We start from the raw sequence: 461,373 nt of genomic DNA on the forward strand, positions 1-461,373 counted from the left end.
AAGATTGAATGAAATAACCTGCTCTTAATCTTAATCCCAAATTAGGGATGGTGTACTCAATTCCAAGATTATAATTGATTACAGCTTCGAGTTTTTCTTTAATGCTTTTGTTTTGCTCGGAGATATATTGTTCCGTCAATCCGTTTGGATTATCAAATTTCATTTGTGTGTAGTCAATTAATGTTCCTTCGGCTGAAAAAATTATGCCCGCATATCCAGCCGAAAAACCTGCTGCAAATTCGAAAGGTGTAATGATGTCGTATTCAACCTTATCACTGTATTTTGTCGGGTCAAGTTCGATAATTTGTCCAGTTCCGAATTCGCTGCTTCCGTTTACAGTAAAATCTTCCTTTATAGAAAATGTTTTCGGAAATTGAATAGTTGCTCCAAACCGTGCAATATTATTTAGCTGATAAATTAATCCAAGCTTTGCATTCCAGCCAGCGAGCTCCCAGTTTAGCAATCTATTTAAATAAAAAGTTTTGAAATCAACCGTCTGAGCTTCGCCTGCGGCAGTAGTATCAAAATAGATATCTTTCGTATCATCTTCATAATAATCATTGTTTTGCTCGAATGCACCAGAAACAATATTTAGATTTAAACCAACATACAGATTTTGAACAAGCTCAACTGCGCCGGATAAAGTCCAGTAATCAACACTTCCGGAAGAAATAACAGTTCCGCTTTGATTCAAATCTCCGTGGATTGGAGAGACATTATTTTCATCCGTCAGATAAAGATCATAAGGGACATCTGTGCTTAATAAATTTGTTATCATTGAATTATCCGAACTATTGAATCCGTCAAATTGTAGAGCGCCGATTAACGAAGATGTAGTATGGTATGATAATCCGAAAACTAAACTGCCCCGCAAAGTTGGAAAGGGAAAAACGAAACTGAGTCTGTTGAGATTTGTTGAGCTGTTGGAGTATTCAGAATTGTTCCCGAAAAAAGTAGTATTGTTGTTAAAGTTTGAATAAGCTAATCCACCCGAAAACTCAAGTCGTTTTAGTAACCCAAACCCAGCCGGATTGAAAAATGAAGCTGAGCCATCGTCACTTAACCCAATGTAGCTATTGCCCATTCCTAAAGCACGCGCATTGGCGCCAAGTCCGGAGTAACCCAATCTTAGTGCATCATTAATATTTTGAGCAAATGATTGAATAGATGTTAAAAAAATAATAATAAGAATTAGAGTAAATAAATTGACAAATAATTTTTTCATCACTTTCGTTTTCCTTCAGAATTTCTGCTGCCGTTGTCATTCCGTATGCTGGTATCATTTCCGGAATTTTGTGATCTGTTGCTGGAATTTTCAGTTTGTGTGGTTGTTCCCGAATTTGTATTAGTATTGCTCCCAGAATTTGAATTTGATGGTTTTGAGGGTGGGGGAGTGTCAACAATTGGAGTTCTCCCGGTTTCTGTGTTTCTGCCGTTCCCTGAATTCCTTAATGATTCTATATCATCCGAATTATTTTGTATTTGTGTTGAATTATCCGGGGAATATCGGAGATCATACCACCATGGGTAGGAATAGTAATATCCATAGCCAAAAAGAAGTGGGTCGCCGTACCCGAATGAATTATTTAATTCTGTTACGTTTTCATAATCCGACTCAGACGGCATTTTGTCTTCTGGTGTCCAGAGCACAGTATAACAGCCTGAAATAGAAAGAGCGGTAAATAAAATTACTAATCTGTTAATAAAATGACGCGCATCCATTCAATCTACCTTGTATTCTTTCTTGTATTATTGCCGCTGCTGTTTCCCGATGTACGTGGAGGGGGTGAATACGTTCTTGTCGGGGGCGAATATGTTTTTGTTGGCGGCGAGTAATTTCTTGTCGGCGGATTATATGATTTAGTAGGAGGCGTATTATTCTTTGTTGGCGGTTTATAATTATTTTTTGGCGGATTATAATTTTTCGGAGATTGATAAGTCTTTTTTTCGGTGCCGTTTACTTTTGGAGGAATATTTCTGACATCATTTTTAATCTTAGGCGTTTGATTGCCCTTACTTCTATCAACTTCTTTTGTATCAGTATTGCCTTTTTTAATTAGCGGATCTCTATTGATAATATTTGGATTTTTTGAAATGGTTTTAGGTTCATTAGTTTTTACTTCATTAAAATCCTTTTTAATGGGGCTTTTAGTATTCGTTTGAGTTCTTATTGTTTTTTTAGTCTCATCAACACGTGCTGATTTTTTATTTGGAATAATATTACTTGTTCCCCTGCTGCTATTATTTGAACTGACGGTTAACACATCCCGATCTTTGTTATTATTTATCTTCGAGAAATCACCGTCTCTTGAAAGTGTATTTCGCGAGAGTGGATCGCGAGTGGTGTATGAGTTTCGGAGCCCGCTGGAGTTTCTAAGTGAAAATCTATTATTATCTCTGTATTTGTAATTTGAAGAATAATTCCCGTAATAGTGAGAATAGTTATTACCATAGGAATAATATGGATATCCATACCAATAATCATAATAATAATATGGATAAGGATAATAAACATATGGGGTGTAGCAGTACGGTGAGAAGAAAGGATCCCAACAATATGGATTGTAATAAGGGTAACCATAAGAAAATCCAATTGAAAATGATGGGTAATAATAACCATAGTATCTATGATAGGATGGATAATCTAAGTCGTAATCATTCTCAAAATATGATTCATCCTCGCCGGTATAATCACTAAGTGAATCTTCATTGGTGTAATAATCTTCAGAATAATTTGTGTCAGATTCTTCTGTATAGTAAATATCCTCATCAGTTGGCGGGCGAACCTGCTTCTGTGAGCCGTCATACATAGCAAACTGAGTATAGCATCCGCTAAAAATTGATCCGGCTGCCAGAAGAATTACTATCTTGTAAAAATTTAACTTAAACATCTCAAATCTCCTTTTAAATTCACTGTAACATCATCAAAATCCGAGCCTTATAAAAGTGAAAAATTTATTCCAATTATTTCTTAAATCATCAAATGTTAGTATGCTCTGTATATTTTTCTGAACCAATGCGTACACTATTTAATACAAGGATTAAAATATGCTTTTTATGTATTCAATTCTAAGAGAACGATCTGCAGTGCTCGGGCTCCATTTTTTATTATTTAAAAGATCCCGCAAATCCATACCTAAGGTAAAACCGTCGCCAACCGATAATCGAAATCCGACATTCAAATAACCGCTCCCATTGCCATATATTTGTGTAGTGTTATCATTGAATGCGAAATCATATTCTCCAATAACAGAAAACATAGAGCCAACGGTCTTTTCAAAACCTACTTGCAAGTTTGTGAAGTTATCGCCATCCAATGTTTCAAGAGAGTAATTGATTGTGCCATGTAAGCTGAGATATCCGAGGAAATCAAAATTTTTACTTGCTGCTCCAAAAAATCCAGGCGACTTAATTGCATATCGCTTGTCTTCATCGAAATAAATTCCCTTACCCTGCGAATCGAAACCCAAAGTTAAGGCTGGTAATGCAACCGATTCATCAATCAATCGTACTCTTAAATTTACAGATGGAATTTTGTACCAATCGGGGGAGCCAGCACCAATAATATTAGCCCCTCCATAGGAGATGCCAAAACTAACATTATCAAAAACTCCGACTTCGAGTATTCCGATGACAACTCCTGCAGGAAGAATATTTGTGGTAACTCCAACAAATCCTTTTTCCAAAATGCCTGCTGTCGGCATGTCAACCAAGTTTCTGTATTCGTATTTGGCTGTTTCGCCCGATGTGCCTTGCGCAATTAAACTGCTGCAAGCCACGCTAAGCAGTATCAAAGAAGTAATAATATTTTTCATAGTTCCTCGATGAAATCTTTTAATTTTTTCTGATTAAAAATAGTAATAAAAATTTACTTTGTTCGCTACTTAATTATTAAGCAAACGGAACTTGAATGGGAATTTCGATGATCGCAGGTAATAATGAATATTGACTTGTTGCACGAATTGTCACAATACCCGATTTGCTTAACGCTTTGATTTTGAGTTCACCTTTCGAAACATCTTTATAAATAATTTCTACCAAATCTTGTCCTTCTATTATTTCATACTCAGCTCTGATGGTTCTGAAGGTGATTTCATATCCCATGGCGTTTATCCCAACAGCTTTTATTTCTGCAGTTGAATTGCAAAATATTATCTGATTCGAAATTTGATATTTGATCTCATAAATAGAATAGACATAGTTGTAAAAGAACAAAGCACTTAGGATAATTAAAAATAAAACCAAATAATAAATGATACTTCTCCTATTCATTTTAAATTTTGAGAATGAAGAATAGTGTCTCTTAAACATTCAATAATTGCGGCAACTATTTCGTCGGGTACGCCGTCGAAATGTTTTGATTTAAGGCGCATGTCGCATTGGTCATTTACATAATCAATAACCACGTATCTGTCATTTTGTGTAAGAACAATTTCTGTAGAAAAGAAATCCAAACCGGTTAACACGGCAATTTTTTTTGTTATTTGTAAAAGTTTTTTATAAAGCTTCGTGTCAAAAAACTCGAATGGCAGATAGATGTGTGTTAAATCATCCCACCAGACAGGAATTGGTTTTCCAAAAGCAAAAAAGCAGCGAAACCATGCTCTCTTTTTATCAATTAATAACGGGTAAATTTTTTCTTGTAATAAATATTTATCGTTAGAATAAACTACTCGCTCTTCAAGAACTTCTTTTAAAGATTCAGCTCCGGTAACAACTCCGATACCACCGCCCGTGTTGTTGCATGGTTTGATTATAAATGGTCTTCCTAAAATTTTTAGTTCATCAACAGATAAATAAATATCTTCAATTTGACTATGGGGGGGAATTATAATTGAATGCGGGACGTGCAGCCCGGCGGTAATAAATTCAAGGTGCATGCTTGCCTTATCAATTGCATGTTGAACTTTTTTGTACGGATTGAATATCTTAATTTTTCTTCGCGTCAGGATTTTTGCAAGCTCCGAAAATCTTTCATCCACATCCGATGCACGATCGAGATAAAAATCAAAATTTATTTTTTTAGATTTTACATCGGCAGTTACATCTTTTATGTTGTAATCAGTCACTCTGTACGTTGTAATATTTGAAGCATGCAAAATCTCTTCAATAAGATTAACAAAGTCTTCGTCATATTCCCAAACGAATGCTATTCCAAGTATGTAATTAGACATTTCTTATTAAACTTTTTACAAAGATATTGTTTGCTATATTTGCAAACAAGGATTATAAAATCTGAACTATAAAAAATTTCTAATAAAATTCTTAATTGTAATATTGAAGCCTATTCTATTATCACAAAAAAATGTTTTAGCTGCTTTGGTTTTCATTTTAGCTTTGGTATTTGCTAATTGTTCAACCTCGCAAAAGTCAATAACTAAAAGTCACAGCACTGAGGCTGATTCGAATAATCACACAGATGAAAAGTTAAATTATCCCGATAAAAAACTTGCACTAAATTTATTCATCACCGGTGCAGCGGCTGAAGTGAAGGGGGATTATCCAACCGCAATTATAAATTATCAGCAGGCGTTAAACCGTGATTCGTCAGCAGGAATTTATTATGCACTTGGCAAAGCATATTATGTTACCCGAAAACTGGATCTTGCATTAATAAATTTATTAAACGCAATAAAAAAAGATCCCGAACAAAAGGATTTTAAAAATCTTTTAGTTGACGTTTATATCTCCGCAAATCAAAATGATTCTGCGGCAGCAATTTTAAATGAAATGATATTGAATGATTCAACAGACCCCGCCCCTTATTACAGACTTGCTGTGATTTATGAAGATTCCAAACCGCTTTCTGCAATTGAAATTTATAACAAGCTCACTGATTTGATCGGACCACAATGGAATGTGTTACTTCGGGTTTCAGAATTATATGTAAACCTTGAAAAATATGGTCTCGCTGCCGAATCAATCGAAAAGCTGCTCACAATTGATCCTTCAAATGTATCTATTCAAAAAATCCTTGCTGATTATTATCAACGCGATAAAAATTATCAGGCATCAGAAAGTATCCTTAATGATATTCTTGAATCCACCCCCAACGATCTTGAAGCAAGAGAGAAAAAAGCAATTTTATTAATTGAACAGAACAAATGGATCGAAGCAGGAGAACAATATCAATATATTTCGAACCAGCCCGATATTCCGCTTGATGCAAAGTTAAACATCGGAGCTAATTTTTTTGCTAAATCTCTCAAAGACACTTCATTAAATTCTTTTACCAAATCATTTTTTGAATCTATTGATAAAGATACATCTGACTGGCAGATAAAAATGTATCTCGGTGCAATCGCACTAAATGAAAAAAATGATTCTTCTGCAATTGATTATTTTAAGCAAACCACTGAACTGGCAAGCTGGAATTCGCAGGGATGGGTAAGACTCGGCGGGTTATATTATGACAATGCAAAATATTCAGAAGCTGAAAAAGTAATGAATGAAGCTATAGAAAATTTTCCACAGGATTATGCTGTGAATTTTATTCTTGGACTTTCACTTGCGCAAAACAATAAGCAGCAGGAAGCAAAAGTTTATCTCAAAAAATCTGTCGATCTAAATCCTCGCGATGTAAATACGCTCTCTGCATACGCATATACATTAAGTCAATTAAAAGAAAATGAAAGTGCAGTCGAATATCTTAATCGGGCAATAATTTTGGCTCCAACCGATGTTAATCTGCTTGGTACGCTTGGATTAATTTACAATTCGATGGGAAAGTTAACAGAGTCCGACAGCATTTACGAAAGGGCTTTGCAGATTGATTCCGCCAATGCTTTAGTCAATAATAATTATGCTTACTCACTTTCAGAACGAGATCTTCAGCTCGAGCGGGCATTGTCAATGGTGAAAATAGCAGTTGAAAAAGAACCGGAAAATTCATCTTATCTCGATACAATCGGGTGGGTGTATTTCAAACTTGGAAATTATGAAGAAGCAAAAAAATATCTCGAAAAAGGATTGACTGTCAGCGGCGACCGGGCAGTAATTCTTGATCATCTTGGCGATGTATTATTTAAATTAGGGCTAAAAGAGGAAGCTATCAGTAATTGGGAGAAGGCTCATTCTATTGATCCGAATAATGAAAATCTAAAAAAGAAAATTGAGAAAGGTGAACTTTGAGGTTAAGATTATTTTCACTTGTGGTTTTGTTTTTACTACCTTTAATAATAAATGGATGTGTGCCGTCCAAGCCCACCGAACAATTGGAAATCCTGCCTTCCGAAAGACTGATAAACAAACTTGAAGTAAACCGAAGAAGGATTAAAAATTTTGAAGGGTATGGCACGCTTTCAGTAAAGTCCCCTCAGTTTGATAACAGCGCTAATTTCAGGATCGTGATTGTTAAACCGGATTCTATTTATCTCACTATTTATGGACCATTTGGATTGGAGCTTGCTCAGTCAGTTGTTACGGGTGAGAATTTTATTTTTTACGATCAATTAAATAACTCGGCTTATAAAGGTAAGGTGGGTGATGATGTTCTAAAAGAGATTTTTAAAATCAATTTATCGTTCAGGCAATTGCTTGACGCTTTTGTTGGATCGGTTGATTTAACTCCAAAGCTTTACCGAAGTCCTGATAATTTTGAAGTAATTTATGACGAATACATGCTCACATATATTGATTCACTGACTAATAACAAAGACAAATACACGATTGATGTTCGAGAATTGGGTATCAAAAACTTTACGATCACTAATAAAGTAGATGAAGTATTACTCGATAGTAAGTATTCGAAATTTCAGATTGTTGAATCGGTAGCCGTTCCAAACCGGATCGAAATGATCAATTACAAAGATGATCAGTCAGTAACCATCGAGTACAAAACAATTTCAGTTAATAAGAAAAATTTATTTGTTGATTTTGTTCTGCCTTCAGACGCAAGTATAATTGAATGGTAAAATCTTTTTGTAAAATATTATTTATACTTCTAATTATTCCTTTCACCGAAATTCTTCTTCAGGAAGAACCTGAAATAAATATTAATCAAGCGAAATTAATAGAACTTCGTTCACAGATTCAATTACTCCAACAAGACCTCGAATCAAAATCCGCCAGCGAAAAGGAATCATATTCAACAATTGAAAATTTCAACAAGCAAAATTTAATTTTGAACAAACTTATCGGGGAATTGCGGTCGGAAGAAAAAAACAAGCAGCAGCAAATAGAAATGAGCCTTTCAAATATTGCTTCTGTCGAAAATGAAATAAAAAAAATTAAAGAAAATTATGCAGCATACATCGTTGCAACTTATAAACGTGGAAGTGTATCTGAATTAGAAAGTATTGTTGATGCATCATCTTTGCAGCAGTCCCTGCGTCGTTATGTGTATCTACAAAGATTTTCTGACAGCAGAAAAAATGATTTGAAAAAACTTGATGAGCACAAAACTGAATTAGTTAAGTTAAAATCCAATCTTGAAAATGAACAAAGAGAAAAGAATTTATTGGTGGAGCAAAAGTTGGGTGAGGAGCGTCAGCTTCTTTCAAAGCTAAACGATAAGAAAAAAGTTTTATCAAAGATAAAAAACAATAAAGTCTCGCTGCAAAAAGAAATTGAGGCGAAGAAGCAGGCAGAAATCCAGATTAAAAATATGATCGTGAGATTGATTGAAGAAAGTCAACGCAGAAAAAAGGAGGAGGATGAACGATTAGCCCGATTAAAACTCGAAAAAGAAAAATCAACCGTGGTCGAAAAGAAGGATGAGACTGTTATTGCCAATATTAAAAAAGAGAAAGGAAGCACAACAAAAACACTCCCCGAATTTGATATTGATTTAAACACGGAAAAATTTTCTTCCTTCGCTGCGATGAAAGGCAAACTAAGCTGGCCGATTTCAGGCGGAAAAATTTTTCGGAAGTTCGGTGAGAACAAAAATTCAAAACTGAATATTGTTACACTTAATTATGGAATAGATATTAAAGCATCGAAGGATCTAAACGTTAAAGCTGTTAGTGATGGAGTTGTTTCAATCATTGATTACATTCCCGGATTTGGCAGCGTATTAATTATCTCGCACAAAGATGAATACAGAACTGTTTACAGCCACTTGTCGCAAATATTTGTCAAGGAGGGTGACAAAATAAAAAGCGGACAATTAATTGCAACTGTCGGTGAAAGTTTAGATGGGACAATATTACATTTCGAAATCTGGAACGGCAGACAAAACATAAATCCTGAAGCCTGGCTTAAAAAATAAATTGCCTGAAAAATTTGAAACATATTTTTCAAATAAATGAACCCAACAAAGTTTTATTTAAAACTTTACTTCACTATCTCTTCTTCAAATTTCCAATTACATATTTCCATTAATCACGCTGCCTTATTTAGTTCGTGTGCTTGGGCCAGAAAAATACGGACTAATAAATTTTGCCGCAGCTTTCACCGGTTATTTTACGATCTTAACAGATTATGGATTTAACTTATCTGCTACACAGGAAATATCTATTAACAGAGATGACAAGCAAAAAGTATCGGAAATATTTTCGAGTGTGATAAGCATTAAAATATTGTTCTTTCTGCTTTCCTCATTAATATTTTTAATAGTTGTTTTTTTTATTCCACTCTTCAACGAAAATATGATTTTATTTTTTGTAACATTCCTTGGTGTTTTAGGAACGACAATGTTTCCATCCTGGCTTTATCAGGGGGTTGAAAGGATGAAGTATATTTTAACTATAAATTTATCTGTAAGAATTATAATAACCATTTTAATTTTTATTGTGATAAAATCTGAAAGCGATTATTTAAAATTGGCAGCGTTAAATACTATTGCTCAGTTTTCGATTGGTGTTGTTGGAATTCGATTAGCATTTAAAAAATTAAAGATTAAATATTTTTTCCCAATTCCCGAACTAATAAAAGCACAGCTAAAAAATGGATTGAGCCTATTCCTTTCTACAGTTTCGATAAATCTTTATACGACATCGAACATATTTATACTTGGTTTGTTCGCCCCGTTGAACGTGGTGGGTTATTTTTCTGCTGCAGATAAAATCAGAATGGCTTGTCAATCAATTCTTTCGCCGATGTCTCAAAGTGTTTTTCCATTTGTGAATAAATTGTTAAGTGAATCTTATGAACGGTTTATTAATTTTAATAAAAAATTGCTGAAAATTGCTTTCACAATAGGTGCATTTATTTCAATACTTTTATTTCATTTTGCCGAGCCGATTGTGAAAATTTTACTTGGACATGAATATCAATCTTCAATTTTAGTTTTAAAGATAATTGCATGGCTGCCATTGGTCATATTCTTAAGTAATGTCCTTGGTATACAAACAATGCTGCCTTTAAATAAGCAAAAAGCTTTGCGTTGATATTATTTTTTGCTGCAGTAATAAATCTAATTTTATCCTTTATTCTTGTCCCAAAATATTTTGAAATCGGGACTTCTATTTCTGTGCTATTTACAGAGATATTTGTTACTGTTCTATTTTTTGTTCTTATAAAGAAAAATAAAATTTTGGTTGTATGAAATACGATTACTTAATTGTTGGTGCCGGTTTTGCTGGTTCAGTTATGGCTGAGAGATTAGCCTCGCAGTTAAATAAAAAAGTCTTAGTTGTTGAAAAAAGAAATCATATTGCCGGTAATGCTTACGATGAATTTGATGAATACGGTATTTTAGTTCATCGTTATGGGCCACATATATTTCATACAAACAGCAAGGAAGTTTTTGATTATTTATCTCAATTCACCGAATGGATTCCATACGAGCATAAAGTATTAGCTAAGATTGGAAATGAACTTTATCCAATTCCAATTAACCGAATTACATTAAATAAACTTTACAATTTAAATCTTAAAACTGAAGAGGAAGTAAAAATCTATTTTGAAAGCGTAAGAGAAAAAAGATTTCCAATTCTAAACTCAGAGGATATAATTGTTAATCAAGTTGGAAAAGATTTATTCGAAAAGTTTTTTAAACATTACACAAAGAAACAATGGAATCTTGAACCTAAAGAACTTTCTCCTTCAGTGTGCGGCAGAATTCCGGTACGAACAAATGATGATTGCAGATACTTTACAGATAAGTACCAGTTTATGCCAAAAGACGGTTACACAAAAATGTTTGAAAAAATATTGAATCATAAAAACATAGAAGTAATTTTAAACACAGATTATAAAAGTATTTTAGAATCAGTCAAGTTTGATAAAATGATTTACACTGGACCAATTGATTATTTCTTTGATTATAAATTTGGAAAACTTCCTTACAGATCGATAAGATTTGAGTTTAGGAACTATGAAAGTGAGAAGTTACAAGAAGCTGCTGTTTATAATTATGTTGAACCGAATACTGATTACACAAGAGTAACAGAATACAAATATCTAACTGCTCAAAAATCTGAAAGTACAACAATCAGTTATGAATTTTCTGAAAAGGATGGAGAGCCATTTTATCCAGTTCCTACAGAAGAAAATAAGCGAAAGTATCATTTATATAAAGCCGAAACAGAAAAATTATCTAATGTGCATTTTTGTGGTCGGCTCGCAGAATACCAATATTATAATATGGATCAGGTGGTAGCACTATGTTCAAATTTAGAGAGCAAATTATAATGTGGCGGAGAAATAGGTTTTGAAGATAACAGCAGTAGTTGTTACATATAATCGGCTTGAGTTATTAAAACAGTGTATAGAATCAATTAGGAATCAAACACAAAAGCTTGATAAAATCATCGTTGTTAATAATGATAGTATTGATGGCACATTCGAGTGGCTAAATAGTCAGGAAGATATCACACATATTAATCAGAAAAATCTTGGAGGTGCGGGTGGATTTTATACAGGAATAAAAACTGCATATAATAATGGATTTGACTGGATATGGTGTATGGATGATGATGGTTTACCAGAAATCAACGCTTTAGAAAATCTTTTAGGTTCTCATCATATTGCACAAGTTAAAGGGACCAATTGTAGTCGATAAACTGAATCACCAAAGTTTGGCATTTCGAATCCCAATTGGAATTAATCCTAACACAAAAGAACAAATGTTTACTTGGTCACTTAAAGAAGTAGTAGAGAATTTTAAAGATGGTGTAATTTATAACTGGATTTCTATTTTCAATGGGGTTCTAATAAGTAAAAAAGTAATTGAAATGATAGGCTTTCCAAGGAAAGAGATGTGGATTTATGGAGATGAATTTGAGTATTTAAGAAGAATAAAAAATTGTAATCTGGAATACATCACAATTGTTGGTGCAATTCATTATCATCCGCGGTTTAAACTTGATACTAATATTGGATTTTTAATAAAGAAATAGTAACTAATTACATTCCAGATAAAAAGATATATTTTTTATTCAGGAATTTGGGTTATTTATCAATAGAGGATTATAGGTTTTTTAATATAAAATTTATAATAGCACAATTTTTCTCACAACTGACTTTACATAACTTTTCTCCGAAAAATGCTTTATTTTTCTTAAAAGCTTATATTGATGGTATATTTAATAGGGTATCAAAATCCTACACTAATTATTAACAAGCTATTTGAAATTTTATATTACCTCATCAAATAACGATAAATATTTCGCTATCCTCATGATTTTCTGATTAAATTAAAAGTTAATGATTTATGAAAATTTTATTTTTAGGAAGATATGAACAATCGGAAATCCTTAATGGACCAGAAAAAGTAGCAAAAAGAATTTTTACCGGACTTCAGGATAAAACTGAATCTGTATTTATTGAATATTTTTTTGATGGGTCGAAATATTCTATTTGGAAAAATTGTTCGGACTGGAAAACTTGGAATTCTCAGAGGGAAATAAAATTTTAAAAATGGGTTTGGTGAGAATTATATTATTCTTGGTAAAATTTAGACCTCAGTTGATTCATATTCTAACTTTTGAAAGATTTTCTATTGTTTGTTTTTTAGTGAACTGGATAATTAGAGCAAAAATTCTTTACACAGTTCATTCTGTGTTCTTATACGAAAATATAAGGTCACTTGTTAAAATTCATAAAGGATTAAAGTTAAAGAATCGCATCGCTGAATATATCCTATTCAAATTATCATATAAACTCATCTTTGTTTCCGAATATTGTTTTGAACTAGCAAAAGAATATTACAAAATTAATGAAAATAAGATAGAAATTATTAATAATGGTATTGACGAAGTTTTTTTTGACCCTGATCGAATTATGAATATTACCAAACCATTAAAAATAGTTTTTTTTAATGGAGTAAGATCAGGAATTGAAAGGAAAATAGACTTAATCATTGAAGTATTAAATAGATTTAAGAAATCTGAGATAGCATTATACATTATTGACGAAAATGACTTTTCTGTCGAATATGATACTAATTTTAGTATTAGTGTAATAAAACCAATGACAAATGTTGAGTTATCTGTTTTTTTTAAGGATAAGCACATATTACTAAAATCCCCAATTTATGATAGTTTTTCAATAATATGTCTTGAAGCTATGGCTTCAGGCCTAATTGTATTATTTCGAGTTGGTTGGTATGAAATTTTAATTAAGAATGAACAGAATGGAATTATTTACGATTATATAAATCCAAAAGCCTTAGAACAAAATTTTAAAAAAATTCTAAATAATGAACTCGATGTAGAAACAATTTCTAAAAATGCAAAGAAAATTTTTCTTAAATATTCATGGAAAGAAATAGCAAACAAATATTTTTTGTTGTATAGAGAAATTTTATTCGATAAAAATTAAGTTAAATTTTATCATGTCTAAAAATCCAGATGTATCTATAGTTATAATAAATTATAATTCTCAAGAATATTTAAAGAGATGTATTAACTCTATAAATATTCAGACAATAAACATCTTATTTGAAATTATAGTTTTAGATAATAATTCTTCTGATAATCTAGATTATTTAATTGAGGAAAATTTTCCCATAATTAAGTTAATTAAAAATCAATCAAATGTGGGTTTTGGAGCAGCAAATAATATTGGAATAAACTTAACCGATTCTAAATATATTTTTCTTCTTAACCCTGATACTGTTTTACTTAACGATGGGTTAAATACATTCTATAATTTTATGGAAAAGCAAGGAAATGAGTCTGTTTGGTGTGTTGGTGCACAGCTTTATGATGAATACAAACCCCATCAAAATCATATGGTCATTTCCCAAATCTATTTGATATCATTTCCGAACAATTTGGTATTAAAGGACTGTTGTTAAAAAATACCGAAACTGGGACAATCGATAAAACATAAGATTATAAATCAAAATAGAGAAGTTCCATATGTAATGGGTTGTAACATGTTCATTCGTAGAACCGTTTTGGAAGAGATTGGCTTGTTTGATGAAAGATTTTTTCTCAATTATGAAGAAACTGAATTAGCCTGGCGTGCATCAAAAGCTGACTATAAGTGCATGATTTTACCTGAAGCAAAAATTATTCATTACTCTGGAAAGTCATTTACTGATTTAAAGTTATTTAAGCCATTTATGGTATGGACAACTAATGTTTTCAAATTAACTCAAAGTAGAATAAAATTTTTCTGGTAAAACTATTTCACTTATTAGGAACATTTTTGAGGGTAGTCATCAAATTGGATAAATTTTATTGGTTTCACTTGAAAAAGATTTGGTCAATAAAATAATGATTTCAGTTATAACTACTAACTATAATTATTCAGAATATATTTCTGATGCTATTAACAGTATACTAAATCAGACCTTTAAGAATTTTGAGTACATAATTATAGACGACGGCTCAACAGATAACTCTGATTCTGTTATCCGAAAGTTTGATGATAGTCGAATAAGATTTTTTAAGATTAATCACGTTGGAAGATCTGCAGCTTTAAATTTTGCTATTAAGCAATCTAGTTACGAAATTATTGCTTTAATGGATGCTGATGATATATCGCATCCACAAAGAATTGAAAAAGAGATTGAAAAACTAAAGAACAAAAATCAAATAGTGTTTTGTGATGCTGCTTACTTTACAAACAATAAAATAGTTTATGTGAATACTAGTCCTAAAAACTTAACTGAACTTAAAGTCAAAATATTACTTCACGGTCATTTAAATAATTCTTCTGCTTTTTTTTACAAAAAATTTATTATAGAAAATTTAGGTTATAATGAAAAACTAGTTGCCTATGAAGATTACGATCTTTGGATGAGGCTTTTTTTAAAATGTGAGTTTATTGCTATAAATAGTCCTTTACATTTTGTAAGACTTCATAATCAATCTCTGACTACTTCAAATCAAAGCCAAAAAAAATTAGTTCTATATTCTATTCAAGAGAACTATTTTGATCAAATTAATTCTTTGTTAGAAATCAGTGAAAAAGATAAGATAAAATTAAAAGCGTGGCGTGAATTCTTTTATGGAGATAAAGATAAATCAAGGAAATACTGGAGATCACTAAATTTTCTAGATATTGACCATAAAATTGTCATTGCTTATATACTTAGTTATTTATCTGGAAATTTGATTTCAATTTTTAAAAATAACAGACTAAGATTAAAACTAGAATTTTTATTTAGGAAAAGATTCGATTTAAAAAATATACAGCATGAATTTGAGAGTGTTTATAAAAATCTTAATCATAATTGAAAACTAGTGAAAAACATAATAGAAAAATTAATCTCTTCCGACTATGAAGTAATTAAACTAGTCAAAATTCTATTAAAAATAGAGAAAAACTTTACTTACCTACCTAAATCAGCATTGTTTTAATGTCTATTTAAATGATAAACTTTATAAAAATCTATTGGATGAAAAATATATTGTTTATGCCGATGGTATCGGTATGAACTTGGTAAATAGATTTATATTTAATAAAAAGGCTAAACAATTTAATGCTTCTGATTTGAATGATGAATTAATATCCTTTTTTATAAAGAATGAAATACGATTTTATTTACTTGGGGGTAATTTTAATCAAAGGAATTGGTAACTAAGTTTAATTGTTCTGAAAGTTTTGTCGGTTATAATAACGGTTTTTCTTGATACTGAATTTGAAAATGTCATTGAAAAAATTAGAACAGCTAAACCCGATGTTATAATTATTGGTATGGGAGTTCCGAAACAAGAAATTGTTGCAGAGAAGTTGTCAAGATCAATTAACGCTTCGTTATTTCTATGTGTTGGTAATTTTTTTGAATTTTATTTCGGAACTGCTAAAAGAATTCCAGTTCGTTTTCGCAATAAAGGAATTGAGTGGATATACAGGCTTTTTCATGAACCCAAACGCCTTTGGAAAAGATACCTGATTGGAATTCCCCTATTTATTTTAAGAGTAATTAGATTTAAATTGACATTAAATAAATTCGGATAATTGTAATGAAAACCTTTTTATATTTTTATACAGCTTGTATTGTTTTTCTATCCTTTAATATCTTTGCTCAGAATAAGTTAAATGTTTTAGCGAACGGTTTTGAAATAAATTTGAACTTTGTTGAACCGGCTCATAAGGATAAACAATCAGGCTTCGTTGCTTTAAGATATTACTATGACTTTACAGACGCTTCTCAGACGAGAAAGTTTAAACTTCCTTCCCAAACATTTTAATTGTTATTCCACCTGACTCAAAACCGAAATAAAAATTACAGATCAGCAATATGAAATATTTAAATCAGTTATTCCTTCGCTTCAGCCAAAAGTAAAAATCACTAAATGATTCAACACTTGGTTATGAAGAGGTCAGCTTTTCAAATGCTGTCATCGAACCTCCGAAAATTTCTCAACTCGAAATTATCGGTTACGGCTGGTACCGTGATTATTACTGTGTGCAGATTAAAATTTATTCGCACTCATTCGATATTTCCTCTAATCAAATTAGTAGAATTAAAAGTCTGAGGTTGAGTGTTTTACTTGGAAGTGATTACCCGATTTCTTTAGATAAAAATATTAATTCTCCTCAGGATATAAACCGTGATATTTTTAAGAGAGCTTTTCTAAATTATGAAATCGCTGATAAATTTAAATCGGCTCATAAATTTTCACCAAATGATGCTACAGGTGATTGGATAAATTATTCGGCAGAATATCTAAAAATTGGAACTGCTTGATGGACTATTCAGAATTAGTAAATCAGATTTAAGAATCCAATGGTATTAGCACATCTTCTATAATCCAAAGTCTTTCAGATTAATTGAATCAGGTAACGAAATTCCTATTACCGTTTTTGGTGAAGACGATAATGTGTTTGATGATGAAGATTATATCCAATTTTATGGTACAATGAATTATTCAGATTCTTCTTATCGAATTATTAATTCGCCCGCTGCTGATTATCATGAATATCTGAATAGATATACAGACACTACATTTTACTTCTTGACATGGGGATTTGAAGATGGACTTAGAATACCAATTCAAAATTCCTTTACTGCCGGATTAACAGATACTCTTGATTACTACAATTATTTTGAACACACAGAAAGCAACAAAGTATTATTCTCTGCAGATGTGGATGAATTTAGAAACCAAACTCTGGCTGGCTGAAAAATAAAGCCTGGTATTATCATCAAACTGAATGGCTTTACAGCAATACTTCGAGTAATTATAATTTCGATGTAGTTGATGCCGTCCCAAATAAAAATGCTAAATTTTATTATAAAGCTGTTAGCGGCGGTTCTGAAATTGTGGAAGACGCTCAACAAGTAATATTGAAAGTAAATAGTGTACTTTTAGATTCGCAGTCGGTTGATAGAAATCAACAGGTTATTTTAAGCGGCTCATTAAACACAAACTCCTTTCAGACCAATCCCAATGTATTAAATGTAAAAAATTATTTGAATGGTACCACTGTAAATTTTCTCGCCGTTGATTGGTACGACGTTGAATACCCGCACTTTAAAACTAAATGATGATCAGTTATTATTTGCATTATCAGACGATGTAATTACAGGTTTAAAGTTGAAAATTCAGAATGCTTTGTCCAGTAATTTCGAGATTTATAAAGTAAAACCATTTCTTAAAAAGATGGAAAACTATCAGCTCATTTCTAATCAAATACTATTTACAGATACGGTTCACAGTGGCGATAAATACATTATTGTTTCAACATCTAAAACGAGCAAACCGGTTTTCTATTATAAAAAGCAATTTGTTAACTTAAGGTCTGTCAATACCCAAGCAGACTATATTGCCATTACCAATCAAAAGTTTCTGCAGAGCGCCCCAAATTATGTAAATGAAATTTCTGTTTTGTATGACCTTTCAACGAATTTATTTTTTGTTCTGGATATATTTGATGAGTTTGGATTCGGATACCCTACCCCTGAATCAATTAGATCATTTCTGATAGATACTTATGAAAGACGAATAGAACCTAAACCAGCCTATTTAACTTTAATCGGCGATGCTGACTATGATTATAAACTATATCGGTTTAAATCTGATGGAGTTGTTGGTGGGGGAAATTATGTCCCTTCATTTGGCAGCCCTGTAAGCGATAACTGGTTTGTAATTTGGGATGATCAAATTTTTCCTCTGCCGCAATTGAAAGTTGGCAGAATACCGGTTAACACCAATGAAGAACTTGATTACTATTTGACTAAAGTTCAAAATAATTTCAATTCAAAGTTTGACGAGTGGAACAAGCATTATTTATTCTTTTCCGGCGGAAGGTCCGATTTTCGGATGAGATTGCTCAACTAAAAATACGAATGATCAAGTCATTAATAATTATGTTCAACCGCCTCCGCTTTCCGGATCGTTCACTCATTTTTACAAAACAACAAATCCACAGAGTGATTTCGGACCATATACTCCTGAACAATTTGCAAATGCAATTGATCAGGGAGGTGTTTTTATTTCGTACTTAGGGCACAGCGGTACTGCAACATGGGATAACAGCATAAATGAAACAATTCAATTGAAAAATAATGTTGATAGAACTCCGCTGATCACAGATTTTGGATGCTCAACCAATAAGTTTGCCGAGCCGGATATTATAGCTTTTGGGGAAAGGTTTTGTCTTCTTACAAATGATGGACAGGCAATCGGTTATGTTGGGAATTCATCACTTGGTTTTACTTCTACTTCTTATCAGTTCCAATATTTTTTTATGAAAATATTTTGTCTTCGGTGAACAATGAGGTTGGAGATGCCCATCTGTCTTCCAAATTAAAAATGTTTGAGGAAATTGGAACTTCAACAGTTTATAAAATTTTTGCATCAACAAATTGTCTTATTGGTGATCCGACCATTAAAATAAAAATTCCGGCTCAGCCAAATTTAAAAATTTCCAATTCAGATGTGTTGTTGACAAACCAATTTGTTAATGACTATAGTGATTCCACATTAATCAATATTATCATGAATAATTTTGGAACTGAAGATACATTGGGTTTTAATTATTCGATTCAACATTTTGCATTAGGTAATTTAGTTGAGGAATTTAGCGGACAAAAAGTGCTGCCCCCCTTTCAAGACACTTTAAACATCTGGGTGAAAACAAAAAATTTAGCGGGTCAGCATTCCTTAATCATAAACCTGGATTCTTCAAATGAAATCGAAGAAATTTATGAAGATGATAATTCAGTAAGTTTTAATTTTTATATCTACTCCTCTGCTTTGAGGGATTTGCTCAAACATAGAATTGAAAACCCGGCTATCACCTCTTTGCAGATTCTGAATCCTTCAGCTTTTGAGGCTGCTAATTTTAATATTCAATACCAGATTTCTGAATTTGAGGATTTCCAGACCAATCAGGAATTTACTATCCCTGCAGATTCCTTTTTAACCAAAATAGATTTATCACAATTACTTCAGAATAAAAGATATTTTATCCGTTACAAATTAGATGATCCAAATTCTGTTTATTCGAATACGGTTTCTTTTTTCAATTCCGGCGATAACGATTTTTTATTGATAGACTCTGTTTCGTTTAATAATCAATCTTTGAATGATTTAACTTTTTCTAATTCAAAATTGAGCATCGCTCCAGGTCTGGATAATATATCAGTTACCTCAGCCGGGTTTGAAGCGGGTGCAACTTTTTTTCGCGGTTCCTGGGCGCTAATTGGGAAAAAAGGCGCCACCCCCGGGAATGTTTTGGAAGTTTTACGCGGCAGATACGATGGTTTGATTTTTATAGACTCTAATTTTGTCGTTCAGCGAACGAATGGAACATTTGAGACCGCAGAACTCGGTCCTTCAACCAGTTGGCAAAATGTTTTTGTTGATCAAAATATTCCAGGTGGAAATATAGTTTATTCTGTTTTTGGTATTGATAGTACAGGAACTTCGGATTCACTTGCGGTATTAAATCTAAGCAGCGGTTCAGCGGATTTAAGTTTTATTAATTCAAAAACTTATCCCAAAATAAAAATCAAATCAAGTTTACCGGCACAACCGAGGGCGTTTCACCAGAGATTAATTCACTCGGAATTAACTATTCAGGTTTGCCGGAATTGGGAACAAACTTTCAAGTTGTTTCCCTTGTCGAAGATAGTATTCTCGCAGGTGGTGCAGCAGAATTAAATTTTTGGATTTACAATCCGGCGATGCTGATGCGGAAAACTTTAATGTGAAAGTTGAATTAATAAATGAAGATAATTCCATTACAGTAATTCAAAACGAATTAATTAGCACTCTGCCTGCTAATAGCAGAAAGAAGTTTAATGTGATTTATCAAACAGCCGCAACCGACACACAAAAAAGTTTTGTAATTACTATTGATCCGGATAAGAAAGTTGAAGAATATTTTGAGGACAATAATTTCTTCGCTAAGACTCTTTATTTTAAAAATGATATTGTTCCTCCAGATATTTATATAACATTTGATGATACGGAAGTGATAAATGGCGACTTTGTTTCGAGTGAACCTAAAATTAAAATTGCTTTAAGCGACGATTCACCGCTGCCGATAACCGATACAACTTCTCCAAAAATTTATTTAAATAAATCCCTATTTATTATGGCGGCAATTCTTCAGTTCTTACTCACTACAAACTCCTCCAATCCAAAATTTGTAGCCGAATACAATCCAACATTAAGTGATGGTGAATATTTACTGCGCATAGCTGCAAAAGATTTAAATGGTAATTTTTCCGACTCAGCTTCAAGCGAAATTCGTTTCATCGTTTCTTCCGAAGCGAAACTTTTATACGTTTATAATTACCCTAACCCTTTTGCGGATGAAACTTTTTTTACTTTCAAGCTGACACAAATACCGGATGAGTTTAAAATTAAAATATTTACTGTTGCCGGCAGACTGGTTAAAGAATTTTCCAAAGCCCCTTCCGAGCTTAACTATGACTTTAATCGCATCTATTGGGATGGTCGTGATAAGGATGGTGATTTAATTGCCAATGGAGTTTATTTTTACAAAGTTATTATGAAAAAAGATCAAAAGATTGAAACAACTACACAAAAATTAGCTTTGGTTCGTTAATTAAACATTCAATAACAAATAGAAAAAAATAAAATGAAAAAATTTCTTCTATCGCTTTTATTATTATTGAGTATTTCAGTAAATGCTCAATTCAACCAATATCCTCAGCCTAATGAAGGAATGCTCACAGGTGGGCTTGGTTTAAATTATATAGATGGGATTTATATTACAGATTAAGCTTTCGTCGAAATATCCTTCATGAACTGGGGTGTTGGACTTGATCTCAATTTTGATATTGATCAGGAAGGAAACCTTAGAAAGGAAAATTATAATGAATTTTCCGATTATCTCATTTAATCAGATATGTCCGTTACGGCACCAAGCATGAACCACTATTTATTAAACTTGGAGCGCTTGATTACTATACACTTGGTCACGGAAGTATTATGATGCAGTACAACAACAGCCCCACCTTTGATGCAAGAAAAGTCGGACTTGTGCTTGACGCAGATCTCGGCAAGTTTGGCTTCGAATCTATTTACAGTAAATTTGGCGAAGCCGGAGTTGTTGGAATTAGAGGTTACGCTCGCCCCCTCCAATACACTTCGGTTGGCGATATACCAATTATCGGAGGACTTGAAACAGGCGTAACGTTTGCAGGTGATTTTCATGAACGGGCAGGGGTGACTTCAGGTTTGTACACCACCACCACCAACGAAGTTATTTCCCAAACCGATGAAGGAGCGGTAAGTATTATCGGTTTTGATTTAGGACTCCCGCTCATCAGAACACCACTGACTGATCTGACAATCTATTATGATTTTGCTAAGATCATTAATTTTGGAAGCGGATCAGCCGCCGGTGCAATTTTGGAACTTAATGGACTTGGATTGGTAAATCTTGTTTGCAAAATTAGAAAGAAGATTTAATGGAGATCATTATCTGCCCTCTTACTTTAATTCATTTTATGAGATTGAAAGATTTAATCTTGCAGACAACGGATCTGTTATCAGTAAAGCCGGGCAATTGCTTTCTGCAGGAAATCAAAGCAATGGTTTTTATGGTGAGCTTGGTGTTGATGTGATTGGAATGTTTAACATACTCGGAAGCTATCAGCGATTAGATGATTACCCGACAAGCGGCATTTTACATTTGTGGACCGAAGTGGCTCCCGAAGAAGCGCCGGTAGTTGCAAGGGCAGGGTATGACAAAATAAATATTATTGATGAAGCAGATCTTTTCAAACTCGATGACCGTTCCTATTTATTTTTTGAACTCGGCTATAAACCCATGCCTTATTTGATTGTATCAATGGTTTATAGCTGGACATTTGCTCCGATAAGAGATGCGGGCGACAACATCATTACCTATGAGCCGCAGAAGAGAATTGAACCGAGAGTTTCGTTTGTTTATCCATTCTCGTTCGGAGGAAATTAATTCTGATTAATAAAATATGACATCCTGTTAATCGGGATGTCATATTTTCTAGTATTATTAAAATTAAATCAGCGAAGCAAAATCATCTTCTTCGTTTCAACAAAACTAACAGCCCCGCTCACGGGGTAAACTCTTAATTGGTAGTAGTACACTCCGCTGGACAGGCTGATAGCATGTCCTACATTAAACTCAACTTCATAACTGCCGGGCTGCCGTGGTTCGTTTACAAGTGTTGCAACTTCATTTCCTAAAACATCAAATACTTTTAACGAAACCGGTATGTCACCCTTCGACAAGCTCAGGGTGACAGAAGGGATGGTGTATTTTATTTTTGTTGTTGGATTAAATGGATTCGGATAATTCTGCTCCAATGTAAATTCTGTAGGTGAATTTATTTCCACTTCAACTGTGTTTGAGTATTCAAAACTTCCATCAAAGTCTAATTGTTTTAACCTGTATTGATAAGTTCCTGCAGAAAGATTTTCATCAGTGAAAGAATAACTCTTTGGTTCAGCAGTAGTACCGAAGCCGGGAACGAAAGCAATTTGATTCCAGTCCTGATTGCCGACTGAAGACTGAGGACTGCCGACTTGTTTTCTTTCTATTTCAAACCCGCTGTTATTCGTCTCCGTTGCTGTTTGCCAGTTAAGCGAAACGGAGTTTAGCTCTGCTGTTGCTGTGAAGAATGTTAGTTCGACTGGGACTATATGTTCAACAATATGAATTGGAGTATTTTCACTAAAATTCCATTTGTCAAATGAATTAGGAATTCCATCATCATTCACACTGTTACCAACTGCATAAAGTGTATCGAATCCTAAAGTGATGGGGGCGGTATAGCTGAACCCAATAGACTGTATCGTTGCTAAAAGCTTTTGGCTGAGTATGAGTTAATTCATTATTCAAAATCCAGACTGAACCATCAACAGGTGCAAGGTATCCAAACATTGCGGCAACATCGAAGCCGCCTTCTACGGCAGCGCCGCCGGAAATATAAATTCTAAAAATTTCACTTTGCCCGGCTTCAATTGAATCGGGACCTTCAAACCAAACGCTAACAGTTGGTTCGGGAGAAAAATTATGGCAAGCACAACCTGCACCGCCGGTTAACTTTGTAACCCCGGTTATGCCCGTTGGATATGGAGCGCCTCCTATTATTAGAAGGGAAAAAAAGATAACGATCAGTAAAATATTTATTTTCATTTAACTCCTTTGAAAAAAAAAGAGGGAAGCAATGTGCATCCTCAATAATGAATTATTTTTTCAACTTAAAATTATTTTAGCAATGTCATTTTTCTTGAAGCAGAATAAACACTGCCGTTTATTCCAGTTGCTTCCAAAAGATAAACATAAATTCCGCTCGAAAGATTTTCGGTTTTAAAGTTTACTTCATTTATTCCAGCAGAAAATCTGCATTAGTAATTTCAGAAACAATTTGCCCCCAAAGATTATAGACAAGAAATTTTTTCTCTGCTTTTTTCGGGTAAAGTAAATTTAATTGAAGTGTTAGGATTAAACGGATTCGGGAAATTCTGTGCAAGCTCAAAGATACTTGGAACTCCAGCATCAACTTCAACTACATCAGAATACTCAAACTTGCCGTCAAAATCTATCTGACGAAGTCTAAAATATTGTTTACCTGTAAAGGATTTTTCAATCGAATATGAATACGAATGAACTTCGGTTGAAGTTCCAAATCCGGGCACATAACCGATCTTAGTGAACTCAACACCATCATTGCTTTGTTCAATTTCAAAACCTTGATTATTAACTTCTGTAGCAGTTGTCCAATTCAAATTAATATTATCATTAATTACAGAAGCCGAGAATGAACTTAGCTCAACCGGAATGAATGAAGGTGAAAATAATTTGTGTACAGTCCATCACCCTGAGCAGCGAAAACAGTAGAAGTATCCGCAATGTAAAATCTGGTAATTACCAAAACTAATGGAGGTGATGTCCAGCTCTGTCCAAAGTTAGTTGATTTCAAAAAGCCGCCGCCGCCGGACCATTTAGTAGCCCAGGCTATACCCGAACCACTTAAATCAACAGCGATTGTTGGAATTTCGCCGGAAGTATTAAAAACACTTGTCCACGTCAAACCGTAATCAGTGCTGCGAAAAATTCCCGTACCGTTGTCACCGAGTAGAATAATACTTGTGTCAGGAAACACTTCAATATCGCAGGGGGTGGAAGTTCCAACAGATGTTGAGATAGTTGTCCATGTTGTCCCAAAGTCAGTTGAGCGAATAAAATTGCTGTTGCTCATTGTGTAAATAGTGTCGGGATGTGTTGGATCCGGGTGTCATAGGAATACCAAAGAAGGAAAAACTTAAACCATCAAGAACGATATTCCAGCTTGCACCGTAATCAGTGGTTTTAAGAATTTTATCACTTGGAAGCCTCAATAGCGACAAGCATTGTCCCGGGAATTCGATCATTCAAAATAATGTTTTTAATTTCTGTTGCGCCAGAGACGTTTATTCCCATCTGAGTAAATGTTTCTCCGCGATCGGTACTTTGCTAAATTTTATTGTCAGATCCAAAATAGACGTTATTGAAATTAGCTGATTCAACATCAATTGGTCCGCCGAGGGCTAGTGCCTGATCGCTTAAGCTGCCAGGTGTAAGGCTGGGAAAAACTATTGCTGAGGTGAGCAATACAAACACACAAAGTAAAAAAGCTTTTCATTAAGACATTCCTTTTAAATTATGAGGATTTAATAAATGATGATTAGATATTGGGTTTAACATAATTATTTATTGGTTAAATGAAAAATAATATGAAGCGTTAAATAAATTTTATCTGTTTCAAATTTTAAAATATTGATAGACAAGAAAATTGCTTTAAATGAATTTGGTTTGATAAAAGAAAAATCTCTAAGTTTATTTCAAAAAAAAATATTATTTACTAATCTATCAGGCTATGAATCTTCACATACTCGTTTTTGCTGCGCATCCCGATGATGCTGAACTCTCAATGGGCGGAACCATCGCTAAACTAACTTCTTCGAATCTTAAAGTTGGAATAATTGATTTAACAAGGGGGGAGCTTGGTGCATGGGGACCGCCGAAACCCGCCAAAGAGAAGCTTTTCAGGCTGCCATCGTTCTTAAATCCGCCTTAAGAGAAAACCTTTTAATGCCCGATGGAAATATTCAGCGCAATAAAGAAAATTTAATGAAAGTAATAATGGCAATCAGAAAATTTAAACCAAAATTATTTTCGCTCCTTACTTCAACGACCGGCATCCTGATCATATTGATGCAAGTAAACTTATTAAAGGAAGCTATGTTTGCCTCCGGCTTAGCGAAGATTAAAACCTTTGATAGAGAAGTTCCGCAGAAGTCTTCAGACCTTCAAAATTATTTTATTATATGCAGACTTATACTTTCGACCCGAGTTTTATTGTTGATGTTAGTTCAACTTTTGAAACTAAGATGAAAGCCGTTAAATGCTATTCAACACAATTTCACGATGCGAAAAGTAAAGAGCCCGAAACATTTATTAGCAAACCTGAATTTTTAGATTATGTAGAAGCGAGGGAAAGTTTATGGATTTCAAATCGGCAAGCATTACGGCGAACCGTTCTTTTGTGAAGAAAAAATTGAATTGGACTTAATAAATTTATTGCGCTGACGGAAGTACAATAATTATTTCTGTTCTTTCTCCATAAATACTATTTATTAAAAATTGACCACCGTACATTTCGGTTAGCTTTTTCGAAATGATCAACCCCAACCCCGCCCCTTGCTGTTCATAGTTGTCTCTTTCAAATTGAATATATGCACCCATTTGCGAAATTTGCTCTGCGGTAAATCCTCTCCCTTTATCCGAAATTATAAGGTAATACTTATTGTTATCATTATAACCTTTCAAAACAACCGGACTGCCGGCTAATGAAAATTTAGAAGCATTATCAGCTATTTCTTCGATGATTAGCGAGAGATCATTCGGCGAAATAGCCACATTTGATTTTTCCAAGTTCATTGAAATATCTGATGCACGGTTATACTGTTCAGCAATTTTTTCAACAATGCTTTTGATTAAAGATATGCTAAGAGGAACGAAAGGAGAATTTAATTTGCCGGAATCTTTTGATAGTATTTCGAGTTTTGTGTAGGTGATAAAATTTCTTATCAAATGATTTAATCTTAAACCTGATTGATAAATAGATTTTGCAAATTCAAAATTTTCATATTTCATCATCACCGGCAAATCTATCCATCATTATTTGCGAGTAGCCAATGATAGAAACAAGTGGTGTGCGAAGTTCATGCGGAAGCTTTTGTAATACTGCTTCTTATCTGTTCATTTTTTGTTGACTGACTTCGTTTCTGTTTAACCTTGATTTTATAGAGGCTATCAGTTCGTCTGGTAAAAAAGGTTTTGCGATATAATCATCAGCGCCAAGATTCATTCCGGCTCGTACATCTTTGCTGTCGGCGAGCGCACTTAAAAATATCAGAGGAATAGAAGCGGTAATGTTATCCTTCCTTACTTCCTGCAATACATTATAACCATTCAATCCAGGCATTTTAATATCACAAAGAATTAAATCGGGCAGATATTTTTTGCTGCTGATATTCCTGTCCTTCCATTTTCAGCTTGATAGCATTCAAATCCTTCTTCAGTTAATAGTTCAACAATTGACTCCCGTATTAATTTTTCGTCTTCAACGATTAAAATTTTTGCATATAAACTTATTCTATATTTTGAAAGAGATGAATAAATTGAACAGATTTTCCAAAAGCAATTTATTTCTTGTATTGAATATAAAATATTTTTTGCTTCTATTTCAAAAGAGATTCTTTACTAAAAATGCTGTCAGGAAAAGCTAAATCAAACTCGATCTTCGAGAGTTTTAATTCTTCACTAAAGTTGCCCCACTCAGTTCTAATCTTGTTTGGAAAGGGAATGCCATTGTAAAGTTTGTAATCGGAGTATTGAGTTTTAGTTTCAATTATTAATTCTCCGTCCTGCTGGCTTTGAATTATTCTGTCAATCAGGTAAGTCTTCGCATCAAGATAAATATTTGATTCATCACCATTTGGTTTTGTGCATTTGATTCGATAAAAATCTTTTTTGTTTACTTTTTCTTTTCCGACTAATTCTAAGTTGTGCTGCTTTTCTTTATAACAGAAAAAATATCCATCAAGATCAGCTTTAAAAATCAGTTGATCTTTTTCATAAGGTTTTACTTCTATAATGCTTTTAGAATTCAAATCATATTGCAAAACATCTTTATCCTTAACTAATGTATTCAAATTTTGTTCAACAGTATGCTTTTCAATTCGCATCAGATTGTTTCTTCTGTGGAAGATGATCAAGCTTCCCTCATCCTTGCCGGATTTTATTTTATATTCCAACTGTAGAGTTTGGACTTTGTTAAATTTGTCCTGTTTTACAGCATCAAACTGAAGGTCTATTATTTCATCAAGCGTTTGTGGAATAATAAAAGATAAATTAAAAAGCAGAACGATGAGAAACAGAAATATTGTTTTCATTTTATGCTCCGAAAAGGAATAATTGATTGATGTCAAAACCAAATGTGAATATTTTTATCGGCAGAAAGGGGGAGACAAATAAATGCGCAGAATCAAGACAAACAAGAGCATATCGAGCACACATCGAACAAACTCCTTATTGTTGACCAAAACTTATAAAAATATTTTGAAGATAGCAATCAGTAACTTTATCCTTTGTGATAATTTAATTGTAACAAGAAGACATTTTCTCTAATTTTCACGTAGTTAAATCTATGCTTTTATCAAATCAAAAATATTTTAATTAACTATTTAATCGGGTGATTTATGCGATTCAAATTTTCCCTTATACTTGTTTTAGTAATATTCACAACGGTTTTACTTTTCCTCAAAATGGGGATACGACTGCTGCAAAGGATAAGTTTTCAACTTCCACGTTCAACGGCTTGAAATTTCGTTTGCTTGGTTCTGCCTCCACCTCGGGCAGAGTAACAGACTTTGCAGTTAATCCAAATAATTTCAATGAATTTTATGTCGGAGTAGCTTGCGGAAATGTTTGGAAAACAACCAACCTCGGAACAACGTGGGAACCGGTATTCGATAATTACGGTTCGTTCTCAATTGGCTGTATTACAATTGATCCGACAAATACAAATGTTGTTTATGTTGGAACCGGAGAAAATAATTCTCAGCGCAGCGTATCCTTGGGGGATGGAATATATCGCAGTGAAGACGGCGGGAAAAGTTTTAAAATATTGGATTGAAAAAATCCGAACACATTGCAAAAATATTAATTGACCCGAGAGATGCTAAAGTGATTTATGTTGCTGCTCAAGGTCCGCTATGGGGTCCGGGCGGTGATCGCGGTTTATTTAAATCAACCGATTATGGTATCACATGGGATTCTGTTTTATACATAAGCCCCAATACGGGAGTGACAGATGTCGTGATGGACCCTCGTAATCCTGATGTGCTTTACGCTGCATCTTATCAAAGAAGACGACACGTATGGACATTATTAAATGGCGGTCCCGAAAGCGCAGTTTACAAATCCACTGATGCAGGAAAAACATGGAACAAATTAACTAACGGTTTGCCTTCCGGTGAAGTTGGTAGAATTGGATTAGCAATCTCTCCAATTAATCCTGATTATGTTTATGCAATTATTGAAGCTGCAAATGATGGGGGAGGTTTCTTCCGCACTACTAACCGCGGAGCAACATGGGAAAAAATGGGTAGTTATGTGGTCTCAAGTGCTCAATATTATTCTGAAATATTTTGCGACCCTTTAGAGGCTGATAAGGTTTTTATACTTGATACATTTTCTTCATACACAACCGACGGCGGTAAAACTTATCAACCAATTGGAAACAATAAGCGGCACGTTGATGATCATGCTTTTTGGATAAATCCAAACAACACAAATAATTTTATGATTGGCTGCGACGGCGGCATTTACATCACTTATGATCATGCAAAAGAACTGGCGCTTCGTTGATAATCTCCCATTACACAATTTTATAGAGTTAGTGTTGATAACTACGAGCCATTTTACAGAGTGATGGGGGGAACACAAGATAATGCAAGTATGATTGTTCCTTCTCAAACTATTAACGAAGAAGGTATTGTGAACGCCGATTGGATACCTCTTGTTGGTGGTGACGGTTATGAATCTGTCGCAGATCCTTCTAACTCAAATATAATTTATTGTGAATGGCAGTACGGAGGATTGACTCGTTATGACATGCAAAGCGGGGAAATGCTGAGCATTAAACCGCAAGAAAAAAAAGATGATGCGCCTTACCGCTGGAACTGGGACACCCCCCTAATCGTTAGCCCTCACAGCAAAACAAGAATTTATACTGCAGCGAATAAAGTATTTAGAAGCGATGACCGCGGCGATACCTGGCAGGTTATAAGTGAAGATTTAACCGCTCAAATTGATAGAAATAAATTACCTATCATGGATAAAATCTGGAGCGTTGACGCAGTTGCAAAAAATGCCTCAACATCTTTCTACGGTAATATTGTCTCACTTACTGAATCACCCCTGGTTGAAGGATTAATATACGCCGGTACAGACGATGGACTAATTCAAGTAACTGAGGATGGGGAAAAAACTGGAGAAAAGATTGAAACATTCCCCGGCATTCCTAAAAACACTTACATAAGCTGTTTGTATGCCTCTCAGCATGATGCGAATACGGTTTATGCTTCTTTTGATAACCATAAATTAGCAGATTTCAAACCTTACATACTTATTAGTCGAGACCGCGGTAAAAGCTGGGAATCAATAACAGGTGATTTGAAAGAACCGCAAGTTATTTACGCAATTGTACAGGATCATATTAAACCGGAAATGCTTTTTATCGGAACAGAGTACGGAGTTTTCTTTACTAACGATGGCGGGAAAAAATGGATTCAGTTAAAAGGAAATTTACCAACAATAGCTGTACGTGATCTTGATATTCAAAAAGAGAAAATGATCTTGTGCTTGGAACTTTCGGAAGGGGTTTTTATGTGCTCGATAATTATTCCCCATTAAGAGATGTTTCTGAAAAGATTCTGAATGATGATGGCTACAAGCTTTTTCCTGTTAAAGATGCCTTGATGTTTGTAAAACGGAGTGCAACTTTTGGTTCTTACGGTTCCGGATTTTACAAGGCGGAGAACCCTCCCTTCGGTGCAGCTTTTACTTATTATATTAAAGATGTTCCCAAAACAAAAAGAGTTCAGCGGCAGGAAAAGGAAAAAGATATAATTAAAAAAAATGAGCCGGTTTATTATCCAACGTGGGAAGAACTTCGTGCCGAGGATAAGGAGGAAAAACCTTTTTTGTTATTCACCATTTATGATGATGCCGGAAATGTTATTCGAAAATTAAAGACTAGTGTTTCTGCCGGTATAAATCGCTTCACCTGGGACCTTCGTTACGCTTCAACAAGTCCTGTTAAAAAAACTACCGACGAAAATGCAAGCGGTTATCCTGTAATGCCCGGTAAATACAGAGTCGCAATGTCAATTAGTATTGATGGAGTCTTAACGCAGGTTGCTGGTCTTGTTGAGTTTGAAGCGAAAGTATTAAACAACGTTACGTTGCCTATCGCAGATAGAAACGAGCTTGTTGCATTCCAAAAAAGTTTCCGAACTCAATCGTGTTGTTGATGCTTCGATTGAAGTTGTAAATGATTTAAAATCAAAAATTGAAATTATTAAAACTGCATTGAAACAAACTCCAAAAGCACCGCAAAAGTTAGTTGACGATGCGAACCTAATTGCAGATAAAAGTCGTGATATTTTCAAACTATTAGTTGATGATGAAACCTTAAGCAAGCGTAACGAACCAACACCTCCAACAATTGCCGGAAGGCTGGGGGAAGTTACCTGGGGAATGTGGCAGACCACTTCTGCACCAACCAATACGTATAAAGAAAATTATAGAATTGCTTCTGAAGAATTCAAACCGTTATTAAACCAGCTGAAACAAATTTTAGAAATTGATTTAAAGAATCTTGAAAACGAAATGGATAACCTTAACGCTCCCTGGACCCCGGGAAGAGTTCCGGATTGGAAGGAATAAATCGGATTAACTTAGATATTGACTCCGATCGAAATCATATTTAATTTAAATAAGGAAGTTCAAATACAAATAAAATTCATTGAATAACTTTTAGTTAACAAGCTCGGATTGAATAATTAAAACATAACCATAAATATGAAAAATGAAATAATAATTAGTATGATACTCGCTAGCATATTTATCAGATGTGACCAGCGAGCTAATTTCATTCCGGTATTACCAGAAAAGAAATCAGATACAACTGTAGTATTCTTTCCGGATACAGTGTTGGTGGGCTCAACCCTCGGGATCAAATATACTATTCGCGACTCATTGGTTAGCGTATACTGGTTGCAACAAGCTGAGGATTTCCATGCTCGCAGTGATAGTTTCGATGATGGGCTTACTTATTTTACTGTTCCATTCGGGCCACGTTCCGGAGTATTCTTGATTAATTACGAAGTAATTACTCCAGTACTTACAATAAATGAAAGTTATAATCCTTGGGGCGCTAATGTTGTTTGGTATAACCTCGACCAACCGATTCAACCTCGAGACACAAGTATTTATGTATATGGATCAAACGAACCAATACCTTGGGAGAGTTATGTAAACGGTGATACAATCACTCTAAATCTATCATTTTTTTATTATCCAGTTTATTTTCGTACAATGGATATAAAATTTGTTAATCATGGCGCTAATAGTCTTCCCGAATTTATATATTACATCAGGAATGATTTGGATGATACTGGACAGCGTTATATTGATACACTTTACACTGGTATGATTAAAATTCAAAATTGGGACACTAGTGATTTTATATTCGGGAAAGCATTTTTTTCTGTCGGAAAATTATCTGACTACTTTACTTTTTATTACAACTTTAAAAAGTGAGCGGAATTATGAAAAACAAGAGATCCAACTTAATTGCATTGACCATTTTAATCTTCAACATTATAAATATTGGATGCAGTAACGAACAAGTATTATTAAATCAAACCTATTCAATAAAGGGAGTAGTAACCTCTGCTGAGGATGATTCAATTATTGATTCCGTGATCGTTGGGTTCAAAGATTCTGGAATCTCAGACAGTTTGATCTATATTAACGACTCATTAGTAATCGCTAATGACGATTGGATAGATTATCAGACACTCACCGAGAATGGGTTATTTAACTTTTCTTTCCCGTATGAAGAAGATTTCCCTGTTGTTATGATTGATATGTTTGCATATAAACCAGGGAAAAAATTGTGGGTTTATACTTCGTGGGTTGATACACTTCATCATACTATTGATAATACTGATTCGATAAAAATTAGATTGAAAGTCAATGACTGTTATAGAATGCCTGACTGGAATGAGATCACTTTGTATGATCATCTGTTTATATCTTTCCCTAAAAGCTACGGATGTTTGGAGGGCACCTGGCAGGGATTAGATACATGGGGCTTCAAAAAATAAGAGATGATGAACAAGTAATTTTTGATTATGAATTAGGAATGGTTCCTATCCAGCCGCAGGAATTTAACTTTCTGCCATTAACAGCACAATATGGATATACTGATAAGGTCGATTTTATTGTGGGTGGAGATAGTGCAGCTTTCTATTATAAAAATCAAGCTTATCCTCTTCTGGATAAGCAGGGAATAGTACTAATAAAAAATTCAGAGCGAACAAAATATAGGGAAACAGTAAATGTATTTTTTGAAGTTGAAGCTTTGGCTGAGGTAATTCAAATCTTAGACACTATAGGTATAAATAGAGTCAAACTTTCCTTGTTGGGTTTATGGGCAAAGTAAAAAATAATTTTGATTGCAATTGAGAATATTCTAGTTAGTGCCGTTCATCACTCCGATTTTGGTAGGTGAAGTTCTCTTTGATATTTTACCATCGCTTAAATCTTAAATTATTACTTAGACAAAAATGGAATCAAAAAACGTAGATCTTTCATCATTAAAAATTGATCGTTCGGATAATGGTGAGAATAACTCCGGCAGAAAAAAAATATTCGTCGCCGGCGGATTAGTTTTAGCATTAATAATCCTATACTTTTTATTTACTACTTTTTTTCATCCTTCGGTTGAAGTTAATTTAACAACTGCTTTTCTTCAAAAACCTGGACAAACTACTGCCTCTCTAAACGCAAGTGGTTACGTTGTAGCACAGCGTAAAGCAGCAATTGCTTCAAAGGGTACGGGAAGATTAATTTATCTTGGCGTTGTTGAAGGTGATCAGGTTAAGAAGGGGCAGATCATCGGCAAACTTGAGAACGATGATATACTTGCGCAGCTTGAAGAAGCTAAAGCAAATTTAAAATTGTACGAAGCTGATTTGCAAAATGCTAATAATTTATTGAACCGTGAGAAAGAATTATTTGCAAAGGGGTTAAGCACCCAGCAATCATTGGAGCAGACCGAGGCAAATTATAACCGTTTGCTTGCTTCAATCGAGGTTGCAAAAGCTCGTATAAAGCAATACGATGTTGCTCTTGAAAATACTTTGATACGGGCCCCATTCGATGGAACGGTATTAACTAAAAATGCAGAGGTGGGGGAAATAGTGGCTCCATTCGGCGGAAGTACAACTTCTAAAACAGCAGTAGTAACTATTGCCGATATGAATTCGCTGTTAGTTGAGACGGATGTTTCAGAATCTAATATCGAGAGAATTTTAATCAATCAGGATTGTGAAATTATACTTGATGCGTATCCTGAAAAAAGTTATCAAGGCTTTGTTTTCAAAATTGTTCCTACTGCTGATCGTTCCAAAGCCACTGTGTTAGTTAAAGTCGGATTTAAAAATTATGACAGCAGGGTTCTGCCTGAGATGAGTGCAAAAGTTTCATTTTACACGGAACCTTTGGATACTGCATTTATTAACCAAAAGCCATTACTGGTGATTCCTTCTTCTGCAGTTCTGGAAGAAGACACTAAGAAGTATATTTTTAGAATTGTCAATGATAAGGCAAAAAAGTTTGAAGTTAAGTTAGGCGAGACTCTTGGAAGTTACATGGAAGTGACTTCGGGCTTGCAAGCCGGCGATAAAATTATTAATGAATTAAATGACAAAATATTTGATGGCGTATCAGTGTCTACACCGGAATAATTTAATATCGAATGGTAATTGAAAATAAAAAAATAGTTGGAGAATGAATGTCAACATTAATTAATGTTCAGAATGTGTCTAAATCATATTGGCGTAACGGTCTTGAAATTCCTGTTCTGAATAATATTTCAATTGAAGTTTCTCAAAACGAATTTCTTGCCTTGATGGGTCCTTCCGGTTCGGGCAAAACAACTTTGCTCAATATGATTGGTGGAATTGATAAACCATCAAAGGGGAGTGTTTCGATAAACGGTACAGACATAACAAAGCTTAGTGAATCAGCGCTTGCAAAATGGAGAGCGAACAATGTCGGATTTATTTTTCAGTTTTATAACCTGATTCCCGTCCTCACTGCATTTGAAAATGTCGAGCTGCCTCTTCTGCTGACTAAGCTGAATAAAAACGAAAGAAAAAAACAAGCTGAAACTGCCCTAAAAATTGTAGGGCTGGGGGATAGAATGACCCATTATCCAAAGCAGCTTTCAGGCGGTCAAGAACAGCGTGTAGCAATTGCAAGAGCGATAGTAACCGATCCTTTGATTATTGTTGCTGATGAACCAACCGGCGATCTTGACAGGCATTCGGCAGAAGAAATTCTAACTATTATGGAACGATTGAATAACGAATTTAATAAGACAATTATAATGGTTACTCACGATCCACACGCTGCAGAACGTGCTAAATTAATCCGGCATCTCGAAAAAGGCGACTTAGTTTAGGAGTCAATCATGAAAGTATTAAAACTAATTTTCAAAAATGCACTTCGTCATAAATTACGAACCTCACTTACTATTGTTGGAATTATTATAGCTGTCATTGCATTCGGACTTTTAAGAACAGTTGTAACTGTTTGGAACTCCAGTGTTGATGCAGCTTCGGCAAATAGGCTGATAACACGCCAGGCTGTATCTTTTATTTTCCCTCTCCCCTATGCTTATAAAGAAAAAATAAAATCTATTGATGGAGTAAAAAATTTAAGCTTTGCTAATTGGTTCGGCGGAGTTTATAAAGATAAAAGTAATTTTTTACAAGGCTTGCTGTTGATGCCGAAACTATTTTCGATGTTATGCAGGAATTTGTAATCTCAGATAAAGAGCTCGCTGATTTTAAAAAAAAAAAACTCCTGTATCATTGGTGCCGATATTGCAAAACAGTATAACATTAAAATTGGTGACCAAATGGTTTTAGATGGTGATATTTTCCCGGGCAGGTGGGAATTTGTTGTTCGGGGAATTTACAAACCGAGAAATAAAAACACTGATGATACTCAAATGCTATTTCATTGGACTTATGTTGACGAAAGAATGAGAGTCGAATCATCAACTCGTGCCGGTAATGTTGGTTGGTATATTGTGCTGATAGACGATCCATCAAGATCAGCAGAAATTTCTGAAAAGATTGATGCATTATTTAGAAATTCATCTGCAGAAACTAAAACTGAAACCGAAAAAGCTTTTACTCAGGGATTTGTTTCTGCTTCCGGTGCAATTATATCTGCGATGAATTTTATGTCGTTCGTTATTATCGGAATTATCATGTCTTGTGCTTGCAAATACCATGATTATGTCTTCACGTGAAAGAACCCGTGAATATGCTGTTCTTAAAACACTTGGCTTTTCTGCATTTCATTTAGTCGGATTAATTTTTGGAGAATCATTTTTAATCTCGATTTTAGGCGGGGGCATTGGCATTGCTTTGACTTATCCGATAGTAGCAGGATTTGAGCAAGCCGTACCAAAAGGATTTTTCCCATTTTTTTATATTGAACCTATAACTACAATTCTTGCCTTAAGCGCTGCACTGCTTATCGGAGTGCTTGCATCCGTCTTCCCGATTCATAAAGCATTAAGAACAAGCATTGTTGAAGGATTCAGATTTGTCGGTTAAAAATATTTTGAGAGATTAAAATGAAAATTCCATTTAAATATACTTTTAGAAATTTTAAAGCTCGAAAACTTACAGCAGCAATTACTGTAACCGGTATTGCACTTGTAGTTTTCGTTTTTGCCGCAGCTTTGATGATGGCTTATGGTATTGAAAAAACACTTGTCTCTACCGGTTCTGCTGACAATATTAAAATACTTCGCAAATCTTCACAGGGAGAAATTAGCAGCATTATTGACGGCGACACACAGAATATTATTCGTGCTTTACCGCATATCGCAAAAGACAGCAAGGGGGAGTTAATGATTTCTAGCGAACCTGTTGTAATAATTAATCTGGCGATCAAAAGCGGGGGAATGAGTAATGTTACTGTTCGCGGTGTTTCCCAAAATGTTTATCAATTAAGGCAGCAAATAAAATTAAGCGAAGGAAGATTTTTCAATCCCTCTCTCCGTGAATTAATTGTCGGAAAGGCAATCAATAGTAAATTTGAAGGAGCACAGATCGGCAGTATTGTACGGTTTGCCGGTGATGACTGGACTATCGTTGGTTTATTTGATGCTGAAGGCAGTGGCTTTGAATCTGAAATGTGGGGAGATGCTCAGCAGTTATTGAGTGCATTTAATCGTGAGTCAAGTGTTTCGACTTTAACATTAAAACTTGATGACATTGCAAATTTTGAAGAATTTAAAAGATCATTTGAAACAGATAAAAGATTATTAGAATTTGAACCAAAGATTGAGCAAAAATATTTTGAAGAGCAATCCGGCATACTTGCTACTTTCATACGTGTGCTTGGAATTTTTATCACCGTAATTTTTAGTATCGGTGCCATCATTGGTGCGATGATCACTATGTATTCTTCAGTAGCAAATAGAACACGGGAAATTGGGACGCTGCGTTCTTTAGGATTTAAGAGAAGAAACATTCTATTAGCTTTTTTACTTGAGTCGGTAACAATATCAGTAACGGGGGGAGTAATCGGATTATTCTTAGCTTCATTTCTTCAATTCTTTACAATATCCACTCTCAACTGGAATTCATTTTCAGAGTTAGCTTTTTCATTTTCGCTTTCGCCTTCGATAGTAATCTCTTCATTGATTTTCACTCTTGTGATGGGTTTGCTAGGCGGATTTTTACCTTCGGTGAGAGCAGCAAGGTTAAATATCGTTAATGCGTTAAGAGCAGAATAAGCTTTTGTTACTATAATCTAAATTCGCTTGGGCTGAAGAAAATTACTTCTTAGATAAGAATTTTTCTAATTGGCGTTTCAATTCTTTTTTTGATTTTTTTGTCTGATCAAAAATTAAATCTGCTTTTAAAAAATCGAATACTCTAACATCATAAATTTCAGGTTTTATATAAATATCCGGTCGTACGTGTTTTAGTTTTTCCTGAATGATAGAGTTTTGCATAATCTGATAAGCCGTAAAAACCGAATCAACCGTTGCAGGGATCTCATTCCCATTCATCGAACGAAATGAAGTAATATCAATGGCGATAGTTATGTCACAATGTTTTTTAATAATATCATAAGGCAGGGGATTCACAGCGCCGCCGTCAATTAATATTTTATTTTTTATTTTCATCGGGGTAAAAAGTCCGGGCAATGAATAACTTGCCCTTATTGCAGGGAACAATTCTCCTTTATCAAAAACGACTTGTGCTTTATTCCAGTAATCTGTCGCTACAATTTTAAGTGGAATTTTCAGTTCATCAAATCTGGAAATTTTTAGATGCGATTCGAGATATTTTTGAAATTTATTGCCTTTGATAATTCCCGATTTTATAATCTGCGGATCGAACATTGTTAATAATTTTATGATATCCGATTTCATGAAAAAATCAACTATAGTACTGCTTTTGGGATTTATGAGTTGATCTAAAATTTTTTTCATCTCTTTAGCAGTAAATCCAGCAGCATAAAATGCCCCGATGATAGCGCCAATACTTGACCCGGATATTATTACCGGTTTGATACCAAGTTCATCAAGTGCCTCCACCATGAGTAAATGCGCAATCCCTCTTGCCCCTCCGCTGCCGAATGCTATACCAAATTTTTTCATAATATTTTTTTTGAGTGGTTTTAATATAACACATTGAAAGAAAGCGGCTGGAGAGATTTTAGAATTAAAGAATTTCGGGGAATAGAAAAAGAATAATTATTTTATTTTGAAATTAATCTCAAATCATTCCCTTCCGTGACAATCAGTGCACAACCAATCTTTCAAAGAACTGCCAAGATCAATTGGGTGGTTAAATTGCAAACCTGTAACGGAGGTCTGTACAAATCCATTTTCATCTTCGGAGGAGAGAATTGTATGGCAGGCGTTACAATCTTTAGAAATTATTTTCCCATCTTCACTTACATGTTTTCCATCATGGCAGCGGAAGCAGCCATTATCCCAAACATGACCGATATTATTTGCAAATTTTTTCCAATTTGTATTCATACTGGGGAAATAATTTCTAGAATAAATTTTTTGAATTTCTAAAATACTGCTTTTTATCGACGATGCTTTTGATTTATAGATTTCAGGATAATTATGGGAATAAAAATCGTTAATAAAAATTTTAATGCTGTCAAGTCCGACTTCCTTAGTTGAATATGGCTTTTCAAGAGCCTGAACTCCAACACTTTTTATGTAGGGGAGTGAGTCATCTATTCGTCCAAGCGACATAAATAAATTCATCATTTTATCCGGCTGATTATAAATATGTGAAGGGCGATTGTGGCAATCAATGCAGTCCATCACTCTGAAAGATTCCGGGCTTAGCCGCTTCTCATTAAGCTTTACTTCTGTACTTCTATAAATTATTTCCTTCCCGGTCTTTTTCGATTTCATTTTTACCCACGGAATGATCTGTCGTTCTCGGTCAACTGCATAATAAGTTACTTCGTTCTCAATATTCATGTGCCAATGAATTCCCCGGGCATTACCTAATTCAATATTGCCGCCGCCGATTTTTAAAAGCATCGTCAACTTGGACTTCGAGTTATCTTTATCGCTAAGGTAATATGAATAGTCAACTTTTTTTTCAGAAAAAAAATGTTTTGGTGAATGGCATTGCTCACAAGTTCCCTGTGCAGGTCGTAAACTTTCAACAGGGGTGGGAATAGGTTTCGAGTATTTATTAAATAAAACCGAGTACACCTGATAAGAACCTGTAATCTTCGATTTTACAAACCAATCTGCACCGGAGCCAATGTGGCACTGTACGCAGCCCACACGGTTATGCGGGGAATTAAGGTATGCCGTGTATTCAGGTTCCATTACTTTGTGACAAACGGTGCCGCAAAATTCATCTGTCTCAGCATACTCGTAGGCTTTAAAACTTCCGAAGGCAGAAAAAAACAAAAGCAAAATTGATCCAAAGGTGAAGATAAAAAATGTAAGTCTGTGTCTTGGATTGTTAAAATCAAGTATGGGAAGTTCTCTTTGCGGATTACCTTTCTTTATTCTTTTCTTTTCTTTTAATACTCCAAATGCTACCAGAAGCAAACCGAGTATGAGAAAGGAGGGGAGAATCATAAAAGTGATTATTACCAGATACGGATTCTCGGTAGTTCCGAATAATTCGAGGACTATCAAAAAAATTATTAATCCAAAACTTAGCAGTGATAGAACTGACCCGCCGATTGTAATTGGATTATAAAATGATGCTGGAAATTTATCTTTCAAAATTGATCTATGTTATAAATTTATTATCAAATGAGAGAATTTCATGTAATATTTTCTGAATCAGTTTTTTGATTCTCAATTAGTTTCTGTTTTTTTATCCGCTCAAGCTCCAATGCATGTTCTTCAGCCATTTCTTCTTCTGTTATTGTTCCTTTGAACCAAGCCAGGCTAATTGGGTAAACATCAGGATTAAAAATTACAAAATAAAAATGCCACACAACTATCGCTAAAAATGCCAGCCATGCTTCATAGTAATGAATAGTTCTTGCAACATCGTAACCAAGTTTTGTAAATATTCCGATGAATGTATTATCAAACCACATAATAAAACCGGTTGCTGACATAACAATTGTTCCCCAAATCAAAGCCCAGTATTCTGCTTTTTCAACATAACTGAATCTATCAAGTTTAGGTTTGGTATTCGAAAAGCCAAGATTGTATTTTGCAACAGCAAGTGCATCTTTAAAATCCTGATATTTAGGAAGCATATCTTTGAATAACTGTCTTCCTCTAATTGTGAAAGCTAGATATAAAATATGATAAATACTGATTGATGTCATAGCAACTGCGGCGATTCGATGAAAAATACTTCTGTAAATAAAAGCATCCTCGCTTAAGTCTCTGATATGCGAAACCCACCAGCTATCTGGAAATCTTAGCATGAATCCAGTAACAACAAGCATTATAAAACTGACTGCCATCGTAATGTGCTGAATTCTTTCATTAAGAGTCATACGCAGATATAGCGCATGACCATGATGTTCTTCCGCAATTTTTCCGCGCTGCTTCAATTTTTTAATTTTAGTTTTTTTGAACAGGTCAATAAGATTATGGAGAAACATTCCGCCAATCACAACAATTATCATTGTAATGTAGGCGGTGGCAATCCAGTAAAGAAGCGGTTCTTCCTTTTCTGCAATGCTCACATGAATTTTCCCTTCGGTGAAGTTTTTATTAGCCCCCGGATGACATTTGCCGCAGGTTTTTACAAGGTTTGCCTTATAGACTGTTGAAGCAGGATCATCGGCAGACTTTATGTTATGTGCACCGTGACAACTTCCGCAATTAGCTACCTGAACTGATCCCCCCTTTAATGCTAATCCATGATAACTATCTATAAAAGTTTGAAACTTATTACCCGATAGTTCGTACTTTTTAGAAAGCCTAACCGAGTTGTGACACGGTGAACAAACCTGAAGAGAAACATTTTTATAAGATACAGGAGAATTCGGGGAATCGGTTTGAAGAATGTTATGCTCACCATGACAATTGGTACAAACAGGCGCATCATTATTTCCTTTGGCTACTGAAATTCCATGTACACTTTCTTTATACTCATTAAAAATATCTTCATGACATTTCGAACAGGTCAGCGGTATATTCGACTTAAAAACACTTGAGTTGGAATTATTCCCGCGTAAAATTCCATGTGCAGTATGGCAGTCAACACAACCGGCAGCTTTTTCATTTCCATTTTGAATTGCCTTACCATGAACACTATGGTCATAAGCATTTAGAAATCCTGCTGACGGTGCCGTGCGGGCTAAAATTGCCGGGTCATTTAAATGACAGGATAAGCAAAGTTTTTCTTGTCTTAATTTTAATTCTGCTAAATTTTTTCCGGATGAGATTTTGCCTATATTGCTTTTATGACACGTCAAGCAATTGGGAGCACCTTTTATATTGTTGCTAAAAGCTAAACTATGCTGTGATGTTTGATAGATCTCTTTTACATCCTTGTGGCAGTTTCCACAAGATTGTGTTAGGTTTGAAGCACTCCATTTTGAGCCTTTGACTTTCGGCGAAACGACATTGTGTGTACCATGACAGTTTTTGCATGAGGTATCTCCTGAAAAATCAGTCCCCTTTGCCTTCAACATTTGTGGGTGGAATGAATGTTTTACAGGTGCATCTTTATGACAGAGTAAGCAATTTATCGGTGTAATATTTTCTTTGTGTGGGAGATCATCAGGATTAAATTCTAAATGACAGGATACGCAATTCAATTTGACGTGAGGAGATTTTGCCAGTATTGTTTCGTCAACAAAGAGTGAAACTTCTTTCCCGTTTCTCTCTGTTGTCATTTCCTGATCACTATGGCACATCAGGCAGTCGTCGTTTGATTGTGCAACAGTTAAAATTGGAATAAAGATCAGTAACGAAAAAGAAGAACTTGAATTTTACTCTTTATCAATTTCATCATTATTAACTCTTTTTCTTTGTGTTGAAGCTATTAAATTTTTTACGCACTGGCAAGGAAATTTTTAATTATTTCAAAAGCAAAATATTATTTAAATCCTTTTTCTTGTGGAGACATATTCGCTCGTTTGCTTTTCGGATCATAAGAATGCAAAACCGTAAAGAGCTACAATTGATAGAATAAATGCCAGATAGATCATTATATTTTTCATTTCTTCTTCTCGTTGATTCTTCAATTTAATATTATTTGCCGTTTGTAATTTCAAATGTAATACCAAACAAAATGATTAAAATGACCTCTAATCAACATTGTATATGATATCTTTCTCAATGCTAAGAAATTTGGTACAAAATTTTCTAAGGACTTAGAAAATAAACTATTTAACGATGATGGATAAAATTATTGTTCAGGAATAGATTCGACAATAGAATTCAACCTATTTGCGACCTCGTTCAAATCGTATGGTTTATAAAATACTGCGCTAATTATGTTTTTAAGATTACTCTCGGATTCTTTTAACCCGGGATTAAAAACATAGGTCATAATAATGGGTAAGGCAGGGTTATTTTTTTTAATGTGCTGAATGATGTTCTGAACTTTTTTATTTGGCTCAGCATCTATTATCAAGGCTTCAAATTTACATGAGTCAGCGATTTTGGAAATTTTGTCGAGGTTTGTGCTGGTGGTTACTCTAAATTTATCTTCTAAAAGCATTAGAAAGCTGTAGCAAAGTGAAAAATCAACGCTGTGAAATAATATGTTTTTCATCAATAAATAAATCGGTTAAAAGTTTAATTAACCAGTTTAACATATTATGTGCCAGCAGCAGAATAGATAGCAAAAATTGGTAAATGGCGATTTTATTTAGAAAAAAAGGGATCTGATCAGGGGCAGGCTGAACTTAAATTAAGCTTTTCTCTTTAATGAAAAAGAAATGACAAAAAATTATAACAAGTGAGAAAATTACTTCAGCGTCTCTTTAATATTTAACTCCTTCATTTTTCGGTAAAGTGTAGAAAGTCCAAGCTGAAGAAATTCTGCTGTTTTATCTTTATTGAAATTGAATTTTTGCAATGCATCTAGAATTATTCCTTTCTCGTAAATCTGGACAGATTCAACCAATGATTTTGAAGCTAAACCGTCATCCGTTGCCATATTTGATAAATATATTCCGGCGGGTAAATCTTTTTGAGTTATAAAATCTTCTTTGCAAAAATTACTGCTCGTTCAATTACATTTTCAAGTTCACGAACCTCACCCTTCCATTCATGCTCAACTAACGATTTCAAAGCTTCGGTATTTATTCCAATGATGCTTTTATTCATTTCCTTTCTATATTTATCAAGGAAGTGATTCGCAAGCAGGGGAATGTCTTCCTTCCGTTCTTTTAGTGAAGGCAGATGAATATCAATTACATTAAGTCTATAGAAAAGATCCTCCCTGAATTTTCCGGAAGTTACCTCATCCTTTAATTCTCTATTAGTCGAGGCAATGAACCGTACGTTTATGGAAATAGCTTGTGTTGTTCCAACAGGCATATATTCTTTTTCTTGAATAGTTCGCAGCAGTTTAACTTGCAATAAAAGAGGCATATCGCTTATCTCATCAAGAAAAAGAGTCCTACCATCAGTGGCTTTCACTAAGCCTTCCTTATCTGTAATTGCGCCGGTGAATGCGCCTTTTTTATGTCCGAATAATTCGCTCTCGATTAAGTTTTCGGAAATAGCACCACAATTGACAGCTATGAACGGTTTGGCTTTACGTCGGCTATTGAAATGTAAAGCTCGCGCAACCAGTTCTTTGCCGGTTCCGCTGTTGCCTGAAATTAGAACCGTGCTTTCTGAATCTGCAACCGTTTGAATTATGTTAAATATATTTTTCATTGCCTCACTTTTTCCAACAAAATTTTCATAATCATAATTGCGCTGAACTTCTTGCCGTAATATTCTATTCTCTACCAAAAGACTTTTTAATTCAAGCAGTTTGCGGACTTTAATTATCAACTCATCAAACTCAACGGGTTTCAGAATGTAGTCACTTGCACCATTACGCAGCGCAGAAATAGCTGTTTCAAGTGAGCCAAAAGCAGTGATGACCATGATCGCAGTCTGTACATTAAGTGTTTTCACCTGTTCCATTAATTCAACTCCTTTCATAACCGGCATTTCAAGGTCGGTTATTACGAGGTCGAAACTATTTTCGCGAAATTTATCTAGTGCGATTTTCCCATTTGCTGCTTCTTCGACATAAAAGCCTTCTTTTTTCAAGATGTATGAAAGAGATTCTCTAATTATCTCTTCATCATCAACAACTAAAATTCTATCTGCCATTTTTTATATTTCCTGTTAAACTTACAATCTTACTTTACTTACTTGCTGTTCTATGTATTAGCGAGGGGATCATTTTAGAAAACTTCTTTCATTGAATAAAATAATATTTTTATGGTTTGATAGGCAAGTTAATAATAAAAGAAGTGCTTGATCCGGGGACGCTCTTAATCTTAATGTCTCCCTGAAAACTTTTCACAATACCATAACTAACCCAAAGTCCAAGCCCTGTTCCTTTGCCTTGTTTTTTAGTAGTGAAGAATGGTTCAAAAACTTTTGTATAATTTGCTTCGGGAATTCCCGGACCTGTATCCGTAAAATTAATTATAACTGATTCATCCTCTATAAAAGATTTCACAACAATTTTGTTCCTTGAAGTATCATCTTTCTTTTCCTGTATTGCATCAACTGCATTGAGCAAAATATTTACGAATACTTGTTGTATCTGATCAGCAATTAATGGCAGAGATGGGATATTCTCGGTCAGCTCAATTACAAAGTCAATATTTTTTGCTTTGGTCCCCACCTTAGTAATTTCGACGGCTTCTTTGATGTTTTCATTTATATCGGTCATCAGTAATTCATAGTTTGATGGGCGGGAGAAGTCAACCAGGTCGCGAATAATTTTAGAAATTCTTGTAACTTGACTTTTCACCAATCCCAGCTTCTCTGAAATAAATGGATCGTTAGTAGAACGTTGTGCAACCTGGACCAGCGCAGAAATAGAAGCCAATGGGTTGCCTACTTCGTGAGCGATTCCGGCTGCGAGTGTGCCGATGCTCTCCATTTTCTGAGTATGGATTAATTGTTTCTCTAAAACTCTCTTATCACTTAAATCTCTGTGAACACCAAAATAACCTGTCACTTTTCCACCAGCATCAATGATAGGCGAAATCAAAACCTGCGAATGATAAGGTTCGCCGTTCTTTCTCTTGTTTTCAATCTCACCAACCCATACTTTACCGCTGCTGATAGTACTCCACATTTTCTCCCAAAACTTTTTAGAATTTTTACCCCCTCCAAATAGTTTTGGATTTTGACCAATTATTTCTTCCTTTGAGTAGCCGCTTGAATTTACAAAGGCTTTATTTACATAAATTATTCTTCCGTTCACATCTGTAATTTCAAGTGGATTAACAGTATTTTCAGCAATACTGAAGAAGCGGAGAAGTTCTAATTCTTTATGTTTCTGTTCGGTTAAATCGCGTGCAAGTATGAAAAATAATTTATTTGCCGTGTCGGAAGTATAGTTTGTAAACAGTGAGATAGAGAATTCCACATCTAAGGTTTCATTCAGGATTAATTGAGCAGCAAATGAATTGCAGCCACTTTTATCTGAACAATTTCTGAGCGTTAATCTCAATTCATTTTTGCCCGTCTCATCCAATAATGAGTAAAAATTTTGTGAATTTATTTTTGCTAAAAAGGGCTTCAGTTTATTTAAAGCAGAATTATTCATTTGAAGAATACTTCCTTCTTCAGTTAAAATTAAGAACATATCCTTGCAATTATTGAACAGATCAAATGTGAATGAATAATTCGACGTCATAAATTAAAATGCTGTTTTAAATTTCAATTGAATACAATAAAATTAATCAACGCTGTAAAGTCGGGCTGCTTTTTCTGCTGAAGTAACTATCCCGCGAATCATTGCAGAACTAAAACCGTAATGTTCCATTTGATTTAAGCCGGAAATAGTGATGCCTTGAGGAGTGGTAACTTTATCAACTTCGCTTTCCGGGTGATTTTTATTTTCCAAAAGCAGAGTTGCCGCACCCTTTGCAGTTTGTGCCGCCATTAGTATTGCTTCATCAGCGTGAAATCCAATTTCAATTCCACCTTGCGAAGCAGCACGAATAGCGCGCAGAAAAAATGCTGTCCCGCATGCACACAATGCAGTAGCAGGCACCATCAAATGTTCATCAATAATTAATGTTTTTCCCACTGAATCAAAAATATCTTTTGCAATTTTCAAATTGGGATCTGTTTTTGTTGAAGCGGAAAGACAGGTCATGGATTCACCTATCGCAATTGCAGTATTCGGCATTGCACGAATTACGGTCACATTTTTTCCTATCTGTTCTTTAATTGCTTTTATGCCTGCACCTGAAACCACCGATATTATAAGATGCTTTTTTTCATCCACCACATCCTTTATGTCATTCAGTAAATCACTCATTTGTTTCGGCTGAACTGCCAGAATTATTACCTCTGAATTTTTTACTGCATACTTATTATCAGAGCCAACATGAACGTCTTTTTCCTTAATGTCCGCCAATTGTTCAACTCTATTGCGGGTGATATAAATATGTTTTGCCGGAAATAGGTTTGAAGTAATCAATCCGTTTGCAATTGCTAAACCAATATTACCACCACCAAGAATTGCAGCACTTTTCTTTGAACTCATTTTTATCCTTTATCTTTTTATAAAAACTTTATTAAATAAATTTATAAACGCATGTCACTTACTCAGTTTTCTCTTTGTGCTTCGCAGCAATCACTAAATCATTTGATGATATTTTTTGCAAGCATCAGTTCCGCACATAAAATAGCACCGCCTGCAGCGCCTCTGATTGTGTTGTGAGAAAGCAAGACGAACTTATAGTCAAATATAGAATCTTCCCGCAGCCTCCCAATTGAAACAGCCATTCCTTTATCAATGCTCCGGTGAATTTTAGGCTGGGGGTATTTATCTTCGCTAAAATAGTGTATGGAATGTAAAGGTGCCGATGGAAGATTAAGTTTTTGTGGTTCGCCCGAAAATTTATCCCACGCTTGAATGATTTCATTTACATTAGTTTTTCTTTTCAGATTTACCTGAACACATTCGGTATGACCCTCGAGAACTGCAACGCGATTACATTGTGCGCTGATATTAATTTTCAAACCAATAATTCTATTGCTCTTTAACTTCCCAAGAATTTTTAACGGCTCGGTTTCCATTTTTTTTTCTTCACCGCCGATGAATGGAACAACATTATCAATTATATCGAGACTTGATACACCGGGATACCCCGCCCCCGACAGTGCCTGCATAGTTACAACATTGACGTCTTTAACACCGAATTTATCCATCAATGGTTTTAATGCAAGTGACAAACCGATAGTCGAGCAATTCGGATTAGTTACGATAAATCCTTTACCAAACTTTTGTGTTTTGATTAATGATAGATGTTCAGGATTAATTTCCGGCACAAGAAGTGGAACATCTTTATCCATTCGATGATTTTTTGAATTTGAAATTACGATGTAACCACTCTTCGCAAAGTCAGTTTCTATTTCGCCAGCAACACTTGCATCCAATCCCGAAAATATTATTTTTGATTTCAGGTTCGGATTACATTCTTTCACTTTAATATTGCCAATAGCAGATGGCAGCGATGCCGATGAAAACCAATTTACTGCATCTTTATAAAATTTATTAGCTGATTTATCTGAAGCCGCAAGTTCAGCTACTTCAAACCACGGGTGATTTATCAGCAGTTCAATAAATTTTTGACCTACGCTTCCGGTAGCTCCTAATATGGCAACAGGTATTTTATTTTTTAATTTCATTTTATGGATTTTACTTCGATGATATTTATCAAATAAAATTATTTCCAGTATTGCTTAACATAACAATGGGACATAAATTAACCAGGGGGGGTCTCTTAACGTCATTTTCTTATGATGTACTTCCTGGTTTTTAATGTAGTCACGCACTTTATCAATCATTGATTCAGAGACAGAAACCAATACTGTTGATCCTTCAAAATGCGACTTTTCACTGTGCGTGATTTTTTTCCCCACGCTAAAGCGTGGGGTTTATGAAAGAGTATTATTAATTTTCATTAAAATAGCATACAAGATTATTATGAAATTTGTTTCAATTATTATTTCGAGAAGACTCTTAGCAATATAAAGTATGATAGCCTGCTGAAATAAAATTCAACTCAATTATTTAATTGCAAATATAAGAAAAGAACATTCAACTACTTTTAGATTTTAACTTTACCTGTTGGGTAAATGTCTTGAGAAATCTAAATTTAAAGTAACAAATAAAATAAATGTGAAATGAAAATAGCCTTAGTACAATATGACCCTGTCTGGGAAGACAAAGAATCTAATAAATTGAAGTTGAAAACTATGCTTCAATCTCCTGAAAGTTATGATGCTCTGATTTTTCCTGAAATGACTCTAACCGGTTTTACTATGTCTGCTGAAAAATTTGCAGAAGGTACGGGCGGAGAAAGTTTTAGTTTTTTTTCTTCGATAGCTTTAGAAAAAAACTGTGATGTTTTAGCCGGTATTATCGAGCGTGGAATAAGGAGGAGTTACAACACGATGCTTCATATAACCGCAAAAGGCAAGTTGAATAAAATCTATCGCAAGATTCACCCATTTTCTTATTCAAACGAAAATAAATTTTATGAAGCGGGCAATAGACCTGCGATCACCAAAATTAAAAATCATCAAATCGGTTTATCAATCTGTTATGATTTGCGCTTCCCGGAATTGTACAGGGATTATGGAAAGAAACGTGTTCATCTCATTGTTGATATTGCTAATTGGCCTGATACAAGGATTGAACATTGGCGAACTTTGCTAAAAGCCCGCGCAATCGAAAATCAGTGCTACGTCGCAGGTGTTAACCGGGTGGGGGATGATCCAAAGCTTCACTATAACGGCTTCAGCAGTGTGTTTGACCCTATGGGTAAAGAAATCGCAGCAATTGAGAATGAAGAAAAAATAATTATTGCCGATGTTGATAAAAACTATCTCCGTGAAGTAAGAGAAAAATTTCCTTTCTTAAATGATATGAAAATGGTTTTAAATTTTATTTTGCCACCGATATTATTGCAAGAATAACTGCAAGAATATTTTTAGAAATGCCAAGATATTTACCCACCACCCCAAGGTCATACTTAAATAAATTTTTGTATTCGGATTTCATCAGGAATGAATACGAATCCTTAAAACCTTTTAACTGATCCTCGTTAAACATAGTGTCAAAGTCTGGCTGCATATAGTAAATAACTTCAGAGTCAAGCTGCGGAATATTGAGGTTTAATTCTAAATGACTTTGATGAAGATTTTTTCCTAAATCTTTTAACTTTAAACCTTCCTGTTGGAAAAAATTATTTCTCTTTTCATTTTGATTTACAGTTGTTGAATCAGGATTAGTTGATTGTGTTGTATCAATCTGCGGTATCACAATTTGTGAGCCTAAAAAAATAATCAAGATGATAAAAATTATTTTCACTGCATAAAAACTAACAATAATTATATTCTCCGGAAAGTTATATCAATATCAGCATTGCAGCAGTCTTGCCCCTCCCGCTTACCCTGCCATTCAGTTTCTTTCAGACAAATAATTAAGTATCAAAGTTTTTTCTTCATCATTTAATTTTGCTTTAACCGTCATTTCCTCAAGTGCAGTCTTCCATTTTTCCGCAGTAAACATTTCTCTTTCATAAGCTTTGTGGCAGCTTGTACATTTTGAAAGATACAAATCTCTTCCTTCAGGAAATTTTGTTAATTGGTTGTCTATCTCATTACTTGAACTTGAACCTGAACCTGAACTTGATCCTGAACCTGAACAATTAATAAATAGTAGAGCAAAGATAAATTGGAGAAAAACCATAAGTGACTTTACGGTCATAAAGTAATTCCAAGTATTGTTCGTATCTCGTAATCCTCATGTCCATTTAGATCTAGACTATTTTTTGTAGCAGGGCTTCCTCCAAATTGTTTTAAGAAATTTATTGTGAAGTAAAGTTCTTCAGTTTGAATATTTAGAGTTGGACCAATAAAAGAAGCCTGATTCTTTTCAACATCGTATATGTCTGAATAATTCCTGTGATTTCTGAACTCCAAACCGAGCGCAACATTATTTGAGACTTCGTAGGCAACACCGGCAGTTATTTCAAATTTAGACTCGTGTTCCGAATCAATTATCTTTCTTTCTATCTCAGCGATGATGTTTACCACCGAAACAAAATCACCCGTTCTTTTAGAAAGAAGAATCTTGGGTTCGTACTCTATCTCTGCCCCACCGTAAGAAAATTCAAAGTAAAGTGCAGGATCAACAAAATACTCATCGGGATTTGAAAGTCTGTACCGGAGTTCTATTGCAGAAGAAGAAAACTCCAATGAGTGTGAACTATACTGATTCTCTGCCGCAGTAACCTGGTTAAAATTAAAATAGAGAGATGTAGTCAGTCTGTCCGTTGCACCGTATTCGATTTCAAATCGCGGCTGCTGGCGATAGTAGAAGCCGTCCGTTTTGCCAAGTCTCATTGTATTCCATACTTCAATCTCGAGTGCCCGCTGGGGGAGTGTGTAAGCCATATAAGATCGTGCGAAATATTTTCTATCTGCAAAAACATTGACCGAAACTCCGAGAACTGTAACTAAGATTAATAAAAACTGTAATGATTTATGTTTGAACATTAGCACTCCATTTTCTATAAAAAATTGTGTTATTAAGATACAATCTAAATAAGAATAAGGAATATTGCAAATAATAAATTATTAATGCTGAGGTTTTGACTGAAGGACAGTTAAATGTTTTTATAAGACTGAATAATCATTAAAAGAAAAGCCCTGCTATTTACAGGGCTTTGTAGGGCGTGAAAATCTTTAAACTAAATCGAGCTTTATCTTATTAATATCATCTTATTAGTTTGAGTAAAATTACCTGTCGTGATACGGTAATAATAAACGCCGCTTGATAAATTATTAGCATCAAAATTTATTTCATACTTTCCGGCAGGTTTTTCTTCATTTACTAGAGTTGTGATCTCATTGCCGAGTACATCATAAACTTTTAACGTTATAAAACTGCGGACAGGCATTTCCCAGCTAATAACGGTAGCCGGATTAAATGGGTTGGGGTAATTCTGATTAAGTGTGAATGACACCGGCTCAATGTTTTTATCATCTACGCCGGTAACAGGAATGTACGTATAAACTATTTTAGCATAATTTTCGTATGCACCCCCAAGCCATTGCTGATAAAGTATTTCTGTCAAATTTCCATTTCCATCATAAGAATAAACATCATAGTTCGAGTTTTGCCACGCTCCTGCATCCCAGTATTGCTGCGTGGAAGTTGATAGTTGAAATCCATTGTAAGTGCTGATAGTCTGATTACTATTCATCCAACCTGAACCATCCCACGACTGAGATAAGTTAAGTGTTATATTATTATTCCCATCATACTCATAGCTATATCTAAGGAAGTTTTTCCATTGGCTGGAGATGAAATCCCAGCTTTGAACAATCACTTCAGATATGTAATCATTTGCATTATAAGAATAAATAGTTTGACTTGACGCCTGCCACATCACCCCCAGCCATATTGAAGTGACGGTATTTGTTAATTTACTTTCTCCATCATAAGTATAATCTGTTTTGTTGGAATTTTCCCACATAGACCCCATCCATAACTGGCTGAGATTTTGTGTAATTAAATGGTTCGCATTATAAGTATAGCTTGAAAGTAAGAAATTTTTCCACGCGCCAGCATCCCATTGCTGTTGTGTAGTTGATTCTATATCACCCCCCGCTGTATATGCGTACAGAATTCTGAATGAATTATCCCATTGACTGCCTCCCCACGTTTGCTGAGTATAGGTGCTAACTCTATTAGAGCCATCGTATTCATAAATCAACTGCGAAGCATTTTGCCAAGCTGAGCCGACCCATACTTCAGTCAATATATTTGTATTCAGATTATTTCCATTATATGTATATGTTGACCGTTGATTATTTACCCATGCAGAGCCGTTCCAGATTTCAAGAAGCAGCTCTCCCCATTTGGGATGTATTAACATAACTGTAAGTAGTTTTGGTTTGAGGAGTCCAATCACTGCCGCTCCATAAATAATATATCTCCGTTTCCTGAAGATAAAAATCAAGAACGTTGTACTCACGGGAGCGCTGTGTAAATTCAGACGCATTATTATCCCGGTTACTTAAGGGAACAGGATAGGGATTTAGAAGATCAAGTTTACTCTCAAATCCCGGTACATTAAAGGGGATGGTAAACTCTTGTGCTTGATGCGAAGGGGCAAATATTGCAGTGAATACAAAAACGAACAAGAAAAAATTTTTCATAGTTGTTCCTTGGTTTTATTGGTGGAAAATAGATTTTAGATTAAGCTTGGATGTGAATATAATTACTGAAAATTGTAAAACAAAATTATTTTTTAACCCATTACTACTTACTTCCCCGGCTAAATATCTGTACATATAAACAAGATAAATATCTGTCCGGGGAGAATACAATTTCTCCATAGTTAGCTAAGTGGTAAACGTACCATTGTCCTGCTGTGTTTTTCTCCCATTCTTAATTAATAATTTTTAATTGTTAATTAAAAAGGCGACCAGTTTTTTATAACTGACCGCCTTTATGGGGTAGGTTTATGAACCATTTTTTTAACTATAGTTTTTTGTTTTGGGAGGGGGTTAATTTACCCGACTATCACCACGGCGATATCGGATTGAGTTCCTACCTCTAAGTTGCCGATCACTAACCTGATTACGTATTCTCTTCGTTCCGGCGCTCCGTTTAGATTAGGACGTGAATCTATAAGGGTGCTGTTTACGGAAGTCCCGAGAAACGTAAGTTCTGTTTCTGTGCCGCGGCGGCTGTAACAATTAAATCCATTAGCACCGTTGAGTACAGTGCCGATCTTTACCTTGTTATCAATTGTCACTTTTGCTTTGATGCTTGCAACCAGCGCATCCGGGCTGGGGGGGATGTAGTTTGATTCTATGCCGAGATCTAACCCCGCCGTTTTGGTATAGGCTGAGTTGTTCTTCATCATGTTGGCAATGGCACGGATACCGTTTAGACCGCTGATTGCAGCCTTCCTTTTGGCTTTCGTATTCTCAACCAATGAACTTACATTAGCCTGCGCCGCAAGCTGTGTTGGGTATGCAGTTCGACGTGGAGTTATCGCGGGAGTTATAGCAGTTACCTCTGCCGGTGATAAGCCGAACGATGCGGCGTATGTCGGCAGCTTTGCTAAGAAGGTTTCTTCCCAGCTATCTAAATTGCCCATCGTAGTGGGCAGGTAATCATATTTTGACATATGAATACTCCATAATTAATGAATGAATGTTTATTTATTTTAGATGCTTACTCACGTTTCACATATAATAAGTATCTGATGTAGTATTATCAATTGCTGTGCCAGACTTAATTTTATTTTCTGTCCAATCTCTATTTTTATAAGAAATTTAGATTTTGGAATAAAAATAAAGATTATTTGTATGGATGGGGGGAAAAGTTGAAAATAAGCCTAGGAATATTCCCGACTCGCCTAGGCTAGTTCAAGAAAAACCTACTACAACTGACAAAAAGCCCAGGAAGTTTTAGCCCCCGCCTAGGCTTGATGAGAAATAACCTACGCATCTTTATAAATAGCCTAGGAGGATTTAAAAATAGCCTAGGAGACTTGATAAATAGCCTAGGAGACTTGATAAATAGCCTAGGAAGAATGTGAAATAGCCTAGGAGGAATGCAAAATAGCCTAGGAGGAATGCAAAATAGCCTAGGAAGAATACAATACAGCCTAGGCTATTTTATAAACGGAATAGGCGGGGAGAGGAAAATCTTACCTCTGCCGGGAAAAATTTACAGGTATTTTTTAACCAACCTGCAACACACGCCGGCAGGAACAGGGCAGAACAAATCCGGAAACAAAATAATTAAAAAATACTTAAGAATTTCTTGACATTGGCAAAAGCAGTTAATAAGTTTAACCAAACAAATGAGGATGTTTTTGTGGAATTGGAAAACAGGAAAGAAATTAAACAAATTAGTAAGAACTAAAATGAGAGTTTTTAATTACACTATTTTATCTGCAAAAGAGCAGATAGATTTTATGACGCTCATCGTTGTCTTTTTTTGCTCATTTACAGATAAAATACTTAATAGTTAGCTACTATTCGAAAATTGAATGAAGTAATTTGGTTTTATGATTAAAATGGAAAAAATAGTTAGTTTTAAATCTGAATAAATTGATAAACTAAAATATGCCAAACAAAAATCTTACAAATGCTAAGAAAGCAAAAAATGATGAGTTCTATACTCAGTATCATGATATTGAAAAAGAGATAGCCGCTTATCTTGAATTTGATCCCCAAGGTATTTAAAGGTAAAACGGTGCTTTTACCTTGCGATGATCCCGAGTGGAGTAATTTCACAAAGTTTTTTTGCTCAAAACTTTATGAGGTTTGGTCTAAAAAACTAATCAGTACAAGCTATGCTGTGGATAGCAAAATTTATAAAAGTGGTTATCAACCAACTTTATTTGAGAGACGAGTGATCCACAATTTGATAAAGACAAAACAAGGAAAAATGGGAAGATTTTTATCTTAGAACGGGATAAGACAGGTGATAATAAGATTGATGTTAATGACTTAGAATGGAAATACCTAGAAGGTGATGGTGTTTTTAGAAGCGATGAGATAAAACAATTAAGAAAAAAAGCAGACATCATTATTACTAATCCACCATTCTCATTATTCCGTGAATTCTTATCGTGGATTATGGAAGCTGACAAACAGTTTGTGATAATAGGTAGCTTAAGTGCCATTACCTACAAGGAAGTTTTTCCACTGATTAAGGCTGATAAGTTGTGGATGGGTAACGGTTTTCATGCAGGAAATGCTTTTTTTTCTACTCCTTTTGCAAAGGAATATGGTGAAGGTGTTTATTATCCTGAAACCGGTTTAGTGAAGTTTAGGAATGTTTGTTGGTTTACAAATCTTGATCATGGTAGGCGTCATGAACCATTAAAACTAATGTCAATGGCAGATAATTTAAGATTTAACAAGAAGCTAAAAGGAAAGAAATCATACGACCACTACGACAACTACAATGCTATTGAAGTGCCATTCACCGATGCAATTCAAAATGATTACGAAGGTGTAATGGGTGTTCCAGTAAGTTTTTTAGACAAGTATAATCCAGAGCAATTCGAAATAGTTGGAAGTGATTATAATATTAAGGAGGGTTTGCTGCCTGAACTCGTTAATACTAAATGGAAAGGTAAAATAGACAGGGGCTATACTAATAAAAAAAGACTTTATACACGTATACTTATTAAACATAAAACAGTAACAAAATGGAAACAACTCTAAAAACGGTAATTACAGTTAAAGATATTTGTGAAGGCTTTGTTTACAACGAATTAGAAGGCAAAGGATTGTTCGGTCTCTCAGGAAAATTAACAATTCAACCCGAATACCAGCGCAATTATATATATGCAGATGGCAAAAAAGATGTTGCAGTAATTGAATCAATTCTGAAAAGTTATCCATTGGGTTTAATATATTTCGTAAAAGTAAGTGATAATAAATTTGAAGTATTGGACGGGCAACAGCGAATAACAAGTTTCGGAAGGTTTGTAACAAATAAATTAGCTGTTAAAGTTGATAGAATGGAACAATATTTTGATAGTCTTGCACCTGAGTTGCAGGCAAAAATCTTAAATACAAAATTAACAATTTATGAATGTGTAGGAGACGAACCTGAAATTAAAGAATGGTTCAAAACAATCAATATTGCAGGTATTGAACTGAATGACCAAGAATTTAACAATGCAATTTATTCAGGCCCATTTGTAACACTTGCTAAAGAGGAATTTAGTAACAGTCAAAACTCAAATATTCAAAAATGGAGTGCTTACATAAAGGGTAGTGCAAACCGCCAGGACTTTTTAGAGCGAGCACTTGAGTGGGTAAGTAAAGGTAAGATAGAGGAGTATATGGCTCTTCATCGTAAGGATAATAATATTAAAGAATTAAAAACTTATTTTAATAGTGTTATAGATTGGGCTTCAACTGTATTTATAGACGTTGAGAGTGAAATATGCGGCCTTGAATGGGAAGACTATATGAAGAATATCATAAGAAGTCATATGATCCGAAGGCCGTTTCGAAAGAGGTACAAAAGCTATATGAAGATCCATACGTTAAAAATCGGAAAGGAATATTTGAATACTTACTTGGTGGTTCTGTTGATACAAAATTATTAGATGTTAGAGTATTTGATGAAGCAACAAAGAAAATAGTTTATACAAAACAGTCTGAAGCTGCAGAAAAAAAAGGTAAATCAAACTGTCCACATTGTGCAATTGGGCATGATGCTAACAAAAACAAGATATGGAAACTTAGCGAAATGGATGCTGACCACGTTGCAGCATGGAGTAAAGGTGGTGCAACAAATATTAAAAACTGTCAGATGTTGTGTAAGACTCATAATCGTTCAAAAGGAAATAGATAATATCGATAATTAATAAACATAGCTAACCAGTGCTATTGACGACCTATAGATTGTGATTTGCTAGTAGAAACAGATAGTGGAAGTATAGGAGTTTTGGGAAAGAGCATAAAAATCCACTGATCTAAAAGCGTAATCAATCTTTGGAGTTAAAGTTTTTAAAAATAAATAATTTATACGGTGGCATTGCCATTGTGTTTTAATAACTTGTCCCGCTTTGCGGGGTAACACGCCGTTAGGGCAAAAAAAATGGAGAATTTTATTGGCAATACCTGAATTAGAAGAAGATGGATTTCTACCAATAGGAATTCATATTTGTACAGCTGAAGAAATATCAGAACGCTTTGGTAGATTTCAGTCTTCTGATAGGCGCCCTTCATTGAATGAGGGATTAATTAGTTATATTAATGAATTAAAAGAAGCTGAAATAGGGAAATATTTAATTGTTAATGGGTCTTATGTAACTCAAAAGGATAAGCCCAGTGACATTGATGTACTTTTAGTCTTGAAAGATGATGTTGATCTAACTGGTGATATTCCACCCTTTCGTAAAAATGCAGCTTCTAAAAAATATATTAACAGATATCATAAGCTAGATTTTCACTTTGGTTATGAAGATGATGAAGCTTTTACTAATATTTTACTGAACTTTAAGGAAGTTAAATATCAGCCTGGAAAATATAAAGGAATTCTGAGAGTTGATTTATGATTGAGAACGAAAACCAATATCAGCAAGCATTAACTGTATTGCAAAGATTAGAGAGAGCGCTTGTAGCTCTACGTCGTCGCGTGGAACCAGTTAATCCTGAATTATTTCAAGCGATGGCTCAAACATATGTTGATGAAATAACTGAATTGAGAAATGAAATTGATGAATTTATTGGAGTAAACTCAGCATTTGAATCCCGAGTTCCTTTGTGGTTTTCGCTTGAAGGTGAAGGACTAAAATCTTCAGAGATATCTTCTCGTCTATTAGCCAGCTGGCTTTCAAAAATGCGACAAGCGTTTCAAAATGTAGCTCAATTTATTGAGACGAAGCGCACCATTTTAGGCAGACCCTCACCTGCAATTTTAGCAATTATGGATCCCAATTTAGTTACTATACGTAGTGGGAGTATTAAAATTGGTCTTAAATTTCCGCACTCTTATCTCCAAGAAGAATTATTCCCAGATGATAGTCATTCATTAGTCCCTTTACCTAATAGAGCAATAGATCGATTACTTCAATTGGTTGCCTGGGTTAATTCGACTCAGAATGATTTGCCAAGTGATCTTTTCCCTGATAATGACGAAACTACTATCCTAGCAAATCAAGCAATTTCTCTTGTGCCTTCTCGGCGTAGTAGTGTTAAAACATTACGATTTTCGGGTGCTTTAGTTCCTTCCGAAAAAGTGTTACAATTAAATTAGAATCCAGACCGAAACTCCAACAATTGATAGATAGTTTGACTATTATTAATGAAGATAGAGTGGAAGGTGTTATAAGAGAAATTGATTTGGATGCACAACGTATTATTTTGAGAGAGAGGTCCAGAAGCACCTGATCTTAAATGTTATTTACCTGATGATCTTGTTACTATAGCAGAAGGTTTATTGGATAAATTTGTCAGAATCCGTGGAAAAATTTCTTCATCAACGCCTGACGTAGTTGAAGTAATTTCAATTGAAGCTATTAACGTGCCCTAACCAGATGCTATTGACGACCTATAGATTACGATTTGCTAGTAGAAACAGATAGTGTAAGTTTAGAAGTTTTGGGAGATAAATGAATATTTTTACTAAAGTAAATATGAAATGGAAATCTAGCCCCGCTAAATGCGGGATTAAAAAAATAATTTATACGGTGGTGTTGCCATTGTGCTTTAATAACTTGTACTGTGCGTTAGCCAACGGACTATCGGGGTAACACGGCGTTAGGATACATTCTCTAAAATAAAAGAAAGAAAAAAATATGAAGGATATAAATAGTTTCTGGAAAAAGGGCCCGGGTAAACTCGGTGTTTCAAAACCATTAATTGGTTCCTGGCAAGCAAGTGCGGACACACCAATGGGTAAAGTTCGATGCACTCGATCTTTCACACCAATTCTAGGTAGTAAGTATATTCAACTTGTTGCAAGATGGGAGTTTGGTAAGAAAGTCTATGAGGAGTTTGCAATTTATGGAGTCAGCAAGGGCAGACTATCATTTTGGTCGTTTACATCAGATGGTAAGAAATCAGAAGGTGTAATTGCTGATGGAAAAGAAATAGATCCACAAGCAATTGTATTCGAAGCAGAAATGCCGGCTGGTCTTGCTCGAATGATATATTGGCCAAATACTGAGGAGGATTTAATTGGGCAGTGGAAGCTAAAAATAAAATGGCTGGAAGCGATTCACTCAACATAAATACGTTTCTTTATAGAATTGTTTATATGGGCAACCTAACCCACAACTGCTAATGAACCCGCCAGAGGAGGGGCGGGCTCACTCCTGTAGTTGAGGAGTAAGAGTAAGCCCCAAAACGATGTGCTTGCTTCAATCATATCGGACAGGTGCATAAATATTTTAATTGTTGTTCATTTCATACTGTGCTAAGTTTGGAAAACAAATGAAACAGATACCTTTCCCTGCTTAATAGGGGGAGGTAGATTAAATAATTTATTCGGTGGCATTGCCATTGTGCTTTAATAACTTGCACTGCTTTGCGGGATAACACGGCGTTAGGCAGTCTATAAAAATATTATGCAAATGAATCAAAAACTTAATATCCGTGAAGCGATGAAGTCCGATACTGCTGCGCTTGCTGCTCTCTCGGGCGAACTGGGCTATCCTGTGACTTTGTTACAGATGGAAGGTCGGTACGACAAGTTGTCAACAAAATCCGATAATTGTATTTATGTTGCTGAACTTGATTCTATTGTAGGTTGGATTCATATTGCTGTTATTCAATCATTAGAGAGCAATCCGTTTGTAGAAATTTGTGGTCTTGTTGTTGCTGAATCACATCGTGGAACGGGAATCGGAACACGACTCATTGCAATGGTTGAAAGTTGGGCGCGAGAAAATGGATATAACCATATTCGTGTTCGTACAAATGTTTTACGAGAGGAGACTAGAAGGTTTTACGGACAAGTTGGTTTTCAACCCAAAAAAACTCAAGAAGTATTTGATAAAATAATTAATGTCGGCGGCTTAATCAGCGGCTAATGACGATCGATAGATAACGAATATGCGAAAAACAAGATAATCACAGCCCGGGTATTTTAGGAAAGAGCATAAAAATCCACTGCTCAAAAGAGTTCTTAAAAAGTGTAACAAGCCCGGTGGTATAATTTCAGTTGAATAATACTCTATTTTAAGAGGATAGTAACTTCGCCATTTTGGGTGTAGAAGTTTTTGAAAACAAATGAATATTTTTACTTAAGTAAAAATGAAATGGAAATCAATAAATAATTTATACGACAGTGTTGCGTTTAAAATAACACGCCGTTAGGCCGCAACATAAATTATATCAGAATTTAATTATCTAAGTAGAGACATAAGAAGAATAATATGACAATTGCAAAAGCCAACGAAATATTTGAAGTATGGCAACAATGGTACTGGCCATTCCATTCTCTATTATTTTCTATGTTCCAGAGCAATATACCAGAATCATTTTTGCCTTATCCAAAGAATATTTTATATGAGGCTTTAGAAGAAATATTAAAATTGTATAATGAAAATTCAAAAGAGTTTGAAGCAATAAATTTTACCAAGTCATCCATTTTATGCTTTTATACAAACGATAAAGATGCTTTTGATATGTGTTTAAAGAAGTTGGCAATCCCAGGGATGGCTGATATTACTAGTAATAATATTAAAAAGTATACAAGCGATTGGATCAGTCGGTATAAAAAACATATTACGTAAAATAATTGCGGCCTAACCTCTTTAATAAGTACAAAGTCAATAGGATATAAAAATATTATTCAATCCGTTGTTACGGATTGCCAAAATAAGTTCTTTTCACGTAGTGATGGCTCTTCCATAAATAATTTATACGGTGGCATTGCCATTGTGTTTTAATAACTTGTCCCGACAAGTCGGGATAAGACGTCGTTAGGCTATGGCAAAAAATATAGGGTTAACAAAATGAAATTACTTCATCTGATATTAGCAACTATGTTAATTTTGTTTTTTTGTGGGTGTTCAACACTTGAATTCTATAATATATATAACCAATGCCAACCTCCTTGCGAAGAAGGTGTTTATGTTTTTCAATGTGATTCTGGTTCTTTTAAAATGTATTTGGGAGACCGAATTAGTTTAAGGTTGATTGGGCCACCTCTGGTTCCATTTTTCCCAACTCATCCTGGTAGTCCAAAACGTATATATATATCCGTCTATCCGGTATATGATAGCCTTTTAAATTTATCTGAATCACCAGATTTTGCTCTTAAACCCAGAAATAGTGATGATCTAATAATGCCTGAGTGGTCAGATGTTAATAGAAGTAAGCACAACTATTCTTATCTATTTTCGTTTTATATAGGACGATATTCACCGGATACACTTGAAGTAGTATTTTTAAAGGAATATTTAGGATGCAAATTACCACCAGTAACATTTATCGCTAATAAAAAAACGGAATATGTACCTATAATGTTTCCTAGCCATTAACTATTTATTTATAGGGTAGTAGCCTAACAAGTGACTGCTTATAAACCCTAACAGGGCAGACTCACTCTACTTGTTCGATTAGTGCAAACTCAATCCCGTTTTTACATTTGGACGCATTTGTAAATATTAATAGAATATTATACTTCTTCTTTACTTAATTTATGTAAGTAAAAATTAAGCAATACTAGAAAACTTAATTATGGCTGTTGTGTTTTTCACAAAGTGAGTACGATGTTAAACATAAGATGCAATTATATTGTTTTATAAAGTTGAAATAGGAGAGAATAATGATCAGAAGAATTTTTTATTTTTCTTGTTCTGAGCATCTTCATTTTAAATGCTTCAAATGCTTATTTGAAAGCACAAAAAATACTACAACCTATTAGCAGAATATTTTGGGGGAATTCACTTATAAACTACTCTACTCCGGATTTTTTATTCATTGGAGCCGGGGGGGCAATTTTAATTTCTGATGTGGTATCAAAAGATAGTTTGAAAGTTCTTAATAATATTTATTTGCCTTCTATAGTTCAGGATATCCATGTACGATCAAATATTCTATATGCATTAGATTTAGTCAGTGGTCTCTATATCTTCGACATAACTGATATTTTAAATCCAATTCAATTAGCTAAATTGAATTTCGGTAAACGCTGTTACGATTTCCTGGTGGACTCGAACTATATTTATATCGCACACGATATTAATGGAGTATCAAAAGTTAACATTACAGACCCGACCGATCCATTTCTCGAATACGAAACTACAACCCCATCCAAATCTATATCCAAATATGAAAATTTTCTTTATTGTCAGCCTAATAACTATAATTATCCAGATAGTATAAGGATCCTGAATTCTGAAACTTTGAGTGTCGTTGGGGGATTTCAAGTCGGATTGTCAGGTATTGATTTTGAAATTAAGAATTTAAAATTTCATTCAAATAAAGGCTTTTTATTTGAAATTTATTTTGGACCAATTGAATCAGCCGGTTCAATATCAGATTTGACAATTTTAGACATGACCGATCCAATAAACCCTGTTCGAAAAGGTCAGATTAGATTTTTTCAAGAAGTGTTGGCATTTACAAATTCTAACGATACCCTTTTTCTAGGAAATTTTAATGAACTTTTAGTAGTTGATGCCTCGGATATAAACAATCCTACATTAATATCATCAACTCCAAATATTTTCAGAGACAATTATTCTTTGGTTTATCTTTCATTTTCTGCGCCATATATGTTTGGAAGTTATGATTACCTTGGTGGATTGCAAATCATCAGTATGCAGGATATAATAAATCCGGAGGTTGGTTTGTTCTTTGATACTTCATCAAAAATAAGTTCAATAGGTGCGACCAATTCAGTATTAATCGCCGGCCGTGGAGAGGAGATGGTCTTTACTTTGTTGATATCTCAAATATTACTAATCCTATTGTCAAAAAAAGATACAATCAAGACATAGGTTCTGTTAGAGGATTAAAGATTAAAGGTGATAATGTTTTTGCTGCATCAGATAGCGGTTTGAAAATTTATCAAATTAATAATTTGGATAGTCTTCAGTTAATTGGTGAATTAAATTATGGAAGTTCGGCATGGCAGCTCGACTTAAATGATTCAATTGTTGCTGTCAGCAGTTTTTATAATGATGTTCACTTAATAAATATTTCTAATCCTACTTTACCTGAATATGTTATCGAAATTGATATGCTTACTGGAATGCATATAAACGATATTGCTCTAAAAGATAGTTTACTATTTATTAGCGGGCTTTACGGTTACACAACGATTTTTAATATTTCTGATCCATATAATCCTGAACAATTGTGGGAAGGTAGCCTAACAATGGGAAATGACAAAGCAATGTTTGTAATAGATACTCTATTATTTTTAGGCGAACCCTTTCAAATCCACGTTTTGAATATCGAAGATCCAGCTAATCCTGTTAATATAACTGATTTAGTAATTGCAAATCAGGTATCGGATATTTTTGTAAAGAATAACTTTTTATTTGTTTCTTGTTATGAAAGCATATCACCAGGCTATAATGGTTTTCTTTATGTTTTCGATATAGCTGATCCACATAATATAAATCAGATTGCTGCTGTATATACAGTGGGGTTGGCGAACAATATTTTGTAAATGAAGAATATATATTTCTCTCTGATTTCGGAGATGGAGTTTTTGTTTTAGAATTATAGATTTTACAACAAGCCTAACTTCTGGATTAGATAACCAATCCTTACAAAATTCCAGTTTATATCAAAATTACACAAATACGTTTAATCAAACGAAAAAAATAAAATATTCGATAATGAATTCAGGGATTACCCAAATAAAAATTTATGATATACTTGGAAATGAAATAAATACTTTATTGAATGAGTACATTCAAGATGGAACTTATGAAATAGAATTTAATGCGAGTGGATTACCAAGTGGAATTTATTTTTACGAAATTAAAAGCGGAAGTTATTTAGAAACAAAAAAGATGATTTTACTAAGATGACGAATACTATACAAGCAGCTAATGCAATTACCTCAATGGGTAGTTTCACATACTCAAGGGATTAGCGCCAAAACCGAACCCCGTTTTTATCGGGATGTTTATTTAAATATTTCATTTGTTGTTCTTTTTCCTTCATTCAGTTACATTCATTATTTTTAATCAATAAAAATGAAGGCACTTGAATGAAACTATCTTTTATCTTTATACTGCTTCTAACTTCTCAAATTATTCTTTCCCAAAGTATTAACTCCCCGATGGAAAATTAACTCTTGCTACCCGCCTTTCAGAAAGCGGCGTTTTATCGTATGCTTTATTAAGAGAGGGTAAAGCAGTAATTAAAGACAGCAAGCTCGGACTTGAGCTTGCGGAACAAACTGATCTGCTGGATGGATTTGTAATTGATAAGATTGATACTTCAACTTTTTATGAGCAGTGGAATCCTGTGTGGGGAGAGGTAAGTACAATTGTAAATAACTATAAGCAGCTTCAAGTGACTCTTACGCAGTCTGAAACTAAACGCAGTATGATAGTTACTTTCAGATTATTTAATGACGGTCTCGGATTTCGTTATGAGTTTCCTACACAGCAAAACTTAACTTACTTTACAGTGCAGGAGGAGCGAACTGAATTCGTACTAACAGGTAATCATAAAACTTTCTGGATTCCCGGCGATTATGATTCGCAGGAATATACTTATACCACCTCCTTGCTTTCAGAGATTGATGCACTTAAGGGAGAAACCTTTACAGAGATCGGCGTTAAAAGAATTCCCGGTGATGATTATGTGCAAACTCCTTTGATGTTGAAAACAAGTGACGGACTATATATAAATATTCACGAAGCAGCGCTGATTGATTATCCTGCAATGTATTTGAAAGTTGATAGAAATACTTTTGATTTGAGCACTCATCTTTGTCCTGATGCTTATGACAATAAAGCCTATTTGCAAACCCCTTGCAAATCTCCCTGGCGGACAATTATAGTCAGCGATAAAGCCGAAGAAATATTATCATCAAAAATAATTCTTAATCTTAACGAGCCTTGTGCTTATGAAGATGTAAGCTGGATCAAACCGCAAAAGTTTATCGGAATATGGTGGGGGATGCACGTTGGAAAGTATTCGTGGAATTATTCCGATGCAACCAATATCAAACTTGCCGATGTTGATTGGAATGCACTAACTCCAAACGGAAAGCACGGCGCCACAACTGAAAACACAAAACGATATATTGACTTTGCAGCAAAGCATGGAATTGACGCGGTACTCGTTGAAGGCTGGAATGTCGGCTGGGAAGATTGGTTCGGGCAGTGGAAGGAGGAGGTATTTGACTTTGTAACTCCTTATCCTGATTTCAATGTTGAAGAACTTCAAAAATATGCCGAAGCGAAAAATGTTAAGTTGATAATGCATCATGAAACCTCCGCATCAGTTACAAATTATGAAAGGCGAATGGATGAAGCATTTCGATTTATGAAAGAGTATGGTTATGACGCAGTAAAAACCGGTTACGTTGGAAGAATAATTCCGCGCGGCGAACATCACGATGGTCAATGGATGGTAAATCATTATCTTCGTGTTGTGCAAAAAGCTGCTGAATATAAAATCAGTATTGACTCACACGAATCTGTGCGTCCTACCGGCTTGCAGCGCACTTACCCCAACTGGCTTGCAAGTGAAGCTGCTCGCGGGAATGAATTTAATGCGTGGAGTGTCGGCAATCCCCCCGAGCACGAAACGATTTTACCTTTTACAAGATTTATCGGCGGACCGATGGATTACACTCCCGGAATATTTCAAATCAAAATGGACTATTATAACCCCGATACAAAAAATCAGGTTCACACCACCCTTGCAAAGCAGCTTGCACTTTATGTTGTAATGTACAGCCCGATTCAAATGGCGGCAGACCTGCCTGAAAATTATGAACGCTTTCCTGACGCATTCACTTTCATCGAGCAGGTGCCGGTTGATTGGAGCGATACAAAAATTCTTGATGCGGAGCCTGGTGATTATATTGTTACAGCACGGAAAGATAAAAATTCAGAGAGCTGGTTTATCGGAGCGATTACCGATGAGCAGGCGAGATCGTTTGAATTAAAATTAGATTTTCTTTCTGCGGATAAATACGAAGCAACAATTTATAAAGATGCAAAAGATTCTGATTGGGAAAAGAATCCAATGGCGTATGAAATTGAGAAGCAAACTCTTTCCCCAAAAGATTTGCTGACATTAAAATTAGCTCCCGGCGGAGGTGCGGCTGTAATTTTAAAGCCGGTTGAATAATTAATCTCCTTTTTGCTATTTCATACGAAAGAAACAGCTTGACTTAAGATTAATTCTTAGCTAATTTTTAAGCAAGTAATTGAGAGGTAATGCTATGGCTTACTTAAATACTTCTCTAAAAATATTCCTTCCGATAAGTGCACTAAAACATTGGTTTAAGAAATTGAGAGTGTTGCTAATTATGAGTTTTTCAAATTCGTTTAATATTCAGGATTGATAATGAATTTTTTTAATGATTTTTCCACCAAAGATATTTTTCATTACAATTATGATTTTTTTGTTAGTCGGAATTTTTACACTCATTCCATTCAATTGCTCATTCCTCGATCCTGTTGCAAAAGCTATTGGTGATTTTGATGTTTATGATATTGTTTACTCCAAATTGCGAGAAGAACAAAAAGCCGATACGAACATTGTGCTTGTAAATCTTGGTAGTTTATCTCGAAAAGAAATTGCGGAACAAATCAAGCTGATCAATGAGTATAAGCCGGGAGTAATCGGAATTGATGCAATATTTGAAGAAGCAAAAGATTCTGCTGGTGATTCTATGTTAGCAGATGTTTTTTCTTCAACTAAAAATTTGGTGCTCGTAAGTAAGGTGACCGGTTTTAATGATGACGAGGAGTTATTTGATTCAGTAAAATATTCTATTTCTAATTTCAACGATCACTCATCAAATGGTTTTGCAAATCTTCCAAATGATGATGGAGTGAATTTTAGAACAATTAGAGAATTTCGTCCCTATGCAAATGTTATGGATAAAAGAGTAGCAGCTTTCTCATCTAAAATTGTTCAACTGAGTGACAGTAGTGCTTATTCTAATTTGAGTGAACGAGAGAATGAAACTGAGCGAATAAATTTCGTCGGTAATTATGATAAGTTTTATTATCTGGATGCAGGGCAATTATTCGATGAAAAAAATAATCTGGGTTTTATGAAAGATAAAATCGTTTTGCTTGGATTTATGGGGTTAGATCTGAACACAAAAACTTTTGAAGACATTTATTTTACACCGTTGAATGAAAGATATGCAGGAAAATCTTTCCCGGATATGTACGGGGTGGTACTTCATGCAAATATAATTTCTATGATACTATCCGTAATTATATTTCTGAAATGCCGAAATGGTTAGGTATAGTAATCTCTTTTTGATTTGCTACTTCAATGTATATGTGATTTATAATATTCGAAAAAAATATAAGGATTGGTTTGGCACTTATACTAAGACATATATTCTCTTACAATCCCTGCTTCTATTACTCATTGGTTTGCTGATGCTGCATTATTTCAATTATCGTTTCAACATTACTTTAATACTTGCTGCACTTGTAATTGCTTCTACAATGAATGATATTTATCAACACTATATAATTAAACTATTACCTGTTTTAGAAAATCCGTTAAGGGTTAAAACTGAAATTGAAAATGAATTATAAAAAAATATTATCCGTTTTACTTTTTATTGTGCTTACAAATATGAATCTGTTTGCGCAGGATGATTCCTTTACCGTTTTATCATTTTCCGGCAAAGTTAGTTTTTTAAATTCCGGTAAAAAGTTTAGCGTAATTCAATCCGGCGACAAGATTGAAAAAAGCGGCAAAATTAAATTGGAGAAAAACAGTTACGCTGCTTTAATGTATAAGGATGGGAGAACACTCGAGATTAATACGGCAGGAACTTATAATCACAAAAACCTTATTGACCTTCTAATTAAGAATAACCAAACAATTTCACAAAAATTTTCACAGTTTGTGCTCGCTGAACTAACAAAAAGCAGCGGACAAAAAAAAGATATGAAAACATTTGCAGCAGTAGTGCGTGTCCGACCGGATTATATTGAGAATGCTGTTCCTTCATACACAAAAATATTTGAGAATGAGTTTAAGTTCAGTTGGTATAAATCTGCTAAGACAAAAAAATATATTTTTAATTTAATTAGCCCTTCTAATTCGATTATTTATATGAATGTAATTGCAGATACAAGTATTAATATTAATCTATCATCCATGGATATTGTTAAAGATGTTTGCTACCGCTGGTTTGTTTATGATGCCGATAATTATTCAGTTTCTTCTGATACTAATTGTGTAATTGTAATGCCATCTTATCAATGTAAATCAATTTCCGACAGTATAACACAACTTGAGAAATCGCTCGCACAAAATGATTCTCCGTTGAATGAATTATTTATTGCTTCTTATCTTGAATCAAACGATTTAAATTTTGCTGCCCTGGATCACTATAACAAAGTAAATATTCTTGCCCCTGATGTAGAAGAATACAAAGAAATTATTATTAACTTTCTATTAAAGAACAAATTATACAAACAGGCTTCTGATCTTTTAAAGGAATGAAGCTATAAAATTGGAGTGAAACCGGATGCTAAAAAAAATTATTTCGCTCTTGATTGTACTTAACTCTTACACTCTTTCGCAAGAGTTTGGAATGGGATTACTTCTTGATGATAGTTTATATGCGAACAGTCCCACAGCCGCACCACTTATGCGCGGCGATTATTCCGATTTACCAAAATCATCTTCATTAAAAGATAAATGCCCCACCCCGGCTACCAGGGACAATATGGAACTTGTGCAGGATGGTCAACCGCTTTTGCCGGTAGAACTATTCTCGAAGCATTAAAAAATAATTGGGATCAAGCCGCTATTGATGAAAATGCATTCTCTCCATCATTTGTTTACAATCAGATTAGACTGACATCAGGATGCTCCGGAGGTACTTCTCTTGTTGATGCTCTTGATGTTATCAAAGATCAAGGCGCACTGAAGCTTGATGATTTTGAATACGTCTGTGAGCGTGAAGTCACTCCCACCGATAAAAAAAATGCTGAAGAATATCGCATAATTGAATACAGAGAAATTATTGAAGATGATACTCCTGATAAAACTAAGTATGTTAAAAAAAGTATTGCTGAAGGCAGACCCGTTGTTATCGCATTTGATTGTCCCCCGACCTTTGGCTATGCCGGAGAAGTACTCGAAGTTGATCCTTCCGATTACAAAGATTGGGGACGCGGGCATGGTATAACAGTAATTGGTTATGATGATGATAAATTCGGCGGCGCATTTGAATTGATAAATAGCTGGGGCACAGGTTGGGGCAATGGCGGATTTACATGGATAAAGTACGCAGACTTTAATTATTTCTGTAAGTATGGATTTGAAATGATTGATAAGTCTGTCCCGCCCCCTCAGACTGATGATCTTTCAGGCTCACTTCAATTTATTGAAAGCAATGGGGATGTAATGAAGGCAAAATTTAATGGAAGTTATTTCAAAGTTGATAAGCCAATGCCTTCCGGTGCACTTTTCGAACTTCGCATTTCGAATAACGAGCCGGCTTATGTTTATGCATTCAGCAGTGATTTAACTTTTAAGACTTACAAAATATTCCCATTTGATGAACGAATGGTTGCTTATCTTCCTTACAGGCAAAACAACATTGCCATTCCCGATGAAGATAGTTTTATGATGCTTGATGAAACTCCGGGCAGATCGTATTTCTGTTTTTTATATTCAAAGGAAAGCCTGGAGATAAATAAAATTATGGCTGAAATAGAAATTTCTGATGGAAATATTTGGGAAAGAATTAACAAAGTACTCGGTGATAAAATAGTTCTAAAAGAAAATACTAAGTATGATTCCGGCGAAGAGATTTCTTTCAGAGCACGAAGCGATGGCAAAAGCATTATCCCTGTGTTGGTGGAAATTGATCATAGATAAATAGTAAAAAATATTAATAAAATGTTATAGCGAGTAATTATGAAAAAAAATCTATTGTATATTTTTAGCCTGCTAATCCTATTAGGGTTTAACAGCAGATTGATTTATTCTCAGGAAAAAATTGAAGCTACATTCGAAGCAGGGGAGGGTAAAATCTTAATTCACTATGAATTAAAAGGTGATTCACAAAAGGATTATGAAGTCAGCATCGTACTTAAACGAACGAGCGACCATTCTTTCGCAGTTATTCCTGACGAAACAACCGGCGATATTGGCGAAGGAAAATTTGCCGGTAAAAAAAGCACTATCACCTGGTTACTCAATTCAGATGAGGAAGAAATGCTTGATGGAGATGATTTTTATTTCGATGTGTTTGCTGAAGAAATAAAAACAGGCGGGGGCATTCCATGGTACGTTTATATTGGCGGCGCAGCTCTAGCAGGTGGAACCGCAGCAATCCTATTATTAAATAAAAGCAGTGATGAAGAAACAACGCCGACGAGTTTCCCAACTCCGCCGGCAAGACCATAAATCAGATTGGAGATCAAAATGAAAAGTTTGATATTATTTCTATGTATGATTTTTTCTGTTTCACTTTTTGCACAGATAACCGGTTCAACAAAACCCGGAAGATTAGTTTTCAAGAAAAATATTAAGCAGGAAGAATCAATTGATAAAACAATTCCGCAGATAGTTGTGCTTGATCCTAAAATTGATGAAGGCGGTGAGATAAATCAAAAGGAGGGTAGCATTACAGTTCGCGGAAAGATTATTGATGAGACTGCAATTAAATCGGTTGTAATAAATGGTGACACTGCAACTCTTCTGCCGGAAAATCTTTTCTTCACAAATGTGCAGCTTGAGCGGGGATTTAATTCGGTTGTTGTCAAAGCAGTAAATATTGCTGACGGAGAATCAGAATTTAATTTTTACGTTAACACAGATATGGATTCTGAAGGTCCTGTAATTTCAATTACTTCTCCCGTCGTGCAGCGGGGAATTAAAGTTGTTCGTAAGGCTGAGGTTGATACGATCAAAGGCTTAGCTATTGATGATAACGGAATTCTCGAAGTCACGGTGAATAGTCAAAAAGCTGTTCTAAATGATGACGGAGAATTTCATGCACGAATATATCTGCAGGTGGGGGATAACCCGATAGTTGTCAAGGCAGTTGACAATAAATTTAATACAACAGTTGATACATTCTTCATAACCCGAAAACTTGATCAACTCATTTCAGCGGGAAGATACATAGCTGTTGCAATTGGAATAAATGCTTACGAAGGTTATTGGCCTGAACTTTCCACTGCCCGAAATGATGCTGAAGAATTAGCTGAAATCCTGCGCGATCAATATCAGTTTGATGAAGTTTATACGTTGCTTGATGAAGAGGCCACCCGTAGAAATATAATTCAGAAACTTGAATGGTTAACAGAGAACACTACCAAAGATGATAATGTACTAATCTTTTATGCCGGGCATGGTCAATTCAATAAAGCGTTGAACAAAGGCTACTGGGTGCCTGCTGATGCCAATTCAAATTCCGTTGCCGATTACATATCTAATAGCGATGTAAAAACTTTTCTCGGCGGCATTCCATCCAAGCACACTTTGTTAATTACAGATGCTTGTTTTGCTGGAGATATTTTCGCGGGGGTAAAACTGAAAGCCTTCAGTTTGATCCGAATAATATGGAAAAATATTATAAAGAAGTTTATCGAAAACAATCGCGGCTTGCTTTGACTTCCGGCGGAATTGAGGAAGTAAGCGATGAGGGAAAAGAAGATCACTCTATTTTTACTTACTATCTGATCAAAGCGCTTAAAGAAAATGATAAAAAATATTTGGATGCAGGGCAGTTGTTTAATGAGTTTAGAATTTCCGTTGCAAATAATTCTGATCAGACTCCAATGCTTCAGGTTATCCGCGACACGAACGACGAGGGGGGACAGTTTATTTTTATCAGACGTGATCAGTAACGACAATCACTTAAAATATTATTTAAGGTATTAAGATGAAATTTTTATCCTTTTTTTTCAGTTTAGTTATTTGCCTTAATGCTCAAACAATAAAGTTTGAGGACAGAATGAACGGCGATAATTCAGTTGCTGGTTTGGAAGCACGTGGTTGGATTGTGCTTGATGAAGATGGTGGAGGTACTACCCCAGCCTGGTTTCAGGGCGACGATGGTATAATCGTTACGTTTGAGGGAACTGCTAATGGTTATGTCGCTTCAAATTTTGCGGGTGCAAATACGAATGGGGTAATCAATCACTGGCTTATATCACCTGCAATTTTAGTCAATCCCGGGGATTCGCTTTTCTTTTATGCTGCTTCGCCAACTCCCGGAACAACGGCATTCGATGATTCTATCAGTCTTTTAATTTCCCTTACTGCGGGAACAACACCGGGGGATTTTGCATCGCTGGGCAGGTTTCTTGTTCCGCAAGGAAACTGGGGAAAATATTTTGTTTCTTTTAATGCATCTGCCACCATCAGATTTGCAATTCAATACTATCTTTTTGATGGCGGTCCTACCGGCATGAGAAGTAATTTTATCGGGCTTGATCTATTTCAACTCTACAGTTATTCCACAACTTACCCTTCAACTATAGCAATAAATAAGTCTTTTACATTTTCGAATATTACCTCCTCCTCAAGCTACAGGATGATCGGGTTGCCCGGTAACATTAATTCTTTGGCTTCACAATTTATTACCGGAACAAGAGGAACAGACTGGAATGCTTTTTATGATAACGGCGCGGCTTCAAATTATCTGATTGAGTTTGATGGTTCTGCTACGTTTAATTTTAAACCGGGCAATGGTTTTTGGCTGCTGAGTAAGAATGCAATAAGCGTTTCGACTAATGTTAATACGGTTTCACTAGCAGGAGATAATACATATTCGATCGCATTACACACGGGTTGGAATATTATTTCAAATCCATTTGAGCGAAGTACAAACTGGGCTGCTGTTATTGCCGCTAATGGATTGGCTGCAAATGCTGTTATCAATTCCTGGAATGGGAGTTGGAGTCAGCCGGCAGTATTTACTCCTTACACAGCTTATTACTTTAACAACACAGGAAGTTTAACTTCATTAAAAATTCCTTATGATCCATCCGGTACTTTGGGAAAAACAATTGAAGAAAATCAAATTGTATTTTCTGAAGGCGATTTAAAAATCTCATTGAATTCCAACGGGGAAGAAAAATCTTCCCGGTGATTTTGAAGAATCAAGAATCATCCTCGTGAATGATAAGACTTCATCCAATTATAAATATTTTATGATCGAAACGCGTCCTGAAATTGGCGAAGGACAAATCTATGATCTGCAATTAAAAAATGTATCAAATGAAAATGTAACGCTTAAGATAGAAGGATTAAATAACTACCCCGGTTACGATTATTATTTAGTTGATAATTCTTTGAATAACATGATAAAACTTAATGAAGGATTTGAATTAAATATTGCATCGGGAATTAAAGAAAAAGATTACTCACTGATAATTGGAACTGAATCATTCATTGAAAAATTAAAAGATGATTTCACTCCAAAACAATTTGCTTTAATGCAGAACTATCCCAATCCTTTTAATCCGGGTACAGTTATTCGTTACTCGATTCCCACTATCACCCTGAACATGCCTGTGGCTTTGCCATCGAAGGGTGACCCATTTGTGCAGCTAAGAATTTACGACATCCTCGGTAATGAAGTTGCCACTCTTGTAAACGAACAACAATCGCCCGGCACTTATGAAGTTGAATTTGACGCACGAACAACGAACCACAAACAACTTACAAGTGGTGTTTATTTCTACACCCTCCGTGCAGGTAACTTTACAGAAACAAGAAAGATGATCCTACTAAGATGATTACACTCTATCGAAAAACAGACTGCGCACTTTGCGATGAAATTGCAGAAGCGTTAAAAGAAATTGTGATCGCTCATGTTGTCGTGGATGTAGAAAAACTAAACGACAGGACTAATAAAAATATTCCGAAGATAATTCCCTGCATTGAAGACGAAGGCAAAATTATCTCCGGTGGAGAAAATCTTTTTGCTTATGTTAAAGAGTTGACAAACCTAATGAAGGAGTGGGGAAAGTTTCAAAGCGATAGCTGCTACATTGATAGGGATGGGAGTACGTGCTGAATTATGATACCTACTTCAGGATTGAATTTATTTTAAATTTTCTAATTGATGGTTTGTTGGCAGTGGTGCAATCTAAATCTTTAAATCACTAATCAACTTTTGAATTTTATCTTTTAATTCTGGTAAATCCTTCCTGGCAGTTTCCCAAACCACTTTAGCATTTACTCCAAAGTAATCGTGAATAAGTAAATCTCTCATTCCACTAATTTCCCGCCACGGTATTTCCTCAGATTGGGTTTTAATCTCAATAGGTATTTTCTTGCTGGCTTCACCGATTATTTCAATAACTCTTATCAAGGCGTACTGCGTTTTCTCATCCCTTTCAAAATCTTCGTATGTCATATTGCTGATAAAGGCGATTCCTTTTTGTATAGAATCATAAATATCAGTCAGATAGTCTAAAGATTCTCTTCTCTTTTTCATAAAGAAATTGATTCGCTAATAATATGCTGGCTGATTCTCGGTTTTAATGAATCCTTCATTACTAAATCAACATTTATTTGTAATTGGTCGGAGAGATAATTTTTTAGCTCAAGGAATTTTATTAAGCCGGGGGTTTCTGAAAATGTTACAAGCACATCTAAATCACTCTGGCTGTTTTGTTGATTCTTAACATAAGAGCCAAATACTTCTATTGAGTTTATCTGATACTTTTGAGTTATCAAGGGAAGCAACTTCCGAAGCCTGGTTAATATTTCTTGTAAGTCTTTTTTCATAACCAAAAAATGCCATATTTTTTTTAATTATTCAACCTTAATATTTACAATACAAATTGTAAAGCAAAATTATCTCCGGTAAAGAAAATCTTTTCGCTTATGTTAAAGAGTTGACAAACTTAATGAAGGAGTGGGGAAAGTTTCAAAGCGATAGCTGCTGCATTGATAAGGATGGGAGTACGTGCTGAGTTCTCCAATTTTTATTCTATTTATCTTTTTTAGTGTTATCAATATGATTTAGGATTTTCATAATGAGTTCACTTTGATGCTCCAGATTCAAAAGAATGACCTCCACCTCTTTTTCTGCTCTAACATTCACTTCAAAATCTGATTCAGCTCTTATTTCAGAGTGACGGGCTTGCAGATTTTGACCAATCATTATCAATGGCATCAAAAATATTTGAATCATATTAGAAATAAACAGCCAAAAAACAAATGCCGGAAAAGGATCAAACCGGAATTCTTTTGGTGCAACGGTGTTCCAGCCAAGCCATAAGAAAGTCCAGCCAAATATTATTAAGAAAAATCCTACCGAACCTACACTTTTAGTAATCTTTATAGCAATTTTTTCTAATGCAGTTAAACTTTCCTTATGCTTAACATTTACATTCTTTATTTTCTTGCGAAGTTTTATAATTTCTTCGCGGGCGTTTTGAAGTTCTCTTTTGTCCAAGTCACATCCTTTTTTGAAGTAAAGCCTATTTTGTTTTCAAGTTTCTTGCAACTAATATATGCCTTATGGCGTGTTATCCCGCAAAGTGGGACAAGCTGTTAAAACACAACAGCTAAACCAATCCTTACATATCCTGTGTTAGTGTGGTCTTAATTATAATTTGCACAAACAAGAACAACGTTTTGGTCAAACACTATTCGTTCAAGTATAGCGAATTCATCAGTAGAACTTGTTACCTTCTATTATTCAATTTGGACAACAAATCCATATGTGAATTAACACATTGTTTAAAATCATCAAAGGTATCGGCTGGACTTTCAATATTTGCATTGTCAAGATGAAGCTTAATAACAGCAGATAAGAATGCCCAAATAATATGATCTGATTTTTTATATATCTATCTAAGTTGTTATAAAGTCTATCATAACTATAAGGATGTTTTTTTACCTCCATAATTACCCGTATAAATTCCACGAGCTGTTAAAACTTCAAATGCTAATGCAATTCCAAACGCTCTTTTAGTAAATCTCATATCATCTTCTGGAATATTATGATTTAACAACCATTCGGTAGCTTCATAGTCAGCTTCCTTTTCAGAATCAATTTCAGATTCCCCACTGTGCATTAGTCTAATGTGTGACAATTCGTGGTGAAGTACATAAGCAACAGCGCATAAGCATAATTCATCTGCCACTTTTTCCATTGAATCTATTGGAGGGTCTTTAATTGGTTTCGGCAACTGCTCCGCCCATTCTTCTGAATCATTATTTATCCAAGATTTGTAAACCCAATTTAACAATTGCATTGATTTCAGAACTTCCGGATCTTTGCTTAAATCAATGATCGTTGGTTCAGTAACAAGTTTTCCACTCATAACAAGCTTATAAAATGTAAAATAACCATAAGATACAGCCCAAAATACCTCTACAACTTTTCTACTGATATAAATTATTTTTGACTTTGTATCTACTTCAAGTTGCCAATCTTTAGTATCAACAAATTCTAAAATGAAATCAGGATATTCTTTTTCAAATCTAAATTTATTTTCGGGAGCTATATTTACTAATGCATCAGGGATAAAATTCATAACAAAACGGATAGGAGATTTCATATTTTCTAAATAGGAATTCATAATTATTTTCATATCAATTTCCTTAGTGTATAACGATATCGTATTTAAACTGCCCACCAAAACAGCAATTCATCGTTGAAAAAAATGACAATGATTTATAAATAACTTATTAGTACAACCTACTTTAAAACTTTTGACTTGAAGCACTAAATATTTCCAAGAATTAGAAAATGATTTATGCTACTCCAACTATTAATAAAAATATTTTTCACAATTTTTAATAAATAATTCAACTTGTTGTTGAATGAAATTAATCAATTCTTCTTGTTTTAAATCAGGTTCATACTTTGACACTAAATCAGCCGAACTTTTATAGACTTTATATAATCGTTCTTCGCCTTCTCCTTCAATTGATTGTAAACGATTGACTCCTTTTAAAATAACATAAGATAATTCCTTTTGATGATTGGAAGCAAGGATGCCTTTGGTTATGTTCCTTTCAAAAAAATCTATGTTAGCCCATTCGTAGTGTTGACCATACTCTGACCAAATAATAAATTCTAGTGCATTAACTTCTTGAATCATAATTTCTGTTGACAACCAAGAAGCCGAATTATCATTAGAACACAATACTCTACATTGCTTTGCAGTTTCTATATCACTTACAACTGCCAATGCTGCTTCCGATATTCCTTTTCCAACTTTATTCTTTTTAAAAAACATAAAATACCTATAATTATAAAACTACTTAACTTATACTTTCTGACAATAATAAGGATGACACTTCAGCGGTAAGAATATTATATTCCAATTAAATTTATTTTAACACTTAATTTGCAAAACCTTGTGTAGCATATTATTCCAAATATTGAAGTAAGTAGTTGAACGGGTCTTCAATGCAACTAAAGCTTCTCTAAAACTTTTTTCCGAATAGCCTCATCTTTTCTTTATTTAAACTTAGTGCTTTTATTAATCAATCTCAATTGCCCATCGGCAAAATTTACCACGCAGTTTAAGTCGAAGAATTAAGCGGGAATGAAGTCAGCTGCCCGCTGTAATTAAGTGAATTGCGGGCAGTTTTTATTTTAAAGGGGATGGGGTTACATTTCCTTTTCAGCAGTTAGTATTTTCCCTTTTACAAATTGTCCCTGCGCAATATGCTCTTTGGTGATGTAAACAATACCATCTTCGTTATGAGTGTCGCCATAAGTTGAGTGCGCTGATTTTAATCCTCCCAATATTTTTCTTGCGTCAGAGATATAAACTAAGTCGCCTGCTTCAGCAGACATTTTTGCCATATCATTTTTAGAGAAGTGCATCAGATCATCTTCTGAATCTTTTAGCTTCCAGTGAATTTTAATTACTTCGCCTTCGCGGTCATTTACTTTGCTGCCTTTGAACATTTCTTTTGCTCTTGCCAGTCCCCAAACAGTTAAGCCTTCTGTGTGTGTTGCTTCAGAATATTTGGAGTAATAATTAGACGAAATAACAACAAGCACAAGCATTAAAAATGAAAGTATCAGAAGGATGGGGAGGGAGGCTAAGTTAAATAATATAATTAAGAAAATAACAGCAGCCGCAAGAGTTATTAGTCTGATAATAGTTTTCTGATTGGGATTATTTTTTATCTTCTTAACAATATTGACTTGCTGTTTATTAGTTAGTGCAGTCATCACGCCGACAAGCGCACAAACAAATAGATTATACAAAGCACCGATGTAAGTATAAGGATGAGCAGGATCGTAATCTGTTCCGTGAGCAAATATTTGAATCAGAGGCTGGGGGTAATACATACCAAGCACCATCAACGCAACACCAACCACAAAGGTCGCAATCACAGCGGCGTTAGTAAATTTCTTCCAGAACACTCCGAGAAATATCGCAACAACAAGCGGGGAGTAAGAGTTGAGTGGAAATATCCGTGAGCTTCATAAACAGTAGGGAAATTACTAAACGGAATAACAGCAAGAACACCAAGCACAGTAAAAATAGCAGTGGAAATTCTTGCTGAGTTTAGTTCTTCTTTATCTGCTTGCTTCCATGTTTCAACTTTCTTGCTCAGCCATTTTTTTGCCGGGCGGTGAATATCATTTATATAAATTGCGGCAGTGGCGTTTAACAAAGTATCAACAGTGGACATAAGCGCCGCGGTAAGTGCAGCCATAATAAAACCAAAAACTCCCGGGTGTGAAATGATGTTAGCAACCACTACAAATATCTGATCGGGATTTGTATCGGCAGGAACTAAGGATGGGTTAACAACAGAAATAGCTTTTGCAATCCAGCCGGCATTGCCAACAACAATTGCAGAAATAGGAAGCATAATAAGAATATTAATTACAGCGGCTTTGCGTCCTTCATCAACACTTTTGCAGGACATAAAACGCATTACCAGACCCATATTCATAAATAAAAAACCAATAGAACCTGCTACTCCATCCTGCCAGAATATCCCCACAAAGTTAAAGCCGGGGGGATTATTAAAATGTGCAAGCGGGAGTTTCCACGAAACCGGAAGCAACTGCCAGAACAATCCAAATCCTCCTATGTAATCAACACCGAGGAAAAAGACGAGCAGTCCGGCAAATATTAAAATTAATCCTTGTGCAAGATCGGTGAAGATAACAGCAGTTTGCCCGCCATAAGTAATATACACGCCAACAATAAAGGCTATGACAATTATCAGTCCCATTAAAGTAACATCAAAATGAACGCCGACCAGAGTGAACTCAGGGGGGAGTAAAGGCAGTATCGCTTTGCCCATTGTTAAGAATCCGATACCTACATAGCCAACCATATAAAGCAAAAGTAAAATAGTGGCGAGGAATCTTGTTGTGGGTGAAAATCTCTTTTCAAAATATTCAGGGATTGATCTGATCTTTGTGTAAACAATGATCGGCAGCCAGCCGAAAAGAAAAAACGGAACAAAGAACCAATCATTCATATAAGTCATTGTTGAAGAGAAGCCGGCTTCAAAACCTTTTGCGGAATATTTGATGAAGCTGTGACTGCCCACCCCTGTGGCAACGATAGACATCGCAATAAGCCACCAGGCAAAACGTCTTCCGCCAAAAAAGAAATCAGTTGTTGTACGATTATATTTACTAAAGTAGGAACCGAAGAGCATAATGGCGAGGAAGTACACCACCATTACAATCCAATCGGTTGAAGTGCCCATGCTGTGAATGTTCATATTGATTTGATTTTTTTGTTAAAGATAAAGTGCCGCAAGTGTAAGCGCTGCGTGAATAAACATGAAATAGAAAAAACCGAAGTATAACATCTTCCACCAAAAGCGATGCCGCTTCAAATTTAAGTTGATTGCTCCTGATTTTTTAATAAGTATCATTCCACTAAAAAAGAACAAGCCGCCTACACCATAGAGATAAATAAAAGGCAGCCATGTTTGTTCGAATGAAGGCATAACAAAATCTCCGAATTGTTTGATTCAATATTAATTTGTGCTGGAATTATATCCTAATAATTTCAATTTAAAAATTAGTGAGGTGCTGTTTTGAAATTAAATAATGTTTAATTTGAATAATTGGAAACATTGTCAGGGAGATTTAACATTAATTTAACATTGAAACTCTTTTTAGAATTAATGGCTGCTATATCTTTGAACTACACTTAATAAATATTCTAAACAATAACGAAAGTCACTAATGAGAACAGTTAAATCACTAAGCGCATACTTACTAATATTAGCAGTAGTCAGCTTAATGTTTTCGGCTTGCAAGAAAAAAACAGATGATGTTGAGCAGACAGTATTAACAGTTAAAGGTTCTGATACGATGGTAAACCTTTCACAAAAATGGGCAGAAACATATATGAAGCTTCATCCCGAAGTTGCGATTCAAGTTACAGGTGGGGGATCAGGAACCGGTGTTGCTGCACTTTTAAATAAAACAACTGACCTTGCAAATTCATCCCGTGAATTAAAAGCTGTGGAACTAGAAGATGCTAAATCTAAAGGCGTAACTCCATTCGTTTATAAAGTAGCATTAGATGGAATTGCAGTAATAGTTCATCCTGAGAGTAAAGTTGATAGTTTAACAATTGAGCAAGTAAGAGATATTTTTTCCGGTAAAATTACAAACTGGAAAGATGTGGGGGGTGCTAATTTGCCGATCACTCTTTATGGAAGAGAAAACAGCAGCGGTACTTATGAATTTTTCAAAGAGCATGTGCTTGGGAAAGTAGATGGCAAACAAGTTGATTATTCACCATCAACACAAGTATTACAGGGAACAGCAGCACTTGGTGAAGCAGTTGCACGCGACAACAAAGGGATTGGTTACGGTGGTGTGGGATACTTTGCAGAAAGAACTGACGTGAAAATTCTATACATTAAAAAGGATAAAGATTCTCCCGGAATATTACCTTCCGAAAATAAGAAGGTAAACTATGAAGCGATCTGGAGCGGTGATTATTCTATATCACGTTATCTCTATTGCTTTACAAACGGCGAAGCAACCGGTAAAGTAAAAGACTTTATGGATTTTATAATTTCGCCTGAAGGTCAAAAAGTTGTTGAAACAATGGAATATATTCCATTACCTGCTAAAAAATAAGTTTTGTTTTTAGATGGGAAAGTTTCTTTAGAGAGAGGAAACTTTCCTTTTATTTTTAATAAATTGTCGAAGAGAGAAAATGAAAAAAATTATTTTAGGTTTATTATGCCTTTTGGGTTCTAACGTTTTACTTGCCCAGGAAAACCAGGGCGGGAAAATTTCAGGATACATGTTTGGAGATTATTTTTATAATGCTGTTAGAGACACAGGTTTATCATCATTAAGCAATGTTGCAAATGGCGGTAAGCAAGACTTAAATGGTTTTCAGTTGAGAAGAGTATATTTCACTTACGATAACGATATCTCAGAAAATTTCACATCGAGGTTTCGTTTGGAAGCTGATCAAACAGCTAATACAAGCGATGGAAAGGTAGGTGTATTCGTAAAAGATGCTTACTTAACCTGGAAAAATATTTTTAACGGCAGTGATTTGACTTTTGGTATTCAGCCAACTATGGTGATTGAAAATGCAGATGCTGACTGGGGACACAGATTTCTTGAAAAAACTATTTTGGATTTAAGAGGAATTGTATCTTCCCGCGATATTGCACTTTCATTAAAAGGTAAATTTGATTCGGATGGTGTTTTCAAATATTGGGTGATGATTGGCGACGGCTCCGGCAACAAACCCGAAACTGATAAATACAAAAGATTCTACGCTCACCTTCAATATAATCCAGTAAAAAATTTATCAGTGACTTTGTATGGTGATTTGAAATCCAAACCTGCCGTTACCGATCCACAAAGTAATTCGACTGCCAACTCAACCTTAAGTAACAACGATCTTACTTATGCTTTACTTTTAGGTTATAAAGAGAAAGATAATTTTTCAGTTGGTGCAGAAGTTTTTCTGAATACAACTCAAAATGGAATTCGGTCCTCTTCAATTGTTAAAGATAGAAACGGAATGGGTTTATCATTTTTTGGATCATATAATTTTTCTCAGCAGTTATCTGCTGTAGGCAGGTTCGATTACTTCGACCCAAATACCAATACCGATTTCAAAGGCGATTCTAGAAATTGGTTTATATTTAGTCTGAATTATAAACCAGTTGATAAAATTACAATCAGTCCAAACGTGATTGTGGAAACTTATGAAGCAATAAATGGAAGATCAATTGATGCTTCAGTTACACCAAGAATTACGTTTTATTATTCCTTTTTATAAGAGTTAAATAAAAATTCTTATTGTAAGTAAAGATGAAACTGATTGATAAAAATACAAGCGAGGAAGAAAAAGAATTTTATTCTAAATCTTCTGATTCGAAGTACGCGAAAAAAATTAAAAAATTTACCCGCACTAAAGAATCATTGATTAAATTTTTCTTTGCAGTAAACGGTGTGATGGCACTTGTTTTCATCATCTTAATTTTCATCTTTTTGTTTAAGGAAGGTTTTAAAGCTTTAGAGCATGTCGGACTTTTAGATTTTCTTTACACTACAAGATCCAATGCTAATGGCACGACGGAAACGGTATTCCAGTGGTATCCAACTTCAGATGAACCAAGATATTCTTTAATGCCTTTGATACTTGGAACATTGTTAACCGCAATTCCTGCAACAATTATTTCTACAATATTTGGAGTTGCGGCAGGTGTTTATCTATCTGAAGTTGCAAATCCAAAATGGAAAGAATTTTTAAAACCATTGATCGAATTGTTTGCGGGAATTCCAACTGTCGTAATTGGATTTATAATGTTAGTTATCGGCGCATCGTTTTTTAATGATCTTCTTCATCCCGATAATAGGTTAAATGCTTTTGTTGCATCGATAGGGTTATCGTTCGTAATAATACCTGTTATTGCATCATTAACTGAAGACGCACTTCATTCAATCCCGAATGAATTACGTATGGCTTCGTATGGATTGGGTGCAACCAAATGGCAAACTATAAGCAGAGTAATTTTACCTGCAGCATTTAGCGGAGTTAGTGCAAGTATAATTTTAGGATTTGGTCGTGCAATCGGTGAAACAATGATCGTACTTATGGCTGCCGGCAATGCTGCAAACATTACTTCAAATCTATTTCTTAGCGTTAGAACTATGACAGCTACAATTGCAGCGGAGATGGGGGAGGTATCACAAGGTTCGGATCACTATTACTCATTATTTTTTATTGGAATAGTTTTATTTACAATAACTTTTATTCTAAATCTTATTGCTGAAATTATAATCAGTAAGATGAGAAAGAAGAATACATTTTGATGGATAAAAAATGTTAGCACTTCATAAAAAGAAAAAAGATATTTTTGGCACAACAGCAATTTGGGTTGTTAGAATAATGTTCTTCTTCCTTGTAGCGGCTCTGTTACTTCTAATTGGAAAAATTGTAATGCAGGGAATTGGAAGTATATCGGTTGAATTTATTTTTGATGACCCTAAAAACAATATGACCGAAGGTGGAATATTCCCTGCGATATTCGGAACAATTGCCGTAACATTAATTATGATTTTGCTTGCCGTTCCGCTCGGTGTTTGCTCTGCGATTTATCTTAACGAGTATGCTAAAGATTCTATCCTAACAAGAATTATCCGAACATCAATAAATAATCTTGCCGGTGTTCCCTCAATTGTATTTGGTTTGTTTGGATTGGGATTTTTTATTTTGTTCATAGGAAGGGGAATGGACGATGTACTCGAAACAGGGTTACTGTTTGGACAGCCGGCATTGCTATGGGCTTCAGCGACGCTTGCAGTGCTTGTGCTGCCGATTGTAATTGTATCAACTCTCGAAGCCTTAAACTCAGTCCCAAAATCACATCGCGATGCCTCTTATGGTTTGGGCGCAACTAAATGGCAAACAATTAAAAATGTTGTTTTACCTCAAGCACGTCCCGGAATTTTGACAGGAACAATTTTAGCGATAAGCAGAGGGGCGGGGGAGACGGCACCAATTTTATTTTTGGGTGCGGCATTCTTTCTTCCTAATCTACCGGTCTCTGATTTGTGCATTGGTGATTATTGTATCCCGATGATAAACCCTGCAAAACAGTTTATGTATCTTGCTTATCATATTTTTATATTGGCAACTCAATCTTCAAATCCAACTAAATCGCTGCCTATTCAATATGGATCAACATTGGTTCTGATAGCTCTGACATTTTTATTAAATATTACTGCAATTATTTTTAGATATAGATTTAGAAAAAGTTTAGGAAGACTTTAAATCATTAATCGAAATAACAATGAAAGAAATTAAAATAATTACGAAGGGTCTTAACTTATTTTATGGCGAGAAACAGGCGCTGAAAAATATTACGCTAAATATTCCTGATAAAAAAGTTACTGCATTCATCGGACCTTCCGGCTGTGGTAAATCTACTTTCTTACGCGTGCTGAATAGAATGAACGACCTGATTGAGCATGTTAGAATTGAAGGTGAAGTCTCTGTTGACGGGGTAAATATTTACGATAAAAATATTGACGTTGTTAATCTCAGAAAAAATATCGGAATGGTTTTTCAGAAATCAAACTTATTCCCCAAAACTATTTATGAAAATATTGTTTATGGACCAAAGATTAATGGAATAAGTGATAAGAAAATACTAAACGAAATCGTTGAAAAAACTTGTGTTCAATCGGCAATTTGGGATGAAGTTAAAGATAGATTGAATGAGAATGCACTTAGCCTTTCTGGCGGGCAGCAGCAAAGGTTGTGTATTGCACGCGCCCTTGCAGTTGAACCGGAAATCATTTTGATGGATGAGCCGGCAAGCGCACTTGACCCTATTTCAACTGCAAAGATTGAAGAACTGATTCACGATTTAAAACAGAGATATACAATTGTGATCGTTACACACAACATGCAGCAAGCCGCTCGTGTCAGTGATATGACGGCATTCTTTTATCTCGGCGAATTAATTGAATTTGATCGAACAACAAAAATCTTTACTAATCCTTCTAAGAAACAAACTGAAGATTATATTTCAGGAAGATTTGGTTGATTGATTGATTTGCATCGTCATGGCGAGGAGTCCTCGACGAAGCAATCCAAATGTGATTTATTAGAAATGTCTTGTGTTACTTAGTGTCTTTGAGTCTTTGTGGCAAGAATAGATTTAGTTGAAAAAATATCTGCCACAAAAGAACTTCGTCTCAAAGATTAAATTATAACAATTAAAGGATGTAGATAACAAAGGAAATAAAATGGAACGCTTATTAGACGAACATCTTGAAAAATTAAAAACACGTGTTATTAAAATGTGCAGTCTTGTTGACGAACAAGTTCAGTTTGCAAGTAAAGCAGTTGAAGAAGGGAATCTTGAAATTGCCAAACTTATAATCGAACGCGACAATAAAGTTGATAAATATGATTTGAAGATTGATAAAATCTGCCAGAAAATATTTGCCGTTGCACAGCCAGTTGCAATGGATCTCCGCTACATAATGTCAGCGCTAACCATTAATAATAATCTTGAACGAATTGGTGATATTGCTGTGAATATTGCAGAGAGTATTTTGTTGATTCAGAAGAAACCGACTTTTTATAGCCAGACTAAACTTACAGAAATGTTTTTTCTAGCTCAGGAAATGTTGAAAGACTCAATAGACTCATTCATAAACTCTAATGCTGAACTTGCCAAAAAAGTAATTATCGCAGATGACAGATTAGATAAATTAAACGCAGAAAATGATAGCATATTAAAAGAAATAATGAAGCAAAGTGCGGACAACATCGAACCGGCAGTAGCCTTGCTTGTGATGTCGCGTGAACTTGAAAGGATAGGGGATCACTCAACAAATATTGCAGAAGATGTTTTCTTTATTGTTGAGGCGCAGCTTGTTAAACATAAGTATGAAAAATATTTTTTTGCAGATGAAAACGATGATGATATAGAAGCCTGATTAACTTAACTAAATAAAACCTGTAAAGTTTTTTGAATCATATCACTTGTGTGCGTGCTCTTTTCGCGAGGCTCAATGTTTCTCAACTTATTACCAAACATTAACCCCCAGCTTGTCATTACAACAAAGGAAGGTAATTCCGGATTCATTGTTTCAATTCTGCCAGCATAAACAGGGCTCAAAGCAAGCTTTATTATCTGCTCTTCTTTTTGTAAAAAATTTTTATACAACTCAATCTCTTTTTCGTTGATATTATCTCTGGCAGCTTTCAATATTAAATCAAACAATAATTTGTGATTGCTTTGAACATCATCTTTCAATGCGAAATAGCTTCCGAAGCGTTCAAATATTTGAAGTGACTCGTTATTAAAAATGGACTTTAATTCTTCTACAAATTGATCGCCATCCCAGCGAACTGTTTCATAAAATAGCCGATCCTTTGATTCAAAATAGTAATACAAACTTGCTTTACTGATTCTTAAATCACGGGCAATTTCATCTAAAGTTGTTTTAGATATGCTGTTTCTTGCAAACCTTTTTGCAGCAGCACGGATGATCTGAATTCTCTTTTCGTTTTCCATTTTAAATTCTAAATAATTTACTGCAATAAATTTAACGATTGTTACAGTAATAATTTGAACTCATATTCAAGTTTCTTAAACACGCTCTATTGAGGGATTCATTTTAATAATACTAAATAAGTTCGCCAGAATGATTATTAAAAAACAGCTTATAACATTGAACCATAAAAATGGAATCGAAGTGAATATAAAGCAGTAAAGCACAACTATCTCTGCAATTAATGCGGAGATAAAAGTCGGAGTTCCTTTTACCCGTTTAAAATAAAACGCCACTAAAAATATTCCGAGTATTGTTCCGTAAACAAGCGAGCCGAGAACATTTACCGCTTCGATTAAAGTTCCAAGTCTATTAGCGAATAAAGCAAATCCGATTGCGTAAACACCCCACAAAACTGTAGCAGCTTTTGAAACTTTTAAGTAATGCGTATCAGAAGCATCCTTTTTAATTAATCTTTTATAAATATCTATCACGGTAGTTGAAGCTAACGAATTTAGCTCTGCTGAAGTTGAAGACATCGAAGCAGAAAGAATAGCCGCAATGATTAGTCCAATCAACCCGGTCGGCAGAAAATTTATTACAAACGTTAAAAAAATATAATTAGTGTCGTTCGTATCGGAAGTTGGATTAGCTTTTTTTATCAACTTCTTTGCTTCGTCCCTTAAATTATTTTCCTCCTTCGAAATTAAATTAAGTTCTTCTTTAATTGAAATGGAAATATTTTTGTCGTTTCTCCCGGAAAGTAATTCTTTTGATGATTTAAGTTTTTTTTCAAACACTTCTTTGTATTTATTCTGAAGTAATGAATACTCTTGTGAATGTTCGCTTTCCAGGAGATTCTTTTCTTCGATAGGATTAAAATAAAGAGGGGGTTGGATGAACTGAAAGAAAACAAATACCATTACACCAATTAGTAAAATAAAAAACTGCATAGGAATTTTTAGAAACCCATTCATCAAAAGTCCAAGTCTGCTTTCAGTTACGGAGCTGCCGGCGAGGTAACGCTGCACCTGCGATTGATCGGTGCCGAAATAAGATAACATTAAAAATGTTCCGCCAATTACCCCGCTCCAGAAAGTGTATTTGTTATTCAGATCGAAACTGAAATCTAATGCATTCAGCTTATTCATTTTCCCGGCAAGTTTTAAAGCATCGTTAAAGCCAATGTTTTCAGGCAGTAAATTGATTATCATAAAAAATGCAGCAATCATTCCGATAAAAATTATTGCCATTTGTAAGATATGAGTTTTATTTACAGCATTAGTTCCACCAATTGTAGTGTAAATGATAACAAGAATTCCGGTGATAATTACTGTGAAGTTAATATTCCATCCAAGAATAACTGAGAGGACAAGGGCAGGGGCAAAAATTGTAAATCCGGCAGCAAGTCCGCGCTGCGTTAAAAATAAAATACTGCCGAGCAAACGATTTTTCAAATCGAATCTTGTTTCAAGATATTCGTAAGCGGTATAAACATTTAAACGATGAAAGATGGGAACCGCAGTAATAGATAAAATTATCATTGCGAGTGGAAGACCCAAATAAAATTGTACAAAACCCATTCCGTCTGTGTAAGCTTGACCGGGGGTGGAAATAAAAGTAATCGCACTTGCCTGCGTTGCCATTATTGACAAAGTTACAGTTTTCCATCGTGTTGACTTATTGGAAAGGATATAACTTCTGATTGAATTAGTTTTTCTCGTGCTTATGCTTCCATAGATGACAATGAATAAAGTAAATGCAGCGAGAACAACCCAATCAATTGTGCTCATTCAAAGGCTCGTGAAAAAAAATATAGCAGGAATGTCATTAATCCAAGATCTATCAGAATCAACAAATAAATATTTCGCCACTTCTTCAAGAAAGGTGGGTGGGTTTCGTCGAGTATTATTATTTTATCCGTTTCCATTTTTATATGAAATTAGATTTATAAAAAGTTTAATTGCCCCCGGAACTCCGGCAGGGATCTGTCTAAAAAAAGATAAGCCTGTATAGATAAAAGCACCTTTACCATATTTTGAAATAAGTATGCCGCCGGTTTGTTCCTTTTCACCGGGATCTTTGAGTCCAAGAATTGTTACATACTTCTCATCCCATTTATCAGCGAAATATAATCCACGTTCCTGAATCCAATTATCAAAATCATTTACCGTTATTTCATTTGGGGTGTTGAGTATTAAATGTTTGGGATTTAAAATATTTACTGGTGAATCTTCTACTGTTATTCTTTCTCGTGATATATTAAATGGGTAAGGTCCGGGATTAATTAGAATATCTCTGTTTGTATTGTATTGTGAAAGGAATGTCCCCCCGTTAAAAATATAATCTAAGATTTTTGGCTGAAGATTTATCAATTGATCTCTGGTGTTATATGCTCTTATGCCTGAAATAATAGCGTCGAACACGGATAAATCTTTTTGTTCAATGTCTGAGTCTGTTAAAAGCGAGCAGTTATATCCAAGCTGTCGCAGATAATTAGAAATATCATCACCCGAGCCCATAATGTAACCAATGTTTTGAATGCTTTTTCTTATGTGCAGCCGAACAAATTTTGATTTAGATTCGGAAATTAAAGTCTGGATGGGGATGTGAGAATAATTAATTCGAGTTAAACTTTTTGAATAAGCTTTTCCATCAATGTTTACTATTGCTGAAACATCGGCAGCCTCTTCATTTAGCGGAGGGTATATTTTAAATGAAAAATTTTTCTCTTCGTTTTTTTTAGTTAGAAAAAAAACATAATCAACTGGTTCAACTTTCCATCCAGCGGGAATATTTAATGATAATTTACCCGCCGTGCTATCTTTGTGATTTGTTATGCTGACTTCAATTAGTTTCGGATTATCATCAGCGAATAAATAAATTTTATCTTTAATATTAACAGTAACCGGCGGTGTAATTTCAATTGCTCTATATTTTTCACCTTCAACCTGATCTACCCACCTGAACAGCACCGGTGTTTTAAAGGTTATCTCGATGCCATTAAAATTTAGGACGAATGATGCAGTAAGTGATGAGGACTTCTCCGGCATACCAATTTCAAGTTGATTTTCAATATTGAAACTTCCTTTTGAAGGCTGTTGAATAAGCCAATATGGGTGCGAGTACTGCATTGCCCCTGGTATAAACATTTCAAAATTATTTTTTTGAAACTTTCCGTTTTGTAGATTTATGTTCAAATCACTTAATCCATTAAAATCGGCAAGAAAAATATTTTTTAAAGTGATCGGAAAACCTGAACGATTAACAATTCCTGTTGATAGATTAATTTTCCCATTAGGATAACTGCTGTAATCACCCGCTATTGCCTCCAACCAAATTCCGGAACAAGCTCTAATGACTTCACTCAACTCTTTTATTTTAATTTCGCGCCAATAAGAATCATCTAATTTTTGCAATTCTGAATAGGCTTGTAATAATATTTCTAAAATTGATGAAGGATCATCGGGATTAAATTTCTTTTCTGCTTCCATTAACAGTTGCGAAACTTTTTCACTTCCTGCAACTCTCGACCACGAAAGATCAATATCCTCCAGTAAATCATTTTGTGCTGGTTCGCCATCCATTAGTTTGAAATAATTAAAATATTCCCCCCGTTTTCCTTCCGCTCCAAATCCCTGACTTTTGTGCATCGTTCTGCTGAGTGCGGCTAATTCCACATAAGATTTCCCAAGCAGGGGGTTATATTGTCCAATGTCTAAAGCTATAATTCCAATTGAATCTTTATAACTTTCATTGTATTGCGGAAGCCACGCGTTCCAAAAAATTCTTTTTGTCTGCCAGGTGCTCACAAATTCTAATTGCTCGGGAAAAATATTTGGATCAGCCGCTAAATGGAACGCTTCGAGAGCAAGAATGGCGGAAGCAGTGTGATGTCCGTGTCCGCCTTCACCAGTTGTCGGAAAACGAGTAATGATAATATCCGGTTTAAATTTTCTAATGACCCAAACTACATCTGATAATATTTTTTGTTTGTCCCAAATTTCCAAAGTTTCATCTGCAGATTTAGAATAGCCAAAATCAATTGCCCGTGAAAAATACTGTTCTGCTCCGTCAATCCTTCGGGCGGCGAGCAATTCTTGCGTCCGGATAACTCCGAGTAATTCGGATTGCTCACTACCGATTAAGTTTTGTCCCCCATCCCCTCGTGTTAATGCAAGATAGCCGGTTCTTAATTTTTGACCGTAAGAAAAATAAGAAAGTACTGCTGTGTTCTCATCATCAGGATGCGCAGCGATATAAAGCACACTGCCGAGAGTGTTTAATTTTTGCAGCGCGATTTTTATTTCTAAAGATGATAGTTCCTTAATTGGCTGTGCAGTTAATTGATTGCTTATGAAAGCTATCCCGAGTAAGAGGAGATTAAAAAACTTCCTGATTTCAGTATTCAACATAATTATCCTGATTAAAATTTATAGAAATATATCGGGTACAATAAACAGTTGTTATATTACAACTTAGAAGAGAGAAAATCAAAAGATTTTTAATCATAATTTTCTCAGAAGGAATTAATCAATGATAGGAAAAATTTTAAAAACTTGTTTTGAAGTTTAAATAGACTGTCGTTGGTAAAGAAAGAGACTGCTTCAAATTTACAGAGAGATCCCAGCTAACCTCTTCTTCAAGCTTATTATTGTATGCTGAAACCATTCGGACAGCATTTATTGCACTGATCACTCTATTTAAAATCATTGCACCAACAACAAAGCGGAGATCATTGAAAGTTTGTTCGCTTGAAACCCACATGCTTCGATAAGTTTTTCTATCTTCGCTGTTTTGCCATTTCCAGAAATATTTACTCTCATCGTATAGCTGGTCAAAATTTCTTTCCAATAATTTTTCATTATTAAAATCTTCAATACTTAAATATTCACTTATTGTTGCGTAATAGTCTTCATCTTTATCGTTATTATTTATTTCAGCTTTGTCAACCGCAAAAGATTTGTATCTATCCTGCTGCCAATTTCCATAAGTGTTCATTCCAAAATAAATGCCCCACAAGGCTCCTTCTGCTATAGTGAAATATTTTCCGCTCGAATAATTCTCGGCGTAAAGTTCGCCCATTCCTGGAAGTAAAAGTGAATAGAGAATAGCAAGTCCAGTATTTTTCCTTTTTGATTCAGTAGGGTTTGAATTCGGGTTAGAAATTTTAAAATCAATATCAGTGGTTGTTTGCAGCGATTGTTCAAGCTGCAGTAAATTATTTTGTTGAAGATTTTGAGAAAAAGTAACGGAAGAAATGATAATAATTATGGCTAATAGTTTTTGCATATTTTTTAATTGTAATTTGTGCATTAAATATGAACTAAATCAACTGAAAATTTCTTCTCTAAAATTTGCCCTTCACAGAGTCCACTTTCAACCCCTGATATTAAAGTGTCGCTAAAAGTGTTTATTAAAGAATGATCATAGGGGTGTTTAACTCTTACATAATTTGAGGAGAAACCCATCATTTCACCGTTATGATTTTCTTCTTCGAATAGCACATGTAAGTTTTTGTTGATCATTTTTTGATAGAATTCATTTTTTTTCTTTTCACTAAGGCTGCGTAGAATATTGTTTCGCTTTTTTCGTTCAACAATTGGGACAACATTTTCAAAATTTATTGCTTTAGTGTTTGGGCGTTCGGAATAAGTGAAAACATGCAAATAAGATATCGGCAGATCATGTAAGAAATTATGTGTACTTAAAAAGTCATTATTATTTTCTTCGGGAAATCCAGTAATTACATCAACACCGATTCCCAAATCTTTTATTTTTTTAGCAGCATTGGTAATTACCTTTTCGTAATCAGAAATTGTATATCGCCTTTGCATCAGACGAAGTATTTTATCACTTCCACTCTGAAGAGGAATGTGAAAATGATTGCATAATTTTTCATTATCCGCAGTCAGAGAAATAATATCGTTAGTTAAAAGGTTAGGTTCGATGGAACTAATCCTGATTCTAAATTCGCCTTCAATTTTGATAAGAGAATTTAATAAAGTGAATAGGTTTGATTGATTCTTGGAGCCGTAATCACCGACATTTACACCGGTGAGAATAATTTCTTTATATCCTTCACTAAGAAGTTTTTTAAAATCATGTATTGCAGCCTCCATGTTCATACTTCTGCTTGATCCTCGGGCGAGGGGGATGGTGCAGAAAGAACATTTATAATCACACCCATCTTGAATTTTAAAGAATGCTCGTGTCCTTGTGTCGGCTTCAGAAGATGACGAACTTCCAAACTCATTTAATTGGTCAGTTGGAGAAACGTGGATACAAGCGAGAGTGTTCTTCTCGAAATTTTCAATGAGCGAAAATAATTTGAATTTTTCATTACTGCCCAAAACAACATCAACGCCCGATATTTTTGAAATTTCTTCAGGGCGGAGTTGAGCATAACATCCTGTTACAATTATGAATGCCCCGGGATTAATTCTTAATGCACGACGGACTAATTGCCTGCATTCTTTTTCAGCATTCTCAGTAACAGTGCAAGTGTTAAAAACAAAAATGTCAGGTCTCTCATCAAATTTTACGATTTCGAAATTATGCCCGAGAAATTGAGAACCAATGGAGGAGGTTTCAGCGTAATTTAATTTACAGCCTAAAGTATGTAATGCTACACGGTTTTTCATAAATGAAAGGAATAAAAAAGGAGCGGAAAATCCGCTCCTTAATTAAGAAATTAAATTATTCAGAGTCTGGTGTTTGTGCAGGCATTGATGGAACTTCCGGAGTTTCAAAAATAGGAAACTCAGAAGAATCAATCACACCCATTTCAGCTTCACGAATATCTTTTATAGATGTTTTTTCGAGCTTATGCGCATTTAGATAATTCTGAATTTCTTCTTCAGATTTTTCTTTTAGTGCGGCAATAGCACTTAAAACAATTTTTTTATTTTCTTTATCGAACTCGATTACCTTGAGAGGTAAGACCGCGTCAATTGGAAAATGATTAGCAAGGTTTTTTATTTTTATAGTTGCCAATTGTGTAGCAGGCACAAATCCATCAACCTTTTCGGGTAGTTCTGCAATTAAACCCTTTTCGATTATTCGGACAACTTTGCCGTTAGAAATTGAACCAACAGAATAAATTTGCTCGAACGAAGCCCAAGGGTTTTCATTTACTTGTTTATGACCCAAAGAAATTTTTCTCTGTTCAACATCAACCCCAAGAACGATTACTTCAAGTTTTTCACCTTTCTTAACTACTTCACCGGGATGACGGATTTTCTTAGTCCATGACAAATCTGAAATATGAACAAGACCATCAACTCCGGGTTCAAGTTCAACGAAGACTCCAAAGTTAGTCAGGTTGCGTGCAACACCGTTGTGTCTTGTTCCGACAGGATATTTATGCATTAGGCTTTCCCATGGGTCGGGTTCGAGTTGTTTGATTCCGAGGGAGATTTTCTTCTCTTCTTTATCAAGACTCAAAATGATTGCCTCGATCATTTGACCCATTGAAACAACTTGTGAGGGATGTTTGATATGCTGAGTCCAGCTCATTTCAGAATTATGAATAAGCCCTTCGATACCTTTTTCAATTTCAATAAATGCACCATAATCAGTAAGCGAAACAACTCTGCCGGTGACTTTTTTACCGAGCTGATATTTCTCTTCGATATTATCCCAAGGATGTGGTAACAGTTTTTTCAGACTAAGAGAAATTCTTCTCTTCTCCTCATCGAAATCAGTGACAACAACCTTAATTACTTCGTCAAGTTTAACTACTTCGTTTGGATGGTTGATTCTTCCCCAGCTTAAATCAGTAATGTGAACCAAACCATCAACACCGCCAAGATCAACAAATACTCCGAAGTCCGTAATAGCTTTTACAGTTCCTTCGAGTATCTGTCCTTTTTCGAGGCTGTTGATGATAGCCATCCTCTGATCAGAAATTTCTTCTTCAACAAGAACTTTATGAGATACCACAACGTTTTCTGTTGGGATGTTTACTTTTACAACTTTAAAATCCATAGTTTGACCCACGAATGCATCAAAGTCTCTTATTGGTCTAACATCAATTTGAGAACCGGGCAGGAATGCATCCATTCCGAGCAAGTCAACAACCATTCCGCCTTTAATTCTTTTAACAATTTTACCTTGAAGAATTTCACCTGTATCGTGTGCACGTAATACTTTTCCCCAGATTTTAAGAAAATCAGCACGCACTTTACTTAATACAAGATTCCCTTCCTGATCTTCAACGCTTTCGAGAACTACTTCAACCTCGCCGCCGATTGTTATTTCCTCATCCTCGCGGAATTCGTTCTTCGGGATAGAACCTTCGGATTTAAAGCCGACATCAAGAATCACCGCATCGCCTTGAAGACGTACGATTTTCCCTTTAACTAATTCACCCTCTTTAACATCTTTGAAGGAATCAGCGTAAAGGTTTGCCAGAGTTAAAAACTCTTCCTTAGAATATTGATCTGTATTGAATTTGTTTTTTGCTTTTTCAAAGTCATTGAGAGTAACTGCGACTTTTGCCGAGCCTGGTTTTGTTTCAGACATTTTGTCTCCTGAAATATTGTCCGCTTTTCTTATTCAAACCATCAGAAAATAAGCAAAGCGAAAAGTTTAGTTATACAAAGTTTGTTAAAGATGGTTTTATAAATTTTTTATTTCTATGTTTTTCTGTTTTGCAGTTTTTTTAATTTGATCAATAATAATATTGACCTGTTCGTCAATTGTAATATTAGAAGTATCAACTTCAATTGCCTCAGCGGCTTTTCTTAAAGGGCTAATCTTTCTTGTAGAATCAATTAAATCCCTCTGTGAAAGATTATTTTTTATTTCACTTATCAAGACTGACTTGCCTTCTTCAGAAAATTCTTTCGATCTTCTTGAAGCGCGCTCGTCAATGGAACAAGTTAGAAAAATTTTAACATCAGCTTCGGGGAATACAACGGTTCCGATATCTCTTCCCTCCATCACAACTCCGCTCCTAACTTTACCCATTTTTTGCTGCTTCTCAACGAGTGCTTTTCTAACACCTTCAATTTTACTAACGGGGCTGACATGGGAATTTACTTCCAAACTTCTAATTTCATCAGTTACATCAGTGCCGTTTATCGAGACAATCGTTTTTCCATTCTTAAAATCCAAAACAATTTCTGAATTTCTTGCGATTGAAATAATCGCCTCATCGTTATTAAGAACACCATTTTTAATTGCTAGTAAAGTTACGGCTCTGTACATTGCCCCGGTATCTATGTAAAGATAATTTAATCTTTCAGCAATTCTTTTTGCGGTTGTGCTTTTACCGGAACCAGCCGGACCATCAATAGCAATGATTAAACCTTTTGGCATAGGCTTCAAAAATAGGAATATTCAGGGATTTTATCAAAAAGCGAGATAATAAAAATTAGTAAGCTGCGGCACTTATTAATCATTCAATTTCCTGTCCATTCAGCTCATTCTTTATTAGATCAATGAATGGATCGCCAGAATTAGAAATGCTTGGATTTTGAACAGCGGTTTCTTTTTTAGGGAGTGGTTTTTCTTGTTTCTCCTCACCAATGCTGAATGAATATCTTTTCCCAAAAACTTCAAATGCTTTTTTGGTTAAATATTCCGAATGAAATCGAATAGCGTCCTTACCCTCTTCGCTGTCAATTTTAACTTCAAGCTTATTTCCATTTACGTTCAGAATTTTCAGTTGGTGCATAAAAGGTCCCAGCGATAAATATTTTTCATCCGCAACCGATGCAGTAAATCCCTGCCACTTATTAATTATACCGTCAATATCTGTCAAATTATTTGAAGATACATTTACGGAATTAGAAAATTCATTTATAGGTTTTACCAGAGCCTCTTTTTTAGTTATAATTTTTTGCGTGTTATAATAAGCTTTTTTTTCCTGATTGATTTCCTGTTTGGGAGAGGCGAAAAATTTTTCCGGGGGTTTTTCATTTACAATATTACCACTTCCAGAATCAGAACTTGAGTTTTGAATGTTATCAATTACATTGCTGATCAGCTCTGTCTTTTCAAATCCGACAAGATGACTTAATATTATTTCAATTTTTAATTTTTGGCTCGAAGAGAATTTTAAGTCATTCTGATTTTGATTTAGAAAATTTAATATTCTTAAAATATCAGCCTCAGAAAATTTATCCGAATATTCGAGGTATCTCTCTTTATAAATTTCAGCGCTTTCAATCAACTTTGATGAGTCAGTTACAATGACAGTCAAAACATTTCTGAAATGTTCGATTAGTCCGCCCATAAAATCAATAAAGTTCCAGCCGTTATCATATAATTTATCAGTGATATCAAAAACTGCTTTGAAATCTTTTTTAATTATTGCATTTGTAAGATCAAAATAAATTTCCTCATCAATGAGATTAAGCATTTGAATCACTGTTTCCGAATCAACATTATTGCCGCAAAAAGAAACGACTTGGTCGAAAAGACTTTCGGCATCTCGTAAAGCTCCATCAGCTTTTTTGGCTATGATAGTTAATGTTTTATCGTCAATAGATACTTTTTGGTCTATCGCAATTTTAATTAATAAATTTTTAATTGTATCTATTTGAATTCTTCTGAAATCAAAACGCTGGCAGCGGGAGATAATTGTCAGTGGAACTTTGTGAACGTCTGTTGTTGCAAAAATAAATATTGTATGTTCCGGAGGTTCTTCAAGTGTTTTTAAGAACGCGTTGAAAGATTCTTTCGTCAGCATGTGAACTTCGTCTATGATATAAACTTTGTACTTGCCGACGGTTGGGGCATATTTTACGGAATCGCGCAGTGTCCTGATCTCATCTATCCCTCTGTTTGAAGCACCGTCAATCTCTATAAAATCAAGCGATTGATTATCTCCGATTGATTTACACATTGCACATTCATTACAAGGTTCACCGTCAATTAAATTTTCACAGTTGATCGCTTTTGCAAAAATTCTTGCTGTTGTAGTTTTTCCCACTCCCCTCGGACCGGTAAACAAATAAGCATGAGCAATTCTTTTATTGGTGATGGCATTCTGTAAAGTTTTTGTAATGTGTTCCTGTCCGACAACGTCTGCAAATTTAAGCGGGCGGTATTTTCTTGCACTTACCAGGTAACCTTTTTTTTCTTCCATAATACTAAAATGAAATTGTTGTTTTATTAAAAATATTATTAGCTAAATAACTGCAAAGTCTCTGTAAATATAATTGGTCTGTCCTGCTGAATGCATCCAACTCAGTGCTATCAACATCCAGCACAGCCAGCAGCGCACCGTCTTTAACAATGGGAACGACAATTTCAGATTTTGATTCTGCATCGCAAATAATATGTCCTGGAAATTCGTTTACATTTGGTACAATAACTGTCCTTTTTTCTTTAGCAGCGGTTCCGCAGACACCTTTACCGATCAAAATATTTGTACAGGCAACTTTGCCCTGAAACGGACCAAGAAATAATTTTTCTCCGTCAAAAAAATAAAACCCTACCCAGCTAATTTTTTCAAACGACTGTTTTAAAGCTGCACAAAAATTAGCGAGTTTTGAAATTAATTTATCATTTGACTCCAGCAGCGAAAAAATTTGATTTTCTAAAAGAACATATTGTTCATCTAAAGTCAACGCTTTATTTGTAATCAATGATTCTTCCATTTACTTTTTACCATTTTTTTTATGAGCGATAGTCTTAGAAACATTTCTTCCCTTTTTCGCATCGTTAAAAATATATGGTATAGCATCCTCAATATTACCAATAGGAATGATTTTCATTCCTTCTTTTACCATTGGAGAAATTTCTTTTAGATCAATTTCATTGTCTTTTGGAATAAGCACTGTGGAAATTCCGGAACGTTTTGCAGCGAGTAATTTTTCGTTCAAACCACCAATTGGAAGAACAATTCCTTGTAAAGTAATTTCACCTGTCATTGCCACATCGTTTGAAGCAGCCCTGCCGCTGATAACGGAGTACATCGCCATTGTCATTGTAATTCCTGCTGAAGGTCCATCCTTTGGTATAGCCCCTTCGGGCAAGTGAATATGAATTTCTTTCCCCTTAAAAAAATCAGGGTTGATCTTTAATTTTTTCGCATTCGATCTTAGATAACTTAATCCAGCTTGAGCCGATTCTTTCATCACATCACCGAGCTGTCCGGTCAAATTTAATTTACCGGCACCGTTCATAATAGTTACATCAACTGTAAGCAATTCGCCGCCGACACTTGTCCATGCTAATCCGGTTACACTTCCAATCCTGTTTTCTTTATTATGGCGTTGATGTCTGAACCGGGGGGTTTTGAGATATTCCTCTACTTTGATCTCATCTATAATATGATCAACGATTGCCTTTTTCTTACCGTTCGATGATTCGTGAACTACGATATCCCGCGCTGTTTTACGACAGATTGAAGCAATTTCGCGCTCAAGATTTCGAACTCCTGCTTCACGAGTGTAATCGGAAATTATTTTTTTGATTGCGGATTCTTCAAATTTAATTTTTTTATCTTCAAGACCATGAGCCTTTAATTGCTTTGGGATAATATGTCTTTTTGCGATTTCATTTTTTTCAAAATCAAGGTAGCCGGGAAGTTCAATGATCTCCATTCTATCCTGCAGAGGAAGGGGTATATTATAACGGAGATTAGCTGTTGTAATAAACATTACCTGTGAAAGATCATAATCAACTTCAAGGTAATGGTCGTTAAATGAATGATTTTGTTCGGGGTCCAAAACTTCAAGCATCGCCGAAGAAGGATCACCGCGAAAATCCATACTCATTTTATCTATTTCATCTAATAACATAACAGGATTTATTGTGCCTGCTTTTTTCATGGACTGAACAATCTTTCCGGGCATTGAACCGATGTAGGTTCGGCGATGTCCTCTTATCTCGGCTTCATCACGAACACCGCCAAGACTTATGCGAACAAATTTTCTGCCTAATGCTCTTGCAATTGATTTACCAAGCGAAGTTTTTCCAACGCCGGGAGGTCCGACAAAACATAAAATTTGTCCTCGCATTTTTTTAACAAGATTTAAAACCGCTATGTGCTCAACAATTCTTTCTTTGGGTTTTTCCAAACCGAAATGATCCTCGTCAAGAATTTTCTGAACGTGATTAATATCAAGATTATCTTTTGTTCTTTCTGCACATGGAACCTCCGTCAGCCAGTCAAGATAATTTCGAATAACAGTTGATTCGGGCGACATGGGTGGTGTTTTTTTAAGCTTGTTAAATTCTTCAATTGCTTTTGCATGAGCTTCTTCAGGCATTTTTGCTTTTGTGATTTGCTCGCGGATTTTTATAAATTCCGGTGAAGTATCTTCATCTTCGCCAAGTTCATCCTGAAGGATTTTTATTTGTTCCTGAATAATAAACTTTCGCTGAGTTTTCGCAATGTTTTCCTGAACTTTGTTATCAATTTCTTTCTCTATCCTCAAAATATCAATTTCTGAATTAAGGATTTTAATTACTTCGAGGTATTGTTCTTTCAAATTAGCCTTTTCGAGGATAGCTTGTTTTACATCCACAAACTGATTTATGTTTGCTGCGACATAAAAAAGTTTTCTATCGGGTTCATGAATATTTTCGAAAGCAGTCAGCGTCTCATTCGGAATATTTCTACTGATCTTTACATAGTCTTTAAAAAGTTGATTCATCTGCCGGATCATCGCATCCATCTCGTGGTCATTTTCAGCTTCAGAAATGACTACCTCAATTTTAGCCTCAAAAAATTCAGTCTTATTCGTGAAAGAAATTATTCTTCCCTGGATCAATCCATCAACTAAAATTTTAATCAACCCGTTAGGGAGTTTTAGAATTTGCACAATCTTTGCGATAGTTCCATCAATATAAATATCCTCAGCGCGTGGATCTTCAACACTTGATTTTTTCTGCGTTGCAAGGAAAATATATTTAGATTCTTCGAGCGCAAAATTAGCTGCGCGTATTGATTGCTCTCTTCCAACAAGGACGGGGAAAATCATATACGGAAAAATTACAATATCTCGTAATGGCAAAACCGGAAGTATCTCCGGAATGCTATCAACAATAGATTCCTGATCTTTGTTAATTAGTAATTCTTTATCTTTTAATTTGTTCAAATCGTTCTCCTGAATTTTCTTTTCGTAAAAACACAATCAAAATATATCAAAATACTTACCTGCTTTCAAGGAAGATAAATTGGTGCAGATCACTAAATGGCTGTTAAACTTGTTCCTGCCTTGATATTGCAATATATCTTGAGGTTGCGTTTACGCCTGACCTTGACTATGATATTGAAGCCCGCATTCTACTTATATTAGAAGTAAAAAAATAATATGATTACTGACATAATAAATATTTCGCGCGAAGCAGGAAGTGTAATTCGTGAAGGATTTGGAAAACATCTTCAAATTGAATTCAAAACGAATGAATCAAATCTTGTTACACAGATAGATAAAGCAGCAGAAAAAATTATTGTTGATTTTATTAAGAAGAAATATCCCTCGCACGGAATAATTGCCGAAGAAAGTGGTGAAGTAAATTCTCGAAGCGAGTATGGTTGGGTGGTTGATCCACTTGATGGTACTACAAATTTTGCACACGGACTACCAATTTTTTCTGTATCTATCGGGCTGAGAAAAAATAATCAGACCATCGCAGGTGTTGTGTATGATGTTATACAAAATATAGTTTACTCTGCAGAACTCGGTGCAGGATCTTTTGCAGATTCAAAAACAATCCGGGTTAGTAAAACAGATAAACTTAAGCGGGCTTTGCTAGTAACAGGATTTCCATATAACATTTCCGAAAATCCTGAAAATGCATTTGAAAGATTTACGGCTTTAACTAAATCCTCGCGGGGGATGAGGCGGCTTGGTTCGGCAGCAATTGATTTTTGTTATGTTGCCAACGGTGTGTTTGACGGATTCTGGGAAGTGTTCCTGAATCCGTGGGATTTGTGCGCAGGCAAATTAATCCTTGAAGAGGCAGGGGGACTCGTTACAGATTTCGATGGAACTAAAATTGATATTTTCACTCCAAGAATTCTCGCAAGCAATTCAGTAATACATCAACAGATGATAGAAATATTAAAATTGTAGCGAACAGGATATATCTGTGCGGTCAATTTCTTTGAAGAAAAACTACGCAGTTGTGCGATCGCTCAGCATCGAAAATTTTATCTCTCCAAACTCTGGTACATTGTATCAATTATATTTTTGTACCGCTCTTCGACAAATTTCCTTTTCACACTAAGTTTGGGTGTTATCTCGCCTGATTCAATACTGAACGGTTGATCGAGTAGAGCGAACTTTCTAACACGTTCGTAGTTTGCCAGTTTTTTCTGGAAATGATCCATTTCATTGTCAAGGAGTTTGTAAATCTCTTCATCTTTGGTCAGGTCCTCAACCTTTTTGTAAGCAATGTTGTGTGAATCTGCATATTCTTTTAATGCCTCAAAATCAGGAACGATTAATGCAGTTAAAAACATTCTTCTATCGCCGATAAGAACAAACTGATCAATATATTTGCTTGCAAGGAACATACTTTCTATCGGGGTAGGGGCAATATATTTACCTGCTGAAGTTTTAAAGAGATGTTTCTTTCTATCGGTGATCACTAAAAATCCTTCTGCATCAAACACACCTATATCGCCAGTGTGCAGCCATCCATCTATTATAGTTTCGTCCGTTTCTTTTTTATTCTTGTAATAACCTTGCATAATATTTGGACCTCGTGCGAGAATTTCACCATCGGAGGCAATCTTCACCTCTACATTCGAAAACGGTTTTCCAACTGAACCAAATTTATAGTCATCAAGTTTGTTCGCAGAAATAACAGGTGAGGATTCAGTTAAGCCATATCCTTCAAGGATAATAATCCCTGCTGCCTCAAAGAATTCGCCAAGGTCCCGAGAAAGTGCAGCTCCGCCTGAAATAAAAAACTTCAATCTGCCGCCTGTTTTCTCTCTTATTTTTTGAAAGACTAATTTATCTGCAAGTGCATGCTTTAAATTGAGTGTGAGGGGAACATTTTTATTTCTTTTTGCTTTTGCATAGTCCCTGCCAATTTCCAACGCCCAGAAAAATATTTTTTGCTTCTTAGCAGGCTGGCTTTCAACGTTCTTAATAATTTTTGAATAGATCCTCTCAAAAAGTCTTGGCACGGTTGTCATCAAAGTCGGTTTTACTTCGATAAGGTTTTGTGCAACAGACTCAATACTTTCAGCATAATAGACTGTAGCACCGGCGGCAAAGGCAGTGTAGAATCCCCCCATCCTTTCGAAAATATGGCAGAGCGGCAGAAAGGATAAGAATATATCATCTTTTGCTATCGGGTATGTTGCGAGTGCGGAATTTACATTTGATAAAATATTTTTGTGTGAGAGCATCACGCCCTTTGGTTCTCCTGTTGTGCCCGAAGTATAAATTATGGTACAAAGATCATTTTCCTTTGCAAGCTTCAAGCTATCCTTAAAAAAATCAGGGTGGTTCGCTCTTAAATTATTACCAAGATTTTGAACTTCGGAAAATGTATGAAGATTTTTTGTTTCTGTTTTGTCTTTTTCATTAAGCAGGACAATAAAATTTAAGTAGCGGCACTTGTCTTTTATCTTTAATAGCTTTGTCAATTGAAGTTTAGTTGAAACGATTATTCCTTTTGCTTCGGAATTATTCAAAATAAATTCAACTGAATCAGAAGTAAGGGAAGGGTAGAGGGGAACATCAACCGCACCTAAGCCAAGAATCGCAAAGTCCGCATAAACCCATTCAGGTCTGTTTTCTGAAAGTATCGCTACTTTGTCGCCTTTACCAATTCCAAGTTCTGTTAAACCAAAGGCAAAACTTCTGGTCTGCTCTTTTAATTCAGCGTAGGTAATACCAGCATATTTACCATTCACTTTACGAGAGATGATAAATTTTTCAGGATTCTTAATACCGTAATCGTCGGTGAGAAATTCAAAAAGTTCAGGGATGGTTTTGCAGGCTTTTAGTATTGCCATATTTCTCTAGCTCCTTCTGTTCATTAATTAAATTGCTGAAATAGTTTCTTATTGAACTCGGATAAATTTTCTAATTATTTTCGACTAAGGTTTAAGTGCAGACATCTGCGCCGCAAAATAATATCAAATAAATTAATTCCAAATAAGATGAATCGAGATTTTCACCAAAGGCACGGCGACTCAAAGTTTAAATTTTAAGGCAAACCGAAAATTAAAGTCCCGCTTTTATAAGGCGTAACATTTTTTATGAAATGTTTTATTAACCGATCAACTGTAATTGATCCAACATCGAATTTGAGATCAAAAATAAAAAATCATGTAAAAATCATCTTGTCTTACTTACATAAGATTGTAAAAAATGTACGTAAGATTCTATCTTGGGTGTCCGAGATGTGACCTTGGGTGTCCAAGATGCGATCTTGGGTGTCCGAGATGTGATCTTGGGTGTCCAAGATGCGATCTTGGGTGTCCGAGATGTGATCTTGGGTGTCCGAGATGTGATCTTGGGTGTCCGAGATGTGATCTTGGGTGTCCGAGATGTGATCTTGGGTGTCCAAGATGCCATCTTGGGTACATAAGATGTCATCTTATGTGCGAAATTTAGCGATTTTCAAGGTTTGGGATGATTTTTAGATGAAATAGTTGCGGAGTGGGAAGGGACTGGAAAGCTTATAACTTAAAAGCAATTGGAAAGGCGGGCATTTTATTAATGATTGAAATTAATTGGGTTCATCTCTCACATCTTCAAACTGTTTTAATCGGAACCTGCCCTTCTCCTTTAAAGGAGAAGGGTTCTTTTTCTTCAAAGATAGGGATAAATCAAACGTTTTTGCTGAAGGTCCTTTGATTTGGAGAAACTTTCAGAGGTTCAACAAATTTGCATTTTTGTTTGAATCATTTTATTAGCAGCATCTGCCTGGATTCATTGAAAAGAATTTTTCCATCTTTCATTGCTGAGATTCTGTAAATGTAAACTCCGCTTGAAAGAGTGCTTGCTTCAAATGTTTTTTCGAAGTTTCCTGTTTCAAGTTCTTCATTTACAAGTTCTGCTACTTCTCTACCAAGAATATCATAAATTTTTAGTGTTACAAAACTCCTCTCTGGAATTGAGAAGCTGATTGCTGTGCTTGGATTAAAAGGGTTGGGGTAGTTTTGTTTTAATGAATATTCGATTATCGTATTAGCATTTGTTTCGGTTGAAACGGGATTAGGGTTGTAGGCAAGCTCATAATATCCTGTGTCTGGCTTCGTTGAATATTCCGGGACTATTCCTTCATCAACCGCATAAATTTTATAATAAAAGTTATATTCGTTTTTCATCAGGGTTGAATCTAATACATAAGAAATAGAGTAATTACTGGAATTTGGCAAATTCACAGCGAGAGTAGTTGGATTATTAAATGTGGAATCTCCATTTGAATAATGGCTAAACATCAGAACTGAGTCTATAAAATTTACATTTATATAGGTGCTAAAGGAACTGTAATCATGATCAACAGTAAAGTTCCACTCCAAGTTGAAATTATTGGTGGTCAGTACAGGTTGAAAATTTATTATCGGTTTGACATGATCAGAATAATAATTAACACCAGAAGAATCGAAGAGTATTGCACGAATCATTTTTCTTACACAGTATTCATAAGTCCAGCCTGGGGCTGAAGAAAAAGATTCTTCATTTGTTTCCCCGAGCTTTTCTGAATAGTATGTATGAGAGCCCCAAGAAGATCCGGGACCACCCTCCTCTGCCCAAAAATTTCCCTTTGAATAATAAACTGAATCAAAAATGCTTATAAAAATTGGTTCTACTATTGTTGCATTTTTTATTTCGTGGGTGTTAAATAAAATATGTTGAACAGTGGAGCCTTCATTAAGAGTATAATCCATTATAATATAATCCTGATCGTTCCAATTTAGTAAAAATTTATTATTTTCTTTGTCATAACGTACCCAATCGTTCACTTCACCTTGCAGCAGAAAATATCTTTCACTGGCTATTATAGTATCCCTATCAACATAATAAATAGCATTTCCTGCAAAATGGTTATTGCATCTTTTATTAAATTGCCATTTATTTCCCAATGCTAATGGAAAATAATTTTCCCCTATATACGGCTGGTAAGACGGATCATACAAAAACACACCACTATTTGTGGCAGCAAACACCAATGAATCGACAAAAGCAAATGCACTTGGGTAGTCGCTACCAGAGGGACCTATATATGACCAGCTTAAACAATTGTCCAATGATCTATAGCCCGGACCAGCATAAAAATTATGATATTTGTCCATGAATAAAAATTCCAGTTGAGTTCCTGAAATTTCGCTCCAACTTTCTCCATTATTGGTTGATATTAATCTTGTACTCCACTTGTTTGCATAAATATGATTTGAGTCATCTATTACAATTCCCCAAATTGATAATGGTAATGCTGCATCATAAACTAATTCCCAATCAGCGCCCAAATTAGTGGTTCTATAAATTTCACCATCCCCACTACCAGCGAAAACGTTATTTAAATTATTGGCTGCAATAGACCAGATGATATCATTTGCAAAACTGTTTTCTAACCATGAGTTTCCGCCATCTGAAGAATAGACAACTTTTCCATCATAAGTTCCTGCCCAAATCCAATTATTTGGACTTACTGTTATTGAAAATATTTTATCATTTGAAGCAAGGGAAAGTGTCCAATTATCTCCTTGATCTGTAGATTTATAAATTCCACCATCCACATCATTCCCGCCCCACAAAACACCTATACTGTCAATAGCGATACGATAAAGTCTAAGTGATCCGCTTCCAAGACGAGTCCAGGTTGCGCCTAAATCAGTAGAACGATAAAAATAGTTCCCGGCTGCATTTCCAGCAAAGTAAAGATTTTGCTCGCCATCATATAGAATATCATATACATAAATATCAGAAGTGATACTTTGCCAATATAGTGTTTGGGATTGTGTGGGTAAGGTAGTAGTAATAATTATTGAAAAGATCAAAAAGTAAAAAATGAATCTTATTATTTTCATATTAACAAATCCTATAAAATCTTGATAAAAATGTAAACAATTAAAACTCAATTAGCAATAGTACAGAATGTACGGATTAATTCTTAGTGACTACGAGAAATAAAAAGTCCCGCGTGAAAGCGGGACTTAAGTTAAATACTGAAACTATTAAATGAAAAATTATTTCACTAAAAGCATTTTCTTAGTTTCAATAAAATTGCCTGTGGCTAATCTGTAGATATAAACTCCGCCGGCAAGATCGGCAGCATCGAAAACTGCGTTGTACGATCCAACTGACATGGTTTCATCAACAAGATTTGCAACTTCATTTCCAAGTATGTCATATACTTTTAACGAAACGTGAGTTTCTGCAGGAATTTCATATCTAATCACCGTTGAAGGGTTAAACGGATTTGGATAATTTGAAAGTTTATATTCAGTGATTGACTCAACGGGTTTATTCAATGTAACTTCATCATCGTTTAATGAATAGAAGTCATTTACTAATTCTTCAGCCGGTTTCATTTCGCTTTTATTTAAAGAAGCTTGAATGAAATGTCTGCCGAATTGTTTTTCAATTACCTGTTGTTCCTGATCAGCTAAAACATTTTCGCCAAATCGTGCAGGTACACCGGAGAGTTCGATGTCATCAAAGTAAGCGCCTTCACTTAAACCGCTGCCGTTTGAGAAAAATCTAAATCTGAAACTAAATGTAGTGAAGCCTGTCAAGGTAAATACTTTTTGTGACCATGTTGTTCCACCTGTTCCAGACCATCTTTGTGCTTCCACCCACGTGCCTGAAGAATTCTGATATTCAAAAGCTACATAGTCAGCTGAGTTTTTCGTTTTGTAATATAACCAGAAACTGAACTCAACCCCTGTGTATCCGCTAACGCCAAGACCGGTTAGTTTGGTTGCGTAAGTGTTCATATTGTTATCATAAGACTGACCTGCTTTATTGCTAAAGTCAGCACAATAAACACTCCAGCTTCCGGAATGAATTTTAGCGCCGCTGCTTTGATCGCCCCAATAATCTAATCCGCTTGTTCCGTTTAAATCGGATGAACTCCAATTAGCTCCGGGAACTTCGCTGCCAGCTAATTCAAATCCTTCGCTGTAAATTACTACGGGATTTCCGCCTACTGTAGAGATAGTTGCCGTTGTATTCGCGGTACCGGTGAATCCATCGTTATCTGTAACGGTTAAACTTACATTATAAGTTCCCGCTGCAGCATAGGTATAGGAGGGGTTAGCTGATGTGCTGGTATTCCCATCTCCAAAATTCCATAAATAACCAACGATAGAACCATCAGGATCGTTGCTTCCGGTGCTGCTGAAATTTATTGCTGTTCCTTCGATTCCTGCGTACGGTCCATTAGCAACTGCAACGGGATTTGTTCCACCACCACCGCCTGTTGTCCATAATGTTGATCTTGTTCCATCAAGAGTAGCATTCTCTCTGCTTGATTGATTGATCGTAAAAATATTCATGCAAGCATCGTCTGTGTAATCCATATAGTTTTCAATCATATCAACTGAACTGCAGGAAACGTGACCGGTTGGACAGCCATAGTTTGGAGCACTTACGAATGGAGTATCATCGCAGTAATCACCGGGTGCTGAGCAGCCGCCTTGAAACGTGTGATATAAATTTAAATAATGTCCGATTTCATGAGTAGCTGTTCTTCCAAGATGAAAAGGAGGGTTAATTGTGCCGGTAGTACCGAACGCTGAGTAAAGACAAACAACACCATCTGTTGCTGAAGGTCCGCCGGGAAATTGAGCATATCCTAGTAAACCACTACCGAGATTACAAACCCAGAGATTTAGATAATGAGCAGGATCCCAAGGGTCAATTCCACCGTTTGCTGTTCTTTTAACATTGTCATTTGTGGAGAAAGAAGTAACTGTGGTTAAAGTTCTGGTAATTCCATTTGTTGGATTGCCGTTCGGATCAGTAGTTGCAAGATAAAATTCTATTTCGGTATCTGCACCAACCGGATTTGTGTTATAACCATTTGTGCCAAACATTTTTCTGTAGTCTTCGTTCAATACTGTAATTTGAGATTGAACTTGAGCATCAGAAATATTCTGTGCAGTAGTTTTATAAACGACATGCACGACAACCGGAATCTGGCGAATCACACCGCCGGTGAATTGCCCTTCCCCGGAAATAATTCGATTTTGCATGTCCATTTCAATTTGCTGCATCCGATCTTTAAGAGTCGGATCTTCTTTCATCAAACGATCAAGAACTTCCATGCTTCCGCATCGATCTTGAATTTGACCCCAGATTTTTGGCTGCATTCCTGCCAAGAGAACTACTAAAAGAACGAGTAGTTTACGTATCACAGTGTACTCCTTTTATTATGAGTTTTAATTGATTGTTGTTTATAAAATTTTGGAGCAGATAAAAAAATCCGCCGTTAAAAAATATTTATTTAGAAATTTGAAATAGATTAATCAGAACGTCACTCAACTTGGCAGTAAAAATATATTCAAGAAATATATGGAGCAAATAATTTTAGGATAAAAATCAAAAAATTTTTTAGCGGGTTTGTTTCATTTTAGTAACGATCAAGTTTGAATTTTTCACCGAGGTATAATTTTCTAACTTCCTCATCATTGGCAAGAGTCTCCGAATCACCCTGTTTGAAGATAATACCATTGATTAAAATATATCCGTTATCAACTATACTCAAAGTCTCGTGTACGTTGTGATCTGTGATCAATACGCCGATACCTCTGTTCTTCAGGTTCGCCACAATTACCATAATATCTTCGACCGCTATCGGATCAACACCGGCAAAGGGTTCGTCAAGTAAAATAAAACTTGGATCGGTGGCAAGTGCACGTGCAATTTCTGTGCGTCTTCTTTCGCCACCGCTAAGCTGGAAGCCCTTGCTTTTTCGTAATGATGAAATTGACAGCTCATCGAGAAGTTTATCACACTTGGTAAGTCGTTCTTTTTTAGTAAGCTTAGTCATCTCAAGTACGGCGAGCAGGTTATCTTCAACGCTTAATCTGCGGAAGATGGATGCCTCCTGAGGCAGATAACCAATACCCATTCGAGCACGTTTGTACATCGGTACTTTAGTTATTTCTTTATCATCGAGAAAAACTTTTCCTTTATCCGGTTTTATCATTCCCGTGATCATGTAAAAGGTAGTGGTTTTACCTGCACCGTTTGGTCCAAGCAAACCAACTATCTCCCCCTTGGAAACTTTAATGCTTGCTTTGTTTACTACAATACGCTTCTTGTAAATTTTAACAAGGTTATCACTTCTTAATGTTACGGAATTAGCAGTCATTCGTTATTCCAATCAAACTTTTTTCTATTGTGAAAGTATTTAAGTAAAGAATTTTTTGTCGGTCTGTCTTGAATAAACTTATAGCCGGGCAGAGTGAAAGTACGCTCATTATTTTCAACTTGGTTTTCAGGATAATATTCGCTTACAGGTGAACCATATAATCTAACTTCATCAACTTTACTGTTTAAAAATATAATTGCCGCCGATTCTGAAGATGACTTAGTAAGTCCATTCGGTTCATTTTCATCATAAAGGTAGTAAATGCTTTTTGAATCGCTGTAAAATTCAGAACGACTAATTTTATTTTCCTTAAAATAAATTTTAATTTTATCCGAAGCTTCCTGATCAAAACGAAGTGGAAAATTTTTGTTTTGCGAAAGTAAGAAAGAATTTTTATCAATGTCTAAATTCTTAATTCTGCTGCCGTCAAGATAAATAGTAATTGAATCACCTGTCAACTGAGAGTTATCGTACCACAAAACGGGCTGAATAGAATTGGTCATTTTTGTGATTATTTTATTTTCAGTGCGAAACAATATGGTCGAATTATTTTTTGAGGCAAAAGAACCTTTTAAAATTTCAACAGAATCAGTTGCGATAAAATAATTTAATGTATCTCTAAAAGATTCCATTACTCTACTTCGAATCAATAACGAGTCAAGTGTAAATATAGTTACAGTATCAATTTGTTCCGGAGCAAAAGTTGTATCAATTAAATTAATAAAAACAGTATCAACTTGAATAAGAAAAGGATTGACATCAATTTTTGTGTAATATTTTTGAGTATAATCTTCGAGGTGATCGCCAAAAATCATTGAGTTATTCTTTTTATTTTTGATTGCGACATTGTTAAATGCAAAAGTGATCTTTTGATTTCTATAGTGCTCAAGGCTGTCGGCAAAAATAATATTTTCATCATCTGTGATCTTCACGTCTTGTTCGGCAATTGCTTTTTCCTCCATCCTGAAATAAGTAAGCTTATTTGAAGTGAGCACTGAAACGCTGTCATAAAGTTTCACATTTTTTTCAAATACTGCTTTGTGCAGGTCAAAAAAATATTCACCGCTCACAGCAGTAAGTTCCACTTCTCTGTCATTTAATTTTAGTCCGACATGGCTTTCACATTTTCGGAGATTGCCGTAGTAAAATCCTTGTTGAGTATAAATTGTTAAATCTTCTTGCCGGGCAACCACATTCCCGATAAGTTCAGCGTCATTGCGCGCAAGATATTGAGTGGCTTTGTCGCAAGTGATTACAACATTGCCCTGTGTTAAAGTAACATTCCCGAATACTTCCCGAATACTTTCTCCATTTATATTTTTCCCGACAAGGCTGTCGCCGATAACCGTGATAGGTATATTCTGTTCTTGCGAAAAAATAATTCCTGAAAGAAAAACAAACAGAAATAAATTGAATACAAAAATAGTTTTCATTACAGCGAATCCCGGCGGGTGATATAAGTGACATTATAAATCACATAATTTTTCAACTGCTGATCAGATTCAAAACCATAACCTTCAATCACTTCAGCGGGGGAGGTGATGACCACATATTTATCAGAAACAATTTTTTTATCTTTATTTCGCCACATCATTTCCTGCGTTCTGATAACTACGCCGCTGTCATTTGCAGCAACTACACTATCAATTGCAAAAAGATTATTCGTGTTGTCGTCAACCCTGCCTTTTTTTGATGTTAGAGTTGTGGTTTGATTTTCAAACTTATCATAAAAATAAACTGTGACATTACTATCGAGCAAAGTTTCTTTTGATTGTTCAAAAACTCTGATCTGTCCGGCAATTAAAACAGCTTTAATTTTTCCTGAATCGCTGAAAGTTATTTTTGAGTTCCAACTTTCCTGCGAAGGCATTTCTTCGGTTTTAATTCCTGATATTATTTTGGGTTTCACCTGTTCTGAATTGCATGATGTGATTATCAAAACTATAATTAAAGTGAAAAAATATTTCATCGGGAACTTAGTCCGAGATTAATAAGATCGTGCAAATGAACAATACCAATCGGTTTGCGGCTGTCATCAACAATTATAAGTGTCGTGATTTTATAATTTTCCATTTGTTGAAGTGCAAACGAAGCAAGATACTCCTGCCTCATAACTTTTGGATTTTTGGTTAATATGTCGGAGGCTTTTAAATTTTTTATCTCCAGAGTTCGCTCGAGTAATCTTCGTAAATCGCCATCAGTGATTATTCCTTTTAATATTCCCAGCTCATCAATTACACAGGTCGTTCCGAGCCGTTTAGATGTAATTTCAAGTATCACATCTTTGATTGAGGCATCAACTGAAACGGCGGGGATTTTTTCTCCCGTAAACATTATCTCTTTTATCTGAAGTGATAATCTTTTGCCAAGACTTCCGCCGGGGTGAAGAAATGCAAAATCTTCGGGAGTAAAATTTCTTAACTGAAGAAGCACTACAGAAAGAGCATCACCCATTACAAGAGTCGCTGTTGTTGATGAAGTCGGTGCGAGGTGGTGGGGGCAAGCCTCCTCATTCACGCGGACATTCAGTACAACATCGCTTTCCTGCGCAAGCGGACTGTCCGGGTCACCTGTCATCGTGATAAGTTTTACTCCAATACGTTTTAACATCGGAAGTAATTTTGCTAATTCATCTGTCATTCCGCTTTTCGAAATGAGGATAACTACATCCTCCATTCGAACCATGCCTAAATCACCATGAAGCGCATCGGTTGGGTGAAGAAAAATAGAAGCAGTTCCGGTCGAGTTAAGTGTGGCAACAATTTTTCTGGCTATCAATCCTGATTTGCCCATACCTGTCAGCACCACCCGCCCTTTGCATTTTAAAATTACTTCGATTGCTTTTACAAAATCCCCGTTAATGCTGTTCGAAAGATTTGTTACGGCTTCAGACTCGATTCGAATTACTTTTTTGCCTTTTTCTATAATTTCTTCGCTGGTCAAATTATTTTCTCCTAAAGAAAAAATGTTTTTTATTTATTTGCTTTTCGGGAAGATAAAAATCTTCAATCTTCAAATTCAAATTTAATCTTTTCATATACTTATTATAAGAAATAAATGCCAAGCCGAGTTCTTCTTTTGAATATGAATTTAGCTCAGCGAAGAATCTTGCAGGCTTAAGAGCAATTCCCGGCTCGCGGATTTTTTTTATCGCCATCAGCTCATTATAAAAATTTGTAAGTGGAATCAAATGATTCACTCTGCTCGAAAAATCATGCAGCCAAATTTTTTTAGTTGAAGTTGATACTGCTAACAGATAACAATCTTGCTTCAAAATAAATTCATTTACTTCGGAATTATCTTCAGGATTTTTATCTCCCGGGTTCCAAACAGAATAACTCCATCGTTTTCTCTCGATCAATTTTTGAATTAAAGAGATTTCTGGTGTGAACGACAAATCAATTTCAATTTGATTATATGCTTCTTCGTGAATGGTTATATCTAATGAAGCTTCTTCAAATTCAATTCTACCAAAAGCAAAAACAGGGGAGGAGGGTGTTGATAAATCAGTTGTGTCCTGATTCGATCCGAGGACTAAATTTGATCCGCCGAATCTTCCTTCCCCAATTACAGAGTACGAGTTTATTTTTTCGCGGTATAATTTGTAACCGGGTTTTGTTTCCGGCAGTACGCTGAAAAGATAATCTATTTCTTTTACGGTAATCGGGCGTGGAAATTCAGTACAGTTTTTCACTTAAATAATAAATTGATGAATCAATATCGCTTGATGATTTTATCAATTGCCAGAACTTCAATTAAAAGATTTTTTAATTCATTTAAAGGAAGCTGACTTGCGGCATCACTCAATGCTTCTTTGGGGTTGGGGTGAACTTCAAGGAACAGTGCATCTATTCCAACAGCAGCGGCAGCGCGTGCTAACGGTTTGATAAATTTAGGCTGCCCCCCGCTTGTGTTTTCTTTGCTTGGAAGTTGAACCGAATGAGTAGCATCCATTACTACCGGATAGCCGAGTTCACGCATGATTACAAGTGAACGCATGTCCACAACAAGATTATGATAGCCGAATGTTGTTCCTCTTTCCGTAAGCATAATTTTATCATTACCGGTTGATGCCACTTTTTGAGCGGCGTGTTTCATATCCTCCGGTGCGAGGAACTGTCCTTTTTTTATATTGACTATTTTTCCCGACTCACCTGCCGCAATCAGCAAGTCAGTTTGACGGCAGAGGAAAGCAGGTATCTGTAATACATCAACTGACGAAGCAGCGAGTTTTATTTCTTCAACTGTGTGAACATCTGTTAGCACAGGAATCTTCAATTCACTTCGAACATCGCTTAAAATTTGCAGAGCTTCTTTGTCGCCAATCCCTGTAAACGAGCCGAGACTTGTGCGGTTAGCTTTTTTGTAACTCGATTTAAAGATGAAAGGAATATTTAATTCATTAGTAATTTTTTTTATTGCAAGTGCAGTTTCAAAAATAAGTTTACGGTTTTCGATAACGCATGGTCCGGCAATTAGTACTAAGGGAGCGCCGTCACCGATTGAAATATCATTTAATTTAATCATCTGTTAAAATTGATTTATGGTTTATTGATGTGCAAATATAAATAAATGATTCGTTTGTTTGAACCGGCTGGATGCTAATACAAAAAGAATGATTTCCCTTTTAATGTGAAAGTAAAACCCAACGTGAGTATGAAAAAGGATAGCACGGGCAAAACTTGATTCGATCAATCCTGAAGCCAGAAAATACCGCGCAATATTTTTTGATAATGAACCGGATAACCTGATCGGCTTATGGAGTGATGAGATCACTATAATCATTCCTTGATAATTAATTGATTGAATCATTAAAGAAAAGGCAGCCGGGTACGACTGCCTTTTCTCAATTGATCGTCTTTTAACATTCTCCCTCTCCGTTCCCTCAGAGGTAGGTTAGGACGATTTATTCCAAATTATCCAGCGCCTGTTTAATTCTTACGTGTTGATTTTCCGGAGACATTTCAAACGCTTTGTTGTAATATTTAACTGCATTTTCTTTGTCACCTTTCGTCGCATACCCTTCTGCAAGGCTATCCCAGGCATTCCACGAATCAGGAAATCTTTCGGCGTTTGTTTTGAATATCTTAATTGCCTCATCAACTTTTCCAGCCTGAAGAAACTGATAACCAACCGTGTTGATGTCTGCTTCAGTTCCACTGCCAAGTGCTTTTGATTTTAATCCTTCAGCTTCGGAATTTTTGCCGAGCGCTTCGAGCAGCAATGCTTTTGTAATTTGATTTTGTGTGTTCGGAACAATTGAAATTGATCGGTCTGCCCAGGTTAATCCCTCCTCCATGTTCACTTTATTTTGCAGACAGTAATTTGCTGCCTGATTCCACGGCTGCCAAAAAAATCCGGCAAGATTATCAAACTCTTTTCTGAAACTATCAAACACAACTTTGTGAACATCAACCGTAATATTAAAACTTGCTTTCATATCAGCCCATCGCAACGTGACTATGGTCGAATTAGCTTCAACATTATCAAAAGTGTATTGAAGCCATTCCTGCTGATCAGCTTTTTGAGGCGTGATCGTTATGCGCAGTGCATCTTCCTTCTGATCATAATTAAAACTCCCCATGACCAATAATTTTTTACTGAAGATGAGAGTCCAGTCTTTATCAGTAGGGATAATATGAAAACCATATTTGCCAGCCGGAAGATTCTTTCCATTTATTTGAACATCACTTGAAAATGAAATTACGGTATTTTCATTTGCACCGGCGCGCCAAACTTCGCCGTAGGGAACTAAACCACCAAAAACCATTCTACCTTTTACACCGGGGCGATTGTACGTAATTGAAATTTCACTTAACCCAATTTGCTGAGAAACAGTTGCACGCTGACTTGCATCAGGAATCTTTAGCTGCGGTTGAGCAAAAATAATTTCGCCCGAAGAAAAAACTAACAGTGCGAACAACAGCACAAAAGTTTTAGACAAGTTTTTCATAGCATTCCTCTTTTATATTGTTAAAAAATTTTTAAGAAAAGTATGAGATAATATATTCGAATTATTCCTGCTTTCTATAAGCGGAAAAATAAACTGATGAATGAAATTTGAGATACGGTGGATAAGTTGTATGCTAATTATTTATCAGACTCGGGAACTCATCCCCAACCCCTTCTCTTAACAAGAGAAGGGGCTTTACAATATGCTTTCCGGCTGAGCCATTCCTTTGGAAAAAGTCCCTCTCTTTTTTGGCTTAGTCATCACTCTAAATAGGCGACCTTCAAGGTATCTGATTTACTCAACTGTATTCAAAATCAATTTTAGTTCTTCATCAGTAACAAAAAGCAATCCTATCGGAACAAGTCTTGGCGTTAGTAAAAGATAATTTTTATTCATCCTGAAAACTTCTTTGAAAAGGGGGAGTGACTCATCAAGCCTTTTGTTGTTGACCAACGTAACAGCGTGCCAATATTTCATCTCTTCATTTTCAGGAAATATTTTTCGGCGGCAGAATATTCATCCATTGCTTTTATATATGTCACCTTTTCTACTGCAAGATCGCCATTGTTCATGTGTTCGTAAGCGCGGTGAACCATCAATAATCTGCGTAATTCTTTTAATCGGCTGATCACTATCATCAACGCGGAGATCAATAAGTTTATCTTCCCAAACTTTTCCTGTTGATTCACCTCTGAATACAAGCAGTGCGGCAGATTGCATCCTCGTATGTCACCCCCACAGATTGTGCTGCCTCCAAAGCGGCAAGCATTCTTTCTGCAAGCGGGCCGCTGCTGTTTTCAAATGCGTCTGACATCGCGCCCCAAACTTTATCATTCAACATCAGGTTTGCCTGAACAGAATAATTATTCCCCACAATGTGTCCTGCGGCAGGGATGCAGTTTTTTCCTGTGTAAGCGGCAACATTTCCCTTTGCTATCGAGAATAGCAAGTTGTCTAACGTCGCGTCCTTCGTCTGAAGTTATAAGTGCGTCCAAAACCTGTTGTGCTGTCACTCCTCTTTTCAACAATCCCAATCCGCGCGGACCGAAAGAAACATTTACAAATGATTGAGTTGCAAATCACTCCAACCCCGGCTTCACCCCAGCTTACAACAGTGCCAACGGAAAACCAATGCGACTGCACTGCCCCCATTTCTCCTGTTACCGTATCTTGTGCAACAATTGAAAATGTATGTGCAAGCGGGTCATCAGAGAAAAATAAATTCTGCTGACTAAATGTAGTGAATTGATAGAGAAGTATGAATAGTACAAAGAATAATAATTTTTTCATCGTGCTCCGGAACAATTAAAATTGAATATGTATATAAATTATGATCGTAAAATTATGATAAATAACAATCGGTTAGAGCTGCTTTTAACACTGCTGTTCAAAATAATTTTAATATCAGTAAAATAAATTAAAATTGAATTGTATTGAGAAGGATTTTTATATAACTAAAAACAATCCCTATTACCCTTAAGGCAAGTTGATTCAACAGAAGAGCAAACCGTTAAAACGGTTCGCAGTTAAGTCTATTTTAAGTTCTCAACGGGATTAATCCCGTTGAGAATGTAAATCAAATAATGATTAACCGTTTCAATGGTTTCATATTTCAATTAGTAAACCAGGGTATTCAGAATTAGGCAAAAACATTCAATATTTTTACAAAAAAAATATTTTGGACAGATGTGGCTTTTAATATTACAGGTTATCAATCCCCATCAAAATAAAGCTTATATTAGCATATTCAATAATTAAGGAAAATAATGATATCGTTCGAAGAGATCGGAATAGAAGAAAATATTCTGCGCGCAATAAAAGAGCTTGGATTCGAAGAACCAATGCCTATTCAGGAAAAAGTAATTCCACATTTAATGCAGGAAGATTGCAGCGATTTAATAGCACTTGCTCAAACAGGTACAGGTAAAACTGCTGCTTTTGGTTTGCCCCTAATTCAAAAAACAAAAACGCATTCAAAAAAAATTCAACATTTAATTTTATGCCCCACCCGTGAGCTTTGCCTGCAGATAGCCGATGACTTATCCAGCTTTGCTAAATATAAAAGTGATGTTAAAATCGTTCCGGTATTTGGCGGGGCAAGTATCGAAAGACAAATACAAAAAATCAGGAGCGGAGTTCATATTGTTTCGGCAACCCCGGGCAGATTGATTGATCTGATTGATAGAAATATTATTGATCTTTCTAAAATCAAAACAGTAGTTCTTGATGAAGCCGATGAAATGCTGAATATGGGCTTCCGTGACGACCTCGAAACTATTCTTGCTTCAACCCCAAAAGAAAAAAATACATTTCTCTTTTCTGCAACTATGCCGAATGAAATTAAAGCGATTGCTAATAAGTATATGAACGATCCTGTTGAAATTACGGTTGGTAAACGAAACGCGGGGGCAGAAAATATTGAACATGTTTGTTACGTCGTTCAATCAAAGGATAGATATCCAACATTAAAAAGAGTTGTTGACTTTCATCCGGATATTTATGGAATTGTTTTTTGCAGAACGAGACGCGAAACACAGGAGGTGGCAGATTCTTTATTAAAAGACGGCTATAACGCCGACGCACTTCACGGCGATCTTTCGCAGCAGCAGCGTGATTTCGTGATGAATAAATTCCGAATAAAAATTTACAGCTTCTCGTTGCAACTGATGTTGCGGCTCGCGGACTTGATGTTGATAACCTCACTCATATTATTAATTACAATATTCCCGAAGAGTTGGAACTTTACACCCATCGAAGCGGCAGAACAGGACGTGCCGGCAGAAAAGGAACTTCAGTAGCGATTATCACTCCGAGAGAGAAAGGCAAGATTCACCAAATTGAAAAGCAGCTCAATAAGAAATTTACATTTGCCTCCATCCCGAAAGGAAAAGTAATTTGCGAAAGGCAGTTACTCCATCTGATTGACAAAATGGAAAAAGTTGAAGTTGATTCATCGCAGATTGATCCTCTGCTGCCGGATATTTTGAGAAAACTTGAGTGGCTCGAAAAGGATGAACTGATAAAAAAATTCGTCTCTGTAGAATTCAACAGGTTTGTTGATTACTACAAAAATTTACCCGACATAAATTCCCCTGAAGAAGGAAGGGGAAGCAAGAGTTACGGCACTTCAAGTGGACTTTCGAGGTTCTTCATCAATCTTGGTAAGACTGATGAACTGGGACCGAAAACTTTGATGGATTTAATCTCGGACTTAACAGGTAAAAACAATATTGAAATCGGAGATATCGAAATACTTCGCAATTTTTCTTTCTTCGAAGCCGATAGTAATTATTCCGATCTGTTAGTTAATTCGATTAATGGTAAACTCTTTAAGAAACGTAAAATCAATATTGAAGTAGCTCAGCCAAAATCGAAAGAAAGACGGGAAAGAAGCCGTGACAACAGACCATTTCGCGATCGAAACAAGTTTAAAAGTGATTTTAAATCAAAAGATAAATTTTCCCGGTCAAGTTCTTTCCGCAAGAAAAGGTAGATCAATTTTTACATTATGAATTGTTAGAAACTAGTTTTATTTTTAAGTCAAGTATTCATTCGTTATGAATCTAACAATAGGTTTTGCCATTCTCATCTGTTCACTTATCGGGAACCGCACAGTCTATTCAAATTATTTGTAATTATCAGATCAGGAATTAGATGGAAATAATAATCCGTAATCAGGAAAATATTAATCATGAAACTTCAGCCAAATCTGAAGTTTTACTCTCCCTCGAAACAAAAGTAAAAGACTGGATTCAATCTCACCTTTCAAAGCGAAAGCTTTGGCTCTCCAGCGATTTTCTTCCCTCAGATGAAAAGATGAGCGATGATCAGCAAAAGAATCTCGACGCATTGCGGGATAGAGCAAGGGGGTTGATGATGCTGTGCGGTTGCACTTGCAGTAAATCTGTTAACCGAAGAAGGTTTGCCGCACTTTCATTCGTTGATAAATAAACATCTCGGCGATGATACTTTCTGGAACAAATGGACAAATATGTGGACTGCTGAAGAAGACCGCCACGGAAACGTCATACGGGATTATGTACGCGACAGCCGTGTTTTTAATTTCCGGAAGTTGAAATGATGCAGTATCATTACCAGGAATCAGGCTTTAATCCCGATTGGCAAAGATCCTTACAAAGTATTTGTTTACACCCTTCAGGAAAGAGCGACTCAAATTTCTCACAAAACACCGGAAAATTAGCAGGTGAAAATGAACCATTGTTAAATGGAATACTTAGCAGCATTGCCGCTGATGAAGCAAAACATTTGCATTTTATAGAAATGTATTTAAAGAAATATTAAGTATTGATCCAAACAGAGCATTGCAATCTGCAGTGGCGATTATGCCGGCGATAGATATGCCTGGAATAGCAATGCCCAATTTCCGCGATATGGCAGATGTTATTAGACGCGTTGGTATTTATGGTCCGTTGGATTATAAATCAATTGTTGAAGATGCAATTAAATTTTGGAATATTGAATTGATAACCGGGCTGAATGATTTGGCAGCCAAAGCACAGGAAAAAATATTAGCTATTCCCGAAAGGCTAAAAAAAATTGCCGAATACCTCGAACAAAAAACCACGAGCAAAACTTTTTCATTCGAATTTATATACAACAGGATTTTAACTTTTGAAGTTTGAATTAGTCGCAAAAGATTTTAATGAATTAGTCTAAAATTATGTGATAAAAAAAGAGGCTGCCTTGTGAAGACAGCCGTCTAATTTCTAAAAATATTCTCAGTAAGTTTTATTTTCTCAGTACAGCGGTTACTTTTTCTGCTGCATCTTTCAAACTGCCGGCAACTTTAAAATTTAGTCCTGACTCTTTCAGCAGTACACCGGCTTCTTTCGCATTTGTACCTTCAAGTCTCACAACTATCGGGACGTGGACATTCATCTGCTGAGCCGCATCAATTACGCCTTGTGCTACGCGGTCGCATCTTACAATTCCGCCGAAAATATTTATCAGTATTGCTTTTACGTTTGGATCGGAAAGAATTATCTTAAATCCGTTAGCCACTGTTTCTTTGTTTGCACCACCCCCGACATCAAGAAAGTTTGCCGGCTCGCCGCCCGCAAGTTTTATAATATCCATCGTCGCCATCGCAAGCCCTGCGCCGTTTACCATACAGCCGACATTGCCGTCAAGTTTAATGTAGTTTAGATTATATTTCGAAGCTTCAATTTCGAGCGGAGCTTCTTCATCAAGATCCCTGTAAGCAACAATCTCAGGGTGGCGGTAAAGTGCGTTATCGTCAAAATTCATTTTGGCATCGAGTGCAATAATGCGATCATCATTTGTGATGACAAGCGGGTTTATTTCGAGCATAGAAGCATCAGTTTGTTCGTAAGCGGTGTAAAGTTTTTTTATGAAAGGAATGAAATCCTTGAAAGCATTTCCTGAAAGTCCAAGAGCGAATGCGAGTTTTCTTGCCTGATAATTTTGAATACCAACAGCAGGATCAATCCACTCCTTAATAATTTTTTCGGGAGTTTCAGCAGCAACTTTTTCTATTTCAACACCACCCTCTGTGGAAACCATTATTACATTCATCGAAACAGCACGGTCAAGTAAAATTCCGAGATAAAGTTCTTTTTTATAATCGAGACCTTCCGCAAGAAAAATTGTTTTAACCTGCTTGCCTTCTTCTCCTGTTTGATGCGTTACAAGAATATTCCCGAGAATCTTTTCAACATAATCCTTTGCTTTCACTGCATCAGTGGTAAACTTCACCCCGCCTTCGAGCATGAGATTGCTGCGATTGTCTGCGGAATAGATTTTCCCTTTACCACGTCCGCCTGCATGTATTTGTGACTTAACTACATATTGATTTATACCTCTCGATTGAAGCTGATGAAGTGATTCATCAAACTCCGAAACACTTTTAATAGCAATACCATCCTGAACAGGAACACCAAATTTTTTCAGTACTTCTTTCGCCTGAAATTCATGTATTTTCATTTATTATCCTCAAATTATTTTATTAAACTTTTAATTATCAAACTGATCCGGTAACTAACGTTTCAGATGACAGATGATCTTTTTAATCACTAAACTTTTTCACTCATTAGTTTTGCCTGCAAAAACAATAGCAGGTAATCTCTTCCACCTGCCTTTGAGTCTGTGCCGGACATATTAAATCCGCCGAACGGATGTCCGCCGACAAATGCACCTGTACATTTTCTGTTAAAATAGAGATTACCAATTAGTAATTCTTTTTTTGCAAGCTCAAGTTTTTTTCTATTCTTTGAATACACTGCCCCCGTTAACCCATAAATAGTTCCGTTACCGATTTTCAAACTATCCTCAAAGTTTTTTGATTTAATAACTGTAAGAACAGGACCAAAAATTTCTTCCTGTGCAATTCTTGCAGTTGGTTTCACATCAATAAAGACAGTAGGTTTAATAAAGTAACCATTGCCCTCCGCTTTTTTACCTCCGGTTAAAAGTCTTCCTTCCTGCTTTCCGATCTCAATATATGATAGAATAGTTTTTTCTGCCGAAGCGCTGATTACCGGGGTTATTTTATGATTTTCTTCTGCAGCTCCTACTTCTAATTTATCTACCTCCTCCTTAAGCAGTTTGACAAATTTATTATAAATGGAATCGTCAACAATAGCACGTGAACACGCTGAACATTTTTGTCCCTGGAATCCAAATGCTGAGGCTGCCACACCCTTAGCCGCATCTTCCACATCAGCTTCGCTGTCAACAATAATACAATCTTTGCCGCCCATTTCTGCCACAACACGTTTCAACCAAATTTGTCCCGGCTGAACCTTTGAAGCAAGTTCGTAAATGTGAGTCCCGACTGCCATAGAACCTGTGAATGAAATGAATCTTGTTTTTGGATGTGCCACAAGAGTATCACCCACCTCTGCACCGGAGCCGGGCAGGAAGTTTAAAACTCCGGCAGGCAATCCTGCTTCTTCCATAATTTCAAAAATAATTTACCCATCATCGGAGTTTCGCTTGATGGTTTAAGCACCACCGTATTTCCTGTTACAATTGCTGCTGAAGTCATTCCAACAAGAATTGCAAAAGGAAAATTCCATGGCGGAACGGTTACACCAACACCAAGGGGGATGTAAACTAATTCATTCATTTCACCTTTTACAGGAGTGATAGGCTGCTTTGCCGCATATCGAATCATCTCTCTTCCATAAAACTCGAGGAAGTCAATAGCCTCGCAGGTATCGGCATCTGCCTCGGTAAAATTTTTACCTGCTTCAAGAATCATCCATGCATTTATTTCGAAACGTCTTTTGCGGGCAATCGCTGCCGCTTTAAATAAATACTGTGCACGTGTTTCAGGTGCGACGTATTTCCATTCATGAAATTTTTATATGCTGTTTCGATTGCAAGATTTGCTAATTCAATCGAGCCTTTATGAAAGTGCGCAAGTTTTTCATCTTTATTTGAAGGATTAAAAGAGGTAAAAACAATCTGGAATTTTAGCTATTTCCTAATTGATTAGCCCACCGTCCCCTGTCTTTTCTCTAATAACTTCCTTAAATTAAAAACAAAAATCCCGAGGTTTACTATGAAACCAAAAATATTCCTTCTTTCCTGTCTTTCATTTTTAATTTTTAATTCTTCATTGTTAATTAGTACCGTTAGGTACGTCAGTCCCACCGGCAGCAGCACCCCGCCCTACACAAGCTGGGAAACCGCCGCCGACAGCATAATGGAGTGCATTAACATCTCTGTTTTTGGCGATACCATTTACGTGGCAAACGGCACTTACAAAGAGCAAGTTGTTATGATTCCCGGCTTAAGCCTTATTGGTGCTGGTATGGATAGCTGTGTGATTGATGCTTCCAATTTTATTTTTGAGTGGAATGATATAGCTGTTTTTGTGAAAGATAGCTGCTTACTAAAAGGATTTACTGTGAAAGTTAAAATGAATCTTATTCCTGGTATTGGTATAGGTATAGCAGGAACTGGAGGCAGAAATTGCTTAGTTATGTGAATAAGGGATTAAGGATCTCCGGAATGCTTTAAGGCAAACTCTCACTATATACTGATTTAACGTAAGAATAATTTATGTGTAGATATTGGAATTGGGATTTACATTTTCAATTCAAATCCTATAGTGAGCAACAACTACATAAATGCGAGTCCTAGTGAGTATGATGGAACCGGTATTTATTCGGGAGGCTTTACCAGTGCATATTATCCAATCATTGACTCAAACTACATTATTACCAATGGTGATGGTATTCGAAAGTCATTTGGATCAAGTCCTACTATATCAAATAATGTTATAATTCTAAATGACGAAACAGACGATAATGGAATTTCGTTAAGTTATTCAGATTCAGCAAAGGTATTTAATAATTTTATTATATCTATTAGTGGCGTGGATAATGGAGGTATATCCAATCTGGAAGTACAAAACCTTCGGGCATATAATAACTATGTGATCGGGAACTACCGATATAACGCATTTCAGATAGGTTACCAAAATATTGCTAAGAACAACGTTATAACAAATTGTGAGTCAGAGTGGAATTTTCTGATGGGATAATGAAACTTTTCAATTCAACAATGCTTGGAATAACGTCGGTAATTATATTGGTTTCACACCAGATAGCACAAATCTTGAAGTTGATCCAATGTTAGTCAATAAGGATTCAACAAAGGTGTTCGATTTTCACTTACAAAAATTCTCCTACTGATTGATGCAGGCGATCCAAATATTCTTGATGATGATGGAACAAGAAGCGACATAGGACTTTATGGTGGACCTTATGGCGAACAATATCATTATGTTGATTTAGCTCCACGCACACCTGTAAACCTAAATGCAACACTTGACAGTTTAACCGTAGGAATAACGTGGAATAAAAACACAGAAGCTGACTTTAATCACTATAATGTTTACAGAGATACAACAAAGAACTTTGAAATTGATTCGATAAATCTTTTTCTTTCAACCCTGAACAAACTTGATTGATATACTTCCCGATTACTTGGAAAAGATATACTACAAACTAACCGCAGTAGATAATCAAGACAACGAATCAGAACCCAGCGAAGAGGTTGGATTTATCCTAACTTCCATTACCGACCACAAACAACTACAATCTCGACTACCGACTTTACCAGAACTACCCTAACCCATTCAATCCATCAACAACGATAAGTTATAGGTTAAAAGAAAGAGGTTATGTAAACTATATGTCTATGATATCAAAGGGGAACTTGTTTAAGTGTTAGTCAATCAAAAACAAGAAGCGGGCTTCTACGAAGTTGAGTTTACTACAAACAACCAACCACCAACTACCAACAACTTAGCAAGCGGAATTTATATTTATCAAATAATGGTAAAGAACGAAAACAAGATCCCGGTGTTTACGGATATGAAAAAGATGATCTTTTTAAAGTAATGAATAATTAAGAATTAAAAATTAACAATTGAATCACATAGTGACAGGCAATGAAGCAATTTGACAATTAAGCAATTCAATCACAAAGTGATAGGCAATGAAGCAATTGAACCCCCATCCCTCAAAATGGAATGGGAATAATCAATAATCAATAATAAATTAAAAATTACCGGAGGTATAAAATGAAACGAGTAATACAACTCTTGTTTCTCTTAGGTTTTGTCTCTTTTTCGTTAGACGTTTTTGCTCAGGAGCAACCGAGCGCAACAAAATTTCCGATTGGTTCGTTCATCGGTGCAGGTCACGATACTGACCAGGCGGTATACAGAACAAGATTTAATATGGCTTTGGATTACACACCGGAGACAGTTAATCCAAACGAAAATGTTTGTGTTATAAAAGTAAAATACAGATATGCAGAGGTACTAAAATTTTACAATCCACCAAAGGATACATTTATATTGCACGACACAGTGTTTGTTCAGGACACATTGAAAATCTCAGACTTTAACGAAGATGGTTTGTTTAAGTATTTTGAACTGCCCACATACGCCTATCCCTCAAAGTTTGGATATGGTCCTGTACCGGAGAAAGTACAAATATATAATGATGAGGTAGATACCTTCTACACGGACTCAAATGGTGATAATGGGATACAGTTTTGTGTTGATTGGCTTAGGGATAATAACCTTGGAAACTTTATAGATTGATAATATTGAGACCTATGATGCAAGAGTTGGGATGAGTATTTGGATTCACGGTCATCAGCATAACGAAATAATTTCTAAAATTAAAACAGCCGAATCAGATTCCGACTGGTCAAACCTCAAATATTGGTACGCAGCCACGATGAGCCATACACCGTTCAATGGATGCTTACACACCGATGCATATTGTTGACTCATTAGTGCAGCTTTCGAAGGCAGTCCGTTAATAACATACTTTTATCCATATGGTGGTTAACTGTAAATGGAGATTCTCAGCTTGTAAAGTTTTATAAGATGGCAAATCCTCAAAAACTTATGATAGATTTCTATCCAATCTCTGCCGATTATGATATTGTCCGCTGGGAAGATTTGGAATCCACACGTCAGCAATTTCAAATAGCACATTCATTACAGCCTGGATTCTGGTATGCGGCTCAATTAAAACGATTGATGGAGGGGAGATAATCTTTTCTTCCAGCAAAAGACAGATAATAGACGGGCTGGCTACCGTTAAAGGAACAGCCTCACAAAATCTTACTCTTGATTTTAATGATCCAAATGATAACACAGGAATTGAAGTACTAACTGATGGAGATTTTACATTATCGAAAAAATAATTGCTTACCCATATTCAATCTTTTTCCCTTTTATGCCAATCTTTAGGAAAATTCGTTTTTCGCTCATTTTAATACTTTCCTAACTCTACCAAAGCTTGGTTGGGCTGTACGCTACTTCTGTTGGACTCAACCACGTTGCGTCATGCTTGACCACACTTGCGTCAAGCTTCACCTGACTTGCGTCATGCTTGACCACACTTGCGTCAGTCTTCACCGCACTTGCGTTATACTTAACCGACATAACGTCAATGCTAACGCTCACTCCATCAGTTCTGACTACAACTAAGTCATGCTTTACTAAGCCGGCATTGGGTATAACAAAATAATCAAGGACATATAACGTGGGGTCAATGAAGTGATAAAAAATAAATGAAATTATTCTGAAGATAAACTTACTTTTGCTAACACTGAATGCCGAATAACCGGCGCCTTTTGTATTCTAAATAAAATTCAAACCAGCATGCATTCACGGTTTTGATATACTTCCAACTGATTAAATAGCAATTTAAACTCGCGAAGCAAAGTACAGACTAAATCAATAGTCCTCGTCAAGCAGCCAGCCTTCGGCAAGTTCTTTTTTCATTTCAGAAATGAAGCGGGATGGTTTTGATAATGTCATTCCGGCTTCGCGGTCATAAAGGTTCATCGGGTAGGTGACAAATAAATTTTGCTTTGCGCGGGTGGAGGCAACATACATCAGGCGTCTCTCCTCCTCAAGTGTTTCGATACTTTCGGCCGATCGGCTCGAGGGAAAATATCCTTCGACTGCATGAATAATAAAAACTGAATGCCACTCCAAACCTTTTGCAGAATGGATGGTGGAAAGTGTAAGGAACTCTTCATCTTTTTCGGGAGTGCCGACATCCACTACGCTTTCAATTATCGGTTCGATTGCCATATCCGCAAGCAAACTATCGAGCGAACGATAATTTTCCGTTATGTTCAAAAATATTTCGAGATCTTTTTTGCGCTTATTAAAATCATCATACTTATCTTTAAATAATGGGTAGTAGTAATCAACAACCATCTGCGCTTTTTCTGAGGGCAGGTTTTGTTTGGTGTGGAGATTGTAAAGCAATTCCAAAAGATGGCTGAGTTTTTCATTTTTTAAAATTGACGGCTGATGATCGGGGTGGGTTTTTATTGAAAGCCGTGCAGTAGAAATTTCATCAAGAATTTTTTGTGCGGTTTTTGGTCCCACTCCTTCGTGCAAAAGTAAAACTCTGAACCAGCTTACCGCATCTTTCGGGTTGGCAGCTATTCGAAGAAAAGCGAGCACATCTTTAACATGTGCAGTTTCAACAAACTTCATTCCGCCAACTTTAATAAACGGAATGTTCGCTTTGGATAATTCAATTTCCAGATCAAAAGAAAAAAAAGAAGATCGAAACAATACAGCAATATCATTTAACGCCACACCTTCTTCCCTAAGTTCGAGAACTTTCTCAATAATAAATTTCGATTGAAGATTCTCATTCGATGCTGCAACAATGTACGGAAGATTTCCCCCCGGCTTTCGCGTGTAAAGTACTTTGGTGTATTTCTCAACTGCCTGATCATTTATGTGATTTGCAAAATCAAGCACGGATTGAACACTGCGATAATTTTCTTCAAGCTTAATGATATTTACATCCTTAAATAGCTTTGGAAAATCAAGTATGTTTTTATAATTGGCTCCGCGAAAGGAATAAATCGCCTGTGAATCATCTCCCACTACCATAACATTGTTATTTCTCTGCGCAAGTCCTTGAACAATATCCGCTTGAAGTTTATTTGTATCCTGGTATTCGTCAACCATCACAAAATTTATTGATGAAAGAAGTGACTTCGCTGCGGGACCGTGTTCAAGTAAAAAATTTCTTAAATAAACTAAAAGGTCATCGTAATCAAGTAGATTATTTTTTCTTTTATAATCAGAATAAATTTTATTGATGTCCAAAATTCTATCAAGCTGATCTAAAAAGTGCGGGTAGTTTTGTTCAATTAAATCGGATATTGATTTGTCAGTATTCACATTCAGTGAAAAAACTTTTACAAGTGTCTGCTTGTTTGGAAATCTTTTTTCTTTGGTGATAAACCCTGCCTGGCTTCTGATGAGATTCACAACATCTTCGCTGTCTGATTGATCCATAATGGTAAATGAAGAATCGAGCCCGACTGCCTTAGCATATTTTCGTAAAGTCAGATTAGCGAATGAATGAAAAGTGCCGCCTCGTATTTTTCCGCAGCGATGATCGAGCAGAACGGAAGCGCGGTTCATCATTTCGTTTGCTGCTTTGCGCGTAAATGTGAGAAGTAAAATTGATTCGGGATCGTAACCCATTTCAACTAACCTTGCGACACGGTAAACAAGAGTTCGTGTTTTACCCGTCCCTGCACCGGCTATGATTAGGTATGCACCATCAACGGCAGAGGCAGCTTCATATTGTGCAGCGTTGAGTGATTCTTTATAGTTAATAACGAAACGGGCTTCGTCAAAAGATTTTTTTATGAAGCCCGCATCTTTAATTCTCTTAAGCTGATATTTTTTTTGCTCCATCAATCAAAAGCTTTGGGTTTGTTGATTATCTCACTGAAGATGTAATAATCTCTGAAAGTCTTTTGGTTTCGAAAGACTTCACGCATTCTTGTTTGCACCGGATTTCCCATATCCCGTTTAACTACTTCAGACTGAACGAATTTTTTCGACAACTCATCAATGCTTTTATCAAGAATAGGTTTTAACATTCTCGATTTGATTTGAGTATCGTTCCAATCTGGATTTTCTGTGTGCTCGGAAACAGTCGGAGTATGCCAGCTAGATTCATCGTAACCAGCAGGTTTATATTCAAGTGAAGTATTTTTATCGAGGTTCGGCTCAGATTTTTGTGTTTCGATACTGCCATTAATTTTTTGCGGAGTTTCTTTTTTAAAAAGATTTTCTAACTCTTTTAATATATCATAGTCTGCTGCCGGGGGTGTAGTCTTAATTTGTCTGTCAGGCGCCTTCAAATCGGGAACTTTATTTTCGGTCTGCTGTCCCTGTTTCTTCTTTTTGAATAATGGACTTAAGAAGCTAAAAATGATGAACAGATAAATCAGTATTTCAAAAAAATTATCCATGACTATTTATCTTTTTTCTGTTCAGGTTTTGCAATCGAATCTCTCATTTCAGTATCAGCCTGAATATTTTTCATTTTATAATAATCAAAGATTCCAAGATTGCCGCTCCTAAAAGCATCCGCCATTGCTTTTGGAATTTCTGCCTCCGCTTCTACTACGCGAGCGCGTTGTTTGGCAACGTCTGCAATGTTTTCCTGCTCACTTGCAACTGCGGCAGCTCTTCGCTCTTCGGCTTTTGCTCGCGCCACTTTCAAATCCGCTTCCGCTTGATCTGTCTGTAAAATAGCTCCGATGTTTTGACCGATATCAACGTCTGCAATATCAATAGATAGAATTTCGAATGCGGTCCCTGAATCCAATCCTTTGGCGAGTACGCTTTTAGAAATTCTGTCCGGATTTTCTAAAACTTCTTTATGAGTTGCGCTCGAGCCGATAGTCGAAACAATTCCTTCGCCAACACGGGCAAGAATTGTAGCTTCACCAGCACCACCAACAAGTCTTTCAATATTTGCACGAACAGTAATTCGCGCAATTGCTTTCAATTGAATACCGTCCTTTGCAACTGCAGCTACCATTGGTGTTTCAATTACTTTTGGGATAACGGACATTTTAACTGCTTCAAGAACATCTCTGCCAGCAAGATCAATTGCAGCAGCGCGCTCGAAAGTTAAACCAAGATTTGCTTTGTCTGCTGAGATAAGTGCATTAATCACTTTGACTACATTTCCACCGGCGAGAAAATGTGCTTCAAGTTTTGGAAGATCAACAGTTAACCCCGCCTTGGTTGCGGTGATTATGCTGCGTACTATTATTACAGGTGGAACTTTTCGCAATCGCATTCCAACGAGATCTTTAAATATTTTTAATTTTACTCCGGAGAAAAATGCGGTGATATAAAGACCGATAGGAATAAAATATAAAAAGATAAAAAGAATAAAATGATTGCAATAATTACTACAATTGATAAACCGAATACTGCTTCCATAACTTCTCCATAATTAAATAATCAAAAAAACTTAAATGAAAATAAAGAAATTTTTACTGATGTTCATCAGCAAAATATTGTTTGATTCAAAGACAGAATGGTCAATATTACAAAATGTCTGATTTCATTCAATAATTTCAGTCTAAATTTCTCTCTTTTAAGCTTATTAAATGGTATGTAAATTGCCATACAAAATTAATTAATTATTGTGCCTATTTTAATTGTGAGAAATATTACAAAATCTCTCACAGATCAAATATCAATGTTGATTGCTGAATTTTCAGGCTTTATATTAGTAAGAGCTTTTGCAGTTAAAGTTATTGATTAAAAATAAAGGAATAAAATGGACGGAAATTTTTCGGATAGATTACAGGACGTAATCAGGCTAAGCAGGGAAGAAGCACTTCGTCTTGGTCACGATTATATCGGCACCGAACATCTTCTTCTAGGAGTTATTAGAGAAGGACAGGGAGTTGCTGTTCGTTTGTTAAGAAACCTTGACTGTGATTTGTTAAAATTGAAAAAAGCTGTCGAAGATACGGTTAGAACTTCGGGCGGAACTATGACAATCGGCAATTTGCCATTGACAAAACAGGCTGAAAAAGTTTTAAAGATCACGCAGATTGAATCTAAAATTTATAAAGCAGACGTTATTGGCACAGAACATCTTCTGCTTTCTCTTTTAAGAGATGAGGACAATATTGCTACTCAAATCCTTCATCAATTTAATATTACTTATGATGCTACACGATCAGAATTAAATTCAATGCTTTCATCAAAAGGAACAAAAGACACATCGTCTCAGCAAATTCCCCCTGATAGAAAAATTGAACGTACAAAAACTCCGGTGCTAGATAATTTTGGCAGAGATTTAACTAAACTCGCTATCGAAGATAAACTTGATCCTGTTGTAGGCAGAGAGAAAGAAATTGAGCGAGTTGCACAAATACTTAGCCGTCGAAAGAAAAATAATCCGGTGCTGATTGGCGAACCCGGCGTTGGTAAAACTGCAATCGCTGAAGGACTTGCATTAAGAATAATTCAGAAAAAAGTTCCAAGATCTTTACAGGATAAACGAGTTGTGACTTTAGATCTTGCAGGATTGGTTGCAGGCACAAAATATCGCGGTCAGTTTGAAGAACGAATGAAAGCATTAATGAACGAACTTGAGAAAGCCAAAGATGTAATTCTGTTTATTGATGAACTTCACACTATTGTTGGTGCAGGGGGGGCATCCGGTTCGCTTGACGCTTCTAATATGTTTAAACCCGCACTTTCACGTGGAGATATTCAATGTATCGGTGCAACAACTCTTGATGAGTACAGAAAATTTATTGAAACAGACGGTGCGTTAGATAGAAGATTTCAAAAAGTGATGGTTGATCCTCCAAGCTATGATGAGACTCTAAAAATTCTTGAGAATATTAAATTCAAATATGAAGAACATCATCATGTGCGTTATTCTAAAGACGCAATTCAGTCAGCCGTAAAATTAAGCAACAGGTATATTACTGATAGGCATCTTCCCGATAAGGCAATTGATGTATTAGATGAAGCCGGGTCAAGAGTGCACATGGGAAATTTTGAAGTACCGAAAGTAGTGCTCGATCTTGAAGCAGATATTGAGCAAATCAGAAAAGAAAAAGCAGGCGTTGTTAAACGTCAGGATTATGAAGAAGCTGCAAGACTGCGCGATAAGGAAAGAAATTTACAGGCAGAACTTGAAATTGCCAAACGTGATTGGGATAATCAAACAAAAGATATTGTTTACGATGTTTCTGAGGATGATATTGCAACCGTTGTGGCAATGATGACAGGCATTCCTGTTAATCGTGTAGCTCAAACTGAATCGGAAAAATTATTACACATGGAAGATGCGCTTAAAGGGGTAATCGTTGGACAGGATGAGGCGGTTTCAACTTTAACCCGCGCTATCAGAAGAACCCGTGCCGGTTTGAAAAATCCGAACAGACCGATCGGGAGTTTTGTATTCCTCGGACCAACCGGGGTGGGTAAAACTGAACTCTGTAAAGCACTCGCCCGTTATCTTTTTGATTCAGAAAATTCTCTCATCAGAATTGATATGAGTGAATACATGGAAAAGTTTGCCGTTTCAAGGCTTGTCGGAGCACCTCCCGGATACGTCGGTTATGAGGAAGGGGGACAACTTACAGAAAAAGTCAGGCGTAAACCTTACTCGGTTGTATTGTTTGATGAAATTGAAAAAGCACATCCGGATATTTTTTCTCTGTTGCTGCAGGTGCTCGATGATGGAATACTTACAGACAGTCTTGGGAGAAGAGTTGATTTCAGAAATACCATACTGATTATGACTTCTAACATAGGCACTAAGGACATAAAAAATATTTCATCATTTGGTTTTGGCGGTGAGTCAGGCTCTGATAGATATTCAAGTTTGAAAAACACAGTTGAAGATGCAATGAAGAAATTATTCAACCCTGAATTTCTAAATAGGATTGATGAAACAATCGTTTTCAGAAATCTTGAAAAAGAAGATATAATGAAAATTATTGACATTCAGATTCAAGATCTATTCAAGAATATCCATGAAAATAAAATGGAACTTGTCATTGATCAATCGGCAAAAGATTTTATTGTTGATAAAGGATTCGATCCTAAATATGGTGCCCGCCCGCTTAGACGTGCAATTCAAAAATATATCGAAGACCCTCTTGCCGAAGAAATTCTCAAAGGATCATTTAAAGAAGGAACAAAAATTATTGCAAAGCATATTGCGAACACAGAGATATTAGTTTTCTTTGATGAATCATTAGATACGAATATTTCTGATGAAACTAAGGAAAAAACCGACTCTTCAAGTGTTTGAAATAGACAAATCTTTTTTATTCAAAAGCGTATTACTTTTAATACGCTTTTTTTATGCTTATTTTTGATAAACAATTTGAGGAACTTATGCGTTTATCTAACAAAGAAATAGAATCTAAAATACTTTCCTATGAAGGATGGTCTTACAAATCGGGGCAAATCTCTAAAGAATATTTGTTTAAGGATTTTCAGCAGGCGCTAAACTTCGTCAATAAAGTTGGCGAAGCCGCTGAAAAGGAAAACCATCATCCGGATATTTTTATTCATTCCTGGAATAAAGTAAGGGTAAGCCTGTCCACTCATGATGAAGGCGGGGTTACTCAAAAAGATATTCAACTCGCAAAAATATTTCAATCTATTCAAAAAAAATTTTTATGAAAAATTACAACGAGCAGGAAATAATCGAAATATTTAAATCAAGCCAGGCTCTTTTAAGCGGGCATTTTCTATTAACCTCGGGCAGGCACAGTAATATTTATTTTCAATGTGCTAAGGTTCTTCAATATCCTCAATACAACCAAATTGTGTGTACAGAGATTGCTGATCATTATAAAGATTATGATATCGCCACGGTCATTGCCCCTGCAATTGGGGGCTGTGTTGTAGGGCAGGAAGTCGCTCGTCAGTTAAATAAACGATTCATCTTTGCCGAGCGTGAAGATAAAAAACTTACTCTGCGAAGGGGTTTTTCGTTTGAAGCTGGTGAGAAAGTATTAATTTGTGAGGATGTTGTAACAACAGGTGGAAGTGTTTTTGAAGTCATTGACATAGTTAAGAATGCCGGTGCACAAATCGTCGGAGTTGGATTTATCGTTGACCGTAGTAACGGGGAGGTACAATTTGGCTATCCTCAATTCAGTACAGTGAAATTAAATGCAGTTTCTTACTCGGCGGATGAATGTCCGTTATGTAAAGAAAAACTTCCGCTTATTAAACCGGGCTCAAGAAAAATTTCAGTATGAATAAACTGCTCACGTATTTTTATGAATTGATTGGTAATGATTTACTATTTCAGTTGTGCATATCGGCTGCGGTAATTTTTCTCGGGATTATTGCAGCTAAGTTAAGCAGTTTCATTTCCAGAAAAATAGCACAGCCCTATGTAAAAAAAACAAAAACAAAACAAGATGATAAACTTGTTGAGATCATAGGATGGGGGGTTTTTCGCCTGGTGATAATCGCAGCGCTTTTTGCTTCACTTGGAATATTCGAGAACGATTGGCTATTCTTGATTGGAGTAAAATCAACAGTTATTAATGCTCATCCCTACTTAGCTATATTTACTAAAATACTTGATGTACTTCTATTTCTGTATTTTGTATTTACACTGGTTATTATATCCTTTAAGCTCACAGTGGTTTTACTCGACTGGTATTCCGAATCAATTGATGGGGGAGAGAACAGAAACCTGAGCGGCAGTCTTTTTCCACTAATAAAAAAACTTGCAAAGGTAATAATTTTTCTCATTGCTGTAGTCGCCGTTCTTTCAAAGTTTGATGTAAACATTAGCGGGCTTCTTGTGTCGCTTGGTGTTGGTTCTTTGGCAGTTGCTCTCGCAGCGCAGGAAACTTTATCGAATATGATTTCTGGTTTCGCAATAATGATTGATAGACCGTTTAGAATTGGAGACCGCATTCGCTTTGCTGAGAATAAAACCGGTGATGTGATGGAGATTGGAATACGCTCGACAAAAATTTTAGATTTTGATCACAACATTGTTGTAATTCCAAACAATGAAATTATAAAATCACATATAACAAATCTTTCCTATCCATCTTCTGAAACGCGTGTGGTTGTGGAAATTGGCGTTGCCTACGGCACAGATATTCAAAGAGCCAAAAACCTTCTTCTTGATATTGTTAAAAATGATGAAGACATAATTAAAGAAACCCCGCCGGAAGTTTATCTGATTAACTTTGCCGATTCTTCTCTTGTTTTACGCCTTACCTGTAGAACAAATAATTATAAAAATGTTTTTGAAATTCAATGCAGAACACGAGAGAAGATTTATGAAATTTTTAGACGGGAAAACATTGAAATACCATTCCCGCAGCGCATTATTACTATCAATAATCCATCACGACATTTTACAACTAAATAAAAGATATAATATTATGAAAACTATTTTCTTAATTCTTCTTTTTTCAACTGTAATTTTTTCTCAGATAAATTTTGAAAATTATTTCGAAAATAAAACCCTCCGGATTGATTACTATCATTCCGGAAATTCAGATCACGATTCTTACTCCTTCGACGAAATGAAAGAGGAACCTTTTTGGGGCGGGTCAAAAATTAATTTGATTGATAAGTTTAATTATGGAAAATATAAATTTGAAGTGATTGACGACAGTTCGCAGCAGACTATTTATTCGCGCACCTACTCAACATTATTTGGTGAATGGCAAACTACCGATGAAGCAAAGCAGACTGAAAAATCTTTTAGCGAAACGGTTGTCTTTCCCTATCCCAAGTCAAATGTTACGGTAATATTTTATGGACGCGATAAAAAGAATAACCTGATAAAAAAGTTTCAATACAAGATTGATCCTAAAAATTATTTCATCAAAACTGAAAGGGAAGCTGCTTACAACTCGTTCGAAATTATTCATTCCGGCAATCCATCAACTAATGTTGACATTGTAATTATTCCCGACGGTTATACTTCCGAGGAAATGGACCTTTTCAAAAAAGATTGTGAACGATTTGCAGATTATTTTTTTAATGCTTCACCCTTTAAGGAGAACAAAAATAAATTTAATATCTGGGGAATCGAAGCTCCCTCTGTTGAGTCTGGTACTGACATACCAGCAGAAGATATATGGAAAAAGACTTTAGTGAATACTTCCTTTTATACATTTGATCTTGAAAGATATCTAATGACTTCAGATAATAAGACACTACGAAATGTAGCGTCTAATGCTCCATACGATCAGATTTATATTTTAGTGAACAGTAGTAAATATGGTGGTGGTTCTATTTATAATCATTATTCTGTTTGTATGAATAATAACAGTTATGCCGAATATGTATTTGTTCATGAATTTGGACACGGTTTTGGTTCGCTGGCAGATGAATATTACACTTCTGATGTGGCATACAATGATTTTTACTCGCTCGATGTTGAGCCACTCGATCCAAATATAACCACGCTTGTTAATTTCGAATCCAAATGGAAAGACCTCGTTGATGATGAAACATTAATCCCTACTCCTGCAACGATAGAATTTAAAAACAAAGTTGGAGCATTCGAAGGTGGTGGTTACGTAGAAAAGGGGGTATATCGTCCGATGCAGGATTGTACGATGAAATCTATTTCAGTGGATAATTTTTGTCCGGTTTGTAAACGATCACTTCAGGCAATGATAGATTTTTATTCAAAATAATTTAAACACGATGGATCAAAAAAAATTACACAAAACAGTTGAAACCATTGCTTCAAAAAAATTTCTTAACGAAGATGAAATGCTCATCGAAGTTCTGAAACAACTCGTTGAACAACAAGACATAAACGTTATAGGCGGACGGGTTTGGAAATTAGAAGTTGAATCAAAAGCTTATCGGCTATTTTATCAAACAGGAAAACTTCAGAAAATCCGTCCGGACTTTCAGTTAAAGCTCACTGAATATCCAATCTTTGATCTTATCGCTAAAGAAAGGACAATCCTCGGAAATGAAACTAATTCGATACTTCGCAAGAAAGGAATTTTTAAATATTCAGCCTCTGGTGTGGGTGATAAAATAAAAATTAATGAAAAAATTTATTATGAATATATCCTCGCACTGAATAGTAATCACATAGATGAAGAGTTGAGATTGACACTAAACATCATTGCCACTGCTCTTACCTCACAAATTAAACAAAGGAGATATTCCAAGCGAGCTAAAATTCTTAAAGCCGATATTGATAAAGCCCGGGAACTTCAAAAATCTATTTTGCCGGAGCATCATTTCACTTTTTATAACTACGAGCTTTTTGGAGTGACAGACCCTGCTGAAATTGTCGGCGGAGATTTTTTTGACTACCTGCAGGTTGGTGATGATCTTGATAGGTTAGGAATTGCACTTGGTGATGCTGCCAGCAAAGGCTTAGCCGCTGCTGCTGAAGCGATGTACATTTCGGGTGCATTGCGTATGGCGTCGAATTTTCAAATTAAAATTGCCCCATTGATGAAACGAATGAATGAACTGGTAAACAAAATATTTGCCGATGATAAATTTACTTCGCTTTTTTATGGTGAACTTTCTACCGATAGAAGCGGCTTGTTTCTTTACGCAAATGCAGGTCATAACCCCCCTTTGTTTGTCAGAAAAAATTCCGATGAAATTATTTTACTTCAACCAACTGGTCCGGTTTTAGGGCCAACTCCCATGGCACGCTTTACCGTTGAGAATATTAACTTTGAAAAAGATGATGTATTATTAATTTATTCGGATGGAATCACGGACTCGGCAAATGCACAATTTGAAAATTATGGCGACGAGAGGCTAATAAATATTCTTAAAGCGAATTATCATCCATTGTTGATAAAGCACACGAACAATTTATTAAGTGGCGTAAAACTTCATTCGAATTTCGTGCTTCTAAAATCAGATCTGCAGCAGCGATTCTCCGAAAACGAAAAGAAGAATTCGCAAAACTAATGACCCTTGAAATGGGAAAGCCAATAGTACAAGCTCGGGCAGAAGTAGAAAAATGTGCATGGGTTTGTGATTATTACGCTGATAATGCAGAAAAGTTTTTAACTGATGAAATAGTTGAAACAGATGCACAAAAAAGTTTTATTAGTTTTCAACCAATTGGAATAGTACTTGCTGTGATGCCGTGGAATTTTCCTTTTTGGCAGGTCTTTCGTTTTGCTTCCCCAACTTTGATGGCTGGCAATGCTGCTATTTTAAAGCATTCTTCTAATGTTAGCGGATGTGCATTAGCCATCGAAAAAATATTTGAGGAAGCAGGTTTTCCTTCAGGACTTTTCCGAACAATTCTCGTATCTTCAAAAAATATTGAACCCATAATTAAACATCCGCTAATAAAAGCAGTTACATTAACTGGCAGCGTTACTGCCGGGAAATCCATCGCATCACTTGCTGGATCTTTAATAAAAAAAACTGTATTGGAATTGGGCGGAAGCGATCCTTATTTAATTCTCGAGGATGCTGATATTGAATCAGCAGCAGAATGTTGTGTAACGGCGAGATTATTAAATGGAGGACAAAGCTGCATCGCCGCTAAGCGATTTATCATTGTTGAATCAGTTTATGATGAATTTGAAAAAATATTTTTAGAAAAAATGAAATCCAAAAAAATGGGAGATCCTTTTGATGAATCCAATTCAATAGGTCCTCAGGCAAGTATTCAATTACGTGATGAGCTTCATCAACAAGTTTTAAAGAGTATTGAACTTGGTGCGAAATTATTACTTGGCGGAGAAATTCCCGAAATCAATGGGGCTTATTATCCACCGACTGTACTCGCTAATGTTAGAAAAGGAATGCCCGCTTTTGAAGAAGAATTATTTGGTCCGGTTGCAGCACTGATAAAAGTTGTAAATGAGGAAGAGGCAATTCGTAACGCAAACGAATCAAATTTTGGATTAGGAGCTGCAGTATTTACTTCTGATAAAACGCATGGAGAATTTATCGCGAAAGAAAAATTAAATACCGGCTGCTGTTTTGTTAATGAATTTGTCCGCTCGGATCCGCGCTTGCCATTTGGCGGAATCAATGAAAGTGGTTACGGCAGAGAATTATCAACTTTCGGAATCAGAGAATTTGTAAATATTAAAACAGTTTTTATAAAGTAACTTTTCCATTCATAAAAACTCCTTTTGCCTTCGTAATTGGACTTATAATTTCCTACTCCAAATTTCAAATCGCGTTTTTTCAACGTAATTATATTCATTTGAAACCCATTCAAAGCTATTCATTTGATTAATAGAAATGATATTGATTAGTCCCCACAATCTATTTCTAAATAACCAACTTACACAAAAAAGCTCAAATGTCATTCGGTCCCGATGAATAGGGATCAGAATCTCAATTTTTTACAAATTTAGATACTAAATGGCAATGCCAGCAGTATGACAACCGCGTAGAATGAGTAAATAAATAATGGTGGAGCTTAAAGCTGAGAAGAGTTAATTACGAACTGAGGTGTTATTTCCGAAAACAATCTTTTTACAAATATTCTATCATTAAACACCCTGAAGCCGGAAGCTGTGTGAGGGTAGGAGGGAGGGCTGGTTATTACTCCCGGCGTTCAGGGTTTAAAATTTTTTGTTGTAATCCTTTATCAATAACTTCTAAAAGATGATGTCTAAGATAAGGTTTTTCTAAATATAAGTCCATACCATTTGAAGAAAAAAAATCAACAATTTCAGATTTCTCAAAAGCAGTCATAGCAACAATCGGAATAGAAATATATTCTGATAATTTCCTGATTTCCATTGATGTCTGAATTCCATTTTTTCCTTGCCCTAAATTAATATCCATTAAGATTAAATCATAGAGATTTTTTTTTGCACTTTCAATAGCTTCTTCTCCAGAATTAACAATTTCAACAGCAAATTTTTGATCTAAATATATTTTTATTAACTGTTGACTTGTCCTATCATCTTCAACAACAAGTATTTTAATTCCCGATTGATTATGGTTTATTATTTCAAACAAACGTTTACCATTTTAATAAATAATGCAGTTAGTTACTTTCCTGAAAGATTTTAAGCTTTTTACGAACATCATCTAAAGCCTTATAAATAAGTTCAAACTCATTTGACTTGTCAAAAAAGTAATCTGCACCAAGTTTTTCACATTTTAATCTAAAATATTCAGTCGGATAATTAGTCATAACAATAACAATTATTGAGGGATAATTTTTTTTTACAAAACTTAGAACGTCAAGTCCATTTATTTTCGGCATATTTAAATCCAGAATAATCACATGCGGCTCGAGTTTTGCAACTAAATCAATTCCGAATTCGCCATCCATTGCTTCCCCAATTAGTTCAACGGTCGTTATTTCCGAAAGAATATCTTTCAAAGCTTCACGAACGGCTTCGGAGTCATCAATAATTAGTAACTTTAGTTTTTCTTGCATTGTTTATCTATATAACCGATGTAAAAATATCTTTTCCCTCATTCTGTTACTGTCAGCATATTGATGAAATAACTCTCATATTTTGGACTATAATTTCACTCAATACGTTTATGGTAGTTTCTTAAAAGAATAATATTAGATAAGTTTAAACGTTATTGAAAAAATATTTTATTCTAAACTTGCATTAAATCAGAGAGCACTGAAGTGAAATTTTTCCCTGAAAATTTTTTCATCACTGATCCATTCATTGAAAATGGCGAATTTATTTTCCTCTTGCAAAAAATCATTATTGTGCTTCTGATTGGCAGTTTGATTGGATTGGAGAGAGAGCATTCTCGGGCTGAGGGCTCAAAAATATTTGCTGGAATTCGTACATACACATTAATTGCACTTCTTGGGCTTATCTCCGCAATCATTTCTGAATTTTCAGTCATATGGATTTTGCCGGTTATCTTTATTGCCTTCTCCAGCCTTGTTATTGCTTCCTACATTACGTCTTCTAAAAATGGTAAGGTAGGTGGCACATCGGAAATTGCTGCACTACTTACATTTTTATTAGGGGCACTGGTTTATTGGAATCTGATTTTACTTGCCGCTGCAGCAGCAGTCATTGTTACTGTTTTTCTCTCATTAAAGATTCAGTTGCATAATATTGTCGGCAGTTTAGGTGAACAGGACATTTATGCAACCTTGAAAATGGCAATCATAACCATCATCATATTACCCTTGCTACCTGATAAAACGATTGATCCGCTAAAAGTACTCAATCCACGATTGATTTGGTTAATGGTTGTTCTGGTCAGTGGTATAAGTCTTTTGGGTTATCTTGTTATTAAATTCTATGGTAAAAATAAAGGTTTAGCTGTCACCGGATTGATTGGCGGGTTTATTTCAAGCACCGCTGTTGCATTTTCTTTTTCGAGAAAGAGTAAAATTCAACCAGACTATTCGACTACATTTGCGCTCGGGATTTTATTGGCTTCATCCATTATGTTTCTACGAATTGCAGTAATAATATTTTTATTGAATCTCTCATTAGCTTCATCACTTTGGATTTTGCTATCAATATTTTCCATTTCAGGTTTTATGATCAGCTATTATTATTCAAAAAGAATTATCAAAAATTCCATCCAGTTAGTCGAAGTGAAAAATCCTTTTGAGATAAAATCAGCTTTAGTATTCGGTTTAATTTTTGCAGGGATTCTTTTTCTTTCCAAAGCAGCACAGAATTATTTTGGCGATACTGGAATTTATGCTGCCAGTGTTCTTGGCGGTATTTCAAGTGTTGATGCTATTGTGCTGTCGGTTTCTAAAATTGTGAATGAACGAATATCATTTCGAATCGCTTCAGAAGCCATCATTATAGTCGCCGCCACAAATACGATTGTGAAACTGATAATTGCTTCAATCTGGGGAGATAAAAAATTAAAAGAAATTGTTGTCCGTGGATTAGGATTATTAGTTCTCATTCAGCTTCTTGTTCTATTTTTTCTGGTGATCAAACTTTGAATAATTACAAACTTGAAATTCAATACGACGGGACTAACTATGCAGGCTGGCAAATTCAAAAAAATGCTGCTACAATTCAACAAAAAATTACTGAGGCATTAAATTTAATTCTAAAAGAAAAAATAAACCTGATTGGTTCAGGAAGAACTGATGCCGGAGTTCATGCCGTCGGTCAGGTGGCTAACTTCCGAACGAAAAAAGTTATTGATATTTATTCCTTTAAACATTCATTAAATGGGATTTTACCAGTTGATATTTCAATTACTAAGATGGAGTCAGCAAATGAGAATTTTCATTCAAGATTCGATGCTAATCGAAGAATTTATTTCTATCTTATTTCTAAAATTAAATCGCCATTTCTGTTAAAGTATAGTTACCGCCTGCATCAACCGATTGATTTAAAGGGGCTGAATCTCCTTAGCAATGCGTTAATCGGTACGAATGATTTTACAGGGCTTAGTCGTAAAAATCCCTCCCTTGAAAATAAAGTCTGTACTATTTATTCAGCACATTGGAGAGAATTAAAAAATATTATCCTTTTCAGAATCGAAGCTGATAGATTTTTGCATGGAATGGTAAGGATTATAGTTGCAACTTTATTGAATGCGCAGAAACAAAACTTAGGAAGGGAATCTATAATAAAAATTTTAAGGGGAAAAGATACTTTGCTTGCAGCCGGTGCAGCTCCGGCTAAAGGATTATTTCTTTACAAAGTTCTTTATGATTGAGTTTGTATTGTTATTTTGCGCTTAAATAATATTTTGTCATATTTATTAGACTAATTCAACTAACTAATTAATTCACAATCATAGAGGTTAATATGGAATTTATTGGATATTTTCATCCAAAAATTATTCATTTCCCGATTGCTTTTTTATTGATCTATGCTCTGCTTGAGATTATTGGTGTATTATTTAAGAAGGATTTTTTTTCGAAAGCAGCACACCTATTTCTATTTCTTGGAGTTCTTGGTGCAGTTGCGGCAGTGCTTACCGGTAAACAAGCTTTTGAAAATTTTGAGTATTGGAACAAAAAAGCAAGCGATATATTAGAAGAACATGAACGATTTGCTAATATCACTCTTTGGTATTTTGCTGCTCTTCTTGTTCTTAGAACATTTTTAACTGTCAAGAAAAAATTTACAGGTGCAATTCAATATGTAATTGTTGTGCTTGCAATTGTTGGGACATATTTTGTATATGAGACAGGTGAACACGGTGGACAAATGGTTTTTCAACACGGCATAGGAACTGAATACAAAATAAAAATTATGGAAGAATGATTTCCTTCAATCCTCAAAAAAACCTGCCTGCATTTCTTATCCTTATCATTTTAATAAATGCAGCAGGTTATCTTTTAAGATTTTTTCATATGATACTTATTTTATCTTTTTAGGTTTCAGATTTCACATCTCTATTCTCATATTTATTTTCCTCTTAACTGACAAAGAATTTATCTCTTTTCTAAAAAATTATTAATAGAGCCCGGTTCGTTTAACCTGGTCAATATGCTTCTCTTAATATTGTTACCAGCGTTGATCATTGGTGGTGTTTTGCTGCTGATGAAAGAAATTAGGATTGCGAAACCGGATAATTTTTTATGAACTCGGAATTTCCTCATTAATAGATTATCCTATTTATCTGATTTGGAATTTTTCAAATATTGCTTCAGTTGTTGCGGTGATTTTATTTTCTGTTTCTATGAAGAAAAAAAAAATCATTTCGAGCGCATTCGTTTTTTTCCTGATTTATATTTCAGAAGTTATTCAAACGGAATTTGAAAAATTTGATTATTTCCCGTTGATCATTTTCGTATTGTTTTCGTTTTCGATAGGATTATTGATTAACCGAATTCAGAATTTTTATTTTCTATCCTCTCTAATTTTTACGACCATTTGGTTATGGATTTTAGGTTTTGGCTGTGATAACAAATTATTCGTTAATCTTTTTCTCGCTGCTCGATATGAAAGTTGGGAAGGTTTCTTTTTACCCGGTAAATCTGTATAAGAATTCCTAACAATTGGGGCTATTGTCATATTTTTATTTGCAGTGTTTTTTAACTATCTGTTTTCAAAAAAGGTAATTGAAAAAACAAACTAATTCAGTTAGATTTTTTTTGTATTTTCTACTGAAGAAAATAAAATTAAATGAAAAAGTACTTCACCATTCTATTAATAATTCTTTCATCACTAAACTTTGGAAAAGAGCTTCCATCGGATAAAGCTCGCGGGTTTTTCATCGCAATTGGAGTTGGACCGAGACTGCCGGTTTTTGATTTTGCCACCTCCTCTGAATTGGGATATGGATTTAATCTTGAATTGTCTTACACAGACAATGAATATTTACCGTTTTTTATATTTAGTAAAATAGGTTTTGAAACTTTCCCCGGTTCAAATGATTTCTACAAAACAACAGACTATTCAAACTTTTCAACTAACGTACTGCCAATAAATTTAGGAATCCGATATTTTTTTCCGCCGGTCTTGGAGCAAATCGTTTTAATTATTCCTTTCTCTGAATTTTCTTTTGCTTACAGCTATTATGAAAAACTTCATCAGTTCAAATCAGGAACAGGAAAGTCCAATTTTCTTGAAAGCAATTCCAAAATTGGATTTAGCGCCGGTGCCGGGATCTCAATGTTCTTAACGGAATTTTTAGTTACATATAATTATTATACCGACAATCAATTTGTCGGGTTCGATTTAAAAGTAAGATTACCATTATTCATTAGTTTTTAGGAGATATCATGAACTTCCAGACATTATTATTCGATGTAAAAAATCATATTGCTTTAGTGACTGTCAACCGACCAGAAAAACTTAATGCATTAAATCATACGGTCATAGAAGAATTAAAATCAGTTTTCAGTTTCATAAAAGAAAGTGACGACGTGTTTGTTGCAATCGTAACCGGAAGCGGCGAAAAAGCTTTTGTCGCCGGTGCAGACATTGCTGAGATAAATCAACTCGATGTCCTATCAGCTAAATCTTTTGCCGAGAACGGACAATCAGTTTTTAATTTGATTGAAAATTGCGGCAAACCGGTGATTGCAGCAGTGAACGGCTTTGCTCTTGGTGGTGGGTGTGAACTATCACTTGCATGCCATATTCGAATTGCTTCTGATAATGCAAAGTTCGGACAGCCCGAGGTTAATCTTGGTATTATTCCTGGTTACGGTGGAACGCAAAGGCTTGCACGATTAATTAATTCAGGACGGGCGATGGAATTAATATTAAGCGGAGATATGATTAATGCTGAAGAGGCATTACGGATTGGATTAGTTAATAAAGTTTATCCGAAAGAAGAGTTAAGTTCAAAAGTCTTTGAGTTTGCTGAGAAGATCGCATCTAAGGCTCAGCAGGCAGTGAGACTCGCTGTCGCTTCAATTAATGCTGTTGATGAAATGTCTTCAAAGGAGGGGCAAAATTATGAAGCTTCTCTTTTCTCTCTGTGCTGCGGTACATCGGATTTTAAAGAAGGCACTGCAGCTTTTCTCGAAAAACGTAAAGCAGAGTTCAAAAATAAATGATCCGATTTCTGACTAGTCTAATTAAAGATAAAAAGAAAATCTCCATCCTTTTATTTTCAATTGCTGTTTTATTGTTGTTGATCAATGTAGTCGTTGCTAAAATTTATCCGCTTAAAACTGATGTAAAAAAAAATGTCTCTGAAGCTGAAATCAACAAGATGTTTTATGATGCCATTAAAAAATTTGGATTTAATGATGAATGGATAAACAAAAAGTTAGTGAAGGATAAATTCTCCAGCATTTCTTTCACTAATTATATAATTCGTGTTCCTTCCGATCTTCCAATTCCTGTTTTATTGAATCAAGTGTTTGAAGATTTCTCTGCTACCGAAACAGCTATCCTATCGAATGAAATAAAAAACAGGCAGTCTTTCAACATTAGAAATATTCTCAAGCGAAAAAAAAATTCTGAAGGCTGATTTTGATTATGACAATTCAATTCACCGTAAGTCGGTTTCGATCGGGTTTATCATTTATGACGGGGATCATTTGGATGAAGATAACTTTAAAATACTCAACTCATCGGCTGAAAGATTTTCATTCTTATTTTACCCCGGTTACGAATTGAATAAAATTCTAGATAATTGCAATAAAGAATTTTCCTTAATATTAAATGATGATATAACCGAAGTAGATTATAAACTTGAAACGGGATATTCCGCTGATCGGCTGCAGCTTTCAGTAAAAGCAATTATAAACTCTTTTGGCAATGCAGCTTTTTTTATGATTGATGATGAATCATCCCTTTTCAATTCATCAAAAGGAGAAATGATTATTGATTGGTTGGAAAAAAGCAAACTAAGATTTTTGCATAAAGATAACATCTTTCATCTTTCGTCGGAATTTAATTTAGCCGGTGAATTTCATGACTTATTAAACTCGATGAGCGATGGAGAAGCAAAACTGGTCTTAATTAGTTCGGCTGATTATCTATCCATTGATGATGAGATTGCCGGTGTGAAAAAAATAGGTTATAAGTTCATTAATCCATCCGAAGTTATAAAGATGAATCAAGTGAGCGCTGCTCCGTTATAATTAAGTTCAATTAAATTTTTATCGGCAAATTGTTCCGTAATTATTTCCTTGCTGCCAACTAATACTGCAACACATTTAGTCTCATCAATAAATTGATCGGCGATCGAATTAACCTCGCCTAATGTTGTATCCTTTATTTTATTAATGTAACTGGCAAAATAATCATCGGGCAAATTCAACTGCAGTTTAAAGGAAATCCTATTTGCTAAACTACTGATTGTTTCGTAATCAAGAGGATATTTTTTAATATGATAAGACTTGACAGATTCAAATTCTTCAGCATTTAATCCATATTTAAGTTTATTAATTTCATAAAATATTTCATCAACCGCTTTGCGTGTTACTTCTGAGCTGACAGATGCAGCGATGGAAATTTTGCTTGAGTATTTTAAGTACAAGTTTGAAGAAGAAACTCCGTAAGTGTATCCATTCCTTTCTCTTAAATTTTTATTAAGTCTGCTTGCGAAGTATCCGCCAAAAGCAGTATTTAAAAATATTTTTTTGAAAAAATTATCATAGACAAGCTGCCTGGTAGAGTGTCCAATTCTAATCTCTGTTTGAACGGCGTCTTTTTTATTCACGAAATAATAGCTCTGCGAAGTAACTGCTTCGGAATAATTTTCTTGCTTAATGTGTGAAGTTGATTTCCAATTGACAAAATATTTTTCGAGATTATTTACCAATTGCTCTTTAGAAATATTCCCAACAATAATCATTGATAAATTGTTCGGTAAATAATATTGTTTATAAAAATGTAACAGATCATTATTTGAAATTTCTTTTACAGTGTAATCATAGCCTAAAGATGGATGAGCATAAAAACTTTGTTCTCCAAATATTTTCTGGTAAAAATTTCTATTCGCAATGTATTCTGCATTGTCTTTTACCTGGATTAGCCGCGTAAGGACCTTTCTTTTTTCTCTTTCAAAATTTTGCTCACTTAAGTGAGGTGATAAAAGAATTAAACTTAAGAGATAAATTGACCTGTCAATGTTTTCAGTAAGTGTTAAAATATTAAATGACGTAATGTCGTCACTGCAATCAATGTTAAATTGCGTGCCAAGCATATCAAACTCTTCTTCAAGTTGCAGGGCATCAAATTCTCCGGCACCTTCATCAATACAATTTGATAAGAGCCTCGCAAGTCCCTTTTTTTCTAAAGGATCGTGTGCACTTCCCGAATCAATCTGCGCGATAATCCGAACTATCGGCAATTCATTTCTTTGAAGTAGAAATACGTTTATTCCATTTGACAGAGTAAATTTTTGAAACGAAGGAAATTCGTAATCAAGTTCTGGAGTTGCTTCGGGTTTTAGATTTCGATTTATAAAAGTCATCTATCTTTTTCCGGAAGAATCCTTAATTCAAAATATGGGCTTGTTAGATATTTATTTGCAGCCCTTTCTATATCTTCAGTTTTCAAATTTGTAAACCTTTCGAGATCAAAAGACAAGCTGTTGGGTTCACCTAAATAATAGTCATAACTATTTATTATATCAGCAAGTGAATCCAGCCTTTGTAAAGAATAAATAAAAAGAGACTTTAAAATATTTTTGGTTTTTAGCAGCTCCGTTTCAGTAATTGAATTAACTGCAATCTTTTTTAATTCACCGAAGATTTCATCTTTAACTTGCTCAATACTTTTACCTGGTTTAACCGTAGCTGCAATCATAAAATGACCGCCGAACTTTCCTGAAAAATTATACGCTGAAACATCTTGAGCAATTTCTTTTTCATAAACAATAGAATTGTACAATCTTGATTTTTTCGAATCAGTAAGAATATTTGCCAGAATAATTAATGCGGACTCATCTTCATGAAAAAAATTGACCGATGACCAAACGAAGTAAATTCTTGAGAGCTGAACATTATCGTAATGAATAAAAATTTTGTTTTCAATCAAATGATTTTTCCGCGCCGCAGGTAATTTGGAATCGGAAAAATCAGGAATCTCGCCGAAATATTTTTCAACTAAATCTTTCGCCTGCTGGAATTCAAAATTGCCTGCAATAACAAGAGAAGCATTTGCCGGTGAATAATGCTTTTTAAAAAATGAAGTAACATCATCAATAGTAAAACTTGTAATATCGTTTATCGAGCCGATTGTAGATGAATTATATGGATGATCTTGCGGGTAAATATTGGCAAGAATTAATTCCCATGCTAAGCCATAAGGCTGATTATCATAACGTTCAAGTCTTTCATTTTTTACAACGTCCTTTTGATTATCAAGTTTTTCCTGTGTGAGTGCGGGGAGAAAAAATCCCATCCTGTCTGATTCAAGCCACAAAGCAAGTTCAAGATAATTTGATGGAAGCTTTTCATAATAGTTGGTTCTATCAAAAGCAGTAGAGGCGTTTAGTGATCCCCCTGCCTCTTGAATATATTTGAAGTGCATCTCTTTCGGTACATTTAGTGAGCCTTGAAACATCATGTGTTCGAAAAGATGCGCTAAACCGGTTTTGCCTTTAACTTCATAAGCGGAACCGACTTTGTACCATAGATTTACGGCAGCAAGGTGGGGTTTATCTGCCTTGTGTAAAATTATCTGAAGACCATTCTGAAGCTTGTATTTTTCATACTTTAGGTCAAGATGATTCATAAAAAATATTTACTCATCAATGTAATAATTTCAATACGCGATCAAGGCGAATCGAGCCGATGAGTTTCACAAACTCAGAAAAGGGAATGTCTCTATCCCACGAAAACAAGGTAATGAAAGCCTCACCCACCACCATGTCTCTTGGAACAAATCCCCAGAACCTGCTGTCAAGACTGTCATCACGGTTATCGCCCATCATAAAGTAATAATTCTTCTTGAATGTATAAGAGGTTACAACCTTGCCGTCAATTAAAATTTCATTTCCCCGAATATCAACAATGCGCTTTCCATTTTCTCGATCAATCGTCATTCTCCATTGTTCAATGTTATTTATATTTAATGGAACAGTGAAGCCTTCATAAGGAACGACAAGCGGACCATAATTATCTTCATTCCAGGGCATGCCTTTGGGGAAAATTCTCGGGTTTGCAATTCCTTTTGGAATTGATTGCATGTTCATAGAATATCTTCCGGCGTAATATTTAATATGAGGGGGGCGCCAAAATTCTTTTCCATTTACATAAACAACTTTATCAACAATAACAATTGTATCACCCGGTGTTCCGATGCATCTTTTAACATAGTTTACACCAAGCTCTTCCGGAACTAACTCATCTCTATTTCCTGGAAATTCAAACACAACGATATCTTTTGCCTGCGGATCTTTGAATGCCGGAAGTCTGAAATGAGGTATTTCCGTTTCTGTTAATGGTATATATTTAGGCGAGCTTGAACCGTAAACAAATTTATTTACAAGCACAAAATCACCAACCAGAATTGTATCTTCCATAGAGCCGGTTGGAATTCTTGTATTCTGAATTACAAATGTGATAATAACAAAAGCGGCGGCGGCGGCATATAATAACTGCTTTATAAACTCGATTACTTTTTCTTTTGGTGTTTTCGGTTTTACAGGTTCTTCTTTTTTGTGTTGAAATATCTTTTTTAAATTTTCTGTAAATGACAATTGACTGCTCCTATTTTGAAATTTTGGAATGCAAGTTAAGATTATTTTAGATTAAAAATTAAGTTCAAATATTTCTGATTTGAATATTCACTACTCAAATATAAATAGTTTGACTTCACTCAAAAAGGGAATTATAATTGAGCAGAATCATCATCAAAGACTTTTGAAAATTGAGAACTACTTTTCAATATCATTCTTGTGAAAGCGGGAATCTGATTTATAATCAACGGATTCCTGTTTACACAGGAATGACGAATTGTGGCAATGCCATCAGAAGTCTCATATATTCAATTGTTAAAAATAACAAGAATGATGCAAAAGGCAGACTTAATTTCGTTTGAGATATCTTTGCACGAGCCACTACAATACATATAATTAGCCTGTGTAAACCTTGTATATATGAGTGCAATCATATAATTAGCGAGCGCAACCCTTAGTAAATGTAAACCTTGCATTAACAAGTGTAAACCTTGTATCAGCGAGTGTAAACATTGCATTAACAAGTGCAAATCTTGTATTAGCGAGTGTGAATCTTCCACGAGTAAGTGTAAATATCGAAACTCATAAAAAAATCAATTCAATATCGCTTCACTTTTAGTTATTTTCGATAAAGAAAATTTAAACAGAAGATTTTATGAACAGAGCACAAAAAGCCGGTCTGATAATTGGTTTGATCGCTGCTGCAGCTATTTACTTTTTAGCGCAGATTTATCCCGGAAATTCAAACGCGTTTGTTATGGCTGCAATAGCTTCCTTGATGGCAATTTGGTGGATTACGGAAGCTGTCCCTTTGGCTGCGACATCTTTGCTTCCGTTAGTTTTGTTTCCGCTTTTAGGAATAAGTGATGGAGAAAAAGTCGCCTCATCATACATCAATTCTGTTATTTTTTTATTCCTCGGAGGATTTATTATTGCGCTCGCAATGGAACAGTGGAATCTTCATAAAAGAATATCATTAAAAATAATTTCGTGGTTTGGCGGAACTGCTTCAGCAATTGTCGTAGGGTTTATGTTCGCAACAGCTTTTATCTCAATGTGGATTTCGAACACTGCCGCAGCATTAATGATGCTTCCGATTGCCTTATCTGTAATTAGCAATTTAGAAAATACACTTGGAAAAGCGAAACTTGAAAATTTTTCCAAAGCCATGATGCTTGGAATAGCTTATGCGAGTTCTATTGGGGGGATGGCAACATTAGTTGGAACTCCTCCAAATCTTGCACTGATTAAAATACTTCAAATCACTTTTCCCGAATCACCTGCGATATCTTTCGGATCGTGGATGACATTGAGTTTACCAATCTCCGTCATAATGCTTATAGCTGCAATCATTCTGCTGACAAAAATAAAGTTCAAAGTATCAAGCGACTTAAAAGTTGAAAAGTCTTTTATCATTAATGAATATAAAAATCTTGGTAAAATAACTTTTGAAGAAAAGGCAGTGGGAATAATTTTTTGTTCAACAGCTTTACTATGGATTTTCCGAACCGATTTGAATTTTGGGTTTATCAAAATTCCCGGCTGGCAAAACCTGCTGCCATTTCCGGAGTTTATAAATGATGGAACCGTAGCAATCTTCATGTCACTGATAATGTTTTTTATTCCATCAAAAAGTAATTTGAACGGAAAAAAAACAATTATTGATGTAGAGGTATTTCAAAAAGTTCCTTGGTCTATCATCTTGCTGTTTGGAGGGGGATTTGCATTAGCGCAGGGTTTTTCGGTTTCAGGATTATCAGAATTAATTGGTCAAAGCATGTCCGGGTTTTCATTCTTATCGCCTCTGATATTAATTTTAATAGTATCATTGTCATTGAATTTTTTAACCGAGTTGACTTCGAACACTGCAACAGCAAATATGATTCTGCCTATTCTTGCGTCAATTTCCGTAGCGATGAAAATGAATCCGCTTTTGTTGATGATCGCAGCAACGCTTTCTGTTTCAATGGCATTCATGCTTCCGGTTGGAACACCGCCAAACACTATAGTATTTGCCAGCGGCAGATTAAAAATCAGCGATATGGCAAAAACAGGATTTGTATTAAATTTGGTGGGTGTTGTTATAGTTTCATTGCTGGTATATTTTTTAGGTACAGTTTTATTTGATCTTTCAACTTTCCCGGTTTGGGCAATAATTAAAAAGTAAGTGGAGTGAAATGTATATTTATCAAGTGACAATTGGAATTAAGAAGGAGGTGGCAGACGAATGGGTAAAATGGATGGAACAAACTCATTTGCAAGATGTCTTGAACACAGGGGCTTTTCTTTCGCATAAATTTTATAAAATAATAATTCCATCCGGTACATCAGATGAGGTGAATTATATAGTTCAATATAAATTTTCTGCGTTGAAAGAATATGAATTTTATCAACTGAATTACGCCGCCAAACTTCAAAAAGAACACTCCGATAAATTTAAAGGTAAATTCCATGCAGCAAGAGCAGTTTTCGAAGAGGTTAACGAACAGTACTGAATGAAATTATAGGGAAAGAATTTTACCTATCATTGAAAAATTATTTTAATTATCTATAAATCAAAAAGGAATTAATAATGTCGAAATACTTTTCTTATCAATTAATAATAGCTTTAATCGGCATTTCGCTTGTTAGTGCATCAGCGAAAACATTTGCAGATATTTCAGGAGGCGACCCCGAAAAAATTGAAAATTTTACTCTTAATAATTATGACGGTAATAAATATTCACTTTCCGATTTCAAAGATTCCAAAGCGATCGTACTGATTTTTATTTCAACTCAATGCCCGGTATCGAATGCGTATAATTCAAGGATGGTTGAACTGAATAAAAAATTCAAAGAAAAGGGAGTTACTTTTATAGGAATAAATTCTAATAAAGAAGAGACAAATATCAACATAAAAAAACACGCTAAAGAAAAAGGATTGGATTTTTTAATTCTTAAAGATGAAAAGAATATTATCGCAGATAAATTGAACGCAACTGTAACTCCTGAGGCATACGTATTAAATCCTAATTTTGAAATTTTATATCATGGCAGGATAGATGATTCTCAAAATGAAGTAAAGGTGGAGGTCAAAGATCTAGCGAACGCACTGACTCAAATATTGAACGGTGAAAAGGTTTCGAATCAAAGAACAAAAGCATTTGGCTGCTCAATCAAAAAGATTTAACTAATGATAAGATTACTTTTGATAGGTATTTGTTTTAGCTTTTTCTTAACGGGCTGCTTAAAAAAGAATGATGAGCCGGTTCAGAAAACTCAATCGGAGCTGAATAATAAACGAATAGCACCACATCCATACAACGTTCCCGAACTTGATTCGGCGAATCTTAGTCAGCTCATAAGTAATAGAAATGGACGAGCACTTTTTATAAATGTTTGGGCAACCTGGTGTGAACCCTGCATACAAGAATTTCCTGAACTTGTAAAAATTTTCAATGAGTATAAGACGAGAAATATTGATTTTGTGAGCCTCAGCGTTGATCAGCCCGAAGATGATTCAGTTGTAGTTGCAACTGTTAAAAAATTCAAAGCCGGGTTCAATGTTTTTATTGCAGCCGAAAAACAAAGTGAACAAATAATAAACATGCTAAACCGTAATTGGAGCGGCGAAGTACCGGCAACATTCATTTACAATGGGAGTGGGAAGCAGGAAAAAATAATTTTAGGCGGAAGAAATTTTGATTTCTTCAAAAGCTCAATTGACAGTGTTTTATTTCGATGAGTGAATCCTTTGAGAAGATTAATTTTAAATATTCTGCTCTTTTCTATAATGATGATTTTTATTTCTTGCAGAGAAGAAATCATTCAACCGGATAATATTAGCGGAAATATTAATCAGCCAACACAAATAAAAGAATTTAACTCTTACACCTTCATTATCAATGCAGATAACGCAAACTTCACACTTACTGAACCGACCAGTTTTACATTTGATATTGTTAATCTATTAATAACCAACTTAGATTATGATAAAGGTGTGGTTAAACTAAATATTTTAAATGATAATGGAGATTCATATTTCGAGTATTTTGTAGATGAAGAAATTGCTTCGCGCATAATTTCAGTGCAAGGATTTATTCCTTCGTCAATAGAAATTCAATTGATTGATTTTACAGGAAAATTAAAAGTCCAACTTTCGCCATATTAAACACTATTTTATATCAGAAATAAATTTATTAATACAAGGAATAAAAAATGAGAATTATTACTAAATCGTTATTAGCAGTTTTGTTTTTGGGAATTTCGCTATTAGCGCAGCAAGCTTCGGACTATTTCCCTTCAAGCACAGGATACACATGGAATTATAAATATACTCCACTTGATTCGGTGAATAATGAAATTGATTCGATAGTTTATTATGGAATTGATTCATTTGCAGTTGTGGAAAATTATAAAGGTAGATCAGCGAGCATTGTCCTTTCTAAAACAGGAACGCTCGAAACCCTTCCCTTCATACCTTATCTTGATACTTCTTTTTTAAGCTTCAGCGGAATGGATGCCTATGAATATTTCAGAGCGGCTAATCTTTCTGCGGTTCTTGCATATCTCGATTCGCTCGGAATAGACTCTTCATTTAGTTTCTTAGGATTATTTACTTCTCTCGAGGCATGGTATGATACTTATAGATTTGGTTCTTCGCTAAATACGGATTATTTAATTTATTCGAAAGACACATCGGTCACAATCAATACGCTTGATGTTCCACTAAGATTCAAAGCATCCGGCAAGCGATTGGAAGATGAAAACATTGATACACAAATCGGTTCGTTCCTTGCCAAGAAATTTTTGATTACACGCTCTATTAGTTACCTGTTGATTATCCCACCCCTGCCAGCGATTGAAATTCCAATTTTATCAAGCAAAGATTCGTTGTGGATTGCACCGCAAAATTGGGTGCTCAAAGAAATTATTCCTTCAACATTAGTGGATCTTTCAATATTGGGTTATGATACATTATACATTCCAGGATTATCAACGGAAATTATTCAACCAGTAACTGATGTGAGTGAAGAAAATTTTGCAGACCCAAATTTCACATTAAGTCAGAACTACCCGAATCCATTTAATCCTTCAACCACAATTTATTATAGCATTCCAAAAGCTTCACAGGTTAAACTGAGTGTTTATGATGTGCTCGGCAGAGAAGTTATTCAGCTTGTAAACGGTTTCCAATCTGCAGGAAGTTATAATATTGTTTTTGATTCAAATGCATTGCCGAAAAATTCTTTGACAAGCGGCGTTTATTTTTACACTATTCAGTTTGAAAATCTTTCTATTTCAAGAAAAATGATTCTGCTGAAATAAGTCAAGCGAGAAAAATTTACTAAGAAAATTCTTAGTTATTTAAACAGATTTTAATAAATTTGTCCGCTGGTTATTTCAATTATTTAAATATTCATTTTTCTAGGAATTGTTAAATGCGGTTAAAGCCAAATAAATTATTTTTTCATAAAGATGAGGTAATGTCCTTGCCGGTTCGTGAAGAAATCGAAGCCAAATATAAGTGGAATCTTCAGGATATTTATTTAACAGATGATGATTGGGAATCTGATTTTAAATGGGTGGAATCCCAAATTCCGAATTATAAAAAATTTGAAGGTCAATTATCAAGCAGCGTGCAAAACTTATTCGCATGTTTCAATTTTGATAATGAAATTGGAATAAAACTTGAGCGGCTGCATCTATATGCAATGCTTGCAAAAGATTCAGACATGAGGGTTACAAAATATCAGGCGGCAGATGACAGGATTCGTACTTTATATTCCAATGCAAACACGGCAAGTTCATTTATAAGACCCGAATTAATTTCCATCTGCGATAATCAATTGCTTGAGATGATAAATAATTTAAGTGAACTTAAAATTTATAACCATTATATTGAAGAACTTCTAAGAACTAAAAAGCATACGTTGGATAAACAACGCGAAGAAATTTTAGCACTTGCTTCGGATGCTCTTCAAACGCCTTACAATACTTACTCACTCTTTACAAATGCCGACATTGAATTCCCATCTGTGGAAGATGAGAACGGAAGTAAAGTTCAAATGACTCATGGCAGATTTTATTCTGCAATGTATTCTAAAGAGCAGGCTTATCGTGAACGAGCGTTTAAAGCTTACCTGAAACCCTACAAAGATTTTATGAACACGTTTACTTCGCTGTTTAATGGAAATTTAAAGACAAATATTTTTAATGCTAAAGTCAGAAATTATTCATCAGCAAAAGAAGCTTCGTTGGACAGGAATAATATTCCTGTTTTTGTTTATGATAATCTTATTAACGCTGTTGGAGAAAATTTAGAGCCTCTTCATCGCTGGGCAAACCTGAAAACGAAATTACTTGATGTAAAAAACCTCCACCCTTATGATGTTTATGTTACAATATTTCCGGAATCGTCAGAGAAAGAATATGACTTTGAGGAGGCAAAACAACTTGTTCTTGAAGCACTAAAACCAATGGGAGAAAATTATCTTTCTTCGTTGAAAATGGCTTTCGATAACAGATGGATTGACGTATACGAGACAAAAGGCAAACGAAGCGGGGGATATTCATCCGGAACTACTTTCGGTGTTCATCCTTATGTGTTGTTGAATTGGACAAACTTATTGAATGATGTATTTACACTTGCTCATGAAATGGGGCACAATATGCATTCATATTACACCGGTCTTAACCAACCTTTTATTTATTCTAATTACTCTATTTTTCTTGCAGAGGTTGCCTCTACCTTTAACGAATCACTCCTCCTTGATCATTTGATTGAGCGTGCACAGAACAAACAGGAAAAATTATTTTTACTTGAAAAATATTTGAATAATATTACGGCTACTTTTTACCGCCAAGTTATGTTTGCTGAGTTTGAATCTATTGTTTACGAACGAGTAGAAAAGGGAGAGGCGTTAACGGCTGATACTCTTTGCCAACTTTATAAAGATATTTACCAAAAGTATTGGGGACCGGCAATGATAGTTGATAAAGAGGAAGAATACACCTGGGCGCGCATTCCGCATTTCTTTTATAATTTTTATGTCTTTCAATATGCAACCGGTATGGCGGCATCGGAAGTATTGGCAGCAAAGGTGAAAAGAGAGGGTTCGCCTGCTGTTAAAAAATACCAGGAATTTCTAAAAGCCGGAAGTTCAGATTATTCTATTAATATTCTAAAGCGTGCCGGTGTTGATATGAATTCGAAAGACCCTGTTCTTGCCGTAACAAAAAAAATGACTCAACTACTGAATGAAATAGAAGATTTAATTTAATGACTTTTTAAATTCTAATAGTATGTTCGTACAAACCAAATCCGATCTAAATAAATATTTTCTTTCTCTTACTTACGATGATTTGAGTTTAATTCCCACGCAAGTTTCCGTATTGAAATCGCGAAACGAAGCAGTGACTAACTCACAATTTCTTGGTCTCAATTTATCAGTACCAGTATTATCCAGCCCGATGGATACTGTTACCGGAATTGAAATGGCAAAAGAATTATCAAGGCTTGGTTGTCTTGGAATTCTAAATAGATTTGACTCATCGCTGGATGAAATTTTATCTGAAGAGGTTGAGGGTGACGGCATTAAAGCCGTATCAATAGCTTTATCAACCGAGCTAAAGGTAATAGAGAAACTCGCTTCGAAGCGATATGTAATTTGTTTAGATACAGCTAATGCAAATAATAAGGAAGTGCTTCAGAAAACATACGAGATAAAAAAACATTTTGATTCAAAAATTATTATTGGAAATGTCGCACACGGCTCAACATTGGAACAACTTGATAGCAGCGGTGCTGATGCAGTTCGAGTTGGGATAGGTGGGGGGAGTGTTTGCACAACTTCGATTCAGACAGGAATAGGAATCGGTCAGGTTTCTTCTTTGCTGGATGTTTATTTTACACGCAAAGAAAAGAAATTAAAAATAAAAATAATCGCGGACGGCGGAATCAAAAGTTCGGGTGATGTTGCAAAAGCTATCGCACTTGGTGCAGATGTTGTGATGCTCGGAAGAATGCTTTCGGGTACTCGTGAAACGCCCGGCGAAGTAATAAAATATAATGGTCAATTGTGGAAAAAGTACAGAGGTTCAGCTTCATTTGGAGTGAAGATGCGGAATGAATTTATTGAGGGTGAAGAAACTATGGTCGCATACAAAGGGGCGGTTAAAAATGTAATTGATAGTATTTCAGATGGACTAAAGAGTTCGATGAGTTATATGAATTGTTTAACTATTGATGAACTTCGCAATACCGAGAGTTTCGCAGTTCTCAGTACAAGCAGTTACTTAGAAAGATTACCTAAAATTTAATTCAGATTGATCTAACGAATTCTATAACCGGAGATGATCCGGCTTTTTTATAGCTTCATTCGTTTTAATCTTAGAGAATTACTAACAACAGAAACAGAGCTGAAAGACATCGCTAATGCAGCAAACATCGGGTTAAGTAATCCCAACGCTGCAAGGGGAATCCCGATTACATTGTAAATAAATGCCCAGAAAAGATTTTGTTTTATAACTCTGATTGTCTGTTTGGAAAGTTTAAGTGATTTAATAATACCGTTAAGATCTCCATTCATTAATACTACTTTTGCACTTTCGATAGCCACAACCGTACCTGTTCCAATAGCAATGCCCAACATCACTTTGGACTAAGGCAGGTGCATCATTTATTCCATCACCCACCATAATAACTTTTTTATTTTCGCTTTGAAATTTTTTACAACACTTGATTTATTCTCCGGTAAAACCCCAGCTTCAAATTTAGAAATTCCAACTGTATCAGAAACTCGTTTAGCGACATTAAAATTATCGCCGGTCAGAAGAACAGATTCCAAATTATTTTGTTTTAACTCTTTAATTACTTCAGCAGCGTTACTCTTTATTGAATCATTAACTGTGACAAATCCTTTTGCTGCTCCATTTATTGCAAGAAAAATTATTGAAGAACTATCATTAGAATTAGTTCTCAATCTTTTAAGCATAATGCTTAAATCAACATTATTCTCTTTCATATATGATTCGTTGCCGGCTAAAATAAAATCATTATCAAATTTTCCCTTCAATCCTTTACCGGGTTTAGCTTCAAAATTATTTAACGATTTAAGATTTATATTTTTTGTTTTTGAAAAATTGATAATTGCTTTGGCAATCGGGTGTTCGGATTTACTTTCCAAAGAAGCAAGCAGTGATAGAAATTCTTCTTCAAAATAGTTATCAGTATAAATTCCATTAACAGATAAAATCCCATCTGTTATAGTTCCGGTCTTATCAAAGACTATTATATCCGCCTGATTCAAAGTTTCTAAACTTTCACCATCCTAAAAAGAATGCCGTTCTGAGCGCCTTTACCCATCCCGACAATTAGAGCTGTTGGTGTTGCCAATCCCAATGCACATGGACATGCGATTATCAGCACTGCAACAAAATTCATAAGTGCAAGGCTAAAATTATCAGGCGATAAAAATAACCAGATAAAAAAAGTAACTAATGCAATTGCAACAACAACCGGAACAAATACAGCTGCAACTTTATCAGCTAAGTTTTGTATTGGCGCTTTAGAACCTTGTGCTTCTTCAACTAATTTTATAATCTGTCCGAGTACAGAATTATTCCCAATCTCTGTAATTTTAAATTCAAATGATCCAGTCGAATTTATAGTTCCGCCAATCACTTTTGATCCTATAATTTTTTCAACCGGTAAGCTCTCGCCGGTTATCATTGCTTCATTAACAGTGGATGAACCCGAAATAATAACTCCATCAGCAGGAATCTTACCCCCGGGTTTGATTACAACTATATCATCAAACTTTAAATCTTCTATTTTCTTTTCAATCTCACGATTATTTTCTTTAACGATTGCAGTTTTTGGTTGTAATTCAATCAGCTTTTTTATTGCAGTTCCAGTTTTTGATTTTGCCCTGCTCTCAAGCCACCTGCCTAATAATATTAAAGTTATAATTACTGCAGTCGTATCGAAATAAACATGAAGTTGATTATTATGATGAGAAAACCATTCGGGGAATAGTGTGAGCAGTAAGCTAAAAATAAATGCGGCACCGGTGCCTATTGCAACCAGCGAATTCATATCAGCAGTAAAATGCTTTAAGTTATTCCAGAATATTTTATAAAATCTTTTACCTGATACAAACACCACCGGCGTTGTCAGAATTAATAATATTTTATTTATCTCTTCAATGCTCAGGAAATTCCTTAGAAAAAAATCTTCCCACATTATTCCCATATTTATTAGCAGTATTGGCACTGAAAGTACGGCTGCGAATATCAGATCATTCTTTAATTCTTTTAAGTGAGTGTCCGTTTTTATCTCAGCAGTATTATTTAAAGAAGTTTGTTTATCAAGTAAAGACAGATCAAGCTTGTAACCGGCATCTTCAATTGATTCGGCTAATTTTTTTAAATCAACCAGGTTTGGATCATATTCAAAAGAAGCTTTTTCGGTAGCAAGGTTTACATTAACATTCTTTACCCCGTCAAATTTAGAAATTGTTTTTTCAACACGTGCTACACAGCTTGCGCAAGTCATACCTTCGACAGGCAAAGATAATTTTTCGATCTTTACTTCTTTCACCATACTTCTTTTATTCTTTTACGATATATCCAGCAGAAACAATTGCTTCTTTGATTTCAGAAGTTTTAACTTTTGCTTCATCAAATTGGACTTTAGCTTCACCGATTTTTACATCTAAATCATCTATTGCCAATTTTGATATTTCTTTCTTAACTGCCATAACACAATGCTGGCAGGACATTCCTTCGATCTTTATCTCAAGCTGCATAAAAAATTCTTTCCTATAAAATTAAATTTAATTAACAGTAAGATAAAAAATATTAAACGGATAGTTTTGGTAAAAAAATAACTTATCACAAATAGGGAGGCGCGGGCACAATTATTTTAAGGTGAAAAGGAAAACCATTTGCTTAAAATGGGGATGAAGAAAAACGCGAAGTATTTTTTGGTGTTTACTTTAATTCTTCAAGCGAATAGAATTTTGCCGGTCTAAGTCGTTTGTATTCTTCAGATTGAATATCAATGTGTGAATAATTAATCAAGTAATTTTCTTTTCGCACATTGTTAGTTACGATAGGATTCTCGTTCAGAATGATAAATCTATTTGTTAGGAATGAATTACTTTCAACAAATCTTACATTTTCAACTGATGTAATACTTTTGAGAGCAGGTTGAGCTGCCGGCCGTGTACTTCGCGGGATTGTTTGAAGTATCAACTTATTATTAGTCTTTTTCATACGATAACTTGCAAAAGAAATTAAAAGCAGAAATATTCCGAATAATGAAAATAAAAAAACCGATGATTCAATAATTTGAAGTAATTCCATTTTGTGTTCCTTTGTTGTTAATTGCAACTAAGGTTTCAAATCGCATACCAGCAAAATTGGTCAGTTTTTAAGTCATTTTTCATCTATTACATTCCAAGTTGAGAAATCTTTTCAAATTGGGAACAATTACGCTGATTGTGTAAGAGTTCGACGGAATAAAATAAAATTGTTTTTGCAAAGGTTCTTTAATAACTTAACGCTCTAAATTAAAAGGATTTATGGAAAGGAATGCCAGATGACCAAAGCTGACATAGTAGATAAAGTCGCAAATGGTACAGGACTCACTAAATTAGAAACTGAAGCTATAATTGAAGGTTTTTTAACAACAGTTATCGAAGCACTGCGCGAAGGTAAAGGAATTGAAATACGCGGCTTCGGAAGTTATAAAGTTAAAAAGAAAAACGCCCGCAATGCAAGAAATCCAAAAAGCGGGCAGAAAGTATTTGTGCCTGAACATTTCGTTCCGACATTTAAATTCTCAAAAGATTTTAAAGAGATCGTTGATGCTGGAATGAAAGGAAATATTAAGGAGAATTCATAAGTGCCTCGCTTTTGCTCTTCGTGCGGATTTGAGATTTCGGGTGAGTTTAAATTTTGCCCTCAATGTGGTGTTGAATTAAATAATATAACAGAACCCATTGAGAACGGAATTGAAAATGTTGAAACAAGTGAAGAAGTTTTTATCTGTCAAAATTGTGGTGAAGAAAATCCGGTATCCGCTGAAGTATGTGCTGGCTGCGGTGCAAAGCTGTCTGGTGAGAATGTCAAAGTTCAAAAACGGACTGAAGCAAAACCGGAATTAAAAGTAAATAAAATAGTTGAAGAGCAAACCAGGAAAACTAATGTAAAGAATATTCATCATAAGCCGGTTACGAAAAAGCATACCAAGCACGATAGAAAAATTGCAGCACCAAATCAAAATAAAATGCTCGATTCAAAAAAAATAATTATTACTATAGCCGCAAGTGTTATAATTATTTTCATTTTATTAGTGCTTACCGGAAAAATAAATCTGTCGGGTTCAGAGGAAGTGGTACAGAATAATGTAGTTCAGGAAAGTTCATCCGGTGTAGATCTTAACAATGTACAAAAGATTAACGAGCTGGAAGCACAGGTAAAAGCGCGCCAAATAATACTCAACTATTGCTGCAGCTTGCACACTTAAAAAATGATTCCGGATTTTATGATAAAGCGATAATTGATTACACACATTATCTCGAAGTGAATCCTTCGGATGCCGATGCAAGAATTGATATGGGAGTGTGTTATTACAATTTGCAAAACTATCCTAAAGCAATTGAAGAAATGGAAAAAGCACTTACATATCAGCCAACACACCAAATAGCACATTTGAATTTAGGGGTAGTTACAATGGCTTCCGGAAATATAGAAGCAGCAAAGCAGTGGCTGGAGAAAGCAGTAAAATTAAATCCTAACACTGATGCAGGAAAAAGAGCACAGGAATTATTAAGTTCAAGATTAATTAAATAAACGGAGAAAAAATGCCTTGTGGTAAAGAGAAAACGACATAAAATGTCAACTCACAAAAGGAAAAAACGATTACGAAAGAATAGACATAAAAAGAAATTAAGATAGTCATTCAATCTCAATTCATTTTTTAATAAGGCGAAGGACATCACTTCGCCTCAATATTTTGTAATCCAAAATTAATAAGCCAACTTAGCTCAGCTGGTAGAGCAACTCATTCGTAATGAGTAGGTCGCCGGTTCGATTCCGGCAGTTGGCTCGAAAGGGAGAAAGAGGAAGAGGTAGAGCATCCCGATGCGATCGGGAAGGTCACTGATAGGATTCCGGCAGTTGGCTCGAATGTGAGAAAGGGGAAGAGGTAGAGCATCCCGATCCATCGGGAAGGTCGTCGGTTCGATTCCGGCAGTTGGCTCGGAAGGGAGAAAGAGGAAAGGGTAGAGCATCCCGATGCGATCGGGAAGGTCACTCATTGATTCCGGCAGTTGGCTCGGAAGAGAGAAAGGGGAAAGGGTAGAGCATCCCTATCCAATTGGGAAGGTCACTGATTGGATTCCGGCAGTTGATTTTAAAAACGCACTTTTTAATCCCCATATCCTCATAAATTTTCAATATCCAGTTAAACGTTTTACAAACCGTTTTTAGCATTACCTCAAGAACATTAAAGCGAAAAAGACCAACCAAGACTGAGCACATCTTTCTAAATAATCATAAGCAATGGGAGTATAATAGGTAAGCAATAGGTGTATAATAGGTATACAATAGGAGCGTATGTGGAAAGTTATAGCTAAGAAATATGAATGAAATACATTTATGATTACGCATTGCGAGTCATTTTATCAAGAGACGCACATTTTTATTAATATATACTCTTAAGAGGCACAATTTTGCCATTACTCTAAAAAAAAATTTCGGAATCATTTCTTTGAATCAAATTTAACTATCTTTATTTTTTCCGCAAAGGTTGGAAGTAAATCTTTAACCGGATATTATATTTATGTTTTGATAAACATTATTTGTGAAATGAACGGCCGAGTTGATGGAAAAGAATTAAACTTTAACAATTAAAATTAAAATGAAAAAACAAAAAAATATTCTCCTCTCCTTCGTAGGTACGAATGATGCCGGTAAATTAAAAGGCTTAAACGATGGTGCTATATTATCAGCTTTAGCTAATCAAAAGTTTGATGAAGTGATTTTATTATGGAATAAGTCCAGTGTTAAAGAATATAATTATCTGGCAATTTCCAACTACATAAAAGATGAAATCACAGAGAGGAAGCTCGCTAAACGAACTGATATATTTGAATTACCAATTAAAGATGTTACCGACCACAATCAAATCTATCTTACCTTAAAGGAATTCACAGACAAACTTGATAAGTCTGAAGATCTGCGCTACACTGCGGTTATCTCATCTGGAACACCTGCAATGCAAGTTTGCTGGATATTGTTGTCTGAGTCGGGAGATTTTTCATTATCAAGTAAGTTAAATCTCATTAAAGTAAAAGATCCCAAATTTGGTAAATCAGAAAATATTCCTGTTAAAATTGACACGGCACTTCCCAAAATTATTCGTTTGAAAGAAGAAGTCGAGAATCTTAAGAAAGATTTAATACCCGGCGCAGCTATTACAATAGCAAAGCCCGGACTAAAAATTGGAGAGATAGAAATTATACTCTCCCCAATGGAGTTGACCTACTACAAATATTTCGTTGAAAGAATAATTGCGGGAAAAGGCGATGAGAAGTTTTCTGGTTTTAATACTTCTAATTCTTTTCTTGAAAGAATAATAGAAATACACGAAGAATTATTTCCTGATCTTGATTCGAACAGAATTGAGTTAATAAGTATTCTTAAGAAAAATATTGGTTTGTCTATTTATACCTTCAGGGGAAATATTTCAAAGCTGAATAAAAAGATAAAAAACACTTTGCAGAATAATACGATAGCAAATACTTTTGAAATTTCTTCCGAAGGTGGAAGAGGTGCTAAGTTTTATGGAATTAAAGCACCAAAAGACAAATTGATAATTTTAAATTGAAAATTGCCGCAACATTGCCAAGATGAATGAGTATTGAATATTTCATAGTTTAGCGTTCAGAAAGATGAACAATAACTATGGAAACAAAAGAAGGTAAATATTTGACAAAAAGCCAACTGGGGAAGTAATTGATCATATACGATCAAATACAAATTGTAGTTATACGATTTCACCCAGAAGCCTTGAATTGGTTGCTGTTAATAATTTTTTGTTTCTCAGCTTGGAGTCGGAAGATAAACTAAGAGTGCCGGTTCGGACATCATTCTTAAGAAAATTACTTCGATGGCACAAAATGCCGGAGAATCTAAATAAAATTCTTGCTGATGATCTTTTTCTTAAGGTTGTTAATGAATTACTTCATAAAATTAAATCACGTGAGGTAAATGTTAAGACAGAAAACAATGAAGCTCTGACTATAACAAGCCAGTTGTTTACTGAGTTTAAGGACTTAGAAGTGTTTGGTCTTATAAAAAGTCTTAATATTAAATGTATATCAAGAAATGATTATATGACACGTTTCTATACAGATAAAAAAGAAGAAGCCGCACCCGCAGTGGGCGATTTCTGTGGATTTGGTTTTGATATTGTAAATTCTGAAACGGGTTTTTCTTCTTTGTCTTTCAATCATTTTATTCTAAGATATATTTGCAAAAATGGAGCAACAACTCCAATAAATATTTACGATGCAAAGAAATATCATTATTCTGAAACAAATAAGTCGCTCGGTAAATTTTTAAACACACAGCTAAATAATTCTGACCAAAGCAGGAAACAATTAATTCAATTTCTTAAAAAGAGTAATGATCTTGAAGCGATAATGTATAAAAGCAGCGCAATTTCGAAATTAAATTATACTTTAGGTGGTTGGCAGGGTAATGAGTTTATGAAAGACTTTGTTTGGCAAAAAAGCAAATATGATTTGTTTAACTTTATAACTCATAAAGCAAAAGTATTTGAGATTACTAAACGTTACCAGCTTGAAAGATTAGCTGGAGAAATAATACTAAATTGACAGCATAAGTTTTATGGACGCAAAAAAAATAAAATTTAGCCCAGGTGTCGGTGGCTGGAATAATCGGCGAAAAATCAGAATAAATAATTTCGGTCCATCAAAATGGATGACTTCATTGACATTAAGAGAATAACCCTACTCTTTTGGTAAAAACGGAACGGGGAAGAGTTCCTTCATCAAAGCAATAAAGTTTTTAGGACAAAATCTTTTTCCAGCTCAAAGTGGTCAGACGATATATAATTTAGATCATAACATAGATCTTGGTGATTTCAAACAGATCGTTTTCCAGAATAAAGTACAGGATAAAATCAATATAGATTTCGAGGAATATTGGGAGTCTTATACTGAATCTGATAGTGAAAGAAAATCAAACATAGTTAATTACAGATTAAATACTCTTATAGAGGATAATGAAGAGGGTAAAAACTTTCGTTCAATTAAAATCACCGATTTAAATAGTGGTTTGGAATTTGAAATTTTCCCTAGAGAAAAAAACGAATACGATGAAAGTTTTATAATTGATTTTGCAAATAGAGAAGTTTCAAAAGAAGAAAGTAAATTATCAATTGAAAGATTGTTCGACGGGGCACTCGTTGGGTACTCTGGTTATCCTGACAATAGTATTGAGATTAATCGAAATTTAAAAGTGATCAAATCAGAGCTTGAAAAGTTTATTAAATATTTAGATGTGCTTCCATTTTTTAACACAAAGGAAGATTTTCGTTTTTCATATTACAACCAGTTAACAGAATATTTAGGGTATGATGTTGAACAAAGAAAAGCTATTGAAGATTTTGTTAATCACTTCGTAAAAGATATACCAACGTTAGCAAAAAAATTCTTTAATCATTGGTATGTATCACCTGTTAGGAAGAAGCCAAAAAGTAAATCTGAATTGATCAGCAATAAATTTAATTTCAAAGAGTATTTTGGAATACCTAGCCAAGTTGATTTTAGAAATCAAAGATACAATAAGTATTATCCCGGAAATGGTATGAATGATATTCTACAATTTATCAATAAATCGCTATCGGATCTCGGACTAGGCAAAGAATTTATTCTTACGAAAAGTAATGGGTTTGGAAGTGTATTAATAAAAGATCTTCAGGGGGTTGACCACAATTTGGCTGAATCAAGCAGTGGGCTTATTCAAATCATTCCTATAATAGTCGCTTCCTACAATGCATTATACGAGTATAGTGATTTTGTTACTATGTTCGATAAAGATGATTCTACAGACGTAATTATCATTGAGCAACCAGAACTCATCTCCATCCTTCCTTACAAACTAAGCTAGTTGAATTTATAAAAGAGGGGATGGGAACTTACATTATAGAAACACATAGCGAACATATTATTCGTAAGATCCAAGTATTGATTGCACAAGGCAAATTAAGTAAAGAGAAAGTTGCAGTTTACTATTTTGATAAGGATGAAAAAACGGGAATTACATCGATTAAAGAAATGGAAATGGAAGACAACGGCTTCTTTAAAGAACCCTGGCCTGATGGTTTTTTTGATGATAGTTATAATCTTGCACGCGAACTAATTTATGCAAGGAAGAATTGATGTATCAAAATTTAGTTGTAAGTCCATTATTCTTGAAGTGTTTTACACCTCTTGAAAGTGATAAGGCATTTAATATTATGGCTAATCTAATAACTGAAATATTTCTATGTGACAGAGATAAAAAATTATTAGAGGAGTATGATAAGCTGAAAGAGAAACATAAACATACACCACAATCATTTCTATTCATTGAAAGTTTTATAAATAATGTGACACTAGGAAAAATAAAAATAGCAGAAAATATTACAGTTAAAAATCGTAAAGATGTGGATTGGAATTTATACGAATCTGAAAAATCAATTGTAGCATTCGATGAATGGAAAATCATTTTAACAAATGACTCAAATCCTGAAATGAAAATGAAGTTGGAAAGTGAAGTTAGTATTGAACTTTCTGATACGAACAATTATTTGATTCCTGCCGAAAAATCTAGAATAAGAACCATTCAGAGAATTAATAAACTACCAGATGATGAATTTGATTTTAAAAATTGGCTGCAAAAATTTCTTATTGACACTAGAAATTTAATAATACACGATGGTTATGCTTTTGCTAAGAGAGAGATTAGAGATGTCGAATTTATTATTGATACCCTCCCAAAAGGATCAACGGTTAGCATAATTACTCTCACAGACAAGGCGAGAAATGGCTCTAGATATAATGATCTTAATGATGGAATAGTTGCAGAAGAAGAACTCCAAAAATTAAAAAATAGATTTCCTCAAAAGATAATTAAAGCTGAATTCAGAGAAGAGAAGAAACTTATAGAAGACAGACACTTGCAAACAGATAAATTCATTATCGATACCGGGCACGCTCTTGGTTCGACGTACAAGGATATACCAACTGGTAAGATTCTGTGTAGGAAACAATTCACTATTACAGTATCAAGATTACCTATGTGAAATGTTAAATTCTGTTTACTACTCTGAAATAATTTCAACAATCCAAGATCAAATCCACAATCAAACAATTGAAAAATCAAACTTATTTGAATTCACGACTGATAATTATCAATTTGTTTTGGCGGGTTATCCGATTTGGAAAGCTTTCGTAGCATATCGGAATAGCAACATCCGGATTGAATCATATTTCAGAAGTGATGTTGGCAAAAGAATTTTTTATTCACAAAAGCTATAAAAAAAACACAAATAGTATTAAATAAAAATTCTCTTCCTGATCAATCAAAATTTACTTAAAATTACCCGCTTCTTTCTCTCTTAATGAATGTGATAAAAAATTTAATAAATCATTGGCAAAATTTTCAAGTTTATGAATCCTTTTGAAGTTTTTGATAAATCTAATTTATTTTTACTGAGAGAAGACGACTATAAATTAGCTTTAGCGGGATTTCCGGTTTGGCGTGCATTTATATCTGATGCAGAAGCTGATATCTGGATTGAAATCATTCCTGCAATTGATGTTGCAAAAAAAATAATAATCCTTCCTCAAAAAAAGAAAGTTCAGAAACAACTTCAAGGAAACTTACATAAAAATGAACCGGAACCTGACCTTAAACAAAAGAAGCCTGAAATTGATCCCGAGGTGGTTAAGAATTTTTTTGGATCAATTCCGTCCAACGTAATTGAATCTGTTTATCGTTTTCCAGATTCGCATTGGGAACTTATTAAGGCAGTTAAGTTTATTGGTGATGATTTCATCTCACTGTTAAAAACAAATCCAAGTCTTGCATATATAATTATAAACATGGATAAACTGAATCCGTCCTTTTTATATTATGCTAACGTAGAACTTTTTCAGAGAATGATTAAGACAAAACGAAAAGAAATACTGCGATTGAGCGGATTCCCGGACTCACCACAGATGGTTAAAATATTTTCAAAAATTGATCCTAATGATTTAGATTTTAAAATGCTAATAAAACTAAAAAAGTGTTTTAGCATCCGCACCCTTAATGTTAGAACGAGTCACTCACATACTTTCTTTTGCAAAAAAGATAAATAAAAATCTTCTTCATTTTGTGTCGTCCACTAATAATCTGCTCTCAAATGTATCGGACAATCTTGTATTTGAATTATCAAACTCAGAATCATATTTAGAAAAATATTCATTGCTTCAGCAGATGTACAAAAACTCAATTCAGTGGAAAGTCAGGTTACCCGAAATTGATTCTGTGGAAAATATTGATAAGCTTAAAAAGCGATTTGATGAACAGGTAAAAAAGAAAAAAGAGAAATTAGAAAATTTTCCCACCCCACCATTAGAAGACAGCGAATTTATTAAAGCAATAAGAACAGATCGTGAACTGTTCTCATGGTCGAAGCGGCAGCAAAATTGTGTACGAACTTGTTCCTACAAATTGTTGGATGGCAGAAATTATTATTATAGAGTTTTCTATAATGATGAGGAAGCTACATTAGAGATTAAAAAGTTTGGAGATAAATATCGGCGGGGTGATTTACTTGGATTAAGAAATTGCCCGGTTTCAAATGAACTCTCGGTAATTGTAAATGAATGGATAAAAAGAAAATAATAAAAAAATGAGCGAATGAATGTTTCAACTTCTTGTGGAGAATCGGATTATTAAATTTTCATTGATAGTAATAAGGCAATAACATAAATTTGCAGTGTAAATAAGAAAGGACAATGACCAAACCGTCATTAAATATTAAATCGTTTTTTCAGGATAAGCTGAGAATTATTCGGGAAGGTATTATTATATGTAACCACTGATCTTCTTTTTTATTCATAATAAACCCTCCTGCATCCCCAACTTAATTCTTTAAAAACTCTAAACTGAAAATTACATTGCTTCAATCATGCCAGCATTATTGAATGATTGAGTCATGTTATTTCTATTAATAAACTCATTCAATAACTAATTTGAAAGGAATGCCTATGCATTAACAGAATTGGATTCATTCGAACGAAATAATTATAAACTAAATGAAAGGAAAGTATTATGCAATAAAAGATCAGCATCCTTTGAGGTGTTGTTAATAAATTTTTTTACACATAAATAATAGAATGGATAAAAATATGTTATCAGAAATTATTTCTTTCCAGACCAATGGAATTGTTTCAGTAGTAGAGTTCAATACAAAAAAAGTTAACACGATAGATTATATTTCCGGCGCATCGGCAATGGCGAAAAATTATATCGAGGTAAAGGAAATCAGCCAATCAGGAAGCGTGAATAACTTAGTAGTAGAAAACAATTCAGATAAATTTGTTTTCTTATCCGACGGTGATATTCTCTCAGGGGCAAAACAGAATCGTGTGTTAAATACATCTGTATTTCTATCTCCAAACAGTAAAAAGCTAATTCCTGTCAGTTGTGTTGAATCCGGAAGATGGAGCAGTGTAACTTCAACATTTAAATCTACCGATTATACCTCACCGATAAATCTCAGGGCAAATAAAGCTAAACAGGTAAATAAAAATCTTGAAAATGAGCAAGGGTACTATTCCGATCAGAATGAGGTATGGAATATGGTGAAATCGTATTGTAAGGATTCGGCGGTTGACTCGGTTACTCAGAATTTGTCGGATGTCTTTGAAATAAAGAAAAGTAATATCGAGGCATTTAACAAACCTTTACAGGCATCAGAAAAGGCAAATGGTTTGAGCATATTCATTAAAAAAGAACTTATATCAATCGAAGTTTTTAACCGTACCGATATTTATAAAGAATATTTTAGCAAAATATTAAAAGGGGTCTCAGCAGAAGCATATTACTTGAAGGAAGAAGTTGAAAAACTCCAGGAAGCGGAAGCGAGATACAAGACTAATGTGTTTTTTGATGAGTTGGGAAATAGGATCTTCAAAGAATTTCCTGCTGCCGGGACCGGAACGGAGAAAAGATACTCATCGGATGATTTTTCTGGTTTCGCTTTGGAATATGAAGGTCATTTAATTCATCTGGCTATGCTGAGTCTGGCTAGAAAAAAATAAATAAAATTTGGCTATCTCGTAAGTCGTGTTTTGCTTGTCATTTCCGTGAAAGCGGGAATCCAAAACATCAAATATGAAATGGATAGGGCAGTTAATAGCTGCCCTTTTCATTAACAAAATTGTATTTACTTTTCTGATTTTCGCAGCCTGCCGGTTTTAGGCTGCTTTGATAGTCATAATTTTTAGTAACTCTATTTTTAACTTACCTTAAGCAAGAAAACCTCAAATGACATTCCGTGGCAATGCCATCCGAATCTCAAATTATTGAAATTTTAGATGCTGAATAGAAATGCGATCAGAAGATTGAGGCAGTCTGCACATTTAATTTTCAGTTCGATAGATCAAATATCTGTTTCCCTCCAAAAATATTTCTAAAAAATTATTTTCTTTTTTGAAGATTTTTCTTGACTTTGCTTAAAAAAATGCATTATTTTGGGGTGTAGTGGGGAAAAGTGGTGATAAAAACCAAAAGAAAGGCAAAATGTTCAGAGGTCAGCATCTTTATACAGTGGATTCAAAAGGTCGGGTAAGCATCCCGGCTAAGTTACGAAAGCAAATTTCTCCGGAAGCAAACGATTCATTCGTTATGACGAAGGGGGGAGCTGCGTGCATAGACGTTTATCCGATGGACCAATGGAATATACTTGAAGATAAGCTCAAATCGTTAAATCCCTATGATTCTACCCATGCTAAATTTATTAGAATGATTTTACAATTCGCTAATGAAGATTCACTCGATGCTCAATCAAGGATAATGATTCCACCCCTCCTTTTAGATTATGCCGGTATAAAAAAAGAAGTGCTTGTGCTTGGTGCATTAAAAAAGATTGAACTCTGGAATCCTGAAACTTATGAGAAGTATATTAATAATTCCGGCGAAACTTTCGAAGAGATTGCCCAAAAAGTAATGACAATGTAATGAATGAACATCATCATCCTGTAATGCTTAAAGAAACTATGGATTATTTAATCAATAATATTGACGGAACATATTTCGACGGAACTCTGGGATTTGGCGGACATACTAAAGAGATCCTTTCACGGCTCAATTCCAGGGGAAAGGTAGTAGCAACGGATGTCGATTCTGAGGCTTTGAATTTTTGCCAGGAGAAATTTTCCGGCGATGATAGAATTAAACTTTACAATTTCAATTTTTCCCAGATTGATGTAATCTCTAAGCTTGAATCAATTAAATCGTATGACGGTATAATGGCTGATCTGGGTGTATCCTCTTTTCAATTGGATAATGTTGATTCAGGGTTCACTTTCGTCAGGACGCATCACTTGATTTACGGATGGATAAAAATCTTTCGCTTACGGCTGCGGATATAATCAATTCTTATCCTGAAAGCGAACTGGCAAATATTTTTTATCAATTCGGTGAAGAAAAAAAATCACGTATCATTGCTTCTCGAATCAGTGAACAAAGAGATGCTAAAAAATTTGTCACAACTTTTGATCTGGTTAGAATAATTGAATCATTAGTACCTGAAAATTTTAGAGTAAAAACTTTATCACGAATATTTCAGGCACTAAGAATCTGTGTGAATAACGAGCTTGAAAACTTGAAATTATTTTTAGGTAACTCTATTAACCTGCTTAGAAGCGGAGCGAGAATAGTTATACTTTCCTATCACTCATTAGAAGATAGAATCGTTAAAGATATTTTCAGATATGAATCACTTGATTGCATTTGCCCGAAAGATTATCCTATTTGTAAATGTGATAAGGTGAAGAGACTGAAAATAATTACGAAGAAGCCATTGCTCCCTTCTAGTGAGGAAATCACTGCTAACAGACGATCAAGAAGTGCAAAACTAAGAGTTGCCGAGAGGATATGAAAAAAAGCGCCAAACCATTTCTGTTATTTGCAGTAACCTCCATCCTTTTGATAACGGCTATTTTTTTACTTGCTGTTGGATTAAAAATTAATTACGAAGAAATGACTAAAGAAAAAGATAAAATGGAGCAAACATTAAATGCAGCTAAGTTAAGAAAAATTGAGCTTACTGCTGAGTTCCAGTCAGTCACATCTCCGGAAAACATTATTCCCGCAGCATTGTCCTTAGGGCTTATTCAAAGGACTCAGCCTCAACAATTAGTTTATGCAGATTCTGAAAAAATTGAGAATATAAATTTGATTCTGAGAGAAAAATATGAATAACAAGCGTGCACTAATAATAGTGCTTTTAGTTTTTGCAGTTTTTATCAGTTTGATTTTTAAGCTTACTGACATTCAAATTATTAAGAGCGAAGAATTAGGTTATTATGCTGATAAGCAGCACGTTAAAATAGAAGTAGTTAAAGCCGACAGAGGGCTGATTTATGATAGGAACAATGTACTTCTTGTTTACAATCATAACGACATCTCGTTTTTTGTTGATCTTAGAATGACAAGCAAAAAAGAGAAAGAATTAATCGCAGATAAATTTTCAAAAGTGACGGGTAAGTCAAAATCACATTATCTATCACTGATGAATAAAACCGGTAAGAACATTTGTCTTGAGAAAAAAGTATCAGCTGAAAAATCTTTGTTACTAAAAGAACTTAATTACAGCGGACTATTCTGGAATGAAGACCCAACCAGGGTTTATCAATATTCAAATCTGGCTTCCCACATCCTTGGATATGTTAGCTCTGAGAACACAGGTGTCAGCGGAGTAGATAAATTTTTTAACGAATATTTATCAGGCGTTGATGGATCAAGAACGATAGAACGGGATGCAATTGGAAAAGTGATTTCTATTGATGAGGAAAATAATATCCCGCCCGCTTCCGGATACAATCTTGTGCTTACGATTGATAAAGCATATCAGACAATTCTTGAAGAAGAATTAAGCGATGGATTAAAAGAATTTGGTGGTACTTCAGCAATTGGAATTGTTATGGATCCAAACAATGGCGAAGTATTGGCACTGGCTAACATTAATGATTTTAACCCAAACGAATACTGGAAATATTCTGATGATGATAGACGTGACAAGGCGATAACCGATACTTACGAGCCGGGATCTACTTTTAAACCCATCACCCTTGCGGCTCTATTAGATCAAAATCTTATAACAGAAAACGAAAATATTTATTGTGAAAATGGTAAGTTTAAATTTAAGGGAGTGAATATTTCAGATACACATCCAAATGGATCTTTAAAAGTCAAAGAGGTAATTGAAAAATCAAGTAATATTGGAATGACAAAACTTAGTCAAAAGATTGACAGCGAAACACTTTATAAATATCTGCGAGGGTTCGGGTTTGGAAATGTTACTTCAGTACAACTGCCCGGAGAAGTCAGAGGTTCATTAAAAAAAGCAAACGACTGGTCGCCTATTACAAAAGCATTCATCTCGTTTGGTTATGAAATTTCAGTCACACCCATTCAAATGACCGCTGCATACTGCGCATTAATTAATGGCGGTATTTTATTTCAGCCTCAGATCGTTAAGAAAATTTATCAAAGCAAGACTGATTATTTAGTTGAAAATAAACCCGAGACAATTAGAAGAGTTATTAGTGAAAAAACATCTGATAAAATTAGATCAATCCTAAAGGGTGTAGTAGAAAAAGGTACCGGCAAAAATGCATCACTCAAGCAAGTAGAGGTTGGTGGAAAAACAGGAACCTCACAAAAACTAATTGACGGTAATTATTCTAAATCAGAATACAATGCTTCTTTCGTTGGTTTTTTCCCGGTTGATAATCCCCGGGTGGTTATTTATATCCTGGTAAACTCACCCGTTAAAGCAAAGTACGGCAGTGCAGTTGCAGCTCCAATATTTAAAAAAGTTGCTGAAAGAATTTATTCTTATGATCTAAAGCACTTTGAAAACCCCGCGAATAATACATTCCCTGAAGAAAACATTCGCAGTGTCAAGAATGATAATTCTAAAAAGAAAAATGAATTTATTTTTACTAATAAATCCGACAGAGAAGCGGCTATCATGCCGGATTTAAGAACTCTCAATATTAGAGATGCTTTAGTTGTGATTAGTAAAATTGGAATCAAAAGTATTGTAAATGGATCTGGAGTTGTCTTTAAGCAGAGTATAACTCCGGGCACAAAGATTAAACCGGGATCTGTTTGTACTATTGATTGCAGACAGACTGAAATTAAAGGGACAACGGTTTATTAAATGGAATTAACTCAGTTAATAAATAGCATAAAAGTTATTAAAATTGTTGGCGAGATTCAGCGCATTGATGTCTCTTCGATAACTTATGACTCACGGAAAGTGAAGAAAAATTCTGTCTTCGCAGCGATTAAAGGATACAAGTCAGACGGACATAAATTTATTCTAGAAGCTGTAAGCAAGGGGGCAGTAGCGGTGATACTCGAAGATGAGACTAACGCGCCCGATAATATTTTTATTCAAGAAAAAGTATTAAAAATATTAGTTAAAAATTCCCGGAAGGCTATGGCGGAAATATCGAACGTCTTCTTTAAAGAGCCGTCGAAAAAGTTAAAACTTTTTGGTATAACGGGAACCAATGGAAAAACCACCACGAGTTATATTATCAGAAATATTTTAGAAACAGCGGGTGAAAAAACCGGATTGCTCGGAACTATTTCCAACTTTATCGGCAATAAGGAAATTAGTTCTACATTAACAACACCCGAATCCAACGAATTAAACGAACTTCTTTTTGAAATGTACTCTGAGGGATGTTCAAGCGCAGTAATGGAAGTTTCCTCGCATTCGCTTGTATTGAATCGGGTTCACGATATTCATTTTGAATATGCTGTGTTCACAAATCTAACTACCGACCATTTAGATTTTCATCAGAACTCTCAAAATTATTTCCAAGCTAAAAAAATCCTTTTTGATAATCTAGGTGCCGGCTCCAAAAGCGTCTATAATTTTGATGATCAATTCGGAGAAAAAATTATTTCCGATAGCCGGGCTAAATGCTATTCTTATGGCGCCGCAACAAATTCTGATTTCCATATTATGGATATTAATTTTGATCTAAACGGAACAAGATTTACCATTGAACATAAAAATCATAGCTATTCAATTTCCACCAGCCTCATTGGTGAATTTAATGCTTACAATGTTTGTGCTGCTTTTGCAATTACTTTATTAGCCGGAATTGATACAGAAAAAATTCTTCTTGGAATTAAAACTACCCCCCAGGTGCCGGGCAGGTTTGAAGTGCTGTCTAATGCTGATAAAAAAGTAATTATAGATTACTCTCACACTCCTGATAGTTTATTAAAAGCGCTCCAAACAATTCGAAAACTCTCAAGCGGCTCACGACCTGTGTACACTGTGTTTGGCTGCGGAGGCGACCGCGATCAAACAAAGCGTGCTGAAATGGGTCGTATTGCTTCATCACTAAGTGATAAAGTTATCATCACGTCGGATAACCCCAGAAGTGAAGATCCTATCCAGATAATAGAAATGATACGATCAGGAATCACATCAGAAAACTTTAGCGTTATTGAGGATAGAGAAATGGCAATTAAAAGTGCAATTGAGAAAGCAGAAAAAAATGCCGTTATACTTATTGCAGGAAAAGGACACGAAGCCTACCAGGAAATAAAAGGCAAACGTATTTCGTTTAATGATAAACTTAAAGCGCAGCACTATTTATCAAGATGAAAAATATTTCTATTACACTACAGGATTTGTTTGATTTAAAAGGAGCAGAGATAATTAATCCTCAGTTGTATAAAAGTGCGAATAATGTTTCAACAGACTCACGTGCTTTGAAAAAAAATTCAATATTCATTGCCATTAAAGGAGAGAGATTTGATGGGCATAAATTTATTGAACAAGCTATTAAAAATGGTGCTTCAACCATCATTGTCGAGAAAAAGAAAATTCGTGAATTACCTGAATTGGATTGTACAATTGTTGTTGTTCCAAATACAATAAAGGCTCTTGGTGAATTAGCAAAGTCTTGGCGAAATAAATTAAATGCAAAGGTCATTGGGATAACAGGAAGCAGCGGGAAAACAACTCTTAAAGAAATGATTGCGTCTATTTTATCGGAAAAATTTAAAGTGAGCAAAACTTTTTTAAATGATAATAATCATATCGGCGTTCCACTTACCATCCTCAATACAAAGGGGAGTGATGAAATATTAGTCGCTGAATTAGGCAGTAATCATTTCGGTGAAATAGAATACACAGCAAGTATTCTACGACCGGATTTAGCTTTAGTTACCAATATTGGAAATTCTCATTTGGAATTCCTCCATTCAAAAAAAGAAGTTTTGAAAGAAAAATCCTCTCTACTTAAAATTACAGATATTAATGGTGGGTTATCCTTTATTAATAATGATGATAATTTGTTGAAAAATTATTCTCGTAAATTATCCAACACCATAAGTTACGGGTTTGATAATTATTCTGACATCAACGGAAAAATCTTAGAGTATGATCATGATGGTAAAGCAATACTCGTTATACAAGGGATGGGGAAGAAACTAAAAATAGTTTCGCCGCTGCCTGGTGAACACAATGCACATAATTTGCTTGCTGCATTGTCTGTTGCACTATCATTAAGAATGACTAAATCAGAGATATTAAACGGAATTAAAAAAATTACAGCCACACCCAAAAGATTTAACATCATCAAACTTCCTCACGTAGTTTTAATTGATGATACGTACAATGCGAATCCAGAATCAGTTGCCTTCGCGATAGACACAATAAATAAATTTAATTCCGGACTGAATAAAGTTTTGATACTTGGGGATATGCTTGAACTGGGTTCACGGACGGATGAACTACATGCATCACTTTCTGATCAGATAAAAAAAAATAAAGCCATGCGTGTTTTACTGATTGGAAAATTGATGAAACACCTTTATCTGAAATTAATTGAATTAAAAATAAAATCATTTTATTTCAACACAAGATCACAATTGAATAAATACCTTGCTGCGGAACAATTTCGTGATACAGTAATTCTTATAAAAGGATCTCGCGGAATGAAAATGGAGGAGTTTGTTGACGTAATCAAGAGGGGGGCAGCGAAATAATGCTCTACTATCTCTTTGACTACATAAATAAAAATTTTAACCCGCCGGGTTTTGATATTTTTCGATTTCTGACATTCCGTTCAGCACTTGCTGCAATTACAGCGCTCACATTAGCACTCATACTAAGCCCAAAGATTATTGCTATTCTTCAGAAGAATCAAATTGGTGAAGCAAAAAAAATAGACGGTCCAAAGTTTCACTGGTCAAAAGCAGGCACACCAACCATGGGGGGAATAATCGTAATTATTTCCGTAGTTGTTCCTGTAATTCTATGGGCAGATATCAAAAGCACCTACATTATTTTAATCTTAGCCGGCACACTTTGGTTAAGTGCTGTTGGGTTTCTTGATGACTACTTAAAAGTAATTAAAAAATTTCCAAACGGATTAATAGGGAGATATAAACTGTTAGGTCAAATATTAATTGGTTTGGTAGTTGGCAGTGCAATTTATTTTCTTCCTGAATTTAAAGATTACGCCACTTTAACTACAGTGCCGTTTTTAAAGAATGTAAATTTAGATTTTTCTGTTCTGTACATCCCGGTTGTTGTTTTTATAATTACTGCAACATCAAACGCAGTTAATCTAACCGATGGGCTTGATGGACTTGCAATCGGAATTATTGCAATTGTAATGATCGCATTAGCACTTCTTAGTTACTTCAGTGGGAATGCCATATTCTCAAATTATCTCAACATTATTTATTTACCGGGCAGCGGGGAGTTAACAGTGTATGTCTCAGCTTTAGTTGGAGCTTCACTTGGTTTTTTGTGGTACAATTCCTATCCTGCTCAGGTATTCATGGGCGATACAGGGTCACTTGCACTTGGAGGTGCATTCGGGATTTTAGCTGTGTTGATCAAAAAAGAATTATTCATCCCCATCCTTGGCGGTATATTTTTTATCGAAACCATATCTGTAATTATTCAACGTGTTTATTTCAAATACACCAAGAAAAAATATGGTGAAGGCAAAAGAGTTTTTAAAATGGCTCCAATACATCATCACTTCGAAATGAAAGGTTGGGCTGAACCCAAAATCGTAATGAGGTTTTATATCATCGCAATTGTTTTAGCAATTATAAGCCTCGTTTCATTTAAGATAAGATAATGGAAATAAAAGGTAAAAATATTTCAGTGATTGGTGCTGTAAGAAGCGGAATTGGCGCTGCTAAGTTGATAAAAAAACTTGGTGGAATTCCATTCGTAAGCGACAGTTCTGATACTGAAAAACTGCGTCAATCAGTGCAATCGCTCACTGATGAAAATATTGATTTTGAACTTGGAGTTCATACCGATAAAGTTTACAATTGCACATTGATGATTGTAAGCCCCGGGGTGCCTTCTGATTCTTTTGTTGTTAAAAAAGCACTATCAAAAAAAATAAAAGTGATTTCTGAAATAGAATTAGCGGCAGCATTTTGTAAAGGAAATATTATTGCAATCACCGGCACCAATGGTAAAACAACAACTACTACATTATGCGGCTACGTTTTTAATCATTGTGGAAAAAAAACTTATACAGCAGGTAACATTGGAATTGCATTTTCTGAAATAGCTTTGGATGTAAATAAAGATGAGTTTGTCGCTCTTGAAGTTTCAAGTTTCCAACTAGACTTTATTGAAAAATTTAAACCAAAAGTTGCAATCATTCTAAACATTACGCCTGACCACTTGAATAGATATGAAAATAAATATGAAAACTATGCTTTATCTAAATTAAAAATATTTGAGAATCAGGATCACTCAGATTTTTTAATCATGAATAGAGATTCAAAAGATTTAATGAACTTCTTCAAAAGTTCTGGAAGTGTAATTGTTAACTTTTCAACCTCAACTAAAATGTCTGACGGCTGCTGGTATGAAAATGAAACTGTCAGTTTTCAATTAAGCGGTTATGAGAAATTTAATTGCAGACGCGGTGATATTTCTCTGCCCGGTGAACATAATTTATCGAACGCCATGGCTGTAATTTGTGCTGCTAAAATATTTGGATTGAATTCTGCTAAAATTATTGAAGCATTAAAACTATTTAAAGGGGTGGAGCACAGACTTGAATTCGTACGTGAAATTGATGGTGTGGAATACATTAATGATTCAAAAGGAACCAACGTTGATTCTGTTTGGTTTGCTCTTAGGAGTTTTGATTCGCCTATCTTTTTAATTCTTGGCGGACAGGATAAGGGAAATGACTACAATCAAATAAAAGATTTAGTAATTGAAAACGTAAAAAAGATTTTTGCAATCGGTTCATCAGCAGAAAAGGTTTTTAATTTCTTTCACGCTTTTGTCAAAGTTGAAATAAAAGAATCTTTGCAATCAGCAGTCTTATCTGCAAATCAGGAAGCCAGAGAAGGGGAAATAGTTTTGCTCTCTCCAGCATGTGCAAGTTTTGATATGTTTGATAATTATGAGCACAGGGGAAAAGTCTTTAAGGAAGCAGTATTTAATTTATAATGAAAAAATTAGCAATAACCATATTTGTTTCTTCATTCGCATTAATGATGCTTGGACTTGTTATGGTAATGAGTGCAAGTTCGACTTACAGCGCACTAAAGTTTGATAATACGTTCTACCTTTTTGATGAACATATTAAAAAAGTAGCAATTGGGTTAGTCTTTTTATTTGCTGCTGCTATAGTACCTTATAATTACTATAAACGAATTGCTAAACCTGCAATATTCGTTACAACAGTTTTGCTCGTATTAACACTGATCCTATCCGTCAGTCTCAAAGGGGCAAGCAGGTGGTTGTCGGTCGGTGGTTTCACTTTCCAGCCTTCAGACCTGGCAAGATTGGTGCTGATAATATATCTCGCATATTTTATTGAGAAAAAGGAAGAGGTAATAAAAAGTTTTAAATATGGATACTCAATTGCTATTGCGTGGATAGCAGGTATTGCCTTGCTAATCTTAGCTCAACCAAATGTCAGCAGTGCCACTCTAATCAGTTTTATTGGAATTATGGTTTTATATGTGGGTGGGGCAAATGGAAAACATATAGCTGCAACTTTAGTCCCGGGAATTTTATTTGGCGGCGGTATGGCAATGGTGTTTTCTCATTCAAGGGAAAGAATTATGGATTATGTTAATTCAATGCTTAATGGTACGCCATTAAACGATCAGGTTAAGCAAGCATTAAGAGGATTTGGCAGCGGCGGTATTTTCGGAGTCGGAATCGGACACAGTCAGCAGAGCAACTTATTTTTACCCGAGGCTTATGGCGATTTTATTTTTGCAATTATTGGAGAAGAAGCCGGTTTTGTAGGAGCATTTCTAGTAATTGCTTGCTTCTTCACGATTTTCTTTTGTGGAATAATGATTGCAAAAAAAACTAAAGATAAATTTGGACAGTTGCTTGCATTTGGCATCACGCTAAACATTTCAATTTTTGCATTTGCAAATATGCTGGTAGCTACCGGAATGATTCCCACCACAGGATTACCACTCCCTTTCATAAGTTACGGCGGTACCTCATTGATTTTTATTTCTATTTCGACGGGCATTTTGATGAACATTGCATTTACAAATGCCTTAATAATTAATAAGGAACGAGTTGTAAATAATACATCACCAGTAAACGAAGAATTGGTTAATGAATTCTCAAAATAAAAAATATAAATTCTTATTTGCCGGGGGCGGCACAGGCGGTCATCTATTTCCTGCTATCGCTGTTGCTGATAAAATTAAATCCATTGCACCAGATTCGGAAGTATTATTTATCGGTACAAAATCAAAAATAGAAGGAAGGGTTGTTCCAAAACTTGGTTATAAGTTTAAATCAATTTGGATTAAAGGTTTTGCACGAAAATTATCACCTGAAAATATTTTATTTCCTTTGAGATTAATCATTTCCGTCATACAGTCGCTTGTGATTAATCTTAAATTCAAACCTGTTGTTGCTATTGGCACGGGGGGATATGTTTCCGGCCCTGCTATTTTTGCAGCTTATAAAACAGGCGCCAAAGTATTTTTACTTGAACAGAATAGCTTCCCGGGAATTACTACCCGCCTCCTTGAAAAATATGCTGATGAAATACATTTAAGTTTTGAAGATTCAAAAAAATATTTTAAGAATAAAAATAAACTTTTCATTACGGGCAATCCGATTCGCGAAACACTCGGTTCTATCACTAAAACTGAAGCATTGAGAAAGTTCAATCTTCAAACAAATCTTAAAACTCTTCTAATACTCGGCGGAAGCCTTGGCGCTGATTCAATCAATAAAACTTTAGCCGCAAATATTTTATTGCTGAAGGAAAAAAACTTGCAGGTTATTTGGCAAACTGGTAGTGAGTATTATGAAAGCTATAAAAAATTTTTTGATGATCAGATTAAAGTCCTTCCGTTTTTAGATGACATGAATGCAGCTTATGCTGCTTGTGATTTGTTATTAGCCAGGGCGGGGGCTACTACTATTGCAGAAATTCTTTTACTGGGCGTTCCCTCTATATTGGTTCCCTCACCCAATGTAGCAGGGAACCACCAGTACTTCAACGCCAAATCACTTTCTGATCACGAAGCAATTATTTTATTAGACGATAAAAATTTAAAGGAAAAATTTTTCAGCTCGATAATTTCAACTATTTTTGACAGCGAAAAACTATTTCACTTGAAGAATAAATCTCTTGAATTGGCAAAACCCAATGCAACTACCATTATTGCCGAACGCATTATTCAAAAGGCGGGGTGTGCATGACTAATTTAGAGAATCACAGCAGTAGAATATTTAAATACAAGATGTCATTTTATTATCAATCTACTATAATCTATTTCAGTGTGTTCTGTATTTATCTTTTAATACGCGAAGAATTTGTTGAGAACTCATTCACACTCATTATTAAAGATCCTATACTTTATGCATTGGCATTGATTGTTATCATTTCTATAGCATCATTGTTCTATAACCTGATATTAAACAGGCATCTTCAAGTATCTGAACAAGAAATATCTTTTATTAAAAGAAACAAAAAGAAGTCATTCAATTTTAAAGATATAAAAAATATAAAAATCATTCGATCTCAAAACATAAGTATAGGTAAGTCATCACAGTTAATCAAGATTGCCGTTTCGGGAAGAAGAAAACCTGTGACTATTCGACCCTCCTATTATGAAAACGAGAATCAACTAATTGAAATATTTCAATCACTTAAAAATGAGTTAGTCTCCGACAATGTTTAAAAATATTCGCAAAATACATTTCGTAGGAATTGGAGGAATCGGCATGAGCGGGATTGCCGAAATTCTGTGGAGTCAGGGATTCATCATCTCAGGTTCGGATAGAAGTTTGACCGGAGTTACAAAACGACTTAGCGATCTTGGAATTAAAATTTATGAAGGTCATTCACCGGAAAATATTCAGGATATAGATGTGCTGGTTTATTCTTCTGCAGTAAGTGTAGATAACCCGGAAGTAAAAGCGGCAATTGAAAAGAAAATTCCTATTATAAAACGCAGTGAAATGCTTGCTGAAACCATGAGGATGAAGTATGGAATTGGTATAGCCGGAACACACGGTAAAACTACAACTACTTCAATGGTTGGGTTAGTACTTACAGCAGGGGGGATAGATCCTACAATCATTGTTGGTGGAAAATTAAGCGGACTCGGCGGGACTAATGCAAGGCTTGGCAAAGGTGAATTTATCGTTGTTGAAGCAGATGAGTTTGATAGAACTTTCTTAAAGCTTACACCCACCATTGCTGCACTCACTACATTAGAAAGCGAGCACCTGGATACTTATAAGGATCTTAATGATATAAAGGGTGCGTTTATAGAATTTGCAAACAAAGTTCCATTCTATGGTTTTGTGGTTTTGTGCCTTGATGAACCGGCACTGCAGGACATAATCCCGCAAATAAACAAAAAGATTTTTACTTATGGCTTAACAACTCAAGCTGATATCCGTGCAGTTGATATCGAGCATTCAGAATTTAATTCTACGTTTAAAGTAAAATATTTCGGTGAAGATATCGGCAAAATTACTCTTCAAGTACCGGGAATACATAATGTAAAAAATTCTTTAGTTGCAGTGTGTGTAGCTAAAGAATTAGGTATTGATTTTCAAGTAATTAAAAAAGCACTTGAATCTTTTACAGGTGTTTACCGTCGTTTCGAAATAAAATACAATAAGGAAATTTTAGTAATAGATGATTATGCTCACCACCCAACTGAGACGAGTGCCACACTTGCCGCAATCCGTGCAGGATGGAGCAGAAGGTTAGTAGCTGTATTTCAGCCTCATTTATACAGCCGCACAAGAGATTTTTATCAGGAGTTTGGAAGATCATTTTTAAACTCGGATGTTTTCATCTGCACTGATGTTTATCCTGCACGCGAAGAAGCGATTGAAGGAATTTCCGGACAAATGATTGCGGATGTTGCAAAAAAAATTGGTCATAAAAATGTTATTTATGTTGAAGACAAGCATGATCTGCCAATAGTACTTGCACAGATTAAAAAGGAGGGTGATATTATTGTGACAATGGGTGCAGGTGATATTTGGAAATACGGCGAGAAATTTGTAGAAACTTTAACATCTTAAAAATGTCAGAAGCAAATAAAAATATATTACCAACAGCAATTCTGGGAACGATATTATTCGGAATAATCTATATAGTATTATTTACAAACGATGTTTATTCAGAAGGAATAATTAAAATGGTTGAAATAAAAAACAATCGTTTACTTTCGGCCGAAGATTATTTGGCTTTTACTAATATGAATAATTCAGTTTCGATTGAGGAAATTCCTCTGCCAATTATCAAAACAAGATTCGCGAAACACCCTTACATAAAAACAACTGACGTATTGCGCAGCGGATCAGAAAAAGTAGAAATAAATATTACCGAGAAAAATATTGTTGCAGTAATATTGAAAGATGGAAACTCTTTCTTCATCACTGATGAATTTCAAATATTGTCAGTTCTAACCAACACACAATTACTTGCGTTTCCATTACTCACAAACTTAAAGGATGAAAAAAGAATAATTCCTGGGATAGTTTACAGAACGGATGAGATTCTCGAAGCATTCAAAATTATTGAAGCTGCCAGGCTGACTAATGAAAATATCGCTTCAAAACTTTCAGAAATAAATTTTAGAAACGGTGGTGATATTATACTAAGATTTTCCGGTATAGATTGTCCTGTGATATTTGGTCGTAATGAAGAAGCAAAAAAAATGGTTTACCTCGACATTATGTGGAATGAAATGCTTGACTCGAAAAAAATATTCATTGAAAGTAATTACATTGACTTGCGGTTTTCTAAAGATATTTACGTTGCTAAAAGCAGTTGCCGGCGAACATATAACAAGTATGCGGCATAGGAATTATGTTACAATAAGTCGTGATGAAAAAGAAATAACAAAAGAAGATCTTGAGAGATTAGAAGCAGATGTCAGGACAATAAGAATTCCATCAGACAGGCAGATTCTGCATATAATTCCCGAAGAATTTTCAGTTGATCATCAAGGGGGGATAGATTCGCCGATTGGAATGTCAGGATCGCGCTTGGAAGCAACTAATCATATTGTACTTGCTTCTATACCTGCAATCCAAAATATAAAAAAATCTGTAGAACGCGCTGGTTATCAGGTTAAGGATTACATACTTCAGCCTATAGCCTCAAGCACTTCGGTGCTAGATGAAAACGAAAAAGATTTAGGAATAGTATTGATTGACATAGGCGGGGGTACTACGGATATTGCGATCTATCATAAAAAGACAATCAAACACACTAAAGTGATAGGCGTAGCCGGTAATCAGGTTACTAATGATATTCGAGAATCACTTGGTGTAATAACAGAAGAAGCTGAACGATTAAAAAAAGAATTTGGCTATGCAACTGAAAACGCAATTATTAAAGAAGAAGATATTTTTATTAAAGGTGTCGGCGCGCGTGGAAATGCAAAAATACCAATCAGTCTCTTAACACAAATAATTAGTTTGAGAATGAGAGAACTTTTCAGCCTTATTGATAATGAATTAAGAAGCACCGGCTATAAAAATAAAATCAAAGCCGGGATCGTTTTAACAGGAGGGGGTTCATTGTTGAAGGGCGCAACGGAATTAGCTGAAGAAGTATTTGGACTGCCTGCAAGAATAGGGGTACCACTTGAGCTTGGAAGCGGACTGTCTAACGAAATTGAAAGCCCTGAATTTGCCACCGTAGCCGGTCTTATTAAAGGAATTCCGGGAGGAAGGTCAAGCGAGTATCAGGAATTAATTAAAAAGCCCGTTGATTCAGAAAATAAAATAAAAAAATTCATTAAACGTGTAACAATATTTTTTGACGAATTATAAATCATTATTAAGGAGTAACTATGCCAAATTTCGCAACCTTGGATAAAGAAAGATCAATGTCAGCTGTACTAAAGGTAGTTGGTGTTGGTGGTGGTGGCTGTAATGCCATCGAAAGTATGATTGCCAGAGGATTAACCGGCGTTGAGTACATCGCAGTTAATACCGATGCTCAAGTACTTAATAGCAGTAATGCTACACATAAAATTCAAGTTGGAACTAATGTCACGCGCGGTTTGGGCGCAGGTTCTGACCCGAACATTGGCAGAAAAGCTACCGAGGAAGACCGCGAAAAACTTTCTGAAGTTCTTTCAGGTAGTGATATGGTTTTTGTGACTGGCGGTATGGGCGGGGGAACCGGTACAGGCGGTGCCCCGGTCGTTGCATCAATAGCAAAAAGTGTTGGCGCTCTTGTGGTTGGTATTGTTACCAAACCATTTAAGTGGGAAGGTAAAAAAAGAATGCTCAATGCAGAAACTGGCATTCAGGAATTAAAACAGCATGTTGACAGCTTAATTGTAATTCCAAATGAACGATTACTGTCCATCATTGATAAAAATATAAATGCGTTTACGGCTTTCGATAAGCCAAATGAAGTATTGTATGAAGCAACACGAGGCATAGCGGACATTATAAATGTTGAAGGATTAATTAATGTTGATTTTGCTGATGTAAGATCAGTTATGAATCAAAGCGGCGAAGCTCTGATGGGATGTGGCATTGCCAGTGGTGAGAACCGTGCAGTTGAAGCAGCACAAAAAGCAATTTCAAGTCCATTGCTCGAAGGCGTAAACATCAAAGGAGCAAAAAGTGTTTTATTAAATGTTACCGGGTCAAGCAACCTTTCTATGCAGGAAATTTACGCAGGCAATAATGTTATTTTTGAAGCTGCCGGTGAAGAAGCAAATGTAATTTTCGGCTGTGTTAAAAAAGATGAAATGAATGACTACGTTTCATATACTGTTATTGCAACCGGATTTCAAGGTTCAAATTCTTCAGGAAAAAGTAAAACTACAGCACTGCCCAAATCAACTTCTGCAACAAGTGTAGATTCGTTCCGTGGTGGATTTAACTTCAAAGATCCCGAAGAAATTAATCAAGACGATCTGGAAATACCCACCTTCTTCCGGCTTAACGGCGCAAAATCTAAAATGGAAGAAAAGCCAACCGATCCATTAGAGTCTGGCTTTAAACCGCAGGATTCCCGATATACCTGGGCGAAGGACAAAGCAGAAAAAAAGAAGTTTGAAGAAGAACCTGGCAGCGAAGAAAGTTCTTCCTTTTTAAGAATGATAATGGATTAATTTTAAATAACTTGATAGATTGAGATTATCTATTCTATTCATCGCTTGGTCGCGATTCGATAAGAATATTCTCTTCTTCGTCTTTTGATATTATTATTCTATTTGGGCGGCAGCAGATTCTGCAATCTTCTATGAAATCCTGCTTGCCTTCAATTGTGAGATCAACCCAAACTGTATTTTCAACGCCGCAGTATTGGCACGTCCAAACTAAATCTTCATCTGATTGCATTTTTTCCTCTTAAAAGTTAATTCTAATTCTTTCTCCATATTAAGCGAGAAAAAAAATAATAATCAACTATTCTATCCTCTGCTCTTGACTTTTTTTCATTAATGTCTTAAATATAGTGTGCAAATGCACACTATATTGTAATGAATAAAAATAATACAGAAATATTCCGCTATAGTTTGCCTCCGGAATGGAATCAAACAAAAATTCATACACTTTATCCGCCCATTCCGCGAAACAGCAGTAAAGTTAAATTTAATATATTTGATTACGAAATGCTTTTCGCTGATGAAGCGACAAAAGAATTGTTAAGGAGGGGGAAAACAATCGGCTGCTTCTACGTTGAATCACCAGGAATGCGGTCGCTTCTACGAAAGCTTGATGTAACAACATTTGAAATGCTCACAGCGGCAAGTTCAATTATACGCCCCGGCGTTGCAGAAAGCGGAATGATGCAGGAATTTATCACCCGGCACAAAGACCCTGCCCGAAGAAAGTATTTGATTCCTGAAATGGAATCTCTTCTTACAGAAACCTACGGTGTAATGATCTATCAGGAAGATGTTATAAAAGTAGCGCATCATATCGCTGGTTTAACACTTGAAGAAGCCGACTTGCTTCGCCGTGCGATGAGCGGAAAAATGCGCTCGCACAAAGCAATGGAACAAATAACAAATAAGTTTTTTTCTTCTTGTAAAGAAAGGGAACTAACTGATCATCAGGCAAACGAACTTTGGCGGCAAATCGAATCTTTTGCGGGATATTCTTTTTGCAAAGCTCACAGTGCTTCATTTGCACTTTTATCTTTTCAAGTGGCTTTTCTAAAAGCTCATTATCCTGCCGAGTTTATGGCAAGCGTGCTCAGCAATCAAGGGGGGGTTTACTCACCTGCTGTTTATATTCAGGAAAGCAAAAGACTTGGTTTAAAAATTGAGCTGCCCTGTATAAACAGCAGCTCTTATGAATATTATGGTGAAGCAAAAAAAATAAGGATCGGCTTGATGGCTATCAAAAATTTTTCTTTCAACTCGATTCAAAAAATAATTGAGGAAAGGAAAAACATGGCAGATTTATTTCGCTGGCAGATTTTATTGTGAGGACCAAAATCGGTTTTGAGGAAACATCTTTGCTTATCAATTGCGGGGCAATGGGCTGCTTCAAACAAAGCCGCCCGGAACTTATGCGACTACTTGATATTTACATAAAGAAAAGAAAAATTTTAGAAGAAAATTCTAATAACCTTTTTATGAATGAGAGTTTTCTACTTGAAAATTATGTGCGAACAAATCGGAATCATTCACTTGAGGAAATATGCCGTACCGAGTACAGTTCTTTTGATTATATGGTTACTCGTCATCCGCTTTTTTTCTTCAAAGAATGGCTGAGCCAACCTTCAATTGTGCAGGCAAAAAATATGTCTTTGTACAAAAACAAAAAAGTAAAAATGATCGGGTGGTATATGACTTCTAAAAGAATCAGAACAAGGAAGGGGGAGATAATGAAATTCCTATCGCTGGAAGACCTTACTGGAACTTTTGAAGTTGTTATCTTCCCAAAGGTATATAATATTTATGCAGGACTCACAGCATCGATGGGTCCCTATCTTGTAGATGGCAAAATTGATATGAATGATGAAAACAATCTTATTGCCGAAAAGATAGAAATACTTAACTCACTTGAAATAAAGCAGAGTTTTCAAAAAGACAGTGTTGATCACAACTATTATGGTGATAAGGAAAAAATAACTGAAGAAGAATTTTATATTGTCGAAAAACTTGGTGCCGAAAAATTACGCCGGGCTTATGCTGTCTGATTTATTTCATATTTACAAATTGCGTCGGAAAATTCAAATCAGCTTCGCGGACTAATTTTATAACATCCTGCAAATCATCAATTTTAGGAGCCTGAACACGAATCTGTTCGTCTTGAATTTGTGCAGTAACCTTTAGCTTCGAGTCTTTAATCATTTTTGTAATAATCTTGGCGTTATCCTTAGAAATGCCGCTCAGAAGATTAATCTTTTGCTTGATTGTACCGCCAGCAGCAGTTTGTGCTTCTTCGGGGCTTAAAGCTTTAATCGAAATACCCCGCTTAATAAATTTAGATTGAATTATATCATAAGAAGAGCGAAGAGAATAATCATCTTTTGTATGAATCAAAATAAATTTATCCTTTTTATTTAATTCAATTAAAGTGTTAGAGTCTTTTAGATCGTAACGCTGATGAATTTCTTTGGTTGCCTGATTGATAGCATTATCAGCTTCCTGAAAATCTATTTCGGAAACAATGTCAAATGAGTGATTTTGAGCCATAGAATTAATTGTTAAAAGTTGAAAAAATAGTCGGGGTGATAGGATTCGAACCTACGACCTCTTCGTCCCGAACGAAGCGCGCTAGCCGGGCTGCGCTACACCCCGAAAGCTAAGAAACTAAAAAGAAATCAGAATATTCTTTTCTTATAAAATCTTTGTTTCTAATTTTTTTTAATTTGATTTCAAATCTATTAGCTTCAACATTAGTATCAAAGTTCATTAAAAAAATCAACTCCCACGGACCTTTATTCACAGTTGATTTATTTTGACCGGAATTATGTTCGACTAATCTTCTGTTAATATTATTTGTGTGTCCGATATACCAATTATGATTTTTCAGAGATTCAATTATGTAAGTGTAAAAAATTTCCACGACCTTCCCGACCTGTCGGGACGCGCTAGCCGGGCTGCGCTACACCCCGAAAGCTAAGAAACTAAAAAGAAATCAGAATATTCTTTTCTTATAAAATCTTTGTTTCTAATTTTTTTTAATTTGATTTCAAATCTATTAGCTTCAACATTAGTATCAAAGTTCATTAAAAAAATCAACTCCCACGGACCTTTATTCACAGTTGATTTATTTTGACCGGAATTATGTTCGACTAATCTTCTGTTAATATTATTAGTGTGTCCGATATACCAATTATGATTTTTCAGAGATTCAATTATGTAAGTGTAAAAAATTTCCACGACCTTCCCGACCTGTCGGGACGCGCTAGCCGGGCTGCGCTACACCCCGAAAAAAATCAATAGCAATCTAACCTATTTGGATATTCAAAAAAAATATTGGTTTATTATTGAAATTATTTGATAAAATTTAAGACAAATTACTTGCTTTTGATCATTCTTTGTCCTATAATTCAAGTGAAAATTTTTAAAAAAATGACTAATAACAAACATAACCATACACTAATTTAGTGAGGAAAAAATGAAAAAAGTTGTTCTATTTGTGGCAATTTTAATGACCACAGGTCTATTTGCCCAATCGACCAATCAAATACTTACCAAGGATGCTTGGGTATTTGGTTTTGGTTTCACTTATCCAAGATTAATGAGCTCTCCACTTGAGGCGAGTGATGTTAATTATGGCGGATTCCTTTCCATTCAGAAAAATTTTTCTGAGCATACAGGTCTAAGACTATCTGGCAAATTAAATCATATCGAAGCCGAATATGAATTTAATAATGCTACTGAAACTCTTACAGATGATATAATAGCCGGTAATGTTGATATGCTTTACTATTTCGCCCCTTGTGAGCCAGTTTCTCCATACATTGTCGCTGGATTCGGTGCTATTTTTTACAAACCGGTAAACGCTCCTAACCCCTCCTTGGATGAGGAAAGTTTCACAGATTTCCAATTGAACCTCGGTTTTGGAAGTGAATGGAGAATTGGTGACAGCTGGAGAATTAAAACTGAATTGGGTTATCATACAGTTTCAAATAGTAAAATTGATGGTGTATATGATGGAGGTAATGGTTTACTTGGTGGAAACAATGATACATACATGAGTTTCGATTTAGGCTTCCTGTATTACTTTGGACAGGGTGAACGCAGTTTAATGTGTGACTTATATGATGGAATAAATGCAAAAGTAGATTACGATAAGATAGAAGACCTAATAAAGAAATATTCAACTGAACCAACAGAAGTTGACTACGGTAGAATTGAAGATATAGTAAAGAAACACAGTAAAACCACTGTAAGTGAAATGCCTGACAAATGGGTATTGGTAGGTGTAAACTTTGATTTCAATAAATCAACATTAAGACCCGAATCATATCCAATATTATATAACGCAGCAGAAGTATTGTTGAGTCATCCTGAATTAAAAGTAGAAATACAGGGACATACAGATCAAATCGGTTCGGATAGTTATAACAATAAGCTATCTTTAGAGAGAGCCGAAATGGTAAAGAAGTTCCTAGTAGCTAAAGGAGTTGATGCAAGCAGATTAACAACTTCGGGCAAAGGTAAAAGTCAGTTACTATTCAAAGACAACAGTGAATCAAGTAGATTCTTAAACAGAAGAATTGAATTTCACGTTATTAAATAAACAGAATAAATAATTTATTATGAAAGGGATCTTGTCTAAAGATCCCTTTTTTATTTTAAAAATTTGATTTGACCTCTCTCCTATTGTTTTGTGGACTAACATTTTACAAAATCATCACCTGAATTATAAAATCGCTTCTAAAATATTCTCAAAAATTATTAAAAAAAACTTGACAATTATTAAAACTTATAATAAGTTTAACTATATAAGGTTATAGAATTATTTTTATGTATGTTATGAGATCAAGTTTGTAAGTCTAATAAAATAATAAAAGGTCATAAAATGAAAAGAAGAGTAACATTTTTTCTATCAATTTTTATTATCAGTTTCACAACGGCTTTTGCTCAAACTGATGACGAATATTATCTTGCTAAAGATAGCTGGGGTTTCGGCTTTGGGTTTGTCTATCCAAGACTAATGAGTTCAATGCTGGAGGCTTCAAATAAAAATTATGGAGGGTTCCTTTCAATTCAGCGAAACTTGAGTGAGCATGCAGCATTAAGACTCAGGAGTGGATACAATCACTTCGAAGGTGAATTTATTGAACTTAACAAAACCGAAACTACTAAAACTGAATTTTTAGTAGGAAGCTTAGATTTACTCTATTATTTTGTACCTTGTGAAGCAGTCTCACCTTATGCTGTGGTTGGATTAGGTGGTGATTATTATTGGGCGACTAATACTGCAAATCCGACAGAGGAAGATGTTAAATATTCCGGCTATCAGTTTAATATTGGAATCGGCACAGAATGGAATATTGGAATAGACTGGAGAGTCATTACAGAATTAAATTATCATTCAATAAACGGCAGCAAATTGGATGGATTTCACAATACTTCAGTTGATCCTGGCAATTCTTTATTTGGTGGTTCAAATGATTCGTATATGAGTTTTGATTTAGGCTTTCTCTACTATTTTGGAAAAGGTGAACCCAGTTTAATGTGTGACTTGTATGACGGAATAAATGCAAAAGTAGATTACGATAAGATAGAAGACCTAGTAAGGAAATATTCAACCGAACCAACAGAAGTTGACTACGGAAGAATAGAAGACATTGTAAAGAAGCACAGCAAAACCACAGTAAGCGAAATGCCTGACAAATGGGTATTGGTTGGTGTAAACTTTGATTTCAGTAAATCAACATTAAGACCCGAATCATATCCAATATTGTATAACGCAGCAGAAGTTTTATTGAGTCATCGTGAATTAATAGTAGAAATACAGGGACATACAGACCAAATCGGTTCGGATAGTTATAACAACAAATTATCTTTAGAAAGAGCTGAGATGGTAAAGAAGTTCTTAATCGCTAAAGGTGTGGATGCAAGCAGGTTAACAACTTCGGGCAAAGGTAAAAGTCAGTTACTATTCAAAGACAATAGTGAATCAAGTAGATTCTTAAACAGAAGAATTGAATTTCATGTAATTAAATGATTGATTTTTTTTTATCATATTTCTTTACACATCTTTCTATTTGAGACTTTTTTTATGTCAAAATTTCGAAAATAATTTTTTATTATTCGAATATTAGCAATAAATAAGATATTTATATTGGCATTAAGATTGCTTAATAAAACAAAATTGTAATAGTTAACTTATACTGTAACTTACTTAGAGAGGTTCTTAATGAAAAGAATTTTTGTACTGCTTATGCTTGCGTTAGCCGTAATTGGAAATGTGACTGCACAAACAGGTGAGAATCAGGTACTGACAAAGGACGCGTGGGTATTTGGTTTTGGTTTTACTTATCCAAGGTTGATGAGTTCAGAACTGGAAGCTACTGATCTTAATTATGGTGGTTTTCTTTCAATTCAGAAAAACTTTTCCGAGCATGCAGGTTTGAGGTTATCAGGAAAGTATAACCATATCGAAGGTGAATTCGGTCCGAATAATAATAGAACAACCACCAAAGATAATATTATATCTGGAGATTTTGATTTGCTTTATTACTTTGCACCCTGCGAACCAGTTTCTCCATATCTTTCAGTTGGTTTTGGTGCAATTTTTTATAAACCAGATAGTACTATAAATGACAAATTGGAAGGAAAAAGTTTTACCGATTTCCAATTGAGTCTTGGTTTCGGAAGTGAATGGAGATTAAGTGAAGATTGGAGAATTAAAACTGAATTAGGCTACTATACAGTTTCAAATAGTAAAATTGATGGAACCTATGACAATGGTAACGGTTTACTCGGCGGAAACAATGATACATATATGAGTTTCGATTTTGGTTTTCTCTATTACTTTGGACAAGGCGAACGCAGTTTAATGTGTGACTTGTATGATGGAATAAATGCAAAAGTTGATTACGATAAAATAGAAGACTTAATAAAGAAATATTCAACTGAGCCAACAGAAGTTGACTACGGTAGAATAGAGGATATAGTAAAGAAACACAGTAAAACCTTTGTTGGAGAAATGCCTGACAAATGGGTTTTAGTAGGGATAAACTTTGATTTCAATAAATCAACATTGAGACCTGAATCATATCCGATTTTGTACAATGCAGCGGATGTTTTACTAAGTCATTCAGAACTGAATGTAGAAATACAGGGTCATACAGATCAGATCGGTTCCGATAGTTATAATAACAAATTATCTTTGGAGAGAGCTGAAATGGTAAAGAAGTTCTTAGTAGCAAAAGGAGTTGACGCAAGCAGGTTAACAACTTCGGGAAAAGGTAAAAGTCAGTTACTCTTTAAAGACAGCAGCGAATCGAGCAGATTCTTGAATAGAAGGATTGAATTCCACGTTATAAAATAAACAGAATAAATAATTTATTATGAAAGGGATCTTGTTTGAAGATCCCTTTTCTATTTTAAATAAGTTTCTCTTTGCTTTGAACAAGATTAAATTTATTTTTGAAATACAAATACCTTTAATTCTATCCAGAGAGGTTGAAAAGGAAATCTATTAAGAAAGCACAACCTCTGAGGATTTTTCCAAAGAGGATTTTTTTTATGAATATAAAATCGAAACCGGTTGATAGTGAAGGATTCGACAGATTGTTAACAAGAATTGCGCATGAAATTCTTGAAAAAAACAGGGGGTCCAAAAACCTCGTCTTAATCGGAATGAGAACCCGGGGTGAATTTCTTGCAAGGCGAATTCAGCAAAAGATTAAGCAGATTGAAAATATTGATCTACCTCTAGGTGTGCTTGATGTTACTTTATATAGAGATGATTTCAGAACAAGATTAAAACAACCAGAAGTATCCGTCTCTAACATTACTTTTGATATAAATGAAAGAGATATTATACTTGTTGATGATGTTCTTTATACAGGAAGAACTGTTCGAGCAGCCCTGAATGCCCTTATGGATTTTGGACGTCCTGCAACAATTCAACTCTTTATTCTTGTTGACAGAGGTCATAGAGCCTTACCGATCCGCGCCGATTATGTCGGGAAAAATATTCCCACGTCAATTGATGAAGAAATAAAAGTTAAAGTAAAAGAAATAGATGGCGAGGATGCCATCTATCTGCTCGAATCTGAAAATAATAATAATAATTAATTTATGCCACTTTCAAGTAAACATCTGCTTGGTCTTCAAGGTGTTCCCCGAGAAGACATTCAACTAATTCTTGATACTTCAATGACTTTTCGTGAAGTGCTCGAGCGACCGATCAAAAAGGTTCCAACTCTTCAGGGTAAAACAATTGTTAATCTATTTTATGAAAGCTCGACACGAACTCGAATATCGTTTGAACTTGCTGAAAAGAGGCTTTCTGCCGATACGATCAATTTTTCAGTTTCTGGAAGCAGCGTTAGCAAAGGTGAATCATTTAAAGATACAATAAAAAATATCGAAGCAATGAAAATAGATATGATTGTTGTCAGGCACGCTGCGGCAGGTACCCCCCTTTATTTAACAAAGATTAGCGATGCCAATGTGATTAACGCCGGAGACGGAACACATGAACATCCAACACAAGCACTTCTTGATATGTATTCAATTCGTGAAAAACTTGGTAAACTTGAAGGGCTAAAAGTGTGTATTGTTGGTGACATCGCTCATAGTCGCGTTGCTCTTTCTAATATTTATGGACTAAAGACTATGGGTGCTGATGTTTCAATTTGTGGACCGGCAACTATGATTCCAAGGAATATTGAAGAACTCGGTGTCAAAATTATTTATGACATTGATGAAGCAATTCAAGAAAATGACGTATTAAATATTTTGCGAATCCAACTAGAAAGAAAAGCGAGAGAATATTTCCCCTCCATTCGTGAATATTCAAAATACTTTGGTATAACCGAAGATCGTTTAGAAAAAAATGGTAAAGATATTTTAATCCTCCACCCCGGGCCAATAAACCGCGGAGTAGAAATTTCATCGCTTGTTGCCGACGGTAAAAACCAAATTATTCTCAATCAAGTTACTAATGGTGTAGCCGTAAGAATGGCAATTCTCTATTTACTCGGAACACTTAACTAAAGGCTTATATGAAAATCGTATTAAAAAATGCAAATGTTTTTAATCCTCATCAAAAACTTGATGAAAAGGGAGTTGATTTAATAATCATTGATGGCATTATTTCGGCGATGGGTAAAAATAAGGGCAATGCAATTTCAGATGCAAAAGTTTTTGATCTGCAAGGAAAATACATTGTGCCCGGGTTATTCGATATGCACGTTCATTTAAGAGAACCAGGGCGAGAAGATGAAGAGACTGTCATAACTGGTTGTAACAGTGCTGCAAGTGGCGGCTTCACTTCAATAGCATGTATGCCAAATACTGATCCTGCAATTGATTCTGCTGAAATTATAAATTTTATTTTAAGTCAGGCAAAATCTCATTTAGTAAAAGTTCACCCGGTTGCGGCTGCTTCTTTAGGACGAAATGGGGAGTATCTTTCACCTATGGCTGAACTTTATGAAGCAGGTGCAGTTGGCTTTTCAGACGACGGCGCTGCAATTAAAACTGCCTCTATCGCAAAGAGAGCTTTAGAATATTCTAAGATGTTCAACGTTCCTATTATTGAACATTGTGAAGACGAATCACTCGCCGGTGGAGCCATGAATGAAGGGTTAAACTCTACGATTTTAGGGCTGCCGCCAATACCTTCGGTCGCAGAAGATCTTATCGTTGCAAGAGATATTTTACTTGCAGAATATACTGGAGGAACTCTTCATATTGCTCACATCAGTTCGAAAAAGTCTATTGAATTAGTACGTGAAGCAAAGAAAAAGGGAATTAAGGTAACTGCAGAAGTTACCCCCCACCATTTTACTTTGACTGATAATGCCGTAAAAGGATATGACACAAATACTAAAATGAATCCTCCTCTTCGCTCGCAGGAAGATTTACAAGCAGTTATTGATGCCCTCGCTGACGGAACAATAGATTGTATTGCGTGTGATCATGCTCCACACTCACCTGAAGAAAAGGATGCAGAATTTGAATACGCACCAAATGGAATAGTCGGGCTTGAAACTTCACTATCACTTGCCTTAACTGAACTTTATCATAAAAAAATATTGTCCTTTGAACAATTGATTGAAAAGATGGCAATCAACCCCCGATTAATTCTTAATATTTCGATACCAAAAATTGTTGAGGGTGAACTAGCAGAAATCTCTATCATTGATCTAAATGAAGTTTGGACTGTTGAAAAAAATAAGTTTTTAAGTAAATCAAAAAATAGTCCATTCGACAAAAAACTATTAACTGGAAAATCAGTTGGAGTGATTAATAATCACAGAATGTTCTTTAACGGAGAATTTTTTAGTATCTAATTCCGCGAACTGAATATAAAAAAGTAAAATTACTTGTCCACTTCACTGTACAGGTTCATAACATTCAATCCTTTTTTAGAGAAATTTCAATAAAATTTTTCGGTACATCTTTTGGAATATTGCTTAAAAACTAAAAGGTGAAGAAATGAAAAACGCACTATTCTCTCTTGTAATTTTCACATTCACAATTTTCTTACAGTCTTGTGATGTCAACGATTACTATTACGACGTTGATTATACTGCTCCCGCCCCACCATCTGATATTACTGTTTATAATGGCGACAGCAGAGTAGATTTGACGTGGCAGCAGAATCTGGAATCAGACCTTGCAGGTTATAATATCTATTACAGCGATAGTTATGACGGGAGATATGAATTAATTGGAACTTCCTACGATAATTATTTTATTGATTATGATGCAGCTAACGGTAATAGATACTATTATGCAATCACAGCTTTTGATTATAACGGTAATGAAAGCGAACTGAGTTATGATGTTGCTTATGGAATCGCCCGTCCCGAAGGATTTAACCAATCAATTTTTGACTTCAGAAGATTTCCAAATAACTCGGGGTTTTCATTTACCGATTATAATGTGGTTGCATACAATAGCTCGTTATCAGATTTCTTTTATGAAAATTATGAGGGTGTTCTTTATTTAAATGTTTGGGATGATACTGATATTCAAGACATGGGCTTTACAAATGATATCTATGACATTCCTTTTGCACCAGTTTCCGGCTGGGCAACGGAAAAGTATGTAGAGGTTAAAACCGGTCACACGTATGTAATTTGGACATGGGATAATCACTTTGCAAAAGTTCGAGTTAGCTCATTCACAGGTGATCGTGTCGTTTTTGACTGGGCGTTCCAACTTATTGAAGGTGAAACCATGCTGAAACTTAAAAATAATTCTGAAGTTAGGAATGCATTAACCCTAACCAATTCAAGATTCAATTTAATAAACCAATAATATTGTTTATGAAATAGTGGCTTTAGTGAATTTAATTTTTTAATTTTTAGATAGTTAAATGAAACACTGTCTTAAAAATATAATTTTGATATTTTGCGGGCTGATTTTTCTGCCCGCAATTCTATTTCCTCAGGAAAAAAATTTTCTGAATAAATTGCATCATGAAAAAATTGTTACGCAAGAAAAGAGAGTTTTTTCTGAAATAGAAAATGACTTTGCTAAAGGAAGCGTTGGTAAAATCTCAAATCTTTTTAATGCTCAGACTTATTTTAGCTTATCGAATGGCGTTTCGGGGTATTACAGTTCCAATCAAGCGTTTTATATTCTTCAGGAATTTTTTAAAATTCATCAAGTCATTTCATTTCGATTTTCAAACATCTATTCCGACAAGAACTACCCGTATGCAACCGGTAACTATTTTTATGAGCATAAGGGAAAAAGGGAATCCGCTAAAGTATTTGTGGCATTAAAAAGGATCGGTGACCATTTGAAGATTACACAAATTACCATCAATTAATGAGTCCCAAGATTTTTAATAAGTTAAGAGGCGATAGAAAATTTTTTGCTATCGTCTTTTTTATTTTATTACTTATTTTTGTCTCAGGTGCGCTTACCCCCATTATCGTGGACTCCAAAAAAGTTAACTGGGACAAAATTGTTGTTGAAAAAATTGCGGATATAGAAATTTCTGCCAAAACAAAATTCTCCGATGAACAGGCAAAATTAAATTCCACTAACGCAAAGCTTAAAGAAAATCTTCGAAGTATTCTTCGCAATAATAAGACTTACCGCTCGATCGTTGAACTTGTAAATCAAAGTACATTCGATAATTTCTCAGTTGAAATTGTTGCGCCGAACGGAAAGATTATTGCCTGGAATGATCAACTTGCAGTGCCTCAAGAAGAAATCTTTCCTTTGAATTATCCAATTGGCGAAACTCATTTTGTGGATTCCGATCTTATCACTTACCTAAATCTTACCGATACGCTTTATTTTGAAACAGATCAATTTTATCTTATAGTCAGTCTCCCATTCGAGTATAAATATTCAATACAGAATGCATCTTTTGAACGAATCAGTTTCAGTAATCGCTTAGCCGGGGAATTCAATACATCATTCAAAATTGACTATGATCCTTTTCATCAAAAAACTAAGGATGGGAGAGAGTATTCGTTCGAGCTGTTGAATAATAGCAATAATAAAATAGGACTTGTAACATTTACTAAGCCATCACTTAATGGCGAGCTTTATAATTTTCAGGAAAAAATAAATATATTACAATCCGCTCTGATTTTTATTGGATTGATTTTTATAAGTTTTGGTTTTAGAAACGATTTTCTGAAAATTAAAAAGCGAACTTATAAATTTATTATCGTACTCTTATATTGTTCAACCTTCAGATTCCTGGTTTTTCAATTAGGATTTCCTTCAAATATTTTTTCCGGTTCAATTGTTGACCCTGCAAATTTTTCTTCGGTTTTTGGAGGGGGAGTGGTCAAATCACCGCTCGAGTTTCTCGTCACTAATATATTTCTTCTCATTATCTCAATTACTGCTTTTAAACTTATCCGTGATTATCTTGTTTCGATCAAAACTCATGCTCTTACTTTTAGGAGGTTGTTTCTTGTATTAGTTGCTTTTTCAGTTTACTTTTTGATAATAAGAGGAATGAGCGCTTCCATAAAAAGTGTTGTCTTCGATTCTTCACTTCGATATTTCAAAGAAGCATCAATTATCCCCGATTCAGTGGCTATAGTGATGAACCTAAATATTTTACTATTTGGTTTTGCTGTTATTTTGGTATTAGCCTCACTTATTCACTTCATTTCTAATTTCATTCAATTTGAAAAGCAAAAAATATATAAGAATTTATTTCTTTTGTTGATTATGCTGATTGTTCTTGGAATTGTATTTATTGAAATCCAGCACGAGCCATTGATTGATGAAATTCTAATATCGGTATTCACATTAATAATTATTACACTCGTTTATTTGCTGATTGGCTTAAAACAAAAATCCAGACTTGCTTATGTGTATTCATTGTTTGCCGCCTCCATTATTTCAGTAACGCTGCTAAATTATTTTAATCTTCAGTTAGAAAAAACATCATTAAGAACAACAGCTTATGAACTAAATCGAACCAATGATAATCTATTGAAATTTATTATTGAAGAAACTCTGCAGAATTCTTCAACTGATGAAAAACTTTTAGGCAGTTTTTCAAAGCGAAATACTAATTATAATTCAGAAGCGTTAATTCTGTGGAGCAATAGCTCACTTCAGCGGGAGTCAATAAATTCTTCATTAATAATTTATGACAGAAGTAAAAATCAGCTTGGTAAATTTTCCGTAGGGGTAAATGATTCATTTGATCCTCTAAAATCATTAAAAAAATTTAATAACGGCGAAATAAATTATTTCCAATATAGTGAGGATCACTTCCGAAAATTAATAAGCGGTATTATTCAAGTTGAAGCTAATGGAATTATGATGGGGTATGTGTCCTGTACATTAACAGTAGATGCAGGGAAATCGAATCTTACTGAAATACCGGAATTTCTCAGATCACAAAAAAATTTACTTAATTCTGTCATTGACATTAGTGATCTAAAAATATTTGTTTATAGTGATTCGAAGCTTGAAGATGTTGCGGGCGATGTTTATCCATCACGCGAGCAGTCTGATCCGATCTTAAGATCCGTAAATACAGAAGCAGGCGAGGCGTTTATTAATGTCGAATTAAACAAAGAACAATTTTTAGCGTTTGTATTAAAAACGGTAAAGGATGGCGAAGAGAAAGTAACTTCAGTTGCGGTTAAAACAAAACAGATATCGTGGAATCTTTTTAACTTCTTTAAAATATTTATTCTTCATAGCACTTTTATTTTTGTAATAGGAATTATTTTACTCATTCCGACATTGAAAAAGTTCCGACTCACTTTTAGGACTCAATTACAAGTTACTTTTTTAATTATCTCAATTCTGCCTGTTATAGTTCTTGCGATTTACAATAGACAAATTGTTGAAGATAGAACCGAATCAGAAATTTTCAATGAATTAAATCAACGCACAGGATTTGTGCAGAAGCATATCCAGACCCAATTAACTAAAAATAAAAAAAGAGGCCTGTCGGAAGTATTCAATAATGCAAGTGCGGAACTCGGAATACGGTTTAATGTTTATGACGGCACAGATATTATATTCAATGCTGGCAATGATTTTTATAACGCCGGTTTTTTTTCAACTAAGCTTAATTCCAAAACTCACTATAACATTAATTATCTTAATTATCGTGAATACCTCAATAAACAAAAGTTGAATGATTATCAATATCATTCACTCTATACGAGAACCATAATTGGTGACAAAGAGTTTATCATAGAATCTAATGATGCATTTGATAAAGTGAAACTTACATTTTCAACATTGGATATTGATATCTTTCTATTTGGAATTTATTCATTCGCAATTATTATAATTATTCTTGTCAGTACTTTTTTAGCAAATAAAATTTCATTACCAATCCGAAGATTAACAAAAGCCACTGAAGTTGTTGCCCAGGGCGATTTTGATTTAAATCTTGTTAATGACCAAAGAGGAGAGATAAAGGATCTGTTTAATGGCTTTAATTCAATGATGAATGAATTGAAAAAAAATCAACTTGAACTTGCAGCCATTGAGCGGGAAAATGCCTGGAAAGAAATGGCTAAACAAGTTGCTCATGAGATTAAAAACCCACTTACTCCAATGAAACTGGCTATGCAGCAGTTAATAATATCGTTTAAGGACAAAAACAAGAACTTCGAAACATTATTTGAAAAAGTTTCTTCCACCATCCTTGCGCAGATTGAAAATCTTAGTCTTATTGCCTCAGAATTTTCGCGATTCGCAAAGATGCCGAGTTTAAAACTCGAAGTGATTGATATATCAGAAACATTAAAAGAAAGTGTTAATCTTTTCTATGATGACAAAATCGAAATTATAATTGATACAAATCTTGAAACGGTTCTAATTGAAGGCGATAAAACTCAGTTCAGAAGGATGGTGCTTAATCTGATCCGAAATTCACTTCAAGCTAGTGCAACTAAAATAATTCTGAAATTGGACATAATTGAAAGTAAGATTCTTTTTTCAATCAGCGACAATGGCGGTGGAATCCCATTGGAAATTCAGAATAAAATTTTTGACCAAAACTTTACTACTAAGGAGAAAGGTATGGGCATAGGGTTGAAATTAGCAAAAAGATTTCTTGAAAACATCAATGGCAGCATATCTCTTCTTCAAAGTAACTCAGAAGGAACCACGTTTCTTATCACCATCCCGGCGTATAAGAAATAAAATTATTAAACAAAATGAAAGCACTTACAAGCGAACAATCGAAGGCGCTTAACCTTGACCGGCATATTTCCTTAACTGCTAATGCTGGTTCAGGAAAGACTTTTGTACTTTCAAAACGTTTTATTGAAATTGCTTTACTTCCGAATGTTTTTCTTCAAAATATTTGCGCAATCACTTTTACAGAAAAAGCAGCAAGTGAACTCTATAAAAAAATATCATTAGAAATTGATCAAAGAATTTCAGAAGAAACTGATCTGACTATTAAGAGAAAACTACAATTTCTCCGCAGGCAATTGGTTTCCGCAAACATATCCACTATTCATTCTTTTTGTATCGGCATTTTACGCGAACATCCGGTGGAATCTGGAATTGATGCAAATTTTACTGCAATTGATCAGAATGAATCGGCAGAATTAATTGAACTTTCTATTCAAGAAGCATTCAAACAGAGTAACAACCAAACGGAAGAAGAAAATCTCAAGTATCTTATCAGAACTTTTTCTTCAAAAGATATTTTACAAAGGGAATTGACTTCTCTTATCAACAACAGAAAAAATGTTTTATCTGTTAAAGAACACATTTATAAAAACGCTGAAGATAAAATAGCAGATTTTTTTTCGAATGTCTTTAATGAAAAAATAGATCAAATATTTTTGAACAATATTGATGCAATCATAAAAGCTGTTGAAAAAATTAATTCAAGTGTATTACTTGTCAAAATGGATAATGAAAAAGCTATCTTGGTTAATTCTATTCTACAAAAAATTAAAAAGCCAAAATCGAAAGCAAATCTTCAACTGCTACTGCAAGATCTATTAAACACAAACACAACAGCTAACGGAACACTTTGCAAGCGTGGTTATTTAGCTGACCATAGTGGACTGGAAAATGAAATCAAATACGTGGAAGCGATAGTTGAAGATTATCGCAAATTAAATTTTAATGAGAATGCTAAAATAAATTTCAATCTTGCAAGATTCGGAAAAATATTGCTCGATCTTTTCGATAAATGCCTTTCAATCTATTCGAGTAAAAAGAACGCACAGGGATTAATGGATTTTGAGGACATACTTTTATTTACCAAAACTATTTTAGAAAATGAATTTGTGCAAAATGACCTTGCTGAAAAGTATAAATTTATCATGGTAGATGAATTTCAGGACACGAATGAAATTCAGTATAATATTTTCCTTCCAATTGTTGATCATTTAAAGAAAAATAATCTCTTTGTGGTGGGTGATGAAAAACAAAGTATATATATGTTTAGAGATGCCGAACTCGAAGTCTTTAATAAAACTAAAAGCGATATAAAAAAACAAAGTGGAAGCGATTCAATTCTCGAGCTTCCGCATAGTTTTAGAATGGCTCCCGAAATAGCTGCTTTCACGAACGAATTGTTTTCGCGCTTATTCAGCGCTCCAGATATTAATTTTAATGAAGTATCGTACAGTGAAATTATTTGTGCCAGGGAGGGGGATGTTAAAGGCAAAATTGAAATTCTCTTTGCTAAAAAAACGGAGGATTATCTTCAGCCGGCTTCACAAGCGATGCTGTTGAGAGATAAATTAATCCAATTATCAAATCAAACCGATTTTAAGTGTGGAGATTGTGCAATACTTGTCCGTAAAAGAAAATCATTTTCAGATTTGGAGAATGTTTTACAGGAAGCCAATATTCCATTCACGATTCTTGGCGGCAAAGGATTTTATCAACAGCAAATCGTTTACGACATTTATAATTATTTCTCTTTCTTGCTAGATCAAAAAAATGATTCGGCACTGATCGGCTTGCTTCGATCGCCTTTCTTTCTATTGTCGGATTCGACTTTATTTGATATTAGCTGCTCTAATGGATATTACTATTTCGATAAGATAAAGTCCTACGCTGAAAAGAATACAGAATTACAAAACGTAGTCAATAAACTCAAATCAGTAATAAAGCTTGTTTACAATTTTAGCCCTCCGGAAATATTAGCCGAAATACTTTCAGACTCATATTTTCTTTCTGTTATTAACTCTAGAAAAAGTGGTGAGCAGGATATTGCCAATCTCAAAAAACTTATTAAGCTTAGTTTGGAGTTTCACTCAAAAGGATTCACTACAATTTATGATTACATAAATTATTTAAATAATAAGATTGAAACCGGCGCTGATGAATCGCAGGCAGCACTAAACGATGAATCAAATTCCGTAAAGATTTTAACGATACATCAAGCAAAGGGATTAGAATTTAGAAATGTTTTTCTTTACAAATGCGAGGAAACTACAAACATTGATGTCGTAAAAGCACGATCAATTACTTTCAGTAAAGAGTTTGGAATATTAACTAAACTTTTTCAGGACGAAAATTATTTCGCTGAAGCAGTCGCTCCGCCGATTGCAGAGTTAAATAACATAATTGTCAGGAAAAAAAACATCGCCGAACTAAAAAGATTATTTTATGTGGCTGTCACACGCGCGATGGATTCACTTTATATTTGTTGTGAGAAATGTCCTGAAAATAAAAATACTTTCATTGGATTAGTGCAAGATGCTTTCGGGGTGATTGAAGAAAAAGAAACCCTTGATATCGAATCAAATCTTAAACGATTTTCTTCAATAGGAAGTAAAATGAAAACTAAAACGATAGACATAAAACTTAATATTCCTATCCTTAGAAAAATTGAACTCGCTGAAATTAGCAATCATCTTAATGAGGATCTAAAAACTAATAATTTCAGCATAAACATTGACCGGGTTGATTCGGTGGTTAGTGGTGAAATGATTTCTGCCACTAAGCTTCTGGTTTTATGGATTGTCCATTTAAGTATTATCTAAAATATGAATTGGGCTATGATAATCTTGTTGATCTCCCGGTTGATAATGATGATCATTCTCAGGACTATTCACGGAATGGGGTAGAATCAAGTGAGAATATTATAGGCTTGTTTGACTCCGAAAAGAATATTGCACAGGCAAAAGGAAAAATTATTCACAAATTATTGCAACTGGAATTGACCCCCGAAGAAACTATTGCCGCTATTGACAGAGTAATTAATTCGGAATCCGGCAACGCCATTTTATTTGAATCTTTGAAAGAAGAAATTCAAACGAGTTTAGAATTATATTTCAAGTCGAGTTCATATAGTGAGATTAATACTTATCCAAATCAAAAAAATGAATTTGAAGTATTTTGTAAGGAGGAGATTATTATCTTAATGGCATTATTGATAAGATTATTTTTTTAGGTGAGAAAATAATTATCATTGATTACAAAACTGATAATGTGAATGAAGAAAATATCCCCGCCAAATCCGAACATTATTTAAATCAGTTGAAATTTTATTTTTATATTGTATCGGGATTATATAAAAACATTAATGACTTTGAACTAAGACTAATATTTTTAAAGCAGCCCGATAAAAAATTTCTTATTGAGTTAAAGCAAAAAGATAGATTAAAATTCGGAGTTGAACTAAAAAAAACATTAAGTGCAGTGCAGTTAAAATCATACTACAAAGAAAGAAATCATTGTCTTAATTGTAATTATTCCAACGGGCAACAACAATGTATTCACGATTAATTGGGAGAGTATTGTGCAAAGAAAATATTCACAAATTAGAGACATTAAAATTATTGAAGAAGGATTGACTTCTGCTATAGCGGGTGTTGCCGCATTTCATGCTGAAGACAAATTTATTCAATATCCAACAAGCTATGTTTACTTAGATAAAAACATTTACATAATGTTCAGGGAAGGTGAAGATTTTTATGATTTAATAAAATATGGATCACCTGCGAGTTTTAATGTTATGCGTCAAGAAAAACCTAAGAAAACTAAGACAACTACATTGAATGAAAACAGATACTTATCATTTTCAATAATGGGTTCAATTAAAAAGCTTGACGATCCGAAACAAATTGAAGAGTGCTTAACCTCATATTTTACAAAATATTCTTACGAAAAAATCTCAAAAAATCTAAAAAAAATTTCTGCTCTCAGTCAAATCATAATGATAGATTCTGAGGAGATTCAGGCATTTGAAGAAAACATTTTTTAAATATAAATTTTATTTAATATTATTTACATTGATTCAATTTTCTGCTTGCACAGAAATCAAAGTTATTTACCGCGATAAAGTTTATTACGAAATCCCTGCTGAACTAAAATACCCTGAACAAAAAACTAAATTTTTAGATGAATATTCTAAATATATTTCCGGGCGAAAAATATTTTTAGATGCGGGTCATGGGGGCAGTGATAGGAAGAATATTGGAATTAATAAATTAGTTGTTGAAGCGGATATTAATCTGAATGTTGTGTTATTCTTAAAAGAGTTTTTAACCGAGGCAGGGGCATCAGTTTATCTTTCGCGCGACTCCGATACAACAGTTGATCTAAAATTACGATCACAATTAGCTGACAACAGCAGTGCAGATATTTTTGTCAGCATTCATCATAATGCTCCTGCTGATTCGGATGATACCACAACTAATTACACTTCAACTTATTATCACGCAACTGAATTGGATTATGAATACAATCCATGCGAAAGAGAAATTGCAAGGTTTATTCAGCGTGATCTGTCCTATGCTATGAGAAACCCCGGCGGGTTAGGTTCTTTTGATGGAACTTATTCTGACTATTCTGTCTATCCTGGAAAAGGATTTTCTGTCCTAAGAGAAACAAACATTCCTTCCGTGCTTGTCGAATGCGGCTTTCACACAAATTATTATGAAGAAAAAAGATTATCAATCAAAGAATTTAATAGAATTGAAGCATGGGGGATATTCAGAGGATTATGTCGTTACTTTGCTAATTCTACCCCTGATATTATTTCTTCTGAAGAATTTAGTGATAAGAAGAATTTTCCATTTTTTCTAAAAGATGATATCGGTATTGAAACGGAGTCTATTATTGTTCTACTGGATAAAATTAAATACAACAATTTTTCTTATGATATTGAAACAGGTTTACTAACAATTATTGGGGACGCTTTAACAGTTGGAGAACATGAAATTAAAATTATTGTTGCTAACAAAAGAGGAAATCATTCCTTCCCATTCACTAAAAAGATCATCATCAATCCTTAGAAAGTATTTAATTGCTTAACTACGTTTGGACTTTTTTAATATTATTTGGAATTGGAACTGCTGTTTTCATTGATCTATATGAAAGTTCAGATAACAAATATGCAAATAAGTATTTGTTCTCATCGCAGGCATTCGTTGATTCAACTTCAATTGACGAGGGGGGAAAATATAGTTGCAAAATAATTATAGATAGAAAATCTTTTAATAATGGATTCCAACAATCACTTAATAATGATGTTATTCTGTTTGGGAAAATCAATAAACCTAAGAACAGTAAAAATTCCAAAATTGATATTCTGGTAAATCTATCTACTCCGGAAGTATTGATTGAGATGGCGAAAGCCAACGGGGGCGATAAAATATTAGTGTGTGAATTCAGCTCTAACACGGCTATGCCCAACAACTTGTTAACAGGAAAAATAAAGTTTGAAGAAGTTAGCTTTATCCAAATAAAATCCGTTACAAATTCAATAATCGAGTATGCAGGAATTGCTGTAGAAATTGCGCTCGGGCTTATCGGTATAATGGCAATGTGGCTTGGCATAATGAAGGTGGGTGAAACTGCGGGATTAATATCAGTTATTGCAAGGATGCTTCGTCCAGTAACTAAATTCCTATTTCCTGAAATTCCATCCGATCATCCTGCAGTGGGTTCAATGATTATGAATATCTCAGCAAACATGCTCGGCTTGGGTAATGCTGCTACTCCCTTTGGATTGAAAGCTATGCAAGAACTGAATGAATTGAATCCTAAAAAAGATACTGCTTCCGATTCTATGATAACATTCCTTGCTATTAATACTGCGGGCTTAACTTTAATACCAGCCTCAGCAATTGCAATCAGAGCCGCTGCTGGAAGTGCTAATCCAACTATAATAATTGGGACTTCAATTTTTGGAGCAATGTGTGCAACAATAGTCGGAGTTATTGCCGCAAAGACTTTTGCAAAGTTATCAGGTGGTAAAGAAATATTTCTCGGATGGCTAAGAGGAAAAGTATATCCACTAATGATAATCTTAATATTGTTTCTAGCTTTTTTTGTGAGCCTCTATTTAGGATGGGTTAAAATTATCACAAATAATATTAATTTTATTTCTTCTGAAAGTCTTATTAGTGCCTTATCCTTATTTTCTACTTTAGCAATTCCTTTCATAATAGTTAGTTTTTTAGTTTTTGGTTTATTCAAAAAAATAAATTTGTACGAAAATTTTATTGAGGGAGCAAAAGATGGTTTTAATATTGCTATAAAAATCATTCCCTTTCTGGTTGCGATGCTCATGGCAATTGGAATATTTAGAGCAAGCGGGGCTATGGACATATTAATGATAATATTAAGACCTGTTACAAATATAATTGGTTTCCCCACAGAGGCATTACCAATGGCATTAATGCGCCCCCTTTCCGGAAGCGGTTCGCTTGGAATCATGACAGAAAATTTATCAGTATTTGGACCTGATTCTTATCTTGGTGTACTTGTCTCTACTATTTATGGAAGCACCGAAACTACATTTTATGTGTTAGCTGTTTATTTCGGTTCGGTGAATATTAAAAATTCTCGATTTGCTTTAGCTGCCGGCTTGTTTGCAGATATTGCTGGAATATTGGCAGCTTTATTTATTGTTAAAATGTTATTCAGCATTTAAAAATTATTTCAATCGAAAATGAAAATATTTATAACAAAGGAAATTCCAGAGGCTGGTATAAACCACATTCGTAAATCAGGGATTAGCCTCGAAGTTTACAGTGGAAGTAAACCCATCACAAAAAAAACGTTGATTGAAAAAATCTCAGATGTTGATGGTATCATCACTTTACTTTCTGATAAAGTGGATAAAGATTTCATAGATAGCGCAAAGCATTGTAAAATAATTGCAAATTATGCTGTGGGGTTTAATAATATTGATGTTAATTATGCAAAGCAAAAAGGAATTATTGTTACTAACACTCCCGATGTTCTAACTGATTCGACCGCTGATTTAGCGATTTCACTTATGCTTTGTTGTGCAAGGAATATTGTCCCCGCTGAAAAATTTATGCGCACCGGAAAATTTACGGGCTGGCAGCCAAAATTATTTTTGGGAATGGAACTGAAAGGAAAAACTTTTGGCATACTTGGTGCAGGCAGAATCGGCACTGCAACTGCTGTTCGAGCACATAGCTTTGGCATGAAAATCGTCTATTATTCTAATCATCAAAATTTATATCTCGATACAAAACTTAATGGCGAAAAAGTCTCGCTTGATAAACTGCTTTCACATTCGAATGTTATTTCAATACACCTGCCTTTAAACAAAAAAACATTTAATCTATTAAGTGAAAAGAAACTAAAACTAATTCATAAAAACTCCATTCTGATTAATACAGCACGTGGAGAGATAGTTGACGAAGTCTTCCTGATTAAAATGTTGAATAAAAAATTAATTTATGCGGCTGGTTTTGATGTATATCAAAATGAACCGAGTGTAAATTCCGCATTGTTAAAATTGGAAAATGCAGTCTTACTCCCGCATCTTGGCAGTGCAACCATCGAAGCAAGAAATGCTATGTCAAAGCTTGCAGCCAGAAACGTTGTAAATGTATTAAAGGGGAAAAAACCACTCACTCCTATTCAGATGTAATCCTTCGTAGTAATTTTGTTTTTAACAAAAGTATATTTTTAAATCTAACCCGTGTGTGTATAGTCTTATTGTATGATTAAAAATTAAAGTTGAATATCAATTAGTCTTTAAGTAGTTTTAAAATAAAAAAAAGAGAAATTCCAATGAGAATAGGAGTACCAAAAGAAACTGAGAGAGAAGAAAGACGAATTGCATTGGCACCTGCCGGTGTTGATTCCTTAATAAGAGCAGGTCATACAGTTTATATCCAAAGTGGGGCAGGGGAAGGCAGTCATTTTCACGATGAAGATTATATAAAAACAGGCGCTTCAATAGTATATGATGGCGAGGAAGCATTCAGACGCGCTGAAATGATTGTAAAAGTAGCCCCCCTGTCAGAATCCGAAATTGATATACTTCAGGAAAATCAGATATTATTTTCGTCTCTTCACCTTGCTGTTGGTAAAAAAAACGTAGTTGAAAAACTTATCAAAAAAAATATAACTGCAATCGGATATGAATTGATCGAAGATGGGGATCGTCTTCCAGTTTTACATTCCATGAGTGAAATAGCCGGTCAGTTATCTATTCAAGTTGCTGAACGATATCTTGAAAGTTATACTAAGGGCGGCAGGGGTATCTTGATTGGCGGAATTACAGGGGTTGCACCTGCCGCCGTTGTAATTTTAGGTGCCGGTGTTGTCGGAACTACTGCTGCGCGAGCAGCGCTCGGGAGGGGTGCACAGGTTGTTGTTATTGATAAAGACTTGAACCGGTTAAGAAGAATAGATGCTTATTTTAAAAAAAGAGTCACAACTGTTATGGCAAACCCTTATACCATTACACGCGGTGTTCGTTTTGCTGATGTACTGATAGGTGCAGTTTTAATCAAAGGTGAAAAAACTCCTCATCTTGTTTCTGAAGACATGGTTAAAGATATGAAACGTGGTGCAGTCATAGTTGATGTTTCTATTGACCAGGGTGGGTGTATTGAGACCAGTCGTGTTACAACAATTTCGGATCCTGTCTATCTTACGCACGACGTAATCCACTACTGTGTTCCAAATATGCCGGCCCTTGTTTCCCGCACGGCGAGTTATGGGTTAAATAATGCCGCCATGCCTTACATTCAAAATATTGCCGACAATGGACTCGCAAATGCGCTGTTGGGTGATGAGGGGCTTGCAAATGGGGTCTGCACTTATGGGGGATACTGTGCAAATGAAGCCATTGCAAATATTTTTAATGTAGAATATCGAAAACTTAGAGTATTCTCTACAAATTAATTTAAAGGAAATTTTTGCCCATGCTTTCGACAATAGACCGTAAATATGTAATGCCTTCCAATATTCTTAATATTTATAATAGAAAAATAGTAAGTGCAGATGAGGCATTAAAAATTATTAAATCTGGTGATAATATTGTTGTACAACCGGGTTGTGCCGCTCCCCTTGAATTAATCAATGCAATGGTAAGACGGAAAGACGAATTATCAAATGTTACTATTTATCATATCCTCGTCGTTGGCTCACTCCCATATATTGAACCAGGTATGGAAAATCATTTCAAGCATAATGCTTTTTTTATCGGTGCCAATAGCAGAAAGGCAGTTAATGAGGGTAGATCCGAATTCACACCAATATTTTTATCCGAAATTACTTCTTTATTCAAGCGTGGTCTTATTAAAACTGATGTTGCATTAATACATGTTTCTCCTCCCGATGAACATGGTTATTGCAGTTATGGTGTAGATGTAGGTAATATCAAAACTCCCGCAGAAAAATCCAAAATAATAATTGCCCAAGTAAATAAAGAGATGCCAAGAAGCCTCGGCGACAGTTTTATCCATATAAATAAAATTCATTTTATTGTTGAACATAATGCCCCAATACAGGAGCTTCCGCAAGTGGATCCGAATAGCAGTCAAGAGCTTCTTAATATTTATGATAAAATTGGGATAAATATTTCTGAACTAATTGAGGATGGGGCAACACTTCAACTTGGCATTGGTGCAATTCCCGATTCGGTCATGAAATATCTTAAAGGGAAAAAAGATTTGGGAATACATACGGAAATGTTTTCTGACGGTGTTGTAGAGCTTGTAGAGGAAGGAATCATAAATGGTGAAAAGAAGACTCTTCATCAGGGAAAAATAATCGCCGGATTTGTCTTGGGTACCAAACGAACTTATGATTTCATAGACAATAATCCGATCATTGAATTTCATCCTCAAGAATATGTAAATGATCCTTTTATAATTGCAAAGAATAATAAAATGGTTGCGATCAACTCTGCTATTGAAATAGATTTAACAGGACAGGTTTGTTCCGATTCAATCGGGACAAAATTTTTTAGTGGTATCGGAGGTCAGGTTGATTTTATTCGGGGGGCTGCTCGTTCGGAAGGAGGGAAGCCGATTATTGCACTCCCTTCAGTTACGAAAGATGAAAAAATTTCCAGAATAGTTACCCAACTACAACCAGGTGCAGGGGTTGTAACCTCCCGCGGCGATGTTCATTTTGTTGTAACTGAATATGGCTCTGTTCAGCTTTGGGGTAAAAGTATTTCAGAAAGAGCTAAGGCGTTAATAAGTATTTCACACCCTGCTTTCAGGGATGAGCTTGCAAAATATGCTCAAGATGTTTTACACATTTAATTTATGTTAGCTGTTATCGGTGATATACATGGTTGTTTTTTTACTCTGAAAAAACTTTGTACAGAATTAAAAGATAAATATCCAGGTGTTACTGTTTATTCTGTTGGTGATCTTGTTGATAGAGGTAATTATAGTTTCGAAGTAATAGATTATATCTTATCCCAAAGTATCGCATTTACACCCGGGAATCATGAATACATGTTTTACTATTTTTTTCACCACCCGGAAAGCGCTTTAGCAAAAGCATGGATTTACAATGGCAGCGGGAAAACGCTTTCCTCGTATCAAGATAAAATGCACATTTTGCATGAACATCTGAAAGTAATTATTAACTCTCCACTTTATTATGACACGGAAGATTGTTTTATCTCGCATGCAGGGATTGCTGATATTTACAAAATTGAATTACCTGAGCCTCCACTAGAATTTCCATCATTATTTGATGAACTTGTGAAAAAGGAAGTTGAAAGTGAAAACGGAATATTGTGGAATAGAAAAAAACTTATGAATCTTGGGAAACTGCAAGTTGTCGGGCATACAAGGAAGGTGGAGATTGAAAGAATTGAAGAGAATAATTCTGTTTACATAGATACGGCGGCAATAACTAACAACAAATTAACAGCCGTGCTGATTAATAAAAATAAGATTGAGGATATTATTTCTATTAGCACTCTTGCTGAAGATACACTTTAGACTCCATAATGGATGGAATTTTATTAAGTCGTGTCGCAACTTGTTGACCTCGATTTTCCATAAAAAAAGGCGGAAGAAAATTCCGCCTTTTTAATATACATCTAATTGACGTATGGATTTTAATAATCCATTCCACCCATACCGCCCATACCTCCGGGAGGCATTCCGGGCATTTGTGGTTCTTTTTCTTTTTTCTCGTAAACCACAGCTTCAGTAGTAAGTAACAAAGCGGAAACAGAAGCAGCATTTTCGAGTGCGGTTCTTGTAACCTTTGTAGGATCAATTACACCAGCCTTAACTAAGTTTTCATAGACTTCAGTAGCTGCATTAAATCCGAAATCATCTTTGCCTTCCTTAACTTTTTGGAGAACTACTGATCCTTCAATACCAGCATTATTTACAATTTGTCTTAGAGGTTCTTCCAACGCTTTTTTAATGATCTTAATACCGATTGTTTGGTCGGCATTTGCACCGGTCAGTTTTTCTAAAACAGATGTTGCTCTAACGAACGCAACTCCACCACCCGGAACAATTCCTTCTTCAACAGCAGCACGGGTTGCGTGAAGTGCATCTTCAACTCTTGCTTTCTTTTCTTTCATTTCCACCTCAGTAGAGGCACCGATTTTTAATACTGCAACGCCACCTGAAAGTTTAGCTAATCTTTCCTGTAGTTTTTCTTTGTCATAATCAGAAGTGGTTTTTTCGATTTGTGCTTTTATCTCGTTTATTCTCTTCTTGCTTTCATCAGTTTTTCCAGCACCTTCAACGATAGTAGTATTATCTTTATCAATCACTATTTTCTTTGCCTGTCCGAGATATGCAACAGTAGCATTTTCTAATTTGAATCCACGTTCTTCAGAAATAACAGTACCGTTGGTGAGTACTGCAATATCTTCGAGCATTGCCTTTCTTCTATCGCCAAAGCCCGGGGCTTTGACAGCGGCAATTTTCAAAGTTCCGCGAATTTTATTTACTACCAATGTAGCAAGAGCTTCTCCTTCGAGGTCTTCCGCAATTATTAGCATTGACTTTCCCTGCTGTGCTACTTTTTCTAATACTGGAAGCAAATCTTTCATAGCAGAGATTTTTTTGTCGTGAATTAATATGAAGGCGTCTTCGAGAATAGCTTCCATATTTTCAGTGTCGGTTACAAAGTAAGGTGATAGATAACCGCGGTCGAATTGCATACCTTCAACAACATCGAGGGAAGTTTCCATTCCTTTTGCTTCTTCAACTGTGATAACACCATCCTTGCCGACTTTTTCCATTGCATCGGCAATCAAATTACCAATAGCAGGATCATTGTTAGCAGAAATTGAACCTACCTGTGCAATTTCGTTTCTTCCTTCAACCTCTTTGCTAATTGATTTTAGATACGCAATAACTTTAATAACCGCAAGGTCAATTCCTCTTTTTAAGTCCATTGGATTTGCACCTGCTGTGACGTTTTTCAAACCTTCTCTGTAAATTGCTTGTGCAAGAACGGTTGCAGTTGTTGTTCCATCGCCAGCAACATCACTTGTTTTAGAAGCAACTTCACGAACCATTTGCGCGCCCATGTTCTCAACTGCATCTTCAAGTTCAATTTCTTTTGCGACAGAAACACCATCTTTAGTAACAGTTGGTGCGCCAAATTTCTTTTCAAGGATTACATTTCTTCCTTTTGGTCCTAATGTAACTTTAACAGCATTAGCGAGCTTATCAACGCCAGCTTTAAGCTTCGTTCGTGCCTCGCTGTTGTACTCAATTAATTTTGATGACATATTTTTCTCCTATTTTAATTTTCGTTATTAATTTATCCGATGATTGCGAAAAGATCACTCTCTCGCATTATTAAATACTCTTCTCCATCCACAGTTACTTCAGTTCCACTGTATTTACCATATAGAACTTTATCCCCAACCTTGACTTCAATTTTGATACTCTTGCCGTCGTCAGTTGTTCTGCCCGGACCGGCAGCAACTATGGTTCCCTGCATTGGTTTTTCTTTAGCTGTATCCGGAAGGATGATGCCACCCTTAGTCATTTCTTCTGCCTCAGCCGGTTTAACGATAACTCTATCGGCTAATGGCTTAAGATTAATTTTGCTCATAATATTTCTCCTAAATTATTGATTTGAATTATTAGCACTCTTAAATTGTGAGTGCTAAAATAATGTTTAATTAAGATTTTGTCAAGGTATATATTCATTAACTGCATTTATAAAAGTTGAAAGTATTTTACCTCACACTTGAAGTAGTTTTCTGTCATTGTTTTCAGAAATGTGAATTATGGTTTGAAAATCAAAAGGTGTAATGGTAATTTTACAACAAAGACTTCAAATTATTTCATTAAATATTTGGTAATAAACTGTAAAATTGATTTACAGAAACTTCTGAAAATTAAAAATTACTGATCAAAGTCATTTTGTCCTGAAAGCTTTCGGGATCAAAATCCAATAAAGGATGCAGAATGCCAATGCCATCAGCTTGACAAATGCTTAAGGTTAGTTAATTAGTGAATTTTGTTAATTTGAAGCACTACTTTTTCATAAATCTTTAAAAAATTAATAAGAACAATTCATTCTCAATATTAATAAAGGAGTAATAAATGTCAGTAAAAATTGGAATAAACGGATTTGGAAGAATCGGTCGTCTTGTATTTAGAAGAGCTAAAGAACTTGGCGGTTTTGATTTTGTTGGAATCAATGATCTAACCGATGCAAAAACACTTGCACATCTTCTAAAATATGATTCGGTTCATGGAAGATTTAAAGGCGAAATTTCGGTTGATGGAAGTGATATAATTGTTAATGGTGATAGAATCAGAATTAGTGCCGAACGCGACCCTTCTAATTTGAAATGGGGTGAACTCGGTGCTGATGTAGTAATCGAATCAACCGGTGTCTTTCGTTCTCAGGAAGCCTGCATGAAACATATTAATGCAGGTGCTAAAAAAGTAATCTTAACTGTTCCCTCTAAGGGTGAGGTTGATGCTACAATAGTTCTTGGAGTAAATGAAAACTCTTTAACGGGTAATGAAAAAGTAATTTCAAATGCGTCCTGTACTACAAATTGTTTAGCCCCCATGGTTAAAGTGCTTAATGATAAATTTGGAATTGAAAAAGGTTTTATGACTACGGTTCACGCCTACACAAATGATCAGAATGTACTTGATCTTCCTCATGCTGATTTGAGACGAGCACGATCTGCCGCAGTATCAATTATTCCTACAACCACAGGCGCAGCGAAGGCAGTGGGAAAAGTTATTCCTGAACTTAAAGGTAAACTCGACGGCTTTTCGCTTCGCGTGCCAACTCCGGATGGTTCTATAACAGATTTAGTTGCAGTTTTGAAAAAAGAAACTTCTATTGAAGAAATAAATGCAACTATGAAAGCCGCCTCAGAAGGTTCGCTGAAAAACATTATGGAATACACCGAGGATGAGATCGTTTCCGCAGACATTATTGGAAACTCTCACTCTAATATTTTTGATGCGAAGTCAACAATGGTGAATGGCAATCTTGTTAAAGTTGTTGGTTGGTATGATAACGAATACGGTTATTCCTGCCGCGTTGTTGATCTTGTCAAATTATTAGTAAAATAATTTTACAGATTAAAATTGATAGGACTGGGTGTATTACTCAGTCCTTTTTTATAGAATATTTCCAAAATTACAGGTGGATGGATGAATAAACTTTCAATTGATAAAGTTGAATTAAATAATAAAAGAGTTTTAGTTCGTGTGGATTTCAATGTTCCGCAAGATGATAATCTAAATATTACTGATGATAATAGAATTGTTGCTTCATTGCCTACTATTAAAAAAATTATTTCGAGTAATGGTAAAGCGATTTTGATGAGTCATTTTGGACGACCAAAAGGGAAAGTGAACCCAAAATACAGTCTTAAGCCATGTGCTAAACGATTGGGTGAACTGCTTGATAAAGAAGTCAAGTTAGCACCGGACTGTATTGGTGAAGATGTGAAAGCAATGGTTGACGCAATGAAATCAGGCGATGTTTTACTTTTAGAAAATGTTCGCTTTCATGAAGAAGAAGAAAAAAACGATGCAAATTTTTCAAAACAACTTGCCTCTTTGGGTGATGTTTATATCAATGATGCATTCGGAAGCGCACACCGTGCTCATGCTTCGACAGAAGGAATTACAAAATTTATCCCGATTTGTGCTGCCGGATACTTAATGCAAAAGGAACTTGATTATCTCGGCAATGCGCTTTCTCAACCGAAGCGTCCTTACTGTGCGGTGCTTGGCGGCGCAAAAATTTCCGGAAAGATTGATGTAATTATGAATCTCTTCGACAAAGTTGATACACTGATTATAGGTGGTGGTATGGCATTCACTTTTTTCAAAGCACAGGGAAAAAAAATTGGTAAATCGCTGCTCGAAGAAGATAAAGTAGAACTTGCGAAAGAAGTACTGCAAAAAGCCTCAGCTTCAAAAGTTAAATTTTTGCTTCCGGTTGATGTAGTAGTTGCAAGTGAATTTAAAAATGAGTCGCCTGCATTTACCGTTAATGTTGATAATATTCCTTCCGATAAAATGGGATTGGATATTGGTGCGGCTTCAGCTAAATTATTTACCGAAGAATTACTAAAATCAAAAACGATTGTATGGAATGGTCCGATGGGAGTTTTTGAAATGGATAACTTTGCTTCGGGAACTTTTGCCATTGCTCGAACATTAGCGCAGGCAACAAAGAATGGTGCAATTACTGTTATAGGCGGAGGTGATTCAGCAGCAGCAATCAGTAAAGCCGGGTTGGAAGATGAAGTTTCTCATGTTTCAACAGGCGGGGGTGCTTCGCTTGAATTTCTTGAAGGAAAAGTTCTTCCCGGTGTTGCTGCTTTAAGTGACAATTAATTTTTTATAGAATAGGAAAAAATATTGAGTGACTATTATCGTTCCGGAAGGTTTGGCGGTTTCAGTGCCTTTCCTCCTGTGATTAAAAATCTTTTAATTATTAATGGAGTAGTGTTTTTTGTTCAGCTTTTGATGGATAACATTACTTTAAATGGTTTACCTGCATGGTATGTTCTTAATCGGTGGTTTGCTCTAAACCCAATCAGTGGTTTTGACGCTGCGGGGCATCCATACAATTTTCAAATCTGGCAGTTGATAACTTATCAATTTATGCATGGGGGATTTTCGCATATACTTTTTAATATGTTTGGTCTATGGATGTTCGGAATGCAAATAGAAAATATCTGGGGTTCTAAAAAATTTTTAATTTATTATTTAACCGCCGGTGTCGTTGCAGGTTTATTCCAGTTATTTATTACACCACTTCTGCAAGTAGGGGCTGCCCCTACCATTGGCGCTTCGGGAGCTATTTATGGAGTCTTGATAGCATTTGCAATGATGTTTCCCGATCAATTAATATTTTTATATTTTCTAATCCCTGTTAAGGCAAAATACCTTATCGGATTTTTAATAATTCTTGAGTTTATGCTCGTTGATAGTGCAAGCTCAGGGGTAGCACATCTTGCGCATCTTGGAGGTGCTGTCGCCGGGTTTATTTTTATAATGCTTGATAAAAGTATCCACGTTCCTTTAAAGGACATGCTGGGGATTTCTTCAAGAAGCTACAATAATAAAAATATTTTCAGTGGTCTTTCGGATAAATTTCGTAAAAGTAAGCGCAATGTAGAGGATGCAACTTTTTACGATATTCATTCAGATAAGAAATCAGAAGAAATTTCGCAAGCCGAAATTGATGCAATTCTTGATAAGATTAGTCAATCCGGTTATCAAAATTTAACCGAACGTGAAAAGAAAATACTTTTTGAGGCAAGTAAGAAGAATTTGTAATTGAAAAAAATAAATCCTACAAAAGTTATTTGCTTTTTCGTTGCTGCGGGTTTATCCCTAACAATACTTGGCTGTTTCGGATCAGATAAAATTCCTGAAGACGATTTTATAAAAATTTATACAGATATAATTATTGTGCAGGATACTTTGAAGTTGAGCGGTGAAGAATTACTACTGCATAAAAAAACTATTCTAAAAAAATATAATTACACAGAACAGGAATACGAAAACACTGTAAATTATTATAATAAGGATGTGGAACGCTGGGAAATTTTTTTTGAAAAAACTCTAAACTATTTAGAAGAACTCAAGAAGAAGGAAACTCCAAAGCCCTAGTCTTCGCTAAAACTATTCTAATCATCGGATAAGTAACTTCAGCCGGCAGTTTATTTTTCAATTCTTTCAAATCTATTATTCCCTCTTTTATTTTTTCATTTATCATTGTGTAAATCTCAGCAGGGATCAAATTTTTAATCTCAACTTCCGGTTCAAAGCCTAAGATTGTTTCTACCTGCATTGAAATTACTGCCTCAGTTAAGTTCTGCATCGAAGCAATATCTTTCAATGTGTACCCTCCTTTTATCAGATTGTAAGTTTCAGCGATGCTTGACGGAATTTTTTTTGTCGGAGTAATTTTCTGATTGTTGTTTTGAATTCTTTCATTAGCCAAAACAGCTTCGATAACTTCGCTGCCAATTTTTGTGAACATTCGCTCATTCGTACCTTTCAGCGCTAAAAATTGCTCTCTATTCTTAGGTTTATTCTTTACGATATTGCTTAATACTTCGTCAGGGCAAATTAAGTTTGAAGTCTGCATAAATTTTTTTGAAATATCCTGTCGTATTGTTCTTAGGATATTGAACAATTCAAGATTATCTTCATAGCCGGTTTTGGGTTTTACAACTTTATGAAGCCCCAGTTGTTTGATTTTTTCAAATCCATATTCTGTCAAATTTATTAAATCTCTTACTCCTTTGGTAATTACTTTTGATTCAATTAATTCAAAAAGAACAGATAGTATTTCATGCTTTTCGTAATTTCTGCAAACACCAAAAGTAGTTATCGAATTATACTTTTCTTTTTTAACTGATCCTCTTAAAATTGAAATAACATTTCGTTCGGCTAGTTCATCCTTCGATTCAAATAGTGTTCGTAAAATTAATTCAGAAATATATTGAATTGAATTTGACGGCAGCCGGGTTCTTGTCGTACAATTATCACATTGCCCGCAGTGATAATCTGAGTTAGTCTCCCCAAAATAATTCAAAATAAATTTGAATCGGCAGTCAGTAGTGTAAATTAACTGAGACATCTTTTCAACTTTAGTATGCTGATTCAGAAAACTCTCGTTGATCCTTTTAAAATTTAATTTTAAATCTTTGGAAGATATTCTTGGCGAAAGCATTCTCGCACTATCCTTAGAAAGACTTTGATAAAAACTGATAATGCCAAAATTGTCAAGAATGGTTAAGGATTCTGTTAGCTCATTGATGATGATGTTTGTCTCTTTACTAATTTCCGTAACACTTACCCGTACTTCTTTTAGAAATATCTCCTTGCTAAAATTTCTTAGTAGATATAATATTATTTCCTTAAAGAAAATATTCTCGGTCTGTTTTACAAAATTTCGAAGCCGGTTTTTATCCATCAAAAATTGGATCGAATCTTTTCGTTCAAGATCGGAAATTAATTTAAGATAACCCCCGCCTTCAAGTGAATTCAAGGCAGAGTAAACTATTCCTCTGCTGATTTGTTTTTGTGTAGTGATTTTTATAAAATCTAAATCAATTGGAATCTCTTTGGAAGTAATATTTCCAACTGCAACTTTACCAAAATCGCAGATTGAATCATAAATCCCCATTATGGTTTCTTTATCCGGATAGGAATTTCGGATAAAATATTTGTGAATATCCATGTCCGAGTCATCATACAGAAGATATGCATGCGAAGGTTTTCCATCTCTGCCTGCGCGACCAATTTCCTGATAATAATTTTCAATTGAACCCGGCGCATTGTAGTGCAGAACGAGTCTGATATCACCTTTATCTATGCCCATACCGAAAGCATTTGTAGCACAAATAACAGAAGTCTTATTGCTGATAAAATCCTCCTGAACTTTTTTTCTTACTTCAGGAAGCAAACCGGCATGGTAATAAGTGCTTTTAATTTTATTCATCAGCAAAAATTCGCTAATAGCTTCTGCACGTTTTCGCGAAGAAGTGTAAACAATAGCAGGAGTTCCATGTTCGGCGAGAATCTGTAAACAATTCTCTTTTTTCTTTTTTGTCTTAATAATATTGATCGAAATATTATCCCGCTCGAAACCGCAGACAAATATTTTTGGTTCAACTAATCCAAGTTGTTCGACAATATCTTTTGCAACTTCAGGAGTAGCAGTAGCAGTAAATGCCGAAATATTTTTCACACCGAGATAGTCCGTAAACTCCTTTATCTTTGTATAACCCAGTCTGAAGTTGTGCCCCCATTCGCTGATGCAGTGTGCTTCATCAATAAAAATAAAATTAGGATTGAGCGACTTTATTCTTTCTGCAAATTGCCGATTCTCTAATTTCTCCGGGGCGAGATATAATATTTTTATTTTGCCGAAAGAAATATTCCTCAGAGTTTCTTCAGACTCCTTAAACGACATTGCACTATTAATAAAGGCTGCAGGATTGGGATTAATCTTAATCGAATCAACCTGATCTTTCATCAATGCGATCAATGGTGAAACCACAATCGAAAATCGTTCACTGATCAAAGCGGGGAGCTGATAACAAATAGATTTGCCGGCACCTGTGGGAAGTATTGCGAGTACATTTTGTCTATTTAAAATCGTCTCAATAATTTCTTTTTGCCCCGGTCTGAATTTACTATAACCGAATAATTTTTCTAAGTTCTGTTCTAAATCCATTTGTTGAATTGAGATCAAGTTGTAATTCTCTTTTATAAAATTATGATTGAAACAATAAATATATTATCCTAATTTTCACTTGAGTTTAAAATAATAAATACTTCTTCAATCTACTTAAGTACAATTGAAGCTAAAATATTTGCCTGAAGATTAATTTAATAAAGGTTCAAAATGAAAAAATTACTTTTGTTATTTGCATGGCTGCTAATTTTTGTTTTCTCATCATTCTCTCAAGTTAGTATTCAAAACCAAACTCCGGGAAATACTGTTTATTCGCAGGCTCCGGATTATGTTAAGAACACAAAAGCATTTTCAAGAGAGTGGTGGTTTTATCAGCAGCGCGCATATCCATTCGATAAAATTCCCGACGATGCCTACAGCAATTCTCTGCTTCAGCGTGAAGAACTTCGTCAGCAAAATTTAATGGATGGGTTTGATTTTGCCTGGGTAAGTCTTGGACCAACGCCCGGCTACTATTTTAATTATGGAAATATTTCTTCCCGAATTGTTACCGGTGCATATCACCCAACCGATCCAAATATTATTTATGTCGGACCGGCTAACGGTGGTGTTTGGAAAACTACTGATGCAGGTTCAACATGGACTCCGCTGACAGATAAGGAAGCTTCACTTGCAATGGGAGCTATTGTTCTTAATCCGCAAAATCCAAATATAATTCTTGCCGGAACTGGTGAAGCTACATACAGCGGTGCATCTTATTATGGAAGGGGGTTGTTAAGATCAACAGACAGCGGTGCAAGCTGGACACAAATTACTGCCGGATTACCTTCAAGTTCTTATTTCTCAAGAATTGTTTATCGCCCGGGTAGATCAAACGAAATTTTAGCAGCTCTTGGCTACAATGGTCTATATCGAAGTTCAGACAGCGGACTTTCATGGAATTTACTTCTTGCCGGAAGAGTTGATGATGTTCTATTTTCACCTGCCGGTGATACTGCATTTGCGGTTGGCAGCGGAATAGGAATCAGAAGATCAATTGATGGAGGTGTAAGCTTTTCAACTTTCTCAACCGGTTTGGGAACAGGCGAAAGAACTCACTTTGATTTATGTAAATCCAATCCTGCTTTTATGTATACAGCAGTTTATGGCGGGGGTGTTGTCAATATCTATAAATCTTCAAACTTTGGTGTGAACTGGACACAAATCTTATCCAATCTTGACGGCGGCTCTCAAGCATGGTACGATTTGTACTTAAGAGTAAATCCAAAAAATCCTGACAAAGTATATTGCGGTGCTATTGATGTTTTTAGATCAACTAATGGCGGAACTACTTTTGAAAATATTACAAATGGATATGCCGGCGGCAGCGTTCATGTTGATCAGCATTTTCTTTTCTTCCATCCCGGTGATGAAAACACTTTTATTGTTACTAACGATGGCGGAATTTATAGAACCACAGATAATGGAAATACGTTTACAAATCTTAACGCTGGATTAACACTTACTCAATTCTACCGTATTACTGCCTCTCCCTTTGAGACTGGATGGATACTCGGCGGTACTCAGGATAATGGAACTCAGCAGACGCATTCAACAATAAACTGGGCAGCAGCTTTTGGCGGCGACGGCGGAGAAGTTTGTTTTAATCCTTTTAATGAGGACGTTGTTCTCGGCGAATCGCAGTTCAATGGACTTGTAAAAACTTTGAACGGCGGGACTTCGTGGAGCGGAGCTACTAACGGTATCAGTTCTTCTGAAAATGCAGCTTGGGTTGCCCCCATTATTTCTCACCCCACCATTGATGCGACTTTCTTTACAGCAAGACAAAAACTTTATAAAACGACAAACAATGCTTTGATGTGGACTGCCGTTTCGGATAATATCAACGGCACAAGTGCTGTTGAGCAGCTTGCAATCAGCAATACTGATCCTCAAATAATTTTTGCTTCAACATACAATCAATTATATAAATCAACTGACGGCGGGATCACTTTCACAAATAAAACGAATGGACTACCGAATAAGTATATCAGTTCAATTTATGTTCACCCTGATGATGCGCAAACTGTGTATGTAACTCTTTCCGGATTTGGCGGAAGCAAAGTTTATAAATCAACTGACGGCGCTGAACATTGGATAAGTATTTCAGGTAATCTCCCTGATACTCCCGTAAATGATATTTATGTTTATACAGAAGATGCATCCAATCCTAAAACTTATTTTGTTGCGACTGATATCGGTGTTTTTTATACACAAAATGATGGAACCGACTGGACTGAAATTACAAACGGTCTGCCTAATACAGTTATTCTTCATCTTGATTATGCTCCAACAACAAAAATGCTTCGTGCAGGTACGCATGGAAGGGGTGTGTTTGAAGCATTCATTGATTTCACTGTCCCGGTTGAGCTGGCTAATTTCTCAAGCCATATTATTGATAAGACAGTCATGTTAAATTGGCAGACAGCTACTGAAACCAACAACAGTGGATTTCAAATCGAACGAAAGTTAAAAAATGAAGAGTGGGAATCAATTGCTTTTATTGCCGGCAGCGGTACGACTACCGAAGTAAAAAGTTATACATTCACCGATGATCTTTCTAATTTTAATTATCAGGGAAGGATACTTTATCGCTTAAAGCAAATTGACTTCAGCGGAAGTTATGAATATTCTGATATAGTTTTTGCTGATGTTAATTTCTTCCCAACAGAAATTACTATTTCTCAGAATTATCCTAATCCATTCAATCCTTCTACAAAAATTAAATACACACTCAACGGTGATAGCAAAGTTAAATTGACTATCTATAATTCGGTTGGGCAGCAGATTGCAGCACTCGTGGATGAACAACTGAGTGTCGGTAATTACGAAATTGAATGGAATGCAGAAAACTTTGCCTCCGGGATTTATTTCTATTTCTTTGATGTTCGTGATGCCGATAACCAAAAATCAATTAGGGAAATAAAGAAAATAGTTTTAATGAAATAATTTCAGAAAGAAAAATATGCCGGTTATTATAAATTCTCCTTCGGTGATTGAAGCTGCTGGCAACAAGCCCAAAATCATTGAAGAATATTTTGGAAGAGTTAATTCATCTACTGATGAAGTCAGCATTGCAAAAATGAAAAGCCCTCAAGGGTGGGTTGAACCGGGACAGCGTCCGGCGTTTAATGAATATACTTTAGTCCTGAAAGGAACTTTGTGCGTTAAAACTGAAAATGAATTATTTGAAATAAAAGCCGGCAGTGCCATACTAACAAAGAAAGGGGAGTGGATTAAATATAGCACTCCCTATGAAGGCGGGGCAGAATATATCGCAGTGTGCCTTCCTGCTTTCTCTTTAGAAACAGTGAATAGAGACAACTCTGAATAATTTATTATTTCTATTGTGAAATTGTTTTATCACTAATTCTCTGTAATAAGAATTCTATTTTTGATTTCTCTCTAAGCTTAGAAAAATTCGTTTAGAATATTCAGAATTTTCACTTTTCACAATATTTCATTTGGCATATTAGTTGTTAATTTTTCGGCATCTAAATGAATTTGCTTTTAATAAATATTTGATGATAAATAATTAATTAACTAAATGGCAAACGCCATATTTACTTTCTAATAATATGAGGTCATATATGCAACTACGTTCTACTTTCCGCAGGTTCTTTTCTGCTCTCCTTCCTATCATAGTTATTATGATAGTCCTTTTTTCTAATGATACAAATGCAACAAGTCAATGGGCAAGAAAATTTGGTATGTCTTGCAGCAGTTGTCATACAGTTTTCCCAAGATTGAATGCCTTTGGTGAGCAATTCTTGAAAAACGGATACCAAATGATGAATACTTACAATACTAATTTTGAAGACGCTTACCCAATTAATTCAGGCGGTGTTCTTTTAGATGAGGTCTCTAACTTATTTGGTTTCAGATTAAATATGACTCCCTTTTTGCTTGAAACAAATACACTACAAAAAGATTCTGCTTCAGAAAAAACTACGAAGATTACATTAGCTAACCCAATTTGGGCTCAGATGTTTATTGCGGGATCTATCTACAAAGACATTTCATTCTTTTCAGAATTAGAATATTCAAAAAGCAGTTTCAAGTTTAACTGGTTCTACTTTAATTTAACAAATCTTTTTGGAACAAGAGCTGCTAACTTACAAATTGGTAATATTTCACCAATTGAATTTGCTTCTTACCCGAACAGACTTCCTCAATTGCCGGCATTAAAAGGTGAGGCAATGTTAATTAAATCTTCTAACGGAAAAGGTGAAACATCAGTTGATATGTCATCTGCAAGACCTGGCTTTCAATATTTTGGTTGGAATGAATGGGTTACTGTTTATGCAGGTATTTCTCCCGGAACCTCCGCTGGTCAGATAAATCAATTCTTTAACGTATGGGGAGGGTTAGTATTTAATCTTCCTGAAACTGTAAGCAGAGATTTGAGCGGTAGTACATTCACAATTCATTATTATTCAGGTACCGATACTAAAGGAACTGGAACAAGTACACAAATAGAAAATAGTTTTAACAGATTATCTCCACAACTTAATTTAAGATGGAAAGGTCTTGATCTTCAAGCCGCTTATGTTATAGCAAAAGACGATAACTGGTCATTAGTTGCCAACCCTACTGAAGATTTCAAATACAACGGTATCGCTTTAGATTGCGGTTATATGATTAACGAAAAGTGGAATGCTGCTGTTCATTTTGACAGCTATTCTTCTGATAATGAAGTAGCTGGTGTTAAAATTCTTGACTACAAAAGAATCGTTCCTGCTTTAACTTATATCATTAACGAAAATATCAGAACCACTGCTTATTACGAGGCTGATATAAGTGATAAGGATGCAGATCTTAAAGTTTCTAAATTCTATTTAAACATCAGGACAATGTTCTAAAACTGATTATTCAATTACTGCGGGAAGTGATGACAACTTCCCGTTTTAATCTTATAAGGAATACGATGAAAACAATAATAAATATTAGCCTAATTCTTTTTTCACTTTTAATTCTTGCAGGATTTACAAAGAATTCTCTTCAGGACGAACCTGCCGGTAAAAAACTCTTTATGGATGCAAAGTGCACAAGCTGCCACTCTATGGAAGCGTTTGGTTTAATTCCTAAAACTCCTAAAAAGAACATTCCCGATCTTTCGTTTGTAGGTGACAGACACAATGCTGATTTTATAAAACTCTTTATCACTAAGCAGGAAAAAATGCACGATGCAAACCATCCTATTGCTTACAAAGGCTCTGATGAAGAATTAGTCATTTTAGCAGATTGGTTAGCATCATTGAAAGCTGAGGTCAACACTCCTTTGCAAACTGACTCAACAAGTGGTCAATAGTTACTACTTTTTTTCAGCTTGATATGATAAAAGGGAATGGCAACTGTCATTCCCTTTTTTATAATTTTTAATAACTGAAAGTTCTTCCGCAAATTGATCCCGACACAGTAGGTATTGTTTCATTGATTGTGATCGGGCAGTTTCCATTAACCTCCTGATTTACATCTTTGCCAACAGTGCCGGCATAAGAGAGTTGAGCACAAGTATAGCTTCTTGCAATGTAGGTGGATGAAAAAGTTCCATCAATATTTATGGTGCCGTTGAATGTTAAATTGTACTGATCCTTAAATCCTTTGCAGTTCGTCATTTCAAAAACAAGGTGCAGTGTGTTGATACCATTATCTGCTGCTTCGGTTGTTCCTGTTATGTGAATACTCCCTCCCTGCGGACCTGCAACTGTCAAGTCTTTACCACCTGCGGGTTGTCCGGCAATATTCTGATTCCAGATGAAAACAAAAACATCAACAATTCCGTAAGCCAAATTTTCATCCTGGCAGCCTTGATCGCAAGCAGCCTGCGGTGGATTAGTTACATCGTTAGTTTCTGAGCAGCTATATAAAGAAAAACTAAGTATTGATGAAACAAGTAAGAGCGAAAAATATTTTTTCATTTTGAATCTCCCCGATTTTAATGAAGTGGTTTTTATCAAAAGGTGATCTTTTGAAATGATTTTTTATGAGAGGCATTTTTAGTAGTTCTAATTTTGTTCCGTTAATATTATCGTAACAAATTTATTAAAGTTTATAAACGTCTGTGCAAACTTACAGTTTTATCTTCACCGAATCAAAAATAAATTCTTTAGATGATGATTCTTCGGAAAAATATAATTCACTTTGCAGCAAATATTAAATAGTTGGATTAAATTGTAGAGGTGTTACTATTCACATAGTAATAGAATAATTTTGCTTCTTAAAAAGATGAAGGCAATTTTTTTGCTGTTGCCGGATTCATTTTAACCACAGCAGATGAATTAAACCCACATAACCATTTAATCGAAAGGATAATACTACATGAAAATACTTTTTTTAATAAACGATGCACCGTACGGAACAGAAAAATTTTATAACGCTTGCAGACTTGCAATGACAGTACAAAAAGAACATTCAGAAGTTGAAGTGAATGTTTTTTTAATGGCAGATTCTGTTACCGGTGCTCTTGTAAATCAAAACGCCCCGCAAGGTTATTACAACATTGAAAGAATGTTAAAAAGTATAATTAACAAAGGCGGCAAGGTTAAACTTTGCGGGGGGTGTATTGATGCTCGCGGTATCGCCTCACTGCAATTTATTGAAGGCTGCACAAGAAGCAATATGAGTGAGTTAGCTCAATGGTCTTTTGAAGCTGGTAAAGTATTTACATTTTAAAAATCTGATTCAATTTTGTTTCATAGCGTATCACTAGCGATAGCTTCTACACGGATAAATTAGAACACTTTTATCTAAAACAAAAAAGCCTTACTTTTTACACAGTTAAAATTTACTTTTGCCCGCTGAGTGAATTCGTAAAAAAAACAGAGAATAAGGTTTCATATCATTGAAGAGAAATCAGAAACTATTAAATGAATTTAATAATACGATAATGCTTCTTAAAAAAATATTAATAATTACAATTTTTGTTTTATCGAATCATTTTTGCATTGCCCAAACAACATGGCAAAAAATTTCCGACTCACTTACTACAGGATATATATATGATCTCCAGGTTGATTCTGAGGGCAACTTATTTGCTGCGATTGACCATCAACTTTTATTATATCCGGCTAATGGTGAACAACCAAAGCACTTATATGAAACTGATAAATTGTCGATTTATATCCTTCGTATACTTTTCATTACAGATAATGAAATATTAATTGGCACCGATTTTGGAATATTTAGCTCAACCGATAAAGGTTTAACATGGTCAGCTAATTCTTTAGATAGTGTCTGGATTGATTTTTTGTTTATGGATAAGAACGGTATTATTTATGCAGGTAATGATCCTATTTATAAATCCACTGATAAAGGTACAACCTGGACTGAATTAAATCCTTCTCGCCCTGTCTCAAGTTTTTATATTACTTCTTCTGGTAATTTCTTAGCTGGTACAGATTGTGGAATTTATTTATCAAGTGACTTTGGGCAAAATTGGATTTTAACAGGATTTTTTGATTGCGGAGATGTGCTTGCAATGAAGGGAATACAGGATGATGGTATCATTTTCATTGGAGGTGCCGATAGATTTCATGGAATATATTTCAGCACCGATGATGGTTATAAATGGGTTAAGGTGAATAATTCAGATACTCTGGATTGGGTGACTTCAATTATTCCAACAAGCTCAAATGAAATTTATTTTAACTCTAATTTTAATGGAGTATTTAAATATAATATCCAGGATTCATCTATTACAGCTTCGAATGATGGATTACAATATGGAGTGACCGCATTGGCGCTTGATAGTTTAGGTTACCTATACGCAGGCTCTAATGGTATTTTCAAAACTTTTTCTCCGGTTGATACAATTAAATTTCTGAACAATAATGTCTTTAATTTTTCGCTCGAGCAAAACTACCCTCACCCTTTTAACTCCACTACAACAATTGAATATAATCTACCCGCCTCGGGAATTGTTAAGATAGAAGTCTATGATATGCTCGGACAAAAGGTAATTGAATTAGAAAACAGATTTCAGCAGGAGGGAAAATATAAGGTAACATTTCAAGCAAATTCATTATCAAGCGGCGTTTATATTTATCATATGCAGATTGATGAAAAGACATTCTCAAAAAAAATGATGTACTTAAAATAAAATTTATTCACTCCATTAAAACATCAATCGGACAGCATCACCTGTTAAGTGATTCAATATCACCTCAAAATCTTCCAACCACCATTCCAGTAATTGCTTGCTCTTTGAAAAAGCTCTATTCGGTTATCTCTGCTTCAACTAATAGCTTTAGTAATGCGAGTGATTCCTGCCAGCCAAGGTAGCAGGATTCGGGGGGATAATATCAGAGACACCTTCCTGTACAATGCTCAGCTCAGTTCCGCAGGATACTTTTTTTAGCGATACAGTAACCTTCATAGCGCCGGGCATATTCGGATCGTCGAACTCATCTGTGTGGCAGATGCGCTCGTTGGGAATAAGTTCTAAGTATTTACCGCCAAATGAATGACTTTGATTTGTAGCGAAGTTTGTGAACGACATTTTATAGGTCCCCCCCACAACAGCTTCTGAATGATGGACTTTGCCGGTAAACCCATTTGGTGGAAGCCATTTGCACATTGCATCAGGATCGAGAAAAGCACAGTAAACCCGTTCGGGAGGGGCAAGAAGTACGCGATGGAGCTTGATTGTGTTTGTTGCCATGTTATCTTATTCCTTTTTTTATGATGTACTTAGATATTATCTGTGATTAGAAAATGATTTTCACTACACAAAGCAAAATATATCCGCACTAATTGTAACAGCTCGATAAGCCTTTTAAAGCTGCCGCTGTATTCTCTTCAATTAAATATAAACGATTATCTTCAACCCGGTAAAGAAGCGGAGCAACGAGAATCTTCGGATACCTGAGACGGAGTCGCTTGACTTCGCTAAGAACAAATTCTATTTCACTCCCAATTTCAAACATCGGTGCAAAACGATTAAAATGATCTTCCGCCGCTTCCAATTGCCATCCTGCGTTTTCCACAAGTCCTTTGATGAATTGTTTCTTGCGGTCTATAAGATTAACCATCCCGCATTGGTTATGTCCAATTAGTGCAATACTGCGAACCTCCCCCACCGCAACCGCATACGATACCTTGAACTCACTGTATCGAAGATTTGCACCGCCGGACCTGATGATGAAAGCGAAATTGTCCGGAATATGTAAATGTTTTCGATTATCCATACACATTCCAATAAGCAGCTGCGCATTCGAGTATGATTCATACGGGCGATCAAGGTTATGATACTCAAGCAAGAGACCGATAGGAGTTCCCCGATATTGCTCCGGGATATCAGATTCCAATAACACAGCTTGTAATTGATTCATTTTTATCAGAAAAATAAAACACTGATGTTAAATTATTTTTTTTAATTCTGCATTTAGCAGGGAAAGATTTTCATTTCATTTTTTTAAATCGTTACAAAGTTAAAAGAACGACAGTTAAAGTATTTACACAAACAAGCAAAGCGATTCGGATTAACGCTTACTCCTCAACTACAAGAGTGAGTTCATTAGCAGGCGCTGGTTAGGTTTAATGACTTAAAGCCCGCATAAAAATAGTTGGATCATAAATGTATTGAATTTCCTTTAGCAGTATTAAGCTATTGATCTTGTGATTTTCTATTTCACTAATAACTTGATCAAAACTAATATTGATTTTATCAACATCGATTTTTTTAATTGGGAGTTTAAAAATAATATACAGGGATTCATTGTTTAGCTTTATAAGTCCAGTAGTGTAATTATAAATATTCTGAATTTTCGATCCAAAATATTTTGGACTCCTTACATATTCTTTGTAGCATAGAGTATCTGCAGTTATTTTGCTACAATAGATTCTATCAGGAAATATATCTTCTTCATTAACTTTAAATAATACTTTTGATAAATCGATTTCAATTTCGGAATTTGATGAATTTATCAGTGCTTCAAAGGTCAGACTATCATTTTCGGGCGAAATTAAATTGTAAGTGATCGAAAAAATATTTGGGATCATAACAGGTACATATGAGAAACCTAAAGCCAAACTATGCCCCAAATATGGTCTTGGTGTCAAATAAATTGAAAATTCTTTTTCAATGTAGTTGTTCCAATATATAGTAAAAGGCATTGCTGAATAATTGTAATATTCAGGTCCTTCTTTCCAGCCGGATCTATCAGTATAAATATCGTTTTTAAAATAGGATACACTGTCTAATGAGGCGCATCCAAAAAAAGTATTAAATAATAAAAAGTTGATAGTGATTACTAGTTTATTTCTCATTATGGTACTAAACCTAACGACGTGTTATGTTAAAACGCAACACTGTCGTATAAATTATTTATAGATTTCAGTTTTTTTACTTTAGTAAAAATATTCATTTACTTCCTTTAACCACATTTTAATGCTGCATACAAAAAAGCATCCCCCAATTATTTGATCTAAGTTATTAACTGCTTTTGTTATTATCAACTATATTTTTAATTATTTTAGTTTTAGTTACTCCAACTTTATTACTCTCACTCTCCGAAAATTCACCAGCAAAAATTTTAGAACACCCCTTGAGTTTAAAACAAAAAAGACTTACTTTTTACACAGTTGTAATTTACTTTTACCTATTAAAAAGATATGAGAAACTTTCCCCGGGCTGTCACCAACCACTTGGTGACAGCGGGTAGATAGTATAAAGCTATGAATGATAAAAATCCATTTGTTGTTCTCTCGTCAGTCACAGCTTGTCCCGATCACGAGAAACCATTTTGCCTGGCAGTCACGAACCATTTCGTGACTGAATAGTATGGGAAGAAGAGGACGATTAAACTTAATTGATGAGCGATTTTTCTTTGTAACAACGACAATAGTTGGTTTTACAAAAGTCTTCACCGGGGATATTTACTGCGATATTTTAATAAGAAATATTTTGCATTACCAAAAGAAATATCAATTCACCGTAATTGCATACGTGATAATGCCCTCACATTTTCATTGGATACTTGAAGTAAATCCAAAACTCGGAACTATATCTGATATTATGAGAGATATAAAAAAATATTCTGCCTGGGATATTATGGAAGAAATCCAAAAGAAAGATAAAACTCTTGCTAATATTTTTTTCGAAGCAGGCAAAGGGATAAAAAATCACAAAAGAAAATTCTGGATGAAAAGATTTGACGATGAAGTAATTAGAAATGAGAAAATGTTCTGGACTAAACTGCATTACATTCATAATAATCCCCTTGAAGCCGGATTAGTCAATAGACCTGAACATTATAAATACTCAAGTGCAAAAGATTATATTTCCGGTGTTAATTCAGATTTACCTGTTGATACTTCTTTGGCGGGTATTGAAATTAAATAAAACCCTGTCACGAAGTGGTTCGTGACAGCCAAGGAAACATTAAATTATCTTTTTTCTTTTGTATTCACTATCTATTGGTCGTCAATAGCAGCTTGTTATAAGCGTTTTTAAATTTATTTTATTTTTACCATCTCCTAACGTTTTAGCTATGAGTAGTTCATTTATTCAACCCTATTGCCATTTTATAGGCCATTGCAGCATCGGGTAGCGGCGTTAACGCATCTAATAAAATATTGTAAGTCCCTTTTGCAGACAGTTCGTCAGCAACTTTTTTAATTAAAGCTAATGTAGCTTTCATCAAACTTGAACCAAGACTTAAACGAGCAACACCTAAATCCTGCAGTTCACTTACAGATGGTGGTAATCCTATCCCAACCTTAGGGTTTGCAAGAATATTAATTGGGGCATTAATTTCCTTAACCAATGTTGAAATCGTTTCTTTTTCCCATACAGGTTGTACAAATATGCAGTCGGCACCAGCTTCCCGGTATTTATTGCCACGCTTAATTGATTCAGATAATTTTTCTCGTGGCGAACCTGACGAAGTATAAAATGAATCCGTTCTTGCATTTATTACTAAATGAAAGCCCAGTGTATCTGATAATGCACGAATGGCTGATATTCTTTCACAAAATTCCATCTCGTCAATTAATATTGGATTTAAATCAATACTGTCTTCAATGTTTATTCCAACAATTCCTGTTGCAATTATCTTTTTAACAGAATGAATTATTTCATTTAAATTATTTCCATATCCTGCTTCTATATCAACAGTTACGGAACTTGTACTGCATTTACGATTCCCGTAATAGTTTCAATCATTTCTGACAATTGTATTACCTGGCAGTCAGGATACCCTAAAGAGGCAGCTATTCCCATACTTGTTGTTGCGATTGCTTTATAGCCACTTGCTTCTATTAATTTAGAACTTCCGATGTCCCACGAGTTTAACAGAACCAAAATTTCTTTGTCCTGATGAAATTTCAAGAACAGTTCGGCTTTTTCTTTTTGAATACTTGCAACCATAATATGGTCCTTTTTTAATTTAATTTTAATACATATGACTTCTCATTGAATAGCCATAAATAAATCTATTGTATTTTGATTATACTTAATATGATACGAAGCTTATAACGACGTTGCGCCTAACCCGCCGCCCATAACAGGGAAGCCAAGTAAAACACAACTGATAAATATTAAACAAACTGCACTTAACTTGCATCAGCAAGTGCAGTTTGTAAGTTAATTAATTATCCCGAAGGGATCCCTACGGGAGAACGAACACTTAGAACAAAATGCTTAACAAAAACCAAACGCCAAAAATTATAAAATCGCCGAACTAAAATGGCGGTCGGGTTGAGGCGCTGGTTAGCTACCTTTAATATTACTCTAATCTTCTTTCTTTAAAATAATATCTTATGCCTAAATTAAGATTTAAGCCTCCATAATTCTCAGTGTAATTTAAAACATCACTTCGCATAAAATTATATTGCGGTTCAAAAAATATTGAAATAGGACTTTGATCAAAATTCTTTTCAAGCACAGCACCAAAAAAGAATCCAAATACTCCAGAACCATCTACAGATAATCTAACTGAGCCGCTATTGTTTTTTTGTTCTTCAGAAACAATTGAATAAGTAATTCCCGCATTTACTCCTAAGGTTAAATCTTGACTTAAAAAGAAATTATATAAAAATCCACCGTTTACTAACCATTGTGTAAAACTCGCAGAACCTTCTCTTGATTCTGAAACTAAAACAGGTGTTCCATTGACAATACTATAAGTTTGAATTACAGGAGTTCCACTTTTAGAAAATAAAGTTGCTTTACCATAAATATATGATCTTGTAGATAATGGCAATCCAACTCCTAAGCCATATACAAATCCGAATTGTGAATCATAAGTTTTATCGAAATCTTCAATTGAAGTAAGAAATATTCCAGAATGAACAGATAAGTAAGCAGATTTTAAATTTTCACTTTGAGCATAAATTGAAAATGAACTTAAAAGTATAACAACTATTATGATTTTCTTTTGCATATTTTTTTCCATTAAATATTTTTGGTAGCTAACGACGTTGCGCCTAACCCGCCGCCCAGAACAAGTGCGACAAACTAAAACGCATTGCCAAATATTTAGCCGTAGGTGCTTATCTTGCGTCAGCAAAGCACCGAAGGCAAGTTAATTAATTATCCCGAAGGGATCCCTACGGGAGAACGAACACTTAGAACAAAATGCCGAACAAAATATAAACGCCAAAAATTATAAATCCGCCAAACTAAAATGGCGGTCGGCGTTGAGGCGCTTGTTATGTGTTGCTCTGCCACCGAGAACTTTTTGTTTTTCTACCAATATCATCTGTTATTTCTAATTTGGGTTTTATTTCAGTTATGTTAAGTACTTTTGCATTTCTTTTTAATAATTTCCCAAATTGTGCATTAAATGAGTAATATGCTGGTGTACCAACATTACTATAAAACCCTCCAGAATATACACGTAAAATTTCAGCTGTAGTAAATATTTCATTCTTAAAACCCGTAATAATAACTTTAATCCTATCAACACTTACTTCAATATTATCTTTCATTCTACTCCCTATATAATTATCATTAAATATTTATTAACTAGATATTAGATGTACGCTATTATTTATTTAATAATATTTTGAATTTTTGTTCAGCGAGTTTCATTGAATTTTCCAGAATTTCTAAGTTGCTTAAAAGTAGTATATTTTTCGAAGTGAATCTATTATCAACTAGATACCAAGTAAGTTTATCACTATCAATTGAATATCCTAATTCGAATCCATCTTCAGTAATAAATTTGTTTTCTAGATAATATAGATGTAGAGCTAAATCTTGAGCTGAATCTTTCTTTAATTTTTCCATAGCTTCTGATAATGCTAAAAAGTCATCATAAGTAAGTGCGACATCATTACCCCATCTACTATGAATGGAAATATAATAAAAATAATGTGGTTCATTGTTGATTATCAATTTTCGTACTGTAGAGTTAGCGCTACCACCTCCTATAAACTCAAGTCTTGAAAGTTTATAGTCAATAAATTTTATGATAGTACCTGTTTTTGAGGCCAATTGATTAAACTTCGATTCCTCTTTTGTGATTTCTTGGGCAAAAATTGATGTCCCCAAAATGAAAAGAATTGACAAAATCCAAAATTTATTCTTCATATTGATCACTTAGTTTTTTTGTTTTTTATAAATTTCATTTATAGAATTGAAAATAAAAATGAAAACACATAACTATTAATCATACTGCCAAAATTCCATATAACATTCCGGCAGCAAGAATGTTGTATTCCTATTGAAACTTGATTTAAATAATATTTTCAAAACTTTCCACCGCATATCATACCAATGGTTATAGGATGTGGCACAGCCATCACCTTGTGGTTATCCAACGGGCTTTTAATTTCTCCACTACTTCTTATAAAATTTATTTTCTGTTTTATTATCCTTATCCTGTCACATAGCATCGTATTCACAAAAACATCCTCAATTGTTTGATTAAACTTATTAACTGCTTTCGCCAATGTCAAATAATTCTTAAAACTTTTTTAATTATTTTTTTATGCAGCGCCTCATATTTCGTAAGTAACAAAATTTATTTAAATATTTAATTAACTGCATCAGTATCTCTAAGATAACTAAAACCGTTAAAACGGTCGACAGTTAAATTTTTTAAGTTCTCAACGGGATTTGGCTTGCCATCCCCTTGGGAAATCCCGTTGAGAATGTAAATCAAATAATGATTAACCGTTTCTCCATAGGAGTCCTTCGGACAACGGTTTATAATAATAAATCAGGCAGCTTAAATGTTTTTTAATTATTTTATTTACTCTGCATTTCACTTATTTCCTTTCCACCATTCCCCAAAAATTTCCCTCAAAAACTCAACTTCACCAAATTTTCTGTAATAAATTTTTACAAATAATACTTTTTACCGACAGGAGTAGGTAGTTAGTTGCTATAATGCTCGTATAATTTGTAAAATTCATCGCCATGGATTGCAAATTCACCTCCATGGATTGCAAAAACACCCTCAAAGATTGCAAATTCAGCGGGCTTTTTTTCAGGATCATCTATTAAGATGGCATAAAACGCAAGTAATTTGTAAAATTAATCGTCATGGATTGCAAATTAATCGTCATGGATTGCAAATTCACCTCCATGGATTACAAATTCATGTATAAATTTTGCAAATATATTTTGTCATTCTTTAAAAAGAATAAAATTTTGCACTTTTTACTATCATTTATTGAAATTTTGGCTTTGACTAAGAATTGGGTTCTACTAAAAATTGGTTTGGCACAGCTTTTGGTAGTTATATATTGAACGTCAAAACTTGATTCTTAAAAATAAAAACAGGATAAAGTTTTTGGTGTTCGAATAATTAACTCAATCATTAATAAATTCTTGGAGCCAAACATGGCTAAAAATAATTTCCTGCCGGACACATTAGCCGGCCTCGATAGCTGGGCAGAAAACTTCCTGGCAAAACTTCCTACATACGCAGCAGCGTTCGGGTTATCACCTGCACAGGTAACTGCGTTAACTAATTTAGTCACAGCTCAGCGCACGGCGTATATCGCATTGCTAACAGCCACAGCCAATTACCACGCAAAGGTAGATGAAGCCAAAGTGAAACGGGTTGATTCTATCAGTTCTTCCAATGGTATAAGGGCAATGGTTAAAATAATGAAAGCAAGCCCGGGCTACACAACATTCGGCGGCGAAGATCTCGGCATCGAGGCGGATACCCCACCCCCATTACCTGATAATCTTCAGGCGACCATAAAAGCGAAAGTCCTTCCGGATAATACTGTAAGGATCACCTGCGTAATGGATATCGCAGACACTTATAATGTTTACTGCAAGCGCGGCGCTGAAACTGAATTCACATTTATCGGGTACTCGACTGCCCCTAAATTCATAGACGCACGTCCTAAGCTTAACGGCGCCCCTGAAAAAAGGGAATATAAAACAGTCCTGGTAATAAAAAATACCGAAGTCGGCAATGCATCAGACCCCACTACCGTTATAATCGGTTAATGAATGCATTGAGAACAAATCACCCCACCCCCCAAAAAGGAAAAACTATAGTAACTTAAAATGATATGTATCGCAAAATAAAGGCGATCGGCAGAAAAGCTGATCGCCTTTTTTTATTAGTTCTCTTTGTGCTGCTTTGAGTCTTTGTGTCTTGGTGGCGGAAAAGTAAATTGCCACAAAGTCACCAAGACACGAAGATTCACGAAGAATTACTTCACAAAAAAAAGACCGCCACAAGGGACGGTCTTGTTATGATTATAAATTCTCTAAAAAATTATTTAATCAGCATTAGCTTCTTTGTTTGCTTGTAAGATTTATTGCCATCAATAGAAGATGCCTCAATGCGGTAGAAGTAAATTCCGCTTGATAAAACCTCTGCTGAAAATTCTATCTCATATTTACCAGCCTTTTGCACACCATTTGAAAGTGATGCAACTTCATTACCGATGATATCAAAAACGGTAAGCTGTACAAAACTTTCTGAAGGCAGATAATAACTGATAACTGTAGAAGGATTAAATGGATTAGGATATGCATTGAATAAAACATAGTCATCGGGAACGGGAAGTGTTTCATTAACATCTGTAAATGGGACGTAAGAATAAATCACTTTGAAGAAATTTAACCAATCAACACCTGTCCAAATTTGTGAAATAACTTCAGCCAGGAGATTGTTGATATCATAGGAATAGGTATCAAAACCATCATTTTCCCAACCGGTTCCTGCATCCCAACTTTCACTAAGTCCGGTCAATAACTGATTGTTTGAGTTGTAAGTAAAAGTGCCCCGGCTCAGGTTTACCCAGTCAGAACCAACCATATCCCAGTTCTGAGAAATTTCTTCAGTGTTATTATTATTTGAATCAAAAGTGGATACTGTGCGGTAAGAATTTTCCCACCCTGTAGCAGGTATCCAAATTTGATTTAAATATTCAGTCTGATTGCCATTAGAATCATAAGTATAAAGATTCTGGGAGGAATTGTCCCATACAGCGCCCGACCACAAATATGATACCTGAGAGATTATATCGTCATTGGAATTATACGCAGTATTAGTTTTCGATTGATTAACCCATGCGCCTCCGGACCAATTCTGGTATAGACTTTCGGTTACAAGATCGCTCGCATTGTATGTGTTTGTGGTTTGATAATTGTTTTCCCATGCACCACCCATCCAAAGTTGATATATATAAGTATGAACTAAATTATTCGAGATATAAGTGTACTGCTCTCTGCTCAGGTTTTCCCATGCACCGCCCACCCAATCCTGATTAATTGTCTCGGTATTTTGATCGGAGCCGTTATAAGAATAAAGTGATTGAGAATTATTCTCCCAGTCAGCGCCTGTCCAGGATTGACCAACGCTTAAAGTAAGCAACCCGCCCCCTGAGTATGAGAATACCGTTCTCGAATAATTTTCCCACGCTGTACCGGACCAGCTTTCTATAAGAAATTCAGAAAAATCAAATGAAGCAGTGTAAGTAAAAGTATATCTGAAATAATTTTCCCACGCACCGGTCCATAATTGATAAGTAAAACTGCTGAAGATGTAACCATCCAGAGTTTTACCAACAGTATGATTGGCTAAAACCCCTTGCTCATTTTTCTCCAATAAAATATCCATAAACTTTTCAGGAGTTAAGCCCTTGAGCTGATCAGGTGAGAGTGTTATTGGAGATTGTATATTATTTATTTGAGCGTTGACAGGTGGGAATAGAAAAGTAACCATTAGAAACAAGAACAAAACGTGTAATAAAGTTTTCATTTGGTGCTCCTTAAAATTGTTGTTGATTAAAGTTAACAATTCTACTAATAAAAGTCCAATTTTCAGAGGATATATTTTCCTTTGAGCGTTTTCAAAATGACACCAATTCTTATTTTGCGTAAGGTGAACTCAAAAAAAATCCCGCCGGAGCGGGATTAGAATTATTCAGTGCAAAAGGAAAAATAATATTTCTATTTAATCATCAACATTTTTTTAGTTTCAGTATAACTGCCAGCTGTAAGCGTATAGTAGTAAACACCGCTGTTCAAGGCTGTACCATCAAATTCAATTTGATGTGTGCCTGCACTTTTTCTTTCATTGATGATCTGCGCAACCTCTCGTCCAAGTACATCATAAATTTTCAAGCTGACAAATTCATCATTAGGAATAGAGAAACTTATTAATGTAGCAGGGTTAAAAGGGTTGGGGTAATTCTGAGAAAGAGAATAATCCTTTGTAACCATTACTTCAACTTCAACCGTGTTTGAATATTCAAAGCTTCCGTCAAAGTCAATTTGTTTTAGTCTGTATTGATATTTTCCAGAAGCGGTTGGCTCATCACTAAATGAATAATGATGCAGTTCTGTTGAAGTACCAAAGCCGGCAATGAATCCGACTTTCTCCCAATTTTCAGAAGTTGAAGAAGTCCGCTGGATTTCAAACCCCTGGTTATTTGTTTCGGTAGCTGTTACCCAACCAAGATTAATTGAATTCCCAATTACATCAGCATTAAATGATACAAGTTCTACAGGAATAACAGGGAAAGTATATTCATAGACGCCTGCTCCTGAACCGATTGGAGAGGAACATCCGGCAAACAATGTGTGGCTGCCGGTTGAATTAAATACAAGTGCTCTAATTGAATAAACATCAAGCATTGTTCCGCCATTGAAAGACGTCCAATTTGCTCCGCCATCGGTAGTCCCCCAAACGCCAATGTTTACAAAAGTACTTCTGTCTAATCCAACAAAATATTCTGTAGTTGAGCCCGGTCTGAAAGTGGCAGAACGAATAAGTGTACCTACATCTTGCGGTGCACCATTAAATTTACGAGTCCAGTTTGCGCCTGCATCAGTGCTGATGTAAACTCCGCCGTTTGCAGTATTCATAAATAATCCTGCAAGTAAATAATTGGAATTAGCATCGCTAACATTGATAACTCGTACAGGATTTCTATCTCCCGGGGTTTGGGGGATTCCATTGCTGGTATTAAACCAGTTACCGCCACCATTGGATGTTTTATATACTATTGAAGGTCCAATACCAGTGTCAGCAGTTACAACGAAGAAAGAGGTACCTGCGTACACAACGTTATTATCAACCGGATCAAATGCTAAAGATAAAAAATTTCTTTGAGCTGCCATACCATTTACTGAAGGGAACCAATTTGCCCCTCCGTCTGTGGTTTTAAAGAGTCCATTTATTGAATTTAATACCCCATCGAACACTGCTGCATAAACTGTATTTGGATTAGTCGGATCAATTGCAAGAGCTTGGATTGAAATATTGGATTCGTTTATTCCAGTATTCACCTTCGTCCAGTTTCCGCCGCCATCAGTAGTTTTATAAACACCGCTGTTTGCGTTGCCGCCGGCAGTACCGACATAAAGAACATTTGGATTGTTCTTTGAAATATCAATTGCCTGGACCTGTACAAAAGTCAAACCGGTGTTCGCAGTATTCCATGTAGTTCCGCCGTCTGTGGTTTTATAAACACCAAAATCAAGACCGACAGAATACATGATATCCTGGTTAGAAGGATCAATCACCATTCCATAAACACGCCCAATACTCGTTGTGGTTGTAGTCCAAATTTCCGGACCATTCTGAGCTATGATGGTTGTTGTAAAAAGAAAGGTGAGTGAAAGAAAGTAAAAAAGTTTTTTCATAGGACACTCTCCGAATAATGAAATGAATAATTAAATAATTAATTGAACAGTTCGATCTGAAATTAGAATTAAATTAAATCATAGTCAACATGTATTTTAAACAAATCTATTCGCACAATTGAGGAGAGATTTTAGTGTTGAAAAAAAGACCGCCACACGTGACGGTCTTAATTTTACGAATAACATTGCAGCAGAACTATTTCATCAGCATCATCTTCTTAGTTTCAACAAAACTACCCGCCCCGCTTACCGGGTAAACTCGTAGTTGATAGTAGTACACTCCGCTGGACAGGCTGATAGCCTGTCCTACATTAAACTCCACTTCGTAAGTGCCGGGCTGTTGTGTTTCGTTTACGAGTGTTGCAACTTCGTTGCCAAGTATGTCATACACAAGAAGCCTCACCCCCAACCCCTCTCCAAAGGAGAGGGGAGTTGAAGGAATTGTATATTTTATTTTTGTTGTGGGATTAAATGGATTAGGATAATTCTGCTCAAGTGAAAATTCTGTTGGTGAATTTATTTCAATTTCAACTGTGTTTGAATATTCAAAGCTTCCATCAAAATCTATTTGCTTTAATCTGTATTGATATTTACCACTTGAAAGATTTTCATCAGTGAAAGAATAACTCTTAGGTTCGGTAGTAGTCCCAAACCCTGGAACGAAACCTATTGCCTCAAAAGTCCCTTCTCCTTTGGAGAAGGGGTTGGGGATGAGGCTTCTTTCTAATTCAAATCCGCTGTTGTTCGTTTCAGTTGCTGTTTGCCAATTAAGTGAAACTGAATTTTGCGTTACTGTTGCAGTGAAACTTTGTAACTCAACTGGAACAATTGGATTTCCCAATTCACCAAATTTATTTATATCCTGTGCATAGATATCATGATTGGATGAGCGCATATCACCCCATGCAAGATTACAATTAAAATTGTTATCAATTGAAGAAGCTAACTGCAATTTGTCTTGTGTGGAATTTGAAAGTGTAACAAAATCACCGCTCCAGATAAAATCACCGTTTGCATCACACGCAAATCCTTCAACAGTTTGATTTAATCCGCTTCCGTTTCCAACTAAGTAAAAAAGATTTGCAGCACCATTTCCCATTAGTTCATTAAGATAGCTGATGGAAGCCGTGAATGGCGCACTTAAATCTTTAAATATTTTAGCATTGTCTCCCCACAATCTTTCGCCTGTTGGAGAAAGTAACTGTCCTGAAATTCCATTCTGATTTTGGTTTGCATCCGTTTCCATCCAGAAAGTAAAAGTTTGTTGAGTAACCGGATCGAAAGCCGCAACAGGATTGAATTTATGTCTATTAGCTTTTAAAGATAGCTCGGCTCCATTTTCAGGGAAGTAGATTGTTCCGTTGGATGAAATACGTTGAGCAAATCCGCTTTGAAGATTATTAAAGTCTCTATCATCATGCCAAGCCGCTATAGCGCCATTTAAATTATCAGAATAAACTTCCGGAACACTGAATGAAGAAATAGTTCCAAGATTTTGCAGCATTACCCCTCCCGTTCCCCATTCAAACAAACCGTCAGCATCAAGTTTGGTTGCCCGAAGTTTTACTGTCTGTGCAGGAAAAGTTCCTGTAACTGTGGTGTGAACCACAATCACTGCATCATTATCCGAAGCAACTACATCAGGATAGCTATAACCTTCACTCACCGATTGAATAAGGATGGGGTCGGTTCCCCAAAGTTTGGTTCCGTCCGGCGAGAGTTTTTGATTTGCTATTTGTGATTGATCTGCATCCACTACCCATGAAAAAACAAAATTACCATCTGTTGTTTCAGTAATCTTCGGCGCCGCTTGAAAATCAGTTGATGTTGATAAACTTATTCCATCACTACCCCATAGGAAATTGCCTTCGGGACTAATTAGGTAAGCAAACACGTTTAAGTTACCTGAATTTCTCGAATCACAAAAAGCGAGCACGGCATTGTCATTATGATCTACAATAAGATCGTAATCAACAATAAAAGTAAAATTAGGATTGTCGCTTATCAGCAAGCCATTGTCTGCCCATAACTCGAAACCGGCAGGATCAAGTCTTTGAAGATAAACATGATAATCGCCTGAGCGCGTATCAAACCACGAAATGTAACAGCCTCCATCGGATGTAGAAACTATTTTTGCCAAAGCCTGATCACCGGCTGCATCACAAACTGCAAGATTTACTGAAGGATCGCTTGACCATTGCGGAAAGATTGTACTTGAAGTGGAGAAAAAGAGGATAAATAAACAGATTATTGCTGAGTAAAGATTTTTCATACTGCGTCTCTTTAGTTATTGTGGAAATAATACTTGCACCTAATAAAAAATATTCATTTAATAGTTTAAATCAAATTCAATTATTTCATATAATTAAAATCGAAAATTGTAAATTAACAGACACAAATTTTAAATATTAGTATCTAAAATTGTTTAGAAAATAAAGGAGTAATTTATCCAATGAGTTCGTACTTAGAAACTGCAAAAAATGTTTACAAAGAAGCTGCTGAAAATCCGCAAAAAGGCTTATGCTGTACCACCACCCCAATTTGGCAATTTCCCGATCTGAATATTCCCAAAGAAATGCTTGAAATGAATTACGGCTGCGGCAGCACCGTAAACCCGCGTGATTTAGTCAATAACCCGAAAATACTTTATGTTGGAGTGGGCGGGGGAATGGAACTGCTTCAGTTTTCATACTTCAGTCGTGAAGAAAAAAATGTAATTGGAATTGATCCCGTCGAAGAAATGATTTCTAAATGCGATCAAAACCTTTACTTAGCCGAAGAACAAAACAGTTGGTTCAATAGAAATTTTGTTGATCTTCGGAATGGTGATGCTTTGGATCTCCCAATCGAAAATGAAACGATTGATATTGCTGCACAAAATTGTTTGTTCAATATTTTTCATAAAGAAGAATTAAAAACAGCTCTCGGGGAGATGTTCCGTGTGCTGAAACCAAATGGACGATTGGTTTTAAGTGATCCTGTATGTGAGGATTTTATTCCCGATGATTTGCGAAATGATGAAACACTTCGAGCATTGTGTTTGAGCGGTGCAATTCCTCTCAAAGATTATTTGAAAATGATTTCGGAAATTGGTTTTGGAACTATTGAAGTGCGGGCAAAACGAGCTTATCGCATGATTGATAAACTTCACTACAATACTGATCATAATATTTTTGTGGAGAGTGTAGAAATTTGTGCAATAAAAGATCCAATGCCGGAAGATGGCGCTTGTGTTTTTACCGGCAAGACTGCAATTTATTTTGGCGAAGATGAATTATACGATGATAATAAGGGGCACGTGCTTCTATATAACCAGCCTCTTGCTGTTTGTGATAAAACTGCTGCTGCATTAAAATCATTAAATCGGAAAGATATTTTCATTTCAGAATCAACTTACTTTTATGACGGAGGGGTTGCTGCTAACAGCCGTATCTTTTCTTCTTTTACATAAAATAATTGAATCATTCAAGTTCAATATGGTGTGAATCTATTTTATAAAAATTAAGTTAAAAAAATTGATTATAAACTCCTTCAGGTTTATTTTCCAAATCAAAATTATCTAATAATTTATTATTAAACTTTTTGGAGATTCTGCCATGTCCGATAAAAAACTTTCCGGTGATGTTTATTATCCAACTGATGAAATTGTAAAGTTCGCTCATGCTAAATGTGAAAAGCTTTATGAAAGTGCATCAAAAGATTTTGTAAGCTTTTGGGAAACCGAAGCTAAAAATCTTTACTGGCATAAGAAATGGAATAAAGTATTAGATGATTCGAATAAACCTTTCTTTAAATGGTTTACAGGCGCAAAGACGAATATTGCGTACAACTGCCTTGATGTTCATATTAAAACTCCACGAAGAAATAAACTTGCATTAATATGGGAGGGGGAGAATGGCGATGTAAAAACTTATTCCTACTTTGCTCTGCATCGTGAAACCTGCAAGTTTGCTAATGTATTGAAAAGTCTTGGCGTGCATAAAGGAGACCGTGTAACACTTTATATGGGAAGAATTCCTGAATTAATGATTGGAATGTTAGCCTGCGCAAGAATTGGAGCGATACACTCTGTTGTTTATGGCGGGTTTTCTGTTGAAGCATTACACGAGAGATTAGAGGATAGTCAGTCAAAAGTTTTAATTGTATCTGATGGAGCATTTCAACGCGGTAAAATTGTCGAGCTGAAAAAAATTGCCGACGAAGCTTTGCAGCGAGCCGCAACTGTTGAAAGCGTTTTGGTTGTTAAACGCACCGGTCATCAAATAAATATGGAAGCCGGCAGGGATATGTGGTATCACGAATTAATGAATTTACCTATCGCCAATAACTCCGAAAGCCTTGAAATTGTTGATGCTGAAGACCCATTATTTCTGCTTTATACTTCAGGAACAACCGGCAAGCCTAAAGCGATACTGCACACACATGGCGGTTATATGGTAGGTATTTATTCAACATTAAAATATGTTTTTGATATTCACGATGAAGATCGGTTTTGGTGTGCCGCTGATCCTGGTTGGATTACCGGGCACAGTTACATAGTTTATGGTCCGTTGTTAAATGGAGCTACATCCTTTATGTACGAGGGTGCCCCGACTTTTCCTTACCCCCACCGATGGTGGCAGATGATTGAAAAATATGGAATAAATATTCTTTATACAGCTCCGACTGCTATACGAGGACTTATGCGATTTGGAGATGCCTGGCCAAACCGTTACAATCTTTCTTCACTCCGATTGCTTGGAACTGTCGGCGAACCAATAAATCCTGAAGCCTGGAAATGGTACAACAGGGTGATCGGAAAAGAAAAATGCCCAATTATGGATACCTGGTGGCAAACTGAAACTGGTATGTTTATGATTACACCGATGCCTTGCACCCCCCTAAAACCCGGATCGGGGACAAAACCATTCCCCGGACTTGTTATGGACATCGTTGATGAAGGGGGTAAATCTGTAAAACCAAATGAGGAAGGTTATCTTGTTATTAAAACACCCTGGCCTGCAATGCTCAGAACAGTTTGGAATGATCCTGATAGATATGTTAATCAATACTGGTCACGTTTCCCGGGAATGTATATGACCGGTGATTCTGCAAGACGCGATGAAGACGGCTACTTCTGGATTATAGGAAGGGTGGATGATGTAATAAAAGTTTCCGGTTACCGATTGGGAACAGCAGAAATTGAAAGCGCTCTCGTTAGTCATCCTGCTGTGGCTGAAGCTGCTGCTATTGGCTTACCGCATGAAGTTAAAGGAAACGCAATTCATTGTTTTGTTATTCTTCGCAATGGTTTTGAAAAGTCGGATAAACTTTGTGAAGAATTAAGGCAGCATGTCGGTCACGAAGTTGGTCCGATTGCCAAACCCGAGTTGGTTGAAATAGTTGATTCATTACCAAAAACCCGAAGCGGTAAAATCATGCGAAGAGTTCTGAAAGCCAAAGCACTTGGATTAGACCCGGGAAATTTAAGCACGCTTGAGGATTGAGATATAACTTTGATTAATAAATTAGTGCAATTCGTGAAATTCGTGGCAGTGCCCTGAAACTTTTCGAGACTGCAAATGTATATGATTAAATTTAAAATGGAGTAACTCTTGAATTCTAAAAATATAAACCTCTTCCTTAGTATTTTATTCTTATTTACTTTGGGATTTTTTCAAAGCATTACCGCCCAGCAAAGTGAAACCGATCTTTACAAATGGCTAAAGACAATCCCGGAATTTGAAGTTAAGCAAATAACGGGCGATGATATGTTCAGCGAAGTCTATGAAATAATGGTAACAATGCCTGTTGATCATAATAATCCTGAAGGACAAAAATTCAAACAGCAAGTTTTCCTTTCTCACGTTGATGCTGAGAAACCAATGGTGATGTACCTTGAAGGTTACGCAACAGGAAATTGGACACAGGAATTAACAAAGATGCTTGATTGTAATCAGCTTGTTGTTGAACACCGCTACTTTGGCGAATCTGTTCCTGAACCATTCGATTGGAAATATTTGACTATCAAACAGGCTGCTGATGATCATCACCGTATTGTAGAATTATTCAAGAACTACTACAAAGAAAAATGGATAAGCACTGGAATTAGCAAGGGTGGGTCAACTGTTATTTTTCACGCAAGATTTTATCCCGATGATGTAGATGTTTGCGTTCCTTATGTTGGTCCAATTAATTTTTCAACCGAAGATCAGCGCGTGTATGAATGGATAAACTCAGTATCCACTCCTGAATGCAGAAAAAAAGTATTTGATTTTCAGAAAATTTGTCTTACAAAGCGAGACGAACTTTATCCCATTTTCCTGAAGAATGCTGAAGAAAAAAGATTGACCTATAACATCGTTGGGGGCGAGCGTGCTTACGAATATGCAGTACTCGAATATTCATTCGCTTACTGGCAGTGGAGTGATGGTGATTGCTCTAAAATCCCTGATGCCCATTCTTCGATTGAAGACATCTGGAAACACCTGCTTATAAATGGAGGGGTAACTTATTTTAGTGATCAGGATATTGAAGGAATCTATCCATTCTTTTACCAATGCTACACCGAGTATGGTTATTACGGCTATAATATTTCACCATTCGGAGACTTGATTGAATATGCGGACGGGCATACTCCCTTTTTCTTTCCATTAAATGTACTACCTGAGTTTGACCCCACCGTTACGCAGGATATTTCCAACTGGGTTCAAAACGAAGCAAAAAATTTTATTTTCATTTACGGCGGCAATGATCCATGGAGTTCGACAGGAGTTTGCTTGACAGGAAAAACTAACTCCGTAAAGATGGTACTGCCCGGCGGCTCACACAGAACAAGAATAAAAGATTTTTCCGATGATGACAAGGAAGTGATCTATTCTAAGTTGGAAGAGTGGCTTGGTGTAAAGTTGCTTAGCAGCGATTAACAATCATTCGCAGCGAGGCAGACCCTGCGATTATCTTTTTTATTAATATCTAAAAAAATGAATTCGTTTCATGTTATTGTACTCTTATTACTTTCATTGTTGATTTATTCACTCAACAGCTTTGCACAGACGATCAGACTATTTCCTGAAAATAAGATTTACGATAAATATTATGCTGATGCATTATCGCATCAGTTTTCTTTGTCCAAGCAATTTGAATCAAATGAATGGTTTGGCAATATTGGTATTGAAAAACCTCTAGTTAATTTCGAATTTGATGAAAACATTTATCAATTTACAGTAGCAGCCACAGTTTTTAACACATTAAAAATTACCCCGCCGCATATTCAGGTATTTACTGCAGACTATTTAGTAGATTTATTTATTGACAAAAAGTTTTATGATAATTTTATTCTAAGATTTAATTGGGGTCATTTAAGTGCCCATTTTCAGATGATGGAATTACACAGCTCAATAGAAAATCAATAAATTATGTAAGAGACTATATCGGAATAGCGTCTGAAAACCTGTTGAATATTATTAATGGCAAAATATATTATTCCGCTTCTTATAATTTTCATAATGAACCGAAAAAGATAAACACGTACATCTTCAATTAGGATTTGATGGGGGAAATATCTATCTAATGAATTATTGCTTTACTTTGCATTTGATTTTAAAATTAAAGAGGAGGTGAATTATGGTTCAACAAAATCTTTTCAGGTGGGGCTAAAATATGCGCAAGACAAATTGTCCAACATTAGATTAGCCTATACTTTCAGGGCAGGGTTTGAGGAAAGGGGACAGTTGTACAATGAATCGGATAATAAGCATCTGATCGGTCTTTTTTTTGATTTCTAACATTTAGTTTTGTGAAGCTATGCGAAAGTCATTACTAATACTTATGCTGTACATTCAAATTGTCTTTGCACAAGATTCCCTGCTATATAAAAACGATGAATCAAGCCCATTCTATTCAAGAAAAAATTTATCCATTGCATTTCTTTCTGGAGCTTATGCATCTACCTTAGTATCGGGATATTATATGTGGTGGAGGGATGGTCAAAGACGGTTCACTTTCTATTCGTCAGAGGAGGGTGAAGGATGGCTAAACGACCCGTACTCGAAAGGAATTGACAAAGTCGGACATTTTTATACTTCCTATTTTTTTTATAAGCTTTCTAAAAATCTGTTGATTTGGGGCGGTTATCCGGAAGATGATTCAAAACTTCATGCTGCCATTATGAGCCTCGGTATTGGTTTGGTAATTGAAGTTGGTGATGGGTTTTCCCGTTTTGGATTTGACTATCAGGATTTAGTTTTTAATACAATTGGCTTGGGGTATGGTTATCTCCAGGACGTTTTACCCGTTCTTCAAAATTTTAATTTTAAATGGAGTTACATCCCCACCCATGATTTTCATTTCCCCCCTAATTTAACATCCACTTACGAGGCTCATATTTATTGGTTAACAGTTGATGTCCATAATTTATTTCAAAACACATTTATGAATTTCTACCCGGAATATTTACAACTTGGAATTGGTTACAGTGTTTCAGATGATTATAAGAGAAGAGAATATTTGATAGGTCTGGATTTTAATTTGGATAAAATTTTTTCAACCAATAATCAGGATTGGAAGCTTATTATTGACACAGCCAATATGCTTCATTATCCTGCCCCTGGAGTTAAATTCCAAAGCGGGAGAAAACCAGATTATAGATTCTTCATTTTTAACTAATGATTTACCTCCCCATTAATTATGCTCTAATTCATTCAATTGATATTCGTTTGAGATTCCGCTATTTTTGACAACAATTTTTTAAATGCTATGCAAGTAACTCCTTTAATGAATCAATACCGGAAGATTAAAGAAGCCAATCCTGATACGATTCTGCTTTTTAGGGTTGGCGATTTTTTTGAAACTTTCGATGAGGATGCCAAAACCGCATCAAAAGTTTTGGGTATAACTTTAACTAAGCGCTCCAATGGTGCAGCGGGAGATGTACCGCTTGCTGGTTTTCCTCATCACGCCATAGACAGTTACTTACCAAAACTTGTACGCGCAGGTTATCGTGTTGCAGTTTGCGAGCAAATGGAAAATCCTAAATTTGCTAAAGGTATTGTCAAGCGTGAAGTTGTTGAAGTTGTAACTCCCGGCGTAACTCTTTCCGACAAACTGCTCGATCATAAAAAAAATAATTATTTGATGGCGATTTTTCTAACCGATGAAGTTGCAGGAATTTCATTTTGTGATATTTCCACAGCAGAGTTTTATTGTTACCAGGTTTCGCCGGCTAATGTTATACAACAGATTGAATCAATTAGTCCATCTGAAATTCTTGCTCAGAAAAAGGATAAAGATTTAATAACCAGTTATGTCAATAAAGTCAATTCATCAATTCGTATCTCAAAACTTGATGATTGGATTTTTAATTTAGATTATGCTAATGAGCTTTTAAGAATACAATTTAAAACTGCTACACTTAAAGGGTTTGGAATTGAAAATCTTCATGCAGGAATAATAGCAAGCGGTGCAATACTTAATTATCTGCAGGAAACTCAAAAGGCTAACCTCTCTCATCTGAGTAAAATTGCTTTGTACAATCCATCTGAATATATGACTCTGGATCATTCAACAAAGAGAAATCTTGAAATAACATATTCAATGCAGGATGGGGGAAGGGAGGGCTCGCTCATTTCAATTTTAGATAAAACCCAAACTGCAATGGGCGCACGCTTATTAAAGAAATGGATTTCGGCCCCTTTAAGAAAACTTGAACCGATACAAGCACGATTGGATAGCGTTGAAGAAATAGTTGAGAACAAATCCATTAGAAAAAATCTTATCACGCATCTTAAAGAAATTGGCGATCTCGAAAGACTTATATCAAGAATTTGCACAGCGCGAGCTAATCCCCGTGAAATAGTAGCACTTAAATCTTCGCTTAAAAAAATTCCTTTCTTGAAAGAAGAAATGAAGTCTTTGAGAGTAAAGACAATTAGACAAATTGCAGATACACTTTCCCCAATGGAAAAATCGGTTGAAGTGATTGAGAATGCGATCGTGGATTTTCCTCCGCTTAGCTTGATTGATGGAGGGGTGATAAAATACGGCTACAGCCCCGAGCTCGACGAGCTTAGAGATATTTCGATACATGGAAAAGACTGGATTGCGAATCTTCAAAAACAAGAAAGGGAGCGGACTGGAATTTCTTCGCTCAAAGTAAACTTCAATAAGGTTTTTGGGTACTACATTGAAATCAGTAATGCGAATAAAGATAAAATTCCTTCGGATTATATGCGCAAACAAACGCTCGTAAATTCGGAGCGGTACATCACTCCCGAGCTTAAAGAGTATGAAGATAAAATTCTGAATGCCGAAGAAAGAATTTATGAACTTGAATCACAGTTGTTTAATCATTTGAGAATATCAGTTGCAGAGCAAGCGGAGGTGATTCAACAAAATGCAAAGCTGATTGCTATGCTTGATTGTTTTATTTCTTTTGCCGAATGCGCTTCTGATTATAATTATATTAAACCTGAAGTGAATGAAAATGATTCGATAGAAATTATTGAAGGCAGGCATCCGGTAGTAGAAAGAATTTTGCAGCCGGGAGAAAAGTTTACTTCAAATAATTGTAAGATTGATAACGAAGAAAATCAAATTATACTTTTGACAGGACCGAATATGGCGGGTAAATCTGTTTATCTTCGACAGGCTGGATTAATTGTCTTGCTGGCGCAGATTGGCTGCTTTGTCCCCGCAAAAAGCGCAAAGATCGGGTTGGTTGATAGAATATTTACACGGGTGGGGGCAAGTGATAACATAACTGCCGGTGAAAGTACTTTCCTGGTTGAAATGCAGGAAGCAGCAAATATTTTAAATAATGCTACAAATAAAAGTTTGATCCTGCTTGATGAGATAGGAAGGGGGACAAGCACGTTCGACGGTATCTCTATTGCCTGGGCAATCACAGAGTATCTGCACGAAAATCCTGATATAAATGCAAAGACTTTATTTGCGACGCACTATCATGAATTAAATGAGATGGCTGAGATCTTTCCCAAAATAAAAAATTATAAAGTTGAAGTTCGCGAGTACGACGATAAAGTAATATTTTTGCATAAAGTTAATCCCGGAAGAGCCGATCACAGTTACGGAATCCAGGTTGCACAGATGGCAGGACTTCCATTGTTTGTGACTAATCGCGCAAAGGAGGTGCTCGAAAATCTTGAAAGCAAAGAATTAACTCCTTATGAGATAAAAAAAGAAAAGTTAAAAAAACTAAAGAGCGATGATAATCAAATCAGTCTTTTTGAATTTAAAGATGATGAACTTCGAGGAGAATTAAAAAATATGGAATTGGAAAGCCTGACTCCAATTGATGCGCTAAACAAACTGAATGAATTACAAAAGAAAGTTCGAAAAAATGATTAAGATATTCTTTCTTTTCTTTTTAATCCCGGCTTCAATGTTTTTACTAAACTCTTGCGGTAAAAATTATACTCCCGAAGAAGAAGCATATATTAATGAAATTAATCAATTGCGAAAATTGAAAGACGAAGATTTTAAATCTTCACTATACTCGCCATTCAATCAGGATGTAAAAGCTCATTATGCTCCATTAAAATATTTCGATGTTGATCCTGATCTTAAATTTACAAGCAAGCTTTTTGAATATGAATTGAAAGACACGATTCAAGTTCTCGGGACAAAGGGAGAGGCACGGAAGGCGGTTCGATACGGCTACTTAAAATTCATTTATCAAGAAAAAGAATTTAAAGTGAATGTTTATAAAGGATGGACTGAGAACGGGGAAGCGTATTTTTCTATCTGGTTTACCGATAACACAACCGGAGAAGAAACTTATGGCGTGGGTCGTTACCTTGATTTTGAATTATCACCATCAAAAGAATTTACTTATACAATAGATTTTAATCTTGCATATAATCCATATTGTGCATATAGTTCAACATACTCCTGCGCTGTCCCAACAAAGGAGGATTACCTCGATATTGAAATTAAGGCAGGCGAAAAAAATTTTCATTAAGAAAGAAATAAAATGATAGTAGTACTCGACAAAAAAATCACAGATCAGCAGTATGAAAATGTAGTTAAACATTTACAGGATTACGGATTTGCAGTTCACAAGGTGATGGGTGAAGAAAGAATTGTAATCGGGGCAATTGGTGTTCATCCGAATTTTGATACCCGGAAGATAAAAGTTTTAGATGGAGTTGAAGAAGTTTTTCGGGTAACCGACCCATTTAAATTAGCAAGCCGTAACTTCAAGCAGGATGCTACTCAAATAAAAATCAAAGATGTCCTTATCGGTGGAAATGAAATAATGGTAATTGCCGGTCCTTGTTCGGTTGAGAATGAAGAGCAAATTATGAAGATAGCCGGAATTGTTAAATCCTCGGGAGCAAAAATATTAAGGGGAGGTGCATTTAAACCACGGACTTCACCTTATTCATTCCAGGGTTTGGGAGAAGTCGGTTTAAAACTCCTTCGGAAGGCTGCGGATGAATTTGATTTGCTTGTAATTACGGAGGTTCTTGAGATTTCTCAGATAGATTTAGTTGGAAAGTACACTGATATTTTCCAGGTAGGTGCAAGAAATATGCAGAACTATCCTCTTTTGAGAGAACTTGGAAAAGCAAATAAACCTGTGATGCTCAAACGTGGACTTTCGGCTACAGTTGAAGATTTGCTGATGTCTGCTGAATATATTTTGTCTAATGAAAATCCCAATGTAATTCTTTGCGAACGCGGTATTCGTACATTTGAAAGATCCACCCGGAACACATTCGATCTATCTGCAATTCCTGTTGTTCATAAAAGAAGCCATCTCCCTATTTTTGCCGATCCTTCGCACGCAACCGGAATCAGAGATAAAGTTATACCGATGGCGCGAGCTGCTGTGGCTGCCGGCGCCGATGGTTTAATGGTTGAAGTTCATCATGATCCTGAAAAAGCTTTATCTGATGGACCGCAGGCGATTCTTCCGGAACAATTTCACGAAATGATGAGGCAGATAAAACTGATCGCTGAAGTAATTGGCAGGAAGATTTAATCCAATAATATTTCAGTTTATCCGTTCCAACAATGATTTTATGTTTATTGCAAAAATTGTAACAAGTATACTTATAACCTGAAAAAGATTTTTTAATGAAATTTATTCTAACTCTCATTTATTTCTTCTTCGTATTTATTTCTTTCTCGACTGCTCAAAAACTATCCGGGACAGAAGTAAAAAAAACCTACTACCCGAATGGAGTGTTAAAAACAGAGGGTGATTATTGGTATGGTCAGCTTAATGGAGAATATGTCGAGTATTATCCAAATGGAAAAGTATGGAAGCAATGGCATTTTGAAGATGGTTTAGAAGAAGGACTCTCAAATATGGTTTTTTGAAGATGGCAAAGTAAGTATCGAATGGACTTACAAACACGGGATTAAAGAAGGAACTTCTAAATGGTATTATGAATCCGGCGAACTATGGGCTGAACAAAATTACCGCGACGGCAAATTAGACGGAATAACTTACACTTATTATAAAACAGGCGAACTGCAAGGGGAGTGGAAATTTGTTGATGGAGAATTGCAGGGGATATCAAAAACCTATTACCAAAATGGAAGCATCGAAGTTGAAAGAAATTTTGTTAATGGTTTGTTAAACGGTAAAACTTTTATCTATTTTGAAAAGAGTAGCGGAGTTGCACTTGAAGCAAATTTTATTGACGATAAACTTGAAGGGGAAGTATTGATTTATGATACCGGGCATAGTGTTCGTGTAAAAGATGTTTACGAAAAAGATGAACTGATTTTGCGTACTCGTTATGACGTTCAGGGTAAATACGAATCTGAAGAAAGAACCGTTAAGGATTACTTTGAAACCGGAACAATAAAACAAGAGACTTTTTTGAAGCAAGGTAAGAAGCAAAACTCAACAAGAGTTTATTATGAATCAGGTTTTCTTAAAGAAGAATGGAATTTCAAGGATGATGTATTGCAAGGGAAGTCGTTTTTATTTTATGAAAATGGAATTTTAAAAACTGAAATAGATTATCTGAATGGAATACAAAAAGGAATCACAAAAAATTATTACCCTGATGGTGCACTTCAATCGGAAATAAATTATAATAATGATAAAAAAAATGGTATTGCAGTGAGCTACTTCCTCAACGGTGCCCTGGAATCAACTGCTAACTACAAAGATGATAAACTTGAAGGTGAAGTAAAACTTTACCACACAAACGGTATTTTAAAATCAAGCCAGTCTTTCGAAAATGATATACCGGTTAATAAAAAATTAATTTATTATGATAATGGATTTCTCGAAAGAGAGGAAAACTACTTCGATGGGAAAATTGATGGATGGGTTAAAGAATATTACAGAGACCGTGTGCTAAAAAAGGAAGAGTATTTTCAGTCTGGTAAACTAATTAAATGGAAAGAGTATAACTCTGAGGGTGATATGATTTCCGCTCATGGTTATTAATTATCATTCATAATTTGCTAACAAAAATATGGTGAAATAAATTGTAAAAAATTCCTTCAAAATTTGCAGTCGGGCTACTTCAACTATCATTCAGTAAAAACGCCGATGACAATCTATCTAAAGCAATTAATTGGATTGAGAAAGCTGCTAAAAAAGGTGCACAGGTAATTTGCCTGCCAGAACTTTTCCGTTCGCAATATTTCTGTCAATCTGAAAATATTGATAATTATAATTTAGCAGAGACTATTCCTGGACCCACTACTCAAGCAATTTCTAAAGTTGCAAAAAAGTATGAAGTGGTGATAATTGTTCCATTATTTGAAAAAAGAGCTGCCGGACTTTATCACAATTCAATCGCTGTCATTAATACAAAAGGTGAGATAGCAGGTATATATCGTAAGATGCACATTCCAGACGATCCGGCTTATTACGAAAAATATTATTTCACTCCCGGTGACTTAGGTTTCAAAAGTTTTCAAACTGAGTATGGAAACATCGGGACATTAATTTGCTGGGACCAATGGTTTCCGGAGGGGGCAAGATTGACAGCACTTCAGGGTGCAAGCATTTTATTTTATCCTACTGCAATCGGCTGGCATCCGGGCGAAAAAGTTGAACACGGCAAACCACAGTTTGAAAGCTGGCAGACAATTCAACGCTCTCACGCAATTGCAAATGGAGTTTATGTCGCATCTGTTAATAGGATAGGTTTGGAAAAGGAAACAAAAGATTCTGCCGGTATTGAATTCTGGGGGAAAAGTTTTATCTGCGATCCACAAGGAGTTATTTTAGCTGAAGCATCACACGATAATGAAGAAATTTTAATTGCAGAAATAGATTTAAACAGAATTGAATATATCCGCCGCAACTGGCCCTTCCTGCGAGATAGAAGGGTGGATGCTTACGGCGAAATTACGAAACGATTTTCAAAATGAAATCTGCAAATCAAAAATACCGACTGCCTGCCGAATGGGAACATCACGAAGCCACATGGATTGGCTGGCCTGCAAATAAAGAAGATTGGCCCGGGAAATTTTCCCCCATCCCCTGGGTTTACGCTGAAATTGTTCGTCATATCTCTCGTGCAGAAAAAGTCCGGATAATCGTCCAATCCCCGCAGCATCAAGCCAAAGCAGAATTTGTTTTAAAATCTGTCCGTACAAATTTATCCAACGTAGAATTTTATATTCTTAAAACAAATCGCAACTGGCTGCGCGATGCCGGTCCTCAATTTGTTAAAGATAATATTGGCAATACGATTCTCATTAATTTCGGTTTTAATGCATGGGCGAAATATGACAACTACAAACTTGATGCTAATATTCCTAAAATGATTTCCGAAAAATTCAATCTTTTGCGAATTGAAACTCTTCACAAAAACCGCCACGTTGTTCTTGAAGGAGGGAGTATAGATTACAACGGAAAAGGGACTATTATTACAACGGAAGAATGTTTACTCGATAGTGAAACTCAGGTTCGTAACACTGACTTTTCTAAAAGTGATTACGAGTATGTATTCAGAAAATATCTCGGCGCAAAAAACATTATCTGGCTGAATAGAGGAATTGTTGGAGATGATACTCACGGGCATGTTGATGATATTACGAGATTTGTAAATCATAATACAGTTGTTTCTGCTTTGGAAGCTCATCCGAATGATCCGAACTTTATTCCACTGATGGAGAATAGAGAAATATTAGAAGATGCAAAAGTAGAAGACGGATCAAGCGTGGATATTGTTGAATTACCAATGCCATCTCCTGTAATTTTCAAAGGGCAAAGGCTGCCGGCAAGTTATGCTAATTTTTGCATTTCAAATTATGCTGTACTTGTTCCAACGTTCAATGATCCAAACGATAGAACTGCGCTGGGAATATTGTCTGAGTTGTTTACTGATAGACCTGTTATCGGTATTCACGCTGTAGATTTAGTGTGGGGATTAGGAACGCTGCATTGCTTGACTCACGAACAAATGTAAGATCGTCAAGAATCCCTTCTGAACTAAAGTTATCTTTGTCGAATTTTTTTAGTTTATTTTTACACACTATCTGCAGGTGAATTCAAAGAAACACGCAAGATGCTTTTTATGAAATGACAGATCAAATACAATACATAATTTTTTGATATAAGATTTAAAGTTAAAGTTCAGGTTCAAGTTCAAGAGTAAGATAATACTTCGCATTTCCTTGATCTTGAACCTGATCTTGATCTTGATCTTGGTCCAGCCTTCGATCCAAGCCAACAAATAAAATAAACTCTTTTACATAAGCAATAATATTTCTATTAGTTTGTATTTATTCTCAATTCCTTTTAAGTTTTCACCCATAAATTAATTCTTTCTAATAAAAACGGAGGAAAATGTGATAATAGCTGTTCCCAAAGAAATTCTTCCCGGCGAAAACCGAGTAGCTACAGTTCCCGATGTCATTTCAAAATTAATCAAATCAGGCTTTGAAGTTTTAATCGAAAAAGACGCAGGACTTAATGCGGGCTTTACTGATGATAATTATATTAAGCACGGTGCAAAGATCATATCCAGTATTTTGGAATTATATTCTTCAGCAGATATAGTTTTGAAAGTTCAAAGACCAATTGATAATCCCTCTGCCGGTAAACACGAACTTGACTTGATGAAAACAGGAACTCTGCTGATAACATTTCTGTATCCCCTTTTTCATTTTGAACTAGCAAAAAAATGTGCTGAAAAAGGTATCAATGTTATTTCGATGGATATGATTCCCCGAACAACACTTGCACAGAAAATGGATGCACTAAGTTCGCAGGCAAACCTTGCAGGTTATAAAAGTGTTATAATGGCAGCGAACGAATTACGCAAAATATTTCCATTAATGATGACTGCAGCAGGAACAATCTCACCGGCTAAAGTAGTAATCATGGGGGCGGGAGTTGCGGGACTTCAGGCTCTTGGCACTGCAAAAAGACTCGGTGCTGTAGTAGAAGTTTCGGACATCCGGGCTGCAGTAAAAGAAGAAGTGCAAAGCCTTGGTGGAAAATTTATTGAAGTTGAGACTGATGAAAACATGCAGGATGCCGGCGGTTATGCTAAAGAGGCTTCACCGGAATTTTTAAAGAGGCAAAAAGAGGTAATATTCAAGCATGTTACCGAAGCGGATATTGTGATTACAACTGCTTTAATCCCAGGGAAAAAATCTCCTGTGCTTGTAACAGAAGAAATGGTGAAGAATATGCGCCCCGGCAGTGTTGTGCTTGACATGGCTACTGAATTTGGCGGCAACTGTGAGATAAGTGAAAAGGGAAAGACTGTGAAAAAATATGGGGTAACAGTTATCGGAGAGCCGAATATCCCCAGCCTTGTTGCAACTCACGCAAGCGAAATGTATTCAAAAAATATTTTGAGTTTACTCTTGCATATCAGTAAAGAAGGTATGGTTCAATTAAAACTTGATGATGAAATTGTGAAGGGATGCCTTATTACATACAATAAAGAAGTTTTTAATCAAAGAGTAAAAGATCTAATCAAATAATGAATAAAAAATTAATTATTAATTAAAGGAATTAATATGGTAGAATTTATTTCAACACATCTGAATGAATTTATTTTTCTGATGCATATTTATGTTTTTATGCTTGCAATTTTTGTCGGCTTTGAGTTGATCACAAAAGTTCCACCAACGCTGCATACACCTTTGATGTCCGGTTCAAATGCAATCTCCGGAATTACAATCGTTGGTGCATTGTTAAGTGCAGGCTTAAAAGAATTCACTATCAGCACAATACTTGGTCTTGTTGCTGTAATCTTTGCTATGATAAATGTTGTCGGGGGATTCTTAGTTACAGATCGAATGTTAAAAATGTTTAAAAAGCCGTCACGATCCGGCTCTGATGGAAAGTGAGATAAAAAATGTTTATAGCAATAGAAATAACTTATCTGATATCATCTATCCTGTTTATTTTTGGAATAAAATTTTTAGGTTCGCCAAAAACTGCGCGCAAAGGAAATCTTTATGCAGCAATTGGTATGCTGATGGCGATTGTGGCTACGCTGCTCGATCAAAATGTTTTGACTTATGAATGGATAATCATTGGCGTAATTATTGGCTCATTAGTTGGAACGATTTTGGCGATAAAGGTACCGATGACAGGTATGCCGCAAATGGTTGGAATGTTAAACGGATTCGGCGGCGGCGCTTCTACTTTGGTTGCACTTGCAGAATATTATAAAATAAATCCAAATTATCCGGTAGATAAAGGTTTGCCGTTCATTCTGCCGATTGATCAGGGGGTAGCAATTATACTTAGTTTATTAATTGGAGGCGTTACTTTCACCGGCTCTATGATTGCTTTCGGAAAACTTCAAGGTTTGGTTTCAGGCAAAGTAATTAAATATCCGATGCAGCATCCATTTAATCTTTTACTTCTGCTTGCGGTTATTGCCGGTGGTGTTTACGTAGTGGTAAATCCTTCAGCAATGGACATCGTTTTAATAATTACTTTTGCTTCACTGTTGCTCGGTGTGCTGTTGGTTCTTCCAATTGGCGGAGCTGATATGCCTGTGGCAATTTCGCTGTTAAACTCTTATTCAGGTCTTGCGGGCTCAACAACCGGCTTTGTTCTTGGTAATAATGAATTGATAATTGCCGGAGCTTTAGTTGGAGCATCAGGAATTATTTTGACTTTGATTATGTGCCGCGGTATGAATCGTTCGTTGATGAATGTCGTAATGGGTGGGTGGGCATCTGCAGGAACTGGAGGAACAGGAGCTTCGACAACATCAATTAAAGGCGATGTTAAATCTATCGATTCCGAAGAACTTGCAATGCTGCTTGATTCTGTTGGCAGTGTAATAATTGTTCCTGGTTATGGAATGGCTGTAGCACAAGCTCAGCACGCAGTTCGTGATTTAGTTAATGTTTTGGAAAAGAAGGGTATTAAAGTTCGTTTTGCAATTCATCCAGTTGCTGGAAGAATGCCCGGGCATATGAACGTTTTACTAGCAGAAGCTCAGGTTTCATACGATAAACTTTTCGCGATGGAAGATATCAACGATGATTTTCCAAACACGGATGTGGTAATTGTTATCGGTGCTAACGATGTTGTGAACCCAGCCGCACGCCATGATCAGAACAGCCCGATTTTTGGAATGCCAATCTTAAATGTTGATTATGCTAAAACTGTAATAATCAACAAACGCTCGCTTAATGTTGGTTATGCTGGAATTGAAAATGAATTGTTCTTCAATCCAAATTCACTGATGTATTTCGGCGATGCAAAAGATGCAATTACTAAACTTGTTAATGAGATTAAAAATCTTTAGCGTATAAATTATTATAAACAGGCTGTTCAGAAATAATTGATCGAGCAGCCTGATATTTAAATCTTTCATAAAATTGCAGCTAAAAAACCACTTCTCTAACCTCTGAAAAATTATTCCATATCATTTTCGTAATTTGTCTAATAAATTTTATTAAAAAGAAAAATGAATAAACTGCTTTTAACATTAACTGCTGTATTAAGTTTTAATAATTTTTCATTTGCACAGGAAGAGAATCTTGTCGAAGTTTTTTTAATTGATGCTTATGTAAAACTTGAGTTACCAGATAGATTTATCCTTTCATTCTTTACGAGCGAGGAGGTAAAATCAAAAGTTATAATTAATGAAGAATTTGAATTAGTTGTCTCTGATTTATATTCCGACAAAGTTACTGCCAGCATTGATATTTCAAATATGAAATTCAAAAATAAAAGTGTACCGTTTGTAATCGTCACTGAAGATCAGTCCGGGAAAATCGAACGAAGTGAAGTTTTCGATTTTGAACTACCTTTTGAACCGAAGATAGAAAACGAATCTAATTTTCTTTTGCTCTGCTTGTTTGGTGGAGTTGTATTCGCCGTTCCCAATCCTGTTTTTGTTATTGACGGCGATCAAAATTATTTTAGTTTAACAAAAGAAATTCCACTTATTACATTTCGTTCAAAAGGATTTAATTATCCTTCAGGATATTTAGGAATTGAATACTCTTATATTTTTAATGCAGAAAGTCGGAAATTTTTCCGATTCGGTTACAAACATTTTTTTGAACTTAAACCATTCGAATATATTTCTCCGGGAATAAATTACACGACAAATTTTAATGGGTTCAATGGTATAAGCCCGGAGTTTTCGATTGGATTATTTGAAATTGAAAATACCTTTACCATTTATACTCGATACCGTTACAATCTAAAACCCGGGACTTCTTCAAAAGCTTTTCATGAATTCTCCATTGGATTGTACTCAAGTTTCTTCTCGTTTTACTACTAAGGTGTGATTTCCATTCGAAGACATGATTTTAAGGATGATTTTTTCCTTTAAAATGTTTTAGGTTTGTTAAAAACTTTTTTCATATTATGTCTTCAACCAGAATATTATTCATACTTTTATTTTACACTACAAACATTTTTCCGCAAACAGGAAATTTAATTGGAAAAATAGAGGATGGTTCACAGCCAATTCCTTCGTCTAATGTCATATTAATAGAAACTCCAATCGGCACTGCTTGTAACGAGGGAGGTTATTATCAAATAAAAAATATTCCTGTCGGAAAATATCAGGTTAGATTCAGTGCGGTTGGATATTTAACCCAAACCATTCCCGTTGAAATATTCCCGAATAAAACAGTTGAACTAAATGTTAATTTGAGCGCAGTTGCGATTGAAGTACAAACTGTAGAAGTAACCGGGCAAAAGCAGCAGGAACAGCGCGATACACGGACAAGCTTTCTTGATTTGAATCCGCGTAACGCAAAAATTCTTCCCGGTGCCAGTGAAGATGTCTTTAGAACTTTGCAGTCATTACCGGGCATACTTGCACCAAATGATTTTTCATCTCAATTGATTGTAAGAGGAAGTGGTCCCGATCAAAATTTAATAATAATGGATGACATTGAAATTTTTAATCCGTACCGGTTGTATGGGGTTATTAGTATGTTTAACCCAGATGCTGTTTCGGATGTGAATCTTATTTCCGGAGGATTTCCGGCAAAGTATGGAGATAGGTTATCAGCAGTGCTTGATGTTACGAACAAGGAGGGTACAACAAAAAAATATTTAAACGGCAGCATCAATGCCTCAATTGTTGACGCAAATATTGTTCTCGAAGGGAAAAATCCTTTCGATCTAAAAGGAAGCTGGCTTATAAATTCCCGGAGAACTTATTACGATTTAATCATTGAGCCATTTGTTAAAAATACCGGACTTGTTGATGAAAATGTTTCCTTCCCAAATTTTTATGATTTTCAAGCGAAGATTGCTATTGGTCCATACAACGGGCATAAAATTTTATTCAACGGGATTTATTCCAGGGATGGGGTAAATGTTGTCAGCCCTGATAACCGAAAAACTGCAGACAGTATCGGAGTTTTTAATGTGACAAAGAATGATATACTTGGAGCAGCCTGGCATTACACTCCCAATAAATATTTTTTTAATAAACTGGTTTTTTCCTGGTATAATAATGGCGGCAATACCGATTTTGATTCTCAGGTGCTTGATCCTTCTTTAAATAGAAAAGAGTTTGAGAATACAATACCCGATACACTTTCACCCTATCTTCTGAATTTTGGATTCAAAGCTGATTTTGGATATAAGAAATATTCTCTTGATGATAAGTTCACTCTTCTGTGGGGTGATCATATTTTAGAAGCAGGGGCGGGTGCAGATTTTATGCAGACGCTGCTCACTTTTAAATTTATTATCGATCCGGAACTTGCTGCAATCTTTGCTGCAAATCCGCAATTCAGAGCAGTGCTCAGCGACCTGGTAGATGTAAAAAATTACAACCGTTACCGGACATACATCCAGAATAATTTTAAATTAACTGATAAATTTTTCTTTCAACCCGGTTTACGATTTGATTATTATGAAATATTGAACAAACCATATCTTGCCCCCCGCTTATCTTTTTCCTATGCATTAGATGAGATTACAACCCTGCGCGCTGTGTGGGGAGTTTATTATCAATCACCAGGTTATGAAAAATTAAGAGATCGAAATGTTCTTTTCGATTTAAATGATATTTATACAAATGCTCTTAATGCTGAACGTGCAATCCATTACGTCACTGGTATCGAAAAGTGGTTAACACCTGAATGGAGTTTGAAGCTGGAGGGCTACTACAAAGATTTTAATGATCTTTACATTCAAAAATTGGTTACAGGCAATTCTTTTTTACCGAAGAAATTCCAGGAAGAAATCAAAAAATTAAATCCGGCTGGACTCGTCCGGTTGTAACGAAAGGCGATTCATTAACTCAGATACCTATCAATGGTGCAGTTGGTGAATCTTATGGAATTGAATTACTGCTCTCCAAAAAAAATATCATGAATGAATCAAAACTCTCAGGATGGGTTTCATACTCACTTGCCTTTGCAAACACTTTTGAGTATGGAGAAAAATTACCATTCAGATTTGATCAAAGACATACAATAAATATTGTATTAAACTATTCCATCGCTTCATGGATGGACATTGGTTTGCGCTGGCAGTACGGAAGCGGATTTCCCTATTCTGAACCGATTGGAATAAAACCTCGCATTATATTAGTTGATGACAATCTCGATGGCGTTCCTGAAACTCCTGTTATTGCCACTAGATTTAATCCTGCTATTCCGGAAAATGAACAAGAAATTATTTATGATGTTGATTATGGCGACAACAAATTGAATGCTCGAAAACCTCCATATCATCGGCTTGATGTTCGTTTAAATTTTTTTGCAGATTATTGGGGACTTGACTGGACATTCTATCTCGATGTCATTAATGTTTATAATCGTTCCAATGTTTTGAATTATGATTATTTTATTACCGATGATTTAAAACTTGATCGCGAAGCAACAAATATGTTTCCGATTCTCCCAACCCTCGGTTTCAGTGTTAAGTTCTGATTATTTATTTTAAATTTTATTATTACAAGAAAAATTTAACACCAAGATTTTTATCAAACATTTTCAAAGAGAATATGAAAAAACAATCTTTACTTTGGATAATTTCATTTTTCCTCACATTATTTTTAGCATACTATCAAAAAGCTACCGGTCCTTCGTATCCTATCTCTGGATCAGTTCTAATTGACAATAGAGAAATAGATTATAGATTTGACCGCACACATGGTGGGGAGAGCGATCATATAGTCTCATTCGATATTGGGAGTCAGAATTTTGCCGGGACTTTATTGTGGAAACGTTACAAAGTAAATGAAAACTGGAACGAGATTCCAATGATAAATAATAATGGTGTCCTTACTGCTTCATTACCCCATCAGCCGCCTGCGGGTAAACTAATTTATAAGATTCTAATTGATGATTTTAAAAAGAAGTATCTGCTGCCTGAGGAAGAGCCAGTTATTATTAGATTCAAAGGGGAGGTGCCTGTATCAATATTAATTGTCCACATAGTTTTAATTTTTCTCTCAATGCTTCTATCTACACGGACCGGGCTGGAAATATTTAGTGAGAATCCTTCATATAAAAATCTGATTTGGCTGACATTAGTTCTTTTTATCCTCGGTGGATTTGTTCTCGGCCCGATAGTACAGAAGTATGCCTTTGGTGAATACTGGACCGGTTTTCCATTTGGAACGGACTTAACCGATAACAAAGTATTGCTTGCATTTTTGGCATGGCTGCCCGCACTATTTTTAATACTGAAAAATAAAAATCCCAAAAAATGGGTTATCTTTGCCGCAGTTTTTATGTTCATTGTGTTCCTTATTCCACATAGTTTGTTCGGCTCCGAATTAGATTACAATCAGAATAATAAAAAGAATATCGAGGAAGTAAACTCAATAGTAAAATAATGTTGCAGAGTGAAATTCTAACAGTTAGTCAGCTAACGCTGGAAATAAAATCAGCAATCGAAGAAAATTTTTCGCAAGTTGCTGTGGTGGGTGAACTCTCTAATTTCAAAGCGCACGTATCTGGTCACTGGTATTTCAATTTGAAGGATGCAAATGCAGTGATAAATTGTACGATGTGGAAAGGGATTAATAGTTTTGTTTATTTCACGCCGCAGGATGGTATGAAAGTGGTCGTAACAGGCAAAGTTACTGTCTATCCGCCTCGAGGTAATTATCAAATTGATGTGCGCTCCATGAAACCAGCCGGGGTGGGTGAACTTCAAATTGCTTTTGAACAATTAAAGCATAGACTATCGGAGGAAGGATTATTTAATGACGACCGAAAAAGAAATATCCCTCAATTCCCGCAAAGAATTGGAATTGTAACCGCAATTGACGGTGCTGCTTTAAAAGATATGATAAACATTGCCAGCAGAAGATATCCATTATTAGAATTGGTAATAGCTTCATCAAAAGTTCAAGGTGCCGGCGCTGCAGAATCAATTGCATCGGGAATAAAATTATTGAATTCTGAAAAGAACATAGATTTGATAATTGTTGCAAGGGGTGGTGGTTCTATTGAAGATTTGTGGGCATTTAACGAAGAGGCAGTAGCAAGAGCAATTTACAATTCGCGCAGACCCATCGTCACCGGGGTGGGGCACGAAATAGATTTTACAATTGCGGATTTTGTTGCCGATCTTCGTGCACCAACTCCCTCGGCTGCAATGGAATTGGTTACACCGGATGTTAAGGATATAGCTTTATTCTTGAATGAAACAGAAAAAAATTATTTTGAAATTATTGAAGATAAAATTTTAGTTCTGAAGGAAAATATTTATTCAAAAATAAATTCATATTCATTTCAGGTTCCAATGAATTTAGTTCGGCAAAAATATCAGGAGAGCGATCATCTTCTTTATAAATTATTTCAAGAGCTGGATAAAAAAATATTAGCGCAAAAGAATAAGTTAGCGTTGTTAAAAAATACTATTACGGCTTTTGATATTCAGAAAACTCTGAAAAAAGGTTTTGTTTTAGTAAGCCAGGATTCTAAATTTATAAAGCGATATGCAGAATTTAATAAAGACAAAAAATCAATTCTAAAATTTTTTGATGGTCAGGTTGAAATACAATAAAATTACTTCCGATTATCTTATTTTTAAGTATGAGTAAAAAATCAATTTATAATACTTTCGATGCAAAACTGAAACGTCTTGAAGAGATTACTGTTCGGCTCGAAAATGAAGAAACCACTTTGGAAGAATCTTTGCAATTATTTGAAGAAGGCGTTCTACTTTCTAAAGAATGCCAGGAAGCATTGAATCATGCAGAATTAAAAATAACCGAGTTGAAAAATAATCTCTCTGATAACCCGCATGAATAAGAACTTGAAAATTAGTCTGGAGCTTCAATTGAATGAGTGATCAAGATAAATACCCTATCCTTTCAAAAATTAATTTACCTTCCGACATAAGGCAACTTGATATTTCTGAGTTAAAAATTCTTTGCTCTGATATCAGAAATTATATGGTTGATACAATCTCAGAAATTGGCGGACACTTTGGTGGTGGCTTAGGAACGGTCGAATTAACTGTAGCAATACATAAAGTTTTTAACACCCCATACGATCAAGTCGTTTGGGATACCGGTCATCAGGCATATCCGCATAAAATTGTCACAGGCAGAAGAGAGCAGCTAAAAACAATCCGCCAGTTGAATGGCATTAGTGGATTTTTAAAAAGAAGCGAAAGTGAATACGATGCATTTGGAGCCGGACACGCTTCTACTTCTATTTCTGCTGCGTTGGGCATGGCATTAGCGCGGGATGTTAAAAAAGAAAAAAATAAAGTGGTTGCAATAATTGGGGATGGGGCAATGACCGGCGGTATGGCTTATGAAGCTATGAATAATTCCGGCGTATTAAAGTCCGATATAATCGTTGTACTTAACGATAACAATATGTCTATTGCCCCAAACGTTTGGCAAATCTCAAACTATTTTACTGAGATGATTGCTCATCCTGATTACAATAAATTTAAAGGTCAGGTTTGGGATTTAACCGGCAAGCTTGATACTTTTGGCGACCGGCTTAGAAAAATTGCTGCTCGTCTTGAAAACGGAATTAAAGCTGTTATAACACCCGGAATGCTTTTCGAAGCATTAGGCTTTCGATATTTTGGGCCAATCAACGGACACAACATCCACCACCTGATAAAAATATTTAATCAGGTTAAAAATCTTAAAGGACCAATACTCGTTCACGCAATTACTCAAAAAGGGAAGGGATACAAACCTGCTGAAAATCATGCACAACGATTACATGCTTCGACGCCGTTCGATAAACTTACTGGAAAAGCAATCAAAAAATCAGGCGGGCTTCCATCTTATACATCCGTCTTCGGAAATGCACTTGTTGAAATTATAAGAGAAAATAAAAATGTAGTTGGTATTACTGCCGCGATGCCTGATGGAACAGGATTAGATATTCTTCAAAAACAAATTCCGGAAAATTATTTTGATGTCGGAATTGCTGAAGAACATGCAGTTACTTTCTCTGCTGGTTTAGCTACACAAGGAGTTATTCCTGTGGTGGCAATTTATTCAACCTTCCTTCAGCGCGCATTCGATCAAATTATTCACGATGTTGCCTTGCAAAAACTTCATGTTGTTTTTGTCCTTGATCGAGCAGGCTTGGTGGGGGCAGATGGTCCAACGCATCATGGTAGTTTTGATTTAAGTTATTTGCGAATGATTCCCGGAATGGTAATTATGGCTCCGAAGGACGAGGCAGAATTAAGAAATATGCTTTACACTGCTGTTCACTATTCTGGAGGTCCAATTGCAATAAGATACCCAAGAGGTTCAGCACTCGGGGTCGAAGTTAAACCGGGCTTTGAAATAATTGAAATAGGTAAAGCTGAAAAAATAAATAGCGGTACCGAAGCAGCTATTCTTGCTGTGGGCTCAATGGTTGATTATGCGATGAAAGCATCCTATCAGTTAAACGCTGAAGGGTTATCTGTTGAAGTTATTAACATGAGATTTGTTAAACCACTCGATAAAATGATGCTCGACGAAGTTGCTAAATCATTTAATAAAATAATTACACTCGAGGAAAATTCCGTTGCGGGCGGTTTTGGAAGTGCAGTGCTCGAATATTTTTCTTCGAAGAATTATAAAAATGATTTCCTAAATCTTGGGCTTCCTGATAAGTTTGTTGATCATGGAACACAGCAGGAGCTTCATCATATTTTAAAAATTGATCCGCAGGGAATTAAAGAAAGAGTAAAAGATTTTTTAAAGCTAAAATCAATCCACGAAAACATAGTTGCATAATGGATAAAACAAAAATTGCAGTAATCGGTTTAGGAGGAATTGCACAGTTAGTTCATCTTCCCAATCTCAGCAAGCTGGAAAATGTAAGAATTTCTGCAGTCGCAGAATTAAATAAAAATAGATTGACTACGATAGCTGACAAATTCAATGTTACAGATCGTTTTACCGACTATAACGAAATGCTTGCTAAAGCCGAATGTGATGCTGTTATAGTTGCAACCCCTACCAGTTCGCACAAAGAAATTTCGATTGCGTGTCTTAATGCAAAAAAACATGTCCTTGTAGAAAAACCATTAGCGCGTTCTTATGATGAAGCGAAACAAATAGCAGCCGTAGCAAAAAAAAATAAAAAAAATCTGATGGTAGGAATGAATTTACGCTTCCGTCCTGATTCAATGATATTAAAAAGTTTGATAAATTCCGGTGAGATTGGCGAGCCTTTTTATATAAAATGCGGTTGGATACGAAGACAAAGCAGCGAAGGAAAATGGTTTACCAAAAAAGAAGAAGCAGGCGGGGGGGTTATAATTGATCTTGGTATTTTGTTGTTAGATCTTTCACTCTGGCTGATTGATTATCCGGAAATCGAAACAATTTCGGCTCAATGTTATTATCAGAATTCTAAACAAGTTGAAGATTCATCAATGAGTTTTATCAGATGCAAAAATTCTTCACTGATAGTGATGGAAACAAGCTGGTCTTTCGCTGTTGAAAAGGATTCATTTTATCTCTCAGTTATCGGCACAAAAGGTAATGCAAGTTTGAACCCGATAAGAATATTAAAAAAATTGGAAAACAATTTTATTGATTTATCACCTTCGCAAAATGAAAATTCATTAAATCTATTTAAGAAATCGTATATGAATGAATTGCGAGCATTCATTAGCTGCGTGCGCGGGGTCAGCCCATTAATATCTTCGGGTGTCGAAGCTGTATCAAGAATGAAATTAGTTGATGCGATGTACCGCTCAGCTCTCAAAAAAACGGAAGTTAAAGTATAGAAAATGGACACAAAAAAAATTTTATTAGTTGATGATGAAAAAGATATTGTTGAGTTTCTCAGTTATAGCCTCGAGCAGGAAGGGTTTGATGTAATTTGTGGTTTTAACGGGCTTGATGCACTAAAAAAATTAAGTGAAAAGCCGGATTTGATAGTTCTTGATATTATGATGCCAAAACTTGACGGATTTGAAGCTTGCAAAAAAATTAGGGGTACTAAAGGATTTGAAAATACTCCAATTATTTTTCTAACTGCCAAGGCTGGGGAAGCAAATGAAATTAAAGGACTAGAAATAGGAGCAAATGATTATATTCAAAAACCAATTTCACCTAAAAAACTGATTGCTCGTGTCAAATCCAACCTCAGAAATGTTGAGCAATTAACTGAAAAGAGGAAGCTCCCTTCTATCCTCAAAATTGGCCCGCTTATAATTGACAGGGATAAGTATATTATTTATGTGAACGGGGAGCTAAAGATTTTTCCAAGAAAGGAATTTGAACTTCTTTATTTTCTTGCGCAGAATCCTGGACGGGTTTTCGGAAGAGAAATTTTGCTTAAAGAAGTTTGGGGAAATGATGTTTTCGTGGTTGATAGAACGGTAGATGTGCACATCAGAAAAATTCGTGAAAAACTTGCTCATTTTGATTATCTAATTGAAACAATCAAGGGAGTGGGGTATCGTTTTAAAAGTGAAGAATAAACTTTCAGATATTTTTCATTTACTATTCTATAACAAGATAATCTTTATTAGCTTCATTGCTCTTGCTGTACTTGCTTATTTATTCTTTGGTAGTTCTGACTTAATTATTGTTTATGAAATTTTACTTTTCTGTCTAACTTTGTCTGCTATCTATTTCCTGGATAGGAACAGAAAATTTGAGATAGGGCAAATCAGAAGTTTAATCAATCAGATTACAAACAATTCACTATTAAATTCTCAAAGCCTTTCACTCGATAAGAATCTTTCCCACATTGAAAAAGACATCAGGTTGATGTTTGAAAAAATTCAGAATGATTTTGCGAGATTGGAAAAACTGCAAAGAGTTCGCTCTGAATTTTTAGGAAACGTCTCACATGAATTGAGAACGCCAATATTTACAATTCAAGGATTTCTTGAAACCTTACTTGATGGTGCAATTGACAATCCGAAAGTCAACCGTAATTTTCTTGAGAAAGCAAAAACTCACACTATAAGTCTTAGCAATCTTTTAAATGATCTGATTGATATATCAATGATCGAGTCTGGCGAGATGAGATTAAGTTTTAGGTATTTTTTCTTAAATGAATTCCTGCTCCAGATCGTTAACGAGTTAACCCCAATTGCTGAGGCAAAAAATCTAAGAATCAATTTTCAACCAGATGAAATAAACTTGCAAGTATTCGGCGACAAAAACAAATTAAGACAAGTTTTCATTAATTTAATTCAGAATGCAATTAAATATACCGATGAAGGCTCTATAGAAATTATTTTGACAGAAGAAGAAAAGAATGTAAAAATTGAAGTCCGTGATTCTGGCATAGGCATTCCCGAATATGATCTATCGAGAATATTTGAACGCTTCTATCGAGTTGATAAAGCCCGTTCAAGAGCCGAAGGAGGGACAGGACTTGGACTGGCGATTGTCAAACACATAGTCGAAGCACACGGATCAAAAGTTGAAGTTCAAAGTGAAGTTTCTAAAGGAAGCGTGTTTAGTTTTAGGTTAAAGAAAGGTTAAGGTTTTACTCTTTCTAATATTGTCCTATCATATTATGATGCTCTTATTTTGCTTTTCTATACACCCGTCTTTATATTTGGCTACAAAAATTTTGAAAAAAAATACTACTAATGCAAAAAATCTACATAAAGGACTTAGCAAATTTTGTTGATAAAGAAGTCACTCTATCTGGATGGGTTTACAATAAAAGGTCAAGCGGTAAAATAAAATTTCTTATACTTCGCGATGGCACAGGATACCTTCAATGCGTTTACTTCAAAGGAAATGTTACTGAAGAAGTTTTCAACCTTGCAGATAGACTCGGGCAGGAGTCTTCAATAACAGTTACCGGAAAAGTAAAAGCAGAACCAAGAGCAACTGGAGGGTTTGAGCTTGATTGCACAGGTCTTGTATCAATATCTGAAGCACATGACTATCCAATTACTCCAAAAGAACATGGTATAGAGTTTCTTTTAGATAACCGCCACCTTTGGCTGAGATCAAGCAAGCAGGTTGCTATATTAAAAATTAGACATCGAATCGTAAAAGCAATTCGAGATTTCTTCGATGATCGTGGTTTTGTTTTAATGGACCCGCCCATACTCACTCCCAGTGCTTGCGAAGGTACTTCTACTTTGTTCGAAACAGATTATTTTGATTTAGGTAAAGCTTATCTTACTCAATCCGGGCAACTTTATGCCGAGGCGGGGGCAATGGCGTTAGGAAAAGTTTATACTTTTGGTCCAACCTTCAGAGCGGAAAAATCTAAGACCAGAAGACATCTTACAGAATTTTGGATGATTGAACCTGAAGTCGCTTTTAATGATTTGAACGATGACATGGATCTTGCGGAAGAATTTCTGGAATATATTGTTCAAACCATTTTAAAAGAGCGCAGAGAAGAATTAAAAATTTTAGAAAGGGATACTTCAAAACTCGAATCAGTGAAACGACCCTTCCCTCGAATTTCTTATGACGAAGCAGTTGATATTCTTAAAAAAAATAATATCGAATTTGAATATGGGAATGATTTAGGTGCAGCAGATGAAACTGTAATTTCAAATCAGTTTGATAGGCCGGTAATGGTGCACAGGTATCCATCAGCAGTAAAAGCATTCTATATGAAACGCGACCCTGAAAATTCTAATCTTGCTCTTGCGGTAGATGTATTAGCCCCGGAAGGTTACGGTGAAATCATAGGCGGTTCTCAAAGAGAAGATGATCTCGACCTCCTCCTTGAAAGAATTCAAGAACATAAACTTCCGCAGGAGGCATTTGAATGGTATTTGGATTTGAGAAGGTTCGGTTCGGTTCCTCATGCCGGGTTTGGTTTGGGTCTGGAAAGAACTGTAAGCTGGATTTGCGGTCTTGAACATTTACGCGAAGCAATTCCCTTTCCGAGATTGATTTACAGGAATACTCCTTAAGCAATTAGAATAATTTTATAATGAATTTAGAAATAATACTTTTTATCATTTTTTCAATCATCGCCGCAGCCTCTTCAGTTTTAATGATTACAAGACGTGATGCAGTTATCTCCGCATTATTTCTTGTCCTGAATTTTGCAGCGCTTGCCGGAATTTACCTGGTTTTGAATGCTCAGTTTATTGCTGTTGTGCAGGTTATTGTTTATGCCGGGGCAATAATGGTTTTGTTCCTGTTTGTTGTGATGCTGCTTAGACCGGAGAATGAAAAAAAAATATTAGGAGGCAATCCCAAAGTAAAAATATTTGCTTTTATAATTGCGGGTATTGTTTTAATTCAATTAGCATATCTTATCTTGAAAAGTAATCCATCTTCTGAAGTTAGTCCGGATTTAGTGAAAAGTATAAATGCAGGGACCGTAGAATCGATAGGGAGGGAGCTTTATACAAATTATATTCTTCCGGTCGAGGCAGCGGGATTTCTTTTACTTGCAGCTACTATCGGCGCTTTGGTTTTGGCTAAGAAAAAATTCGAAGGAAAGGATTCCTCCAAAGGATAAATTTTATGTCAGTACCAATTGAGTTTTATTTAATCTTAAGTGCATTTATGTTTTTTACCGGGGTTGCCGGTGTTCTTACAAGACGCAATGCAATTGTTGTCTTTATGTCTATTGAATTGATGCTTAACTCAGCCAATTTAACTCTTGTTACTTTTTCATCTTTTCTTGGAAATTCAATCGGACAGGTTTTTGTTTTTTTTGTTATGACTGTTGCAGCAGCGGAAGCAGCAGTTGGCTTGGCGATTATCATTGCACTATTCCGTAATAAACAAACAGTTAACATTGACGAAATAAATATTTTGAAGTGGTAAATATTTTAATGAACTTACTGAAAACATGATACAACTAATTTACCTTTCTGTCATTCTGCCGCTTTTGGGTTTTCTAATCAACGGGATCTTTGGCAGCAAAATTAAAAATGAAAAATTAATTGGAATTTTAGGCAGTGGTGTTATTGGATTATCATTCCTGATTGTGCTCGGTGCATTTTTCGAAACGATTGGACTACCCGCTGATCAAAGAAAAACAATTGTGCCTTTATTAAACTGGATTGATGTCGGTTTAGTAAATGTTGGTTTTTCTTATCAAGTAGATCAACTCTCTCTGATTATGGGACTCATTGTCACCGGTGTTGGATTTATTATTCATGTTTATTCCATTGGCTACATGCACGGTGATAAGGGATTTTGGAGATTCTTTGCATATATGAATCTGTTCATCTTTGCAATGATGAATTTAATTCTTGCTGATAATTTCGTCTTATTATTTCTTGGATGGGAAGGCGTAGGGCTTTGTTCATATTTATTAATTGGATTTTGGTATGACAGGAAATTTGAAAAAAGCACAACGAGTGATGCTGCAAAAAAAGCTTTTGTTGTTAACAGGATCGGCGATTTCGGATTCCTGCTTGGAATGTTTTTAATCTACCTGACTTTTGGAAGTCTAAATTTTACTGAAGTATTTCAACGAGCATCTACTTTTGATATACCAACAGTTACATTCAGCTTCATTGCATTATTTCTTTTTATAGGTGCCACCGGCAAGTCAGCACAAATCCCATTATTTGTATGGCTGCCCGATGCGATGGCAGGTCCGACGCCTGTTTCAGCATTGATTCATGCAGCAACAATGGTTACAGCAGGTGTTTACATGGTTGCTCGCTGTTCGATATTTTATGCTTCTGCTCCGGCTATTATGAGCGTCGTTGCAGTCATTGGTTTGCTGACTGCTATCTTTGCTGCCACAATCGGTCTTGTTCAAAATGACATTAAAAAAGTTTTAGCTTATTCAACGGTAAGTCAGCTTGGTTATATGTTTCTCGCTATGGGGATGGGGGCATTTTCGGCCGGGATATTTCACGTAATGACTCACGCATTTTTTAAAGCTCTGTTATTTCTTGGCGCAGGGTCGGTGATCCATTCGATGCACGATGAACAAAACATTCAGCATTTCGGCGGATTAAAAAAATATATGCCAAGGACTTCGCTTACATTTTTGATTGCTGCTCTTGCAATATCTGGCATTCCCCCCCTGTCGGGATTTTTTAGCAAAGATGAAATTCTTTGGTTTTCTTTCTCAAATGGTGGATTCTTTTTCTGGTTCTTCGGTGCTGCTACAGCATTGATCACGGCTTTTTATATGTTCCGATTGTACATACTAACATTTGAAGGTAAAGAGCGATTCGGTCACGATAAACATCCGCATGAGTCACCTGCAGTGATGACAATTCCATTAATAACTTTAGCAATTCTATCTGCAATAGGCGGTTTTATAGGGATACCTGAAATCTTTTCTGGTGAACATGGAAATGTTTTTCATAATTGGTTGGCACCGGTTTTTAAAGATGCTGAAAGGAAATTAGCTTTTTACGGTTCACACACTCATTTCGAAGAAATTCTTTTAATGATTATTTCTGTGGCAGGTGCAGCGGCATCAATTTATTTAGCAAGATATATTTATTTGAAGAATCAAAAGATCGCATTGAGTACAGCAGCTAAATTTCGTTCTGTTTATAATTTATTGCTTAATAAATATTTTGTTGATGAGGTTTATGATTCCACTGTAATTCAGCCAATTTATAAAACTTCAGAATTATTTTTATGGAAGATTGCTGATAACAAAATCATTGATGGTTTAATCAACGGCACTGCATCATTGATTAATATTTTTTCAGGTTACTTTAGAAAAATCCAAACTGGTGTTTCGCAGTTTTATGCTTTAATTATGATGCTTGGAATTGCCGTAGCATTATTCTGGATAATTTTTAGATAATATTTTTATGGAAAATAGTTTTTTAGTTTCATATCTAATTTTGCTTCCGCTGCTTGGCAGCTTAGTTTTATTATTCATTAATAAGAGTAATGAAAAGCTGATCAAGTACTTTGGTTTATTCATCTCCACTCTGGTTTTTGTTATTTCATTAATTATCTATTTTAATTTCGATTCTGACAGCGGTGAGTTCCAATTCATTCATAAAATAAATTGGATAAAAAATATTAACGTCAGTTACTTTGTTGGAGTTGATGGGCTTTCACTTCTTCTTGTATTACTTACTACATTTTTAACGCCGTTAACATTGATCTCAAGTTGGTCTGCAATTACCAAACAAGTGAAAGAGTTCACATTTTTCATGTTAGTGCTTGAAGTTGGAATGATAGGGGTTTTTGTTTCACTTGATCTCTTTTTATTCTATGTTTTTTGGGAAGCTATGCTTATTCCCATGTATTTTATAATTGGAATCTGGGGCGGGGAACAAAGAATTTATGCATCTGTAAAATTTTTCCTTTATACCATGTTTGGTTCTTTGCTAATGCTCATTTCAATTATCTGGCTGGCTGTAAATTCGGTTTCAGTACTCGGACACTTTTCAACTGATTTGATAGAACTTTATTCTGTTGCACCATCCTTTGAACAAACATTGCAGATGTGGATGTTTTTCGCATTCGCTTTTAGTTTCGCAATCAAAGTACCGCTGTTTCCGCTTCACACCTGGCTTCCCGATGCTCACGTACAAGCTCCGACCGCGGGCAGTGTAATTCTTGCCGGTGTACTACTAAAAATGGGAACTTACGGTTTACTTCGATTTTGTTTACCATTATTTCCTGATGCAAGTGTGAAGTTTGCTCCATACATTGCTGTGCTAGCGGTTATCGGAATTATTTATGGTGCTCTGGTTGCGATGGTTCAGCGTGATATGAAAAAACTCGTTGCTTACTCTTCTGTTGCACACCTCGGTTTTGTTGTACTGGGTATTTTCGCCGTTACTCAGGAAGCAGTGCAAGGGGCAATTATTCAAATGATAAACCATGGTCTTTCTACAGGAGCTTTATTCCTTTTGGTAGGGGTTATTTATGAACGTACTCATACGAGAGAAATTTCTTATTATGGTGGAATTGCTAAGATAGTTCCTTTGTTCTCTTTCGCTTTAATGTTTGCTTCTTTGTCATCTGTCGGACTGCCGGGGCTAAATGGGTTTGTTGGTGAGTTTTTAATTTTATTAGGTTCATTCAAGTCGCCTGTTTTGAATAGTTGGTGGTTTACAGTGTTTGCTTCTTCGGGAGTAATTTTCGCCGCAATATATTTATTATGGATGTACCAGCGAATTGTTTTCGGGGAAGTCACAAACCCAAAATTGAATGATATATCCGATATGAATAAAAGAGAAATGCTGGTGCTTATTCCAATTTTTATTTTTATAATTTGGATAGGTATTCAACCAAATACATTTTTGAAAGTTTCTGACAAATCAACAAAAAAATTAATACATCAGGTTTATCATCCGATTAATAGTGAGAACAAGCCCGTAACAGATGTTAAATAACAATTTGATTTTTCTAAAAGATGTAAACAGATTATAATTTATTAAATATGATAAGCATTGAAAATTTAATTTATACTCTCCCATTGATAATAATATCATCTGGTATTTTATTGTCCGTGATCATAGAAATGTATTCTAATAAAAGTGAAAATATATTACCGTGGTTTTCCCTTTTTCTCTTTACACTTTCTGCGATCTACGCTCTGTACTCAATTAATTCTGTTTCTGTTGTTTTTCAAAATATGATTAATACCGGAGGCAATGTTAATCTATTTTATTTTATTTTTTGCTCAGGCTCGGCTATCGTTACTTTACTTTCAATTAGCTACCTAAAAAAGTACGGCGCATATTTTGGCGAGTATTTCATTCTCCTTCAAACTTCCGTCCTAGGAATGATGCTTATGGCAGCAGCCAGAGACCTTTTTGTGGTTTTCCTCGGACTTGAAATTATGTCTGTTTCATTTTATGTACTAGCGGGATTAAACAGAAAAAGATTATCAGCTAATGAAGCTTCACTTAAATATTTTTTACTGGGTGCTTTTGCTACAGGATTCCTCGTCTATGGTATTGCTTTAATCTACGGATCTGTACATACGACTTCAATTCAAATTATCTCATCTAAGTTTGCAGATTTGTCGGCCAACATTTTATTTATGGGAGGGATTTTATTATTCTTAATTGGATTTTCATTTAAAATCGCTGCGTTTCCATTTCACATGTGGGTACCTGATGTTTACCAAGGCGCTCCAACAACCGTTTCAGCATTATTTTCTACTGGAGGCAAAGCTGCGGCGTTCAGTGCAATCATGGTGGTGTTAGCAGTTATGTTTACCGGCAGCGGGCAAAATCAATTTACTCCCTACCTTGCAGTAATCTCAACACTTTCAATGCTTTATGGCAGCATAGTCGCTATTGCACAAACTGATATTAAAAGAATGCTTGCATATTCTTCAATCGCACATGCCGGTTATATGATCATCGGATTAAGCGCAGGCAATGCTTTAGGGGTGGCAGGGATAATTTTTTATTTGGCTGCTTATACTTTTATCAACCTTGGTGCATTCGGTGTCGTTTCAATTATTGAAGGTGAAGATGAAAGTAACCTTACAATTGATTCATACAGTGGATTGAATAAAAAAGTCCGATGCTTGCAGCATTACTTGCGATATTCATGTTTTCCCTGGCTGGCATCCCTCCCTTTGCAGGATTTTTTCGGTAAATATTATGTTTTTATTGCAGCTATAAAAGCAGACCTCACATGGCTTGCGATACTTGGAGTTTTTCAAGCGCTATTAGTGCTTATTTCTATTTGCGAATAGTTGTGGTGATGTATTTCAAAGAGTCAAGTTCTGATTTTAAAATTGAAAAATCCAGCACGGCAAACCTTGCAATAATCATTTCTGTTTTATTCGTAGTTTTATTAGGCGTCGCACCCGGTAGTTTAATTGATTTAATCACTTCATTTTTGAAGTGATAGATTATTTTGAAAGAATGATGTTCACATGATTCCCGTCTATTCTACAAGTCAGCTTCGGGAAATAGATGAATATGCTATATCCTACCTAAAAATTCCTTCTTTAATTTTAGTGGAAAATGCAGCGTTAGAAATTTTTCATTTTATTACGGATGCAAATTTTCAATTCGGAATCAATCCTTCTGTTGGAATAATCTGTGGTAAAGGAAATAACGGTGGTGATGGTTTCGCCGTTGCAAGACATTTATCCAACGCGGGTTTTAATGTAAAGGTGCTACATACCCATTTACCCGATCAGATGAGTGCTGATTGTAGAATCAATTTCCAAATTATACAAAATTTAAAATCAATCAATAAAAATATTTCAATAAAGAAAATCAATTCTGCTAATGATGTTCAATCAATTAAAAATTCCGATCTTATTATTGATGCACTATTCGGCAGCGGGTTTTCGGGGGACTTAAAAGATCCATATGATAAAATTATTCGCAAGCTAAATGATTTTAAATCCATAAAAATAGCAATTGATATTCCTACTGGATTAAATGCTGATAACGGATTTACAAAGCTCGCTTTTAAGGCTGATTATACTGTAACTTTAGGCGAACTCAAACCGGGATTGTTTTTTAATTTTGGTCCGCATTATTCTGGCGAAGTTACGAAAGGCAACATCGGCGTAAGTGAAAAAATTTTCGACAACCTTATTCCTACCGCTTACTTAATTGAACCTGAAGATGCACTTCAATCGCTGCCGGTTAAGATTAAAAATTTAAACAAATACAGTGCTGGTAAAGTGTTGACTATCGCCGGGTCAGGAAGTTTACCGGGCGCAGCTTCACTTACGGCAAGAACAGTTTTAAAAGCTGGGGCTGGTGCAAGTATTCTTACTTTCCCAAAATCTGTTAGAAATCTTATTCACAAAAAGCTTTCAGAAGTTGTTGTTCAAACTTATGAAGATCAACTAAGTGAAAATTTTATAGAAACAGCAATCGGAGAATTAGAGGCTAAACTAAATTGGGCTGATGTGGTGGCAATTGGTCCCGGGCTCGGCAGAAGTGAAGCCACTCAGAATGCGATTCTAAAAATTCTTAAACGAAAAAGAAAATATTTATTGGTTATTGATGCTGATGCAATTTATGCTTTGAGCAATCGCAAATATAAATTGCTCGACCTGCGGAACTCTATACTTACACCCCACCATGGCGAGTTTTCAAATCTATTAGGTATTAGTCTTTCAGATCTGCAGAATAATATTTTTAATTATGGCAGGAATTTTTCAACGTCAACAAAATCAATACTTGTATTGAAAGGCTCGCCAACAATTATATTCACCCCATCTGGTGAAATATTCATTAATACTGTGGGAAATCCCGGATTGGCAAAATTTGGAAGCGGGGATGTTCTTACAGGAATGACAGCTGGAATTTTAGCACAGCATAAAGATATCGAGAAGGCTGCAATAGCGGCAGTTTATTTACACAGTTTAACTGCTGATATACTAAAGTCAGAGATGACTGAATATTCATATAGTGCCGAAGATTTAATTAAGTCAATACCAAAAGCGATAATGTTTTTAAGGAAATCCATTGAAATTATTAACTGAGAAGAATAGTAAATCATTAGTTTATATCTCACTGATTATTTATTGGATAATACTGATTAGTGCTACTTCAATTCCGGCCGATTCAGTTCCAACCACAGGCGTTAGTGATAAGATTGAACATTTTTTAGCATACTTTATTCTTACAATTTTATTAGCGAGTACACTTATCATGCAGAATAAATTTTCTAATCTTAAAAAACATTATCTATTAAGTACATTAATTATCGGAATAGTTTACGGTGCGATAGATGAATTGCACCAACTAATTGTTCCGGGACGAAGTTGTGAATTACTTGATTGGTTGTCAGATGTTGGGGGAGTGATGCTTGGAATAATTTTCGTTAAAGCTTTATTAGTAAAATTTTTACTAATTTATTCTGATTCACGGAACCTTTCATAAAAAATATTGTTCAAGATCAAAACAAATAATAATTGTTTCGAACAATAAATAAATTGAAGAGGTTCAATTATGGCATTTATAAAATCACCTAAAGCTGATTTACGATCAAAGTATTTGAGGTATCTTCAAATCTCATTTATTATTTCACTCTTGTTTTTGATAGCAGCGTTTAAATATTTCCCGGAACTTGAGATGACTAAACAGTTCCAAAATAATTCTCAGGAATTATTCATTGTTGAAAACATTCTGCAAACAAGACAAGAAACCAAACTGCCGCCTCCGGCAAAACCACCTATATTAATCGAAACGATAAATGATGAGCTTCTTGAAGATATTGAAATTAATTCAACCGAGCTGAATGTGAACACACTAATAAATTCACAAACCCCGCCAATATTGGATAATCACAAAACGATTGAACAAGAAACTGATTATATATTTAAATTTGTTGAGCAGCTGCCTGAACCAATTGGGGGGATAGCGTCTATCCAAAATCGAGTAATCTATCCTGAATTAGCTATTCGCGCTGGTATTGAAGGAAAGGTGGTAGTAATCGCACAAATTGATGAATTTGGAAATGTAATGAGTGCACAAATCCTCAAAAGTCTTGGAGCCGGTTGTGATGAAGCGGCGCTTACAGCCGTTTTGAACACCAGGTTTTTACCCGGAAAGCAGAGAGGCAAAGCTGTTAAAGTTGAAATGAAAATCCCGGTGATTTTTAAACTTCAGTCCATAAATTGAACTTTGTACTAATTTTGGGAACAAATAATAAAATAATTTGTTAAAAGAATAAAAAGTTGTTTGACATAAGTAATATGATTTCTTAACTTGAACCACTAATTTTAAGCCTTTAAGGAGATTTAACAATGGCATTGAAAAAATATTTCAAAGCAGATTTAAGAGCAAAGTATTCAAGGTATTTTGAAATATCACTGATTGCTTCGCTTGCTCTATTAATTTTTGCTTTTAAGTTTTTCCCCAAATTTGATGGGAAAGATATAAAGGTTGATGGGCCACAGGAATTATTTACAGTTGAAGATATTCAACAAACAAAGCAGGAGAATAGACCTCCCCCACCTCCCAAACCACCTATCCCGATTGAAGCTCCGTCTGACGAGGTACTAGAAGATATTGATATCGCAAGTACAGATATTGATATCAATGCTAATGTAGAAGCACCCCCTCCACCTCCAAAAGAAGAGAAGAGAGTTGTAGAGGAAGAGCCAACTTACTTTGTAGCGGTTGAAGAAATGCCCGAACCGATCGGTGGAATTTCTGCGATCCAGAGTAAAATTGTTTATCCTGAAATTGCAAAACGCGCAGGAGTAGAAGGGAAAGTGTACGTTCTCGCTTTTGTTGATGAAAATGGAAATGTAACAGATGCAAAAATTATTAAAGGACTTGGAGCAGGTTGTGATGAAGCAGCGCTTGACGCTGTAAAGAAAACTAAATTTAAACCTGGTAAGCAAAGAGGAAAACCCGTTAAAGTGCAGGTTTCAATTCCGATTGTATTTAGGCTTCAATAGTTTTTAAGGCGTCGAAGAGACGCCTTTTTTATTTGCTGTTTTGTATATAGTGAGCGACACAATTGTGGTTCTGTCTTTGTATAGATTGGTAATTTATTTAATTTTGGACCAATCAAATTTCAAATTAATCATTTAACCGTCTGAAAATTATTTTCAATGGTTCTTTCAAAATTTAGCTTTTCGATGATAAAATTCTCATTCAAACTGCAATAAAAATGAAAAAGTTTTTTATCACATTTTCAATGTCCACGCTGTTGCTGTTTCAATTGTGCTTCCTGTATTTTATAAAGTATTCCATCCTTCAACTGCCGCTTAGTCATTTTACATTTTTAACCATTGGTAATTTCATAAACCTATTCAGTACTTTGTTGCTAGTTACAGGATTCATAGTTTATGTTTATTCCGGTGCTAAGAATGAAACTGAGCAATTTCTTTATTCATTTACAATCATTCTGATATTCTTACTTTCGTTGGCTGCATTTTCCACCCAAATAAAAATTCCATTTAGTGATGTTTATTTATTGACTCAAACATTGGATAAAATCATAATAGCTGCTCTGTTTGAATTCTACCAGTTTTTTTTATTTTATTTTGCAATGTTTCTCTGGATGAAGGTTATCGGTAGGAAAGAATTGGTAGTTGTTTATAGTTTATTTAATACAGGTGTTACAGCAATTCTTATCATAATCATTGGGTTTATTTATGTATCAACTTTCACACAGGCAAAAATAAATTTATCAGAAGGTCAAAATAAAAAGCATAGAATTGGGGTGGTGTTAGGTGCAGCAGTATGGTCGGATAACCAACCCAGCCCGAGTTTGAAGGCACGAGTGGATAAAGCGATAAAATTATTTAGCGACAAAAAGATTGATATGATTCAACTAACAGGCAGCCATGCTCCCGGTGAATTAAGCGAGTCCGATGTTGCGTTCGATTATATTATGAAGAGCGATATCAACCCTAAATTTATATGGAAAGAAAATCGAACCACTTCAACCTTGGAGCAAATTCAGTTTATAAGAAATGAAATACTTACCAGAAAAGATGTGGGTGAAATTACAATTATTTCTGATACGTATCATCTGCCAAGAGTGATGGAGATAGCTAATTTCTTTAAATTGAAAGTCAATGTTGTTGCCTCTGATATTGAATTTAAGTTTGAAAGTAAAGCTCAGAATCAAATTCGAGAGACTATTGCAATAATCATTTTCTGGCTATTTGGTTTGTAAATGTTCGTCCATAAAATCAATAAATAAAATGAATAAGATTTCTAAAAGAAGGTTTATCAGGGAAAAAGTATTACAGATATTGTATGCGTATGAATTAAATAATCAATCGCTTAGTGAAACAATGAATCTGATCTTAAAAGAAATCAAAGATAAGAAGGAAAGGGAATTTGCAGAATTACTCGCTTCACGTGTAATAACCAATAAAGCTGAAATAGATAAAAAAATTAGTCTTTTCGTTGATAATTGGGATATGAGCCGCGTTGCTCTCATTGATAAATTACTTCTGCGTATGGGGCTTTGTGAAATTCTATATTTCCCGGATATACCGCCTAAAGTTTCTATAAACGAAATAATAGAAATCGCAAAAATATTCAGTACCGCGGGAAGCGGGAAGTTTATCAATGGAATACTTGATGCAATTTTATCTGATTTGAAATCACATGATATTTTGCAGAAAGAAGGAAGGGGTTTAGTTGAGGAATCAATTAAAGATCGCCGCAAAAAAAATGATCAATGAAAGAACGTAGTAAAATATTTGTCTGGTCGCTTTTTGATTTTGCCAATACATCTTTTTCCATCGTAGTTGTTACTTTTCTTTATGCAGTTTACTTCAAGAAGTCAGTAGCACAAGGGTTACCAATCGGTGATCTATACTGGAGTATTGGAACAAGTTTGTCAATGATTATTACTGCCTTTATTGCTCCTGTACTCGGTGCTATTGCCGACTACTCAGCAGGTAAAAAAAGATTTCTTCTCTTCTTTACAATTCTTTGTATTGTTAGCACCGCATTGCTTTACTTTGTTGGTGAAGGACAAGTTTTTTGGGGGATACTAATTTTTGTTTTAGCAAATGTTGGCTTTGAAGCAGGTCTGGTTTTTTATGATGCATTTCTACCGGAAATAACTTCACCAAAAAATTATGGACGCGTCAGCGGTTACGGTTTTGGGATGGGGTACCTTGGATCTCTTGTGACTCTTGCTATTGTTTATCCTTTTATTCAAAGTGGAGATATTACCACGACTTTCCCTGTATCGGCAGTTTTTTTCTTGCTTTTTTCTTTACCATTATTTCTTTTTCTCAAAGATTCCAGGGTAGAGGTTCAGAATAAACAATCTTATTTGAAGATTGGTATTTCGAGAGTATGGACTACGATTACTCACCTGAAAAATTATAAAAATCTAGCGATGTTTCTTCTCGCTTATTTTTTTTATATCGAAGGAGTTAATACTGTAATTTTTTTCTCCGGGAATTATGCAAGCACTACTCTCGGATTCTCTAATTCTGAACTGCTGATTTTTTTCCTGACTGTTCAGACTACTGCTATTGTCGGCTCGGTTATTTTTGGAATTCTGGCTGACTCAATCGGTCAAAAAAAGGTTATTGTGATATCACTGCTAATGTGGTTAGCAACGGTATCGCTTGCATTTCTTATTGAAGATAAAAATGGATTTTATATTGTCGGATTGATCGCAGGCAGTGCAATGGGTTCAAGTCAATCAGCCTCCCGGAGTTTAATGTCTAAGCTGACTCCACCCGATCGGAAAACGGAATTTTTCGGATTTTATTCTTTCTTCGGGAAAAGCTCAGCGGTAATCGGACCGCTTGTGTTCGGCTTAGTAAGCTTCCTTTCGGGCAATCAAAGATTGGCGATTATTTCGATTGGAGTTTTTTTCCTTGTTGGACTTTTGATTCTATCTAAAGTTAAAGAGTAATAATACGCTCCTTAATTTTTTATGAGATAAATCGGTCTTCCGATAAGTTTGGTTTTATTCCACTCGAAAGTTTCTGTTTGTTTCATTTCTCTTTTGTCGCATTGTTCATACTTGCAAAATTTGCAAAGAGCAGGGAGGCAGTAATCAAAGTGAATTTTTAATTGAAGTCTCGGAAATTTCTTTAGCAGTAATTCTTCAATTTCATTTTCCTCGGTATGTGATTCTCTGATGGAAAAATAATAAGGCATGATCAAATGAAAATCTAAAAATATTTTATCGCCCGAAATCCAGAAGCGAAGTTCGTGGATATCAATCCAATAGACTTTTTTAATTCTAATAAGTTCGTTTGATATCTCCTCAAGCATTTTAATATCAGTCTCGTTCATCAAACCACCCACTGATTCCCTCATTAATTTGAAACCTGTAAACAAAATATTTAATGCAACACCTATAGCAAAAATCGGATCGAGAATTGTATAGTCGGTAATCATCACTAAAATTATTCCAATCAAAACACCGATGCTTGTGAATGAATCGGTAAGCACGTGCTTTCCATCTGCTGTAAGTGTGATTGAATTAGTTTTCTTTCCTATGCGGATAAGATAATATCCAAGAATCAAATTAATTACTGCAGCGCCTGTTACTACAATAACGCCTGTATCAAGACTTTTTAATTCTGATGGGATTAGAATTGCTTTTACGGATTCAAAAATTATATAAAGCGCTGCAAATACAATTAAAAATCCTTCGATACCGGCGGAGAAGAATTCCACTTTACCATGCCCGTAAGGATGTGATTCATCGGGGGGCTTTGAGCTAAGAATTATACTGTAAAGTGCAATTGATGTAGCGATAACATGTACAACTGATTCGGCAGCATCGGAAAAAATAGCTTCGGATCCTGTAATAAAATATGCGCCGGATTTTGCGATGAACATTCCTACACCTACCGACAGCGAAATATAGGCTGCTTTTTTTCTAAGTCTTATTTCTTCCTGCATTGTCTCCTCTGAATAAAAATTAAGTCTAAATTGATTTTAGAATTTTTCCTGCTTGAATTAATACCTCATCCTTTTTAGCAAAGCAAACCCGAATGAGTTTTTGCGAATTATTTTTTGAATAAAACGGTTGAAGCGGTATTACTGCAACTCCAATTTCTTTTGTGAGCCATTCAGAAAATTCCATATCGTTCTGATCTGATATCTGAGAATAGTCAAGCAATTGAAAATAAGTGCCCCTTGCCGGTTCGGCTTTGAATCTTGATCCGCTGATAGAATGTAAAAACAAATCCCGTTTCTTCTGATAAAAATCATTCAAACTTAAATAATTATTTTCATTCAGAAGAAATGTTGAGTAAGCATGCTGCACCGGAGTATTGACTGCAAAAACAATAAACTGATGTATCTTTTTAATTCATTCATCAAATATTCAGGAGCGCAGCAATATCCAACTTTCCAACCGGTTGTGTGAAATGTTTTTCCGAATGATGAGATAACAAAACTTCTTTTATTCAATTCGGTCGAACTGCTGATACTAAAGTGGGGCATTCCATCGAATGTAATGTGCTCGTAAACTTCATCACTAATTATTAAAATGTTTGTTCCTTCAGTTAATTGTTCGAGCATTTTAATATCATATTCAGTAATCACACTGCCTGTCGGGTTGTGAGGTGAATTGATTATGATCGCTTTTGTTTTTCTGTTAATCTTTTTTTTTATATCACTCCAATCGAAATTGAATTCTCCGGCAGTCAATTGAGAATAAATTGGTACCCCACCGTTTGCAATTACTGCAGGAACATACGAATCATAAGCCGGCTCAATGATTATCACTTCATCACCGGAGTGAATGACGGTTGAGATAGCTGTATAAAGAGCTTGCGTTGCACCTGCTGTAATGGTTATCTCCGTTTCAAAATTATATTCAGCTTTGTATTGGGTTAATATTTTTTCTGAAATAGTTTTTCTAAGTGAAGGTAATCCAGGCATTGGCGCATACTGATTCATTCCCTCCTTCATAAATTTATGAACGAGTTCGATTAGCTGTTCTGAACAATTAAAATCAGGAAAACCTTGTGAAAGATTAATAGCTTTATAGTCAGCCGCCATTTTAGACATTATTGCAAAGATGCTTGTCCCGGTTGAAGGAAGTTTAGACTGAATAGAAATATTTTGTTTAATCATATTTAATTTATTTGAAATATATTTTCAGAAGGACGAAGGTTATTATAAATATTCTTTAATTGATCATAAGCAAAACGATTACCACGATGTGCGGCATACCTGTATAGTTTTACAGCTTCGGCAATATTTTGTTTTACAAACTTCCCGGTTTGATAACAATAGGCAAGTGTAACTTGTGCAAGAATTGATCCCTCATCGTTCAATTTATTTAAATCGTTCAAAAGATTATCAGCAGAAAATGAAATATCATCAAATATAACGGCGGCAATCAGACGAACTTCAGCTTCTTTGTTGGCTAAAGATTTTGCTTTTTGCCAAATATTAATTCCTTCTTGTTTATTTTCAGCAGAATATTTTCCGGTGTAAGTGATCAGACCAAGCTCGACGAGTGCAGGAAGATAATTACGGTCGGCTGATTTTGTTAATAAATTTATTGCATCTTGAATTGCAATTGATTGATCAAAGCCAAGTGATGATAATGCGTACCAGACAAACATTGCTTCTGCATTTTCTTTATCAGATTTAAGTTGAACAAGTTTTAGCAAACTCTTATTTACGCTCAACTGCCACAGTAGATACAGCCCTTTGGGCGAGTCAAGACGTGCAGCCCTGACGTAATAGGCAGCGGCGGTTATTAAATTTTTTGAATAGTGAATTCCAGATTCATACAGGCGACCGAGCATTACCATTGCTTCCGGGTTTCCGAACTCGGACGACTTTAACAAGTAAGCGATCTGATCGCTATTGAAATTTAATGTTGAATCAGAAAAATTGAGTGAATCTTTTTGTTCATCTGTAAGGGAGGAGGTCAAATCTTCTAATAACATTTCATTGGTTACATTGATCGCAGTATCGTTTGTAGTTTCAAAATTAATAAAGACGAGACCGAGATTTGATGAGATATCCGAATCTATTTTTTTTATCCGCAGGATTTGTTTCAGACAAAGTTGATGGGACATATTCTGTGGTATCTTTAGGTGTATATTTTTTTAGTATCTCAGGAATAATTTCTTTAGCCGGTTCAAAACCCGCATCGGAAGACTTTTTAATCCAATAGTAAGCATCTGCCCAATTAGCTTTTACAACCAAGTCATCAGTATAGAATATTCCCAGAATATGCTGAGCTGCAGGCATACCTCCGATTGCAGCGAATCGAAAATATTTGAATGCTTCGAATGGATTCCAATCAACACCCCACCCATTTAAGAGTAATATGCCGTAGTTGAATTGCGCGGCGGTTAGTTCTTTATCAGCGGCTTTCTTAATCCAGAAAGCACCTTTTATCGTATCGGCGGCCACACCTTCGCCGAGCAAATATCTTATGCCGAGTTCGTGTTCTGCAAAAGGATCACCGCTGTTGGCTGCTTGAATTAAATGGAATTGCTGCCAAAGTTGATAGGATGGATCGGGCTGATAGAAATAATTCCTTCTCTCAAAGATATTTTTATTTTTAAAAGCGAGACTTTGTGTGCTGTCTTGTGCAAACGATACTGTTGATAAAATGAATATCAGTAAACAGATATTTAGGAAATAGTGATTGAAAGCCGGGAACAATAATTAATCCAATTTTTTTGATTGAATAAATAGTTAAACATTGACGAAATCGCAAGTGATTTTCAAATGGCGAATTAAAAATATAAAAGTATTGAAAGAGGCGGAATGGAATTATTAAACCCTGTCACGAAGTGGTTTCACACGAGGATAGGTGAGACTGCCGAATAAAGGGAAAATATTTTCGTGAGAATAAAAAGGAATGTTTTACAAAAATTTACAACTGCAGCACGCAGTAAAACGTACTCCTCAAATAAATATATTTATTTATTATAATTCTTCCGAGCGACGTGATAAATGTAGATTTAGAGGGATTTAAAATTACAGGATAAAGACAAATGTCATGGGTCTGTGTGACAACTTGACGGGTCTTTTAAGTGAGAGAAGTTACAAGCCAATAGGAGAGCAATAGGAGTGAAATAGGTGAGCAATAGGTGTTTAGGCTTAAAATATCAAAAAAATGGACTTTGTAATTACTGTCCAATTGTATTCTTGACTAAATGGCAGACTCTGGATGTGAAAAAATTTAGTCTAAAAAACAGCAACAAAAGCTGAAAGGGATAAACAAAGGAAAGAGGAAGGAAAACGCGAAGATAAAAATAAAAAGCAGTGAACGCAGCAAGCAAAATCACCAATCACTTTTCTGTCATTCCCTAAATCTTTTCTCCAGCTTACATCTTCATTATGCTTTAACATTTCGCGGCTAAGAATATTGGAGGCATCAATAAAAGCATTTTGCTTTCGGCTTCGTGTACCTTCTAATGCTGCTTTATCTTCTACACAGCCAGATACTATTCAACTCTAATTATAGAATACTCAACAGCATAGTTTATTAAATCACTTTTAAGTGAAAGAGACTTATGATGGCATAGCCACATCCGTCATTCTTGTGCAGACAGGAATCCACTGATTATTAAGCAGATTCCCGTTGCATTGCCGCGAGAATGACAAACGGCTTGGAAGCAATTTTTCAGAATTCTCTGAAAATAATTTAGTCTGAACAAAATGCGTAAATATTTTTTTTGTTAGTTCGGGTGGCATTTTATAATTGCTTTCATAAATAGTATCCTAATTTTCAATAAATAAATTTTGAAGATTCCATCTCCATCTGAAGTATTACATAAGGTTGATGCTATACAATAGGTTACAGTAAAGTATAAAAATGCTTTTTCATTGAGCGACTAATAAAACTAAGCTTTTTATTGTAATATTTTCTGGGTCTAAGAATATTAGCGGATTCACCGAAGTTGTCAGGCTAATTAAGTTTTTTGACAGTAGCAAAAAAGTCACTTTTATTTATTTTGAAATACTATTAATTAAAAAGATTAGCTTCAGAGGAAGTCTTTACCAAATTACCTAGTAGGGAATGAATTGTATTGTCCGGATGTGTGGAGAGGAACAAAAGACTTTAAAAATAATAACAATAAGGAGATTTTATGGCATTTTTACGAACGCATTCGATTCAGGTTCATAACACACATGGGGTTGCACTTTATATCTTCACTACGATAATACTATTACTACTGGGATTTCAAAACATATATCCCGATGGCACCGATTCATTGGACACGAAACTTTACTCAACACTTGCGGTTTACGGGTTTACAGGTACTATTGAGGCGAAGTTCATTCAAGAGCTAAATCGTCCAATCGATCAAAAAAGAGCTGATCTCGGTCGGTTATTATGGTTCGATATACTAACTGGGCTGAACGATGACAACACTCTGCGGTGGTTGTCACTCACCGACAAATGGTTTTGGAGACACTCAACCAATCGCCATTGGCATTGACAACAATCTCATCGTAGGACCTAGCCGTACTGGACCGCGCAATCAACGTCGGTCACCAATCGCAGTTAATACAGCATTGTATCCTAATCTTATGTGGAATTCACGGTTTGCATCCTTGTCCGGTAATCCATTTGACAACAGTGCCGGATTTCTTTTCCCACCTCCCGAGGGACTGACACTGTCCTACCTTCCGCACCTGCTGGTTGCACAAGCTTTCATTCCTCCTACCGAACGTGTCGAGGCTGCCGGATTCAACTTTCCAGGCAGCAGCACCGATATCCGGAACGAGGTATTGCGCAGATTAAACGATAATCCCGAATATAGAAAATTATTCAAGCAGGCGTTCCCGGAGATATCGAGAGATCAGCCTATCAACTTTGACCACTGTGGGAAAGCAATCGCGGAATTCGAGTTCACTCTGATTTTCTCTAATGCACCGCTCGACCGTTTTGCACGAGGACAAAAAAATGCATTAACAATTAATCAAAAAAAGGCGCACTGTTGTTCTTCGGGAAAGCTGGATGTGTACGATGTCATCAGGTTTCGGGAGAATCCAACGAGATGTTCAGTGATTTCCGTATGCATGTGATTGGCGTTCCGCAAGTAGTCCCAACATACAGCAATGTGGTTTTCGATGGACCTGGTGCAAACGAAGATTTTGGTCTTGAGCAGGTTACAGGTATCGAGACAGATCGTTATATGTTTCGCACTGCACCTCTTCGAAACGTAGCGGTGATGCCTGCTTTTATGCATAACGGCGCATTCGTCCAACTGGAAGATGCGATTCGTCACCATTTGGATCCCTATAAGTCTGCACGAAACTACAGCCCAAGTTCGCTTCCACCAGACTTACAAGGCCCTCTTGGCCCAATCGAACCTGTGCTTGCCAGGCTTGATCCCCTTTTGCAGTCACCAACTGAGCTATCACACAAGGAGTTCACTGATCTTGTTGACTTTGTGAGAAACGGTTTACTTGATCCACGGGTACTTCCACAGCACTTGAAGAAACTCATTCCGAATGAAGTGCCGAGCGGCAGTCAGACAATGACTTTTGAGTTCAACCTTTCACAACCTGGATTTGATAACGAAACTACCTTTTCTGTTGAAAAGGAAATTACAGTCCCCTTGGAGTTTAAGCTATTGCAGAACTACCCCAACCCTTTCAACCCTTCAACATCAATCAGTTATGGATTGAACGAAGATGCGGATGTCTCCATAATTATTTATAATGCGTTAGGTCTGGAAATTGCTACTCTTGTTAATAACTCACTGCCAAAAGGATTCCACAGCGTAGTTTGGAATGGTACAGATAACTCCGGTAATCAAGTTACAAGTGGAATATATTTCTATAGAATGGTTACAGGCAGTTTTGTAGAAACCAAAAAAATGATACTATTAAAGTAAAATTAAGTTAGCTATGCTTACTTTTTATTTTTATAATGTCCTTTTTCTATTTTTTATGTCACTATTTTTACAAATGACAATCTATGACAATCCCATCAACCGGGATAATGCCTAAAATGAAAGGAAGACTTTTATGTACTTGATACTAAAAAATTTGAAACACAGAAGCCGTAAATTTAAGGTTACCTGGCACATACAACGAATTTTCGTCGCCTTGATTGTGCTTCTGACTTCCTCAGCTACCGCTCAATGGAACACTCAGAGTCCCATTCCGACTTTTCTGGATGTTAGAGGCATTGCTGGCTTCACGGATCCGCATGTCTTTATTGCCACAGACGATAATTCATTTGATGATGGTGGTTCTTTGTTTGAATCTACAGATGGCGGAATCAACTGGATTCAAAGAAACATACCTATCAGCCTTAGTAACCCATTTTATGGGCTCTTCTTTCTCGATAGCCAAAACGGATGGGTTTATGGTAACGATAATTATCGAACTACCGATGGAGGAATAACATGGACTCAGCTTCCCTTTCTCGGCTCAACTTACTTTATGAAATTTTATACAATAAACTTTGGTTTAGCAACCGGGAACTTCGGGAGATATATCAGTCGTGACGGCGGACTTTCCTGGGAGCCATCGCCTAACGATATGTTTGCTTTCGACTTTACCAGCGATCTAATTGGATTAGGCGTTTCTGAAACTTCAGTTTTTCGTTCAACTGATGGTGGAGCTACATTTGCACCTGCGTATAACGGTAACGCCAAGACAGTATCGTTTCTTAGCAATACTTTAGTGGTGGGAATTGCCGATGATATTTTTATACGATCAACAGATGGCGGGTTAACATGGAATGATGGAACACCAGCCGAAGGCAGAGACCATCTTGTGGCAATATCCGGTAATGTTGTTCTTGCCTGGGGAAGAGCCGGCACCTTCCCGGATTTCGATGATCGTATTTTCAGATCATCTGATGGGGGTCAGTCTTGGACAGACCTTGGCGAAGTAATGGACCCGGGACCGTATGCAACTCCCTTTGCATTTGCAGTTCCTGATCCGCAAACTGTGGTCGCTACTGATGGTGCAGGCAATATGTTCTATTCCGGCGATGAAGGCCAAAACTGGACTCTTGTATTTGATTCTCCTAATGGTTTACAGCCAGGTTATCTAAGCAGCGTAGTACCTTCATTTACAGATGCACAAACCGGCTATTACGGTTATGGTCCTGGATTTATTATTAAGACAACAAATGGAGGTGCATCATGGTCTCAGATTTCCAGTGGTTCGGGAAACTCTATAAATGATATTGATAGATTTGCAAATGGGAAATTATTAGCTGTTGGTGATGTCGGAACTATTTTGACTAATCTAAATGGTACTTCACCCTGGCTGCTTCAATCTCAAATTACACAGTACAACATAAAGGCAGTGCAGGTAGTAGGTACTAACGAGGCAGTACTTATCGACGAAATTGGACAAGTATTTATGAGCAATGATGGAGGTGAGAACTGGACAATTACAAACACGATACCTCCAGGTCTTTCGCCGGCAGAGGATATTCACTTCAGCACACTCATGGATGGCTGGGTAATCGGACAGGGAGGAGATTGCCTGCTTCATACAAGCGATGGAGGCAATACATGGATTCCGGTTACGGATTTCGGTGGTGCTTATGTATCTGTTGATGTGGAAGGAGCGAACATTTGGGCAAATAATATTACCGGAATATTTTACAGAAGCACTGATAACGGAGCTACCTGGACATTAGGGTTTCTTCCTAACAGTCCATTTCAAATACTGGATATGGATTTTTATGATGAGAACATTGGTTATGCAGTGGGTTGGGGCGGTAAAGCTTATCGAAGCGATGATGGCGGGGCTAACTGGCAGGTTTTACCAACACCAAACGAAGATGATTATCTTACAGATATTTATTTGATCGGACCAAATGAATTATGGGTCAGCACAAACTCGAATGCAGCATACTACTCATCCAATGGCGGGCAAGGCTGGGCTGTTCTGGAAATCGGTTCAGAAGGTTTCGGCAGTTTCTCAGCTATCACAGCAAGTGCAGATGGTGATGCATGGACAGGAGGTTTCCAGGGCTACATAGAGCATTTTACAGGAGAACCTCCACCCCCATTGAATCAGCCTCCGACTGCATCTTTTACTTATACTTCTAATGGTTTAACGGTTGATTTCATTGATTCCAGCACAGACATTGACGGTACAATTTTAGAATGGGCTTGGGACTTTGGTGATGGTTTATTTTCAACCGAACAGAATCCAACACACACTTATGACACGGCAAACACTTATATTGTCCAGCTAACCGTTACTGATGATGACGGCGATAGCGATTCTACAATACGCATTATCACTGTTCAGCCCAACCCGGGGGGCACATTCGGCGACTTCACAGAAGTAACGCCGCTTGATTCAATATTTGTTACGCCGGAAGATGAAGATTTTTGGGTAATCACTACAGCACCGGCTGACTATGACAGTGATGGAGATCTTGATATTGCAGTGCTTGGCTATTATGTTGTTTACAATCAGAGTGTTGAATACCGTTTATTATTATTAGTGAATAATGGACCGGCAGATTCAACTCATTGGGATTTCAGTTACATCAATGTGCCGCTTGGAATATTAACCACAGGATCATCAGACATGGCGTGGGGTGATGTGGATGGGGATGGTGACCAGGATTTAGCAGTTGGAACAGATGGCGCGACAGTTATCTATCTTAACGATAATGGAACACTCATACTTAGTGACACTAATCTTCCCGGTTACTGGGAAGATAACAGTCAGGCAGAATTTGATTTGCGGTCTATTACCTGGGCTGATTTTGATAATGATGGCGACCTTGATATCCTGATACCTTCAGTTTTTGATGATACAACTTTCTCCTATAAAACAACTTTGATGCGTAATGATAGTGCCAACGGAACAGGGGGTACTATTTTTACGGAGACAGACTCAGTATTCGCGCCGACTTCACACGCCAATAGCACCTGGGCTGACTTTGATAATGACCAGGATCTTGATTTGCTGCTTGTGAATATGGCACCAAACACCGATGAGGGTTTTATACGTCGTTACCGAAATGACGGTAATGGAAATTTCTTCGGCGAGGATATACTTGATTCGCTGACAATCGAACATGGTGATGCTCAGTGGGGGGACTATGATGCTGATGGCGACCTTGACATACTTGTGGCTGGAAACATTTTGGAAAACGGTATATATAATCTTGCACTTCGAATTTATCGGAATGACAATGAGAGCTATATTCCAATAGAGGTAATATCCTGCGTTCCATGCGAAGGTTGGTTTGATCTTACCGCTGCAACGTGGGCAGACTACGATTCTGACGGCGACGTAGACATTTTATTGGCAGGTAATTACAACTCAGGTTCAAATATTGAAGGACGTGCAAGAGTTTATACAAATGACGGTAACGGAAACTTTACGGATTCCGGTAATGAATTACCTGCACCGCGCGCAAGCGGCGATCGGGGGGGTACATTCTCCTGGTTAGATATAGATGGAGATGGAGATCTTGATTACTTTATTGCCGGGCAATACTTTGTTCCTGGAGGAAATGGACTTGTTGAAGCGCAGATGCATCTTTATAGAAATGATACTGAAGGTCAGAATAATGCGCCAACTACTCCGACGGATTTAAACGCTGCCTTTCAAAATGATGATACAGTTCTATTATCTTGGACGGCATCGAGCGATGATCACACAACTTCTCCCGGATTAACGTATGATCTTGTGGTAATCAGACCGGGATCGCATAACCCCTCAAAGCCTGATATCCTCATTGATAACTTTTCGGTTACTGATCCTGCTCGTCTCCCTGAACCGGGAAATATCAGCGCTGTTACTGAATGGTTATTAACCGGGCTAAAAGATGGTCATTATGAATGGTGCCTTAGTGCGGTTGACGCAGCTTATGTTGGAAGTACAATAGCCAGAGGTGTATTCGATATCGGTATTCCGACTTCAGTTGAAGCGGATAATTTACCCATCGTTTTTTCTTTAGCCCAGAATTACCCCAATCCTTTTAATCCGTCAACAAAGATTAAATTTTCGTTGCCCTCAGATTCAAAAGTACAAATTACAATTTATGATATTCTTGGAAGTAAGATTTCTGAACTGGTTAACGAAGTTAAACCGGCTGGATTTTATGAAGTCAATTTTGATGCGAGCTCATTAGCCAGCGGAATATATTTTTACAAAATACAGGCAGGGAATTTTGTTGATACCAAGAAGATGATTTTATTGAAGTGAGATTGGTTAATCCTTGATTACACAAAAGGCCGTCTCTGTGACGGTCTTTTTTTTTGAAACAACATTACCTCTCTATCATTCGCTTGCACCAAATGATTTAAGAGTCCCGGAAGATATACTTGAGAAGGAATTCCTGAAACTTGCAGAAGCTGAAGGTATAAGTGACATAGATGAACTCAATAAGATTTTAGAAAAAGCTGTTCAGACAAGGCATTTCTTAAAAGGTAAAAGAAGAATAAATAAGATTGCGAAGTTTGTTGCAGAGCATTATAGTACTTATGTAGAGAATCTTGGATACAAAACATTTTTAGTCGGAGTCGATAGAGAAGCTTGTGCACTCTATAAAAAAGCTTTGGATAAATACTTACCCCCCCGAATATTCTCAGAATGAATGTCTATATTGCAACCTAAAATAGTGAAAGAGGTTTATGGTAGAGGGAAAAGGATTGATTCAGGGGCACGGAGTGGAGCCCCGATATTCATCGGGATAAATTCAGCAGAACGGAGTTCGTTACTACTTTTATACTTGACTGATGAGCTGAAGTAAATATAAGTGTAATACGGAAAAAAATATAAATTGCATCAAAGATATTAGACTTTTTAAGTAAATTAATTTGAACAAATTAATGGGTTAAGTAGGATTGTAAACAACATCAACATACGGGAAGAACAACCCAGGGAAATCTGTAAAGGGTTTCTTATCCGGGGATTAGCTCTTTTTGGGTCAGTATTAAGACAAGATTTTAATGCGAACAGCGATATTGATCTTCGAGTAGAATTCACACCTGAATTCGGAGTGAGTTAATTCGATATCGTTAATCTGAAAGACGAATTTGCGAAGCTGTTCGGAAGCGAGGTGGATATTGTGCGACGAAAAGCAGTTGAGCGCAGCAGAAATATATTCAGGCAAAAAGCTATTCTCGAAAATGTTAAAGTCATCTATGCAGCATGATAAGGCTTATTTCTTCAAAAAATATTTCTTCATTGGTTTGAAGTAGAATTCCCTCCAGCCGTTTTTATAATTGTCTGATTGTCCGTCGGGAATTTTGGAATGGACCAATGTCAGCATAGTTCCTCTTGGGTTTTTGGAGAAAAAAATTTCAAGGAGGGAATCGGGTGCGCTGTCAGGGAATTCAGTTGTCCGCCAGCTTTGAACTATTCGCTTGTATGGTTCGAGTTCTAATGTCTTACCGGTTATGTAATTGTCCCACACTTTAAATTTGCCCCCGATCTTTGGATTGATCTTTGCTTTACCTCCTGTGAAGGCAGAATGCTTTTCACTATCAAGCCAGGCTTCGTATAGCGCTTTGAGTGATGTGTTAAATGTAGCCGAAATTTTTATTGTTTTTTCCATAAAGAATTTCTTTTGTCATTAAGTTATTCAACTTTAATTAAAAAAACACTAAGTAAAAGAATTATTTTTAAATTGATTGCCATTCAAAGTTGGAAATTAGGTTAAATCTGTTCTATATTTGTTTACAAAAAAACAAAATGGCATCACGAAAAAAGTAAAACTAATCTTTGTCACAGGCGGGGTCGTTTCCTCATTAGGAAAAGGAATAACTGCCTCATCTCTCGGACTTCTACTTAAACAACGCGGCTTTAAAGTCACCATTCAGAAATTTGACCCTTACATAAATGTTGATCCCGGAACAATGAGTCCGTTTCAGCATGGCGAGGTGTATGTAACTGATGACGGCGCTGAAACAGATCTCGACCTCGGCCATTATGAGCGGTTTCTCGATGTCAGCATGACACGCGCTAATAACACGACTACAGGTCAGGTCTATAATGAAGTTATCACAAAAGAGCGAAGGGGGGATTTCCTTGGCGCAACTGTGCAGGTTATTCCGCACATCACCGACGAAATAAAACACCGAATGACAAAACTTTGCGAACTTGGTGAATACGATATAATCATTACGGAAATTGGCGGAACAGTCGGTGATATTGAAAGCCTTCCTTTTATTGAAGCTATGCGGCAGCTTATGATGCAGTTTGGAAGAGTCAATACGATGAACATTCACGTAACGCTTGTTCCATATATTGCCTCAGCAGGTGAAGTGAAAACAAAACCCACACAACACAGTGTTAAGAATCTTCTCGAACTTGGAATTCAACCTGATGTTTTGATTTGCCGATCTGAAGTTAAACTCGCAAAAGATTTACGTGATAAGATAGCATTATTTTGCAACATTGATTCACGTGCGGTTATTTCTGCATATGATGTTTCCTCGATTTATGAAGTCCCTTTGGTACTGCTAAGAGAAAAGCTGGATCTATTAGTGCTAAAAAAATTACACCTCCCTGATAGAAAAATTAAAATTGAAGACTGGGAAGCATTTGTTCAGAAAGTTAAATCACCAGCACAAACAGTTGAAATAGCCCTTTGTGGAAAATACACCGATCATCTTGATGCATATAAAAGTATAATGGAATCGTTCATTCATGCCGGTGCAGAGAATGATGCAAAAGTAAAAGTCAGGCTAATCAGCGCTGAAAAACTTGAAACAGAAGATGTTCATTCTTTACTGAAAGGTGTGCATGGAATTTTAGTACCGGGGGGGTTTGGAGAGCGCGGCATTGAGGGAAAAATCGCAGCAGTAAAATATGCAAGAGAAAACAAGATTCCTTTTTTGGGAATATGTTTGGGAATGCAGTGTGCGGTAATCGAGTTTGCGAGAAATGTTTGCGGGCTTGCGAAAGCCAACAGCTCAGAGTTCAAAAAAAATAATTACTCCGTTATTGATTTGATGCCCGATCAAAAAAACATAAAGAATATGGGCGCAACGATGCGGCTGGGTGCCTATCCCTGCACTTTAATGGAGGGGACAAAAGCAAAGCAGGCATATAAATCTGAATTTATTTCGGAACGGCATCGTCATAGATATGAGTTTAATAATAAATTTAGAAATCTGCTGACGGAAAATGGCTTGGTGCTGAGCGGCTTATCACCCGATAAAGAACTTGTTGAAATAACTGAACTTCAAGACCATCCCTGGTTTCTCGGCTGCCAATTTCACCCGGAATTAAAATCCCGTGCAACAAAAGCGCATCCGCTGTTCAGAGAATTTGTGAAGGCTTCAATCAAGTACTCAAAAGAAACCTGATCATTTATAATTAAAGTTTCACTAAAAATTGACAAACTCAGCGCTCAAATACTTATTGAGATGTGTCCCGGCTTTTATTTTATTATTTCATCAACCAGCATTTGCACAATCTGAAATAACAACGTTAGTTAAACGGGGATTGGATAACTGCTACAACTTTCAATGGACTTCTGCAGAGAATATTTTTTTAAATCTTCAAAAAAAATATCCTGAAAATCCCGCCGGCTATCATTATCAATCCGAAATTTATCTCTGGTATTATCTTGGTACAAAAATAATGAAGACTTAAAATCATTCACCCATTATTCTGATTTAGCTATTCAGAAATGTGAAAATGAACTGGACAAAAATTCGGATAATTCAGAAATTCTTTATCTACTTGGAATGAATTATACATTAAGGGCAATAGCATTTACACAGGCAGAAAACTATCTTGATGCGGCGTGGACAGCAAAAAAATCAGAATCAAATCTTTCTGAATGTTTGGAGAGGAATAATAAAAAAATATGATGCATATCTCGGACTTGGATTATATAATTTTGCAGTAGCTCAAATCCCGAAAGCATTTTCGTGGGTATTAAGCATTGCTGGTTTTAGCGGTGATGAGGAAACTGGTTTTGAATATTTGAAACTGGCTTCAGAGAAAGGTGATATTGCAAGGGTGGAGGCAAAGTATTTTTATTCCCAGTTGCTCTCTGAAGTAATTACCGATTACAAAACTGCTGATTTCTACTTGAAAGATCTCTCAAAAAAATATCCTGCGAATTTATTATTCAATTACTCGCTTGCGTCAAATTTGATAAAACAAAAAAAACTTACTGATGCAAAAAATATTCTTCTGAAAATTCTTTCAAGTAATGATAAGAAATTTATCCAACTGATTTCATTCAGCAATTTTTTAATGGGCGATGTTTATTTCAAACTAAATGATTTTTCGAAAGCAATTAAATATTACAACAACTTTCTTTCTGCCACACCCGATAAAGACTACACAGGAATAGCAAATTATAGGGCAGCAATTTGTTTTGAATTTATTGGCAAACATAGGGATGCACTTATAAAATTTAATAAAAGCGGGCAGGGCAATATGGATATTGATGATGACATCTATGCAAAAAGGCGGGGGAAAATTTTTTCAGATAGAAAAATATTTAACGAAGAGCTTGAATTGATCAGGTTATCAAACTTGATTGAGCAGGGTAATTTTAAGACTGCTGTTGATTCGATCAAATCATTTTTACAAAATGTTAAAAATGAAAATTTAAAGTCGGAGGCAAATTATTATCTTGCCGATGCTGAATTTCACCTTGGGAATTATGGTGAGGCAGTTACAAGTGTAGTTCAATCATTGGCATTAAATTGCGGTGATGAAAAATGGATACATCCATTTGCAACTTATACCGCAGCAAGAAGTTTAATTAAACTCGGGAAGCTTGACGAAGCAAAAAAATATATCGAAAAGACAGAAGATTTTTCTGATTACGACTATAAAAATAAATTGGAAAATCTTTTGAAAGTTCTCCACAGAGAGATGAATAACTAAAATTACTTTTGAAAAATAAAATTTTATTATTGAGGAAATTATGATAGAAAAACTTATTGAATGCGTCCCAAATTTTTCCGAAGGACGCGATAATAATATTATCAAACAAATCACAGATGAAATCGAAAAAGTTGAAGGTGCCAAACTTATTGATGTTGATCCCGGTCCTGACATGAACCGGACTGTAGTAACATTTATCGGTTCACCAACAGCAGTAAGTGAAGCTGCTTTTAATGCTATCAAAAAAGCAGCAGAGCTGATTGACATGTCAAAACATCATGGTTCACACCCAAGGATGGGGGCGACGGATGTCTGCCCATTTGTTCCTGTCAACGGAGTAACAACGGAAGAGTGTATTGAGTTATCAAAAGCTGTGGCAAAAAGAGTCGGCGAAGAACTTGGAATTCCGGTATATCTTTATGAAAAGTCGGCATCTAAACCGGAAAGGAAAAACCTTGCATTCATCAGGCAGGGGGAATACGAAGCACTGCCGGAAAAATTAAAAAAGCCCGAATGGAAACCTGATTTTGGTCCATCAGAATTTAATTCAAAGGCTGGTGCTACCGTGATTGGCGTTCGCGAATTTTTAATCGCTTATAATATAAATCTTAACACACGAGAAGAAAAATATGCAACTGACATCGCATTCGAATTAAGGGAGAAGGGGAGATCTGCGCGAAAAAATAGCGGCAGTCCATTTTATTTTAAGAATGATGATATAATAAAATATAATGAAGGTGAATATCCGTGCGGCAATGAAGATGAATTTATCGGTAAAACAATTGAAGAAACAATTAAACATTGTGCTGAAGTTCATAAGTATGATTTAAAAGAACTTTTGGAATTAAATGGAATTGATCCCGGCAAGGTGGAGGGTCAATCAGTGAAAGTCCCGGGCAAGTTTAAAAATTGCAAAGCGATTGGATGGATGGTTGGGAAATATAATCGTGCACAAATTTCAATAAACCTCACAGATTATAAAGTGACTTCAATGCATAACGTACTTGAAGAGACTCGCAGACTTGCGGCTGCAAGAGGAATAGTAGTAACGGGAAGTGAGATAGTAGGCATGGTTCCGTTTTCAGCTTTGCTTCAGTCCGGAAAATATTATTTGAAACTGCAATCCAGATCAGCAGGAATTCCCGCGAAAGATATTTTAGAAACGGCGGTTCAATCACTTGGATTAAGAGATGTTACTGATTTTATAATTGAAGAACGCGTGTTGGGTCTTCCTAAAAATTCAGTGAAAGATTTAGTTGAAATGAAACTCAATGATTTTGTTGATGAAGTTTCCCGTGAATCTCCTGCACCGGGAGGGGGATCAATCGCAGCGCTTGCCGGTGCACTTGGCGCAGCGTTATCTTCCATGGTTAGTAATTTGACCGCAAACAAGCGCGGCAGTGAATCCGTTGATGGAATTCTAAATGAGACTGCTGAAAAATGTCAAATTATTAAAGAAGAATTATTAAAAGCGATAGATGAAGATACAAATGCTTTCAATTCTTATGGATGCCCGCAGACTTCCAAATAAATCTCCCGGAGAAAAATTATTGCGGAAGGAAGCAATGCAATCAGGCTTAAAGCAAGCAGTTCAAGTACCGCTAAATACGGCACAGAAAAGTTTAGAGGCAATAAAACTGGCTCTGATTGTTGCAGAACTTGGTAATCCAAATTCAATTACAGATGTAGGCGTAGGCGCACAGATGGCTTATTCAGGATTGGTCGGAGGAATTTACAATGTGCTTATAAATTTGAAAGATATTGAAGACAAAGATTTTGTGAATAAGATGAACTCAGCCTGTTCGTTATTGAAAAGTGAAGCGGAAAATATTTATCTAAGGTTGAGGAGGTAGTGGAATCGAAAATTAAATTCTGAACAACCTGAGAAATGAATTTACAGGAAAAACTGGAGTACCATTATCTAAATTTCGATAGGACAAAATTATCTCCCGACCCTTTGGAGTTTCCACACCTTTTTTCTATTGATGCAGATATTGAATTGATGGGATTTATAGCGTCTGTTTTCGCTTACGGAAATATAAAACAAATCAATAGTTCACTTAATAATATTTTAAAAATTGTTGAACCATCGCCGTCAGAATTTATTTTGGACTTCAATAAAAATAAAGCAAGGGAAAAATTAAAAGGGATTAAACATCGTTTTTATTCAGGTGAAGATATTCTAAATCTATTTTATCTTTTAAAAATAATTGTCAAAAAAAACGGTTCACTAAAAAATCTTTTTCTTCAATATTACTCAGAAAAAGATAGCTCAATTAAAAATCCACTCTCAGAATTTTCAAAAGAATTTCTTTCTAGATATGAACAGGAAGCCGGCTCTCCAACAACAGGGATAAAATTTATGTTTCCTCTTCCTGAAAAGAACAGCTATGCAAGCGGATGAATTTATTCCTTCGCTGGATGGTGCGTAAGGATGAACTCGATTTTGGATTGTGGAATGAAATCCCCACTAATAAACTTATAATTCCTGTTGATACTCACGTAGCCCGAATCTGCAAGGAACTTAAACTGACTTCTCTAAAAAATGTTAGCTGGAAAATGGCCGAAGAAATAACAAACAATCTTAAAAAATTTGATCGTCTTGATCCTGTTAAATATGATTTTGCGATTTGCCATATCGGTATTCGCAAAATGAAATTTTAGTACAGCATTTAATTCAACTGGATTTTGATTATTTTTAGTTCAGCTTTAAAAACTCTACATTCAACTGAAAATTAAAATAAATCTTTTACTTAATTGAACGAAGAAAAATTTCCATATCGTTTTTTGATATTCTTTTTTATTGCCGCAATAGCTATCGCGATTTCGGGGTATTTATATTTTCAACAGCGTAAAACGGAAATCGAAAAGCAATATATCAATCAAATCTCTGTGATTAAGGAAATCAAACTCTCACAGATAACCACAGAGCAAAGGCAGCGCATAAAACTCATCGAATCACTTATCAGTGCAAGTTCTGCCAACGAAATGTTCAAAACAATATTTGCTGCAAAGAATATGGACAAAGTAATCCAGGAATTTTCTCTATGGAGCGAAGAGATTAAAAAGGATTTTGAATTTTATAATATCAGTCTTTTTAATAAAGACGGCAGCTCTGTTTACTCGATCGTTGATCAGCATATATTTAGTAAAGATTTTTTAAAGGAAGAACTGCGTGAGCTATTTAAAACCGATACATCTTTTACATCCAATCTTTACATTAGAAATAATTCGAATCTGATTCAGGCAATTGCATCACCCATTTTTGAAAATAAAAAAATCCTCGGTTTTGTTTGGGTAGAAATATCATTCTTTGAATATTTTGACCAACTGATAAACCTTACGAGCAATGGTAAAGGAATTGTAGAATTTATTTTGGCAAAGGAGGATGGTTCCTCTGCATTTTATTTGAGAAATTTTATTGAGAATGGTCAAAATGTTATTCGAACAATTCCGCTTCAAAAAAATGATAGAGGCAAATTAAAATCGAGTAATAATAATGAAGGTTTCATATCAGATATTTTGATAAACGGAAGCAAAATATTCGCATCAATTAAAAAATTACCGGGCACTGATTGGAATCTAATTGCAAAAATAGACGAGGAGCAAGTAACTGAATCAACAAGATCGGTGGCTTCTATCGCAGTTATTTCAGTTCTGGTATTAATTTTGTTTTCTGCTGTTATAACGTATTTAGTTTGGCGGAGAAGTAAAATTAGCTTTGCCAAAACAACCAAAGTGATCAAACGCGAAAAGGATATTTTAAGTGAGCGATATTCCTCACTAACTAAATATGCAAATGATGCAATACTTACTATTGATTCCAATGGAAAAATTCTGGAAGCCAATCAAAAAGCATCAGAGATATATGGCTACACAAATGAGGAGTTTAAAAATTTAACTTTCAACCAGTTTTTTTTAGTTGAGGATTTGGAAAACAAAAAAATCATGAACACTAATTTCGCTTCAAGCGGTACTTTGTTGGAAACAAATCATATTCGTAAAGACGGTTCTATATTCCCCGTGGAGATCAGTGCAAAATATATTTCGCAGGAGGGGGCAGATATTCTGCTCGCAATTGTACGGGATCATACCGAAAGAAAAAAACTTGAAGACGAACTGATTGCAGCTAAAGAAAATGCTGAAGAAATGAACAGATTAAAAACTTATTTCCTTTCAAACATCAGCCACGAATTAAGAACGCCAATGAGTGGAATTTTAGGGTTCTCCGAAATTCTTTCGAGCGAAGTTGAAAATGAAAGTTTGCGGGAGATGGCTGCCCTGATAAATTCAAATGCAAAAAGACTAAATGAAACTTTAGATTCGCTGCTTGATTTATCAATCCTTGAATCAAAAAAATTAAAACTTGATTTCTATCCGGTTGCTTTAAATAAAATTATTGCTACATGTGTTGAAACATTTTCAAAAGATGCAAAAGATAAATCTCTTCAAATTAATTATCACCCGTCAAATGAAAACCTTTTCGTACGATGCGAGCCGAAAATGCTTGTTAAATTATTCAGCAATGTTATTGATAATGCCATTAAATATTCTGAGAAAGGCGAAATCAATATTATTGTAAAATCATTAAACGGAAATTGTGAAGTTAATATTTCTGATGAGGGAATAGGAATTCAGCCCGATCAACTTGAAAAAATATTTGAGCCATTCAGGCAGGGAAGTGAAGGCTTTACCCGTAAGTTTGAAGGGACTGGATTAGGACTGACTATAACAAAAAAATTTGTTGATATTCTTGGCGGCATACTTGAAATCAAAAGTAAGCCGCAAACCGGAACAACGGTTACGATTCGTTTACCATTTTGTGAGGAAGTGAAATCAGAAAAGTTAAATCAAGAGGAGGTTCAAAATATGGGAGCAAAAAACAACAGCGAAAGTATTCCAAATGTTTTATTGGTAGAAGATGACGAAGCTTCCGCAAAGTACGTAAAATTAGTTCTCGCAAAACATTATAACCTCGAGATTGTAAACACTCCACAAAAAGCTATTTCGCGTGTTAAGGAAAAATCTTTCGCTGCCATTTTGATGGACATAGGATTAAGGGGTGATCTCGACGGAATAGAGACTGCTTTGGTGATTAGAAAAATTGAAAGCTATAAAAAAATTCCTATTGTTGCACTGACGGCTTTCGCATTAGAAAGCGATAAGGAAAGAATTCTAAAAAATGGCTGCTCGCACTTTTTATCTAAACCATTTAAGAAAGAAGAGCTACTTAATCTGCTTAATCGAGTGGTGGATTAGAAATCAAATTCATTCACATTGATCGCCGTTCAAATTCAGTTAGAAATTAAGTTTTTAAAACAATAAAGCAGGGGGAAAAAAAATTGTTGAGAATAATCAATAATCCTTCTTAAATTTAGCGCAATGTTTTTTAAATATGCGGTTCAACCCGCAAAATATTTTAGCACACTCAAGGAGTAAAATATGTCTGAACGAAAACCGTTTGTTCCTTTTGTCTCACCAGAAACCAATATGGCGGAATTTACTATCCGTGCACTATTGATCGGATTGGTACTTGCAGTTGTACTTGGTGCTGCAAATGCTTACTTAGGATTAAAAGCTGGAATGACTATAGCTGCAACATATCCTGCCGCAGTAATAGGAATGGCTTTGATCAAATTAATGAAAGGATCCATCCTCGAAGAAAACTTTACGAGAACAGTTGGTTCGATCGGTGAATCAATTGCAGCCGGAGCTATCTTCACATTACCCGCATTTTTTATTGCCGGGATCTGGAATCCTTTCTTCACTCCCGGTAATTATATGATTTCTGCCGCAATTATGGTTGCCGGTGGTATCCTTGGAATTATGTTCGTTGCATTACTTAGAAGAGTGATGGTTGAAGATGTAGAATTACCATTCCCGGAATCAGTAGCTGCTGCGGAGATTCACAAAGCCGGCAGGCATGGCGGGGGCGGGTCTAAGTTTTTATTTAGCGCAATGGGAATTGGAGCAGCGATTCAATCACTTGGACAGTTTTAAATTATTTGCCGTTGCATGGGATAAACTTTTTACAGTTGGAAAAGGACACTTACTTTTTAAGTCTCCTGATATTAGTCCAGCATATATTGGCGTCGGATATATTATTGGTCCACGTTTAGCTGCACTTAACTTTAGCGGCGGCGTTTTAGCCTGGGGTTTACTAACTCCTATGATTGCATATTTTAAATTTTATGATCAATCTCAGTTACCCGGTGATTTTGATTGGGCTGCAACTATGGTTTCGGTTTGGAAAATGTACGTACGACCGATTGCTATCGGCGGAATGCTGGTTGGTGCAGGATTTACTCTGTGGAAAATGAGAAAAAGTTTGATGACAGGGATAGCGCGTTCAGTTAGTGATGTAAAAAAAGCTGCTTCCGGTGACCACGTTGAAATCCGAACTGAAAAAGATATTAACTTCAAGTGGGTTATGATCGGAATATTAGGAACTGCAATCGCAACTTTCTTTATTTATAATTATTTCGCACAAAATGTTGTTGCTGCCCTCGTTGCAACAATTGTAATGATAGTTGCAGGATTTTTCTTCGCTGCTGTTTCCGGTTATCTGGTTGGAATTATAGGTTCGAGCAACAACCCAATCAGCGGATTAACATTATCAACACTTGTAGTTGCCGCAATTCTTATGGTTGCTCTCGGAATGAAAGGAACACAAGGTGTTGCCGCTGTTCTTGGAGTTGCTGCAGTAGTTTGCGTTGCCGCGGCTGTGGCAGGAGAAATGCTGCAGGATTTGAAAGCCGGACATATTCTTGGTGGTACTCCATGGAAGATGCAGCTTGGTGATATTATCGGGGTTGTAGTTGCAGCTTCAATTATGTTCATTCCACTTTTAATACTTCACGAAGGTGATATTAAAATGGGGGGGACAGGATTTGGCGGTGATAAATTACCTGCACCACAAGCAAGCTTGATGGCAATTCTTTCACAAGGAATTGTTGCAGGAAATATGGAATGGATTTTAATTTTTGTTGGAATGTTAATGGGCGTTGGTTTTATAATGATGAATGTTAAAAGCCCGATGCTTGTTAGCGTTGGAATGTATCTTCCATTAGGGACTACGTTTGCTATATTTGTTGGCGGATTAATCAAAGGAATTGTTGAAAGAATTAACGCAAAGAAAAACTTTAACGATGCACAAAAGTCACGGGTTGAAAATAACGGTATCCTGCTCGCTGCAGGATTGATTGCTGGTGAGGCTCTTATCGGGTTACTGTTTGCAGGATTTGCATTCTTTGAAGTTTCGCTATACAGCTTCTTTGCCGAACCATCGTTTATTGTAAGTTTAATTGTACTTGCGTTTATTGCATGGCTGCTTGTTCGTATTCCTGTTAAGAATGCGGGCAATCCGAATGACCCGGCACCACCGCAAGTTTCTATGTAAATAAGTAGATATTGATTTTTTACTATGTCACACTGAGTGGTGGCATTGCCACCATCGAAGTGTGACATTTAATTTTTAATAGAATTATTAGCCATCCTTCGACGAGCTCAGGATGACGTTGCTTGCATATTATTATTGGATTATTAATTTTCTGATGGCATTATCATTTAAAGAACGGAAAAAAATTTTAAAGAGCACAAACACTCTCGATCTTACTCCAATCAGATTGCATTCTGAGGAAGAAGATGCCGATGGTATGATTACAGTGATCATTCCAAAATTTAAGAATAAATTTATGGTAACTTTTATTTCGCCAAAACTTAAGAGTGATCAGTTCCGGATTAAACTTGATAAATTTGGTTCTTCGGTTTGGTCAAAGATAAACGGCAAAACAAAAGTTGAGCAAATAATTAAAGACCTTAAACAAAAATTTGGAGATGAACTTAATGAAGCTGATGAGCGAGTAGTTAAATTTGTATTTCAATTGTATTCACAGGGATTCATTTCATTTAAAGAAATAAACTAAAAGGAGTCTATTATGGGATCTGTATTAGGTAAGTTAAAACCAGAATTGGTTTGGTATCATTTCGAGGAAATTTGTAAGTATCCTCGTCCTTCTAAAAAAGAAGAGAAGATCGCCGGCTATGTTGTTTCCGTCGGCAAAAGATTAGGGCTGCAAACCGAAAGAGATAAATTTGGCAACATTGTTATTCGTAAACCTGCCACACCGGGGTTTGAAAATCGCAAGGCAGTTGTTCTTCAAGGTCACATTGATATGGTTTGTGAAAAGAACAGAGATGTTGAACACGATTTTGATAACGATCCAATCTATCCTTACATTGATGGTGATTGGGTAAAAGCAAAAGGTACAACACTCGGTGCAGATAATGGAATTGGTGTTGCCTGCGCACTTGCAGTTCTCGAATCAAAAGATATTGAGCACGGACCACTGGAGTGTTTATTTACTCTTGATGAAGAAACCGGATTAACCGGTGCGTCAAGTTTGAAGAAAGGATTTTTAAAAGCAGATATTCTTATCAATATGGATTCTGAAGAACTTGGGTCTATATTTATTGGATGTTCCGGTGGAAAAAATACTGCGGCTACTTTTAAAACTAAGTTGGAAAAAACTCCGAAGAATTATTCTGCTTTTGAAATAAAAGTTGGTGGTTTAAAAGGCGGACACTCCGGACTTGAAATTCATGTTGGAAGAGGTAATGCAGTAAAAATTTTGAATAGATTAATTTGGAGCTATTCACAGGAAAATAACATTCGATTATCAGAAATAAACGGCGGTAACAAACACAATGCAATTCCTCGCGAATCATTTGCGGTTGTTCTCGTTCCTAAAAATGATGAAAAGAAATTGAAAAAATTTGTGACAAAGTATAACGAAACTGTAAAAGCTGAATTCGCTTTTCCAGAACCAGATTTAATTGTTTCAATAGAAAAACATCCTGTTCCGGAAAAAGTGATGGATGAAAAAACTCAGAAACATTTAGTAAATGCTCTGTATGCAATTCCTCACGGCGTAGCTAAAATGAGTGATGATATTCCAGGGTTAGTTGAAACTTCAAACAATCTTGCAGTTGTAGAAACGGTCGGAAAGAATGTTAACATCGTTACAAGCCAGCGCAGTCCTGTTAAATCTGAAAATGAAGACATCACTAACATGGTTACTTCAGTCTTCAAACTTGCAGGGGCTGAGATAACTTATGGTGATGGATATCCAGGTTGGGCGCCTGATATTAATTCTGATATTCTTAAAGTTTTCAAAACCACTTTCAATCAGATGTACGGCAAAGAACCGGCAGTAACTGCTATTCACGCCGGACTTGAATGCGGGATTATTAAAGAAAAATATCCTGAGATGGATATGATCTCATTTGGTCCAACAATGTTTGGTGTTCATTCACCTGATGAGAGATTACAAATTTCTACAGTTCCGGAATTTTTTAATCAACTTAAAACTGTATTAAAAAATATTCCGGTTAAATAGCTGATTGATATTCTTAAAATTAAAAGCAGATACAACTTTAAAAGTATCTGCTTTTTTTATTATTATACAGTTGTGTATTGAAGTTTCCGCATTTGTCATATTGAGCCTGTCGAAGTATGACAAAGTTAAAGAATAACCTTCACGCTTCGACAAGCTCAGCGTGACAAAATAATAAAGCGAAAAGATAATGGAAGAAACATCAATTTTAAAACCTCAACCCTCCACATTACTACGATGGACTGCGTTATTGTTAATCAGTTTAGCAATGATGGGCAACTATTATATTTACGATAGCATCAGTCCGCTTGCAGATTTATTAAAAGCTCAACTCGGCTTTTCTGATTCAAACATTGGACTGCTCAATGCAATTTATTCATTCCCGAATATTATCATGGTTCTCATCGGCGGATTGTTGATTGATCGAATCGGCACAAAAACATCAGTACTAATTTTTACAGCATTGATAATGCTCGGTTCAATTGTAACAGCAATAACAGGGAATATCTGGCTGATGTCTGCAGGGAGATTAATTTTCGGACTCGGTGCAGAATCAATGATTGTAGCAATCACAACAATTATTGCACGCTGGTTCAAAGGCAAGGAATTATCTTTTGCCTTTGGATTAAATCTAACCGTTGCAAGATTGGGATCATTCCTCGCACTCAATTCACCAAGTTGGGGAAAAAGTTTATATGAGTATTGGCAATCACCGCTCTGGATAACAGTTGCAGGCGGAGTCTTTGCATTTATTTGTGTAGTACTTTATTTCTTTCTGGATATTTATGCATCCAAAAATTATGAACTTCCAAAAGAAGGTGAACAGGACGCGATTTTACTTTCGGACATTTTAAGAATTAAAGAAAAATCACGCTGGTATATTTTCTCCGCATTAACTGCTGCTGTGATTGTGCTTAGTTATGTGAACAGTGATAACTGGGCAATTTATCTGATTGCATTAATAGTAGTGGCATTAATCCTATTCTTAAAACCAAAATCTTTTTCAACTTCCTTCTGGTATATCACCGCATTGTGTGTAACTTTTTATTCAGCAATGTTTCCGTTTCAAACATTTGCAATTAAATTTTTTCAGGAGGCACACGGAACAAGCAGAGAGGTTGGGGGAAATCTTTCAAGCATTCTTACTCTTGCAGCGATGGTATTTACACCACTGTTTGGTTTGCTTGCTGATAAAATCGGTAAACGTTCTTTGTTGATGATGTTTGGTTCGCTCTTAATTATTCCGGTTTATTTGATGATGGCTTACAAATTTGGGAAACCCGATGTCATGGGTGATGGCGATTTTATAAACCTGACTTTTTCTTTCTTTGATATTAATGCAGCAATTCCAATTTATTTAATTCTGCCAATGGCAATGATGGGAATTGCATTTTCACTTGTTCCTGCAGTTATGTGGCCTTCGGTTGCATTGATAGTTGATTCATCAAAACTTGGTACAGCTTATGGATTGAGGACGATGATTCAAAATATCGGATTGTTTGGATTCAATTTATTAATTGGTTTTGCCAATGATTTCTCGGGTGCAAGCGCCTCCAATCCTGCTGGTTATAATATTGGAATGTGGATTTTTTCAACACTCGGATTTTTTGGATTGATATTTGCTTATCTATTACGGCGATCCGAACTTGGTTCAGGCGGTCATGGACTTGAACGAGGGATGGTTCACGAAAAGAAGTAAATAATCAATTTAAATTAAGGTGATTTATGAAACGATTGGTTCTTGTCGCATTCCTGACACTAATATTGTCGGTCTTCAGCAACACGTCAAAAGCACAGGATGACTGCTGCGGAGTCGGCAGTATTTTCAGTATGCTTGTTCAAAGTGGAATTCAAGGTGGTTACGGTTTACAGCAATATAGCGCCGCCGGCTGGAATCATTATGTTGATGTTTATAATGAAAAAAGAACTGAAACATTGACAAAAAAGATGGATAACTTCGGCACTGCAATGGGTTTCAAAATTGGCGCAAATGTTATACGAATTCAGCAGGAAGATATATTGTTTGATGTTAAACTTTCTTATAGCTGGATGAAAGAAATAAACGAAGCTACAGCAGATTTACCAACTGGTGGAAGTGCAAAAAGAGAATACGAACTTAAGTTAGGAACATTTGGTTTTGGGTTTGGTATTTCCTATGTATTGAACAGACATTTTGATATTAAAATCCTTGATGCCATGGTAACCTGGACAAGTGCTGATTTGATTAACAAATACACTGATATTACTTCAAGCACGGAGCAAAAACTTTCTTCACCGGAAAGTTCTGTTGGTGGAAGTATTGCAGCCGGTTTGGTATTTTACCCGCTCCCTCCTTACGTTAGCATAGAGGCAAATGTGGGCTATTCGCTTTTCTCGATTGATGAAATGCGTTTTGATGATCAATCCAGTTTGCAAGTTGACGAAAACACATCTGAGTTAATGACCAATTTCATTGATGGCGGCGGTTTGTTTGCATTTATTCAACTTAATGTTGCTGTTCCTTTTTGACCTGAAATTGACTAACTTAGCATAAGAAATTTTCCTTATGCTATGTTAGTTAAAAAAAATATTTCATTTCTAATCATATTCGTTATTCTGGAATTTACTTCTCAATTAGAAGCTCAATCTTTTGGATTTGGGTGCTTTGGATTTGTCGGAGGATTTGCGGGATTCACCTACCAAAGTTACGTACCTGCCGGGCTGAATGAATTTGTTACTACATTTAACTCACAAAATGAATCAACATTAACACAATCTTTAGATTACTTTGGTCAGACAAAAGGATTTCGTGCAGGAATAAATTTATTCCGGGCAAATTTTTCAGGTTTTATTTTAACCGCAAAAGGATTTTACCAATCTCTTTCTGAATCTCATGATTCTTTTGAGGAACTTACAAGCGGAAATGCTAATTCTAACTACTCGCTGAAATTAAAAACTTTAGGCGTTGGAGTTGATCTCGGTGTTGATATTACCGAATTTTTAAGTTGGAAAGTTTTAGATGGTTCGATTAATTTTAATAATGCAGCATTAACAGAATCCATCAACTCACCCGGCAGCAGCACAGAAGTTGTCTATAAATCTCCGGACACAAAAATTGGCTACACAATCGGCAGCGGTTTTATTATTGATCTAATCTCAAACTATTTATCTTTAGAAGGCTTAGCAGCTTATTCATTCATTAATTTTGATAAACTCGAATCTGACAATCAAAATAAAATTATTTTTAATTCAAATAATTCTACTGACATTATTGAGGCTGGTGGATTCTCGGCAGTTATTCAATTAAATGTCGGATTTCCTTTATAAAAACTTACAAAGAATAATATGAAAATAACAAAACTTGATAAAGCTTCGCGTATTGCAATACAGGATTGCATGGGCGCCAAAAAGAATGAAAAAATATTAATTATTACCGATACAGATAAATATGAAATCGGTCATAATATTTTTACAAATGCATTAACGCTCGGTTTTGAAACAGTACTTGTAGAGATAAAACCCGGTAAAGTGAATGGCGAAGAACCATCTGACGAAATTGCTGAATTGATGAAAAAATTTGATATAGTTTTTTGCCCAACAACTAAATCATTAACACACACTAATGCGCGAAGAGAAGCATCCGCAAAGGGCGTTCGCATTGCGACGTTTCCGGGAATCACCAAAGAGGTCATGATCCGCGGAATGAATGCTGATTATAAAAAAATTGCTGCTCTATCAATTAAACTTAAAAAAATTCTGGAAAAGGGAAAACAAATCAGAGTGACTGCCCCCGCAGGGACAGATATTTCCTTTTCGATTGAAGGTCGAAAATCTTATGCAAGTAAAGGATTATTTCATGCTAAAGGCGAAAGTGGAAACCTGCCAACAGGTGAAACATTTTTAGCTCCTGTCGAAGGAACTGCAAATGGAATATTTGTTACAGATGGCTCATTTGCAGGGTTGGGTTTAATTAAAAATACTAACATAAGTATTAAAGTAAAAAACGGTTTTGCGACCGATATTAAGGGTGGAGCACCTGCTAAAAAATTAATCAAAATGTTGAACGGAGTTGGGAAGGATGCACGCAACATTGCCGAGTTTGGAATCGGCACAAATGATTCTGCAAAGTTAAGCGGAGTTTTACTTGAGGATGAAAAAGTTATGGGGACGATACATATAGCACTTGGGAATAATGTTTCGATGGGCGGCAGTGTAAATGTTCCAATTCATTTAGACGGAGTGATCAAAAAGCCAACTGTGTGGATGGATCGAAAGATGCTGATGAAGGATGGAAAACTGCTTGTATAGTTCAATCAATCGTACTCTTCAATCTTTTAAAAAAGCATTTTATTAAAGTGTGATTTAACGCGTGGTCATATTTATTAAATTGCATATCAAAACCTCAATTGTTAATTTTCTTTTCAATTTTATTCACTCGGAGTATCAGTTTAGATGTTAAAGATATTAAAAAAAATATTTGGCGATAAAAATTCAAAAGATGTCAAAGAACTGCAGCCAATAGTTGCAGAGATCATAGAAGAATATGAAAAAATAAAATCTCTTTCTGATGAAGAGCTTAAAGAAAAAACAACCGAATTCAAAGAAAAAATCCAAAGTCACGTTGCCGAAACAAAACAAAAGATTGAAGAAATAAAAACCAGGCTTCAGACAGATGAAGATTTTGACAGGCATGGAGCGTACGATGAACTCGATCAGCTTGAAGATCAACTCAATGATCAATACGAAGAAGTGTTAAATGAAATTTTACCGGAAGCTTTCGCTGTAATCAAAGCCACTTGTGAGAGATTGGTTGGTAAATCCTGGACTGTAATGGGGAATAAAATTACCTGGGACATGGTTCCTTACGATGTACAACTTATGGGCGGGGTAGTTTTACACCAGGGAAAAATTGCGGAAATGGCGACCGGGGAGGGTAAAACTCTTGTCGCTACTCTGCCTATATATCTTAATGCTCTTACGGGGAGAGGCGTTCACTTAATCACTGTAAATGATTATCTCGCGCAGCGCGACAGCGAATGGATGGGGGAAATATATAAATTTCATGGATTGACTATCGGGTGTATTATAAATACAATGGATACGAATCAGAGGAAATCTCAGTACACTTGTGATATTACATACGGAACAAATAATGAATTTGGGTTTGATTATCTCCGTGACAATATGGCTGGCGATAAAGAATTACAGGTTCAACGCGGACATAACTATGCGATTGTTGATGAAGTGGATTCCGTTTTAATAGACGAAGCACGAACACCTCTTATTATTTCCGGTCCTGTTGATGTTGATGATCATAAATACAATGATATGAAACCGCGTATTGAAAAATTATTTCGCTTACAAAAAACTTTTGTTGCACAAATAGTTCAACAGGCAGAGGAAATCCTGGCTCGCGATGGTGAAAATAGTGCTGAAGCAGGTGTCCTGATTTTACGTGCATCACGGGGGCTTCCAAAACATAACAGACTTACTAAGTTATTGAGTGAACCTGCTTATCGTAAATTATTGCAGCAAACCGAATTGGAATACCTTCGGGAAAAAGCAAAGAACATGTACATAATTGATGATGAACTTTATTTCGTTATTGATGAAAAGAACAACCAAATTGATATCACAGAAAAGGGCAGGGAAGAGCTTGCACGAGGAAGTGGAATCGAAAAAGAATATTTTATTCTGCCCGACCTCGGAACTGAAATTAGTAAATTTGAACACGATCCTTCCTTAGCTGCCGAAGAAAAGATTCGCAGGAAAGATGCACTCTACAGTAAATATTCCGAAGCCAGCGAGAGAATACACACACTAAATCAATTGCTAAAAGCATATACTCTTTTCGAAAAAGATGTTGAATATGTTATCACCGAAGAAGGTAAAATTGCAATTGTTGATGAGTTTACGGGTAGAGTTTTACCAGGGAGGAGGTATTCAGACGGTCTTCATCAGGCAATTGAAGCAAAAGAAAATGTAAAAGTTGAAAGAGATTCTCAAACACTTGCTACCATCACCCTTCAGAATTATTTCAGAATGTACAAAAAACTTGCAGGAATGACTGGTACCGCTGAAACTGAAGAGTCTGAATTTTTTGAAATTTATAAACTTGAAGTTGTTGTTATCCCGACGAACAGACCGGCAAACCGCGATGATCAGGATGATGCGGTATTTAAAACGAAAAGAGAAAAGTACAACGCTATCGTTAATAAAGTTGAGGATCTTAAAAAAGAAGGCAGACCGGTTCTCGTTGGAACTACATCGGTTGATGTATCAGAAACTCTTAGTCGTATGCTTAAAAGAAAGGGGATTGCTCATAACGTTCTAAATGCAAAACAGCATCAGCGTGAGGCTGAAGTAGTTGCACATGCAGGTGAACAAGGTGCAATTACAATCGCTACGAACATGGCTGGTAGAGGTACAGATATTAAACTTGGCAGCGGCGTTGTGGATCGTGGTGGTTTGTTCATCCTCGGCACAGAGCGTCATGAATCAAGACGAATTGATAGACAGCTCCGTGGTCGTTCCGGTAGGCAGGGCGATCCAGGTACAACTAAATTCTTCCTTTCACTTGAAGATGATCTGATGCGATTGTTCGGGAGTGATAGAATTTCTTCTATTATGGGACGTCTTGGAATCCAGGAGGGGGAAGTTATTCAACATCCATTGATTACAAAGTCTGTCGAGCGTGCTCAGAAGAAAGTCGAGGAAAATAATTTTTCAATTAGAAAAAGACTTCTTGAATATGACGATACAATGAATCAGCAGAGAGAAGTTATTTATACTAAAAGAGGTCGTGCTCTTCAAGGTGATAGATTAAAATCAGAAATTTTTGATTTGCTGGAAGAATATGCTAACGATCTTGTTGAAAAATATTTCGAAGAAGTGCAGGTTGATCAATTGAAAGAAGAAGTTATGCGCAATCTTCTTGTTCAACTTGCTCTCGAAGCTGCGGAGTTTGAATCGCTTGGTAAGGAAGGTGTAAAAGAAAGAATAATTCAAGGCGCAAAAGAGTTCTATCAAAAAAAAGAAGAAATGCTCGGAACAGAATTAATGTCGCGGCTTGAGCGCTACGCCATGCTAAGTGTAATTGATCATAAATGGAAAGAGCATCTTCGTGAAATGGATGATCTTAAAGAAGGAATTGGACTTCGTGCTTACGGTCAAAAAGATCCACTTGTTGAATATAAAGGAGAGGCATTTAAATTATTCCTTGCCTTGCTTGAGGAGATTCGTAATGAAGTCGTTGCTTTTAGTTTTAAATTTTTTCCGCAGGCACCTGAAGAAATTCAAAATAGAAGAAGACAAGCACCCGCAAGAATGACCACGTTAAAACAAAGTGCGGATAACATTGGTTTGGCTGGAAATCAGCGCCCTCAGCGCGGACCGGAATCAGCAGGGAAACCTCAACCGGTGCACGTTGAAGATAAAGTTGGCAGAAACGACCCCTGTCCCTGCGGAAGCGGTAAGAAATTCAAAAACTGTCACGGTAAATAATTCTAAAATCTTATGAAAAAAATTGAAGCAATAATTCGCCCATTCAAATTGGATGAAGTGAAAGAAGCTCTTATCGAAGAGGGGATCAAAGGACTTACAATAACCGAGGTACGTGGTTACGGCAGACAGAAGGGCCACACCGAAACTTACCGCGGCAGTGAATATCATATCGAATTTGTTCCTAAAATTAAAATTGAAATAGTAGTTGAATCAACAAAAGCTGAGAAAGTGATAAGTGCAATTCTCCGAACTGCAAAAACCGGGCAGGTTGGTGACGGTAAAATTTTTGTGACAGATATTCAGGACGTAATTAGAATTCGAACTGAAGAATCCGGCAAAGGCGCACTGTAAAATAATTTACCTTTTTGTTTAACTTCCTCGTTTATAGATTCGCACAAAAAATAAAAATGATTTATATTAAATGAAAAAATATATCTTCCTTTTTTCATTGGTACTGTTCTCCGGCTGCGGTTTATGGGGTGATTTTACCACTTATTTCAACTTATATTATAACGCAAAAGATTTATTCTCGCTATCTGAAACTGAAATCTATTCGCAAAAACGTCCCATCTTTTCTACCGTCGATTTAATAGTTCCCGGTACATCCGCAACGAATATTAACAAGGTTATTGAAAAGTGTTCTAAAATTCTTCAGTACAGTTCCGAGACTGTTTATATTGATGAAGCTTTGCTGATGATTGGTAAATGTTTTTATTATCAGCGCAACTACTTAAAATCTCAAAGGAAATTTCAGGAACTTATTGCCACTCAACCGGAAAGTGATCTTATTCCGGAGGCAGAACTATGGATCGCAAAAACACAAATGCGATTGAAAGATTATGAAAATGGCTTAGCTGCGCTTCAGTCTGTTAGAGACAAAGCCTTAGAGGAGGGTGAAGATGATTTGTTTTTAAAAGCTTTTATTGGAGAGACTGTTTATAGAATTACTAAAGAAGAATTTCCTGCAGCAATTTCACTATCAGAAAGTTTTATCCTTAATTCAGACGATGATGAAATCAATGCCGAAGTAGTCTATGAGCTTGGGAAATTATATAATAAAGTAGATGATAATAAGAATGCAATCGCATCATTCAGCAAAGTGTTTGATTTTTCACCCTCCTTTGATATTGAAATGGAAGCCAAAATTGAACTTGCAAAAGCCCTTGGCAAAGAGAATAGGAATGATGAAGCGCTGGAAATATTGGAGGACATGAGGACTGAAGATAAATATTCCACATCCTATGATCTAATTGATCTTGAAACAGGATTATCGCTTGTAAAACTTGACCGAATTGAAGAAGCTATTTCCAAACTTCGCGATGTTGATACTTTATATGTTAACTCTACCAGTTCCGGTGCTGCTAAATATGAACTGGGAAAAATTATGGAGGAAAAGCTTCTTGATTTGGACAGTGCATATTTCTATTATAATAGAGCCTCCGGAACATCGCTGCCGGAAGAATATGTCCTGCCGGCTCGGGAGAAGAAGCAAGTATTTACAAAGTACATCAATATCAATAATCAGTTGAAAGATTATTCTGAACAATTATTCTATGCGAGTAACATGGAATTATATCGCTCCGATTCCTTAGCTTATGTTGAAGATTCGCTTAGAGCATTTGAGGAATGGAAAATACAAAATATCTTTAAGAATGCTTCCTATGTTCCAATTGATTCGGTTGCTTTGCGTAAAGCTCCGATTGATACTTCCAAAATCAAAGACAGCTTACAAATTGTGATTGATAGTCTGATGTTTGTTGACACTACAGGTTTTAAACGAGATAGTTTATTTAAATCAATGAAATTTAGTTATGATACTTTACTGATAGATAAAACAATTTTGCATTTGGAAGAGAATAAATCTTTTAACACTCTCTCCTTGAATCCCGATTCACTTAACATAACAAAACAGAAACCGCGCCGACCCTTGTTTACCGCCGACTCTTTAAACAAATTAATTGTGAAGAATAAACTTGAAGAAGGCAATTTATTTTTTACAGAATTAAATATGCCCGATTCGGCTTATAAAAATTATATTGATATTCTTACTAACTATCAGGAAAATCAATATACCGCAAATACTATGTACGGTCTGGCAACTTATTATTTAACAGTTGACAAAAAAAATGAAGCAGATAGTTTGTTCAATTTAATTTATGATAATTATAAAACCCAATCTATTGTAAATGCCGCGGCGATAAAATTGAATAAACCACTGATAGATCTTGATTTCGATCCGGCTGATGAAGTCTATTCTTCGGCAGAGGCTGATATGTTGAACAGTCAATTTGATCTGGCAGTTAATAAATTTTATAACTTATTTGTTAATTACCCGCACTCTTCGCTTGCGCCAAAAGCGCTTTACGCAGGTGGATATATTCTCGAAAATAACCTTGACGACTCTGATTCCGCCGTTGTATTCTATGATTCTTTACTTGCTAAATACCCCACCTCGGTTTATGCTATTAAAATCAGACCCAAAATAAATTTCTATAAACTTGAACTTCAGAAGCGGAAAAAAGCTGAACTTGATTCATTGAAACGAGAGCAAACTAAAAAAGACTCTCTGACTTTACCTGTAACAGAGAATGAAAAAATAATAAATCCTAATAATATCACTGGAACAGATTCAACTTTGATAATGCAAGAATCATCAATTAATGATTCGCTCAAAACTAAAGACGAACAAATACAAAAGACAGATTCAACGGAAAATTCTTTTTTGCGAAATCAGATGGAGGAAATGATCAAACAAAGAAGGGGAACATTACCGCCAGGTAAACAAAACTCCGGTGACTTTAAGAAATAAAAAGTTTTTAATTTTTTTTTTCAATGCTACAGCCTCTAAATTATCAACTGCCTCCAAATGAGTTAGCTGATTGTTATTCGCTTATTCTTCCTGTTATAAAAAATAATAGACTAAAAAGCATAGGCATTTATTTATTTTTCGTTATCTACTTTAGTATTCCTTCGCTTCAAATTCCGATTTTAGAATTTAATGGATCTCGAATTACTGCATTAATGGAGCAAAGAGCGATTGAGAATTACTTGCTCTTTTACCCCCACCAATCATGGGTTTCGATTGATGATGTGAACCCAATTCTTTTAAAGGCTATTATTTCAATGGAAGACGGTGCCTTTTTTAACCATCGTGGTATTGACTGGAAAGAGTTTTATAATTCATTAAGAGCAAATGATAGGCGCGGTAAAACTGTTCGCGGCGGAAGCACAATCACAATGCAGCTCGCAAAAAATTTATACTTAAATACCGAAAGAAGCATATTCAGAAAAGCAAAAGAATTAGTTATCGCGGCAAGAATGGAAAAAGAACTTTCCAAAAAAAATATCCTTGAAGCTTATATCAACGCCGTTGAATGGGGTGATGGAATATTTGGAATTGACGCAGCTTCCGCTGAATATTTTGACAAAGATCCTCAAGATTTGACATTGATGGAATGCTCTAAACTTGCAGCAGTTATCCCTTCGCCGCTTATTCATCAGCCAAATGTTAACTCCGGTTATGTTCGCAGACGTGCTGGGATAATAAGGGGGCGGCTGAATGATATAATCTTATATCCCGAAAAAAAAGATGAACAGAAGAGAAGTAAGAGAATTAATTGAAGAAGGTGAGAACCTTCAAATTGAATTTAAAAGAAAATTTACTTCACACGAAAAAATTGCACGCGAAATGATTGCATTTGCAAATACAAGAGGCGGTTTCATTTTATTTGGAATTGATGATGATAAATCTATAGTCGGAGTTGAGAGTGAAAAATCCGAAGCTGAATTAATAATTAAAACCGCAAAGGAATACTGTGAACCAGCCCTTGACATAAAATTAGATTTTATAAATATTGATGACAAAGAAATAGTGATAGCCTCAATTCATGAGTCTGAAAACAAACCTCACCGTTTGCAAGATTATAAAAACGAATTAGAAATCAACACTGCTGAAGTAACAATACGCGTGAATGACAAAAGTGTTTTAGCAAGCAAAGAAATGATAAGGCTGATGCGTGCTCAAAGTAATAGCCTCGAACTTAAAAAATACGCTGTTGGCGAAATCGAAAAATCTGTTTTTGAAATTCTTGTTAAACATGAAACTATTTCGGTAAAAGAGCTGAGCAGAGCGGTTAATATTTCTGAAAGACGAGCTTCCCGAACTTTGGTAAAACTTGTCCGTGCAAACTTACTTATGATTCACAGCAAAGATAATGGGGAGGAGTATTTTACTTCAATTGAATCAACATAATTTTATTTTGCTCGTTTCGATTCAAATAACAAATTGATTATTTCTCATCTAAAACTTTCCTCATTTCATAAACAGCAATTCCATAAGCGACAGCTACGTTTAATGATTGCTTAATTCCATACTGTGGAATCTCTATCGAAAAATCACACAGATCAATTAGTTCCTGCGATACGCCTGTGATTTCATTTCCAACAAGCATACAAAGCGGAAAATCTTTTTTTGTCAAAGAGTGATAAGGAATAGTTTTGCTTGTCAATTCAAGAGCGCAGATTTTTATTCCTTCCGATTTTAATTTAAGAACAATTTCTTTTGCGTCTTTAGCGTATTCCCAGTTTACACTCTGTGTAGCTCCGAGAGCTGTTTTTAATATATCTTTTTTAGGCGGGGAAGGGGTGAATCCACAGAGATAAAGTTTTTCAATCATCACCCCATCAGATGTTCGAAAGATTGAACCAACATTGTAAGTGCTTCTAATGCTATTGAGCAAAACATAAACCGGCAGTTTATTTACAGTGTGAATTGTCTCCAATGTACTTCTGTTAGCTGAAATCTCATCGTGTGTTAATTTTTTCATAAAGTAATTCACTTAAATTTAATTGCAAGCTGCCCGCAAGCGGCGGCGATATCTTCACCCTGCGTAAAACGGACAATCACGGTAATGTCTCTTTCTCGAAGCTTCCGTACAAAATCTTCAATCTTATATTTTGCTGTCGGTCGTAATTCAGATGAAAAGCCTGTAGGATTCATGTGAGCTAATGAATTAAATGGGATAACATTGACTTTTGAGGGAATGCTTTTGCAGAGTCTTACTAATGCGGATAAATCTTTCTCGGTATCATTTAAATCTTTCAGCATAATATATTCGAAAGTGATACGAGTATTAGTTTTACTTGAATAATATTTTAATGCTTCAAGATTTTCATTAAGACTATACTTCAAATTTATCGGCATAATTTTACTTCGTGTTTCTTCGAAACAGGAATGAAGCGAGAATGCTAATTTTGGTTTTAGTCCGGAATCTGCAAGTTCTTTAATTCTATGAGGAATGCCGGCAGTGGACACAGTAACTTTTTTAAGACTAATCCCGGTAGTTAATTCCTCAGAAAAAATTTTTAAAGTATTGAATGCCGCATCATAATTTAATAATGGCTCCCCCATCCCCATAAAAACAATGTTGGTTAGATTTTCTTTTCTAAAATCTTTTGCAGCCAAAAGATATTGATCAAAGATCTCGCCTGCCGTTAGATTTTTTTTATATCCCATAAGTCCTGTGGCGCAAAATTTACAATCAAGCGGGCAGCCAACTTGTGTGGAAATACAGAGTGTGTTTCGCTTTGCTTCAGGAATAATTACAGATTCAATTTTATTTCCATCAACTGTTTCGAAAATAAATTTTTTTGTCCCGGTTTCACGTGATGTTTCAGAATCGAAGTAAGTTAAACTTTTAAGATTTGTTTCTTCGTTTAATTTTTTCCTGAGTGATTTGGGTAGGTTTAACATTTCATCAAAACTTAGCGAAAGGTGATTGTACATCCAATTGAATACTTGACCGGCACGGTATGATGGTTCACCAATGGAATTAAAATAAACTTTTAATTCCTCAAATGTTAATCCTTTTAAAACTATTTTTTTAGAATGATTACTGATTGAGCGGGTTGGAGTCATATAAATTATTGGAAATTTCTTTGTGAATATAATCATTCATCGGCGGCAGATAAAACCAAATAATTTTTTCTATGGTGCTTGAGAGGTTAATTTTAAGTCCGGTTGACCACATAAAAATTGCTAAAGTTATTTGGCTTTCCTTCTACAGAAAATTGCGCACCTAAATAGAGTACTTTATTTTTAAACTAATAGAAAAATGATTTAAGAATTTTATACACATATCAAAACAGTGGAGTTACAATGAATTTTGAATTCACAGAAGATCACAAAATGATTCAGCAATCGGCAAAAGAATTTGCTCAGGAAGTAATTGCGCCTACCTCGATAGATAGAGATATCAAAGCAGAATTTCCTGCCGAAATTATTAAACAAATGGGTGAACTTGGATTTTTAGGAATGATGGTATCGCCTGATTATGGGGGCGCGGGTTTGGATACTATTAGTTACGTGCTTGCAATGATAGAAATTTCAAAGGTGGATGCAAGCTGCGGAGTAATTATGTCTGTTAATAATTCTCTCGTTTGCTATGGATTAGAGAAGTATGGTTCAGATTTCCTAAAACAAAAATATTTAATTCCGCTTGCTAAAGGCGAAAAGCTCGGCGCTTTTGCTCTCTCTGAACCGGAAGCAGGAAGTGATGCTACAAAACAAAAAACGACTGCTGATCGAAATGGTGATTTTTATATTTTAAATGGCATGAAAAATTGGATCACCAACGGAACTACAGCAGATTATGTTTTAGTTATGGCTACAACTGATAAGGAAAAAGCTCACCATGGAATTTCTACTTTATTGGTTGAACGCGGTACCCCCGGATTTGATCATGGCAAAAAGGAAGATAAACTTGGTATCAGAAGTTCTGATACTTGCTCATTAACTTTTGAAAATTGTAAAGTTCCAAAAGAAAATATAGTCTGGGAGGAAGGCAAGGGATTTAACTTTGCAATGAATACACTTAATGGCGGAAGAATCGGAATCGCATCGCAGGCTATCGGCATCGCTGAAGCTTCGTTCGAAGCAGCATTGAAATATTCAAAAGAAAGAAAAGCATTCGGAACGATAATTTCAAATCATCAGGCAATTCAATTTAAACTTGCCGACATGGCTGTAAAGATTGACGCAGCAAAGATGCTTACACTAAAAGCTGCCGCTATGAAAGATGCCGGTCAAAAATATTTTAAGGAAGCTGCGATGGCTAAACTTTACTCTTCCAAAATAGCGTTTGAATGTGCTTCGGAAGCGATTCAAATCCATGGTGGTTACGGCTATGTGAGAGAATATCTGGTAGAAAGATATCTTCGTGATTCAAAAATCACTGAAATTTATGAAGGCACAAATGAAATTCAGCGCGTCGTTATTGCAAGAGCATTATTAGATTCAAAATAAAATTGAAATTGTTATTGATTTATATCTTTCTTCTGCTTCAATCTTTTTTAATCGCACAGAGTGATTGGAAAAAATGGGAAGCAGAAGAAATTTCTTATCAGCGAACTGATAATCATCGAAGCCGTGATTATTCATTCGGATTTGAAAACATCTCTGATTTTAGCGTCAAAATTTTTACTAATTCTTATTGGTTTTTTATTTCAGAGGTGGATGGAGACAATTGTCCTTACAGCCCGTCCTGTTCTGCATTTTTTGTGGCTTCGGTAAAAGAGACTAATCCCGCTCAAGGTTTGCTGATGTTTTTTGATCGCTTTACACGCGACTTTAATATTTTCAATCGCAAATCTCACTATCCTCGTATTCTTGACGGTCATTACTTCGACCCACCTTCGCTTTATACTTTGGAAGAATCAAAAATAAAATATACACCACCTGTCCTTTTAACCTCCGATAAATGAAAATATTTTTTTTAATTGCGCTATTTACATTTAGCTTAATATTTGTAAAAAATTTATCAGCACAAAATGAATTGCATTCTCCCAAAAATGTAAAATTATTTGCTGATTATATTTTCTGCGAAAAAGATTACTTGCGCGCTGCCGGGGAATATCAAAAATTAGATGGGGAGGGTATGAGTGACACCGTTGCCTATAAAATTGCTCTATCCTACTCAATTACTCAAGACTTTGATAAAGCAATAGAATCATTTAATAAAATAGAGGCTAAATCACTTTTCTATGAATTGTCGTTGCTCCAATTAATGAAAATCAAATTTCTACTTAATAACAAAATGGAATTAGAGCGAACCGTAAACCTCAATTTCCCATTCTTTAATAATAATGTGAAGCGAGCGGCAATGAAATTAACATTGCTTTCAAATTTGAAACTGACTCCTGATTTTTTGAATGAAACAGATTTTTATCAGCCTTCGAAGACTCCGAAAAAGTTTCAGCAAAATATTTATTTGATTTAAGAACTGATCCGCCATACAGAAGTTCTTTTACTGCAGGAATTTTATCTGCTATTATTCCCGGCGCCGGAAAATTTTATGTTGATGAAATCGGCGATGGAATAATGGCTTTACTTACTACAGGGATATTTGCCTTTTTATCTTACGATAACTTTAGAGCAAATCATGATTTTAGAGGATGGTTATTTGCAGGCATAAGTTCGCTTTTTTATGCGGGTAATATTTATGGTTCGGTTGCGGCTGCACAAATTTATAACTCGCGTGTTGATTATGAATTTGGGGTAAACCTAAATTTATTCCTCGAAGACAACAATTTTTTTATTCCACAGACTAACTTTTGCAAATAATTTAATGCGATGTTTTAACCGATTAATTGTTTTTGTAATTCTGATATTTTTAACCTGTAGTTCTTTTTCTCAAACGATTTACGAAAATCAATTCGAACTTGCTAAAAATTTGATGGGTAAGAAAAAATATTTCGATGCAATTACAGAATTCAAGCGATTAATATTTTTTGAAAAAGACAGTGGAAATATTTATTCGAATTATTCTCTTCTTGGCGATTGCTACAAAGCGGGTGCAAAGTTGGATGAATCAATTTATTACTACACTTTGTCCGAAATAAATTCAAAAACTTCAGAGCAGATTTATGATGCACAAATAAAAATCATCCGCAGTAATATTTTACGGAGAACTACTAACCGGGCATTAACTTTACTCGATTCTCTGGAAGCGAATAAAAATTATCCTGATAAAATTGATGAAATAAATTACTGGCGAGGCTGGGCTTTTATTTTTTCTGATGACTGGGAAGCTGCTTCTGCTGAATTTTCTAAAGTAGATTCAGCAAAGCAACTCGAAGAATTTTGCAGACTGACTGATAATAAACTTTACTCAGTACTGCTCGTTAAAGCAATGTCTTTCGTTTTACCGGGGCTGGGGCAATTTTATACTGGCAATTACGTTAGCGGCATAATATCGTTTGCCTGGAATGTACTTTGGGGATACACTGCAATAAAAGCCTTTGCAGCCGATCGGGTTTTTGACGGTCTTATGGTTTCCAATTTTTTATGGTTCAGATTTTATCGCGGTAATTTTGAAAATGCCGAAAAGTTTGCCGAAGCTGATAACTTGATCGAGACCAATAATGCATTAAAATGGCTTCAAAATGAATTTACTGGTACAAAACCTTAATTTTTTTTCAGAAGTTTTTATCTTAAAAAAATTCTAATTAAATGTTATATTCATTTTTAAGAATTATAAAATATTATAGTTGCTTGCAGAAATTCCCTTATTTAAACACCAAATTGGAGATTAAATGAAGAATAAAGGTCTAATAATCGGTTTATCAATTGTCGGAGTAATATTGCTTGCAATATTTATGATGATCATGTGGGGAGTAGGCGTTTATAATAATATGGTCACGCTTAACGAATCTGTTACTAAAAGCTGGGGGCAGGTTGAAAACCAGTATCAGCGAAGAGCCGATCTAATTCCAAATCTTGTAAACACTGTTAAAGGTTATGCTGATTTTGAACAGAAAGTTTTGACTGATGTGATTGAAGCGCGCTCAAAAGTTAGTCAATTCAATATTACACCAGAAGTTTTGAATGATCCTGCTGCGTTTCAAAAATTTCAATCGCTTCAAGGAGAGTTGAGTGGCGCACTTTCAAGATTATTAGTTACAGTTGAAAATTATCCCAACCTAAAAGCAAACGAGGGATTCCTGAATCTACAGGCTCAGCTTGAGGGAACTGAAAATCGGATTACGGTTGAGCGAAAAAATTTCAATGAATCTGTACTAACTTATAATACCTCTATAAAGAAATTCCCTGCATCATTTTTAGCCGGAATGTTTGGCTTCAACGAGAAACAATATTTTAAATCTCAGGCAGGAAGTGAAAATGCACCCAAAGTTGATTTCGGTACTCGATGAGAATTTTGCTCTTCGTTCTTGTTAGTTCGTTAATAGTTTTTGCTCAGCCCAAAATCCCTGAACTTAAAATGTGGGCAACTGACCAGACAAAAACTCTAAAATCTGATGAACTTTCGAACTTAAACTCTCGCTTAAAAACGTACGAGGACACTACTTCAAATCAGTTGATTACTTTGATGATCGCCTCACTCGAGGGTTATCCAATTGAAGACTATTCTCACGAAGCTGCTTCAAAAAATAAAATTGGAACTGAAAAACACGACAATGGTGTTTTACTTCTTGTTGTTAAAGACGATAGAAAACTCCGCATTGAAGTTGGATATGGATTAGAAGGCGCACTGCCCGATGCTCTTGCAAGCTCAATTATCCGAAATGTCATTGTACCAAAGTTCAAAAACAATGAATACTATGCAGGCATTAGTGATGGCATCAATGCAATCATTGCAACAATTGCAGGCGAATATAAAGCTGAACCTGATGATGATTCTGACGGAGGCGGTTCAATTATTTTTACAGTCTTTGTAATTATATTTATTATTATTATTCTTTTTGGAAAATCAACCGGTGGAAAATCAGGCGGATTTTATTATGGTGGAAGTTCAGGAAGCGGCGGTTTTTCCAGCGGAGGATTTTCAAGCGGTGGATTTAGCGGAGGCGGTGGTTCATTCGGCGGAGGTGGTGCAAGTGGGAGCTGGTAAAAACTTTATAATTGGATTGAGTATGAAAAATTATATTCATATTTTTAGATTAAACAATTAGATAATTAAAATTATTATTGAAATAAGGAGAAAAAATGGCAATTAAAATAACTGAAGAATGTATCAACTGTGGTGCTTGTGAACCCGAATGCCCAAACACTGCTATTTACGAAGGTGGTGTTGAATGGGAATTAGCTGGTAAACATTATGGTGACGGTGCAGCGGCTCCATCAGGAGCAAATGGATTTTTTCAAGCGACTTTTTCTTTATTGTTCCTGATAAATGCACCGAATGCAAAGGCTTCCACGATGAGCCACAATGTGCGGCTGTATGTCCCGTTGATTGCTGCGTCCCGGATCCTAATCACGTTGAAGATGAAGAAACTTTACTAAAACGTAAAGAATATCTCGATTCCGTTGGTCGCTAAAATTTAGAATTTAGTTTTATTAATGCCCGGTAAAAAGAAGCCGGGCATTTTTTATTTCAATTCAGAGAAAATTCAACCCTCAATTTCTCACTTCTGATAAATTCTCAATAAATCATTCATTCTATCCTTCTTTTTTTCTAATAGTTCAATCTTTACACTTGACTTCTTCTGGTACGATTTTAGTCATTATTTGTGAAATATAATTTGAACAATTGGAGTTATAATGGCTTATAAAATAACTGAAGAATGTATCAACTGCGGTGCTTGCGAACCAGAATGCCCGAACAATTCAATATATGAAGGCGGCAATAACTGGGAAATAAATGGCGCTTCATTTGGCGAAAACGACGCTGCTCCTTCGGGTGCAACAGGTTTTTACTCGGGTGACTACTATTATATTGTTCCCGATAAATGCACAGAATGTCAAGGCTTTCACGATGAACCTCAATGTGTCAGCGTTTGTCCGGTTGATGCAGTTGTACATATAAATTAATATTTTTCGGGAGAATGGGGAATTTTTCAGGGGACCTTTCTAAATAGAACACGCAAAAAGGATGGGCATAAATAGTGCTCATCCTTTTTCGTTTTAAATACTTCGAGACTTTATCCTTTCTTTTTACTTGATTAAATTGTTCTTAAAATTTAATCAATTCCTTAAATGAAAATCGGTAAATATAAATTAAGTCTTTTTGTTAGCGGTTATTTTTCGTTAGACGGCGGCGCTATGTTTGGCATTATTCCTAAACCATTGTGGAGTAAAACAAATCCTACAGATGAGCAAAATCGAGTGAGACTTGCCACGAGGCATTTAATCCTTCAGTCTGATAACAGAAATATTATTATAGATACAGGAATGGGAAATAAATGGGATGATAAATCCAAAAGCATTTACAATATTGACTCAACTCATGAACTTGAACATGAACTTGAAGATGAACTTGAACTTGAACCTGAACTCAATAACATATCCGCAGCCTCCATCACTGATGTACTATTAACTCACCTTCATTTTGATCATACCGGTGGCTCAACAAAAATTGAAAACGGAAAATTGATTCCGACTTTTCCTAATGCAAAATACTATGTGCAGAAAAAAAATTATGATTGGGCAGTCAATCCATCCGATAGGGATAAGGGCAGCTACATAAAAGAGAATTTTGAACCTTTAATGAAGGAAGGCGTTCTCCATTTTATTAATGGCGAAGAGCAGTTTGATGATGAAATTAGTTTCATACTCGTAAATGGTCATACTTTTTATCAACAGCTTATAAAAATATCTGATGGCGACAATACTTTTCTCTTTGTATGCGATTTGCTGCCTTTTGCATCTCACATTCCCTTGCCATATATAATGGGCTACGACCTTCAACCGCTGGTGACGTTAAATGAAAAGAAAATAATATTAAAGCAGGCGGTGGATGAAAATTGGAAATTATTTTTCTACCATGATCCCGAAATTGCGTATGCGACTTTAATGCAAACTGATAAAGGCATTCGAGTGCAAGAAAAGTTCTCTGCTTTATGAGCATAAAAAATGATTTCTACAAAGTCTGTTCTATAAAAGAACTAAAAGAGGAAGTTGGCAAAAGATTTTTAGTCAACGATATTGATATCGCCGTGTTCAAAATAAAAGATGAAGTGTTTGCTGTTTCAAATAACTGCCCCCATCAGCATACACAAATGATTTATGATGGACTGATAGAGGATAATTGTGTCGTTTGCCCGGCGCATGGCTGGATGTTCGATTTGAAAACCGGATGTCTGCCAACAGGCGCAAAAGGATTGAGAACTTTCCCCGTTATCATTTCTGGCGATGATGTTTTTGTTAAAGTGGATCGGAAAGAATTAAACTGGTGAATGAAAATATCTCCCCCTTGCTGCCCGATCGTGTTACAAATGATGTTGTTATCAGCAAAGCTAAATCATTGGGCTTTAGTTTAGTTGGTTTTGCAGAAGTGGAATTGCTCACTAACGAAATTACAAACCTAAATGACTGGCTGAATCAAAATCATCAAGCTGGAATGAATTACATGCAAAAAAATTCTGATAAGCGTGAAGACATTTCTAAAATACTTCCTGATGCCAAAAGCGTTATTTCTCTCGGTATGAATTACTACACGAATAATCTGCATTCAAACCAAAAGGGGATGGGAAAAGTATCGCGCTACGCCTGGGGAAAGGATTATCATCTCATTATCTGGGAAAAGCTGAATGAGTTTGAAAATTACCTTCAACAAATTGATAAAAAATTCAACTCTAAATCCTATGTTGATACTGGTCCTGTTATGGATAAAGCCTGGGCTGTTCGTTCCGGCATTGGATGGATGGGGAAGCACTCAAACATTATCAATCGTGAATATGGCAGTTGGTTCTTCATCGCAAATATAATTTGTAATCAGGAATTTATTTACTCGGAGCCGATACCTGATTTCTGCGGCGAGTGCACTGCCTGCATTGATGCCTGTCCCACCGATGCAATCATTCAGAATTATGTTGTGGATGCGAACAAATGTATTTCATATTTAACCATTGAAAATAAAGGCAGCATTGATACATCTTTCAAAGATAAATTTGATAACTGGCTTTTCGGATGTGATATTTGTCAGGATGTTTGTCCGTGGAATATTAAATTTGCTCAGGAAACTTCTTTAAAAGAATTTCAACCCGCAGATGGCAACGGAGAAATAGAATTGAATAGCATTTTGGAAATGAGCGAAGAAGATTTTAAAAAAAGATTTTCAAGCAGCCCGATAAGTCGTGCAAAGCTAAAAGGACTAAAACGTAATGCTGAATTTTTAAACGATATATAAAAATCTTTTTAATAATGATTTGAAACTATAAACATTAATTTGAATCTAACCATCAATCATAAAAAATATTTTAATCATCAGGAGAAATAATGTCGAACAATCATCACAAAGTAATAATAATTGGTTCGGGTCCATCAGGTTTTACAGCCGCCTTATATACGGCACGCGCCGAATTAAAGCCCGTAGTTTTTGAAGGAATGCAGCCCGGCGGACAGTTAACTATTACAACCGAAGTTGAAAACTATCCCGGCTTCGAAAAAGGAATTATGGGTCCGGAACTTATGGACGTTATGCGTAAGCAAGCCCACCGCTTTGGTGCAGTTAGTATCTATAAAGAAGTAACATCAGTGGATTTTTCAAGACGACCTTTCGTAATCAAAACTTACGATGATCTCTATACTGCCGATTCGGTTATTGTTTCAACGGGTGCTTCTGCAAGACTGCTTGGATTGGAAAGTGAAACAAAATATATGGGCTATGGTGTTTCTGCCTGTGCTACGTGTGATGGATTTTTCTTTAAAGGATTAAAAGTAATTGTTGTAGGTGGTGGTGATACTGCAATGGAGGAGGCTAACTTCCTCACAAAGTTTGCAAGCGAAGTGACTATCATTCACAGGCGTAATGAATTCCGCGCATCAAAAATTATGTATGATCGTGCAAAGAAAAATTCCAAAATAAAATTGCTCACCAACGAAGTGGTTAAAGAAGTACTTGGCAAAGAAGAAAACGGCAAGAAAGTGATGACGGGAGTTCTTCTCGAAGACACGAAAGATCACGCTACCACCACCCTCGAAGCAGATGGATTGTTCATCGGTATCGGACATAAACCAAACACGGAATTATTTAAGGGGGTGCTTGATATGGATGAGAACGGTTACCTGAAAGTTCAGCCCGGCTCGACTTATACAAACATTCCAGGTGTCTTTGCCGCCGGAGATGTCGCTGACCATAAATATCGCCAAGCCGTCACCGCCGCCGGTACAGGCTGCATGGCTGCCCTCGATTGCGAGCGCTGGCTGGAAGCACAAGAAGCTTAAATATTTTTGGAATCAACTTCCAATTGCATTGTCATTGAAGGAATTGGTATTGGTGAAAATAGAATTGAATTCCAAGGCTGTTCAGAAATGGACAGCCTTTTTTACTTTTTAATTGACAACTTTAATAAATTTCTTTAAGTTGTGATCAGTCTTATAATCATTGCGATTATCTGAATTATTTTGTTTCTTAATTAACCCAATCATCATCAATTAAAGGAGTCTTTATATGAGGTATAATATTCAGTTTAACCTGCGGACAGTTTTTTATGTCCTCTTTCTGTTTCTCTTGCTTCCGATATTCTCAATTGCACAGACAACACAATTACCATATCACATCAAACCATATTCAATGGAGTCTGGAGTGTTTAATGGTAATTTCGAGATCGAGGCTACTGAGAATATTGCATTTGATGGCGTTGTGCAAGTTGCAGATGCCCCCTGGTTAAAATTGACATTTAGTAGTGCCAATCTTGGTGAAGATAGTTATTTAATACTTCGTTCCGTACTGGATGGCAAGTGGCAAAGACTCAATGCTGTTGCTTTAGAGCAGTGGCAAAACTCAAGCGCATTTTTTAATGGGGATGCTGTTGAAATAGAATTACATGTTGCCGATGATGATAAAGGTGTGTACGTGAACATCGCCGATATCATAGTTGGTGAACAGGTACAGGAATATGGTGTAGAAAGTCAATGCGGTCCCACAGATGATCGAGTAGCTTCTTCAGATGATAGAGCCTGCAGATTATTAAATATTGGATGTACAGCGTGGTTGATCACTAATGGAAAACTTGTTTCGGCAGGACATTGTGTGTCTTCAAATTCATTGTTAAATACTCTTGAATTTAATGTTCCTCCTTCCTTAGCAAATGGAACATTGCAGCATCCCGGGCCTGAAGATCAATATGCAGTAAACACTGCTACAAAAGTTTTTTCAAATGGTGGAATTGGAAATGATTGGGGAGTATTTGAAGCTTTTCCGAATTCAAATACAGGTTTAACACCATTGCAGGCACAAGGTGTAGCTTTCACCGTTGTTCAAAATTTGGGACCGAGCACAATTAGAATAACCGGTTATGGAGTTGATGGTGGCACAGCAAATCAAACGCAGCAAACATCAATAGGGCCAAACGCCGGTTCATCAGGAACTACCATGCGATATGTGTGCGATACTGAAGGTGGTAATTCCGGCAGTCCCATAATTGATGAAGCTACCGGCAATTCGGTGGGGGTTCATACAAATGGTGGGTGTACGACAGGTGGTTCCGGCAGTAACTCTGGCACGAGTGCTTTTAATACTGCTTTCTGGAATGCGCTTAATGCAGGCAGTACTAATCCAAATGTAACTTGTACTATCACACTCAATCCCACATCAGGGAATGGAACACTCGCTTACACTATGTCCATCACAAACAACGAAGCCACAAATCAAGCTGCTACCGTTTGGGTAGTGGTAACAGGACCAAATGGATTTAACCAGACAATTTTCAATCGGACTATGAACCTGAAGTCGAACAGAACACTGAATAGATCTAGAAATTATACTATCCCTGTTTCTGATCTCGGAGCATTTACATTTACTATAAATGTTGGAACTAATCCAACTCCTATCTGGGATACGGATGCGAAGATTTATACTAAAACATCTCTTGAAAAACAGATTGTTGAATCAGCAGAAAACTTAACTTCAAATCCTGAAAACATGACATTGATCGGTAATTACCCCAACCCTTTCAACCCGACAACAAACATTAAATATGCCTTAAACGAAGACGCAAGTGTTTCAATTAAGATATACAATTCTTTGGGGCAGGAAGTTGCAACACTCGTTGATGGCTTTGCATCAGCAGGTTATTACGAGGCTGTTTGGGATGGAAGAAATGAATTTGGTGATCTGGTCTCCAGCGGAATTTATTTTTATAGAATGACCACAGGCAATTTTGTACAAGTTAAAAAGATGTTACTGAATAAATAGTTCCATCTTAAAAAAGAGGTCGTCTTTTCAAAAGATGACATCTTTGATTTTTGACAAAGGCTGTTCAGCAATGGGCAGCCTTTTTTATTAGTTGACAATAGCAATTTTTATCCTTAAGTTACAAACAAAAATATTTAGGGATAAAAAAAATGACAGTAATAAATCTTCTGTTCAAAAATTCTCGGCCCCTAAAGTATTTTATCTTTAGTCTTAGTTGTGTTGTTTTTGCAGTGATGTTGACAAGCTGCGAGCAAAACCCCACCGCCCCAAATGAACCGCCCAAACCCCCCGGCTACCAGGAAGATATTTACTGGCCCAGCCTTGCCGATAGCCCCTGGCCTATGAACCATCACGATCCGCAGAATACGGGGAGGAGTAAAATCAGTGGTTTCATAGTTGGTAACATATTGGCAGAATTAGAGGAATATTTTATTCAAACCGGTATTTCGGTATCACCTGATTCATCATTTTATTTGGTTACTTCATATCCGAGCGTTATTCGTTCATTCACAAAGGAAGGAATTGAAAAATGGAATATACAATTAGGAGATTATGAATCCTTTGTAACTCCTGCCATATCCGCAAGAGGGTATATTTATTCCATAGCCGCACAAGAAGGGTTACTATATCAAATTGATCTTACTGGGAAAATCAAATGGATATATCAAGATCCTTATCCAATTTGGCAAAGTGGTATAAGTATTGGATTAGACGAAACAATTTATTTTGTTAATTCAAACAATGAACTTAAAGCGATTGATTTATATGGGAATTTAATTTGGAGTGTTAGTAATCAAAAGTTCGGAACCAGTACTCAGTCATTTACTGTTTTCTCTCCGGATGGAAAAACTCTATATATTCCGGGAGAAAATACTGTATCCTTAGTAGCATTTGACATTATAAGCCAACAGATTAAATGGGAAATAGGGCAAACTCCATTACTTGCGCCTCCAGTAATAAATTCAGGGGGGGATGCTTATATTTTCTGTTCGATTGAAGACATTAACGAATCACGTCCTTCATTGTTTTGCATTTCTGAAAAGGGTGAAATACACTGGGATTATGATTACCAAAAAGATCATTCAATTCCCATAATCAATAATTCGGGGGGAGCATTGGATAGATACGGTAATTTTTATTTTGCCGAAGATACCTTATACAAAGTGGATTATAATGGAAATCAGAAATGGAAAAAAAGTTTGGATGTTACAAACTGGACTCCAATTATTGTAGATGTCAATGACAATATATTCGTGACAACGATAAATAAAATATATAAATTTGATCAATCGGGGAATCAAATTACTACAACTGATTTGAATACAATTACCGGAGGATCACCCGCGATTTCTTATGGAGGAAAGGTCTTAATACCATCATGGAAATCGAAGGAAATCTTTATAATAAATTAAAGGCATCTAAATGAAATTAATTTTGTTGTTCTTTTTTATGTTAATAAATTTATCGGCTCAAGAATTCCTACCCCCTCCAGTAGAAATCTATGTTTGGCAGCAGGATAATATATATTCTGCTCCAGTTGAATATCACTTCGATGCTCAATCAATCGTATGAGACCAAAATCATAACATCAATATTATAGACCCCGTAGATGGTGATGATATTATTATTACAAAGTTTTTCATATAAGGTAATATGTTGACTTCAAGTAACGGAGGATGGCATTTTATTATATCTAATAGCGGCGGTAGCAGTTCACAAGGCTATGAATACCCTGTTATAGGGTATGGATTATATAAGGTATACACAATACAAAGTCCCGAATATTATTTTGAATATAATCAATTGTTCCAGGGCTGTTCAGAAATGGGCAGCCTTTTTTATTAGTTGACATTTCATTTCTTTGTGCTTAAGTTTCAAACAAAAATATTTAGGGATAAAAATATGACAGTAAAAAATCATCTGTTCAAAAACTCTCGGCCCCTAAAGTATTTTATCTTTAGTCTTAGTTGTGTTGTTTTTGCAGTGATATTAACAAGCTGCGAACAAAACCCCACCGCCCCAAACGAACCGCCAAAACCTTACGGCTACCAGGAAGATATTTACTGGCCCAGCCTTGCAGATAGCCCCTGGCCTATGAATCATCACGATCCTCAGAGTACAGGCAGGAGTAAATATTTTGGTCCTAGTATCGGTACAATTGAGTGGATTGTTGATAGCGTAATCATTATGAGTTCGATCTCCATTGGGATAGACTCGTCAATATATTTACCATCACAATCAAGTGCTCATAACGGCTTTTTTTCGTTCAGCCCCAAAGGTGAATTAAATTGGAAACTTAGTGTACCTGAGGATATTATATTTTCATATGATGTCTCAACACCATTAGCGGCAGCAGATGGCACTATCTATTTTACAGGTGGCTTATATGGTGCAATTTATGCAATTAATCCCAATGGTAGTATTAAATGGGAATTTCATCCTGAGAGTTCAATTTATCAAACAGGAATAAATTTAGGTTTAGATGGAACTATTTATTTTATAACTGTGAATAAAGAGTTGTTTGCTCTCGACCATAATGGGGGTTTAAAATGGACTTTCAAAAATGATGATTTCTTCAGCGGTCTTGGTTCCGTCCTTTCTTTTTCTCCTGATGGTAGGACCCTGTATATACTTGGTAAATCAATTTCGTTGTATTCATTTGATATCCAATCTCAATCTATAAATTGGACATTCGGAACCGAAACTCTGTATGCTGCACCAATTGTTGATGATGAGGGAAATATATATATACAATCTGCCTCACCGGATTTCAATAATGGCATCAACTCTCTATTTTGTTTGAAACCGGATGGAAGTGTCAAATGGTCATTCGCGCACAACAATCCTCAAATGGATCAATCCTATGGCTATGCAGAAGGAACAATTGATAAGTTGGGTAATATTTATTTCGCCTTTGATACTCTTTATTCTTTAAATTATTTGGGTCAGTTAAACTGGAAGATCCCTTTGAATGGTTTTACAGCGTCACCTTTAATATGCGATGCAAATGGAACAGTTTATATTAGCGTTTCTACTGTGGAATCGTATGCACTTAGTGAAATTATTGCGGTAGATAGTGATGGCAATTTTTTATGGAAAGTACCGATATCATCAATTTCTCCACTTGGAGATGTACTTGGTCTTTCACCAGCACTAAATAATGATAGAAGACTTTTTGTTCCAACATTTAAACAATATAGATTTTTTGTAATTAAATAATACAGGAGAGTGTGATGTTTTTAAATTTCGATATTACCTGCTTGTTTTATTGTTTGCCTCAACTTTTCAAATTCTATCACAAGAATCAGAATTTCAACTAGAAATCTTTACGCTTACAACTGGATTTGGAGAATATGATGTAACGCGATTCAGATTGGATCCTTTGGGTGAAGTCTATTGTACGGATAGTTATTCCAACTATTTTCACGTTCCTAACGAAAGGAATACCATAGCATTAGAAGAGGTTACAGGCAATAACAGCGGTGGATATTTAGGACTTCAAATATGCTTTAATGATGATTCTGATTATGGAAAATTTTGGTTAGGATTGTATAAATTTTCCATTCAATATTTTAATGGGGGTGAGTGGATTGATTATTTCCATTTTTATATAGACTATAGGGATTGTTGGTATGGTAGATCTGGAATTGGAGGCTGTAACTCGAGTGATATTGTTATTAAATATGATAATAATCTTGGCAAAACTTTTTGGGCATACGGCATACCTACACCCAATACTCAGTATACTGAATTAACACAGAATGAAGTATTGAATTGGTGGGAAGCTAATGAATGTGATTCACATTGTGTAGAAGATTTTGAATCTATAATATTTCCTCAGTTAGAAAATGTAATTATAAACCAGCAGAACCATGTTCAATTAAACTGGTCGGAGCCCGATCCCGCTTATGATATTGTTACAAACTATCAAGTTTGGAGAATGATGTTTTCGGGTAGATATGCCGGTCAGTTCAAATTGCGCACAACTGTAAGCTCAGGTGTTACTTCTTACACAGATTTATCACTCGATATTACTCAAAACCAGAATGGTGAGTTACTCCAATACAAAGTTGTTGCGCTGTTCCAAAGCAAACCTGATGAGCCATCGAATATTCAAAAAATAAGATTTTATTTTAACGAGGAAAAAAATGTTTTCGAAGTTAATCAGACTATGGATTTTGAATTATCTCAAAATATTCCCAACCCCTTCAACCCAAGCACAAGTATTAGCTATTCAATTCCTGAAAATGCTTTTGTTACTTTGAAGATTTATGATGTACTTGGAAATGAAGTTGAGGTTTTAATTAACGAGCAGAAAGAGTCGGGCAATTATCAAATAGACTTTAATGCAAGCGAACTTTCCAGCGGAATTTATTATTACACATTAACCGCAGGAAATTTTACAAGCACGAAGAAGATGATCCTGGTGAAGTAAAAGCCTCACCCGAACCCCGCTAAGCGGGGCAAGCCCCTCTCCAAAGGAGAGGGGAGTCTTTTGAATATAATTAATTGTTCTAAGGCTGCTCAGAAATGGGCAGCCTTTTTTATTAGTTGACAATGGCAAGCTTTATCCATAAATTACAAACAAAAATATTTAAGGGATAAAAAAATGACAGCAATAAAGCTTCTGTTCAAAAATCTCGGCCCCTAAAGTATTTTATCTTTAGACTTACTTGTGTTGTATTTGCAGTGATGTTGACAAGCTGCGAGCAAAACCCCACCGCCCCAAATGAACCGCCCAAACCCCCCGGCTATCAGGAAGATATTTACTGGCCCAGCCTTGCCGGTAGCCCCTGGCCTATGGAACATCATGACCCACAAAATACTGGGCGAAGTAACATTGTAGGCCCAACCTTTGGTGTCATTGAAAAAATTATTGACGATGTTTTTTCAAATACTGGTATTGTCATTAATGGGGACTCAACTATTTATTTTGCTTGTCAGTACGAACTTAAAGCCTATTCATTCTTCGGTAATCTTAAATGGAAAATTTCATTTGCTTCAGAAACACTTTCAACCCCAATTATAGGAAATGATGGGACTATTTACGCATTATACTCCGACACGATCAAAGCAATAAATCACAATGGTACTATAAAATGGGTGCTTCCAGTACATGCTAAAAATAGTGGAGGCATGAATATTGGGAGAGATGGTACACTGTATTTTTGTGATAGCGAGGAGCACACTCTTTATGCAGTAAGTAAGTACGGGAAACTATTATGGACAATGAATGACGAAAGAATGATGGGCTGGAACTCGCCAACATTCTCTCCGGATGGTAATACGATATATTTACCTGGCAATCAAATATCTGTCGTCGCTATCGATATTGAGAACAAAAAAGTTAAATGGGAATTTGGTTCAATAATTAGTGGCTCGGATTTCCTTGTTGATTCAGACGGAAATATATATTTATATACCGATCAATATGTCGATAATGAACATATATTCGGAATATACTCGCTCAATCAAAATGGTTTTATCCGATGGTATCATAGAGATATTAAAAATATTAATAGTGCTTTTACGATGGATGTGAATGGAAACTTAATTTATGGGGTTGATACACTTCATTCTTTAAATTATAGCGGAAATCTAAATTGGAGTTTTCCTCTGAATGGATTTGTTGCCGCCAATTCCCTGGTGTGTGATTTTAATTCGAATATTTATGCAATTTCCTCTGAATTATTTTCACAAGGATTCTCATTATTCTGTATTGATAAAGCAGGAATTCTAAAATATTCTATTATTTCTACATTCACCGGGTGGATCACTAATTCTTCTCCGGCAATAGCATTTAATAGACTAATCATACCCACTGAAGAATCAAATATTGCATATATCATAAAATGAAGAAAAAGTAAAATGAAAAAAATAAAAAATAATTAAGATAATTTTACCCAAAGTCTTGCTTGGCCAGTCGACGTCGAGATTTTTATAATCATTCAAGGTTTGAATGCCGGCGAAAGTGTAGGATTCAGAATGGTTGCTCAAGGGGCAGTATGGAAAAGTTTAGGTCTTTGGGAGTTTCAATTAACTAATGAATATCATGATGTTTATTATCCAGGCGAATGTTTGATCACTGGCAATACGATCGGTAATTGGGCTTACGGCAATAATATTGCCGGTGGAAATTCCTTTAATCAACATACTATTGGTTATTCATTGTATCGTTTAGAAGTTTATAATAACTATTGTGAATTTTTCCCAACCGTTTATTATTTTGATTACAGAGATTGTGATTATCCATTACGCACTAGGCCTGATGGGACACCCTCACCTAATAGTAATAGCACAGGAGGAAATGACATTTGGATATTATACGATGCCCCCACTACTACCTGTTCTCTCAGTATAGATGGTGCATTAACATAGCAATTGTTAAATAATAATGCTTATTCTAGTTATTGGGATATCAAAAACAAAAGTACACATTCGCCTTATACCAATTATTTCCCAAGCTACTGGCAAAATTGCCTTGCTCTAATTCCGTCATCGGGTAATCACCCCCATCTTGTTTGGGGACCTCATCCTACTTTTAATACTACCCAATACAGAATTTACAGAGCAGTTAGTAACTACCCCAGAAATCCTCAAGTTCTGAATTATTCCTTGATCACAACCGTAAGCTCTTCAACCTTTGATTATGTAGATTATGCTGTTCTAATTATTCCAGGCTATCAATATGCTTATTATTATGTAGTTGGATGGGATGGAACTGTTCAATCGGATAAAACAAACTATGTAAGTACACAAGCAGTATTTTATAAACAATCAGCTGAGATACCTAACGAATTTAGTATATCCCAAAATTACCCCAACCCATTCAACCCAAGCACAAGCATCAGCTATTCAATTCCGGAAAATGCTTTTGTTACATTGAAGATTTATGATGTGCTTGGAAATGAAGTTGAGGCGTTAATAAACGAGCAGAAAGAGCCGGGTAATTATCAAATAGATTTTAATGCAAGCGAACTTTCCAGTGGAATATATTATTATGCATTGACAGCAGGTAACTTTATAAGCACGAAAAAGATGTCGCTGATTAAATAACGCCTTCATTTATACAGAAGTTCGTCGCCAGAAAAACCTCCAGGGTTTAGGAAAACTCTGGAGGTTTTTTATCGGAAGTCATCAAAGGTGTGCTAATTCTCCTTCCCAACCGCGGAATTTATCTTAACTGTGTCCTTTTTTATCTTATCCGTACTCTAATATTCGTTTTTTGTACGGTTTAGTACTTTCTGGGTGTCAAAGATGTTATCAAATCTAAATAATTTAATAAATTATATGAATAATAATATGAAATATCTAAATAATATTATCTATTATCTAAATATTATTAAGAATTATTAAAATAATAAATAGTATTATTTATATAAATCTATATATTACTTGAATAATAATATATTTAACTTATATATTATTTATTATTATTTGTATAATAGAATAAAATATTTGAGTAATAATTAGAATTACTTAAGTATTTTTTATTATACTTCAAATAAAATATTAAATAATTTAGATAATACTTAATATTATCTGCCAGTATTTATAAATTGTGTGCGTTAATACTAAACTAATGAGGATTTTTTATGCCAAAGCAGGACTATATACCAAAATTAAAGCCCAAACTTTTCACGTGGGTTAAATCTTTTCTGACAAACTTTCCCACGCTTGCCCCCGGGCTTGGAATTTCTGCCCCCTCCGTTACCGATTTAACAAACCGTCTTAACGATTACCTGACCGCTTACACCGAAATGATAAGTCTGCGTGCAACCTACCACGCCAAAGTCGCCGAAGTGAAATTGAAACGCAAGCACGCCATCTCCGAAGTGGGTGGGGTAAGGTCAATTGTGAAAATTATGAAGGCGAGCAGTGCCTACACCCTTGCAGTAGGAGAAAGTTTACAAGTCGAGCTTGATGCGCCTGTGCCGGATAGGAACAATATGCAGCCGCGCTTTAAGGCAGAGGTGGATGCAAATAGGATTGTAAAATTATTTTATAAGAAAGGAATTGCCAGCGGAGTGAATGCGTATTGCCGACGCGAAGGCGAAAAAGATTTTATTTTTATCGGGACCGATAGTATAAGTCCTATGCTTGATCCCCGCCCCAACCTAACCGATCAGCCTGAGGAAAGAGAGTATTATTTAATTTATGTAATTGACGATGTCCAGGTTGGAAAGAAATCGCCCATCCTAAAGGTTACGGTTGACAAGAAGGGGTAGTATTTTTTGAATTCATTAATTTTAATTAGAAACCTTCGAGGGTTAGGAAAACCTCGAAGGTTTGTTTAGTGAATATAAATTACTCATTCAACTTGTTTGTTCATTTTCCTCGAAAGAATATTTGCAAGAATAAACCCCATCCCTGAAAATGTGAACAAAGAGAACGGCACCCAGTATTCTTTTGTTGTATTATCTTCAAGCATCAATCCAAAGCCTAAACCAAGCCCGAAGAATAGGATCACAATACCTATCTTCATCATTACATAAGGGTCTTTCTTTTCGCGGAAATATTCCCTCACATCCTCGGCTGATAAACCTTTGTCAATCAATGCTTGCTTTTCTTTAGAACGAAGATAAAATACAGTGACCAAAACCAATCCAGTTACCACTGCAAATACAATCGGTATAAAAACCGCAATTACTTCTTCTCTCATTTTATTGCTCCTTATTTTAAGTTAAATAAATTTTTATTTCTTCTGATAGATAAGACAAAGGATAAAGCAAACAGGTTACAAATTATTTTTTTACTCGTTCTTTAGTTAAGGGCTAAAGTCACTTCTGGTAAACCTTCTTTCCTTCCTATCAAGGAAAGAAGATTGTATATTTGTCGTTGTAACCGGTCATAGTTTCTATAAGTCTAATAGGAAAATGAAAAACATCACCGACATCGAAGTAATAGAATCCGTCCTTAAAGGAAATCAAAACGACTTTGCTTTATTGATAGATAGATATAAAAACAAAGCCTTCTCAATGCTGAAAAGAATGCTGCGTAACGATTCTGATGCTGAAGAGGTTTTGCAGGATTGTTTTTTGAAAGCATACAAGGCGTTAAATAATTTCAATGGTGATGCAAAATTTTCAACCTGGTTTTACAGGATAGTTTATAACACAGCGTTGACAAAACTATCTTCAAAGAAAAGAAAAATAGAATCAGAGATGACTTCGATAGATGAGCATTATGATATAGCGGATAACAGTATAAATATTTCAGAACAGTTCAGTGATTCAACCGAACTGATAAACAAAATGATTGAGAAACTTCCACCATCCTATTCAACAGTGATAAATTTATTTTATATGGAAGAAATGAGCTGTGAAGAAATAAGCAAAGTGATGAATACTTCTGTGTCAAATGTAAAAGTAATGCTGCACCGTTCAAGAAGCGCTCTTAAGGATATCATCATAAAAAAGAATTTAATACCGGAGTTGTTGTAATGAAAGTAACAGAAGAAATATTGAACAAATATATTGACGGCGAACTAGAACCGGAAGTATTGGAAGAGTTGAATGAACAACTCGTAAAATCAAAAGAAGACTTGGAAAGATTACGCGCTCTACAAGCACTTCATAGAAGTCTTTCAAAAATAAAACCTGAAGAAACGCCAGCGGATTTTACACGTGCCGTAATGTTCAGGATAAATAAAAAGAGTAAGACGGGCAATGAACAGAAGTTTTTTATAGGAATTATATCGTCCGTATTCGTTTCGTTTTCGATAGCAATAGCGGGCTATGTTTTATACTTGATTGCATCCACTTCAACTACAACAAATCAAATGGGGGAGGCGTTTACGATTGTTAAATCTTACACTCAAATTGTTACCAATCCCCTGGAGAAATTATTCAGTGGAATTAATATGACAATAATAGGTTCAATACTTTCTATGACAATACTCGGAAGTGCATATTATTTCTTCGAGACTTTTAAGAGAATTAAAAATAATATCACTTCTTAAAAAACCGAATATTATTTCAACTCAGTGGTTGTTTATGTCCGTTAGTTATCGAATATCAGCGTTATTACTTGTAACTGCCTCTCTTCTTTTTCAGAGAGATTGATTCCGCCCTCCTAAATTTACTTTCCTGTTTCGTATATTTGAAATAAAAAAAGGAAACTAAAATGTTGGTAACAACCACACCATCAGTCGAAGGTAAAAGAGTAAAAAAATATTTAGGACTCGTTAGCGGCGAAGCGATAATGGGTGCAAACATATTTAAGGATTTTTTTGCCGGCATACGTGATATCGTGGGGGGTAGGTCAGTCGCTTATGAAAAAGAATTAAGAAAAGCCAAAGAACTCGCAATCGAAGAAATGATACAAGCATCTGTAGCACTCGGCGGCAATGCAGTAATTGGCGTTGATCTTGATTATGAAACAATAGGCGGGGGCAGCGGAAATATGTTAATGGTCAGCGCATCCGGCACTGCCGTAGAGATAGAAGAATAAGATGAGCGAAATCAAATCGGGTTACGCTGCGATTGTTGGGTTACCCAATGTTGGTAAATCTACATTACTTAATGCGATGCTTGGACAGAAAATATCTATCACAAGCAATAAGCCTCAAACCACACGCAAAAGAATCTTGGGAATCTTGAATGAGGAGAATTATCAAATAATATTTTTAGACACACCGGGAATATTAAAGCCGGGTTACCTGCTTCAAGAAAAGATGATGAAGTTTGTTGAATTATCTTTTCATGATGCTGATGTTCTTATAATTATTATTGATGTGTCAGATGCTGAAAATGGAAAACACACGCTTGAAAATGAATTAATAAATCAATACTTGATTAAGAAAAAAAAACCGGCAATTCTAGTTCTTAATAAAGTCGATTTGTCATCTGAGGGAAAAATAAAGCAATTAATAAAACAATATGAAGGATTGAATTTATTCGAACAGATAATTCCTGTATCAGCAACTTTAAGTTTTAATATCCAAAAGTTAACTGAGGCAGTGTTAGAATTTATTCCTGTTCATCCAAAATATTTTCCTGAAGATATTATTGCAGACGAGAACGAAAGATTTTTTGTCTCCGAAATAATTCGTGAAAAAATTCTTGAATTATTTCAGGAAGAAATTCCATATAGCTGTGAAGTGCGTGTTGTTGATTATAAAGAAAGAGATGAGACAAAAGATTTTATCGAAGCAGAAATTATTGTTGAACGTGATACACAAAGAGCAATCATCTTAGGAAAAGGAGGGGCAGCGATTAAAAGACTTGGACTTTCTGCGCGGAAAGAAATCGAACAGTTTGTTCAGAAAGAAGTCTATCTGGATTTACGGGTGAAAGTTAAAAAGAAATGGCGCTCTGATGATCAATCCCTTAAACAATTCGGCTATACTTCCGAAGAGTAATCTAATTCTATGAAAAAGTATTACGGTGAAGGTGCACTTCTTTTGAATACACTTATTTGGGGGGGGACATTTGCTATTGTTAAGAACGCCTTTAACGATGTCTCACCCTTACTCTTTCTTAGCTTACGATTTATAATTGCAACTTTGCTGTTCCTTCCTTTTGTTTATAAGCATTTATTAAAGGTTGATAAAAAAACTATACTCGCTGGAGTTGTACTCGGTGTGTTTTACTTTTCTGGATTTGCAACTCAAACTCTTGGTCTGAATATCACGACTGCAACAAAGTCAGGATTTATTACTGGAACTTTTGTGATCTTTATTCCAATGTTGCAATTAATTATTGAAAGAAGAAAACCTAAATGGTTCAACATCGTTAGCGTGCTTTTAGTCTTGATAGGACTGGTAATGCTAGCAAGTAAAGGTGATAATGCAATAGATTTTATACAGCAGCTTGGTACTGATTTTAACTTTGGTGATATACTTACTTTACTTTGTGCAATTCTCTTTGCGTTTCAAGTTGTCTATGTTGATATATTTACAAAACGGTATTATTATCTGCCAATGGTTTTTGTGCAGTTACTCATTACAGGCTTAGGCGGGTTGGTGTTCTCATTTATTTTTTCTATTTCGGAATTAGAGGCTTTCAGATTTGATTTGAATTCAAGTGTGATTGCATCTTTAATTTATACTGCAATATTTGCATCAATCATTGCAACAATTATTCAGCTTAAATTTCAAAAAATAGTTTCGCCGACGAAAGCAGGGATCATATTCTCAATCGAGCCGATATTTGCTGCCGTATTTGCTTTCTTTTTACTCAGTGAAAAAATATCTAATTTTGGCTTAATTGGATGTGCAATAATTTTCATTGGATTAGTTCTGTCGGAATTTTTTGAAAACAAGTTTAAAGATGAATAGCAGAGCAATAATAACTGTATCAGGTGTAGTTCAGGGGGTGGGCTTTAGATATTTTGTTTATCGGACTGCGATTGCACTTAAATTAAAAGGCTTCACAAAAAATTTATACACCGGACAAGTTCTGACTGTGGTTGAAGGTGAAGATATATTTGTTAAAGAAATGATAAATAAAATAAAGATAGGACCTCCTCACGCTTCAGTAAAAAACTGCAATGTAAGCTGGGAGGCATTTAAAAATGAATTTGAAAGTTTTGAAATACAATCATGAAAAATAATTATAGAACAGGAATTGGCTTCGATGTTCATCAATTTGCAGAAGGCAGAAAATTAATTATTGGAGGCGTGACCATTCCTTATGATAAAGGATTACTTGGGCATTCTGATGCTGATGTATTGTTACATGCTATTGCCGATGCCTTATTAGGTGCAGCTTCACTTGGTGATATTGGTCAGCATTTTCCTGATACAGATTCAACATTCAAAAATGCTGATAGCAAAAATCTTTTGCATCAAGTTGTTAAACTTATCCATGAGAATAATTATAAAATTGAAAATGTTGATTCAATCCTTACACTGCAAAAACCAAAAGTTGCTCCTTTCATCCCTGAAATGAAGACAGTAATTTCCTCCATCCTTAATATTGAAGAGAGTAGAGTCTCTATTAAAGCAACAACTACAGAGCATTTAGGTTTTGTTGGGAGAGAAGAAGGCGCTGCAGCTTTTGCCACAGTTTTGATTTATAAAAAGTAAATATGTTCGAAGATATTTTAAGCAGTATTTCAGATTTCAGTCCACTCTGGATATATTTATCATTATTATTCTTTTCATACATTGAAAACATATTTCCACCCTCTCCAAGCGATTTAGTCGTTGTTGTAGGTGGTTCGTTAGTAGGTGCGGGAGCGATAAGCTTTGTCCCGACGCTTCTCATTACAAGTTTTGGGAGCATCGCCGGCTTTATGACTTTGTATTTTCTCGGCTCACAACTTGATAGAAAAGTAATCAGCTCAGGAAAGTTAAAATTCATTTCGCTCGAGGCATTACAAAAAGCAGAGACATGGTTTAATAAATACGGCTACCGGGTAATTTTAATTAATAGATTTTTGCCGGGCACACGTTCTGTTATTTCGTTTTTCGCCGGTGTGAGTGAACTAAAAATAAAAAGAACTTTAATACTTGCCGCTGTCAGTGCAATCGCATGGAATTTTATAATTATTTATTTGGGGATTTTATTCGGTGATAACATTTCGACGGTTGATAAATATCTTTCTATGTACAGCAATATTATCTTAATTATTTCGGGAGTACTCGTTATAGTTTTTACAGTTCAATATTTTATTAAAAAGAAAAAGAAGAAATGAATGAAATTATTTTTGTTTAAAAAATCAGAACTCAATCAAGATAAAAAAAAACAGCGAAACAAAAATCGAAAGTTGTTAATATTAAGCGGAGCGATGCTTGGTCTCTCGTTTCCACCCTTTCCGTTTCCATTTCAGTTTTTGATGTTCTTTGCATTGATCCCTTTCTTTTTTGTTATTGAAAGGAAAAAAACTTTGCTTGAACTTAATAAAGCAATGTTTTTAACTGCATTTATTTTTTGTGTGATTGGAGTATATTGGGTTGGAAGCTGGCAATCAAAAGCCGATCCTTTTTTAATGGCGGGGGGAGGTGCACTTTTATTTTTCTTACCCACATTGTATATGATTATCTCCACGCTGTACTATCTTACCCGAAAATTATTCAAAGAAAAAGCTGCTTTGTTTTTGTTTCCTCTGCTTTGGGTTACTCTCGAACATCTTATGGCAATTACTGAATTTAGTTTTCCCTGGTTGACTCTTGGGCAGGGGCTTTCTTATTTCACTTTGTTTATTCAGATTGCTGATATTGTGGGAGCATTAGGTCTGTCACTGATAGTGTTATATCTGAATATCTTCATCTATAAAAGTATTTTATTATTTAAGGAAGATAGAAAAAGGTCTGCCTATTGGGTTTCGATGGCGGGGGTACTTTTTGGTGCAGTTATTATTTATGGCACTTTAAGAGTAAATACCATAAAACTTGATGGCAAGACAATTCGCGTAGGTGTCATTCAACCAAATATTGACCCATGGGAAAAATGGAAAGTCACTGGATTAAAGCCCATCCTTTCAAACTATTTTGAATTGTCGCAGCGTGCAGTGAATGAAAAAATTGATTTGCTTATTTGGCCCGAAACGGCTTTACCTGTTTATCTTTTGAATGGAGGATATAGTAATCACGTTGATTCGATTTATTCTTTTATTAAAAAAAATAATGTTTACTTGTTAACAGGGATGCCGCATGTTGAATTTTATTTTGATAAAGATAATCACCCCAATGATGCAAAGCAGGGTGCTGAAAGCGATTTTTGGTATCGAACCTACAATTCTGTTTTAATGTTTTCGCCTTACAATAAAAGCATATCCCGATATGGGAAAATGAAGTTAGTCCCTCTTGGTGAGCACACACCGTATGTTGATAAAATTCCGTTCCTCGGTGATATGCTGAAATGGAGCGTGGGTTTATCAGGCTGGAACTTTGGACAAGATACCAGTGTGTTTAAAATGCTGTCAGTAAATAATGGTTCGCCAGCCCAATCGCCGAGGCTTAATGATACAATTAGTCTTTCAGGCATAGTATGTTTCGAATCCGTGTTCCCGGATTTCGTTGCGGGTTTTGTTAATCGCGGTGCACAATTCATCACTGTTGTTACAAATGATAGCTGGTACGGCAAATCAAGCGGACCATATCAGCATAAAGAAATTGGCGTACTTCGCGCTGTTGAAAACAGAAGGTCTGTTGTGCGATGTGCAAACGGAGGAGTCAGTTGCATAATTAATCCAATTGGAATAACAGAGAAAGAAACTGAATTATTCAAACGGACATATTTAACCGGTGATGTAAAATTAAATTCCGACAAAACTTTTTATACGAAATATCCGTTAATAGTTCCGGTTATCTCTATGGCATTTTCAATGTGGATTATAGGTATTAATATTTTAATATGGATGAAGAAAAAATTTAAATTATAATTTAATCCGTCATTCCCGCGGAATCGGGAATCCAGTCAGTGCAAAAACTGATTTCTGCCTTTGCAGGGATGACGAACAGAGAAAGAAATGATTGACTTACGAAGCGACACAGTAACACGCCCATCCGAAGCAATGCGTAAAGCAATGTACAATGCTGAAGTTGGTGATGATGTTTTTAAAGAAGATCCCACAGTAAATAAGCTTGAGGAATATGCCGCAGAACTTTTAGGTAAAGAAGCCGCATTATTTGTTTCAAGCGGTGTGATGGGAAATCAGCTTTGTTTAAATGTATTGACCAAGCCGGGTGATGAAGTTATCTGTGAAAAAGATTGTCACATTTTTAATTATGAGTCCGGATCACCGGCAAAGCTTAGCGGTATTCAGTTGCATCCGGTTGAAGGTAAAGGAGGAGCTATCACAGCAGAGCAGGTTGAACCTTTGATTCGTCCGGAAAGCGCATATTATATGCCGCGCACACGTGTAATTGAAATTGAGAACACGCACAATCGCGCTGGTGGAACTATAATTCCTATCGAAGCAATTAAGAATTTAAGGCTGCTTGCAAATAAGTATAATTTATTTTTTCATCTTGATGGTGCAAGAATTTGGAACGCATCTGTAGCAACTGGAATTTCAGTAAAACAATATGCTTCACATTTTGATTCTGTTTCGTGCTGTCTTTCGAAAGGATTAGGTGCACCGATTGGTTCTATCATTGCCGGGACAAAAGATTTTATTCGTGAAGCGTATCGAGTCAGAAAATCGTGGGGCGGGGGAATGCGTCAAGTTGGAATTCTTGCGGCTGCGGGTTTGTATGCTTTGCAAAATAATATTGAAAGATTAAAAGAAGATCACGAGAAAGCAAAATTATTTGCGAGTGCTATTTCTCAAAATTCTAGTCTCGAAATAGACTTATCTGCAGTTCAGACAAACATCGTTATCTTCAAGCCAAAAAAAATATCTGTTGAGTTGGCAGTTGAAAAATGTAAGCATAAGGGACTATTACTTTCGGTTGGGAAAATAGACTCATTGAGGGCAATTACTCATCTGGATGTTTCAAAAACAGATATTAATAAAGCGATTGAAATCTTAAAAAGAGTTTTCATTTAATTTATTTCTCAGCTTATATTACAAAAAAGTTTTCCGGAAAATAATTTCTAACTCCATACTTTTTTAATGATAGAAAAAATATTTTATCACAAAATAATTACACGAGTACGATTTCACGAAGTTGATATGCTCGGTGTCTGCAACAATGCCGTTTACATTAACTATTTTGAAACTGCAAGGTTGGAATATATCAAAGCAGCCGGATTGATGCCCGAAAGAGGAATATTTTCTGATGGAAAAATATTTTTTATGGTTCGCAACGAAATAAATTATCGCGATCATGCTCGATACGACGATGAACTCGGAATTTATTCAAGGATATCCTTCATAAAAAATTCGTCTTTCGGGTTTGATCATATTATTAAAAACGAAAAAAATGATAAAATAATTGTTGATGGATCGGGTGTTGTTGTCAGAGTTGATCCTAACTCGAGAAAATCTATTCGCGTTGATGACGAGTTTATTCAAAAAATTAAAACATTCCAGGGTGAAGTGACAATTTTAAAAGGAGGCGGTAATTAATATGCGAAAAATTGTATTTGATATTGAAACCTGTTCACTCCCTTTTCAATCCTTAACTGAAAGTCAAAGAGAATATCTGCTTCACTTTGCCGAAAAGGAAAAGGATGAGGTGATTAAAGCAGAAATGATTAACGAGGCAGTACGATTTACTTCCTTATATCCATTTACAGCTAAAGTTATTTCTATAGGGATTTATGATATTGAGAAAGATAAATCTTTCGTTTACTATGAGTCTAAGGTTGAAGAAGAATGGTTCTCCGAAGATGATCAAATCCACTTTAAGGGTGTTTCCGAAGAGAACATGATCAAATCATTTTGGCGAATTGCAGAATTTGCTGATCAGGTAATTACATTTAACGGTCGAAATTTTGACGTACCATTTCTGATGCTTCGCTCGGCATTACTTCAAATTAAACCTTCAAAAAATTATCTGAAAAATAGATTTGACATTTCAAGACACATAGATTTATTGGAGCAGTTTACATTCTTTGGAGTTACAAGAAAATTCAATCTTGATTTTTATTGTCAGAGTTTTGGAATTGATTCACCAAAATCAAAAGATATTACAGGAATGGAAGTTAAATCTTTATACGAAGCAGGAAGAATTAAAGAGATAGCTATTTATTGCAGTAAAGATGTTAGTGCAACATTTCAGTTGTATAAAATATGGAATGAATATCTTAATTCTTAAATAAATAATTTTTTTGTCATATTAAGTAAACAGGGATTTATTGAATGAACAACTCTAAACATATTTTATTCATCATTCTACTTTTTACATCTTTCCCGTTCATAGGAGGGTGCCAGGAAAAGACTGAACAACCCGCTGATACAAACAAAACATTTGGAAGGGCAGATGTTAAAACTGAAAATATTGACGGGATTGAAGTGAAAACCATTTATTATGATGATAAATCTAGATCAGAAACTCAATATCAAAATGGTGTTAGAAATGGCTGGACAAAAACTATTGATGGCAATGGAAACATTACTTCCGAAGGAAATTATTTAAACGGTAAAATGGAAGGTGAATTTCTGTCTTTCTATCCTGATGGAAAAATAATGTTGAAAGCCAATTATAAAAATGGATTGCTTGACGGAATTTCGTACTATTATTTCCCTGATGGTAAAGTTCAAAAAGAAAGTAAGTACGAACGAAATAAAATTATTTTTATCAGAGAATATGATCAGAACGGCAAATTGCTTTATGAAGATAAATTCTAATGAATTAATATGGACATATAATGATTGAAAAAAATGTAAATCTCCAACTCGTTTCAGAACATGGTTTAACTGAAGAAGAATATAACAAAATACTCAAGATATTAAAACGCGTCCCCACCTATACCGAACTGGGGATATTCAGTGTAATGTGGAGTGAGCATTGCAGTTATAAAAATTCAATAGCACTTTTAAAAACATTACCGAGAGAAGGGAAAAAACTATTAGTTGGCGCGGGTGAGGAAAACGCAGGGCTTGTTGATATCGGAGACAATCTTGCTGTTGCATTTAAAATCGAAAGTCATAACCATCCTTCGGCAGTCGAGCCATACCAGGGCGCAGCTACAGGGGTTGGGGGAATTATGCGAGATATTTTTACCATGGGTGCGCGTCCGATTGCTTCATTAAATTCACTTCGATTCGGTTCGTTGAATGATGCACGCACAAGATTTTTATTTGATGGTGTTGTCCGTGGGATTGGTGACTATGGAAATAGTTTTGGTGTTCCAACTGTCGCAGGCGAGGTTTATTTTGATGAATGTTATCAGGACAATCCATTAGTCAATGCAATGGCTGTCGGAATTGTAAATAAAAATCTCGTCGCAAGCGCTGTGGCAAAGGGGGCAGGTAACCCAATAATGATTGTAGGATCTTCTACCGGCAGAGATGGAATACACGGTGCTACTTTTGCATCAGAAGAAATATCTGAAAAATCTGAAGCAAAAAGACCCTCGGTTCAAGTTGGTGATCCATTTACTGAAAAACTTTTACTCGAAGCAACCCTTGAAATAATTAAAAATGGCTGGCTCATCGGCATTCAGGATATGGGGGCAGCAGGTATTTCATGCTCTACAAGTGAAATGAGTGCAAAAGGAAATTCCGGAATGAAAATTAATCTCGACAGTGTTCCTTTGCGGGAACAAGGGATGACGGCATACGAAATCATGCTTTCTGAAAGCCAGGAGAGAATGCTTTGCTGTGTTAAAAAAGGTTATGAAGAAAAAGTTAAAGAAGTTTTTACTAAATGGGATTTGAATTGTGAAATCATTGGTGAAGTTACTGATCAAGGCTTATTAGAAATTGACTATCAAGGAGAGAAAAAAACTTCAATGCCGGCTTTCGATTTGGTACTTGGCGGCGGTGCCCCGGTTTATTTTCGTGAAAGTATAGAGCCGAAGTACATTCATGAATTACGTAAATTCAATTTTAAATCTCTACCGGAACCAAAATCAATTGAAGAAATATTTGAAAAAATATTCTCATCACCGAATATTGTTTCTAAAAAATGGGTTTATGAACAATACGATTCGATGGTTCGGACAAACACTATTGTCGGTCCTGGTTGCGATGCTGCCGTCGTTTTTATTAAAGGTACGAAGAAGGCACTTGCCATGAAAACAGATTGCAACGGAAGATATGTTTACTTGAATCCGCATGAAGGCACAAAGTTGGCGGTTGCTGAAGCAGCAAGAAATATTGTCTGTTCTGGTGGGAAACCACTTGCGATTACAAACTGTTTAAATTTTGGAAATCCATATAAGCCTGAAATGTACTGGCAATTTAAAGAAGCAATTGCCGGAATGGGCGAAGCCTGCAGATATTTCGACACACCTGTTACAGGCGGTAATGTTAGTTTCTACAATGAGTCTCAAAACGCTGCTGTGTATCCCACGCCCACTATTGGAATGGTAGGTCTAATTGAAGATCTTAAAAATGTTACCACATCCTATTTCAAAAATGAAAATGATCTTATCTATCTTTTAGGCGAGGATTTCGAGGAAATTGGAGGAAGCGAATATCTGAAAATTATTCATGGAAAAGTTGCCGGTGATTGTCCTAAAATTAATCTTGCCACAGAAAGTATTCTTCAAAATACCGTGTTAGAATTAATTGAAGCAAAATTAATAAACTCAGCTCATGATATTTCGGAAGGCGGTATCGCTTGTGCACTGGCTGAATGTTGTATAATTAATCGAGAGAAAATGATTGGCGCTGAAGTGAATATACCAATAAAAAGCAGGGTTGACTTTTCTCTATTCTCGGAAAGTCAATCTCGGGTTTTAATAAGTATTGATATAAAAAATCAGAATTCAGCAGAAGATATCTTGAATAAGGCTAAGCAGCCATTTATATTAATTGGTAAAACAGGCAGTAACGTTTTAATAATCAATAAAAAAATAAGAATTAGTTTAGCAAACCTTGCAGATATTTATTTTAATACGATATCCAGAATTATGAATGAATAAAAAAGCATTACTAAAAAAAATAAAATCATTTGAAGTTTATGAACTTTTCAGAAAAGTAAGATTTTTATTTAATGTTAAGCCGGACTATAACAAAGTAAAGATATTCATTCTGCATTATTTTGGTGGTCTATATAAACGAATTGACACCCACCATGTTTTTTTATTTGCGGGAGGATTGGCTTTTTCATTATTCGTTTGTATTGTTCCGTTTACTCTGATAATCTTTTGGATACTTGGAAATTTTTTAGACTCTGCCGAAGTCGAACTGCAGCTTAACTCGTTAATTCACACAGTCATTCCCTACGAAACATATTCTAATTTTGTTCAGGATATTATTTTCAAAAGAATTTATGAAGTGATTGAATATAAAAATATTGCGGGCGTTGTCGGTTTTACCGGATTATTTTTTGCAGCAAGCGGGTTCTTTAGCAGTGTAAGAACTATTCTTAATAAAGTTTATGGCACCGATGAAGACGTAAGTTTGGTCTTGGGTAAAATTAGAGATTTCGCTTTGATTATTCTGGCTTTGGTTGTGCTGCTTGTTTCTACTTTCATTATCCCCGCCCTGGATATACTCCGAAATCTTTCCCAAACAATTCCGCTTTTTCACTTTTTTCAATTAGGAATTTTTCAGAAAATATTCACCACCCTTTTCTCACTAACGATTCTTTATTTTATTTTTTCAGTAATGTACTCGGTAGTTCCTACTGTAAAGATTAAGAAACGAGCAGTACTTGTTGGAGCAATGTGGGCAGCGCTTCTTTGGGAAACTGCTAAACAGGCATTCGGTTACTATTTATTTAATTTAGCTTCCTGGGGTAAAATCTATGGTACTTATACCTTAGTAGTTGTTGTGGCTTTTTGGATTTACTACTCCTCAATAGTTTTTATTATTGGTGCAGAAATAGGTATGCTGTATCATGAGCGTTTAATTGGAAAATTATCTTTGGATGAGAAATTGTAATCAATTTTTATTAATCGGTAAAATTATCTCTTGCTTTTGTTTAATTCTCTTTCTAAATTTCCTACGCCAATACAGAAAGGAAAATTTTTTAGTTTGAAAAGGATGTACTGGGAGTCATTCTTAATGAATATAAATAATTCTAAAATAATGAGGTAAGTATGAAAAATTATTTGAGGGTTACTATTGTTTTTTGTTCGATTGTTGTATCAATTTTTAGTCTTAGTTGTTACAAGGCGCCGGTAGAAATATCTTACAATATTGATGTTTGTGCCGAATGCGGTATGCTTATTAGTGATCAGCATTTCGGTGCTGAAATAGTTTTACGCAACGGCAAATATCTAAAATTTGATACAATTGACTGTTTAATAAAAACTGTACTTGATAAGGATGTTAAAGTTAAACAGATCAACTCAAGATGGGTTGTGGATTACTCCAGACCATCTAATTTTATTTACCTGCCAAATGCAATTTTTTATAAGGGCGATAAAATAAAAAGCCCATCGGGTAATAACATTATTGCTGTTGAGGAGAAGGAAGTTGCTGAAAGAATCCAATCTAAACATGGCGGGAAGATACTTTCTTTTAGAGATGTAATAGATTTTATTAAAAAAAATCAGTTAGCCGCCAGCCTTTAATTTCCATTATAGTTTTATTTGTTTATTGGGTTATTTAGTGCTAATTTTAATCAGATAATTTAATCTGATTATTATGACAGTAATATTTTCTAAAAAATGTGAATATGGAATCCAGGCGATTCTCTACTTAGCAGCGCACAATGGCAAAGGACTGATAGTCTCAGATGAGATTGCAAACAATCTTAATATCCCCAAAGAATTTGTTTCCAAAATTTTACAAAGCCTGACCGAAAGCGGTATTATCAATTCCAAAAAAGGAAGGGTTGGCGGTTTTACGCTCGGGAAAAACCCTGACCAAATTACTCTCTTGGATATCGTTGAAGCTATTGACGGGCTTGAAGTATTTAATAGTTGTGTGCTTGGATTTCCTGAATGTTCTCCCGAAAAACCTTGTCCCCTCCATGATAAATGGGGTAAGCTTAGAACCCAAGCCTATAATATGCTGGCGGATGAAACTATTGATGCCTTCAGGCAAAAGACTTTGGATAAAATTTCTAAAAAGTAATACGAAATAATATTTCCTCCATTAGAAAAGATGGATATGACCGGCAAGAAAAAAATATTAAAAAATTCTGCAAATAAAATTCAGCACTACAGATTTTTTATCCAGTCAACATTCGCAATTCTATGTATATGGATAGGAATTGAGTTTTATCTTTTTGCAACTTATTTAGAAAGCGGGGGGCATGCTCAATTTTACCAGAGACCTGCCGGTGTTGATGGTTTTCTGCCGATTAGTTCGTTCATGAGTTTCTATATTTTCCTCACTACCGGTATCATCCATCAAGCTCACCCTGCCGGTTTATTTATTTTCCTCTCCATTATTTTAATGTCAATAATATTCGGTAAGTCTTTTTGCAGTTGGATGTGTCCGATTGGTTTTATTTCAGAATTGATAGGAGATTTTGGTGAAAAGATATTCAAGCGAAAGCTACGGCTGCCAAAAATATTAGATTATCCTTTGAGGAGTGTCAAATATCTTTTGCTGGCTTTTTTATTTTATGCAGTTTTGTTTCTTATGACAGACCTTGCTGTAAATGCATTCCTCGATAGCCCATACAATCTTGTCGCCGATTTAAAGATGTACTATTTCTTTGCTGATATTTCCCGCTTCACCATTATTGTTCTTTCGGTGCTTTTCATCTTTTCAATTTTTATCAGAAATTTTTGGTGCAGATATTTATGTCCCTACGGTGCGCTGCTCGGAATATTTTCTCTTCTCAGTCCACACAAAATAAAACGCGAGGCTAAAAGTTGTATTGATTGCGGCTTATGTTCTAAAGCTTGTCCTTCTATGATTAGAGTTGATAAAGTTAAAACTGTTTTTTCTGATGAATGCACCACCTGCCTTAGCTGTGTTGATGCTTGTCCGGTTGCTGATACTCTCCAACTGAAAAATATTTTTTACAAAGAGAAAAAAATCAGCGGGAGGGCAGTTGCTATCGGTGTTGTTTCAATTTTTCTTTTAGTTACAGGGGCAGGGATGATTTCCGGCAACTGGCAAAACTCAATTTCGAAAGATGAATATTTAATCCACTATAAGGAGATGAATAGTTACGGCCATCCGACAGGGACTAATGCAATTAAAAAATTTAATGAATCCCATCAGCAAAAAATTATCGGGAAGGATGATGATTCATCAAAAGTGGTTCTTCGTTCTGAAATAAAATAAATGGGGAGTTTTGGCTTACTGCTAAATAATTGTTGCATGTAAGTTGTGAGAATAATTCATTATTCAAATTCTACATAAAAAGGAGAGGTAGATATGAAAAGTATAATATCAATTCTGTTTTTTCTTTCAATTTCAATTTCCAACTTTGCGGCTACTTGTATTGAATGCCACAGGCAAATTACACCTAACATCGTAACTGACTGGCAGCTCAGCAAGCATTCTGCAAACGATGTTGATTGCTCGGTGTGTCATGGTGATCAACATACAAATGCAAATGACTTTAAGAATGCACTTATCCCCACCCCTGAAACATGCAAGCTTTGCCACGAAACTCAGGTTGAGCAATTCAGTAAAGGTAAACATGCAATGGCTTGGGCTTCGCTTAAGGCTATGCCGACTTTCCACATGCAGCCAATGGCGATGACTGAAGGTATGAAGGGCTGCGGCGGTTGTCATAAGATCGGTTTAAAATCAGAAGAAGAAATCAAGCAGCTTAAAAGTGAAGGTTCCGGTTTTGGTCTTGCGTCCTGCGACGCCTGCCATACCCGTCACACATTTTCTGTTGTTGAGGCTAAACAGCCGCAGGCATGTCAAACCTGCCACATGGGTTTTGACCACCCCCAATGGGAAATGTATTCAAGTTCAAAACATGGTGTTCGTAGTTCGTTAAAGCAAATGGATCTTCTTCCTGAATCTTCTTCTGCACCCACCTGTCAAACTTGTCACATGCAAGAGGGCAATCACGAAGTCCGTACTGCCTGGGGATTTCTCGCTGTCCGTCTGCCAATGCCTGAAGATAAGCAATGGACTGAGGACCGCGTAACTATATTACAAGGGCTGGGGGTTCTCGATCCTCAAGGCAACCCCACCGGAAGGCTTGATGTTGTTAAAGCTGCTGATGTTGCTCGCCTTACTCAGGAAGCCTGGCAAACCGAGCGCGATAAGATGATCAAAACTTGCGGTAACTGTCACTCCGAGAATTTTGCAAAGGGTGAACTTGAAAAAGGCGACAACATGATCAAAGAAGCTGATCACCTGATGGCGCAGGGTATAAAAATTATTGCCGGGCTTTATCAGGATGGTATTATTCCTAAGCCTGAAGCTTATGCTTATAATTTCCCCGACTTGCTCACTTTCCATGACGCACCGACGGTTATTGAGCAAAAACTTTTTTGTGATGTTCCTTGAGCACAGGATGAGAACTTTTCAGGGAACTTTTCACGCGAGCCCTGACTACGCTCTCTGGTACGGCTGGAGTGAAATGCAGCAGGATTTAACTGAGATTAAAGAAATGGCTATGCAGATGAGAAAAGATTTTAAGCAGTAAAAGTTTTTAGCTCCCCCCTCATAGTTGATGAATAAAAAAAACCTCCGGAGTTTTTAAGCTCCGGAGGTTTTTTAAATAATTATTATCAACAAACAATAAATGAACCCCATTAAATATTTTTACGGTACTGCGATAGTTGCTACATCAGATTCTAATCCAACTTCTACATCACCGATAACATAGACGGCTTTATACTCACGCATCTCTGCACCTGCAGCGAGGTTTTCGCGTGTGTCTATGTAAGGACTTTCGGTGTCAAAAGCTAAAAGTGTCCATTCAGTTTCACCTGCACGGCGGGTGTATATCTTCACTCCATCAGCAATACTTTTTTGAAATGAAATTCTAACATGCTGATTTGGCATAAGGAACAACTTCAATATTGGTTTCATTGTGTCTTTATCAACAAATGAATCAACACCTTCAATGCCAAGATCCTGACCGATTGCTATAGTGTAATTCGGGTTTGCCTTCATCTGCCTTCCTTGAGCTCTGATTAGGTCATTTGCAATTTTTCGTTTTGCTCTTGTATCGGCGTACAGACTTTCCATATTTGCTTCGGCAGCAACCTGGGTGGAGTATGCAGTGCGGCAGGCACCCACCTTTGTGTTGGCTTCAGTTACCTGAGCCGGTGTGATGGCAAGCGCAACATTGTGCAGCGGCAGCTTGGTCAAATAATTTTCGTGAAATGTGTCCTGTTCATCAACAGGGCGGGGGATGAAATCCTTTTTCATAAAAGGTCCTTTCTGAAAAAATTTTAAATTTGTTATTTATTAAAAGGAACCCTGCTTAATCCACGTTTATTCTCTTTTAAGCTATAAGAGTTCCAACTCAAACACCGGTTTCGGAATACCCAACTATTGTGCCATATTGATATTTGTTCTTTATTCTAAAAAAATAAAGAAAAGCACTTGGATGTGAGTTGCCGACGGTTAAAAATTACATGCTGAAGATAAAAATTACCTGCCCAACGGTGGAAAGGTTGGCGCCAACGCTATGACGGGGGGTGGCAACGCGCCCGGGTTTGTAAGCCCCGCTGTACGGTTGACGGCAACCGTGAGACGGCGCAGACCAACCGTCGCGCAGATGCCTTCCCCGTGTGACGGGTGCCCACCGACAAGACGGCGTTGCAGGCAACCGTGACATGGGCGGCTTCCCCCGTGGGACGGTTGGTCCTCACTTTCCGACGGTTATCGCCAACCATCCAAAAGTTAGTGGCAACCGTAGCACGGTTGGTAAAAAGCTTCGATTTTAGAGTATTTTCAACGGTTATTGGACATTAATTGTTGCGTGGGTGAAGGGAAATTAGGAAGCATTAAAGAAGTTTAACGTTTCGGGGCTTAAAGAAGTGGCGGGTTAGAAGCACGAACTGTCAACCTACCACAACTGTTTATTAGAAGCACAAATGTTTGATTAACCACTTCACCCGCCATTTCTTTTAAGCCCTTGTTATCGGTAGCTCTTCTGTCTGTCCGAAGATGTGTCGTGTCAAGTTTGCACACACTTTGTCCGAAGCGAATTACATTAGAAGCTATGTCCGTCCAATTACGCACAGTGCGTTGACAAAATAAATTAAAACATTGAAGAGTGTATTTTTTTTGCGTTGATTTTTTCATCAGTTGTATCTTTTGTTTACTGTTTCCATATAATCTACCACAACTGCATTCATTTTATTTCGATACCACCGAAAAAAGAAATTAGGAACTTTTGCAGCTTCTTGTCGGCTGATATAAATTTCGTCTTGTACGTCACGAAGTTCGTCTGTGCCAATATATATTTTATTGAGAATTATTTCGTCCAAATATATTGAGATAGCTTTTCGTCTATCAATTGCAGATGAGTGTCCACGAATAAGAGTAATAAAGTGAGTGTAAAATGAGAGTATAGAAAAGTAAATTAAAAAAATAGTCATGCCATTTGAGTTGTAAGAAATAAGAAATATCCAAAGCACGATTGAATAGGAAATAAGAAATCCCGCCAACCATCTACAATAAATAATGCGTAACTCAATATCCCAACTTGTGTTTGAATGTTGCAAAACTGCTACGGAAATATTATGAGGAATCGTTGTTGAAATGTTTGGTGAATACCAATCTATAATTTCATTGCCTTTGTATTCAAGAGAAAATTTTGAAACTTCGAATGGTCTGGCTTCTTTAAGGTTGACTTCCATCGTAAATTAAAAGTGCAGTGTCAAACTCTTCCTTAAATATTGCTCCCTTAGAAGTATTTCCTTTGAAAGTATCTGCGAATATTTGAACTAAAACAGTAAGCAAAAAAGAACAACCGAATAAAGCAAGTTTTATGCTTTCGTCTTTGATAAGAACATAGGCGATAGGGTAAGCAAAAGCAAGAAAGATTAAAAAGTAAGTAACTTTTATTTCACCATTCTTTGCTTTTGTATATGCAACTGTTGATGCTTTTAGCAGCTTAATAAATTCAGGTTCGTTTTGTTTTATCAGAATTTCATTCATTTTCATTGTTGTTTAATTTCCAATCAGGATAAATAGCTTCATTTACTATTTTCTCTGCGATTTCAAAAAGGTAATCGGGAATAGTGACTGAATTTTCCTTTTTTGTTTTTACAATTTCCTCTGCCGTTTTTTTTGCTAAAGATTTTAATGAGGGATGGCCCAGTGAAATTCTTATATGGTCGCCTTTGTGTGATTCTCCATACACTTGAAAAATCTTTTGCTCTATTTCGGTTTGCCAATTATTCATTATAGTTTTACAAATTGGCTTGAGAGTATCGGGATAAGCCTGATAAGCATTCAACAAATTGGTGATAGCCCTTCTTTCAATTGTTCTCCAATTGGCAAAGATGTATTCACTTTTGTCTTCCATAAATAATTTTGATGAAAAGGAATATCCATCAATCCATAATAGAAATCCCTGTTTAATTTAAGCTTTCTGTTTGACAAAAAATTGTTAATGATATTGCTTATAATGATTGTTACAAAATCATGAGTTGTTTCAATAGAAGAATAATATCTTAATGCAGACAAAACCGAGAATAAATATTTTCCTGAATTCCAATCAGGGTCGCTCAACCTTTTTTGAGCGGCTTTTTTTTTCCGCCTCATTTTCTTTTTGATTAAAAGCGGCTACGACAATATCATGTTGAAGCGAAGTGATGTTTTGGTCGCTCAATATTTTATGAGCGGCTTGTTGTTTTTCCGTCTCATTTCCTTTTTGATTAAAAGCGGCTACGACAATATGATGTATTAGCGAAGTAATGTTTGGGTCGCTCAATATTTTATGAGCGGCTTGTTGTTTTTCCGTCTCATTTTCTTTTTGATTAAAAGCGGCTACGACAATATCATGTTGAAGCGAAGTGATGTTTGGGTCGCTCAATATTTTATGAGCGGCTTGTTGTTTTTCCGTCTCATTTTCTTTTTGATTAAAAGCGGCTACGACAATATCATGTTGAAGTGAAGTGATGTTTGGGTCGCTCAATATTTTTTGAGCGGCTTGTAGTTTTTCCGTCTCATTTCCGTTTTGATTAAAAGCGGCTACGACAATAACAGTTTGAAGCGAAGTGATGTTTGGGTCGCTCAATATATTTTGAGCGGCTTGTTGTTTTTCCGTCTCATTTCCTTTTTGATTAAAGGCGGCATTTACAATTATCCCATTGATTGAATAGATGTTTGGGTCGCTCAATATTTTTTGAGCGGCTTGTAGTTTTTCCGTCTCATTTCCTTGTTGATTAAAAGCGGCATTTACAATTATCCCATTGATTGAATAGATGTTTGGGTCGCTCAATATTTTTGAGCAGCTAATTGTTTTTCCGTCTCATTTTCTTTTTGATTAAAAGCGGCTACGACAATATCATGTTGAAGCGAAGTGATGTTTTGGTCGCTCAATATTTTATGAGCGGCTTGTTGTTTTTCCTCTTTGCCCGCTTTTTTGAAATAGTTTAACCATGCTAAATTGGGATAAACTTTCTTGTCATAGAGCTTATCTAAATATCCTACTATTTGAACGGGAGTTAAATTGATATCCTCATCAGTTAAATGATTAAGATATGACGGATATAAGTTGCCTTTTTCAAATAATATATTTATCAACAATAGTTTCTCCTGACCATCAGCAAATATTTGATTCTGGTATTGCATCATAGCAGCTAAAAAAATGATGAGAAATTATCATAGCTTGGTGCATAGTTGTCAATTACAATATTCAGAAATTGTTTCAATAATAAATCATCATATTTTTTTGTGACAGGGTTATAAAATTCCAGCCATCCGTCTAAAATCACTCCGGCTAATCCTTCTTCGGCTAATTTATCGTGGTTGAATTGAACAAAATCTATTTGTTGAAGTTTTTTGTTTCTTAATGATGTATTCCTTCCTTTGTTTATATAACTTTTTACCCGTTCAAGAATAGTTGAGCGAGCATTCCAACTCGTAAAGGCGTTACTTACTTTATCATTTTCATTATAGGTATCCGCAATTTTCAGAAATGTATCAAAGTCAATAAATATTTTGTGGTTGGTGTAAATGCAAGCCCAGTTGTGCAATGCTTTTGCCATTCCGGGATATACGGCATTTATTTTTTTCAAATCACTTTTCACAATGCTTTTAAAAGCCAAGCCGGGTTCAGAGAAATCAATTTCCATAGGGTCAAATTTTTCATTGCTCACTCGTGCAATTACAAACAACAAGAGGAATAGACTCGTATTATAATACTCCTGCTTCTTTGTAACTTTTTCTTTGGCATCTTTCCATTCTGTGTGAAGCTCCATGATTTCAGCAATAATTTTTTCGTTTTCGGTTGATTGGAGATGAAATACATTTAATGGATCAGGTAGGTTATTAATATATTCCTTCCCCGAAGTTTCCCTGTCACCAATAATAACTCTGATGTTGTTTATGGCTTGTGTTTTAAGTAAAAACTCTTTTGCTTTTTCCTTTAGATTATCTGTAAGACGATACCAGTCTTCAATTATTACTAAATAATTTCTAAAACGGTCCTCTTGTATTTGTATCAATCCATTATCCGTAAAGTTTTCAAACCCCCTGTCTTTTACCCAAATAAATTTAAAAGATTCGTTGCATAGTTCAACTGCCAATCGTCTAAGCAAGGTAGATTTACCACAGCCACCAAAACCATGCACTACTGCTACAACTTTGTATGTTCTTGGTTTATCAAAGCAACTAGAAGCGATTGTTTTAACTTTTCCGTAATCATTCCTTACCACATCATAATTATTTATTACACCATACCACTGGCAATTTTCGTCCTGTTTTGCAGTGTAGAAATCAGGTTTTGTAAATTGTTTTCCGTTCTTAATCCTTCTTATGAAAGTGCTGTTAATTACTTCAGCACCTTCTATATGTATGTTTTCAATTTTGTCTTTGTTGTCTTGCAGGAATTGGAGAAAAAGTTTTGTGCCTTTGATACATTCATCTTTATATAACTTAATAAAAGTGTAATCCCTATCCTTAAATTCAGCTTTCTCTGCAACATCATCATTCTTCAAATCAAAGTGGTAGATTTTTATGTCATTTCCTTTTAATCCTTTAAAAAACTTGTCGAATACAATCTGTTCATTAAATTGAGTGCCGAGAATAATTAGTTTTTTTTGTTTGAATCAATATCCCCATAAATAACGTTATATAAAGAGTTTTGTTCTGCTCCAAGTTTAGTATATGAAGCGGAAGTAAAAACAATATTATCCAAGGTAGTTTCTTCATTCATTAATCCGTGAAGGTGAAGAATACAATTATCATTACTATCCATTGTATACGCCGGATAATTAAAAACCGGATACTTTTTCCCTTTATGTTTTGATTGAATTGTAGTTAAAACATTATCAAAATTAAAAGTGAAAATTGAATACCAGTTCGGCAGAAAAACCGAATCAAACAACTCGAAGTTAAATGCCGTTTCATCCACTAAAAATAAATTTCTTAGCTCATTAAGCAAATTAGGATTATTAGCAATTTTGTTTTCCCATACCGATGCAGCAGCTTTATATTCTGTAACTGATTTTGTAAATTTTTCATTTGTAAATTTTATGAATTGTTCAGCCGTTGGAATTGTACTAAATTCTTTGTTTTTATTCTTGACTCCAAAACTGAAACCAGCACCGAGAACCAAACAAAAATGCCCTTCTCTTAAGTCATCAAAAAAAGAATTGTCCGGCTTGAAATCGGCAATCAAAACAATATGGTTATCTTTGCTCATATGTGAAAAACAAAAAAATGTGCTGGGGCAAAAATTAAAAAAACTTCATTGCGGCTGTGCGATAAAGTTATCATTCCATTTGGTTTCGTATTGAAAAATGTTCGTTTCATATCATTCAGTTTTAAGTTTCACAGTCGCCAATAGGGTTGCACATAACTTGTTTATACCAGCCATAAAGTTGCACATATACAATGGCATTGCCATTAGCTTTGCGTTATAAACGGCTGTTATTATTTCTGGTACAAACATAAAAAATAATATTATAATTCATCAAATGGTGATTTCATTTTCCGCAAACTTTCATCTCACTCATCACTTCTCTTGTCTACTCTTTGTGGAGCGATTATTTTTTCCTGATGTAGATGATTTTAATATTCTTTTTACCTGTGTCACGCTCATCAATTTCAAATCTGTTCAGGCTTTTAATTAAGGGCAGCATTTTGGGGAAGCCGTAATTTCTGGGGTCAAAGTCGGGTTTCTTTTTCAGCATCAGGTTCCCTAATTCGCCTAAAAAAGTCCAGCCATTTTCGTCGGCAAGGTCAGTTATGCTGTCGGTTAATAGATTGATTAAATCAGAGTCAACTTTGCTCAAAGGATTATTGTCAGGTGGTGCTGCATCCTTTGATATTTTTTTATGCCTGTCTGCCGGCTGTCTTGTTGTTTTTGTTTTTAAAATTTCGAGGTAGATGAATTTATCGCAGGCGGTTATAAAAGGATTTAAGGTTTTCTTTTCTCCAATTCCAATTACTTTCATACCTGCTTCTCTAAGTCTTGTGGCAAGTCTTGTAAAATCGCTGTCGCTTGAAACAATACAAAAGCCACCCACCTTACCGGTGTATAAAATATCCATCGCATCAATTATAAGTGCGCTGTCACTTGCGTTTTTTCCTATCGAGTAGCTGTACTGCTGTATTGGAGTAATGGCATTTTCTAAAAGCACGTGTTTCCAGCCGGAAACGGATTGCTTTGTCCAATCAGCATAAATTCTTTTAAAGGTAGGTGTACCATACTTTGCAATTTCCTCAAACATTTCTTTCACGTTTGCGTAAGGCACATTGTCGGCATCAATTAATACTGCTAATTTCAGGTCATTTTGGGTTTCCATAATTCAGTCCAATTAATTATTTAGAGAATTAATTAAGCGCCGGAAAACAACTTAACCAGGTTGTATTCCATTTTTAATTACAACCAAAAATACTATGAAGTGGTGAAACTTGATACTGCTATGAGAAATAATCATATCAGCAGAGAAACAGTTACTCCAATGTCTAATTAACTATTGCTGTTAGCTCGTGAATAAATAATTGTGTTTCTTTTCTGTAGTTCTTCTTTATGTTTTTGCTCGAATAAATAATTACGTTTAAAATTATTCCGCTCCAAAAGTTTTATAGAAGGCAGATTTTCTTTATGTGTAAATGCTTCAAGAGATTTGAGTTTCATATCGTTAAATCCGAAATCAATAACTTTTTTAATTGCTTCGCTCATAAACCCCATCCCTTGAAATTCCGGTTTCAGTTCATATCCGATTTCGCCGCTTGCATCTTCGAATGAAATATTCCAGATGCATATAGTCCCGATTACTTTATCATCATCTTTTAATGCAATCGCCCAATAAATCCAGCCATTTTTGTCAATGCCGTCATTTATTTTTTTTATAAACAACTGTGCCTCGTCAATTGATGCAGCAGGGCTTCTTTCGAGATATTTATTTACCCCATCGTTTGATCTTATGGCGTATAATTCTTTATCATCACTAAGCCTCAACTTTCTGAGTGTGAGCCGCCCGGTGGTCAATTCTTTGAATATAATGCTGTCTGACATTTTATGGCTTTCTATTGAAATAAATTTCGTATCAATTCAATTTTAAAAATAAACTGATAAACCAAATTTTATAGATGAAGGCATCAGATTGAAGCCCTTTCTTTTGCTCGAAATGTTTTTGCCTAAATAGGTTACATCCTGAGTGGATTCACTTGTTAAATAATATGCACGAACACCGTATTCAGCAGAGAGCGTCATTTTATTATTGAACATCCACTCAACACCGGCTAATAGTTCGGCACCGAAATTCCACTGGGTGGATGTACTGGAGGAATAAAAATCAAATACATTTGCAGTATCAATATCTTGTTTTGAAAAAGCATAACTGACATAAGGACCTGCGCCAATAAAAAATCCAACGTCTTCCATAGTGGTTAAATAATTTAAGTATTGCAGATTAACTGAATAAGTCTGGTAGTCGAACGAATTTGTATATGAAGGATGAACATAAAAAGAATCAAGTTCTGATGCTGTAATATCATCATCAGAGTTATTTATTTGAGTAGAAACCCCTACCCGAATTGCTGATCGGTTGTCAAAGTGATACTTTCCTGAAAAAGTAGTTCCTTGAAAATGAGATAGTGTAAAATTGCTGCTGATCTGAAATTGGAGGGCAAACTTTCCGTTAAGTTTATCAAGGTAGGTGCTGTCCTGTGAATAAACTTGTACGGTAGATAGTATGAGAAGTGAAATTGCAAGTACTGAATTGCGAAAGAGTAATGATAATGAAAACATAAATCCTCCCGGATAAAATGAAATAATTAATTGAGTTTAATTTATCAATGATAACTTTTACTTTTATCAAGAGTAAACTTAAGTGTAACGGAGTGATCTTCAAAAACTAAAATTATACACACTGCTGTCCGAAATAATTTTAATATCAGTAAAAGAAATTAAAATTGAATTGTAATGAGAAGGATTTTTTATATAACTAAAAACAGTCTCTATTACCTATTAGGCAAGTTGATTCTACAGAAGAGCAAACCGTTAAAACGGTTGCAGTTAAATATTTTTTAAGTTCTCAACGGGATTAATCCCGTTGAGAATGTGAATCAAAGAATGATTAACCGTTTCAACGGTTTCAAAGTTCGATTAGTAAAGTAGTGTATTTAGAATTAGTCAAAAACATTCAATATTTTTTCAAAAAAATTATTTTGGAAAGATGTGATTATACAACACTATTTTTAATCCCTTCATTATCAGTGCCTTGAGTATTATTTTTGTTTAGTAAAAAAAATAAAGAGATGTTATGTCAGAGTATTCAATTTATAAAAAATCTAACCTGTCAGAAGAAGAATGGGATAGTTTTGTGGATAGTTCAGATAACGGAACTATTTTTCACAAAAGAGCTTTTCTTAATTATCACGCTAAAGATAAATTTAATGATGCTTCAATTGTTGTCACAAAGGATAAAAAAATCCTTTCGCTATTAACTGCGGCTGTGATTGAAAGGGAGGGCAAAAAAATCCTTAACTCTCATCCCGGGGCAAGTTACGGTAGTTTTGTGTATAAGCCTGATCTGAATTTTAAGGAAGCACACGAACTTGTGGATATACTAATCGAACATCCTAAAAACTTAAAGGTGGAGCGAATTCAGTTGACGCTGCCGCCGATAATTTATCAAACTAAATATTCCAACTATATTGATTTTGCTCTTTACAGAAACGGTTTCAATTATCTGAAAAGGGAGGTGTCAAGTATTGTCCAATTAGATTTTGAAAAGGATAGTTTACTTAATACCTATCGAGCTGAAGCACGTACTGCAACTAAGAAAGCACTTAAAAGCGGAATTGAAATTGTTGAATGCGAAAGGTTTGATGAGTACTACGAAATCCTAAAGAAGAATTTGAAATTGCGGCATGGTGTCAATCCCGCCCACACAATTGATGAATTGAAACTGCTAAAAAAAATATTTCCTGCAAAAGTTAGATTGTGGGGAGCATTCTTAAAAGACAAATTAATAGCAGGTGTTTGTAACTTCTCGGCAAACTCAAATGTTGTGCTTGCGTTTTACATTAGTCACGATGAAGCATACCAGGAATATCGCCCGGTAAATTTACTTTTTTATGAAATAATGAATCGCTATCGTGAGGAGGGGTTTAAGTTTTTAGACTTCGGAATATTCACTGTGATAATGGAACCAAATTGGGGATTGGCAAGATTTAAAGAAAATTTTGGAGCGCGTGGAATTTTTAGAGACACATTTTATAAAGATATTTAATGGCGAAAATTCTACACATTGCTCCTGAAAATTTTGCTGGTGTACCAATCAGTTTTGTAAAGATGCACAGGCAATATGGTGATGAATCCCGGCTGATAACACTTCATAAAACTAAATTAGATTTTGAAGAAGATCTCTGTCTTAATCTGCCCCTTCCTGAATTCAAATTAGCAAAGCTATGGAGAAGTAAAAAAGTCAGCGAGATTCAACAGCATAAAAAAATTGCCGCTCCTTTTTTTTCACCCAAAAATATATTCGAAGAGTTATATTTTAATTGGAGTGATGGGCAGCGAAGGGCACTTGTTGATGAGGTTATTACGAAACTCAATCTAAATGAGTACGAGATTATTCATTACGATGGCGGTCTTGATTTTTTCCGCAACCCAACTCAGGCATTAAAGTGGAAGAAGGAGGGGAAGAAGATTGTCTGCTGTTATTATGGAAGTGATCTGCGCAGCCGCGGACTAATTCGTGAGCTTGATCAAATATCAGATCTAAATATTACATCGGAGTTTGATCATCTCGCATTAAAAAAAAATATTGAATATCTTTTTTATCCTTACGATGGATCAGACCTTCCCGTAAAATCAAATTCAGAAAATGATAGAGTTCGAATTGTTCACTCGCCAACAAACAGAAAGTATAAAGGCACTGATTTAATAATATCTGTAATTGAAAAAATTAAAAAAGAAAAACAAATTGAATTTGTGCTTCTTGAAAATCTTCATCGAAGTGAAGTACTAAAAATAAAAAGTACCTGCGATATAAGCATTGATCAGGTAGGTGGAATAATGGGCGGGACGGGATACGGCAAAGCGGGGCTCGAAACTCTTGCAATGTCCATTCCAACTATTACAAATATGACGAATGAATATGAAAAATGGCTGCCGGAAAATCCGTTCGTTGTTGCAAATAATATTGACCAACTTTACTTAAAGCTAAATGAACTGATTGAAGATAGACTTTTACGTGATGAATATGGAAGGAAAGGACAGGAGTGGGTTAAAAAATATCATAGCTTCGAAAGTGTAAACAAGCGGCTTAAAGAATTATACAGATCTTACGGTATAACATGAAAGAAAAAAAAGCCGGGCTCAGCGAATCAACTTTTTGGTACACTCTCGGAAATCTATTAATTAGATCGGTTAGTTTTTTACTCCTTCCTCTTTATTCCAACTTAATTTCAACTGACGACTTCGGCAGGTATTCTTTACTGATGGCTTTTTATACTATCGCGGCAGTTTTTTATCAGGGAGGGTTAACGTCAGCACTAACTAAGTTTTATTTGGACTCGGAGGATGATAAACAGAGAAGCAAAATATTCTCTACAGTGGTGAATTTAATACTGTTGATTGGTGTTTCATTAACAATTTTAGCCGCTGCATTTTCTACTAATCTTTCAAATTTGATTTTAGGTTCGGATAAATTTTCGGGATTAGTTCTGCTTACTGTTTTCAGTTTGTTCATTGATAGTTTTGTTACTACAGTTCTTCAACTATTAAAGACGAAAGAACTTTCACGAAAAGCGGTATCATTCTCAGCTATTTCTGCCATCACGAATTTGTTACTGAACATTTTACTTGTTTATTATTTAGGATGGGGGATAGTAGGAATTATAGCAGCACAATTAATATCAGCTTTATTTGTATTATTAATATTAATACCGACAATTAGAAAAGAATACTCGTTCACTATCGAAACTCCAATTGTAAAAAGCATTTTAGCTTTTTCTTATCCTTTAATTGCTGCTGGAATTTTATCAACAGCAGTTGATGTAATTGACAGATTTATTATCAACTATTATTTCGGGGAGGAAACCACAGGTATTTACAGCTTCTCTTACAAAATTGCGCTGGTAATGAATGTCTTTGTCATTTCAATGAGGACAGCGTGGACCCCATATTCTATTAGATTATTCAGGACGGGTAATTATGCTGATGATTACGGCAAAGTACTGACAAAAATTATTGCAGTATCTTCAATTATATTTCTTGCAACTTCCCTGTTAGCCGGTGATTTATTCAACTTTACTTTCAACGGTAAATATTTATTCAATCCATCATATCAGGGTGGGGTGATAATAATCCCGATCGTGCTTATCGCTTATGGCTTTAATGCTTTAGCCGGCTTTTACGCAATCTATCCATTTATTATAGGAAAAAGTTCCTATTTCTTTTATGTTGATTTGTTAGCTTTGATTTTTAACCTTGTGTTCAATTATCTATTAATACCTAAGTATGGAATTGTTGGAGCTGCAATTGCAACACTGATAAGTTACTGTGCAGGATTTATGTTTTTCTTTTCAATATCACACAAAAAGATGCAGATAAATTACCAGCTAAATAAAATCTTGCAATCATTGTTTGTAACAGGAATTGCTTATGTTATCTGCAATCAGTTAGATAAAATTTATTTTGATATAATCTTTGTGGCAATTGTTGTTTACATATTCAAGAGAATTACTTCACTTGATTTTCGCTTTGGTAAATAATACTTCGGAAAAGTATAATTTAATAGCTGCGACAATTAGGGCAAAAGATTTTTAATGAGGTTCAATAGAAGTGGTTCAAGAATTTCCCAATTGTATTTTCCCTCGAATAATTTCCTTGCAAAGGTTGAATGTGACATTAACAGCAATGAACTATCTAAATATTCTTTAACTTGATTAACAGCCGCTTGTAGGTCATTATTTTCTATAAAAATTCCAAATTGATTTTTATCTCTCATTTCTCCAAGTGAATCAAGCTTGGTATAAATCACAGGCTTACCGCAAGCCATATAATCAAATATTTTAATCGGAAGTGATTTATTATAAACTTTGTTTTTATCACGTAAATCAATGCATATATCTACCGATTTTAATTCGGTTGAAAAGTTTTTGTAGTCCACCCAATCTTTATAATCAATCGATATATTACTTAAAGTTGAAAGTGAATTCATGAGTTCGCGAAGTTCTTCATTTTCAAAAGGACCAATAATTTTTATAACAAATGATTTATTTGGAAAATCAGTCGCAGTCATTTTTACTAATTCTATAAATCTGGCGAATCCTCTTTCTTTTGAAATAATTCCAGTATAGCATAATGTAAAAGTTTTTCCACTATATGGCGGGGGGCTATACTGGAAATGTTTTTTAGATGGGTAATAACTTATAATAGTGTACTTCTTGAAAGGTGCAAAAAATCTGTACGGTATTGCTTTTAATTTTTCGCCTATAATTAAATGATCAGCTCGATTGGAAACATAAATGTTGAACAGTGAATATATCTGGTAGAAAAAAGTACGCTTCAATCCTGAGAATTGATTCAACATATTTTGGTGGGGATACCATTCAGTTATATCGTAAATGATTTTCAACTTTGGATTTTGTTTCTTGTATCTTAGTGCTGCAATGATTGTTAAAGGCTCACTGCAAATCGTTAGGTCGGGCATCGTCTCTTTTAAGAGTTTATTAAACTTTATAAGTTTATCAGGTTTAGAAAAAGCAGATCCGTCAAATCCATAAACTTTAATTCCATCAATTGTATCTGTGAGCTGCTTTGTTGAAGCAATAACCGAAACGTTGTAACCAGCATTTAGTAATGTCAATCCGAATTTATAAAATATTCTTTCGTCTAGTGGAGAATGTCCCGAAGTAATCAGGCAGATATTTTTATGAGTATTCACAAAATACAAGTTAAGTTAAGTTAGAATTATTTATTAATTTTCAGATAACATCAAACGTAAATTAAGCAGATGAATGAGCCAAATAAAATTTCTGTAATTATCATTACAAAAAATGAAAATCAAAATATTACCGATTGCCTTAATTCTGTAAAATGGGCTGATGAAATCATCATCATTGATGCAGAAAGTTCGGACGATACAATAGAACTTGCAAAAAAATTTACTGATAAAGTTTTCATCAAAAAGTGGAATGGATATTCGGATCAGAAAATGTATGCGCTTTCATTAGCAAAGAATGAATGGGTTTTAAGTCTCGATGCCGATGAAAGAATTACTGATGAATTAAAAAATGAAATTATTTTTTCTGATCTTTCCATTGCTGACGGATATAAAATTTCGAGAGCTAATTATTTTTTAGGCAGACTTATTCGAGGCTGCGGCTGGAGTCACGATTATCAGTTAAGGTTATTTAGAAAATCAAAAACAAAAGTGACTGAAAGAATGGTACACGAAGGTTTTATCGTTGACGGGAAAATTTCTGAACTGAAATCTTCGATGCTTCATTATTCATATCGAAATTTTCATGATGCTGTGAATAAAATTAATAAGTACTCTACTCTTGAAGCACAAGAAAAATATCAGCGCAAAAAAGTAAATGGTTTTACAATCCTGCTAAATCCTTTTATCGCATTCGTACAGTTTTTTATTTTCAGAAAAGGATTTATTGATGGTACATATGGATTGCTCGTTTCCATTATGCATGCAATGACCAAGATGATGATGTACATGAAAATGTGGGAACTGCAGAAGAAACAAAAATGAGTATGAACGTTGTCATAACTAACGACGCTGTCAATATTGCCGGTGGTGAAAACTATGCGCTTTATCTTGCCGAAGGATTAAGAGAACGAAATCACAAGGTCATTATAGCACCGTTAAAAAATTCTGCATTAGCCGACGAAGCACGTGAGCGTAAATTTTTAGTTTATGAAATTCCATATGGACTTAAGGGCAGGGAATTCAATGCAGTAAAAGTTTTATACAATTTTCTTCGAAAAGAAAAAATTGACATAGTCCATTCTAATTCAAATTTGGATAGAACTATCGCAGCCTTCGCTGGAAAATTTATTGGAGCTAAAAATTTTACTACCGTTCATTCTTGCTTATCTATTAGCCGAAATGTAACTCATCGCTTTAGAAATAAATTCTTGATTGATCGCTTCACTCCGGTTGGATTTTCTACGAAAGATATTTTGATAAACATGGATTTAATCCCTGAAGAAAAAATATCTGTGGTGCATATTGGCTTACCACCGGCTCAATTTGTTTATTCGAGTGAAGGCAGAAGAAAAATTCGAAATGAATTTTCGATTAAAGATGAAGAAATACTTATAGGAACGGTTTCCCGGTTAGTTGAATTTAAAGGACATTCTAATTTAATAAACGCTTTTAAGGATGCTTCTTTAAAAAATCAAAAGCTAAAATTGCTGATTGTTGGATCAGGTGAACTTGAGGCGGAATTAAAAACAAACCGCAAATTTTCAGTTGGAGGACAAAATCATTTTTACCGGGAATAGAAAAGATATTTCCGATATACTTTCTGCAATAGATATCTTTGCACAAACTTCAATTGATAATGGAGGGGAGACATTTCCTGTGTCAATTCTCGAAGCTATTTCAGTCGGGCTTCCGATTATTGCAAGTAATGTCGGTGATATTAAATATCTCGTTCGAAATGAAAATGGAATTTTGCTTCAGCCGGGAAATGTTTTGCAGATATCGGACTCAATCTTAAAACTTTCTTCTAATCAAAGCTTGATCGAAAAATATAAATCAGCTTCGAGAAAATTGTTTGAAAATGAATATACTGTCGGGCGAATGGTAAATAAAATTGAATCACTTTATTTAGAAGAACTAAAAAAAGATGTCCATTAAAATATTGATCGCACCCGATTCGTTTAAGGAATGTATTGACTCAATTTCGCTGGCAGCGCTTATTGAAGATGAATTTAAAAAGTTTAATAACTATGAACTGAAATCAAAACCAATTTCTGACGGCGGAGATGGATTTCTGAATGTTTGTAAAAATTACTTTCAACTTGAAGAAGTTAAATATTCAGTCTCAACAGCTTATAATGAAGACATAATGATTTGCCAAATTGGATATGATAAGATTAGAAGAAATATTTTTATAGAATCGGCTGATGTACTCGGACTAAAAAAATTCCTGCCGACAAGAGAAAACCTTTAAAGCTTAACTCAAAAGGATTAGGAGAGCTTCTTTTACAAATTAAATCAGATGTAGAAAAAGAAAAACTAAATTGTGACTCAATTTATCTTGGTATTGGCGGCACCGGCACAGTTGATTTCGGACTTGGTATGTGTTCAAAACTCGGGTTACAAATATCTGATTTTTATAAAAAAGAAATGGATGTACTCCCTGAAAATTATTTCCGCATGGGTGAAATTTATCCGCCGAACAAGACTTTGCCATTTAATATTATTTGTGTTGTTGACGTTCAGAATCAATTGATAGGACAGGATGGGGCAGTGATAAAATTTGCCTCACAGAAAGGCGCATCACCGTCAGATATTAAATTGTTAGAACTTGGGTTTAGTAAAATTCTAAACATCCTTCAAACGAAAAACTTGATAGGGAATGAAAAATCTTTTTCCGGGGCAGGTGGAGGAATTGCTGCGGCACTTCAAATATTTTATAATGCGAAAATTATACAAGCCAAAGATTTTATTCTTAATTTGCTCGATGTGAAGATGGAGATTGATCATTCGGAAATTATAATTACCGGTGAAGGCAAGTTCGATTCACAAAGTTTACTCGGCAAAGGTGCATACTCAATTGCAGAATATGCCTTACAAAAAAATAAAAAGGTTTTTTTTGTCTGTGGTAAATCTGAAATGAAAGCCGGCAATTTTGATAATGACAATTTCTCTATTATAGAGTTGAGCAATTTTATGAGTTCAGAAAACGAATCAATTCAAAATATAAATCGGGGTATTTCTTTAGCATGTGAGCTAATCCGGTCTAAACTTTGATTATCATTTTTCCTCAGAGTCTAAATTGTTAAATTGAAATTGTAATGATTATATTTTTGGAAAAAGGATTTAGATGAGAGAATATCTCGATTTAGTCAAACTTGTAATTGACAAAGGAACACGCAAATCATCCCGAACAGGGATTGATACTATTTCTTACTTTGGCGCCTTTTATAAGGTTGATTTACAAAATGGTTTTCCATTATTAACAACCAAGAAAGTTGAATGGAAGTCTCTGCTTAATGAAGTTTTGTGGTATTTATCCGGTGAGCATCATATAAAAAATTTGAGACAACACACTAAAATCTGGGACGCCTGGGCGGATGAAAATGGACTGCTTCAAACAGCTTACGGTAGATTCTGGCGGCGTTATCCCGTACCCGAAGCAAAATCAATTCTTGAAGGAGAAGTTTATGTTGATGATTCTCATCCATTTGTTCATAGAGAATCTAACGGCGCACTAACATTTGATCAGATAGGGTGGGTGATCAATGAGATTAGTACTAATCCCAACTCACGCAGATTAATTATCAATGCATGGCATCCTGCAAATGCAGTCATTAGCAAGCTGCCCCCTTGTCATTATACTTTTGCATTCAATGTAAATTCCGGAAAATTAAATTGTCATTTAACTCAGCGAAGCGGCGATATTGCTTTGGGAATTCCTTTTAATCTTGCAGCTTATTCATTACTGACACAAATAATTGCTCAAGAAACGAATCTGCAGTTAGGTGAATTCGCTCATACAATTATTGATGCACATATTTATGTTGCTGACAAGGGGAGTGTAAATGAAAAGTTTGATCATCTTGCAGGATTAAAACTACAACTTCAAAGAGAACCCCTTCCATTGCCAAAATTGAAAATTAATATGAAGCCGATTGATGAATTAAAGTTTGATGATTTTCAATTGATTGATTATCAGTATCATGAGAAGATAAAGTTTGAGGTTGCTGTTTGAAAAAAATTATCATTGCGGCAATTGCCAAAAATGGTGTAATAGGTCGGGCTGATAAACAAATGCCCTGGCATGATTCCGAGGAGTTTAAACATTTTAAGCGTACTACTTTTGGTTACCCAATTATCATGGGGCGGAAAACTTTTGAGTCGCTTGGTAAACCTTTAATTGGAAGATTAAATATTGTAATTACTAAAAACTTGGATTGGAAATGTAATTATCCTGAAGTTTTGGTTTTGACTTCACTTGAATCTGCAATTAAACATTGTGAAAACAGTCACTATGAAAAAATATTTATTACCGGCGGCGGACAATTATATAAGCAGGCTATTTTGATTGCCGATGAGATGATTCTATCTTTTATGAATTTCGAAGCTAAAGGCGAAGTGTTCTTTCCGGCAATTGATGAATCAAACTGGATAATAAACAAAAGAGAACCGAAAGAAAATTTTGAAATTGTAACCTACATTAGAAAATAAATGAGCTTAAATAAAAAAATAAATATACTTCCCGAAAACATTGCCAATAAAATTGCAGCCGGCGAAGTAATACAGCGCCCGGAATCGGCAGTTAAGGAATTACTTGAAAATTCAATTGATGCCGGGGCTGATTCAATTGAGGTAGTTGTAAAACGTGCCGGAAAAATCCTGATTCAAGTTTGCGATAATGGAATCGGAATGTCGCCCGAAGACGCAATTGACTGTATTAAAAAACATGCAACAAGTAAAATTACAATCGTAGAAGATCTGGATAATATCAGAACGTTAGGTTTTCGGGGGGAGGCACTCAGTTCGATTGCTGCTGTTGCTCAACTTGAAATTCGTACTGAAAGAAATGATGATGAAATTGGCTGTTTAATTAAATATGAAGATTCAATCGGAGTAGTAAAAGAAGCGGGCTCATTTGCAAAAGGCACTTGTGTTTCTGTAAAAAATTTATTTTATAATATTCCTGCCAGACGAAATTTTTTAAGGAGTGATGCGACTGAATTAAAACACATTTTAGATACTTTTAATAAAATTTCATTAAGCCATCCGCAAATATCATTTCGATTTTTTAACGATGATGATTTAATTTTTGATTATAAATCCGGAACTTTAGAAGAAAGAATAATGCAAGTGTTTGCAGATAATATTCTTGATGCTTTAATACCTGTTCAGGAGCATACAGAATATTTGAATTTGAAAGGATATGTAAGTAAGCCGGCTTATCTAAAAAGAAGTAAAGGCGAACAGTATGTTTTCTTAAATAACCGTTATGTTATAAGCAGACAAATAAATCATGCTGTTTTTTCGGCTTATGAAAACATTCTTGAAAAGGGCGATTTCCCGTTCTTCATAATATTTATTGAACTTGACCCCAAAAAGGTTGATGTTAATGTTCATCCTTCAAAGCTTGAAGTGAGGTTTGATGATGAAAAAGATATTTATAGTTTTGTTCGTGCTGTTGTTAGAAAAGGACTCGGTTCTTTTGATCTAGTGCCTTCACTAAAATTTACAGAAAGTACTAACGATGGAGAGCGAACCCGCTTCGACAAATTTACTAAAACCGACGTGAATGATTTTTCCGATCGTCCTGTCTTTGAAGCAAAGCATTCGACTGCCAAATCCAATTTCAGCGATAAAGAAATTGATCTGATATTCAGCACAATTCCGGATGACATTTTACCTGCTAAACCGGGAGAAATTTCTACCCATCCCTTTGAGCAGGCAAATCAAAATACTGAAGTAAAAACTGAAAAATCTTTCCCAAATTCACCGGTGAGTGAGGAAACTCCATTCATTATTCAGCTTCATAATAAGTATATCCTATCGCAAATTAAATCCGGACTTATGATTATTGATCAGCATGTTGCACATGAAAGAATTTTATATGAAAAAGTTCTAAACAGACTTGACGCTAATATTCCTTTTTCTCAACAATTACTATTTCCGAAAACACTTGAATTAAATCCGGGTACTTTTGGATTATTGAAAGAGATTTATCCAATATTAGCAAGGCTGGGGTTCGAGGTTAAATTTTTTAGCAAGCAAACAATTGTTATTGAAGGTGTCCCGGATGATATAAAAAATGGTTCAGAAGAAGTTGTGTTAAAGGAAATAATTGATGAGTATATCTCGAACTCGCGTGAGAAAAAACTTGAGGAAACTGAAAACATTGCCAAGTCTTATTCTTGTAAAGCAGCTATTAAGGCTGGGGATAAATTAAGTGACCGCGAAATGCGCCTATTGATTGATCAACTTTTTGCTACCTCCATGCCTTATATTTGTCCGCATGGAAGACCAATAGTTGTTAAAATTTCTCTTGATGAATTTGATCGAAGATTTGGTAGAACTTAAATTGTAACAGATTGAATTTTTATTCACTACAAAAACAGGATTAACTTATGACAGATCCAAATTACCTTTCTAAAAAGGAAAAGTATTTTAATAATGCGGCTGCCGCTAAAACAACGGGAATGAAATTTACAAGTGTCAGCGGCGAGGATGTAAAAGTACTTTATACACCTGATGATATAACTCATTTGAATTATTTAGAGGAGATGAACTTCCCGGGGGAGTATCCTTATACAAGAGGAATCCATCCAAATGGTTATCGCGGAAAAATTTGGACGATGCGGCAATTTGCCGGGTTCGGATCGCCGGAGGATACTAATGAGCGATTTCATTATTTGCTCAAGAATGGTCAAACAGGATTATCTGTTGCTTTCGATTTACCTACTTTGATGGGATGGGATGCCGATGCAGAGTTGAGCGCTGGAGAAGTTGGTATTTGCGGTGTTGCTGTTTCTTCATTGCAGGACATGGAAATTCTTTTTGATAAAATACCACTTGATAAAGTCTCCACTTCAATGACAATCAATTCTCCGGCAGCAATGATTTTTGCGTTTTATCTTGCTGTGGCGCAAAAGCAGGGGGTTGATTTAAAAAGTTTACGAGGTACTTTGCAGAATGATATTTTAAAGGAGTATATCGCTCAAAAAGAATTTATTTACCCACCCCATCCTTCTATGCGCATTATTGTAGATATGATTGAATACTGCAAGAACGAAGTTCCGCAATGGAACCCTGTGTCTGTCAGCGGATATCATATACGTGAAGCCGGATCAACTGCTGTTCAGGAATTGGCTTATACACTTGCTGATGGCTTCGCTTACATCGAAGCGTGCATCGAACGGGGAATGGATGTTGACGAATTCGCACCTCGTATTTCATTTTTCTTTAATTCACATCTTGATTTTTTCGAAGAGATAGCTAAATACAGAGCTGCACGAAAAATTTATGCTAAAAGAATGAAAGAAAAATATGGTGCGAAAAATCCAAGAAGCTGGTGGTTAAGATTTCATACTCAAACTGCCGGCTGCACATTAACAGCACAGCAGCCTGAAAACAACATCGTGCGCACAGCGTTTCAGGCGCTTGCCGGCGTCCTTGGCGGTACGCAATCACTTCATACAAATTCGATGGATGAGACTCTTGCCCTTCCGAGCGAGAAGGCTGTTAAAATAGCATTACGTACTCAGCAGTTAATTGCTTATGAAACAGGTGTGATCAACACAGTTGATCCACTTGGCGGAAGCTATTATGTTGAAGCGTTGACTGATAAAATGGTGAAAGGCGCTAATGAGATTTTTGAGCAAATAGATTCTCTGGGTGGGGTTATTCCCGCAATTGAAACCGGGTATTTTCAAAAAGAAATTGCAGATGCAGCGTATCGTTACCAAAAAGAAGTTGAAAGGAAAGAAAAGTATATTGTAGGTGTAAATGAATTTATTGAAACGAACGAAAAAGTTGATATACCTATTCTAACCATCTCCCCCGAAGTGCAGAAGAGACAAATTCAAAGATTATCCGAATTAAAACAAAGTAGAAATCAGCAGATGGTAATTGATTGTCTAAATGAAATAAACCAGGCAGCTATTGATGGTAAAAACCTAATGCCTGTTTTTGTGAAAGCTGCCCATAATTATATTACACTTGGTGAAATGGTGAGCGAACTTAAAACAGTATTCGGTACTTATGAGGAAGTCTCGGTATTTTGATGATCAGAACAGTTTCCCAATTACTAAGAATTACACAATGGATTAAAAACTTATTCGTTTTTATTCCCTTGTTGTTTTCGCTTCATCTGTTTCATCAAAATTATTTTCTTACAGTATTGTTTGCTTTTATTGTGTTCTGTTTTGCTTCAAGTATAGTTTATATTATTAATGATGTCGTAGATCGGGAAGCTGATAGTCAGCATCCTGTAAAAAAAAATCGCCCTATTCCATCCGGGAAAATTTCAATAAAAGCTGCATTATCAATCGCGGCAATATTAGTGAGTATAATAATAATTATGCTCTATTTCCTTCCGGTAATGTTTATTTATTCGATCGCCGGTTTTTTATCTCTGAATCTTTTTTATACATTTATTTTTAAGCACATAGTCTTGCTTGATATTTTCAGTATTGCTGCAGGTTTTTCAATCAGAGTGATAGCTGGAGCCTATGTTATCAATGTTGAAGTATCCAACTGGCTGTTACTAACAACGATGTTCATCTCACTTTTTCTTGCGGTGATGAAAAGGTATTCGGAGTTAAATCTGCAAAATTCTGAAGCCGGAAAATCGCGCAAGGTACTTTCACAATATTCACTTGAGTTTACATCGCAACTCTCGACTGTAGCAGCCGCAGCAGTTATTATATGTTACGCACTTTATACAGTTTCCACACGTACAGTTTCAGTTTTCGGGACTGAAAATCTCATTTATACTACACCCTTTGTTGTATTTGGAATTTTTAGGTATATGTTTCTGGTATATATGAATCACGAAGGCGAGAACACTTCCAAAATAATGATCACTGATTTGCAGATGATAGTAACAGTAATTCTATATATCACAACCATTGTTCTTATTGTTTACTAAAATTATTTATAAAGCATGATAAGCGAGTTATCCTTACTGATTATTTTGATTTTATTGAGCGGATTTTTTTCCTCAACAGAACTTGCATTCATTGTGAGTAATAAATTGAAGTTGGAAATTAAAGCCCGGAAGAAAAACATCGCAGCTATTAACGCAGTATTTTTCAATAATCATTCACAAAATTTTTATTCAACTATTTTATTGGGTAATAACGTTGTTGGAATTGCCTTTGCATCGCTCAGCACAATATTTTTTTCATCTGCTTTCGGTTGGGACGATTGGACTATATTAATTGTATCCACTTTAACTTTACTGTTATTTGGTGAACTATTGCCAAAATATTTTGCCCGTGAAATTCCTGATAGATTTGTATTAATATCTTCAAGTCCGTTAAGAATATTTTACATCATTTTTTCTCCGTTTATTAAAACTCTTAGCGCATTTTCATCGCTGCTATTCAAATCCTCTGAAGTAAAATCCGGTAATATCAATTACATCTTTGATAAGGAAGACATCGAATTATTAGTCAAAGAAAGTGAGGCGGCAGGAATGGTTGAGAAAAAAGAAAGTGATTTCATTAGCAGGGTATTCGATTTAGGCGAGCAAAAAGTGTATGAAGCTATGCGCCCGAGAACTGAGATTGTCGGTATTGAAATTTCACAGGGGATAGATGAAGTGCTCGATATTTTCATCCAATCAGGTTACTCTAAACTTCCGGTTTTTGAAGATAATCTGGACAACATAAAGGGAGTGGTTTATGCCTACGATTTATTTAGTAAGCCTTCAAACCTTCAAAGCATCATTCGCAATATTGAATTTGTACCGGAAACTAAAAAAAGTTTTGACTTACTTAAAGAGTTTCTCTCGCGGAGATTTTCCATTGCCATAGTCATTGACGAATTTGGAGGCACTGCAGGATTGGTCACTATGGAAGATATTCTTGAAGAAGTATTTGGTGAAATTGAAGATGAATACGATACAACTGAGGATATTTGCAGAAAAATTTCTGCCGACTCATTTTTAATAAGCGGAAAAGTTGAGGTAGATTATTTTAATGAAAAATATGGCGAGATTTTTCCTATTGGCGATTATGAAACTGTTGCCGGCTTTATAATATCTCGAATTGGAAAAATCCCGATACAAGGCGAGACGATTATTATTGACGGACTTCATTTCCTTATTGCCCGATCAACAAATTCAAAGATTGATTTAATTAAACTTACTCTTCCGGGTGACTACATTATTAAAAATGAATAAACACACTCATGATATAATCCTTTTCGATGGTATTTGTAACTTTTGTAATTTTTGGGTAAACCAATTATTGAAGTTCGATAAAAAATTCATTTTTAAATTTGCCGCTTTGCAATCAACTGCCGGTAAAAGAATTATTACAACAACATCTACAAACCGAAATTGATTTCGACTCATTCATTTTAATTAGCAACAACAAATTATTCAAGAAGTCAACCGCTGCATTATTAATTGCCAGAAAACTGGGAGGAGCTTTTATTTTGTTTTATCTTTTGATTTTTCTTCCACTTTCATTTCGGGATTTTGTATATGAAATTATTGCTTCGAATCGCTATAAAATCTTTGGCAAAAAAGATTCCTGCCGCGTCCCATCAGCCAAGGATCGTGAAAGATTTCTGAACTGATTTTAGGATTGTTTGCTTGCGAGTTAAATGATCTTGCACTTAAATTTAAATGTAATTAATTAAAACTTTTTGATAAGAATTGAAATTCGAATTACTAAAAAAAAATTCGGCATCTAAGGCACGGGCAGCAAGAATAACGACTGAGCATGGCATCATTGAAACTCCAATATTCATGCCTGTTGGTACGCAGGGAACAGTCAAAGCAGTAAACCAAAAACTTCTTCTCGAAGATATTAAAGCTCAAATTGTTTTATCGAATACATATCATCTATATTTAAGACCAGGAACTGAAACACTTAATCAGGCTGGCGGTTTGCACAAATTTATGAATTGGGAAAAACCAATTTTAACCGACAGCGGTGGTTACCAGGTATTCAGCCTTTCTGAATTAAGAAAACTGAAAGCTGACGGAGTTGAATTTCGTTCTCACCTCGATGGTTCGAAGCATTTCTTTACTCCCGAGAAAGTGATTGAAATTCAGCGAATCATCGGATCGGATATTATGATGTCTCTTGATGAATGCACTCCATTTCCGTGCGATTATGATTATGCAGTCAATTCAACTAAACTGACATCAGAATGGGCAGTGTTAAATAAACTTGCTTTTGAAAATTCGAATTCACTTTATGGGTTTGATCAGAATTTATTCGGTATTATTCAAGGGAGTGTTTATAAAGATTTACGTGAAAAATCTGCTGCGGATTTATTGAAATTAGATTTTGATGGTTATGCAATCGGCGGACTTGCTGTTGGTGAACCGACTGAAACAATGTATGATTTAGTTAACTTTACAACTGATTTTATGCCGGAAAATAAACCCCGATATTTAATGGGTGTTGGTCGTCCCGAGAATATTCTCGAAGCAATTGATCGCGGAGTTGATATGTTCGATTGTGTAATGCCGACACGAAATGCGAGAAATGCGAATTTGTTTACATCAAACGGCACTCTTTCAATGAGAAATGCAAAATATAAAAATGATTTTTCAGTCATTGATGAAAATTGTGATTGTTACACTTGTTGTAATTTTACAAAAGCCTATTTGAGACATCTTTTTATTGCTGGGGAGATTCTTGCTTTAGAACTTGCTTCGATACACAATTTGCATTTCTATCTTTGGTTAGTTGCAGAAGCAAGAAAACATATTCTTGACGAATCGTTTGGCAAATGGAAATCAGAAATTTTAAATAACATAACTTCAAATAATAAAATTACTCTGGAGGAATAACTTGAGTATAATATTAGCAATGGCTCCGCAAGGCGGAGATGGTGGTGGCAGTTTAATAAGCACCCTGATAATGTTCGGTGCTATCTTTCTTATTTTTTATTTTATGATAATCAGACCGCAGCAAAAGCGTGCTAAGGAAAGAGAAAAAATGCTGAGTGCAATGGACAAAGGGGATAAAGTAGTCACAAGCGGTGGTTTACATGGTACAATCGCGGGACTTGATGATAAAACTGTTTTACTGCAAGTAGCTGACAATGTCAAAATGAAATTTGAACGCTCAGCGATAGCTTCGATAGTTTACAAAGAAAGATTCACTTGCATAATAATCAGATAATCTTTATGTATCTTCTCATGTTTAAATTAACAAAGAATAGATATTTAGAAATCCAAATTAGAACTTAGTTAAGGGGTGTATTTCTACATCCCTTCACTGATTAAAATGGGGAAGTCAAAAAGTAGATTATCCTTCTAATGATCAGTCAATAAATATGAGCCGTAACATGAAAAGCATTTTTATCCTATTCATAACATTCATTATTGCATTCAGCATCTCAGCGCAGACTAACAAAGTTTTTCTGATCACTATTGATGAAGAAATTGACATCGGATTAGTGCCTTATGTCACCCGTGTGATTCACGAAGCCGAGATTTCAAATGCCTCAGCGATCATTGTCAAAATTAATACTTTCGGCGGGAGGGTGGATGCCGCTACTCAGATAAAAGATGCATTATTGAAAAGTAAGATAATAACAATAGCATTTATTAATAATCGCGCTATATCTGCCGGTTCATTAATTGCGCTTTCGTGTAATAAGATCATTATGGCACCTGGCGGATCAATTGGTGCTGCTACTGTTGTTGATCAGATGGGTGAAAAGCAAAGTGAAAAATACCAATCATACATGCGTTCTGAAATGAGATCCACTGCAGAAAAAAATGGAAGAAGAACAGATATTGCACAAGGAATGGTAGATGAAAGAATTATTATTCCCGGCTTGGTTGATTCAACTCAATTAGTTACTCTTACAACCGAAGAAGCGATTAAATATGGGATTGCTGATATTGAATCTTCCGATTTAAAGGAAGGACTTCAAAAACTCGGCTTCGAAAATTTTGAAGTGGTAAACAATGAATCTAACTGGGCAGAAAATGTTGTTAAGTTTCTGAATAATTCATTGGTCTCTTCAATCCTGATAATGATTGGAATATTTGGTTTGATTGCCGAGGTCAAAACCCCGGGATGGGGTGTACCCGGTACTGCTGGAGTAATTGCTTTAGCATTGTTTTTTGGTTCATCATATATACTTCAATTAGCTTCGACATTAGATATTATCTTATTCATAATTGGACTTATTCTGCTCGCAGCAGAAATATTTGTTATCCCGGGTTTTGGAGTTGCGGGAATTGGAGGAATACTTCTAATACTTATTTCATTATTTTTGTCACTCACTCCATCCGGTCCATTTTTTAATTTTGAAAGCATTTCATTAGCATTTGTTCAATTGGCAGGAGCTTTGGCTGCGGCGTTCATTTTAATTTTGGTTCTCGCGAAATTCCTGCCCAAATCCAGATCATTCAGCAAGTTAATACTTGATGAATCAGAAAAAAGCGAGAAAGGATTTGTTTCTTATCCATCAGAGAAAAATTTAATAGGAGCCGAAGGCGTTGCTTTAACTACATTACGACCAGCCGGCACAGCAGAAATAAACGGGAAACGCGTTGATGTTATGACTGATTCGGAATATGTTCAGCAGGGAAGCAGAATAGTTGTTGAGAGGGTTGAAGGTATTAAAGTAGTGGTCAAAAAGATCAGTTGATCAGAGCGACTAAATAAAATGCTATCACTCTTCGTTTAGGATCATTCATAATTAATTCTTGTCTAAAGAAAACCCCGATTCAATTTGTGGTTTATCGGAATTGGTTTTACTAAGATAAATTGTGTTGAAGATACTGATTATAAAATAGACTAATGCTAACCATGAATGATAATCGAAATCTCTATCCATAGAAGTCGCATAGAGCCAAAACAAACTTAGACAAGCAAATATTGCGTTCAGTATAATCATTATAAACCTCCGAAGGTTTTTTGTATTATTATTTTCAAACTGGTTTATCACCATTTTTGATAAAATTTATCAATCAAAACTTTCTAATGAAACGAATCATTGGAAAAATTGCTTGAAATCTATTTAATTATTTTAATATGACACTAATTTGAAGTAAAAATATAGTAATCCTTTCAAGTAAACAATAAGAAAATTTATCAAACATTATCAGACAAATTCCTATTTATTTTCGGGTTGGGTTAGCAGGTTTTATTTAGTTCAACTATGTTCACCGGCAACTAATAGTAAATCATGCCCCGCTGGTTCACCGGAGGTAGTAATCGAATAGTTAGACATTGTTACCGAGAGTTCAAGCGCGAAGGATTTTGGAAGACTTATGTAGTATATAACCCCTTTGTCCATACTTTTTTCCTGCGATAATAGTAAAGCCATTCCATCAGGGGAAGATGATCTTCGATATAGCATTTCAAATTCTCTTTTGAGTTGAGCTTCTTTATTATTTAAAATTTCTTTCTGCGAAAAACGAATTCTGTACCATCTCTTTTCCATATAGTCTATCTCCGGTAAATTTATAATAATTTGTTCGTTCAACTAATTAATTATCGTTTATTTAACGCAATATTATCTATCAGTCAAATGCTGATTCTTTTTAAATATTCATTATGGCGAAATCTTTAATAACCGGACTAATATAGTTCTTTTGAAAGTGAGATTTTGGCGAGGACTGATATAAAGTTTTTAAATTGTAAAAATGATTTATGGAAGTATTCTTCCAGAATTTTCAATATTTACTTTGATGAATATACTGGAACTATTTCATCAATATTAATTTTTTCGATTCAAAAAAATTATCAGTCGTAAGTGTGAATAAATAAATTCCACTCGCTAAACCGGTCGCATCAAATAATGTTTTATAAGTCCCTTTGCTCCTGGGAGAATCTACTAGCGTGGTTACTTCACGTCCTAAGATATCAAAAACTGTTATTCGGACATTTCCATATTTTGATATCTGATACTCAATAGTAGTTGTTGAATTAAATGGATTAGGGTAAGCAGGAAATAAAAAATCGGATGGAATGGTTGGTTCATTATTCGTATCAGAAAGAGTTCCGCTGAACGCTTCGTTTAGGAAAGTTAAAATTTTCAATTTCATTTCCGGGGTTTGCCAGCCTTCGTCATCACCGTGCCCTAAGCCGGGGGTCAGTGAAAAATCCGAGTACATAAAATTTGCGTCCAGCGCAGAATCCATGTAGATACTTTCAAAAGGCGAGACACTGCAATCTTGATCACCATGTAAAATAAAAAATGGCGGATCTGATTTATCCAAATATGTAACAGGATCAATAGCTTTAACTTTTTCAGGGCACTCTTGAATAGGACAACCGATCAAAGCTGAAGGAGGAGAGTCGGCGTCATTAAAACTAAGGGGATCAGTGCATGTCGTTACATGGTAAATATCATTTCTAAGCATTTCTGTTGGTCCGAAAAGATCTAAAACAGCCATTACATTGCTTGTAAATTCTGCGTTTCCTTGCGTTAAATCTTCTAACGAATCTACCCCCATAGAGGTTCCAACGAGTGCTGCCAGGTGCCCACCAGAAGAAGTACCCATAACAGCAACTTTGCTTGTGTCAATATTAAAAGTAGAAGCATTTGCTTTGAGCCATCGAATAGCAGCTTTACAGTCCATTATTTGAGCAGGGAATAAAGCTTCTGTACTAAGGCGATAGTTAATTGAAGCAATTACAAAAGGATGATTTAAAAGAGTATCAATCCACTTTTTAGCCAAATTTTTGTCCCCACCACGCCACTGACCGCCATGAATGAAAACGATGAGTGGAACTTGCTCACTTAAAATATCCGGGACATACATATCAAGAAATTGGCTTGTATCGCCCAAACCTACATAGTCTAAATTCAAGATTTTTGTGTACTGAGCAAGACCCAAATTAGAGATAAACAACAATAGTATAATTACAAAATAATATTTATAAGACTTCATAGCGAAAAACTATTCATTAAATGGCGGATAAAATTTAGCAGATATGAGTGAGATTTACAATTGAGAAAAAATTACAACCAACTGCAGGAATTATTTAATAGTATTAATTTGGTTTCAGCCGTTAAATAAGACTGCCTTTATTTAATTGAATAAAGGCAGTCTCCATCAAAATATAATTTTAGCTTAAAGAAGTTCAACGATATTAGTTGTTGTTACTGTCTCGTTTCTAATTGCTTTCTGAATTCCTTTAGGACCAGGCATTTGCATGGAATAGTTCAATTCCATTTTAGTATTAGTTCTTGATTTTTGGACGCATCCTTTTTCGAGGTTAAAATAAATTTTGCCGTTAGCCCACGTTGCCGGTTTTTGAAATTCATAATTGATATTTCCTTCAGTTAATTTTGTATCACCGGTAATTTCAGTTTCAAGCGAACCATCAATCTCAGCAAGTTTATCTGAATCATACATTCCAATATTTTTTAATGCATATTTAGTTTTGTAACCAACTGAAAAACTAAAAGCTGATTTTTTCTTGCGAAAATTCCCATGTAGAATCCTTCGCAACTTTTGCAGCAGGTAATTCTCTCATCATTTGCATTAGTAATGGTTTAAGAAGTCCTGAAGTTATACTTTCTTTAATAGTTAATTTATTCTCCGCCGTTAGTGAATCGCCATAGCCGGCTTTATCAATTAGTGTTGTTGCAATTTTATCCACACGGAAAATTTCAAGTATCTCCCCCTTGTTTGAAAGACGAACACCAAATGGATTATTCAACAAAGCTTCGTACTGAGCGATGTCCTTTTCAATTGTGCTGTCTTTTGTGATTCCGGATTCGTAATAAATTGTATCACCGTTCAAGTCAGCATCTATTTTAAAAGAATGAATATTACAACTTATTTCCATAACACTGTCGGTCTCAACTTTATCAACTGTCAGATCAACTAAATAGTTTAATGTCTGTTTCATATAGTTGTTGATTGTGGTATCGCCGGAAATTAATTGTTTGTTCGAAGAAATTGTAGTGACACGATATTTATAAGTCTCACCTTTTTGGAAATTGTATCTTATGTTAAAAGAATTGGTTTCGTTAACGGGTGTGATTTTTATATCGCTGCTATCGAATGCAAATTTATTTTTATCATCAACCGGTTTATTGCCAGTGCCTTCGCCGCAACCGATAATAAATAAAAATGTCAGAGATAGTATCGCTAAAAAATATTTAATCATTTTATCCTCTTGAGTTTAAAAATAAAAACCTGCCGAATCGGGTTTGATAGATCAAAAATTACAGCAGGTTAAAAGTTGTCAAATAGTATTGTTTAAAAGTTCATTGCGAGAAAAGAAATGCGCAATTTCTTTTTCAGCATTATCATCGCTATCGGAACCGTGCACGGCATTAAAAGCAATTGATGCGGCAAACAGCTTCCTGATTGTTCCTTCATCTGCTTTGGCGGGATCGGTGGCGCCAATAAGTTTTCTGTATGCCTCCACTGCATTGTCGCGTTGAAGTGCGAGCGGTACGCAAGGACCGGAAGTCATATATTCGATCAGTTCGCCATAAAATTTTTTATCTTTATGAATTTCATAAAACCCGCCGGCGGAATCTTTTGACAATCGAGTCATTTTCATCGCTAAGATTTTAAAGCCGGCTTTCTGAATCATTGTAATTATTTCTCCAATGTGTCCATCTTTTACTGCATCAGGTTTTATGATTGCTAAAGTTCTGTTACCCAAAATTATCTCCTTAATAAAATTTAAATTTATTTTTTCTTAACTGTTTTCTTTATTGTCTTTTTGATTATTGTTTTCAGATTCTTTGGTGATGATTTTTTTGTTGTCTTAACATTTTTTGTAACCACTGATTTTTTTGTTTTTAATTTATCCAAAACTTTCAGCATTGTTATACCAATATCGGCGGGGCTATCAACTACGGCGATGCCTGCTTTTTTCATTGCGAGCATTTTTTCGGCGGCGGTTCCTTTTCCTCCGGAAATAATTGCACCTGCGTGCCCCATCCTTCTTCCGGCGGGAGCTGTTTTACCGGCAATAAATCCGACTACAGGTTTTTTAACTTTCTTTTTGATGAAGTCGGCAGCTTCTTCTTCAGCGTTGCCGCCTATTTCACCAATCATTACGATTCCTTTTGTATCGGGGTCATCATTGAATAATCTGATGATGTCAATAAATCTTGAACCAATAATCGGGTCGCCGCCGATTCCAACGCAAGTTGTTTGACCCAAGCCAACATCGGTTAGCTGCTTTACTGCTTCATAGGTTAAAGTGCCGCTGCGGGAAACGAGTCCGATGTTACCTTTTTTGTGAATGAAGCCGGGCATTATTCCAACTTTGGCTTTGCCGGGTGAAATTACTCCCGGGCAATTAGGACCCACGAGAATGACTCCTTTATTTATTATTGAGTTGTAAACTTTTGTCATATCGGCAATGGGGATTCCTTCGGTGATGCAGATGATTACTTTGATTCCCGAGTTTGCAGCTTCTAAAATTGCATCTGAGGCAAAAGCAGGGGGTACAAAAATTACGGATGTATTTGCTTTTTGAATTTTGACTGCTTCGGTGACTGTGTTAAAGATGGGAACGCCGTTGAATTCAGTGCCGCCTTTACCGGGGGTGACGCCTGCAACTACTTTGGTTCCGTATTCAATCATTTGGGTTGTGTGAAATGAGCCTTCGCTGCCGGTTATTCCCTGAACGACGAGGCGTGTTTTGTTATCTATAAGAATTGCCATGAATTTCCTTTAAATATAAAAATTTTGAAAGTAAAAATAAGCAAAATCTTTGAAAGTATTAGGCTTTTCGGGTTCGCTTCGGTCTGATTCAACTCTTTAGTTGATGAAGATTACGATTATGGGAAAAGCTACAGGGTGGAAGTTGCAGGATTTATGACGGCAGGAGGAAGTTTTAACTATGAAGTTGGGATTATTATTGCAGGCACACTTTTATTTTTTCACTCGATCCACTTTATATCGCCTTACCAACCTAACAACATCAAAAAAATAAGATTTTGAGCACTCTACACGACCTTGGAAGACGACTACGCTAAACCGGTAAATGTCGCCGCGGATTTTGTAGATGCCTACGTACGTTTGGTAGATGTCTCCCTGAGTTGCGTTAATGTCGCCGCAAGTTGCGGGCATATTGCCGAAGGTTTGGGAGACGTGTACGCCTCGTTTTTACACATCTACCGCCGATTGGTAGATGTGTACACGCGGACGGAAGACGTCTCCCGGGAAGCCGTAGAGACTCATAAAAAGAAGGAAGACCCCAACAAATTTAACGGTAGATGAATATTAGGCTAATTTCTTGAATACGAGGCTGCGAATTTGATTACGGAACGATGTTTTTGTGTACGATACGGCGTACAGAGGAATATTAATAGTATCAAATAATATTATTCTGAACAGATAAGACTTAATGAAAAATTGTTAACAAACCTCCGATGGCATTGCCATCGGAAGTTTCTGAGAATGGACACTTTACTTCAGAAGCATTAATTTCTTAGAAGCAGTAAAATCATTTGATTTGATTGTGTAGATATAAACTCCGCTAGCAAAGTTGCTTGCGTTGAAAGTTATTTCGTAAGTGCCTGCGGGTCTTGTTTCTTTGAGGAGTTGCTTTACTTCTCTGCCGAGTATATCGTAAACTGTTAGCTCAACATTTCCTGATTGAGGAAGATCGAACTTGATTGATGTAGTTGGGTTGAAGGGGTTGGGGTAATTCTGATAGAGAAAATATTGTTCGGGAATTATTTTTTCTTCTTCGGGTTTTTGATAACCGAACTTTCCTTTTAACAGGTTGTTTACTTTGCTTAAATAATCTGCCGTACCCTTAACAAGTATTCTGTTGTTTGTCCCTTTGCCAAGTTGAGTAGTATCTGATCCTGCAATCATTGAAGTTGTTAGTGCATCTATTTCTGCAAAGAGTGCTGCGTCTGTATTGGGCTGCGAATTCATTATTTCTTCAAAGTAGTTTATTGCACTTTGATAGTCTTGTTCGTTAACAAAACAGAGAGCAGAGAGTTGTGAAAGTGTTTTACTAAGTAGTGTATCTGTTACTGTTGCTAATCTCTGTTGATAAAGTTCTCTTAATGCTGAAAACTGAGTGCTGTCGCCGGATAATCTTGTAAGCATATACACAGCAGAGTAAGCATAAATACTTTTTGGATCATCGGGATAATCAGTAATTATCTGTTCATAAACTGTTTTTGCCTGTTCGGTTTGTGCAGTGACATAGTACTGATCTGCTTGTGCGTAAAGTGCATCTATTCCTGCCAGCGTGCCAACATCAACTCCCGATGAGTAGAGTGTGTCAATAACATCCCCGGTTGATGATTGAGTTACCAGCATTTGACCGCCTGATTGAGGGAGTATGCAAGGCTCTATTAAGTAAGGCTGATATTGAACGGTAAGATTACCGAACCTTCCGCTTGGATCAAAATTAATTGTACTCCAGTAATTGGTATCTGCTTTTATTGTGGAGACAGGAATCAGTGGAATTGAATTCATCAAAAGCAATGTTGTTACAAGATTCTGATTTTGAATTCTATCATCCATTATTTGGTTACATCCGTCTCCAAGTTTTATAAAACCATCGTTAATAAATATTTCTGAACCGTCATCGTTAAGAAGAGTAGTAGCTTCGTAACCACCATTTTCATAAATAAGATTGTAACCTGAAAGCGGAAAAATATTTGGAGGATTACCGGCTAATGCACCTCTGAGATCAGGCTGTGAATTTATGCTGATATAAATCCCATTTATCAGGTTATCTGTAATGGTATTACCCCCGGTTTTAGGAGATGAATTCGCAATGGATAACCCAATAGTATGCCCGCTTATTGTGTTAGCTCTTATTTGCCCGCCAGAACTTGACATTAGTATTCCCGGCATACTTTCCAATGTGGAGTTAATTTGATTGCCAATGATATTTGTGTTTGAAGTGAATTCGATAAATATTCCCAGATCCGAATTGGTAATTGTGTTTGATTGTACCGTAATTTTATTGTTGTTTGTTACAACAATGCCTGTAGATGAATTTGTGATTATGCAGTTCTTTACTTTTGAATCAATAACCGGATTACCATTTATGTTTATAGCAGTTCCACAATTATCAAATGTTGAGTTGTTTATATTCAAATTTTGAAATGCGGGTTGAATCTCAGGCATTAGAACACTTAATCCAATGCTGCTGTTTTTTACTATACAGTTAGAAAGAGTGAAGTCACTTCCCAAATTAACCTGAATACCAGAACCTTCTATTGTTAACTCCTGATCATTAAAATCAAGAGTAAGCTTTTGTGAGGATGTTCCTTTTACAGTAGCCAGTCCATCTATTATCAGTCTTTTGCCGGAAGAAAAGATTATCTCTCCACCATCAATAGTTTTAATAGAGCCGCCGTCTTTTACTGTTATGTCTGCATTGGAATTGTATATTCCGGTTACTGTTAAAGTAGCGCCGTTCTCTATTATCATATCGTCATTTAATGTCCAACCCCCACCAACAGTTTCGTTGTAGCGAAGTCTTCCGCCGTAAAGTACAACGGGTGCTACTTGAAAGAGATAGCCTTCGCCGGCGGGGATAAGTTTACTATACATAAGAGAATTAGAAACGTTGAATGTTGTATCTACTCCACCCTCAACATTTCTGAAGCGCCAATTGGTATAGCCTGACAATACATTATCATAGTTAATGTACATCGTACAAGTCCTTTCGTCCACTAAATCTGTTAGTTCATTTAAAAGGAGGAAATGTCTATTATCGGGATTAGTTTTACCTTCTAAAAATCCTGTATGATAAAACACATTTTGTGAGGATGTCATTATAGATAGATAATCTTTTGTATGTATTATTCCGTTTTCTCCAGCACTAACCAATAAATTAAAATAGTTCCCTGTATAATCTAAGTTCATAAGTGTTAAGCCAAGCGTCCCATTTATCCGTGGTGATAGATCATCTTTAATATAATCGTAAAGTTCAGTAGGGTTAGAATTCTCATCAAGGATCGCATCGAAAAAAACTTGATTATCCGGATCGCAGGTAATATCTACCGTATTAGACCAATTTGGAAGATAATGCCAAAACATTATACCTTTAGCTCCGTGGGCAAGTGCGAGCATAACGGAAGCATTGAGTTCCAAAGGAGAGGGTCTTCTCCATCTACAATCAATAATACCGTCAATTTTTTCTGAGAATGTCTGCCCTACGTACCAAAAATCAGGTTGTGCCTGCCAGGCAAATTGGAATGATGATCTTAAGCCTTCCAAGGTTTCACTTGTTTCATATCCAACCTGAAATGGATATTTATCTATCATTAGCTGTTTTGTTTTACTTACGTTAACAAATCTTTTCAGATGTTCATCACCGTTTAAATAGCCCCGCCAATGAGGATAAATCTCTGTGATTGTCGGACTCCCACCCACACTGCTGACTAATGAATCTACTATTCTCATTGGTATGTATGTATCTATTGAATTTGGCTCATCATTCACATACCAGTATTTTAGGTTCTGAATATCGGAATGAGTAATAGAATAGGTTTTTATGTTCTGAATAGTTTGTTCAGTAATTATTGGATCTCCTGTCATAAAACCATTTTTCCAAACCAAATTATCATAAACCTCGACGTAGTCAGTATAAAGTTTGCCGATTCCAAACCAATCTAATTTGAATTCTACTCCCTGAAGTATGTAGTCATCATAAAATATTGTATCACCCTGCTGAATATTTTCCTCTGGAAATTTACCTGTGGCATTTGGCAGGTATCCATCGGGTAGGTGGTATGTTAATGGAAATGTATAAAATGAATTCGTTGGAAAATCCGATACTTTTAAGGTTCTTTCTACAAGCGGGATTGTCACGTAATCTTCTTCGAGTCCGTAAGTCCACTTATAGGTATAAGTAACTTTTAATCTGCATACTGATGAAGTATCAAGATTTTGAGAAGTGTTAACAAACGCTAAACGATAGGCCGCAGTGTAGTCTATTTTATTCCTATCCCAATTATAATCATAATTCTTGTCTTGATGATAATTTGGACCCCAAAGAACATCATTTACCTGAAAATCTATTCCATCATCAGTTACCCAGCAATCTGCACCCAGATATTCTTCAACGTGCCCATATAAGTAGTTAGAACCATTATGGCTATGCTTAAAACCTGTTTCCAGAAAAAAGAATGTGTCTCTTTCAGCCTCCCACTTATTATAATACCCTTTTGAATAATAAGATATGTAATCTTGCGGGCTGTTTTCTTTAACGCCCATCAAGTTGACAGATAAGTTTTGAGTTAAATCATTTATACCATCGACGATATAGTTCATCCCTGCTTGCTGAAGCAAATCTATCTCCTGCTGATTCTCTATGTGCGAAAAGACCCCAAATGGGAACTCAGATGATGATGGTGCTTCTTGAGCAAATAATATTTTACTCGAAATAAAAAAGAACAAAACTGAAAGAAACAAGAATTGTATTGCTCGTTTCATTTTATACCTCCTGATTAATTGTTGATTTATTATTTATTATTCCAATTCCGCTTTTGCGGGATGGGTGTTTCCATTTTTTAATTGTTTCATTGTTCAATTGTTAAATTGCTTTATTGTTCAATTGTTAATTTTTAATTCTTCATTTTTAATTTTTAATTATTCATTCTTAATTACTTCAAGTATATCATCTTTTTCATATCAGTAAACACTGGAATATTATTTTCGCTTCGAACCATTATCTGGTAAATGTAAATTCCTGATGAAAGATCCGAATTATTCGGAACGGTCGGGAGACCGTTCCCTACAAAATCTACTTCGTAGAAACCTGCCTCCTGTGTTTGATTGACTAATACCGAAATAAGCTCTCCTTTGATATCATAAACATAAAGCTTTACGTATCCTCTTTGTTTCAACCTGTAACTTATCTTTGTCGTTGGATTAAATGGGTTGGGGTAATTCTGGTAAAGTTGGTAGTCGGAAATCGTTTGTTGGTGGTCGGTAGTGGAAGTAAGTATAAATCCAACTTCTTCACTTGGCTCTGATTCATTGTCTTGATTGTCAACTGCTGTTACTTTGTAATAAATCCTTTCAACATAATCAGGAAGTATGTCAATCAAGTTTGCGACAGGAGTTGAGAGAAAAAGATTTGTCGAATCAATCTGAAAGTCTTTTGTCGTATCGCGATAAACATTGTAGTGATTAAAGTCAGCTTCTGTGTTCTTATTCCAGGTAATTCCAACAGTTAAGCTGTCGAGCGTTGCGTTTAAGTTCACGGGAGATCGTGGGGCTAAATCAAAGTAAGAATAGCTTTCACCAAAGGGACCACCGTATAGACCGATGTCACTTCTTGATCCATCTTTGTCAAGAATGTTCGGATCACCTGCATCAATTAAAGGAGAGAACTTCTGAAGATGAAAATCAAGATCACCTTTGGTTGAATCTTCATTTACTATCATTGGATCAACAGATAGGTTTGTGCTGTCGGGAGTAAAGCCACTGTAATTGACGTCATTATTCCAGGAATTATTGTAATGTGCATTTATACCTTGCCCTCCCGAATTAATTATACCATTATTAGAATTAATTACAGAATTATTTATTAATTGTATTAAATGGCTATCATCTCCTGTAAAGACAAAACCATTTCCCAATTCACCAAATACCTTATTATTATGAGTCTGATGAGGGACACCGGTGTTTATAAAGCCATCAGAATTAGGGAAGGATTGATTTGCTATCACAATATTATTAAATACTTTAGCTGTATCTGTATAACTTCCCTGATATCCTTTAGCATAATCTCCTTTTAAAACAATTGTATTGTTTGTTATGGTTGGCTTGCTGCCAAAGGCAATGAAAATGCCATCACCAGCAGATTCAATAATATTTGAGTCAATGGTAGGAGTATAACTTATATCAAATGCTTCGATGTGTACTCCAGAACCAAAATCAGTATTAGTATTTATAATATTTCCAGCCACCAACGAATTTGAATTAAAAATATTTATGCCTCTTGTTCTAATATCATTTAAAATATTTTTATATACAGTATGATTTGAATTTGATATGTATATAGCTTGCGATGCATTAGTTACATTATTTAATGTTATTAGACTATTATTCCCGCTTCCTGAGATCCCAATGGTGTTAATATTATTTTGAACAAAAACATTGAATTCTTTTAGGAGACAATTCTCTACGACCTGAATTGCTATACCAGTAATTTCAAAATCAATCATACAGCTATCCATACCTGCGCCGATAAGGCTCAAGCCGGGAATCATCACTACCTGCTCTTTGTAAGTGCCGTTGGCAACGTAAATGGTGTCGCCAAAGACGGAAATGTTAATGCACTCCATAATGCTATCGGCGGCGGTCTCCCAGCTTGTGTAGGGTGGGGTGCTGCTGCCGGTGGGGCTAACGTACCTGACGGTACTAATTAACAATGAAGAATTAAGAACTAAGAATGAAAGCAGGAGAGGAAGGAATATTTTTGGTTTCATAGAAACACCTGAGATTTTTGTTTTTAATTTAAGGAAGTTATTAGAGAAAAGACAGGGTGGGAGATGCGGGGGTTTAGATTTTAGCTTGAATTTGAATTGCTACATTAAATATTCCTTTGTCATCAATTTTAAATTTTTATGCAAAGAATATCTGAAAGGTTAGCTGCAGATTTACAGGTATAACTCAAATGCATTTATATTTCGATAAGCAAGGACAGAAAAAAAGGAGAAGAAATTACTTCTTCTCCTCAATTTTTTTATCGTCAGTTGAAGCTGTTTTTATTTCATCTTCAACATCTTTCAAACCTTTTTTGAATTCTTTTAGTCCTTTGCCAAGTCCCTGAGCTAATTCAGGAATCTTTGTAGCGCCAAAAAGAAGTAGAATTGCAAATATGATTACGAGCAATTCCCAAACCGTTTAAACCACCAAGCATAATTACCTCAATTTAAAATAAATTTATTTATTGATTGAAAAAGAAAGTTACCATCGGTTTTGCCGAGCACAGGATCAGAACATCTTTCGGGGTGGGGCATCATTCCAAGTACATTTCCCTTATCATTTATGATTCCCGCAATATTCGAAAGTGAACCATTAGGATTTGCTTCATCAGTGATACTGCCATCAGCATTTGAATATTTGAAAACAATCTGATTGTTTTTTTCAAGACGTGTTAATGTTTCCTCATCTGTGAAATAATTCCCTTCGCCGTGTGCAATTGGAACCTTGATGACTTTCTGATTTTCAAATAACTTTGTGAAAACAGTGTTACTATTTTCAATGGAAAGATAAACATCTTTGCAGACAAATTGAAGTGATTTATTTTTCAACATAACTCCGGGTAATAGTCCTGCTTCGAGTAAAATTTGAAAGCCATTACAAATACCGAGAACGATCCCGCCCTTTTCAGCAAATTCAATTACGGAGTTCATAATTGGAGAAAACCTTGCGATAGAGCCAGTGCGAAGATAATCACCGTAAGAAAATCCACCCGGCAAAATAACTACATCAGAATTTTTCAAATCTGTTTGTTTGTGCCAGAGAAAATTAACGCTAAATCCATTTATGTTTTTTAATACGTGGTATGCATCGTGGTCGCAATTTGAACCGGGGAAAACAACTACACCGAATTTATTACTCATGAAAATTTCTCAAGTGTAAATTCGTAATCTTCCATTATCAGGTTTGCGAGGAGTTTTCTACAGTATTCATCAACTTCTGATCTTGCTGAAGATTCATCAACCGTATCAACAGTAAACTCAATAAACTTTCCAATGCGGGTATCTTTAATATTACTCAGTCCCAAATGTTGAGCACCTTTTTCAACTGCTTTACCTTGAGGATCTAAAATGGAGGGGCGGCGCTTGATAATAACTTTTGCTTTGAACACTTAAAAATTCCTTATTTTTTTTTTCTGAACCAGTTAAACACGTGGCGAAAAATACCAAATAGAATAACGAAAACAAAGATGAAGAACAATCCTTTGTAGTTTGTATAAGCCAGCAGAAAAATAAATAAAATGATAAATAAAAAATGAAATGGTTTTTGTTTCAATGACTGCAATGAAATTTTTGGGATTGTATCATATTTAATTCTGCTTACCATTAAAAGGGAGAGGGAAATTACCATTGGTATAATAAAAATTGAAATATCCGGATCGCTGATAACTTCATAAAATGCGAGTATAAATAATGCGATTGTAATTCCTGAAGACGGTATTGGTAATCCTGTAAAATGAGTTTTCGAAAAGCCAATAAGCTGAACATTGAACCTTGCCAGCCGAAATCCTCCGGCTATCAATAATAATGAACTTAACATTACTCCCACAACTTCAAATTGATTGAGGTAAACCGAATAGATTAAAAAGCCGGGGGCAGCGCCAAAACTTATAACGTCAGAAAGTGAATCAAGTTCAACACCAAGTTCACTGCTGGAATTGGTTACTCTCGCGGCGAAGCCATCAAGGGCATCGAAGATTGCGGCAATAATAATAAGCCAAGCGGCGTAGAAATAATTATGCTCGGAAGAATTAATCATAGATAAATATCCGCAGAACATATTCATTGCAGTAAATAGATTTGGAATTACAGAGCGAGTGATTAAAGGCTTATTCATTTTCATTTTCGCTTGAAGAGAATAGTCTCTCCAGCTAAAACATTTTCGCCAAGTTTAGCAACTATATTAAAATTATCCGGCACAATAATATCAACGCGGCTGCCGAATTTTATCATACCAAATCTTTTTCCGATAGTAACGCTATCACCAATATTTAGATCTGTTACAATTCTTCGTGCGACAAAACCGGCAACCTGAGTAAAAAAAACTTTTCCAAAATTACTTTTAATACCGATTTCCATTCGCTCATTTTCCTGTGAAGCTTTATCGTCAAATGCTTTTATAAATTTTCCTTCGTGATATTTTAAATATTCGACTTCACCTGAAATTGGAATCCGGTTTACATGAACATTAAGCGGCGACATAAAAATCGAAATTTGTTTTCCTCTGGAAAGTAAGTAGTTATTTTCTTCAACTTCCTTAATTACTATTATTTTTCCATCCGCCGGAGAAATAATGATGCTGTCATCTTTCGGCGTGATTCGTTCGGGGTCGCGGAAAAAGTTTAATGTAAAAACCATAAGCAGTAAAGGGAAGATGATAAGAAAATACTTTAAAGCTTGATTACTCGCATAGAAACTAAAACAAATCATAACAAAAGAAACGAAAGCAACAATACCAATTGTAGAATAACCGTATTTAGTAAACATGCTGTTCAATTTTTTAAAAGATTAATAAGAAAATCGGAATACTTTTTCACGTCTGAAGGAGTGCTCAATTTATAAGGGTCAGGCAATTTTAAAGTTTTGTCTGAAGAAATCACTTTCAAACTTTGAGGGGAGAAATCTTCAACAAGAAAAAATTTATCGCTGTTTTTTCCGAAGACGCAGGAAAGTTCGGATAGGATTAAATTTCTTCTTTCAAAAAAAGATCTGAGAACGGCATTTATTTTCGAGCATATCCTTGTCATCAATCTTAAATCTTCAATTGAACATAAATCGAACGAAACGATATGACTTTCAGTTATGATCGAATCTTTATTTTCGCCGTAGTGATATTCAAAGATGGGCAGGTTTAAAATTTCACCTTCTTTGTGGTTGAAAATTTTTGCTGTTCTTTTATCTAAAGTATTTAAAATCTTTATGGAAAAAGGAATCCTACTGTGCTTCAAATTTAAAATAGAATTTGCTGAATGAAGTTTAACAAAGGCAGTTGGGATATGGAACTCCTTCAGGTAATCAAGAAAAAAAACGTTCAATTGTGCTGACTTCTGACCAAAATCTTTAGGTTTAATTTCTTTACCCAAAGAATTAATGAACAAATCCGGAAACTCTTTTAAAGCGTAGGCTTGTTCATCGAAGATTATGTTTGTCTGTCTTGCTTCGATAGTAAACTCCTTTAATTAAATAACGGGCGTGAAATTAGGAAATTTAAATGTATAAAGTCAAACTGATATATTATATTGCTTCAAAAAAACGAATATTTATTAAATTATTTTTTCGGAGGAATTGATGAAAGGCGGCATGCAAGGAATGCTCAAACAAGTGCAGAAAATGCAGGAAGAAATGCAGCGAGTTCAAGCTGAATTAGCAAATAAAACAGTATCAGCGGAAGCAGGCGGCGGAATAATTAAAGCCGTTGCCAACGGTCATAAAGAAATAATTAGCATTGAAATAGACGCTCAGGTTATAAAACCGGATGAAAAAGAAATCTTAGAAGACCTTGTTGTTGCGGCAGTAAATAAGGCACTAAATTCAGCATCAAAATTAGCTGAGGAGGAAATGTCCAAAGTTACAAAAGGTATGATTCCCCCCGGTTTAAATATTCCAGGACTTTAAATTGTTGATTGCTCAACCTCTTCAAACTGCTATTGATGAATTAAGCAAGCTGCCCGGTATCGGAAAGAAAACTGCACAGCGGCTTGCTCTTCATATTTTGAAAAGTGACAGCGCAAATTTTGAGAGCTTGGTTCGTTCGCTTACTGATTTAAAATCGAGACTAAGATTTTGTGAAAGATGTTTCAATCTTTCTGAACATGAATTGTGCGACATCTGTACAAGTCCGAAGCGCGATAAGCATTCAATCTGTGTGGTTGAGGAGGCAAGTGATGTAATTGCTATTGAAAAGTCCCACGAGTTCAGCGGAAGTTACCATGTTTTGGGGGGTGTACTTTCACCGCTTGCGGGGATAAATCCAGATTCATTAAAAATTAAAGAATTGATCGCAAGATTCAAGAGCGAAGAAATTTCGGAAGTCATTTTAGCGCTAAATCCAGATACTGAGGGGGAGGCAACTTCGCTGTATCTTGCAAGAATAATTAAACCGCTCGGAATAAAAGTGACAAGAATCGCCCGGGGATTACCTATCGGCGGTAATCTTGAGTTTGCAGATGAAGCTACGATTGGAAGAGCGATGCTTAACAGGATTGATGTATAAATTATAATTCCTAATTATACTGCGTCATTTATGATATTAATTTTGACTTAATATTTTATCGGCATCTTGTTATTATTACATTGAAATGAAAACGACTTTTAAAATATTCTTTGTCTTTCCAATTCTATTCATGGGCTGCGATATATTTACTACCCGTGATGCAGAAATCCCTTTACTTCCTCGAGATTCATTCCAAACTGCGGTTACTCCCGAAATTCTAATTGAGAATTTTGTTAATTCTTTAAGAGATAAAAATCCTGATAATTATGTGGTTTGTTTTGCGGATTCTTCATTCAGCACTATTCCATTTTTATTTTCACCATCAAGCGAAGCACTTTCGCAATTTCCTGATCTGCTTAATGATTGGACGGTTAAAAATGAGCGTCAGTATTTTATAAATATCGCAAACAAAATTACTGCAGATCAACCAATGACATTGGTTTTAGATCAAGTCAATCAAAGCTTGCAGGGCGATAGTGTTTTTTATGAAGCAAGTTATGCATTAAATGTTCCGCATACTGATCAATTTCCTGTTAATTATGCAGGAGTTTTAAGGTTTAATATCAAACGGGATTCAAGAGCTGTATATGTGATTTCATTTTGGCAGGATATAAAAAATGGAGAATTACCGACGTGGAGTGAATTGAAAGGGAGGTATTATTAAAATCTTTTTCAGTTCTATCTTGCTTGTTTTCATGCTTGAAAGCTGTACAAATCCTTTTGCCCCAACCCTTGATTTTTCAGATCAATCTTCGGGCACAGGGCTTTCTGATCAAAAAACAATTGACGGTGTATTCCAGAATTTTCAATACGCTTATACTTTTAAAGACACATTGATTTACGGGCAGCTAATCAGTAATGATTTTCTATTTACCTATCGGGATTATGAACAGAGTTTTGATGTTACCTGGGGCAGGGATGAGGATATAAAAACAACATTCGGATTATTTCAGAACTCCCAACGGCTCGATCTAATATGGAATGAAATTGTTCTTAGTACGATTGACAGTCTCTCAGCAAATGTAGTCAGAAGTTTTAACCTGACAATTACTTTTAACCCAACTGACGTTGTAAGACTTGATGGACGCGTTAATCTATCGCTTAAAAAAAATGTTGCCGATGAGAAATGGCAAATAAATAATTGGATAGACGAATCAAATTTTTAACTTAGCAGTATGCTTTCATTTTATTTAAAAGAATCTGTAAAAATAATTGGGCGTGCAGTTCCTTCTTTTTTACTTTCGCTTACTTCAATATTTATTGCTGTATTGCTGATAAGTATTTCATTAATCTCTATTGAGCTTTCAGATGCATTACAGAACAAAATTAAGTCAAGTTTCGGGCTGGAAATATTTTTAAAAGAAAATCTTACCGATAATGATTTCAGTATTATTCAGGAAGAAATTAACGGTGCACCGTTTTTCTCTTCAGTTGCATTTATATCAAAAGACAAGGCAGCCGAAATTTTTGTTAAAGAGACAGGCGAAGACTTTGCAAGAATCTTAGATTACAATCCACTTCCCGCATCCTTTAGTGTTAAATTAAAACCGGAGTATTTAGCCTCTGATTCACTTAAGATGATTACTGCTTCTCTGCAATCTCTCAATGGTATTGATGAAGTAGTTTATAAAGAGGAATACCTAAATCAGATCATTTCAACAATCGAGAGATTTAAATTTTACATTTTGATAGCCGCGATTATACTAATTCTGGTTTCGATATATCTGGTTTACTCTACCGTAAGTGCAGTCTTAAAAGTAAAAGCCGATGATTTTGAGACAATGAAATTGGTAGGGGCAAAAATCTCGACAATAAAAATACCCATCATTCTTAATGCGATTTTGATTGGTTTATTCTCCAGTATTTTAGCCTCGGGTGTGATACTATATCTTCTTAAATTTATCGAGAGAATTTCTGCAAACTCTTTTGAATTAATTAATTTAGAAATTGTCTATATCCTTTTTGCTCTTTTCATTGGTCCGGCATTGGGATTTGCAGTTAGTATTTTTGCGGTAAGAAATATCTCCCTCAAAATTTGATGTGTAAGGCAATTTTTGTAATTTTAATTCTTAGTTAGAAACTTTCTAAAAAGGTTATGAAAAATATTACACTTTTCTTTTTGTTGATGTTAGGCATTGGCTTCGTATCAACTTATGCTCAGCAGAGCGATGTTCAAATCGGCGGAAGTCTTGGACAATACAGACAAAATCAAGGCGCCTTGTTCGATTATTCGGACCCCGAAGCTGTTAATATAAAAGTTGCAGTTTGGGGTTTTGTAAAATACCCAGGCAAATACATTATTCCATCTTACAGCAGTTTGACAGATTTACTTTCTTATGCAGGCGGTCCGAGTGATGATTCACATCTGGATGAATTGAAATTAATCAGAACTTTGCCTGATTCGACACAAACTGTGATTGAGTTAAAATACGATGATATATTATGGACCGAGGAAACTAAAAGCATTTCCAAAACTCCTGAAATTTTTGCAGGAGATATTTTGGTAATTCCGGGCGAACCAAGACTCTATTTTAAGGATTACCTCTCGATTTCACTTTCAATCTTTTCAGCTATTGTTTCTCTTGCGATCTTAATTATTAATATTTCAAATTAGCCGGGGCTGCCAATTGAATAACATGACCAATTTTATTAAAGAAGAAGAATCAAACTCTTTAAAAGATTATCTGAATCTGATAAGAAATAATATTGTACCAATTTCATTGATCGTACTAACCAGTTTAGTTGTTTCTATTATTTATGCAATAGGCGCCAAAGATATTTACACTTCAGTTGCTTCATTAAAGATATCCAAACCCCAGGGCAGTATTCTCGAATCTCCCATCTTGCCGGAATTTAGTGATTATGGCAGCGATAGATTTATTGCAAATGAAATTGAGATTCTAAAATCCTACACTACACGACAAAAAGTAGCTGAAGCGCTGATGGACAGTTTTACTGTGTTTAATTCTGCCGAAAAATTTTATCTATTACTACATCATGAATTTGATTCAAAAGAGGATCAGCACCTTTTGCAATCAACTGACGATATTATATCTTTGCTTGCAAATGTTGTGACGATCGAACAAAAAAGGGGGTTGGATATAGTTGACATTACAGTTGAATCACCTTCTGCATTTGAAGCTGCCCTTATTGCTAATAGTTATTCTTCAATTTATAAAAGTTTGAATCTTGAAATCAATCGAAATCAATTAACTCTGGTTAAAGAATTTTTGCAGCAGCAAAAAAATGAAAAGCAATTGGAATTAAATCAAGCCGAAGAATTGCTGCAGTCATTTCAGGAGAAGGGCGGTATAATTGCGCTGGATGAACAAGCCTCTGTTCTGATAAATCAAATTTCACAATTTGAAGCACAAAAAAATGCTGCCGAAATTGACATCCAATCAACTGAAAAAGTTTTGAAAAATTTAAAAGAAGCGCTTGTAAAACAAGATCCTAAAATGGCTGAATATCTTGAGAGCCTCTCGACTGAAAGTCTATTCAAAGCAATGCAGGATCAATTGGCAAAGTATCAGCTCAATCGTGATATGGCTTTAACCGATAAAAATATTAATTCCGAGAACTCTCCGGTAATAAAAGAATATGACAGAAAAATTAAGGAGCTTCAGGAAAAGATTAATGAAAAATTGAAAGTAATTAAAGCTGGAATATTTGCCAGCAGTCCCGATGAAGTAAAGCAAATCTCTCAAAAAATTCTCGAAGCAGAAGTTAAAACTCAGTCATTAAAAGCTTCGATGAATGTTCTGGATACAATACTTAAAAACTATGACACAAAATTCAACCAGTTACCTAAAACTTCTATAGAGTTCGCAAGACTTCAAAGAAACAGAGAGTCACTGGAAAAACTTTATGTCCTTGTCGAAGAAAGATATCAGGAGGCTTTAATAAACGAACAATCTCAACCGGGCAATGTGCTTATGATTGATTCGGCAAGAAAAAACGAACACCCTTCGAAACCAAACAGACTTCTAATTGTTTTAGTTGGTTTAGTACTTGGTGTTGGAATTGCATTCGCATATATTTTTGTCAGAAATTATTTTGACAATACAGTTAAGACCCCGGATGATATGCAGAATAGAAACATCAATGTTCTTTCCTGGATACCACAGATTGAAGGAGTTGGATTAAATGGAGCGAAAGAGCTGGAATTTATTGTAGCTAAAAAACCGGACTCAATTCCGAGTGAAGCATTTAGAGCGATGCGTACCAGAATTCAATTCTCAAAAATTGAAAAAGATTCTTTAAAAACTATTCTAATTACATCCTCTGCTCCCCGTGAAGGTAAGACAACGATTGCTGTAAATCTTGCAGGAAGCTATGCACAGTCAAACAAGAAAACATTATTATTAGATTGTGATTTGCGTAAGCCGAGAGTCCATTCAATATTTGCGGCTCAGAGATATCCGGGCTTAATTGATTATCTTTTTGAACAGGTGAAGTTAGAAGAAATAATTCGACCAACTGGAATGAGTAATCTTAGTTTTATTTCAGCCGGCACCATACCTCCGAATCCTGCCGAAATGCTTGATTCACAACAGATGAAAGACTTCTTGAAATTGATGAAAAATCAATTTGATATTATTATTGTTGATAGTCCTCCAATTATTGCTGTAACTGATTCGGAAATTCTTTCGACTATTACTGACGGCTCAATCTTAGTTGTATCTGCAGATGCTACTGAAATAGATTTATTGGAAAAATCTGTTCAGCTTATTAAGAATAGCGGGTCTTCGTTCTTAGGAACTGTACTTAATAATTTTAGTTATAAAAGTGGATACGGATCTTACTACAAATATTATTATTATTACTCCCGAACACATGGAGAAATTAAACCTCCTGCAAAAGTGTAAAAGACAATTAAATATTCATCCAATTGAAAAACTATTTCATAAAATTATTTTTATTATATCTTTTTATAAGTCTCGGAAAAGTTTATTGCCAAAAAATTCCAGATTATAATGAGAGAAATATATTCTCCAGAATAGATTCCACTTATGCTTCCTCATTTATTAATAGTAATTATAATTCAGAAGCTACAGAAGGAATAACCGACCCTGATGGATATATGGTTGGTGCAGGGGATGTGCTTCTGATTTCAATCTCAGGAGTTGCAGAATTGAATTTGTCGCAAGCAATTGATAAAGAAGGGAATTTTTACGTCCCCAATGTGGGAGGGGTTAGCCTTCAAAATCTAAGTTTGTCTGAAGCAAAATTAAAAATAATTGCAGCTATCGAAAAGTATTACAAAAACGTTGATATTTTTATCTCGCTCGCTGGTTTCAGAAAAATAAAAGTGACTTTGATCGGTGATGTTGTAAAACCATTGACTCAAGTCGTTCCATCAAATTCAAGACTAAGTGATATTATATTAAATTCTCAGGGTTTAAATCCAACAGCAGATTTGCGAAATATTATTATTCGCTCAAACGATTTGGTTGAAAAAAAATGTGACTTCCTATCATTCTTAAGATTTGGTGATAAAACTTATAATCCATATTTACGCTAGGGTGATGCCGTAATAATTAATAAAATAGACCGCGTTATTCAGATAAGCGGAGAAGTTGCCTATCCAGCTATTTACGAATTTGTTGAAGGGCAAACGACTGACCAGTTGATAAATCTTGCAGGTGGATTTTTAAGTGAAGCAAAAAAAGATACGATTGAATTAATACGGTTTACTGAGGATGGGAAAAGCCAGAGTAGTAGTTACTACTCGTATGATGAAATTATGAGTGGTAATATCCCACTAAAAAACAAAGATCATTTAATTGTTAGAAAAATTCCCGAATATTTGATTGATAAATATGTTCATATTATGGGTTACGTAAAGTATCCGGGTTGGTATAAAATTATAGAAGATCAAACAACTCTGACAGAAATCATTCAGGAGGCAGGTGGCTTTTTAAAAGACGCCTCCTTAACCGAAGCTAAACTCATTCGAGTCGAAGATAAGTCCCTCCCCGATCCTGAATTTGAACGATTAAAATTAATGTTAGTTGCAGATATGACTGAAGACGAATACGATTATTTTAAGTCCAGATCAAGACAGCGGGGGGGTGACGTTGTCTTAGATTTTGAAAAGTTGTTTGTAAAGAAAGACTTGAGGGAAAATATTTTTCTTAAAAGAAATGATGAGATAACAATTCCCATTTCCAAAAATTATGTGATACTCCTTGGACAGGTTGTAAATCCGGGCAATGTTGTTTATAGTCCAAATTTTTCTGTCCAGGATTATATCAATGCTGCTGGAGGATTTGCCTGGCGCGCGCTTGAAAATCGGGTTAGAGTAGTTAAAGTTAAAACCGGCGAATGGATAGATGCCGATGATATTGATCAATTAGACCCCGGCGATACAATCTGGATTCCGGAAGATCCACCCGGTCCAAAATTCTGGGATGTATTTACAACTTCGTTACAAGTGTTGGGACAAATAGCCGCTGTTATAGCCGCTACTGTCGCAGTTATTATAGCTACGAGATAAATTATGACTTTACACGACCTTTTCCATTTAATGCTGGTTAATCGGGTTAAGCTTCTAACCGGCACAGCAATTTCTGCGGTAATAATTTTTTTATTTTTATTTTTGATTTCACCTGTTACATTTAATGCACCGGTAAGTATACTTCCTCCGCAAAACACTTCATCAATGAGTGGATTGGGTGGTCTATTATCCGGGGGTGATTTCACATCATTATTGACGGGAGATATGAGCTCTGCCAATTCTGAAATTTATATCCAGATATTAAAAAGCAGGACTGCCGGTGAATATGTTGTAAATAAATTTAAACTTAAAAATTATTATGATGTCGAAAGCACACAAAAAGCAGTTGAAAACTTACAGCAAAATCTAAACATCGACCTAAGCAAGGAGGGGATAATTACAGTAAGTGTAGATTTAAAATCGAAGTATCTACCAATGTTTACCGATGATCAGGATACATTGAAAAAATTTTCAGCTAAGATTTCAAATTCTTTTGTTGCGGCTCTTGATTCTATCAACAAAGAAAAATTAAGCTCTAAAGCTAAGAGTGCCCGCGAATATATCGAGATGCAAATTCAACTAACAAAAATTGATATGGATTCTGCAGAAAAAAAATTAGTTGAATTTCAAAAAAAGAATAAAGCAATTTCACTGCCAGAACAGGTCGAAGCAGTTATAAATGCTGCCGCTCAAATTAAAACGCAAATGATACAGACCGAAGTTGAAATTGGTTATCTTCAAAATAATTTAAAGAGCGACAATAAAACCCTTTTAGCTTTGAATCAAAAATTAAATGAGTTAACAAATCAATACAACAAAATGGAAATGGGAAATCAAGACTATCTGCTTGCCTTTTCTCAACTTCCTGAACTTGGCAAAGAGCTTGCCGATTTAATGCGCGAAGTCAAAATTCAGAATGAAGTTTATTTATTATTGCAGCAACAATATTATAAAGAAAAAATTCAGGAGAACAAAGATATTCCTACCATCGAAGTGCTTGACAAAGCTATCCCTCCCCTTAAAGCTGTTGCACCGCGTACCATTTTTTCAACTGCTGTTGGGGCAATATTTGTATTTCTCTTCTTGACATTGATTCTTATCTTAAAAGAAAAAAGAATTTTTAATTACACCACAAATAACCGGAATTAAATTTGGAAAAACAGACTGCATTAGTAACTGGTGGAGCAGGGTTTCTTGGCTCCCACCTTTGCGATAAATTATTAGGTGAAGGATTTAAAGTTATCTGCATGGATAACCTGATAACAGGGAGTACAAAAAATATTTCCCATCTCGCAGGGAATGACGATTTTATTTTTGTCAAACAAGACGTGACTAACTATATTTTCCTTCCGGGAAAGATTGATTATGTCTTTCACTTTGCTTCCCCGGCAAGTCCAATTGATTATCTGAAATTGCCAATTCAAACATTAAAAGTCGGTTCACTTGGCACTCACAAAGTGCTCGGGCTAACTTTGGAAAAGAAAGCAAGATTTTTATTAGCCTCTACCTCTGAAGTTTACGGCGATCCTGCAATTCATCCGCAAAGCGAGGACTACTGGGGAAACGTAAATCCAATTGGACCAAGGGGGGTTTATGACGAGGCGAAACGTTTCGCCGAAGCGATCACCATGGCTTATCATCGCTATCACGGCGTTGATACAAGGATCATAAGAATATTTAACACATACGGACCACGTATGAGATTGGATGACGGTCGAGCTTTACCGGCATTTATTGGGCAGGCTTTTCGTAATGAAGATATCACAGTATTTGGAGATGGTTCGCAAACAAGAAGTTTCTGTTATGTATCCGATTTGATTGACGGAATTTTCAAACTGATGATGTCAAGTGAAATTTATCCTGTTAACATTGGTAACACTGATGAAATCACAATCGAGGAATTTGCAGAGGAAGTTATAAAGCTTACAGGAACAAAAAGCAAAATTGTTTACAAGGAATTACCGGTTGATGACCCCAAAGTGCGTCAGCCGAATATAGAAAGAGCAAAAAAAATTCTTGGCTGGGAGCCAAAGATTAGCAGAACAGAAGGGTTGAAAATTACGATAGAGTATTTTTCAAAGAATTTTTCCTGACGTTATTTGGTGATGAAAAAGCAATTTTCTTCATTAGTTGTAGCGGCAGAATTCAGCGAGCGTCATTATTGTCTTATAAAGGTTCATTCAAAATTTTTCCCCGTTTTAAATGTTTAGCATTAGATGTATCAATAAATAGACTGGAATTTGTGAGTAAAAAATTAACTTCGACAATCGCCGGCGCATTTATATTTATTACTCTCCTTAATGTATTAGGTCGGGGACTGGGTTTTTCAGAGAAATGTTATTTGCAAAATACTTCGGAATGGGACACAATTTTGACATTTATTTAGTTGGGGCAGTTTTGCCGATGACTATTAACACGAGTATGTTGTATTTTGCACAAAACTATTTTATCCCCTACTACACTTCCTTAAAAGTCTCAAAATACCATTCACTTGCCGAGTTTATTTATCATACATTTTATTTATTTACAATAGGTTCATTTTCAATATCAATAGTGCTATTTCTCTTCTCTAAATCTATCATTAGTTATTTTATCAACCCTATCGATACTTTTGCATACGAAAGTGCATTAAATATTTTTCAGATATTTCTTATAACAATTCCTCTAAATGCAATTATTTCGGTTTTAATCTCATATCAGCAGGCTGAGTTTAAATTCAAATATCCAGCTATATCTAGACTAATCTTAAATTTAGTCTTGATTCCTATGCTTTATTTTTTTAATGAAGCTTTAGGTATTTATATAATTCCGTTAGCTTTTGTTATAGGGACAGTATTACAGTTTGTCTATCTAATAATTAAGGTCAAGTTAAATTTAAAACCATACATGTTCTTTGTTATCTCGAAAAGGAGTAATCCTGGTCTCGGCTATACGATTATTTATATTCTTTTAATTGAATCAATCAGTCAATTATATTTGCTTGCGGACAGATACTTTTTTGACTTTGTAGGTGAGGGTGGTTTGTCTGCATTAAACTATGCCGGAATATTGTATTTGCTACCAATCTCTATTATTTCTATCGCTTTGACAACTGTGATCTTCCCAAAACTTACAACCAATATTCAGAGAAAAGAATTTGAAGCGTTGAATAAAAATGTGAGCGATGCAATAAGTGCTAACCTTTTTATTTTTGTGCCTATTAGTTTCTTCTTCTTTTTTTATGGCAATGATCTAATTAAAATATTGTTTGAGCGAGGAAAATTTAGCGCAGAAAACTCAATGATAACTTTTGGTGTATTAAAATATTATACAATTAGCTTAGTTTTCAATGCCGCCTATTCTGTCTATAATAAATTGCTCTACGGAGCGCACTTGATGAATGGATTAGTCATTATTACAATAAGTGGGGTCATACTAAAGATTATTATGAATTTCACATTTGTTGGCAGATATCAACAGAATGGGCTAGCGCTTTCTACTTCTATTAGCTACATTTATTTTTTTCTATCAAGCATTATTCTTATTAAATACAGAATACCGGAAATAAAGCATTTATTGTTCTTTAAAAATTTATTTTTCTATTTAATAACCGGGCTCATATGTTATTCCATAGTTGAGATATTATTTGATAGTTTTTATACTCTTAGTTATTACAAAGATATTTTTAAAATCATTTTATTTTATACATTATTTTTATTTAGTCTTACATTATCTGATCATTATTCGGTCAAGCTTATATCGAGCTTAATCAGAACGATAAAAACTGCAAAAACAATTTAATTAAAGAATTTAATGATTGAAAAATTTAAAAACTTAATTCTTGCTTCACATTTCAATTCTTTGAATCAAGAATTTAGTATTTTAATTCCCACAATCTTCATGACGCTCATTATGGGCGATTTCTCTATTTATGTCTCAATTGTTATAATTTGTCTCTTTCCGGTTTTTGTTTTCGGTGAGAAGTACATCATCTTCTGTATCATTGTAACTTTATTTACATTAGTCGGCGATTTAGGCGAATCGTTAAGATCCGCTGTACAATTTATAAATTTCACATTACTTTTTATTTTATTCTTGAAACACTATGGATTAAATTTTAGTCAGTACCCTAAACTTCCTAAATCATTAAATGCCTTCATAATGCTCTACTACTTCTCTATGTTTCTTTCGGTAATATTATCTCCACATTTCCAAGCTGGGATACAAAAAATTGTTAGACAAACAGAGTTCTTCATCGTGGCATATTTTTTATTTTCTCTAATCAGAAGTGAAGATTTATTAAGAACTATATTAAAAGCTTTTATTACCGCAAGCATAATAATTGTTTTTTCCAGTTTCGTAAATTTTTACTCTGAAGGATTTGCTCTTTCAGATTATGGCATGGGCAAAGAAATTAGAGTAACTGGACTAATGAGCAATATACTTGCAACAAGCACATTCTACGTCATCGCCGCTCCTTTAGTAATAGTATTTTTAATCCAAACTCAAAACAAAAGGATAAAAATAATATTATGGTCATGTATAGTATTATTAATTTTGGGAATACTTTTAACCGCATCGCGCTCAGCGGTATTTTCGGTAATTCTTAGTACGTCATTTATCTTTTACTATTATCATAGGAAATTAATTATAAGTTTTTTTTCCATTCTTACTTTTATTAGTTTAATAATTTTCTTCACCCCGTCTTTAAACCACATAAGTTCCATCGTTTTAAGAACCGAAGCCGGATTAAGTCAAAGGCAGCATTATTGGACTATGGCTTACAACATGATCGAAGATAATTTATTATTTGGAATAGGTCCGGGATCGTATGGTTATGAAATGTATAATTACTTCCCAGTCATCGTGATAGCTGGATTGGAAAAGTAATCATTAACGTAAATGAAATTACTGAGGGAAGTAATAATTCGCATAATTATTTCTTAGTATTCATCTCAGATTTGGGTGTCCTGGGATTTATTTTATCATTAATGTTGCCGATTGTCTTTTTCAGTGTAACAATTAGGACTTTAAAAATGTATGAAAAAGTTGAAAGAAAAACATTTTATTGTTTGGTTGGTGTTTCTGCAGCAGGCTCAAGTATGTTCGTCAAGGCGATGATAGATGGATTGGGCATTTTATCCTACGGGTTTATTAGTGCAGATATGCCTTTTTGGTTAATGTTTATGGGAATTATATTTTTTTACTTAAAAAAGAAAAATGAAAATCACTCTATGGTAATCCAAACTGTACTTTAGAATAATCATTCTTAAATAACTAATGAATAATTTTGTGTTAAATAAAATAAACTGATTAGTATGCTTTTTAATTAACGTTTCTTGTTAATATGAATCTTCAAAAGTACAAAGACTATTTTAATAAAATATCTATTTTCTTTTCTTTAAATTCTGCCAACTATTGGAATACTATAACCCCATGCAGTATCAAGGAAAAGCCAGTTGTAGTAGGTAAGTACTATCTAAATTTTATCACTAAGAGTAATTATATCGGACAAATGAGTGAAGAGGGTATTCCTCTTTATAAATTAGGAGGCTCAGAACCTTTTTATCATCCTATTGTCATTTGTCAGTACGCGTTAGGTCTTTTTGAAAAATCGATTTTATGTAACCACTTAGATGTATCCTTGAAGAATAATTTTTTAAATCAAGCTGATTGGCTGGTGAAATATTTTCAGGAAAAGAAAGGCGTGTCCGGTTGGCATTTGAATTTCGATATAAAAAAGTATGGGATTAAAAAACCATGGATCTCTGCGATGGCACAGGGTGAAGCAATATCAGTACTTGTAAGAGCAAACCTCCTCACTAATGAGCGATTATATCTCGAAATCGCTGAAAAGGCACTCATACCATTCAATCTAGATGTTCAGGATGGGGGATTTGTAAATAGGTTCGAAGGATTTCCGATTTATGAGGAATATCCTTCACTGTATAAGACGGTTGGAGTTTTAAATGGTTTCATATTTTCGCTTTTTGGATTGTATGATCTATTGATTCATACTAAGAGTGAAAAAGCCAAATTCTTTTTTGCTCAGGGTGTTGAGTCATTGAAAAATATCTTAAAATTTTATGATCTTAAATACTGGTCTCAGTACTATTTATTTGACTACCCTAACAAATACCCTGCTTCATTCACTTATCACATTTTAGCAACTGAGCAGTTAATTGCTCTATATTTCTTAACTGGTGAAAATATTTTTCTAATTTATTCTGAGAAATGGAAAAAGCAGGGAAAGAGTGTTATTAACAGACTACGTATATTAATTTTTAAAATAATTTATGCCCATACTTTAAGTTGATCAGATTCATCAAAATAAAATTATAAATGCCAGGAATAAGTTTAATATATAATCTAAAACAATCAATAGAAGAATTGTTTCCTAATATTAATTTAGCGATTAGACAATCAATTCATAACAATGATTTTAAAATCATTGATTTATTGAAAACGAAAAACCTGTTTATCGCTGGTACAAAATATGAAAATTACCCTCTTGATTTTCTTCGCAATGATGAATTCAAAGTTATTTTGGAAGGTAAAATCTATAACAAATCAGTCGGTCAGATTAATAAAGAGATAAATTCTATAATTCGGAAAATTGGCGATAAAGTAGCTCTTAAAATGTCAGTATTAAAATTTATTTCTGAAACAGATGGTGATTATTTGTTCTTGATTTATGATTCAAAGAAAGAGATGCTGTTCCTTTTTAACGATTTGCTTGGTCGACTTCCTTTTTATTTTACTTTATGGAAAAGTAATATTATCATTTCACGTGAGATTAGATTTCTTTCAAACATTTTGGAGAATAGGGATTACGATAAAATAGGAATCGCACAGAGCCTTTTGTTTGGTTACCCGCTCGGAGAACGAACTTTTATTGAAAACTTTAATAGGGTGCCACCTGCTTCACTAATTTTTATAAGTTTGAAATCAGGAGAATGGGAAAATTCTCGGTTGTATAATTTCAATTTTGAAATTAAAGAACATTCCAACCTGAGTATGCAAAAATGCACAGATGAATTAATCGATCTTTTGACAGAATCTTGTAAAGCACGCTTGTCCCCAAACGCTAAAAATGTTTTATCTTTAAGCGGAGGACTTGATTCAAGAGCATTAGCAATTATATTAAAGAGTACAATGCTCGATTTTTCCACTGCAACCTATTTGGGTTACAAAGAGTTCGCAGACAAAGATGCTGTTGGGGCAGAAGAAATTGCCCGGAGGCTTAATTTAAAATGGGAATTAATAAAAGTGGGAACACCGAAGGGCATTGATGTTAATAAATTAATAAAATATAAAAATGGACTGAATACATTATCCTCAGTCTTTCTATTAACTTTTTATGAACAGTTAGTTCATAAATTTGGAAAAAATATGGTATACATCACCGGCGATGGAGGGGATAAAATATTCCCAGATCATCGCCCAGCGCAAAAAATTAGAAGTTTAAAGGAGTTAGCAGAATATCTCATTTCAAATAAATATTTCTTTACTCCAGCTAAAATCGAGAGACTTTTAGGAATTAAAGAGGCAGATCTAATTGAGGGGATAACCACTCTTTTATATAGTTATCCCGAACAAGGATTAGAGTTTAAATTTGAGAGATTCACTATCGTGGAAAGAGGAATTAAATGGTTGTTTGAAGGAGAAGACAGAAATAGATTTTTTTTCTGGAGCGTAGCGCCTTACTATGGTCAGTTTGTTTTCAACTATGCAATGAATGTCCCCGATAATTTGAAATCTGGGCATAAATTATATAATAATTTTTTAGCAAGACTCTCACCTGAATTACTAAAAGTTAAAAATGCATTATGGAATGTACCCGCTGACTCTTCTGATATACGCTTCCGTACTTTTAATTTTATGAAGGATACCGTTTACCCAAAGCTTCCAGGTGCGGTTAAAAGAAGACTAAGAATGATGATAACGAAAACTGCGAAGATCGATCTGACAAACCACAAGCAAATGAATGAACTAGTTGAAAAACTTTCCAATAATAAAATTATTTCAAACTATTTTTCTGTCAACGAATTGAAAAAAACAAAAGTAATGAACAAGACGGAATTTTATCTCTTATTAACAATACTTTTGGCGATTGACGATATTGAACCCTCTGAGAGTATTCTAGATAGTTATTATGAACAAGAATTTATTTAGATAATTCAATTCGTAATCATTCCAAGATTAATTATCCAATGCAAGCAAAGCACGAAAGAGAGTTTTTCCTTAAATTTGATAAGAGTTTTAATACCTCAACTTTTTTAAAGAGACATAAGTTTATAAACAGTTTTTTAATATTAACATTCGATATCGTCTGCATAATTTCACGTAAAATTTTTGCCTCAAAAACTAATTCAAAAAAGGTAATTGGTATTTTATCTTTTCATCGGTTAGGGGATACTGTATTTACAATTCCTGCAGTGAGGGAAATCTTCAATCATTATAAAGATCATAAGGTTATTATTTTTTCCTATCCAGAGACGAAATCTATTTATGAACTCGAATTTCCAGAAGAGAATATTGTTGCACTCGATAAAAATGGATTCAGGTATGGAAGAAGAATTGCTTCAAAAAAAATAAAGAACTTTATTAAAAAACATTCCCCTGATCAAATATTTGATATTACTGGAACACCAGCATCTGCTTCTATTATTTATAATAGTCGAGCCAATGTTGTAGTTGGAATGAATATCCGATTCTTTAAAAATCTCTACACAAAATTTGTCCCGATTAGGACAAAACCTCATTTAATGGATAGATATATGGATATCGTAACTCAAGTTATAAGTGTTGACCATATATTAAATAAGTATGAATTTGGTATTCAGATTATTCAACCATGTAAAATAATGATTCATCCATTCGCGATTAGAAAGGCTAAGGAATGGAATCTGAATAAATTCCTTAATCTTGCGTCCGAGTTAATAAAAGAATATGATTTAGAGATGATTTCGCCTGATGGATTTTTAAGTAAAGATGAAATGAATGAAATTAATCAATTAAATATCCCGTTGACGATTACAGCGGATATTAGCAGCCTCATTCAAAAAATTCGTGAGGCCTCAGTTTTTATTTCGAACGACTCTGGACCAACATATATTGCAAGTTTATTGCATAAGCCAACTTTTACAATTTACGGACCGACAAATCCAACTTACTCTTTGCCTCATGGAAATGGGCATAGATTTGTTCGATATCAGATACAATGCAGCCCTATTGTCGAGCAATATTGCTATACTCACGCTGGAATTAATTGCCTGTCTTACGAATGTATGAATCAACTTTCAGTCGAAAAGGTTCTTATAGAGGTTCGGTCGTTTCTTGATGAATTAGGGCTACAAAAAACAAAACATCATATTTTATAAATTTATTACACTTAACAACTATTTTGGTCTTTGTATGAAAGTGTTACTTTTAGCTGATCCTTCATCATCGCATACAATTAAATGGGCGAACACCTTAAACGCAAGCGGAATAGAAATTTTCTTATTGGGACTAAAGAAATTTGATAGAACTCAGTTTGCAGATGGGGTACAAATATTTTCGCTCAATACGCCAGAATTTATTGGTTCAAAATTAAATGGAAGTTTTTTAAAAATTTATTATATCAAAGCACTGCCAAAATTATTCGATATCTTAAACCGAATAAAACCTGATATTTTACATTCGCATTATGTTGCAAGTTATGGATTGATCGGAGCATTATCTCATTTTCATCCCATGATTACTTCGGTTTGGGGGATCGATATTCTAAAGTTTCCTAATTATTCATTCCTACATAAAAATTTAGTTAAATTTGCTCTAAACAAATCTGACTATATATTTGCAACAAGTGAATATCTAAAAGCACACGCTCAAAAATATAGTAATAAAGCTATCAGTCTTACTCCATTCGGCGTCAATACAAATATATTTAAACCAGATTTTACATACCAAGATGACGATGAAATAGTAATTGGAACAATAAAAAATCTTGAGAGTAAATATGGGATTGATTTTTTGATCAAGGTTTTTGCGGAATTAAAATATAGAATGCCTACCCATAAGTTAAAATTATTAATTGTTGGAGGGGGATCATTACGATACGAATTAGAGAAACTCGCTGAGGAATTAAGTATTCGAAATTATGTAGAGTTTACAGGTCATATACCGCATAATCAGATATCAGAATATCATAATAAAATAGATATAGCTTGTTATTTCTCAAATGTCGAAAGTTTTGGCGTATCCGTGCTCGAAAGCTCTGCGTGTGAAAAACCTGTTGTCGTTTCAGATGTTGGAGGCCTACCTGAAGTTGTTCAGCATAATCGAACCGGTTTCGTTGTGAAAAGTAATGACATTAAAATGTCCGTCGAGTCTATCGAAAAATTAATTCTTGATAAACAACTGAGAAGTAGTTTTGGGAAGGAAGGTAGGAAGATGGTTAAAAGATTATTTGAAGAAAAAGATTGCGTCAATCGTATGATCAACCTTTATAAAGGAATTTTAAGCGATAATAAAAATGTTGATTAAGAAAATTCAAAATATTGACCTAGACCGTATTGCATTGATCCACAAATCATCTTTTGATGATTCTCATTTTTCCAATGCCTTCAGCAACTCAATGATGATTCAATATTTAAAATTATTGATTGAATTAAATCCATATTCGTACGCTATATATTCAGAGGATCAGTCAGAAGTGATAGGGTTCATCATTGCTGGAGAGAATACTCAAAAGGCGGTGAATATCTTTATCAAGCATCATTTTATGGAACTTATGAGGGTTCTGATTCTAAACCCGAGATTTATTGTGGCTAAATTTTATGAAACATTTTTTAAAGTGACCAAGCATATACAAAAGGAAACTCGTGTTAGAGTGTACAAAATATCGATAGCAACTGAATATAAAGGAAAAGGCTTGGGAGGGAAACTGCTAGATTTTTTAGAGACTAATCTAATCAATGATGAGATATTCGAATTCGGGCTTTCAGTGCATAAGGAGAACAAGTCTGCAGTTAACTTTTATTTGCAAAAAAAATTCACTTTATCTCATGAAGATAGAAAATCACTATTCTTCGTTAAATCAATAAAAAAATAAAAAAACATTTGAATGTTTTGATCTCAGCTATTTGTCCGACATATAACGAAAAGCTTTGCATCGAAATAATTATAAACTTCTTCCTCAAAGCTAAACCTCTTGATAAAGAATTATTAATTATTGATGGCGGCTCAACTGATGGTACGGAATCAATAGTGGAAAAGTATGCCTCCACTTACCCTCAAATCAAACTCTTACACAACCCAAATAAGTATGTACCGTTTGCATTGAATATTGGAATTAAAAACTGCAGCGGTGATCCTATTATTAGATTAGATGCACACACAACTTATGCCGAGAATTATTTCGAAAAAATAATTGAGACATTCCAACAAACTGATGCGGACATTGTAGGTGGTCCTATGAGAGCCGTTGGTAAATCAAGTTTTCAAAGCGCTGTTGCATTTGTTACTTCAACCAGTTTTGGAATTGGGGATAGTAAAATTCATAACCCGGATTACACCGGTGAATCTGATCATGTCTATCTTGGTGCATGGAAGCGAAGTTTATTTGATGAAATAGGTTTTTTCGACGAAAAGTTATTCCGAAATCAGGATGATGAATTTCATTATAGAGCGAAAAGCTTCGGTAAAAAAGTTTACCTCAATTCTGAAATCATTTCTTACTATTCGCCGAGAAGCGAATGGAGTAAATTATTTTCTCAGTATTTTCAGTATGGTCTTTTTAAACCTTTGGTGCTCAGAAAAATTAAATCTGAAATAAAACTTCGTCATTTAATTCCGTCGTCATTCTTTCTCTATTTAGTGATTATTTTCATTTCGTCAAATTCATTTTATGAGAATATCCCATTATTTATTTATTTACTTTTAAACTTTTATTTTTCGTTCCGAAATAATTTGTCACTTTTAGAAAAATTTAAATGTCTCATTGTTTACCCTACAATACACTTATCTTATGGAATAGGTTTCATTATAGGACTTTTTAAAAGATAGTGTTTAAATAATAAAATCTTTAATTAATCACTTTGTTACAATTAATTAGAGTAGTATTTTCTCAAGCCATTTATTGATTTACTAATTACTGAATTGATCAAAACTTATTTATAACTGAGAAATTAAAAATCTTTTATTTCTTCAAAATATTATCTTAAATTTGTATTACCTTTTTGAATAATGATTTTATGAACAAAGATTACCTGCTTTTTCACAGACCATTTATTTCTGATGAAGAAATAAATGAAATGGTTGATACTTTGCGCTCTGGCTGGCTTAGTATGGGACCAAAGACTCTAAAGTTCGAGCAAGAATTTAATAACTACATCGGTGCACGAAAATCCATTGCTGTAAATTCATGGACTGCAGCCGGTCACCTGACGTTAGAAGCTTTTGGAGTAAAACAGGGCGATGAAGTTATTGTGCCGACAATGACCTTTCCTGCTACCGCTGAAATTGTTTGTTACTTTGGAGCAAAACCGGTAATTGTTGATGTTGATCAAGATACCCTTAACATTTCGCTTGAAGCGATTGAGAAAGCCATTACACCTAAAACCAAAGCTATAATTCCTGTTCATTATGGCGGTCAGCCATGTGATATGGATGAAATACTTGAACTAGCTAAAAGATATAATTTACGTGTAATGGAGGATGCTGCTCATTCTCTACCTGCCACTTATAAAGGTAGGAAGATTGGAACAATTTCAGAAGTTACTTGCTTTAGTTTCTATGCAACTAAAACACTCTCAACTGGTGAAGGGGGAATGATCTGCTCTAACAATGAAGAACTTTCTGAACGTTGCGCTATTATGCGTTTACACGGAATCAACCGTGATGCTTGGAAAAGATATACTGAATCCGGTTCATGGTATTATGAGGTAGTTGCACCCGGGTATAAATATAATTTTACTGATCTTCAAGCCTCGCTTGGATTACCGCAGCTTAAAAAAGTTGATGCAATGTGGGAATGGCGTAAAAGTATAGCAAAAAAAATATACCGAGGTTTTAAAAGACAATGATATGTTGACTTTGCATACAATCAAACCGGATCGCGAATCTTCCTGGCACCTTTATCCGGTAAGACTTAATTTGGAAATGCTGTCTATTACACGTTCGGAATTTATAGAAGAAATGAAAAAAAGAAATGTTGGAGTCGGGGTTCATTTTATGCCGGTTCATCAACATCTTTTTTATAATAAAACTTTTAATCTTGATGATAAGGATTACCCGGTCGCTTCCGCAGCTTTTCCGCGGTTAATGTCATTACCAATCTACCCTGGAATGACTGATGAGCAGGTTCACAAAGTTATAGATGTACTTCTTGATTTATTGAAAAAGTTTAGAAGATAATTTTACCAACTATGGGCAAACAGGGAAGCTTTCTCAAACGAGCTACCGATATTATTTTAAGTTTGATTCTTTTGATTATTTCCTCACCCCTCCTTCTATTATTCAGTATCCTAATAAAATTTGAATCACGTGGTCCGGTTTTCTTTATTCACGAGCGAACTGGATATTTGGGTAAACCTTTTCGCATGATAAAATTTCGGGGTATGATAGATAATGCTCTCGAATTTGGACCTGTTCTTACTCAGGAAAACGATCCCAGAATTACAAAAGTTGGAAAGATCATGAGAAGGACTAGTATTGATGAGATACCTCAAGTGTTTAACATACTTAAGGGTGAAATGAGTATTGTCGGACCCCGACCTGAGATGGTGGCAATCACAGAGAATTATAATGAGAAGCAGCGTGAAATTTTCAAAATAAAACCAGGGCTGACAGGCATCTCACAAGTTAGCGGTAGACAGAAACTAACACCAGAACAGCGGGTTCAAATGGAAATGGAATACTACAGACAAGAAACTTTTTTGAAAGATTTAAAAATATTTTTTAAGACATTTGCTGTCATAGTTTCAAACGAGGGTAACATCTGAATTTTGCTTTCGTAATCCAAGATTACATTAATACGATTTTAATCGATAAAAAAAGTGCTTTAATTTTTACACTTGCTTACGTGCAACTAAAAAATTAAGTTTTGAAAAAAAAATTAGAGAAGAGTGCTTAATGAAGATTAAATTGATTCTAATACTGGTTGTGTTTGTTTTGCCCGCGTTTATTTTTTCGCAGCAAATTAAAATCCTCGAGTCGAATAATAAATCCATTAAAATAGAGTTTAACTTCGAAGGGGGGTATCAAATCAGGGACACTCTTTACGAAGGCAAAACTTTCCAGTACATTACTTCTACTAAAGAGTTCTATAGAAACCCAGGTGAACCTTGGCTGCCACTTTTGAATTTAAGTTTAGGTATTCCGTTTAACTCGACTCCCTCGATAAAAATTTTAGTTAATGAACAAAATACTATCACCAACAAATTTATAATTCCATTTCCAGCCGAAGATCCGCTTTTTGAAAAATCTGATTTTGATGAAGTAGATTATAAAATTTATGGGTCAAATAAATATTTCCCAGACAATAAGATCAGTTTCGATGCCGACTACGTTATGCGATTCGCACGAATAATGCCCCTCAAAGTTTCGCCTTATCAATTTAATCCGGTTACAAGAGAACTAAACTATAGCAAAAGAATAGTTATCCAAATTGATTATAACGAAAAAATCCTCTCAGACTTTTTCCCGATTAAAGACGGTTTTACAGATGACTACTTAAAAACCTCAGTGATTAATTCTACCCAGGCACTTCAGTGGATTGGGAAGAAGATTAGTATCCTTCCAAATAATCCACTGGAAGATTATTGGTATGATCCAGCAAAAGATTTTTTCAAAATATATTTAAAGACAAAAGGTGTTTACAGGTTAACTTATGATTATTTAGCTTCAAAAGGGATGCCTCTCTACCTTGGTATGCCAAGTTCAAATTTCAATATTTATAACGATGGTGTTACAATCCCAATTGATATTGTTGATGGCGGAGACAGCACATTTGATCACGGTGATTATGTCGAATTCGTTGGATATCCTCCAACACCCACCCCTTATTCGAATATGAATATTTATAATTTAAGTAATGTATATTGGATATCTTATCAGGAGAACACTACCCCGCATAGATATATAAACACTAATGGATTCCCTTCCACATACAGCAGAACATTTACCTCTGAACCGGAGGTTCTCCATTTTGAGAAAGATTCTTTATACGAACGATTGGGCTATGTTCCAATAGAAATGAGTGGGATGACAGACTATTGGTTTTGGGGTAAAGCTACTGCTCAAAACAGGCAGGCACTTTTTGGGTTTGAAGATTTATTTAAAGAATTTCCTAATCGAAATCTTGATTCCAATTGGGTGACTCTCCGAGTCAAAATGCATGGTATGACCAATTCTTCTTCCTGCACTACTGATCATAAAGCCGAGATAGAATTGACCGATCAATTCATTGGCTCGATTATATGGGATGGACAAAAGGAAGCTACTTTCGAAAAACGATTTTATGTCTCAAATGATAGTATAAGAATCTTTCCAATAGGTAATAGACTAAATGTCTGGGTAAGAGGAGATATCTGTCCTACCACTTCTGGAGTTAATAGTGATGAAATTCGAGTAAACTGGTATGAGTTTGAATACGAAAAGACAAATAGAGTCGATGGTACATACTTCATTTTGAAGAGTCCGAAGAATAGTGCCGGTGTTAATCGTTATTGGCTATGGAATTGGGAAAGTGATAGTATGAAAGTTCTTATCCCTTCAAAGTCTAAAATGATAAAAAATCCCCAAAAGTTTAACGACGATATCAATTCCTTTTTATTCGTTGACACAGTAAATACTCAGACTGAGTATTTCTGTGTTTCTGATAATTCTTATCTATTACCAGATTCGATTGTTCGTAATACGGCTTCAGATCAGAGAAATATTTCGAATGGTGCAGACTATATTATTATCACACATCCTGATTTTATTGAAGCTGCAAATAGACTCGCTGAATTCAGAATAAATAATTTCACTGATTCATCTATTACCAATCCGAGGGTAAAAATAGTAGATGTAAGAGATATTTATAACGAGTTTTCTTTTGGCTTACTCGATCCTTATGCAATTAAATATTTTGTTCAATATGCTTTTGAAAATTGGCAATCTCCTGCTCCATCCTATATTACCTTGATGGGTGATATGTCCTATGATTATCGACATCTAATAAGTACCGATAGGCTCAGTTACATACCTGCCATCCCTTACTTTGCTTCTGGTTATGGACAGGCTGCAAGTGATAATAATTTTGTTGCTGTGACTGGTACAGATCTATCACCTGATCTTGCGATTGGAAGACTCTCATGTGAAACCATAGAAGAAGCAAATATACTTATAGATAAAATTCTTAATTATCCCGGTGATAATTCAAAGGACTGGAAACAGAATGTATTACTGCTCTCATCCGGGTTGAGCTTGGAGGACGAGAACTCATTTGGCTTTAATGATGCAAATATATTATTACAAAATTCTTATATTTATCCGGAAGGTTTAAATACAACGAAAATTTTTAGATATCCGAACAAACCCGAGTACATCGAATTTCAAGGTGAAGGACCCCAAATGCGTGAAGGATTTAATGAGGGGGCAGTCATAGCCAATTATTATGGGCATGGAGGAGGTTATCAATGGGACTTAGTATTTTTGAATGATGATATATACTTACTTGAAAATGGAAACAGGATGCCTTTCATTTCAAGTGTAACTTGTTATACGGCGCACTTTGATAATCAGGACGTTTTTGGCGAACAATTTAATAAAGTACCGGGGAAGGGAAGTATAGGATTTTGGGGCAGTTCAGGGTTAACTTATTGGGGTGTTGGCAAAGATATTAATCAGCATTTCTTTAACGAAGTATTTAGGGTAAGAAATCATATTGTCGGGAAGTCCATATTACACGCTAAGAATCAAGTTGGTAATTCGGGTATTTATGGGTTGCAGCTTGCATTGTTGAATCTGTTGGGTGATCCGATGCTTACTCTTGCCATTCCAACTAATCCAGATTTTGTAATTAACAGTTCAGGCATTACTATTACTCCAAGCAATCCACTTGTTGAAGATACTGTGAAAGTGAAAGCACTTATTCAAAACAAAGGGATTGTATTTTCAGGCGATTCAGTTTTGGTGGAACTTTTTGCTACTTCGGTTGACACATCGTACATGGTCGGTTCCACTAAGCTATCAAGTTTTGGTGAACTTGACTCAGCATTCTTTGACTGGACACCTACTATGAGTGGTTTATTCGAATTAAAAGTCGAAGTTAACAATGATTCGCATCTGTTTGAAGAGGATCATTCTGATAACACTGCCTCATCCTATTTTGCCGTCTTCGATTTAGGTGAACCAAACATTATTTATCCTCTTGATGGTACAAGTACAAGTAAAAATACTGTTGACTTTTTGCTGTCTGATATTGGCTATTATTTGCAATTACCGTTGACTTATTATTTTGAAATTGATACATCAATCGCCTTTAGTTCGCCAATCTTTCGAAGCGCCGGGATTCAGCCGAAAGATGCACTCTTGACTTGGACTACTCCAATCCTCCCTCCAGGTTCCTATTTCTGGAGAACAAGAATTTTTAATGGAGAAGAGTTTGGCAGCTGGAGTGACATTCGAAGTTTTACTGTTAATGGGTTAGATAAAAAAGGATATTATGCAACTGATGGGATTCTGAAATCATTTCAGCTTTATAATATTAATTATTCTGACTCCAGTAATAGCTTAATTCTTAATACTGAGTTACTCCCACCCAAGCCTGATAATAAGAGATTTGTAGAAGATATTATTCCTGAAACTAGTGTAACTGATAGTGTTGATCTTACAACTATTACGACAGATGGTACCTATATATATTTTGCAAATATGTATTTTTTTGCCTATGACCCAAATAAAAACCCAAATGGCTATTCGAAAATATATAAAATTGGCACCGGTAACAATGGTACCATTAAGGGAGAGTATTACGGACCTGTTCCCCAATTTTATGGAAAGATATATAACTCAATTGTTGCATATTCAGATGGATATATTTATGCATACACTGGTGAGTCGTATTACTTAGTTAAAATTGATCCAATCACCGGTGATAGCTCAAAAGTGTATATACCATATGGGATTCTTAGCTGGGATGCAGCCTTGCCTAATGACGGACCAGCTTACTTAACAACAGATGGTAGATATTTTTATAATCTTACACTTCGTGATTCTACCAATAATAGTAAGTATATTTTGAGAACTTTTGATCCGTTGAATAATTGGAAAACCGCGGTGCCAGATTTAGAGTTGGCTGGAAGTAGTTATGTCGGTTTTACAGGATTTTTTTCTGCGATGGGCTATATCTATCCTACCGAATATCTGCTTACAAATTACATTCGGCGAATCAGAAAATCGGATGGATTTTTTGAACAAGAATGGCGTTCGTACGAACCTTTCCAAAGCTACTACTCATGGGCTTATGATTGGGAACACGATGAGGTTTACGCTTCTGTTTACAGATCATCCGGTTTTACTCCCAAGTTTTCTAAGTTTCGCGGCAGTTATACTGATGCTGAAGGTACAATTTATTCCGAGGAGGTTGGTCAGGATGTACTTCAATGGAATACTGTTTCCTACGAAATTGGAAGTGAAGGTTCTCTGGGCACATACAAAGTTGATTTACAAGGGTTGAATAAAACTAATAACGAGTGGGTGACTAACTACCCGGATATCAAATCCCCATTTACTTTAAGTAATTTAGATTTAAGTCAATTTTCTAAGTTGAGATTGTTTGTTACTTTTAGTGATTCAAGTTTTGGAAGCTCAACTCCTCTTGAATTAAAAAATGTTCATTTCGACTATATCGAAAAGCCTGAAGTACTTCTAATTTCCGATAATCTTAAATTTGATCCTGATAGCCTAATGCAGGGCTTTGATATTAACATGGATTTTGAATTAAGTAATGTTTCGCATACGCCGGTGGATAGTGTTAAATTACAATTCTTTCTAAATAATTCTGATACACCTTTCTTTACCCCTGCAGTGAATTTGGCAGGTGATAGTAGTAGCTCGGTTAGCTATGTGATTCCTACATCCGCACTATTATTTGACAATCCTGTTCTAGTGTTTGCTACTGTCCCGACTCAGGAATTTTTCACTTATAATAATATCACTAATAGCGGCTTTTATGTCTCAAGAGATTCTTTAAAACCAAATTTCAATATTACTTTTGATGGAAAGGATATTATTGACGGCGATATTATATCTTCAAAACCGGAAGTTGTGATTACGCTTGAAGATAATAGTCCGCTTCCGCTTGATACAACATTCTTCACTATCGTTCATAATAATGTCCCTTTAAATTTTAGCGACTCTAAAATTCATTTCGATTACACTCCTTATCCAAATTCAAAAGCTACTATTACGTGGAATCCAATTTTGAGTGATGGAAGGCATTCTCTCGAGGTATTGGCAAAAGATGCTTCGAATAATTTTTTCGATTCGACTTCTTATCGCACTAACTTCTCTGTATTTAACGATCCGAATGTAGTAGATGTGTACAATTATCCGAATCCGTTCGAAGATGAAACATATTTTACGTTCAATCTGCATGGTTCAGAGATTCCAGAATCAATGATGATAAAGGTTTATACTGTGGCAGGAAGATTGATAAGAAATTTTATGATTACATCAGCTCAAATAGTCCCGGGATTTAATCAAATTAAATGGGATGGCAGAGATGAAGATGGTGATTTGATAGCCAATGGTTTATATTTTTATAAATTAATTACAAAAATTGCCGGTGAATCAAAAACCATTACTCAAAAACTTGTTAAAATGAAGTAATGTTTATTAATAGAGAATAGGAAAATTTTATGTGTGGAATTGTTGGTTACATCGGTGAAAGAAATTGTGTACCTATAATTATTGATGGTCTAAAAAGACTTGAATACCGTGGATATGATTCTGCAGGTATCGGGCTTATTCAAAACAACAAATCTATTGTAATAAAGAATAAAGGTAAGGTTTCTCTGCTTGAGGATAAGTTAGACGATCTTAATTTGAGTTCAACAATTGGTCTCGGTCACACGAGATGGGCAACGCACGGCATTCCTAACGAGTTAAACGCACACCCTCATAGTAATGGGGACAAAACTCTTTTCTTGATCCACAATGGTATTATTGAAAATTATCAGACTATAAAAAAATCTCTTATTAAAAACGGGTACAAATTCTTAAGTGATACAGATTCTGAAGTGCTTCCTCATCTAATTGACAGCTTTTTAAAAGCAGGGCACAACCTTTTTACTTCAGTACAATTAGCTTTATCCGAAGTTGAAGGCACTTATGGAATTGCGGTTATTTATGATAAGGAACCTGATAAAATTATTGCTGCCAGAAAAGGTTCACCGTTAGTTTTAGGCATTGGCATCCATGAAAATTTTCTTGCTTCGGACGTGACTGCTATTGTGGCTCATACAAATCAGGTTGTCTATTTAGAAGATGGGGAAATTGTTGAGTTGAGAAAAGATACTTTCGATGTTAAAACAATTAATGATGCTTCGATCGAAAAAGAAATTCATGAAATAACCATGAATTTAGATGAGATAAATAAAAGTGGTTACCAGCATTTCATGCTGAAGGAAATAATGGAACAGCCTGAATCAATCAGAAACGCTTTGCGCGGGAGAGTTGTTTTAGAACAGGGAACTGCCAGATTGGGCGGGCTTCGCGAAATTGTTGAAAAACTTGTCTCGGCTAATCGGTTTATTATTTCAGCTTGCGGTACTTCGTGGCATGCTGGATTGGTTGGCGAATACATGTTTGAACAGTTTTTGCGTGTCCCTACCGAAGTTGAATATGCGTCTGAATTTAGATATAGAAACCCAATTGTTGGAAAAGATGATGTGATATTTTTTATTTCACAGAGTGGTGAAACTGCAGATTCACTTGCTGCTTTACGAGAAGCTAAATTCAGAGGTGCAACTGTTCTTGGAATCTGCAACGTTGTTGGGAGTTCAATTGCAAGAGAAAGTGATGCAGGAGTTTATATTCATGCCGGACCGGAAATCGGCGTGGCTTCAACCAAAGCCTTTACAGCGCAATTAGCAGTACTTGCATTAATTACTCTATTTGTTGCCCGCAGAAAAAACATGAGCATGGTGGATGGTAAAGCTATTTGTGAAGAACTGCTTTCCATTCCCGATAAAGTAGAAAAAATATTAAAGTTGAACAAAGAAATTGAAATGATTGCTGAGGAGTTCAAAGATTCAAAAAATTTTTTATATCTTGGGCGCGGTTACAATTTTCCTGCTGCCCTCGAAGGAGCTTTAAAGTTAAAAGAAATATCCTACATACATGCTGAAGGTTATCCGGCTGCTGAAATGAAACATGGCCCGATAGCATTAATAGACGAAAATATGCCTGTTGTGTTCATTGCACCAAAAGATTCCACTTATGAAAAGATTCGAAGCAATATTGAAGAAGTTAAAGCTCGTGGTGGACGATTAATTGCAATTGCTTCAGAAAGTGACGACTCAATACACGAGTTAGTAGATTATACAATAAGGATACCTGACACAATACGAATGTTAATGCCAATACTTACTACCATTCCATTACAATTACTTGCCTATCATATCGCTGTTAAAAAAGGATTAAATGTAGATCAACCAAGAAATCTTGCGAAAAGTGTCACGGTTGAATAATAATTATAAGTTCTCGTTTGCAGATTCATAGTAAAATATTATTTTTGCAGAGCGTTTTCGGGCAGGTAGCTCAGTCGGTAGAGCAATGGACTGAAAATCCATGTGTCGGCGGTTCAATTCCGTCCCTGCCCACTTTCAGGCGATTACCGGGTCGCCTTTTATATTTTGACAAGTTTCAGTAATAAAATTTTTTACCTCTTTCATTTGACATCCAGGTTTTAATTTAAAGTTAATGTTTTTATAAATTTTTTAATCATTTATCATTATTTCAAATGAGTGTGTTATGAAAAAACTTTTTACCTTAATTGCAATCGTCTATTTATTTCCCGCCGCTTTATTGGCACAGAATTCATATTTGATAGTTGAGTCGGGCATCGCCGAACCATTCTCGGCATTCGGAAACACTCATAAAAATGGTTTTTCAAGTGCTCTTAGTTTTGCAGTAAACCCACATTATGAATCACGAGGATTCAATTATTTTCTTACCGCTTCAGTCGGTTACCAAAGATTTGAATCGAATAACGATCCAAATTATGTTAGTCATATTGTGCCTATTACACTCGGTGCTATTTTTCCTTTTGGGCAGGATTGGTTCGTCCCCTATTTAAAAGGCGAGGTGGGTGCTTATATTGGAGAATATGATAATGGATTTGAAAAAGTAAATGAAACTTCATTTGGATTCGCACCCGGAGTTGGCTTTTTCTTTGCTCTAAACCGCTTTTGGGGTTTAGATGTCCAGGCAAAATTTACGAAAGTATTAAAAAAGAATGACGAAATTGGATATTTCGGTTATCATGGCGGTTTAGTCTTTCGTTTCTAATCTTCTCTTTTATTTCGGTGCTCACTTACTTCGCAATTGATTACATCAATTGAAGTGATTAAATTTTTCTATTCTTTGATCTAACGATAGTTGAATAAACAAAATCTCCTGCCTATATTTGTCATAAAAATAAAATACCAAAATGGCTGAGCAAATTATTCTTAAAACTAATTTCCAAAAATTGAAATTGGTTAAACGCGGTAAAGTAAGAGATATTTATGATTTGGGAGAATACTTCCTCATTGTATCATCTGATAGATTATCAGCTTTCGATGTTATCCTGAATCAAGGAATTCCTTTCAAAGGGAAAGTTTTAAATAAAATTTCACAATTCTGGTTTGATTTCAGCAAAAATATTATTGCCAATCATTTGATTTCCACTGATATTAATAAATTTACTCCCGCTTGTGCAGCTTATAAAAATGATCTGGATGGGAGGTCAATGATGGTAAAAAAAACTGAAGTTATTCCTATTGAGTGTATTGTTAGAGGGTACATTTCAGGATCAGGGTGGGTGGATTATCAGAAGAGTGGTTCGATATCAGGTTTAAAATTGCCTAAAGGATTAGTCGAATCTGAAAAATTGTCCGAACCAATTTTTACCCCATCCACAAAAGCCGAAATTGGCGATCACGATCAGAACATATCATCTCTTGAAGCTGAAAAAATAGTCGGTCGAACTAATATTCTAAAATTACAGGAGACTGCTTTAAATATTTATAAAAGCGCTTCGGACTATGCTCTGACAAAGGGAATAATTATTGCCGATACTAAAATGGAATTTGGTTTATACAATCATGAAATAATTTTAATTGATGAACTGCTTACTCCGGATTCATCTCGTTTCTGGTCTGTTGAAAATTACCAAAAAGGAAAGTCTCAGCAAAGTTTTGATAAGCAATTCATCAGAGATTATCTCCTTTCAATTAATTATAATAAGCAGCCACCCCCACCTGACTTGCCCCAGGAAATTATTAAAATGACGAGTCAGAAATATCTGGAAGCACTTAACCTGCTTACAGGGCTCACAGTAAATTAATGAATCCCGTTCGTGTTAAGATGAGCGATAAAAATGATTTGTTAATCAAGTGGGATGACAACTCTGAATCATCTATTTCCATTCCATTACTCCGTAAAAACTGTCCCTGCGCTACTTGCGTTGCAGAAAGAGATAAACAAGGTAAATTTTATATTCCGCTGTTAGAGCCTACCCAAATTTTAATTTCGGAAATCAAAATTGTTGGAAATTATGCATTAAGTATTACGTGGGGTGACGGACATAACACTGGTATATACGAATACACATTTTTGAAAAGTCTCTCAATAAATTAATTTTGAGATATGATTTTACCAAATCAGTTAACAGTCCTCAGAATTATTCTGACTCCTATTTTTTTATTTTTATTTCTTTATGAAAGTCAATTGTTAAAACAAATTTCATTGATTATCTTTTTAGCCGCTGCATTAACTGATTGGTACGACGGCTGGCTTGCGAGAAAATTTAATTATATAACAAGCTGGGGAAAATTTTGGGACCCTTTGGCGGACAAAATTTTGACCTCATCTGCATTTTTCGGTTTTGCTATGGTTGGTTTAATTGCAAACTGGATGGTATCTGTTATTGTTCTAAGAGATTTACTAATTACTTTATTGCGTGTTTACAGCGACTATCGCGGCTTCTCTTTTCGAACTTCAGTGTATGCTAAAATTAAAACTGTTCTTCAAATGATTTTTCTTTATTATTTATTAATAATCTTTGTCCTGAGTAAGAATCATTGGGTTCAATCAAACTATAACTATTTGATTTCATCGTTGCTTGATGAAAACTTGTTATTTTTTCTATCATTATTTATTACTGTGATCACTTTTTTTACAGGACTTCAATATATTTTTGCGAATAAAAATTTAATCAAAAAACTATTTCAAATTGAAAATTAATTTTATTGAAAACTTTTTAGGCTCAGGTTTCTATACCGGGTACATTCCGATTGCTTCCGGAAGTTTTGCAAGTCTCATAGCACTGCTAATCTATTTTACACCCGGATTCGAAAATTATTTCATTCACATTCCATTAATCCTGATATTTATTTTTTACGGTATATTCATTGGGAATAAATTTGAAAAAAAATTTGGAAAGGATCCGGCAGAGTGCACGATTGATGAGGTAGTTGGAATGTGGATATCATTATTATTTTTACCAAAGAGTTTATTTCTAAGTTTAATCGCATTTTTAATCTGGAGAATTTTAGACATTGTTAAACCAGCACCGGCAAGAAATGTTGAAAAACTTAAAGGTGGGGTTGGAATAATGGCGGATGACATTATTGCAAGTACGTATACATTAATTATTATGCAATTACTTGTATTAATCATTAATAAATTGAATTTACATTTTTAGGACAATATTCTAATGAACGCACATATTATTTCTATAGGTGATGAAATATTAATCGGTCAAACAGTAAACACTAATGCTTCATACATTGGCAATATGCTATCCGATATTAATATCATCGTTAATAAGGTCACTGCAATTGGAGATGATGAAGCAGCAATCGTAAAAGAATTCAAAGAGACCTGGGCAACCGATGATTTGATTATTGTTACCGGAGGATTAGGACCAACACACGATGACATTACGAGGTCTTGTGTGGTCAAATTTTTTAATACTGAGTTAATAGAAAACGAGGATGTCTTAGGTGATATAAAATCCCTAATTGCAAAGAGGGGACGAACAATATCAAATATTATTAAAGGTCAGGCTCTGGTTCCTAAAATTGCTCTGCCAATAAGGAATCAGAATGGCACTGCCCCCGGGTATTGGATCGAAAAAGATGGAAAAATTTTTGTTGTTTTGCCTGGTGTACCTTACGAAATGCAAGGCATGATGGAATCTTTTGTGCTGCCTAAACTCGCTCAACTGACTAGTAAAGTAGATTTTGTAATCAAAAAATTGATATTGTTAACCACAGGAATTGGCGAATCGCTACTCGCAGAACGGTTGGGAAATTTAGATGAAATTTTGCAAGGAGCAAAGCTTGCATTCCTTCCAAGTCAAATAAGCGTAAAGTTGAGGGTGACTGTCCAGGAGAAAAATGAAGCAGCAGCAAAAAATAAACTAATTGAAATCGAGCAAAAGATCAGAAGCAAGGTAGGCAGATATATTTTTTCACGGGAAGATGAAGTGCTTGAAAATGTTGTCTCGAGATTATTAATTGAAAGAGAATTACGTCTTGCTGTGGCAGAATCTTGTACAGGTGGTTATCTTTCAAGCCTGTTAACTAACATTAGCGGCAGCAGCAAGTATTATGACCGGGGTGTTATCGCATATTGTAATGCAGCAAAAGTTGAAATTCTAAAAGTTGATGAAGATAAAATCAACACCTTCGGTGCAGTTAGTTTAGAAGTTGCAAGACAAATGGCAGAGGGAGTTAAATCTATAAGCGGAAGTGATCTCGGAATTTCACTCACAGGAATTTTAGGGCCAACTGGAGGTAGTGCTGAAAAACCTGTCGGTTTGGTATATATCGGTTTGTGTGATGATAATGTCTGTACGGCAAAAAAATTTCTTTTTGGAGATAACCGTTTAAGAAATAAACAAAGAGCTGCTCAGGCTGCCTTGGAGATGCTGCGCCGTCATTTACTGGGTATTCCTTTTGATGAATAGATTATTTGTTGCGATACCGATGCCAGAATTAATTCTGAGTAATATTTTTAATTTAATAAATAGTTTAAGCGACAAACAAACTGGTATGAGATGGGAAAAGAAGGAGAAAATCCATCTAACGCTTAAATTTATCGGCGAAGTTCCGAATGAAATTGTCCCATTAATAGTTGAGCAAATTTCATTCCTCAACCATTTTGAGAAAATAAAATTTTCGTTGACTGAATTTAATTTTTTCCCTAACGGTTATAATCCCAAAATTCTTTACATTGGATTATCTAATAATGAAATAATTAATCAAATAGCTTTTGAATTAGACCAGAGATTATTTGAAATAGGAATAGAGAAATCGGAAAAGAGATTTAAACCACACTTAACAATTTTGAGGATTAAAAAACCGGTGTCTGATTCATTCATAAAAAGTTTTAAGTCACTGAATATTTCTTCATTAAATTTTATTGCAAATGAAGTCTCACTATATGAAAGTAAATTGAAGCCTGACGGCTCACACTATAAAAAAATAAAAAAATATTTTCTTAATTAAATTGGAGGTTAAAATGAGTTCTGATCGTGATCAAAAAATAAAAATAATAGACGATGCGATTGCCAGTATAGAAAAAACATATGGCAAAGGTGCTATTATGAAACTTGGCGATGGTGTCATTAACAACATCGAATCAATACCAACCGGCGCGCTTTCATTAGATTATGCTCTTGGTATTGGCGGTGTTCCTCGTGGAAGAGTAATCGAAATTTATGGACCTGAATCAAGTGGAAAAACAACACTCTGCCTTCATATAATCGCTGAAGCTCAGAAGACAGGGGGACTTGCAGCATTCATTGACGCAGAACATGCTCTCGATGTTAATTATGCAAAAAGACTTGGTGTGGATACAAGTAATTTGCTTATATCGCAGCCGGATTTTGGTGAACAGGCTCTCGAAATTACTGACACGCTCGTTCGCAGCAATGCATTGGATGTCATTGTGATTGATTCTGTCGCTGCACTCGTTCCGCGTAGTGAAATTGAAGGTGAGATGGGAGATGCAACTATGGCTGTTCAGGCTCGACTAATGTCGCAGGCATTAAGAAAACTTACCGGTGCAATATCAAAATCGAAAACTTCAGTAATTTTTATCAATCAACTTCGGAGTAAAATTGGTGTGATGTTCGGCAATCCCGAAACAACGACTGGTGGTAACGCGCTTAAATTTTACGCTTCTGTTCGACTGGATATCAGAAGAATTGCAGCTATTAAAGACGGCAATGATGTCATCGGAAACAGAACACGTGTAAAGATTGTTAAGAGTAAAGTTGCCCCTCCTTTTAAGGAAGTTGAATTTGATATATTATATAACGAAGGCATTAGTAAATCCGGCGATGTAATTGACTTAGCAGTTGATCAGGGAATTATTAAAAAGAGCGGTTCTTGGTTTACATTTAACGAAGATAGATTTCAAGGGAGGGAGCAGTTCAAAGCAAAACTTCTTGAAGCACCGGAGATTTATGAAGAACTCGCAAAGCAGGTGAAAATTAAACTTGGAATGCTTAAGGAAGGGGATACTAAATCTCCAGAAAAAAAGGAAGATGAAAAACCACAATCAAAAGAAAAGAAATCGAAGTAATTTATTGTGTATTAAATGACGATTGAAAGAATTGTTAAACGTTCTGATGAATCTGCGTCAGTTTTTTTTGATGATCAAAGCGAAATAATTCTTTCCTATGAGGTAATTATTAAAAACGGCTTGAGGAAAGGTGATGCAGTTTCCGAAAGCCTTTTTTATTTACTTAAAGACGAGAATGAAAAGTATTTTATCAAAAAGAAAGCAATAAATCTAATAGCGAGGAGAATTCATTCTTCAAGAGAATTGCAGATAAAACTTTTGCAGAAGAGATATAGCAAAAAACTGATTGATGAAGTGATACAAAATTTAATTTATAATAAAATTATTAATGACGAGGCATTTGCCCAGATATTTGTCGAAGAAAAATCCAGGACAAAACATTGGGGCAGATCAAAATTGAAGGGGGAACTAATCAAGAGGGGTATTAAAAATGATGTTATCGAGATAGTGCTTCAATCTGAATTGCATGATGATTCTGAACACATAAAAAAGCTTGTTGAAAAAAAAAGCAAATATTTTACGAAAAAGAAATTACACTGATCAGCAATTGAAGCAAAAGTTGTTTTCATTCCTTCTTTCAAAAGGATTTGAAATTGATTTAATAAAAAAATGTATACAGGATTTATTCTCTGGTAATTATGAGGAATTAATTGATTGATTTTTTTATCTTCTGCATTAAATCAGCGACTCCCTCCATTTCAATTTTTTGAATTGCTTCGTCAATAGGAAACCACTTCCTCTTTCTAAAATTACTTTCAGGATAATCATCTAAAAATTTTACAACTTCCATCGAATAGATTTTCATTAAACACTTGCCAATGGGTTTATCAAAAATAATTTCTCCAAGTTCGTAAGTTTCGTTCGAACCTATAATCCCTGCTTCTTCATAAGCTTCTTTTTTTGCCGATTCGAAGGAGGTAAGATTAAATTCGATATAACCTTTCGGGATGATCCACTTTTGTTTTCGTCTTGAGGTAATTAAGAGAATCTCTATAGCATTGTTTACCCTTCGATATGGAATTACCCCAGCCTGAGCAAAATTAAATTCGATTTTCAATATTATTTTTCAATTTCAAGAATATTTAGGAAACATTTCAGCTAACTAAAAATATTTTTTGTTAAAGCAATCAACCTGTTTACCTGATCAATTGAATTTCCTTCGGCAAATATTTTTAGGGTGGGGTTACTTTCAGATATGCGAATTACGACCCACTTAAAATCGCCTTCAAAAATAAATTTTATAGCAGTTTTATTTTCTTTTCTGCCATTGAATATTTTCACTTCGCGCACTTTGAATTCGCCAAGAGTTGAAAATGGAGAATCTGTAAGCCGTGTGAATAGAGATCGGTGCGATTCTTCTATTATTAATTTTTCACGTTTAAAAAAGATTTCTCCATATATTTTCCTTTTTAAATTGATTAAGTCACTCAACTTTTTATAGCCGGAACGCGCCAACATTTCAGTAAAATTAATGCAAAGAAAACCCCATCACTATCGGGGATGTGGTTTTTAAATGAATAAGTTCCGGTCTCCTCACATCCAAATGCGATATTATTTTTTAGAAGTAATTCGGTTACATATCGAAAACCAAGATTCGTTTCAATGATTTTTCTATTCAATGAGTCTGTTATGATTTTCATTTTATCCGAAAGTGTAGCTGTTTTCACGATGTCCCCGGATATTCCTCTATCATTTAAAATATAATCTGCCAGCAAAATTGAAAGTTCCTGTTGAGAAACCCATTCGCCAGCTTCGGTCAAAATCCCTAATCGTTCACCATCGCCGTCAGTAGCAATTCCGAAAGAGTATTTATTGGTTTTGGCGAGTTCATTTTTTAACGGCAACAAATTTTCTTCAATAACAAGAGGTATTCGCTGAGAAAAATCATGTCCCGCAATTTTGAAGATTGTTTTCGAGTCAATATCATGTTTGAAAAAAAGATTCTCTAATATTTGTTGACCGGCAGCACTCATCGAGTCTATAAGTATTTTTATCCCCGAATGACGAATTGCTTCAAAATCAATAAGAGGCTCAATTGATTCATAGTATCTGCTTCTAATATCAACCTGGTGAATAAACTCATCATCAGCCTGAACTAAAGATTCACCAAGATAATTTTCTATCGAGATAGAATCTGCACAAGAAAATGGACCGCCGTAAAAATCTTTAAACTTTATACCATTGTAGTCAACTGATTTATGCCCGCCTGTAATAATCACTCCTGCGTTCAAATTATTTGATCTCACATAATTAGAAACAGCAGGCGAGATACCTGATTTTTCGGAAAGGAGTGAGACAATAGAATTGCCGGAAAGAATTCTTGCGAAAAGAAGTGCAAATTCTTTAGAAGTTTTTCTTGTATCATATCCGACAGCTACCTTAATCCTCTCTCGGGACTCATTTCGCTCGAATAAATAATTTGAAAACGCCTGTGCAATTTCTGCAATGGAATTATTATTCACCTCCTCCCCAATTTTCCCACGCCAGTCTTCCAATCCATATTTAAGTTTAAGTTTTCTCATTTCTATCTTAAGATATATATTGTTTAAAATTAACAGTTCATAATTCGTTTTGAAATACTCTATTTAAGTTAAGAATAAATTATTTATATTTCATAAAACATTACTAATTAACTAAAATTTACTTAGCTTTTCTTATGGAAATAAAAAAGGATGTTGGTCTAAAAGAATATAATTCCTTTCATGTGGATGCTAATGCTAAATATTTTTTCAAGGCAAAAAATTTAGGGGATGTTCACGAAGCAATTAATTTTTCTACCAGTGAAAAACTAAAAGTTCTTGTATTAGGTGCCGGGAGTAATATACTTTTTACAAAAGATTTTGAGGGTTTGGTAATCAAAATGGAACTTGCAGGTATTGAAACGATTTCTGAAAAGGAGGATGAAATAATTCTCTCGGTTGGAGCAGGAGTTTCGTGGGAATCATTTGTTGATTATTGTGCAGCCAGTAATTACTGGGGGGTGGAAAATCTTGCTTTAGTACCCGGCAGTTGCGGTGCCGCTCCAGTTCAAAACATTGGTGCGTATGGACAGGAAATAAAAAATGTTTTTCACGAAGCTGCCGGAATATCGATTGATACAAATTCTGAAATCAGAATTTCCAAAGAGGAGAGTAAATTGGAGTATCGAAACAGCGTATTTAAAAGTGAATTGAAAGATAAATTTGTAATCACCAGCATTGCTTTTCGGCTTTCCAAAAATCCAAACCCGATTACCTCTTATAAGGCAGTAGCAAAAGAGATAAAGAAACGAAATTTAGAAACACCATCTACTTTAGATATGAGTAATATTATCAAAGATATCCGCCGTTCTAAATTACCCGATCCAATTGTAATTGGGAACGCGGGAAGTTTCTTTAAGAATCCCGTTGTTTCAAATCAGCATTTTGACAAAATCAGAAAAAAATATCCACAAATTATTTTTTATCCTGAGGACAAAGAGTTTATAAAAATATCTGCCGGCTGGCTAGTAGAAAACTCAAATTGGAAAGGGAAACGTGTCGGTGATGCCGGTGTTTATGAAGAGCATGCATTAGTCTTAGTTAATTACGGCAACGCAAGCGGCAGACAAATCCATAATTTGGCTAAACAAATTAAATTATCAGTTAGAGATAAGTTTGGAATTAAGCTGGATGAAGAAGTAAATATTTTGTGATTTAATATGTTTGGAAAAATTTTTGTCTTTAGAACAATCAATAATAATTTTATTTTCATTTAAAATTAAATCCATTTAATTATTGAAGGATTACATAATGAGTGAACGAAAACATGAAGACTCTGAGTTTCTTTCCGCTTATGAAAAAGCAGCAAACGATGGAATTGACCCACGATGCATTCCTCTAAAACTAACCGGACCTGTTCCTATTGATGATGAAATTGGGTATCCTGATTATCCAGCGAGTGATCATGAAACCTGGAGTTATCTTTTCGATCGGCAAATGAATTTTCTTCCCGACAGGGTTTGTTCCGAATATCTCGAGGGGGTAGATAAATTAAACTTCACAAGAAACAAAATTGCTTCACTCCGGAAACTAAGTAAAATATTTTTTAACACTACCGGTTGGAAAATCGCACGAGTACCCGGGCTTATTCACGAACAAAATTTTTTCGAAATGCTTCGCAATAAGATTTTCCCATCTACAGATTATATTAGAGGGAAACAGGAATTGGATTATACTCCTGCACCTGATTGCTTTCATGATATGTTTGGTCACATGCCGCTGCTTACAAATAAAAATTTTGCTTCCTTTTATCAAATGTTCGGTGAGGCTGCCTTCAATGCGAAAGGAATTCATAGAAAATATCTCGAAACTTTCCATTGGTTTACTGTTGAGTTTGGGCTTATCAGAAAACCTGAAGGGATGAGAATTTATGGGGCAGGAATTATTTCATCGCGTCAGGAAGTGCAACATTCACTTTCCAATGAGGTGGTGGTCAAGGAATTTATTCCTGATCAGTTAGTCCTTCAAGATTATGATGTATGGCATTTGCAGCCAATACTGTTTGCCATTGAATCATTTGAACAGCTTGAAGAAGGATTTAAAGAATGGACTAAAAGAATCGGAATTTTGAAATAAATAAAACTAACACAGAGGTTATAATTATGATAAGCATTGATAAAAAAGCCCCGGCGTTCAAATTGTTCGATCAGAATGGTAAATCCATTTCATTAAAAGATTATTTAGGTGAAAATGTAGTTCTATATTTTTATCCAAAGGATGATACATCCGGTTGCACTGCTGAGGCTTGCAGCTTCCGGGATGATTTTCCCCAGTTCAAGAAAATTGATGCAGTTATATTAGGTGTTAGCCCTGATTCAGTGGCATCGCATAAAAAATTTCAGCAAAAATATTCTCTGCCTTTTACTTTGCTGAGTGATGAAAGTAAAGAAGTTGTTGAGAAATATGGTGTATGGAAGGAGAAAAGTATGTACGGCAGAAAATATATGGGTGTTGAAAGAACTACCATCATTATTGATAAAAAGGGAGTGGTACGAAAGATTTATCCAAAAGTGAAAGTTGCAGGTCATAATGAGGAAGTACTAACGGCATTGGATGGGCTAGCCGATGACTGAACCTATTGCCTACGCAACACGACGTGAAACATTCAGCGCTGCCCATCGTCTTTTCATTCCAGATATTTCTGATGAAGAAAATCTAAAATTATTTGGCAAATGCTCCAACCCAAATTGGCATGGGCATAACTACGTTTTAGAAGTAACCGTAAAAGGGGGCATTAATCCCTCAACGGGTTTTGTGATAGATCTAAAATTATTGAAAGAAATAATTATCGAAAGAGTCATCAAAAAAGTAGATCATAAAAATTTAAATCTCGATACAGAATTTATGAAAGGAATAATGCCAACGACTGAAAATGTTGCAATTGCAATTTGGAATCAGTTAGTGAATCAAATACCCACTGGAAGATTATGCTCGGTTAAACTTTCCGAGACAGAGAATAATTTTGTTGAATATAAAGGAGAATCAGTTTGAACTTCAAGAATACAGAAAAAATAATTAATGAACTTCTTTTAGAAATCGGAGAAGATTCACAGCGAGAAGGACTTCTTAGCACTCCCAAACGTGTTGCAAAAGCTTATGAGTTTTTAACAAGCGGTTATCAAAAAAATATTGAAGAAGTTTTGAACAATGCAATTTTCACAGAGAAATACGATGAAATGGTTTTGGTAAAGAACATTGATTTTTATTCTTTATGTGAGCATCACATGCTGCCTTTTTATGGAAAGGTGCATGTGGCGTATATACCGGATGGAAAGATTGTCGGCCTAAGTAAAATTCCACGTATCGTAGAGGTATTTGCAAGACGCTTACAAGTACAGGAGAGAATGACTCAGCAAATAGCCGACACAATTGAAAAGTATCTTCACCCTATTGGTGTGGCAGTGGTATCAGAAGCATATCACATGTGTATGATGATGCGGGGGGTGGAAAAACAAAATTCATCTGCAACATCAAGTGCAATGCATGGCGTTTTCAAAGATGATTCGAAGACAAGGAGTGAATTCTTAAATTTAATTTCAAATAAAAATTTATGATTGATGGAAAGCCTTCTGTCGTTTGGATTACCGGCGCAAGCTCAGGTATCGGAAAGGCTGCAGCAAAACAATTCGCACGGGTGGGAGCAAAAGTCTTTGCATCATCACGAAGACTTACGGAACTTGAACGACTGAATAAAGAATTGAGAGAGGAAAGTCTTCGAGTTGAAATACTCCCATGTAATGTCGCATCAGCATCCAATGTTGACCAGGCGGTAAAAAAAATTCTTGCTGAAAATCAAATTGAATGTCTTATAAATAATGCAGGGATTACTTCATTCAAACCAGCTTTAGAAAATTCTAATCAAGAGATTACCGATATTATAAACACAAACTTACTCGGTGCTATTTATTCAATAAAATCTGTTTTGCCTTCGATGATAAAAAATGGTGGCGGGAAGATTATCAATATTTTATCAGTTGTGACTCACAAAATATTTTTAAATAGCAGTGCATACTCTGCTTCCAAGATGGGTTTATTAGGATTTACAAACGTGCTTAGAGAAGAAGTGAGAAATGATAATATTAAAATTATTAATATTATTCCGGGTGCTACCGAAACACCAATATGGTCTTCTGATATTAGAAAGAAATATTCTAATAGAATGATGAAGCCGGATGAAATTGCATCACTTCTTGTGTGGATTTATTTAAACAAAGAAAATATGGTTACGGAGGAAATAGTCATCCGTCCAGTGGAGGGGGATTTATCTTAATCCATTAAAATATTATTCATAGTAAAAGGCTGTCTTCAAAGTCATTATTGGCTTCCTGAACTTTTTTCATGATCTACCCGTTAGCTAACGGATCATTTCAAAATTGAAATATTAGATTCCGAAACGATCCGTTAATTAAAGGATGGTGATGTATTACTTCTGAGACGACCGCCAAATTTAAGTCTTAGAATTTACGATCAAACTTGTGTTCATTATCTACACGGAATTTTTTCATCTCCTTGAAACGATGGAACTTTGTCTGAGATTCATTCCACATTTTTTTCTGCTCAGGATTTAATTTCTCATAGATATCCATGCGATGATTTTCTTTACGTAATTCGATATTTGCTCTGGAATCATTAAGCTTTGTAACGGCTGCAAGCACATCTTCGCGTGAATAATCAGGATTACTTTTCAACTCCTGCAGGGCTAATTCTTTTTTTTGCAGATCTGCGTTTGCTTCTATCATTTCGTTTTGATGTTTGAAGTGCAGCGCTTTGAATTCATTTTTTTGCTCTTCGGATAGATTTAATCTTTCCATCGGATCGAAATGCATTTGATTAAACGCTTTCTCTTTGGGTGGAAATTCTTGAGCTAATAATACTGAGTTTGAATTCAAGATTGAGAAAACAAGAAACAAGAACACAAATAATTTATTCATATTATCCTCTTTTTATTTTGGTATTAAAAATGATGATATAAGGCATGCCCCACGAATTACTTTCTACGGGGAATGTATCATCGAGTAAAACTTGTTTCGGAATAACATTTACAATAGCATGATAGAAACCTGGAAATTGATGGGCAGTAAATGTTTGTTCGTAAATCCGATTCCATTTTGTCCCATCCCAGGTTGAAGAAGTCATTACAAATTTTTTCTGTGCCATGTGCAATCCATTATCCAAACTGCCATAAGTTAGTGATACAAAATCCGAATCGGAATAAGTACTTGTCAGCTCGATTCGAAGTGTAATAGAAGCATCGAAATGAAGTTTTGATATCGGATTATAAGAGCCGGAATTTATTGAAAAGTAATATTCATTCGGCGAATCAATTTCTATTACTTCTCCATCTGGTAAGAAAGCTGTAAGTTTTTTTATTTCTACATTTGAATTTTCGGTGCCGCCTTCAGGCATAGAAATACCAATAATTTCCCAGTTCTCCAAGGGGTCGGGGGAGTTGTTAATTCTTTTAAAAATAATATTCCTGGTAATTGTATTTGTGAATGGCTTTTGAATTAGTGTGTCTGGCAAGATGCTTGTCGAATCAAAAGCTGCTGCAATAAATAAAGTGCTTTCAAACGTTTTGGTAAGAACACCCAATGCTGAATCTCCGCTGATTACCAGGTTTAAATTTGACGAAACAAGAAAAGCAGTTCTCCAAACCTTACGCGGATAAATTTGAGTCTGCACTTTCGAAAGAAAATCAATATTTTCATTTTCATTGAAATTATTGTCAAACGAAAGAACCATCGAATCTTCAAGCGCGATTTTTTGCATCGCCTCTTCATCGGTGAGATAAACCGGCTCCACAGTTGTCTCATCCTTACATCCAGTAATAATTACAAAAAACGATATCAGAAAAAACATCAATAGTGTTGAGATTTGAGAAATCAATTTTTTCATTTTGAACTCCTTATTGTTATGAATAATTTTTGTTTGTTAATTTGACACGATATCATCGAACTAGGTTTAAAATGATTGATATAAAATGAAACAGGCGGGTAAGGTTTTGTTTTTAAAATAAATTTTAAACCAATGAACGATAGCATTTGTCCAATAATTGCAAAAGTATAAATAAGAATGGCCGATAATTCAGAAGATTTTGAACTGGTAAATCAGTACCTAAACGGTGATAAAATTGCGTTCAATAGGATTGTTAATAAATATTCAAAAAAAATTTATTGGCATGCAAGAAGAATGACAGGTAATCATTTTGATGCTGATGAAATCGTTCAGGAAGTTTTGATGGTGCTTTATCGTAAACTTGGTCAATTCAAATTTAATTCTTCGCTTTATACATATATTTATAAGATAACAGTGACACGAAGTCTGAACTTTATAAAGAAAGAAAAACTAAAAAGTCTATTCTTTATTGATAGTAACCAAAACTCTATAAAAAATTCCGAATCGGATATAATAGAAGGACTTTTAAATAAAGAAAAACTTGAACGACTTGATAAACAACTTCAGAAACTGCCTGCTAAACAAAGAGAAGTTTTTATACTTCGGCAATTTGAAGAAATGAGTTACGAAGAAATTTCTGAGTTGACCGGTAAATCAATTGGGGGATTGAAAGCGAATTATTTTCATGCATTAAATAAAATAACCAAAATGATGAGCCATGACTGATAGAAAATTAATTTTAAAATTTTTAAGTGACAATCTTACTCTGCAGGAGAAAAATATTTTCGAACAGAAATTAAAAACTGATATTGATTTCAAAACTGAATATGAAAAATTAAATTCATCATTACTTGAAATGAAAGAGTGTAAAAATATTTCGGCTGATGAAAATTATTTTATCAATTTGTCGCTAACATTACACAATAAATACGGAAATAAAGAGAGAAGAATATTTAAGCCGGTGTTAACGCTTGCAAGTACTTTTGCAATTGCGTTTATTGTTATTTTACTTGTTGGACAAAACCCTGATCATCAAATAACAAATTCCAAAATATCAATAAGCGATTTGACAGAACAAGAGATTAATTATCTTGTCGAAATTTCTCCCGAAGAGCTGTCCAATGAAAAAATTATCTATAAAAAACTTAATGAAAATTTATCAAGCCTTCTAACAACTGAATTGGAAATAAACAATGAGTCCATTACATGGATTTATGAAGATGTTGAATCAATTGCTTCAAATATCAGTGTGGCTGAAGCTGACCAAATATATAATGAATTAATTAACAAAGATTTCTTTCAATGAGGTGTATAATGAAAATACTATTGATGCTACTTGTTTTATTTGCCGGCAAAATGAACTTTGCTCAGGATAATTTTCCATTTATTCCACAAGACCCCAAAGGAAAATTAGCACAATTAGAAAAGGTAAAGCTTATAGAAACCCTTAAAATGGATGAAGAAACTACACTTAGATTTTTTGCACGCCGGACAGAATTTCTAGACAAAATTCAATCGTTGAATAAAAACTCAATGGATTTAATTGATAAACTTGAAAAGTCCTTTGGGGAAAATAAGTTTAGCGAATCTGAGTATAAAAATCTAATAAAAGAATTTAATGGTAACGAAGAGCAAATGTTCAAAGAAAAAGTGAACTTTATTAATTCACTTAGCGATATTCTTTCTGAAGAGCAAATTGCAAAGATGATAGTTTTTGAGAAAAAATTCAAAGAAGAAATTCGTAAGATTTTGACAAAAGGTAAAAACCATTAATTAAGTTAAAAGATTCGAACTATTTCCGACTCAATGATTAAAAAAAGTGTTGATTTTCAGAGTAAGTAAGTTTATTTTTGGCAGCAAAAAAAAAGCGGAAGTGGTGAAATGGCAGACACACCATCTTGAGGGGGTGGCGCCGAGAGGCATGCGGGTTCAAGTCCCGCCTTCCGCACCAGATATTATTCTTTCAGTAATTTTAGGGAAATAATTATGACCAGAATTCTCTTTATCGTATCCATGTTTTTTTTCATTACTTGTTCATCCAATTTTGCTCAGGATATGAAACCTGAAGCAGGGAAACTTTACAACGAAGGCAACAGCCAGCTTAATGCAGGAAATTACAACGGAGCAATTGATAACTATAAAAAAGCTTTAGCCATTGAAAAAGATTATCGGATTTATTATCAGCTCGGACTTGCAGAAAAAAAAGCTGGAAAGTTGGACGAAGCAAAAAATTCATTAGAAACTTGCCTTCAGTTAAAAAGCTCTTTTGAAGCTGGGCACAATGCTCTAGGCGGTGTATTTTTTTCAATGGGAAATTATCAAGCGGCGATAGATAATTTTCAAAAAGTACTAAACGAGAGTAATAATAGTCAAACAAAAACTAAGGTAAAGAAGAATATCTCTCTTGCCTATGCTAAATTGGGCAGCGTTGCTGTTACAAATGGTGACCCAACAAAAGCGATTGAAATGTACCAGAAATCAGTCGAGAATAATAATTACGATGCTGCGTATCTTTCGCTTTCCAAACTTTATTCTGAGCTTGGCGAATATGATAAATCAATTACAGCCGCAGAGAATGCTTTAAAATACAGAAACTCAATCAGCAGCGGCGGTGCTTATTATTATATGGGAATTTCATATAAAGGAAAAGGCGACATCACCAAAGCAAAAGAAATGTTGAACAAAGCTAAAACTGATGCTACATACAAAAAAACTGCTGAGTACGAACTTGGTACTCTGAATTAACAAACAATAAATTTTACTACCCCCGAATGCGGGGTTTTTTTTTTAATTACAAAATGACTAAAATAACTTTAAGCAGTTTGAGCGAGATTGAATTACTGTCACTTATGTCTGCAAGTGCAGTACTGCGAAAATATAAATTGCTCGGGATGATATTCGCCGTGCTTAAGGAACGCAATATCAATTTGTTCAAAGTATATGAATCATTATTACAAATTTATCTTTTCTCAGGTTATCCTAATGCGTTAGTGGCATTTAAATATGCCGGCAAGTATTTTCAATTCGAAAAAATTAAATCCGAAAAAATTATTTTTAGTGATTTATCAAAACGAGGGAAACATACTTCTCAAAAAATTTACGGCAACAACTTAGCAAGACTTGTTACTAATGTTAAAAATCTTTCTCCGGATCTTTCTGAATGGTTTATTTTAGAGGGGTATGGAAAAGTATTGAGTCGAAAAAATCTTTCCCTTAAGGACAGGGAATTACAAATTATAGCCATGCTTACATGCCTTCGTTACGAAGATCAACTGCTTTCACATATTATTGGTGCATTAAGAAACGGTGCAACAAGCCTTGAAGTTCAAAAAGTTATTTTAAATTTGCGAATATTTAATTCTAACAGGATCGTTGATTTTGGTATAGGTATTCTTAACAGATATTTGGAAAAGAAGGGATAATTTTTTATTACATAACGGAAGTGTTTTTATTTTTAGCTCCCGGAGTCTTAAAAAGTTGATGGATTTAACATACTGCTTTAAGTAAATCCCTATATTTCATTTAATGTCTTGACTTTAAGAAAATAAAGATGTTATTTTGAAGCATTAAAACTGTTAAAAATAACAAATCGGTATGCTCGAATACGAATGAAAATTAAAGTTTGTCTTTTTACACTCTTGCCTCTCTTGCAACTTTTGTCTCAATCCCCGACTGAGCGTTTTGATGCAGCGATGGATCTATTCAATCTAAAATTATTTGAGCAGGCAAATGAGAAATTTGAACAGGTATTAACCGAACATTCACTCTCCGATGAACTATATGCTTCAGCTAAATTTTATTCGGGAGAATCGTTATTTAATCTTGGAAAAAGACGAGAATCGTTATCAACATTTGAATACTTAAAAGAAAATTTCCGGTGGACTGAATTTCGAATTAAAGCTTTGTATAGGTTAGGAATTATTTATTTTGACCTCAAAGAGTATGAAAACTGCCGGGAAAATCTAATCACTCTTTTGGATTCATATCCACAAAATGAGAACACAGGTTCGGCGCTATATTGGATAGGAGAATCATACTCAAGACAAAATAAATTAGAAGAAGCTGTAAAGTTTCTTGAAGAAGCAATTGAGGATAAAAAGAATAATTCTTTTGTAGATTATTCTCTTTTTACACTTGCGAGCATCTATGAGAAAATAGGCGACTACGAAAGTGCAGTAATTTACTATGACAAACTTTTATCATATCATAAAGACAGTCCGCTAGCATTGACGGCGCAGATAAGGATTGGAATTTGTTACTTCAATTTGAAGGATTACCAATCTTCCATACTCGAATTAAACAACCCCCTGCTATCAGATTTGCCCGAAGAACTTTATTCGCAGAGTCTTTACTTATTAGCTAATTCGTATTATCGTGTTCAGGAATATGCTAATGCGGAAAAAAGCTATCTTGAAATCATTAAAGAGTTCCCCGGTTCAAATATTATTTACGAAGCTAAATATGGCTTGGCATGGAGTTACTTCCAGCAGAAAAAATTTAATGATGCATTCAAAGTGTTTAATTTTCTTTCCGAAGGGAATGATTCAATAGCCGAAAAATCTTTTTACTGGAAAGCTGAAAGTAAAAGATATGCCGGACAGGAGCTGGAGGCATTTGAACTCTTCACTCAATTCATCAAGCAATATCCGCAAAGTTCTCTCGTGCAAACAGCACAATATCAGATGGGGGCGCTTTATTACAATAGTAAAAATTATGATTTAGCATCGCGTTATTTGATAACCTCAACTTCATCTGTTGATCCAATTATTCGCGCTCGTGCAAATACTCTTCTTGGTGAAATTGAATTGAATAAAAAGCAGTACACTTCTGCAAAAAATTATTTTGAACCCGTACTCTCTATTACAGACAATACTTCTGATGTTCAGAAAAGAGCTTTGCTTGGGTTGGGGATTGCACTTTATAATACCGGTCAATTTACAGATGCTATTGAACATCTTTCAGATTTCGAAATGCTTGATCCTCTTTTTGAAAAAGATAAAGTTAATTTTTACATTGCAGAAAATTATTATTCGCTTGGAAAGTTTAATGATGCAATAAACCATTTCCAAAAAGTTGATATTCAAAACCCCGATGTTGGTGCATTGGCTTTATATGGCAAGGCTTACTGTAATTTTAACTTGAATGATTATGAAAATGCTGTTTATAATTTTCAGGATTTTATAAAAAACTTTCCATCGAATGATCGAATGATTGATTCAAAACTTAGATTGGCAGAGAGTTACTACGGCGCTAAAAATTATGCTGCTTCAAGTAAAGTTTATAAAGATTTATTTAAACTTGGCGGTTCGGCAATAAATAATGCAGCCGTTTATTATCAGTATGCTCAAGCATTATATAAAGCGAATGAAACGCAATCTGCATTATTGGAATTTCAAAATCTTCAGCAAAAATTTCCATCGTCAGAATTTGCGGATAAATCTTTATTTACTGTCGCCTGGATTTATTTTCAAGAGGGTGATTTTAAATCGGCGATTGATAAATATCATAATGTATTGACGAAGTATCCCAAATCCAATCTTGCCCCAATTGTTTATTATTCTATTGGAGATGCGTTTTTTAATTTGACAAATTATGACTCCGCCATTGTCAATTATGAAAAGGTGATAAGCTTTTATCCAAACTCCAACTTTGTGTTTGATGCTGTAAATGGCATTCAATATAGTTATGTCGCGCAGGAAAAACCTGGTGAAGCAATTAAACTTATCGAAGGGTTTGTTAATAAAAACCCATCCCTTTCTTTTTCGGATCAGATTTATTTTAAGAAGGGCGAGATCTATTACAGCAGCCGTGAGTATGAAAAAGCAAAATCAAGTTACCAGGATTTTATTGTCAGATTCCCCAAAAGCAAAATGATCGCAGAGGCTTACTACTGGCTTGGAAAGAGTGCTCAAAACTTAAATCAAAATGACGAAGCTATTATTTTTTATAAAAAAGTTTTTGATTTTTATCCTCTTAGCGAATCTGCTTCAGGTGCTGTTATTGAAATTGGAAATATTTACAATCAAATGAAAAATTATGAGGCAGCTGTTCAGATTTTTAATTCTGCAGAAGATAAGCTTGGTAAATCTCCAAAACTTGCAGAGATAAAGTTTATGAAAGCATTAACATTAATTAATCTAAATGATTTAAATCAAGCCGGCAATGTGTTTGATGAAGTGATCCAAAATTACGATGGAACTATTTTCGCCGATAAATCAAAACTGGAAATGGGGATTTTAGCTATCACAACCAAGCAATATGAGAATGCTGAATTCTATCTTAAACTCTTAGTTGATAAACGAACTGATGACCTTGGCGCAAAGGCAGCTTACTATCTTGGGTTTTCTTTATTCGAACAAAAAAATTTAATGAAGCAATTCTTAATCTTGATAAAGTTCGGGTTTCATTTACGAGCTATGACGAGTGGGTTACTAAGTCATTGCTGCTTCTTGGTGACTGCTACGTGCAGATAAAAGATTTTAATAAAGCAAAAGAAATGTACCGTGCAGTTGTCATTAAACATAATTCCGATGCATTTGGTCAGGAAGCCAGAGTCAAAATGCAGGAGCTTGAATAATGAAAAATTTATTTTTGATCAGCTTTCTAATTTCAATAACAGTTTTTGCTCAGGAAAAAGAAGGGAATAATCCTTCAGTAGAACTCCCTGATTTTGTAATCACCGGGAAGTATCAAACTTCAGTGCAGGCGGCAAAAAAACTACCCCCTGATTTTGTGTCAACCATTTCCGAAGATTTTCTTAAACCTTCTTATTCACCGGAAGAAATGGATATTAAAAATATAGAAAACCCGATTGAGAAAGATCTCAAACTATTGGATTCACTAAATTATCTTCAAGGAAAAATTGATGTCGGTGTTGGGTTGTACTCGATACCGGTGGCTGCACTTTCTTACGCCTACCTTTTTGAAGATGGAATTCTTGAAGGTCATTTTGGGGGTGAATATCAAAGAGCATATATTGATCAAAGCAGCCGATATGGTTTAAACGGCGGTGCAAAAGTTCAATATCTTATCTGGAAAAATTCCGGATTTCTTACAAACTCACGAATGACATTAAATGGCGATTACTCTTCAAAAACATTTAAGTTTTTCGGTTCATCAACTCCTGATGAAAAGAGATCACTGAACTCGGGTTATATCAATCTTTCACTCGATAATTATTCAAATGAAAATTTTAATTATTTATTTAAATTTTCTGACACTTCATCAACTATTTCAGAAGAAAAGTTTTCTGAAAATATTTTTAACATACAGTCGTACACAAAATTTATAATAGGTCATTTTAATTTGGGCATGGATCTCAATTATCAAAATCAAACCAAGACAGACAGCATTGGTGATGGAGGCGAGTCGTTTTTCTTCATCAGACCGAAGTTAGAATTGAGAGTCTCTGATTTTGCGAAAGTTGCATTCGGATTTACATACGGAAACTCAGGTAATGAAAATTTTACTTCCCCCTACGCAGCGCTCGCAATGATGCTTGATAAAAATATCTCTCTTTTTGCGGAATATCATCCGGAAGCTGAATTCATTTCAATCGGTTCGCTCCTTAACAATAATGAATATTTTAATCCGCAAAATTATAACAGAATTTTCATCGAAAAATCTTCAGCGATTAATATTTCTATCAAGTACGAATATGAGCGTTATTTCCAGATAGATGGAGGAGTTAGATATTATTCTTCATCAAATAATCCCTATTTCTTTTTATCACAAATAAATAAGAAATACGAACTTGGTTTAACTGAAGCAAAATATTTCAGCGGGTTTATTGATTTTATTTTTCATCCCGGACCGTTCGGAGTGTTTTACGGCTCCACCGAGATTTTAAGTTTGAAGGATACCGCGAATAATTTTGTTCCATTTGTTCCATCAATAAAAATAAATTTTGCATACGGCTATGATTTTAATTTTGGTTTAACGGGGGAAATTAATTTAGACTATCGTTCAAGCAGATTTACTGATATAAACAATATAATTGAAATTGATGATTATATTAATTTGAAAATAAAATTAAGCTATTTGTTCCAACATAATTTATTTTTCACTATGACTTTTGAAAATTTACTTGACTCACAAAATTATAGGTGGGCAAATTATATCGAACGACCTTTCGATATCACTGCCGGAATTCGTTACATCTGGTGACCTGGATAATTAAATTGATTTAAATGAATAAATCAGAACTGATAAAATATTTAGTAAAACTCTCAGGAGTTTCGATCAGCGATTCGAAATTATTTTTTGAAAGCGTTCTGCGAATTATCAGCAATTCATTGATGCATGGTGATTCGATTAGACTTCCTGACGGAGGGTATTTCCATTTTAGAAAAGCTAAACTCGATACTAGATCTGCTTTATTAAAGGACAAGCTTTTCACGGAAAAAGTTCTTGATATTATTATTTATTCTCCTGAAAGAGATTTTAAAAAAACGCAAAGAGAAAATCTAATCTTTAATGTACCTGAACCCGATACAGTTATAGTGAATTATCTTGATAGTTATTTCAGCTTTAGTATTGATAAACAATTAATGCCGGTGAATCAATCTGATTATGATAGTATTTTTATCCCACGAACATTAGCCGAATTAAAACGATTTATCGAAACAAAAGCGAAAAATTTTTTTGATCAATGTGAAGTAATGAAAGAACAAAAGCTTCAACCCAACCTCTGGTTATCGGCAGTGATGCTGTGTTCGGCAACCAGAACGAGCCTAACTGGACTGAGTTGACTGTCAAAAATCCTAAAGATAAAATTGATGAAAAGGGAGGTGCTGACAATATAAACTTTGAAAGTATTACCTGGGATTTCAGTCCAGAATTGGAGAGAGAAATTAAAGAGGATGAAATTCTTGACTTTACCCACGATGAATTGTTGAACAAGACTATTGAAGATGAAATGGAAAATTTATCCTGGGATTTCGGACTTACTGAGTCTTCAAAAATCCTTATTGAAGATGAACATAGTGAGCAATCGAAAGATGAATTTGTGCCTTCCGAAATAAAAGCTGATGAACCAGTAAAATCCATAGAAACAATCGAATCAATCGAAACAATAGATCTTTCTTTAGACGACATAGAGAAGCAAATAGAATCATTGTCCGGAATTGTTTTAAATGAAGAGCAAGTTGATGATACAGATAAATTTCAACGAGTTGTTGCAGCAGTTGAATCAGAGATAAATAATGAAACAGTTAATGATTCAAAGCAAGCTGAGACTGAACCTGAATCTCCGACAAATACAGATTCTTCCTCCAATTCATCTAACGCAGCCCAAAATGCTTATCCAATAGACATAAAAGAAATTGTTAATCAGGTCGCTGAAAAGCGAGGAGAGAAAAAAGAAGACGAAACTAAAAAGGAATTTCTAAATAAAAAGAATTCGATATTTAAAGAGAAGGATTTCGAAAATAAACGTCATTCTCCATTTTGGCGGGTCTTTATTTTATCCATTCTGATCACTTCATTTTTTGTCTATTTTTTTATTATTAACAAGACTAGTTCAAGTTCAAGTTCAGGTTCAAGTTCAAGTTCAGGTTATGATGGAATTGAATCAGATATGGTGGTGGGAGCAAAAATTAATGTTCCAAACTTAATTGTTGAGAGAGGATTTGAAATCCCTGTTACGTATCCTTATCTCAAAGGAAATTCATTGCGTGTTGCACAATTTAATCCATTGAGTGAAATAAGTTTTCAAAATGAAACTAAAATTAAAGAAGCAAAAGACAGCAGTGAAAACAAACAAAATGCTAATATTAAATCTTCTGAAATACAGTTACGCGAAGGACAGGAATATTCGAGTGTAGGAAGAAATATTTTCAAGTATATCGATGGATTTACAGTGCAGGTCGCATCTTATCAAGCGCTCAACATGGCTGAAGAAGAAGCAAGAAAATATATTAATCGCGGCGAAAATACATTCGTGCAAAAAGTAAATATAAAGGGTATGGGAATTTGGTACCGGGTCAATGTAAGCGGCTTCAAAACGTTAGAAGAAGCCCAAAGATTTTCAAACACAATCGCTAATAAATAGGAAAAAAAATGAATTTACTATCAATATTTCTTAAAGGTGGGTTTATAATGTGGCCGATTCTGCTTTGTTCTATCATTGGACTTGCAGTAATCATTGATCGGTTTATGGTTATTCGAAAAGCTAAAATAAATATCCCGGCTTTTTTGGTTAGACTTCGAGGACATCTAAAAAAGAAAGATGTTTCGAGCGCAGTTAGTTATTGTATGGAAGAAAAATCTCCGGTAGCTAATATTGTTCGTAAAGGATTAATGAAATACAAATTTGGACACGAAAGGGTGAAGGAATCAATTGAGAATGCGGGCATACAGGAGATTAGCAAATTAGAGAAGGGATTATCGGTGCTTGCAACCGTTGCAGGCATCGCACCCCTCCTTGGATTTCTTGGAACAGTTACGGGAATGATTCAAGCATTTATGACGATTGAGGACCTTGCAGGAACTGCCAACCCTGCTGATCTTGCCGGCGGTATTTGGGAAGCGTTAGTAACAACAGCTTTCGGTTTGATAGTAGGTATTCCGGCACTCGCTTTCTACAATTATTTTCTATCTGCCGTAAAAAAGGTTGTAGGTGATATGGAAACAGTTGCTAACGATGTTGTTGATATTATTCAGGATGATGTGCATTCATCAGATGATACGCCAATCGAAATAGAGATGTAGGTAGAATATGAAATTTAAAATGTCAAATCAGCCTTTAAGTATATTTCAATATTCTTCTCTAACAGATATTGTTTTTTTACTTCTGATTTTTTTTCTATTAACTTCACAATTTGTTATTCAGACAGGTGTAAAAGTGAAGCTGCCAGGCTCCAAAACCAATGAGCAGTCGCTTGCAGCAACAATGATAGTAACTCTAACTGCCGATGGAACAATTTATGCCGGCTCTGAAGTTTGTTCACTTGAGCAGCTTCCATCAAAATTAACTTGGCTTAAAGCAGGCACAACTGAAGATAATTTAATAATAAAAGCTGATAAAACTGTCGCGATAGATCTAATGATAAAAGTTATTGATGCTGCGAAGACTGCGGGTATTGATAAATTTACGATTCAAACAGAAAAGGAAATCTAACGGATAAAAATTATGATGACTTATCGAAGCATTAAAAATTTTTCCTACTCTATTTCTTTGCTGCTTCATTTATTGTTGCTGCTCACTTTTGTATTAGTGCATTTTCCTTTCGATTACCCCCCCCGAGATTTTGTTGAACTATCTTTTGGTGTTTCAGGTGAGTCAGGCTCATCAGGCTCTATGGGGGAACAGTTTGAAAAAATTGAAGATCTTTCTAAACCTGAAGTAGTGAATCAAACCAAAGAGACAAACCCAAAAGTTGAAGAAGTTGAACTGCCAAAAGCAAAGAATGTCGAACAGGAAAATATTATCAAACCTGCCGATAAGGAAAAAGAAAAATCTGATATATCTTCTACCAAAAATGAACAAAATAAAAACTCGAAAACCACTACCTCGGGAAGTGGAAATAATGCAATGGGTGAGGGAACGTTTGGCTATGACATTGATTGGGGAGGAAATGGCACAAGAAAAATTTATAGTTATGTTTTACCTGAATATCCTGAAGGAGTATCCAAAGAAATAGATATCCGGCTTCGATTCACAATTTTACCTGACGGGACCGTGGGGAATATAGCTCTATTAACTAAAGCTGATACAAAACTTGAAAATGCAGCAATAAATTCTTTGCGTCAGTGGAGATTTGAAGGGCTCCCGGCAACTCAGCAGCAAGTTGAACAAAAAGCAGTTATAGTTTTTCCTTATCGCCTTCAGTAGAAGTATCAGCGTAATAGAA

General features: G+C 35.3%; 443 protein-coding genes, 4 tRNA genes and 23 pseudogenes (2 of these 470 only partly in view). 339 read left to right on the top strand and 131 right to left on the bottom strand.

Going from position 1 to position 461,373, the window contains the following annotated elements; translation table 11 throughout:
* The 6 genes from IPH11_15920 to IPH11_15945 form a co-directional block, all read right to left on the bottom strand.
* Window positions 1-1,225, bottom strand: the 5' portion of a protein-coding gene (locus IPH11_15920) for a hypothetical protein (GenBank protein ID MBK6915070.1). It extends 209 nt beyond the left edge of the window; the window shows 1,225 of its 1,434 coding nt (coding positions 1-1,225); it begins with the start codon at window positions 1,223-1,225; the stop codon falls past the left edge of the window.
* Complete coding sequence (locus IPH11_15925) at window positions 1,225-1,722, bottom strand: hypothetical protein (protein MBK6915071.1); 498 nt, start codon at window positions 1,720-1,722, stop codon at window positions 1,225-1,227. Before IPH11_15925 ends, IPH11_15920 begins: the two co-directional genes overlap by 1 nt.
* Window positions 1,723-1,727: 5 nt before the next feature.
* Window positions 1,728-2,891 carry a hypothetical protein gene (locus IPH11_15930; GenBank protein ID MBK6915072.1) on the bottom strand — a complete coding sequence of 388 codons (1,164 nt, stop codon included), beginning with the start codon at window positions 2,889-2,891 and terminating at the stop codon, window positions 1,728-1,730.
* 150 nt (window positions 2,892-3,041) lie between these two features.
* Entirely contained in the window at window positions 3,042-3,815 is a 774-nt protein-coding gene (locus IPH11_15935) for a YjbH domain-containing protein (GenBank protein MBK6915073.1), read from the bottom strand.
* 76 nt (window positions 3,816-3,891) lie between these two features.
* Window positions 3,892-4,272, bottom strand: a complete 381-nt coding sequence (locus IPH11_15940; protein ID MBK6915074.1) for a hypothetical protein — start codon at window positions 4,270-4,272, stop codon at window positions 3,892-3,894.
* Window positions 4,269-5,174: a hypothetical protein gene (locus IPH11_15945; protein ID MBK6915075.1), complete on the bottom strand. Its 906-nt coding sequence runs from the start codon at window positions 5,172-5,174 to the stop codon at window positions 4,269-4,271. Before IPH11_15945 ends, IPH11_15940 begins: the two co-directional genes overlap by 4 nt.
* Before the next feature lie 103 nt (window positions 5,175-5,277).
* On the opposite strand from IPH11_15945, the gene IPH11_15950 reads away from it, so the two are divergent.
* The 25 genes from IPH11_15950 to IPH11_16070 all read left to right on the top strand — a co-directional run bounded on the left by IPH11_15950 (window position 5,278) and on the right by IPH11_16070 (window position 22,743).
* On the top strand, window positions 5,278-7,131 hold the full coding sequence (locus IPH11_15950) for a tetratricopeptide repeat protein (GenBank protein MBK6915076.1): 1,854 nt from the start codon (window positions 5,278-5,280) through the stop codon (window positions 7,129-7,131).
* The gene (locus IPH11_15955; GenBank protein ID MBK6915077.1) at window positions 7,128-7,913 is read left to right on the top strand and encodes a DUF4292 domain-containing protein; all 786 of its coding nucleotides are present in this window, start codon (window positions 7,128-7,130) and stop codon (window positions 7,911-7,913) included. The genes IPH11_15950 and IPH11_15955 overlap by 4 nt, the downstream gene beginning before the upstream one ends.
* The gene (locus tag IPH11_15960) at window positions 7,907-9,211 is read left to right on the top strand and encodes a peptidoglycan DD-metalloendopeptidase family protein (GenBank protein MBK6915078.1); all 1,305 of its coding nucleotides are present in this window, start codon (window positions 7,907-7,909) and stop codon (window positions 9,209-9,211) included. Before IPH11_15955 ends, IPH11_15960 begins: the two co-directional genes overlap by 7 nt.
* 136 nt (window positions 9,212-9,347) lie before the next feature.
* Window positions 9,348-10,331: a flippase gene (locus IPH11_15965; protein MBK6915079.1), complete on the top strand. Its 984-nt coding sequence runs from the start codon at window positions 9,348-9,350 to the stop codon at window positions 10,329-10,331.
* Window positions 10,332-10,485: 154 nt separating this feature from the next.
* Complete coding sequence (gene glf, locus IPH11_15970) at window positions 10,486-11,577, top strand: UDP-galactopyranose mutase (protein MBK6915080.1); 1,092 nt, start codon at window positions 10,486-10,488, stop codon at window positions 11,575-11,577.
* 19 nt (window positions 11,578-11,596) lie between these two features.
* Window positions 11,597-11,947 carry a glycosyltransferase gene (locus tag IPH11_15975; protein ID MBK6915081.1) on the top strand — a complete coding sequence of 117 codons (351 nt, stop codon included), beginning with the start codon at window positions 11,597-11,599 and terminating at the stop codon, window positions 11,945-11,947.
* A gap of 16 nt (window positions 11,948-11,963) precedes the next feature.
* Window positions 11,964-12,284: a hypothetical protein gene (locus IPH11_15980; protein MBK6915082.1), complete on the top strand. Its 321-nt coding sequence runs from the start codon at window positions 11,964-11,966 to the stop codon at window positions 12,282-12,284.
* A 314-nt stretch (window positions 12,285-12,598) separates the two neighbouring features.
* Entirely contained in the window at window positions 12,599-12,802 is a 204-nt protein-coding gene (locus IPH11_15985) for a hypothetical protein (GenBank protein ID MBK6915083.1), read from the top strand.
* Window positions 12,803-12,813: 11 nt separating this feature from the next.
* Entirely contained in the window at window positions 12,814-13,707 is an 894-nt protein-coding gene (locus IPH11_15990) for a glycosyltransferase family 4 protein (GenBank protein MBK6915084.1), read from the top strand.
* A 13-nt stretch (window positions 13,708-13,720) separates the two neighbouring features.
* The gene (locus IPH11_15995; GenBank protein ID MBK6915085.1) at window positions 13,721-14,185 is read left to right on the top strand and encodes a glycosyltransferase; all 465 of its coding nucleotides are present in this window, start codon (window positions 13,721-13,723) and stop codon (window positions 14,183-14,185) included.
* 81 nt (window positions 14,186-14,266) lie between these two features.
* The gene (locus IPH11_16000) at window positions 14,267-14,515 is read left to right on the top strand and encodes a hypothetical protein (protein ID MBK6915086.1); all 249 of its coding nucleotides are present in this window, start codon (window positions 14,267-14,269) and stop codon (window positions 14,513-14,515) included.
* 58 nt (window positions 14,516-14,573) lie between these two features.
* A complete protein-coding gene (locus IPH11_16005) occupies window positions 14,574-15,575 on the top strand; it encodes a glycosyltransferase (protein ID MBK6915087.1) in 1,002 nt (333 codons plus the stop codon).
* A gap of 157 nt (window positions 15,576-15,732) precedes the next feature.
* Window positions 15,733-15,918, top strand: coding sequence for a hypothetical protein (locus tag IPH11_16010; protein ID MBK6915088.1), 186 nt, complete (start codon window positions 15,733-15,735; stop codon window positions 15,916-15,918).
* A gap of 24 nt (window positions 15,919-15,942) precedes the next feature.
* Window positions 15,943-16,299 carry a WecB/TagA/CpsF family glycosyltransferase gene (locus tag IPH11_16015; GenBank protein ID MBK6915089.1) on the top strand — a complete coding sequence of 119 codons (357 nt, stop codon included), beginning with the start codon at window positions 15,943-15,945 and terminating at the stop codon, window positions 16,297-16,299.
* A gap of 5 nt (window positions 16,300-16,304) precedes the next feature.
* Window positions 16,305-16,532, top strand: a complete 228-nt coding sequence (locus tag IPH11_16020; protein ID MBK6915090.1) for a hypothetical protein — start codon at window positions 16,305-16,307, stop codon at window positions 16,530-16,532.
* A gap of 218 nt (window positions 16,533-16,750) precedes the next feature.
* Window positions 16,751-17,032 carry a hypothetical protein gene (locus IPH11_16025; GenBank protein MBK6915091.1) on the top strand — a complete coding sequence of 94 codons (282 nt, stop codon included), beginning with the start codon at window positions 16,751-16,753 and terminating at the stop codon, window positions 17,030-17,032.
* Between the two features lie 133 nt (window positions 17,033-17,165).
* Window positions 17,166-17,468, top strand: coding sequence for a hypothetical protein (locus IPH11_16030; protein MBK6915092.1), 303 nt, complete (start codon window positions 17,166-17,168; stop codon window positions 17,466-17,468).
* Window positions 17,469-17,608: 140 nt separating this feature from the next.
* Window positions 17,609-17,833, top strand: coding sequence for a hypothetical protein (locus tag IPH11_16035; GenBank protein MBK6915093.1), 225 nt, complete (start codon window positions 17,609-17,611; stop codon window positions 17,831-17,833).
* On the top strand, window positions 17,805-18,626 hold the full coding sequence (locus tag IPH11_16040) for a hypothetical protein (GenBank protein ID MBK6915094.1): 822 nt from the start codon (window positions 17,805-17,807) through the stop codon (window positions 18,624-18,626). The genes IPH11_16035 and IPH11_16040 overlap by 29 nt, the downstream gene beginning before the upstream one ends.
* A gap of 19 nt (window positions 18,627-18,645) precedes the next feature.
* Window positions 18,646-19,059: a hypothetical protein gene (locus IPH11_16045; GenBank protein MBK6915095.1), complete on the top strand. Its 414-nt coding sequence runs from the start codon at window positions 18,646-18,648 to the stop codon at window positions 19,057-19,059.
* A 41-nt stretch (window positions 19,060-19,100) separates the two neighbouring features.
* Window positions 19,101-20,453 carry a hypothetical protein gene (locus IPH11_16050; GenBank protein MBK6915096.1) on the top strand — a complete coding sequence of 451 codons (1,353 nt, stop codon included), beginning with the start codon at window positions 19,101-19,103 and terminating at the stop codon, window positions 20,451-20,453.
* Between the two features lie 4 nt (window positions 20,454-20,457).
* On the top strand, window positions 20,458-21,366 hold the full coding sequence (locus IPH11_16055; GenBank protein ID MBK6915097.1) for a T9SS type A sorting domain-containing protein: 909 nt from the start codon (window positions 20,458-20,460) through the stop codon (window positions 21,364-21,366).
* A gap of 33 nt (window positions 21,367-21,399) precedes the next feature.
* A complete protein-coding gene (locus IPH11_16060) occupies window positions 21,400-21,543 on the top strand; it encodes a hypothetical protein (GenBank protein MBK6915098.1) in 144 nt (47 codons plus the stop codon).
* 209 nt (window positions 21,544-21,752) lie between these two features.
* Window positions 21,753-22,235, top strand: coding sequence for a hypothetical protein (locus IPH11_16065; GenBank protein MBK6915099.1), 483 nt, complete (start codon window positions 21,753-21,755; stop codon window positions 22,233-22,235).
* Window positions 22,207-22,743 (top strand): hypothetical protein, encoded by a 537-nt coding sequence (locus IPH11_16070; GenBank protein MBK6915100.1) that lies wholly within the window; start codon window positions 22,207-22,209, stop codon window positions 22,741-22,743. The genes IPH11_16065 and IPH11_16070 overlap by 29 nt, the downstream gene beginning before the upstream one ends.
* A gap of 68 nt (window positions 22,744-22,811) precedes the next feature.
* Here IPH11_16070 and IPH11_16075 read toward each other — a convergent pair whose 3' ends face one another.
* The 4 genes from IPH11_16075 to IPH11_16090 form a co-directional block, all read right to left on the bottom strand.
* On the bottom strand, window positions 22,812-23,528 hold the full coding sequence (locus tag IPH11_16075) for a hypothetical protein (protein MBK6915101.1): 717 nt from the start codon (window positions 23,526-23,528) through the stop codon (window positions 22,812-22,814).
* A gap of 4 nt (window positions 23,529-23,532) precedes the next feature.
* Window positions 23,533-23,946 carry a hypothetical protein gene (locus tag IPH11_16080; GenBank protein MBK6915102.1) on the bottom strand — a complete coding sequence of 138 codons (414 nt, stop codon included), beginning with the start codon at window positions 23,944-23,946 and terminating at the stop codon, window positions 23,533-23,535.
* Window positions 23,947-24,191: 245 nt separating this feature from the next.
* Complete coding sequence (locus IPH11_16085) at window positions 24,192-24,539, bottom strand: hypothetical protein (GenBank protein ID MBK6915103.1); 348 nt, start codon at window positions 24,537-24,539, stop codon at window positions 24,192-24,194.
* Between the two features lie 38 nt (window positions 24,540-24,577).
* Window positions 24,578-25,012: a hypothetical protein gene (locus IPH11_16090; GenBank protein MBK6915104.1), complete on the bottom strand. Its 435-nt coding sequence runs from the start codon at window positions 25,010-25,012 to the stop codon at window positions 24,578-24,580.
* A 657-nt stretch (window positions 25,013-25,669) separates the two neighbouring features.
* Here IPH11_16090 and IPH11_16095 point away from each other — a divergent pair.
* Together IPH11_16095 and IPH11_16100 are read left to right on the top strand one after the other, a co-directional pair.
* Window positions 25,670-25,870, top strand: coding sequence for a PIG-L family deacetylase (locus IPH11_16095; protein ID MBK6915105.1), 201 nt, complete (start codon window positions 25,670-25,672; stop codon window positions 25,868-25,870).
* A 14-nt stretch (window positions 25,871-25,884) separates the two neighbouring features.
* Window positions 25,885-26,187 carry a hypothetical protein gene (locus IPH11_16100; GenBank protein ID MBK6915106.1) on the top strand — a complete coding sequence of 101 codons (303 nt, stop codon included), beginning with the start codon at window positions 25,885-25,887 and terminating at the stop codon, window positions 26,185-26,187.
* A gap of 183 nt (window positions 26,188-26,370) precedes the next feature.
* Here the strand turns inward: IPH11_16100 and IPH11_16105 are convergent, their stop codons facing one another.
* The 3 genes from IPH11_16105 to IPH11_16115 form a co-directional block, all read right to left on the bottom strand.
* Window positions 26,371-26,949 carry an ATP-binding protein gene (locus tag IPH11_16105; protein MBK6915107.1) on the bottom strand — a complete coding sequence of 193 codons (579 nt, stop codon included), beginning with the start codon at window positions 26,947-26,949 and terminating at the stop codon, window positions 26,371-26,373.
* 97 nt (window positions 26,950-27,046) lie between these two features.
* Complete coding sequence (locus tag IPH11_16110; protein ID MBK6915108.1) at window positions 27,047-27,280, bottom strand: response regulator; 234 nt, start codon at window positions 27,278-27,280, stop codon at window positions 27,047-27,049.
* Window positions 27,281-27,536: 256 nt separating this feature from the next.
* On the bottom strand, window positions 27,537-28,250 hold the full coding sequence (locus IPH11_16115) for an outer membrane lipoprotein-sorting protein (GenBank protein ID MBK6915109.1): 714 nt from the start codon (window positions 28,248-28,250) through the stop codon (window positions 27,537-27,539).
* A 299-nt stretch (window positions 28,251-28,549) separates the two neighbouring features.
* Between IPH11_16115 and IPH11_16120 the strand changes: the two genes are divergently transcribed.
* The 12 genes and pseudogenes from IPH11_16120 (at window position 28,550) to IPH11_16175 (ending at window position 37,975) form a co-directional block, all read left to right on the top strand.
* Window positions 28,550-28,993 (top strand): hypothetical protein, encoded by a 444-nt coding sequence (locus IPH11_16120; protein ID MBK6915110.1) that lies wholly within the window; start codon window positions 28,550-28,552, stop codon window positions 28,991-28,993.
* Window positions 28,990-29,727, top strand: a complete 738-nt coding sequence (locus IPH11_16125) for a hypothetical protein (GenBank protein ID MBK6915111.1) — start codon at window positions 28,990-28,992, stop codon at window positions 29,725-29,727. The genes IPH11_16120 and IPH11_16125 overlap by 4 nt, the downstream gene beginning before the upstream one ends.
* 63 nt (window positions 29,728-29,790) lie before the next feature.
* Window positions 29,791-30,774, top strand: coding sequence for a hypothetical protein (locus IPH11_16130; protein MBK6915112.1), 984 nt, complete (start codon window positions 29,791-29,793; stop codon window positions 30,772-30,774).
* Window positions 30,750-31,394, top strand: coding sequence for a hypothetical protein (locus IPH11_16135; protein MBK6915113.1), 645 nt, complete (start codon window positions 30,750-30,752; stop codon window positions 31,392-31,394). The genes IPH11_16130 and IPH11_16135 overlap by 25 nt, the downstream gene beginning before the upstream one ends.
* On the top strand, window positions 31,351-31,809 hold the full coding sequence (locus IPH11_16140; GenBank protein ID MBK6915114.1) for a hypothetical protein: 459 nt from the start codon (window positions 31,351-31,353) through the stop codon (window positions 31,807-31,809). The genes IPH11_16135 and IPH11_16140 overlap by 44 nt, the downstream gene beginning before the upstream one ends.
* 135 nt (window positions 31,810-31,944) lie before the next feature.
* A complete protein-coding gene (locus tag IPH11_16145) occupies window positions 31,945-32,685 on the top strand; it encodes a hypothetical protein (protein ID MBK6915115.1) in 741 nt (246 codons plus the stop codon).
* Window positions 32,686-32,693: 8 nt separating this feature from the next.
* Window positions 32,694-33,254 (top strand): hypothetical protein, encoded by a 561-nt coding sequence (locus IPH11_16150; protein ID MBK6915116.1) that lies wholly within the window; start codon window positions 32,694-32,696, stop codon window positions 33,252-33,254.
* Entirely contained in the window at window positions 33,236-33,592 is a 357-nt protein-coding gene (locus tag IPH11_16155; GenBank protein MBK6915117.1) for a hypothetical protein, read from the top strand. Before IPH11_16150 ends, IPH11_16155 begins: the two co-directional genes overlap by 19 nt.
* Before the next feature lie 124 nt (window positions 33,593-33,716).
* Window positions 33,717-34,898: an efflux RND transporter periplasmic adaptor subunit gene (locus tag IPH11_16160; GenBank protein MBK6915118.1), complete on the top strand. Its 1,182-nt coding sequence runs from the start codon at window positions 33,717-33,719 to the stop codon at window positions 34,896-34,898.
* 47 nt (window positions 34,899-34,945) lie between these two features.
* A complete protein-coding gene (locus IPH11_16165; protein ID MBK6915119.1) occupies window positions 34,946-35,617 on the top strand; it encodes an ABC transporter ATP-binding protein in 672 nt (223 codons plus the stop codon).
* Between the two features lie 9 nt (window positions 35,618-35,626).
* Window positions 35,627-36,785 (top strand): annotated as a pseudogene (locus IPH11_16170) (FtsX-like permease family protein).
* A 20-nt stretch (window positions 36,786-36,805) separates the two neighbouring features.
* Window positions 36,806-37,975 (top strand): ABC transporter permease, encoded by a 1,170-nt coding sequence (locus IPH11_16175; protein ID MBK6915120.1) that lies wholly within the window; start codon window positions 36,806-36,808, stop codon window positions 37,973-37,975.
* A 42-nt stretch (window positions 37,976-38,017) separates the two neighbouring features.
* Here IPH11_16175 and IPH11_16180 read toward each other — a convergent pair whose 3' ends face one another.
* The 8 genes and pseudogenes from IPH11_16180 to asd all read right to left on the bottom strand — a co-directional run bounded on the left by IPH11_16180 (window position 38,018) and on the right by asd (window position 48,547).
* Window positions 38,018-38,848 (bottom strand): patatin-like phospholipase family protein, encoded by an 831-nt coding sequence (locus IPH11_16180; protein ID MBK6915121.1) that lies wholly within the window; start codon window positions 38,846-38,848, stop codon window positions 38,018-38,020.
* Between the two features lie 123 nt (window positions 38,849-38,971).
* A complete protein-coding gene (locus IPH11_16185; protein MBK6915122.1) occupies window positions 38,972-40,465 on the bottom strand; it encodes a NapC/NirT family cytochrome c in 1,494 nt (497 codons plus the stop codon).
* Window positions 40,466-40,506: 41 nt separating this feature from the next.
* Entirely contained in the window at window positions 40,507-42,570 is a 2,064-nt protein-coding gene (locus IPH11_16190; GenBank protein ID MBK6915123.1) for a cytochrome b/b6 domain-containing protein, read from the bottom strand.
* Between the two features lie 494 nt (window positions 42,571-43,064).
* Window positions 43,065-43,433 carry a hypothetical protein gene (locus IPH11_16195; GenBank protein MBK6915124.1) on the bottom strand — a complete coding sequence of 123 codons (369 nt, stop codon included), beginning with the start codon at window positions 43,431-43,433 and terminating at the stop codon, window positions 43,065-43,067.
* Between the two features lie 195 nt (window positions 43,434-43,628).
* Window positions 43,629-44,995 (bottom strand): annotated as a pseudogene (locus IPH11_16200) (sigma-54-dependent Fis family transcriptional regulator).
* Window positions 44,996-45,104: 109 nt separating this feature from the next.
* Window positions 45,105-46,541, bottom strand: a complete 1,437-nt coding sequence (locus IPH11_16205; protein MBK6915125.1) for a PAS domain-containing protein — start codon at window positions 46,539-46,541, stop codon at window positions 45,105-45,107.
* A gap of 42 nt (window positions 46,542-46,583) precedes the next feature.
* Window positions 46,584-47,399, bottom strand: a complete 816-nt coding sequence (proC, locus tag IPH11_16210; GenBank protein MBK6915126.1) for a pyrroline-5-carboxylate reductase — start codon at window positions 47,397-47,399, stop codon at window positions 46,584-46,586.
* 98 nt (window positions 47,400-47,497) lie between these two features.
* Window positions 47,498-48,547, bottom strand: a complete 1,050-nt coding sequence (gene asd, locus IPH11_16215) for an aspartate-semialdehyde dehydrogenase (protein MBK6915127.1) — start codon at window positions 48,545-48,547, stop codon at window positions 47,498-47,500.
* A 498-nt stretch (window positions 48,548-49,045) separates the two neighbouring features.
* On the opposite strand from asd, the gene IPH11_16220 reads away from it, so the two are divergent.
* Entirely contained in the window at window positions 49,046-49,840 is a 795-nt protein-coding gene (locus IPH11_16220) for a carbon-nitrogen family hydrolase (protein ID MBK6915128.1), read from the top strand.
* On the opposite strand, the gene IPH11_16225 is transcribed toward IPH11_16220, so the two are convergent.
* The 6 genes from IPH11_16225 to IPH11_16250 form a co-directional block, all read right to left on the bottom strand.
* Window positions 49,809-50,186 carry a hypothetical protein gene (locus tag IPH11_16225; GenBank protein MBK6915129.1) on the bottom strand — a complete coding sequence of 126 codons (378 nt, stop codon included), beginning with the start codon at window positions 50,184-50,186 and terminating at the stop codon, window positions 49,809-49,811. The genes IPH11_16220 and IPH11_16225 overlap by 32 nt on opposite strands.
* A 138-nt stretch (window positions 50,187-50,324) precedes the next feature.
* The gene (locus IPH11_16230; protein MBK6915130.1) at window positions 50,325-50,633 is read right to left on the bottom strand and encodes a hypothetical protein; all 309 of its coding nucleotides are present in this window, start codon (window positions 50,631-50,633) and stop codon (window positions 50,325-50,327) included.
* A complete protein-coding gene (locus IPH11_16235; GenBank protein MBK6915131.1) occupies window positions 50,630-51,424 on the bottom strand; it encodes a hypothetical protein in 795 nt (264 codons plus the stop codon). Before IPH11_16235 ends, IPH11_16230 begins: the two co-directional genes overlap by 4 nt.
* A gap of 206 nt (window positions 51,425-51,630) precedes the next feature.
* On the bottom strand, window positions 51,631-52,134 hold the full coding sequence (locus tag IPH11_16240; GenBank protein MBK6915132.1) for a T9SS type A sorting domain-containing protein: 504 nt from the start codon (window positions 52,132-52,134) through the stop codon (window positions 51,631-51,633).
* Between the two features lie 637 nt (window positions 52,135-52,771).
* A complete protein-coding gene (locus tag IPH11_16245; protein ID MBK6915133.1) occupies window positions 52,772-53,092 on the bottom strand; it encodes a hypothetical protein in 321 nt (106 codons plus the stop codon).
* A 356-nt stretch (window positions 53,093-53,448) separates the two neighbouring features.
* Window positions 53,449-53,802, bottom strand: a complete 354-nt coding sequence (locus tag IPH11_16250) for a hypothetical protein (protein ID MBK6915134.1) — start codon at window positions 53,800-53,802, stop codon at window positions 53,449-53,451.
* 10 nt (window positions 53,803-53,812) lie between these two features.
* On the opposite strand from IPH11_16250, the gene IPH11_16255 reads away from it, so the two are divergent.
* The 24 genes and pseudogenes from IPH11_16255 (at window position 53,813) to IPH11_16370 (ending at window position 74,600) form a co-directional block, all read left to right on the top strand.
* Window positions 53,813-54,058, top strand: a complete 246-nt coding sequence (locus IPH11_16255; protein MBK6915135.1) for a hypothetical protein — start codon at window positions 53,813-53,815, stop codon at window positions 54,056-54,058.
* A gap of 464 nt (window positions 54,059-54,522) precedes the next feature.
* The gene (locus IPH11_16260) at window positions 54,523-54,717 is read left to right on the top strand and encodes a hypothetical protein (protein ID MBK6915136.1); all 195 of its coding nucleotides are present in this window, start codon (window positions 54,523-54,525) and stop codon (window positions 54,715-54,717) included.
* A 301-nt stretch (window positions 54,718-55,018) separates the two neighbouring features.
* Window positions 55,019-56,128: pseudogene (locus tag IPH11_16265) on the top strand (adenine-specific methyltransferase EcoRI family protein).
* Window positions 56,113-57,272, top strand: a pseudogene (locus tag IPH11_16270) (DUF262 domain-containing protein). Before IPH11_16265 ends, IPH11_16270 begins: the two co-directional pseudogenes overlap by 16 nt.
* A gap of 259 nt (window positions 57,273-57,531) precedes the next feature.
* Window positions 57,532-57,978: a hypothetical protein gene (locus tag IPH11_16275; GenBank protein MBK6915137.1), complete on the top strand. Its 447-nt coding sequence runs from the start codon at window positions 57,532-57,534 to the stop codon at window positions 57,976-57,978.
* Window positions 57,975-58,679 (top strand): hypothetical protein, encoded by a 705-nt coding sequence (locus tag IPH11_16280; GenBank protein ID MBK6915138.1) that lies wholly within the window; start codon window positions 57,975-57,977, stop codon window positions 58,677-58,679. The genes IPH11_16275 and IPH11_16280 overlap by 4 nt, the downstream gene beginning before the upstream one ends.
* Window positions 58,680-59,220: 541 nt before the next feature.
* A complete protein-coding gene (locus IPH11_16285; GenBank protein ID MBK6915139.1) occupies window positions 59,221-59,655 on the top strand; it encodes a hypothetical protein in 435 nt (144 codons plus the stop codon).
* Between the two features lie 342 nt (window positions 59,656-59,997).
* The gene (locus tag IPH11_16290; GenBank protein MBK6915140.1) at window positions 59,998-60,456 is read left to right on the top strand and encodes a GNAT family N-acetyltransferase; all 459 of its coding nucleotides are present in this window, start codon (window positions 59,998-60,000) and stop codon (window positions 60,454-60,456) included.
* A gap of 345 nt (window positions 60,457-60,801) precedes the next feature.
* Complete coding sequence (locus IPH11_16295) at window positions 60,802-61,161, top strand: hypothetical protein (GenBank protein MBK6915141.1); 360 nt, start codon at window positions 60,802-60,804, stop codon at window positions 61,159-61,161.
* Between the two features lie 222 nt (window positions 61,162-61,383).
* Window positions 61,384-61,911, top strand: a complete 528-nt coding sequence (locus tag IPH11_16300) for a hypothetical protein (protein ID MBK6915142.1) — start codon at window positions 61,384-61,386, stop codon at window positions 61,909-61,911.
* Window positions 61,912-63,242: 1,331 nt separating this feature from the next.
* Window positions 63,243-64,052, top strand: coding sequence for a hypothetical protein (locus tag IPH11_16305; protein MBK6915143.1), 810 nt, complete (start codon window positions 63,243-63,245; stop codon window positions 64,050-64,052).
* Window positions 64,053-64,224: 172 nt separating this feature from the next.
* The gene (locus IPH11_16310) at window positions 64,225-64,419 is read left to right on the top strand and encodes a T9SS type A sorting domain-containing protein (GenBank protein MBK6915144.1); all 195 of its coding nucleotides are present in this window, start codon (window positions 64,225-64,227) and stop codon (window positions 64,417-64,419) included.
* A gap of 182 nt (window positions 64,420-64,601) precedes the next feature.
* Window positions 64,602-66,703, top strand: a pseudogene (locus tag IPH11_16315) (glycoside hydrolase family 97 protein).
* 268 nt (window positions 66,704-66,971) lie between these two features.
* Window positions 66,972-67,835 carry a CHASE2 domain-containing protein gene (locus tag IPH11_16320; GenBank protein ID MBK6915145.1) on the top strand — a complete coding sequence of 288 codons (864 nt, stop codon included), beginning with the start codon at window positions 66,972-66,974 and terminating at the stop codon, window positions 67,833-67,835.
* Window positions 67,828-68,139 carry a hypothetical protein gene (locus tag IPH11_16325; protein ID MBK6915146.1) on the top strand — a complete coding sequence of 104 codons (312 nt, stop codon included), beginning with the start codon at window positions 67,828-67,830 and terminating at the stop codon, window positions 68,137-68,139. Before IPH11_16320 ends, IPH11_16325 begins: the two co-directional genes overlap by 8 nt.
* Window positions 68,129-69,058, top strand: a complete 930-nt coding sequence (locus IPH11_16330) for a hypothetical protein (protein MBK6915147.1) — start codon at window positions 68,129-68,131, stop codon at window positions 69,056-69,058. Before IPH11_16325 ends, IPH11_16330 begins: the two co-directional genes overlap by 11 nt.
* Window positions 69,059-69,083: 25 nt before the next feature.
* The gene (locus tag IPH11_16335; protein MBK6915148.1) at window positions 69,084-69,344 is read left to right on the top strand and encodes a hypothetical protein; all 261 of its coding nucleotides are present in this window, start codon (window positions 69,084-69,086) and stop codon (window positions 69,342-69,344) included.
* Window positions 69,257-70,444 carry a C1 family peptidase gene (locus tag IPH11_16340; GenBank protein ID MBK6915149.1) on the top strand — a complete coding sequence of 396 codons (1,188 nt, stop codon included), beginning with the start codon at window positions 69,257-69,259 and terminating at the stop codon, window positions 70,442-70,444. The genes IPH11_16335 and IPH11_16340 overlap by 88 nt, the downstream gene beginning before the upstream one ends.
* Window positions 70,445-70,483: 39 nt before the next feature.
* Window positions 70,484-70,975, top strand: a complete 492-nt coding sequence (locus tag IPH11_16345; protein ID MBK6915150.1) for a hypothetical protein — start codon at window positions 70,484-70,486, stop codon at window positions 70,973-70,975.
* An 18-nt stretch (window positions 70,976-70,993) separates the two neighbouring features.
* Complete coding sequence (locus IPH11_16350; GenBank protein ID MBK6915151.1) at window positions 70,994-72,187, top strand: caspase family protein; 1,194 nt, start codon at window positions 70,994-70,996, stop codon at window positions 72,185-72,187.
* Window positions 72,136-72,423 (top strand): caspase family protein, encoded by a 288-nt coding sequence (locus IPH11_16355; protein MBK6915152.1) that lies wholly within the window; start codon window positions 72,136-72,138, stop codon window positions 72,421-72,423. Before IPH11_16350 ends, IPH11_16355 begins: the two co-directional genes overlap by 52 nt.
* 107 nt (window positions 72,424-72,530) lie before the next feature.
* Window positions 72,531-73,670: a choice-of-anchor J domain-containing protein gene (locus IPH11_16360; protein ID MBK6915153.1), complete on the top strand. Its 1,140-nt coding sequence runs from the start codon at window positions 72,531-72,533 to the stop codon at window positions 73,668-73,670.
* Window positions 73,671-73,731: 61 nt separating this feature from the next.
* The gene (locus IPH11_16365) at window positions 73,732-74,319 is read left to right on the top strand and encodes a T9SS type A sorting domain-containing protein (GenBank protein MBK6915154.1); all 588 of its coding nucleotides are present in this window, start codon (window positions 73,732-73,734) and stop codon (window positions 74,317-74,319) included.
* Window positions 74,316-74,600, top strand: coding sequence for a glutaredoxin family protein (locus IPH11_16370; GenBank protein MBK6915155.1), 285 nt, complete (start codon window positions 74,316-74,318; stop codon window positions 74,598-74,600). The genes IPH11_16365 and IPH11_16370 overlap by 4 nt, the downstream gene beginning before the upstream one ends.
* 72 nt (window positions 74,601-74,672) lie before the next feature.
* Here IPH11_16370 and IPH11_16375 read toward each other — a convergent pair whose 3' ends face one another.
* From IPH11_16375 to IPH11_16405, 7 genes and pseudogenes are all read right to left on the bottom strand, one after another.
* The gene (locus IPH11_16375; protein ID MBK6915156.1) at window positions 74,673-75,023 is read right to left on the bottom strand and encodes a DUF86 domain-containing protein; all 351 of its coding nucleotides are present in this window, start codon (window positions 75,021-75,023) and stop codon (window positions 74,673-74,675) included.
* Window positions 75,020-75,316: a nucleotidyltransferase family protein gene (locus IPH11_16380; protein ID MBK6915157.1), complete on the bottom strand. Its 297-nt coding sequence runs from the start codon at window positions 75,314-75,316 to the stop codon at window positions 75,020-75,022. The genes IPH11_16375 and IPH11_16380 overlap by 4 nt, the downstream gene beginning before the upstream one ends.
* A gap of 205 nt (window positions 75,317-75,521) precedes the next feature.
* Entirely contained in the window at window positions 75,522-75,989 is a 468-nt protein-coding gene (locus IPH11_16385; protein MBK6915158.1) for a DUF1003 domain-containing protein, read from the bottom strand.
* Between the two features lie 427 nt (window positions 75,990-76,416).
* A complete protein-coding gene (locus IPH11_16390) occupies window positions 76,417-77,133 on the bottom strand; it encodes a hypothetical protein (protein MBK6915159.1) in 717 nt (238 codons plus the stop codon).
* A 180-nt stretch (window positions 77,134-77,313) separates the two neighbouring features.
* The gene (locus tag IPH11_16395; protein MBK6915160.1) at window positions 77,314-77,784 is read right to left on the bottom strand and encodes a hypothetical protein; all 471 of its coding nucleotides are present in this window, start codon (window positions 77,782-77,784) and stop codon (window positions 77,314-77,316) included.
* Between the two features lie 377 nt (window positions 77,785-78,161).
* Window positions 78,162-80,254 (bottom strand): annotated as a pseudogene (locus tag IPH11_16400) (sodium:solute symporter family protein).
* An 18-nt stretch (window positions 80,255-80,272) separates the two neighbouring features.
* Window positions 80,273-80,485 (bottom strand): hypothetical protein, encoded by a 213-nt coding sequence (locus tag IPH11_16405; protein ID MBK6915161.1) that lies wholly within the window; start codon window positions 80,483-80,485, stop codon window positions 80,273-80,275.
* A 241-nt stretch (window positions 80,486-80,726) separates the two neighbouring features.
* Here IPH11_16405 and IPH11_16410 point away from each other — a divergent pair, with 241 nt between their 5' ends.
* From IPH11_16410 to phoU, 6 genes are all read left to right on the top strand, one after another.
* On the top strand, window positions 80,727-81,635 hold the full coding sequence (locus IPH11_16410) for a phosphate ABC transporter substrate-binding protein (protein ID MBK6915162.1): 909 nt from the start codon (window positions 80,727-80,729) through the stop codon (window positions 81,633-81,635).
* 79 nt (window positions 81,636-81,714) lie between these two features.
* Window positions 81,715-82,803 (top strand): hypothetical protein, encoded by a 1,089-nt coding sequence (locus IPH11_16415; protein MBK6915163.1) that lies wholly within the window; start codon window positions 81,715-81,717, stop codon window positions 82,801-82,803.
* Between the two features lie 32 nt (window positions 82,804-82,835).
* Window positions 82,836-83,840 (top strand): phosphate ABC transporter permease subunit PstC, encoded by a 1,005-nt coding sequence (gene pstC / locus IPH11_16420; GenBank protein ID MBK6915164.1) that lies wholly within the window; start codon window positions 82,836-82,838, stop codon window positions 83,838-83,840.
* Between the two features lie 10 nt (window positions 83,841-83,850).
* On the top strand, window positions 83,851-84,801 hold the full coding sequence (pstA, locus tag IPH11_16425) for a phosphate ABC transporter permease PstA (GenBank protein MBK6915165.1): 951 nt from the start codon (window positions 83,851-83,853) through the stop codon (window positions 84,799-84,801).
* 19 nt (window positions 84,802-84,820) lie between these two features.
* On the top strand, window positions 84,821-85,579 hold the full coding sequence (locus tag IPH11_16430) for a phosphate ABC transporter ATP-binding protein (GenBank protein MBK6915166.1): 759 nt from the start codon (window positions 84,821-84,823) through the stop codon (window positions 85,577-85,579).
* Between the two features lie 202 nt (window positions 85,580-85,781).
* Entirely contained in the window at window positions 85,782-86,480 is a 699-nt protein-coding gene (phoU, locus tag IPH11_16435; protein ID MBK6915167.1) for a phosphate signaling complex protein PhoU, read from the top strand.
* A 5-nt stretch (window positions 86,481-86,485) separates the two neighbouring features.
* On the opposite strand, the gene IPH11_16440 is transcribed toward phoU, so the two are convergent.
* From IPH11_16440 to lon, 10 genes are all read right to left on the bottom strand, one after another.
* Window positions 86,486-87,061 carry a TetR/AcrR family transcriptional regulator gene (locus IPH11_16440; GenBank protein ID MBK6915168.1) on the bottom strand — a complete coding sequence of 192 codons (576 nt, stop codon included), beginning with the start codon at window positions 87,059-87,061 and terminating at the stop codon, window positions 86,486-86,488.
* Window positions 87,062-87,136: 75 nt separating this feature from the next.
* Window positions 87,137-88,831 carry a sodium:solute symporter gene (locus tag IPH11_16445; protein MBK6915169.1) on the bottom strand — a complete coding sequence of 565 codons (1,695 nt, stop codon included), beginning with the start codon at window positions 88,829-88,831 and terminating at the stop codon, window positions 87,137-87,139.
* A 123-nt stretch (window positions 88,832-88,954) separates the two neighbouring features.
* Window positions 88,955-91,453, bottom strand: a complete 2,499-nt coding sequence (locus IPH11_16450) for a PIG-L family deacetylase (protein MBK6915170.1) — start codon at window positions 91,451-91,453, stop codon at window positions 88,955-88,957.
* 136 nt (window positions 91,454-91,589) lie between these two features.
* Window positions 91,590-92,330 carry a hypothetical protein gene (locus IPH11_16455; GenBank protein MBK6915171.1) on the bottom strand — a complete coding sequence of 247 codons (741 nt, stop codon included), beginning with the start codon at window positions 92,328-92,330 and terminating at the stop codon, window positions 91,590-91,592.
* Between the two features lie 23 nt (window positions 92,331-92,353).
* Entirely contained in the window at window positions 92,354-93,682 is a 1,329-nt protein-coding gene (gene mtaB, locus IPH11_16460) for a tRNA (N(6)-L-threonylcarbamoyladenosine(37)-C(2))-methylthiotransferase MtaB (GenBank protein ID MBK6915172.1), read from the bottom strand.
* Between the two features lie 55 nt (window positions 93,683-93,737).
* Window positions 93,738-95,564 (bottom strand): 30S ribosomal protein S1, encoded by a 1,827-nt coding sequence (gene rpsA / locus IPH11_16465; GenBank protein ID MBK6915173.1) that lies wholly within the window; start codon window positions 95,562-95,564, stop codon window positions 93,738-93,740.
* Window positions 95,565-95,660: 96 nt separating this feature from the next.
* On the bottom strand, window positions 95,661-96,362 hold the full coding sequence (locus IPH11_16470; protein ID MBK6915174.1) for a (d)CMP kinase: 702 nt from the start codon (window positions 96,360-96,362) through the stop codon (window positions 95,661-95,663).
* 79 nt (window positions 96,363-96,441) lie between these two features.
* Window positions 96,442-98,136: a DNA polymerase III subunit gamma/tau gene (dnaX, locus tag IPH11_16475; GenBank protein MBK6915175.1), complete on the bottom strand. Its 1,695-nt coding sequence runs from the start codon at window positions 98,134-98,136 to the stop codon at window positions 96,442-96,444.
* Window positions 98,137-98,140: 4 nt separating this feature from the next.
* Window positions 98,141-98,650, bottom strand: coding sequence for a GAF domain-containing protein (locus tag IPH11_16480; GenBank protein MBK6915176.1), 510 nt, complete (start codon window positions 98,648-98,650; stop codon window positions 98,141-98,143).
* Entirely contained in the window at window positions 98,651-101,098 is a 2,448-nt protein-coding gene (gene lon, locus IPH11_16485; protein ID MBK6915177.1) for an endopeptidase La, read from the bottom strand.
* Between the two features lie 216 nt (window positions 101,099-101,314).
* On the opposite strand from lon, the gene IPH11_16490 reads away from it, so the two are divergent.
* Entirely contained in the window at window positions 101,315-102,079 is a 765-nt protein-coding gene (locus tag IPH11_16490; protein MBK6915178.1) for an inositol monophosphatase, read from the top strand.
* 77 nt (window positions 102,080-102,156) lie between these two features.
* Here the strand turns inward: IPH11_16490 and IPH11_16495 are convergent, their stop codons facing one another.
* From IPH11_16495 to IPH11_16550, 12 genes and pseudogenes are all read right to left on the bottom strand, one after another.
* The gene (locus tag IPH11_16495; protein MBK6915179.1) at window positions 102,157-103,980 is read right to left on the bottom strand and encodes a long-chain fatty acid--CoA ligase; all 1,824 of its coding nucleotides are present in this window, start codon (window positions 103,978-103,980) and stop codon (window positions 102,157-102,159) included.
* Between the two features lie 325 nt (window positions 103,981-104,305).
* Entirely contained in the window at window positions 104,306-104,566 is a 261-nt protein-coding gene (locus IPH11_16500; GenBank protein MBK6915180.1) for a hypothetical protein, read from the bottom strand.
* A 308-nt stretch (window positions 104,567-104,874) separates the two neighbouring features.
* Entirely contained in the window at window positions 104,875-105,600 is a 726-nt protein-coding gene (locus tag IPH11_16505) for a T9SS type A sorting domain-containing protein (protein ID MBK6915181.1), read from the bottom strand.
* A gap of 1,563 nt (window positions 105,601-107,163) precedes the next feature.
* Entirely contained in the window at window positions 107,164-109,335 is a 2,172-nt protein-coding gene (locus tag IPH11_16510) for a PKD domain-containing protein (GenBank protein ID MBK6915182.1), read from the bottom strand.
* A 215-nt stretch (window positions 109,336-109,550) separates the two neighbouring features.
* Window positions 109,551-110,294, bottom strand: coding sequence for an LPS export ABC transporter ATP-binding protein (gene lptB / locus IPH11_16515; protein MBK6915183.1), 744 nt, complete (start codon window positions 110,292-110,294; stop codon window positions 109,551-109,553).
* Window positions 110,291-111,727 (bottom strand): hypothetical protein, encoded by a 1,437-nt coding sequence (locus tag IPH11_16520; protein MBK6915184.1) that lies wholly within the window; start codon window positions 111,725-111,727, stop codon window positions 110,291-110,293. The genes lptB and IPH11_16520 overlap by 4 nt, the downstream gene beginning before the upstream one ends.
* A complete protein-coding gene (gene lptC, locus IPH11_16525; GenBank protein MBK6915185.1) occupies window positions 111,727-112,263 on the bottom strand; it encodes an LPS export ABC transporter periplasmic protein LptC in 537 nt (178 codons plus the stop codon). The genes IPH11_16520 and lptC overlap by 1 nt, the downstream gene beginning before the upstream one ends.
* Window positions 112,260-113,237 carry a KpsF/GutQ family sugar-phosphate isomerase gene (locus IPH11_16530; protein MBK6915186.1) on the bottom strand — a complete coding sequence of 326 codons (978 nt, stop codon included), beginning with the start codon at window positions 113,235-113,237 and terminating at the stop codon, window positions 112,260-112,262. Before IPH11_16530 ends, lptC begins: the two co-directional genes overlap by 4 nt.
* Before the next feature lies 1 nt (window position 113,238).
* Window positions 113,239-113,988 (bottom strand): hypothetical protein, encoded by a 750-nt coding sequence (locus tag IPH11_16535; protein ID MBK6915187.1) that lies wholly within the window; start codon window positions 113,986-113,988, stop codon window positions 113,239-113,241.
* A gap of 20 nt (window positions 113,989-114,008) precedes the next feature.
* Window positions 114,009-114,821 carry a 3-deoxy-8-phosphooctulonate synthase gene (gene kdsA, locus IPH11_16540; GenBank protein MBK6915188.1) on the bottom strand — a complete coding sequence of 271 codons (813 nt, stop codon included), beginning with the start codon at window positions 114,819-114,821 and terminating at the stop codon, window positions 114,009-114,011.
* 379 nt (window positions 114,822-115,200) lie between these two features.
* Window positions 115,201-116,247 carry a DUF2911 domain-containing protein gene (locus IPH11_16545; protein ID MBK6915189.1) on the bottom strand — a complete coding sequence of 349 codons (1,047 nt, stop codon included), beginning with the start codon at window positions 116,245-116,247 and terminating at the stop codon, window positions 115,201-115,203.
* 294 nt (window positions 116,248-116,541) lie between these two features.
* Window positions 116,542-117,537 (bottom strand): annotated as a pseudogene (locus tag IPH11_16550) (DUF1028 domain-containing protein).
* Window positions 117,538-118,013: 476 nt separating this feature from the next.
* On the opposite strand from IPH11_16550, the pseudogene IPH11_16555 reads away from it, so the two are divergent.
* Window positions 118,014-119,740 (top strand): annotated as a pseudogene (locus IPH11_16555) (DEAD/DEAH box helicase).
* A gap of 161 nt (window positions 119,741-119,901) precedes the next feature.
* Window positions 119,902-120,890: pseudogene (locus IPH11_16560) on the top strand (acyl-ACP desaturase).
* A gap of 106 nt (window positions 120,891-120,996) precedes the next feature.
* Here the strand turns inward: IPH11_16560 and sucC are convergent.
* Both sucC and pruA read right to left on the bottom strand, forming a co-directional pair.
* Entirely contained in the window at window positions 120,997-122,211 is a 1,215-nt protein-coding gene (gene sucC / locus IPH11_16565; GenBank protein ID MBK6915190.1) for an ADP-forming succinate--CoA ligase subunit beta, read from the bottom strand.
* Window positions 122,212-122,300: 89 nt separating this feature from the next.
* Window positions 122,301-123,696, bottom strand: a pseudogene (pruA, locus tag IPH11_16570) (L-glutamate gamma-semialdehyde dehydrogenase).
* A 97-nt stretch (window positions 123,697-123,793) separates the two neighbouring features.
* Between pruA and IPH11_16575 the strand changes: the two are divergent.
* The 6 genes from IPH11_16575 (at window position 123,794) to IPH11_16600 (ending at window position 126,814) form a co-directional block, all read left to right on the top strand.
* Window positions 123,794-124,222: a hypothetical protein gene (locus IPH11_16575; protein ID MBK6915191.1), complete on the top strand. Its 429-nt coding sequence runs from the start codon at window positions 123,794-123,796 to the stop codon at window positions 124,220-124,222.
* Between the two features lie 123 nt (window positions 124,223-124,345).
* Entirely contained in the window at window positions 124,346-124,780 is a 435-nt protein-coding gene (locus tag IPH11_16580; GenBank protein MBK6915192.1) for a hypothetical protein, read from the top strand.
* Between the two features lie 685 nt (window positions 124,781-125,465).
* Window positions 125,466-125,642, top strand: a complete 177-nt coding sequence (locus tag IPH11_16585; GenBank protein MBK6915193.1) for a hypothetical protein — start codon at window positions 125,466-125,468, stop codon at window positions 125,640-125,642.
* 182 nt (window positions 125,643-125,824) lie between these two features.
* Window positions 125,825-126,352, top strand: a complete 528-nt coding sequence (locus tag IPH11_16590; protein MBK6915194.1) for a hypothetical protein — start codon at window positions 125,825-125,827, stop codon at window positions 126,350-126,352.
* 31 nt (window positions 126,353-126,383) lie between these two features.
* Window positions 126,384-126,542 carry a hypothetical protein gene (locus tag IPH11_16595; protein MBK6915195.1) on the top strand — a complete coding sequence of 53 codons (159 nt, stop codon included), beginning with the start codon at window positions 126,384-126,386 and terminating at the stop codon, window positions 126,540-126,542.
* Window positions 126,543-126,664: 122 nt separating this feature from the next.
* Entirely contained in the window at window positions 126,665-126,814 is a 150-nt protein-coding gene (locus IPH11_16600; GenBank protein ID MBK6915196.1) for a hypothetical protein, read from the top strand.
* Window positions 126,815-127,501: 687 nt separating this feature from the next.
* On the opposite strand, the gene IPH11_16605 is transcribed toward IPH11_16600, so the two are convergent.
* Genes IPH11_16605 through floA form a run of 3 tightly spaced genes read right to left on the bottom strand, consistent with a single transcriptional unit; the run spans window position 127,502 to window position 131,042 of the window.
* Window positions 127,502-129,505: an ATP-dependent helicase gene (locus tag IPH11_16605; GenBank protein ID MBK6915197.1), complete on the bottom strand. Its 2,004-nt coding sequence runs from the start codon at window positions 129,503-129,505 to the stop codon at window positions 127,502-127,504.
* Window positions 129,505-130,068, bottom strand: a complete 564-nt coding sequence (locus IPH11_16610; GenBank protein ID MBK6915198.1) for a hypothetical protein — start codon at window positions 130,066-130,068, stop codon at window positions 129,505-129,507. The genes IPH11_16605 and IPH11_16610 overlap by 1 nt, the downstream gene beginning before the upstream one ends.
* A 2-nt stretch (window positions 130,069-130,070) precedes the next feature.
* The gene (gene floA, locus IPH11_16615; protein ID MBK6915199.1) at window positions 130,071-131,042 is read right to left on the bottom strand and encodes a flotillin-like protein FloA; all 972 of its coding nucleotides are present in this window, start codon (window positions 131,040-131,042) and stop codon (window positions 130,071-130,073) included.
* A gap of 354 nt (window positions 131,043-131,396) precedes the next feature.
* Here floA and IPH11_16620 point away from each other — a divergent pair, with 354 nt between their 5' ends.
* The 7 genes and pseudogenes from IPH11_16620 (at window position 131,397) to IPH11_16650 (ending at window position 139,704) form a co-directional block, all read left to right on the top strand.
* Complete coding sequence (locus IPH11_16620; GenBank protein ID MBK6915200.1) at window positions 131,397-133,901, top strand: ATP-dependent Clp protease ATP-binding subunit; 2,505 nt, start codon at window positions 131,397-131,399, stop codon at window positions 133,899-133,901.
* An 86-nt stretch (window positions 133,902-133,987) separates the two neighbouring features.
* Window positions 133,988-134,278 (top strand): 4a-hydroxytetrahydrobiopterin dehydratase, encoded by a 291-nt coding sequence (locus tag IPH11_16625; protein MBK6915201.1) that lies wholly within the window; start codon window positions 133,988-133,990, stop codon window positions 134,276-134,278.
* On the top strand, window positions 134,275-134,862 hold the full coding sequence (locus IPH11_16630; protein ID MBK6915202.1) for an orotate phosphoribosyltransferase: 588 nt from the start codon (window positions 134,275-134,277) through the stop codon (window positions 134,860-134,862). Before IPH11_16625 ends, IPH11_16630 begins: the two co-directional genes overlap by 4 nt.
* Window positions 134,859-136,001: a mechanosensitive ion channel family protein gene (locus tag IPH11_16635; protein MBK6915203.1), complete on the top strand. Its 1,143-nt coding sequence runs from the start codon at window positions 134,859-134,861 to the stop codon at window positions 135,999-136,001. Before IPH11_16630 ends, IPH11_16635 begins: the two co-directional genes overlap by 4 nt.
* A gap of 13 nt (window positions 136,002-136,014) precedes the next feature.
* Window positions 136,015-137,283, top strand: coding sequence for a peptidase M64 (locus tag IPH11_16640; protein MBK6915204.1), 1,269 nt, complete (start codon window positions 136,015-136,017; stop codon window positions 137,281-137,283).
* Window positions 137,284-137,293: 10 nt separating this feature from the next.
* A pseudogene (locus IPH11_16645) lies at window positions 137,294-138,409 on the top strand (serine/threonine-protein phosphatase).
* A gap of 8 nt (window positions 138,410-138,417) precedes the next feature.
* Complete coding sequence (locus IPH11_16650) at window positions 138,418-139,704, top strand: NAD-dependent succinate-semialdehyde dehydrogenase (GenBank protein MBK6915205.1); 1,287 nt, start codon at window positions 138,418-138,420, stop codon at window positions 139,702-139,704.
* Between the two features lie 442 nt (window positions 139,705-140,146).
* Here IPH11_16650 and IPH11_16655 read toward each other — a convergent pair whose 3' ends face one another.
* Together IPH11_16655 and IPH11_16660 are read right to left on the bottom strand one after the other, a co-directional pair.
* The gene (locus IPH11_16655; protein MBK6915206.1) at window positions 140,147-140,569 is read right to left on the bottom strand and encodes a response regulator; all 423 of its coding nucleotides are present in this window, start codon (window positions 140,567-140,569) and stop codon (window positions 140,147-140,149) included.
* 28 nt (window positions 140,570-140,597) lie between these two features.
* Window positions 140,598-140,996, bottom strand: a complete 399-nt coding sequence (locus IPH11_16660; GenBank protein ID MBK6915207.1) for a response regulator transcription factor — start codon at window positions 140,994-140,996, stop codon at window positions 140,598-140,600.
* Window positions 140,997-141,200: 204 nt separating this feature from the next.
* On the opposite strand from IPH11_16660, the gene IPH11_16665 reads away from it, so the two are divergent.
* The 8 genes from IPH11_16665 to IPH11_16700 all read left to right on the top strand — a co-directional run bounded on the left by IPH11_16665 (window position 141,201) and on the right by IPH11_16700 (window position 147,068).
* Entirely contained in the window at window positions 141,201-142,505 is a 1,305-nt protein-coding gene (locus IPH11_16665) for an MgtC/SapB family protein (GenBank protein ID MBK6915208.1), read from the top strand.
* Window positions 142,502-143,233, top strand: a complete 732-nt coding sequence (gene truA, locus IPH11_16670) for a tRNA pseudouridine(38-40) synthase TruA (protein ID MBK6915209.1) — start codon at window positions 142,502-142,504, stop codon at window positions 143,231-143,233. The genes IPH11_16665 and truA overlap by 4 nt, the downstream gene beginning before the upstream one ends.
* Before the next feature lie 92 nt (window positions 143,234-143,325).
* Entirely contained in the window at window positions 143,326-143,787 is a 462-nt protein-coding gene (locus IPH11_16675) for a DUF2231 domain-containing protein (GenBank protein MBK6915210.1), read from the top strand.
* A gap of 295 nt (window positions 143,788-144,082) precedes the next feature.
* Window positions 144,083-144,511 (top strand): hypothetical protein, encoded by a 429-nt coding sequence (locus IPH11_16680; protein ID MBK6915211.1) that lies wholly within the window; start codon window positions 144,083-144,085, stop codon window positions 144,509-144,511.
* 140 nt (window positions 144,512-144,651) lie between these two features.
* Window positions 144,652-145,242, top strand: coding sequence for a hypothetical protein (locus IPH11_16685; GenBank protein MBK6915212.1), 591 nt, complete (start codon window positions 144,652-144,654; stop codon window positions 145,240-145,242).
* Between the two features lie 8 nt (window positions 145,243-145,250).
* Window positions 145,251-146,033 carry an enoyl-CoA hydratase/isomerase family protein gene (locus IPH11_16690; protein MBK6915213.1) on the top strand — a complete coding sequence of 261 codons (783 nt, stop codon included), beginning with the start codon at window positions 145,251-145,253 and terminating at the stop codon, window positions 146,031-146,033.
* Complete coding sequence (locus IPH11_16695) at window positions 146,030-146,452, top strand: hypothetical protein (protein ID MBK6915214.1); 423 nt, start codon at window positions 146,030-146,032, stop codon at window positions 146,450-146,452. Before IPH11_16690 ends, IPH11_16695 begins: the two co-directional genes overlap by 4 nt.
* 70 nt (window positions 146,453-146,522) lie before the next feature.
* Complete coding sequence (locus tag IPH11_16700; GenBank protein MBK6915215.1) at window positions 146,523-147,068, top strand: hypothetical protein; 546 nt, start codon at window positions 146,523-146,525, stop codon at window positions 147,066-147,068.
* On the opposite strand, the gene IPH11_16705 is transcribed toward IPH11_16700, so the two are convergent.
* Genes IPH11_16705 through lepB form a run of 3 tightly spaced genes read right to left on the bottom strand, consistent with a single transcriptional unit; the run spans window position 147,044 to window position 150,637 of the window.
* Complete coding sequence (locus tag IPH11_16705; GenBank protein MBK6915216.1) at window positions 147,044-148,405, bottom strand: insulinase family protein; 1,362 nt, start codon at window positions 148,403-148,405, stop codon at window positions 147,044-147,046. The two genes, IPH11_16700 and IPH11_16705, sit on opposite strands and share 25 nt — an antisense overlap.
* A complete protein-coding gene (locus IPH11_16710) occupies window positions 148,402-149,670 on the bottom strand; it encodes an insulinase family protein (protein ID MBK6915217.1) in 1,269 nt (422 codons plus the stop codon). Before IPH11_16710 ends, IPH11_16705 begins: the two co-directional genes overlap by 4 nt.
* A gap of 16 nt (window positions 149,671-149,686) precedes the next feature.
* The gene (gene lepB, locus IPH11_16715) at window positions 149,687-150,637 is read right to left on the bottom strand and encodes a signal peptidase I (GenBank protein MBK6915218.1); all 951 of its coding nucleotides are present in this window, start codon (window positions 150,635-150,637) and stop codon (window positions 149,687-149,689) included.
* Window positions 150,638-151,271: 634 nt separating this feature from the next.
* On the opposite strand from lepB, the gene IPH11_16720 reads away from it, so the two are divergent.
* From IPH11_16720 to IPH11_16755, 8 genes are all read left to right on the top strand, one after another.
* Window positions 151,272-152,783 carry an SLC13/DASS family transporter gene (locus IPH11_16720; GenBank protein MBK6915219.1) on the top strand — a complete coding sequence of 504 codons (1,512 nt, stop codon included), beginning with the start codon at window positions 151,272-151,274 and terminating at the stop codon, window positions 152,781-152,783.
* Between the two features lie 10 nt (window positions 152,784-152,793).
* Entirely contained in the window at window positions 152,794-153,111 is a 318-nt protein-coding gene (locus IPH11_16725) for a DUF4286 family protein (GenBank protein ID MBK6915220.1), read from the top strand.
* A gap of 77 nt (window positions 153,112-153,188) precedes the next feature.
* A complete protein-coding gene (locus IPH11_16730; protein ID MBK6915221.1) occupies window positions 153,189-153,785 on the top strand; it encodes a thioredoxin family protein in 597 nt (198 codons plus the stop codon).
* A 3-nt stretch (window positions 153,786-153,788) separates the two neighbouring features.
* On the top strand, window positions 153,789-154,340 hold the full coding sequence (locus tag IPH11_16735; protein MBK6915222.1) for a TlpA family protein disulfide reductase: 552 nt from the start codon (window positions 153,789-153,791) through the stop codon (window positions 154,338-154,340).
* Window positions 154,341-154,349: 9 nt separating this feature from the next.
* Complete coding sequence (locus tag IPH11_16740; GenBank protein MBK6915223.1) at window positions 154,350-154,766, top strand: hypothetical protein; 417 nt, start codon at window positions 154,350-154,352, stop codon at window positions 154,764-154,766.
* A 47-nt stretch (window positions 154,767-154,813) separates the two neighbouring features.
* Complete coding sequence (locus tag IPH11_16745) at window positions 154,814-155,923, top strand: T9SS type A sorting domain-containing protein (protein ID MBK6915224.1); 1,110 nt, start codon at window positions 154,814-154,816, stop codon at window positions 155,921-155,923.
* Between the two features lie 113 nt (window positions 155,924-156,036).
* The gene (pepF, locus tag IPH11_16750; protein MBK6915225.1) at window positions 156,037-157,878 is read left to right on the top strand and encodes an oligoendopeptidase F; all 1,842 of its coding nucleotides are present in this window, start codon (window positions 156,037-156,039) and stop codon (window positions 157,876-157,878) included.
* A 22-nt stretch (window positions 157,879-157,900) separates the two neighbouring features.
* Window positions 157,901-158,917, top strand: coding sequence for a guanosine monophosphate reductase (locus IPH11_16755; protein ID MBK6915226.1), 1,017 nt, complete (start codon window positions 157,901-157,903; stop codon window positions 158,915-158,917).
* 47 nt (window positions 158,918-158,964) lie between these two features.
* On the opposite strand, the pseudogene IPH11_16760 reads toward IPH11_16755, so the two are convergent.
* From IPH11_16760 to IPH11_16770, 3 genes and pseudogenes are all read right to left on the bottom strand, one after another.
* A pseudogene (locus IPH11_16760) lies at window positions 158,965-161,198 on the bottom strand (copper-translocating P-type ATPase).
* Window positions 161,199-161,208: 10 nt separating this feature from the next.
* The gene (locus tag IPH11_16765) at window positions 161,209-161,406 is read right to left on the bottom strand and encodes a heavy-metal-associated domain-containing protein (GenBank protein ID MBK6915227.1); all 198 of its coding nucleotides are present in this window, start codon (window positions 161,404-161,406) and stop codon (window positions 161,209-161,211) included.
* 184 nt (window positions 161,407-161,590) lie between these two features.
* Window positions 161,591-161,965 (bottom strand): hypothetical protein, encoded by a 375-nt coding sequence (locus tag IPH11_16770; protein ID MBK6915228.1) that lies wholly within the window; start codon window positions 161,963-161,965, stop codon window positions 161,591-161,593.
* Window positions 161,966-162,200: 235 nt separating this feature from the next.
* Here IPH11_16770 and IPH11_16775 point away from each other — a divergent pair, with 235 nt between their 5' ends.
* The 27 genes and pseudogenes from IPH11_16775 to ftsZ all read left to right on the top strand — a co-directional run bounded on the left by IPH11_16775 (window position 162,201) and on the right by ftsZ (window position 188,581).
* Window positions 162,201-162,506, top strand: a complete 306-nt coding sequence (locus tag IPH11_16775) for an integration host factor subunit beta (protein MBK6915229.1) — start codon at window positions 162,201-162,203, stop codon at window positions 162,504-162,506.
* Window positions 162,507-163,130: a zinc ribbon domain-containing protein gene (locus IPH11_16780; protein MBK6915230.1), complete on the top strand. Its 624-nt coding sequence runs from the start codon at window positions 162,507-162,509 to the stop codon at window positions 163,128-163,130. It begins immediately after the preceding gene.
* Complete coding sequence (locus IPH11_16785; protein ID MBK6915231.1) at window positions 163,109-163,456, top strand: tetratricopeptide repeat protein; 348 nt, start codon at window positions 163,109-163,111, stop codon at window positions 163,454-163,456. Before IPH11_16780 ends, IPH11_16785 begins: the two co-directional genes overlap by 22 nt.
* 183 nt (window positions 163,457-163,639) lie before the next feature.
* Window positions 163,640-163,712: transfer RNA gene (locus IPH11_16790), tRNA-Thr, on the top strand.
* 813 nt (window positions 163,713-164,525) lie between these two features.
* Window positions 164,526-165,494: a hypothetical protein gene (locus IPH11_16795; GenBank protein MBK6915232.1), complete on the top strand. Its 969-nt coding sequence runs from the start codon at window positions 164,526-164,528 to the stop codon at window positions 165,492-165,494.
* A gap of 292 nt (window positions 165,495-165,786) precedes the next feature.
* On the top strand, window positions 165,787-166,506 hold the full coding sequence (locus IPH11_16800) for a hypothetical protein (protein ID MBK6915233.1): 720 nt from the start codon (window positions 165,787-165,789) through the stop codon (window positions 166,504-166,506).
* A 463-nt stretch (window positions 166,507-166,969) separates the two neighbouring features.
* Complete coding sequence (locus IPH11_16805; GenBank protein MBK6915234.1) at window positions 166,970-167,803, top strand: hypothetical protein; 834 nt, start codon at window positions 166,970-166,972, stop codon at window positions 167,801-167,803.
* A 20-nt stretch (window positions 167,804-167,823) separates the two neighbouring features.
* A complete protein-coding gene (locus tag IPH11_16810) occupies window positions 167,824-168,075 on the top strand; it encodes a DUF3696 domain-containing protein (protein MBK6915235.1) in 252 nt (83 codons plus the stop codon).
* Window positions 168,075-168,980: a hypothetical protein gene (locus IPH11_16815; protein ID MBK6915236.1), complete on the top strand. Its 906-nt coding sequence runs from the start codon at window positions 168,075-168,077 to the stop codon at window positions 168,978-168,980. Before IPH11_16810 ends, IPH11_16815 begins: the two co-directional genes overlap by 1 nt.
* 367 nt (window positions 168,981-169,347) lie before the next feature.
* Complete coding sequence (locus IPH11_16820) at window positions 169,348-170,040, top strand: hypothetical protein (protein ID MBK6915237.1); 693 nt, start codon at window positions 169,348-169,350, stop codon at window positions 170,038-170,040.
* Window positions 169,991-170,569, top strand: a complete 579-nt coding sequence (locus tag IPH11_16825) for a hypothetical protein (protein MBK6915238.1) — start codon at window positions 169,991-169,993, stop codon at window positions 170,567-170,569. Before IPH11_16820 ends, IPH11_16825 begins: the two co-directional genes overlap by 50 nt.
* Window positions 170,570-171,075: 506 nt before the next feature.
* Window positions 171,076-171,990 (top strand): hypothetical protein, encoded by a 915-nt coding sequence (locus IPH11_16830; protein ID MBK6915239.1) that lies wholly within the window; start codon window positions 171,076-171,078, stop codon window positions 171,988-171,990.
* Window positions 171,991-172,471: 481 nt separating this feature from the next.
* Entirely contained in the window at window positions 172,472-172,909 is a 438-nt protein-coding gene (gene mraZ / locus IPH11_16835; protein ID MBK6915240.1) for a division/cell wall cluster transcriptional repressor MraZ, read from the top strand.
* A pseudogene (gene rsmH / locus IPH11_16840) lies at window positions 172,909-173,831 on the top strand (16S rRNA (cytosine(1402)-N(4))-methyltransferase RsmH). The gene mraZ and the pseudogene rsmH overlap by 1 nt, the downstream one beginning before the upstream one ends.
* The gene (locus tag IPH11_16845; protein ID MBK6915241.1) at window positions 173,828-174,154 is read left to right on the top strand and encodes a hypothetical protein; all 327 of its coding nucleotides are present in this window, start codon (window positions 173,828-173,830) and stop codon (window positions 174,152-174,154) included. Before rsmH ends, IPH11_16845 begins: the two are co-directional and overlap by 4 nt.
* Window positions 174,147-176,120: a transpeptidase family protein gene (locus IPH11_16850; GenBank protein MBK6915242.1), complete on the top strand. Its 1,974-nt coding sequence runs from the start codon at window positions 174,147-174,149 to the stop codon at window positions 176,118-176,120. The genes IPH11_16845 and IPH11_16850 overlap by 8 nt, the downstream gene beginning before the upstream one ends.
* The gene (locus IPH11_16855; protein MBK6915243.1) at window positions 176,121-177,590 is read left to right on the top strand and encodes a UDP-N-acetylmuramoyl-L-alanyl-D-glutamate--2,6-diaminopimelate ligase; all 1,470 of its coding nucleotides are present in this window, start codon (window positions 176,121-176,123) and stop codon (window positions 177,588-177,590) included.
* Window positions 177,587-178,978 (top strand): UDP-N-acetylmuramoyl-tripeptide--D-alanyl-D-alanine ligase, encoded by a 1,392-nt coding sequence (locus IPH11_16860; GenBank protein MBK6915244.1) that lies wholly within the window; start codon window positions 177,587-177,589, stop codon window positions 178,976-178,978. The genes IPH11_16855 and IPH11_16860 overlap by 4 nt, the downstream gene beginning before the upstream one ends.
* Window positions 178,978-180,087, top strand: a complete 1,110-nt coding sequence (locus IPH11_16865) for a phospho-N-acetylmuramoyl-pentapeptide-transferase (GenBank protein ID MBK6915245.1) — start codon at window positions 178,978-178,980, stop codon at window positions 180,085-180,087. Before IPH11_16860 ends, IPH11_16865 begins: the two co-directional genes overlap by 1 nt.
* Window positions 180,087-181,433, top strand: coding sequence for a UDP-N-acetylmuramoyl-L-alanine--D-glutamate ligase (locus tag IPH11_16870; GenBank protein ID MBK6915246.1), 1,347 nt, complete (start codon window positions 180,087-180,089; stop codon window positions 181,431-181,433). The genes IPH11_16865 and IPH11_16870 overlap by 1 nt, the downstream gene beginning before the upstream one ends.
* Entirely contained in the window at window positions 181,433-182,587 is a 1,155-nt protein-coding gene (locus IPH11_16875; protein ID MBK6915247.1) for a cell division protein FtsW, read from the top strand. The genes IPH11_16870 and IPH11_16875 overlap by 1 nt, the downstream gene beginning before the upstream one ends.
* Window positions 182,571-183,674 carry an undecaprenyldiphospho-muramoylpentapeptide beta-N-acetylglucosaminyltransferase gene (gene murG / locus IPH11_16880; GenBank protein MBK6915248.1) on the top strand — a complete coding sequence of 368 codons (1,104 nt, stop codon included), beginning with the start codon at window positions 182,571-182,573 and terminating at the stop codon, window positions 183,672-183,674. Before IPH11_16875 ends, murG begins: the two co-directional genes overlap by 17 nt.
* Window positions 183,671-184,156: a hypothetical protein gene (locus tag IPH11_16885; GenBank protein ID MBK6915249.1), complete on the top strand. Its 486-nt coding sequence runs from the start codon at window positions 183,671-183,673 to the stop codon at window positions 184,154-184,156. The genes murG and IPH11_16885 overlap by 4 nt, the downstream gene beginning before the upstream one ends.
* A complete protein-coding gene (locus IPH11_16890) occupies window positions 184,149-185,519 on the top strand; it encodes a UDP-N-acetylmuramate--L-alanine ligase (protein ID MBK6915250.1) in 1,371 nt (456 codons plus the stop codon). The genes IPH11_16885 and IPH11_16890 overlap by 8 nt, the downstream gene beginning before the upstream one ends.
* 2 nt (window positions 185,520-185,521) lie before the next feature.
* Window positions 185,522-186,304: a hypothetical protein gene (locus tag IPH11_16895; protein MBK6915251.1), complete on the top strand. Its 783-nt coding sequence runs from the start codon at window positions 185,522-185,524 to the stop codon at window positions 186,302-186,304.
* Window positions 186,270-187,280: pseudogene (gene ftsA, locus IPH11_16900) on the top strand (cell division protein FtsA). Before IPH11_16895 ends, ftsA begins: the two are co-directional and overlap by 35 nt.
* Window positions 187,281-187,300: 20 nt before the next feature.
* A complete protein-coding gene (gene ftsZ / locus IPH11_16905) occupies window positions 187,301-188,581 on the top strand; it encodes a cell division protein FtsZ (protein ID MBK6915252.1) in 1,281 nt (426 codons plus the stop codon).
* A gap of 34 nt (window positions 188,582-188,615) precedes the next feature.
* Here the strand turns inward: ftsZ and IPH11_16910 are convergent, their stop codons facing one another.
* Window positions 188,616-188,810, bottom strand: a complete 195-nt coding sequence (locus IPH11_16910; GenBank protein ID MBK6915253.1) for a CPXCG motif-containing cysteine-rich protein — start codon at window positions 188,808-188,810, stop codon at window positions 188,616-188,618.
* A gap of 140 nt (window positions 188,811-188,950) precedes the next feature.
* On the opposite strand from IPH11_16910, the gene IPH11_16915 reads away from it, so the two are divergent.
* Entirely contained in the window at window positions 188,951-189,904 is a 954-nt protein-coding gene (locus IPH11_16915; GenBank protein ID MBK6915254.1) for a hypothetical protein, read from the top strand.
* Window positions 189,901-190,620 (top strand): hypothetical protein, encoded by a 720-nt coding sequence (locus IPH11_16920; protein MBK6915255.1) that lies wholly within the window; start codon window positions 189,901-189,903, stop codon window positions 190,618-190,620. The genes IPH11_16915 and IPH11_16920 overlap by 4 nt, the downstream gene beginning before the upstream one ends.
* A gap of 1 nt (window position 190,621) precedes the next feature.
* Here the strand turns inward: IPH11_16920 and IPH11_16925 are convergent, their stop codons facing one another.
* The 4 genes from IPH11_16925 to IPH11_16940 form a co-directional block, all read right to left on the bottom strand.
* On the bottom strand, window positions 190,622-191,119 hold the full coding sequence (locus IPH11_16925; GenBank protein MBK6915256.1) for a YajQ family cyclic di-GMP-binding protein: 498 nt from the start codon (window positions 191,117-191,119) through the stop codon (window positions 190,622-190,624).
* Between the two features lie 30 nt (window positions 191,120-191,149).
* Window positions 191,150-191,224: transfer RNA gene (locus IPH11_16930), tRNA-Pro, on the bottom strand.
* 4 nt (window positions 191,225-191,228) lie between these two features.
* A complete protein-coding gene (locus tag IPH11_16935; GenBank protein MBK6915257.1) occupies window positions 191,229-191,492 on the bottom strand; it encodes a GIY-YIG nuclease family protein in 264 nt (87 codons plus the stop codon).
* 53 nt (window positions 191,493-191,545) lie between these two features.
* Window positions 191,546-191,809, bottom strand: coding sequence for a GIY-YIG nuclease family protein (locus tag IPH11_16940; protein ID MBK6915258.1), 264 nt, complete (start codon window positions 191,807-191,809; stop codon window positions 191,546-191,548).
* Window positions 191,810-192,047: 238 nt separating this feature from the next.
* Here IPH11_16940 and IPH11_16945 point away from each other — a divergent pair, with 238 nt between their 5' ends.
* The 19 genes from IPH11_16945 to IPH11_17035 all read left to right on the top strand — a co-directional run bounded on the left by IPH11_16945 (window position 192,048) and on the right by IPH11_17035 (window position 215,244).
* Window positions 192,048-193,175 carry an OmpA family protein gene (locus tag IPH11_16945; GenBank protein ID MBK6915259.1) on the top strand — a complete coding sequence of 376 codons (1,128 nt, stop codon included), beginning with the start codon at window positions 192,048-192,050 and terminating at the stop codon, window positions 193,173-193,175.
* A gap of 282 nt (window positions 193,176-193,457) precedes the next feature.
* A complete protein-coding gene (locus IPH11_16950; protein ID MBK6915260.1) occupies window positions 193,458-194,609 on the top strand; it encodes an OmpA family protein in 1,152 nt (383 codons plus the stop codon).
* A gap of 192 nt (window positions 194,610-194,801) precedes the next feature.
* On the top strand, window positions 194,802-195,938 hold the full coding sequence (locus tag IPH11_16955) for an OmpA family protein (GenBank protein MBK6915261.1): 1,137 nt from the start codon (window positions 194,802-194,804) through the stop codon (window positions 195,936-195,938).
* Window positions 195,939-196,135: 197 nt separating this feature from the next.
* Window positions 196,136-196,690 carry a bifunctional pyr operon transcriptional regulator/uracil phosphoribosyltransferase PyrR gene (pyrR, locus tag IPH11_16960; GenBank protein ID MBK6915262.1) on the top strand — a complete coding sequence of 185 codons (555 nt, stop codon included), beginning with the start codon at window positions 196,136-196,138 and terminating at the stop codon, window positions 196,688-196,690.
* Window positions 196,691-196,693: 3 nt separating this feature from the next.
* On the top strand, window positions 196,694-197,614 hold the full coding sequence (locus IPH11_16965; GenBank protein MBK6915263.1) for an aspartate carbamoyltransferase catalytic subunit: 921 nt from the start codon (window positions 196,694-196,696) through the stop codon (window positions 197,612-197,614).
* A gap of 8 nt (window positions 197,615-197,622) precedes the next feature.
* Window positions 197,623-198,915, top strand: a complete 1,293-nt coding sequence (locus IPH11_16970) for a dihydroorotase (protein ID MBK6915264.1) — start codon at window positions 197,623-197,625, stop codon at window positions 198,913-198,915.
* Window positions 198,916-199,060: 145 nt separating this feature from the next.
* The gene (locus IPH11_16975) at window positions 199,061-199,888 is read left to right on the top strand and encodes a hypothetical protein (protein ID MBK6915265.1); all 828 of its coding nucleotides are present in this window, start codon (window positions 199,061-199,063) and stop codon (window positions 199,886-199,888) included.
* A 58-nt stretch (window positions 199,889-199,946) separates the two neighbouring features.
* Window positions 199,947-200,405: a DUF4783 domain-containing protein gene (locus IPH11_16980; protein ID MBK6915266.1), complete on the top strand. Its 459-nt coding sequence runs from the start codon at window positions 199,947-199,949 to the stop codon at window positions 200,403-200,405.
* On the top strand, window positions 200,405-204,226 hold the full coding sequence (locus tag IPH11_16985; GenBank protein ID MBK6915267.1) for a HAMP domain-containing protein: 3,822 nt from the start codon (window positions 200,405-200,407) through the stop codon (window positions 204,224-204,226). The genes IPH11_16980 and IPH11_16985 overlap by 1 nt, the downstream gene beginning before the upstream one ends.
* A gap of 14 nt (window positions 204,227-204,240) precedes the next feature.
* Complete coding sequence (locus IPH11_16990) at window positions 204,241-207,042, top strand: UvrD-helicase domain-containing protein (protein MBK6915268.1); 2,802 nt, start codon at window positions 204,241-204,243, stop codon at window positions 207,040-207,042.
* Window positions 207,015-207,452 carry a hypothetical protein gene (locus IPH11_16995; protein MBK6915269.1) on the top strand — a complete coding sequence of 146 codons (438 nt, stop codon included), beginning with the start codon at window positions 207,015-207,017 and terminating at the stop codon, window positions 207,450-207,452. The genes IPH11_16990 and IPH11_16995 overlap by 28 nt, the downstream gene beginning before the upstream one ends.
* A complete protein-coding gene (locus IPH11_17000; protein MBK6915270.1) occupies window positions 207,428-207,787 on the top strand; it encodes a PD-(D/E)XK nuclease family protein in 360 nt (119 codons plus the stop codon). The genes IPH11_16995 and IPH11_17000 overlap by 25 nt, the downstream gene beginning before the upstream one ends.
* A 13-nt stretch (window positions 207,788-207,800) precedes the next feature.
* Entirely contained in the window at window positions 207,801-208,265 is a 465-nt protein-coding gene (locus tag IPH11_17005; protein ID MBK6915271.1) for a pyridoxamine 5'-phosphate oxidase family protein, read from the top strand.
* Complete coding sequence (locus tag IPH11_17010) at window positions 208,246-209,298, top strand: N-acetylmuramoyl-L-alanine amidase (protein MBK6915272.1); 1,053 nt, start codon at window positions 208,246-208,248, stop codon at window positions 209,296-209,298. Before IPH11_17005 ends, IPH11_17010 begins: the two co-directional genes overlap by 20 nt.
* Before the next feature lie 392 nt (window positions 209,299-209,690).
* Window positions 209,691-210,941: a spore maturation protein gene (locus IPH11_17015; protein MBK6915273.1), complete on the top strand. Its 1,251-nt coding sequence runs from the start codon at window positions 209,691-209,693 to the stop codon at window positions 210,939-210,941.
* 18 nt (window positions 210,942-210,959) lie between these two features.
* Window positions 210,960-211,916, top strand: a complete 957-nt coding sequence (locus IPH11_17020; protein MBK6915274.1) for a D-glycerate dehydrogenase — start codon at window positions 210,960-210,962, stop codon at window positions 211,914-211,916.
* Between the two features lie 143 nt (window positions 211,917-212,059).
* Window positions 212,060-213,181 carry an alanine dehydrogenase gene (ald, locus tag IPH11_17025; GenBank protein ID MBK6915275.1) on the top strand — a complete coding sequence of 374 codons (1,122 nt, stop codon included), beginning with the start codon at window positions 212,060-212,062 and terminating at the stop codon, window positions 213,179-213,181.
* A gap of 50 nt (window positions 213,182-213,231) precedes the next feature.
* Window positions 213,232-214,551: an acetyl-CoA hydrolase/transferase family protein gene (locus IPH11_17030; protein ID MBK6915276.1), complete on the top strand. Its 1,320-nt coding sequence runs from the start codon at window positions 213,232-213,234 to the stop codon at window positions 214,549-214,551.
* A gap of 3 nt (window positions 214,552-214,554) precedes the next feature.
* A complete protein-coding gene (locus IPH11_17035) occupies window positions 214,555-215,244 on the top strand; it encodes a serine/threonine protein phosphatase (protein ID MBK6915277.1) in 690 nt (229 codons plus the stop codon).
* A gap of 119 nt (window positions 215,245-215,363) precedes the next feature.
* Here the strand turns inward: IPH11_17035 and groL are convergent, their stop codons facing one another.
* The gene (gene groL / locus IPH11_17040; GenBank protein ID MBK6915278.1) at window positions 215,364-217,007 is read right to left on the bottom strand and encodes a chaperonin GroEL; all 1,644 of its coding nucleotides are present in this window, start codon (window positions 217,005-217,007) and stop codon (window positions 215,364-215,366) included.
* Window positions 217,008-217,039: 32 nt separating this feature from the next.
* A complete protein-coding gene (gene groES, locus IPH11_17045) occupies window positions 217,040-217,327 on the bottom strand; it encodes a co-chaperone GroES (protein ID MBK6915279.1) in 288 nt (95 codons plus the stop codon).
* Window positions 217,328-217,833: 506 nt separating this feature from the next.
* Between groES and gap the strand changes: the two genes are divergently transcribed.
* The 4 genes from gap (at window position 217,834) to IPH11_17065 (ending at window position 221,391) form a co-directional block, all read left to right on the top strand.
* Window positions 217,834-218,829, top strand: a complete 996-nt coding sequence (gap, locus tag IPH11_17050; protein ID MBK6915280.1) for a type I glyceraldehyde-3-phosphate dehydrogenase — start codon at window positions 217,834-217,836, stop codon at window positions 218,827-218,829.
* 81 nt (window positions 218,830-218,910) lie between these two features.
* Window positions 218,911-220,107, top strand: coding sequence for a phosphoglycerate kinase (locus IPH11_17055; GenBank protein ID MBK6915281.1), 1,197 nt, complete (start codon window positions 218,911-218,913; stop codon window positions 220,105-220,107).
* Window positions 220,108-220,239: 132 nt separating this feature from the next.
* Window positions 220,240-221,055 carry a rhomboid family intramembrane serine protease gene (locus IPH11_17060; protein ID MBK6915282.1) on the top strand — a complete coding sequence of 272 codons (816 nt, stop codon included), beginning with the start codon at window positions 220,240-220,242 and terminating at the stop codon, window positions 221,053-221,055.
* On the top strand, window positions 221,056-221,391 hold the full coding sequence (locus tag IPH11_17065; GenBank protein ID MBK6915283.1) for a DUF4296 domain-containing protein: 336 nt from the start codon (window positions 221,056-221,058) through the stop codon (window positions 221,389-221,391).
* On the opposite strand, the gene IPH11_17070 is transcribed toward IPH11_17065, so the two are convergent.
* Window positions 221,363-223,987 (bottom strand): RecQ family ATP-dependent DNA helicase, encoded by a 2,625-nt coding sequence (locus IPH11_17070; protein MBK6915284.1) that lies wholly within the window; start codon window positions 223,985-223,987, stop codon window positions 221,363-221,365. The genes IPH11_17065 and IPH11_17070 overlap by 29 nt on opposite strands.
* Window positions 223,988-224,140: 153 nt before the next feature.
* Between IPH11_17070 and IPH11_17075 the strand changes: the two genes are divergently transcribed.
* From IPH11_17075 to IPH11_17090, 4 genes are all read left to right on the top strand, one after another.
* Window positions 224,141-226,918, top strand: coding sequence for a T9SS type A sorting domain-containing protein (locus tag IPH11_17075; protein ID MBK6915285.1), 2,778 nt, complete (start codon window positions 224,141-224,143; stop codon window positions 226,916-226,918).
* Between the two features lie 16 nt (window positions 226,919-226,934).
* Window positions 226,935-227,303 (top strand): cupin, encoded by a 369-nt coding sequence (locus IPH11_17080; GenBank protein ID MBK6915286.1) that lies wholly within the window; start codon window positions 226,935-226,937, stop codon window positions 227,301-227,303.
* A 256-nt stretch (window positions 227,304-227,559) separates the two neighbouring features.
* Window positions 227,560-228,831, top strand: coding sequence for a hypothetical protein (locus IPH11_17085; GenBank protein ID MBK6915287.1), 1,272 nt, complete (start codon window positions 227,560-227,562; stop codon window positions 228,829-228,831).
* A gap of 65 nt (window positions 228,832-228,896) precedes the next feature.
* Window positions 228,897-229,280 (top strand): c-type cytochrome, encoded by a 384-nt coding sequence (locus IPH11_17090; protein ID MBK6915288.1) that lies wholly within the window; start codon window positions 228,897-228,899, stop codon window positions 229,278-229,280.
* 67 nt (window positions 229,281-229,347) lie between these two features.
* Here IPH11_17090 and IPH11_17095 read toward each other — a convergent pair whose 3' ends face one another.
* Window positions 229,348-229,890: a hypothetical protein gene (locus IPH11_17095; protein MBK6915289.1), complete on the bottom strand. Its 543-nt coding sequence runs from the start codon at window positions 229,888-229,890 to the stop codon at window positions 229,348-229,350.
* A 400-nt stretch (window positions 229,891-230,290) separates the two neighbouring features.
* On the opposite strand from IPH11_17095, the gene IPH11_17100 reads away from it, so the two are divergent.
* Window positions 230,291-230,644: a DsrE family protein gene (locus tag IPH11_17100; protein MBK6915290.1), complete on the top strand. Its 354-nt coding sequence runs from the start codon at window positions 230,291-230,293 to the stop codon at window positions 230,642-230,644.
* A 214-nt stretch (window positions 230,645-230,858) separates the two neighbouring features.
* A complete protein-coding gene (locus IPH11_17105) occupies window positions 230,859-232,070 on the top strand; it encodes a T9SS type A sorting domain-containing protein (GenBank protein ID MBK6915291.1) in 1,212 nt (403 codons plus the stop codon).
* Between the two features lie 115 nt (window positions 232,071-232,185).
* On the opposite strand, the pseudogene IPH11_17110 reads toward IPH11_17105, so the two are convergent.
* The 3 genes and pseudogenes from IPH11_17110 to IPH11_17120 all read right to left on the bottom strand — a co-directional run bounded on the left by IPH11_17110 (window position 232,186) and on the right by IPH11_17120 (window position 234,238).
* Window positions 232,186-232,631: pseudogene (locus tag IPH11_17110) on the bottom strand (SRPBCC family protein).
* 88 nt (window positions 232,632-232,719) lie between these two features.
* Window positions 232,720-233,301 (bottom strand): carbonic anhydrase, encoded by a 582-nt coding sequence (locus tag IPH11_17115; GenBank protein MBK6915292.1) that lies wholly within the window; start codon window positions 233,299-233,301, stop codon window positions 232,720-232,722.
* A 205-nt stretch (window positions 233,302-233,506) separates the two neighbouring features.
* Window positions 233,507-234,238 carry a hypothetical protein gene (locus tag IPH11_17120; protein ID MBK6915293.1) on the bottom strand — a complete coding sequence of 244 codons (732 nt, stop codon included), beginning with the start codon at window positions 234,236-234,238 and terminating at the stop codon, window positions 233,507-233,509.
* Window positions 234,239-234,752: 514 nt separating this feature from the next.
* Between IPH11_17120 and IPH11_17125 the strand changes: the two genes are divergently transcribed.
* Entirely contained in the window at window positions 234,753-235,313 is a 561-nt protein-coding gene (locus tag IPH11_17125; GenBank protein MBK6915294.1) for a transposase, read from the top strand.
* Between the two features lie 157 nt (window positions 235,314-235,470).
* On the opposite strand, the gene IPH11_17130 is transcribed toward IPH11_17125, so the two are convergent.
* The 5 genes from IPH11_17130 to IPH11_17150 all read right to left on the bottom strand — a co-directional run bounded on the left by IPH11_17130 (window position 235,471) and on the right by IPH11_17150 (window position 238,505).
* Complete coding sequence (locus tag IPH11_17130) at window positions 235,471-236,079, bottom strand: isocitrate lyase/phosphoenolpyruvate mutase family protein (protein MBK6915295.1); 609 nt, start codon at window positions 236,077-236,079, stop codon at window positions 235,471-235,473.
* Window positions 236,080-236,087: 8 nt separating this feature from the next.
* The gene (locus tag IPH11_17135; protein MBK6915296.1) at window positions 236,088-236,339 is read right to left on the bottom strand and encodes an isocitrate lyase/phosphoenolpyruvate mutase family protein; all 252 of its coding nucleotides are present in this window, start codon (window positions 236,337-236,339) and stop codon (window positions 236,088-236,090) included.
* A gap of 358 nt (window positions 236,340-236,697) precedes the next feature.
* Window positions 236,698-237,354, bottom strand: a complete 657-nt coding sequence (locus IPH11_17140; GenBank protein MBK6915297.1) for a hypothetical protein — start codon at window positions 237,352-237,354, stop codon at window positions 236,698-236,700.
* A 268-nt stretch (window positions 237,355-237,622) separates the two neighbouring features.
* A complete protein-coding gene (locus IPH11_17145) occupies window positions 237,623-237,901 on the bottom strand; it encodes a hypothetical protein (protein ID MBK6915298.1) in 279 nt (92 codons plus the stop codon).
* 58 nt (window positions 237,902-237,959) lie between these two features.
* Complete coding sequence (locus IPH11_17150; protein ID MBK6915299.1) at window positions 237,960-238,505, bottom strand: hypothetical protein; 546 nt, start codon at window positions 238,503-238,505, stop codon at window positions 237,960-237,962.
* A 1,257-nt stretch (window positions 238,506-239,762) separates the two neighbouring features.
* On the opposite strand from IPH11_17150, the gene IPH11_17155 reads away from it, so the two are divergent.
* Entirely contained in the window at window positions 239,763-240,386 is a 624-nt protein-coding gene (locus IPH11_17155; protein ID MBK6915300.1) for a hypothetical protein, read from the top strand.
* Window positions 240,387-240,660: 274 nt separating this feature from the next.
* On the opposite strand, the gene IPH11_17160 is transcribed toward IPH11_17155, so the two are convergent.
* From IPH11_17160 to IPH11_17170, 3 genes are all read right to left on the bottom strand, one after another.
* Window positions 240,661-242,151, bottom strand: coding sequence for a T9SS type A sorting domain-containing protein (locus tag IPH11_17160; protein MBK6915301.1), 1,491 nt, complete (start codon window positions 242,149-242,151; stop codon window positions 240,661-240,663).
* Window positions 242,152-242,342: 191 nt separating this feature from the next.
* Window positions 242,343-244,040: a T9SS type A sorting domain-containing protein gene (locus IPH11_17165; protein ID MBK6915302.1), complete on the bottom strand. Its 1,698-nt coding sequence runs from the start codon at window positions 244,038-244,040 to the stop codon at window positions 242,343-242,345.
* A 196-nt stretch (window positions 244,041-244,236) separates the two neighbouring features.
* On the bottom strand, window positions 244,237-246,312 hold the full coding sequence (locus IPH11_17170) for a hypothetical protein (protein MBK6915303.1): 2,076 nt from the start codon (window positions 246,310-246,312) through the stop codon (window positions 244,237-244,239).
* 180 nt (window positions 246,313-246,492) lie between these two features.
* On the opposite strand from IPH11_17170, the gene arsM reads away from it, so the two are divergent.
* From arsM to IPH11_17365, 39 genes and pseudogenes are all read left to right on the top strand, one after another.
* Entirely contained in the window at window positions 246,493-247,491 is a 999-nt protein-coding gene (gene arsM / locus IPH11_17175) for an arsenosugar biosynthesis arsenite methyltransferase ArsM (protein MBK6915304.1), read from the top strand.
* 145 nt (window positions 247,492-247,636) lie between these two features.
* Window positions 247,637-249,526: an acetate--CoA ligase gene (gene acs, locus IPH11_17180; protein ID MBK6915305.1), complete on the top strand. Its 1,890-nt coding sequence runs from the start codon at window positions 247,637-247,639 to the stop codon at window positions 249,524-249,526.
* 108 nt (window positions 249,527-249,634) lie between these two features.
* Window positions 249,635-250,945 carry a peptidase gene (locus IPH11_17185; protein ID MBK6915306.1) on the top strand — a complete coding sequence of 437 codons (1,311 nt, stop codon included), beginning with the start codon at window positions 249,635-249,637 and terminating at the stop codon, window positions 250,943-250,945.
* Between the two features lie 57 nt (window positions 250,946-251,002).
* Window positions 251,003-251,434 (top strand): hypothetical protein, encoded by a 432-nt coding sequence (locus IPH11_17190; protein MBK6915307.1) that lies wholly within the window; start codon window positions 251,003-251,005, stop codon window positions 251,432-251,434.
* A 415-nt stretch (window positions 251,435-251,849) separates the two neighbouring features.
* Complete coding sequence (locus IPH11_17195) at window positions 251,850-252,686, top strand: DUF2279 domain-containing protein (protein MBK6915308.1); 837 nt, start codon at window positions 251,850-251,852, stop codon at window positions 252,684-252,686.
* A gap of 108 nt (window positions 252,687-252,794) precedes the next feature.
* Window positions 252,795-255,386, top strand: coding sequence for a DNA mismatch repair protein MutS (gene mutS, locus IPH11_17200; GenBank protein ID MBK6915309.1), 2,592 nt, complete (start codon window positions 252,795-252,797; stop codon window positions 255,384-255,386).
* On the top strand, window positions 255,379-255,999 hold the full coding sequence (locus IPH11_17205) for a DUF1684 domain-containing protein (protein MBK6915310.1): 621 nt from the start codon (window positions 255,379-255,381) through the stop codon (window positions 255,997-255,999). Before mutS ends, IPH11_17205 begins: the two co-directional genes overlap by 8 nt.
* A 12-nt stretch (window positions 256,000-256,011) precedes the next feature.
* Window positions 256,012-257,025 carry a 3-deoxy-7-phosphoheptulonate synthase gene (aroF, locus tag IPH11_17210; GenBank protein MBK6915311.1) on the top strand — a complete coding sequence of 338 codons (1,014 nt, stop codon included), beginning with the start codon at window positions 256,012-256,014 and terminating at the stop codon, window positions 257,023-257,025.
* A 95-nt stretch (window positions 257,026-257,120) separates the two neighbouring features.
* Window positions 257,121-257,366 (top strand): hypothetical protein, encoded by a 246-nt coding sequence (locus IPH11_17215; protein ID MBK6915312.1) that lies wholly within the window; start codon window positions 257,121-257,123, stop codon window positions 257,364-257,366.
* A pseudogene (locus IPH11_17220) lies at window positions 257,353-257,475 on the top strand (toxin-antitoxin system YwqK family antitoxin). The gene IPH11_17215 and the pseudogene IPH11_17220 overlap by 14 nt, the downstream one beginning before the upstream one ends.
* Window positions 257,476-257,553: 78 nt before the next feature.
* Entirely contained in the window at window positions 257,554-258,453 is a 900-nt protein-coding gene (locus IPH11_17225; GenBank protein MBK6915313.1) for a toxin-antitoxin system YwqK family antitoxin, read from the top strand.
* A gap of 50 nt (window positions 258,454-258,503) precedes the next feature.
* Window positions 258,504-259,388 (top strand): carbon-nitrogen hydrolase, encoded by an 885-nt coding sequence (locus IPH11_17230; GenBank protein MBK6915314.1) that lies wholly within the window; start codon window positions 258,504-258,506, stop codon window positions 259,386-259,388.
* Window positions 259,385-260,431, top strand: a complete 1,047-nt coding sequence (locus IPH11_17235; protein ID MBK6915315.1) for an agmatine deiminase family protein — start codon at window positions 259,385-259,387, stop codon at window positions 260,429-260,431. The genes IPH11_17230 and IPH11_17235 overlap by 4 nt, the downstream gene beginning before the upstream one ends.
* A 382-nt stretch (window positions 260,432-260,813) precedes the next feature.
* Window positions 260,814-261,959 (top strand): Re/Si-specific NAD(P)(+) transhydrogenase subunit alpha, encoded by a 1,146-nt coding sequence (locus IPH11_17240; GenBank protein MBK6915316.1) that lies wholly within the window; start codon window positions 260,814-260,816, stop codon window positions 261,957-261,959.
* A 36-nt stretch (window positions 261,960-261,995) separates the two neighbouring features.
* Window positions 261,996-262,328: an NAD(P) transhydrogenase subunit alpha gene (locus tag IPH11_17245; GenBank protein MBK6915317.1), complete on the top strand. Its 333-nt coding sequence runs from the start codon at window positions 261,996-261,998 to the stop codon at window positions 262,326-262,328.
* An 8-nt stretch (window positions 262,329-262,336) separates the two neighbouring features.
* Window positions 262,337-263,749: an NAD(P)(+) transhydrogenase (Re/Si-specific) subunit beta gene (locus tag IPH11_17250; GenBank protein ID MBK6915318.1), complete on the top strand. Its 1,413-nt coding sequence runs from the start codon at window positions 262,337-262,339 to the stop codon at window positions 263,747-263,749.
* Between the two features lie 162 nt (window positions 263,750-263,911).
* Entirely contained in the window at window positions 263,912-264,736 is an 825-nt protein-coding gene (locus tag IPH11_17255; GenBank protein ID MBK6915319.1) for a hypothetical protein, read from the top strand.
* Window positions 264,737-264,822: 86 nt separating this feature from the next.
* Window positions 264,823-266,703, top strand: a complete 1,881-nt coding sequence (locus IPH11_17260) for a TonB-dependent receptor (protein ID MBK6915320.1) — start codon at window positions 264,823-264,825, stop codon at window positions 266,701-266,703.
* Complete coding sequence (locus IPH11_17265; GenBank protein MBK6915321.1) at window positions 266,619-267,356, top strand: TonB-dependent receptor; 738 nt, start codon at window positions 266,619-266,621, stop codon at window positions 267,354-267,356. The genes IPH11_17260 and IPH11_17265 overlap by 85 nt, the downstream gene beginning before the upstream one ends.
* A gap of 74 nt (window positions 267,357-267,430) precedes the next feature.
* Window positions 267,431-268,267, top strand: a complete 837-nt coding sequence (locus IPH11_17270) for a hypothetical protein (GenBank protein ID MBK6915322.1) — start codon at window positions 267,431-267,433, stop codon at window positions 268,265-268,267.
* Window positions 268,267-269,445 (top strand): exodeoxyribonuclease VII large subunit, encoded by a 1,179-nt coding sequence (locus tag IPH11_17275; GenBank protein ID MBK6915323.1) that lies wholly within the window; start codon window positions 268,267-268,269, stop codon window positions 269,443-269,445. The genes IPH11_17270 and IPH11_17275 overlap by 1 nt, the downstream gene beginning before the upstream one ends.
* Window positions 269,446-269,474: 29 nt before the next feature.
* Window positions 269,475-269,693: an exodeoxyribonuclease VII small subunit gene (gene xseB / locus IPH11_17280; GenBank protein ID MBK6915324.1), complete on the top strand. Its 219-nt coding sequence runs from the start codon at window positions 269,475-269,477 to the stop codon at window positions 269,691-269,693.
* A gap of 32 nt (window positions 269,694-269,725) precedes the next feature.
* On the top strand, window positions 269,726-271,645 hold the full coding sequence (locus IPH11_17285; GenBank protein ID MBK6915325.1) for a 1-deoxy-D-xylulose-5-phosphate synthase: 1,920 nt from the start codon (window positions 269,726-269,728) through the stop codon (window positions 271,643-271,645).
* Window positions 271,645-272,646 (top strand): Gfo/Idh/MocA family oxidoreductase, encoded by a 1,002-nt coding sequence (locus tag IPH11_17290; protein MBK6915326.1) that lies wholly within the window; start codon window positions 271,645-271,647, stop codon window positions 272,644-272,646. Before IPH11_17285 ends, IPH11_17290 begins: the two co-directional genes overlap by 1 nt.
* A 3-nt stretch (window positions 272,647-272,649) precedes the next feature.
* Window positions 272,650-273,345, top strand: coding sequence for a response regulator transcription factor (locus tag IPH11_17295; protein ID MBK6915327.1), 696 nt, complete (start codon window positions 272,650-272,652; stop codon window positions 273,343-273,345).
* On the top strand, window positions 273,335-274,363 hold the full coding sequence (locus IPH11_17300) for a two-component sensor histidine kinase (protein MBK6915328.1): 1,029 nt from the start codon (window positions 273,335-273,337) through the stop codon (window positions 274,361-274,363). Before IPH11_17295 ends, IPH11_17300 begins: the two co-directional genes overlap by 11 nt.
* A gap of 110 nt (window positions 274,364-274,473) precedes the next feature.
* Window positions 274,474-275,769 (top strand): asparagine--tRNA ligase, encoded by a 1,296-nt coding sequence (gene asnS / locus IPH11_17305; protein MBK6915329.1) that lies wholly within the window; start codon window positions 274,474-274,476, stop codon window positions 275,767-275,769.
* 20 nt (window positions 275,770-275,789) lie between these two features.
* A complete protein-coding gene (locus IPH11_17310) occupies window positions 275,790-276,326 on the top strand; it encodes an NADH-quinone oxidoreductase subunit J (protein ID MBK6915330.1) in 537 nt (178 codons plus the stop codon).
* 5 nt (window positions 276,327-276,331) lie between these two features.
* Window positions 276,332-276,637: an NADH-quinone oxidoreductase subunit NuoK gene (gene nuoK, locus IPH11_17315; protein MBK6915331.1), complete on the top strand. Its 306-nt coding sequence runs from the start codon at window positions 276,332-276,334 to the stop codon at window positions 276,635-276,637.
* 25 nt (window positions 276,638-276,662) lie between these two features.
* Window positions 276,663-278,597, top strand: coding sequence for an NADH-quinone oxidoreductase subunit L (gene nuoL / locus IPH11_17320; protein ID MBK6915332.1), 1,935 nt, complete (start codon window positions 276,663-276,665; stop codon window positions 278,595-278,597).
* A gap of 7 nt (window positions 278,598-278,604) precedes the next feature.
* Window positions 278,605-280,146, top strand: a complete 1,542-nt coding sequence (locus IPH11_17325; protein ID MBK6915333.1) for an NADH-quinone oxidoreductase subunit M — start codon at window positions 278,605-278,607, stop codon at window positions 280,144-280,146.
* A gap of 110 nt (window positions 280,147-280,256) precedes the next feature.
* Window positions 280,257-281,465 carry an NADH-quinone oxidoreductase subunit N gene (locus IPH11_17330; protein ID MBK6915334.1) on the top strand — a complete coding sequence of 403 codons (1,209 nt, stop codon included), beginning with the start codon at window positions 280,257-280,259 and terminating at the stop codon, window positions 281,463-281,465.
* Between the two features lie 183 nt (window positions 281,466-281,648).
* Window positions 281,649-283,223 (top strand): NAD(P)H-hydrate dehydratase, encoded by a 1,575-nt coding sequence (locus IPH11_17335; protein MBK6915335.1) that lies wholly within the window; start codon window positions 281,649-281,651, stop codon window positions 283,221-283,223.
* The gene (gene vanZ / locus IPH11_17340; GenBank protein ID MBK6915336.1) at window positions 283,207-283,623 is read left to right on the top strand and encodes a VanZ family protein; all 417 of its coding nucleotides are present in this window, start codon (window positions 283,207-283,209) and stop codon (window positions 283,621-283,623) included. Before IPH11_17335 ends, vanZ begins: the two co-directional genes overlap by 17 nt.
* A gap of 69 nt (window positions 283,624-283,692) precedes the next feature.
* Window positions 283,693-284,364 carry an energy transducer TonB gene (locus IPH11_17345; protein ID MBK6915337.1) on the top strand — a complete coding sequence of 224 codons (672 nt, stop codon included), beginning with the start codon at window positions 283,693-283,695 and terminating at the stop codon, window positions 284,362-284,364.
* A gap of 125 nt (window positions 284,365-284,489) precedes the next feature.
* Complete coding sequence (locus tag IPH11_17350) at window positions 284,490-285,149, top strand: energy transducer TonB (protein MBK6915338.1); 660 nt, start codon at window positions 284,490-284,492, stop codon at window positions 285,147-285,149.
* A 215-nt stretch (window positions 285,150-285,364) separates the two neighbouring features.
* Window positions 285,365-286,378, top strand: a complete 1,014-nt coding sequence (locus IPH11_17355; protein ID MBK6915339.1) for a YdcF family protein — start codon at window positions 285,365-285,367, stop codon at window positions 286,376-286,378.
* A gap of 28 nt (window positions 286,379-286,406) precedes the next feature.
* Window positions 286,407-286,895, top strand: coding sequence for a transcription antitermination factor NusB (nusB, locus tag IPH11_17360; GenBank protein MBK6915340.1), 489 nt, complete (start codon window positions 286,407-286,409; stop codon window positions 286,893-286,895).
* Complete coding sequence (locus IPH11_17365) at window positions 286,892-288,091, top strand: MFS transporter (GenBank protein MBK6915341.1); 1,200 nt, start codon at window positions 286,892-286,894, stop codon at window positions 288,089-288,091. The genes nusB and IPH11_17365 overlap by 4 nt, the downstream gene beginning before the upstream one ends.
* An 11-nt stretch (window positions 288,092-288,102) precedes the next feature.
* Here the strand turns inward: IPH11_17365 and IPH11_17370 are convergent, their stop codons facing one another.
* The 4 genes and pseudogenes from IPH11_17370 to IPH11_17385 all read right to left on the bottom strand — a co-directional run bounded on the left by IPH11_17370 (window position 288,103) and on the right by IPH11_17385 (window position 291,828).
* Window positions 288,103-289,092 (bottom strand): cation transporter, encoded by a 990-nt coding sequence (locus IPH11_17370; protein ID MBK6915342.1) that lies wholly within the window; start codon window positions 289,090-289,092, stop codon window positions 288,103-288,105.
* A 25-nt stretch (window positions 289,093-289,117) separates the two neighbouring features.
* Window positions 289,118-290,274: pseudogene (locus IPH11_17375) on the bottom strand (aminotransferase class I/II-fold pyridoxal phosphate-dependent enzyme).
* Window positions 290,275-290,276: 2 nt separating this feature from the next.
* On the bottom strand, window positions 290,277-291,233 hold the full coding sequence (locus IPH11_17380) for a sel1 repeat family protein (GenBank protein MBK6915343.1): 957 nt from the start codon (window positions 291,231-291,233) through the stop codon (window positions 290,277-290,279).
* The gene (locus IPH11_17385) at window positions 291,145-291,828 is read right to left on the bottom strand and encodes a sel1 repeat family protein (GenBank protein MBK6915344.1); all 684 of its coding nucleotides are present in this window, start codon (window positions 291,826-291,828) and stop codon (window positions 291,145-291,147) included. The genes IPH11_17380 and IPH11_17385 overlap by 89 nt, the downstream gene beginning before the upstream one ends.
* A 1,433-nt stretch (window positions 291,829-293,261) precedes the next feature.
* Between IPH11_17385 and IPH11_17390 the strand changes: the two are divergent.
* From IPH11_17390 to IPH11_17410, 5 genes and pseudogenes are all read left to right on the top strand, one after another.
* Window positions 293,262-294,671: pseudogene (locus tag IPH11_17390) on the top strand (hypothetical protein).
* Complete coding sequence (locus IPH11_17395; protein MBK6915345.1) at window positions 294,660-295,019, top strand: T9SS type A sorting domain-containing protein; 360 nt, start codon at window positions 294,660-294,662, stop codon at window positions 295,017-295,019. The pseudogene IPH11_17390 and the gene IPH11_17395 overlap by 12 nt, the downstream one beginning before the upstream one ends.
* Window positions 295,020-295,152: 133 nt before the next feature.
* On the top strand, window positions 295,153-299,325 hold the full coding sequence (locus IPH11_17400; protein ID MBK6915346.1) for a VCBS repeat-containing protein: 4,173 nt from the start codon (window positions 295,153-295,155) through the stop codon (window positions 299,323-299,325).
* A 37-nt stretch (window positions 299,326-299,362) separates the two neighbouring features.
* The gene (locus tag IPH11_17405) at window positions 299,363-299,716 is read left to right on the top strand and encodes a hypothetical protein (GenBank protein MBK6915347.1); all 354 of its coding nucleotides are present in this window, start codon (window positions 299,363-299,365) and stop codon (window positions 299,714-299,716) included.
* 231 nt (window positions 299,717-299,947) lie between these two features.
* Entirely contained in the window at window positions 299,948-300,130 is a 183-nt protein-coding gene (locus tag IPH11_17410; GenBank protein MBK6915348.1) for a nucleotidyltransferase domain-containing protein, read from the top strand.
* 153 nt (window positions 300,131-300,283) lie between these two features.
* Here IPH11_17410 and IPH11_17415 read toward each other — a convergent pair whose 3' ends face one another.
* On the bottom strand, window positions 300,284-300,679 hold the full coding sequence (locus IPH11_17415) for an SRPBCC domain-containing protein (GenBank protein ID MBK6915349.1): 396 nt from the start codon (window positions 300,677-300,679) through the stop codon (window positions 300,284-300,286).
* A 163-nt stretch (window positions 300,680-300,842) separates the two neighbouring features.
* Here IPH11_17415 and IPH11_17420 point away from each other — a divergent pair, with 163 nt between their 5' ends.
* The 20 genes and pseudogenes from IPH11_17420 to IPH11_17515 all read left to right on the top strand — a co-directional run bounded on the left by IPH11_17420 (window position 300,843) and on the right by IPH11_17515 (window position 325,107).
* Window positions 300,843-302,435, top strand: coding sequence for a CTP synthase (locus IPH11_17420; protein MBK6915350.1), 1,593 nt, complete (start codon window positions 300,843-300,845; stop codon window positions 302,433-302,435).
* 55 nt (window positions 302,436-302,490) lie between these two features.
* Window positions 302,491-302,724, top strand: a complete 234-nt coding sequence (locus tag IPH11_17425; protein MBK6915351.1) for a hypothetical protein — start codon at window positions 302,491-302,493, stop codon at window positions 302,722-302,724.
* A gap of 144 nt (window positions 302,725-302,868) precedes the next feature.
* Window positions 302,869-303,978 carry a DUF3808 domain-containing protein gene (locus tag IPH11_17430; GenBank protein MBK6915352.1) on the top strand — a complete coding sequence of 370 codons (1,110 nt, stop codon included), beginning with the start codon at window positions 302,869-302,871 and terminating at the stop codon, window positions 303,976-303,978.
* A 40-nt stretch (window positions 303,979-304,018) separates the two neighbouring features.
* Complete coding sequence (gene ftcD / locus IPH11_17435) at window positions 304,019-305,509, top strand: glutamate formimidoyltransferase (GenBank protein ID MBK6915353.1); 1,491 nt, start codon at window positions 304,019-304,021, stop codon at window positions 305,507-305,509.
* Entirely contained in the window at window positions 305,469-305,831 is a 363-nt protein-coding gene (locus IPH11_17440) for a cyclodeaminase/cyclohydrolase family protein (GenBank protein MBK6915354.1), read from the top strand. Before ftcD ends, IPH11_17440 begins: the two co-directional genes overlap by 41 nt.
* A gap of 35 nt (window positions 305,832-305,866) precedes the next feature.
* Window positions 305,867-306,382, top strand: coding sequence for a DUF2400 family protein (locus IPH11_17445; protein MBK6915355.1), 516 nt, complete (start codon window positions 305,867-305,869; stop codon window positions 306,380-306,382).
* Window positions 306,379-306,642 carry a DUF2400 family protein gene (locus IPH11_17450; GenBank protein ID MBK6915356.1) on the top strand — a complete coding sequence of 88 codons (264 nt, stop codon included), beginning with the start codon at window positions 306,379-306,381 and terminating at the stop codon, window positions 306,640-306,642. The genes IPH11_17445 and IPH11_17450 overlap by 4 nt, the downstream gene beginning before the upstream one ends.
* A gap of 93 nt (window positions 306,643-306,735) precedes the next feature.
* The gene (locus tag IPH11_17455) at window positions 306,736-309,237 is read left to right on the top strand and encodes a PAS domain S-box protein (GenBank protein MBK6915357.1); all 2,502 of its coding nucleotides are present in this window, start codon (window positions 306,736-306,738) and stop codon (window positions 309,235-309,237) included.
* Between the two features lie 183 nt (window positions 309,238-309,420).
* Window positions 309,421-311,377 (top strand): annotated as a pseudogene (locus IPH11_17460) (oligopeptide transporter, OPT family).
* 154 nt (window positions 311,378-311,531) lie between these two features.
* Window positions 311,532-311,903 (top strand): PqqD family protein, encoded by a 372-nt coding sequence (locus IPH11_17465; protein ID MBK6915358.1) that lies wholly within the window; start codon window positions 311,532-311,534, stop codon window positions 311,901-311,903.
* 12 nt (window positions 311,904-311,915) lie between these two features.
* Complete coding sequence (locus IPH11_17470) at window positions 311,916-313,376, top strand: aminoacyl-histidine dipeptidase (GenBank protein MBK6915359.1); 1,461 nt, start codon at window positions 311,916-311,918, stop codon at window positions 313,374-313,376.
* A gap of 187 nt (window positions 313,377-313,563) precedes the next feature.
* Window positions 313,564-315,072 (top strand): MFS transporter, encoded by a 1,509-nt coding sequence (locus tag IPH11_17475; GenBank protein ID MBK6915360.1) that lies wholly within the window; start codon window positions 313,564-313,566, stop codon window positions 315,070-315,072.
* Window positions 315,073-315,098: 26 nt separating this feature from the next.
* Window positions 315,099-315,881, top strand: a complete 783-nt coding sequence (locus tag IPH11_17480; GenBank protein MBK6915361.1) for a hypothetical protein — start codon at window positions 315,099-315,101, stop codon at window positions 315,879-315,881.
* Between the two features lie 42 nt (window positions 315,882-315,923).
* A complete protein-coding gene (locus tag IPH11_17485; protein MBK6915362.1) occupies window positions 315,924-316,679 on the top strand; it encodes a hypothetical protein in 756 nt (251 codons plus the stop codon).
* 18 nt (window positions 316,680-316,697) lie between these two features.
* Window positions 316,698-317,660 carry an aminopeptidase gene (locus IPH11_17490; protein ID MBK6915363.1) on the top strand — a complete coding sequence of 321 codons (963 nt, stop codon included), beginning with the start codon at window positions 316,698-316,700 and terminating at the stop codon, window positions 317,658-317,660.
* Window positions 317,661-317,804: 144 nt separating this feature from the next.
* A complete protein-coding gene (secA, locus tag IPH11_17495; protein ID MBK6915364.1) occupies window positions 317,805-320,855 on the top strand; it encodes a preprotein translocase subunit SecA in 3,051 nt (1,016 codons plus the stop codon).
* A gap of 12 nt (window positions 320,856-320,867) precedes the next feature.
* The gene (locus tag IPH11_17500; protein ID MBK6915365.1) at window positions 320,868-321,206 is read left to right on the top strand and encodes a P-II family nitrogen regulator; all 339 of its coding nucleotides are present in this window, start codon (window positions 320,868-320,870) and stop codon (window positions 321,204-321,206) included.
* A gap of 70 nt (window positions 321,207-321,276) precedes the next feature.
* Complete coding sequence (locus tag IPH11_17505; GenBank protein MBK6915366.1) at window positions 321,277-323,664, top strand: tetratricopeptide repeat protein; 2,388 nt, start codon at window positions 321,277-321,279, stop codon at window positions 323,662-323,664.
* Between the two features lie 23 nt (window positions 323,665-323,687).
* Window positions 323,688-324,476: a monofunctional biosynthetic peptidoglycan transglycosylase gene (mtgA, locus tag IPH11_17510; protein ID MBK6915367.1), complete on the top strand. Its 789-nt coding sequence runs from the start codon at window positions 323,688-323,690 to the stop codon at window positions 324,474-324,476.
* Window positions 324,445-325,107, top strand: a complete 663-nt coding sequence (locus IPH11_17515) for a putative DNA binding domain-containing protein (GenBank protein ID MBK6915368.1) — start codon at window positions 324,445-324,447, stop codon at window positions 325,105-325,107. Before mtgA ends, IPH11_17515 begins: the two co-directional genes overlap by 32 nt.
* Window positions 325,108-325,144: 37 nt before the next feature.
* On the opposite strand, the gene IPH11_17520 is transcribed toward IPH11_17515, so the two are convergent.
* Both IPH11_17520 and rlmN read right to left on the bottom strand, forming a co-directional pair.
* On the bottom strand, window positions 325,145-325,681 hold the full coding sequence (locus IPH11_17520; protein MBK6915369.1) for an RNA methyltransferase: 537 nt from the start codon (window positions 325,679-325,681) through the stop codon (window positions 325,145-325,147).
* Between the two features lie 8 nt (window positions 325,682-325,689).
* Window positions 325,690-326,772, bottom strand: a complete 1,083-nt coding sequence (gene rlmN / locus IPH11_17525; GenBank protein MBK6915370.1) for a 23S rRNA (adenine(2503)-C(2))-methyltransferase RlmN — start codon at window positions 326,770-326,772, stop codon at window positions 325,690-325,692.
* A gap of 240 nt (window positions 326,773-327,012) precedes the next feature.
* Between rlmN and IPH11_17530 the strand changes: the two genes are divergently transcribed.
* The 22 genes and pseudogenes from IPH11_17530 (at window position 327,013) to IPH11_17635 (ending at window position 346,236) form a co-directional block, all read left to right on the top strand.
* Window positions 327,013-328,158, top strand: a complete 1,146-nt coding sequence (locus IPH11_17530) for an acyl-CoA dehydrogenase (protein ID MBK6915371.1) — start codon at window positions 327,013-327,015, stop codon at window positions 328,156-328,158.
* A gap of 2 nt (window positions 328,159-328,160) precedes the next feature.
* On the top strand, window positions 328,161-328,616 hold the full coding sequence (gene yidD / locus IPH11_17535; protein ID MBK6915372.1) for a membrane protein insertion efficiency factor YidD: 456 nt from the start codon (window positions 328,161-328,163) through the stop codon (window positions 328,614-328,616).
* Entirely contained in the window at window positions 328,613-329,131 is a 519-nt protein-coding gene (locus IPH11_17540; GenBank protein MBK6915373.1) for a hypothetical protein, read from the top strand. The genes yidD and IPH11_17540 overlap by 4 nt, the downstream gene beginning before the upstream one ends.
* 101 nt (window positions 329,132-329,232) lie before the next feature.
* Window positions 329,233-329,475 (top strand): hypothetical protein, encoded by a 243-nt coding sequence (locus IPH11_17545; GenBank protein ID MBK6915374.1) that lies wholly within the window; start codon window positions 329,233-329,235, stop codon window positions 329,473-329,475.
* Window positions 329,476-329,587: 112 nt separating this feature from the next.
* Window positions 329,588-330,322 carry a hypothetical protein gene (locus IPH11_17550; GenBank protein MBK6915375.1) on the top strand — a complete coding sequence of 245 codons (735 nt, stop codon included), beginning with the start codon at window positions 329,588-329,590 and terminating at the stop codon, window positions 330,320-330,322.
* 124 nt (window positions 330,323-330,446) lie between these two features.
* Window positions 330,447-331,064, top strand: coding sequence for a LemA family protein (locus IPH11_17555; protein MBK6915376.1), 618 nt, complete (start codon window positions 330,447-330,449; stop codon window positions 331,062-331,064).
* Entirely contained in the window at window positions 331,061-331,762 is a 702-nt protein-coding gene (locus IPH11_17560; protein MBK6915377.1) for a TPM domain-containing protein, read from the top strand. The genes IPH11_17555 and IPH11_17560 overlap by 4 nt, the downstream gene beginning before the upstream one ends.
* Window positions 331,763-331,857: 95 nt before the next feature.
* A pseudogene (locus tag IPH11_17565) lies at window positions 331,858-332,189 on the top strand (4Fe-4S dicluster domain-containing protein).
* Between the two features lie 223 nt (window positions 332,190-332,412).
* On the top strand, window positions 332,413-332,682 hold the full coding sequence (locus IPH11_17570; protein ID MBK6915378.1) for a 4Fe-4S dicluster domain-containing protein: 270 nt from the start codon (window positions 332,413-332,415) through the stop codon (window positions 332,680-332,682).
* Between the two features lie 165 nt (window positions 332,683-332,847).
* Window positions 332,848-333,714, top strand: coding sequence for an MBL fold metallo-hydrolase (locus IPH11_17575; protein MBK6915379.1), 867 nt, complete (start codon window positions 332,848-332,850; stop codon window positions 333,712-333,714).
* The gene (locus tag IPH11_17580; GenBank protein ID MBK6915380.1) at window positions 333,711-334,046 is read left to right on the top strand and encodes a nitrite reductase (NAD(P)H) small subunit; all 336 of its coding nucleotides are present in this window, start codon (window positions 333,711-333,713) and stop codon (window positions 334,044-334,046) included. Before IPH11_17575 ends, IPH11_17580 begins: the two co-directional genes overlap by 4 nt.
* A 20-nt stretch (window positions 334,047-334,066) precedes the next feature.
* Window positions 334,067-334,999, top strand: a complete 933-nt coding sequence (gene queG, locus IPH11_17585) for a tRNA epoxyqueuosine(34) reductase QueG (GenBank protein ID MBK6915381.1) — start codon at window positions 334,067-334,069, stop codon at window positions 334,997-334,999.
* A gap of 89 nt (window positions 335,000-335,088) precedes the next feature.
* Window positions 335,089-336,036: a thioredoxin-disulfide reductase gene (gene trxB, locus IPH11_17590; GenBank protein ID MBK6915382.1), complete on the top strand. Its 948-nt coding sequence runs from the start codon at window positions 335,089-335,091 to the stop codon at window positions 336,034-336,036.
* A gap of 226 nt (window positions 336,037-336,262) precedes the next feature.
* Window positions 336,263-338,008 carry a T9SS type A sorting domain-containing protein gene (locus IPH11_17595; GenBank protein MBK6915383.1) on the top strand — a complete coding sequence of 582 codons (1,746 nt, stop codon included), beginning with the start codon at window positions 336,263-336,265 and terminating at the stop codon, window positions 338,006-338,008.
* Between the two features lie 149 nt (window positions 338,009-338,157).
* Window positions 338,158-339,420, top strand: a complete 1,263-nt coding sequence (locus tag IPH11_17600; GenBank protein MBK6915384.1) for a PQQ-like beta-propeller repeat protein — start codon at window positions 338,158-338,160, stop codon at window positions 339,418-339,420.
* Window positions 339,421-339,430: 10 nt separating this feature from the next.
* Window positions 339,431-339,580, top strand: a complete 150-nt coding sequence (locus IPH11_17605; protein MBK6915385.1) for a hypothetical protein — start codon at window positions 339,431-339,433, stop codon at window positions 339,578-339,580.
* 330 nt (window positions 339,581-339,910) lie between these two features.
* Entirely contained in the window at window positions 339,911-341,227 is a 1,317-nt protein-coding gene (locus tag IPH11_17610; GenBank protein ID MBK6915386.1) for a PQQ-like beta-propeller repeat protein, read from the top strand.
* 721 nt (window positions 341,228-341,948) lie between these two features.
* The gene (locus tag IPH11_17615; protein ID MBK6915387.1) at window positions 341,949-342,443 is read left to right on the top strand and encodes a T9SS type A sorting domain-containing protein; all 495 of its coding nucleotides are present in this window, start codon (window positions 341,949-341,951) and stop codon (window positions 342,441-342,443) included.
* A gap of 257 nt (window positions 342,444-342,700) precedes the next feature.
* A complete protein-coding gene (locus tag IPH11_17620; GenBank protein ID MBK6915388.1) occupies window positions 342,701-343,864 on the top strand; it encodes a PQQ-like beta-propeller repeat protein in 1,164 nt (387 codons plus the stop codon).
* Between the two features lie 129 nt (window positions 343,865-343,993).
* Window positions 343,994-344,386 carry a hypothetical protein gene (locus tag IPH11_17625; GenBank protein ID MBK6915389.1) on the top strand — a complete coding sequence of 131 codons (393 nt, stop codon included), beginning with the start codon at window positions 343,994-343,996 and terminating at the stop codon, window positions 344,384-344,386.
* 111 nt (window positions 344,387-344,497) lie between these two features.
* Window positions 344,498-345,064 carry a T9SS type A sorting domain-containing protein gene (locus IPH11_17630; GenBank protein MBK6915390.1) on the top strand — a complete coding sequence of 189 codons (567 nt, stop codon included), beginning with the start codon at window positions 344,498-344,500 and terminating at the stop codon, window positions 345,062-345,064.
* 539 nt (window positions 345,065-345,603) lie between these two features.
* Entirely contained in the window at window positions 345,604-346,236 is a 633-nt protein-coding gene (locus IPH11_17635; protein MBK6915391.1) for a hypothetical protein, read from the top strand.
* A gap of 83 nt (window positions 346,237-346,319) precedes the next feature.
* On the opposite strand, the gene IPH11_17640 is transcribed toward IPH11_17635, so the two are convergent.
* The gene (locus tag IPH11_17640) at window positions 346,320-346,670 is read right to left on the bottom strand and encodes a hypothetical protein (GenBank protein ID MBK6915392.1); all 351 of its coding nucleotides are present in this window, start codon (window positions 346,668-346,670) and stop codon (window positions 346,320-346,322) included.
* Window positions 346,671-346,884: 214 nt separating this feature from the next.
* Between IPH11_17640 and IPH11_17645 the strand changes: the two genes are divergently transcribed.
* The 19 genes and pseudogenes from IPH11_17645 (at window position 346,885) to IPH11_17735 (ending at window position 363,035) form a co-directional block, all read left to right on the top strand.
* Window positions 346,885-347,451 (top strand): sigma-70 family RNA polymerase sigma factor, encoded by a 567-nt coding sequence (locus IPH11_17645; protein MBK6915393.1) that lies wholly within the window; start codon window positions 346,885-346,887, stop codon window positions 347,449-347,451.
* Window positions 347,451-347,969 (top strand): hypothetical protein, encoded by a 519-nt coding sequence (locus IPH11_17650; GenBank protein ID MBK6915394.1) that lies wholly within the window; start codon window positions 347,451-347,453, stop codon window positions 347,967-347,969. The genes IPH11_17645 and IPH11_17650 overlap by 1 nt, the downstream gene beginning before the upstream one ends.
* Before the next feature lie 164 nt (window positions 347,970-348,133).
* Window positions 348,134-348,460: a heavy metal-binding domain-containing protein gene (locus tag IPH11_17655; GenBank protein ID MBK6915395.1), complete on the top strand. Its 327-nt coding sequence runs from the start codon at window positions 348,134-348,136 to the stop codon at window positions 348,458-348,460.
* 1 nt (window position 348,461) lies between these two features.
* Entirely contained in the window at window positions 348,462-349,370 is a 909-nt protein-coding gene (gene era, locus IPH11_17660) for a GTPase Era (protein MBK6915396.1), read from the top strand.
* A gap of 9 nt (window positions 349,371-349,379) precedes the next feature.
* Window positions 349,380-350,288, top strand: a complete 909-nt coding sequence (locus IPH11_17665; protein ID MBK6915397.1) for a DMT family transporter — start codon at window positions 349,380-349,382, stop codon at window positions 350,286-350,288.
* Complete coding sequence (locus tag IPH11_17670) at window positions 350,281-350,556, top strand: acylphosphatase (GenBank protein ID MBK6915398.1); 276 nt, start codon at window positions 350,281-350,283, stop codon at window positions 350,554-350,556. Before IPH11_17665 ends, IPH11_17670 begins: the two co-directional genes overlap by 8 nt.
* Window positions 350,553-351,038, top strand: a complete 486-nt coding sequence (locus tag IPH11_17675; GenBank protein MBK6915399.1) for a 2-C-methyl-D-erythritol 2,4-cyclodiphosphate synthase — start codon at window positions 350,553-350,555, stop codon at window positions 351,036-351,038. Before IPH11_17670 ends, IPH11_17675 begins: the two co-directional genes overlap by 4 nt.
* Window positions 351,039-351,040: 2 nt before the next feature.
* Entirely contained in the window at window positions 351,041-351,649 is a 609-nt protein-coding gene (locus IPH11_17680; GenBank protein MBK6915400.1) for a DedA family protein, read from the top strand.
* Complete coding sequence (lnt, locus tag IPH11_17685) at window positions 351,650-353,338, top strand: apolipoprotein N-acyltransferase (protein MBK6915401.1); 1,689 nt, start codon at window positions 351,650-351,652, stop codon at window positions 353,336-353,338.
* An 87-nt stretch (window positions 353,339-353,425) separates the two neighbouring features.
* Entirely contained in the window at window positions 353,426-354,448 is a 1,023-nt protein-coding gene (ltaE, locus tag IPH11_17690) for a low-specificity L-threonine aldolase (protein MBK6915402.1), read from the top strand.
* Window positions 354,449-354,514: 66 nt separating this feature from the next.
* Entirely contained in the window at window positions 354,515-354,970 is a 456-nt protein-coding gene (locus IPH11_17695; protein MBK6915403.1) for an acyl-CoA thioesterase, read from the top strand.
* 1 nt (window position 354,971) lies between these two features.
* The gene (locus tag IPH11_17700; GenBank protein MBK6915404.1) at window positions 354,972-355,661 is read left to right on the top strand and encodes a ribonuclease H-like domain-containing protein; all 690 of its coding nucleotides are present in this window, start codon (window positions 354,972-354,974) and stop codon (window positions 355,659-355,661) included.
* 44 nt (window positions 355,662-355,705) lie between these two features.
* Entirely contained in the window at window positions 355,706-356,194 is a 489-nt protein-coding gene (locus IPH11_17705; GenBank protein MBK6915405.1) for a hypothetical protein, read from the top strand.
* 20 nt (window positions 356,195-356,214) lie between these two features.
* Window positions 356,215-358,437, top strand: coding sequence for a phosphoribosylformylglycinamidine synthase subunit PurL (gene purL, locus IPH11_17710; GenBank protein MBK6915406.1), 2,223 nt, complete (start codon window positions 356,215-356,217; stop codon window positions 358,435-358,437).
* Complete coding sequence (locus tag IPH11_17715; GenBank protein MBK6915407.1) at window positions 358,430-359,401, top strand: YihY/virulence factor BrkB family protein; 972 nt, start codon at window positions 358,430-358,432, stop codon at window positions 359,399-359,401. Before purL ends, IPH11_17715 begins: the two co-directional genes overlap by 8 nt.
* A 158-nt stretch (window positions 359,402-359,559) precedes the next feature.
* Window positions 359,560-360,036, top strand: a complete 477-nt coding sequence (locus tag IPH11_17720) for a nitrous oxide reductase accessory protein NosL (protein MBK6915408.1) — start codon at window positions 359,560-359,562, stop codon at window positions 360,034-360,036.
* A 73-nt stretch (window positions 360,037-360,109) separates the two neighbouring features.
* The gene (locus IPH11_17725) at window positions 360,110-360,541 is read left to right on the top strand and encodes an Rrf2 family transcriptional regulator (protein ID MBK6915409.1); all 432 of its coding nucleotides are present in this window, start codon (window positions 360,110-360,112) and stop codon (window positions 360,539-360,541) included.
* Between the two features lie 36 nt (window positions 360,542-360,577).
* Window positions 360,578-361,708 (top strand): 4Fe-4S binding protein, encoded by a 1,131-nt coding sequence (locus IPH11_17730; GenBank protein ID MBK6915410.1) that lies wholly within the window; start codon window positions 360,578-360,580, stop codon window positions 361,706-361,708.
* Between the two features lie 93 nt (window positions 361,709-361,801).
* A pseudogene (locus IPH11_17735) lies at window positions 361,802-363,035 on the top strand (cytochrome C).
* A 119-nt stretch (window positions 363,036-363,154) separates the two neighbouring features.
* On the opposite strand, the gene IPH11_17740 reads toward IPH11_17735, so the two are convergent.
* The 12 genes from IPH11_17740 to IPH11_17795 form a co-directional block, all read right to left on the bottom strand.
* Window positions 363,155-363,766 carry a hypothetical protein gene (locus IPH11_17740; GenBank protein ID MBK6915411.1) on the bottom strand — a complete coding sequence of 204 codons (612 nt, stop codon included), beginning with the start codon at window positions 363,764-363,766 and terminating at the stop codon, window positions 363,155-363,157.
* Window positions 363,767-364,372: 606 nt separating this feature from the next.
* The gene (locus tag IPH11_17745; GenBank protein ID MBK6915412.1) at window positions 364,373-364,648 is read right to left on the bottom strand and encodes a hypothetical protein; all 276 of its coding nucleotides are present in this window, start codon (window positions 364,646-364,648) and stop codon (window positions 364,373-364,375) included.
* Window positions 364,648-365,205, bottom strand: a complete 558-nt coding sequence (locus IPH11_17750; GenBank protein ID MBK6915413.1) for a hypothetical protein — start codon at window positions 365,203-365,205, stop codon at window positions 364,648-364,650. Before IPH11_17750 ends, IPH11_17745 begins: the two co-directional genes overlap by 1 nt.
* Window positions 365,189-365,506, bottom strand: coding sequence for a hypothetical protein (locus tag IPH11_17755; protein ID MBK6915414.1), 318 nt, complete (start codon window positions 365,504-365,506; stop codon window positions 365,189-365,191). Before IPH11_17755 ends, IPH11_17750 begins: the two co-directional genes overlap by 17 nt.
* On the bottom strand, window positions 365,499-365,876 hold the full coding sequence (locus tag IPH11_17760; protein MBK6915415.1) for a hypothetical protein: 378 nt from the start codon (window positions 365,874-365,876) through the stop codon (window positions 365,499-365,501). The genes IPH11_17755 and IPH11_17760 overlap by 8 nt, the downstream gene beginning before the upstream one ends.
* Window positions 365,877-366,068: 192 nt before the next feature.
* Complete coding sequence (locus IPH11_17765) at window positions 366,069-366,794, bottom strand: hypothetical protein (protein ID MBK6915416.1); 726 nt, start codon at window positions 366,792-366,794, stop codon at window positions 366,069-366,071.
* Window positions 366,791-367,147: a hypothetical protein gene (locus IPH11_17770; protein ID MBK6915417.1), complete on the bottom strand. Its 357-nt coding sequence runs from the start codon at window positions 367,145-367,147 to the stop codon at window positions 366,791-366,793. Before IPH11_17770 ends, IPH11_17765 begins: the two co-directional genes overlap by 4 nt.
* A gap of 8 nt (window positions 367,148-367,155) precedes the next feature.
* A complete protein-coding gene (locus IPH11_17775; protein ID MBK6915418.1) occupies window positions 367,156-368,514 on the bottom strand; it encodes a hypothetical protein in 1,359 nt (452 codons plus the stop codon).
* A 92-nt stretch (window positions 368,515-368,606) separates the two neighbouring features.
* Entirely contained in the window at window positions 368,607-369,221 is a 615-nt protein-coding gene (locus tag IPH11_17780) for an SIR2 family protein (GenBank protein ID MBK6915419.1), read from the bottom strand.
* Between the two features lie 343 nt (window positions 369,222-369,564).
* Window positions 369,565-370,326 (bottom strand): NYN domain-containing protein, encoded by a 762-nt coding sequence (locus IPH11_17785; GenBank protein ID MBK6915420.1) that lies wholly within the window; start codon window positions 370,324-370,326, stop codon window positions 369,565-369,567.
* A 167-nt stretch (window positions 370,327-370,493) separates the two neighbouring features.
* The gene (locus tag IPH11_17790; GenBank protein MBK6915421.1) at window positions 370,494-371,042 is read right to left on the bottom strand and encodes a GNAT family N-acetyltransferase; all 549 of its coding nucleotides are present in this window, start codon (window positions 371,040-371,042) and stop codon (window positions 370,494-370,496) included.
* A 42-nt stretch (window positions 371,043-371,084) separates the two neighbouring features.
* Complete coding sequence (locus IPH11_17795; GenBank protein ID MBK6915422.1) at window positions 371,085-371,777, bottom strand: outer membrane beta-barrel protein; 693 nt, start codon at window positions 371,775-371,777, stop codon at window positions 371,085-371,087.
* 514 nt (window positions 371,778-372,291) lie between these two features.
* On the opposite strand from IPH11_17795, the gene IPH11_17800 reads away from it, so the two are divergent.
* The 3 genes from IPH11_17800 to IPH11_17810 are packed head-to-tail and all read left to right on the top strand — an operon-like array spanning window position 372,292 to window position 375,754.
* Window positions 372,292-373,263 carry a GNAT family N-acetyltransferase gene (locus tag IPH11_17800; protein ID MBK6915423.1) on the top strand — a complete coding sequence of 324 codons (972 nt, stop codon included), beginning with the start codon at window positions 372,292-372,294 and terminating at the stop codon, window positions 373,261-373,263.
* Window positions 373,263-374,339 carry a glycosyltransferase family 1 protein gene (locus IPH11_17805; protein ID MBK6915424.1) on the top strand — a complete coding sequence of 359 codons (1,077 nt, stop codon included), beginning with the start codon at window positions 373,263-373,265 and terminating at the stop codon, window positions 374,337-374,339. Before IPH11_17800 ends, IPH11_17805 begins: the two co-directional genes overlap by 1 nt.
* On the top strand, window positions 374,336-375,754 hold the full coding sequence (locus IPH11_17810; protein ID MBK6915425.1) for an oligosaccharide flippase family protein: 1,419 nt from the start codon (window positions 374,336-374,338) through the stop codon (window positions 375,752-375,754). Before IPH11_17805 ends, IPH11_17810 begins: the two co-directional genes overlap by 4 nt.
* Before the next feature lie 35 nt (window positions 375,755-375,789).
* On the opposite strand, the gene IPH11_17815 is transcribed toward IPH11_17810, so the two are convergent.
* Window positions 375,790-376,929 carry a glycosyltransferase gene (locus IPH11_17815; GenBank protein MBK6915426.1) on the bottom strand — a complete coding sequence of 380 codons (1,140 nt, stop codon included), beginning with the start codon at window positions 376,927-376,929 and terminating at the stop codon, window positions 375,790-375,792.
* A gap of 69 nt (window positions 376,930-376,998) precedes the next feature.
* On the opposite strand from IPH11_17815, the gene IPH11_17820 reads away from it, so the two are divergent.
* From IPH11_17820 to IPH11_17890, 15 genes and pseudogenes are all read left to right on the top strand, one after another.
* Window positions 376,999-377,751 carry a glycosyltransferase family 2 protein gene (locus IPH11_17820; GenBank protein MBK6915427.1) on the top strand — a complete coding sequence of 251 codons (753 nt, stop codon included), beginning with the start codon at window positions 376,999-377,001 and terminating at the stop codon, window positions 377,749-377,751.
* 2 nt (window positions 377,752-377,753) lie between these two features.
* Window positions 377,754-378,506, top strand: coding sequence for a glycosyltransferase family 4 protein (locus IPH11_17825; GenBank protein ID MBK6915428.1), 753 nt, complete (start codon window positions 377,754-377,756; stop codon window positions 378,504-378,506).
* Window positions 378,475-378,864: a glycosyltransferase gene (locus tag IPH11_17830; protein ID MBK6915429.1), complete on the top strand. Its 390-nt coding sequence runs from the start codon at window positions 378,475-378,477 to the stop codon at window positions 378,862-378,864. Before IPH11_17825 ends, IPH11_17830 begins: the two co-directional genes overlap by 32 nt.
* Window positions 378,854-379,180 (top strand): glycerate kinase, encoded by a 327-nt coding sequence (locus tag IPH11_17835; protein ID MBK6915430.1) that lies wholly within the window; start codon window positions 378,854-378,856, stop codon window positions 379,178-379,180. The genes IPH11_17830 and IPH11_17835 overlap by 11 nt, the downstream gene beginning before the upstream one ends.
* Window positions 379,153-379,983 carry a glycerate kinase gene (locus IPH11_17840; GenBank protein MBK6915431.1) on the top strand — a complete coding sequence of 277 codons (831 nt, stop codon included), beginning with the start codon at window positions 379,153-379,155 and terminating at the stop codon, window positions 379,981-379,983. The genes IPH11_17835 and IPH11_17840 overlap by 28 nt, the downstream gene beginning before the upstream one ends.
* Window positions 379,984-380,056: 73 nt before the next feature.
* Window positions 380,057-380,944, top strand: coding sequence for a thymidylate synthase (gene thyA, locus IPH11_17845; GenBank protein ID MBK6915432.1), 888 nt, complete (start codon window positions 380,057-380,059; stop codon window positions 380,942-380,944).
* Window positions 380,941-381,420: a dihydrofolate reductase gene (locus tag IPH11_17850; protein MBK6915433.1), complete on the top strand. Its 480-nt coding sequence runs from the start codon at window positions 380,941-380,943 to the stop codon at window positions 381,418-381,420. The genes thyA and IPH11_17850 overlap by 4 nt, the downstream gene beginning before the upstream one ends.
* Window positions 381,421-383,280 (top strand): DNA mismatch repair endonuclease MutL, encoded by a 1,860-nt coding sequence (gene mutL, locus IPH11_17855; protein MBK6915434.1) that lies wholly within the window; start codon window positions 381,421-381,423, stop codon window positions 383,278-383,280. It begins immediately after the preceding gene.
* Window positions 383,281-383,327: 47 nt separating this feature from the next.
* A complete protein-coding gene (locus IPH11_17860) occupies window positions 383,328-384,983 on the top strand; it encodes a methylmalonyl-CoA mutase family protein (GenBank protein MBK6915435.1) in 1,656 nt (551 codons plus the stop codon).
* Window positions 384,983-385,849 (top strand): decaprenyl-phosphate phosphoribosyltransferase, encoded by an 867-nt coding sequence (locus tag IPH11_17865; GenBank protein ID MBK6915436.1) that lies wholly within the window; start codon window positions 384,983-384,985, stop codon window positions 385,847-385,849. The genes IPH11_17860 and IPH11_17865 overlap by 1 nt, the downstream gene beginning before the upstream one ends.
* Window positions 385,850-385,864: 15 nt before the next feature.
* On the top strand, window positions 385,865-387,106 hold the full coding sequence (locus tag IPH11_17870) for an HlyC/CorC family transporter (protein MBK6915437.1): 1,242 nt from the start codon (window positions 385,865-385,867) through the stop codon (window positions 387,104-387,106).
* Window positions 387,099-387,507, top strand: a pseudogene (locus IPH11_17875) (DUF393 domain-containing protein). Before IPH11_17870 ends, IPH11_17875 begins: the two are co-directional and overlap by 8 nt.
* 79 nt (window positions 387,508-387,586) lie before the next feature.
* Window positions 387,587-388,735 (top strand): tRNA guanosine(34) transglycosylase Tgt, encoded by a 1,149-nt coding sequence (gene tgt / locus IPH11_17880; GenBank protein ID MBK6915438.1) that lies wholly within the window; start codon window positions 387,587-387,589, stop codon window positions 388,733-388,735.
* Between the two features lie 19 nt (window positions 388,736-388,754).
* Window positions 388,755-389,069: a preprotein translocase subunit YajC gene (gene yajC / locus IPH11_17885; GenBank protein MBK6915439.1), complete on the top strand. Its 315-nt coding sequence runs from the start codon at window positions 388,755-388,757 to the stop codon at window positions 389,067-389,069.
* 166 nt (window positions 389,070-389,235) lie between these two features.
* Window positions 389,236-390,552 (top strand): nodulation protein NfeD, encoded by a 1,317-nt coding sequence (locus IPH11_17890; protein ID MBK6915440.1) that lies wholly within the window; start codon window positions 389,236-389,238, stop codon window positions 390,550-390,552.
* Between the two features lie 51 nt (window positions 390,553-390,603).
* Here IPH11_17890 and IPH11_17895 read toward each other — a convergent pair whose 3' ends face one another.
* The 15 genes from IPH11_17895 to IPH11_17965 form a co-directional block, all read right to left on the bottom strand.
* A complete protein-coding gene (locus tag IPH11_17895) occupies window positions 390,604-390,801 on the bottom strand; it encodes a hypothetical protein (GenBank protein ID MBK6915441.1) in 198 nt (65 codons plus the stop codon).
* Window positions 390,802-391,059: 258 nt separating this feature from the next.
* Entirely contained in the window at window positions 391,060-391,392 is a 333-nt protein-coding gene (locus tag IPH11_17900; GenBank protein ID MBK6915442.1) for a hypothetical protein, read from the bottom strand.
* A 220-nt stretch (window positions 391,393-391,612) separates the two neighbouring features.
* The gene (locus IPH11_17905; GenBank protein MBK6915443.1) at window positions 391,613-392,803 is read right to left on the bottom strand and encodes an alpha/beta hydrolase fold domain-containing protein; all 1,191 of its coding nucleotides are present in this window, start codon (window positions 392,801-392,803) and stop codon (window positions 391,613-391,615) included.
* Window positions 392,804-392,986: 183 nt separating this feature from the next.
* Window positions 392,987-393,271, bottom strand: coding sequence for a hypothetical protein (locus IPH11_17910; GenBank protein ID MBK6915444.1), 285 nt, complete (start codon window positions 393,269-393,271; stop codon window positions 392,987-392,989).
* A 46-nt stretch (window positions 393,272-393,317) separates the two neighbouring features.
* The gene (locus tag IPH11_17915) at window positions 393,318-394,031 is read right to left on the bottom strand and encodes a hypothetical protein (GenBank protein MBK6915445.1); all 714 of its coding nucleotides are present in this window, start codon (window positions 394,029-394,031) and stop codon (window positions 393,318-393,320) included.
* Window positions 394,032-394,109: 78 nt separating this feature from the next.
* Complete coding sequence (gene ndk / locus IPH11_17920) at window positions 394,110-394,541, bottom strand: nucleoside-diphosphate kinase (GenBank protein MBK6915446.1); 432 nt, start codon at window positions 394,539-394,541, stop codon at window positions 394,110-394,112.
* Window positions 394,542-394,564: 23 nt separating this feature from the next.
* A complete protein-coding gene (gene sucD / locus IPH11_17925) occupies window positions 394,565-395,551 on the bottom strand; it encodes a succinate--CoA ligase subunit alpha (GenBank protein MBK6915447.1) in 987 nt (328 codons plus the stop codon).
* A gap of 747 nt (window positions 395,552-396,298) precedes the next feature.
* A complete protein-coding gene (locus tag IPH11_17930; protein MBK6915448.1) occupies window positions 396,299-400,303 on the bottom strand; it encodes a T9SS type A sorting domain-containing protein in 4,005 nt (1,334 codons plus the stop codon).
* Window positions 400,304-400,473: 170 nt separating this feature from the next.
* On the bottom strand, window positions 400,474-402,306 hold the full coding sequence (locus IPH11_17935) for a right-handed parallel beta-helix repeat-containing protein (GenBank protein MBK6915449.1): 1,833 nt from the start codon (window positions 402,304-402,306) through the stop codon (window positions 400,474-400,476).
* Window positions 402,307-402,541: 235 nt separating this feature from the next.
* The gene (locus IPH11_17940; protein MBK6915450.1) at window positions 402,542-402,712 is read right to left on the bottom strand and encodes a twin-arginine translocase TatA/TatE family subunit; all 171 of its coding nucleotides are present in this window, start codon (window positions 402,710-402,712) and stop codon (window positions 402,542-402,544) included.
* Window positions 402,713-402,747: 35 nt separating this feature from the next.
* Entirely contained in the window at window positions 402,748-403,446 is a 699-nt protein-coding gene (gene purQ / locus IPH11_17945; protein MBK6915451.1) for a phosphoribosylformylglycinamidine synthase subunit PurQ, read from the bottom strand.
* Window positions 403,443-403,694, bottom strand: a complete 252-nt coding sequence (purS, locus tag IPH11_17950) for a phosphoribosylformylglycinamidine synthase subunit PurS (GenBank protein ID MBK6915452.1) — start codon at window positions 403,692-403,694, stop codon at window positions 403,443-403,445. Before purS ends, purQ begins: the two co-directional genes overlap by 4 nt.
* A gap of 11 nt (window positions 403,695-403,705) precedes the next feature.
* A complete protein-coding gene (pssA, locus tag IPH11_17955) occupies window positions 403,706-404,419 on the bottom strand; it encodes a CDP-diacylglycerol--serine O-phosphatidyltransferase (GenBank protein MBK6915453.1) in 714 nt (237 codons plus the stop codon).
* Between the two features lie 2 nt (window positions 404,420-404,421).
* Window positions 404,422-405,069 carry a phosphatidylserine decarboxylase family protein gene (locus IPH11_17960; GenBank protein MBK6915454.1) on the bottom strand — a complete coding sequence of 216 codons (648 nt, stop codon included), beginning with the start codon at window positions 405,067-405,069 and terminating at the stop codon, window positions 404,422-404,424.
* Window positions 405,070-405,074: 5 nt separating this feature from the next.
* A complete protein-coding gene (locus tag IPH11_17965; GenBank protein ID MBK6915455.1) occupies window positions 405,075-405,665 on the bottom strand; it encodes a hypothetical protein in 591 nt (196 codons plus the stop codon).
* A 205-nt stretch (window positions 405,666-405,870) separates the two neighbouring features.
* On the opposite strand from IPH11_17965, the gene IPH11_17970 reads away from it, so the two are divergent.
* From IPH11_17970 to IPH11_18140, 35 genes and pseudogenes are all read left to right on the top strand, one after another.
* A complete protein-coding gene (locus tag IPH11_17970; protein MBK6915456.1) occupies window positions 405,871-406,197 on the top strand; it encodes a YbaB/EbfC family nucleoid-associated protein in 327 nt (108 codons plus the stop codon).
* A gap of 1 nt (window position 406,198) precedes the next feature.
* The gene (gene recR, locus IPH11_17975; protein MBK6915457.1) at window positions 406,199-406,795 is read left to right on the top strand and encodes a recombination protein RecR; all 597 of its coding nucleotides are present in this window, start codon (window positions 406,199-406,201) and stop codon (window positions 406,793-406,795) included.
* Between the two features lie 85 nt (window positions 406,796-406,880).
* Complete coding sequence (locus tag IPH11_17980; protein MBK6915458.1) at window positions 406,881-407,459, top strand: hypothetical protein; 579 nt, start codon at window positions 406,881-406,883, stop codon at window positions 407,457-407,459.
* Window positions 407,460-407,490: 31 nt separating this feature from the next.
* Window positions 407,491-407,961 (top strand): hypothetical protein, encoded by a 471-nt coding sequence (locus IPH11_17985; GenBank protein MBK6915459.1) that lies wholly within the window; start codon window positions 407,491-407,493, stop codon window positions 407,959-407,961.
* Window positions 407,962-407,970: 9 nt separating this feature from the next.
* Window positions 407,971-408,834 (top strand): hypothetical protein, encoded by an 864-nt coding sequence (locus IPH11_17990; GenBank protein ID MBK6915460.1) that lies wholly within the window; start codon window positions 407,971-407,973, stop codon window positions 408,832-408,834.
* Window positions 408,835-408,890: 56 nt separating this feature from the next.
* Window positions 408,891-409,409: an SLBB domain-containing protein gene (locus IPH11_17995; GenBank protein ID MBK6915461.1), complete on the top strand. Its 519-nt coding sequence runs from the start codon at window positions 408,891-408,893 to the stop codon at window positions 409,407-409,409.
* A 13-nt stretch (window positions 409,410-409,422) separates the two neighbouring features.
* Entirely contained in the window at window positions 409,423-411,663 is a 2,241-nt protein-coding gene (locus IPH11_18000; protein MBK6915462.1) for a polysaccharide biosynthesis tyrosine autokinase, read from the top strand.
* Window positions 411,664-411,686: 23 nt separating this feature from the next.
* Entirely contained in the window at window positions 411,687-412,319 is a 633-nt protein-coding gene (locus IPH11_18005) for a polysaccharide biosynthesis/export family protein (protein ID MBK6915463.1), read from the top strand.
* A 105-nt stretch (window positions 412,320-412,424) separates the two neighbouring features.
* Complete coding sequence (locus IPH11_18010) at window positions 412,425-413,294, top strand: SLBB domain-containing protein (protein ID MBK6915464.1); 870 nt, start codon at window positions 412,425-412,427, stop codon at window positions 413,292-413,294.
* A gap of 3 nt (window positions 413,295-413,297) precedes the next feature.
* A complete protein-coding gene (locus IPH11_18015; protein MBK6915465.1) occupies window positions 413,298-414,443 on the top strand; it encodes a hypothetical protein in 1,146 nt (381 codons plus the stop codon).
* 2 nt (window positions 414,444-414,445) lie between these two features.
* Entirely contained in the window at window positions 414,446-415,387 is a 942-nt protein-coding gene (locus tag IPH11_18020; protein ID MBK6915466.1) for an SDR family oxidoreductase, read from the top strand.
* Window positions 415,388-415,628: 241 nt separating this feature from the next.
* A complete protein-coding gene (locus IPH11_18025) occupies window positions 415,629-417,074 on the top strand; it encodes a polysaccharide biosynthesis C-terminal domain-containing protein (GenBank protein MBK6915467.1) in 1,446 nt (481 codons plus the stop codon).
* Between the two features lie 12 nt (window positions 417,075-417,086).
* Window positions 417,087-418,163, top strand: coding sequence for an O-antigen ligase family protein (locus tag IPH11_18030; protein MBK6915468.1), 1,077 nt, complete (start codon window positions 417,087-417,089; stop codon window positions 418,161-418,163).
* A 146-nt stretch (window positions 418,164-418,309) separates the two neighbouring features.
* Window positions 418,310-418,531 carry a hypothetical protein gene (locus IPH11_18035; protein ID MBK6915469.1) on the top strand — a complete coding sequence of 74 codons (222 nt, stop codon included), beginning with the start codon at window positions 418,310-418,312 and terminating at the stop codon, window positions 418,529-418,531.
* A gap of 89 nt (window positions 418,532-418,620) precedes the next feature.
* A complete protein-coding gene (locus tag IPH11_18040; protein ID MBK6915470.1) occupies window positions 418,621-419,589 on the top strand; it encodes a hypothetical protein in 969 nt (322 codons plus the stop codon).
* Window positions 419,590-419,732: 143 nt separating this feature from the next.
* Complete coding sequence (locus IPH11_18045; protein ID MBK6915471.1) at window positions 419,733-421,448, top strand: hypothetical protein; 1,716 nt, start codon at window positions 419,733-419,735, stop codon at window positions 421,446-421,448.
* A 263-nt stretch (window positions 421,449-421,711) separates the two neighbouring features.
* Window positions 421,712-422,656 (top strand): glycosyltransferase family 9 protein, encoded by a 945-nt coding sequence (locus tag IPH11_18050; protein MBK6915472.1) that lies wholly within the window; start codon window positions 421,712-421,714, stop codon window positions 422,654-422,656.
* A 34-nt stretch (window positions 422,657-422,690) separates the two neighbouring features.
* Window positions 422,691-423,803, top strand: a complete 1,113-nt coding sequence (locus IPH11_18055; GenBank protein MBK6915473.1) for a glycosyltransferase — start codon at window positions 422,691-422,693, stop codon at window positions 423,801-423,803.
* The gene (locus IPH11_18060) at window positions 423,796-424,371 is read left to right on the top strand and encodes a GNAT family N-acetyltransferase (protein MBK6915474.1); all 576 of its coding nucleotides are present in this window, start codon (window positions 423,796-423,798) and stop codon (window positions 424,369-424,371) included. The genes IPH11_18055 and IPH11_18060 overlap by 8 nt, the downstream gene beginning before the upstream one ends.
* A 17-nt stretch (window positions 424,372-424,388) precedes the next feature.
* Entirely contained in the window at window positions 424,389-425,324 is a 936-nt protein-coding gene (locus IPH11_18065; protein MBK6915475.1) for a glycosyltransferase family 2 protein, read from the top strand.
* A gap of 188 nt (window positions 425,325-425,512) precedes the next feature.
* A pseudogene (locus tag IPH11_18070) lies at window positions 425,513-426,674 on the top strand (DegT/DnrJ/EryC1/StrS family aminotransferase).
* Between the two features lie 11 nt (window positions 426,675-426,685).
* Window positions 426,686-427,261 carry a sugar transferase gene (locus IPH11_18075; GenBank protein ID MBK6915476.1) on the top strand — a complete coding sequence of 192 codons (576 nt, stop codon included), beginning with the start codon at window positions 426,686-426,688 and terminating at the stop codon, window positions 427,259-427,261.
* Window positions 427,262-427,391: 130 nt separating this feature from the next.
* Window positions 427,392-433,136: a hypothetical protein gene (locus tag IPH11_18080; protein ID MBK6915477.1), complete on the top strand. Its 5,745-nt coding sequence runs from the start codon at window positions 427,392-427,394 to the stop codon at window positions 433,134-433,136.
* 29 nt (window positions 433,137-433,165) lie between these two features.
* Window positions 433,166-434,998, top strand: coding sequence for a glutamine--fructose-6-phosphate transaminase (isomerizing) (gene glmS, locus IPH11_18085; protein ID MBK6915478.1), 1,833 nt, complete (start codon window positions 433,166-433,168; stop codon window positions 434,996-434,998).
* Between the two features lie 59 nt (window positions 434,999-435,057).
* Window positions 435,058-435,130, top strand: a tRNA-Phe gene (locus IPH11_18090).
* 151 nt (window positions 435,131-435,281) lie between these two features.
* Window positions 435,282-435,818 carry a hypothetical protein gene (locus IPH11_18095; GenBank protein MBK6915479.1) on the top strand — a complete coding sequence of 179 codons (537 nt, stop codon included), beginning with the start codon at window positions 435,282-435,284 and terminating at the stop codon, window positions 435,816-435,818.
* A 142-nt stretch (window positions 435,819-435,960) separates the two neighbouring features.
* Window positions 435,961-436,857 carry a phosphoribosylaminoimidazolesuccinocarboxamide synthase gene (locus IPH11_18100; protein ID MBK6915480.1) on the top strand — a complete coding sequence of 299 codons (897 nt, stop codon included), beginning with the start codon at window positions 435,961-435,963 and terminating at the stop codon, window positions 436,855-436,857.
* Complete coding sequence (locus IPH11_18105) at window positions 436,857-437,150, top strand: DUF971 domain-containing protein (protein ID MBK6915481.1); 294 nt, start codon at window positions 436,857-436,859, stop codon at window positions 437,148-437,150. The genes IPH11_18100 and IPH11_18105 overlap by 1 nt, the downstream gene beginning before the upstream one ends.
* Before the next feature lie 9 nt (window positions 437,151-437,159).
* Entirely contained in the window at window positions 437,160-437,756 is a 597-nt protein-coding gene (pgsA, locus tag IPH11_18110) for a CDP-diacylglycerol--glycerol-3-phosphate 3-phosphatidyltransferase (GenBank protein ID MBK6915482.1), read from the top strand.
* Complete coding sequence (locus tag IPH11_18115; protein MBK6915483.1) at window positions 437,746-438,216, top strand: phosphatidylglycerophosphatase A; 471 nt, start codon at window positions 437,746-437,748, stop codon at window positions 438,214-438,216. The genes pgsA and IPH11_18115 overlap by 11 nt, the downstream gene beginning before the upstream one ends.
* A gap of 12 nt (window positions 438,217-438,228) precedes the next feature.
* Window positions 438,229-439,485 carry a competence/damage-inducible protein A gene (locus tag IPH11_18120; protein ID MBK6915484.1) on the top strand — a complete coding sequence of 419 codons (1,257 nt, stop codon included), beginning with the start codon at window positions 438,229-438,231 and terminating at the stop codon, window positions 439,483-439,485.
* Window positions 439,478-440,026, top strand: coding sequence for an RNA 2',3'-cyclic phosphodiesterase (gene thpR, locus IPH11_18125; GenBank protein ID MBK6915485.1), 549 nt, complete (start codon window positions 439,478-439,480; stop codon window positions 440,024-440,026). The genes IPH11_18120 and thpR overlap by 8 nt, the downstream gene beginning before the upstream one ends.
* A 13-nt stretch (window positions 440,027-440,039) precedes the next feature.
* Window positions 440,040-441,107, top strand: a complete 1,068-nt coding sequence (recA, locus tag IPH11_18130) for a recombinase RecA (GenBank protein MBK6915486.1) — start codon at window positions 440,040-440,042, stop codon at window positions 441,105-441,107.
* Between the two features lie 15 nt (window positions 441,108-441,122).
* Entirely contained in the window at window positions 441,123-441,647 is a 525-nt protein-coding gene (locus tag IPH11_18135; protein ID MBK6915487.1) for a regulatory protein RecX, read from the top strand.
* Window positions 441,604-441,765 (top strand): RecX family transcriptional regulator, encoded by a 162-nt coding sequence (locus tag IPH11_18140; GenBank protein MBK6915488.1) that lies wholly within the window; start codon window positions 441,604-441,606, stop codon window positions 441,763-441,765. The genes IPH11_18135 and IPH11_18140 overlap by 44 nt, the downstream gene beginning before the upstream one ends.
* On the opposite strand, the gene IPH11_18145 is transcribed toward IPH11_18140, so the two are convergent.
* Genes IPH11_18145 through IPH11_18155 form a run of 3 tightly spaced genes read right to left on the bottom strand, consistent with a single transcriptional unit; the run spans window position 441,754 to window position 443,629 of the window.
* Window positions 441,754-442,164: an NUDIX hydrolase gene (locus IPH11_18145; protein MBK6915489.1), complete on the bottom strand. Its 411-nt coding sequence runs from the start codon at window positions 442,162-442,164 to the stop codon at window positions 441,754-441,756. The genes IPH11_18140 and IPH11_18145 overlap by 12 nt on opposite strands.
* Before the next feature lie 41 nt (window positions 442,165-442,205).
* Window positions 442,206-442,538, bottom strand: a complete 333-nt coding sequence (locus tag IPH11_18150; protein ID MBK6915490.1) for a hypothetical protein — start codon at window positions 442,536-442,538, stop codon at window positions 442,206-442,208.
* Window positions 442,535-443,629, bottom strand: coding sequence for a phosphoglucomutase (locus IPH11_18155; GenBank protein ID MBK6915491.1), 1,095 nt, complete (start codon window positions 443,627-443,629; stop codon window positions 442,535-442,537). The genes IPH11_18150 and IPH11_18155 overlap by 4 nt, the downstream gene beginning before the upstream one ends.
* Window positions 443,630-443,763: 134 nt before the next feature.
* On the opposite strand from IPH11_18155, the gene murB reads away from it, so the two are divergent.
* The 6 genes from murB (at window position 443,764) to IPH11_18185 (ending at window position 447,896) form a co-directional block, all read left to right on the top strand.
* Window positions 443,764-444,780 carry a UDP-N-acetylmuramate dehydrogenase gene (gene murB / locus IPH11_18160; GenBank protein ID MBK6915492.1) on the top strand — a complete coding sequence of 339 codons (1,017 nt, stop codon included), beginning with the start codon at window positions 443,764-443,766 and terminating at the stop codon, window positions 444,778-444,780.
* 97 nt (window positions 444,781-444,877) lie between these two features.
* Complete coding sequence (locus IPH11_18165; protein ID MBK6915493.1) at window positions 444,878-445,702, top strand: phenylalanine 4-monooxygenase; 825 nt, start codon at window positions 444,878-444,880, stop codon at window positions 445,700-445,702.
* A gap of 26 nt (window positions 445,703-445,728) precedes the next feature.
* Window positions 445,729-446,199: a thioredoxin-dependent thiol peroxidase gene (gene bcp / locus IPH11_18170; GenBank protein MBK6915494.1), complete on the top strand. Its 471-nt coding sequence runs from the start codon at window positions 445,729-445,731 to the stop codon at window positions 446,197-446,199.
* A gap of 4 nt (window positions 446,200-446,203) precedes the next feature.
* A complete protein-coding gene (locus IPH11_18175) occupies window positions 446,204-446,617 on the top strand; it encodes a 6-carboxytetrahydropterin synthase (protein ID MBK6915495.1) in 414 nt (137 codons plus the stop codon).
* On the top strand, window positions 446,614-447,180 hold the full coding sequence (gene folE, locus IPH11_18180) for a GTP cyclohydrolase I FolE (protein ID MBK6915496.1): 567 nt from the start codon (window positions 446,614-446,616) through the stop codon (window positions 447,178-447,180). Before IPH11_18175 ends, folE begins: the two co-directional genes overlap by 4 nt.
* Window positions 447,177-447,896: an SDR family oxidoreductase gene (locus tag IPH11_18185; GenBank protein MBK6915497.1), complete on the top strand. Its 720-nt coding sequence runs from the start codon at window positions 447,177-447,179 to the stop codon at window positions 447,894-447,896. The genes folE and IPH11_18185 overlap by 4 nt, the downstream gene beginning before the upstream one ends.
* Window positions 447,897-448,080: 184 nt before the next feature.
* Here IPH11_18185 and IPH11_18190 read toward each other — a convergent pair whose 3' ends face one another.
* Window positions 448,081-448,557, bottom strand: a complete 477-nt coding sequence (locus IPH11_18190) for a periplasmic heavy metal sensor (protein MBK6915498.1) — start codon at window positions 448,555-448,557, stop codon at window positions 448,081-448,083.
* 1 nt (window position 448,558) lies between these two features.
* Window positions 448,559-449,521 carry a hypothetical protein gene (locus IPH11_18195; GenBank protein ID MBK6915499.1) on the bottom strand — a complete coding sequence of 321 codons (963 nt, stop codon included), beginning with the start codon at window positions 449,519-449,521 and terminating at the stop codon, window positions 448,559-448,561.
* Between the two features lie 177 nt (window positions 449,522-449,698).
* Here IPH11_18195 and IPH11_18200 point away from each other — a divergent pair, with 177 nt between their 5' ends.
* The 13 genes from IPH11_18200 (at window position 449,699) to IPH11_18260 (ending at window position 461,354) form a co-directional block, all read left to right on the top strand.
* A complete protein-coding gene (locus IPH11_18200; GenBank protein MBK6915500.1) occupies window positions 449,699-450,247 on the top strand; it encodes an RNA polymerase sigma factor in 549 nt (182 codons plus the stop codon).
* Complete coding sequence (locus IPH11_18205; protein ID MBK6915501.1) at window positions 450,240-450,827, top strand: hypothetical protein; 588 nt, start codon at window positions 450,240-450,242, stop codon at window positions 450,825-450,827. Before IPH11_18200 ends, IPH11_18205 begins: the two co-directional genes overlap by 8 nt.
* A gap of 8 nt (window positions 450,828-450,835) precedes the next feature.
* Window positions 450,836-451,294, top strand: a complete 459-nt coding sequence (locus IPH11_18210) for a hypothetical protein (GenBank protein ID MBK6915502.1) — start codon at window positions 450,836-450,838, stop codon at window positions 451,292-451,294.
* A 94-nt stretch (window positions 451,295-451,388) separates the two neighbouring features.
* Window positions 451,389-451,472 (top strand) — tRNA-Leu (locus IPH11_18215).
* Between the two features lie 35 nt (window positions 451,473-451,507).
* Entirely contained in the window at window positions 451,508-452,266 is a 759-nt protein-coding gene (locus tag IPH11_18220; GenBank protein MBK6915503.1) for a tetratricopeptide repeat protein, read from the top strand.
* Window positions 452,267-452,319: 53 nt separating this feature from the next.
* Window positions 452,320-452,943 (top strand): carboxymuconolactone decarboxylase family protein, encoded by a 624-nt coding sequence (locus tag IPH11_18225; GenBank protein MBK6915504.1) that lies wholly within the window; start codon window positions 452,320-452,322, stop codon window positions 452,941-452,943.
* Between the two features lie 186 nt (window positions 452,944-453,129).
* Window positions 453,130-455,994 carry a tetratricopeptide repeat protein gene (locus IPH11_18230; GenBank protein MBK6915505.1) on the top strand — a complete coding sequence of 955 codons (2,865 nt, stop codon included), beginning with the start codon at window positions 453,130-453,132 and terminating at the stop codon, window positions 455,992-455,994.
* 103 nt (window positions 455,995-456,097) lie between these two features.
* Window positions 456,098-457,687 (top strand): TonB-dependent receptor, encoded by a 1,590-nt coding sequence (locus tag IPH11_18235; GenBank protein MBK6915506.1) that lies wholly within the window; start codon window positions 456,098-456,100, stop codon window positions 457,685-457,687.
* 23 nt (window positions 457,688-457,710) lie between these two features.
* Entirely contained in the window at window positions 457,711-458,271 is a 561-nt protein-coding gene (locus IPH11_18240) for an HU family DNA-binding protein (GenBank protein MBK6915507.1), read from the top strand.
* On the top strand, window positions 458,232-459,572 hold the full coding sequence (locus tag IPH11_18245; GenBank protein ID MBK6915508.1) for an SPOR domain-containing protein: 1,341 nt from the start codon (window positions 458,232-458,234) through the stop codon (window positions 459,570-459,572). Before IPH11_18240 ends, IPH11_18245 begins: the two co-directional genes overlap by 40 nt.
* 8 nt (window positions 459,573-459,580) lie before the next feature.
* Entirely contained in the window at window positions 459,581-460,231 is a 651-nt protein-coding gene (locus IPH11_18250) for a MotA/TolQ/ExbB proton channel family protein (protein MBK6915509.1), read from the top strand.
* A 7-nt stretch (window positions 460,232-460,238) separates the two neighbouring features.
* On the top strand, window positions 460,239-460,640 hold the full coding sequence (locus tag IPH11_18255) for a biopolymer transporter ExbD (GenBank protein MBK6915510.1): 402 nt from the start codon (window positions 460,239-460,241) through the stop codon (window positions 460,638-460,640).
* A gap of 12 nt (window positions 460,641-460,652) precedes the next feature.
* A complete protein-coding gene (locus IPH11_18260; protein ID MBK6915511.1) occupies window positions 460,653-461,354 on the top strand; it encodes an energy transducer TonB in 702 nt (233 codons plus the stop codon).
* Here the strand turns inward: IPH11_18260 and IPH11_18265 are convergent.
* A protein-coding gene (locus IPH11_18265) for a hypothetical protein (GenBank protein MBK6915512.1) crosses the window boundary here: on the bottom strand, window positions 461,326-461,373 show its 3' end. The gene runs 252 nt beyond the window's last position; only the last 48 of its 300 coding nucleotides appear in the window; its start codon lies beyond the right edge, outside the window; it ends in the stop codon at window positions 461,326-461,328. The genes IPH11_18260 and IPH11_18265 overlap by 29 nt on opposite strands.

The organism is Ignavibacteriales bacterium (assembly GCA_016709155.1).
Lineage (GTDB): Bacteria > Bacteroidota > Ignavibacteria > Ignavibacteriales > Ignavibacteriaceae > JADJEI01.

Bases quoted from the DNA above. Each gene is read 5' to 3' on its own strand.
- IPH11_15925 (MBK6915071.1), bottom strand. From the start codon at position 1,722: ATGGATGCGCGTCATTTTATTAACAGATTAGTAATTTTATTTACCGCT.
- IPH11_15930 (MBK6915072.1), bottom strand. From the start codon at position 2,891: ATGTTTAAGTTAAATTTTTACAAGATAGTAATTCTTCTGGCAGCCGGA.
- IPH11_15935 (MBK6915073.1), bottom strand. From the start codon at position 3,815: ATGAAAAATATTATTACTTCTTTGATACTGCTTAGCGTGGCTTGCAGC.
- IPH11_15940 (MBK6915074.1), bottom strand. From the start codon at position 4,272: ATGAATAGGAGAAGTATCATTTATTATTTGGTTTTATTTTTAATTATC.
- IPH11_15945 (MBK6915075.1), bottom strand. From the start codon at position 5,174: ATGTCTAATTACATACTTGGAATAGCATTCGTTTGGGAATATGACGAA.
- IPH11_15960 (MBK6915078.1), top strand. From the start codon at position 7,907: ATGGTAAAATCTTTTTGTAAAATATTATTTATACTTCTAATTATTCCT.
- glf (MBK6915080.1), top strand. From the start codon at position 10,486: ATGAAATACGATTACTTAATTGTTGGTGCCGGTTTTGCTGGTTCAGTT.
- IPH11_15985 (MBK6915083.1), top strand. From the start codon at position 12,599: ATGAAAATTTTATTTTTAGGAAGATATGAACAATCGGAAATCCTTAAT.
- IPH11_15995 (MBK6915085.1), top strand. From the start codon at position 13,721: ATGTCTAAAAATCCAGATGTATCTATAGTTATAATAAATTATAATTCT.
- IPH11_16000 (MBK6915086.1), top strand. From the start codon at position 14,267: ATGTTCATTCGTAGAACCGTTTTGGAAGAGATTGGCTTGTTTGATGAA.
- IPH11_16020 (MBK6915090.1), top strand. From the start codon at position 16,305: ATGAAAACCTTTTTATATTTTTATACAGCTTGTATTGTTTTTCTATCC.
- IPH11_16050 (MBK6915096.1), top strand. From the start codon at position 19,101: ATGTTTGAGGAAATTGGAACTTCAACAGTTTATAAAATTTTTGCATCA.
- IPH11_16060 (MBK6915098.1), top strand. From the start codon at position 21,400: ATGAAAAAATTTCTTCTATCGCTTTTATTATTATTGAGTATTTCAGTA.
- IPH11_16065 (MBK6915099.1), top strand. From the start codon at position 21,753: ATGATGCAGTACAACAACAGCCCCACCTTTGATGCAAGAAAAGTCGGA.
- IPH11_16080 (MBK6915102.1), bottom strand. From the start codon at position 23,946: ATGAAAATAAATATTTTACTGATCGTTATCTTTTTTTCCCTTCTAATA.
- IPH11_16090 (MBK6915104.1), bottom strand. From the start codon at position 25,012: ATGAGCAACAGCAATTTTATTCGCTCAACTGACTTTGGGACAACATGG.
- IPH11_16095 (MBK6915105.1), top strand. From the start codon at position 25,670: ATGAATCTTCACATACTCGTTTTTGCTGCGCATCCCGATGATGCTGAA.
- IPH11_16100 (MBK6915106.1), top strand. From the start codon at position 25,885: ATGCCCGATGGAAATATTCAGCGCAATAAAGAAAATTTAATGAAAGTA.
- IPH11_16105 (MBK6915107.1), bottom strand. From the start codon at position 26,949: ATGAAATATGAAAATTTTGAATTTGCAAAATCTATTTATCAATCAGGT.
- IPH11_16110 (MBK6915108.1), bottom strand. From the start codon at position 27,280: ATGCCTGGATTGAATGGTTATAATGTATTGCAGGAAGTAAGGAAGGAT.
- IPH11_16115 (MBK6915109.1), bottom strand. From the start codon at position 28,250: ATGAAAACAATATTTCTGTTTCTCATCGTTCTGCTTTTTAATTTATCT.
- IPH11_16130 (MBK6915112.1), top strand. From the start codon at position 29,791: ATGGGGGGAACACAAGATAATGCAAGTATGATTGTTCCTTCTCAAACT.
- IPH11_16145 (MBK6915115.1), top strand. From the start codon at position 31,945: ATGAAAAATGAAATAATAATTAGTATGATACTCGCTAGCATATTTATC.
- IPH11_16150 (MBK6915116.1), top strand. From the start codon at position 32,694: ATGAAAAACAAGAGATCCAACTTAATTGCATTGACCATTTTAATCTTC.
- IPH11_16155 (MBK6915117.1), top strand. From the start codon at position 33,236: ATGGGGCTTCAAAAAATAAGAGATGATGAACAAGTAATTTTTGATTAT.
- IPH11_16160 (MBK6915118.1), top strand. From the start codon at position 33,717: ATGGAATCAAAAAACGTAGATCTTTCATCATTAAAAATTGATCGTTCG.
- IPH11_16165 (MBK6915119.1), top strand. From the start codon at position 34,946: ATGTCAACATTAATTAATGTTCAGAATGTGTCTAAATCATATTGGCGT.
- IPH11_16175 (MBK6915120.1), top strand. From the start codon at position 36,806: ATGAAAATTCCATTTAAATATACTTTTAGAAATTTTAAAGCTCGAAAA.
- IPH11_16180 (MBK6915121.1), bottom strand. From the start codon at position 38,848: ATGAAAAAATTTGGTATAGCATTCGGCAGCGGAGGGGCAAGAGGGATT.
- IPH11_16190 (MBK6915123.1), bottom strand. From the start codon at position 42,570: ATGTGCCATAGTGATCAGGAAATGACAACAGAGAGAAACGGGAAAGAA.
- IPH11_16195 (MBK6915124.1), bottom strand. From the start codon at position 43,433: ATGAAAAACATATTATTTCACAGCGTTGATTTTTCACTTTGCTACAGC.
- IPH11_16205 (MBK6915125.1), bottom strand. From the start codon at position 46,541: ATGACGTCGAATTATTCATTCACATTTGATCTGTTCAATAATTGCAAG.
- proC (MBK6915126.1), bottom strand. From the start codon at position 47,399: ATGAGTTCAAAGAAAAGTGCTGCAATTCTTGGTGGTGGTAATATTGGT.
- asd (MBK6915127.1), bottom strand. From the start codon at position 48,547: ATGAAATTAAAAAATAAAATACCTGTTGCCATATTAGGAGCTACCGGA.
- IPH11_16220 (MBK6915128.1), top strand. From the start codon at position 49,046: ATGAAAATAGCCTTAGTACAATATGACCCTGTCTGGGAAGACAAAGAA.
- IPH11_16230 (MBK6915130.1), bottom strand. From the start codon at position 50,633: ATGACCGTAAAGTCACTTATGGTTTTTCTCCAATTTATCTTTGCTCTA.
- IPH11_16235 (MBK6915131.1), bottom strand. From the start codon at position 51,424: ATGTTCAAACATAAATCATTACAGTTTTTATTAATCTTAGTTACAGTT.
- IPH11_16240 (MBK6915132.1), bottom strand. From the start codon at position 52,134: ATGAATAGTAATCAGACTATCAGCACTTACAATGGATTTCAACTATCA.
- IPH11_16245 (MBK6915133.1), bottom strand. From the start codon at position 53,092: ATGAAAAATTTTTTCTTGTTCGTTTTTGTATTCACTGCAATATTTGCC.
- IPH11_16250 (MBK6915134.1), bottom strand. From the start codon at position 53,802: ATGAAGAACAACTCAGCCTATACCAAAACGGCGGGGTTAGATCTCGGC.
- IPH11_16255 (MBK6915135.1), top strand. From the start codon at position 53,813: ATGGCACGGATACCGTTTAGACCGCTGATTGCAGCCTTCCTTTTGGCT.
- IPH11_16260 (MBK6915136.1), top strand. From the start codon at position 54,523: ATGCAAAATAGCCTAGGAAGAATACAATACAGCCTAGGCTATTTTATA.
- IPH11_16280 (MBK6915138.1), top strand. From the start codon at position 57,975: ATGATTGAGAACGAAAACCAATATCAGCAAGCATTAACTGTATTGCAA.
- IPH11_16285 (MBK6915139.1), top strand. From the start codon at position 59,221: ATGAAGGATATAAATAGTTTCTGGAAAAAGGGCCCGGGTAAACTCGGT.
- IPH11_16290 (MBK6915140.1), top strand. From the start codon at position 59,998: ATGAATCAAAAACTTAATATCCGTGAAGCGATGAAGTCCGATACTGCT.
- IPH11_16295 (MBK6915141.1), top strand. From the start codon at position 60,802: ATGACAATTGCAAAAGCCAACGAAATATTTGAAGTATGGCAACAATGG.
- IPH11_16300 (MBK6915142.1), top strand. From the start codon at position 61,384: ATGAAATTACTTCATCTGATATTAGCAACTATGTTAATTTTGTTTTTT.
- IPH11_16310 (MBK6915144.1), top strand. From the start codon at position 64,225: ATGAATTCAGGGATTACCCAAATAAAAATTTATGATATACTTGGAAAT.
- IPH11_16320 (MBK6915145.1), top strand. From the start codon at position 66,972: ATGATTTTTTTGTTAGTCGGAATTTTTACACTCATTCCATTCAATTGC.
- IPH11_16325 (MBK6915146.1), top strand. From the start codon at position 67,828: ATGGTTAGGTATAGTAATCTCTTTTTGATTTGCTACTTCAATGTATAT.
- IPH11_16330 (MBK6915147.1), top strand. From the start codon at position 68,129: ATGAATTATAAAAAAATATTATCCGTTTTACTTTTTATTGTGCTTACA.
- IPH11_16335 (MBK6915148.1), top strand. From the start codon at position 69,084: ATGCTAAAAAAAATTATTTCGCTCTTGATTGTACTTAACTCTTACACT.
- IPH11_16340 (MBK6915149.1), top strand. From the start codon at position 69,257: ATGCCCCACCCCGGCTACCAGGGACAATATGGAACTTGTGCAGGATGG.
- IPH11_16345 (MBK6915150.1), top strand. From the start codon at position 70,484: ATGAAAAAAAATCTATTGTATATTTTTAGCCTGCTAATCCTATTAGGG.
- IPH11_16350 (MBK6915151.1), top strand. From the start codon at position 70,994: ATGAAAAGTTTGATATTATTTCTATGTATGATTTTTTCTGTTTCACTT.
- IPH11_16355 (MBK6915152.1), top strand. From the start codon at position 72,136: ATGGAAAAATATTATAAAGAAGTTTATCGAAAACAATCGCGGCTTGCT.
- IPH11_16360 (MBK6915153.1), top strand. From the start codon at position 72,531: ATGAACGGCGATAATTCAGTTGCTGGTTTGGAAGCACGTGGTTGGATT.
- IPH11_16365 (MBK6915154.1), top strand. From the start codon at position 73,732: ATGATCGAAACGCGTCCTGAAATTGGCGAAGGACAAATCTATGATCTG.
- IPH11_16370 (MBK6915155.1), top strand. From the start codon at position 74,316: ATGATTACACTCTATCGAAAAACAGACTGCGCACTTTGCGATGAAATT.
- IPH11_16375 (MBK6915156.1), bottom strand. From the start codon at position 75,023: ATGAAAAAGAGAAGAGAATCTTTAGACTATCTGACTGATATTTATGAT.
- IPH11_16380 (MBK6915157.1), bottom strand. From the start codon at position 75,316: ATGAAAAAAGACTTACAAGAAATATTAACCAGGCTTCGGAAGTTGCTT.
- IPH11_16390 (MBK6915159.1), bottom strand. From the start codon at position 77,133: ATGAAAATAATTATGAATTCCTATTTAGAAAATATGAAATCTCCTATC.
- IPH11_16395 (MBK6915160.1), bottom strand. From the start codon at position 77,784: ATGTTTTTTAAAAAGAATAAAGTTGGAAAAGGAATATCGGAAGCAGCA.
- IPH11_16405 (MBK6915161.1), bottom strand. From the start codon at position 80,485: ATGCCTTCATTCGAACAAACATGGCTGCCTTTTATTTATCTCTATGGT.
- IPH11_16410 (MBK6915162.1), top strand. From the start codon at position 80,727: ATGAGAACAGTTAAATCACTAAGCGCATACTTACTAATATTAGCAGTA.
- IPH11_16415 (MBK6915163.1), top strand. From the start codon at position 81,715: ATGAAAAAAATTATTTTAGGTTTATTATGCCTTTTGGGTTCTAACGTT.
- pstC (MBK6915164.1), top strand. From the start codon at position 82,836: ATGAAACTGATTGATAAAAATACAAGCGAGGAAGAAAAAGAATTTTAT.
- pstA (MBK6915165.1), top strand. From the start codon at position 83,851: ATGTTAGCACTTCATAAAAAGAAAAAAGATATTTTTGGCACAACAGCA.
- IPH11_16430 (MBK6915166.1), top strand. From the start codon at position 84,821: ATGAAAGAAATTAAAATAATTACGAAGGGTCTTAACTTATTTTATGGC.
- phoU (MBK6915167.1), top strand. From the start codon at position 85,782: ATGGAACGCTTATTAGACGAACATCTTGAAAAATTAAAAACACGTGTT.
- IPH11_16440 (MBK6915168.1), bottom strand. From the start codon at position 87,061: ATGGAAAACGAAAAGAGAATTCAGATCATCCGTGCTGCTGCAAAAAGG.
- IPH11_16445 (MBK6915169.1), bottom strand. From the start codon at position 88,831: ATGAGCACAATTGATTGGGTTGTTCTCGCTGCATTTACTTTATTCATT.
- IPH11_16450 (MBK6915170.1), bottom strand. From the start codon at position 91,453: ATGTTGAATACTGAAATCAGGAAGTTTTTTAATCTCCTCTTACTCGGG.
- IPH11_16455 (MBK6915171.1), bottom strand. From the start codon at position 92,330: ATGCAAAAACTATTAGCCATAATTATTATCATTTCTTCCGTTACTTTT.
- mtaB (MBK6915172.1), bottom strand. From the start codon at position 93,682: ATGAAAAACCGTGTAGCATTACATACTTTAGGCTGTAAATTAAATTAC.
- rpsA (MBK6915173.1), bottom strand. From the start codon at position 95,564: ATGTCTGAAACAAAACCAGGCTCGGCAAAAGTCGCAGTTACTCTCAAT.
- IPH11_16470 (MBK6915174.1), bottom strand. From the start codon at position 96,362: ATGCCAAAAGGTTTAATCATTGCTATTGATGGTCCGGCTGGTTCCGGT.
- dnaX (MBK6915175.1), bottom strand. From the start codon at position 98,136: ATGGAAGAAAAAAAAGGTTACCTGGTAAGTGCAAGAAAATACCGCCCG.
- IPH11_16480 (MBK6915176.1), bottom strand. From the start codon at position 98,650: ATGGAAGAATCATTGATTACAAATAAAGCGTTGACTTTAGATGAACAA.
- IPH11_16490 (MBK6915178.1), top strand. From the start codon at position 101,315: ATGATTACTGACATAATAAATATTTCGCGCGAAGCAGGAAGTGTAATT.
- IPH11_16495 (MBK6915179.1), bottom strand. From the start codon at position 103,980: ATGGCAATACTAAAAGCCTGCAAAACCATCCCTGAACTTTTTGAATTT.
- IPH11_16500 (MBK6915180.1), bottom strand. From the start codon at position 104,566: ATGACATCTTATGTACCCAAGATGGCATCTTGGACACCCAAGATCACA.
- IPH11_16505 (MBK6915181.1), bottom strand. From the start codon at position 105,600: ATGATTCGTGCAATACTCTTCGATTCTTCTGGTGTTAATTATTATTCT.
- lptB (MBK6915183.1), bottom strand. From the start codon at position 110,294: ATGACTGCTAATTCCGTAACATTAAGAAGTGATAACCTTGTTAAAATT.
- IPH11_16520 (MBK6915184.1), bottom strand. From the start codon at position 111,727: ATGAAAACTATTTTTGTATTCAATTTATTTCTGTTTGTTTTTCTTTCA.
- lptC (MBK6915185.1), bottom strand. From the start codon at position 112,263: ATGAAATATTTTTTCACTTTAATTATAGTTTTGATAATCACATCATGC.
- kdsA (MBK6915188.1), bottom strand. From the start codon at position 114,821: ATGATTAAATTAAATGATATTTCAATCGGTGACGGCGCTCCCTTAGTA.
- IPH11_16545 (MBK6915189.1), bottom strand. From the start codon at position 116,247: ATGAAAAACTTGTCTAAAACTTTTGTGCTGTTGTTCGCACTGTTAGTT.
- sucC (MBK6915190.1), bottom strand. From the start codon at position 122,211: ATGAAAATACATGAATTTCAGGCGAAAGAAGTACTGAAAAAATTTGGT.
- IPH11_16575 (MBK6915191.1), top strand. From the start codon at position 123,794: ATGAAACCAAAAATATTCCTTCTTTCCTGTCTTTCATTTTTAATTTTT.
- IPH11_16590 (MBK6915194.1), top strand. From the start codon at position 125,825: ATGAAACGAGTAATACAACTCTTGTTTCTCTTAGGTTTTGTCTCTTTT.
- IPH11_16595 (MBK6915195.1), top strand. From the start codon at position 126,384: ATGAGTATTTGGATTCACGGTCATCAGCATAACGAAATAATTTCTAAA.
- IPH11_16600 (MBK6915196.1), top strand. From the start codon at position 126,665: ATGATAGATTTCTATCCAATCTCTGCCGATTATGATATTGTCCGCTGG.
- IPH11_16605 (MBK6915197.1), bottom strand. From the start codon at position 129,505: ATGGAGCAAAAAAAATATCAGCTTAAGAGAATTAAAGATGCGGGCTTC.
- IPH11_16610 (MBK6915198.1), bottom strand. From the start codon at position 130,068: ATGGATAATTTTTTTGAAATACTGATTTATCTGTTCATCATTTTTAGC.
- IPH11_16620 (MBK6915200.1), top strand. From the start codon at position 131,397: ATGGACGGAAATTTTTCGGATAGATTACAGGACGTAATCAGGCTAAGC.
- IPH11_16625 (MBK6915201.1), top strand. From the start codon at position 133,988: ATGCGTTTATCTAACAAAGAAATAGAATCTAAAATACTTTCCTATGAA.
- IPH11_16630 (MBK6915202.1), top strand. From the start codon at position 134,275: ATGAAAAATTACAACGAGCAGGAAATAATCGAAATATTTAAATCAAGC.
- IPH11_16635 (MBK6915203.1), top strand. From the start codon at position 134,859: ATGAATAAACTGCTCACGTATTTTTATGAATTGATTGGTAATGATTTA.
- IPH11_16640 (MBK6915204.1), top strand. From the start codon at position 136,015: ATGAAAACTATTTTCTTAATTCTTCTTTTTTCAACTGTAATTTTTTCT.
- IPH11_16660 (MBK6915207.1), bottom strand. From the start codon at position 140,996: ATGCAAGAAAAACTAAAGTTACTAATTATTGATGACTCCGAAGCCGTT.
- IPH11_16675 (MBK6915210.1), top strand. From the start codon at position 143,326: ATGGAATTTATTGGATATTTTCATCCAAAAATTATTCATTTCCCGATT.
- IPH11_16685 (MBK6915212.1), top strand. From the start codon at position 144,652: ATGAAAAAGTACTTCACCATTCTATTAATAATTCTTTCATCACTAAAC.
- IPH11_16690 (MBK6915213.1), top strand. From the start codon at position 145,251: ATGAACTTCCAGACATTATTATTCGATGTAAAAAATCATATTGCTTTA.
- IPH11_16695 (MBK6915214.1), top strand. From the start codon at position 146,030: ATGATCCGATTTCTGACTAGTCTAATTAAAGATAAAAAGAAAATCTCC.
- IPH11_16705 (MBK6915216.1), bottom strand. From the start codon at position 148,405: ATGACTTTTATAAATCGAAATCTAAAACCCGAAGCAACTCCAGAACTT.
- IPH11_16710 (MBK6915217.1), bottom strand. From the start codon at position 149,670: ATGAATCATCTTGACCTAAAGTATGAAAAATACAAGCTTCAGAATGGT.
- IPH11_16720 (MBK6915219.1), top strand. From the start codon at position 151,272: ATGAACAGAGCACAAAAAGCCGGTCTGATAATTGGTTTGATCGCTGCT.
- IPH11_16725 (MBK6915220.1), top strand. From the start codon at position 152,794: ATGTATATTTATCAAGTGACAATTGGAATTAAGAAGGAGGTGGCAGAC.
- IPH11_16730 (MBK6915221.1), top strand. From the start codon at position 153,189: ATGTCGAAATACTTTTCTTATCAATTAATAATAGCTTTAATCGGCATT.
- IPH11_16735 (MBK6915222.1), top strand. From the start codon at position 153,789: ATGATAAGATTACTTTTGATAGGTATTTGTTTTAGCTTTTTCTTAACG.
- IPH11_16745 (MBK6915224.1), top strand. From the start codon at position 154,814: ATGAGAATTATTACTAAATCGTTATTAGCAGTTTTGTTTTTGGGAATT.
- pepF (MBK6915225.1), top strand. From the start codon at position 156,037: ATGCGGTTAAAGCCAAATAAATTATTTTTTCATAAAGATGAGGTAATG.
- IPH11_16755 (MBK6915226.1), top strand. From the start codon at position 157,901: ATGTTCGTACAAACCAAATCCGATCTAAATAAATATTTTCTTTCTCTT.
- IPH11_16765 (MBK6915227.1), bottom strand. From the start codon at position 161,406: ATGCAGCTTGAGATAAAGATCGAAGGAATGTCCTGCCAGCATTGTGTT.
- IPH11_16770 (MBK6915228.1), bottom strand. From the start codon at position 161,965: ATGGAATTACTTCAAATTATTGAATCATCGGTTTTTTTATTTTCATTA.
- IPH11_16775 (MBK6915229.1), top strand. From the start codon at position 162,201: ATGACCAAAGCTGACATAGTAGATAAAGTCGCAAATGGTACAGGACTC.
- IPH11_16795 (MBK6915232.1), top strand. From the start codon at position 164,526: ATGAAAAAACAAAAAAATATTCTCCTCTCCTTCGTAGGTACGAATGAT.
- IPH11_16800 (MBK6915233.1), top strand. From the start codon at position 165,787: ATGCCGGAGAATCTAAATAAAATTCTTGCTGATGATCTTTTTCTTAAG.
- IPH11_16810 (MBK6915235.1), top strand. From the start codon at position 167,824: ATGGGAACTTACATTATAGAAACACATAGCGAACATATTATTCGTAAG.
- IPH11_16815 (MBK6915236.1), top strand. From the start codon at position 168,075: ATGTATCAAAATTTAGTTGTAAGTCCATTATTCTTGAAGTGTTTTACA.
- IPH11_16820 (MBK6915237.1), top strand. From the start codon at position 169,348: ATGAATCCTTTTGAAGTTTTTGATAAATCTAATTTATTTTTACTGAGA.
- IPH11_16825 (MBK6915238.1), top strand. From the start codon at position 169,991: ATGTTAGAACGAGTCACTCACATACTTTCTTTTGCAAAAAAGATAAAT.
- IPH11_16830 (MBK6915239.1), top strand. From the start codon at position 171,076: ATGTTATCAGAAATTATTTCTTTCCAGACCAATGGAATTGTTTCAGTA.
- mraZ (MBK6915240.1), top strand. From the start codon at position 172,472: ATGTTCAGAGGTCAGCATCTTTATACAGTGGATTCAAAAGGTCGGGTA.
- IPH11_16845 (MBK6915241.1), top strand. From the start codon at position 173,828: ATGAAAAAAAGCGCCAAACCATTTCTGTTATTTGCAGTAACCTCCATC.
- IPH11_16850 (MBK6915242.1), top strand. From the start codon at position 174,147: ATGAATAACAAGCGTGCACTAATAATAGTGCTTTTAGTTTTTGCAGTT.
- IPH11_16855 (MBK6915243.1), top strand. From the start codon at position 176,121: ATGGAATTAACTCAGTTAATAAATAGCATAAAAGTTATTAAAATTGTT.
- IPH11_16860 (MBK6915244.1), top strand. From the start codon at position 177,587: ATGAAAAATATTTCTATTACACTACAGGATTTGTTTGATTTAAAAGGA.
- IPH11_16865 (MBK6915245.1), top strand. From the start codon at position 178,978: ATGCTCTACTATCTCTTTGACTACATAAATAAAAATTTTAACCCGCCG.
- IPH11_16870 (MBK6915246.1), top strand. From the start codon at position 180,087: ATGGAAATAAAAGGTAAAAATATTTCAGTGATTGGTGCTGTAAGAAGC.
- IPH11_16875 (MBK6915247.1), top strand. From the start codon at position 181,433: ATGAAAAAATTAGCAATAACCATATTTGTTTCTTCATTCGCATTAATG.
- murG (MBK6915248.1), top strand. From the start codon at position 182,571: ATGAATTCTCAAAATAAAAAATATAAATTCTTATTTGCCGGGGGCGGC.
- IPH11_16885 (MBK6915249.1), top strand. From the start codon at position 183,671: ATGACTAATTTAGAGAATCACAGCAGTAGAATATTTAAATACAAGATG.
- IPH11_16890 (MBK6915250.1), top strand. From the start codon at position 184,149: ATGTTTAAAAATATTCGCAAAATACATTTCGTAGGAATTGGAGGAATC.
- IPH11_16895 (MBK6915251.1), top strand. From the start codon at position 185,522: ATGTCAGAAGCAAATAAAAATATATTACCAACAGCAATTCTGGGAACG.
- ftsZ (MBK6915252.1), top strand. From the start codon at position 187,301: ATGCCAAATTTCGCAACCTTGGATAAAGAAAGATCAATGTCAGCTGTA.
- IPH11_16910 (MBK6915253.1), bottom strand. From the start codon at position 188,810: ATGCAATCAGATGAAGATTTAGTTTGGACGTGCCAATACTGCGGCGTT.
- IPH11_16915 (MBK6915254.1), top strand. From the start codon at position 188,951: ATGAATAAAAATAATACAGAAATATTCCGCTATAGTTTGCCTCCGGAA.
- IPH11_16925 (MBK6915256.1), bottom strand. From the start codon at position 191,119: ATGGCTCAAAATCACTCATTTGACATTGTTTCCGAAATAGATTTTCAG.
- IPH11_16945 (MBK6915259.1), top strand. From the start codon at position 192,048: ATGAAAAAAGTTGTTCTATTTGTGGCAATTTTAATGACCACAGGTCTA.
- IPH11_16950 (MBK6915260.1), top strand. From the start codon at position 193,458: ATGAAAAGAAGAGTAACATTTTTTCTATCAATTTTTATTATCAGTTTC.
- IPH11_16955 (MBK6915261.1), top strand. From the start codon at position 194,802: ATGAAAAGAATTTTTGTACTGCTTATGCTTGCGTTAGCCGTAATTGGA.
- pyrR (MBK6915262.1), top strand. From the start codon at position 196,136: ATGAATATAAAATCGAAACCGGTTGATAGTGAAGGATTCGACAGATTG.
- IPH11_16965 (MBK6915263.1), top strand. From the start codon at position 196,694: ATGCCACTTTCAAGTAAACATCTGCTTGGTCTTCAAGGTGTTCCCCGA.
- IPH11_16970 (MBK6915264.1), top strand. From the start codon at position 197,623: ATGAAAATCGTATTAAAAAATGCAAATGTTTTTAATCCTCATCAAAAA.
- IPH11_16975 (MBK6915265.1), top strand. From the start codon at position 199,061: ATGAAAAACGCACTATTCTCTCTTGTAATTTTCACATTCACAATTTTC.
- IPH11_16980 (MBK6915266.1), top strand. From the start codon at position 199,947: ATGAAACACTGTCTTAAAAATATAATTTTGATATTTTGCGGGCTGATT.
- IPH11_16985 (MBK6915267.1), top strand. From the start codon at position 200,405: ATGAGTCCCAAGATTTTTAATAAGTTAAGAGGCGATAGAAAATTTTTT.
- IPH11_16990 (MBK6915268.1), top strand. From the start codon at position 204,241: ATGAAAGCACTTACAAGCGAACAATCGAAGGCGCTTAACCTTGACCGG.
- IPH11_16995 (MBK6915269.1), top strand. From the start codon at position 207,015: ATGGATTGTCCATTTAAGTATTATCTAAAATATGAATTGGGCTATGAT.
- IPH11_17015 (MBK6915273.1), top strand. From the start codon at position 209,691: ATGCCCAACAACTTGTTAACAGGAAAAATAAAGTTTGAAGAAGTTAGC.
- IPH11_17020 (MBK6915274.1), top strand. From the start codon at position 210,960: ATGAAAATATTTATAACAAAGGAAATTCCAGAGGCTGGTATAAACCAC.
- ald (MBK6915275.1), top strand. From the start codon at position 212,060: ATGAGAATAGGAGTACCAAAAGAAACTGAGAGAGAAGAAAGACGAATT.
- IPH11_17030 (MBK6915276.1), top strand. From the start codon at position 213,232: ATGCCTTCCAATATTCTTAATATTTATAATAGAAAAATAGTAAGTGCA.
- IPH11_17035 (MBK6915277.1), top strand. From the start codon at position 214,555: ATGTTAGCTGTTATCGGTGATATACATGGTTGTTTTTTTACTCTGAAA.
- groL (MBK6915278.1), bottom strand. From the start codon at position 217,007: ATGTCATCAAAATTAATTGAGTACAACAGCGAGGCACGAACGAAGCTT.
- gap (MBK6915280.1), top strand. From the start codon at position 217,834: ATGTCAGTAAAAATTGGAATAAACGGATTTGGAAGAATCGGTCGTCTT.
- IPH11_17055 (MBK6915281.1), top strand. From the start codon at position 218,911: ATGAATAAACTTTCAATTGATAAAGTTGAATTAAATAATAAAAGAGTT.
- IPH11_17060 (MBK6915282.1), top strand. From the start codon at position 220,240: ATGGATAACATTACTTTAAATGGTTTACCTGCATGGTATGTTCTTAAT.
- IPH11_17075 (MBK6915285.1), top strand. From the start codon at position 224,141: ATGAAAAAATTACTTTTGTTATTTGCATGGCTGCTAATTTTTGTTTTC.
- IPH11_17080 (MBK6915286.1), top strand. From the start codon at position 226,935: ATGCCGGTTATTATAAATTCTCCTTCGGTGATTGAAGCTGCTGGCAAC.
- IPH11_17085 (MBK6915287.1), top strand. From the start codon at position 227,560: ATGCAACTACGTTCTACTTTCCGCAGGTTCTTTTCTGCTCTCCTTCCT.
- IPH11_17090 (MBK6915288.1), top strand. From the start codon at position 228,897: ATGAAAACAATAATAAATATTAGCCTAATTCTTTTTTCACTTTTAATT.
- IPH11_17095 (MBK6915289.1), bottom strand. From the start codon at position 229,890: ATGAAAAAATATTTTTCGCTCTTACTTGTTTCATCAATACTTAGTTTT.
- IPH11_17100 (MBK6915290.1), top strand. From the start codon at position 230,291: ATGAAAATACTTTTTTTAATAAACGATGCACCGTACGGAACAGAAAAA.
- IPH11_17105 (MBK6915291.1), top strand. From the start codon at position 230,859: ATGCTTCTTAAAAAAATATTAATAATTACAATTTTTGTTTTATCGAAT.
- IPH11_17115 (MBK6915292.1), bottom strand. From the start codon at position 233,301: ATGAATCAATTACAAGCTGTGTTATTGGAATCTGATATCCCGGAGCAA.
- IPH11_17120 (MBK6915293.1), bottom strand. From the start codon at position 234,238: ATGAGAAATAAACTAGTAATCACTATCAACTTTTTATTATTTAATACT.
- IPH11_17125 (MBK6915294.1), top strand. From the start codon at position 234,753: ATGGGAAGAAGAGGACGATTAAACTTAATTGATGAGCGATTTTTCTTT.
- IPH11_17135 (MBK6915296.1), bottom strand. From the start codon at position 236,339: ATGGTTGCAAGTATTCAAAAAGAAAAAGCCGAACTGTTCTTGAAATTT.
- IPH11_17140 (MBK6915297.1), bottom strand. From the start codon at position 237,354: ATGCAAAAGAAAATCATAATAGTTGTTATACTTTTAAGTTCATTTTCA.
- IPH11_17145 (MBK6915298.1), bottom strand. From the start codon at position 237,901: ATGAAAGATAATATTGAAGTAAGTGTTGATAGGATTAAAGTTATTATT.
- IPH11_17150 (MBK6915299.1), bottom strand. From the start codon at position 238,505: ATGAAGAATAAATTTTGGATTTTGTCAATTCTTTTCATTTTGGGGACA.
- IPH11_17155 (MBK6915300.1), top strand. From the start codon at position 239,763: ATGGCTAAAAATAATTTCCTGCCGGACACATTAGCCGGCCTCGATAGC.
- IPH11_17160 (MBK6915301.1), bottom strand. From the start codon at position 242,151: ATGAAAACTTTATTACACGTTTTGTTCTTGTTTCTAATGGTTACTTTT.
- IPH11_17165 (MBK6915302.1), bottom strand. From the start codon at position 244,040: ATGAAAAAACTTTTTTACTTTCTTTCACTCACCTTTCTTTTTACAACA.
- IPH11_17170 (MBK6915303.1), bottom strand. From the start codon at position 246,312: ATGAAAAATCTTTACTCAGCAATAATCTGTTTATTTATCCTCTTTTTC.
- arsM (MBK6915304.1), top strand. From the start codon at position 246,493: ATGAGTTCGTACTTAGAAACTGCAAAAAATGTTTACAAAGAAGCTGCT.
- acs (MBK6915305.1), top strand. From the start codon at position 247,637: ATGTCCGATAAAAAACTTTCCGGTGATGTTTATTATCCAACTGATGAA.
- IPH11_17190 (MBK6915307.1), top strand. From the start codon at position 251,003: ATGAATTCGTTTCATGTTATTGTACTCTTATTACTTTCATTGTTGATT.
- IPH11_17195 (MBK6915308.1), top strand. From the start codon at position 251,850: ATGCTGTACATTCAAATTGTCTTTGCACAAGATTCCCTGCTATATAAA.
- mutS (MBK6915309.1), top strand. From the start codon at position 252,795: ATGAATCAATACCGGAAGATTAAAGAAGCCAATCCTGATACGATTCTG.
- IPH11_17205 (MBK6915310.1), top strand. From the start codon at position 255,379: ATGATTAAGATATTCTTTCTTTTCTTTTTAATCCCGGCTTCAATGTTT.
- aroF (MBK6915311.1), top strand. From the start codon at position 256,012: ATGATAGTAGTACTCGACAAAAAAATCACAGATCAGCAGTATGAAAAT.
- IPH11_17215 (MBK6915312.1), top strand. From the start codon at position 257,121: ATGAAATTTATTCTAACTCTCATTTATTTCTTCTTCGTATTTATTTCT.
- IPH11_17235 (MBK6915315.1), top strand. From the start codon at position 259,385: ATGAAATCTGCAAATCAAAAATACCGACTGCCTGCCGAATGGGAACAT.
- IPH11_17245 (MBK6915317.1), top strand. From the start codon at position 261,996: ATGGTAGAATTTATTTCAACACATCTGAATGAATTTATTTTTCTGATG.
- IPH11_17250 (MBK6915318.1), top strand. From the start codon at position 262,337: ATGTTTATAGCAATAGAAATAACTTATCTGATATCATCTATCCTGTTT.
- IPH11_17255 (MBK6915319.1), top strand. From the start codon at position 263,912: ATGAATAAACTGCTTTTAACATTAACTGCTGTATTAAGTTTTAATAAT.
- IPH11_17260 (MBK6915320.1), top strand. From the start codon at position 264,823: ATGTCTTCAACCAGAATATTATTCATACTTTTATTTTACACTACAAAC.
- IPH11_17270 (MBK6915322.1), top strand. From the start codon at position 267,431: ATGAAAAAACAATCTTTACTTTGGATAATTTCATTTTTCCTCACATTA.
- IPH11_17275 (MBK6915323.1), top strand. From the start codon at position 268,267: ATGTTGCAGAGTGAAATTCTAACAGTTAGTCAGCTAACGCTGGAAATA.
- xseB (MBK6915324.1), top strand. From the start codon at position 269,475: ATGAGTAAAAAATCAATTTATAATACTTTCGATGCAAAACTGAAACGT.
- IPH11_17285 (MBK6915325.1), top strand. From the start codon at position 269,726: ATGAGTGATCAAGATAAATACCCTATCCTTTCAAAAATTAATTTACCT.
- IPH11_17290 (MBK6915326.1), top strand. From the start codon at position 271,645: ATGGATAAAACAAAAATTGCAGTAATCGGTTTAGGAGGAATTGCACAG.
- IPH11_17295 (MBK6915327.1), top strand. From the start codon at position 272,650: ATGGACACAAAAAAAATTTTATTAGTTGATGATGAAAAAGATATTGTT.
- asnS (MBK6915329.1), top strand. From the start codon at position 274,474: ATGCAAAAAATCTACATAAAGGACTTAGCAAATTTTGTTGATAAAGAA.
- IPH11_17310 (MBK6915330.1), top strand. From the start codon at position 275,790: ATGAATTTAGAAATAATACTTTTTATCATTTTTTCAATCATCGCCGCA.
- nuoK (MBK6915331.1), top strand. From the start codon at position 276,332: ATGTCAGTACCAATTGAGTTTTATTTAATCTTAAGTGCATTTATGTTT.
- nuoL (MBK6915332.1), top strand. From the start codon at position 276,663: ATGATACAACTAATTTACCTTTCTGTCATTCTGCCGCTTTTGGGTTTT.
- IPH11_17325 (MBK6915333.1), top strand. From the start codon at position 278,605: ATGGAAAATAGTTTTTTAGTTTCATATCTAATTTTGCTTCCGCTGCTT.
- IPH11_17335 (MBK6915335.1), top strand. From the start codon at position 281,649: ATGATTCCCGTCTATTCTACAAGTCAGCTTCGGGAAATAGATGAATAT.
- IPH11_17345 (MBK6915337.1), top strand. From the start codon at position 283,693: ATGGCATTTATAAAATCACCTAAAGCTGATTTACGATCAAAGTATTTG.
- IPH11_17350 (MBK6915338.1), top strand. From the start codon at position 284,490: ATGGCATTGAAAAAATATTTCAAAGCAGATTTAAGAGCAAAGTATTCA.
- IPH11_17355 (MBK6915339.1), top strand. From the start codon at position 285,365: ATGAAAAAGTTTTTTATCACATTTTCAATGTCCACGCTGTTGCTGTTT.
- nusB (MBK6915340.1), top strand. From the start codon at position 286,407: ATGAATAAGATTTCTAAAAGAAGGTTTATCAGGGAAAAAGTATTACAG.
- IPH11_17365 (MBK6915341.1), top strand. From the start codon at position 286,892: ATGAAAGAACGTAGTAAAATATTTGTCTGGTCGCTTTTTGATTTTGCC.
- IPH11_17370 (MBK6915342.1), bottom strand. From the start codon at position 289,092: ATGCAGGAAGAAATAAGACTTAGAAAAAAAGCAGCCTATATTTCGCTG.
- IPH11_17380 (MBK6915343.1), bottom strand. From the start codon at position 291,233: ATGTCCCATCAACTTTGTCTGAAACAAATCCTGCGGATAAAAAAAATA.
- IPH11_17395 (MBK6915345.1), top strand. From the start codon at position 294,660: ATGACTTTTGAGTTCAACCTTTCACAACCTGGATTTGATAACGAAACT.
- IPH11_17400 (MBK6915346.1), top strand. From the start codon at position 295,153: ATGTACTTGATACTAAAAAATTTGAAACACAGAAGCCGTAAATTTAAG.
- IPH11_17415 (MBK6915349.1), bottom strand. From the start codon at position 300,679: ATGGAAAAAACAATAAAAATTTCGGCTACATTTAACACATCACTCAAA.
- ftcD (MBK6915353.1), top strand. From the start codon at position 304,019: ATGATAGAAAAACTTATTGAATGCGTCCCAAATTTTTCCGAAGGACGC.
- IPH11_17440 (MBK6915354.1), top strand. From the start codon at position 305,469: ATGCTTTCAATTCTTATGGATGCCCGCAGACTTCCAAATAAATCTCCC.
- IPH11_17445 (MBK6915355.1), top strand. From the start codon at position 305,867: ATGAATTTACAGGAAAAACTGGAGTACCATTATCTAAATTTCGATAGG.
- IPH11_17450 (MBK6915356.1), top strand. From the start codon at position 306,379: ATGAATTTATTCCTTCGCTGGATGGTGCGTAAGGATGAACTCGATTTT.
- IPH11_17465 (MBK6915358.1), top strand. From the start codon at position 311,532: ATGGCATTATCATTTAAAGAACGGAAAAAAATTTTAAAGAGCACAAAC.
- IPH11_17470 (MBK6915359.1), top strand. From the start codon at position 311,916: ATGGGATCTGTATTAGGTAAGTTAAAACCAGAATTGGTTTGGTATCAT.
- IPH11_17475 (MBK6915360.1), top strand. From the start codon at position 313,564: ATGGAAGAAACATCAATTTTAAAACCTCAACCCTCCACATTACTACGA.
- IPH11_17480 (MBK6915361.1), top strand. From the start codon at position 315,099: ATGAAACGATTGGTTCTTGTCGCATTCCTGACACTAATATTGTCGGTC.
- IPH11_17485 (MBK6915362.1), top strand. From the start codon at position 315,924: ATGTTAGTTAAAAAAAATATTTCATTTCTAATCATATTCGTTATTCTG.
- IPH11_17490 (MBK6915363.1), top strand. From the start codon at position 316,698: ATGAAAATAACAAAACTTGATAAAGCTTCGCGTATTGCAATACAGGAT.
- secA (MBK6915364.1), top strand. From the start codon at position 317,805: ATGTTAAAGATATTAAAAAAAATATTTGGCGATAAAAATTCAAAAGAT.
- IPH11_17500 (MBK6915365.1), top strand. From the start codon at position 320,868: ATGAAAAAAATTGAAGCAATAATTCGCCCATTCAAATTGGATGAAGTG.
- IPH11_17505 (MBK6915366.1), top strand. From the start codon at position 321,277: ATGAAAAAATATATCTTCCTTTTTTCATTGGTACTGTTCTCCGGCTGC.
- mtgA (MBK6915367.1), top strand. From the start codon at position 323,688: ATGCTACAGCCTCTAAATTATCAACTGCCTCCAAATGAGTTAGCTGAT.
- IPH11_17515 (MBK6915368.1), top strand. From the start codon at position 324,445: ATGAACAGAAGAGAAGTAAGAGAATTAATTGAAGAAGGTGAGAACCTT.
- IPH11_17520 (MBK6915369.1), bottom strand. From the start codon at position 325,681: ATGAAAAAATTAACACACGATGAGATTTCAGCTAACAGAAGTACATTG.
- rlmN (MBK6915370.1), bottom strand. From the start codon at position 326,772: ATGACTCCAACCCGCTCAATCAGTAATCATTCTAAAAAAATAGTTTTA.
- IPH11_17530 (MBK6915371.1), top strand. From the start codon at position 327,013: ATGAATTTTGAATTCACAGAAGATCACAAAATGATTCAGCAATCGGCA.
- IPH11_17540 (MBK6915373.1), top strand. From the start codon at position 328,613: ATGAAAATATTTTTTTTAATTGCGCTATTTACATTTAGCTTAATATTT.
- IPH11_17545 (MBK6915374.1), top strand. From the start codon at position 329,233: ATGGCTTTACTTACTACAGGGATATTTGCCTTTTTATCTTACGATAAC.
- IPH11_17550 (MBK6915375.1), top strand. From the start codon at position 329,588: ATGGGTAAGAAAAAATATTTCGATGCAATTACAGAATTCAAGCGATTA.
- IPH11_17555 (MBK6915376.1), top strand. From the start codon at position 330,447: ATGAAGAATAAAGGTCTAATAATCGGTTTATCAATTGTCGGAGTAATA.
- IPH11_17560 (MBK6915377.1), top strand. From the start codon at position 331,061: ATGAGAATTTTGCTCTTCGTTCTTGTTAGTTCGTTAATAGTTTTTGCT.
- IPH11_17570 (MBK6915378.1), top strand. From the start codon at position 332,413: ATGGCTTATAAAATAACTGAAGAATGTATCAACTGCGGTGCTTGCGAA.
- IPH11_17575 (MBK6915379.1), top strand. From the start codon at position 332,848: ATGAAAATCGGTAAATATAAATTAAGTCTTTTTGTTAGCGGTTATTTT.
- IPH11_17580 (MBK6915380.1), top strand. From the start codon at position 333,711: ATGAGCATAAAAAATGATTTCTACAAAGTCTGTTCTATAAAAGAACTA.
- trxB (MBK6915382.1), top strand. From the start codon at position 335,089: ATGTCGAACAATCATCACAAAGTAATAATAATTGGTTCGGGTCCATCA.
- IPH11_17595 (MBK6915383.1), top strand. From the start codon at position 336,263: ATGAGGTATAATATTCAGTTTAACCTGCGGACAGTTTTTTATGTCCTC.
- IPH11_17600 (MBK6915384.1), top strand. From the start codon at position 338,158: ATGACAGTAATAAATCTTCTGTTCAAAAATTCTCGGCCCCTAAAGTAT.
- IPH11_17605 (MBK6915385.1), top strand. From the start codon at position 339,431: ATGAAATTAATTTTGTTGTTCTTTTTTATGTTAATAAATTTATCGGCT.
- IPH11_17610 (MBK6915386.1), top strand. From the start codon at position 339,911: ATGACAGTAAAAAATCATCTGTTCAAAAACTCTCGGCCCCTAAAGTAT.
- IPH11_17615 (MBK6915387.1), top strand. From the start codon at position 341,949: ATGATGTTTTCGGGTAGATATGCCGGTCAGTTCAAATTGCGCACAACT.
- IPH11_17620 (MBK6915388.1), top strand. From the start codon at position 342,701: ATGTTGACAAGCTGCGAGCAAAACCCCACCGCCCCAAATGAACCGCCC.
- IPH11_17625 (MBK6915389.1), top strand. From the start codon at position 343,994: ATGGTTGCTCAAGGGGCAGTATGGAAAAGTTTAGGTCTTTGGGAGTTT.
- IPH11_17635 (MBK6915391.1), top strand. From the start codon at position 345,604: ATGCCAAAGCAGGACTATATACCAAAATTAAAGCCCAAACTTTTCACG.
- IPH11_17640 (MBK6915392.1), bottom strand. From the start codon at position 346,670: ATGAGAGAAGAAGTAATTGCGGTTTTTATACCGATTGTATTTGCAGTG.
- IPH11_17645 (MBK6915393.1), top strand. From the start codon at position 346,885: ATGAAAAACATCACCGACATCGAAGTAATAGAATCCGTCCTTAAAGGA.
- IPH11_17650 (MBK6915394.1), top strand. From the start codon at position 347,451: ATGAAAGTAACAGAAGAAATATTGAACAAATATATTGACGGCGAACTA.
- IPH11_17655 (MBK6915395.1), top strand. From the start codon at position 348,134: ATGTTGGTAACAACCACACCATCAGTCGAAGGTAAAAGAGTAAAAAAA.
- era (MBK6915396.1), top strand. From the start codon at position 348,462: ATGAGCGAAATCAAATCGGGTTACGCTGCGATTGTTGGGTTACCCAAT.
- IPH11_17665 (MBK6915397.1), top strand. From the start codon at position 349,380: ATGAAAAAGTATTACGGTGAAGGTGCACTTCTTTTGAATACACTTATT.
- IPH11_17670 (MBK6915398.1), top strand. From the start codon at position 350,281: ATGAATAGCAGAGCAATAATAACTGTATCAGGTGTAGTTCAGGGGGTG.
- IPH11_17675 (MBK6915399.1), top strand. From the start codon at position 350,553: ATGAAAAATAATTATAGAACAGGAATTGGCTTCGATGTTCATCAATTT.
- IPH11_17680 (MBK6915400.1), top strand. From the start codon at position 351,041: ATGTTCGAAGATATTTTAAGCAGTATTTCAGATTTCAGTCCACTCTGG.
- lnt (MBK6915401.1), top strand. From the start codon at position 351,650: ATGAAATTATTTTTGTTTAAAAAATCAGAACTCAATCAAGATAAAAAA.
- ltaE (MBK6915402.1), top strand. From the start codon at position 353,426: ATGATTGACTTACGAAGCGACACAGTAACACGCCCATCCGAAGCAATG.
- IPH11_17695 (MBK6915403.1), top strand. From the start codon at position 354,515: ATGATAGAAAAAATATTTTATCACAAAATAATTACACGAGTACGATTT.
- IPH11_17700 (MBK6915404.1), top strand. From the start codon at position 354,972: ATGCGAAAAATTGTATTTGATATTGAAACCTGTTCACTCCCTTTTCAA.
- IPH11_17705 (MBK6915405.1), top strand. From the start codon at position 355,706: ATGAACAACTCTAAACATATTTTATTCATCATTCTACTTTTTACATCT.
- purL (MBK6915406.1), top strand. From the start codon at position 356,215: ATGATTGAAAAAAATGTAAATCTCCAACTCGTTTCAGAACATGGTTTA.
- IPH11_17715 (MBK6915407.1), top strand. From the start codon at position 358,430: ATGAATAAAAAAGCATTACTAAAAAAAATAAAATCATTTGAAGTTTAT.
- IPH11_17720 (MBK6915408.1), top strand. From the start codon at position 359,560: ATGAAAAATTATTTGAGGGTTACTATTGTTTTTTGTTCGATTGTTGTA.
- IPH11_17725 (MBK6915409.1), top strand. From the start codon at position 360,110: ATGACAGTAATATTTTCTAAAAAATGTGAATATGGAATCCAGGCGATT.
- IPH11_17730 (MBK6915410.1), top strand. From the start codon at position 360,578: ATGACCGGCAAGAAAAAAATATTAAAAAATTCTGCAAATAAAATTCAG.
- IPH11_17740 (MBK6915411.1), bottom strand. From the start codon at position 363,766: ATGAAAAAGGATTTCATCCCCCGCCCTGTTGATGAACAGGACACATTT.
- IPH11_17745 (MBK6915412.1), bottom strand. From the start codon at position 364,648: ATGAAAAAATCAACGCAAAAAAAATACACTCTTCAATGTTTTAATTTA.
- IPH11_17750 (MBK6915413.1), bottom strand. From the start codon at position 365,205: ATGGAAGTCAACCTTAAAGAAGCCAGACCATTCGAAGTTTCAAAATTT.
- IPH11_17755 (MBK6915414.1), bottom strand. From the start codon at position 365,506: ATGAATGAAATTCTGATAAAACAAAACGAACCTGAATTTATTAAGCTG.
- IPH11_17760 (MBK6915415.1), bottom strand. From the start codon at position 365,876: ATGGAAGACAAAAGTGAATACATCTTTGCCAATTGGAGAACAATTGAA.
- IPH11_17770 (MBK6915417.1), bottom strand. From the start codon at position 367,147: ATGCAATACCAGAATCAAATATTTGCTGATGGTCAGGAGAAACTATTG.
- IPH11_17780 (MBK6915419.1), bottom strand. From the start codon at position 369,221: ATGAGCAAAGATAACCATATTGTTTTGATTGCCGATTTCAAGCCGGAC.
- IPH11_17785 (MBK6915420.1), bottom strand. From the start codon at position 370,326: ATGGAAACCCAAAATGACCTGAAATTAGCAGTATTAATTGATGCCGAC.
- IPH11_17790 (MBK6915421.1), bottom strand. From the start codon at position 371,042: ATGTCAGACAGCATTATATTCAAAGAATTGACCACCGGGCGGCTCACA.
- IPH11_17795 (MBK6915422.1), bottom strand. From the start codon at position 371,777: ATGTTTTCATTATCATTACTCTTTCGCAATTCAGTACTTGCAATTTCA.
- IPH11_17800 (MBK6915423.1), top strand. From the start codon at position 372,292: ATGTCAGAGTATTCAATTTATAAAAAATCTAACCTGTCAGAAGAAGAA.
- IPH11_17805 (MBK6915424.1), top strand. From the start codon at position 373,263: ATGGCGAAAATTCTACACATTGCTCCTGAAAATTTTGCTGGTGTACCA.
- IPH11_17810 (MBK6915425.1), top strand. From the start codon at position 374,336: ATGAAAGAAAAAAAAGCCGGGCTCAGCGAATCAACTTTTTGGTACACT.
- IPH11_17820 (MBK6915427.1), top strand. From the start codon at position 376,999: ATGAATGAGCCAAATAAAATTTCTGTAATTATCATTACAAAAAATGAA.
- IPH11_17825 (MBK6915428.1), top strand. From the start codon at position 377,754: ATGAACGTTGTCATAACTAACGACGCTGTCAATATTGCCGGTGGTGAA.
- IPH11_17835 (MBK6915430.1), top strand. From the start codon at position 378,854: ATGTCCATTAAAATATTGATCGCACCCGATTCGTTTAAGGAATGTATT.
- thyA (MBK6915432.1), top strand. From the start codon at position 380,057: ATGAGAGAATATCTCGATTTAGTCAAACTTGTAATTGACAAAGGAACA.
- mutL (MBK6915434.1), top strand. From the start codon at position 381,421: ATGAGCTTAAATAAAAAAATAAATATACTTCCCGAAAACATTGCCAAT.
- IPH11_17860 (MBK6915435.1), top strand. From the start codon at position 383,328: ATGACAGATCCAAATTACCTTTCTAAAAAGGAAAAGTATTTTAATAAT.
- IPH11_17865 (MBK6915436.1), top strand. From the start codon at position 384,983: ATGATCAGAACAGTTTCCCAATTACTAAGAATTACACAATGGATTAAA.
- IPH11_17870 (MBK6915437.1), top strand. From the start codon at position 385,865: ATGATAAGCGAGTTATCCTTACTGATTATTTTGATTTTATTGAGCGGA.
- yajC (MBK6915439.1), top strand. From the start codon at position 388,755: ATGGCTCCGCAAGGCGGAGATGGTGGTGGCAGTTTAATAAGCACCCTG.
- IPH11_17890 (MBK6915440.1), top strand. From the start codon at position 389,236: ATGAAAAGCATTTTTATCCTATTCATAACATTCATTATTGCATTCAGC.
- IPH11_17895 (MBK6915441.1), bottom strand. From the start codon at position 390,801: ATGATTATACTGAACGCAATATTTGCTTGTCTAAGTTTGTTTTGGCTC.
- IPH11_17905 (MBK6915443.1), bottom strand. From the start codon at position 392,803: ATGAAGTCTTATAAATATTATTTTGTAATTATACTATTGTTGTTTATC.
- IPH11_17910 (MBK6915444.1), bottom strand. From the start codon at position 393,271: ATGTATGATTCAGATAAACTTGCTGAGATTGATGGTTCGCTTGAAACT.
- IPH11_17915 (MBK6915445.1), bottom strand. From the start codon at position 394,031: ATGATTAAATATTTTTTAGCGATACTATCTCTGACATTTTTATTTATT.
- sucD (MBK6915447.1), bottom strand. From the start codon at position 395,551: ATGGCAATTCTTATAGATAACAAAACACGCCTCGTCGTTCAGGGAATA.
- IPH11_17930 (MBK6915448.1), bottom strand. From the start codon at position 400,303: ATGAAACGAGCAATACAATTCTTGTTTCTTTCAGTTTTGTTCTTTTTT.
- IPH11_17935 (MBK6915449.1), bottom strand. From the start codon at position 402,306: ATGAAACCAAAAATATTCCTTCCTCTCCTGCTTTCATTCTTAGTTCTT.
- purQ (MBK6915451.1), bottom strand. From the start codon at position 403,446: ATGAGTAATAAATTCGGTGTAGTTGTTTTCCCCGGTTCAAATTGCGAC.
- pssA (MBK6915453.1), bottom strand. From the start codon at position 404,419: ATGAATAAGCCTTTAATCACTCGCTCTGTAATTCCAAATCTATTTACT.
- IPH11_17960 (MBK6915454.1), bottom strand. From the start codon at position 405,069: ATGTTTACTAAATACGGTTATTCTACAATTGGTATTGTTGCTTTCGTT.
- IPH11_17970 (MBK6915456.1), top strand. From the start codon at position 405,871: ATGAAAGGCGGCATGCAAGGAATGCTCAAACAAGTGCAGAAAATGCAG.
- IPH11_17980 (MBK6915458.1), top strand. From the start codon at position 406,881: ATGAAAACGACTTTTAAAATATTCTTTGTCTTTCCAATTCTATTCATG.
- IPH11_17985 (MBK6915459.1), top strand. From the start codon at position 407,491: ATGCTTGAAAGCTGTACAAATCCTTTTGCCCCAACCCTTGATTTTTCA.
- IPH11_17990 (MBK6915460.1), top strand. From the start codon at position 407,971: ATGCTTTCATTTTATTTAAAAGAATCTGTAAAAATAATTGGGCGTGCA.
- IPH11_17995 (MBK6915461.1), top strand. From the start codon at position 408,891: ATGAAAAATATTACACTTTTCTTTTTGTTGATGTTAGGCATTGGCTTC.
- IPH11_18015 (MBK6915465.1), top strand. From the start codon at position 413,298: ATGACTTTACACGACCTTTTCCATTTAATGCTGGTTAATCGGGTTAAG.
- IPH11_18025 (MBK6915467.1), top strand. From the start codon at position 415,629: ATGTTATTTGCAAAATACTTCGGAATGGGACACAATTTTGACATTTAT.
- IPH11_18030 (MBK6915468.1), top strand. From the start codon at position 417,087: ATGATTGAAAAATTTAAAAACTTAATTCTTGCTTCACATTTCAATTCT.
- IPH11_18035 (MBK6915469.1), top strand. From the start codon at position 418,310: ATGTATGAAAAAGTTGAAAGAAAAACATTTTATTGTTTGGTTGGTGTT.
- IPH11_18040 (MBK6915470.1), top strand. From the start codon at position 418,621: ATGAATCTTCAAAAGTACAAAGACTATTTTAATAAAATATCTATTTTC.
- IPH11_18055 (MBK6915473.1), top strand. From the start codon at position 422,691: ATGAAAGTGTTACTTTTAGCTGATCCTTCATCATCGCATACAATTAAA.
- IPH11_18075 (MBK6915476.1), top strand. From the start codon at position 426,686: ATGGGCAAACAGGGAAGCTTTCTCAAACGAGCTACCGATATTATTTTA.
- IPH11_18080 (MBK6915477.1), top strand. From the start codon at position 427,392: ATGAAGATTAAATTGATTCTAATACTGGTTGTGTTTGTTTTGCCCGCG.
- glmS (MBK6915478.1), top strand. From the start codon at position 433,166: ATGTGTGGAATTGTTGGTTACATCGGTGAAAGAAATTGTGTACCTATA.
- IPH11_18095 (MBK6915479.1), top strand. From the start codon at position 435,282: ATGAAAAAACTTTTTACCTTAATTGCAATCGTCTATTTATTTCCCGCC.
- IPH11_18100 (MBK6915480.1), top strand. From the start codon at position 435,961: ATGGCTGAGCAAATTATTCTTAAAACTAATTTCCAAAAATTGAAATTG.
- IPH11_18105 (MBK6915481.1), top strand. From the start codon at position 436,857: ATGAATCCCGTTCGTGTTAAGATGAGCGATAAAAATGATTTGTTAATC.
- pgsA (MBK6915482.1), top strand. From the start codon at position 437,160: ATGATTTTACCAAATCAGTTAACAGTCCTCAGAATTATTCTGACTCCT.
- IPH11_18120 (MBK6915484.1), top strand. From the start codon at position 438,229: ATGAACGCACATATTATTTCTATAGGTGATGAAATATTAATCGGTCAA.
- thpR (MBK6915485.1), top strand. From the start codon at position 439,478: ATGAATAGATTATTTGTTGCGATACCGATGCCAGAATTAATTCTGAGT.
- recA (MBK6915486.1), top strand. From the start codon at position 440,040: ATGAGTTCTGATCGTGATCAAAAAATAAAAATAATAGACGATGCGATT.
- IPH11_18135 (MBK6915487.1), top strand. From the start codon at position 441,123: ATGACGATTGAAAGAATTGTTAAACGTTCTGATGAATCTGCGTCAGTT.
- IPH11_18155 (MBK6915491.1), bottom strand. From the start codon at position 443,629: ATGAGAAAACTTAAACTTAAATATGGATTGGAAGACTGGCGTGGGAAA.
- murB (MBK6915492.1), top strand. From the start codon at position 443,764: ATGGAAATAAAAAAGGATGTTGGTCTAAAAGAATATAATTCCTTTCAT.
- IPH11_18165 (MBK6915493.1), top strand. From the start codon at position 444,878: ATGAGTGAACGAAAACATGAAGACTCTGAGTTTCTTTCCGCTTATGAA.
- bcp (MBK6915494.1), top strand. From the start codon at position 445,729: ATGATAAGCATTGATAAAAAAGCCCCGGCGTTCAAATTGTTCGATCAG.
- IPH11_18185 (MBK6915497.1), top strand. From the start codon at position 447,177: ATGATTGATGGAAAGCCTTCTGTCGTTTGGATTACCGGCGCAAGCTCA.
- IPH11_18190 (MBK6915498.1), bottom strand. From the start codon at position 448,557: ATGAATAAATTATTTGTGTTCTTGTTTCTTGTTTTCTCAATCTTGAAT.
- IPH11_18195 (MBK6915499.1), bottom strand. From the start codon at position 449,521: ATGAAAAAATTGATTTCTCAAATCTCAACACTATTGATGTTTTTTCTG.
- IPH11_18200 (MBK6915500.1), top strand. From the start codon at position 449,699: ATGGCCGATAATTCAGAAGATTTTGAACTGGTAAATCAGTACCTAAAC.
- IPH11_18205 (MBK6915501.1), top strand. From the start codon at position 450,240: ATGACTGATAGAAAATTAATTTTAAAATTTTTAAGTGACAATCTTACT.
- IPH11_18210 (MBK6915502.1), top strand. From the start codon at position 450,836: ATGAAAATACTATTGATGCTACTTGTTTTATTTGCCGGCAAAATGAAC.
- IPH11_18220 (MBK6915503.1), top strand. From the start codon at position 451,508: ATGACCAGAATTCTCTTTATCGTATCCATGTTTTTTTTCATTACTTGT.
- IPH11_18225 (MBK6915504.1), top strand. From the start codon at position 452,320: ATGACTAAAATAACTTTAAGCAGTTTGAGCGAGATTGAATTACTGTCA.
- IPH11_18230 (MBK6915505.1), top strand. From the start codon at position 453,130: ATGAAAATTAAAGTTTGTCTTTTTACACTCTTGCCTCTCTTGCAACTT.
- IPH11_18235 (MBK6915506.1), top strand. From the start codon at position 456,098: ATGAAAAATTTATTTTTGATCAGCTTTCTAATTTCAATAACAGTTTTT.
- IPH11_18240 (MBK6915507.1), top strand. From the start codon at position 457,711: ATGAATAAATCAGAACTGATAAAATATTTAGTAAAACTCTCAGGAGTT.
- IPH11_18250 (MBK6915509.1), top strand. From the start codon at position 459,581: ATGAATTTACTATCAATATTTCTTAAAGGTGGGTTTATAATGTGGCCG.
- IPH11_18255 (MBK6915510.1), top strand. From the start codon at position 460,239: ATGAAATTTAAAATGTCAAATCAGCCTTTAAGTATATTTCAATATTCT.
- IPH11_18260 (MBK6915511.1), top strand. From the start codon at position 460,653: ATGATGACTTATCGAAGCATTAAAAATTTTTCCTACTCTATTTCTTTG.